The sequence below is a fragment of the Sorangium sp. So ce1036 genome (genome assembly GCF_051369805.1).
GTDB classification, from domain to species: Bacteria; Myxococcota_A; Polyangia; order Polyangiales; family Polyangiaceae; genus Sorangium; species Sorangium cellulosum_F.
In genome coordinates this window covers 1,352,508-1,813,880 of record NZ_JBBMOX010000001.1, presented here as the reverse complement: position 1 = coordinate 1,813,880, position 461,373 = coordinate 1,352,508, and the positions used below count along the sequence as shown (strand labels likewise).

At 71.8% G+C, this 461,373-nt stretch carries 345 protein-coding genes and 6 pseudogenes (2 of these 351 running past the window's edge); 186 read left to right on the top strand and 165 right to left on the bottom strand.

All coding sequences use genetic code 11. From position 1 onward, the window contains the following. Positions 1–148: the final stretch of a hypothetical protein gene (locus tag WMF31_RS06720; RefSeq protein WP_436601128.1), read on the top strand. Its footprint begins 1,685 nt before the window's first position; the window shows 148 of its 1,833 coding nt (coding positions 1,686–1,833); its start codon lies beyond the left edge, outside the window; the stop codon is at positions 146–148. A gap of 946 nt (positions 149–1,094) precedes the next feature. Here WMF31_RS06720 and WMF31_RS06715 read toward each other — a convergent pair. The 4 genes from WMF31_RS06715 to WMF31_RS06700 all read right to left on the bottom strand — a co-directional run bounded on the left by WMF31_RS06715 (position 1,095) and on the right by WMF31_RS06700 (position 4,073). Further along, positions 1,095–1,637, bottom strand: coding sequence for a hypothetical protein (locus tag WMF31_RS06715; protein ID WP_436601127.1), 543 nt, complete (start codon positions 1,635–1,637; stop codon positions 1,095–1,097). Beyond that, the gene (locus tag WMF31_RS06710) at positions 1,634–2,407 is read right to left on the bottom strand and encodes a hypothetical protein (protein ID WP_436601126.1); all 774 of its coding nucleotides are present in this window, start codon (positions 2,405–2,407) and stop codon (positions 1,634–1,636) included. The genes WMF31_RS06715 and WMF31_RS06710 overlap by 4 nt, the downstream gene beginning before the upstream one ends. Next, complete coding sequence (locus WMF31_RS06705) at positions 2,404–2,871, bottom strand: hypothetical protein (protein WP_436601125.1); 468 nt, start codon at positions 2,869–2,871, stop codon at positions 2,404–2,406. Before WMF31_RS06705 ends, WMF31_RS06710 begins: the two co-directional genes overlap by 4 nt. Positions 2,872–3,224: 353 nt before the next feature. Further along, positions 3,225–4,073: a hypothetical protein gene (locus tag WMF31_RS06700; protein ID WP_436601124.1), complete on the bottom strand. Its 849-nt coding sequence runs from the start codon at positions 4,071–4,073 to the stop codon at positions 3,225–3,227. A gap of 626 nt (positions 4,074–4,699) precedes the next feature. Here WMF31_RS06700 and WMF31_RS06695 point away from each other — a divergent pair. The 5 genes from WMF31_RS06695 to WMF31_RS06675 all read left to right on the top strand — a co-directional run bounded on the left by WMF31_RS06695 (position 4,700) and on the right by WMF31_RS06675 (position 12,157). Continuing rightward, entirely contained in the window at positions 4,700–5,605 is a 906-nt protein-coding gene (locus WMF31_RS06695; protein WP_436601123.1) for a helix-turn-helix domain-containing protein, read from the top strand. Between the two features lie 91 nt (positions 5,606–5,696). After that, positions 5,697–6,911 (top strand): FAD-dependent monooxygenase, encoded by a 1,215-nt coding sequence (locus WMF31_RS06690; RefSeq protein ID WP_436601122.1) that lies wholly within the window; start codon positions 5,697–5,699, stop codon positions 6,909–6,911. A gap of 513 nt (positions 6,912–7,424) precedes the next feature. Then, the gene (locus tag WMF31_RS06685) at positions 7,425–8,414 is read left to right on the top strand and encodes an L-threonylcarbamoyladenylate synthase (RefSeq protein WP_436601121.1); all 990 of its coding nucleotides are present in this window, start codon (positions 7,425–7,427) and stop codon (positions 8,412–8,414) included. 205 nt (positions 8,415–8,619) lie between these two features. Further along, the gene (locus tag WMF31_RS06680; protein ID WP_436601120.1) at positions 8,620–9,840 is read left to right on the top strand and encodes a YcbK family protein; all 1,221 of its coding nucleotides are present in this window, start codon (positions 8,620–8,622) and stop codon (positions 9,838–9,840) included. A 259-nt stretch (positions 9,841–10,099) separates the two neighbouring features. Beyond that, positions 10,100–12,157, top strand: coding sequence for a PrkA family serine protein kinase (locus WMF31_RS06675; protein ID WP_436601119.1), 2,058 nt, complete (start codon positions 10,100–10,102; stop codon positions 12,155–12,157). A 48-nt stretch (positions 12,158–12,205) separates the two neighbouring features. On the opposite strand, the gene WMF31_RS06670 is transcribed toward WMF31_RS06675, so the two are convergent. Both WMF31_RS06670 and WMF31_RS06665 read right to left on the bottom strand, forming a co-directional pair. Further along, complete coding sequence (locus WMF31_RS06670; protein WP_436601118.1) at positions 12,206–12,469, bottom strand: hypothetical protein; 264 nt, start codon at positions 12,467–12,469, stop codon at positions 12,206–12,208. Between the two features lie 49 nt (positions 12,470–12,518). After that, positions 12,519–13,274, bottom strand: a complete 756-nt coding sequence (locus WMF31_RS06665) for a PP2C family protein-serine/threonine phosphatase (protein ID WP_129352631.1) — start codon at positions 13,272–13,274, stop codon at positions 12,519–12,521. A gap of 131 nt (positions 13,275–13,405) precedes the next feature. Here WMF31_RS06665 and WMF31_RS06660 point away from each other — a divergent pair, with 131 nt between their 5' ends. Next, positions 13,406–14,605, top strand: a complete 1,200-nt coding sequence (locus WMF31_RS06660) for an FIST C-terminal domain-containing protein (protein WP_436601117.1) — start codon at positions 13,406–13,408, stop codon at positions 14,603–14,605. A 30-nt stretch (positions 14,606–14,635) separates the two neighbouring features. On the opposite strand, the gene WMF31_RS06655 is transcribed toward WMF31_RS06660, so the two are convergent. After that, positions 14,636–17,014, bottom strand: coding sequence for a protein kinase domain-containing protein (locus WMF31_RS06655; protein WP_436601116.1), 2,379 nt, complete (start codon positions 17,012–17,014; stop codon positions 14,636–14,638). 112 nt (positions 17,015–17,126) lie between these two features. On the opposite strand from WMF31_RS06655, the gene WMF31_RS06650 reads away from it, so the two are divergent. The 4 genes from WMF31_RS06650 to WMF31_RS06635 all read left to right on the top strand — a co-directional run bounded on the left by WMF31_RS06650 (position 17,127) and on the right by WMF31_RS06635 (position 21,813). Beyond that, a complete protein-coding gene (locus WMF31_RS06650) occupies positions 17,127–18,179 on the top strand; it encodes an ABC transporter ATP-binding protein (protein WP_436601115.1) in 1,053 nt (350 codons plus the stop codon). Further along, positions 18,176–18,982: an ABC transporter permease gene (locus WMF31_RS06645; protein ID WP_436601114.1), complete on the top strand. Its 807-nt coding sequence runs from the start codon at positions 18,176–18,178 to the stop codon at positions 18,980–18,982. The genes WMF31_RS06650 and WMF31_RS06645 overlap by 4 nt, the downstream gene beginning before the upstream one ends. A gap of 5 nt (positions 18,983–18,987) precedes the next feature. Further along, a complete protein-coding gene (locus WMF31_RS06640) occupies positions 18,988–19,773 on the top strand; it encodes an ABC transporter permease (RefSeq protein ID WP_436606528.1) in 786 nt (261 codons plus the stop codon). A 150-nt stretch (positions 19,774–19,923) separates the two neighbouring features. Next, on the top strand, positions 19,924–21,813 hold the full coding sequence (locus WMF31_RS06635; protein ID WP_436601113.1) for a PAS domain-containing protein: 1,890 nt from the start codon (positions 19,924–19,926) through the stop codon (positions 21,811–21,813). Positions 21,814–21,836: 23 nt separating this feature from the next. On the opposite strand, the gene WMF31_RS06630 is transcribed toward WMF31_RS06635, so the two are convergent. Next, a complete protein-coding gene (locus WMF31_RS06630) occupies positions 21,837–22,310 on the bottom strand; it encodes a response regulator (RefSeq protein ID WP_436601112.1) in 474 nt (157 codons plus the stop codon). A gap of 301 nt (positions 22,311–22,611) precedes the next feature. Between WMF31_RS06630 and WMF31_RS06625 the strand changes: the two genes are divergently transcribed. Together WMF31_RS06625 and WMF31_RS06620 are read left to right on the top strand one after the other, a co-directional pair. Then, positions 22,612–24,138 carry a sensor histidine kinase gene (locus tag WMF31_RS06625; RefSeq protein ID WP_436601111.1) on the top strand — a complete coding sequence of 509 codons (1,527 nt, stop codon included), beginning with the start codon at positions 22,612–22,614 and terminating at the stop codon, positions 24,136–24,138. Positions 24,139–24,210: 72 nt separating this feature from the next. After that, entirely contained in the window at positions 24,211–25,593 is a 1,383-nt protein-coding gene (locus WMF31_RS06620; protein WP_436601110.1) for a sigma-54-dependent transcriptional regulator, read from the top strand. A gap of 15 nt (positions 25,594–25,608) precedes the next feature. Here the strand turns inward: WMF31_RS06620 and WMF31_RS06615 are convergent, their stop codons facing one another. Further along, positions 25,609–27,048 (bottom strand): hypothetical protein, encoded by a 1,440-nt coding sequence (locus WMF31_RS06615; protein ID WP_436601109.1) that lies wholly within the window; start codon positions 27,046–27,048, stop codon positions 25,609–25,611. A 106-nt stretch (positions 27,049–27,154) separates the two neighbouring features. On the opposite strand from WMF31_RS06615, the gene WMF31_RS06610 reads away from it, so the two are divergent. Further along, positions 27,155–27,550 (top strand): PAAR domain-containing protein, encoded by a 396-nt coding sequence (locus tag WMF31_RS06610; protein ID WP_129356949.1) that lies wholly within the window; start codon positions 27,155–27,157, stop codon positions 27,548–27,550. 61 nt (positions 27,551–27,611) lie between these two features. Next, positions 27,612–28,319, top strand: a complete 708-nt coding sequence (locus WMF31_RS06605; protein ID WP_129352655.1) for a hypothetical protein — start codon at positions 27,612–27,614, stop codon at positions 28,317–28,319. Between the two features lie 39 nt (positions 28,320–28,358). Here the strand turns inward: WMF31_RS06605 and WMF31_RS06600 are convergent, their stop codons facing one another. From WMF31_RS06600 to WMF31_RS06585, 4 genes are all read right to left on the bottom strand, one after another. After that, complete coding sequence (locus WMF31_RS06600) at positions 28,359–30,689, bottom strand: hypothetical protein (protein WP_436601108.1); 2,331 nt, start codon at positions 30,687–30,689, stop codon at positions 28,359–28,361. A 22-nt stretch (positions 30,690–30,711) separates the two neighbouring features. Beyond that, complete coding sequence (locus tag WMF31_RS06595; RefSeq protein WP_129352659.1) at positions 30,712–31,356, bottom strand: peptidoglycan-binding protein; 645 nt, start codon at positions 31,354–31,356, stop codon at positions 30,712–30,714. Between the two features lie 49 nt (positions 31,357–31,405). Further along, the gene (locus WMF31_RS06590) at positions 31,406–34,093 is read right to left on the bottom strand and encodes a type VI secretion system Vgr family protein (protein WP_436601107.1); all 2,688 of its coding nucleotides are present in this window, start codon (positions 34,091–34,093) and stop codon (positions 31,406–31,408) included. A 512-nt stretch (positions 34,094–34,605) separates the two neighbouring features. Continuing rightward, positions 34,606–35,658 carry a Rieske 2Fe-2S domain-containing protein gene (locus WMF31_RS06585; protein WP_436601106.1) on the bottom strand — a complete coding sequence of 351 codons (1,053 nt, stop codon included), beginning with the start codon at positions 35,656–35,658 and terminating at the stop codon, positions 34,606–34,608. A 209-nt stretch (positions 35,659–35,867) separates the two neighbouring features. Here WMF31_RS06585 and WMF31_RS06580 point away from each other — a divergent pair, with 209 nt between their 5' ends. The 3 genes from WMF31_RS06580 (at position 35,868) to WMF31_RS06570 (ending at position 39,366) form a co-directional block, all read left to right on the top strand. After that, entirely contained in the window at positions 35,868–36,872 is a 1,005-nt protein-coding gene (locus WMF31_RS06580; protein WP_436601105.1) for an AraC family transcriptional regulator, read from the top strand. Between the two features lie 190 nt (positions 36,873–37,062). Continuing rightward, entirely contained in the window at positions 37,063–37,809 is a 747-nt protein-coding gene (locus WMF31_RS06575; protein WP_436601104.1) for a laminin G domain-containing protein, read from the top strand. A gap of 366 nt (positions 37,810–38,175) precedes the next feature. Further along, a complete protein-coding gene (locus WMF31_RS06570) occupies positions 38,176–39,366 on the top strand; it encodes a vWA domain-containing protein (RefSeq protein WP_436601103.1) in 1,191 nt (396 codons plus the stop codon). A 103-nt stretch (positions 39,367–39,469) separates the two neighbouring features. Here the strand turns inward: WMF31_RS06570 and WMF31_RS06565 are convergent, their stop codons facing one another. From WMF31_RS06565 to WMF31_RS06550, 4 genes are all read right to left on the bottom strand, one after another. Then, positions 39,470–40,789: a glycoside hydrolase family 5 protein gene (locus WMF31_RS06565; RefSeq protein ID WP_436601102.1), complete on the bottom strand. Its 1,320-nt coding sequence runs from the start codon at positions 40,787–40,789 to the stop codon at positions 39,470–39,472. A 477-nt stretch (positions 40,790–41,266) separates the two neighbouring features. Then, on the bottom strand, positions 41,267–43,282 hold the full coding sequence (locus tag WMF31_RS06560) for a PAS domain S-box protein (RefSeq protein ID WP_436601101.1): 2,016 nt from the start codon (positions 43,280–43,282) through the stop codon (positions 41,267–41,269). Further along, positions 43,272–44,402: a hybrid sensor histidine kinase/response regulator gene (locus tag WMF31_RS06555; RefSeq protein ID WP_436601100.1), complete on the bottom strand. Its 1,131-nt coding sequence runs from the start codon at positions 44,400–44,402 to the stop codon at positions 43,272–43,274. The genes WMF31_RS06560 and WMF31_RS06555 overlap by 11 nt, the downstream gene beginning before the upstream one ends. A gap of 136 nt (positions 44,403–44,538) precedes the next feature. Further along, positions 44,539–45,645, bottom strand: a complete 1,107-nt coding sequence (locus WMF31_RS06550) for a hypothetical protein (protein ID WP_436601099.1) — start codon at positions 45,643–45,645, stop codon at positions 44,539–44,541. Between the two features lie 477 nt (positions 45,646–46,122). Between WMF31_RS06550 and WMF31_RS06545 the strand changes: the two genes are divergently transcribed. Continuing rightward, positions 46,123–46,674, top strand: a complete 552-nt coding sequence (locus tag WMF31_RS06545) for a CAP domain-containing protein (protein WP_436601098.1) — start codon at positions 46,123–46,125, stop codon at positions 46,672–46,674. A 103-nt stretch (positions 46,675–46,777) separates the two neighbouring features. Further along, a complete protein-coding gene (locus WMF31_RS06540; protein ID WP_436601097.1) occupies positions 46,778–47,914 on the top strand; it encodes an acyl-CoA dehydrogenase family protein in 1,137 nt (378 codons plus the stop codon). A 54-nt stretch (positions 47,915–47,968) separates the two neighbouring features. On the opposite strand, the gene WMF31_RS06535 is transcribed toward WMF31_RS06540, so the two are convergent. From WMF31_RS06535 to WMF31_RS06525, 3 genes are all read right to left on the bottom strand, one after another. Further along, positions 47,969–49,606, bottom strand: coding sequence for a DUF1552 domain-containing protein (locus WMF31_RS06535; protein ID WP_436601096.1), 1,638 nt, complete (start codon positions 49,604–49,606; stop codon positions 47,969–47,971). A gap of 610 nt (positions 49,607–50,216) precedes the next feature. Further along, positions 50,217–52,148 carry a DUF4041 domain-containing protein gene (locus WMF31_RS06530; RefSeq protein ID WP_436601095.1) on the bottom strand — a complete coding sequence of 644 codons (1,932 nt, stop codon included), beginning with the start codon at positions 52,146–52,148 and terminating at the stop codon, positions 50,217–50,219. 361 nt (positions 52,149–52,509) lie between these two features. Then, a complete protein-coding gene (locus WMF31_RS06525) occupies positions 52,510–52,677 on the bottom strand; it encodes a hypothetical protein (RefSeq protein ID WP_436601094.1) in 168 nt (55 codons plus the stop codon). A gap of 292 nt (positions 52,678–52,969) precedes the next feature. On the opposite strand from WMF31_RS06525, the gene WMF31_RS06520 reads away from it, so the two are divergent. The 3 genes from WMF31_RS06520 (at position 52,970) to WMF31_RS06510 (ending at position 56,782) form a co-directional block, all read left to right on the top strand. Continuing rightward, positions 52,970–54,079 (top strand): multiheme c-type cytochrome, encoded by a 1,110-nt coding sequence (locus tag WMF31_RS06520; RefSeq protein ID WP_436601093.1) that lies wholly within the window; start codon positions 52,970–52,972, stop codon positions 54,077–54,079. Between the two features lie 151 nt (positions 54,080–54,230). Further along, positions 54,231–55,904 (top strand): hypothetical protein, encoded by a 1,674-nt coding sequence (locus WMF31_RS06515; protein WP_436601092.1) that lies wholly within the window; start codon positions 54,231–54,233, stop codon positions 55,902–55,904. 161 nt (positions 55,905–56,065) lie between these two features. Further along, positions 56,066–56,782, top strand: coding sequence for an L-dopachrome tautomerase-related protein (locus WMF31_RS06510; RefSeq protein WP_436601091.1), 717 nt, complete (start codon positions 56,066–56,068; stop codon positions 56,780–56,782). On the opposite strand, the gene WMF31_RS06505 is transcribed toward WMF31_RS06510, so the two are convergent. After that, the gene (locus tag WMF31_RS06505; protein WP_436601090.1) at positions 56,740–57,336 is read right to left on the bottom strand and encodes a LysR substrate-binding domain-containing protein; all 597 of its coding nucleotides are present in this window, start codon (positions 57,334–57,336) and stop codon (positions 56,740–56,742) included. The genes WMF31_RS06510 and WMF31_RS06505 overlap by 43 nt on opposite strands. 226 nt (positions 57,337–57,562) lie before the next feature. Here WMF31_RS06505 and WMF31_RS06500 point away from each other — a divergent pair, with 226 nt between their 5' ends. After that, positions 57,563–59,629, top strand: coding sequence for a M3 family metallopeptidase (locus WMF31_RS06500; RefSeq protein WP_436601089.1), 2,067 nt, complete (start codon positions 57,563–57,565; stop codon positions 59,627–59,629). 60 nt (positions 59,630–59,689) lie between these two features. Here WMF31_RS06500 and WMF31_RS06495 read toward each other — a convergent pair whose 3' ends face one another. After that, the gene (locus WMF31_RS06495) at positions 59,690–61,549 is read right to left on the bottom strand and encodes a hypothetical protein (RefSeq protein WP_436601088.1); all 1,860 of its coding nucleotides are present in this window, start codon (positions 61,547–61,549) and stop codon (positions 59,690–59,692) included. Between the two features lie 468 nt (positions 61,550–62,017). Here WMF31_RS06495 and WMF31_RS06490 point away from each other — a divergent pair, with 468 nt between their 5' ends. Then, positions 62,018–62,716: a protein adenylyltransferase SelO family protein gene (locus tag WMF31_RS06490; RefSeq protein ID WP_436606527.1), complete on the top strand. Its 699-nt coding sequence runs from the start codon at positions 62,018–62,020 to the stop codon at positions 62,714–62,716. A gap of 219 nt (positions 62,717–62,935) precedes the next feature. Here WMF31_RS06490 and WMF31_RS06485 read toward each other — a convergent pair whose 3' ends face one another. Further along, positions 62,936–63,112: a hypothetical protein gene (locus WMF31_RS06485; protein ID WP_436601087.1), complete on the bottom strand. Its 177-nt coding sequence runs from the start codon at positions 63,110–63,112 to the stop codon at positions 62,936–62,938. A gap of 164 nt (positions 63,113–63,276) precedes the next feature. Here WMF31_RS06485 and WMF31_RS06480 point away from each other — a divergent pair, with 164 nt between their 5' ends. Further along, positions 63,277–63,606 carry a PilZ domain-containing protein gene (locus WMF31_RS06480; protein WP_436601086.1) on the top strand — a complete coding sequence of 110 codons (330 nt, stop codon included), beginning with the start codon at positions 63,277–63,279 and terminating at the stop codon, positions 63,604–63,606. 304 nt (positions 63,607–63,910) lie between these two features. Here WMF31_RS06480 and WMF31_RS06475 read toward each other — a convergent pair whose 3' ends face one another. Continuing rightward, positions 63,911–64,348, bottom strand: coding sequence for a CBS domain-containing protein (locus WMF31_RS06475; RefSeq protein ID WP_436601085.1), 438 nt, complete (start codon positions 64,346–64,348; stop codon positions 63,911–63,913). A gap of 360 nt (positions 64,349–64,708) precedes the next feature. After that, positions 64,709–65,332: a 5-formyltetrahydrofolate cyclo-ligase gene (locus tag WMF31_RS06470; RefSeq protein ID WP_436601084.1), complete on the bottom strand. Its 624-nt coding sequence runs from the start codon at positions 65,330–65,332 to the stop codon at positions 64,709–64,711. A 364-nt stretch (positions 65,333–65,696) separates the two neighbouring features. Here WMF31_RS06470 and mscL point away from each other — a divergent pair, with 364 nt between their 5' ends. The 5 genes from mscL (at position 65,697) to WMF31_RS06445 (ending at position 70,226) form a co-directional block, all read left to right on the top strand. After that, complete coding sequence (gene mscL / locus WMF31_RS06465) at positions 65,697–66,146, top strand: large conductance mechanosensitive channel protein MscL (protein WP_436601083.1); 450 nt, start codon at positions 65,697–65,699, stop codon at positions 66,144–66,146. After that, the gene (locus WMF31_RS06460; protein ID WP_436601082.1) at positions 66,077–66,475 is read left to right on the top strand and encodes a VOC family protein; all 399 of its coding nucleotides are present in this window, start codon (positions 66,077–66,079) and stop codon (positions 66,473–66,475) included. Before mscL ends, WMF31_RS06460 begins: the two co-directional genes overlap by 70 nt. 27 nt (positions 66,476–66,502) lie before the next feature. After that, complete coding sequence (locus WMF31_RS06455) at positions 66,503–67,180, top strand: hypothetical protein (protein WP_436601081.1); 678 nt, start codon at positions 66,503–66,505, stop codon at positions 67,178–67,180. A gap of 210 nt (positions 67,181–67,390) precedes the next feature. Further along, positions 67,391–68,350 carry a hypothetical protein gene (locus tag WMF31_RS06450; protein ID WP_436601080.1) on the top strand — a complete coding sequence of 320 codons (960 nt, stop codon included), beginning with the start codon at positions 67,391–67,393 and terminating at the stop codon, positions 68,348–68,350. 133 nt (positions 68,351–68,483) lie between these two features. After that, positions 68,484–70,226, top strand: coding sequence for a DUF4832 domain-containing protein (locus tag WMF31_RS06445; RefSeq protein WP_436601079.1), 1,743 nt, complete (start codon positions 68,484–68,486; stop codon positions 70,224–70,226). Here the strand turns inward: WMF31_RS06445 and WMF31_RS06440 are convergent. From WMF31_RS06440 to WMF31_RS06395, 10 genes and pseudogenes are all read right to left on the bottom strand, one after another. After that, on the bottom strand, positions 70,207–71,454 hold the full coding sequence (locus tag WMF31_RS06440) for a SufS family cysteine desulfurase (RefSeq protein WP_436601078.1): 1,248 nt from the start codon (positions 71,452–71,454) through the stop codon (positions 70,207–70,209). The two genes, WMF31_RS06445 and WMF31_RS06440, sit on opposite strands and share 20 nt — an antisense overlap. A 345-nt stretch (positions 71,455–71,799) precedes the next feature. Continuing rightward, positions 71,800–72,120 carry an RHS repeat domain-containing protein gene (locus tag WMF31_RS06435; protein WP_436601077.1) on the bottom strand — a complete coding sequence of 107 codons (321 nt, stop codon included), beginning with the start codon at positions 72,118–72,120 and terminating at the stop codon, positions 71,800–71,802. Between the two features lie 102 nt (positions 72,121–72,222). After that, the gene (locus WMF31_RS06430; RefSeq protein ID WP_436601076.1) at positions 72,223–72,777 is read right to left on the bottom strand and encodes a hypothetical protein; all 555 of its coding nucleotides are present in this window, start codon (positions 72,775–72,777) and stop codon (positions 72,223–72,225) included. Positions 72,778–72,927: 150 nt separating this feature from the next. Beyond that, positions 72,928–73,197, bottom strand: coding sequence for a hypothetical protein (locus WMF31_RS06425; protein ID WP_129348459.1), 270 nt, complete (start codon positions 73,195–73,197; stop codon positions 72,928–72,930). Then, complete coding sequence (locus tag WMF31_RS06420) at positions 73,194–74,030, bottom strand: ExeA family protein (RefSeq protein WP_129348457.1); 837 nt, start codon at positions 74,028–74,030, stop codon at positions 73,194–73,196. The genes WMF31_RS06425 and WMF31_RS06420 overlap by 4 nt, the downstream gene beginning before the upstream one ends. An 86-nt stretch (positions 74,031–74,116) precedes the next feature. Continuing rightward, positions 74,117–75,526 (bottom strand): annotated as a pseudogene (locus WMF31_RS06415) (IS481 family transposase); the annotation flags it as partial. Positions 75,527–75,626: 100 nt separating this feature from the next. After that, a complete protein-coding gene (locus WMF31_RS06410) occupies positions 75,627–76,316 on the bottom strand; it encodes a hypothetical protein (RefSeq protein WP_129348455.1) in 690 nt (229 codons plus the stop codon). Between the two features lie 216 nt (positions 76,317–76,532). Further along, entirely contained in the window at positions 76,533–77,726 is a 1,194-nt protein-coding gene (locus WMF31_RS06405; RefSeq protein ID WP_436606526.1) for an IS4 family transposase, read from the bottom strand. Between the two features lie 67 nt (positions 77,727–77,793). After that, positions 77,794–78,036, bottom strand: a pseudogene (locus tag WMF31_RS06400) (DUF6444 domain-containing protein); the annotation flags it as partial. A gap of 568 nt (positions 78,037–78,604) precedes the next feature. After that, entirely contained in the window at positions 78,605–78,964 is a 360-nt protein-coding gene (locus WMF31_RS06395) for a hypothetical protein (protein WP_436601075.1), read from the bottom strand. Between the two features lie 960 nt (positions 78,965–79,924). Between WMF31_RS06395 and WMF31_RS06390 the strand changes: the two are divergent. Further along, positions 79,925–81,097, top strand: a pseudogene (locus WMF31_RS06390) (IS4 family transposase); the annotation flags it as partial. 108 nt (positions 81,098–81,205) lie between these two features. Here WMF31_RS06390 and ltrA read toward each other — a convergent pair. From ltrA to WMF31_RS06345, 9 genes are all read right to left on the bottom strand, one after another. After that, a complete protein-coding gene (gene ltrA / locus WMF31_RS06385) occupies positions 81,206–82,498 on the bottom strand; it encodes a group II intron reverse transcriptase/maturase (protein ID WP_436601074.1) in 1,293 nt (430 codons plus the stop codon). A gap of 471 nt (positions 82,499–82,969) precedes the next feature. Next, a complete protein-coding gene (locus WMF31_RS06380; protein WP_436601073.1) occupies positions 82,970–83,116 on the bottom strand; it encodes an RHS repeat-associated core domain-containing protein in 147 nt (48 codons plus the stop codon). A 189-nt stretch (positions 83,117–83,305) separates the two neighbouring features. After that, positions 83,306–83,698, bottom strand: coding sequence for a hypothetical protein (locus tag WMF31_RS06375; RefSeq protein ID WP_436601072.1), 393 nt, complete (start codon positions 83,696–83,698; stop codon positions 83,306–83,308). Beyond that, a complete protein-coding gene (locus WMF31_RS06370) occupies positions 83,674–84,750 on the bottom strand; it encodes an RHS repeat domain-containing protein (protein WP_436606525.1) in 1,077 nt (358 codons plus the stop codon). The genes WMF31_RS06375 and WMF31_RS06370 overlap by 25 nt, the downstream gene beginning before the upstream one ends. Before the next feature lie 691 nt (positions 84,751–85,441). Continuing rightward, positions 85,442–90,280, bottom strand: coding sequence for an RHS repeat domain-containing protein (locus WMF31_RS06365; protein WP_436601071.1), 4,839 nt, complete (start codon positions 90,278–90,280; stop codon positions 85,442–85,444). A 13-nt stretch (positions 90,281–90,293) separates the two neighbouring features. Beyond that, a complete protein-coding gene (locus tag WMF31_RS06360; protein ID WP_436601070.1) occupies positions 90,294–91,424 on the bottom strand; it encodes an ISAs1 family transposase in 1,131 nt (376 codons plus the stop codon). Between the two features lie 85 nt (positions 91,425–91,509). Beyond that, positions 91,510–92,034 (bottom strand): hypothetical protein, encoded by a 525-nt coding sequence (locus WMF31_RS06355; protein WP_436601069.1) that lies wholly within the window; start codon positions 92,032–92,034, stop codon positions 91,510–91,512. Between the two features lie 296 nt (positions 92,035–92,330). Beyond that, entirely contained in the window at positions 92,331–92,756 is a 426-nt protein-coding gene (locus WMF31_RS06350; protein WP_436601068.1) for a hypothetical protein, read from the bottom strand. Positions 92,757–92,784: 28 nt separating this feature from the next. Further along, positions 92,785–99,603, bottom strand: coding sequence for a DNRLRE domain-containing protein (locus WMF31_RS06345; RefSeq protein WP_436601067.1), 6,819 nt, complete (start codon positions 99,601–99,603; stop codon positions 92,785–92,787). A gap of 337 nt (positions 99,604–99,940) precedes the next feature. On the opposite strand from WMF31_RS06345, the gene WMF31_RS06340 reads away from it, so the two are divergent. The 4 genes from WMF31_RS06340 to WMF31_RS06325 all read left to right on the top strand — a co-directional run bounded on the left by WMF31_RS06340 (position 99,941) and on the right by WMF31_RS06325 (position 109,530). Then, complete coding sequence (locus tag WMF31_RS06340) at positions 99,941–100,780, top strand: hypothetical protein (RefSeq protein ID WP_436601066.1); 840 nt, start codon at positions 99,941–99,943, stop codon at positions 100,778–100,780. 391 nt (positions 100,781–101,171) lie between these two features. Beyond that, a complete protein-coding gene (gene drmD, locus WMF31_RS06335) occupies positions 101,172–104,444 on the top strand; it encodes a DISARM system SNF2-like helicase DrmD (protein ID WP_436601065.1) in 3,273 nt (1,090 codons plus the stop codon). Beyond that, positions 104,444–108,439, top strand: a complete 3,996-nt coding sequence (locus WMF31_RS06330; protein ID WP_436601064.1) for an Eco57I restriction-modification methylase domain-containing protein — start codon at positions 104,444–104,446, stop codon at positions 108,437–108,439. Before drmD ends, WMF31_RS06330 begins: the two co-directional genes overlap by 1 nt. Positions 108,440–108,495: 56 nt before the next feature. Beyond that, entirely contained in the window at positions 108,496–109,530 is a 1,035-nt protein-coding gene (locus tag WMF31_RS06325; RefSeq protein ID WP_436601063.1) for an AAA family ATPase, read from the top strand. A gap of 97 nt (positions 109,531–109,627) precedes the next feature. Here the strand turns inward: WMF31_RS06325 and WMF31_RS06320 are convergent, their stop codons facing one another. Further along, positions 109,628–110,740 carry a ComEC/Rec2 family competence protein gene (locus WMF31_RS06320; RefSeq protein ID WP_436601062.1) on the bottom strand — a complete coding sequence of 371 codons (1,113 nt, stop codon included), beginning with the start codon at positions 110,738–110,740 and terminating at the stop codon, positions 109,628–109,630. Continuing rightward, entirely contained in the window at positions 110,737–112,851 is a 2,115-nt protein-coding gene (locus WMF31_RS06315; protein WP_436601061.1) for a hypothetical protein, read from the bottom strand. Before WMF31_RS06315 ends, WMF31_RS06320 begins: the two co-directional genes overlap by 4 nt. 379 nt (positions 112,852–113,230) lie before the next feature. Between WMF31_RS06315 and drmA the strand changes: the two genes are divergently transcribed. Genes drmA through drmC form a run of 3 tightly spaced genes read left to right on the top strand, consistent with a single transcriptional unit; the run spans position 113,231 to position 119,270 of the window. Next, positions 113,231–116,605 carry a DISARM system helicase DrmA gene (gene drmA, locus WMF31_RS06310; protein WP_436601060.1) on the top strand — a complete coding sequence of 1,125 codons (3,375 nt, stop codon included), beginning with the start codon at positions 113,231–113,233 and terminating at the stop codon, positions 116,603–116,605. Then, positions 116,605–118,479: a DrmB family protein gene (drmB, locus tag WMF31_RS06305; protein ID WP_436601059.1), complete on the top strand. Its 1,875-nt coding sequence runs from the start codon at positions 116,605–116,607 to the stop codon at positions 118,477–118,479. The genes drmA and drmB overlap by 1 nt, the downstream gene beginning before the upstream one ends. After that, positions 118,479–119,270 (top strand): DISARM system phospholipase D-like protein DrmC, encoded by a 792-nt coding sequence (drmC, locus tag WMF31_RS06300; RefSeq protein WP_436601058.1) that lies wholly within the window; start codon positions 118,479–118,481, stop codon positions 119,268–119,270. Before drmB ends, drmC begins: the two co-directional genes overlap by 1 nt. A gap of 191 nt (positions 119,271–119,461) precedes the next feature. On the opposite strand, the gene WMF31_RS06295 is transcribed toward drmC, so the two are convergent. From WMF31_RS06295 to WMF31_RS06285, 3 genes are all read right to left on the bottom strand, one after another. Further along, positions 119,462–120,505 carry an NAD-dependent epimerase/dehydratase family protein gene (locus WMF31_RS06295; RefSeq protein WP_436601057.1) on the bottom strand — a complete coding sequence of 348 codons (1,044 nt, stop codon included), beginning with the start codon at positions 120,503–120,505 and terminating at the stop codon, positions 119,462–119,464. A gap of 42 nt (positions 120,506–120,547) precedes the next feature. Continuing rightward, a complete protein-coding gene (locus WMF31_RS06290) occupies positions 120,548–121,585 on the bottom strand; it encodes a deoxyhypusine synthase family protein (protein WP_436601056.1) in 1,038 nt (345 codons plus the stop codon). A gap of 574 nt (positions 121,586–122,159) precedes the next feature. Then, positions 122,160–123,155: a phosphotransferase enzyme family protein gene (locus tag WMF31_RS06285; protein ID WP_436601055.1), complete on the bottom strand. Its 996-nt coding sequence runs from the start codon at positions 123,153–123,155 to the stop codon at positions 122,160–122,162. Positions 123,156–123,343: 188 nt separating this feature from the next. Here WMF31_RS06285 and WMF31_RS06280 point away from each other — a divergent pair, with 188 nt between their 5' ends. The 5 genes from WMF31_RS06280 (at position 123,344) to WMF31_RS06260 (ending at position 130,638) form a co-directional block, all read left to right on the top strand. Further along, positions 123,344–124,144, top strand: coding sequence for a glycosyltransferase family 2 protein (locus WMF31_RS06280; protein ID WP_436601054.1), 801 nt, complete (start codon positions 123,344–123,346; stop codon positions 124,142–124,144). A 61-nt stretch (positions 124,145–124,205) separates the two neighbouring features. Then, positions 124,206–125,795 (top strand): C45 family autoproteolytic acyltransferase/hydolase, encoded by a 1,590-nt coding sequence (locus tag WMF31_RS06275; protein ID WP_436601053.1) that lies wholly within the window; start codon positions 124,206–124,208, stop codon positions 125,793–125,795. A gap of 285 nt (positions 125,796–126,080) precedes the next feature. Further along, positions 126,081–128,555 (top strand): cytochrome c peroxidase, encoded by a 2,475-nt coding sequence (locus tag WMF31_RS06270; RefSeq protein ID WP_436601052.1) that lies wholly within the window; start codon positions 126,081–126,083, stop codon positions 128,553–128,555. A gap of 35 nt (positions 128,556–128,590) precedes the next feature. After that, positions 128,591–129,232 (top strand): LolA family protein, encoded by a 642-nt coding sequence (locus WMF31_RS06265; RefSeq protein ID WP_129352751.1) that lies wholly within the window; start codon positions 128,591–128,593, stop codon positions 129,230–129,232. A 209-nt stretch (positions 129,233–129,441) separates the two neighbouring features. Further along, the gene (locus WMF31_RS06260) at positions 129,442–130,638 is read left to right on the top strand and encodes an SUMF1/EgtB/PvdO family nonheme iron enzyme (protein ID WP_436601051.1); all 1,197 of its coding nucleotides are present in this window, start codon (positions 129,442–129,444) and stop codon (positions 130,636–130,638) included. 48 nt (positions 130,639–130,686) lie between these two features. Here WMF31_RS06260 and WMF31_RS06255 read toward each other — a convergent pair whose 3' ends face one another. The 3 genes from WMF31_RS06255 to WMF31_RS06245 all read right to left on the bottom strand — a co-directional run bounded on the left by WMF31_RS06255 (position 130,687) and on the right by WMF31_RS06245 (position 131,899). Further along, positions 130,687–131,190 (bottom strand): hypothetical protein, encoded by a 504-nt coding sequence (locus tag WMF31_RS06255; RefSeq protein ID WP_129352755.1) that lies wholly within the window; start codon positions 131,188–131,190, stop codon positions 130,687–130,689. After that, a complete protein-coding gene (locus WMF31_RS06250) occupies positions 131,172–131,420 on the bottom strand; it encodes a hypothetical protein (RefSeq protein WP_129352757.1) in 249 nt (82 codons plus the stop codon). Before WMF31_RS06250 ends, WMF31_RS06255 begins: the two co-directional genes overlap by 19 nt. A 323-nt stretch (positions 131,421–131,743) precedes the next feature. After that, positions 131,744–131,899 carry a hypothetical protein gene (locus WMF31_RS06245; RefSeq protein ID WP_436601050.1) on the bottom strand — a complete coding sequence of 52 codons (156 nt, stop codon included), beginning with the start codon at positions 131,897–131,899 and terminating at the stop codon, positions 131,744–131,746. Positions 131,900–132,064: 165 nt separating this feature from the next. Between WMF31_RS06245 and WMF31_RS06240 the strand changes: the two genes are divergently transcribed. From WMF31_RS06240 to WMF31_RS06225, 4 genes are all read left to right on the top strand, one after another. Beyond that, positions 132,065–132,325, top strand: coding sequence for an AbrB/MazE/SpoVT family DNA-binding domain-containing protein (locus WMF31_RS06240; protein WP_436601049.1), 261 nt, complete (start codon positions 132,065–132,067; stop codon positions 132,323–132,325). Positions 132,326–132,575: 250 nt separating this feature from the next. Next, entirely contained in the window at positions 132,576–133,172 is a 597-nt protein-coding gene (locus tag WMF31_RS06235; RefSeq protein WP_436601048.1) for a DUF4291 domain-containing protein, read from the top strand. A gap of 200 nt (positions 133,173–133,372) precedes the next feature. Then, on the top strand, positions 133,373–133,732 hold the full coding sequence (locus WMF31_RS06230; RefSeq protein WP_436601047.1) for a VOC family protein: 360 nt from the start codon (positions 133,373–133,375) through the stop codon (positions 133,730–133,732). 115 nt (positions 133,733–133,847) lie between these two features. Next, entirely contained in the window at positions 133,848–134,234 is a 387-nt protein-coding gene (locus WMF31_RS06225; protein WP_436601046.1) for a hypothetical protein, read from the top strand. A 223-nt stretch (positions 134,235–134,457) separates the two neighbouring features. Here WMF31_RS06225 and WMF31_RS06220 read toward each other — a convergent pair whose 3' ends face one another. Beyond that, the gene (locus WMF31_RS06220; RefSeq protein ID WP_436601045.1) at positions 134,458–134,787 is read right to left on the bottom strand and encodes a hypothetical protein; all 330 of its coding nucleotides are present in this window, start codon (positions 134,785–134,787) and stop codon (positions 134,458–134,460) included. Between the two features lie 381 nt (positions 134,788–135,168). On the opposite strand from WMF31_RS06220, the gene WMF31_RS06215 reads away from it, so the two are divergent. Further along, on the top strand, positions 135,169–135,897 hold the full coding sequence (locus WMF31_RS06215) for a class I SAM-dependent methyltransferase (protein ID WP_436601044.1): 729 nt from the start codon (positions 135,169–135,171) through the stop codon (positions 135,895–135,897). A 144-nt stretch (positions 135,898–136,041) separates the two neighbouring features. On the opposite strand, the gene WMF31_RS06210 is transcribed toward WMF31_RS06215, so the two are convergent. Continuing rightward, positions 136,042–136,266, bottom strand: a complete 225-nt coding sequence (locus WMF31_RS06210; protein WP_436601043.1) for an addiction module protein — start codon at positions 136,264–136,266, stop codon at positions 136,042–136,044. A 946-nt stretch (positions 136,267–137,212) separates the two neighbouring features. On the opposite strand from WMF31_RS06210, the gene WMF31_RS06205 reads away from it, so the two are divergent. Continuing rightward, positions 137,213–137,908, top strand: coding sequence for a hypothetical protein (locus WMF31_RS06205; RefSeq protein WP_436601042.1), 696 nt, complete (start codon positions 137,213–137,215; stop codon positions 137,906–137,908). Positions 137,909–138,378: 470 nt separating this feature from the next. On the opposite strand, the gene WMF31_RS06200 is transcribed toward WMF31_RS06205, so the two are convergent. Together WMF31_RS06200 and WMF31_RS06195 are read right to left on the bottom strand one after the other, a co-directional pair. Continuing rightward, entirely contained in the window at positions 138,379–139,053 is a 675-nt protein-coding gene (locus WMF31_RS06200) for a peptide chain release factor-like protein (RefSeq protein ID WP_436601041.1), read from the bottom strand. Further along, positions 139,050–140,285, bottom strand: coding sequence for an RtcB family protein (locus WMF31_RS06195; RefSeq protein ID WP_436601040.1), 1,236 nt, complete (start codon positions 140,283–140,285; stop codon positions 139,050–139,052). The genes WMF31_RS06200 and WMF31_RS06195 overlap by 4 nt, the downstream gene beginning before the upstream one ends. Positions 140,286–140,618: 333 nt before the next feature. Here WMF31_RS06195 and WMF31_RS06190 point away from each other — a divergent pair, with 333 nt between their 5' ends. Together WMF31_RS06190 and WMF31_RS06185 are read left to right on the top strand one after the other, a co-directional pair. Beyond that, positions 140,619–142,217, top strand: coding sequence for a sigma-54 interaction domain-containing protein (locus WMF31_RS06190; protein ID WP_436601039.1), 1,599 nt, complete (start codon positions 140,619–140,621; stop codon positions 142,215–142,217). A 38-nt stretch (positions 142,218–142,255) separates the two neighbouring features. Next, positions 142,256–142,930 (top strand): extracellular solute-binding protein, encoded by a 675-nt coding sequence (locus WMF31_RS06185; RefSeq protein WP_436601038.1) that lies wholly within the window; start codon positions 142,256–142,258, stop codon positions 142,928–142,930. A 28-nt stretch (positions 142,931–142,958) separates the two neighbouring features. On the opposite strand, the gene WMF31_RS06180 is transcribed toward WMF31_RS06185, so the two are convergent. The 6 genes from WMF31_RS06180 to WMF31_RS06155 all read right to left on the bottom strand — a co-directional run bounded on the left by WMF31_RS06180 (position 142,959) and on the right by WMF31_RS06155 (position 151,008). Then, complete coding sequence (locus WMF31_RS06180; protein WP_129352777.1) at positions 142,959–143,666, bottom strand: thermonuclease family protein; 708 nt, start codon at positions 143,664–143,666, stop codon at positions 142,959–142,961. A 379-nt stretch (positions 143,667–144,045) separates the two neighbouring features. After that, a complete protein-coding gene (locus WMF31_RS06175; RefSeq protein ID WP_129352779.1) occupies positions 144,046–145,260 on the bottom strand; it encodes a vWA domain-containing protein in 1,215 nt (404 codons plus the stop codon). A gap of 453 nt (positions 145,261–145,713) precedes the next feature. Further along, a complete protein-coding gene (locus tag WMF31_RS06170) occupies positions 145,714–147,129 on the bottom strand; it encodes a WD40/YVTN/BNR-like repeat-containing protein (protein ID WP_436601037.1) in 1,416 nt (471 codons plus the stop codon). A gap of 166 nt (positions 147,130–147,295) precedes the next feature. Beyond that, positions 147,296–149,107 (bottom strand): RICIN domain-containing protein, encoded by a 1,812-nt coding sequence (locus tag WMF31_RS06165; RefSeq protein ID WP_436601036.1) that lies wholly within the window; start codon positions 149,105–149,107, stop codon positions 147,296–147,298. 534 nt (positions 149,108–149,641) lie between these two features. Then, the gene (locus tag WMF31_RS06160) at positions 149,642–150,541 is read right to left on the bottom strand and encodes a dienelactone hydrolase family protein (protein WP_436601035.1); all 900 of its coding nucleotides are present in this window, start codon (positions 150,539–150,541) and stop codon (positions 149,642–149,644) included. A 59-nt stretch (positions 150,542–150,600) separates the two neighbouring features. Beyond that, positions 150,601–151,008, bottom strand: coding sequence for a response regulator (locus WMF31_RS06155; protein WP_436601034.1), 408 nt, complete (start codon positions 151,006–151,008; stop codon positions 150,601–150,603). Between the two features lie 275 nt (positions 151,009–151,283). Here WMF31_RS06155 and WMF31_RS06150 point away from each other — a divergent pair, with 275 nt between their 5' ends. The 4 genes from WMF31_RS06150 to WMF31_RS06135 all read left to right on the top strand — a co-directional run bounded on the left by WMF31_RS06150 (position 151,284) and on the right by WMF31_RS06135 (position 154,995). After that, positions 151,284–151,460, top strand: a complete 177-nt coding sequence (locus WMF31_RS06150) for a hypothetical protein (protein WP_436601033.1) — start codon at positions 151,284–151,286, stop codon at positions 151,458–151,460. A gap of 44 nt (positions 151,461–151,504) precedes the next feature. Then, positions 151,505–152,485, top strand: a complete 981-nt coding sequence (locus WMF31_RS06145) for a protocatechuate 3,4-dioxygenase (RefSeq protein WP_436601032.1) — start codon at positions 151,505–151,507, stop codon at positions 152,483–152,485. A gap of 253 nt (positions 152,486–152,738) precedes the next feature. Then, positions 152,739–153,023 carry a hypothetical protein gene (locus WMF31_RS06140; RefSeq protein ID WP_436601031.1) on the top strand — a complete coding sequence of 95 codons (285 nt, stop codon included), beginning with the start codon at positions 152,739–152,741 and terminating at the stop codon, positions 153,021–153,023. Positions 153,024–153,117: 94 nt separating this feature from the next. After that, the gene (locus WMF31_RS06135; protein ID WP_436601030.1) at positions 153,118–154,995 is read left to right on the top strand and encodes a bifunctional metallophosphatase/5'-nucleotidase; all 1,878 of its coding nucleotides are present in this window, start codon (positions 153,118–153,120) and stop codon (positions 154,993–154,995) included. Between the two features lie 66 nt (positions 154,996–155,061). Here WMF31_RS06135 and WMF31_RS06130 read toward each other — a convergent pair whose 3' ends face one another. Together WMF31_RS06130 and WMF31_RS06125 are read right to left on the bottom strand one after the other, a co-directional pair. Beyond that, entirely contained in the window at positions 155,062–157,173 is a 2,112-nt protein-coding gene (locus WMF31_RS06130; RefSeq protein ID WP_436601029.1) for a hypothetical protein, read from the bottom strand. 175 nt (positions 157,174–157,348) lie between these two features. Continuing rightward, complete coding sequence (locus WMF31_RS06125; protein ID WP_436601028.1) at positions 157,349–158,350, bottom strand: prephenate dehydratase; 1,002 nt, start codon at positions 158,348–158,350, stop codon at positions 157,349–157,351. A gap of 535 nt (positions 158,351–158,885) precedes the next feature. Between WMF31_RS06125 and WMF31_RS06120 the strand changes: the two genes are divergently transcribed. Then, complete coding sequence (locus WMF31_RS06120) at positions 158,886–159,485, top strand: RNA polymerase sigma factor (protein WP_436601027.1); 600 nt, start codon at positions 158,886–158,888, stop codon at positions 159,483–159,485. Positions 159,486–159,496: 11 nt separating this feature from the next. Here WMF31_RS06120 and WMF31_RS06115 read toward each other — a convergent pair whose 3' ends face one another. Further along, positions 159,497–159,949 carry a helix-turn-helix domain-containing protein gene (locus WMF31_RS06115; RefSeq protein WP_129352801.1) on the bottom strand — a complete coding sequence of 151 codons (453 nt, stop codon included), beginning with the start codon at positions 159,947–159,949 and terminating at the stop codon, positions 159,497–159,499. A gap of 316 nt (positions 159,950–160,265) precedes the next feature. On the opposite strand from WMF31_RS06115, the gene WMF31_RS06110 reads away from it, so the two are divergent. Beyond that, on the top strand, positions 160,266–160,850 hold the full coding sequence (locus tag WMF31_RS06110; protein WP_436601026.1) for a hypothetical protein: 585 nt from the start codon (positions 160,266–160,268) through the stop codon (positions 160,848–160,850). Between the two features lie 149 nt (positions 160,851–160,999). On the opposite strand, the gene priA is transcribed toward WMF31_RS06110, so the two are convergent. Next, positions 161,000–163,471, bottom strand: coding sequence for a replication restart helicase PriA (priA, locus tag WMF31_RS06105; RefSeq protein ID WP_436601025.1), 2,472 nt, complete (start codon positions 163,469–163,471; stop codon positions 161,000–161,002). A gap of 470 nt (positions 163,472–163,941) precedes the next feature. Between priA and WMF31_RS06100 the strand changes: the two genes are divergently transcribed. Then, the gene (locus WMF31_RS06100; protein WP_129352807.1) at positions 163,942–164,538 is read left to right on the top strand and encodes a DUF2231 domain-containing protein; all 597 of its coding nucleotides are present in this window, start codon (positions 163,942–163,944) and stop codon (positions 164,536–164,538) included. A gap of 18 nt (positions 164,539–164,556) precedes the next feature. Here WMF31_RS06100 and WMF31_RS06095 read toward each other — a convergent pair whose 3' ends face one another. After that, on the bottom strand, positions 164,557–166,083 hold the full coding sequence (locus WMF31_RS06095; RefSeq protein ID WP_436601024.1) for a serine/threonine-protein kinase: 1,527 nt from the start codon (positions 166,081–166,083) through the stop codon (positions 164,557–164,559). 235 nt (positions 166,084–166,318) lie between these two features. On the opposite strand from WMF31_RS06095, the gene WMF31_RS06090 reads away from it, so the two are divergent. The 4 genes from WMF31_RS06090 to WMF31_RS06075 all read left to right on the top strand — a co-directional run bounded on the left by WMF31_RS06090 (position 166,319) and on the right by WMF31_RS06075 (position 171,202). Beyond that, positions 166,319–167,296, top strand: a complete 978-nt coding sequence (locus WMF31_RS06090; RefSeq protein WP_436601023.1) for a helical backbone metal receptor — start codon at positions 166,319–166,321, stop codon at positions 167,294–167,296. 106 nt (positions 167,297–167,402) lie between these two features. Then, complete coding sequence (locus WMF31_RS06085) at positions 167,403–167,669, top strand: acyl carrier protein (RefSeq protein ID WP_129352813.1); 267 nt, start codon at positions 167,403–167,405, stop codon at positions 167,667–167,669. After that, positions 167,666–169,471, top strand: a complete 1,806-nt coding sequence (locus WMF31_RS06080) for a fatty acyl-AMP ligase (protein WP_436601022.1) — start codon at positions 167,666–167,668, stop codon at positions 169,469–169,471. Before WMF31_RS06085 ends, WMF31_RS06080 begins: the two co-directional genes overlap by 4 nt. 333 nt (positions 169,472–169,804) lie before the next feature. After that, positions 169,805–171,202, top strand: coding sequence for an MFS transporter (locus WMF31_RS06075; protein ID WP_436601021.1), 1,398 nt, complete (start codon positions 169,805–169,807; stop codon positions 171,200–171,202). Between the two features lie 61 nt (positions 171,203–171,263). On the opposite strand, the gene WMF31_RS06070 is transcribed toward WMF31_RS06075, so the two are convergent. Next, a complete protein-coding gene (locus WMF31_RS06070; RefSeq protein WP_436601020.1) occupies positions 171,264–171,923 on the bottom strand; it encodes a hypothetical protein in 660 nt (219 codons plus the stop codon). A 286-nt stretch (positions 171,924–172,209) separates the two neighbouring features. Here WMF31_RS06070 and WMF31_RS06065 point away from each other — a divergent pair, with 286 nt between their 5' ends. From WMF31_RS06065 to WMF31_RS06015, 11 genes are all read left to right on the top strand, one after another. Beyond that, positions 172,210–172,806, top strand: a complete 597-nt coding sequence (locus WMF31_RS06065) for a superoxide dismutase (protein ID WP_436601019.1) — start codon at positions 172,210–172,212, stop codon at positions 172,804–172,806. Between the two features lie 198 nt (positions 172,807–173,004). Beyond that, positions 173,005–173,493: a GbsR/MarR family transcriptional regulator gene (locus WMF31_RS06060; RefSeq protein ID WP_436601018.1), complete on the top strand. Its 489-nt coding sequence runs from the start codon at positions 173,005–173,007 to the stop codon at positions 173,491–173,493. Between the two features lie 9 nt (positions 173,494–173,502). After that, complete coding sequence (locus tag WMF31_RS06055) at positions 173,503–174,375, top strand: SAM-dependent methyltransferase (RefSeq protein WP_436601017.1); 873 nt, start codon at positions 173,503–173,505, stop codon at positions 174,373–174,375. Positions 174,376–174,620: 245 nt separating this feature from the next. Further along, positions 174,621–176,195 carry a DUF2169 family type VI secretion system accessory protein gene (locus WMF31_RS06050; RefSeq protein WP_436601016.1) on the top strand — a complete coding sequence of 525 codons (1,575 nt, stop codon included), beginning with the start codon at positions 174,621–174,623 and terminating at the stop codon, positions 176,193–176,195. Positions 176,196–176,224: 29 nt separating this feature from the next. Then, the gene (locus WMF31_RS06045; RefSeq protein ID WP_436601015.1) at positions 176,225–177,685 is read left to right on the top strand and encodes a type VI secretion system Vgr family protein; all 1,461 of its coding nucleotides are present in this window, start codon (positions 176,225–176,227) and stop codon (positions 177,683–177,685) included. Next, entirely contained in the window at positions 177,682–180,543 is a 2,862-nt protein-coding gene (tssI, locus tag WMF31_RS06040) for a type VI secretion system tip protein TssI/VgrG (protein WP_436601014.1), read from the top strand. The genes WMF31_RS06045 and tssI overlap by 4 nt, the downstream gene beginning before the upstream one ends. 56 nt (positions 180,544–180,599) lie before the next feature. Then, positions 180,600–182,960: a DUF2169 family type VI secretion system accessory protein gene (locus tag WMF31_RS06035; protein ID WP_436601013.1), complete on the top strand. Its 2,361-nt coding sequence runs from the start codon at positions 180,600–180,602 to the stop codon at positions 182,958–182,960. Next, positions 182,957–184,966, top strand: coding sequence for a pentapeptide repeat-containing protein (locus WMF31_RS06030; protein ID WP_436601012.1), 2,010 nt, complete (start codon positions 182,957–182,959; stop codon positions 184,964–184,966). The genes WMF31_RS06035 and WMF31_RS06030 overlap by 4 nt, the downstream gene beginning before the upstream one ends. Positions 184,967–185,027: 61 nt before the next feature. Then, positions 185,028–185,792, top strand: coding sequence for a DUF3540 domain-containing protein (locus tag WMF31_RS06025; protein WP_436601011.1), 765 nt, complete (start codon positions 185,028–185,030; stop codon positions 185,790–185,792). An 11-nt stretch (positions 185,793–185,803) separates the two neighbouring features. Further along, positions 185,804–186,217 (top strand): DUF4150 domain-containing protein, encoded by a 414-nt coding sequence (locus tag WMF31_RS06020; protein WP_436601010.1) that lies wholly within the window; start codon positions 185,804–185,806, stop codon positions 186,215–186,217. A gap of 33 nt (positions 186,218–186,250) precedes the next feature. Continuing rightward, positions 186,251–187,123 carry a transglutaminase family protein gene (locus tag WMF31_RS06015; RefSeq protein WP_436601009.1) on the top strand — a complete coding sequence of 291 codons (873 nt, stop codon included), beginning with the start codon at positions 186,251–186,253 and terminating at the stop codon, positions 187,121–187,123. 580 nt (positions 187,124–187,703) lie between these two features. Here WMF31_RS06015 and WMF31_RS06010 read toward each other — a convergent pair. From WMF31_RS06010 to WMF31_RS05975, 8 genes are all read right to left on the bottom strand, one after another. Further along, positions 187,704–188,858 carry a hypothetical protein gene (locus tag WMF31_RS06010; RefSeq protein ID WP_436601008.1) on the bottom strand — a complete coding sequence of 385 codons (1,155 nt, stop codon included), beginning with the start codon at positions 188,856–188,858 and terminating at the stop codon, positions 187,704–187,706. After that, the gene (locus WMF31_RS06005; RefSeq protein WP_436601007.1) at positions 188,855–189,388 is read right to left on the bottom strand and encodes a hypothetical protein; all 534 of its coding nucleotides are present in this window, start codon (positions 189,386–189,388) and stop codon (positions 188,855–188,857) included. Before WMF31_RS06005 ends, WMF31_RS06010 begins: the two co-directional genes overlap by 4 nt. Positions 189,389–189,502: 114 nt before the next feature. Continuing rightward, complete coding sequence (locus WMF31_RS06000; protein WP_436601006.1) at positions 189,503–190,087, bottom strand: Uma2 family endonuclease; 585 nt, start codon at positions 190,085–190,087, stop codon at positions 189,503–189,505. Positions 190,088–190,187: 100 nt separating this feature from the next. Further along, positions 190,188–191,498 carry a hypothetical protein gene (locus WMF31_RS05995; protein ID WP_436601005.1) on the bottom strand — a complete coding sequence of 437 codons (1,311 nt, stop codon included), beginning with the start codon at positions 191,496–191,498 and terminating at the stop codon, positions 190,188–190,190. A gap of 67 nt (positions 191,499–191,565) precedes the next feature. Further along, positions 191,566–192,483, bottom strand: coding sequence for a hypothetical protein (locus WMF31_RS05990; RefSeq protein WP_436601004.1), 918 nt, complete (start codon positions 192,481–192,483; stop codon positions 191,566–191,568). After that, the gene (locus WMF31_RS05985; RefSeq protein ID WP_436601003.1) at positions 192,480–193,475 is read right to left on the bottom strand and encodes a hypothetical protein; all 996 of its coding nucleotides are present in this window, start codon (positions 193,473–193,475) and stop codon (positions 192,480–192,482) included. Before WMF31_RS05985 ends, WMF31_RS05990 begins: the two co-directional genes overlap by 4 nt. Beyond that, positions 193,450–194,259, bottom strand: coding sequence for a ParA family protein (locus WMF31_RS05980; RefSeq protein WP_436601002.1), 810 nt, complete (start codon positions 194,257–194,259; stop codon positions 193,450–193,452). Before WMF31_RS05980 ends, WMF31_RS05985 begins: the two co-directional genes overlap by 26 nt. Before the next feature lie 112 nt (positions 194,260–194,371). Next, positions 194,372–194,788: a hypothetical protein gene (locus WMF31_RS05975; RefSeq protein ID WP_129352853.1), complete on the bottom strand. Its 417-nt coding sequence runs from the start codon at positions 194,786–194,788 to the stop codon at positions 194,372–194,374. A 354-nt stretch (positions 194,789–195,142) separates the two neighbouring features. Here WMF31_RS05975 and WMF31_RS05970 point away from each other — a divergent pair, with 354 nt between their 5' ends. The 6 genes from WMF31_RS05970 to WMF31_RS05945 all read left to right on the top strand — a co-directional run bounded on the left by WMF31_RS05970 (position 195,143) and on the right by WMF31_RS05945 (position 201,294). Beyond that, complete coding sequence (locus tag WMF31_RS05970) at positions 195,143–197,752, top strand: TonB family protein (RefSeq protein ID WP_436601001.1); 2,610 nt, start codon at positions 195,143–195,145, stop codon at positions 197,750–197,752. After that, positions 197,749–198,591 (top strand): hypothetical protein, encoded by an 843-nt coding sequence (locus WMF31_RS05965; RefSeq protein ID WP_436601000.1) that lies wholly within the window; start codon positions 197,749–197,751, stop codon positions 198,589–198,591. The genes WMF31_RS05970 and WMF31_RS05965 overlap by 4 nt, the downstream gene beginning before the upstream one ends. After that, entirely contained in the window at positions 198,588–199,091 is a 504-nt protein-coding gene (locus WMF31_RS05960) for a hypothetical protein (protein ID WP_436600999.1), read from the top strand. The genes WMF31_RS05965 and WMF31_RS05960 overlap by 4 nt, the downstream gene beginning before the upstream one ends. A gap of 117 nt (positions 199,092–199,208) precedes the next feature. Further along, on the top strand, positions 199,209–200,144 hold the full coding sequence (locus tag WMF31_RS05955; RefSeq protein ID WP_436600998.1) for a hypothetical protein: 936 nt from the start codon (positions 199,209–199,211) through the stop codon (positions 200,142–200,144). 281 nt (positions 200,145–200,425) lie between these two features. After that, a complete protein-coding gene (locus WMF31_RS05950; protein WP_436600997.1) occupies positions 200,426–200,743 on the top strand; it encodes a hypothetical protein in 318 nt (105 codons plus the stop codon). Next, complete coding sequence (locus WMF31_RS05945) at positions 200,740–201,294, top strand: type II toxin-antitoxin system VapC family toxin (RefSeq protein ID WP_436600996.1); 555 nt, start codon at positions 200,740–200,742, stop codon at positions 201,292–201,294. The genes WMF31_RS05950 and WMF31_RS05945 overlap by 4 nt, the downstream gene beginning before the upstream one ends. Before the next feature lie 11 nt (positions 201,295–201,305). Here the strand turns inward: WMF31_RS05945 and WMF31_RS05940 are convergent, their stop codons facing one another. From WMF31_RS05940 to glgC, 4 genes are all read right to left on the bottom strand, one after another. After that, entirely contained in the window at positions 201,306–202,052 is a 747-nt protein-coding gene (locus WMF31_RS05940) for an RsmE family RNA methyltransferase (RefSeq protein WP_129352873.1), read from the bottom strand. Next, a complete protein-coding gene (locus WMF31_RS05935; protein WP_129352875.1) occupies positions 202,049–202,981 on the bottom strand; it encodes a 50S ribosomal protein L11 methyltransferase in 933 nt (310 codons plus the stop codon). The genes WMF31_RS05940 and WMF31_RS05935 overlap by 4 nt, the downstream gene beginning before the upstream one ends. Positions 202,982–203,103: 122 nt before the next feature. Next, on the bottom strand, positions 203,104–203,799 hold the full coding sequence (locus tag WMF31_RS05930) for a metallophosphoesterase (RefSeq protein WP_436600995.1): 696 nt from the start codon (positions 203,797–203,799) through the stop codon (positions 203,104–203,106). A 415-nt stretch (positions 203,800–204,214) separates the two neighbouring features. Continuing rightward, entirely contained in the window at positions 204,215–205,483 is a 1,269-nt protein-coding gene (gene glgC, locus WMF31_RS05925) for a glucose-1-phosphate adenylyltransferase (RefSeq protein ID WP_129352879.1), read from the bottom strand. 481 nt (positions 205,484–205,964) lie between these two features. Here glgC and WMF31_RS05920 point away from each other — a divergent pair, with 481 nt between their 5' ends. Then, on the top strand, positions 205,965–206,669 hold the full coding sequence (locus WMF31_RS05920; RefSeq protein ID WP_129352881.1) for a hypothetical protein: 705 nt from the start codon (positions 205,965–205,967) through the stop codon (positions 206,667–206,669). A 105-nt stretch (positions 206,670–206,774) separates the two neighbouring features. Here the strand turns inward: WMF31_RS05920 and WMF31_RS05915 are convergent, their stop codons facing one another. Both WMF31_RS05915 and WMF31_RS05910 read right to left on the bottom strand, forming a co-directional pair. Beyond that, positions 206,775–207,158: a hypothetical protein gene (locus WMF31_RS05915; protein WP_129352883.1), complete on the bottom strand. Its 384-nt coding sequence runs from the start codon at positions 207,156–207,158 to the stop codon at positions 206,775–206,777. Between the two features lie 180 nt (positions 207,159–207,338). Further along, positions 207,339–207,707: a hypothetical protein gene (locus WMF31_RS05910; RefSeq protein ID WP_129352885.1), complete on the bottom strand. Its 369-nt coding sequence runs from the start codon at positions 207,705–207,707 to the stop codon at positions 207,339–207,341. A gap of 239 nt (positions 207,708–207,946) precedes the next feature. Here WMF31_RS05910 and WMF31_RS05905 point away from each other — a divergent pair, with 239 nt between their 5' ends. Both WMF31_RS05905 and WMF31_RS05900 read left to right on the top strand, forming a co-directional pair. Beyond that, complete coding sequence (locus WMF31_RS05905) at positions 207,947–209,842, top strand: chloride channel protein (protein ID WP_129352887.1); 1,896 nt, start codon at positions 207,947–207,949, stop codon at positions 209,840–209,842. A 449-nt stretch (positions 209,843–210,291) separates the two neighbouring features. Next, positions 210,292–210,729: a response regulator gene (locus tag WMF31_RS05900; RefSeq protein WP_436600994.1), complete on the top strand. Its 438-nt coding sequence runs from the start codon at positions 210,292–210,294 to the stop codon at positions 210,727–210,729. Positions 210,730–211,218: 489 nt separating this feature from the next. Here the strand turns inward: WMF31_RS05900 and WMF31_RS05895 are convergent, their stop codons facing one another. Continuing rightward, the gene (locus tag WMF31_RS05895; RefSeq protein WP_436600993.1) at positions 211,219–213,378 is read right to left on the bottom strand and encodes a glycosyl hydrolase; all 2,160 of its coding nucleotides are present in this window, start codon (positions 213,376–213,378) and stop codon (positions 211,219–211,221) included. A 274-nt stretch (positions 213,379–213,652) separates the two neighbouring features. Continuing rightward, a complete protein-coding gene (locus WMF31_RS05890; protein ID WP_436600992.1) occupies positions 213,653–214,228 on the bottom strand; it encodes a peroxiredoxin in 576 nt (191 codons plus the stop codon). A gap of 383 nt (positions 214,229–214,611) precedes the next feature. On the opposite strand from WMF31_RS05890, the gene WMF31_RS05885 reads away from it, so the two are divergent. From WMF31_RS05885 to WMF31_RS05875, 3 genes are all read left to right on the top strand, one after another. Beyond that, positions 214,612–215,796 carry a thiolase family protein gene (locus WMF31_RS05885; protein WP_436600991.1) on the top strand — a complete coding sequence of 395 codons (1,185 nt, stop codon included), beginning with the start codon at positions 214,612–214,614 and terminating at the stop codon, positions 215,794–215,796. Then, complete coding sequence (locus tag WMF31_RS05880) at positions 215,793–216,689, top strand: MBL fold metallo-hydrolase (protein WP_436600990.1); 897 nt, start codon at positions 215,793–215,795, stop codon at positions 216,687–216,689. Before WMF31_RS05885 ends, WMF31_RS05880 begins: the two co-directional genes overlap by 4 nt. A 1,420-nt stretch (positions 216,690–218,109) precedes the next feature. Beyond that, positions 218,110–218,511, top strand: coding sequence for a hypothetical protein (locus WMF31_RS05875; protein WP_436600989.1), 402 nt, complete (start codon positions 218,110–218,112; stop codon positions 218,509–218,511). 180 nt (positions 218,512–218,691) lie between these two features. Here WMF31_RS05875 and WMF31_RS05870 read toward each other — a convergent pair whose 3' ends face one another. Next, positions 218,692–219,495, bottom strand: a complete 804-nt coding sequence (locus WMF31_RS05870; protein WP_436600988.1) for a hypothetical protein — start codon at positions 219,493–219,495, stop codon at positions 218,692–218,694. Positions 219,496–219,707: 212 nt separating this feature from the next. Next, positions 219,708–223,613 carry a serine/threonine-protein kinase gene (locus WMF31_RS05865; RefSeq protein ID WP_436600987.1) on the bottom strand — a complete coding sequence of 1,302 codons (3,906 nt, stop codon included), beginning with the start codon at positions 223,611–223,613 and terminating at the stop codon, positions 219,708–219,710. Positions 223,614–224,163: 550 nt separating this feature from the next. Between WMF31_RS05865 and mbhE the strand changes: the two genes are divergently transcribed. From mbhE to WMF31_RS05825, 8 genes are all read left to right on the top strand, one after another. Then, positions 224,164–226,506 carry a hydrogen gas-evolving membrane-bound hydrogenase subunit E gene (mbhE, locus tag WMF31_RS05860; protein WP_436600986.1) on the top strand — a complete coding sequence of 781 codons (2,343 nt, stop codon included), beginning with the start codon at positions 224,164–224,166 and terminating at the stop codon, positions 226,504–226,506. Next, the gene (locus tag WMF31_RS05855; protein WP_436600985.1) at positions 226,503–226,925 is read left to right on the top strand and encodes an MnhB domain-containing protein; all 423 of its coding nucleotides are present in this window, start codon (positions 226,503–226,505) and stop codon (positions 226,923–226,925) included. Before mbhE ends, WMF31_RS05855 begins: the two co-directional genes overlap by 4 nt. Further along, positions 226,922–227,293 (top strand): sodium:proton antiporter, encoded by a 372-nt coding sequence (locus WMF31_RS05850; RefSeq protein WP_436600984.1) that lies wholly within the window; start codon positions 226,922–226,924, stop codon positions 227,291–227,293. The genes WMF31_RS05855 and WMF31_RS05850 overlap by 4 nt, the downstream gene beginning before the upstream one ends. Then, positions 227,290–228,825 carry a proton-conducting transporter transmembrane domain-containing protein gene (locus tag WMF31_RS05845; RefSeq protein ID WP_436600983.1) on the top strand — a complete coding sequence of 512 codons (1,536 nt, stop codon included), beginning with the start codon at positions 227,290–227,292 and terminating at the stop codon, positions 228,823–228,825. The genes WMF31_RS05850 and WMF31_RS05845 overlap by 4 nt, the downstream gene beginning before the upstream one ends. Continuing rightward, positions 228,822–229,328, top strand: a complete 507-nt coding sequence (locus WMF31_RS05840) for a Na+/H+ antiporter subunit E (RefSeq protein WP_436600982.1) — start codon at positions 228,822–228,824, stop codon at positions 229,326–229,328. The genes WMF31_RS05845 and WMF31_RS05840 overlap by 4 nt, the downstream gene beginning before the upstream one ends. Beyond that, complete coding sequence (locus WMF31_RS05835) at positions 229,325–229,606, top strand: monovalent cation/H+ antiporter complex subunit F (RefSeq protein ID WP_436600981.1); 282 nt, start codon at positions 229,325–229,327, stop codon at positions 229,604–229,606. Before WMF31_RS05840 ends, WMF31_RS05835 begins: the two co-directional genes overlap by 4 nt. Continuing rightward, a complete protein-coding gene (gene mnhG / locus WMF31_RS05830) occupies positions 229,596–229,913 on the top strand; it encodes a monovalent cation/H(+) antiporter subunit G (RefSeq protein WP_436600980.1) in 318 nt (105 codons plus the stop codon). Before WMF31_RS05835 ends, mnhG begins: the two co-directional genes overlap by 11 nt. 142 nt (positions 229,914–230,055) lie before the next feature. After that, a complete protein-coding gene (locus WMF31_RS05825) occupies positions 230,056–230,457 on the top strand; it encodes a hypothetical protein (protein WP_436600979.1) in 402 nt (133 codons plus the stop codon). 273 nt (positions 230,458–230,730) lie between these two features. On the opposite strand, the gene WMF31_RS05820 is transcribed toward WMF31_RS05825, so the two are convergent. Further along, positions 230,731–231,633 (bottom strand): LamG domain-containing protein, encoded by a 903-nt coding sequence (locus WMF31_RS05820; protein ID WP_436600978.1) that lies wholly within the window; start codon positions 231,631–231,633, stop codon positions 230,731–230,733. Between the two features lie 853 nt (positions 231,634–232,486). Between WMF31_RS05820 and WMF31_RS05815 the strand changes: the two genes are divergently transcribed. After that, positions 232,487–234,010 (top strand): cellulose binding domain-containing protein, encoded by a 1,524-nt coding sequence (locus WMF31_RS05815; RefSeq protein ID WP_436600977.1) that lies wholly within the window; start codon positions 232,487–232,489, stop codon positions 234,008–234,010. A 151-nt stretch (positions 234,011–234,161) separates the two neighbouring features. Here WMF31_RS05815 and WMF31_RS05810 read toward each other — a convergent pair whose 3' ends face one another. Beyond that, positions 234,162–235,604, bottom strand: a complete 1,443-nt coding sequence (locus WMF31_RS05810) for a sigma 54-interacting transcriptional regulator (RefSeq protein ID WP_436600976.1) — start codon at positions 235,602–235,604, stop codon at positions 234,162–234,164. A gap of 615 nt (positions 235,605–236,219) precedes the next feature. Between WMF31_RS05810 and WMF31_RS05805 the strand changes: the two genes are divergently transcribed. Then, complete coding sequence (locus tag WMF31_RS05805; RefSeq protein ID WP_436600975.1) at positions 236,220–236,435, top strand: hypothetical protein; 216 nt, start codon at positions 236,220–236,222, stop codon at positions 236,433–236,435. A gap of 38 nt (positions 236,436–236,473) precedes the next feature. On the opposite strand, the gene WMF31_RS05800 is transcribed toward WMF31_RS05805, so the two are convergent. Together WMF31_RS05800 and WMF31_RS05795 are read right to left on the bottom strand one after the other, a co-directional pair. Next, complete coding sequence (locus tag WMF31_RS05800) at positions 236,474–239,131, bottom strand: hypothetical protein (protein WP_436600974.1); 2,658 nt, start codon at positions 239,129–239,131, stop codon at positions 236,474–236,476. 20 nt (positions 239,132–239,151) lie between these two features. Continuing rightward, positions 239,152–240,624 carry an endo-1,4-beta-xylanase gene (locus WMF31_RS05795; RefSeq protein ID WP_436600973.1) on the bottom strand — a complete coding sequence of 491 codons (1,473 nt, stop codon included), beginning with the start codon at positions 240,622–240,624 and terminating at the stop codon, positions 239,152–239,154. Between the two features lie 695 nt (positions 240,625–241,319). Here WMF31_RS05795 and WMF31_RS05790 point away from each other — a divergent pair. Continuing rightward, positions 241,320–242,474, top strand: coding sequence for an NADH:flavin oxidoreductase (locus tag WMF31_RS05790; protein ID WP_436600972.1), 1,155 nt, complete (start codon positions 241,320–241,322; stop codon positions 242,472–242,474). Between the two features lie 109 nt (positions 242,475–242,583). Then, positions 242,584–243,402 carry an aminoglycoside N(3)-acetyltransferase gene (locus WMF31_RS05785; protein WP_436600971.1) on the top strand — a complete coding sequence of 273 codons (819 nt, stop codon included), beginning with the start codon at positions 242,584–242,586 and terminating at the stop codon, positions 243,400–243,402. A 38-nt stretch (positions 243,403–243,440) separates the two neighbouring features. Here the strand turns inward: WMF31_RS05785 and WMF31_RS05780 are convergent, their stop codons facing one another. Continuing rightward, positions 243,441–243,938 (bottom strand): DUF6194 family protein, encoded by a 498-nt coding sequence (locus WMF31_RS05780; RefSeq protein WP_436600970.1) that lies wholly within the window; start codon positions 243,936–243,938, stop codon positions 243,441–243,443. 345 nt (positions 243,939–244,283) lie between these two features. Here WMF31_RS05780 and WMF31_RS05775 point away from each other — a divergent pair, with 345 nt between their 5' ends. The 7 genes from WMF31_RS05775 (at position 244,284) to WMF31_RS05745 (ending at position 250,108) form a co-directional block, all read left to right on the top strand. Next, entirely contained in the window at positions 244,284–245,645 is a 1,362-nt protein-coding gene (locus WMF31_RS05775) for a carotenoid oxygenase family protein (RefSeq protein WP_436600969.1), read from the top strand. Between the two features lie 37 nt (positions 245,646–245,682). Beyond that, the gene (locus WMF31_RS05770; protein WP_436600968.1) at positions 245,683–246,465 is read left to right on the top strand and encodes a hypothetical protein; all 783 of its coding nucleotides are present in this window, start codon (positions 245,683–245,685) and stop codon (positions 246,463–246,465) included. A gap of 97 nt (positions 246,466–246,562) precedes the next feature. Beyond that, positions 246,563–247,228 carry a hypothetical protein gene (locus WMF31_RS05765; protein WP_436600967.1) on the top strand — a complete coding sequence of 222 codons (666 nt, stop codon included), beginning with the start codon at positions 246,563–246,565 and terminating at the stop codon, positions 247,226–247,228. Positions 247,229–247,256: 28 nt separating this feature from the next. Beyond that, on the top strand, positions 247,257–248,555 hold the full coding sequence (locus tag WMF31_RS05760; RefSeq protein WP_436600966.1) for a DNA polymerase beta superfamily protein: 1,299 nt from the start codon (positions 247,257–247,259) through the stop codon (positions 248,553–248,555). A gap of 9 nt (positions 248,556–248,564) precedes the next feature. After that, positions 248,565–249,344: a nucleotidyltransferase domain-containing protein gene (locus WMF31_RS05755; protein ID WP_436600965.1), complete on the top strand. Its 780-nt coding sequence runs from the start codon at positions 248,565–248,567 to the stop codon at positions 249,342–249,344. A 57-nt stretch (positions 249,345–249,401) separates the two neighbouring features. Further along, on the top strand, positions 249,402–249,680 hold the full coding sequence (locus WMF31_RS05750) for a type II toxin-antitoxin system Phd/YefM family antitoxin (RefSeq protein WP_129352949.1): 279 nt from the start codon (positions 249,402–249,404) through the stop codon (positions 249,678–249,680). Continuing rightward, positions 249,677–250,108, top strand: coding sequence for a type II toxin-antitoxin system VapC family toxin (locus WMF31_RS05745; RefSeq protein ID WP_129352951.1), 432 nt, complete (start codon positions 249,677–249,679; stop codon positions 250,106–250,108). Before WMF31_RS05750 ends, WMF31_RS05745 begins: the two co-directional genes overlap by 4 nt. A gap of 69 nt (positions 250,109–250,177) precedes the next feature. On the opposite strand, the gene WMF31_RS05740 is transcribed toward WMF31_RS05745, so the two are convergent. Next, the gene (locus WMF31_RS05740) at positions 250,178–252,124 is read right to left on the bottom strand and encodes a serine/threonine-protein kinase (RefSeq protein WP_436600964.1); all 1,947 of its coding nucleotides are present in this window, start codon (positions 252,122–252,124) and stop codon (positions 250,178–250,180) included. Between the two features lie 450 nt (positions 252,125–252,574). On the opposite strand from WMF31_RS05740, the gene WMF31_RS05735 reads away from it, so the two are divergent. Beyond that, on the top strand, positions 252,575–253,903 hold the full coding sequence (locus tag WMF31_RS05735) for a hypothetical protein (protein ID WP_436600963.1): 1,329 nt from the start codon (positions 252,575–252,577) through the stop codon (positions 253,901–253,903). A gap of 14 nt (positions 253,904–253,917) precedes the next feature. Here WMF31_RS05735 and WMF31_RS05730 read toward each other — a convergent pair whose 3' ends face one another. From WMF31_RS05730 to rtcR, 4 genes are all read right to left on the bottom strand, one after another. After that, entirely contained in the window at positions 253,918–254,463 is a 546-nt protein-coding gene (locus tag WMF31_RS05730; RefSeq protein ID WP_436600962.1) for a DinB family protein, read from the bottom strand. A 73-nt stretch (positions 254,464–254,536) separates the two neighbouring features. Then, on the bottom strand, positions 254,537–255,133 hold the full coding sequence (locus WMF31_RS05725) for a TIGR00725 family protein (protein WP_436600961.1): 597 nt from the start codon (positions 255,131–255,133) through the stop codon (positions 254,537–254,539). Between the two features lie 269 nt (positions 255,134–255,402). Then, positions 255,403–256,707, bottom strand: a complete 1,305-nt coding sequence (locus WMF31_RS05720; protein WP_436600960.1) for an SGNH/GDSL hydrolase family protein — start codon at positions 256,705–256,707, stop codon at positions 255,403–255,405. A 125-nt stretch (positions 256,708–256,832) separates the two neighbouring features. Further along, positions 256,833–258,452: an RNA repair transcriptional activator RtcR gene (gene rtcR / locus WMF31_RS05715; RefSeq protein WP_436600959.1), complete on the bottom strand. Its 1,620-nt coding sequence runs from the start codon at positions 258,450–258,452 to the stop codon at positions 256,833–256,835. Between the two features lie 167 nt (positions 258,453–258,619). On the opposite strand from rtcR, the gene WMF31_RS05710 reads away from it, so the two are divergent. The 3 genes from WMF31_RS05710 to argF all read left to right on the top strand — a co-directional run bounded on the left by WMF31_RS05710 (position 258,620) and on the right by argF (position 262,042). After that, positions 258,620–259,846, top strand: coding sequence for an RtcB family protein (locus tag WMF31_RS05710; RefSeq protein ID WP_436600958.1), 1,227 nt, complete (start codon positions 258,620–258,622; stop codon positions 259,844–259,846). A gap of 66 nt (positions 259,847–259,912) precedes the next feature. After that, entirely contained in the window at positions 259,913–260,932 is a 1,020-nt protein-coding gene (gene rtcA / locus WMF31_RS05705) for an RNA 3'-terminal phosphate cyclase (protein ID WP_436600957.1), read from the top strand. 174 nt (positions 260,933–261,106) lie between these two features. Continuing rightward, positions 261,107–262,042, top strand: coding sequence for an ornithine carbamoyltransferase (gene argF / locus WMF31_RS05700; protein WP_436600956.1), 936 nt, complete (start codon positions 261,107–261,109; stop codon positions 262,040–262,042). A gap of 123 nt (positions 262,043–262,165) precedes the next feature. Here the strand turns inward: argF and WMF31_RS05695 are convergent, their stop codons facing one another. Further along, positions 262,166–264,211, bottom strand: coding sequence for a hybrid sensor histidine kinase/response regulator (locus tag WMF31_RS05695; RefSeq protein WP_436600955.1), 2,046 nt, complete (start codon positions 264,209–264,211; stop codon positions 262,166–262,168). A 382-nt stretch (positions 264,212–264,593) separates the two neighbouring features. On the opposite strand from WMF31_RS05695, the gene WMF31_RS05690 reads away from it, so the two are divergent. Beyond that, positions 264,594–265,148 (top strand): hypothetical protein, encoded by a 555-nt coding sequence (locus tag WMF31_RS05690; RefSeq protein ID WP_436600954.1) that lies wholly within the window; start codon positions 264,594–264,596, stop codon positions 265,146–265,148. An 18-nt stretch (positions 265,149–265,166) separates the two neighbouring features. Here WMF31_RS05690 and WMF31_RS05685 read toward each other — a convergent pair whose 3' ends face one another. The 3 genes from WMF31_RS05685 to WMF31_RS05675 all read right to left on the bottom strand — a co-directional run bounded on the left by WMF31_RS05685 (position 265,167) and on the right by WMF31_RS05675 (position 268,815). After that, positions 265,167–266,945, bottom strand: a complete 1,779-nt coding sequence (locus WMF31_RS05685) for an MYXO-CTERM sorting domain-containing protein (RefSeq protein ID WP_436600953.1) — start codon at positions 266,943–266,945, stop codon at positions 265,167–265,169. 255 nt (positions 266,946–267,200) lie between these two features. Further along, entirely contained in the window at positions 267,201–268,304 is a 1,104-nt protein-coding gene (locus tag WMF31_RS05680; protein WP_436600952.1) for a DUF4419 domain-containing protein, read from the bottom strand. Positions 268,305–268,542: 238 nt separating this feature from the next. Continuing rightward, the gene (locus WMF31_RS05675) at positions 268,543–268,815 is read right to left on the bottom strand and encodes a hypothetical protein (RefSeq protein ID WP_436600951.1); all 273 of its coding nucleotides are present in this window, start codon (positions 268,813–268,815) and stop codon (positions 268,543–268,545) included. 1,627 nt (positions 268,816–270,442) lie between these two features. On the opposite strand from WMF31_RS05675, the gene WMF31_RS05670 reads away from it, so the two are divergent. The 10 genes from WMF31_RS05670 to WMF31_RS05625 all read left to right on the top strand — a co-directional run bounded on the left by WMF31_RS05670 (position 270,443) and on the right by WMF31_RS05625 (position 293,490). Then, positions 270,443–282,034 carry a hypothetical protein gene (locus tag WMF31_RS05670; protein WP_436600950.1) on the top strand — a complete coding sequence of 3,864 codons (11,592 nt, stop codon included), beginning with the start codon at positions 270,443–270,445 and terminating at the stop codon, positions 282,032–282,034. A 545-nt stretch (positions 282,035–282,579) separates the two neighbouring features. Beyond that, complete coding sequence (locus WMF31_RS05665; protein WP_436600949.1) at positions 282,580–283,875, top strand: RNA polymerase sigma factor; 1,296 nt, start codon at positions 282,580–282,582, stop codon at positions 283,873–283,875. 173 nt (positions 283,876–284,048) lie between these two features. Further along, positions 284,049–284,990, top strand: coding sequence for a hypothetical protein (locus WMF31_RS05660; protein ID WP_436600948.1), 942 nt, complete (start codon positions 284,049–284,051; stop codon positions 284,988–284,990). 137 nt (positions 284,991–285,127) lie between these two features. Continuing rightward, entirely contained in the window at positions 285,128–286,267 is a 1,140-nt protein-coding gene (locus tag WMF31_RS05655) for a hypothetical protein (protein WP_436600947.1), read from the top strand. Positions 286,268–287,015: 748 nt separating this feature from the next. Continuing rightward, complete coding sequence (locus tag WMF31_RS05650; RefSeq protein ID WP_436600946.1) at positions 287,016–287,660, top strand: hypothetical protein; 645 nt, start codon at positions 287,016–287,018, stop codon at positions 287,658–287,660. Positions 287,661–287,777: 117 nt separating this feature from the next. Then, on the top strand, positions 287,778–288,419 hold the full coding sequence (locus WMF31_RS05645; RefSeq protein ID WP_436600945.1) for a hypothetical protein: 642 nt from the start codon (positions 287,778–287,780) through the stop codon (positions 288,417–288,419). Between the two features lie 101 nt (positions 288,420–288,520). Further along, the gene (locus WMF31_RS05640; RefSeq protein ID WP_436600944.1) at positions 288,521–289,210 is read left to right on the top strand and encodes a hypothetical protein; all 690 of its coding nucleotides are present in this window, start codon (positions 288,521–288,523) and stop codon (positions 289,208–289,210) included. A gap of 265 nt (positions 289,211–289,475) precedes the next feature. Beyond that, entirely contained in the window at positions 289,476–290,735 is a 1,260-nt protein-coding gene (locus WMF31_RS05635; protein WP_436600943.1) for a metallophosphoesterase family protein, read from the top strand. Positions 290,736–291,001: 266 nt separating this feature from the next. Next, positions 291,002–292,219 carry a cytochrome P450 family protein gene (locus WMF31_RS05630; protein WP_436600942.1) on the top strand — a complete coding sequence of 406 codons (1,218 nt, stop codon included), beginning with the start codon at positions 291,002–291,004 and terminating at the stop codon, positions 292,217–292,219. A 332-nt stretch (positions 292,220–292,551) separates the two neighbouring features. Continuing rightward, complete coding sequence (locus WMF31_RS05625) at positions 292,552–293,490, top strand: hypothetical protein (RefSeq protein WP_436600941.1); 939 nt, start codon at positions 292,552–292,554, stop codon at positions 293,488–293,490. A 72-nt stretch (positions 293,491–293,562) separates the two neighbouring features. Here WMF31_RS05625 and WMF31_RS05620 read toward each other — a convergent pair whose 3' ends face one another. From WMF31_RS05620 to WMF31_RS05595, 6 genes are all read right to left on the bottom strand, one after another. Continuing rightward, positions 293,563–295,383 (bottom strand): sigma 54-interacting transcriptional regulator, encoded by a 1,821-nt coding sequence (locus WMF31_RS05620; protein ID WP_436600940.1) that lies wholly within the window; start codon positions 295,381–295,383, stop codon positions 293,563–293,565. Between the two features lie 285 nt (positions 295,384–295,668). After that, the gene (locus tag WMF31_RS05615) at positions 295,669–296,091 is read right to left on the bottom strand and encodes a hypothetical protein (protein WP_436600939.1); all 423 of its coding nucleotides are present in this window, start codon (positions 296,089–296,091) and stop codon (positions 295,669–295,671) included. Positions 296,092–296,311: 220 nt separating this feature from the next. Further along, positions 296,312–296,872: a tyrosine-protein phosphatase gene (locus WMF31_RS05610; RefSeq protein WP_436600938.1), complete on the bottom strand. Its 561-nt coding sequence runs from the start codon at positions 296,870–296,872 to the stop codon at positions 296,312–296,314. Positions 296,873–296,989: 117 nt separating this feature from the next. Beyond that, entirely contained in the window at positions 296,990–298,804 is a 1,815-nt protein-coding gene (locus WMF31_RS05605) for a serine hydrolase domain-containing protein (RefSeq protein WP_436600937.1), read from the bottom strand. A gap of 905 nt (positions 298,805–299,709) precedes the next feature. Then, a complete protein-coding gene (locus WMF31_RS05600; protein ID WP_436600936.1) occupies positions 299,710–302,280 on the bottom strand; it encodes a hypothetical protein in 2,571 nt (856 codons plus the stop codon). Positions 302,281–302,309: 29 nt separating this feature from the next. Then, positions 302,310–306,206, bottom strand: coding sequence for an RHS repeat-associated core domain-containing protein (locus WMF31_RS05595; RefSeq protein ID WP_436600935.1), 3,897 nt, complete (start codon positions 306,204–306,206; stop codon positions 302,310–302,312). 305 nt (positions 306,207–306,511) lie between these two features. Here WMF31_RS05595 and WMF31_RS05590 point away from each other — a divergent pair, with 305 nt between their 5' ends. Then, positions 306,512–307,432: a hypothetical protein gene (locus tag WMF31_RS05590; protein ID WP_436600934.1), complete on the top strand. Its 921-nt coding sequence runs from the start codon at positions 306,512–306,514 to the stop codon at positions 307,430–307,432. Between the two features lie 283 nt (positions 307,433–307,715). Here the strand turns inward: WMF31_RS05590 and WMF31_RS05585 are convergent, their stop codons facing one another. From WMF31_RS05585 to WMF31_RS05565, 5 genes and pseudogenes are all read right to left on the bottom strand, one after another. Continuing rightward, on the bottom strand, positions 307,716–308,105 hold the full coding sequence (locus WMF31_RS05585) for a GFA family protein (protein ID WP_436606524.1): 390 nt from the start codon (positions 308,103–308,105) through the stop codon (positions 307,716–307,718). Positions 308,106–308,246: 141 nt separating this feature from the next. Next, positions 308,247–309,140 (bottom strand): annotated as a pseudogene (locus WMF31_RS05580) (alpha/beta hydrolase family protein); the annotation flags it as partial. Continuing rightward, positions 309,137–309,334 (bottom strand): hypothetical protein, encoded by a 198-nt coding sequence (locus tag WMF31_RS05575; RefSeq protein ID WP_436600933.1) that lies wholly within the window; start codon positions 309,332–309,334, stop codon positions 309,137–309,139. The pseudogene WMF31_RS05580 and the gene WMF31_RS05575, both read right to left, overlap by 4 nt. Before the next feature lie 563 nt (positions 309,335–309,897). Continuing rightward, positions 309,898–310,518, bottom strand: a complete 621-nt coding sequence (locus WMF31_RS05570; protein WP_436600932.1) for a class I SAM-dependent methyltransferase — start codon at positions 310,516–310,518, stop codon at positions 309,898–309,900. A gap of 89 nt (positions 310,519–310,607) precedes the next feature. Then, positions 310,608–310,787 carry a DNA-binding protein gene (locus tag WMF31_RS05565; protein WP_436600931.1) on the bottom strand — a complete coding sequence of 60 codons (180 nt, stop codon included), beginning with the start codon at positions 310,785–310,787 and terminating at the stop codon, positions 310,608–310,610. Between the two features lie 172 nt (positions 310,788–310,959). Between WMF31_RS05565 and WMF31_RS05560 the strand changes: the two are divergent. Continuing rightward, positions 310,960–311,277: pseudogene (locus tag WMF31_RS05560) on the top strand (hypothetical protein); the annotation flags it as partial. A 168-nt stretch (positions 311,278–311,445) separates the two neighbouring features. On the opposite strand, the gene WMF31_RS05555 reads toward WMF31_RS05560, so the two are convergent. Continuing rightward, the gene (locus WMF31_RS05555; RefSeq protein ID WP_436600930.1) at positions 311,446–311,841 is read right to left on the bottom strand and encodes a winged helix-turn-helix transcriptional regulator; all 396 of its coding nucleotides are present in this window, start codon (positions 311,839–311,841) and stop codon (positions 311,446–311,448) included. Positions 311,842–311,924: 83 nt separating this feature from the next. Here WMF31_RS05555 and WMF31_RS05550 point away from each other — a divergent pair, with 83 nt between their 5' ends. Together WMF31_RS05550 and WMF31_RS05545 are read left to right on the top strand one after the other, a co-directional pair. Then, complete coding sequence (locus WMF31_RS05550; RefSeq protein ID WP_436600929.1) at positions 311,925–312,248, top strand: nuclear transport factor 2 family protein; 324 nt, start codon at positions 311,925–311,927, stop codon at positions 312,246–312,248. Further along, the gene (locus WMF31_RS05545; RefSeq protein WP_436600928.1) at positions 312,245–313,048 is read left to right on the top strand and encodes an SDR family oxidoreductase; all 804 of its coding nucleotides are present in this window, start codon (positions 312,245–312,247) and stop codon (positions 313,046–313,048) included. The genes WMF31_RS05550 and WMF31_RS05545 overlap by 4 nt, the downstream gene beginning before the upstream one ends. Positions 313,049–313,310: 262 nt before the next feature. On the opposite strand, the gene WMF31_RS05540 is transcribed toward WMF31_RS05545, so the two are convergent. Beyond that, positions 313,311–313,460, bottom strand: coding sequence for a hypothetical protein (locus WMF31_RS05540; RefSeq protein ID WP_436600927.1), 150 nt, complete (start codon positions 313,458–313,460; stop codon positions 313,311–313,313). A gap of 28 nt (positions 313,461–313,488) precedes the next feature. Between WMF31_RS05540 and WMF31_RS05535 the strand changes: the two are divergent. The 3 genes and pseudogenes from WMF31_RS05535 to WMF31_RS05525 form a co-directional block, all read left to right on the top strand. Continuing rightward, positions 313,489–313,641: pseudogene (locus WMF31_RS05535) on the top strand (JAB domain-containing protein); the annotation flags it as partial. Positions 313,642–313,979: 338 nt separating this feature from the next. After that, positions 313,980–314,153, top strand: a complete 174-nt coding sequence (locus tag WMF31_RS05530; RefSeq protein WP_436600926.1) for a hypothetical protein — start codon at positions 313,980–313,982, stop codon at positions 314,151–314,153. Then, positions 314,150–314,584 carry a Uma2 family endonuclease gene (locus WMF31_RS05525; RefSeq protein WP_436600925.1) on the top strand — a complete coding sequence of 145 codons (435 nt, stop codon included), beginning with the start codon at positions 314,150–314,152 and terminating at the stop codon, positions 314,582–314,584. The genes WMF31_RS05530 and WMF31_RS05525 overlap by 4 nt, the downstream gene beginning before the upstream one ends. Before the next feature lie 268 nt (positions 314,585–314,852). On the opposite strand, the gene WMF31_RS05520 is transcribed toward WMF31_RS05525, so the two are convergent. Continuing rightward, on the bottom strand, positions 314,853–315,371 hold the full coding sequence (locus WMF31_RS05520; RefSeq protein WP_436606523.1) for a MarR family winged helix-turn-helix transcriptional regulator: 519 nt from the start codon (positions 315,369–315,371) through the stop codon (positions 314,853–314,855). Positions 315,372–315,417: 46 nt separating this feature from the next. Here WMF31_RS05520 and WMF31_RS05515 point away from each other — a divergent pair, with 46 nt between their 5' ends. Further along, positions 315,418–316,923, top strand: coding sequence for an FAD-dependent oxidoreductase (locus WMF31_RS05515; RefSeq protein ID WP_436600924.1), 1,506 nt, complete (start codon positions 315,418–315,420; stop codon positions 316,921–316,923). 58 nt (positions 316,924–316,981) lie between these two features. Here the strand turns inward: WMF31_RS05515 and WMF31_RS05510 are convergent, their stop codons facing one another. From WMF31_RS05510 to WMF31_RS05490, 5 genes are all read right to left on the bottom strand, one after another. Next, the gene (locus WMF31_RS05510; RefSeq protein ID WP_436600923.1) at positions 316,982–318,112 is read right to left on the bottom strand and encodes a substrate-binding domain-containing protein; all 1,131 of its coding nucleotides are present in this window, start codon (positions 318,110–318,112) and stop codon (positions 316,982–316,984) included. 532 nt (positions 318,113–318,644) lie between these two features. Further along, positions 318,645–320,042: an esterase/lipase family protein gene (locus WMF31_RS05505; protein WP_436600922.1), complete on the bottom strand. Its 1,398-nt coding sequence runs from the start codon at positions 320,040–320,042 to the stop codon at positions 318,645–318,647. A gap of 166 nt (positions 320,043–320,208) precedes the next feature. Further along, positions 320,209–322,434 (bottom strand): ATP-binding cassette domain-containing protein, encoded by a 2,226-nt coding sequence (locus WMF31_RS05500; protein ID WP_436600921.1) that lies wholly within the window; start codon positions 322,432–322,434, stop codon positions 320,209–320,211. Then, complete coding sequence (locus WMF31_RS05495; protein WP_436600920.1) at positions 322,431–325,229, bottom strand: ATP-binding cassette domain-containing protein; 2,799 nt, start codon at positions 325,227–325,229, stop codon at positions 322,431–322,433. Before WMF31_RS05495 ends, WMF31_RS05500 begins: the two co-directional genes overlap by 4 nt. Beyond that, positions 325,226–326,395, bottom strand: coding sequence for an HlyD family secretion protein (locus tag WMF31_RS05490; RefSeq protein WP_436600919.1), 1,170 nt, complete (start codon positions 326,393–326,395; stop codon positions 325,226–325,228). Before WMF31_RS05490 ends, WMF31_RS05495 begins: the two co-directional genes overlap by 4 nt. 303 nt (positions 326,396–326,698) lie before the next feature. On the opposite strand from WMF31_RS05490, the gene WMF31_RS05485 reads away from it, so the two are divergent. The 5 genes from WMF31_RS05485 (at position 326,699) to WMF31_RS05465 (ending at position 333,579) form a co-directional block, all read left to right on the top strand. Next, positions 326,699–326,914, top strand: a complete 216-nt coding sequence (locus WMF31_RS05485) for a microviridin/marinostatin family tricyclic proteinase inhibitor (RefSeq protein WP_129353014.1) — start codon at positions 326,699–326,701, stop codon at positions 326,912–326,914. A gap of 327 nt (positions 326,915–327,241) precedes the next feature. Beyond that, on the top strand, positions 327,242–327,490 hold the full coding sequence (locus tag WMF31_RS05480) for a microviridin/marinostatin family tricyclic proteinase inhibitor (RefSeq protein ID WP_436600918.1): 249 nt from the start codon (positions 327,242–327,244) through the stop codon (positions 327,488–327,490). A 56-nt stretch (positions 327,491–327,546) separates the two neighbouring features. Continuing rightward, entirely contained in the window at positions 327,547–328,545 is a 999-nt protein-coding gene (locus WMF31_RS05475) for an MvdC family ATP-grasp ribosomal peptide maturase (protein ID WP_436600917.1), read from the top strand. Further along, positions 328,542–329,567 carry an MvdD family ATP-grasp ribosomal peptide maturase gene (locus WMF31_RS05470; protein ID WP_436600916.1) on the top strand — a complete coding sequence of 342 codons (1,026 nt, stop codon included), beginning with the start codon at positions 328,542–328,544 and terminating at the stop codon, positions 329,565–329,567. The genes WMF31_RS05475 and WMF31_RS05470 overlap by 4 nt, the downstream gene beginning before the upstream one ends. A 139-nt stretch (positions 329,568–329,706) precedes the next feature. Beyond that, entirely contained in the window at positions 329,707–333,579 is a 3,873-nt protein-coding gene (locus WMF31_RS05465) for an AAA family ATPase (protein ID WP_436600915.1), read from the top strand. An 88-nt stretch (positions 333,580–333,667) separates the two neighbouring features. Here WMF31_RS05465 and WMF31_RS05460 read toward each other — a convergent pair whose 3' ends face one another. The 3 genes from WMF31_RS05460 to WMF31_RS05450 form a co-directional block, all read right to left on the bottom strand. Continuing rightward, positions 333,668–334,021: a hypothetical protein gene (locus WMF31_RS05460; protein WP_436600914.1), complete on the bottom strand. Its 354-nt coding sequence runs from the start codon at positions 334,019–334,021 to the stop codon at positions 333,668–333,670. Positions 334,022–334,215: 194 nt separating this feature from the next. Continuing rightward, the gene (locus tag WMF31_RS05455; RefSeq protein WP_436600913.1) at positions 334,216–335,517 is read right to left on the bottom strand and encodes an AAA family ATPase; all 1,302 of its coding nucleotides are present in this window, start codon (positions 335,515–335,517) and stop codon (positions 334,216–334,218) included. A gap of 284 nt (positions 335,518–335,801) precedes the next feature. After that, entirely contained in the window at positions 335,802–336,287 is a 486-nt protein-coding gene (locus tag WMF31_RS05450; RefSeq protein ID WP_436606522.1) for a Uma2 family endonuclease, read from the bottom strand. 1 nt (position 336,288) lies between these two features. Here WMF31_RS05450 and WMF31_RS05445 point away from each other — a divergent pair, with 1 nt between their 5' ends. Next, positions 336,289–336,981: a hypothetical protein gene (locus WMF31_RS05445; RefSeq protein ID WP_436600912.1), complete on the top strand. Its 693-nt coding sequence runs from the start codon at positions 336,289–336,291 to the stop codon at positions 336,979–336,981. A 159-nt stretch (positions 336,982–337,140) separates the two neighbouring features. Here WMF31_RS05445 and WMF31_RS05440 read toward each other — a convergent pair whose 3' ends face one another. The 8 genes from WMF31_RS05440 to WMF31_RS05405 all read right to left on the bottom strand — a co-directional run bounded on the left by WMF31_RS05440 (position 337,141) and on the right by WMF31_RS05405 (position 348,397). Continuing rightward, positions 337,141–337,530 carry a hypothetical protein gene (locus WMF31_RS05440; protein ID WP_436600911.1) on the bottom strand — a complete coding sequence of 130 codons (390 nt, stop codon included), beginning with the start codon at positions 337,528–337,530 and terminating at the stop codon, positions 337,141–337,143. Positions 337,531–338,021: 491 nt separating this feature from the next. Continuing rightward, positions 338,022–338,411 carry a YidH family protein gene (locus WMF31_RS05435; RefSeq protein WP_436600910.1) on the bottom strand — a complete coding sequence of 130 codons (390 nt, stop codon included), beginning with the start codon at positions 338,409–338,411 and terminating at the stop codon, positions 338,022–338,024. Between the two features lie 74 nt (positions 338,412–338,485). Beyond that, entirely contained in the window at positions 338,486–338,866 is a 381-nt protein-coding gene (locus tag WMF31_RS05430) for a dihydroneopterin aldolase (RefSeq protein ID WP_436600909.1), read from the bottom strand. A 155-nt stretch (positions 338,867–339,021) separates the two neighbouring features. Then, on the bottom strand, positions 339,022–339,330 hold the full coding sequence (locus WMF31_RS05425; RefSeq protein WP_436600908.1) for a hypothetical protein: 309 nt from the start codon (positions 339,328–339,330) through the stop codon (positions 339,022–339,024). Between the two features lie 82 nt (positions 339,331–339,412). Further along, positions 339,413–340,153 (bottom strand): Crp/Fnr family transcriptional regulator, encoded by a 741-nt coding sequence (locus tag WMF31_RS05420; RefSeq protein WP_436600907.1) that lies wholly within the window; start codon positions 340,151–340,153, stop codon positions 339,413–339,415. An 83-nt stretch (positions 340,154–340,236) separates the two neighbouring features. Then, positions 340,237–344,370 (bottom strand): hypothetical protein, encoded by a 4,134-nt coding sequence (locus WMF31_RS05415; protein WP_436600906.1) that lies wholly within the window; start codon positions 344,368–344,370, stop codon positions 340,237–340,239. Between the two features lie 257 nt (positions 344,371–344,627). After that, complete coding sequence (locus WMF31_RS05410) at positions 344,628–347,024, bottom strand: hypothetical protein (RefSeq protein ID WP_436600905.1); 2,397 nt, start codon at positions 347,022–347,024, stop codon at positions 344,628–344,630. Positions 347,025–347,245: 221 nt separating this feature from the next. Continuing rightward, positions 347,246–348,397 (bottom strand): vWA domain-containing protein, encoded by a 1,152-nt coding sequence (locus tag WMF31_RS05405; RefSeq protein WP_436600904.1) that lies wholly within the window; start codon positions 348,395–348,397, stop codon positions 347,246–347,248. Positions 348,398–348,910: 513 nt separating this feature from the next. Between WMF31_RS05405 and WMF31_RS05400 the strand changes: the two genes are divergently transcribed. After that, entirely contained in the window at positions 348,911–350,530 is a 1,620-nt protein-coding gene (locus WMF31_RS05400; protein ID WP_436600903.1) for a PE-PGRS family protein, read from the top strand. A 23-nt stretch (positions 350,531–350,553) separates the two neighbouring features. Here WMF31_RS05400 and WMF31_RS05395 read toward each other — a convergent pair whose 3' ends face one another. Beyond that, positions 350,554–352,083: a hypothetical protein gene (locus WMF31_RS05395; RefSeq protein WP_436600902.1), complete on the bottom strand. Its 1,530-nt coding sequence runs from the start codon at positions 352,081–352,083 to the stop codon at positions 350,554–350,556. Between the two features lie 423 nt (positions 352,084–352,506). Between WMF31_RS05395 and WMF31_RS05390 the strand changes: the two genes are divergently transcribed. Both WMF31_RS05390 and WMF31_RS05385 read left to right on the top strand, forming a co-directional pair. Next, complete coding sequence (locus tag WMF31_RS05390; RefSeq protein ID WP_436600901.1) at positions 352,507–353,574, top strand: serine/threonine-protein kinase; 1,068 nt, start codon at positions 352,507–352,509, stop codon at positions 353,572–353,574. A gap of 86 nt (positions 353,575–353,660) precedes the next feature. Next, a complete protein-coding gene (locus tag WMF31_RS05385) occupies positions 353,661–355,367 on the top strand; it encodes a serine/threonine protein kinase (protein WP_436600900.1) in 1,707 nt (568 codons plus the stop codon). A gap of 192 nt (positions 355,368–355,559) precedes the next feature. Here the strand turns inward: WMF31_RS05385 and WMF31_RS05380 are convergent, their stop codons facing one another. Next, positions 355,560–357,803: a cyclic nucleotide-binding domain-containing protein gene (locus tag WMF31_RS05380; protein ID WP_436600899.1), complete on the bottom strand. Its 2,244-nt coding sequence runs from the start codon at positions 357,801–357,803 to the stop codon at positions 355,560–355,562. 153 nt (positions 357,804–357,956) lie between these two features. Between WMF31_RS05380 and WMF31_RS05375 the strand changes: the two genes are divergently transcribed. The 6 genes from WMF31_RS05375 (at position 357,957) to WMF31_RS05350 (ending at position 364,141) form a co-directional block, all read left to right on the top strand. Continuing rightward, positions 357,957–359,093 carry a hypothetical protein gene (locus tag WMF31_RS05375; protein ID WP_436600898.1) on the top strand — a complete coding sequence of 379 codons (1,137 nt, stop codon included), beginning with the start codon at positions 357,957–357,959 and terminating at the stop codon, positions 359,091–359,093. Positions 359,094–359,172: 79 nt separating this feature from the next. Next, positions 359,173–360,165, top strand: a complete 993-nt coding sequence (locus tag WMF31_RS05370; RefSeq protein WP_436600897.1) for an NAD-dependent epimerase/dehydratase family protein — start codon at positions 359,173–359,175, stop codon at positions 360,163–360,165. Positions 360,166–360,224: 59 nt separating this feature from the next. Then, positions 360,225–361,163 (top strand): hypothetical protein, encoded by a 939-nt coding sequence (locus WMF31_RS05365; protein WP_436600896.1) that lies wholly within the window; start codon positions 360,225–360,227, stop codon positions 361,161–361,163. Then, a complete protein-coding gene (locus WMF31_RS05360; protein ID WP_436600895.1) occupies positions 361,160–362,308 on the top strand; it encodes a peptidase MA family metallohydrolase in 1,149 nt (382 codons plus the stop codon). Before WMF31_RS05365 ends, WMF31_RS05360 begins: the two co-directional genes overlap by 4 nt. Further along, on the top strand, positions 362,290–363,132 hold the full coding sequence (locus WMF31_RS05355; protein WP_436600894.1) for a CPBP family glutamic-type intramembrane protease: 843 nt from the start codon (positions 362,290–362,292) through the stop codon (positions 363,130–363,132). The genes WMF31_RS05360 and WMF31_RS05355 overlap by 19 nt, the downstream gene beginning before the upstream one ends. Positions 363,133–363,373: 241 nt before the next feature. After that, positions 363,374–364,141: a hypothetical protein gene (locus WMF31_RS05350; protein WP_436600893.1), complete on the top strand. Its 768-nt coding sequence runs from the start codon at positions 363,374–363,376 to the stop codon at positions 364,139–364,141. Positions 364,142–364,270: 129 nt separating this feature from the next. Here the strand turns inward: WMF31_RS05350 and WMF31_RS05345 are convergent, their stop codons facing one another. Together WMF31_RS05345 and WMF31_RS05340 are read right to left on the bottom strand one after the other, a co-directional pair. Further along, complete coding sequence (locus WMF31_RS05345) at positions 364,271–365,155, bottom strand: zinc metalloprotease (RefSeq protein WP_436600892.1); 885 nt, start codon at positions 365,153–365,155, stop codon at positions 364,271–364,273. Positions 365,156–365,210: 55 nt separating this feature from the next. Further along, positions 365,211–365,426, bottom strand: coding sequence for a hypothetical protein (locus WMF31_RS05340; protein WP_436600891.1), 216 nt, complete (start codon positions 365,424–365,426; stop codon positions 365,211–365,213). A 509-nt stretch (positions 365,427–365,935) separates the two neighbouring features. Between WMF31_RS05340 and WMF31_RS05335 the strand changes: the two genes are divergently transcribed. Continuing rightward, on the top strand, positions 365,936–366,388 hold the full coding sequence (locus WMF31_RS05335; protein WP_436600890.1) for a Fur family transcriptional regulator: 453 nt from the start codon (positions 365,936–365,938) through the stop codon (positions 366,386–366,388). A 137-nt stretch (positions 366,389–366,525) separates the two neighbouring features. Next, a complete protein-coding gene (locus WMF31_RS05330; RefSeq protein ID WP_436600889.1) occupies positions 366,526–368,379 on the top strand; it encodes a permease in 1,854 nt (617 codons plus the stop codon). A gap of 1 nt (position 368,380) precedes the next feature. On the opposite strand, the gene WMF31_RS05325 is transcribed toward WMF31_RS05330, so the two are convergent. From WMF31_RS05325 to WMF31_RS05315, 3 genes are all read right to left on the bottom strand, one after another. Further along, positions 368,381–369,463, bottom strand: a complete 1,083-nt coding sequence (locus tag WMF31_RS05325; protein WP_436600888.1) for a serine/threonine-protein kinase — start codon at positions 369,461–369,463, stop codon at positions 368,381–368,383. Between the two features lie 336 nt (positions 369,464–369,799). Further along, the gene (gene glnA, locus WMF31_RS05320; RefSeq protein WP_436600887.1) at positions 369,800–371,212 is read right to left on the bottom strand and encodes a type I glutamate--ammonia ligase; all 1,413 of its coding nucleotides are present in this window, start codon (positions 371,210–371,212) and stop codon (positions 369,800–369,802) included. A 159-nt stretch (positions 371,213–371,371) separates the two neighbouring features. Continuing rightward, positions 371,372–371,710, bottom strand: coding sequence for a P-II family nitrogen regulator (locus WMF31_RS05315; RefSeq protein ID WP_129353074.1), 339 nt, complete (start codon positions 371,708–371,710; stop codon positions 371,372–371,374). A gap of 637 nt (positions 371,711–372,347) precedes the next feature. On the opposite strand from WMF31_RS05315, the gene WMF31_RS05310 reads away from it, so the two are divergent. The 7 genes from WMF31_RS05310 to WMF31_RS05280 all read left to right on the top strand — a co-directional run bounded on the left by WMF31_RS05310 (position 372,348) and on the right by WMF31_RS05280 (position 383,742). After that, positions 372,348–375,074, top strand: a complete 2,727-nt coding sequence (locus WMF31_RS05310) for a serine/threonine-protein kinase (protein ID WP_436600886.1) — start codon at positions 372,348–372,350, stop codon at positions 375,072–375,074. A 4-nt stretch (positions 375,075–375,078) separates the two neighbouring features. Beyond that, positions 375,079–375,654, top strand: a complete 576-nt coding sequence (locus WMF31_RS05305) for a GNAT family N-acetyltransferase (RefSeq protein WP_129353078.1) — start codon at positions 375,079–375,081, stop codon at positions 375,652–375,654. 104 nt (positions 375,655–375,758) lie between these two features. Then, positions 375,759–377,318, top strand: coding sequence for a sensor histidine kinase (locus tag WMF31_RS05300; protein ID WP_436600885.1), 1,560 nt, complete (start codon positions 375,759–375,761; stop codon positions 377,316–377,318). Continuing rightward, on the top strand, positions 377,315–379,234 hold the full coding sequence (locus WMF31_RS05295; RefSeq protein ID WP_436600884.1) for a sensor histidine kinase: 1,920 nt from the start codon (positions 377,315–377,317) through the stop codon (positions 379,232–379,234). Before WMF31_RS05300 ends, WMF31_RS05295 begins: the two co-directional genes overlap by 4 nt. Before the next feature lie 81 nt (positions 379,235–379,315). Further along, complete coding sequence (gene ruvB / locus WMF31_RS05290; RefSeq protein WP_129353084.1) at positions 379,316–380,338, top strand: Holliday junction branch migration DNA helicase RuvB; 1,023 nt, start codon at positions 379,316–379,318, stop codon at positions 380,336–380,338. 180 nt (positions 380,339–380,518) lie between these two features. After that, positions 380,519–382,546, top strand: a complete 2,028-nt coding sequence (locus WMF31_RS05285) for a PAS domain S-box protein (RefSeq protein WP_436600883.1) — start codon at positions 380,519–380,521, stop codon at positions 382,544–382,546. Beyond that, a complete protein-coding gene (locus WMF31_RS05280; RefSeq protein WP_436600882.1) occupies positions 382,543–383,742 on the top strand; it encodes a sensor histidine kinase in 1,200 nt (399 codons plus the stop codon). Before WMF31_RS05285 ends, WMF31_RS05280 begins: the two co-directional genes overlap by 4 nt. Positions 383,743–383,767: 25 nt before the next feature. Here WMF31_RS05280 and WMF31_RS05275 read toward each other — a convergent pair whose 3' ends face one another. The 7 genes from WMF31_RS05275 to WMF31_RS05245 all read right to left on the bottom strand — a co-directional run bounded on the left by WMF31_RS05275 (position 383,768) and on the right by WMF31_RS05245 (position 388,234). Then, complete coding sequence (locus WMF31_RS05275) at positions 383,768–384,286, bottom strand: hypothetical protein (RefSeq protein ID WP_436600881.1); 519 nt, start codon at positions 384,284–384,286, stop codon at positions 383,768–383,770. Then, positions 384,286–384,984: an anti-sigma factor family protein gene (locus WMF31_RS05270; protein ID WP_436600880.1), complete on the bottom strand. Its 699-nt coding sequence runs from the start codon at positions 384,982–384,984 to the stop codon at positions 384,286–384,288. The genes WMF31_RS05275 and WMF31_RS05270 overlap by 1 nt, the downstream gene beginning before the upstream one ends. Then, entirely contained in the window at positions 384,981–385,784 is an 804-nt protein-coding gene (locus WMF31_RS05265) for a sigma-70 family RNA polymerase sigma factor (protein WP_436600879.1), read from the bottom strand. Before WMF31_RS05265 ends, WMF31_RS05270 begins: the two co-directional genes overlap by 4 nt. A 113-nt stretch (positions 385,785–385,897) precedes the next feature. Beyond that, positions 385,898–387,049: a S1C family serine protease gene (locus tag WMF31_RS05260; protein WP_436600878.1), complete on the bottom strand. Its 1,152-nt coding sequence runs from the start codon at positions 387,047–387,049 to the stop codon at positions 385,898–385,900. Then, the gene (locus WMF31_RS05255) at positions 387,046–387,348 is read right to left on the bottom strand and encodes a DUF1844 domain-containing protein (protein WP_436600877.1); all 303 of its coding nucleotides are present in this window, start codon (positions 387,346–387,348) and stop codon (positions 387,046–387,048) included. Before WMF31_RS05255 ends, WMF31_RS05260 begins: the two co-directional genes overlap by 4 nt. Next, on the bottom strand, positions 387,345–387,575 hold the full coding sequence (locus WMF31_RS05250) for a hypothetical protein (RefSeq protein WP_436600876.1): 231 nt from the start codon (positions 387,573–387,575) through the stop codon (positions 387,345–387,347). The genes WMF31_RS05255 and WMF31_RS05250 overlap by 4 nt, the downstream gene beginning before the upstream one ends. A 38-nt stretch (positions 387,576–387,613) precedes the next feature. After that, positions 387,614–388,234 (bottom strand): FKBP-type peptidyl-prolyl cis-trans isomerase, encoded by a 621-nt coding sequence (locus WMF31_RS05245; protein ID WP_436600875.1) that lies wholly within the window; start codon positions 388,232–388,234, stop codon positions 387,614–387,616. A 301-nt stretch (positions 388,235–388,535) separates the two neighbouring features. Between WMF31_RS05245 and WMF31_RS05240 the strand changes: the two genes are divergently transcribed. Genes WMF31_RS05240 through WMF31_RS05225 form a run of 4 tightly spaced genes read left to right on the top strand, consistent with a single transcriptional unit; the run spans position 388,536 to position 393,003 of the window. Further along, entirely contained in the window at positions 388,536–389,753 is a 1,218-nt protein-coding gene (locus WMF31_RS05240; protein WP_436600874.1) for an efflux RND transporter periplasmic adaptor subunit, read from the top strand. Between the two features lie 6 nt (positions 389,754–389,759). Continuing rightward, positions 389,760–390,557 (top strand): ABC transporter ATP-binding protein, encoded by a 798-nt coding sequence (locus WMF31_RS05235; RefSeq protein ID WP_436600873.1) that lies wholly within the window; start codon positions 389,760–389,762, stop codon positions 390,555–390,557. Then, positions 390,554–391,774: an ABC transporter permease gene (locus WMF31_RS05230; RefSeq protein WP_436600872.1), complete on the top strand. Its 1,221-nt coding sequence runs from the start codon at positions 390,554–390,556 to the stop codon at positions 391,772–391,774. Before WMF31_RS05235 ends, WMF31_RS05230 begins: the two co-directional genes overlap by 4 nt. Further along, positions 391,771–393,003 (top strand): ABC transporter permease, encoded by a 1,233-nt coding sequence (locus WMF31_RS05225; RefSeq protein WP_436600871.1) that lies wholly within the window; start codon positions 391,771–391,773, stop codon positions 393,001–393,003. Before WMF31_RS05230 ends, WMF31_RS05225 begins: the two co-directional genes overlap by 4 nt. Positions 393,004–393,104: 101 nt before the next feature. On the opposite strand, the gene WMF31_RS05220 is transcribed toward WMF31_RS05225, so the two are convergent. The 3 genes from WMF31_RS05220 to WMF31_RS05210 form a co-directional block, all read right to left on the bottom strand. Beyond that, complete coding sequence (locus WMF31_RS05220) at positions 393,105–395,117, bottom strand: S1 RNA-binding domain-containing protein (protein ID WP_436600870.1); 2,013 nt, start codon at positions 395,115–395,117, stop codon at positions 393,105–393,107. 129 nt (positions 395,118–395,246) lie between these two features. Further along, positions 395,247–396,347, bottom strand: a complete 1,101-nt coding sequence (locus WMF31_RS05215) for a P-loop NTPase (RefSeq protein WP_436600869.1) — start codon at positions 396,345–396,347, stop codon at positions 395,247–395,249. A gap of 125 nt (positions 396,348–396,472) precedes the next feature. Beyond that, the gene (locus WMF31_RS05210; RefSeq protein WP_436600868.1) at positions 396,473–397,741 is read right to left on the bottom strand and encodes a hypothetical protein; all 1,269 of its coding nucleotides are present in this window, start codon (positions 397,739–397,741) and stop codon (positions 396,473–396,475) included. Positions 397,742–398,019: 278 nt separating this feature from the next. Here WMF31_RS05210 and WMF31_RS05205 point away from each other — a divergent pair, with 278 nt between their 5' ends. The 3 genes from WMF31_RS05205 (at position 398,020) to WMF31_RS05195 (ending at position 401,452) form a co-directional block, all read left to right on the top strand. Next, positions 398,020–398,682 carry a TlpA family protein disulfide reductase gene (locus WMF31_RS05205; protein ID WP_436600867.1) on the top strand — a complete coding sequence of 221 codons (663 nt, stop codon included), beginning with the start codon at positions 398,020–398,022 and terminating at the stop codon, positions 398,680–398,682. Positions 398,683–398,830: 148 nt separating this feature from the next. Beyond that, on the top strand, positions 398,831–399,355 hold the full coding sequence (locus WMF31_RS05200; RefSeq protein WP_436600866.1) for a peroxiredoxin family protein: 525 nt from the start codon (positions 398,831–398,833) through the stop codon (positions 399,353–399,355). An 81-nt stretch (positions 399,356–399,436) separates the two neighbouring features. Continuing rightward, positions 399,437–401,452: a DUF6029 family protein gene (locus WMF31_RS05195; RefSeq protein WP_436600865.1), complete on the top strand. Its 2,016-nt coding sequence runs from the start codon at positions 399,437–399,439 to the stop codon at positions 401,450–401,452. Positions 401,453–401,489: 37 nt separating this feature from the next. Here WMF31_RS05195 and WMF31_RS05190 read toward each other — a convergent pair whose 3' ends face one another. Then, positions 401,490–402,797: a hypothetical protein gene (locus tag WMF31_RS05190; protein WP_436600864.1), complete on the bottom strand. Its 1,308-nt coding sequence runs from the start codon at positions 402,795–402,797 to the stop codon at positions 401,490–401,492. Between the two features lie 96 nt (positions 402,798–402,893). Between WMF31_RS05190 and WMF31_RS05185 the strand changes: the two genes are divergently transcribed. Both WMF31_RS05185 and WMF31_RS05180 read left to right on the top strand, forming a co-directional pair. Beyond that, the gene (locus WMF31_RS05185; protein ID WP_436600863.1) at positions 402,894–403,880 is read left to right on the top strand and encodes a diacylglycerol/lipid kinase family protein; all 987 of its coding nucleotides are present in this window, start codon (positions 402,894–402,896) and stop codon (positions 403,878–403,880) included. A gap of 253 nt (positions 403,881–404,133) precedes the next feature. After that, positions 404,134–405,096 carry an acyl-CoA desaturase gene (locus WMF31_RS05180; protein ID WP_436600862.1) on the top strand — a complete coding sequence of 321 codons (963 nt, stop codon included), beginning with the start codon at positions 404,134–404,136 and terminating at the stop codon, positions 405,094–405,096. 282 nt (positions 405,097–405,378) lie between these two features. Here the strand turns inward: WMF31_RS05180 and WMF31_RS05175 are convergent, their stop codons facing one another. Next, on the bottom strand, positions 405,379–407,064 hold the full coding sequence (locus WMF31_RS05175; RefSeq protein WP_436600861.1) for a CTP synthase: 1,686 nt from the start codon (positions 407,062–407,064) through the stop codon (positions 405,379–405,381). Between the two features lie 453 nt (positions 407,065–407,517). Here WMF31_RS05175 and WMF31_RS05170 point away from each other — a divergent pair, with 453 nt between their 5' ends. After that, the gene (locus WMF31_RS05170) at positions 407,518–408,426 is read left to right on the top strand and encodes a fumarylacetoacetate hydrolase family protein (RefSeq protein ID WP_436600860.1); all 909 of its coding nucleotides are present in this window, start codon (positions 407,518–407,520) and stop codon (positions 408,424–408,426) included. A gap of 42 nt (positions 408,427–408,468) precedes the next feature. Here WMF31_RS05170 and WMF31_RS05165 read toward each other — a convergent pair whose 3' ends face one another. Further along, positions 408,469–408,954, bottom strand: a complete 486-nt coding sequence (locus tag WMF31_RS05165; protein ID WP_436600859.1) for a hypothetical protein — start codon at positions 408,952–408,954, stop codon at positions 408,469–408,471. Further along, a complete protein-coding gene (locus WMF31_RS05160; RefSeq protein ID WP_436600858.1) occupies positions 408,951–409,469 on the bottom strand; it encodes a hypothetical protein in 519 nt (172 codons plus the stop codon). Before WMF31_RS05160 ends, WMF31_RS05165 begins: the two co-directional genes overlap by 4 nt. Positions 409,470–409,620: 151 nt before the next feature. On the opposite strand from WMF31_RS05160, the gene dacB reads away from it, so the two are divergent. After that, positions 409,621–411,189, top strand: a complete 1,569-nt coding sequence (gene dacB, locus WMF31_RS05155; RefSeq protein ID WP_436600857.1) for a D-alanyl-D-alanine carboxypeptidase/D-alanyl-D-alanine endopeptidase — start codon at positions 409,621–409,623, stop codon at positions 411,187–411,189. A 156-nt stretch (positions 411,190–411,345) separates the two neighbouring features. Here dacB and WMF31_RS05150 read toward each other — a convergent pair whose 3' ends face one another. The 4 genes from WMF31_RS05150 to WMF31_RS05135 form a co-directional block, all read right to left on the bottom strand. Next, positions 411,346–412,830: a sigma-70 family RNA polymerase sigma factor gene (locus WMF31_RS05150; RefSeq protein WP_436600856.1), complete on the bottom strand. Its 1,485-nt coding sequence runs from the start codon at positions 412,828–412,830 to the stop codon at positions 411,346–411,348. Between the two features lie 1,401 nt (positions 412,831–414,231). After that, on the bottom strand, positions 414,232–414,591 hold the full coding sequence (rplT, locus tag WMF31_RS05145; protein WP_436600855.1) for a 50S ribosomal protein L20: 360 nt from the start codon (positions 414,589–414,591) through the stop codon (positions 414,232–414,234). A 27-nt stretch (positions 414,592–414,618) separates the two neighbouring features. Continuing rightward, entirely contained in the window at positions 414,619–414,816 is a 198-nt protein-coding gene (gene rpmI / locus WMF31_RS05140) for a 50S ribosomal protein L35 (protein WP_020740309.1), read from the bottom strand. Positions 414,817–415,013: 197 nt separating this feature from the next. After that, complete coding sequence (locus WMF31_RS05135; RefSeq protein ID WP_436600854.1) at positions 415,014–418,835, bottom strand: DUF3857 domain-containing protein; 3,822 nt, start codon at positions 418,833–418,835, stop codon at positions 415,014–415,016. Positions 418,836–419,601: 766 nt separating this feature from the next. On the opposite strand from WMF31_RS05135, the gene WMF31_RS05130 reads away from it, so the two are divergent. The 6 genes from WMF31_RS05130 (at position 419,602) to rimI (ending at position 424,782) form a co-directional block, all read left to right on the top strand. Then, positions 419,602–420,084, top strand: a complete 483-nt coding sequence (locus tag WMF31_RS05130; protein WP_012239856.1) for a roadblock/LC7 domain-containing protein — start codon at positions 419,602–419,604, stop codon at positions 420,082–420,084. An 11-nt stretch (positions 420,085–420,095) separates the two neighbouring features. Further along, positions 420,096–420,686, top strand: a complete 591-nt coding sequence (locus WMF31_RS05125; protein ID WP_020740311.1) for a GTP-binding protein — start codon at positions 420,096–420,098, stop codon at positions 420,684–420,686. Positions 420,687–421,057: 371 nt separating this feature from the next. Then, entirely contained in the window at positions 421,058–421,630 is a 573-nt protein-coding gene (locus tag WMF31_RS05120; RefSeq protein WP_436600853.1) for a hypothetical protein, read from the top strand. Positions 421,631–421,727: 97 nt separating this feature from the next. Next, the gene (alr, locus tag WMF31_RS05115) at positions 421,728–423,008 is read left to right on the top strand and encodes an alanine racemase (protein WP_436600852.1); all 1,281 of its coding nucleotides are present in this window, start codon (positions 421,728–421,730) and stop codon (positions 423,006–423,008) included. 59 nt (positions 423,009–423,067) lie between these two features. Further along, entirely contained in the window at positions 423,068–424,261 is a 1,194-nt protein-coding gene (locus WMF31_RS05110) for a vWA domain-containing protein (RefSeq protein ID WP_436600851.1), read from the top strand. Then, entirely contained in the window at positions 424,258–424,782 is a 525-nt protein-coding gene (gene rimI, locus WMF31_RS05105; RefSeq protein WP_436600850.1) for a ribosomal protein S18-alanine N-acetyltransferase, read from the top strand. The genes WMF31_RS05110 and rimI overlap by 4 nt, the downstream gene beginning before the upstream one ends. A gap of 21 nt (positions 424,783–424,803) precedes the next feature. Here rimI and tssM read toward each other — a convergent pair whose 3' ends face one another. Next, on the bottom strand, positions 424,804–427,716 hold the full coding sequence (gene tssM / locus WMF31_RS05100) for a type VI secretion system membrane subunit TssM (protein ID WP_436600849.1): 2,913 nt from the start codon (positions 427,714–427,716) through the stop codon (positions 424,804–424,806). 117 nt (positions 427,717–427,833) lie between these two features. Then, positions 427,834–428,520, bottom strand: a complete 687-nt coding sequence (locus WMF31_RS05095; protein WP_436600848.1) for a hypothetical protein — start codon at positions 428,518–428,520, stop codon at positions 427,834–427,836. A gap of 305 nt (positions 428,521–428,825) precedes the next feature. Here WMF31_RS05095 and WMF31_RS05090 point away from each other — a divergent pair, with 305 nt between their 5' ends. After that, positions 428,826–429,563 (top strand): metallophosphoesterase family protein, encoded by a 738-nt coding sequence (locus tag WMF31_RS05090; protein ID WP_436600847.1) that lies wholly within the window; start codon positions 428,826–428,828, stop codon positions 429,561–429,563. 104 nt (positions 429,564–429,667) lie between these two features. On the opposite strand, the gene WMF31_RS05085 is transcribed toward WMF31_RS05090, so the two are convergent. Together WMF31_RS05085 and rpoZ are read right to left on the bottom strand one after the other, a co-directional pair. Beyond that, positions 429,668–430,543 carry a class I SAM-dependent methyltransferase gene (locus WMF31_RS05085; RefSeq protein WP_436600846.1) on the bottom strand — a complete coding sequence of 292 codons (876 nt, stop codon included), beginning with the start codon at positions 430,541–430,543 and terminating at the stop codon, positions 429,668–429,670. Between the two features lie 104 nt (positions 430,544–430,647). Further along, a complete protein-coding gene (gene rpoZ / locus WMF31_RS05080) occupies positions 430,648–430,890 on the bottom strand; it encodes a DNA-directed RNA polymerase subunit omega (RefSeq protein ID WP_129353144.1) in 243 nt (80 codons plus the stop codon). Between the two features lie 184 nt (positions 430,891–431,074). Between rpoZ and pyrH the strand changes: the two genes are divergently transcribed. The 3 genes from pyrH (at position 431,075) to WMF31_RS05065 (ending at position 434,248) form a co-directional block, all read left to right on the top strand. After that, entirely contained in the window at positions 431,075–431,836 is a 762-nt protein-coding gene (gene pyrH, locus WMF31_RS05075) for a UMP kinase (protein ID WP_242515433.1), read from the top strand. A 125-nt stretch (positions 431,837–431,961) separates the two neighbouring features. Then, on the top strand, positions 431,962–433,029 hold the full coding sequence (locus WMF31_RS05070; RefSeq protein WP_436600845.1) for a peptidylprolyl isomerase: 1,068 nt from the start codon (positions 431,962–431,964) through the stop codon (positions 433,027–433,029). Then, entirely contained in the window at positions 433,016–434,248 is a 1,233-nt protein-coding gene (locus tag WMF31_RS05065) for a KamA family radical SAM protein (protein ID WP_436600844.1), read from the top strand. Before WMF31_RS05070 ends, WMF31_RS05065 begins: the two co-directional genes overlap by 14 nt. 9 nt (positions 434,249–434,257) lie before the next feature. Here WMF31_RS05065 and WMF31_RS05060 read toward each other — a convergent pair whose 3' ends face one another. Then, positions 434,258–436,996 (bottom strand): protein kinase domain-containing protein, encoded by a 2,739-nt coding sequence (locus WMF31_RS05060; RefSeq protein ID WP_436600843.1) that lies wholly within the window; start codon positions 436,994–436,996, stop codon positions 434,258–434,260. Between the two features lie 650 nt (positions 436,997–437,646). On the opposite strand from WMF31_RS05060, the gene WMF31_RS05055 reads away from it, so the two are divergent. The 8 genes from WMF31_RS05055 (at position 437,647) to nusB (ending at position 446,729) form a co-directional block, all read left to right on the top strand. Further along, entirely contained in the window at positions 437,647–439,212 is a 1,566-nt protein-coding gene (locus WMF31_RS05055) for an acyl-CoA carboxylase subunit beta (RefSeq protein ID WP_436600842.1), read from the top strand. Between the two features lie 319 nt (positions 439,213–439,531). Further along, on the top strand, positions 439,532–440,086 hold the full coding sequence (locus tag WMF31_RS05050; RefSeq protein WP_436600841.1) for a hypothetical protein: 555 nt from the start codon (positions 439,532–439,534) through the stop codon (positions 440,084–440,086). Between the two features lie 543 nt (positions 440,087–440,629). Further along, entirely contained in the window at positions 440,630–443,329 is a 2,700-nt protein-coding gene (locus tag WMF31_RS05045) for an Rne/Rng family ribonuclease (protein WP_436600840.1), read from the top strand. Positions 443,330–443,335: 6 nt separating this feature from the next. After that, the gene (locus WMF31_RS05040; protein ID WP_129353159.1) at positions 443,336–443,704 is read left to right on the top strand and encodes a PilZ domain-containing protein; all 369 of its coding nucleotides are present in this window, start codon (positions 443,336–443,338) and stop codon (positions 443,702–443,704) included. Positions 443,705–443,720: 16 nt separating this feature from the next. Then, positions 443,721–444,464: a riboflavin synthase gene (locus tag WMF31_RS05035; protein WP_436600839.1), complete on the top strand. Its 744-nt coding sequence runs from the start codon at positions 443,721–443,723 to the stop codon at positions 444,462–444,464. 55 nt (positions 444,465–444,519) lie between these two features. Next, entirely contained in the window at positions 444,520–445,689 is a 1,170-nt protein-coding gene (ribB, locus tag WMF31_RS05030) for a 3,4-dihydroxy-2-butanone-4-phosphate synthase (protein ID WP_436600838.1), read from the top strand. A gap of 91 nt (positions 445,690–445,780) precedes the next feature. Then, on the top strand, positions 445,781–446,290 hold the full coding sequence (gene ribH / locus WMF31_RS05025; RefSeq protein ID WP_436600837.1) for a 6,7-dimethyl-8-ribityllumazine synthase: 510 nt from the start codon (positions 445,781–445,783) through the stop codon (positions 446,288–446,290). A gap of 16 nt (positions 446,291–446,306) precedes the next feature. Beyond that, complete coding sequence (gene nusB, locus WMF31_RS05020) at positions 446,307–446,729, top strand: transcription antitermination factor NusB (RefSeq protein ID WP_129353167.1); 423 nt, start codon at positions 446,307–446,309, stop codon at positions 446,727–446,729. A gap of 13 nt (positions 446,730–446,742) precedes the next feature. On the opposite strand, the gene WMF31_RS05015 is transcribed toward nusB, so the two are convergent. The 4 genes from WMF31_RS05015 to WMF31_RS05000 form a co-directional block, all read right to left on the bottom strand. Continuing rightward, complete coding sequence (locus tag WMF31_RS05015; RefSeq protein ID WP_436600836.1) at positions 446,743–449,205, bottom strand: endonuclease MutS2; 2,463 nt, start codon at positions 449,203–449,205, stop codon at positions 446,743–446,745. Next, positions 449,205–451,148 (bottom strand): sigma 54-interacting transcriptional regulator, encoded by a 1,944-nt coding sequence (locus tag WMF31_RS05010; protein WP_436606521.1) that lies wholly within the window; start codon positions 451,146–451,148, stop codon positions 449,205–449,207. The genes WMF31_RS05015 and WMF31_RS05010 overlap by 1 nt, the downstream gene beginning before the upstream one ends. Positions 451,149–451,198: 50 nt before the next feature. After that, positions 451,199–452,299: a hypothetical protein gene (locus tag WMF31_RS05005; RefSeq protein WP_436600835.1), complete on the bottom strand. Its 1,101-nt coding sequence runs from the start codon at positions 452,297–452,299 to the stop codon at positions 451,199–451,201. A gap of 81 nt (positions 452,300–452,380) precedes the next feature. Beyond that, positions 452,381–453,379, bottom strand: coding sequence for an NAD(P)H-dependent glycerol-3-phosphate dehydrogenase (locus tag WMF31_RS05000; protein WP_436600834.1), 999 nt, complete (start codon positions 453,377–453,379; stop codon positions 452,381–452,383). 88 nt (positions 453,380–453,467) lie between these two features. Here WMF31_RS05000 and WMF31_RS04995 point away from each other — a divergent pair, with 88 nt between their 5' ends. The 3 genes from WMF31_RS04995 to WMF31_RS04985 all read left to right on the top strand — a co-directional run bounded on the left by WMF31_RS04995 (position 453,468) and on the right by WMF31_RS04985 (position 457,574). Next, a complete protein-coding gene (locus WMF31_RS04995; protein ID WP_129353177.1) occupies positions 453,468–454,538 on the top strand; it encodes a hypothetical protein in 1,071 nt (356 codons plus the stop codon). Positions 454,539–454,685: 147 nt separating this feature from the next. Next, positions 454,686–456,140 carry a signal peptidase I gene (lepB, locus tag WMF31_RS04990; protein ID WP_436600833.1) on the top strand — a complete coding sequence of 485 codons (1,455 nt, stop codon included), beginning with the start codon at positions 454,686–454,688 and terminating at the stop codon, positions 456,138–456,140. A gap of 264 nt (positions 456,141–456,404) precedes the next feature. Next, on the top strand, positions 456,405–457,574 hold the full coding sequence (locus WMF31_RS04985; protein WP_436600832.1) for a zinc-binding dehydrogenase: 1,170 nt from the start codon (positions 456,405–456,407) through the stop codon (positions 457,572–457,574). 101 nt (positions 457,575–457,675) lie between these two features. Here WMF31_RS04985 and kbl read toward each other — a convergent pair whose 3' ends face one another. Further along, complete coding sequence (kbl, locus tag WMF31_RS04980) at positions 457,676–458,866, bottom strand: glycine C-acetyltransferase (RefSeq protein WP_436600831.1); 1,191 nt, start codon at positions 458,864–458,866, stop codon at positions 457,676–457,678. A 412-nt stretch (positions 458,867–459,278) separates the two neighbouring features. On the opposite strand from kbl, the gene WMF31_RS04975 reads away from it, so the two are divergent. Both WMF31_RS04975 and WMF31_RS04970 read left to right on the top strand, forming a co-directional pair. Next, complete coding sequence (locus WMF31_RS04975; protein ID WP_436600830.1) at positions 459,279–460,361, top strand: hypothetical protein; 1,083 nt, start codon at positions 459,279–459,281, stop codon at positions 460,359–460,361. A 36-nt stretch (positions 460,362–460,397) separates the two neighbouring features. Continuing rightward, positions 460,398–461,373: the 5' portion of a DUF4331 domain-containing protein gene (locus tag WMF31_RS04970; RefSeq protein ID WP_436600829.1), read on the top strand. The gene runs 437 nt beyond the window's last position; only the first 976 of its 1,413 coding nucleotides appear in the window; it begins with the start codon at positions 460,398–460,400; its stop codon lies off the right edge, out of view.

Genomic DNA, 461,373 nt, shown 5'->3' with positions numbered 1-461,373 from the left:
CGTCGTCGCGATCGTCCGGGGGCGGCGGCCGCTCGAGCCGGTGCTCTCCGGGGATCCGGGCGAGCTCCTGCCGTTCGCGATGACGGCGCCGCTCTGGATCGACGCCGACGGCGACGGCCGCTCCCTCGGCCGCGCCGCGGCGCCGTGAGCGCGGCGCGCCCGGCGCACCCGGGACGCGGGAAGGTCACGCTGGATGGCGGGGATCATGGTTTCCCGCGCACGCCTGGAGTGCAGGAATCGGCCGAGCAGGGAACCAGGAGAGATGCTGCTGCACGGTGTGAAGCCCCTCCGGCCTCACCGCGGCAGCAGGAGCGCGTGCCGAGCTCTTCGCTCTCCCGTCTTCGTGTGCGTGCCGACGCGGCCGCTCCGCCTCGAGCGAGTGGACATGGACGCGGTCGCTCCGCCCCGGCCAGGTGGACATCGATGTCCCCGAGCTCACCGGCGTCCACCTCGACCCGCGCGGCCGCCCCGAGCTCGCCGGCGTCCACCTCGACCCCGCGGCCGCTCCCCCGCATGGCGCCCTCCCAGGCGAGTGGCGGCCCCCTGCGGGGGACAGCCGGCCTACCAGGTCAGCGACGGCGTCGAAAGCGGAGGACGAGCGCGGCGCCCATGCCGACGAGCACGAGCAGCGTCACGCCGACCCACACCCAATCCCGGGGATCCGAGCTGAAGTCGATAGCCACCGCGCCGCACCCGGGAGACCACCCTCTTGTCCTCGGGCAGCCGTCCTCTCATGAACCGCCCCCTCCGATCCACCGGAAAGTGCGGACCCTGCCGCGGCGCACCTCGACGCCGCGGCCCCATTATCTGCTCGGGCGCCATGGATGTACGCTGGCGCGACCGCGAGCTCGCCAGCGTCCAGCGCCGCGACGTGGCCGAGCTCGACCAGGTGGACGGCGACGGCCCCGACCTCGCGCGGTGCTTCTACCTGGAGAAGAGATGCTCCCCTGCCGAGGAGCGAGCCGCCCGAGCTCCCCCCAGCGCGTACCGCCACGGCCGCGCCGCCGCGGCGGGGACGCAGCCGAGCTCGCCTCGATCTCCTCGCCGTCCGCGCGCCCAACTCGGCCACGTGGACGGCGACCGCCAGGGAGGGGCTACACCGGATCCACCCAAGTCCATACGATCGAGAAGAGGCACACATAGATCGTCGCCTCGCCCATCATCAACCCATCCATGTCCGCATCCGGCACCACCTCGTTCCCGAGCGCCGGTGGGATCGGCTGGTAGCCGGGGTACGTGGCATCGATCTCCTGAGCGATCTCGCGCGCCACCGGCTCCTCCTCGGGGATGCCGGGGAGGTGGATCCCGTAGTATGGCCCGAGCAGGGACACGTGGAAGCTGAGCGCCGTTTCGTCGGTGAGCCAGATGCGGGCCGAATACGCCGGGTCGATTCCCCCCGCAAACAGGTGGAGCGACTCGTTTTGAAGCCTGTATCGATCCCCCAGTCTGTCGATCATGGCCTCCCACGTTGGGTAGTCTGCTCGCCCACGGTTTGTGGCTTCCACCAAGCGGCGGTGCTCCTCCGTGTCCTCGTAGACGGGCTCGCCCGGAGGCACATAGATGCGCATGATCTTCTGCACACCGCGAGGGTAGAAGCGGTAGACGAGGTCGAGCAGCTCGGAGCGAGTTATCTTCATGGATTCGTCACCCTGGCGCCGAGCCCCTTATACTTGGACTTGAACGCAGCGTCCGCCTGGGCAGCAAAATTCTTGCAAAAGATCCCCTGCGGGAGGTCGTAGTCCATGACGTTTGCAACCTCCTCCGTAATCTCTTCACTGAGGCTGGCTGCACGGCTCGGATCTATTAGCCCCATCTTCTCAGTTCGTATCGGCATCTTGATGGTAACAGGACATCTCCAGCTCTTGACCGTATGCGGGATAGTGAGTTTCCTGAAATTCAGATTGGCCATAGCCTGTTGCCACCCTCCGATTTTACCCGGACCCGGGTCATTGACAATGGTAACAAACGCAAAGTCCGACGGATCAAAATCCACGTATGTCCATGGGGCCATTCCAGGCGGCGGGCACTTCGTGCTGCACGCATCGCTACAGCTCAAGAAGGTCGCTCCGTCTCCGGCCATGTCGCCGAATCCGGGGCATGGGTCTTGCGGGCTCTTCGGGTTATATGTATATGTCGGGGTCTCCGCGTCGTCGCTCGCTCTCTCCTCTTCCTCTTCGAGCTCCCACTCGTTGCACGCGATCTTGCGCTCGCCACCACCTTGCGGGTCTGCCCCGTAGTCGCCGGATGAGGACGAGGTGAAGATGGGGCGGGGCTCCGAGCCTGGACCGGCACCTGCACCCGTGGTTCCTTCCCCGACAGGATAGCAGTCTCCTATTGTCCAGTTGCACGCCGCCAGCGTCCAGACCGATATGGCCACGATCAATAACAGAGCTCTTCTCGGGTTCATTCGACACTCCATCGAAGCACAGGACCAGCAACAACGACGACGGACACGTAGCCCGGCAGCACCAGACTGCCCCGACCGACCCAATCCACATTGACGCTCACCGACACCCCGAGCGGTCCGGCAACGTACGCGTTGGTCTGCGCATGGGCGCCTACGGCCAAGCCACCGACGAGGCCGCACAAGGAGACGCCGCACGCCGGCATGACATAGAACGCGACCGAGGGCCCCGCGCTGACGTTGCCGTCCTTCCACGCGTACCCGACGTCCACTGAGATCTGGTTGTAGACCCCGGGCCCACCCTCCGGGGTCGGGGGTAGAAACGTGCACAGGTCGTGCACCGTGAACACAATGTCTCGCTGGATGGGCCACGTGATGCCCGCGTGTGGCCCCACCGCGAGGCGCGGAACGGTACCGGCCTGGAGCCACCCGAGGCTCACACCGGCGCTCAGCTCGTACGCTTCCACGGACGTCGGAACAAAGAGCGGGAGGACGAGTCCTGCTGCCCATGAGATCCGTCGCTGTGATGCCCTCACCGTCTTCCCCTCCCCCGCTGGAAGCCCGTGGCAAAAACCCGACACGCGACGTGATGGCGCGTACCATTTGGCGGGGTATGGAGTGGGCGTCACAGAGAAATGCTGCGAGTCGATGAGGATGGACGGGCATCTGGCCGTCCGGGCGAGCATGGCTACGCGGCTGGCCGGTTCGCCGCCCCTCCGAGTCGGCGACCCGCCCTCGCCCAGAAACTCGCGGCGCCGCGACGATTCCGCTTGACCATGGCGGCGCGGGCCGCTCGCGGCGGTCTCGGGGCCGGCTCAGGTCACGAGCTCGCCGCCCACGGCGCCCGCGTCCCCTCCCTCTCGTCTTCGTTCCCCTCCGCCGCCGGCGCCCCCGGCGCCTCCGGGCGCGGCGCCTCGCCCGCGGGCGCCCCGCCGTACCGCTTGCCAGCGCGCTCCGACGCCTTCAGCACCGGCCCGCGGATCATCTCGATCGCCTCACTCGGCGCGTCGGAGAGCTCCAGGTTGGAGAGCACCGCGGACACGACCCGGAACCACTGGCTGCGCGCGGCGGCGACTGTCGCCCGGGTCACCGGCGCCGTCTTCTCCTTCGCGGCGAGCTCGTTCCGCCGGTGCTCGATCGTCAGGAGCTCCTTGCCCGCCGCGATCCACCGCTGCGTCGTGTGGAGCAGCGTCGTCTTGCCGCGCGCCGGGATCCCCTTCAGGAACTCGCCGATCGACGGCTCCTCGACGAGGAGCCGGGCGACGCGCGCGGTGTTGCCTGCCTCCGCGGTCGGCGAGGCCTTGACGATGGTGAGCCCGTTCGGGAACAGCCTCGACTGCACCTCGTCACACAGCGCAGCGCGCTCCCGGTCCGGGGGGTCCTCCCCGAGGCACTGCGCGCGGTGCGCGTCGATGCCCCAGCACACGGCCCGGGCGAGGTGATCGTGGCGCTCGTCGACCCGCGCGAGCTCGTCGTTCAATGCGATCATCTCGCCCGACGGCCCCACCTTGCTCGGGCGCACCGCGAGCACGGCCTCGTGGGCCGCGACCACCTTCGGGTGCAGGCCGGCGATCTCGGGGATCGAGAGGAACAGCCGCTTCCGCTGCGCGCTCTCGACCCACGGGGACAGGAGCGCGACCATCTCTTCGATCATCAGGTGCTTCAGCATCGCGTGGACCTCCTTGACCGGGGTACGGCGTGAGCGGCCAGGAGACGGCGACGCGACCGAGCCCGTCAATGCGCCAGCCGGTTTACGACGGCTCGAAACCATCCCGGGCGGCTGAAAGGAGGTGCCGCGGAGGTCATGACCAACGCCGGCGCTCGTCGCGAGCGCCGCGACGAGGTCGCTCTCCACCGCGGGAGATCTCTTCAGCCGGGAGAAAGGTTCCGATCAAAAATTTTGAATTTTTTCATACAAATCAAGAGGTCTCGACTGTTTCACCGGCCTCGAAGGAGCCTCCGCGCGTGGTCGAGACCCCCAGGGGGCATCCGAACGATGGGCCGGAGGGCGTCGGGACCGCCGATGGCGTTCGTACCGCGGATCGAGCGAGCAGCGCGTCCGGTCCAGCAACCAGTCCAAACTCATTCGTGATGCGATCCGCATCCCTCCTGGAAAAAAAAATGACGCTGTATCAGCAACTTATCCATGCATCGACGGGGCCGCTTTCGCTCCACAACCTGCCGGGCCAAACGTACTGACTCACGCCGAGCAGCGCTCGCATCGGCTTCCTGACGCTCAGGCCATGCCGAGCACGCGCAGGCGTCGCATCCCGGAGTATGCTATGCATGCAGGCTATGCGTCGCACGCCTCAGCACCCCCCTCCCCGCGTTCTCACGCTGGACGGGTTCGGCGCCGGGGGCTTGCCCTTGTGTGTCGTTCGCGTCCCACGACAGAGGCGGCCCACGCTGCCGCCCGGGCCGCTCGTCTCGACCTTCTTCATGGTCTTCGTGCTGACGGCGGGGAGGGGGCGAGGCCGTCATCTGGAGCAGGTCAATCTCCATGCCGGGGATATCCACCTCATCCCCGCGGGCGTGGAGCATCAGCCCCTCGATGTCGGCGACCTGGAGGGATGGATCGTGGGCTTTGATCCGACGCTGCTGAGCACTCCGGAGCGGCTGCCGGGACGACCACGAATCCGAGGCGACGCGAAGGACGCGCCGGTGCGCAGCCTCTTTCTCCGGGGGCTGCTCCGGCTGCGACCCGGAGAGCCCCGGCGGCAGCGAGTCGAGCGCCTGGTGGCCGAGATGGATGCCGAGCTGCGAGAGGCCCAGTGGGGCGCGGACAACGCCGCGCTCGCATGGTTTACCCTCCTGATCACGGAGCTCCTCCGCGAGCTCTCGGAGCGCGCGCCTCTGGCGTCGCCCCTGCTCAGCGGGCTCGTGCAAGATGCGCTCAGGTTCATCGAGGCGCACTGTCTGGAGCCCCTCTCGCTTCAGGACGTCGCGTCGGCGGTCGGGCGCACGCCTTCGCACCTGGCCAACGCCATCCGCCGGGAGACAGGGCTGACGGTGGGGGACTGGCTGCGCGAGCATCGCATCGCCGAGGCCCGGCGGCGGCTCCTGGAGACGGACGCGAGCATCGAGAGCATCGCAGACCAGGTTGGCTACGCCGACGTCACCCATTTCATTCGCACCTTCCGGCGCGCCCAAGGGATGACCCCCCGGGCCTTTCGCGATCAGCGCCGCCGCCCCGGGCCTTGAAGGCCCCGCCGTCCGACCCCAATCCAGGCCGATCTCCGCCCCAAGCCACGCTCTGCCGGCGTGCGCCGTCGATGGCTAGAGTCAAAGCATCATGACGACTTCAGCGACCCACGGGCGCCGCGTTTTGATCGTTGGACTTGGCATCGCCGGCATCGCCACGGCCCTGCGGCTGCACAGGGCCGGCTGGGAGCCCGTGATCATCGAGCGGGCCCCCGAGCGCCGCAGAGGCGGCTACTTCATCGCCCTCTTCGGCACGGGCCAGGCGTCCGCCCAGCGGCTCGGCGTGCTCGAGGCCATGGGCAACCGCAAGCACCCGCAAACCAAGACGTACGAGGTCGACCGGGCCAATCGTCGTCGCGAGGGCATGACCTTCGCCGACGTGCCCGGCCAGCCGCGCATGCTGCTGCGCGGCGACGTCGAGGATGCGTTGTTCAACGCGCTGCCGGAGCGGGTGGAGATCCGCTTCTCGACCGTCCCCACGGGGATGGCTCCAGGAGGTCGCGGCGTCGATGTCACGATGACCCACACGAAGACCGGCGAGACCGTGACCGAGCACTTCGACCTCGTGGTGGGGGCTGACGGAGTGCGCTCGACCGTCCGGAGGCTCGTCTTCGGCCCGCACGAAGATTTCCTCTACCCGCTGAATTACATGATCGGGGCGGCCATCCTGAGCGAACCCGTCCGCGGCTATCACCTGCATGATGGGCTGGTCCTTGCCGAGGTCGGGCGGTCGGCGTGGGTATTCCCCTTCGCGGACCACAACCCAGGCCTGCTCTTCTCCTACCGCGTGGACGACATCGATGCGCAGTTCCGGATGCCCCCCATCGAGTCGCTGCGCAGGGCTTACGGACCAGAACCAACAGGGCCCGTGCTGAGGCAGCTCCTCGACGATTTCGCGGCCGCAGACGAGTACCTGTTCGACTCGGTCAACCAGGTTCGCATGCATTGCTGGCACAAGGGGCGGGTCGTGCTGGTCGGCGACGCTGCGTGGTGCCTGACGCTGTATTCAGGGATGGGCGCTTCGACCGGCATGGCCGGGAGTGAGCTTCTGGGCAACATGCTGGAGAAGTACCCTGACGACGTGGGACGCGCGCTCGTCGCCTGGGAGGAGAAGCTGCGCCCGTTCATCACGAGCCTGCAGGCCGACGGGCTGAGGATGAGGGCGCTCTTCACACCGTCCGGGGAAGCTCAGCGGATCCTGCGCGCGGCGTTCGTCCGCCTCGCCAGCTCGCCCGTCTCGCGCCCGATCTTCCGACGACTGACCAGCAATGACCAGCTGAAGATGCGCGACATCGTCGCGCAGTAGGTCCCTCTGTCTCGCGTGTGGTCGTCGCCACCTCCAGCGACAACGCCGATTGAGTGGTTGGAGGTGTTCGTCCAAGTGGTTGGCGAACAGTCCTCGCTCAGAGATCCGCTGCACCGCGACGATTTCGCTTGACCGAGGCGACGGCGCCGTGGCCGCCGGCGTGCTCCGCGACCGCTGCGGCTGCAGCGGCGCAGGGGGCCGTGGCTCGCATGCAGCGGCGCCCTGGCCAGCGAGCGCTGCGAGCTCGCCGGCGTCGACCTCCACGCCGCGACCGCTCCGCACGCGCGGACCTCGACGCCGCGGCCGCGCTGCCAGCTCGGGCGCCCTGTGCGGTCGCCGGTGCATCGTGGGCGGGGCGCTCAGCCGGCCATGAGGCTGAAAGCAGGCGCTGATCGAACGCGGGCGCGGGTCGCGCACGGCGCCGTCGGCCGCCGCCGCCTCGGCGCTGCCCCGTGGCCGCCCCGTCGGTTTTCGTTTGCCTCCCGCGCGCCCGGGCAACATGGACCGCCGCGCATGCGAACCGAGCGGCTCGCCGCGGACGCGGCATCCATCGCACGGGCTGCCGAGATCCTCCGCCGCGGAGGGCTCGTCGCCTTCCCCACGGAGACCGTGTACGGGCTCGGCGCGCGCGCGGACGACGCGCGCGCCGCGCGCGGCATCTTCGAGGCGAAGGGCCGGCCTCCCGGCAATCCGCTCATCGTCCATGTCCCCGACGTCGCGTCCGCCCGCGCGCTCGCGGCGAGCTGGCCTGCGGACGCGGAGCGGCTCGCGCAGGCGATGTGGCCCGGCCCCCTCACCCTGATCGTCGCGCGCCGCCCCGACCGCGTCGCCGACGAGGTGGCGGCCGGCGGGCCGACCGTGGCGATCCGGGTGCCCGTGCATCCGGTCGCGCGCGCCTTGCTCGACGCCGTCGGGCTGCCGATCGCCGCGCCGAGCGCCAACCGCTCCACCGCGATCTCGCCGACCACCGCCGAGCACGTCGACAAGAGCCTCGGCGGGCGCATCGACGCCATCGTCGACGGCGGACCGACGGCGTTCGGGATCGAGTCCACCATCGTCGACATGACGAGCGCTCCGGCGCGGCTGCTCCGCCCGGGTCACGTGTCCGCCGAGGCCATCGCCGCGCTCGTGCCGCTCCGGACGCGCGCGGGGCTCGTCACCGCGCCGGACGCGCGCGCCCCGTCCCCGGGCACCCACGCGCGCCACTACGCGCCGCGCGCGCGCGTCGCGCTCGTCCCCGTGGACGCCGTCCGCGGCGAGGTCGAGCGCGCCGCCCAGGCGGGAGCGCGCGCCGGCGCCATCGAGCGCGGCGCCCGCACCGTGGCAGGGCCGCACGCAGAGCTCCTCCCCGCCGATCCCGGCGGCTACGCCGCGGCGCTCTACGCCGCGCTGCACCGCCTCGAGGACGCCGGCTGCGACGTGATCGTCATCGCCGCCGTCCCCGACGCTCCGGCCTGGGACGCCGTACGCGACCGCCTGGCGCGCGCCTCGGCCGCGCCCTGATCGGCCATCGCCGCGGCGCCGCGACCTGCACGCTGGATTGACCATCGCGGCGCCGGGCAGCCCCCCACCCCCCCGGCGCCCACCCGGGCGCGGGTAGGTTTTCACCCACCACGCCCGCGGTTTGTGGCAAATCTGGGCCGCCCGCTCGCCGGGTGCGCCGTCTTTCCCTGGCCCGGTCCGTTCTCCTCGTCGTCGTCGTCGACCCATGCCGGCAACGTCCCGCACCGCCGCCCAGCCCCTCGCCGCCCTCCTCGGCCTCACCGCCGCGCTCCTCGCCGCCCCGCCGCCCGCCGGCGCGAGCCTGCTCGACGAGCCCCCGAGGCGCGCGACCTTCGACCTGAACGAGACCGTCGCGCCGGAGCTCCCGCTCCTCCGCGCCTTCCGCAACGCCGCCATCGAGCGCCCGGGGCCGCTCCGGCTCTACATGAGCAGCGCCTACGGGAAATGGCAGCACCAGCCGTGGTGGCAGCTCGCCTGGGGGGGCGCGCGGGCGCACGCCGACGACGCCGACGACGCGCTGGGCGAGCGCGGGCTCGCCGCCGCCGCCGCCCTCGGCGCCCCCGCCTTCGCGAGCGCCCACGCCCCGCTCTCCCCGCTCGCGCTGCCCGGCACCCTCCACCTCGACCCCGCTGCCCCGACGTGGCTCAACCCGACGTGGCTGAAGCGGCTCGATCCGGGCTTCACCCCGCCCCCCCTCGAGACCACCGGCCCGAGCCTCCTGTCGAACGGCTTCGACCTGCTCTGGGACCCGCCGAAGCAGCAGCCGCCCTCCCCTCATTGCCAGCGGGGCCCGGTCCAGTTCGCGCGGTACGGCGGCGAGCACGACGCCTTCGAGCTCGTGCGCTGCGACGGATCCGTCGCCCCCGGCGCGCTCGATCGCCTGTCGATCCTGGCCCGGCCCCCGGAGGCGCCGGATCCGGGCGAGCTCTTGCCCGACGAGCCGGACGAGGGCACCTGGCAGCGCGCGCTCGAGTGGGTGCCCCACGTCCGCCTCGTACATCCGCGCCTGCTCTGGGCGCTCCAGCAGATCGCCGACGCCTTCCCGCGCCGCGGGATCTACCTCTACAGCGGCTACCGGCCGCGCCCGTCCGGCGACAGCCCGCGGGCCCGCGGCAAGCGCTCGGGCGGCCACCACAGCCAGCACGCCGAGGGGCGCGCGGTCGACATCGCGGTCCGGGGTGTTCCGAACGCGGCGCTGTTCCGGTTCTGTCGCACGCTCAGCGACGTCGCCTGCGGGTTCTACCCGAACAGCAAGTTCGTCCACGTCGACGTGCGCCGCCCCGGCACCGGGCGCCTCTTCTGGATCGACGCCTCCGGCCCCGGCGAGCCGTCGCGGTACGTCGACGCCTGGCCCGGCGTCGTCGAGCGCGGAGGGCTCTCCTGGGGAGCGCAGGGAAGCCCGTCCGGCGCCTCCTCATCCCGCTGACGCCGCCTGCCCGAGGGCGCCGGCGCGCCGCGCTCGTGTCCCGCGTCCGCGCGCCGCGCGCCGCGATCGGGGAGCGATCCGCGCCGAGCGCGGACGCTTCGCGGCGCTGTGGCCTTGCCATGGCGTGATCGGTGTTAAGCTTGGATTCCCCACCGGGCGCGCGGCGCAAGACGGGGACGGAGATCGGCGCGCCGAGCTCTGCTCCCGCACCTCCGGCGGCCTTGGCCGCCCCGTGATCGCCCTGGAGAAAAGGTGCGAAATGGGCGAGTTGCGGACAGGGATGGTTGAGAAGATAGCGGCGATGCAGGACTTCGCGCTCTACCGCGATCTCGCGTGGGAGGGCACGTTCGAAGACTACCTCCAGATCGTGCGCCAGAACCCGCAGGTCACGCGCAACGCGTTCCAGCGGGCGTACGACATGATCATCCGGTACGGCATCGAGGAGTACACGGACAACAAGAAGAAGCTCATCCGGTACAACTTCTTCAAGGACGAGATGCACGGCGGCGCCGACGCCGTGTACGGGCTCGACATCCCCCTGATGCGGCTCGTCCACGTGCTCCGGGCCGCGTCCGAGGGGTACGGCCCGGAGAAGCGCGTCATCCTGCTGCACGGCCCGGTCGGCTCGTCGAAATCCACGATCGCCCGGCTCCTCAAGAAGGGGATCGAGCACTACTCGACCACCCCGGACGGCGCGCTCTTCACGTTCGACTGGGTGAACCTCGACGACGTCGGCATGGCGGGGACGGAGAGCTCCCGCTTCAAGTGCCCGATGCACGAGGAGCCGCTGCGCCTCGTCCCGCCGTCCTGGCGCGAGCGCGCCGTGCGCGAGCTCGGCCTGTCGAGCCCGCAGTTCCAGGTCCGCGTCGAGGGCGACCTCGACCCGGCGTGCCGCTTCATCTTCAACCGGCTCATGGACAAGTACGGCGGCGACTGGTCGAAGGTGATGCAGCACGTGCGCGTGCGCCGCCTCGTGCTCAGCGAGAAGGACCGCGTCGGCATCGGCACGTTCCAGCCGAAGGACGAGAAGAACCAGGACTCGACCGAGCTCACCGGCGACATCAACTACCGCAAGATCGCCGAGTACGGCTCGGACTCGGACCCGCGCGCCTTCAACTTCGACGGCGAGTTCAACATCGCGAACCGCGGCATCGTCGAGTTCATCGAGGTGCTGAAGCTCGACGTGGCGTTCCTCTACGACCTGCTCGGCGCGTCGCAGGAGCACAAGATCAAGCCGAAGAAGTTCGCCCAGACCGACATCGACGAGGTCATCATCGGCCACACCAACGAGGCCGAGTACAAGAAGCTCCTGAACAACGAGTTCATGGAGGCGCTCCGCGACCGCACGATCAAGATCGATATCCCGTACATCACCAAGGTGTCGGAGGAGATCCGGATCTACGAGAAGGACTTCAACAAGGAGAAGATCCGCGGCAAGCACATCGCCCCGCACACGCTCGAGGTCGCCGCGATGTGGGCCGCGCTCACCCGGCTCGAGGATCCGAAGAAGCACAACCTCTCGCTCGTGCAGAAGATGAAGCTCTACGACGGCAAGGTCCTGCCCGGCTACACGCAGGACACCGTGAAGGAGCTCCGCAAGGAGGCGTCGCGCGAGGGCATGGAGGGCATCAGCCCCCGCTACGTGCAGGACAAGATCTCGAACGCGCTCGTGAACGACCTCGGCGAGGGGACGATCAACCCGTTCATGGTCATGAGCGAGCTCGAGAAGGGGCTGCGCCACCACTCGCTCATCACGAGCGACGAGCAGCGCAAGCGCTACGCCGAGTGCATCGGCATGGTGAAGCGCGAGTACGAGGAGATCGTGAAGAACGAGGTGCAGCGGGCGATCAGCGCCGACGAGGACGCGATCCAGAAGCTCGCCGCGAACTACATCGACTCGATCAAGGCCTACACCCTGAAGGAGAAGGTGAAGGACCGCTTCACGCGCGAGGACGTCGAGCCGGACGAGCGGCTGATGCGCTCGATCGAGGAGAAGATCGACATCCCCGAGAACCGGAAGGACGACTTCCGCCGCGAGATCATGAACTACATCGGCGCGCTCGCGGTCGACGGCAAGAAGTTCGAGTGGCACACGAACGACCGGCTGCGCCGCGCCCTCGAGCTCAAGCTGTTCGAGGACCAGAAGGACGCGATCAAGCTCCAGACCCTCGTGTCGAGCGTCATCGACAAGGAGACGCAGGAGAAGATCGACATCATCAAGACGCGGATGATCAAGTACTTCGGCTACAACGAGGTCTCTGCCCGCGACGTGCTCGACTACGTGGCGAGCATCTACGCCCGCGGCGACACGAAGTGACCCCGGGGCGGGGCGCCCGCCAGCGCCCCGCACCTGGCCGCGCGCGGGTCAGCCCTCCCGCCTGAGTTTGGCGATCTCCCGTTCCAGCGAGGCCACCGTCCGCTTGAGGTCGCGGACCTCCTCGGCGGTGGCCAGGCCCATCGCCCGGGCGAACGTCTCCTTCTGCTCCGCGGTGAACGACGAGACGCGCCCCGGCACGCTCATCGCCGTCATGAAGAGCCGCATGAACCGCTCGTCCTGCATCAGCTTCGCCACGTTCGGGTTCGCGGCGAGCTTCATCCCCTCGGTGACCAGTCTGTCCTTCAGCGCCATGCGGGCAGACTAGCCGAGTTTCGACCGGGCGCGCCCCTCCACGGGCGCCTCAGCCCACCTCGACGAGCACCGCCGTGATGTTGTCGCGCCCGCCGCGGCGGTTCGCGAGATCGATGAAGAGATCGACCGCCCCCTCCCCGCCCTGCGAGGCGATGCTCGCGATCTCCTCCTCGGTCTGCAGGTAGCCGTGCAGCCCGTCGGAGCAGAGCAGGTAGCGATCGCCCGGCTCCACGGCCACGATCGAGGTGTCGACCTCGACGTAATCCCTGTTGCCGACCGCGCGCGTGATCACGTTGCGGTGCGGCGAGCTCCTGGCCTCGTCGGCGGAGATGAGCCCGTTCTTGATCTGCCACGCGATCAGCGTGTGATCCTCGGTCATCTGCACGGCGGTCCCGTTGCGCACCTGGTAGATGCGGCTGTCGCCGACCTGCCCGGTCACCAGCGCGCCGCCCACCACGAGCGCCGCGCTGATCGTCGTCCCCATGCCGCTCTTGTCCCGGTCGAGCTCGGCGATCGCGAAGACCATGTACGTCGCCGCCTGGATCGCGCCCTCCAGGATCCGGAGCACGGCGCGCGCCTTGGGCTGCGTCAGCGGCTCGTCGCGATCCCCGATGGCGGGCAGGCCCCGCTTCACCATGCCGTAGATCGTCTCGACCGCCTCGGCGCTCGCGACCTCGCCCGCCGCGTGGCCCCCCATCCCGTCCGCGACGACGTACAGGCGGAGCTCGTCGTCCCGGAAGAACGCGTCCTCGTTGGCGCGCCGGTGGCGCCCCACATCGGTGCGACCGAAAGAACGGATCCTCATCGAGCTTGCCCGGTCCTTATCGCCGCCCCGTGAGGAGAGCCCCGAGGCGTCGGCGCGACTTTCGCACGATAAACTCCTTCAGCCGGCCCTGTCGAGTGGGCGACGGCTCGGTTACGATGGATCGGCCAGCCATGGCACGAAGCTTCGCCGCCACCTGTGGGCCGGAGGGCCTCCACCACCACCTGGCCGACCTGCGCAGCGCCGTCCCGTCGGCGTCGGGCGGCGTCGTCTTCGTCTCGGGGCAGCTCGCCCAGCGCGCCTCGGGGGTCGCAGAGCTCGTCCGCAGCGCCTGGCGCGGCGTCCCGGCCTGCGTCGTGCCGGCCGCGGGCGTGCTCAGCGAGCGCGGCGAGATCGAGGGGGACACCGGCGCGAGCGGCGTCCTGTGGGCCGGCGGGCAGGTCACGCCCTTCGCGGTCCCCGAGGGCGCCCGGGATCCGGGGCGCCGCCTCCGCGAGGCGCTCGTCCACCTCATCGGCCAGCGCTCCGCGACGGCCATCCTCTTCGCCCGGCCCGGCTCGTTCGCGCCCGAGGCGCTCGAGTCGCTCGGCGCCGCGGTGCCCGGCGCCTGCCTGTTCGGCGCGGGGACCGCGTCCGGCCCCGCCATCGGCGTGACGGCCCAGGGCGAGCTGCTCGAGGGCGCGACGACCGGCCTCGCCATCACCGGGTTCGCGCCGCCGATCGTCGACGCGTCGCCCGCCGCGAGGCTGCTCTCCGGCTTCCACCCCGTCGAGGAGGCGAGCGGCGGCGTCGTGCTGCGCGCCGGCGGGCGCTCGGCGCTCGAGCTCCTGTCGGCCGCGACCGCGGCGCTCGGCGAGCAGGCCAGCGCGCAGCCGCTCGTCCTCGCCGCGCTCGAGGGCCCGCCCGGGGGGCCGCAGCAGCGCGCCGCGGAGCCCGGGACGGCCGGTCACGTCGGGCACGTCGGCGATGTCGGTTACGTCGGCAACGTCCGTTACGTGCTGCGGCCGATCCGCGGCGTCGACCCGTCGCGGCGCGGGATCCTGATCGGCGACGAGGCGCGGCCGGGCGTGCGCCTCGCGTTCGCGGTGCGCGACGCGGCGGCGGGCCGCGCGGGGGTCGACGCGATCGCCCGGCAGGTCTCCCAGAGCGCGCTCGGCTCGGCCCCGCGCTTCGCCCTCTACCTGACCTGCGCCGGGCGCGGCCAGCGCCTCTACGGCGCCCCCGACGTCGAGGCGCGCATCCTGCGCCAGCGCTTCGCCGACCTGCCGATCGCCGGCATGCACTCGAGCTTCGAGATCGCCCCCGGGGCGCCGGGTCAGGTCAGGCTCGCCCTCTACACCGGCGTGCTCGCGCTCTTCCGCGCGCCGAGCTGAGCGGACTCGGGGGCGTTGGGGCGAGCCACGTCAGCGCTCGTGGTACACGGCGACCACGGCCTCGGCGCGCCGGGTCACCTCGGCGCGGATGGCCTCGAAGCGCGGCGTGTCGCGCACGGGGTCGAGGACGGGGCAGCGGTCGATCCAGATCCGATCGAAGAGGCCGTCGGCCAGCGAGAGATCGAGCGCGGCCAGGGCGAGCTCCGGCTTGTCGAGGAAGCCCGCGAACTCCGCCTGGATCTGGCGCATGAACGACGTGCGGCGCAGCGCCGCCGCCGGGGAGCTCGCGCCCGGCTCCGGCGCCGGACGGACCTCCGACAGCCGATCCGAGAGGAGCTCCTCGGCGAGCCGCGCGAACGCCGGGGAGATGCCCGGGAACGCCTCGGTCACGCGCCCCTGCGCGAGGTCCTCGACCACCGCCGGATCGCGCAGCCAGAGCGCGCGGCGGATGTGGAAGATGGTCGGGCCCGAGCCGCTGCCCGACTTCCCCAGCCGCTGGATCACCTCCTCGGCCTCCGACCAGCGGCCAAAGAGCGCGTGGGCGCGCGCCAGCGCGTGCACCGCGAGCACCACGTCCGGATCGCGCGCCATCGCGGACTGCGCCAGCCGCGCGCCCTCCTCGTACGCGCCGCACTCGATCAGGATGTGGCCGATGAGGCCCTCGACCTCGGCGTTCCCGGTGCGCCCCGCGCGCGCGGCCCGGAGCTCCCGCATCGTGCCGACCACGTCGAGGCGCTGGAACCGCACCGACGCCATCGCCAGCCGCGCGTCCGGGAGATCGGGCGCCGCGGCGACCGCGCGCGCCGCCGCCTGCGTGGCCAGGTCGCCGCCCCGGTCGGTGAAGAACCAGAGGCGCGAGCGCGCCAGCGCGTACGCCGACAGGATCATCGGATCGTCGGGCGCGCGCGCGAGCGCCTGCTCGAACAGCCCGATCGCGCGCTCCTGGTGCTCCGGCCAGAACCTCCGGTACTCGTGGCGCCCGCGCAGGAAAAGATCCAGCGCGATCGGGTCGCTCGGCGCGGTGCGGCTCCGGGCGGCCACGTCCAGCGTCAGCGCCGCCGCGACCGCCTCGGCCACCTCGTCGTTGATGCGCAGCACCTCGGCCTCGGGGCGGTCGAAGCGCTTCGCCCAGAGCTGGAACCCGTCGGTGACGCTGACGAGCCGCGCGCTGATCCGCACCATCCCGTCGCGCCGCCGCACCGACCCGCCGACGACGACCTGCACCCCGAGCTCGCGCCCGAGCTCGCGCGGATCGAGATCGGCGCCAGGGCGCTGCGGTATCGTCCCGCGCGGCCTCACCCGCAGGCCCGGGGTCATGGAGAGCGTGTCGATGAGATCGTCGGTGAGCTCCTCGGCCAGGTACGCGTCGGACAGGGCGCCCTGGTTGACGAATGGGAGGACCGCGACGCTCTTGCCGCCCGGTGTGATCACCCCGGAACCGGACATGGACGGCCGCTCGGGCGCGGGCGCGATGGGCGGGGGGACCGTGGCCGGGCGCGTGAGCGAGGCGAGCTCCTGCGCGACGCTGTCGACCGACGGGTACCGCTCGTCGCGCGAGCGCGCCATGCAGCGGACCACCACGCGCACGAGCGCCTCGGGCAGATCGGGGCGCTTCTGCCGCGGGTCGGGGGGGTCGGCGACGAGCCGCGCGGCGGCGACGGCGAGCGGCGCCTCGCCCTGCCAGGCGCGCTCGCCCGTGAGCATCTCGTAGAGCATCGCGCCGAGCGCGTAGAGATCGGCGCGCTCGTCGATGTCCCGGACGCCCTGCACCTGCTCGGGCGCCATGTACGCCGGCGTCCCGAGGACGGCGCCCAGGGTCTTGCTCGCCCCGCCGTCCGGCGTCAGCGCGCGCGCGATCCCGAAGTCGGTCAGGACGACGCGCCCGTCGCGCGCGAGCAGCACGTTGTCCGGCTTGAGATCGCGGTGGATGATGCCGGCCCGGTGCGCGGCCCGGAGCCCCGCGCAGACGCTCTCCACGATGTCGAGCACGCGGCACACGGGGAGCCGCCCGCGCGCGAGCAGCGCGGAGAGCGGCTCGCCGTCGATGAACTCCATGGTCAGGAACCGGTCGCCGTCGTGCTCGCCGATGTCGAAGACCCGCGCCACGTTCGGGTGCGTGACCTTGCGCGAGAGCCGCACCTCGCGCCGGAACCGCTCGATCACCTCGGGGGCGCCGCTGAGCTCGCGGCACAGCACCTTGACCGCGACGATCTCGTCGAGCTCGCGGTCGCGCGCGCGGTACACGCTGCCCATCCCGCCGACGCCGACCAGCCCGAGGAGCTCGTAGCGGCCGGCGAGGACCTGCCTCGGGCCGGTTGACGCGGCGTTCGCAGGCTCGGCGCCGCCCCCGGCGCCGCTCTCCGGCTGCGGGAGCGCCTGGGTTGTGTCGTCCTTGAGGCTTTGCGGCATCGGGGAATCCAGGCGACCGTTGTCCCCCCCGGATCAGGCTAGCCCAGGACGGGCAGGGCGATCATCCGTCGTCGCAGAGATCCAGCGGGAACGGTGCTAGGCTGCACCGTCCATGGCAGCGGCGTCGAGCGCCATCGCAGTCGAGTCCCTCTCCAAGACCTACCAGGTCCACGAGCGCGCCGCGGGGTTCTCGGCGACCGTGCGGTCGGTGTTCCGGCGCCGCACCCGGGTCGTCCACGCGGTCGAGGACCTCTCGTTCTCGATCGCGCCGGGCGAGCGCGTCGGTTTCCTCGGCCCGAACGGCGCCGGCAAGACGACGACGCTCAAGGTGCTCTCCGGGCTGCTCCACCCCTCCGGCGGCCGGGTGCGGGTCGCGGGCTTCGTGCCGCAGTACCGCGAGGCCGGCTTCCTGAAGCGGATCACGCTCGTGATGGGCCAGAAGCAGCAGCTCCTCTGGGACCTGCCGCCCGTCGAGACCTTCGCCCTGAACCGCGCCATCTACGGGATCAGCGACGCGGAGTTCCGGGAAACCATGGCAGATCTGGAAGAGCTGCTGGGGATCGCCGAGATCGCGGCGAAGCCGACGCGGCAGCTCTCGCTCGGCGAGCGCATGAAGTGCGAGCTGGCGGCCGCGCTGCTGCACCGGCCGGAGATCCTGTTCCTCGACGAGCCGACGATCGGGCTCGACGTGTCGATGCAGCTCGGCGTCCGCGAGTTCGTGCGCCGCTACAACGAGCAGCGGGGGGCCACGATCGTGCTCACGTCCCACTACATGGACGACGTGGCGGCGCTCTGCCCGCGGGTGATCGTCATCGACAAGGGGCGGCTGCGCTACGACGGCGATCTCGCGTCGCTCGTCCGCAGCGTGCGCCCGCACAAGCGGATCGCGCTGCGCTTCGGGGGGCCGGTCGACCGGGCGCTGCTCGAGCGCGTCGGCGCCGTCCTGTCGCTCGATCCGGGCCGGGCGGTGCTGCAGGTCCCGCAGGAAGAGCTGCGCCAGGCGATGAGCTGGCTGCTCGGCCAGACGGACATCGCGGACCTCACGGTCGAGGATCCGCCCCTGGAAGAGGTCATGCGCGAGCTCTTCGCCGGCGGCGACGGCGAGGACGCCCGCGCGGAGCCCGCGGGCGCGCCGGCGCGCGCCGGGGGTGAGGCCGCGCCGTGAGCGGGATCGAGCGGGCGCTCCGGGCCTTCCCCACGTTGCTCCGCGTCGGCCTCGCGGCCGCGCTGGCGTACCGGGCCGAGATGCTGATCTGGATGCTCACGACGACGATGCCGCTCGTGAGCCTCGCGCTCTGGTCGGCGGTCGCCGAGAGCGCGCCGGTCGGCCGCTTCGGCGCGGACGACTTCACCGCGTACTTCCTGACGATCCTCATCGTCCGGCAGCTGACCGGATCGTGGCTCGTCTGGGAGATGAACATGGAGATCAAGAGCGGCGTCCTCTCGCAGCGCCTGCTCAAGCCCATCCACCCGCTCATCGCCTACGCCGCCGACAACCTCGCCGCGATCCCGCTGCGGGCGGCGCTCTGCCTGCCCATCGCGATCATCGCCCTCGCGGTGACGTCGGGCGACAGGTTCCACCCGACGTTGCCCGAGGTCGGGCTGTGGATCGCCTCGCTCGTCGGCGCCTGGCTGATCAACTTCTTCACGATGGCCCTCATCGGCTCGCTCGCGTTCGTGATCGAGAGCTCGACCGCCGTGTTCGACGTCTACCTCGCGGCCTTCATGGTCTTCGCCGGCTACCTCGTGCCGCTCGAGCTCTTCCCCGCGTGGCTCGGCGACGTCGCGCGGGTCCTGCCGTTCCGCTACAGCCTCGCGTTCCCGGTCGAGCTCATGACCGGCCTGCTCGATCCGGGCCGCGCGCTCTCCGAGCTCGCCGTGCAGTGGGCGTTCGCGGCGGGCACCGCGGCCCTCGCGCTCGTCGCGTGGCGCGCCGGGGTCCGGCGGTTCTCGGCGTTCGGCGGGTGAGCGGCGTGCGGTACCTCCGGCTGCTCGCCACGCAGCTCCGCGTGTCCCTCGCGCTCGGGATGCAGTACCGGTGGGATTTCCTGCTCGGCGCGGTGATGACCGTGGTCTGGACGCTCGTCGGGCTCGTCCCGCTCCACATCGCGCTCGCCGCCCGCCCGCCGGTCGACGGCTGGACGTACGAGCGGGCGCTCGTGGTCGTCGGGTGGTTCACGCTGCTCAAGGGCGTGCTCGAGGGGGCCGTGAACCCGTCGCTCCTCAGCGTCGTCGACCAGATCCGGAAAGGCACGCTCGATTTCACGCTGCTCAAGCCGGCGGACGCGCAGTTCCTCGTCTCGACGGCCCGGTTCGAGGTGCGCAAGGTCGTGGACGCCGCCGCCGCCGTGGCGATCTTCGCCTACGCCTTCACGAAGATGGGCCGCGCCCCCGCGCCCGCCGACATGGCGCTCTCGCTGGGCCTGCTCGTGACCGCGACGCTGGTGCTCTACTCCATCTGCATCCTGGTCATCTCCGCCGCGTTCTGGGTCGTGCGGCTCGACAACCTGGCCTACCTCTTCAACTCCCTGTTCGACTTCGCGCGCTGGCCGGTCACGGTCTTCAAGGGGTTCTGGCGCATCGTCTTCACCGTGATCGTCCCGCTGGCGCTGATGACCACCTACCCCGCGGAGGCGATGCTCGGCACCATCGCCTGGCGCACCGCCGCGGCCGCGGCGCTCGGCGCGCTCGCCTTCGGCGTCGTGGCGCGCGCGGTGTGGAAACGAGCGATAGGGCGGTATACGTCGGCGTCGAGCTAGCCAATTCCGCGAGGCGCGCGTGAGGGCGTGATTTCGCTGGCGTCCTGTTCCGACCACGGTTGAAATCGGGTTGCGCCGCGCGGGGAGCTCGGGCAATTGCCCGCACGCCGCGAGGCGGACGACGCTCGGGCACCGGAGGAGGAGACAGGGGTGAAGAACGGAGACGGGCTCGCGCTCGAGGAGCTCGGGCGGAACCTCCTTGAAGCCACGGTCACGGAGGAGGTGGTCCGCGGGCGGGTGACAGCCCTTCTTCCGCTCGCGCGCCGCGAGGAGAGAGCGCTCAACGTCCTCGGGAAGGATTCACGCCTGACCGTGGAGCCAGCGGCCGGCAACGTGGTGGTCACGCGCGGGCTGAGCGGGGCGTTCGAGGTCTCGCTCCCGCACACGCTGACGGTCCGGGTCGAGACGGGCGAGGTGACCGCGGCGCACGAGCTCGGCGCGACGATCGTGCTGCGCATCACGCCGACGCCGCGCGCGCCGCTCGCGATCTTCCTCGACGTCGCGGAGCCGGTCCCGGAGTCCGTGTCGCTCACCGAGGCGCCGGCCCTCGCGAACGATTACCTGCGCGGCCGGATCGCGGAGGAGATCCGGAAAGAGCTGCTCCGCCTCACGCGCGCCCGGATCGCGGAGACGGTCGCCGAGCGCACGATCGACCTGGAGGCGCTGCTCGGCCGCGCGCTCGCGGCCGGGCCGGGCGCGCACGACGCCGCCCCGCCGAGCCGCGTGCGCGGGGCGGGCGCGCGGCCCGCCGCGCCCGGGCGCCCGCAGGGCGATCGGGAGGGCGAGATGGATGCGCAGCTCAGGTTCTTCGGAGACGCCCTGTCCCTCCAGGTGTGGACCGCGCTCCCGGACGGCACGCTGAGCTTCGTGAACCGGGCCGCCCTGGATTACCTCGACCGCACGGAAGAGCAGATGACCGGCGACGGCTGGATCGCGGTGCTGCACCCGGATGACGTCCAGAAGGCGATCGCGGAGTGGCCGCGGAGCCTGGAGACGGGGCAGCCGTACGAGGTCGAGGTCCGCCTCCGGCGCGCGGCCGACCAGAGCTACCGGGAGCACGTGGTCCGCGCGCTGCCGCAGCGCGATCCGGCGGGGAACATCACCCGGTGGCTCGGCCACAACATCGATGTGTCCTACATGCGCCGCACCGAGGCCGCCCTGCGGCGGAGCGAGGCGCGCTACCGGCTCTTCGCCGAGGCGTCGAACGAGGGCGTCTGGTTCTGGGATCTCCGCGAGGACACCATCGAGTGGAGCGATCGCATGCTCGAGATGATGGGGGTCCGCCGCGAGGCGTGGGGCGGGACCTTCATGGACTTCTTCGAGCGCCTGCACCCCGACGACCGGAGCGCCATCCAGGACGGGCTGAGGGCGCACCTCGAGGAGCGCCGGCCGTTCGACGTCGAGGTCCGGCTCCGGCACGGGGACGGCGAGTACCGGACGATGCGCACCCGCGGCAAGGCGGAGTGGGACGAGAAGGGCGTGCCGTTCCGGATGGCCGGCGGCGCGCTCGACATCACCGAGCAGAAGCGGCATCAGGCCATGCTCAAGGAGCGGCTCGAGATCATCGAGCAGCAGCAGGAGGCGATCCGGGCGCTGTCCACGCCGATCATCGAGGTCTGGAAGGGGGTCCTGACCATGCCCGTGCTCGGCGTGCTGGACGCGCAGCGGTCCCAGCAGATGATGGAGGTGCTGCTCGAGGCGGTGGCGCGGACCCGGTGCCGCCACGCGATCATCGATCTGACCGGGGTGAGCGCGCTCGACACGACCACGGCCGATCACGTCCTCAAGCTCATCGACGCGGTCGCGCTGCTCGGCGCGCAGGGCATCGTCGTGGGCATCCGGCCGGAGGTGGCGCAGACGGTGGTGTCGCTGGGGCTCGATCTGTCGCACATCAAGACGCTCTCGAACCTGAGGGAGGCGCTCCTCTTCGCCATGCAGTCGAGCGGGGTGTCCGTCCGGCGGCGGCGGCGCGGCGCGGGCCGAGGCCGCGGCGGCGCGGACGACGCGGGGCGCGAGGGGGCGCGCGCGACCGCGCGGTGAGGGCGGCGCCCGCCCGGGCGGGCTCACCCGCCGCTCTCCGGCGGCGGCCGGGCCGCGAGCACCCGGCACAGCACACCGCGCAGGTCGTCGAGATCGAACGGCTTGTCGAGCACCGCGACCGCGCCCAGGGAGCGCGCCAGCGCGTGGGTGGAGCTCTCGCCGAAGGCCGTGATCAGGACGACCGGCGGCCGGCGCCGCACCTGCGACAGGCCGGCGAGGACCTCCATGCCGGTGAAGCACGGCATCTGGATGTCGCTCACGATCGCGTCGACCGGCGCGGGCGGCTCCCGACCGCTGAACCACGGCAGGAGGTGATCGAGGAGCTCCAGGCCGTTCCTCGTCTCCACGACCTCGAAGCCGTCCTGCTTCAAGATCGAGGCCAGCAAGGCGCGCATCTCGTCGTCATCCTCGGCCACGAGCACCCGGCGACCCGCGCCGTACGGACCGCTGGGCGGCGAGGAGGACCGCTCGCCACTCCACGCGTCGATGAGGCTCATGCGACAGCTCCTTCCGCAGGCTGCACCGGACGGCTGAGGCCGGCAGCCGCACGCCGGGCCGTTGCGCCCGACGATTGACGCATTGCGTGCGGATGCGAGCCCTTCCGTTGCTGCGCGCCACGCTTTGCACGACGCATGCCTCCCTCCGCCGCGCAGGCCTCTCTCTGCCGCGTCGTCGAGCGGCCCTGTCCAGGGGAGTTTTGCCCCACCGGGGAAGATCGGGGCGGCCCCCGTCACCCCTCGCCCCGCGCGCGCGCCCCTTGAGGATGCGCACGCCTCCTGCAATCTCCTCCCTCACCCCATGCGGCTCGCCAGCAAGCTCACCCTCGCCCTCGTGTTCGTGATGTGCGCCGTGCTGAGCCTCTACGGCTACCTCTCGGTCCGGCGCGAGCGGGCGCTGTTCGAGGCGGACATGCGGCGCGACGAGCACCTCATCGGCCTCGCGCTCCGCACGGCCATGGTGGAGATCTGGCGCCGGGAGGGGCTGGACGAGGCGCTGCGCGTGCTCGACGAGGCGAACGAGCGCGAGGACGGCGTCCGCTTCCGCTGGGTGTGGCTCGACGCGCCCGCGGGCGATCGCTTCGCGCCCACGCTGCCCGCCGCGGAGATCGCGGAGCTCTCCCGCGGCACCGAGGTCTTCCGGGTGCAGCGCGAGGACGACAGGAGCGGGCGCTTCTACACGTACGCGCCGGTCGGCGTGGACCCCGCGCGGGTCGGCGCCATCGAGATCTCGGAGTCGCTCGAGGAAGAGGAGGCGTACGTCCGCGCGAGCGTGCTCAACACCGTGACCACCCTGGTCGCGCTCGCGGCGTTGAGCGGGCTGCTGGCGATGATCTTCGGGCAGATCCTCGTCGGGCGCCCCACGCGGCGGCTCGTGGACAAGACGCGGCGCATCGGCGAGGGCGAGCTCGGCGTGCCGCTGCTGTTGCCGCAGCGGGACGAGCTCGGGCAGATCGCCCACGAGATCAACGCCATGTGCGAGCGCCTCGCCGAGGTGCAGGCGCGGGCCGCGCGGGAGACGGCCGCGCGCATCGCCGCGATGGAGCAGCTCCGGCACGCGGACCGGCTCACGACCGTGGGCAAGCTCGCCTCGGGCATCGCGCACGAGCTCGGCACGCCGCTCAACGTGGTGGGGGGGCGCGCGAAGATGATCGCCCGCGGCCTGCCGCAGGAGGAGGCGGCGGAGAGCGCGCGCATCATCGCCGAGCAGGCGGACCGGATGACCCGGATCATCCGGCAGCTCCTCGACTTCGCGCGCCGGAGGAGCGCGCAGAAGGCGCCCGTCGATCTCGCGCAGATCGCGCGACAGACGCTGCAGCTCCTGGAGCCGATGGCGCGCAAGCGGAGCGTCGCGCTGCGCCTCGACGACGAGGGCCTCTCGCCGGCGCGCGCCGAGGTCGACGCCGCGCAGATGCAGCAGGTGCTCACCAACCTGGTGATGAACGGCATCCAGTCGATGAAGCAGGGAGGCGAGCTCGTCGTCCGGGTCGAGCGGGCGCGCGCGCGCCCGCCGGCCGATCACGGCGGCGAGGAGGGCGAGCACCTGGCCATCCGGGTGATCGACCAGGGCGAGGGGATCGCGCCCGCGGACATCCCCCGCCTCTTCGAGCCGTTCTTCACCACGAAGGACGTCGGCGAGGGCACCGGGCTCGGGCTCAGCGTCTCCTACGGCATCGTGCGCGAGCACGGCGGCTGGATCGAGGTGCAGAGCGAGCGCGGCAGGGGTTCGACGTTCACCGTGTACCTGGTGGGCGGCGGCGAGGAGGCGGCGCCGGCCGGCGAGGAGCCCGCGCCGCGCGGGGGCGGGCTGGCCGGGGCGGCGGCGTAGCCGCGCCGGGCGGCGTGGCCGCGCCGGGCGGCGTCCTGGCCGCGGGCGGGGCGCTGTACTACGCGAGGGGTGATGGGCAGGCGAGCGCTGATCATCGACGACGACGAGGCGATGTGCGCGTGGCTCGCGGCGGACCTCGGGGCGCGCGGCCTCGAGGCGGTCACGAGGACGGCTCCGGCGGAGGCGCTCGCGCTGCTCGAGGAGGACGAGGGGTTCGACGTCATCCTGACCGACCTGAACATGCGCGGCATGGACGGGATCGCGGTCTGCGGCCGGGCGGCCGAGATCCGGCCGGACGTGCCCGTGGTGGTCATCACCGCGTTCGGCAGCATCGAGACCGCGGTGCGCGCGATCCGCGCGGGGGCGTACGACTACGTGACGAAGCCGGTCGACATCGAGGCGCTGGCGCTCACGCTGGAGCGGGCGATCGCGCACCACGCGCTCCGGACCGAGCTGCGGCGGCTGCGCCGCGCCGTGGCCGCGCCCGGCGCGTCCGAGGAGCTCATCGGCCGGAGCGCCGCGATGCGGAACGTCCGCGACCTGATCGAGCGCGTCGCCGACTCGGACGCGACGGTGCTCATCACGGGCGAGAGCGGGACGGGCAAGGAGGTGGTCGCGCGGGCGCTGCACCGGCGGAGCCGCCGCAAGGACGGGCCGTTCGTGGCGGTCAACTGCGCGGCGGTGCCGGAGTCGCTGATCGAGAGCGAGCTGTTCGGCCACGCGCGGGGCGCCTTCACCGACGCGCGCGCGGCGCGGCCGGGGCTGTTCACGGAGGCGAACGGCGGGACGCTGTTCCTCGACGAGATCGGGGAGCTGCCGCTGTCGGCGCAGCCCAAGCTGCTCCGCGCGCTGCAGGAGCGGCGGGTGCGCCCGGTGGGCGGGAGCGCGGAGGTGCCGTTCGACGCGCGCATCGTGGCCGCCACGAACCGCGACCTGGACGAGGCGGTGGAGGAGCGGCGCTTCCGGGAGGACCTGTATTACCGAATCAACGTGGTCCACGTGGAGCTGCCGCCGGTGCGCGCGCGCGGCAGCGACGTGCTCCTGCTGGCGCAGCGCTTCATCGAGGACTTCGCGACGCGCTCGGGCAAGGAGGTGACCGGCGTCTCGCCCACGGCCGCGGAGAAGCTGCTCGCGTACTCGTGGCCGGGCAACATCCGGGAGATCCAGAACTGCATCGAGCGGGCGGTGGCGCTCACGCGGTACCGGGAGATCACGGTGGACGATCTGCCGGCCAAGGTGCGGGAGCATCGGCCCGCGCACGTGGTCGTGGCGGCGGACGATCCGTCGGAGCTCGCGCCGCTGGAGGAGGTGGAGCGGCGCTACATCCTGCGGGTGCTGGAGGTCGCGGGCGGGAACAAGACGCTCGCGGCCCGGATCCTGGGGCTGGACCGGAAGACGCTGCACCGCAAGCTCGAGCGGTGGGAGCCGCCCGCGGGGGGAGCGAAGGGGGGCTGAGGGGGGCCGGCCACCTCAACCTCGGTCAGGGCCAGCCCGATAGACCTCGTTCCATCTCGCCATCAGCGACGGGTCCTCGGCGAAACGCTGCCTGAAATGCGCGTCGAGACGTTCTTTTTCAGCAGCACTGATGCAGTACCGGCGGAGGATCTCGTCGCTCTTCCACGGTTCGAGGACAAGCTCGCGGGTGAGCGAAGCGTGCTGTACGAGCGTGAGCGGAGGCAGCGGGGACGGAAAGCGCCACGGCGAGCCGGTCGCCGGGGCGACCGCGCTGGGGGCCGTCACGCCGGAGGGCTCCTTCGCGAAGGGCAGCGCAGGGCCACGCGGGATGGCAAGGCTCAGGGAGGTGCGGGTGAGAGCCTCGGGCGCGCGATTGACCGCCGGCCTGGAGACACCGGGGACGGCCATCGGAGAGTGGCGCCCCGGATCTGCAGGCGCAAACGGCAGCACCGGACCGCGCGGGACGTCGTCGGGCAGCGGCGCGGTCCCGGTGAGCGCCGGAGCGGCCTGGACGACCGGCGGCGACCTCGACGCGCCGGAAGCCGCGCTCGCGCCTGCAAACGGCAGCGCCGGACCGCGCGGGACGCCGTCGGGCAGCGGCGCGGTCCCGGTGAGCGCCTCGGGCGCACGAGGAACCGAGCCCATGGCAGCACCGGGCGCGGCCAGCGGCGAGGGGCGCCGCGGATCCGCGGGCGCAAACGGCAGCGCTGGGCCGCGCGGAACATCGAGCGACAGCGCGGTGCTCGGCGCGAGCGGCGCAGGTCGAGGCGGCGGTGATTCCGCGGAAGACACGCCGGAAGCCCCGGGCGCGGGCCGCGCCTCGCGAGAGCTGCCAGGGCGGTAGGCAGACGGGAGGACGAGCGGCGCTTCCCAGGCCGCGTCCACCGGCGCTGGCTCGACGCGCTCCGCGAGGGGGCGCACCGCCGACGAGGGGGTGAGCACGCCGGGCCCGATGCGGAGCTCGGGCAAGGCGGTCGTGGCCTCCGTGACGAGCTCCGCGGCCCGCTCCTGGAGCTCCGGGGAGCCAGTCATGCGCCGCGCCCAGAGGCGCGACAGGCGGGAGACATCGCTCATGCGGAGCCGCAGGCCGCTCAGCAGCTCGAAGGGAGAAGGATGGCTGGAGTAGGCCTTCAGGAAAGAGGTCCAGGCGACGAGGTCCGTGTCGAGCGGCGCGATGCGCCGAGCGAGGCGGTCCTCGGCCTCGGCGAGCCTGCTCTGGTACGAGGCGAAGAGGCCTTTGCCTTCCTGCCGAGGCGCGTCGACGAGGCGCACCTTCCACGCGGCCTCGGCGGCGGGCCAGGATGCCAGAGCGATGCCCTCCAGGGCGAGGACGTCCGCGAGCGAAACCCCTTGCGCGAGCGCCGCGCTGACCGCCGCGAACTGAGCGAGGGAGACGCCGTGGAGCACGGGCTCGCTCTCGACGTCCGGGGATCCACCGGCGGAGGGGGCGTTCACGAGGGCGATTCTAGCGAACCGGCGCGCCCTGGGGAGGAGCGCGCGGCGCCTTCCACCGTGTCGCCGGGCAGGTTACGCTACCTCGGGCGAGGTGGTCGCGATCGCGATGGGAGCGCCGGGAGCGAAGCAAGGAGATCGGGTCGTGGCGATCGACACGCACGTGGTGATGGTGCCCTCGCCCGCGGGGCCGGTGCCCACCCCCACGCCGATGCCGTTCAGCGGGCAACTCTCGAGCGAGCTCTGCTCCACCGTGTTCCTGGACGACAAGGCCGCGGCGATCAGGGGCAGCAAGGCCGTGAACAGCCCGGCGCACGCGCCCACGGCGGGCCCGTTCCAGAGGCCTCCTTCGAACGAGGCCACGGTTCACCGGGGGAGCTCGCGGGTCTTCTTCGACGGGAGAGAGGCTGCGCGCATGGGCGATCCGGCGGTGACGTGCAACGATCCCGAGGACACGCCGAACGGCACGGTCGTAGCAGAGGGAACGGTCTTCGTCGGAGGTTGAGCGGGATGCCGTCGTGCGGCGGGGCGCGTGTCCTGCGCGCCTTTCGTGGTAGCCTGCGCTAATGCTCTCGATCACGTGCGTCAACTGTCGCCGCGTCGCTCCCGCGAAGGATCTGGATGAGGATTCTGGCTTCCCCGTGTGCCGGTGGTGTGACGCGGTGTTCGAGCTCCCCAGCGCGGATTTCGACGACGCTCGCGAAGATCTGCCAGGGCTCAAGTGGTACGGCCGCCTCTCGATCCCGCCTTCGTTTTCCGTGAGCGCGCTCGACGGCGATCCATGGAATGACCGAGAGAACCAGAGACGCGAATTCGTCATGACCTGGCCGCTGGGGCACGTCGGGATGCATCGCTTTCCCAACCTACTCCTCTCGATTTTCTTGTGGTTCAGCGTCTATATAATGACAACGATCCCAAGCAAGGAAGAGATAGGCCTCCGCATCACATTTTTCTGCGCAGCGGCAATACCGGCACTCCCCGTCACCTACCTCACTCTCGTATCATTCATCAACCGCACCCATTTGAGCATCACGAACGGGCTCCTCCGTGTTCGCCATGGGCCACTTCCGTGGGCTGACAACATCACCTTGTCCACCGACGACATTCAGCGCCTCTACTGCGCACGAAAGAAGTCGCAGCGGCATAGCACCTTTTACGAGCTCAGGGCCAAGTTGCGAAGGGGGGACGTATGCCCGGTAGTATCCAAACTGAATCATCCAACCACCGCGATATTCCTCCAGCAGTGCATCGAAGACGCCTTGGGGTTGGAGTAAGGGAGCGACGAGCACGCACAGCGCACTGTGACATGTGACTTAAAGAGCGGAGATGCCGGCGCTGCCCCCTGGTCCAAACGGCGTGCTCGCAATCGACGACGAGTTCACCACCTGCCGGATGATCTCCTCGTGAAGTCCCGCCTTGGCGAGCCTGGCAACAACGAAGTAATCGTTCCTGGCGTTCGGAAGGAACCCCTCATTTGCAAGCTTCTCGAGATCCTCCATGGCGAACAGGATCGTGGCGTCGCGTGCCTCGATGTACTGGCCAAGGACCTCCTTGCGCACCGCTCGGACGAGACTGAGACAGACGTTACTGGTCTTGGTTCTTGTACTGTCCAGCGGCTCAACGATCTGCGCTACGCTCACGGCCCCCGATGCGAGCAGGCATGCGAGCGCCACCGTAGCGACGACGGGCATCACGGTGCCCCCACTCGCAAGGGCGTAGCCGGCCACAGTCGCCACTCCTAGCGACCCTACGCAGCCGAACGTCGAGCTGACCATGCCGTATCCGTCCGCCTTCTTGTAGGCCTCCCACGCTCCGAGACCTGACGAGATGGCGCCAAGAACGGCTCCAGCGAGCCCCACCCAATTGCCGGCCGTCTTGAGCGCCATCGAGACAGCATCGAGCCGCCCGACCACCGTCAAGAACGTCTCGTAGGTTCCCAGCGAGACGCTGGCGACCGCGGTGGCGTTCGACGCGAAGTCGAGCACGACGAGGTGCGCTGCCTTGTCGCCTCCGCTCGCTGCCTCGGAAATCGCGAGGATCGTGCTGATCAACCCGAGGATCACCATGGCGCCCTTCCACGGCACCGTCTGCTGCGCCGAATCCGCCATGGTCTCGCCCACCTTGAATTTGAGCCCGGCGAGCTTGTTCCGGTCGTGCATCAAGAGGGCGATCTTGACGTCGTCCTTCACATTGCCGTCCGGGAGATGCTCCACCAGGCGGTCGGCGAGGGCTCTCCACTTCTCCACATGGATCGCGGACGTCATGATCGTAGACGGGACCGCGTTCAGCTGGGCGAGCGACTCCTTCGCGAGGCGGGTGAACCTCAGCGTGGCGAAGACCTGGAGCATCGCGATGGACAGGCTCGGCGGCCCCGCGAGGTTGCCGACCACGGTCGTGGTGAGGCTCGTCCCTTTGCCGATCAGGCTGAGCGCGACCGCGGTCGGCGAATCGCCTTCGATGTCCTCGGGCTTGACCGCGTGGCCCTCCGGCATCTTATCGAGCAGCGCCACCAGGACGTCGTCGTCTCCCGGTGCGCTGCACTCGCCGAGCGCGAGGTGCCCCTCCGCCAGCGTCGCCGTCAATCGATCGAGAAGGCCCCTGATGTTCGGCTGCCCCTGGAGCAGCCCGGCGTGGCTCGCCGCCGCCCAGTCCTTGATCGCCTTGGCGTGGGCGCTCGACTCGAGCAGCAGACCCCGGAGCTTCTTCTGCTCGACCCGGAGCTCGGCCACGGCGTCCATCGTGAACTCCCGGCGCGACTTGAACAGCTCCAGCGCCCGCTGCATCTCGGTGCCCGAGCTGATCGTGATGGGCTGCTCCACCAGCAGCTTTTGCGCTCTCGGGAGGACGACATCGACGAGCTTGACGATCTCCCAGCCTTGCGACGCCATCCCCGCTTCCGGGTTCGTGCCCGACGCCTCGGCGATCGCCCTCAAGGCCCGAAGCTTGTAGATGATCTGGTATCGCGCCCGCATGACGTCCTCGGACGTCTTGAGCAGCATGCGAATGTTGGCGGCGGCGTCGGCCACCTCCTGGATGTAATGCTCGACTAGGAAGGACGGCTCATCGATCAGCCTCTTCTGCGCCCCCGGCGCCGCGACCGCCCTCGGCAGCGGCGTGAGCTTGCGCAGCACGTACTCGATCGCGACGCCGTCCTTCCTCACCCCGATGCCGCCCGGTCTGCCGGCGTAGGTCCTCCAGTCGAACCCCTCCTTCATCGTCGCGTAGCGGTACCTGGAGTTCTGCCAGTAATCGAAGAGCAGCTTCGCCGGGTTCTCGGGGCCCAGATCCGCGAGCTTTCTCTCCCCGTAAATCGTGTCCGGGTATGCGTTCGGGTCCTTCTCGCGCAGATGCTTGCAGAGCTCCGCGAGCGTGGTGACCGAGCCGGGGATGTCGCCCGGCTTGTGCCACTCGTAGAACGGCTTGCCAACGTGGAACCGCCGCGCGCGCCACGGCTCTCCCCAGCCGCTGCGATCGAGATCCACCTCGACCTCGGTCCCCGCGGCGAACGACGCGCAGCCGGGGATGCCGGCCGCCGGGATGCCGTACGGCGTGACGAACGCGCCCTGCACGTCCGGCACACCGCCGCGCGCGATCCTCTCGTCCTCGGCCGTCCAGATGTATCGAATCGACGGTAGCTTCGCCATGGATCCGTGTCCTGTGCCAGGGTCAGAGGAGGTGTCGCTCTTCCAGAGCGCGGCGGGTCTCGTCATCCATCGCGCCGGTCACCGGCAGCCGCTGCTCCGTCTGGAAGGCCATCAGCGCCAGCGTGACGTCCTCGGCCTCGACCTCCCCGGCGGGGGGCAAGAATCCCAGGTTGCGCAGGCGCTCGATCACCCCGCTCGGCTCATCGATCGGATCGAGATCGCCGACGAGCACGGGGATGACCAGGCCCGCGTCCGGCAGCCGGATCTCCACCTCGCGCACCAGCACGGGGACGTCGAAGGCCGCCTCGCCCTCCGCCGTCGTCGTGCCGCCGATCGGCTCGGCGCCCTCGCTCACCCCGTGCACCTCGAAGCGCTGTCCGGCGAGCGAGCGCATCGCGGACTCGAGCTTCAGCTTCACGTGCATCGCCGGCACCTTGGCCTTGTACCGGTTCATCGTGCCCACGTGGAGATCCAGCGCCGGCGCGGGCTCCGCCGGGACGTGGAGCACGTCCCCCGGGAGGAGCAGGTCCATGTTCTTCCGGCGACTCGACAGCTCCTGGTTCTTCTCGTGCCGCCAGAGCGTCTCGGCGTCGATGCCAGCCCGGAACGCGAGCTTCCGGAGGTGGTCTCCCTGCTGAATCACGTACGGTACCCACGGCTTCGCCAAGTCAACGCCTCCTTATCCTGCTCACGCGACGGCCCTCCGGGCGCGCCCTCTAGGCATGCGAGAGCTCGGTCAACTCGGGGAAACGGATCTTCGCCTTCACCCCCGCCGGCAGGTCGATCCTGGCCCTGCCGTCCTTGTCGGTGACGCCCATCCGCTGCGACCCGTCCTCGAGCAATATCAGGAAGCGCTGCTGTCCGAGCGGACGCCCCTCGCCGTCGACGAGGGCGATCTCCGTCGGCGGCGCCCTCTCGGCAGGCGGCGCCTCGGTCGCATGCTCCGGCGAGTTGAGCAGGATCCTCTCGCCGTCGACCTTCACCTCGACCCCCATGGCGAGGCGCGCCTTCTCGGTCCTCACGAGCACCCTGTCGCCGAAGTGGGCGTAGGCGCCGTCGGACGAGATCGTGATCCCCTCCTTGCTCGCCTCCACGCTCCCCTTCTCGCCCGCCACCCGCACCACCGGCCCGTGCAGCTCGATGCCGTCCTCGCCGATCCGGATCGACGAGCTGCCGCACCGGAGCGTGATCCCGCCGCCCGCCGTGAGCTCCATCCCGTCGTCGGCCGAGATGCTCGCGACCCCCTCGACCCGCAGCGTCATCGCGCGCTTCGCGTCGTGCTTGCCCACGATCACCGTGTGGTGGCCCGTCACCCGCGTCGTGAGATCCCCGAGGTAGCGCTGCTCCGCCGCGCCGCGGACCTCCAGATCGTCGCGCCCGTCGACGCGGATCGCGCGAACGACGCCGACCCGCTGGTCCAGGCCCTTCTGGACGACGTCGCGCCGCGCGCCGAGGTGCTGGAGCGAAGCGTCGCCCCGGACGATGTCCTCGCGGTCGCCGAGCACCTCGGTCGCGGCGTTCTTGACCACGGTGTCCTGCCGACTCCCCATCACGCGCAGCCGCTCGTCCGCGTGCACGGTCATGGCGTGATCGCGGCGGACGACCTCGTCGAGGTCCGCCTGCGCGTGGATGTGGATCCGCTCCTTGCCCGCCGCGTCCTCGAAGGAGATCTCGTTGTACCCGCGGCCGCCGGGGATCGATTGGGTCCGGATCCCGCTCTGCGTCTTGCTCGCGGGCAGCAGGAAGGGTGGCGGCTGCGTGGCGTGGTAGAGCGCGCCGATCACGACGGGCTTGTCGGGATCGCCGCCCTCGAACGCCACGGCCACCTCCATGCCCACCCTGGGGAAGAACTGGTGTCCGAACCCCGCGCCCGCCCACGGCTGCACGGCGCGGATCCAGCACGACGCGGTGTCGTCCTTCGTCCGGCGGCGATCCCAGTGGAACAGGACCTTGACGCGCCCCAGGGCGTCGACGTGCACGTCCTCCCCCGCGGGCCCGACGACGGTCGCCGTGATCAGCGCCTGCACCGTCCTCCGCCTGGGGCGGCGCGGGACGTAGGTGACCCCAGCCGGCACGCAGGTGAACGCGTTCGCGTAGGTCTCCTCCTCGCTCGCCACGCTGCCCCGGTGCTCGACCGACGTGACGACGTGCTCCCGGTTGAAGGCGCCGATCGGGTGCTCCTCGAGCCGGAAGCGGTGGCCTGGCGCGAGCGCCGCGCACAGGCTCTGCCCCTCGGCGCTCATGCGCTTGCGCGACGTCTGGCGGCGGATCCGGCGGGCCACCTCGTCGACGTCCTTCCAGTCGGGAAAGAGGAAGTGCCCGTCGTGCTCGTACGTCTCCAGGGCGCGGCGGGAGACGAGCCGCCGGAGCGCCGCGGCGGCCTGATCGAGGACGCCGGAGGCGGGCTCCTCGTCCTCGTCGCGGCTGACGAGCGTCGCGTTCGGGCGCTCGGGATCGTACTCGCGGTACTCGGCGACGTCGGAGCGGACCCGCCGCACCCCCTCGAACGCCGTGACCTTGTTGGCGCGCTCGGTCACGAGGCCGAGCGTCGAGAGGTAAACCAGCGGCGGCGCGCCGAGGCCGACCGTGACCGGCCCCAGCGACGCCTGCGTCGGCAGGTCGAGCGCGGCCGCCGCCCCCTCGACGGCTCCATGGAGGCCGTCCGACGCGATGGCCGGGTACGTCGACGCGTCGTCGCCGAAGACGATCGTCTCCTCGGGGTACACGATGCCGACGGCCGCGGCCTGCACGAACGCCGCGACATCGGCGGCCGGCGCCGGGGCGGCGAGCGCCGCGACCGCGGTGTGGACGAACGCCTCGACGCTCGCCGCGGGGGCAGCGAAGCGGTAGAAGATGCCCGCCTCGGCGAGCAGGCGGCTCACGAAGGCGAGGTCGCTCTCCTCGTATTGCGTGATGTACGCCCTGACGGGGTACTCGCGGGTGAGCTCCCAGCGCGTGGACATGCTCGCGCCGCGCAGGACGTGATCGACCACCTGATCGACGCGCTGGTTCTGGAAGATGCGCGAGCCGCGCTGGTGCCGCAGCAGCGCGATCGCGGGCACGAGGCGGAAGGTGTACTGCGCCGCGTCGTGGTGCGGGCGCACGCCCTGCGAGCGCACCGCCGCCACGACCCCGGGGATCACGCGCGCGGGGCCGCCGACGCGGAGGACGAGCACGGCGCGCTGGCCGAGCGCGAGGCGCTCCAGATCCTCGCCGACCAGCGCGCGGGAGGTGACCGTGATCTGGAACGAGTACGGCTTGCTGAGCGCCTCTCGCCCGCGGATCGCATGCACGCGGAAGTGGCCCGGTGGAAAGGGGAAAGCCGAGAAGAGGTACGGCGTGTCGCTCGGGTCGGTGCGCCCGGGCAGCCGGACGTCGGCCGAGAGGGAGGCCTGGAAGGTCATGGGGTCCTTGCGTGCGTCATCGTGGCTCCAGGCTGGCTCGATCCCGCTGCAGCCGGCCGCGCAGGAGCCGGAGTACCCGAAAGCCGAGAGCAACTCGTTCCCGTCAGGCCAGCCGGTGGGCCGGTCACCTCAACCTGGCCGGTCACCTCAACCTGGGTCCGGCCACCTCAACCTGGGCCGGTCACCTCAACCTGGGTCCGGCCACCTCAACCTGGGTCCGGCCACCTCAACCTGGGTCGGGTCCGGCCACCTCAACCTGGGTCGGGTCCGGCCACCTCAACCTGGGTCGGGTCCGGCCGGGTCGGGTCCGGTCACCTCAACCTGGGTCGGGTCCGGTCACCTCAACCTGGGTCGGGTCCGGCCACCTCAACCTGGGTCGGGTCCGGCCGGGTCGGGTCCGGTCACCTCAACCTGGGTCGGGTCCGGCCACCTCAACCTGGGTCGGGTCCGGCCACCTCAACCTGGGTCGGGTCCGGCCACCTCAACCTGGGTCGGGTCCGGCCCCCCCCGGCTCACCCTGCCGCGACGGGCAGCCGGCGCGGCGCCTCGGCGCGCGGCGCCTTGAGCCGCGCCCGCCGCAGCTTGTGCCAGGCGAGGATCCCCGCGTCGGCCCGCACGAAGCGGCACGCGTCCAGGTCGGGCTCGAGCGGCTCCGACGACGCGAGCATCCGCTCGTCCCCCGGCTGGATCAGCCGGAGCTCCAGCATCACGGCGAGCCAGGCCACGAGCCGCCCGAGCACCGGGATCGGCACGTAGTACCGCCCCAGGATCGCGGTCCGCCTCGCATCGATCGGCGCGCACGCCGCCACGCCCAGCGCGCGCCCCCCGAACGACAGGCAGAGCACGCCGGGGAAGCGCACCTCCATCGTGAACTTCCACCCCCGGCGCCCGTCCCAGGGCCTCCCGTCGTCGTGGCGGAGCACCCCTTCGGTGTGGATGGAGTCGCCCTCGGTGCGGACCTCGTAGGGGTCGAGCAGCGCGCCGACCCCGACGGCCCACGGCCGATGCGCGAACGGCAGGTGGTGGATGTCGAGCATGCCCTCCATCGCGCGCGCGAACGGCACGTCCCACTCCATCGTCGCCGTGTGGGCGTGCCGCTCATCGGGCGGCAGGCCGTCGAACCAGGGCACCGGGGGCAGCTCGGCCGGGCGCTCGCCCCAGAAGAGCCACACGAGGCCGCGGTGCTCGCGCACCTCGAAGCGGCTCAACGCGAGCGCGTCGCGCGCGCGCCCGGCGTCGCCGTCGCCCGCCGGCCCCGGCACCCGCGCGGCGCGGCCCTCGCAGGGGATGGCGACGCAGCGTCCGTCCGCGGCGAACCTGAAGCCGTGGTACGGGCACTCGATCGCGCCGTCCACGACGCGCCCCAGGCCGAGGTCCGCGCCGCGGTGCGGGCAGCGCGCCCGCGCCGCGACCAGGGCGCCGCGCTCGTCGCGGAACAGCACGATGCGCGCGCCGAAGCGCTCGACGGTGACCGGCCGCTTGCCCACGGTCGACGCGTCCGCGATGATGTACCAGGCGCCCTCGATGAACGAGCCGCGCCCCTCCTCGATGCCGTGCTCTCGCATGACGTTCCTCCGATTGCCCGGCAACGTGGGGCGCGCGCGGCGGGGAGGCAGTGACCGCGCGCGCCACAAGGGCTGACCCGCGGCGCCAGGCGGCCGCGGGCGCCACGACGGCTGCCCCTCGGCGCCAGGCGGCCGCGGGCGCCACGACGGCTGCCCCTCGGCGCCAGGCGGCCGGGGCGCCGCCGCGCGCGCCGACGATCTGGGCCCGCGTGGCCGGCCAGCTCGCGGATCACGCCGCGCGGCGCGGGGCGGACCGGGCGGCGCTGCTCGAGGCCGCGGGGCTCGCGCCCGCGGCGCTCGCCGATCCCGACGCGCGCGTGCCGCTCACGGCGTTCTATGCCCTGATCGAGGCGGCCGTGGCGGCCACGTCCGATCCGCACTTCGGCCTCGATTTCGCGGGGCGCTTGCGGCCGGAGCACTTCGACGCGCTCGGCTTCCTGGCCATGACGAGCCCCACGCTGGGCGAGGCGTTCCGCCGGATGCTCCGCTACCAGCAGCTCTGGAACGAGGGCGAGCGGTACACGCTGGAGCTCCGCGGGGCGCACGTGCACCTCGGGTTCACGCCGTTCGGGCCCGAGCGGCCGGCCCACGGGCAGATGGCGGAGATGTTCGCGCTCGACGTGCTCGTCAACGCGGGGCGGATGTGCGGCGACCCGCTCCCGGCGGCCCTGGTGCGGTTCCGCCACGCGCCGGCGGGCGATCCCGGCCAGAAGGAGCGGCAGCTCGGCGCGCGGCTCCTGTTCGAGGCGCCGGTGACCGAGCTGGTGGTGCCGGCGGAGGTGCTGGACCGGCCGCTGCCGCACGCGAACGAGGCGCTCGCCGGCTTCCTGGAGCGCCAGGTGGGCGCCATGACGGCGAGGCTGCCGGGGGCGGCGTCGTCCGCGGTCGCGGACCGCGTGCGGGCGGCGCTCGGGGAGCGGCTGCGCGAGGGGGCCGACCTGCCGGCGCTCGCGGCGCGGCTGCGGATGAGCCCGCGCACGCTCCAGCGCCGCCTGGGCGACGAGGGGACATCGCTCCATGCGCTGCTCGACGAGGTGCGGCGCGGGCGCGCGGCGGCGCTGCTGGAGGCGAACATGGCGATCGGGGAGGTCGCGTACCTGCTGGGCTACTCCGAGGCGAGCGCGTTCCACCGGGCGTTCCGGCGCTGGACCGGGATGACGCCGGAGGCGTTCCGCGCTCGGGCCAAGGGGGGGCGGGCGGCGTCCGGGGAGTGAGCGAGCGCCGCGCGCCGCGGGGAGAACACCCCTGTTGAGCTCGAATGCGCGAGACTCCCATCGATGAGACGTCGCGGCCGGGCGTCGACGGGCCGAGAGCGGCGTGCTCCAGGCTGCGCGCGCGCCCTGACGTGGCTATGCTGCGCGCGCTCTATCCTGACTTGCTGGATGGATGACTTCGGAGGACGACATGAACAATTCGAGCTGGCAGGGCGGAAAAGGGGTGATTGCCGGCGGGGCGCTCGCCGCGACGGCGCTGCTCCTCGGCGCCGCGGCGGACGCGGCGACGAGCCAGAAGCTCCGGTACCGGTTCGATTCGGTGTCCGATCCGGTGACCACGGTGGTCGACGACAGCGGAAAGGGCCACACGGGCACGGTTCAGACCGCCAGCGGCGGTGAGGTGGTGCCCGTCGCCGGCGCCGACGGCCTGGGGGTGCAGTTCCCGGAGGTGTGCACCGGCGCCGGATGCCCGCGCGCTGTCATCACCGCCGCGGACGCCGCCGCCCTGAACCCGGGCACCGCCCCGTTCACGTTCGGGGCCAGGGTCCGCCTCACCCTCGACGATCTGACCGCCGATCACGGGTCCAACCTCGTGCAGAAGGGGCTCTACGACACCGCCCAGTGGAAGCTGCAGATCGACGACGCCGCGACCGGCAAGCCGAGCTGCGTGGTGCGCACCGAGAATGGCGCCGACGCGATCAAGGTCAAGTCGCCGGTGGGGGTGGCCGACGGCGCCTGGCACAAGGTCTCCTGTCGGCGCACGAGCTCGGAGCTGATCCTCCTCATCGACAACGTCCCCCAGAACAGCAAGCCGATCGCCGCGAGCTACGACATCAGCCCCACCGGCGAGGAGGTCAGCATCGGCGCCAAGAGCGCCGGCAACAACAACGACCAGTACCACGGCGCCCTCGACGACGTGTACTTCAACCTCGACTGAGCTCCTCCGTCGCGGCCGAGCTCTTCCCGTCCCCAGGACGAGCTGGTGCGCCGATCCGTCCAGAATGGCAGGACCGCGCGACGACTCACCCCATCCATGCTCCGGCGGCCTGGGCGAATCTCACCTCCGCAGCGCCGGTGAAACACAACACCTAACTTCACGAACTTCTGCCTTCTTGGCAATCCCATCGCATCATTTCCTGGCCAGGCGCCGGCCGGCCGGGCTCCTTCAGCTATGCTTCCGGCGAACCATGGGCACCCGGAAACGGGACGCGCGGGGCGTGCGCGCTCCGGGGGCCTCACGCCGTTTCAATGGCCCCGGCGCTGGCAATGGGGCGCCAGCGCGCGCTGACGGAGGACGCATATCATGAAATTGCTCACACCTATCGTTTCGGTGCTGGCCGTGGTCGCGCTCGGACTCGCGTGTGGGAGCAGCGGTGCCGTCGACGGCGACAGCGGCCCTCAGAATTCAGGCGACGCCAATTCAGGCAGCGGGAGCGCGGGCGAAGGTGGCTCGCCGAGCTTCGGCGGCGCCGGTCCGGGCGGAACGGGCCATGACGGCTCGTCGGGCGATGATGAGGCGTGCGCCACCCAGACGGCCAGGGCCGACCTCGAGCCCGTGTATCTCGCCTTCGCGTTCGACGTGTCGGGCAGCATGGGCGCGGCCGACGAGCTCTGGCACGACCGCTCGCTGAAGTGGGATCCCGTGGTCAAGGCCACGAAGCAGTTCTTCGCAGATCCGCTGTCCCGGGGGATCTCGGCGTCGCTCACGTTCTTCCCCAGCGAGCATGAGGAGAACGACACGAAATGCAGCGCCGAGACCTACACGACCCCGGATGTCGCGATGACGCCGCTGCCCTCTCCCGTGTTCGCCGAGGCGATCGACGCCATCACGCCGGAGACCGACGACGACTGGCGAGGCGGTACGCCCACGCCGTTCGTGATGCACGGGACGATCTCGCTGGTCGAGGCGCTGCGGCAGGCCACGCCCGGGAGATACGCCATCGTCCTCGTCACGGATGGTTATCCGCAGGGCTGCGGCGAGCGGAACAACCGGATCTCGCGCGTGGTGGACGAGGCGAGCGCGGCGCTCGCGAAGGACATCCCGACGTACGTCATCGGGGTCGCCAACCCCCCGTTCCCTGACGCGCCGGAGACCGTCGCGGACATGGACCAGGTCGCCGTGGCGGGCGGAACGGAGCACGTCTACCTGATCGACACCGGCAACCCCGAGTCCACCACGGCCGCGTTCAAGGCCGCCGTCGACGCGATCCGCGGCGCCGCGGTCTCCTGCACCGTCGAGATCCCGCCGGCCCCCGACGGGAGGAGCTTCGACGCGCAGAAGGTCCGTGTGACGTACCGGAGCGGCGACGGCGAGCCGACCGCGCTCACGTACGACCAGGGCTGCGCGACCCAGAGCGCGTGGCGCTACGACAGCCCCGAGGACCCGGCCGCCATCGTGCTCTGCGAGAGCACGTGCGCCGCGATCCAGGCAGATCCGGAGGCGGCCCTGGGGGTCGACTTCACCTGCGAGGACGTGATCGTCATCCCGCGCTGATCGATGGGAATCGACCGCCGCCCTCGCCGGGCGCGGCGGCGCCGGAAACGAGGGAGGCCCCGCGCGGGGCCTCCCTTCACCTACCCGCACCGCGGAGACCGCATCACCGGCTCGGCCACGGCGCCGACGCGTAGGTCGCCTCGGTGTTCGGAGGCGTCGCGCTGGCCGTGGTCCGCGCCGTGAAGCGCACCACCGTGCCGGCGGGGACGTGGCGGCTGATCGCCCACTCGCCCCACGACTGGTACTGAAGGTCGTAGCTCGACGAGCCCACCTGCGCCTTGACCGAGCCGACGTCGGTCAGGCGGCCCGACGGCGGGACGACCTTCACCTGGATCCACCAGTTGTTGATGTTCGGCGACACGGTGAATTGAAAGGTTGACGTCGTGCCTCCGCCGCCGCTTCCGCCCGTGCCTCCGCCGCCGCTTCCGCCCGTGCCGCCTCCACCTCCGCTGCCGCCCGCGCCGCTGCTGCTGCTCCCTTCCAGGATCTTCGCCTTCACCCACCTGCCCGACTCGGTCAGCGACGAATCCGGCCAGTTGCCGCCAGGACCGGCCCCGGGGCGGAGCGCGGAGGCCGTCTCGTCCTTGTCGAACAACGACCAGTTGGCCCAGCTGATCTTCCTCGTGTCCAGCCAGCTCATCCAGGTCTGCGACTCGCTCAGGTTGAGCCCGCCGTTCCCCGACGCGTCGCAGGTGCCGAACTCGGTCACGAACAGCGGCAGCCCCCTGTCGAGGGCGGTCTGCGCCTTGCGACGCAGCGACTCCCTGTGCGTGTTCGCGTAGAAGTGCAGCGTATAGGCGATGTTGGACCGCCCAGTGATGGGGTCGCTGGCGGCGACGTCCACGTCCTGCGACCAGGTCGGCGTGCCCACCACGATCACGTTGTTGGCGCCCTGGGCGCGGATCGCGTCGATCACCTCGACGGCGTACGGCTTGATCCTGGACCAGGGCTCGTTGTCCGGCTCGTTGAAGATCTCGAAGATCACGTTGGGCGTGTTCTTGTACTCCCGCGCCATCTCGGTGAAGAACGCCTTCGCCTGGTCCTTGTGATCGGTGGCGCTGTGATCGTGCCAGTCGATGATCACGTAGATGCCCTTGTCGACCGCGGCCCGGACGACGGTCCTCACCTTCTCCTTCTCGGCCGTCGGGTTCGTGAGGTATCCGCCCGACTCGACGGCCATCGCGGCGCGGACGACCGTCGCGCCCCAGCTGTCCGCGATCGTGTTGACGACCGACGCGTTGTAGAACGAGCCGGCCCACTGGCTCCAGAACAGGCTCATGCCCTTGAGCTGGACCTGCCGCCCGTGCTGGTCCCGGAGCTGATTGCCCACGATCTGGAGCGCGCCGTGCGTGTCCACCGGCCTGCTCGACGCCGCGAACGACCCCTCGTCCGTGGGCTCCATCACGCTCTCTTCGCCGCTCACGTCCTCCGCCGAGGCCACACAGCCGCCCAGCGCGGCCGCCTGCACCGCGGCAAAGCACAGACCGAGCCGGGTGCTCGCACCCGCCAACCAACCAGAAAGCAAGCCATTCATCGTGTCCTCCAGGGCTCTCCCGCCGGGTCCGCCGGGCCACGAGAGGGCACCTCCGGGACGTGCCCCGCACACCCACGGCGCGGCCGGACGCCTGCTGGCCGGGCAGCCGCCGGCGCGGTGAGCCTGCGGGCGACGAGCGTCGCGGGAGCGCCGCGTCGTGACGACCGATGCGCAACCAAGCTGGTCAAAGGAAGTCGACCCTCGCCCGCAGCCCCGGGGACGAGCCCGGAGACGGCAGCACGAGAGCCTGCCAGGCTCTTAGCAGACGCCGGCCAGATCTTGAATCCTCAATTTGGAACGGGCGCGAAGTGAAGCGCTGGTGAATCTTTCGATCTCACCTCGACCGCCGGAGCGCCGGGCCCGGGCTCAGGACGCGGCCGGAATGAGCAGCTCCTCGAGGACGGCGGTCAGCTCGTCGACCCTCACCGGCTTGGTCAGGTAACGATAGAACCCGGCCTGCTCGGCGCGGCGGGTGTCCCGGGCCATCGCCGCCGCGCTGAGCGCGATCACGGGGATATGGCTCGTCTCGGGCATCTCCCGCAGCTTGCGCACGGCGTCGTAGCCGCTCATGCCGGGGAGGTTGATGTCCATGATGACGACCTCGGGCCGCCGCGCCCGCGCGATCTCGATGCCGATCTCGGCCGTCGGCGAGGTGATCAGGTGGACCCGCTCGAACTCCGAGATGAGCTCCTCCATGAAGGCGATGTTCGACGGGTTGTCCTCGACGTACAGCACCGCGTGGCGGACGCCGCCGGGCCCGGCGAGCGGCGACGTCTCCAGGCGCGCCTCCGGCAGCCCCGCTGCGGCGGTCTCCTCCCTCGCCTGGTAGGCGGGGAGCTCGACCCAGAACTCGGATCCCTCGCCCGGTACGCTGCTGAACCCGACGCCGCCGCCCATGATCTCCGCGAGCCGCTTGGTGATGGCGAGCCCGATCCCCGTCCCCTCGATCGGCCCGGTCTCCTGGCCGGCGCGCTGGAACGGCTGGAAGAGCTTCGCGTGCTGCTCGCGCGCGACGCCCATCCCGTCGTCCGCCACGCAGATCCGCACGAGCCCGCCCGCCGAGATCGACACCACGAACGTGGCGCGCCCCCCCTTCCGGCCGTACTTGATCGCGTTCGAGCCGTAGTTCATGAGGATCTGCGCGAACCGCGTGCGATCCGCGGTGATCTTCGGGATCTCCCGGGGGAAGGGCGCGAAGGCGAGCGTGATGCCGGCGCGCTGCGCCATCGGGTCCAGCGTCGCCTTCACCTCCTCCAGCACCTCGAGGACGCTCACCGGCTCGAGCGACACCGTCACGCGGCCGGCCTCGATGCGCGAGAGGTCCAGGATGTCGTCGATGAGCTTGAGCAGGTGCTCCCCGCCCTTCAGGACGTGCTCTATCCGCTCCTTCTGGCGATCGGTGAGCGGCGTCTTCCGGTCGCGGTGCAGGAGCTGCGCGAAGCCCAAGATCGCGTTGAGCGGCGTGCGCAGCTCGTGGCTCATCGAGGAGAGGAACTCGCTCTTCGCGGAGCTCGCGGCCTCGGCGAGCGCGCGCGCCTTGCGGAGCTCCTCGGCGCGCTGGACGTCGCCGGTCATGTCCCAGAACGTGCACACGGTCCCCCCCTCGGCCGTGCGGCGCTCGCTCATGCGGAGGCTGCGCCCGTCGCTCGTGCCGACCTCCAGCGCGCCGCTCGGCGCCTCGTGGTAGGCGAGCAGCCGGGCGCGAAAGGCCGCCGCGTCCTCGTCGCCGAGCGCGAAGGTGCCCGCGCCGAGGATGTCGTCGAAGAGCTCGACGTAGCCCCGCCCGACGATGGGGCCGCTCACCTTCGCGCCGAGCCAGTGCCGGTACGCGCTGTTGCAGAGCGCGAGCCGATCCTGCGCGTCGAACACGGCGAACGCGCCCTGGATGCTCTCGACCGCGCTCCGGAGCAGGTCGTTCGCCCGCCTGGCCACGGCCTCCAGGTGCTTGCGCTCGCTGATGTCGCGGATGGCGCTCGAGACGAGCGTGCCCCGCTCGGTCTGCAGCGGGCTCAAGCTGATCTCGACCGGGAACTCGTCGCCGCCCTTCCGGCGGCCGAACAGCTCCAGCCCCGATCCCATCGGGCGCGCCCTGGGCGCGGCGATGAACGCCGAGCGGTGCCCGACGTGCGCCTGCCGGTAGCGCTCCGGGAGCAGGATCTCGATGGCCTGGCCGACGAGCTCGTCGCGCGCGTAGCCGAACATCTGCTCGGTCTGGACGTTGACGAACACGATGCGCGCCTGCTCGTCGACGACCACCATGGCGTCGGGCGCCGCGTCGATGAGCTGGCGAAACGTCTCGTCGTCGATCATTTCATCTCCCGCGCCGGCCGGCGCCTGCGCCTCGCGATGCGGGCGCTCCTCGGGTGTGTGCTCACGCGTCATCGGGCAACCTCACGCAGAAGACGGCGCCGGGCGCGTTGTCCTCGACCCAGATGCGCCCGCCGTGCGCCTCGACCGCCATCTTGCAGAACGCGAGCCCCAGGCCGCGGCCCGCCCGCTGGGCGGACTGCGCGTCGGCGTCGAGCTGGACGAAGCGCTCGAACACCCGCGCGCGCATCTCGGGCGGGAGCCCCCGCCCGGAGTCCGCCACGCGGAGCTCCACCTCGGCGCCGTCCTTGACCGCGCTCACGGTCACCGCGGTCCCGACCGGGGCGTGGAGGATGGCGTTCTCGAGGAGGTTCTCGATCGTGCGGCGCAAGAGGTCCGGATCCGCCTGGACGGCCGGCGCCTCGACGGCCTCGCGGAGCGACAGCGACCGGGAGCTCGCGCGCAGCTCGAGCGCGGCGAACAGCTCGCCGACGAGCGCGCGGAGGTCGACGCGCGCGCGCTCGGGGGCGAGCCGCCCCTCCTCGCTCTTGCTGATGTCGAGCAGGTTGTAGACGAGCCGCAGGAGCGACCGCGCCTGGTCGCGGATGTGCCGCGCGGAGTCGCGCGCGTCCTCCGGGAGCCCGCGGTCCCGGAGCAGGACCTGCGCGTGCAGGTCCATGCTGCTCACGGGGTTCTTGAGGTCGTGCACGACGAAGGCCATGAGCTGCTCCTTCTGGAGCTGGAGGCGCATGAGGGCGTCGCGCTGCTGCCGGACGCGCTCGACGTGCTCGCGCAGCTCCGCGCCGAGCCGGCGCATCCGGAGCGCCGTCTGCACCCGCACGAGCAGCTCCGCCGGGCGGACCGGCTTCGTCAGGAAGTCGTCCCCGCCGGCGCGCAGCGCGCTGTCGAACGTGTCGACGTCGCGGAGCGCGGTCAAAAACACGATGGGCGTGTCCGCGCCCTCGGGCAGGCCGCGGATCCGGGCGCACACGGCGAAGCCGTCCATCCCCGGCATGCGCACGTCGAGCAGCACGCAGTCCGGCCTGTGGCGCTCGAACTGGCCGATCCCCTCCTCGCCGGAGGCGGCGAGCACGACCTCGTAGCCGTCGTCCTCGAGCGTCGCCTGCGCGAGGGCGCGGTTCTGCTCGTTGTCGTCGACGACGAGCACCCTGGATCTCGGCTCCTGCTGCTCCATGCGCCCTCCTCGGCGGCGCGAGCTTACATGCAAACGGGCCGGCCGGGGCGCGGGCGCGCGCAGCGCCCTGCCCCGGCCGGCCCCCGGACGATCGCCGTCGCCCGGCCGCGGCGCGGGGGCCGCGGCCGGCCCGCGATCACTCGATCTCGAGCTCCGCCATCACCTTGCCGCTGGCCGTGAGCCCGGCCTCGACGTTGATGAGCGCCGTCTCGATGGCCCGGCCCGCCGGGATGAGGCACGCCGTCGCCTTCACGCTGCCGCCGACCGCGCCGTCGAGGTTGGCCGAGGCGTCGACCACCGCCTGGGCGTTGTCGACGAGGAGCTGGCCGCGCGCCTTGGCCACGACCAGCAGCCGCGGCAGGTTCGCCTTGAGCGTCGCGATCGCCGCGCTGAGGTCCTCCTCACCCGAGATCTCGACGGACGGCTCCTTGCAGTCGGCCTTCGCGCTCGCGCTCGCCTCGCAGGAGCCGCTGCACTCCGCGCTGCCCTGGCACTCGGCGCTCGGCGGCTCGAGCTGCGCCTTGCACTTCGGCGCCTCGTACTCGACCGAGCAGCCGCCCGTGCAATCGGCGTTGCACTTCACGTCGACGCCGGCGTCGATCTGGCACGAGCCGCGGCACTCGCCCTTGCAGGTGCCCTCGCACGCGCCGCGGCACTCGCCGTTCGCCCCCTCGACCGAGCAGGCGCCGTCGCACTCGCCCTCGCACGTGCCCTGGCACGTCCCCTCGCAGGCGACGGCCAGGTTGGCCGAGCCCTCGCACGTGCCGGTGCACTCCGCCGTGCACCGGCCGGAGAGCTTGCCGGGATCGCAGCGCGCGACGATCTGCCCCGGGTCCACCTGGCACTCGACGTTCGCGCTGCACTTCGCCTCGCAGTTCGCCTGCACGCTCGCGTCGATCGTGCAGCTCGGCGGCTGGAAGCTGATCGTGAGCTCGCCCGACACGGCCGCGAGCCGCTCCACCGCGAGGTCGCACCACGCGTTCGCCCGCGCGCTCGGGCTCGTCGCCGTGACCTCCCCCGGGTCCGCGCCGAGGTCGATCGCGATCGCCTGACACGCGTTCGTGACGTCCGTCACCATCGCGCCCGCGGCGCCGGTGAAGTCCGACACCGATTGCATGAAAGCACCATAGTTGAGCTCGGCCTGAGCATCGAGCCCCCACTCCACCGAGGCGAGATCGGCGCCCGGCGTGAACTCGCTACAACACAGGTCCTGCTGCGCCTTGGAGACCTCCTCACATCCCATCAGCGGAAGCGCGGAGAGCCCGGCCAGCGTGAGAGGGATTGTCGCGATTCGCCACGTCGTCCGGATGTTCATCGGGAAACTCCTTGGTTGGTTGTCGGGAGCGCTGCAGGTGCCGGCTCGCCACAGACGAGCGGCGATCGCCCGCGAACACGGCCGCTCACCACCGATTCGTCCCCGGTGGCGGCCGTGGCCTTCGAAGCGCGGCGAGAATAGCTCACAGATCGGCCCCGCTGACAAGGACCACGTTGTGGAATTCTTCCTGTTCTGGACGGCGCCCTCGGCGGGCTCGCGGGCCGCGCGCAATCGAGGGCTGCGTGCGAGGGCCGATGGTGGTCGCCGCGGCGCGCGGCGACCGCCGAGCGCCGACCTCCGGACGTCCGGGGGCGAATCATCGGCAGATGGCCTGTCGTGGATTGCCATGGCCCATCATCGAATTGCCTGTTGCAGAGCCCCGTCGGGCCGTAGGACAATCGCCGCGTGACGACGCTCGGTCCACGGCTCCCCAGGCACGCGCTGGTCTCTCTCCTGTCTCTCGCGCTCGCGGCCGGGTGCGGTGGCACGTCGGGCGACGAGGGCCTGGCCGGCGAGCCGCCCGCGATGCACGGGATGACGGCGGCGCACAACAGCGCGCGGGCCGCGGTCGACCCGCCCGCCGCCCGGCCGCTCCCGCCCCTGTCGTGGTCGCCGGAGCTCGCCGCGGTGGCCCAGGCCCACGCCGACGGGTGCGTGTTCGGCCATAGCAAGGGCACCTACGGAGAGAACCTGTTCGCCACGGGCGGCGCGTCCGCCACACCGGAGGACGTGGTCGCCACCTGGGTCGAGGAGGCAGCGTATTACGACCTCGAGGACAACTCCTGCAGCGGCACCTGCGGGCATTACACCCAGGTGGTGTGGGCGAGCTCCCTCCGGCTCGGCTGCGGCGTCGCCGATTGCAAGGGCAACTCGCCGTTCGGCGGGGGCTCATGGCAGCTCTGGGTCTGCAATTACGATCCTCCGGGCAACTTCATCGGCCGGCCCCCCTACGAATGACCGGGCTCTCCCGGCGTTCCAGCGCTCTGCGGCGGTCATGGGCGGTCATGTCGGCGCCCGCGAGCCCTCCCCGCCCCTCGCCCGCTCTGGTATCGCAGCCGCGATGGACTTCGGATGGACCCCTGCCCAGCGCGCCGTCCACGATCGCATGCGCGCCCTCGGCGCCGAGGCCGACGCCGCGGCCCCGGAGGAGCGCATGCGCGTCCTCGCCCGGGGCGGCGCGCTCGGCCTGCCGATCGCCCGCGATCTCGGCGGCGAGGGCCTCGACCTCGTCACGACGGCGCTCGCCTACGAGGGCCTCGGCGCGACGCTGCGCGACGGCGGCGTCCTGCTCGCCGCGGGGGCGCACCTCTTCGGCGTGGCGCTCCTGCTCGCGCGGGTGGGCACCCTTGCGCAGCAGCGCGCGTGGCTGCCGCGGCTCGCGCGCGGCGACGCCATGGCGACCGTCGCGGCGACCGAGGCCGGCTCCGGCTCGGACATCGCGTCCGTGGAGGCCGCGGCCGAGCGCACCGCCGCGGGGTACCGGCTCACGGGCGAGAAGCGGTTCGTGACCTGGGCCGACGGGGCCGACGTGTACTTCGTCGTGGCGCGGGACGGCGGCGAGGGCGGCGCCGCCGCCCCGGCGCGCGGCCTCACGGCGCTGCTCGTCCCCCGCGCGAGCGCCCCCGCGGGGAGCGTCCGCGCCGGCGCGCCGCTCGCGACCGCGGGCCTGCGCGGCGCCCGGCTCGCGCCCGTGTCGTTCTCCGGCTGCGAGCTCGGCGAGGGCGCGCTCCTCGGCCGCCCGGGCGCTGGCCTCGCCGTCTTCCAGATCGCGATGACCTACGAGCGCGCGCTGATCCTCGCCTTTCGCCTCGGCGCCATGGAGCGCGCCCTCGGCGAGGCCGTGCGCTTCGCCCGCGAGCGCGCGATCGGCGGCCACGCGATCGCGCGCCACCAGGCGATCGCCCACCGCATCGCGCACATGAAGCTGCGGCTCGAGACCTCCCGGCTGCTCGTCTACCGCGCCGCGTGGGAGCTCGATCAGGGCCGCCGCGGCCAGGCCGAGGCCGCGCTCGCCAAGTGGCACGCCGCCGACGCCGCGCTCCAGTCCGCGCTGGAGGATCTCTCGATCCGCGGCGGGGCCGGGTACCTCGAGGAGAGCGGCCTGCCGTCGGCCGTGGACGACGCGCTGGGCGGCGGCATCCATTCGGGGACGGCCGACGTGCTCGCCACGATCGTGGCCCGGTGGCTGGGTCTTTGACGACGCCGGCGCCAGCGGCCGCACCCCCCGCGACCGGCTCGGGGACGAGGCCGCTCAGGCGCTCGCCCTGAGCGCGGCGAACTCGCCTGGATCATGGATGGTGGGGGGGTTGATCCCGCCACCGATGAAGTCCTCCGTCCGGTCGTACATGCCGAAGTGGGTCACCGGCGCCGGACCGCCCGGCGCCGGGAAACCGTCCGCGCCTGCCTTGACGCCGAGGGCGTTCATCAAGTTGCAGTAGTACTTGTTGATCGGCGCGTTGGCGAGCGACGGATCGGTCCCCGTGGACTGGGTGTGTCCGTTGACCTCGCTCGGAGCGCCGTCGACACACGCGCTCTCGCTGTTGCCGGTCGTGAGATCGGGCGAGCCGTCCTCGACGTTCACCGCCCAGCCGGTCTTGAAATAGCCGCCGGCGCTGCCGACCTGGACGATCGGAAGGTTGTTGAGGTTGCGGGCGTTGCCGTCCGACACGTCCTGGAACCAGACGGCCGCGCAGTTATCGAGGAGCGTCCCGTCGCCCTCGTCGATACGGCTCAGATGCTCGACGAGGTTGGCGAACTTCCTCGCATGGTAATCGTCGATCTTGAGGAGCATGTCGATCACACCGGGGACGCAGGAGCCCCCAATGCTCGTACTCCCTGTGCGATTCGCGAGATCACTGCACAAGCTCGTCAGGCCGAGCCCCCCAAAAACGTGGCTCCCGGGGTACTTCAGGAAGATGACGGGGTTCGCGTTGCACGCCGCCGCGAGCACGGCGAGGTTCGAATAGAGGTCCGCCCCGTCCATGCTGTCCGAGATTCGCCGCGTCAGCACGTCTTCATCGAGGCTCCGGGGCGCGCTCGCCAGGTCGACGTTTTCTTGCGTCACACCGAGCGCCGCGGCGACGGACGTGTTGCACTGCGCAGAAGCGACGGTCCTCACGGTCTCGTGGAGGAGCGCCTTCCATGCCTCCAGCTTGTTCCTGTCCGCCTGGCTCATGTCGAAGCGCGCGAGCGTGTCGAGATCGTCCCGCACGAGGTCGATGATGCTCTTGCCGCGGACGGCCTGGTACGTGTCCGGAGACGGGAGGGGGTCCGAGAACAAGCCCGTGAGCCTGGCCAGGATCTCCGCCGGCGCGCCCAGACCCGGATACAGGGTCTCGGGCGCCGAGTACGAAATCGCCCTCGAAGAGACGTCGTTCATGTTTCCCACGCGCATGAGCAGCGGCTCGCCGCCCGGGCTGAGCTGTCGTGCGATGACGTGGTCCAGCGAGGGACCGGTCGGCATGGCGTTGAACTTCGTCTCGGCGACGTACCTGAACGGGTCGTCGCTGTTGGGAGTGACCGGGTGGCACGTGAAGTACGACCCGTTCACCTGCGTATGGCGATCGTTCCCCTGCCCTCGCTTCAGGTCCGGCGTCCACTCGTTCATCGCGCGGATGCCGCGGGGCATGAGGAGCTTGTCGACGTAGGGCGTCAGGTGCTTGAGCGTCGTCGACTGGAGGTCCGCGGCGGTGAGCGGGCCGTGCGACTTCTTCGGGAAGAAGCGCGTCGTGATGCAGCCATAGTGCGTGTACATCACGATCAGCCGCCTCGGCGGCGTGGCCGGCTGCGCCTTCGCGGCGCGGCCTGCGATCGAGCCGAGGAACGGCGCCGCGACGCAAGCCCCGCCCAGGCCCCGGAGGACAATTCTTCGACTCACGCGCTTTGCCATGATTGTATTTTCCTGGCCTCGATGGACGCCAACGCCCGGCTGCCGCTCGGAACGCCCTCGGGGCGCCCGCGTTCGCCACGTCTCCATCCTCTCTATATGCCCGCAAGGCCGTTGACGTATTTCGCCACGCCGGGCGCGCTCGTCGAGCGGAGGCGAGCCGTCGCGCGGGGGCCGCATTGGGCGCAGCAGCGGCACCGCGCGAGCCGGACCTCTCGGCCCGAGCTGAGCGGCGGTCGCCGCCGGAGACCGCGCCGGCGCGGCGCCGTCTGCGCCGGCGGAGCGGCCGACGTCGCGTGGGGGCATCGGAGGTGACGGAACGACGGGAATATTGTAGCCGTAGCGATCGCTGTGCGGCGCCACGTACCTGGCCCTGGCTTGCTGATCGCGGGCGCGTGCGCCGCCGCGCCGGACGCGCCCGCGCGGCCGAGAGGCGAGGTCGAGGCGCCGGCCGGCGGCGCGCTGCCTGGGACCGCGGAGGCGGCGCGGGTGCCCATGCCGAGGCCGGGGCGGGCGCGGCTCGGTCATGCTGAGAGGTAGCGTGCATCCTGGCGGAGGCCGGCGCGCCGGCGTGCTTGCGCCGCTCTGCTACTGGCCTTGATGGGCGCTGGCGTCAGGCGGTGGCCTCGGCGAGATCGCGCTCGAACGTTGGTACGGCTTCGGCCTTCGCCTGCGCCTCCAGCCAGGCGGCTTCGTCGAAGGTCTTGTTCGCCATCGCGCGCTCGATGGCCTGCGTCTCTCGGAACTCCCGCGCCTCGGCCGTCAGCGTCCACGTCACCTCCAGCGACATCCGCTCGATCTCCTGGCGGATATCGTGGAGCGGCACACGGAAGAACTCCTTGCGGGGGTTCACCTTGTTCACCTGGTTCCGGACGAACCGCTGGTGAAGCGCGCGCTCGAGGGACGGTGCATCCTGGCTCGAGATCATCGCGTGCACGTCGAACTCGAACGGCACGCTCGCGTCGCCCAGCTCACGGACTCGGTCCAGGGGCTCGAGCCGCCGCGTCATGCCGATCTTGTAGACGTGCTCTCCGAACGAACCGACATTCGAGATGACGTAGACGTGCCCGGCCTTCGTCTGCTGCGCCATCGAGACGGCGCGCTGGTTCTTCTCCTCCGCGGCGCGGAGCCGCTCGGAAAGTTCGAGGAGCTTCTGCTCGTATTTGGCGCGCTCTTCGTCGTTCGCCTTCTCCACGTCGCGACGTGCCTTTTCCATCGCCTTCCTGATCGTCTCCTCCTCCTTCTCGGCCTCCTTCTTCGCCTTCTCGAACTCGCGCTGTGCTCGCTCCTCCTCCCGGATTCGCTCCTTGATCTGCCGCTGCTCCTCGCGCTCCTTCAGCTTCAGCTCCTGCGCGATCACGGCCCATCGGAGCTCCTCGAGCCGGGCGTCGAGGAACTCGGGCAAGATGCGCGCCTCGCGGAACGCGCGCCCGTTCTGGTTCACCAACAGGAACGCATCCCGGATTTTCTGCTGCAACGTCCCGAAGTTGTCGTGCCGAACATCGGCGAGAATCGTGTCCACCTTGCCATTGAACGCGTCGAGCACGAAGGCGATGGCCGTCGTGCGCCGGTTCGCCTCCACGTACTCGCACGTGGCCGCCGCACCGGAGCTTATCATGTCGCGGCACTTGCCGCGTGCCGCCTTTAGGCGCTGTCCTGCCTCGGCGAAACCAAACTCCTCGGCGAGCTCGTCCAGGAGACCCGCCGTCGGCATGACGTAGCGATCGCCGTAGCCCTCGATAACGTTCTTCATCGCCTGCGCGGTTTGCTCGAGGCGCTTCGCTTCCCGTTGCGCGGTGAGCGCAGCGCCGGCGATCTCCTCGGCGCGCCGGTTCGCGTTGTCCACGATGCGCGCCGCGTCGGCAGATGCCTGGGCCAGCGTCGCCTCGATGGAGGCGCGCGCCGCCGCCTGGGAGGTCTGCGCCTCCGCCGAGACCTGCGCCTTCAATGCGTCGGCCGCGGCATGCGCCTGGGCGTTCGTGTCGCGCGCCTCGGCGAGGAGGCGATCGGCCTCTCGTCGGGCGCCAGTAGCGAGCTCCGCCGCAGCAGCCTCCGCGTGTGCCCTGAGCTGCGCTGCCCACATCTCGGTCTGCGCCTTCAAGGCGTCGGCCGCGGCGTGCGCCTGGGCGTGCGTGGCGCGCGCGTCGGCGAGGAGACGATCGGCCTCCCGTCGGGCGCCGGTGACGAGCTCCGTCGCAGCGGCCTCCGCGTGCGCCCTGCGCTGCGCTGCCCACGTCTCCGTCTGCGCTCGTATTCCGGCGGCGGCGGCTTCAGCGTCGACGACCGTCTGATAGCGGCTCAGACGCTGGAGTTGCTCCTGCAGGCTCGCGACGTGCTGGCAAAGACCTCCATTCGTGTCGAGCGCCCGCTTGAGCTCGCCGTTCACCTGCTGGAGTGAGCTCTCCATTTGACGCAGCGAGCCCTCCGCTTGCCGGAGCGAGCCCTCCGCTTGCCGGAGCGAGCCGCTGGTCTTGTGCTCCTTGGATGCGAAGAACGCCGCGGTCGCGAGCGCGACCACGAACAGAACGATGAGAACGAGCTCCACGATGCTCCTTCTGCGGACGGCAGCACGCCGCACCACAAGAGTACTCGAGCGTCGTGTCGCGCGTCCCGGCTCGAACCTGATGACGGCATATCTTTGTCAAGAGCGGGAGCATCTCTCAATACTCCTCACGACATCAGAGTCGTCGCACATCGCGCCAGCACGCACGACGCCCTACGCCGGCGCCAGCGTGAACGTCGCATTCGCTCGTCCCCGAGCGCCGGAGGCCTGGACGGCCGCATCGTTGCACTTGCCCACCTCCACGGATAAGAGGCGGGGATCCTTGTGCCGGCGCGTCGCGAGCGTCCGTGCCTTTCGGGAGGGCGCTCCGGCCCTGCGGCGTTCGTCGGTGAGCGGTCGCGCTTCAGGTCCTCGGGATACGCCACGTCGCGCCGACACGGAAGAAGAACGCGCCCGGGATGCTCTGCCCGCCTCCGGGGATGCCGTCATCGTCGTCGTTCATCGGCTCGAAGCGGCGGAACAGGCTGTGGCCGGCCTGGGCGGTCAGCCACACCGAGGAGAACGCGCGCACGCCGAGCGTGACGCCCGCGGTCGCGACCGACGGGGCTCTATCGAGGGCTGAACGCGCTCGGCTCGCCGGCGGACCGCCTCGCCTATGTACAGGAGCTGGCGCGGCAGACCCTGGCGCCCCCGGCGACCATGACCTCGCCGGCGCGGTGATGGCGCGCCGCCGGCCGCGCCGGCGCAGCGCCGTCTGCGCCGGCGGAGCGGCCGATGTCGCGCGGGGGCCTCGGGGGTGACGCAGCGACGGGAATGTTGTAGCCGAAACGATCGCTGTGCGGCGCCATGTACCTGGCCTTGGCTTGCTGATCGCGGGCGCGTGCGCCGCCGCGCCGGACGCGCCCGCGCGGCCGGGAGGCGAGGTCGAGGCGCCGGCCGGCGGCGCGCTGCCTGGGGCCGCGGAGGCGGCGCGGGTGCCCATGCCGAGGCCGGGGCGGGCGCGGCTCGGGGCGGCGGCGATCGCGAACCAGGCCTGCGAGGGGTGCCACGAGGAGGTCGCGCGGGAGTGGCGCGCGTCGCTCCACCACCGGGCGAACACCGAGCCGGCCTACCGGCGGGCGTTCGCGATCGAGCCGATGCCGTTCTGCCGGGCTTGCCACGCGCCCGAGGCGAGGCCGGAGGAGCCGGCGCCGGAGGCGGTCGGGGCGCTCGGGGTGGGGTGCGTGACGTGCCACGTGACGGGCGACGGCGAGGGCGAGCTCGCGGGGCAGGCGGTGGCGCCGGTGCTCGCGGCGCCGTGGGCGGGGAGCGGGGCGCCGCCGGCGGCGCCGCACGCGGTGATCCGGGACGCGCGGTTCGGGGGCGCGGACGCGTGCGCGGCCTGCCACGAGTTCGCGTTCCCCGCGGCGCGAGGGCGGTCGACCGCGGCGCTGATGCAGTCGACCCTCACCGAGCACCGCGCGTCGCCGGCCGCGGACCGGCCCTGCGCGGCGTGCCACATGCCGCGCGGGCCCGGGGGGCGGCGCGGCCACGGGTTCTCAGGCTCGCGGGACGAGGCGCTCGTGCGGAGCGCCGTGGCGGTGACGGCGCGGCGGCCCTCGGCGACGCGCGTGGCGGTGACGCTCGCGCCCGCGAACGCGGGGCACGCGTTCCCGACGGGGGATCTGTTCCGGAGGCTCGAGGTGTCGGCGGAGGCGCTCGGGCCCGACGAGCTGGTGCTGGGGCAGGCGGCGCGCTACCTGACGCGGCACTTCGCGCTGCGGCCCGGGGCGATCGGGCGGAAGCTCGTGGCCGACGATCGGGTGCACGCGGCGCCCGTGACCGTGGAGCTCGACGTCGGGGCCGCCGGCGAGGGGCGGACGATCGCGTGGCAGGTGGCCTACCAGCGGGTGGCGCACCCGAACGGGGTGGACCTGCGCGACGCGGAGATCGAGGGCGAGATCCGGGTGGCGTCGGGGAGGCTCGCGCCGTGAGCGGACGAGGGATCGGCGCGAGGGGGGAGCACGCCGGCGGGGCGAGCCGCCCGGGGTGCGGTGGGCGGCCGAGCGGCCAGCGGGTCGAGATGGAGAGCGTGCGAGCGCGGCGCGGCAGCTCGGCGCGGCCGCGCCTGGACGAGGAGGAGCGATGATCGGGCGAAGGGCGCGGTGGGGGCTGGGCGGGCTCGGGATGGCGCTGGCAGGGTGCGGATCGGCGCCGGCGCCGCAGGCGGCGGACGGGCCGCGCGCGGAGGCCGCAGCGCCGGGGCCGCGCGCGGAGGCCGCAGCGCCGGGGCCGGGCGCGTCGGGCACGGCAGGCGCGGCAGGCGCGGCAGGCGCGGCAGGCGCATCGCGTACCGTGGGCGCGCCGGGCGCGACGGGCGGGGTGAAGGCGGACGAGGCGACGCGGCCGGCGCCGCCGCCGAGGTCGGCGTTCACGCCGGTGGCGCAGGTCCCGGCGGGGATCGATCTGCGGCTGCACCCGGTGGAGGGGGCGCTGCTCGTGTCGACCACCCACCCGATGGCGCTCGAGGGGGAGTCGATGGGCTCCGCGGTCGGCGTGCTGAAGGACGGGAAGATCGAGTTCCCGAAGCGGCTGCGCGTGCCGGGGTGGTCGGTGATTGTGGTCGGCGTCCACGGGCGTTATCCCGACCAGCTCGACCTGATCGCGACGGGCACCACGGGCCGCACCGGCATCGCCGAGCACTACGTGCTGGGGGCGCAGGGCTGGGTGCAGCGGGGGAGCGACCCGGGGCTGTGGTTCACCGGGGTGGCGAGGATGGGCAGCTCGCTCGTGGGGCTGGCGGGGCCGACGATGCTCGGGGCCTCGAGGTTCGTGACGCTGCGCGGGCCCAGGGTGGGGCTGACGATCACGCAGGCGCCCAGGAAGGAGCCGTGTCGCGGGTGGGAAGCGCCGCTGCCTCAGCCGGAGCCCGCGGTCCACCCGGCGGCCTTCGGGGCGACGCGCGATGGCACCGCGCTGAGCTACGGGACCGACTGCAGCGGGGAGAGCGTCCTGGAGGTATGGAAGCCGGGCGAGAAACGCGCGACCCTCCTGCCCGTCCCGCCGCAGTCCGGGGGGCAGAGCTCCGGCGATGAGCGCACGCTGATCCTGCCGGGCCCCGGCGAGGGCGAGGCGTGGATCGTGGACGGGGGCGTGCTCCGCTACCAGGGTGGGGAGCCGAAGCCGATCGACCCGCCGGCGAAGGGCGCGCACGTGCTCACGGCGTCGGCGGCGCCGGACGGCACGCTGTGGGCGATCGCGGACGGGGCGCTGTTCGCGCGCAAGGGCGAGGCCTGGGAGCCGGCGCCGCTGCCCGACGGGGTGAAGGCCCAGGACGTGGCCGTGGGGAGCGATGGGGCGGTGTGGGTGGCGGCCGGCGGGGCGATCCTGAAGCACGGCGGCGCCGGCGAGGCCGCGGGCGCGGCGTCGGGGACCATCCAGCTCCAGCAGGGGCCGCCGCCGAAGCCCAGGGCAAACCGCCCCTTCCCCAGGCCCGGCGGGCCGGAGTGCCCGCAGAACCTCGTGGTGCTCTACACGTTCAGCAAGACGGCGCCCGATGACTACGACTTCCCGCTGACGCGCAAGGCGCTCAAAGGACGCACGGAGTTCTCGCCGGCGCGCTTCGTGGTGACGCGCGACATGGGGCAGCGCTTCCTGGCCGCGTTCGTGCCGAGCTGGGATCTCGCGAAGCGGCTGCAGGAGCGGATCAAGGCCGATGTGCACGGCTCGACGCCGCAGATCGTGTGCGCCGAGCCGGAGGTGGTGCGGGAGCTGAAGCTGGATCTGAAGACGGGAGAGCCATCCTCAACGAAACGCTGAAACTGTTTCCGCGTGCCGCCGCTTGTCCGGCGGGGCGCGCTCCTCAAGCATGGACGAACACCACGACGAGGAGACGACATGCATCGGTTTGCCCATCTCAAGCTCGAGCTCGAGCTCGCGAGCCTGACCCTGGCCGCGACCAGAACAAGCTCGAGCGCGTCGTGCCCATCTCACCGGAAGCCACCCTCACCGAGTCGCAGCACAACGACTTCGTGGTGGACCTGAAGCACGACGTGATCGTGATCGCCGATGAGGCCATCGGCGAAGGCTCGGGCGGCGTCGGCGACAAGGCGGCGCTCGTGGTGGTGGACCTCTCCACCGGCGAGAGCCGGCGCCTCTTGCAAGGCCATCACAGCGTGATGCCCCTGAAAGAGCCCATCCGCTGGGCCGTGGGTCAACCCACGAGCGGCGCCGTCGACCTGTACGTGGGCGTGGACGGCATCGCCCTCGACACGAACAACGAGTGGCTCTGCTTCGCCCCGCTCAATGCTTACAAGATGTACCGGATCCGGATGAGCGACCTTCTGGACACGTCGCTCACCGCCGCGCAGCTCGGGGCGAAGGTGGAGACCTACGCGGACAAGCCCTTCAACGGCGGCCTGACCATCGACCAGGATGACAACCTGTACCTCACCGAGGTCGGCGAGCGCGCCGTGGGCGTCATCCCGTCCGACACCCGCAAATACGAGCGCCTGGTCAGCGACCCGGACATGGTCTGGCCGGACGGCGTCACCTACAACAGCGACGGCGCCATGTACACCGGCGCGGCGCAGCGATCCCTCACCAGCGCGCTCCAGGCCGACGGCGCGGCCAGGAACGAGCCGCCCTACCTGGTCTATCGCTTCAAGCCCCTGGCGCCGGGCACACCGCGCTTCTGAGGCGAGAGGTCGCGGAGCTTCGCCGCGAGGAAGTCGACCAGGGCGCGCACCCGCGCCGGCACGAAACGATGGCTCGGCAGGATGGCGTTGAGCGGATAGTGCTCACCCTGCCAGCCGGGCAGCAGGCGCACCAGGCGGCCCTCGCGCAGATCGTGCACCAGATCCAGCTCGGCTTTGTAGAGCAGGCCGGCTCCGGCGAGGGCCCACGGGTGGGCGATGGCCGCGTCGTCGGCGTCGCGGTCGCCGTCGACGCGCACCTCGGTCCAGGCGCCGTCCTTCTCGAAACGCCAGGCCACGTGCCGCCTGTGGTTGACGTGGAAGGTCAGGCAGTTGTGCTGGGCCAGGTCCTCGGGCGAGCGCGGCGGCTCGTGCCTCGCGAGGTACGCGGGGATGGTCACGTGGACAGTTTCGCCCGCGGAGCGCTCCAGGTCGATCGCGGGGCGACGCCGAGGACGGCCCAGCAGGTGGAGGTCTGCGGCTCGGCGCCCGGCGGCCTGCGCGCGCCTCCGCCCGTCCAGCGCCCGTCTCCAGCGCGCCACGCCGACCGGGAGCATCCAGCACCGCCCGCGCAGGAGGGCAACGAACTTCAGAATTGCTCCTGTTTCCGGCGACTGCGCGTCATCGATCGGCCCTTCCGGCGGGTCGCCGTCGCGCGGGGCTGGCCAACCCGCGCGGACGCCTTTACCAAGGGAAGGCTGCGCGCGCCGGCGCCGACCGACCGTGGCCGGCGTCGCGCCCCGTCCGCCGGCCCTCCCCCGGGCCCCACAACCAGGAACGATCATGACCGACGCGACCGACAATCCCCTGCTCTCTCTCGGCTTCGAGATCCCGTTCGATCGCATCCGGAGCGAGCACGTCGAGCCCGCCGTCCGCGCGCTGCTCGACGACGCCCGCGCCCGCCTCGACGCGCTCGTCGCGGCGCCCGGCCCCCGCACGTACGCGAACACGCTGGGCGCGCTCGAGGACGTCACCGAGCGGCTCGGTCGGGCCATGGACGTCGTCTCGCACCTCGAGTCGACGTCCACCACGCCCGAGCTGCGCGCCGCGTACAACGCCGTCCAGCCGGCGGTCAGCGAGCTCCTGAGCGGCATCCCCCTCAACGAGGGCGTCTACGGCGCGCTCAAGGCGTTCGCGGCCACGCCCGAGGCGGCGGCGCTGACCGGCGCGCGGCGCCGCTTCTTCAAGAAGACCCTGGACGACTTCCGGAGGAGCGGCGCCGAGCTCGACCCGGCCGGCAAGAAGCGCCTGTCCGAGATCGACGTCGAGCTCGCGACCCTGACCCTGCGCTTCTCCCAGAACGTGCTCGACGCGACGAACGCCTTCGAGCTCGTGATCGAGGACCCTGCCCGCCTCGCCGGCCTGCCGCCGAGCGCGATCGAGACCGCCCGCCAGAGCGCGGCGGACAAGGGCGTCAAGGGATACCGCTTCACCCTGCAGGCGCCGAGCTACATCCCGGTGCTCACCTACCTCGACGACGCCGCCATCCGCGAGCGCTTCTACCGCGCCTACAGCACGCGGGCGACCGAGGGCCAGCACGACAACCGGCCGATCATCCGCCGGATCCTCGAGCTCCGCCGGGAGAAGGCCGGGCTGCTCGGCTACGCGCACTTCGCCGACCTGGTGCTCGAGGACCGCATGGCGAAGACGGGCGCGGCGGCGCGCCGCTTCGTCGAGACGCTCAGGGAGCGCACCGCGCCGTTCTTCGCCCGCGAGAACGAGGAGCTCGCCGCCTTCCGCCGCGAGATCGAGGGCCCGGGCGCTCCGCCGCTGTCGCCGTGGGACATCTCCTACTACGCCGAGAAGCTGCGCCGCGCGCGCTACGACTTCGACGACGAGGCGCTCCGCCCTTATTTCCCGCTGGATCGCGTCGTCTCGGGCCTCTTCGAGATCGCCCACCGCCTCTACGGCGTGCGCATCACGCCCTGGGACGACGCCCCGACGTGGCACCCGAGCGTGCGCGCCTACCGGGTCATCGAGGCCGACGGCGCCCAGGGCGCCGCGTTTTACCTCGACTTCATGCCGCGCGAGCAGAAGCGCGACGGCGCCTGGATGCACGGGCTCGTCACGGGCACGCCCGGCGGCGAGCCCGGCGCGACCACGGACGACCCGCGCCACCTCGCGGTCCTGGCGGGCAGCTTCACCCCGCCGGTCGGCGGCCGCCCCGCGCTGCTCAACCACCGCGAGGTCGAGACGCTGTTCCACGAGTTCGGGCACATGATGCACCACGCCTCGAGCCGGGTGCCAATCCGGAGCCTCGCCGGCACCAACGTGGCCTGGGACTTCGTGGAGCTGCCGTCGCAGATCATGGAGAACTGGTGCTGGGAGCGGGAGGCGCTGGATCTCTTCGCGCGCCACCACGAGACGGGCGCGCCCATTCCGGACGACCTGCTCCAGCGGATGCGCGCGGCCCGCACGTTCCGCGCGGGCGCCGCGATGATGCGGCAGCTCGGCTTCGCCGAGGTCGACCTGGCGCTCCACATGGACTGGACACCCGAGGCCGGCGACGTCGTGGAGCTGGCGCGCGACATCCTCTCGCGCTACTCGCCCGTCCCGCTGCCCGAGGGCTACGCCATGATCGCGGGCTTCTCCCACCTCTTCTCGAACCCGGTGGGCTATGCCGCGGGCTATTACTCGTACAAGTGGGCCGAGGTGCTGGAGGCCGACGCCTTCTCCCGGTTCGAGGAAGAGGGCCTGTTCAGCCGGGCGGTGGGCGACGCGTTCCGGAGCCAGATCCTCGCGCTCGGCGACACCCAGGATCCGATGGATCTCTACAAGAGCTTCCGCGGCCGCGAGCCGAGCCTGGACGCGCTGATGCGGCGCAGCGGGCTGGCCGCTCCGTCGCCGTGACAGCGCCCCGGGGGCGCGGGAGGCCTTGACGGGCCGCCCGCGCCACGCGGGAGGTCTTGATTACCTGATCGAGAAGTTGCAGGCCGACAGGGTGGCGTCCGGGATGGTCTGGGTGATCGCCCAGTTGCTCAGCCGCGTGACCGAGCTCTGCTCGGTCCTGAACGCGTAGTTGCTCGCGAGCCGCACCTCGGAGCCGCCCTTCGGCCGGATGTACGCCGAGTACCGCTTCGCCGCCACATCGACCACCATCCGGACCGTGTACGTCTTTCCGCCGGTGTACGGGAACCTCGTCGCCGCCGTGTACCTCGACCCATTCCGGACACGAACGTTGCCTTCCTCGTCGAAGATGACGATCGCGGCGAGCTCGATCCACTGGTCCGCCGCGGCGCTCGACAGGCCGACCACGCCGTCGATGTACGACGCGCTCGGCGTGACGTCCCAGCTCGCCGTGAACGTCCCGCGCTGGGACGACGGGAGCGGCGTGTTCACCCACTCGCCCGGCTCCGCGAGCGGACACTCCGGCGGAGGCGGCGGAGGCGGCGGAGGCGGAGGCGTGCCCGCAGCGCCGACCTCGAACGCGCCGAGATCGATCGCGCCCTCGATCGGCCGCCGCACCGCGGTGCCGTAGGGGATGAGCGCCGCGCGCGGCGGGTGGTAGAGCGGCATCGCGAGCGGCGACGGGAACGTGCGCCCCGAGATGCCCGACGTCGCGCTGACGCCCGCGTTCCGGAGCGGGCTCGTCGAGAGCAGCGTCACGTCGAGCTTCGCGACGTTGGTGAAGCCGGGATCGCTCACGATCTTCGTCCCCGTGAAGCCGGAAGGCACGGTCGTGCCCGTCGGGACCGCGTTGTTGACCCCCTTGATGAGCGGCTTGCCCGCCGCCCATCTCGCGTCGTCGCGGAAGACCTGGACGCTCCCGCCGCCGACGCGGTGAAAGATGTTGTTGTGCAGCTCGATGCTCTCGATGCCGTCGAACAGGTGGATCGCCGCGCTCGACCCCGCCTTGAGCAGGAAGGTGTTGTTCACGAACCGATAACGCCCGTTCGTGTCGCCCGTACCGTCGCCGCCGACGCGCACCACGTACTGCGTGTGCGTCTTGCGGAAGACGTTGCCCACCACGTCCGAGTCCTCCCGCGCGAGATCCGGATCCTGCCCGTCAGGGCCGATGAGCTCGAGATCCTTGTAAAGGCCGCCCTCGATCCAGTTGTAATAGATCTCGTTCCTCTCCGCGCGGCTCTTCACTGCGTTACCGCCGTTCGCGTCGTGGACGTAGCAATGCTGCATCCGGAAGACGGCGCCCGGATACGCCGTCTCGTCGGTGGCCATGTAGATGGGATGCCTCGTCGTCCCGCTGCCGCACCCGTAGACCTCCACGTACTCCAGGGTGAGCGAGCCTGAGTCCGAGTCGGCGCCCAGGATACCGTGTGCGGGACAATCGCGGACCACGCTGTCACGAATGGTGATATCGTGGCCGTGATGGAAAATGCAGCGGGACGTGCCGCCGGTCACCTCGAGCCCCTCGAGCACGATATGGTTCGCGTTGATCTCGATGGTGTTCGTGCCGCCCTTGAGGAGCGGGCGCTTCCCGGAGACCTTCACGCCGCGGATCGTGATCTTCGACGACGGCGTGCCCCCCTTCCTGAGCCGGACGTTGCCCGGGTAGGTCACGTTGCCGTCGACCTCCACCACGTCGCCCGGCGCGAGGCGGCCGGCCACGTCGGCGAGCGTCTTGTAGGTCCTCGTCGGGCCGACGCGATAGACCGTACCGGCCGCCTGCTCCTCCGCGTCGAGGTCCTCCGCGATCACGTCCTCGTCGGGCGGCGCGCAGCCGAGACCGACGATCGACATCGCCATCAGCGAGGCGACGAACTTCCCGGCGGCGAGCGATCGCGACCCAAGGCCCTGTGAAATCGAATGCATGGCTTCCTCTCCCCCGGCGTCGCCACCCCCTCACGGTGAACAGGACCGTCGCGGCCGAATGGCACCAGGGGGCAATCGCGCCTCCCGCTGGATGCCCTCACGCCGCGAGCCGTCGGTGCAGGCCGTTCAGCACCAAGGGGGCGGATACCGGCGCTCTCGTCGAACAACTTATTCCTGGAAGACCCGGATGGGTCAAGACGAAATCTTTTCGAAGACCAAACAAGCGATGATTTGGTCGTACACCTGGACTGCTTTTCACATCAACATTGCAAAAATTCAATGCAATGTTGCAATGCGCAGTTCGCCTGCTTCCGCGGGGGATGTGTAGGGAAATGGTCGCCCACGCGCCGGCGCGTAGGCCATCACGAGACGAATGTTGGATAGCGGCCAACACCGCCGGGTTCTCCGTGCCCATTGACGACCTTTGCCCACCCGATCCTCGTGGTCTCGAGCGCGGCGACTCCTTCTATGATGCCGTGGCGCCGGCCTCCTTCCCTCGGCGAATCCTCCATCATGGGAATCGGCGGTGGGCGGAGCGGGTGGGCGTCGGCGGGCTCACCGCGCCCGAATGGGAGCGGCATCTCGCGCGGCTCGGCGCCGACGCGTCGAGATGTTCTGCGTGTTCGAGACGGGAGAGGCGCTCTTCCTCGGGAGGAGCGCTCGCCAAGGAAGAGCGCTCGCCAAGCGCTCGTCGATGCTCTGTCCGGGGGAGCCACTCTCGCCTTCAACTCGGTCCCTTCCAGCGCCGGCGCGCCGTGGGGACCAGGGGGCGCAGCCGAGCGCCCTGATCGAGCGCTGCGCCCAGCGGCTCGAGCCCTGCGCCCGGCATTGCCTGCCCGAGATCGCGGAAGCCCTCGAGCGCCCCGGCGAGCCTTCGCCCGCCGCTTTCCTGCGCGCAGCGACGGTCCGCGCCGCCGCGCGCTGCGCGGGCTACGTGAGGGCGGGTTCGTCCATGGCGTGCTGAACACGGACCGCAAGAACATCACCGGCGAGCGCCTCGATCACGGCCCTCACCGGCTCCTGGCCATCCATGATCCCGGCTTCACGGCCGGCGCATCTCGACGGGATGGGACTCCATGCCTTCGGCGGCCGCGCGCCTTCCTCTGGAATCTCGGCAAGCTCGCCGGGGTGCGCTCGGCGCGCCGGGAGCATTGGAATTCCGCATGAATCGGCCCATGAGGGAGAGAACCGCGAGGGCGCGAGGGCGCAGGGGACACAGGGAGAGGGGAACGTGGTCTCTCTCCCTCGCGCCCGATCCTCCTCGCGAGATCGGCGCCGGCGGCCGCCGGGCAGCCGGTTCGGGCCATGCAGCCCGACGGCCCCGGGAAGCCGTTCGGGCCATGCAGTCCGACGGCCCCGGACGGCCCCTGGCAGCCGGACGGCGGCTCAGCGCCTGCCCTTGAAGCCCATCATCTGCTGCACCACCGCCTCGCTTTCCTCGGCGATGGCCCCCTCCTGCGCCGCGCGCTCGGCGCAGTCCTCGCACATCTTCTTCTTCTTGCTTCCGACCTTGACCGTCCTGAGCTCGTCGACCTCGCTGTCGCACTCGCGGCACGTGGGCATCGCCAGACCTTCCTTTCGGGGCCCCAGCATATCGCACACGGCCGCCCCCGCGCGCCACGGGGCGGCCCGGGTCCGGAGCGCCGGGCCCGCCCGCCCGATGTTTGGCCCGAGCGCGCCGCGCGTCCTACGCTTCCGCCCAGCGAGCAACCACCAGGGAGGAAAGCATGGATCGAAGGCACGGCGCGCGCGCTCAGGTCGACTTCCCCGTCTCGGCGCTCGTCGACGGCCACAGGCACCGGTGCCGCGCGATCGATCTCTCGCCGACGGGCATGGTCGTCGAGCGCGCGCCGGCGCTCGCGGGCCGCGTCTTGCCCGCCATCACCCCGTTCGAGCTCGATCTCGGGGTCGGGCGTCCGATCCGCCTGCGCGCCCGTCCGGTCTGGGACCGCGACAACCTGCTGGCCGTCCGCTTCGTGGTCATGAGCGACGCCGACCGGCTCACCATCGCCGAGCACCTCGACCAGAAAGCCCGTAGCCGCGAGCCGCTCCACTGACCCCCACGTCCCGTCGGGGCGAGACGATCGCCCTGCCCCGCGTGCGTCAGCCGCCGCGCATCAGGTCAGCCGCCGTGCCGGACGCAATGCGCGCCTGCAAGCCCGCCGTCGCAGGGTTGCAACATCCGGGGCATGCGCCCTGGACATCTATGCGGATTTTCATCGCATTTTGTTCTTCTCGCGGTGGCATGCGGTCTGCTATGTCGTCGATCAGCGTTGCTGGTGCGGCCTCTCCCCCCCAAGGCCCCGGCGACGCTTTTTTTATCGCGCCGCCGGGAGTGTCAGGGGCGGCCGGCCTGGGGGCTCAGCTGTAGGCCCCCTGCACGTACTCGGTCAGCATCTTGATCTCGGCCTCTTGCTCGCGGCTCGCCCAGTGCACGAGATCGCCGATCGAGAGCATCCCGACCACCCGCCCGTCGTGGGCCACGGGCAGGTGACGGCAGCGCCGCTCGGTCATGACCGCCATGGCCTGGCGCGCCGGCGTGCTCGGCTCGACGCAGACGACCTCGCGGGTCATCACCTCCGCGACCAGGGTCGTCGCCGGCTCGCGCCGGGCCAGGATCACCCGCGTCAGCACGTCGCGCTCGCTGATGATGCCGCTCGGGGACGCGTCGATGCTCACGAGCAACGCGCCGACGCGCCGCGCGCACATCGACTGAACGGCCTCGAAGACCGTCGCCTCCGGCGAGATGGTGTAAACGTCTCGACCCTTCCTGTTGAGGATCTCGTCGACGCTGCCCATGGTTGCCTCCTCCCCCGACCGGGAGCATGACGAAAAATCGCGCGATGTCGCGGGGGCGCGCGCAATTTTTTCGGCCTCGTTTCCCTGAGCGCCCAATTTCCGCCCATACGGTCACCCTCGCCTCAACCTCGGTCGGCTCGCCTCAACCTCGGTCGGCTCGCCTCAACCTCGGTCGGCTCGCCTCAACCTCGGTCGGCTCGCCTCAACCTCGGTCGGCTCGCCTCAACCTCGGTCGGCTCGCCTCAACCTCGGTCGGCTCGCCTCAACCTCGGTCGGCTCGCCTCAACCTCGGTCGGCTCGCCTGCTCGCCTCAACCTCGGTCGGCTCGCCTCAACCTCGGTCGGCTCGCCCGAACAGAGCCTAGGCGGGATCGGCCGCGAGCACGCGGGCATCGGTCACGATGGTATCGAGCGGGACGTCGTCGTCGGTGGCGGGCACCTCGGCGATGAGCTGGAAGTCGAACGCGACGCCGACGGCGTGCGCCGGGGGGCAGAACCGCGGCAGGGTGCGGTCGTAGAAGCCGGCGCCATAGCCGATGCGGTGCCCGCGCGGGTCGATCTGGAGCGCGGGCACGACGATGACGTCGAGCGATGTGGCCTCCTCGTCGGCCGGGCCGGGCTCGCGGAAACCGAGGCCGCGCTCCTGCATGGCGCCCGGGTCGGCGACGAAGCGGAAGGTCATGACGCGCGACTCGGGGTCGATGGCGGGGTAGGCCACCTGGACGCCGCGGCCGCGCAGCACGGGGTCGAGCTCGCGGAGGTCGACCTCGTTGCGGTCATCCATCGGGTAGAAGAGCGCGACCCGCCGGGCGGCGGCGACGGCCGGGAGCTCCGCGATGGCGCGCTGGATGCGGCGCGAGCGCTCTAGGATCGCGTCGCGGGGAAACGAGTTGCGGAGCGCCCGTGCGCGCTTGCGCAGCTCGACCTTGGCGCGGTGGCGCAGGGCAGCCTCGATCTCGGGGGCCATGGATCGGTCTTCGTCCATCCGGAGCGCATCCTAGAGATCCGACCGGGACGGGGGAACTGCCGCGTGAGAAATCGGGTGGATGGTGGCCCCCAACCTGGGACGGCCCCCCCAACCTGGGACGGCCCCCAACCGGGGACGGCTCCCCCAACCTGGGACGGCCGCCCCCCAACCTGGGACGGCCGCCCCCCAACCTGGGACGGCCCCCAACCTGGGACGGCCCCAGGGAACACGGACCGGCTTAGCAGCACAGCTCGTGCGCTCGGCGGGATAACGCGAACGACACGAAAATCTGGCGCCGCCCGGATCGCCACGAGACGATGGCGGCGCCCGGGGCGCCTGCCGCAGGACCAGCGGAGGTCTCCTCGGAGCCTGGAGGAGAGGAATGTTCTGGGAGGATTTCAAGAAGTTCGCGGTCCGCGGCAATGTCGTCGACATGGCGGTCGGCGTCGTGATCGGCGCCGCGTTCGGCAACATCGTCAAGACGATCGTCGACCACCTGATCATGCCGCCGATAGGCCTCCTCACCGGCGGCATCGACTTCAGCAGGCACTACCTCGTCCTGAAGTCGCCGAGCGGCCCCGGCCCCTACGCGACCCCGGACGATCTGGTGAAGGGCGGCGCGGTCCTCCTCCGGTACGGCCTCGTCATCAACAGCCTGGTGAGCTTCGTCATCGTCGCCTTCTGCGTGTTCCTGCTGATCCGGGCCATGGGAAAGCTCCAGCGGAAGGAGGAGGCGGCCGCGACGACGAAGGAGTGCCCCGAGTGCGCGATGAGCATCCCGATCAAGGCGGTGCGCTGCGGACACTGCACGGCGGCGCTGAGGGCCACGTAGGGCGGCGTGGGGCGCCGGTCGTCGAACCGGGGGCGGCCCTCGCCAACGGCGCCCCGCAAGTCAAGTTCACCGAGGCCATCTCGCTCATCGTCACCTGCGAGGCGCAGGAGGAGATCGACGAGCTCTGGACCAAGCGCACGGCCGACGGCGGCTCCGAGGGCCAGCGCGGGTGGCTCAAGGACCGGTTCGGCGTGTCCTGGCAGATCGTCCCGTCGGCGCTGCCGCGGCTCCTCGGGCCCCCGGAGCCGGCCAGGGCGGCGCGGGTCATGCAGGAGATGATGCAGATGAAGAAGCTCGACATCGCGCGGCTCGAGGACGCCGCCCGGTAGACGCCCTCGGCCGGCGACCGTCACCCCATGACCAGGACGCTCACCTTCCTGCACACCTCGCCCGCGCACATCGCCACCTTCGATCGGCTCCTTTCCGAGGTGGCCCCGGCCATTCCGGCGAGGCATGTGGTCGAGGAGAGCCTCCTGCGCGACGCCCGGGCCCTGGGCCTCACCCCCGACGTGACCCGCCGCATCGCCCGGACGATCCTGGACGCCGTGGCGGGCGGGGCCGCGGTGGTCCTCTGCACGTGCTCGACGATCGGCGGGTGCGCCGAGCGCGTCGGCCAGGCGGCCGGCCATCCCGTCCTCCGCGTCGATCGCGCGATGGCGGAGCGCGCTGTCGCTACGGGCGGGCGCCTCCTCGTCGCCGCGACGCTGGCGAGCACGCTCGCGCCGACCCGCGAGCTCCTCCTCGAGGTGGCCGCGCGGGCCGGCAGGGCGCTCGCGATCGACGAGGCGCTCGTGGAGGACGCGTGGGCGCGCTTCGAGCGCGGCGATCGAGCGGGTTACCTCCGCGCAATCGCCGCGCGGCTGCGCCAGGGGGCGCCGGCCGCCGATGCGATCGTCCTGGCGCAGGCCTCCATGGCCGACGCCGTCGCCCTGTGTCCCGACCTGCTTGTCCCCGTCTACAGCAGTCCGCGCCCGGGGATCGAGGCGGCCATCCGGGCGTACCGTTCGGCGGTCCAGAGCATCAGCTCATGCTGAAACCCCGCAGGGACCAGCCTGCGAGAAAAGAACGGTAGCCACGAGCCGGGCCGGGACGAGCGCTGGAACAGCAACACCCCGAGCGGAGAAGGGGCTGCCGGGAGCTGGAACCTTTCCACTCCCACAGCCATGTGCCCGTGCAACATGCGGGCAACCTGGACGCTGGCATGAGCGCCATGCAAGATCGCGAGCATGCGTGGAAGAGGTGCATTGGCCGCCGTTCTGCTTTGCGCCCTTGCCGCCTGTTCGGAGTCGCCGCCCGGCGACAGCGCAGGCGACGGCGGCGCGGAGCCCGTCGGCGGAGGCACGGAGCCCGTCGGCAGCGGCGGCGCGGAGCCCGTCGGCGGCGGCGGCGCGGGTGGCACCGGGGCGACCAGCTCGAGCGCGGCGGAAGGCACGACCTCCAGCACCGCGACGGGCACCGGGGATGGCGGAGGCGGCGGAGGCCCCGAGGGCGCGTGCGCGAGCGTCTCGGAGGTGCCGTCCGAGCTGCGGCTCGACCCTTTCTACGAGAAGTACGTCGACGCCGCGGGAATTCCCGTCATCAGCTCCGAGAAGGCGCCGGACGCGGCGCTGCAGCGCGCGTGCTCGGTCGTCGTCCGCATGCTCGGCCATCGCGACGACGTGCGTCAGGCGATGATCGCGAACCACACGCGCCTCGCCGTGATGGCGGAGACGGAGGTGACGACCGACATCCCGGAGCACAGCGATCTCTATGAGGCGTTCCCCGGGACGGACTGGGACACGCGGGCCCGCGGCCTCGGCGCGACCCCCGCCCGCCCGGCGAGCTCCTGCGCCGAGGAGAACGTCCTGTGTTATCCGAGCGATCGGTACAGGGGCGAGGACATCCTCGTGCACGAGTTCTCGCACGCCATCGCGATCATGGGCATCGCCTTCGTCGAGCCGACGTTCAATCAGGAGCTCGCCGACGCGTTCAGGAGCGCGCTCCAGGCGGGGAAATGGGCGGACACCTACGCCGCGACGAACAAGGACGAATACTGGGCCGAGGGCGTCCAGGCCTGGTTCGACACCAACCTCGAGTCGATCCCGCCGAACGGGATCCACAACGAGATCAACACCCGTGCCGAGCTGCGCGACTACGATCGTCCGCTCCACGATCTCATCGCCAGGTACTTCCCCGACGACGCGTGGCGGCCGACCTGCCCCTGAGGGGCGGGTACTTAGGAGCGCGCCCCGTGGTCCGTTCATGGCGCACTGGGCGTGTGCGGGCGCGCTGGTACCGCGACGCTCGAGCTCGCCCCTGGATGCCTGGCGGGCTGTGCCCGCGTGGTAGAGAGGGCGCATGCGACGCCCTGCTCCGGCCCCTGTCCAGGCGCATCCCAGGCGTGACCGCCGCGCCGTGCTCGCCGCGCTCGCCGGCGCCCTCGCCCTCCAGGCCGCGGCCCCTGGCTGCGCGCCCGCGCCGGCGCCGGCCTCCGCCTCCGCGCGCGGCCAGGCCTCCGCGCCCGCGCCCGCGCCCGCGCCGGCCTCCGCCTCCGCGCACGGTCAGGCCTCCGCGCCCGCGCCCGCGCCGGCTGCCGGCTCTGCGCTCGCCGCCGGCTCCGCGCCCGCGGCGGTCACCACGCTGGTCCGACCGAAATGGACGATCGGCAAGCCGCCGCCGCCCGACAAGCCCACGGTCACGGTGCGCCCGCGCGTCCTTCATGACGTCCTCGTCAATCCGGGCATGGGAATCCAGACGTTCCAGCGCTTCAACGGCCAGGCGCTGAACCCCGGTCTCACCGGCCCGAACTGGTCCGAGGCCGGCCCGACCACGCGGCTCCCCGACCTCGCGGTGAAGCCCGATTTCCCCGACAGCGCGGTGGCCTACCTGCGCTGGCACTGGGCGACGCTGGAGCCGGAGCGCGGCAAGATCCGCTGGGAGATCCTCGACCTCGCGCTGGAGGAGGCGCGCCGCCACGGCCAGACCCTGGCCATCCGCCTCATGCCGTACGACCGCGACGTCCCGCTGCCCGGGTGGTACCGGGCGTCGGGCGCGCGGCGCGCGAACGCGCCAGCGGACGAGACGACCGGCTCGATCTGGGAACCCGACTACACCGACCCGCTCTACCTGAAGCACTGGGGCGCCCTCGTGGCCGCGGTCGGCGAGCGCTATGACGGCCACCCCGAGCTGGAGAGCGTGGACATCGCCTCCATCGGCTACTGGGGCGAGGGCTGGAGCGATCACGCGCCGCCCGTGGCGATCGAGCGGAGGCTCATCGACGTCTATTTCGATGCCTTCAAGGAGACCCCGCTGCTCGTCAACGATCAACCCAATGTCATCGATCACGCGGTGGGCAGGGGGGCCGGCTTTCGCCTCGATTGCTGGGGCGACATGCGCTCTTCCGAGCCGAACGTCAACTGGTCTCACATGCTGGACTCCTATCCGGAGCTGGTGGCGCGCCCCGCGGTGCGCGAGGCCTGGCGCCGCCGGCCGGTGTCGCTGGAGACGTGCGGCGTGGTGGGCGACTGGCTCGCCGCGGGCTGGGACGTCGATTACATCCTCGAGCAGGCGCTGGCCTGGCACGCCTCGACGATCAACCTGAAGTCGTCGGCGATCCCGCCGGAATGGAAGGGGAAGTTCGACGATTTCGCCCGCCGGCTGGGCTACCGGCTGGTCCTGCGCCGGCTGGAGCACCCGAAGAAGGTGAAGGCCGGCGGGCCGATGCGGCTCAAGCTCTGGTGGCAGAACGCCGGTGTGGCCCCGGTCTACCGCCCCTATGCGATGACGCTGGAGCTCCGCGCCGGGGGAGCGGCGGGCACGGTCGAGCTGCCGCTCGACGTGCGGACGCTGCTGCCAGGGGACGCCACGTGGGAGGGCGAGGTGCGCTCGCCCGCGGGCCTCGCGCCGGGCACCTACGCGCTGCGCCTCGCGCTCGTCGATCCGCGCACCAGGGCGCCGGCGATCCGGCTCGCCATCGAGGGCCGTGAGTCGGATGGATGGTACCGGCTGGGCACGATCGAGGTGGAGGCAGCCGAGCGCAGCGCGCGCCGAGCTCCCATCCGTTCGTTCGAGCGGAGGCTTCCTACAGCCGGCGGAGGCTGATCGCGAGCGCCTCGATGTCCTCCCTCGTGTTGTAAAGTCCTATCGACGCGCGCGTCGTGCCGGGGATCCCCAGGCGGTCCATCAGAGGTTGCGTGCAATGGTGCCCCACCCGCACCGCGACGCCGCTCCTGCCGAGGGCGGCGCCGATCGCCTGCGGGCTCATTCCATCCATGACGAACGCCAGGATGCTCGCCTTCTCCCGCGCCGTGCCGATCAACCGGAGCCCCGGGATCTCGCGGAGCAGCTCGGTGCCGTAGGCGAGCAACGCCGACTCGTGGGCGTGGATGTCCGCGAGGCCGAGCGAGGACACGTAATCGATCGCGGCGCCGAGGCCGACGGCGCCGACGATGTTCGGCGTCCCCGCCTCGAACTTCTGCGGAGGAGGCGCCAGCTCGGTCCTCTCGAACGTCACCGAGAGGATCATGAGGCCGCCGCCCTGGTACGGCGGCATGGCCTCGAGGTGCCGGAGCTTGGCAAAGACGACGCCGATCCCGGTCGGCCCGTAGACCTTGTGGCCCGTGAAGACGTAGAAATCGGCGTCGAGATCGCGCACGTCGACCGGCATGTGCTGGACCGCCTGGCTGCCATCGATGAGCACGGGGATCCCGCGCCCGTGCGCGCGGGAGACGATCTCCTTGACCGGGTTCACGGTGCCGAGCGAGTTCGAGACGTGGACGACCGAGACGAGCTTGACGCGGTCCGTGAGCATTCGCTCGAAGGCCTCCATGTCGAGCTCGCCCTCGTCGGTGATCGGCGCCACGCGGAGCGAGATACCCTTGTCCTGCCGCAGGAGCTGCCACGGCACGATGTTGGCGTGGTGCTCCATCTGGGTGAGGAGGACCTCGTCGCCCTCCTCGAGGAACTGTCGCCCGTAGCTGCTGGCGACCAGGTTGATCCCCTCGGTCGCATTGCGGACGAAGACGATCTCCCGCGGGTCGGCGGCGTGGATGAAGCGGGCCACCTTCTCCCGCGCGGCGTCGTAGAGCGCCGTCGAGCGCTGGCTCAGGGCGTACACCCCGCGATGGATATTGGCGTAGTCCTCGCGCATGAAGCGCGTCATCTCGTCAAGGACGGCCTGCGGCTTCTGCGCGCTCGCGGCGGAATCGAGGTACACGAGCGGGCGCCCGTTCATCGGCCGCTGGAGGATCGGGAAATCTCGCCGCACGCGCTCGACCTGGAGGGTCGGCGTATCGGCCCTTGCCGGGACAATCTCGTCGATCGCTCTCATTGTCTTCTCTCCAATCGCCGGTGAAGCTGGCGAGATCGCGAGGGCCACACCGGCGGCACGAGGGCGCCCGGCCCACGAGGACGATCTAGCGCCAGCATGTGCGCGGGTCGATGCGGGCCAGGCCCCCCAGCCACCCGGGCGAGCTCGGAGGAGCACCGCGCCGTCTCGCAGAGACCCTCTCCGGAGGCCGGGCAGCTCTGCTGCGGGAAGTGGTCCCCGTGCACCACTCGAGGACGAGACCGAGCCCCCGGCGATGCTGGGCCTGTCTGACGCGCCGCGTCCCGAGGGGCTCGTGCGAATGACGCTCTCAGAAAGCATGGACATGCTCATGCTGCGCCCCCACGTTCATAGGGAACGCCGCGCCGTGCGCCCCATGTCCGGGCTCGTCAGCGCCACCATCCGCCCCACCGTGTCGTACTCCGCCGTCGTCACGTTCCCGCGCGCATCCGTCACCCGGACCAGCTCATCCAGCGGATTGTACCCGTACCGCGTCACCAGCGTCGTCCACGTGTCCGACCCGCGCAACCGATTGCGCTCCTCCACCGCCACGATCGCGTTGTCCACGTCCTGGTACGCCTTGCGCACCTTCCCGTTCGGGTCGATCTCCGTCGCCACGAACCACGTCGCCCCATCGAGCTCCTCGAGGTCGTACACCGTCGTGGTCACCGCCTCGGCGGCCTCATCGCAGAGCTCGCAGCCGTTGTGACGAGTGCCCCCAAATCAACCCTGTCGGATTCACGATTCACTATCATGGACACGTCGGATTTACTAACATCTCTGCACTTCACTCCACAACGCTTCGTCAACGAGACGCAGCGCCTCCTCTCGCCCAGGCTCCTGCTCGACGAGCCTTGCGATCCGCACCACCAGAGGAAGAATCCGCGCACCAGCATGTGCATCGAATCCCGGAACAACTCCGCTCGCGTTGCAGACAACCTTGGCCGAAACCTCAAGAAGATCCACCAATGCGCGCTCAACAGGAGAACCAGCAAACTTAGCGTTCAAACTAACCCGCCTGAGATCATAAAACAAAGACTCTGCAGTGCCCCACAAATATTTGTCTTCACAGATCATCACCATTTTCTCCCCGAACCCCATCACATCACATCGAGCCGCAGCGATTACGGCCTTCAACATTCCCCCGACCCAAGCCGGGCGCCTGTCGTTTGCAACGGAGCGAAACAACTCAACACCGAGCGCAAGAGCCGCAGATTCACTCGCCAAATTCCTCCAGTCCGGACGCCTTCGTAGAATCATACTACTTCCCCTGAAGCTTAAACGTGACATATGGACGACCTGAATCCAGTGGAATCCGATAAACATCGATACCAGACTGATTACCTCCGGCTGTTATCTCTCCGCCGGAGGCGCCACGTGGCACCGAGCTCTTCGCATGAGCATAACCACGAGAATTGAGGGGCTCTTGCGCACGGAGCTTGAGGGACGCGGAGCGTCAAGCGGGTAGCTTGCGCGTCAGAAGGGGATGCCGTCATCGTCGGGTTGTTCGAGGACGCGGTGGACGGCCGAGCGGTAGGAGCGGATGGCGCCGCGGAGCGAGCGGATCTGGACGAGCAGATGGCGTGCCGCGCACAGCGTAGGCGGCTCCGTCGGCTCGGCGAGCGTGTCGAGGGTCGGGTGCTCGAGCCGGAGCGCGGTGGAGACGGCATCGAGCGCAGCGGAGAGCAGCCGCAGCTCCAGGAGCTCGCGCGCGGCGTAGAGCCTGCGGCGGACCGAGGGGCTCATCGCTTCTTCGTCGATGCTTTCGGCCGCTGGGGCGGAGAGAAGACCTCGAGGTAGAGCTTCTCGTCGAGCCGTGGCAGGCCGCGGTCGGCGCCGGCGGCGAGCAGCTCGTCGCAGAGGTTCATCAGGATGCGGTAGTTGCCGGCGGCGTGATCGACGAGGGTGGCCTTCAGCTCCGGGGTCATCAAGGCGAGGTTGCCGGCGGCCTCGAGGAGATGGTCGAGACAGGCGGTGAGATCGTCGCGGGAGGCGTAATCGAGGTGGAGGCGGCGGCGGATGCGGCTGCCGAGGGGCAAGAGCTCGGGGGTACGCAGCCGCTCGGGCAGGCGGCCGTCGCCGGCGAAGATGACGCAGAGCAGCTGGCGAGCGTCGAAGTCCTTGCTGGCGAGGATGCGCAGCTCGCAGAGCACCTGAGTGAGCGCCTCCTGCGCCTCATCGAGGATGAGCACGGGGCGGCTGCGCGTCGTGCTGATGTGCTCGCTCCAGCGCGTCCGCAGCGCCTTGAAGCCGCCCCAGCGGTTATGGGCGCTCAGGGGCACGCCGAAGAGCTCGCCGAGCTCACGATAGAAGTCGGGCACGCGGCTCTGCGGGTGCTCGATGGTCCCGACCGTCACGTCAGGCAAGGTGCCGAGGTGCTCACGCACGAGCCTGAGCGCGACGCTCTTGCCGGTGCCGGGGTCGCCGGTGACGAGCGCGAAGCCGCCGTCGGTGACGCCGCTCTCGACGCGCCGCAGGAAAGTGTGGACCTGTGGCGTGACGTGGAGCGCCTCGACGGGGAGGTCGGGTCGGAAGGGGTTGAAGATGAGACTGTAGAGGGACAGGATCTTCGAGGTCATGAGAGGGCCTCCTCCGTCGATTCAAGACAAGGATCTTGGTTCGCTGGGTCGAGCGCGGCGCCATCCTCGGGAGCGCCGTCCTGCCCGCCGTCGTCGAGCGCCAGGTACGCAGGCGGCAACCCGGTGGCGGCGTACTCGGCCATCAGCGCCTTGAGGTGCGGCGCGATCCCGGAGCGCCGCGGCGCCGGCGCGGGCTCGGAGAGCGCGCGGCGCGCGCGATCGGCGTTCTTGACCTTGTCGAGCGGCCGGAGCGTGGTGAGGTGAGCGCCGGTGCGCGGGTCGACCAGATCGACATGGCTGAGGTCCCAGCGCGCCACGCGAAGGCGGAGCCGGTTCAGGGTGCGATAGGCAGAGGGGACCTCGTAGCGCACGCCGCACGCCGTCACGGTCCCATCGCTTTTGCGCTGGGTACGCGTGATCTCCATGCGAAAGGCGCGGCGCAGCTCCTCGGAGCCAGGGCTGGGCCGGCCGACGTCGGGACCGCGAAGGTAGCGTTCCAGCGGCGTCTCCTTGAGCTCGCTATGGACAGCGCGGTGGTACTCCTGCTCGATCCATGCCTGGGTGGCCTGGTTGAGCAGGCTGAGGGTCAACCCCTCGACGCCCTCGAGCATGGCGAGCAGGCGCTTTTCGATCGGGCCCCAGAAGGACTCTTGTTTGCCGTTCTGGGCGGGCGTGCGGGGCATCGTGTTGAAGTTGACGATGCCGAGGCGCAAGAGCCCCTCCGTGGTCTCGGCGGCGACCATCTGCGAGCCGTTGTCGTCGAGCAGGGCGCGCGGCAGTCCTCGCTTCTGGATCCCCTGCGAGAGCGCATGCACCAGGGCTTGCGTGTTCTCCTTGTAGTACCACTGCCCGTGGCAGCAGACCCGCGAGGCATCGTCGAGTACGCCGAGCATGACCGGCTTCACCCACGCGCCGGACGGGTGGAGCACCTTGAGCGAGCCCTTGTGGAAGTCGAGGTGCCACAGCCCGTTGACATGCTCGACCTCGAAGGACCTGACCTCGCGGGGCACGTAGCCCTCGCCCCGGGCGATACGGGTCTGCCGTTTCTTCTTCGTCAGGCCCTGGTCCTTCATGAAGCGGCAGATCGTCGCGTAACCGGGGAGCTTCCCGAGCGATGGATCCTGCTTCGCGCTCGCACAGAGGTTGTCATAGTGGAGCTGGTAACTCCAGGTCTCGTGCTCGGCGTGCTGCTTGCCGAGCGCGGCGGCGAGAGCCGGCGTGACGCTCGGATGGGTCCCGGCGTGCTTGGGCACCTTGCGTGCGAGCGCCCGAAACGGGTCGAGCTCGCTGCGCGCGGCGTAGTACCACCGCTCGATCGTCTTGGCGGAGAAACAGACCGTCTCGCCGGTCGTCGGGTGATGCCAGGGGCGGCCGGAGAGCTCGGCGATGGTCTCGCCGAGCCGCCCCCGCACCGCCGGCGAGGCGAGCAGCGGTCCGATGATCGAAAGGCGCAGACGTGCCCATCGCACGCGCGCTGGCGTGTCTTCGTGGCTCATGGGTCCTCTCCGCGGGCAGGGTCATCTGTCCGTGCGCCGCGAGGGAAACCCTACGCCAACCTGCGAATCCCTTCATTTTACATCTTCTGCGTGCCCCTCATCAGGCCCCAGCGCTCCTCAGAAATCGTGCGCCGTCAGCGACAGACCCCGTGCTCAGCGGCGCCAGCAGCTTGAGCAGCGCCGTGACCTGCTCGACGGCGCTGCCGGTCAGCCGCTCGAGCAGCGAGCAGGGCAGTCTCGCCGCGTCCACGGGCGAGGCGAGCAGCCCGCGCAACGCCACGAACAGGCCCGTGACCGGCAACTCCGTCTGCCACCACCTCGACCACCGCCCGAGCGTCCGCGCCGGGACCTGCGTCGCCGGGGTCCGTCTCGGCGAGGCCTGCGCCGGCGCGACCTCTGCCGGCGGCACGTCTGCCGGCGGGACCTGCGCCGGCGGACACGCCGTCGTGCGCCGCAAAAGCGCGCTCGCGCTCGCGACGATGACGACCGCGCCGAGGTAGACGCGCCGGCCCAGAAAGACGACCGACGGCGGCGTGCGCCGCCGCCGGCACCCCTCCCGGCGGCAGCAGTAGCTGATCCTTCGCACCGGCGGCTCCGCGGTCGCCGCGATGAAGCGATCGCCGCGGGGCTTGCGGTCATAGTCGCTACGATCCAGCGGGCCGCCGCACCGCGGGCACCCCGCCCGCGCCACCTGCCGCGCGATCTCCTGGTCGATCTCCTGGAGGCATGAGAAAAATTTGTCCCCGAGGACAAAGGCGAGCCAGCATGCATCCTCTCCGGTCTTCCACACCCGGAGCGGGCCCTCTCGGACGACTTATGGCAAGTTTTCTGAGGGGGCTTCGTCTTTTGTTCCTCGGCAAACCTGATCGGAATCGAGCGAACGCCCCTCCATCTTGAAGGCGCTGCTCAGCAGAGTGCCTCTGAGCAGCATTACCCGACATAACATAGTCCCAGTCTGAATCGGGCCTCGCGTCACCTCGTGCTCGGCTGCCGCTGAGGCATCCCCTCATTTGACCTCGAAGAAATGGCTGAAGGACGCATGCTCGCGGACGATGCGGTCAAAGGCATCCACCAGGCGGCGAAGCCACTCCTCCCGCATCGTGGGGATGCAGTGATACCAGTACAGCCCCTGGCGATAGAGCGAGTGCGTTCGCTTCTTGACCGTGTTGACCTTCAGAGTTCGATCGAGCCCGGAGGCCTCGCTGGCGGCGCCGAGCAGCGTCAAGAGCGTGTGCGCCATGGCGACCAGCAGCAGGAGCCGATCGCGCCGGGCCGCATCGCGGATGTTCGTCGCCGACAGCCCCATGCCGAAGTGCAGGTCCTTGGTGTCGCGGAAGGTCTCCTCGATCGTGAGCCGCCGGCCATAGAGCTTGACTACCTCCGCCGCCTTCGTGGTCGCGAGCGACGTCGCCAGGCACCATGCCTCCTTCATGCGCGCCGCCTTCACGAGCACCACGGCGCCCACGGCGGCACGCTTGTCCGTCACTCGCGCGCCGACCAACAACTTCGGCCGGCCGTTCGACGGCACCCAGTCCTCGGCGGGACGCACCGCGCCCTCGGCCGATTCGACGAGGATGCAGCCTCGGAACCGGATGACGAAGTCCCAGCCGAACGCTTCCAAGAGCGCGTAGAGCTCCTGGTAGCCGAACGCCCGGTCGGCCAGGAGCGTGATGTTCACGTTCTCGGGCAGCCAGGTGTGCAGTCGCTCGACCATCTCCAGTTCATGTCCGGTGCGCTGATCCTTCAGCGCCGACTTCTTCACCGTCTTCCAAGCCAGCGGCATCGCCCGACCGTGGGTCGTCACCATGTAGGCGCAGAGCGTCGTGTGGTCATCCTTGTCGAAGTCGGTCCAGTCGAGGGCGATGAGAATCGACGCGTTCTCTCCCACGACGAACCGGACCCAGCGCGCCAGCACGATGTCGAGCGACAGGGCGTCGTTACCCAACATGCGGTCGACCTGCTTGACGCCGCTCTTGGCGGCGATCTTCGCCACGTTCGCGTAGGCCTGCCCGATGGCGTGGATCGACAGGACGGCGGCGTTCAGAACCCCGGCGACGCCGTTGGCCAGCGACAACACGCGCAGGGCATGCAGATCGGGGCCGAAGACGCGGTCCACGAACTCGCGGGTGTGCTCCAGGCCGAGCTTCTCTCGGTCGGGCTTCTGGGTCGAAAGCGAATCGGCAACGGTCACGGGCAGCATCATGCCGCATCAACCACCCGCCGGGCGATGGATTCCCGGCTCCGCGAAGAACAAGGGGATCCCTCAGCACCTGCTCGGGCGGCACGAGTGTGCGACGATGTTTCTCATGCGCCGGCTGTCCACCACGCCGCCGTCCTGTGCGCTTCGGGCGAGACGGCGGCGGCGCGCCGGGAGGATCGGTCGAGGGCGGCCGGGACGAGTTACCGGAGGACTGGGCGAGCTGTGCTTCAAGCTCGGCCACCCGCCGCATCAACCTCGCGACAAGGGCCTCCAGCTCCTCGATCCGGTCGTCTCGCCAATCGCGCTCCACAGGACCCGAACCCTACGCAGCTGGCCTCCTCATGCAAGCGACCGGACATTCTCCGGAAGGTGGCTGCGGGACAAGCGGTCCGGGCAGTGAACGCTTACATTGCCGCAAGTTGCCTTTCGCGCAGGCTGGATGATGGCTCGCTCGCACGCACAATGTCCATCACCATCCCGTGCCCGGAACTCCCGCCGGAGGCTCCGTCCGCCCATCGCCCGTACGAGACTGCCGCCGGAGCGCGCAGGGCGGGTCAAGAGCGGCGCAGCCGCCGAGCCTCCGGCGAGGGTACCCTTGACGCGCCCGAGCACTCCGGCCCCCTCAGGTGCGCGACGGGCCGACCATCACGGCCGTGACCAGCGCCGCTCACTTGCCCGATGGCCATCAATCAACCTGAGGGGATCGGCATCAACCAACTTGATTCTCAACAGGCGTCCGCGAAGCGGGTCGGAGCGAAGCGAAGAACCTTGATGGCCCCGAGCACGGCGCCAGGCCGGGCAGCTCGTGGGCCGGACCACCAGCCACGCCGTGCACCTACGAAATGTTTAGGAGTGCCTGTATTTTCATGCAAACGTAATCAGAAATAGAAAAAGACCCCTGTATCGCGCTCGATGGCCTCCAAAACAAAGAATTTCAACACCCGCAGAAGTCCCGCCGCCTCCCCACCAGTTACGTCATGAAATTCATTCAACCTATCCATCACATTCTCAAGAAGCCGACGTTCCACAATCGCGTCGTCCTCGTAGTCGTCCACATTACACTGACCGCTCTCATTGATAGCATCGAGCAAACCTTGCTCACGCAGAACACCAAACTCCGCATCACTCAAACAATACTCGAGAAGATCACACGAATCCGCCGAATCGGTATCAAGTGCACCTTGAGAACCCTTGTCCTTCGGAACAACGACCACTCTACGCTTCTTAACCATCGCCATCAGTCCGTGTTCTTGAAGTGAGTCACCGCGTTGTACTCAGCCTGAGTTCGACCCACCTGCCTACCCCCCCACAATCTTATTATTCGGCACGCCACCATCTAGATCCAGATACGTCCGTCTACCTGGCAAACTAGGATCATGAATCCTGAAGTAATCACCCTCGAGGTCATGAACAACTTCGATTCCATTTTTCGAATTCTTATAAATCATTTTACCGCCACTCCGAACTCCACTACTACCCGGGCAAACTTCTCAATAGCCCCCTTTAGACTGGAAGCCTTCCAGTTGCCACTGTAGGGCCGCTCCTCCCCTTGCAGTTCCCGAAGATGCCGTCGACGACGGAGAGTGGCTTGACGCAGGCGGTCCCCCTGCAGGGCTACCGGATCCTGACCCAGCCCCAGACATGGCAGCGTTCCACGCCTCCACGCCAGCCACAATGTTGCCGGCTCCCTGCGTGACCAACGCGCCGCCTACAACCACCGCAGCTTCAGGCACTCCCGTGAGAAGCGCAGCCCCGCCAGTGCCCACGGCTGCAGCCCCGCCCCCTCCGCCGATGATCACCCCCGCGCCCACCTCAAGCGCGCCGGTGACGACGTTGCCCGCTGCCTGCCCAGCCAGGAAATCGGGGTCGCGGGACGGCGGCCCGACGACGTCCATCGCGAACCCGCCGGGAGCCAGCGCCTGAACGGTGCCATAAGCAACGCCCAGCAGTTGCAGCCCACCACGCTTCCACCACGGATCGCCAGGCGCTCGCCCGTCCGCATCCACCAGGCGAACCGGGTTGTTCCAGGTGTAGGTATACAGCCCAAGATTTGCCGGCAGATACACGCCGCCATTGACATGGCCTGCCATGTACCGGCCAAGCACCGGATCCGGGCTCAGCCCTGAGGGATCCCCTTGTTCTTCGCGGAGCCGGGAATCCATCGCCCGGCGGGTGGTTGATGCGGCATGATGCCGCCCGTGACCGTTGCCGATTCGCTTTCGACCCAGAAGCCCGACCGAGAGAAGCTCGGCCTGGAGCACACCCGCGAGTTCGTGGACCGCGTCTTCGGCCCCGATCTGCATGCCCTGCGCGTGTTGTCGCTGGCCAACGGCGTCGCCGGGGTTCTGAACGCCGCCGTCCTGTCGATCCACGCCATCGGGCAGGCCTACGCGAACGTGGCGAAGATCACCGCCAAGAGCGGCGTCAAGCAGGTCGACCGCATGTTGGGTAACGACGCCCTGTCGCTCGACATCGTGCTGGCGCGCTGGGTCCGGTTCGTCGTGGGAGAGAACGCGTCGATTCTCATCGCCCTCGACTGGACCGACTTCGACAAGGACGACCACACGACGCTCTGCGCCTACATGGTGACGACCCACGGTCGGGCGATGCCGCTGGCTTGGAAGACGGTGAAGAAGTCGGCGCTGAAGGATCAGCGCACCGGACATGAACTGGAGATGGTCGAGCGACTGCACACCTGGCTGCCCGAGAACGTGAACATCACGCTCCTGGCCGACCGGGCGTTCGGCTACCAGGAGCTCTACGCGCTCTTGGAAGCGTTCGGCTGGGACTTCGTCATCCGGTTCCGAGGCTGCATCCTCGTCGAATCGGCCGAGGGCGCGGTGCGTCCCGCCGAGGACTGGGTGCCGTCGAACGGCCGGCCGAAGTTGTTGGTCGGCGCGCGAGTGACGGACAAGCGTGCCGCCGTGGGCGCCGTGGTGCTCGTGAATGCGGCGCGCATGAAGGAGGCATGGTGCCTGGCGACGTCGCTCGCGACCACGAAGGCGGCGGAGGTAGTCAAGCTCTATGGCCGGCGGTTCACGATCGAGGAGACCTTCCGTGACACCAAGGACCTGCACTTCGGCATGGGGCTGTCGGCGACGAACATCCGCGATGCGGCCCGGCGCGATCGGCTCCTGCTGCTGGTCGCCATGGCGCACACGCTCTTGACGCTGCTCGGCGCCGCCAGCGAGGCCTCCGGGCTCGATCGAACTCTGAAGGTCAACACGGTCAAGAAGCGAACGCACTCGCTCTATCGCCAGGGGCTGTACTGGTATCACTGCATCCCCACGATGCGGGAGGAGTGGCTTCGCCGCCTGGTGGATGCCTTTGACCGCATCGTCCGCGAGCATGCGTTCTTCAGCCATTTCTTCGAGGTCAAATGGTGGAGTAGACCCCAGCCCGCCGTGCATGACGCACGGGCCAGCCGCCCCTCATCAAACCGTACGTGCGGATCTCCCGCATACGGCTTCCCTCGACGTTCACGTTGTACCCCTTGAAGGTGCCGGTCGGAGCGCCCGGGGGAGGTAAAACCGCTCCAGACCGTGCTGGCCATAGAGTGTTCCCCGGTGCGTGAGCGACCACGCCGGGCGACGGAGGGCGTGCTTGCGCGCCCACCATCGCGCCATGCGCTGCTGCACGAAGTAGTCGAGATCGGCAAGCGCCCGAGGGCGGACCTGTCGGAAGTAGTTCCGAGCACCCCGAATGTAGCCGTTCAGATCAGCGATCATCGCCTCTAGGCTCATCCAGGTGCGTCGTGTCCTCCGACGGATCTCGTCACGGATGCGCTTCGCGGTCTTGCCGGCAAGGTCAAAGACGTAGGGCCGATACCGCCAACGCACCTGATGGCCAAGGAAGGCGAAATCCTCCTTCCGGGCGTTCAGGATGCGCGTCTTCTCGGGATGCAGCACCAGCCCGAGTCGGCCCACGATCTTCTCCACCCACGCCATCTCTTTGTCCGGCTTACGAGGCGTGAGCACCGCAAAATCATCCGCGTACCGGATCAGTCGTCCTGCGAGTTCTCCTCGTTCGACCCGTCGCCGGAAGTTTCGATCCAAAAGGTGCAGATACAGGTTCGCCAATAGCGGCGAGATGACGCCGCCTTGCGGCGTCCCCTGTCGGTTCTGCCGCGGGTGACCGCCCTCCCGCTCCTGTACGATGGGCGCTTCGAGGAAGCGCTTGATCAGCGCCAACACCGCGCCATCGACGACACGCTCCGCAACTGCCTTCATTAGGTGGTCATGCGGAATTGTGTCGAAGTAAGCGCTGAGATCGGCGTCGATCACCCAGCCCATCCCCTGCTCCAGCGCCTCGCGCATCGCCCGCAGCGCTTGGTGGGCGCTTCGCTTCGGACGGAAGCCGTACGAATCCGGCTCGAAATCCGCCTCGAAGATCGGCTCCAGCACCAGCTTGAGCGTCGTTTGCACGATGCGGTCGCGGATGTTGGGAATGCCCAACGGCCGCTCCCCGCCGCTCAGCTTCGGGATGTACACCCGTCGGACCGGTCCCGGTCGATACATCTTCGCTTTCAGTTCATGGTGCAGCTCCTCCAGCAGCGCCGTCGCTCCGTTCGCCTCGATCATCTCGAAGGTCATGCCGTCGGGTCCTGGAGCACCTCCGTTGGCTTTCGCCAGCGCATAGGCGTGGACCAAGATGTCCGGCCGGCAGACCTTGTCGTAGAGCGCGTAGAAGCGGAACTTCGGCTCCTTCTTGGCGCGCAGGTACAGCGCCCGTTGCAGTTCCCGGATCTTTGTCGGCGTTCCTAGTGTTGCCACAATCGCCTCTCCTTCCCCGCAGGGGTCGCATCGTCGAGCAGGGCCCCTTCCCTCCGGCGGCTTTCACCGCCTTCTTCGGTACTACGAACCCTTCCGACTCCTCGCCGGCCCGACCATCTCGGCTTGCGACCTTGAATGATCCGTTGCAGTTGCCAGCCACACCGGGCGAGGTCTCCCGTGTTCAGCGCGTTCCTGTTGCGACGTGCTGCCCCTGCTACCCCGGGAGAGCGCAGCGGTGCGTTGGTCGAGCACCTTCCCGCCACGTGCTGCCTTCGCCGATTCCCCTAGCGGCTCGGCCTCTCCGTTGATTGACGAGGCTACATCTGGGTTCGCTTCGCGCTGCGGCCCGTCGCTTCGCAGCCGTGGATTGCCGCCCACAGCTTTCCGGCCCCGCTTCTGCTGGATACCTCGCGGCATCACGCAGGGGACCTGGCTACCTATCTTCTCGACTTTTGACAGGGTGAGCTCCTCTCATCTCACAAGGAACGCGCCGCTTTCACGGCGCACAGGGGATGCCTCAGGGCTCAGCCACGTGTTGATCCGCGGATCGTAGTACCGCGCCCCGAAGTAGTAGAGCCCCGTCGCCTGGTCGAGCTCGATGCGGCGCCAGTCCGGCATCTCGCCCAGATCAAGTATCTCCCGATTTCCAATCGGAATATGATCACCGATGGACGGAGCCTCCGGCGCCGGCTCCGGACCCCCAATAACCGGCGGCCACAGAACGGGCGAGCTAGCCATGATTCCATGCGATTCAAGAGTGGCCCTCAACTATTACCCACAGAGAGCACCAACCCCATAGCCAGCGCATCAGTCCAGCTCACTGTGGATGGCCAGTGCCCTCAGAGCCTTCTGCGCTTCAGCACATAGTCGCTTGCACGCCTCAGCATTCATAAATTCTTCCAGCGGCGGGAGCACCTGGGGCGTCTCACCAGCAATAGAATCTACAACCTCAGAAAACTCCTCAAGCACACGCATTTCACCTGAGGAAAACTGCGAAACAAAATCGACGCTTTCTGGATGATACCAGTCCTCCCACTGATTAAACAGCTCCTCTGCCACATTCACAGCTGGAGCCCGCGCCTGATAGGCACGCTGCAACTGAGGGCTCGACAAGAGCTCCAGCACCTCTCGAATACGTTCCCGATAGCACTTTTCGCCACTCATCACATTATCCATCAAGGCGAGTTCCAGCTTTTCCACTTCAACCATTGCGATAGCGGAATATGAGCATTCGGATGCTCACTTAGAGCTCCAGCAATGGGCTTACCGTCGGGCCCGATTATTCGTCCGTTCGAGTTGACCACGACATGGTCCACCTGCTGCAGCGATTGGCTATTGTTCAGGTTGCCGCGATCGATACGGACGCCATTCCCCTGATTTTTCGGATCCTGCCATCGCACACCAACCCCCTTTCTCGTTGATTTGCTCGCTCCCCACGAGCTCGGGATCTTGGCTGACGCTTCAGCTGGCGGGGCCCATCCTCCCCCTTTGGAAGCCTGCGGCGGCTTCGCCGGTTGTGGGCTCTGCGGCGGTTTCGCAGGTTGCGCTGCCTGCGCCGGTTGCGCTGCCGGTGCAGGTTGAGCCGCCTGCGCCGGCTGCGCGGGCGCCGCCGCCGGCGCAGGCGGGCGCACTGCCTGCTGCTGCGCCACCAGCCTGAACAGCACCCGGCGCATCGCGTCGCCGACGCCGCGCGAAGCCCGACCCGCCATGGCCGCTGCGGTCGCCGAGGAGGCGCCGGAGTTCATGCGCTGCACCAGCTGCTTCTGGTGAAACGCGGCCCCCTCGGGCCCGGTGAAGCAGCTCGGGTGCCGGCAGCCGTTGGCGCCGGGCGCAAAGTTCCGGTGCGCCCCTTGCGCCTGCCGACCATCCGGGTCGACGAGGTTGACCGGGTTGTTCAGCGTATAGCTGTACAGCCCCAGATTCCCCGGGTTGAACACGCCCGCGCCCGGCCCGCCCGCCATGTACTCGTCCAGGATCGGATCCGGGCTCAGCCACGTGTTGATCCGCGGATCGTAGTACCGCGCCCCGAAGTAGTAGAGCCCCGTCGCCTGGTCGAGCTCCTTGCCCGTGAACACGTACGCTCGTCGCAGCTCGTACCGCGAGTCCGACGCGTCGATCCACAGCTCTCCGCTCGGGAAGTACTCATCCCGCTGCGTCAGCGCCTGCTCGTTGTTCGACGCGAAGCTCGTGCTCCCCAGGTGGTCCGGGTGGTAGTAGATCGTCGGCGGGTCCCGGAACCAGTCCGGATCCATCTTGCTCGCGATGCGCGTCTGCCCCGCGTAGATGTGCTTGGTGATGAACCGCCCGTCCCGCAGCGTCAGGTGCTGGTCGTGGTAGGCCGTCTCCTCCTCGCCGCTCACGTGGTGCAGGTGCACCCGCCGCTCCCCGTCGCCATCGTAGAGGATCCGCGACAGCAGCTGCCCGTCCTGCCTCACCTGGCTGACACGGTTCTCCTCGTTCCACTCCGTCTCGCGCCTCTTCGAGTCCCGGTACACCCAGCCAGTCTGGTTGCCGCTGTCGTCGTAGCTGATGACCCGCGGCCACGGCATCGACTCCGCCACCAGGTACTCGTCGATCTGCCGGGGCGCGTGCGGCTGCGAACCCGTGTAGTGGTACACCGACCGGTACGTCTGCTCGCGAATGGGGTGATCCTCTCTCCATTCGCCTTTCCACTCCCTGCCATCCCACCAGGACTGATAGGTGTACCGATAGCTCGCCTGATCCTTGACCGCGATGTTGCCGATTTCGTCATACTCGAACGACAGCCGGTACTGATACCGCCAGTCCCGCCGGTCCTGGTACGTCCCGCTCGCCGACACGAGCTGGTACAGGTCATCATACCTGTACTCATGCACCGTCGGCCCCACCAGCACCGACCCGGGCATGTCCTGCTCGTACGGCGCCTCGTTCCGCACCTGCTCCAGGTTGCCGGCAGGATCATAGTCATACCGCACCCGCTGGAACGGCCTCGCCGGACGGCCTCGCTGAACGAGGTACGGGTCGCGATGATCCGCGTTGATCTGCTCCAGCCGCCGCGACTTCTCGTAGTACCGGTACGACGTCTCGATCCCGTTGCCATGCACCATCCGCACCCGCTGCCCGAGCTCGTCGTAGCCGATGTGCCTCAGGTACTCCGTCACCGGCGGCTCGTCCGGGTGCTGCGGATTGACCTGCGTGTTCGTCCCCACGGCCGACCGCACCAGCCCCCCTCGGTCGTAGCCGTACGTACACCCAGCCAGTCTGGTTGCCGCTGTCGTCGTAGCTGATGACCCGCGGCCACGGCATCGACTCCGCCACCAGGTACTCGTCGATCTGCCGGGGCGCGTGCGGCTGCGAACCCGTGTAGTGGTACACCGACCGGTACGTCTGCTCGCGAATGGGGTGATCCTCTCTCCATTCGCCTTTCCACTCCCTGCCATCCCACCAGGACTGATAGGTGTACCGATAGCTCGCCTGATCCTTGACCGCGATGTTGCCGATTTCGTCATACTCGAACGACAGCCGGTACTGATACCGCCAGTCCCGCCGGTCCTGGTACGTCCCGCTCGCCGACACGAGCTGGTACAGGTCATCATACCTGTACTCATGCACCGTCGGCCCCACCAGCACCGACCCGGGCATGTCCTGCTCGTACGGCGCCTCGTTCCGCACCTGCTCCAGGTTGCCGGCAGGATCATAGTCATACCGCACCCGCTGGAACGGCCTCGCCGGACGGCCTCGCTGAACGAGGTACGGGTCGCGATGATCCGCGTTGATCTGCTCCAGCCGCCGCGACTTCTCGTAGTACCGGTACGACGTCTCGATCCCGTTGCCATGCACCATCCGCACCCGCTGCCCGAGCTCGTCGTAGCCGATGTGCCTCAGGTACTCCGTCACCGGCGGCTCGTCCGGGTGCTGCGGATTGACCTGCGTGTTCGTCCCCACGGCCGACCGCACCAGCCCCCCTCGGTCGTAGCCGTACGTCACCACCTCCGCACCGGAGCCGGGGAACTTCATCGACAGCAGCCGTCCGAACGCGTCGTACTCGTACTCCATCCTCGCCTGGTACGACCCCCGGTGCGGCTCCCGGAGCCGGGGGAACTCGGTCGTCAGCTCCTTGACGTTCCCGAGCCGATCATACGCAAACGTCCTCGTCCCCGCCTCGCTCTCCTCCTCCACCAGCCGCCCGGCGCGGTTGCCGTTCTCGTCGCCCTTCTCGCCCGGTTCGCCGTACGTGTACGTCACATCCGGCGAATCCGGGTAGTCCACCCGCGCCAGCCGGTTGTGCTCGTACTCGTACCGGATCACCTTGTCCGCCGACTCGTCCCGGAGCTTCGCCGTCTGCCGCGCCCCCACGTTGCCGGACAGATCGTAACGCCACTCCGTGCGCCCCATGTCCGGGCTCGTCAGCGCCACCATCCGCCCCACCGTGTCGTACTCCGCCGTCGTCACGTTCCCGCGCGCATCCGTCACCCGGACCAGCTCATCCAGCGGATTGTACCCGTACCGCGTCACCAGCGTCGTCCACGTGTCCGACCCGCGCAACCGATTGCGCTCCTCCACCGCCACGATCGCGTTGTCCACGTCCTGGTACGCCTTGCGCACCTTCCCGTTCGGGTCGATCTCCGTCGCCACGAACCACGTCGCCCCATCGAGCTCCTCGAGGTCGTACACCGTCGTGGTCACCGCCTCGCCCGCCTCGTCGTCCGGCTCCCGCCGCTCGATCACGCGCGACAGCACGTCGTAGTCGAGCTCGATCGGGTGCTTCAGCGCCACCTCCACGAACGCCGTCGCCTCGCCCGTGTCGAACACCGGCTGGCCCTGCTGCGCCACCCGGCCCCGCTCGTCGAACACCACCCGCCCGCTCACCGTCATCCCCACGAGCGGCTCGACCCCCGGCCCCTGGTCCTTCTCCAGGTCCTTCTTCGTCTGGATCACCCGGTCGAGCCCGTCCACGAACGTCACCGTCTCGATCGGGTCCCCCGGGTGCAGCACATCCTTGTGCCGCGTCCGCGCCCACGCCGGCGCCGCCACGCTCGCCCCCGGCTGGAGCGCGTAATCGAACGAGATCGTCGCCTCCGCCGCCGTGATCGGGTCGGTCGGCCCGAACACCGCCGTCAGCCGGCCGAACGCGTCACGCTCATGATGCATCTCATGACCGTTGACGTCCTTCACCCAGCGGACCGCGCCGTACCGGTAGTCCGAGGCCGACTCCGACGCGTACCCGAACGAGTCCTTCACCCACTCGAGGTACGTCTCCGCAACATCCTCGTACCCGTACTCGATCGTGTACCCCCGCGGGTCGACCGCCTTCGACAGGTTCCCGAACGCGTCGTGGAAGAAATGCCATGTCGGATTCGTCGACCCCTCCCCGGTGTACGGCGCCCCCGTCTCCGGCGCCTTGCCCCCGATCACCGTGTTCGTGACCCACTCCACCGCCCCGGTCACCGCGCTGTACTTCGCCGTGCGCTCGCGCAAGAGCCTCCCCGCGCTGTCGCGCGCCTCCACGCCCTCCGCCCGCACGATGTACGGCCCGTCGTACACCACAGGGTGCACCGTGTACGTGACGTCATCCTCCAGCGTCCCCGGCTCGCCGTGCTCCTTCAGCATCACCAGGTTGCCGAGCGCGTCCCAGTCGCGCTCCTCGCTCCTCTGCTTCCCGGGCGCCTCCGGATCCGTCGTCTTCCCCTCGTACCACGACGTCGTCCTCAGCCGCTCCGCCGGGAAGAACGCCCCCGTCACCGCCGGCTGCGCCCCGGGCTCCCGGTAGAACACCTGCTCCCGGCTGTACAGCCGGCCCTCGGCGTCCTGCTCGATCACCTCCGCCAGGAGCCCGCGACGGTAATAGTCCTGGTTGTGGTACCGCGTCACGACCTGCGAGCCGTCCTCCCGCGTCGTCGTCACCTGCGCGAACCCGTAATCCTCGCGCTCCGCCCGGTCGTAATACCCGCTCTGGTGGTAATCGAACGTGTGCACGTACGCGGGCGTGCCCATCCCATCCTCGACCTCCACCCGCGACAGCACCCATCGGTTGCCGGGCATATCGACGTCGAGCTCGCCCGCGCCGCTCCCGTACGCCACCCGGTTGCCTTCTCGCTCGTAGTCCAGCGTGATGCTCCCGCCCAGCGGCCGCACCACCCGCGACAGCCGGTTGGTCTTGCCCGTCAGGTTCAGCCGCGCACGCAGCGCCCCGTCGCTCGGACGCAGCATCCCGTCGCTCAGCTTCAGCACGTGATCCACCATCCCGTCGCCGTCCACGTCGTCCCACCCGAGCTCGCTCCGCCCGTCGTTCAGCCCGAGCTGCGCCGCGATCTCCAGCACGATGCACACGTACGGCGTCGGGATCTTGATCGGCACGCCCGCGCTCGCGCTGAACGCCGTCGTCTCCGAGAACGACAGCGCGTCGTTGCTGCCGTTGATCTCCCGCGTGAAGTCCTTCTCGAGCTGCACCCCCCACGGCAAGCTCCCGCTCACCGCCGGCGCGCTCCACTTCTCCTCCGGACCGAACCCGTCGCCGCGGTTCAACCGCACACGGTAGTAGTCCTGCCCCGGCTGCTTGATCACCCGGTCGGGCAACCCGTCCCCGTTCAGGTCGACGAAATCGGCCAGCGTGCGGCTCACCGTGTGCGCGATCCCGCCGCCGATCCCCGCATACCCCACCTGCAGGCTGTTCGTCGTGTTGTCCTGCACGCGCACCGACGAGAGCTGCGCCGCCGACCACACCCGGCCGAGCGCGGTGAGCGGGTCCCCCTCCACGTCCGGCAGCGGCGCGAACGGGTCGTCGCTCGGATCCAGCTCCGCCCACGCGCGCTCCTCCCCGAAGCGGTAACCGAGGTTCAAGCGCACGTGGAGCACGCCTCCCTCGGACCTCACCTTGTCCGGTAGGCCGTCCCCGTTGATGTCCAGCAGGTCGCGCGTCGTCAGCGACGTGCCCCAGCTCTTGCCCAGCGACGGCAGCAGGCTGAGCACCGTTTGCGTCTCCCCTCCCGCATCGACCTTGTCCGCGATCGCCGACGCCGCGGAGCCGAACCCGAACCCGAACCGCGCGCTCGCGTTCTCGAACGTCCGGAAGTCCCCCGCGCCCTCGACCCTCAGCGCGCCATACTGCCCGGGCTGCTGCCCATCGCAGCGGCCGTCGCCTCCGCAAGTCTGGATCTGGATGCTGCCCCGCGTGACCGCATCCGGCCGCCGATCGCCGTTCATGTCGACGAGCTCGAGCTTCGACTCCGTGGTCCCGGTCGTCAGCGCGAACGACCCCACGAACGCGACATCGTTCGACGCCGTGCTGCTCGTGCTCTTGCGCAGCCCCGGGACGTTCGCCACGTCCTCGGGGCGCACGCCGCCGACGCGCGACGGCTTGAGCTCGCCGGCCCTGATGTACATGTCGGCCCCGGCGCCGCGAAACACAGGCCCGCTGAGGCTCGTCACGAGCGGGAAGCCGGCGCTCTCGGGCGACCAGCTCGCGTGGTACCCCTCCCAGTGCGGCTCGACGCGCGTGAAGTACGGCGGCTCGCCCTCCTCCGGCTCCTCGCCGAACAGCGCCTCGTCGAACGCGTACTCCGTCGTCCACTCGCCGTAGCTGAAGCCGCGGAACCCGCCGACCATGCGGGCATCGATCGTCCCATCCGGGATCGCGCGGGCATTGACCCGCGGCACGTCGATCACCGTGCCCGTCTCGTTCACCACGAGCTCTGGCCACCACGACACCGCGATCCCGGGATCCAGCAGATCAGGACGCAGGTCCTCCTCGTTCTCGAAGAACTCCGTGAACGCGAGCTCGTCGCCCGCCTCCACCGGGAACACAGGGCGGGCGCGTCTAACCTGGAGGAATGGTTCCGGAGAGGACGCGCAGCAGGTAGTCGTGGTTCCATCCAGCTTTCTTTCGTTTTGCGGCAATCCCACGCTTGGTGGTCTGGTCTTGCTTCAGGAGATTGAGAGCAATCTTGCGCAGCAGCCCGATGTTCTCCTGCCCGGCTCGAACGCGGCTTTCATCCTCGCGGAATGCGACATCGAGCACCCAATGGCATCGATTTTCGATCGACCAGTGCGCACGAATCAACGATGCCATCGCTTTGGCTCCAGTGCGTGCGCTCGAGCTGATGAAATAGTGCCTCTCGGACGTGAGCTCACCGCCGGGGCCGGCCTGGCGTTCCCGTTCGACCATCGTGATGCTCCGCAGGCCCGGCCACTTCGGTGCCTCCGTGATCCGGCTCAGGTCCGTCGTGGTCCAGACGCGCCGCCGCTCACGCCTCCCGTGTCCCTCTTCGACCGTCTCGTGCACCGTGTGCTTTACAAGCGAAAAGAAGCCGGTGCCGGCCTCGGAGAAGATCTGAGCGACTTGCTCATAGAGCTTGGTCTGATTCGCTTTGAGAGCGAGCAGATAGGCGGCTCCCCTGTCGACAATTCCCTGGGCAATTTCCTTCTGGGTTCCCATGGCGTCGATGGTCACCGTGGCACCTCGAAGATTCAGCATGCCGAGCAGTTTCGGGATGGCCGTGATCTCGTTCGACTCGGGGTCGGTCGCCACCTGACCGAGCGTCAGGCTGTTCTGCTGAACCCAGGCGCTGACCAGGTGCAGCGGCGAGCGCTCGGCGGCACGGTCGAACGATCGGCGAGCCGTCTTGCCATCGATCGCCACCAGCTTACCGTCGGGCGAGCCGACCAGCGCCTGCATCCAGGCCACGAAGCAAGCGCTGAACGCCTCGGGGTCGAGCGCGCTCAGGACCCGACGGAACGTATCAGCGCTCGGGATGCCTGCCGGCAGGTCCAGAAACGTCTTCAGCCAGCCATGCTTGCACTCACCGAAGTCGGCGAAGTCGTCCCAGCCCTCCGCCCCGCAGATCGTGCCGAGGATAGCGATGGCAATGATGTCCAGCAGTTTGTGGTCAGATCGCCCGACGACGCGCGGGTCGGGCAGCGATGCGAAGTGCTCGATGAACGGTGCCATGCCCCGAGATCTGCCACACGACATGTCGCTGTGTTCGGCCGCCAGCCCCGACCAGCCGGCCACGAGCGAGTTTAAGTCATTGTTTTTATGTTAGTTTTGATGCGCCCGCCCTGACCGGGAACACCACCGGAGTGTCCAGGCCAGGCATGCTCCTCGCCGGCGAGATCGCCGCCTGTCCGAGCCACGCCCGGAACAGCCGCTCGCTCCCCCGATCCACCCGCAGGCCGACCGGCCCTTGCGTCTCCTCCTTGGAGACGGTGCCGAGCAAGCTGACCGTGCCGCTCTCGGGCATCACCACCCGCGACAGCGAGAGCGCCGTGCCGCCCATCCCGCTGTCGCTGAGCTGCACGGGCGCGACGATCGCCTCCTCGGGCACCGAGATCGGCCCGTCGTCTCCGGGCAGCGCTTCCAGCCCGCAAACCCTCCTCCCGGAGGGCGCGCCCGGCTTCGGGGCGCACGCTTCGACCACGCGGCACCTCCCGGGATCCGCGTCGTGGCCGCACACCTCCGCGTAGCTGGCAAACCCCTGGTACTGGACCCGCGCCGGATCGACCGCGTTGTCGCTCAGCTCCGCATGGAGGAACAGGAGATCGCCCTGGAGTACGCCCACGGGCCACGCGAGGGGACGCGTCAGTTTGACCGGCTTGTTGAACTTGCGCGAAGGCGACCTGCCGCTGTCGTCATCAGCCGATTCCCGATCGTGAACGTATGGGCTCGGGCTGCAGCGCCCAAGCACGAGAACGCGACTGTCGCTGAGCTGCGGCCACCGAGCACGAGGGCGCTAACGCCGCCACATCATGCATCCGGCGTCCTCGGCTGCCCGGGGTTCTGACTTTGATGCATGCGTCCATGCGGACGGCTCGTCGATTGCTCGCACGGCCTATCCAAACCCGATAATATCTTTCGTCACCGGATGGACATCACCGTGTCCAGCGCAGAGACACGCTCGCACCAGGCCCTCAACTCTCCATTCTCGCGCTCCACCACCAACACGACATAGTCCACTGCTCGCGACCACCGCCCCTGGTAACCACAGGAACCAATACGAACCGATTTATCACCCTGCAACACAAACACATTTATCAACGCATCGCGCGATGACCATCCCCAGACAAATGTGGAGCTACGCGCACCAGAGTCGAGCGCCAGACGTCTGGACATGGCCCCATCCATCTCTAGCCACACAACGATCTTCTTGTCCGCCGCGTGATTGCGAACGCGCACCGTCCTCCAAAGAAAGGAGTAAGCCAACACGGCCGCAATCGCGATCGCGACAACCACGACCCGAACCGCAGCTCGATCGAGAACGACAAATCGCAGCACAGACCCCATGAGCAGCCCCATTCGAGCGAGAATCGCTCTAGAACCTCCACCGATCCTGGGGCAAGACACGAAGCCTGTTGGACTCGAGCTCATCCATACACATTTCTCTGCACCCGTTGACAGTATCCGAGTCAGAGCCCACTCGCTTTCCACACTCACGACCTCGCCGATCGTTGTAACGATCCATCTGCTCGTCTGGCAACCCCGTACCATCCTCATTAAAATAGCTCATAAGTTCCGCAAATGAGGAAGAGAAGTGACCTGTGGCAACACATGACGCAAGGCAGTGACGATAGGCATCTTGTGGCCCATCCAGAGCGCCGGGCAGCCCCGTGTCGTCGGCGTCCCTCAGCGGGAGCTCGTAGATATCTAACCAGGTCGCAATCACTGCTCCACCCGCGACAATCCCGGCCGCCACCAGCCATGGGTTTCTGCCATTAATATCGACATACGTAATAGGGTCGCCGTGAGCATACGCGTAGAGATTCCATCCCCCAGCAAAGCCGCTGGGATCTTTCGTTAACCACCTCCCCGCCGTGGCGTCATAGTCTCTCGCCCCGAAGCGCACAAGTCCCGTATCTCGGTCATAGAGCCCTCCCGCGAAGCCGAACGGTGTAAATCCCGGGTTGGTGTCGAGGAGCACGCGTCCGAACTCGTCAAAGTCCATCCGCTGCGCCACCGCGCCGGTCGCGATGTCGACCACGAGGCGCGGGCTGCCGAGGTGGTCCGTGAGGATGCGGTATGTCACGCCGCCCTTGATCATCAGATCCGGCACGTTCCGCGCTCGCCCGTAGATGAAGCGCGCCACCACGCTACCCGCGCCGTCGAGCTCCGCCGCCGGCTGGAGGTCGCTCCGGTACAGGAATCCCTGGACGTTCACCCCGTTCCTTTGCTTCCAGATGCGGTGCCCCTCGCCGTCGACGAGATAGTCGATCTCGGTGCCATCCGGCAGGTCGGCGTGCCGCAGGTTGCCCGCGGCGTCGTACGTGAAGGTCGTCGTTCCTCCCGTCGCCGCGTCGGTCACGCTCGTCCGGTCGCCCGCCGCGCTCATCCCGTACGTCATGTTCCCGTAGGCCAGGAGCCGATCCTGGTCATCGTAGGAGCCGCCCTCCGTCCCTGCGGGCGACGTGCGCGCGAGGCGGTTTCCGTTCGCGTCATAGTCGTAATGCGCGGCCAGCACGCCGTCTCGGAACACGTCGGTGAGCCGCCCGACGGCGTCGTAGTCGTAATCGTACGAGTGGGTGTCTCCCAGGCTCGTCTCCGTCTTCAGGTCGATACGCCCCAGGGCATCCGGGGTATAGGTCACCTCGTAGAGCACGGCGCCAGCCGCCTGTGCCACGTAACTCTCCACGCCGCCGTCAGTGTCGGGCGTCACGGTGTCGGTGACGACGCCGGCGCTGCTCCCGGTGTACAGCGCGTTCTGCGGATGCCGGTACAGCGTGAGATCGCCGGCCTGGTCGAGGAAGCCGTCGGCGTCGTAACCGAAGCTCGTCGCCGCGCCGTTAATGGTCTCGCTGTCGATGCGAAAGTCGTCGTTGTAAATCCAGCTCACCGTGCTCGCGCCGCTTCCAAACCCGGCGCCTGTCCACGTCCGGCTGGTCATCAGCGCGCCGTCGTAACCGAAGGCGAGCGCGATACCGGATGGCCCCGTGATGCTGGCAAGTTTTCCAGTCGTTGGATGATAAACCGGATCGATAATCCCCATGCCGAGCGGCAACGTCACAAGCTCGAGGCGGCCGGTCGCAGGATCCCGCGTGTAGGAGCTGGCCGGCTCGCCGGGACGGGTCGAGCCCGTCAGCAGGTGATCCAGATTATAGGACCAGGCGGTCACCGTGGGGATGCCTCCGGCGTCGGGGGCATCCTCTGCGAGCAGCTGATCCGCAGGGGTATAATTGAAGATGTGCTCCGGCCGACCTGGTGGAGTTACCGTATGGAGCTGTCCGCCAGGGTGGTAGCTCATCTCGATGAGCTCCTCGTCGGCCCTCGTTATCTGCGTTGTCCGGCCGACCGGATCAGGAATGAACTGCTCGGTGTGAAGCAGCGGATTCGTCACGCTCGCCAGCCATCCATTCTCGTATGTGTAAGTCCAGGTCCTCGATCCCTGGTAGAAGGTATGCAGCCGACCATCCGGATAGTACGTGAAGCCAACCGGAGAGATCCCGGGGAGCGCGATGCTTCCAACTCGACCCTGCGGCGTCAGCGTGGTCGTCACGCTCCGTCCTGACGGCAACGTGGAGACCACGGTGCTCGTGGCTTTATTGAACAGCCGCGTGAACGACCGCCCGTTGATCGTGACCGCATCGGTCATCGACGAGACGCTCAGCGAGTCCTTGGGATCCGACAGCGTCACGGAGCGCGCCCCGGTGGTCTGCCGCGTCTTTCCGAGGGGCGTCGTGATCGTCTCCTTGCTGAGGATGGGCGCCTGCATGCCGAAGCGAGGGTCTCCCGTGACCTCGACGGAGACCACCGTGCCGTCGGGCGCCGTGACCGTCCTGGTCCCGCTCGTGCTGATCTGCTCCACGGTCGACAGGCCGTCCGACCCGGTGCGGATGCGTTGCTTGCTTCCGTCCGGGAGCGTCGCGACCTCGTACCCCCGGGTCAACCCCATCGCGGTCGTGATCGTCACGCGGTGCCCCGAGGCCGTCTCGGTCCGGCTGAGCTGCTTATAGCCACCCGCCGGATCGGAGTCCCTGACGAGGCGTCCTTCCGCGTCAAACTCGAACTCGTGCACCCGGCCGAGCGGATCCTCCAGGTCATGGATCAGCCCGCTGTTCGGGTAGTACGTGAGCGTCGTCGTTTCGTTCGCTGGATTCGTGGCCGTCCAGAGATAGCCCTCGGCGTCGATGGCGAGCGCGGTGCTTTGCCCGGTCGGCGCGACGATGGCTGTCGGGTCGCCGTCCGCGTCGCGCTGGATGGTCGTGACCTGCTGGTCGACATCGGTGATCGTGCTCAGCCGACCCGCGGCATCGTAGCCGAACTGATAGCGCACAGTGCCGAGGAGCGCGTCACGGGTGGCGAGGTGTCTGCCCTGCGGGTCGAAGATGTACACCTCGGTCCCGTCGTCGCTCGTGATGGCAATGTCGGCCGCAGTGATGCCCGGGAGCGCCACATCGATACGGTTGACGACGCCCGCGATTCCGTAGGGGGAGGCGGCGTCGAGGTACGCCAGGCTCCCGTCCGGTGCCAGTGCCAACGCCACCGGATTCCTGAGCCAGGCTGCGGTCGCCGGACTGCCGGGTCCGCCGCAGTACGAGGACCAGCACTCCGCAGGACGAGTTCCGCGTTTGCCGGCGGAGGTGGTGAGGACTCCAGAGGGTGTGATGCGGCGGATGAGCTTATCCGGGTTCAGGACGTTTCCGGACTCCGCGATGAAGTATATGCTGCCATCTGGTCCGACCGCCAATGCACCGGGAGCACCGATCGGCGCCGAGATCGCGTCCACGCCGTCGTCCGATGTGCTGCTCTCCCCATTACCTGCGATCGTGGTGATGATCCCGTTGCGATCGATCCGTCGGATCCGGTAACTTACATCGTCCAGGGTGGACCAAGCATCGGATAAGTATATGGATCCGTCTGGCCCGAGGGCTATGCCCCGGATGGCGGAGAACTGGGCCTGGACAGCGGGACCGCCGTCACCGGAACTTCCGGTAGGTGAGCTGCTCCATGAACCTGCGATCGTCGTGATGATCCCATCAGGTGCCACCTTGCGGATCATCCGATGGAACGCCAGGTACAAGCTGCCATCGTTGGACACCGCGATACCGCGAACGACCCCAAGTGCACCCAGGGGCCCCAACGGACCGGAGGAGGCAAGTGCCCCGTCGGCCGGCGGGTCACCTACGAGGCCATTGCCTGCAACGGTGGTGTGAATCCCATTGGGCGCAATCTTCCGGACGCGATAGTTATCCTTCACATAGATGCTCTCATCGGGCCCAATTGCGATTTGCTCAGGCTTGGCGAGGAGCGGCTGCGTCGCAGGCTGGTCATCTACATTGTATCCGCAGGAATGGCAAATTCCGACCGCGGTCGCAACCGAACCATCAGGAGCAACCTTGCGGAGACAGCAGTTAGTCGCATCGGAATAATAGAGGGTTCCGTCAGGAGCGAACGCGATTCCACGGGAGCTGCCGGTGATAGCGACCGCATTGGGCGAATCACCGCCATCTTCAGGTGGAGCGCCGGCGATGCGCCGGAGGCTGCGGACCATGTTGAGGCCGGTGCGATGCGAGCCGTCGCCACGGTAGAGCGTGGACGTGCTCGGGTCATAGACGTGATGAGGGCTCAAGCTGAAGCCACCGAGCGCAGACGCGCCGTTGGTCCAGGCCCCAAGCGTGCTCTCCCAGCGTCGGCTCATGGAGACCTCCTCCCGCGTGCGGCTCCCGGTGATGATCACATCGGAAGGAACCGCGAAAGACCGGGGGGCTCCACCGCCGCCGGAGCCGCCGCCGCCGGAGCCGCTGCCACCCGAGCCGCTCGACGCCGCGCCCTGCGCGGCGGGCATAAAATAGACCCCCTCGTAGACGTACTCGATGTCCACCGTGACCGGCTGCGCGCCAGGGACCACGCGCCCGAACGCGTCTTTCCCATCCCACACGAACGTGTACTTCTGGTTCGGCGAGCAGGGGCAGTCCACGCTCATATCGAACGTCTTTCCCGCCACGGTCACCTTGAAGACGATCCGCTCGAGGTTGGGGGGCACCGCCGACGTCGTCAGGGGGATCGCGAGGCGATAACGCTCCCGGTTGCCTCCTGCGGTTCGGTCGCTCTTGTAGTGAAGAGCGAATGGCGTCCCGGTGATGGGCAAACGCTCCCCGAGCGTCTGAGTTTCGCATTCGATTATGGATCCGCACTCGACGCTGGGGTCGTCGGGGTCCGAGCCCCCGCCGCCCCCGGACCCGCCGCCGCCCCCGGAGCCGCCACCACCCCCGGAGCCGCCACCACCCCCGGACCCGCCGCCACCCCCGGACCCGCCGCTGCCGCCCGAACCGTCACCGCCAGGACCAACCGGCGGCGGTGCGGCACCAGGGCCCGGGCCGAACGGCCAGTTACAGTCCCACGGCGTGAAGTGGGTGACCAGAGAGCGCCACAGGCTCGTGCCCGCCGTGTATTGCGTGGCGAGCTGCCCCAGCTCCTCGGCGCTGATCCCCAGCGCGGTTAGCGCGTTCGCGTCATCGGCGACGCCGTCGCCGTTAGCATCCACCGACGCTACCCCGCCGCTCACATCGAGGATCTCGATCACCCGCCCGTCGTTCGCCGGCACCCACGCCCCTTTTTGCGCGTCATAGTAGCCAAGCGGCACGTGCATTCCGACCGGGAAGTTCAGGAAGTTCTCGACATAGAATGGAATGGGCTGGTTGAACTCGACCTTCGTCGCCCCGGCGGCGACCGCCTCGTCGAGCCCGAGCTCCACCGCGTACGTGTATCCGGTGGTCGGCGGCAGGGTTCCCGGCATCGCCTCCGGACCGCTCGGCCCGACCGTGTACTCGGTCGCGCGCACGTGCACCTCGGCCGGTAGCGGCACAGTCATCGTCGCCCCCGGCGGTCCGCTCGGGTCCGGCACGGTCATCGTCCCCGTCGTGCCCGAGGGGAACAGCAGCGTGGCCTGACGCGTGCCGCTCTCGTCCGTCTGGACGCTCCCGCGCGCGACCTGCGCCGCGGCCACGCTCCCCAGCGCAACGGGCGTCACCACCGGATCGCTCTCGATCAGCACCACGTCGGGCGCCTCGGACCAGTGCTGCCACTGCGTGCTCACCTGCCGCTGCACCGGCAGATAGCCGGCCTTCTCATACTTCATCGTGAGCGGCAGGCCTCCCCGCACGACCAGCTCGAACGCCCCGTCGGCGCGCGTGAGCACCTGCCCGTAGCTCTCCGCGTCCCCCGCGTCGTGGTGCAGCACGCTCACCTTGACGCCCGAGATCGGGACGCCCGCTCGCGTCGCGACCTTGCCCTTGACAACCGCGACCGAGGCCGGGGCGATCGTCGCGGTCACGCCCGTCTGCGGCGCGTTCGGCCCCTGGTAGATGCAGCCCACGGCGTCGATGAGCCGCGTGGGCACCGTCGGGTCCAGCGCCGGACAGGCGACGTGCGTCACCGCGCCGGTCGCCGGGTCGCACGTGTCGATCGTGCTCGGGTCGCCGTCGTCGGTCGAGATGGGGGTGTGCAGGACGCCCAGCACCGGATCGCACGTATCGGTCGTGCACGCGTCGTTGTCATCGAGCGTGCCGGAGCAGCTCGCCGTGGTTGTGTAACACACCTCGAGGCTCGGCCGCCGGCTGACCGTCGGCTCCTCGCTGCTCGGGAAGCTGGTGGTGAGGACCGGCGCCTCCTCCAGCAGCACGCCGTGGTTCGGGACCGTGCCGGCGAGCCACGCCGCGGCGAGCGACGTCAGATCGGCCGAGCGAACCCCGGCGCCGGGCAGCGACTGGAACGACCCCGCGATCGCCGGGTCGAAGGCGCTCCCATTTCCCAGGCTCTGCCAGGTCGCCGTCGGCTCGGTCCATGGCGAGGTGATCCGGTGGACGTTGATGGTGCTGGAGCTGGTGTCATCGCGGTAGATCTGCTCGAGCCGCAGCGTCGCGGATTCGATCGTCGCCGCAGCCGGCACCGGCGAAAGATCGAAGCGGAGGACGGCGTGCCGCACGCCGAACTCGGCCAGGGTGCCCGTCCGGAGGAGCACGGTCGAGTCGCTCCAGGTCGGGAAGGTCTCCCAGATCGTCGCGTCCTCGACCGAGCCGGCCGTACCGCGCTGGATCGTGACGCAGGTCGTGTCGTCGGCGCTCGCCGCGAGCTTCGCCGTACCGCGCAGCTCCTCATCGTCCAGCGAGCCGGAGCTACATGCCCCCCCCACGAGGAGCACCAGAACGCAGCACGCGAGTCCCCACCCTCTCGATTTCACCCATCCGGATGTCATCGCTTTCCTCCGCGGGCGCGAAGGAATCAGAATGACAAGCAAATAGCAATTACAAACGACAACAGGCGAACCGGCCGCGCCCCGGAAGACACCCAATCGCCCGCCACGCAGCACGATTTCGCCCCCCTCGCCTCCGCGCCCTCTTCGACCGATCGAATTGGGTCTACCCGGATGCCGACAACTCCACTATCGTGCCACGATCCGACAACAATCCTCTGCTCGCCCCCCGGCCGTTCGCGCGGCGGGGGGGGGAGCGGGCGATCATGCATGCACGGAGGGAACCTTGCGTAATCTCACGATCGGAGACCTGAAGCTCGCCTTGCGCGACCTCCTGGACGAGAGGGCCGAGGAGCTGCGCCTGTCGGCGACAGGCAAGCTCTATGAGCCGCGGCTCAGGGCAAAGCAGAAGCAGATAGACGCCATCCCCGACGCCGCGGGCACGCAGGCGCCGCTCGCCCGGGAGCTCTCCGAGGCGGACGTCCGCCACGACGGGCTCGGGGGGGCCGTCTTCTTCCTGTGCAAGGCCATCGAGGCGCACCCGTCGCTCCCGGCGGCGATCAAGGACGCGGCGGCGGCGGCGCAGCGGACGTTCGTCCCGAGGCTCGAGGTGCTGCGCGCCCCCTATGCGGACGAGGCGTCGGCGGCGCTCGACAACCGGCCCGAGCTGGCGCGGCGCAAGGCGGAGCTCGAGGCCGTGGCCACGCCGGGCGGCGGGACCCTTCACGACTGGGTCGAGGCGTTCGTGGCGGCCGGCGACGACATCGACCGGCTCCTGCGCCGGCGCGCCACGCTCCTCGCGACGGGCGAGAGCGCCGCGGCCACCGGGCCGCTGCGCAACGCCGCGGTGGGGCTCCTGGGTCGCTTCCGGGACGCGCTCCGGGACGAGATCCAGGAGGAGGGCAGCGCGCTGCCGGCGGACCACGAGGCGCGGCTCTTCGCGTACATCGACAAGCTGAACGCCGACCGCGAGCGCGCCGCGCGCGGGCGCGCCGCCCCGGGGCCGGCCGCCCCCGCGGAGGCCGCACCGGCTGCGGCGGCTGCCCCCCCCGCGCCGACCACCCCACCCGCGGCGGCCGCCGAGCCGCCGGCCTCACCCGTCGCGCCCGCCGCCCCCGAGCTGTAGCCAGCATCCCGGCGCCCGCGAGATGCCGGGGGACCTGCGCGCCAGGGCCCTCGGCATGTCTCGACCTACCCGCCGCCTGCCCGGCCATGCCCCGCCCAGATCCCGACCTACCCGCCGCCTGCCCGGCCACGCACCCACCCAGATCCCGACCTACCCGCCGCCTGCCCGGCCACGCACCCGCCCAGATCCCGACCTACCCGCCGCCTGCCCGACCACGCACCCGCCCAGATCCCGACCTACCCGCCGCCTGCCCGGCCACGCACCCGCCCAGATCCGGACCTCCCCGCCGCCTGCCGAGCCACACCCCCGCCCACGTCCTCGGCGCCTCGGCGGTCCAAAATTCCGTGCCTTTCAGGCAGGTTCCACCCGCTTGTCGCTCTAGGATGCCCCCGTGTCCGTGACCCCGCAGCAGGGCAACTTCGTGCGCGTGCGCTCGCGCCTCTACCTCGTCGACCAGGTCGCGCAGGACGCGCCCGACGAGGACGCCGTCGTCCACCTCTCGTGCCTCGACGACGACGCGCAGGGCGCCCGGCTCTCCGTCCTCTGGCAGAGCGAGGTCGACGCGCGGATCGTCGACGCCGCGAGCTTTCGCGAGGTCGCCGCCCGCGGGCTCGACGCGCCGCGCACGTTCGCCGCGTACCTGAACGCGCAGCGGTGGCACTGCGTCACCTCCACGCGGCCGCGGCTGTTCCAGGCGCCGCACCGCGCCGGCATCGAGCTGCACGCCTACCAGCTCGAGCCGCTCCGCAAGGCGCTCCTCCTCCCGCGCGTCAACCTCTTCATCGCCGACGACGTCGGGCTCGGCAAGACCATCGAGGCCGGGCTCATCCTCCGCGAGCTCCTCATGCGCCAGCGCGTGCGCCGCGTCGTCGTCGTGGCGCCGCCCTCCGTGGTCGTCCAGTGGCGCGACGAGCTCGAGTCCCGCTTCGGCCTCTCCTTCGTGATCCTCGACCGCGCCTTCGTCGCGAAGAAGCGCCGGGAGCGCGGCTACTCGGTCAACCCGTGGCTGACCCACAACCTGTTCATCGTCTCCCACGCCCTCGTCCGCGACGAGGCGTACGTCGCGCCGCTCCGCGCCTGCCTGCAGAAGGACGGCGGCGGCTCGATGATGATCCTCGACGAGGCGCACAACGCCGCGCCCGCGAGCGGCGCGAAGTACGCCGTCGACTCCAAGCTCACCGGCGCGGTGCGCGAGCTGGCCGAGCTCTTCGAGCACCGCCTCTTCCTCTCGGCGACGCCCCACAACGGGCACTCGAACAGCTTCACCGCCCTGCTCGAGATCCTCGACCCGCAGCGCTTCACGCGCGGCATCCCGCTCGAGGAGCCGCAGCGGCAGCTCGAGCCGATCATGGTGCGCCGCCTCAAGTCCGACCTCCGCGAGGTGAAGGTCGCGTTCCCCCGGCGCGAGGTGAAGCAGATCACCCTCGACGGCCTGCCGGACGACGCGCCGGAGCTCGTCCTCTCGCGCATGCTCGAGCAGTACCGCGAGCTGCGCGCGCGCCGGCTCGCGCGCGCGTCGCGGAGCGCGCAGGCGGCGGCCGGGCTCCTCGACATCTCGCTGCAAAAGCGGCTCCTCTCCTCGATCGAGGCGCTCCGCTGCACGCTGCTCGCCCACCGCGACGCGCTCCGCAAGGCGCGCGAGAAGAAGCAGAAGGAGCAGGGCGCCAGGCCCCCCGCGCCGGTCCGCGAGGAGCGGCTCGACCTCCTGCGCGAGGCGCCGGGCGCCGACGACGAGCGGGCCGGCGTCGGCGAGGACGAGCTGCGGCGCGAGGAGCGCGCGCAGGTCGAGGCCGCGACGCGCGCGTCCAGCGAGGCGACCGAGGCCGAGGAGCTCGCGCTGCTCGACCGCATGATCGAGGTCGCCGAGGCGCACGCGAGCGCGCCCGACGCGCGGATCGAGCGCCTCCTCTCCTGGATCCGGGAGAACCTCTGCCCGGACCTCCCCGCGCGCGGGGAGAAGCCCGCGAGGCCCGCCCGCTGGCTCGACCGCTGCAAGGGGCGGGAGCACGCCGCGCGCGTCCTGATCTTCACCGAGTACACCGACACCAAGCGCTACCTGGAGCAGCAGCTCGGGGCCGCGCTCGCCTCCACCGACCGCGGCGAGGAGCGCGTCGAGGTCTTCCACGGCGAGATCGCCGACGAGGCCAAGCGCGAGGAGATCAAGCGCGCCTTCAACGGCGATCCGGCCGAGCACCCGGTGCGCGTCCTCATCGCCACCGACGCCGCGCGGGAGGGCGTCAACCTCCAGAGCCGCTGCGCGGACCTCTTCCACTTCGACGTCCCGTGGAACCCGAGCCGCATGGAGCAGCGCAACGGGCGCATCGACCGCAAGCTGCAGCGCGAGGAGGTGGTGACCTGCCACTACTTCCTGTTCGCGCAGCGCGCCGAGGATCGCGTGCTCGAGGTGCTCGTCCAGAAGACGAGCACGATCCAGAAGGAGCTCGGCAGCCTGGGGGCGGTCGTCGAGGGGGAGCTCCTGCGCCTGCTCTCCAGGGGCATCCCGCTGCGGCAGGCGGCGGCGCTCTGCGGGAAGATCGGCGCGGTGAAGGGGGCGCCCGCCCCCGAAGAGCTCGAGGCCTCGCGCGAGCGGCGCGCGCCGCTCGAGAAGCAGCTCGCCACGCTCCGCCAGCTCCTCGAGGAGTCGCGCGTGCACCTCGGCCTCCGCGGCGGGGACCTGGAGCGCGCCCTCTCCGAGGCGCTCCGGCTGCTCGGCGCCGAGCCGCTGCGGGCCCTCGACCCCGCGCGCGACCGGCTCCCCTCGGGCAAGCCGGCGCCGCCCGGCGCGTACGCCTTCCCGGCGCTGGACCGGCTGCCCGGCGCCGACCCGGGCTGGGCCGAGCTCCTCGACGCGCTCCGCGCGCCCGAGCGGCCGCGCGACGTCGACCTCCGGGCGTGGCGCCGGGAGGCGACGCTCCGGCCCGTCGTCTTCGCGGACACCGGCGCGCTCGGCGCCGAGGTCGTCCACCTCCACCTGGAGCACCGGATCGTCCAGCGCCTGCTCGGGCGGTTCCGGTCCCAGGGGTTCCTCCACCACGATCTCTCGCGCGCGACCGCCGTCATCACCGACGAGGCCGAGCCGAAGGTCGTGCTGCTCGGGCGCCTCGGCCTGTACGGGGACCACGCCTCCCGGTTGCACGAGGAGGTCATCCTGGCGGCCGCGCCCTGGGTCGCGCCCGTGGTGCGCAAGACCAGGCTGCGCGGGATGGGGCTCGACCACCACGACGCGATCCTGCGGCAGATGGGCGACGCGCTCGCGCGCGGGGAGCGCCCGCACGACAGGGTGCGGGAGGACCTGTCGGCCGCCGCCGAGCGCGACGTCGAGGAGCTCTTGCCGCTGCTCGTCCAGCGCGGCGAGTCCGCGGGCAAGCGCGCCGAGGAGGAGCTCGCCAAGCGCGCGGCGAAGGAGGCGGCCGACATCCGCAAGGTGCTCGAGGCGCAGCGCGCGCGCATCCGGAAGCACCACGACGAGCCCCAGCAGGAGCTCCAGTTCACCGATCTCGAGCGGCGCCAGCTCGCGTCCGAGCGCGCCTTCTGGGAGGCGCGCCTGCGCACCATCGAGGCCGAGATCACGTCGGAGCCGCGGCGCATCGAGCGCGCCTACCAGGTGCGGGCGCGCCGGCTCGATCCGCTCGGGCTCGTCTACCTCTGGCCGAGGACAGGCTGATGGCAAGCAGCACGACCGCCGCCCACAACCGCGATCTCCAGGCCCACAAGACGTGGCTCGGCCTCCTCGAGGGCCAGCGCGTGGGCGTCGTCGTCACGCCGCCCGCCCTGGTCGCGGCGCAGGCGTACGCGAACACCGACGTCATCCCCGCGCAGGACGCGCTGCTCGCGCTCCTGACCGACAGGCCGCGCGACCTCCGCGACGCCATCGCCGATCGCTGGGGGCAGAGCGGCGACGTGGTCCTCACGCGGCTCGGCCCCTTCTGCGAGGCGGTGCTCGGCTGGCGGCCGGACGACCTCCGCCCGGTCGCGCCGGACGACGCGCGCTGGTCGGTGCACCTCCGGGAGCAGCGCGAGACGCTCTCGCCGACGCACGTCGTGATGGACCCCGACGCCCGCGGCGAGCAGCCCGCCCCGATGATCCTCGTCCGCGAGGAGCCGACGAACACCGACCTCGACGCGCTGCCGCCCGAGCGCGAGGACGGCGGCGGGTGGCGCGCGAGCCCAGAGACGCGCTTCGAGCGGCTGCTGCGCGACACCGGGGTCCCGATCGGCATCCTCTTCAACGGGGCCAGCCTCCGGCTGGTGTACGCGCCGCGCGCGGAGACGCCGGGGCACCTCACGTTCTCCGTGCGGGCGATGTGCGAGGTCGGCGGGCGCCCCCTCCTCGCCGGCCTGGTGATGCTGCTGCACGAGAGCCGGCTCTTCACCGGCCCGAGGGCGCAGCGGCTGCCGGCGATCCTGGCCGAGAGCCGCAAGTACCAGAGCACCGTCTCGACCCAGCTCGCCGGGCAGGTGCTCGATGCGCTCCACGCGCTGGTGCGCGGGTTCCAGGCGGCGAACGAGGTCGACCCGCGCGGGCGCGGCGAGCTGCTGCGCGAGGTGATGGCCGAGGACCGCGCCCAGGTGTACGGCGGGCTGCTCACCACGCTGATGCGCCTGGTCTTCGTGCTCTACGCCGAGGACCGCGAGCTCCTGCCCGCGGGCGGGATCTACCCCGGGAGCTACTCGGTCACGGGGCTGTTCGAGCGGCTGCGCGAGGACGCGGGCCGGCACCCCGACACGATGCACGCGCGGTACGGGGCGTGGGCGCAGCTCCTCACGCTGTTCCGGGTGCTGCACGACGGCGCGCACGCCCGGGAGATGCGGCTCCCGGCGCGCGCGGGGCGCCTCTTCGACCCCGACGTGTACCCGTTCCTCGAGGGGCGCGCCCACGGGACGCGCCGGGCGAAGGGCGAGCGGATCACGCCGCCGCTGGTGTCGGACGGGGTGATCTACGAGGTCCTCGGGCTCTTGCTGTACCTCGACGGGGACCGGCTCTCGTACCGGGCGCTCGAGGTCGAGCAGATCGGCTCGGTCTACGAGGCGATGATGGGGTTCACGCTCGAGCAGGCCACGGGGCGCTCGATCGCGGTCCTGCCGCACCACGTGGTGATCGACCTGGAGGAGGCGCTCGCGCTGCCCGAGGCGGCGCGGGACAGGCGGCTCGCCGACGCCGGCTGCAAGCTCGCCGACGCCGCGCAGAAGGCGTGGAGGACGGCGAGGACCGAGGCGGCGCTGCTGGCCGCGCTCGGCCGCAAGGTGTCGCCGCGGACGCCGGACGTGCTGCCGCAGGGGGCGCTCTACCTGCAGCCCACCGAGGAGCGGCGGCGGTCGGGGAGCCACTACACGCCGCGCGAGCTGACCGAGCCGATCGTGCGGACCACCCTTCAGCCGCAGCTCGACGCGCTCGCCGGGGGGAAGACGCCGCGGGCGGAGCAGATCCTCGCCCTCAAGGTGTGCGACCCGGCGATGGGCTCGGGCGCGTTCCTGGTCGAGTCGTGCCGCTTCCTCGCGGCCGCGCTCGACGCGGCGTGGGGCGAGCACGGGGATGCCCCGGGGATCCCCCCGGACGAGGACCGCGAGCTCCACGCGCGCCGGCTGGTCGCGCAGCGGTGCCTGTACGGCGTCGACAAGAACCCGTTCGCGGTCGACCTGGCCAAGCTGTCGCTGTGGCTGTTCACGCTCGCCAAGGACCACCCGTTCACGTTCCTGGACCACGCCCTCCGGCAGGGGGACTCGCTGGTCGGGCTGTCGAAGGAGCAGATCGCGTGCTTCGACTGGAAGGACACGGGCAAGCCGTCGCTCCTGCTCCGGCCGCGCCTCGCGACCGTGCTGAAGGCGGTGGAGCAGAAGCGCGCGGAGATCCACGCGCTCGGCGACTCGACCGACGTGGCGGAGAAGTCGCGGCTGCTCGGCGATGCGGAGGACCTGGTCGCCGACGTGCGGGCGATCGCGGACCTGGCGGTGCTGGCGTTCTTCTCCGAGAAGAAGGACGCGGCGCGGGAGAAGCACAGGAAGCGGCTGGGAGATACCGTGGTGGAGCCGTTCCTGTCCGGGCGGCTCGCGGCGCACACGCTCCGCGAGCAGGCGGATGGGCTGAAAACGCTCACGCCGCCGGTGACGCCGTTCCACTGGGAGCTGGAGTTCCCGGAGGTGTTCGCGCGGGAGAACCCGGGGTTCGATGCGTTCGTGGGGAACCCGCCGTTCGCGGGGAAGAACACACTGCTCGCCACCGGCGGCCCGTTCATCGTTGACTGGCTCAAGACGTTGCACGAGGGGTCGCACGGGAACGCCGATCTGGTCGCCCACTTCTTCCGGCGGGCGTTCTCGATGCTCAGGCGCACGGGCACGTTCGGACTCATCGCGACGAACACCATTGCTCAAGGTGATACGAGGGCGACAGGGCTGCGCTGGATCGTGCTGCATGGCGGGGCCATCTACGCCGCCAAGCGCAGATACAAGTGGCCGGGAGCCGCCGCGGTGATTGTGAGTGTGGTCCATATACAGCGCGGAGGGATCGCGCTGACGCCGGAGCTCGATGGCAAGGCGGTGCCTCGCATCTCGGCGTTCCTGGTTGCCAACGAGGTTGACGACGATCCTGCCCCGCTCGCCGCGAATCAGGGACGCAGTTTTATAGGAAGTTATGTACTCGGCATGGGCTTCACCTTCGATGACACGGAAAAGAAAAAGCGTGCCAACAGCCTCGCCGAAATGAAGCGCTTGATCGAGAAGAATCCACGCAATGCGGAGCGAATCTTCCCCTACCTCGGCGGCGAGGAGCTCAACGCGAGCCCCACGCAGTCGCACCGCCGGTATGTCATCAACTTCGGCCAGATGACCGAGGAAGATGCACGACGGTGGCCGGACTTGATGGAGATTATCGAGCGCAAGGTTAAGCCTGAGCGCATGAAGAACAAACGCGAAGTGCGACGCCGCTTCTGGTGGCGCTTCGGAGAGCCCGCACCCGCGCTCTACACGGCGGTTCGTGACATGCCGCACGTTCTTGCGGTGGCACGAACGAGCAAGAATCTTGGCTTCGCACTGTTACCGTCGAGCATAGTCTTCAGCGAAAACATCGTTGTCATTGCGTATGGCGCTCAGGCGTTCCCGCTCGTGCAATCACGCACTCACGAGGCATGGGTTCGGTTCACTTCGTCAACGTTGGAGGACCGACAGGGGTATCGTTCCTCCGATTGCTTCGAGACCTTCCCCTTCCCCGAAGGCTGGGAATCCAACCCCGCGCTCGAGGCGACCGGCAAGGCCTACCACGAGTTCCGCGCCGCCCTCATGGTGAAGAACAACGAGGGCATGACAAAGACCTACAACCGCTTCCACGACCCCGACGAGCGCTCCCCCGAGATCCTGAAGCTCCGCGCGCTCCACGCCGAGATGGACCGCGCGGTGCTCGACGCCTACGGCTGGCAGGACGTGCCGACCGCCTGCGAGTTCCTCCTCGATCACGACGACGGGGACGAGGACGACGACGAGGGCGGCAAGAAGCGAAAGCGGAAGCCCTACCGCTACCGCTGGCCCGACGAGGTGCGCGACGAGGTCCTGGCCCGGCTGATCGAGCTCAACCGCGCCCGCGCCGAGGACGAGCGCAGGCGCGGGGTGGCGGTGGCGCGCGACGCGCGCACACTGGACGACGAGGAGGACGGCGATGGCGACGACTGAGGCAGGCGCGCCCCGCACGCGCGGAAGCGCGCACCCCCTGCTCACCCGGGAGCGCCATGCTTAGACGGCTGGAGCTCGACGGCATCGGTCCGGCCGACAAGCTCACGTTCGGGCCGCTCGCCCCCCGGCTGAACCTCGTCACCGGCGACAACGGCCTCGGCAAGTCGTTCCTCCTCGATCTCTCCTGGTGGGCGCTCACGCGGACCTGGCCGCAGTACCCGGCCGTCCCCAGGCGGCCCGACGCGTCCATCGGGTTCGCCTTCGACGGCCTCAAGGGGCTCACCGAGGACGTGTCCCCCTGGATCCCGAAGGCCCAGGACTGGAAGCGCAAGCGAGGGCGGCCGTCGAACCCAGGCCTCGTCCTCTACGCGCGCTCGGACGGGGCGTTCTCGGTCTGGGACCCCGCGAAGAACTACCGCCTTTACCGCGGCGCGGACGGCAGCGAGCGGGAGATGCTGCCCGCCTACCACTTCACGCCGGGTCAGGTCTTCGACGAGCTCCGCGCCGGGGACAACCAGGTGGTCTGCCGGGGATTGCTCGACGACTGGACGCGGTGGCAGCAGTCCAACGACCCACGCTTCGCGATGCTCTCCCGGATGCTCGCGGCGCTGTCCGAGGATCCGGAGCGGCCCATGGAGGCCGGCAAGCCCACACGGCCCTTCCTGGAGGACGTCCGCGATGTCCCCACCATCAAGATGCCTTACGGCGACGAGGTCCCGGTGATCTTCGCCGCGGCCGGGATGCAGCGCATGCTCAAGCTGGCCTACCTGCTCACCTGGGCGTTCTCGGAGCACGAGGAGGCGGCGCGGCGGCAGGCCCTCCCGCTCTCGGAGCAGGTCATCCTGCTCATCGACGAGCCCGAGACGCACCTCCACCCGAGGTGGCAGCGGGCGGTGCTCCCGGGGCTGCTGAAGACGATCGCCGCATGGGGCGCCCATGCGCCGATCGTCCAGGTGATCGCCGCAACGCACGCTCCGCTGGTGCTCGCGTCGGTGGAGCCGCTGTTCCATCCCGAGGACGACGCGCTCTGGAGGCTCGAGTTCGTGGACGGCGCGGTGCAGATCGCGCGGGACTCGCTGCAAGCCAGGTGAGCGCGTTCGCTTCACGCGCAGCGCGCAAGCCGTACCTGATCGACGATGGCGTCAGCGTACCCGGCGCGGAAGCTCGGACGCACCGAGCATCCACCGCTCAAGGTACGGGCGGACGACAGAGCGGGTGCTCCCAGTCGTCGACGATCCGCTCGTGCTCGCCCCCGCGCGAGGGCAAGACCTCGACGTGCCCGTTCAGGTAGAGCTTGACGACCACCGTCCCCGCGCACGGGACCTCGAGACGACCCTTCTCGACCTGACCGCGCCTGTCGGTCAGGTGCCGGTACTGCGGCTCCGTCCACTGGTGCTGCTCGGTGATCACCCGGCGCCGCAGCGCCGCGAGCTCGACGGGATCACGCTCCATCCGGCCGTCGGTCCCGGGGACCTCGAGGGGACCGTGGCACCGCGCCGTCACCTGCGTGCAGAGCAGGCGACAAGGGCCTCCTCCGGTGATCGGCTTCACCCAGGGCTCCATCGGGTGACCATGAGCGTTGTTGGTGCCCACCGAGATCAGCGCCGTCGGGGCCCCCACGTCGTTGTAGAGGCGATCCACGCTCCAGCCCACGGGGGTGCCGCCGTCGTTCAGGGCACCGCCGTGGTGCGGGATCCGGAAGGCCTCTGCTTTCAGCTCCTCCGGGGGCAGCTCGCTCCAGGACAGGAGCGGCGCATCCCCGCCGATCAGCATGGCGCTCGGACCGGCCTGGACGCGCAGGATGGAGGAGTAACGGTTCGCCTCCTCCCACTCCCCCTCGCGTTCGCGCCGGATCACCTGTCCGTGCCGCGGAGCGAGCAGGGTGACGGACCAGCCGGGTCCGCTCACCAGGTGTCTCCGGTCCCTCGTGTTCGGAAGGAGCTCCCAGCGGCGGCGGCGCGCCCCCTGGTCGCGGCTCTGCTCTTCCGCGTAATCGAGCAGCGCCTTCGCTCGCTTCGCATCGTCGTGATCGACGCCGACGTCGCGATCCGTGGACAGGTAGACGCCCTCGATGGGCCTCGTCCAGCCCCGGAGGAACTGGAGCGCACCCGCGATGTGATCCTGGTCCAGGTGACTCAGCACGAACGCCGCGATCGCCGGTGTGTTCCAGCCGTCCAGGACCTTGCGCAGCACGTGATCGTCGGCGCAGTCGAAGATCACGACGCGGTCGTCCGGCAGCAGGACGACCGTGCAATCGCCCTGCCCGACGTCGAGCATGTAGACAGCGAGGCGATCGTTCAAGCGGCGTCCCCGGACATGCGGGCGAGCAGCGCGATCAGCGAGCCGGCGTCGCGGCCGCTGCCCGCCGGCTCGAGCCTCGTCGCCGGGCCGGACGGCGCGCCGTCGCGGTGGACGGGCACCCGCGCGAGGTAAAGCCCCTCGGCGCTCTCGGGCAGCAGCGCCTCGGGGAGCTCGATCCGGGGCAGGTGCCGCATCGTCGGGACGAGCTCCCTGCCCGCGACCCGCCCCACGATCCAGCGCTCCGCCGCGTGTTCGAGGCCGATATCGCTGTTCAGCACGTCGACGATCGAGAGCAGGCGCCCCTTGAGACGCACGTCCTTCGCCCCGAGGTTCGAGGAAGGGGTCGAGACGAGCCGGCGCGTCTCGTGCGCGATGTGGCGTGCCAGCGCCTCGATCGCGGCGCGGGGCTGCGCCGCGTGGACCTCCTTCGCGAGCCCGCGCAAGCGCGCCGCCCAGGTCCCTCCCGCCTTCCGCACGTCGATCGCCGCCGGGGCGTGGAACACGAGGAGCCCCTCGGTGTCCCCTTGCCCCGCGCGAAACGGCAGCTCGCGCACAGGGAGCCCGCTCTCCCAGCGGCGCAGCAGCGCCCGGCAGCCGTCGGCGACCTCGGGGAACAGGTCCACCGACTTGTCGAGGACGGGCTCGATCAGCTCGAGCGACAGCAGCGGCAGCTCGGCGTGCAGCGCCGTCGCGGCGGGGCGGACCCGGAGCAGCTCTTCACGGCGCGGGTGCGGCTCCACGCGCGCGGACGCCTCCTCCACCGCCTGCATCGCCTCGATCGGACGGCCGAGGCGCACAAGGGTCTCGATGAGGCGCTGGTGCCAGAGCGCGTTCTCGGGCCACTCCGCGACCGCCTGCCGGTACTCCGCGAGGCACGTCGCGCCGTCGAGCATGCCCGCGAGGGCGCCGTCCCGGCTCCGGTAGTGGCGCACGTAGGAGAGGAGCCGGCGCCCGAACCGGTCGCCCGTGCTCCAGGGGCCCGACTGCATCATGCGCAGGAGCCCGTCGTACTGGCGCCAGGCCTCCGCGTGCCGCTCGTCCAGGCTGGTGCGTCGGGCGAGCTCGACAAGCCCGTGCACGTGGAGCGCGGCGGTGTGCTCGGCGCGGCTCATGTCTCCCAGCTCGACGAAGAGGGCGTGCGCCCGCAGCACCCGGGACGCCTGCTCGGGCGCGAGGCTGCGCACGTCGTTGACCGGCGCGAGGAGCGCGTGGGCCACCGCGGGCAGCAGCTCCTCCCGCTCCTTCGGGGTCAGCGCGCGGACCGCGCCGGCGTCGGCCAGCGCCGGGAGGAGGGAGAGCGCGCCGGACCGCTCCTCGACGAGCTTGAGCTCGCAGAGCCTATCGAGCGTGGAGCGCTCCTCCACGAGCAGCCCTGGCTCGGCCGGGGTGGCGCCCGCGCGCCCGTCGAGCAGGGGCTCGATCGCGTCGCGCGGGACCTCGCCGAGCGCACCCACGAGCGAGAGCACCCGCTGCCAGGACGGCGGCGCGCTCGACTGGAACGCCTCCCCGAGGCCCTGGAGCAGGCCGAGGACCGTCGCCTCGTCCTCCTCCGCCTGCTCGACGAGATCGTTGAACGCGGAGGCCGGCAGCAGCGGAATCAGCGCGCGCGCGAGCGTAAGGACCGCCGGGTTGCCCTTCGCGAGCCTCCCCAGGGTGGGCCAGTTGCGATAGCCGCTCTCGGCCTCCTCGAGCCGGATGGGCCAGTCGCCGGGGGCGGCATGCGCGCAGGTCGACTCGACGCCCTGGGGGTGCCTCCTCCCGACGAGGAACGTCGGAGAGCGCTCGAGGCGGCCTCGCAGCCAGTCGAGCACCACCTGCTTCTCGTCCTGCCAGAGGCTCGCCGCCGGATCGTCCAGGCTCGGCGCCCCGGGGAGCAGGGCGTCGGCGCCATCCACGACGAACGGGTGCCCGTTCACGGCCCGATCGGCGATGTGGAGGCTGGCCTCGATTCCCTCGCTCCGGAACGCCTCGAGGAGCGGCCTGCCGTCGGGGCCGAGCTGCCGGGCCAGATCCGAGGCGAAGCGCTGGCCGAGCAGCGGGCCCGAGGCCACGTCGACCCGGATGCCCTCGCGCACCGCGGTGCGCACGGCGTGCGACTTCCCCGTACCCATGGGCCCGAAGATCCAGCCCCCGCGCTTCTGGCCGAGGCGTTCTCCGACCCACCGGGTCGTGGGGACCGGCACGTCGCGCGTTTCGAACCTGAAAATCAACGGGACCTCGCCCTGGCAAAGTACCCGCGGGCGGCAGGGCCTTCAACGTCGTTCGAGCCCGCGCTCCGGCCCACGGGCGACGGCGCCTGGACGCGGGCTTTCCGGTGGACATAACTCGGCCGATTCTTCTAGTACTTTCTATTCTGCGGGTCCCGGCTTCATTCCGTGGGTTCGCGCGGCGGATCGCGATCGACCGCGTGCGCGCCGGGGAACGAGCGGGACCGCAGGCCGGCGGGGGCGCGCCGCGCGATCGCGCCGGGGGACGACGAGGAGGACGCCGATGCCGACGACGGAAGGGACGAAGCGCACCGAGCCGGTGCAGGTCCGCGATCACCTCGTGGAGGTCCTCGGGCGCGATCTCGTGGGGGCCGAGCCGGACGAGGTGCTCTCCGTGGCGCCGTCCCGCTGGTACCTGACGGGGTTCCTGGTGCCGCGGGAGGCGCCCATCGAGGTGCGCGAGGATCCGGAGCCGGACGAGGAGCTCGCGAGCGTGGAAGGCGAAGACGGGGACGACGCGGCGCCCCCGGAGGTCGCCTCGGCGCGCAAGGCGTTCTTCCCGTCGTCGATCGGGCTGAGCGTGCTCGTCCCGGCGGCGACCCGCGCGCTGTCGGTGCGGGCCACGTGGGGCGAGTACGCGCGCGAGGACGGGTCGGTCCGCCCCGCGCCGCAGGGCGAAGGGGCCGAGTCGCAGGCGCCGGCTCGCCCGCAGGAGCGCTGGCGGCGATCGCCCCGGGAGGTCGCGCAGGCGTTCGCGCTCCCGCCGACCGGAAAGGTGGCGTATCCGCTCGCCGACGGCGTGAACCTGGTCGTCTCGGTGCGGCGCGTGCCGGCGGGCGCCGGCGTCGACGAGGGGGCGCGCGCCGTCTCGGCGTTCCTCGTGAACGACAAGGAGCTGTCCGAGCGCGCGCCCAAGGACCAGGCGTTCCTCTTCCAGGCGAGGCTCGAGCTCCACACGGAGGAGCGGTTCCTCCCGCGCCCGAACGTCCGAGGGCAGAACGGGAACGACCCCGACGAGCAGATCGCAGAGCTCCAGTACCGCAATGTCTACGAGCACGCGGTCGGGCACGGCGTCGCGGCCGAGGCCGCCGTCGTCGAGGGGCAGGCGTGCAGGCGCGTGTGGACCACCTGGCTGCCGACCGCGGAGGTCGAGAAGGTGGTGCCCGGCGACGTCATGGGGGTGGAGCTCGGGATGGAGGCGCTCGCCGACGCCGGGTCGGCGGCCGAGGTGCGGGCGATGCTCGCGGAGCTCCCGGCCAGGTACGCGCAGTGGATCGAGGACCAGGCGAGGACGCCGGTCGACGAGCACCAGCGCGAGGTGCTGGCCGGGCTGCTCGACGCGGCCGACACGGTGCGGCGCCGGATGATCGACGGCCTGGCCGCGCTCGACGACCCCGACGTGCTCCTGGCCTTCCGCCTCGCGAACCGGGCGATGGCGCGCGCCGCGCGGGCGCGGGACACCGAGAAGAAGAACGGTCCCCCCACGTGGCGGCCGTTCCAGCTCGCGTTCCTGCTGATCAACCTCCGCGCGATGCACGAGCCGGCGCACCACGACCGCGCCGTCATCGACCTGCTCTTCTTCCCGACGGGCGGCGGCAAGACCGAGGCCTACCTCGGGCTCGCGGCGTTCACCCTGGTCCTGCGCCGGCTGCGGAGCGGCGGGGTCGCGGGGGCGGGCGTCAGCGTGGTCATGCGCTACACGCTGCGGCTCCTGACGCTCGACCAGCTCGGCCGCGCCGCCGCGCTCGTGTGCGCCCTCGAGCTCGAGCGGCAGGAGCGCGCCAGGAAGGGGGACACGAGGCTCGGCGCGTGGCCGTTCGAGATCGGCCTCTGGGTCGGCAAGGGCGCGACCCCGAACCGGATGGGCTCCGAGAAGGATTACGACCCGACGACGGCGCGGATGAAGGTCAATGCGTACCAGCAGGCCTCGGACAGGCATCCTTCGCCGATCCCGATCGAGAAGTGCCCCTGGTGCGACAGGAAGTTCGTCCCGAGCTCGTTCCGGCTGACGCCGACCCCTGCCCGCCCGCAGAACCTCGAGGTCTACTGCGCAAACCGCGATTGCGCGTTCTCCGGCGAGCGCGCGCTCCCGATCCTGACCGTCGACGAGCCGATCTACCGTCGGCTGCCGTGCTTCCTCATCGCGACCGTCGACAAGTTCGCGCAGTTGCCGTGGGTCGGCCGGACGGGCGCGCTCTTCGGCAGGGTCGACCGGCACGACAAGGCCGGGTTCTACGGCCCCTGCGATCCCGGGATCGGGCGCCCGATCGAGGGGGGTCAGCTCGCGCCGCCCGACCTCGTGATCCAGGACGAGCTCCACCTCATCTCGGGCCCGCTCGGCACCATGGTCGGGCTCTACGAGACGGCGATCGACGTGCTCTGCGAGCGCCCCGCGGCGGGCAAGGCGTTCGGCCCGAAGATCGTCGCCTCGACCGCGACCGTGCGGCGCGCGGAGGCGCAGATCAAGGCGCTCTTCGGCCGCTCGGCGGTCACGATCTTCCCGCCGCCAGGCCCGGACCGCCGCGACTCGTTCTTCGCGCGCACGGTGCCCGCGACCGAGCGGCACGCGCGGAAGTACGTGGGTGTCGCCGCCCCCGGCCGGAGCGTGAAGGTGGCCCTGCTGCGCGTCTACCTCGCGCTCCTCGCGGCCGGAAAGAGGGCGTACGACGAGTCCGGGCTCGCCGCCGACCCGTACACGACGCTCGTCGGCTACTTCAACAGCCTGCGCGAGCTCGGCGGGAGCCGCCGGATCGTGGAGGACGAGGTCACCTCCCGCGTCCGCGGCTACGACACGCGCCGGCGCGTCGGAGAGGAGGCCGGCGATTTCGCGGCGCGCTCGCTCGGCGAGCCGGTCGAGCTCACCAGCCGCGAGCCGACGCACCGCGTCGCGAACGCGAAGGACCGCCTCGCGTGCGCGATGGACAGGCCCGAGCACGTCGATGTCGCGCTCGCGACGAACATGATCTCGGTCGGCCTCGACATCCAGCGCCTGGGCCTGATGGTCGTGTTCGGGCAGCCCAAGACGACCGCCGAGTACATCCAGGCGACGAGCCGCGTCGGCCGCGACGACAGGAGGCCTGGGCTCGTCGTCACGCTGCTCAACTGCCACAAGCCGCGGGACCGCTCACACTTCGAGCGATTCAACGCGTACCACGCGTCGTTCTACCGTGCGGTCGAGGCGACGAGCGTCACGCCGTTCTCGCCGCGCGCGATCGACCGCGGGATCGCGGCCGTCACCGTGGCGCTCGCGCGCCTGAGCGTCCCCGAGCTGACGCCGCCGCGCGGGGCCGAGGAGATCGGCAAGGGCGCGCTGCGCGAGGCCGTGAGCCGCATCCCGCGGCGCCTCGGCGCGCGGGCGGCACAGGCGCACGTCGACAAGGACGAGGCGCCCGAGATCGGGCGCAGGGTGGAAAAGCGGACGAGCGATCTGCTCGACTCCTGGCAGCGCACCGTCGAGAAGAACCACGCTGTCAGCGCCGGTCTCCAGTACCAGCGCGAGGAGCCCGCTCACCCGAACCTGCTGCGCGATCCGCTCGAGCCCGAGCCGGACGATCGCGATCTGCGGAAGTTCAAGGCGCAGCGCTCGCTGCGTGACGTCGAGCCCAGCGTGGATGTGTACCTGAGAAAGCCCGGCGGACGCCGGCAGGAGGACGGCTGATGGCAGCGCGCAGGCCGCGTTCGAGCGGCTCTCCCAGGGGGAGGATCCGCCCCGAGGGGCAGGTCCGCAGGAGCCAGGTGCTGACGACCTTCGGGCCCGGCGCGCTCGTCGACTTCCCGAAGCACGCCGCCATCATGGGTGGGCTCGAGTCGTGGGGAGATCCGGACAAGGAGGGTTTCCAGCAGGTCTTCGAGGAGCGGCTCGAGGCCGCCCTCCGGGCCCGTGAGCAGAACCCCCGCTTGCGGCTCTTCGCACCGCCGTCGAGCCCGGATTCGCTCGACGCGCCGGCGCGCGGCATCACGGCCTTCGAGTTCCCGGAGTGGTTCATCGAGCAGCCGCCGGAGGGCCGGGTCGGCGAGGGCGGGTTCCGGTCGCGCCGCCTGCTCCACCGGAGGGCGATCGAGCGTGGCAGCTACGGCAAGGTCGTCCCGATCCGGTTCGTCCGGGCCTGTCCGAATGGTCACATCGGCGACATCGACTGGCGTGGCTTTGCCCACGGAGGCCGCACCGACTGCACGCGCGAGCTCTTCCTGGACGAGCGCGGGACGAGCGGCGATCTCGCCGACATCATGGTGCGCTGCGCCTGCAAGGCGAGCCGCTCGCTCGTCGACGCGACGCTGAAGGGCGATCAATCGCCCCTCGGGCCTTGCTGGGGAGAGACGCCGTGGCTCGCCGATGCGGCGCCGGGGGACGGGGAAAAGCCCGCTTGCGTCGATGAACAGGGGAAGCCGGTGCGGAACAAGCTCCTCGTCCGCTCGGCGACCAACGCATATTTCCCGCAGAACGTGAGCGCGATCTCCATCCCCACCGATGCGAGCAAGCAGGCGCTCCGCGAGGCGATCGAGGCGGCGTGGGGCGATCTCGAGTCGGCCGAGGGCGAGGAGGACGTCGCGCACGAGCTGAAGAAGGCCAGATACAAGCACCTGCGCGATCGCTTCAGCGCGCGGGAGCTGTGGGCCGAGGTGCAGCGCAAGAGGTCGGGGCAGAGCGAGGAGGGGCGCGGGATCAAGGCGGCCGAGCTGGACACGTTCCTTGCGATTCCGGAGTCGGCCGGCGAGGACACGCCTGATAAACAGGATTTCTTCGCCCATGCGCTGTCGCTCGATCCCGCGCGGCGCGGCGCCATGGGGCTCGTCTCGCGGGTGGTCCTCGTGCACCGGATGCGCGAGGTGATCGTGCAGCTCGGGTTCACGCGCTTCGAGGCGCCGGCGCGCGACGTCGACTACGAGCTGTCGCTCGGCGTGCGCACGGCGCCGCTGGCGCGCGAGGTGACCTGGCTGCCCGCCGTGGAGAACCGAGGAGAGGGCATCTTCCTGGCGCTCGACCCCGGCGCGGTCGCCAGGTGGCGCGACAGGCGCCCTCAGGTCGAGGCCCGGGAGCGGCAGCTCATCGCGGGGTTCGAGGCCTGGAAGAAGCGCCGCCAGGTCAAGAACGCGCGGTTCCCGGGCGTGACCTACGTGATGCTGCACTCGCTGTCACACCTCTTGCTCACGGCCGTCTCGCTCGAGTGCGGTTACGCGGCCAGCTCGATCCGCGAGCGCATCTATCTCGACGGGGACCGCTGCGGCATCCTGCTGTTCACCGGCACGCCCGACGCCGAGGGGACCCTGGGTGGCCTCGTGCAGGTGGGCAAGAAGCTCGCTCACCACCTCGACGCGGCGCTCGACCTCGGCAAGCTCTGCTCGAACGACCCCGTGTGCGCGCAGCATCACCCGGACGACGCGCACGAGGAGCGGTTCCTCCACGGCGCCGCGTGCCACGGTTGCCTGCTCATCTCGGAGCCATCGTGCGAGTGGTCGAACGAGCTGCTCGATCGCTCGCTGGTCGTGGACACGGTGGAGGACTCCGGCACTGCCTTCTTCTCGGAGGCGTGATGGAGCCGCTCGAGGTCCCCAGCGAGACGCTGCTCCAGCTCGCCGACGCGCTCGAGGCGGGCCATGTGCGCGGTCCGCTCACGAAATTCGGGCTGCGCGCCTTCACGACGTCGGCGAGCGCGGTCCGGTCGCTGGAGGCGCTGCGGCAGACGGCGGGGAGCGAGGCCGCGCTCGCCGCCATGTGCCGCCTCGTGGTCGCGGAGCGGGCCGCCACGATGGCGCGCGCGCCCAGGGTGGAGCTGGTGTGGACCGGGCCGGAGCGCGCCGGCGCGTCGTCGCGGGACACCAAGGTGGTCGTCGCCGAGCTCTTCGCCCGGGCGCGGAGGTCGGTGCTCGTGTCGAGCTACAGCCTCAGCGGCGGAGCGACGCTGTTTGCGCCGCTCGCCGCGAGGATGGCGGAGATCCCGGCGCTGCGGGTCCGGATGTTCTTCGACCTCACGGTCGGCGACGACGGCATGTCGGGACCGCGCACGCGCGAGGCGCACGAAGCGCGCTTCGTCCAGCGCTTCCGCAAGTGGCACTGGCGCGGCGCGCGCGTCCCCGAGGTCTTCCATGACCCGCGCACCATCGATGACGACAGGATCAGCTTCCACGCCAAGTGCATTGTCATCGACGAGGAGATCGCCTTCGTCACGTCGGCCAACACCTCGGTGGTCGCACAGCAGGAGAACATCGAGGCGGGGGTGCTCATCGAGGACCGGCTCTTCGCGCTCGCGCTCGGCAAGCAGTTCGATGATCTCGTGACGGCTGGGCTGCTCGTGCCCGTACAGGGGTTGGCGGCGCTGCGGTGAAGATCGAAGAGAACGTCGGCGGGTCCGGGGCAGGTCTCGACCTCCCCACCGCCTGCCCGGCCACACCCCCGCCCAGATCCCGAAGGTCGGGAGCAGCGCCTCGCGCTGCTTCCGTTCGCTCCGTCGCGCTCACGAGCGAGGGCCTGCTCGTCCCGCGGCCGGCGCGAGCCCTCCCGGGGCCGCCGCGCCCGTCAGAAGAACGCCTTCAACAGGCCGATCGCGCCCTGCTTCCAGGGCACGCGGTGGGTCACGCCCGAACGGCTCTCGAACTCGCTCCGGTGCGCCCGGTACCACTCAAGGTTGCGCACCAGCGCGTCCTTGTTCGAGTATTTCGGCGCGAAGCCGAGCAGCCGCTCGGCCTTCTCGATCGACACGAACGAGTCCTTCGATGCCGTCTCGTAGACCCACTTGTAGAGCGGCGATAGGCCCATCGCCTCGAGCGCGCGCAGACCGAGCACCGCCGGCGCCGCGGGGAAGGGCACGATCTTCTTGCCCTTGCCCGCCGCGTCGAGCACCGCCTGGTAGTCCTCGCCCATGGTGGTGAAATCCTTCGCGCCGATGTTGAAGGTGTCGTTGGCCACCGACGCATCCTTCGTCATGCACAGGGTGATGGCCTCGCAGAGATCGGCCACGTCGAGGAGCTGGTAGCGGTTCTTGCCGTTGCCGATCATGGGGAAGCCCTTGCCGTCGAGCGCCCAGTCGTAGAGCAGGGCGAAGACGCCCAGCCGCTCCGGACCGATGAAGGACTTTGGCCGGATGATGGGGACCACGAGCCCTCGGCCGCGCTCTTCCAGGCACACGAGCTCGGCCTGGATCTTGGCCTGCCCGTAGGGGCCTACGCCGTCGAGCCGGTCGTCCTCACCGAGCGGGTGGTGGTCGGGGATGCCGTACACGGCCGTGGAGGAGATGTGTACGGCGCGCTCGACGCCGTGACGGCGCGCGGCGCTCATGACCACGCGCGTGCCGATCACGTCGGTCGTGTAGATCTCCTCCGGCGTGTACAGGGGCAGCGCCGCCGCCGTGTGCACGACGAAGTCCTGCCCCTTCACCGCCGCGTCGACGACCGCTGCGTCGCGGATGTCCCCGCGCACCTCGCGGATGCGTGACCGCTCGGGGTAATCGAAGTCCAGGAGATCGAGCGACGTGACCTCATAGCCGCGCTCGAGCAGGTGCCGCACCAGATTGATCCCGAGGAAGCCCGCGCCGCCCGAGATCAGGACCTTCTTCTTGCTCATCGTCTTGCAACCTCGCTTCAGGGCAAAGAGAGCCGCCGGCGCTCACGCGCCGTGCGCCTCGATGATGGCCCGCGCCTCGTCCGGTTGACGCTTGCACTCGAGCAGCGCCCCGAGCAGGAGCGGCGCCACGATGGTCGCGTCCGACTCGATCACGAACATGGGCGTGTCCGCGGTCAGCTTGTCCCAGGTGATCTTCTCGTTCGGCGTGGCGCCGGAGTACGAGCCGTAGGATGTCGTCGAGTCGGAGATCTGGCAGAAGTAGGCCCAGGGCCGGGCCGACTCGCCGAGATCGTATTTGAGCGACGGCACCACGCAGATGGGGAAGTCCCCCGCGATGCCCCCGCCGATCTGGAAGAACCCCACGCCGGCGCCGGCGCTGAGCGCGCGGTACTGATCGTAGAGCTCGGCCATGTACTCGATGCCCGACTTCACGATGCTCGCGCTGCACTCGCCCCGCTTCACATAGGACGCGAAGATGTTGCCGAAGGTCGAGTCCTCGTGGCCCGGGACGACCAGCGGCAGCCCGGCCTCCGCGGCGGCGAGCAACCAGCACTCCTCGGGCGGTCCGCGGTGGAGCGCGGGCTCGACCGCCCGGATCAGCTCGTAGAAGTACTCGTGCCAGAAGCGGCGCTCGCCGCGCGCCGTCGCCCGCTCCCACATGGGGACGATGTGCTTCTCTACCGCACGGAAAGCCTCGTCCTCGGGGATGCTGGTGTCGGTCACGCGCCGCATCCGGTTTTCGAGGATCCGTGTGTCGTCCTGCTTGGTGAAGTAACGGTAGTCGGGGAAGTCGCGGTAATCGTCATGCGCCACGAGGCGGAACAGCGACTCCTCCAGGTTGGCGCCGGTCACCGACATGCCGTGGATGAGGCCGGCGCGGATGGCGGGCGCCAGCGTGATGCCGAGCTGGGCCGAAGACATCGCCCCGGCCACGGCCCAGAACATCTTCCCCCCGCGCTCGATGTGCTCCCAGTAGGCGAGGAGCGCGTCGCGCGTCGCGCGAGCGTTGAAATTCTTGTAGTTGCGCAGAACGAACGTGAGCAGGGGCAGCGTCGTGGACGCCCTCTCTGTCCCAGCCATGTTTCACCGAACCTCGGCGACCACGGAGGTCGTCCCGGTGGTCTCGGGCCGCGCAGGCCACCGGGGACGCTCTACGGACCGGCGAAGGCCGGGCCGCCATCGCAGCGTCGGGTGGCTCCATGGATCCGTAGCACGCATCGGGAGGATCGTGTCAAGACCGTCTCGACGGGCGGGGACCTGTGCGCGCGACGTGCACCGCCCGGGCAGGGCGAGCGCGACCATGGCGCGACATGCCCTGCGCCCTCCTCCGTCTTACCTCTCCTGTCTCCCGTCCTCGTCTGGCCTCTTCGTGCGCGTGCGCGTGCGCGTGCGCGCTCATCCCTTGCACGTCTCTCGTCATTCGCTTCGGCCTCTGTCCGCGAATTCATGATCGTGCGAGGGCTCGACACGATCGCGCACGAGGACGCGGACGGAATGAGCGCGCACGCGCACGCGCACGAAGAGGGAAGACGAGAGACGGGAGACGGGAGACGGGAGACGGGAGACGGGAGACGGGAGACGGGAGACGGGAGACGGAAGATGGGATGGACGGGACATGGAAGACGGGGTGGTCGGGAGACGTAAACGCTCTCCCTCACCCCCCCGCGAGCCGCCGCGCGATCTCCTCGCGCTGCCTCCTCGCCGCGCGCGCCAGCGCGAGCTGCCCCGCGGCACGGTGCAGGTTGTGGGCCACGCGCGTCGGAAACCGCTCCGCGTCCCAGCCGAAGTACCGATCCTCGAACGCGTCCCGGCAAAACCGCGCCGCGAGCTCCAGCGCGATCCTCTCCGGGGCGTCCGCGAGCGCCTCCCTCTCCTCCGCGCCGAACGGCCTCACCTCCCGGTAGCCCGCCACCGCGGCCGCGAAGATCTCGAGATCGAACCGCGCCTCGGTCGAGTCCTCCCCGGCCGGGTTGCACCACGATCGCCACGCGTCGCCGAGCTCCACGTCGATCGGCTGGAGCGCGAGCGTGTCCAGGTCGATGAGGCAGAGCCCCTCTCCCCCCTCCGAGAAGCGCACGTTCGAGATCTTCAGATCCCCGTGGCAGTGCCGGGGCGGAAGATCCAGCCGCCCCTGCCACGTGCGCCACGCGTCGAGGATCGCGTCCGCGAGCCTCCTCCCCTCGCCGCCCGTGGCCGCGGCGTCGAGGCGCTCCATGTGCAGCGCCGTGTCGTGCGCGCCGGCCCGCACGTGCCGGTAGCGGTGCTCGAGATCGTCCACCGCGCGGTGGAAGCGCGCCACCAGCGCGCCCGCGGCGCGGGCGAGCGCGGGGGTGCCGACGCGGTGGTGCGTGCGGCCCGGGATGAAGTCCATCGCCCTCCACACCGCGCCCCCGGCGTCGCGCGCCCACAGGCCGCCGTCGTCGGTGCGCGCGAGGCGCGGCGTGGCCAGGCCGCGGGCGGCCAGGTGCGCCGTCACCGCCTCGATGTCGTCGTGCACCTCCGGCGCGAAGACCGGGCTCACCCGCTGGACGATGAACCGCGGCGGCTCGCCGGCCACCCACGTTGCGTTCAGGTTGCCCTGGTCCTCGCAGCGACGAAGGCCGAGGCCGCGGAGCGAGGCCCACGCGTCCGGGATCATGTCCGGGCTCATCGGGGCGCGAGGCTACCTGCGCTCCCCCTCCACCACCAGCACCCCGCGCTCCCCCGCCACCACCAGCGCCCCCGGCCGAGCCTCGACCGCACGCGCACGGCTGACCTCGTTCCGGCAGCCGGCGCGGCCCCTCGATCGTGCCCGTCGCTGTTCATCCAGGGCGCACCGTGATAATCGCGCAGGGGTTCATGCGAATCTGCGCCATCATTCCCGCCTACCAGGCCGAGCGCAACGTGGGGGACGTCACGCGCGAGGCGCTGCGGGTCGACGCGCTGGGGGGCACGGTCTTCGTGGTCGACGACGGCTCCAGCGATCGGACGGCCGAGCGCGCGCGCGCGGCCGGGGCGTCCGTGCTGCTCCACCCCGTCAACCTCGGCAAGGGCGCCGCCCTGCGCACGGGCATGGAGTTCGCCCTGGCCGCCGGGTTCGACGTGGCGATCACCCTGGACGCGGACGGTCAGCATCCGCCCGACGAAGCGCGGCGCCTCCTCGACGCCGACGCCGACCCCGAGGCGCTGGTGCTCGGCGTCCGGGACCTCGTCGCCGCCGGTGCGCCGCGCGCGAACCAGATCTCGAACCGCATCTCGAACTTCTTCCTCTCGCTCTTCGCCGGCCGCCCGTTCGCGGACACGCAGTGCGGCCTGCGCCGCTACCCGCTCCGGCGCACGCTCTCGCTCGACGCGCGCGACGACGGCTACGCCTTCGAGGCCGAGATCCTCCTGCGCGCCGTGGCCGCCGGCGTCCGCATCGTCGAGGCGCCGACCCGGGTCATCTATCCGCCCGAGGACGAGCGGCTCACCCACTTCGACAGCGTGCGCGATCCGGCGCGGATCGTGGCCCGCGTCGTCGCGACGCTCGCGCTCACGCGCGGCCTCCGCCACGTGCCCGCCGCGCCGGCGCCGTTCCCGCCGGCGCGCCGCCCCGCCGCGAGCCCGCGCGTCCCCGACCTCGACCCGCGCCCGTCGCAGCCGACCGCGGCGCCGCCCTGATCCCGGTGGACGACGTGACCTCCTCCCCGGAGGACGACAGGATCTCCCCCCGGAGGACGACGTGACCTCCTCCCCGGAGGGCGACGTGACCGACCGGGCCGCCCCCGGCGCGGGCCCGTCGCGGACGCCGTCGTCGCGCCTCGCCTCGCGGACGCCGTCGTCGCGCCTCGCCCGCCACCGCCGCAAGCTCATCGCGGCCGCGGCGCTCCTCGCCGCGCCGTTCCTCGCGCACCTCGCCGTCGGCGCGGCGACCCGGATCGAGCCGCCCCCGATCCGCGCCGCCGCCGGCGAGCCCGCCGTCGGGCCGGACGGCCTGCGCGTCCTCGGCCCCGCGTACGTGCGCCGCCGCGGCCGCATCCTCGAGGCGCGCCTCTCCGGCTCGCCCGAGGAGATCGGCCACCAGCACGGCCGGCTCTTCTACCCGGAGATGGTCCGGAACGAGGGCACCCTCCACGAGCAGCTCCGCCTCCACGTGCCCGTCGCGCCGCTCCGGTGGCTCCTCATGGACCTCGCGCGCCTCCAGTTCCGCGGCGTGGACCAGGGCATGACCGACGGCGCGCGGCGCGAGATCGCCGCGCAGGCCCGCGCCTTCTCGCCCGACCCGTTCGAGGGCTCCCTGCCCACGTACCACCGCTTCGTCTTCCTCCAGTCGCTCTACGACATCGCGCTGTCGTTCGAGCACTCCCCGCTCCTCGGCTGCACCAGCTTCGCGCTCACCGGCGGCGCGTCCGCGGGGGGCCACGCCGTGCTCGCCCGCAACTTCGACTTCGAGGCCGGGCCCATCTTCGACGAGGGCAAGGCGGTGTTCCTCGTCCACGAGGAGGGCAAGATCCCGTACGCCTCGGTGTCCTGGCCCGGCCTGGTCGGCGCGGTCACGGGCATGAACGCCGCGGGCCTCGCGCTCGTCGTCCACGGCGGCAGGGCCGGCGAGCCGCGCGCCGCGGGCGAGCCGGTCGTGCACACGATGCGCGCGGTGCTCGGCCGCGCGCGCGGCGTGGACGAGGCGCTCGCGCTGCTCCGCGACCCCGCGCACGCGCCCATGGTGTCCCACCTCGTGATGCTGGTCGACGCGGGCGGCCGCGTCGCGATCGCCGAGCGCGCGCCCCACGCGCCGCTCCACGCGCGCGTCCCCGACGGCGCCGCGCAAGCGGGGAGCAAGGTTCCGCTCACCAACCACTTCGAGGGGCCGCTCGCCAGCGACCCGCGCAACCTGCGCGTCGAGGCCGAGACCTCGACCCGCGCGCGGCGCGCCCGCCTCGACGAGCGGCTCGCCGCGCTGCCCGAGGGCGCCACGATCGAGGCGGCCGTCGACATCCTGCGCGACCGGCGCGGGCCCGGCGGCGCGCCGCTGCCGCTCGGCGACCGGCGCGCCATCGACGCGCTCATCGCGACGCACGCCGTCGTCATGGATGCGACGGCGCGCGTGCTGTGGGTGAGTGAGGGTCCGCACCTGGTCGGCCGCTTCCTGCGGTTCGATCTGGCGCGGCTGCTCGACCCGGCCTTCGACCCCGCGTCCGACGCGGCCGAGCCCGCGGCGCTGCCCGAGGATCCGCTGCTCACGAGCGGCGACTACGCCGCCTGGGAGCGCGCCGGCGCTCCCCACCCCGGCGGCGAGCGCGGCGGCGACGCGGGCGGGTCGACGACGCCCTGAGGCGACGCAGGTCGTCGCCGGGGCGGCGGCGCGGGCGGGTCGACGGCGCGCCGAGGCGACGCTGGCCATCGCCGGACGTTCAGTGAAGCGGCGCGGCCTCCGCCGCGCGCGCAGGTTTCAATAAGTTTGCGAGGCCGTGACGTACCCCACCGTCGCACACCGGCGGCAGGACACTTCTCGTCCGGTCCTGTCCTACCGCGAGATTGCCTAGCGCGAGCTTCCGACTGACAATGCGATCCGGCGCGCAAGGACGCGGCCAAGGAGCGGCGCACGGTCGACCGGACCATGACAGATATCAACCTGATCAACACCACCCTGGATTGCAGGTACCTCATCCTCGGGCTGCTCGGCGAGGGCGGCATGGGGGCGGTCTACGAGGCGCGGCATCTGGGCACCGGTCGCCGCGTCGCGGTCAAGGTGATCACGAGCAAGCTCGCGCAGGACGAGGCCGTCATGGCGCGGTTCGAGCGCGAGGCCAGGGCGGCCGGCGCCATCGACAGCGAGCACATCGCGAGCGTGCTCGATAGCGGGAGGGACCGCGCGACCGGCCTCCCCTTCCTCGTGATGGAGCTGCTCTCGGGCGAGGACGTCGATCAGATGCTCCGGCGGCTCGGCCCGCTGCCGCCCGAGCTCGCGCTCTGCATCGTGGGCCAGGCGTGCATGGGCCTGGCGAAGGCGCACGACGCGCGCGTCATGCACCGCGACATCAAGCCCGCCAACCTGTTCCTCGCCCGGCGCGACGGCGGCGAGATCACGGTCAAGCTCCTCGACTTCGGGGTCGCCAAGATCCAGGCCGACGAGGCGTCCGAGATCCAGCCGGAGCTCACGGCCACGACCAACCTGATCGGGTCGCCGATCTACATGTCGCCGGAGCAGGCGCGCAACATGAAGGACGTCGACTACCGGACCGACCTCTGGTCGCTCGGCATCGTCCTCTACAAGATGCTGACGGGGCGCACCCCGTACAGGAACTCCCGCGGGCTCGGGGAGCTCATCGTCGCCATCTGCTCGACACCGGCGCCGCCCCTCCTGCACCAGGCGCCGTGGGTGCCGCCCGAGGTCGCCGAGATCGCGCACCGCGCGCTCCAGATCGATCGCAACGCGCGCTACCAGAGCGCGCTGGAGATGATGGACGCGGTGCGGGCGCTCTTGCCGCACGGCTTCTCGATCCGCGAGGAGATGCTGCGGCCCCTGCCCGACGCGATCCAGGCGGACGTGCCGCCGTCGTCGGTCCAGCGCCCGAACACCGAGATGCCGACGCGGCGCCCGCCGACGCCGGCCCACACGTCGCGGAGCTGGTCCGATCAGGGCGAGCCCTCGCCGCGGCGCCCGCCGACGCCGGCCCACACGCCGCGGAGCTGGTCCGATCAGGGCGAGCTCGCGTCGCGGCGCCCGCCGACGCCGGCCCACACGCCGCGGAGCTGGCCCGAGCGCGTCACGCCGTTCTCCCAGCAGAGCGGCCTCGCGATGAGCGGCCTGGAGCACCGGCAGAGCGGCCTGGAGCACCGGCCCGACATGCCGCCCTCGTCGAGGACGGTCGCGGGCACCTCGGTGCCGTTCCAGAGGACGGTCATCGCGGGGGGGCAGGTGGCGCCCGTGGCCACGCGCGGCCGCGGTCGGGCCGCGCCGATCCTGGCGGCGGCGGCGCTGGTGGCCGCCACGGGCGCCGGCGTGGGCGCCTGGCTGGTGCAGAAGACGACCGCGGCCGCGCCCCCCGCGGCGCCGGCCGCCGCCGCGGCGCCGGCCGCCGCGGCGGCGCCGCAGGAGGCGGCCCCGGGCGCGTCGGCGGCCCCGCCCGTGGAGATCGATCCGGAGCGGCTCGCGAGCTTCAACCCGCTGCCGTCGGTCATCACCACCTCGGGCAACCCGCTCACGGAGGAGAAGATCCAGCTCGGCCGGATGCTCTACTACGAGCCGCGGCTCTCGCGGAACCACGACATCTCGTGCAACAGCTGCCACCCGCTCGACCGCTACGGCGCCGACGGGATGAAGGTGTCCACCGGGCACGCCCACCAGAGCGGCCGCCGCAACACGCCGAGCGTCTACAACGCGGCGGGGTCGTTCGCGCTCATGTGGGACGGGCGCTTCGACACCCTGGAGGAGCAGGCCAGCGGGCCGCTGATGAACCCGGTCGAGATGGCGATGACGCCGGTGCGGATCGAGGCGACGCTGCGCTCGATCCCCGAGTACGTGAAGGCGTTCAACCGGGCGTTCCCGAACGATCCGTGGCCCGTGACGGTCGCCAACGCGACGAAGGCGATCGGCGCGTTCGAGCGCAAGCTGTTCACGCGCGGGCGGTGGGACCAGTTCCTGGAGGGCAACCCCGACGCGCTGACGAACGAGGAGAAGGAGGGGTTCAACGCGTTCGTGGAGGTCGGGTGCGTGACGTGCCACTTCGGCCCGCACGTCGGCGCGACGATGTTCCAGAAGCTCGGCCTGGTGCGGTCGTGGCCGGACACGATGGACCGCGGCCGCTTCGAGATCACGAAGAAGCCGGCGGATTTCATGGTGTTCCGGGTGCCGAGCCTGCGCAACGTGGCGAGCACGGCGCCGTACTTCCACGACGGGTCGATCTCGTCGCTGCAGGAGGCGGTCCGGCTCATGTCGAAGCACCAGCTCGGCAAGGACCTGTCCCCGGCCACGGTGGACCAGATCGTGGTCTGGCTGAAGACCCTGACGGGGGAGATCCCGAGCGAGTACATCGCGAAGCCGGACCTCCCGGAGAGCGGGTCCAACACGCCGCCCCCCATGGCGGAGTGAGCGCGGCCGGGCCGGCCGGGGTTGAGAGGGCGAGGATGCAGCGGCGATCGTTCCTGATGGGTGTCGCGGCGTGCGGCGGGGCGCTGTCGCTCTCGGGCCGCGCCGGCGCGGACGAGGTGGGCGACGCGCTCGCCGAGATCACGCGGGCGCGCGCGTCGGTGAAGACGCTCGTCGCGCCGTTCACGCAGGAGCGGACCATCGGCCTTTTGGCGACGGCGGTGAAGAGCGACGGGGAGATGACGCTGGTGCTGCCCGATCGCCTCCGCTGGGAGCTCAGGCCGCCGGACGCGATCACCTACTGGATCACGCCGGAGGGGTTCGGCTTCGCGACGCCGAAGGGCGCGGCGGGCGCGGGGCGGGGCGCGGCGGGGCGCTTCGGCGCGGTGCTGTCGGATCTGCTGGTGCTGCTCGGCGGCGATCTGGAGAAGCTCAGGGCGCGCTACGAGCTGTCGATCCCGAGCCGCGCGGGCGGGATCACGCTCGCGGCGCGGCCGCGGGCCGAGGAGGTGGCGAAGCACGTGCGCAGCCTGGAGATGACGTCGGGGCCGGAGCTGTGGTCGGTGCGGCGCGTGGTGATCGAGGAGAAGAACGGCGACCGGAGCGTCATCGCGTTCGGCAAGGTGGCGCGGGACGTGGCCGTGGATCCGGCGCGCATGCGGGCGCCGAAGCGGGGCTAGCGCCGCGTCTGGAGGGCGCCGAAGCGGGGCTGGCCCCGCGCCTGTCGACGCTCGTCCCTGGCTGGGCGGGAGGTCTTGCCGGATGGCCCGGCGCAGGGAGAGGGACGGCTCGGCCCGGGGAGAGAGGGCGCCGCGGGGGAGGTGCGCCGGACGCACCGGGGGGCAACGCCCGGGTTCCCCTCGCCGCGATCTCGGCTATGACGCCCCGCATGCGACGCCTGCTGCTCCCCTTCCCCGCCCTCGTGCTCGCCGCTGCCTGCTCCGGCGCTCCCCCGGAGCCCGCCCAGCCCGCGGCTCCCCCGCGCGCGCGCATCGAAGCGCCGCCCGCGACCGCGCCGGCCCCGGCCGAGACCGCGGGCGCCGCGGCCACGCCGCCGAGCGCCCCCGCCGAGCCGGCCGAGCCCGGAGCGGCCGCCGAGGCGGACGCCGGCGCGGAGGAGGCGCGGGCGTGCCCCGCGGACATGAAGCTCGTCGAGGGCGAGTACTGCACCGAGGTCGAGCACACCTGCCTGCGGAGCTGGTACGACAAGTCGAACAAGAAGACCGTCTGCGAGGAGTTCGCGCCGACCCCGGGCCGCTGCACCGGCGAGAAGGTGAAGAAGCGGTATTGCATCGACACCTACGAGTGGCCGAACAAGGAGGGTGAGCGGCCCGAGGTGATGAATCGGTTCCACCAGGCGCAGGTGAAGTGCGCGGCCGTGGGCAAGCGCCTGTGCACCGAGTCGGAGTGGACGCTCGCGTGCGAGGGCCCCGAGATGAAGCCGTTCCCCTACGGGTACTCGCGCGACGCGACGAAGTGCAACGGCGACCACCTCTGGGACAACCCCGACATGAAGAAGGTCGCGAAGCGCGACCCGGACGAGCTGGCCCGCCTCTGGAAGGGGGTGCGGAGCGGCTCGCAGGCGCAGTGCATCAGCGACTATGGAGTCGCGGACCTGCCCGCGAACGCCGACGAGGTGGTGGCGAGCGAGACGACCGGCGGCTGGCGCGGCAAGTACGACAGCGTCCACACCGGGGGCCCCTGGTACAAGGGCGTGCGCAACCAGTGCCGGCCGAAGATCTACACGCACGACGAGGGGTTCTATTATTACTTCCTGAGCTTCCGCTGCTGCGCCGAGCCGGACGGCGAGGCCACGGACCCGCGCACGCCGCGCCAGATCCGGGAGGGGTGGAAGATGGATCGGGTCGAGCGGAGCGCGCGGTTCACCGTGGCCGAGATGCGCGAGAAGCTCGAGCTGAAGGAGCAGGGCAAGTGCGAGTGCAAGGCGCACGACATCCTGTGCAAGACGATGTGCGGGACGCTGCTCGGCCCCGGGGCGGTGGACGCGACGCCGGGCGGCGCGCCGGCCGCGAAGGGCGGCGCGACGGCCGCGAAGGGCGGCGCGACGGACGGCAAGGAGCGGTGAGGGGCGCCTTGGAGGGCGTGTCGATCCCGGCGCCGGCGATCGAGGGCCTCAGGGCTTCTTCTGCGGTCCTCCCCGAAGCTGGCGCAGCGCTGCCGCCATCAGCGCAGGCGTGGTGAAGAGCGTCGTTTCCTTGCTCAACGCCACGAGATGTCGTTCCGCAACATCGACCGAAACGATTCCGACACGCGCGGCGCGGAGCACGACGCCAAGCGAGCCGACCGGCGTCACCCCGAACGCTCGTGCGGCGTCGCGCGCCGCCAGATCGTCGGTCAGCAGGAGCGTGATCCCGAGCTCCTCACAGAGCGAAAGGGCAGCAACCTCTCCCGCGTGCAAGTGAGCGCAGCGGGGAGCAACCCGCGACGCGTCGACCGCGCGGACCTCGCAGACGACGGTCGACGGCAGCGAGAACACCGATCGATGGCGGACCACCTCGTGCTGGACAATGTCCGGTATGAGCACGCGCTCGAACAGCGCAAGCAGGTCCAGCGCGCCCAGCTCGTCCAGGTGGATGAGCGGGCCGGCGTCGGCGACGGCTACGGCCTCGAGGCCCACGCGATGTCTTCCTCGATGGCCTGCTGCTGGCGCTCCGTCATCAGGACCCAGTCGAGACCGACGGCCGCGATCGCCTCGCTGCGACTGATCTCCTCGCGAACGAGCTTCGCCAGCACGCGTTCGCGCTGAAGGGCGCGAACGCCGGCGTCAATCACGCGGGCGAGAGCCTGGGACTCCGACTCCCCTGTCTCGACCGTGATCTCATGCAGGAGTGTTGCCAGGGATTGCACCGGAAGGAGTCTAGCACCTTGGTACGTTGTTGCCCAAGGGTGTGTTCGCGCCGGAGAGCCGGGGCGATCCGCCGCCTTCTCCGGGATTTCAGGAGGGACGCCACGATGGCTCGCGTCCGCACGGGATGCATGGCCCGAGCGCGGTCCCAACCGCCAAGCGTCGGGCCTGGACGGTCCTCGTCGGCCGACCGCCTCGAACCGCCATCGCTGTCGGGCTTTCCGGCCCCCACGAGCCGCGCCATCCCCCGCGGGGATGGGCTGGGAGCTGGCCCCCCGATTCGTTCGCGAGGCGGTCGGCCCATGCTTGGCCGGCATCGCGCAGCTCAGGCCGTCAAGCACCTCGACGAGCGAGTGACGTCGACCACCACGAGCCCGCGCTCCTCGCAGAGCGCCTCCATCCGCTCCGCGGGCCGCGCCACGAACCGCCGCACCTCGACCGGGCCCCGCCCCGCGCTGATCTGCGCCCTCGACCGGCTCATCGCTTCACCGTGACCACCGGCACGAGCGGCGCGACCGCCGTCGCCAGCCCTGCCTCCGAGCCTTGGTGGGGCTCGAGAACCCTCTTGCCGCGGAGCTCGTCGATACGGCTGAGCGGCCACGCGGCCGTCCTCGCTCGGGGCGAACTGCCATGGTACCGTGCCCACATGAAGATCGCACAATCCAGGGTTACGGCGCGGGGACAGCTCTCGGTTCCCGCCGAGGTACGCAAGCGCCTGGAGCTCGTCCCGGGCTCCATCCTGGAATGGGAGGCAGAAGGCGATCGAATCACCGTGCGACGCGTCGGTCAGCACACCTTCGAGGATGTTCACCGGGCACTGTTCTCGCAGGAACCCCAGCCGCGAAGCCTCGCGGTTCTCAAGGACGGCATCAGGCAGCACGTAAGAGACCGCCAGGCGCGCCGTTGACACCAGTGTCCTCGTTCGTTTGCTCGCGCGCGACGACGCAAAGCAGCTCGCAGCCGCCGAATCCTTCGTACAGACAGGTGCATGGATCTCGCATCTCGTGCTCATATCGGCCATCATCGCACCCGTTCGGGGTCGGATTGCCTTGCTAGAGTGACCGCTGGCAGGGAGTCAACCATGGCAAGTCGCCTTCGCACGTGCTCGGGCCGCGCGGCTGGCCGCCAAGATGCCGGATGGATGCAACGAGGCCCACATGCCGAAGCTTCGTGAGGTCAGAGCGGACTACGATCGCGAGACCATCGTCGTGTACCAGGCCTATGCGCCGGCGATCGCCGAGCCCGCGCTGCGCGCTCAGCGCTTCGTGCCCCCGTTCTCGTTCGGCCGCATGACGTGGATCAAGCCATCTTTTCTGTGGCTCATGCACAGGAGCAACTGGAACCACAAGGCCGGTCAGGAACGAACGCTCGCGGTGCGCATCCGTCGAGCGGCCTGGGACAAGGCGCTCTCCCTCGCCGTGCTCACGTCACCCGAGCCTGGTGCGTTCCGGTCCCCTGACGAGTGGGCGCGCGCCTTCGCGGGTGCGAAGGTCCATGTCCAGTGGGATCCCGAGCGCACGCTCCGCGGAGCGGCGCTGCCCTGCTACAGCATTCAGGTCGGGATCAGCCGCCACCTCATCCGCGAGTACGTCGAGGACTGGATCGTGGCCATCGAGGACTACACCCCGCTGGCGCGCAAGCTCCACCAGCAGATTCAGGCCGGGCACGCGGAGAAGGCGTCGAGATTCCTCCCGAAGGAGAGGCCCTATCTCGTGGACCCCGCTGTCGGGCGCCGCCTGCTCATCGAAGCGTGAGCGTGCCGGCCCGCCCCCTGCCCGGCGCCTCGCTCCAGCGCAAAGGAGGGCGGCAAGCGTGACGCCTGAAGAGCGCCTCCCTCCGCTGCGCCGGGCCGGTCGGCATGACGTTGCGGTGAACGAGCGTGCCGCGCCGGCCCCGCCGCCGCTCTGGCGCTCGCAGCCGAGCGCGGGTACGCTGCGCGTTCAAGGAGTGAACCGTGAAATCAACCGGCAAGATCAATTACGTCGAGCTTCCAGCGAGAAATCTCGGTGAGACCAAGAGGTTCTTCTCGGAGGCGTTCGGCTGGAGCTTCGTGGATTACGGAGCAGAATACAGCGCTTTCGGCGAGGCCGGCCTGGACGGCGGATTCTACAAGTCCAGTCAGGTGGTGAACGTCAACCAGGGTAGCGCCTTGATCGTACTCTACAGCAGCGATCTGGAATCGACCCTGGCCAAGGTGGAGCGGTGTGGCGGCGCCATCAAGAAGCCGATCTTCTCGTTTCCGGGCGGGAGGCGTTTCCACTTCACCGATCCCAGCGGCAACGAGTATGCGGTGTGGTCCGACGCCGGCGCATGATCGATGGGGCGACAGGCGAGCACCGGGAGGCATAGCCGGCCTTCGCAGCCGGTCGCGCGCGACGGCACGCGCTCCGGCGGAGCGGCGGCGCTGGGCGGACGGGGGGTAGTGCGCCATGGGGCCATTTCGTGAGACGTGGACGAAGGCCGAGGTGGAGGCCGTCATCGCACGCGGCGATCCGGCCGAGTTGCTCTACGTCCCCCTCGTCGTGTCGCTCGATCCGCCAGGCCGGGTGTGGGCCGAGCAGATCTGCCTCCGGCTCGTGGGCCACCCGTCGCCGGACGTCCGCGGCAACGCGCTCCTCGGGCTCGGCCATCTGGCCCGGATCTTTCGGTCCCTCCATCGCCGTAGGGTTCAGCCGGCCATCGAGGCCGGGCTGCAGGACCGCGACCCCGGCGTGCGCGGACATGCCAGCTCGGCCGCCGAAGATGTCGCGTGGTATCTCGGGTGGGTGCTCGCGGGCCGGGAGCACACCCGCGGGCGGCCAGTCTGCCCACGATGAGCAAGGAGGGGGCCATGACGCGGACAGGTGGCTCCCTCTCGCCGCACCGACCCCGCTTCCGCCACATCGAGCCGGGCGCGCGGCCCGAGCATGTCCGGCGCCATGCAGTCAACGCCGGTCGCCATGGGCCCCACGCCGCAGCGGGCACCGCTCAGCTCAGATCGTCGAGCACCTCGGCGAGCGACGCGGCGACGACCGCCCGCTCATGCCACCGTTCCAGAATTTACGGATTCTTCTCGGTCAGGACGCGTTCCCGCGCCGCGTCCGGCACGGCGATGCCGCGTACACGGAGCGCCGTCAGCACGGCCCGAGCCGCCTCTTCGGCACGCGCCTCGGCGCGCGCCTCGGCCCGAAGCTTCCGCTCATAATCCTCGAACCACGCCCGGATCTCTGCGCTCACCTCGTCCTCCTCGTCGATCGCCGGCTCCTGTCCTCCGAGCCGGAAGTGTACCAGCAGCGGCTTGGCGATGCTCTTCTCCCAGGCATCGTCCGGCAGCGCCGCCAGATCCACCAGCGCCTCGCGCAGAAAGAGCTGGTCGGAGCGATTGCGCATGGGAGTCCGCCTCTAATCCATATCGGCAGCTCGGAATCGGCAGCTCGGACCACCATTGATCTCCACGGGAGGACGAATAAAAATCATCAACAAAGTGCAGCACACAGCGGGTCGCGCCCGTAACACCTCATCGAGCAGCAAGCTGCTTACGGGCATTGGCAGCAAATCGTCCAGGATTCGTCCTCGGTCGTATGAGATTCCGGAAAGCGACGCGGCGCGGACCGGGCGGAGCGAGCTGCAGGACCTCAAGAAGGTGTGGCGCTTCTTGCGCGGTTCGGGGATCATTCTGCGGGTCCAGTGAGCGGGTCGTGATGGCCACCGCCCCTCCGGCTTCGCGTTCTCGCGAACTGTCAGAGATATCCTCCCACTCCCGAGCGTCCCATGTCGCAGAACATCTACGATCAGTCGGAGTTCTTCACCGCGTACAGCCGGCTGCCGCGCTCGGTCCACGGCCTGGCGGGCGCCCCCGAGTGGCCCGCGATCCAGGCGCTCCTCCCCGAGCTGACGGGCAAGAAGGTGGTGGACCTCGGCTGCGGCTTCGGCTGGTTCTGCCGCTGGGCGCGCGAGCACGGCGCGGCGCGCGTGCTGGGGCTGGACCTGTCCGAGAACATGATCGCGCGAGCCAAGGCGACCACGCAGGATCCTGGCATCGCGTATGAGATCGCCGACCTGGAGCAGCTCGAGCTGCCGGAAGGCACGTTCGACTTCGCATACAGCTCGCTCGCGATCCACTACATTCAGGATCTGGGGCGGCTGGTTCGGACGGTGTACCGGGGGCTGACGCCCGGCTCGCACTTCGTCTTCACAACCGAGCACCCGATCTTCATGGCCCCGACCCGGCCGGGCTGGTCGGCGGACGACGAGGGCCGCCGGATCTGGCCCCTGGACCAGTACCTCGTCGAAGGACCGCGCACGACCGACTGGCTGACCAGGGGCGTGATCAAGCACCACCGGACGCTCGGAACGACGCTGAATACGCTCATCCGCGCCGGGTTTACCGTCCGCCACGTCGAGGAATGGCAGCCGAGCCCGGAGCAGATCACGCGCCATCCCGAGCTGGCCGAGGAGCTGGACAGGCCCATGTTCCTGCTCGTGGCCGCCCAGCGTTAGCGCCGGCGCCGGGCCTGTATGTCGGGGAAGATGACGCGTCCTGAGGCCGGACTGCCAGGTTGAGGAGGCGAGTGCTTCCTGATGTAGAGGCGGCGGCCTCGTTCAGCTCGCACTCGGCCGACTCATGAAAGATGACCGGAAGCGTCACCGGAGGCGCGCGCGGGCGTCACGAAAGACGTCCTCGGCCGGTCGCCCTCGGGATGGATCGGCGTCGAGATCCGCGTCCCGCCTCGTGGCTTCCTCGGTCCAGAGGCGCCTGTGCTCCTCCTCGGAGAGCTCATCCAAGCCTTCCAGAAGCGCCTCCGCGAGATGTGCGCGCTCCGCGGCGGGCAGCTTCAGGGGTTCGGCTTCCAGCTCGGGGAGGTTCACGAAGGCATTGTACTGCGTGGCTCGGAGGCTGCCCAGCAGCTCTTTTCCACGGGTGATGAGATGCTCGTGGCGGCGGTGGGACGTCGAGCGCCGCCATCCACGCCAACCAGAGCTCCTCGTGCACGAGCTGAGCGAACCTCGGTTCGAAGAAGCGGGCGATGTCACGCGACGAGCGCAGGCGACTCGGACGGCGCGCGCGATGCGTACACGCGGCCGCCAAACTCGCAGGGGGCGAGCGGCCACTGCGCGTCCTCGGGAGCGAGCTCGGTCGGCTACGTCCAGCTACGTCAGGGCATACGGCGAAGGCGCCCGAGCTCCAGCAGGCCGCGCATGCCGAGCAGGCGCGAGGCCGCACCAGGCTGGCCAAGCACACCAAGTCGACCCACGTGGCCTCCGGGGCAGGCAGTACGTCGACGAGCGGGGGCGGCGACGGTTCTCGGCCGCGTCGCACATGGCGCCCGCTTGGCTGGGGCGAGCCACGGAGGATCGCTGCAAGGCGGCTTCCTCGGCTCGTAGGGATATGCATCAAGAGGCTCTTCGCGGCGTCATCCGATGTGGAGCCTGCATGCTGTTGCTTTGGTCTTCTTGACAAAGCGGGGCAGCCGTCGGTTACACTATATGGATAACGCCGAGAGGCGCTCGGTCAAGCGCGAAGCTTCGACACAGCAGGAGCACAATGACACGACTTGTTCAATTGATGCATCCGGGCGGAGAACACCGGATTCCCGCATCTGGGCGGAAGCCCTGGAATCGAGACAAACACGCGCGCTGCTTCCTGAAGAGCCGGGGCAGCTTCTCACGCGACAACGCGGGTCGGGACCGCGGAGTAGGAGACTTGGTGTTCTGGGGCGAGTGGGAAGCCCCAGCGGACGCGCAACGGCTCGGGTGCGGAGGTGACGGCCTGCCAACCTGGATCTGTGTTCCAAAGGTGTGCTCTTGCGCGGCGGTGCAGCAGCCGCAGAACACCGATCCGTTCGTCTTCGGCGACACATTTCTGTACTCGTGCTGCAAACAGGTTCGGCGCAATGGCTCCGCGACCCTCTTGCGAAAACTTCAACGTGGAGATGTCATACTTTTCGGCTCTCGTCTCGATGGGCGGTTTGTTCTGGACACGGTGTTTGTGGTCGCTCGAAGCGAAATATTCGAAACCAACCGTGGAGTGGAGTTGTTGACCGGTCGCGTTCCAGCGGAGTTCGTTGAGACCGTTCTCCGCCCCCTCGCGCGCGCCTCGCGACTGGAGCCGCGAGGCGCAGAAGCCGACCTGCGCGGTTGTGGCCCTGAGGAGTGGGCTCCCGAGGACGAGGAGTACGCGGCTTGCGCCGCTGCCTGCGCGCCCGTCGGCACACAGTACCGGCTCTACTGGGGAGCTACTCCGGACGATCCCGTGGATGGAATGTTCAGCTTCGCTCCTGCACAGCTCGCCGAGCACGCGCCTGCCGGCTTTCGCCGCCCGGCGATCGATGCCCACTTTATCAATGCCAATCTTCGTGGGTTCAAGACGTGTCTTGAAGATGAAGATGGAAACAGCTCGCACCAGATCGTGAAGGCAGCGTGGGAGAAGGTCGTCAGCCAGGTGATCCAGCAGAACCATCTGCTTGGGTTCCAATTCGCCCTACCGGAATGGGAACGCGATCACGCCTAACGAGCCGCTGCTGCCGATGGGCGCTGCGCGCCCGCAGTAGACCGGTCAGACGTTGGGCGGAAGATTGAGCGACCACCTTCGCGTGCGGCTGTCCGTGTACGCCGACGAAGGGTGTCTTCCTAATCTTGAGCTCCTGACCGCAGTCGCATAGCGATCCGCGAGCCGGCGTGGCGTAGCAGAGCGATTGTCCTCCGCGCTGAGGTCGGGCAGAGGACACCATAGCGATTTCTCGATCAGCGTGAGGCGACGCTCGATGCCGTCATAAGGAGCTGGCCTCATGCGTCGGGGAGCTCGCGCAGAAGAGGACCGAAGGCGTGCTCACTCCGGAAGAGCAGTAGGGAGTAGGCGGAGATAGACCGCTCGAACGGCAGGCTCAACCTACTCAAGATCGAGGCCGAGGCTCTCTGGACGAGGCGTGCAACGTCGTGCAGCACGTGAAGCCGGACGTCGACCTGCGTTTCGCTCCCCCCTCACCGCGCCACCCGCCCCTCCGCCACCTCGAGCGCGCCCCTCCGCCCCGCCCGGTACGTCCTCACCGGCTCCCCCCGGACGAGCCGGTCGTGCTCGCGCCAGCGCGCGGCCTCTCCCTCGGCCGCGCGCCGGGCGGCGCGCGCGGCGAGCCGCTCGGCGATACGCTCCACACCGCGGCGGACGTTCGCGTGCTGCGAGCGCTCGTCGGCGACGCGCACCGTGATCCCGCTCGGCCGGTGGTGGATCCGGACCGCCGACAGGGTCTTGTTCACGTGCTGCCCTCCCGGCCCGCTCGCCCGGCACGCGGAGATCTCGAGCTCGCGAGGATCGATATCGGCGCCGGCGCACGCCGTCACGCCGGAGTCCGCCCCGGCCCCGGCCGGGTGGACCGCCACCCCCGCGAACCACCGCTTGCGCGCGGCGCGCCCCCGCTCCGGGCTCCGCTCCACCAGCGCGTGCGTCCCGATCTCGCCCGCGAGGCACCGCAGCGCGTCCCCCTCCACCAGGATCTCGACCGACCCCGGCGCGTCCTCGTCGCCGTGCACCGTGACGTCGACCACCACGAGCCCGCGCTCCTCGCACAGCGCCTCCATCCGCTCCGCCAGCCGCGCCACGAACCGCCGCACCTCGACCGGGCCCCGCCCCGCGCTGATCTGCACCCACGACCGGCTCACCGCTTCACCGTGACCACCGGCACGAGCGGCGCGACCGCCGTCGCCAGCCCGGCCTCGACCAGGCTCTCGACCACCGGCTCGATCGGCTTGTACGCGTCCGGGTGCTCCTCGAGCAGCAGCGCCGGGTCGTCGCACACCACGCGGCCGCCGAGCGCCGTGCGCGCGAGCTCGCGCCGCCGGTACCGGGCCGCGATCTTCTCGCGCGCCTCGCCCCGCCCCATCTTGCGCCCCGCGCCGTGCGCGACCGACCGGAGCCCCGCCTCCGCGTCGGCCGCGCGCATCACCCACGACGGCGCCCCGCGCGACCCGAGCACGATCGTGCCGTCGTCGCCCCGGGCCGGCGCCGCCCCCTTCCGGTGCACCCACGCAGGCTCGCCGCCCACGGCCTCGCGCGCGACGTCGTTGTGGATGAGGTCGAGCCCGCCCGCGATCTTCGACGGCCGCGCGGCGCCGAGCGCGCGCAGCATCCGGTAGACGAGCAGGAACCGGTTCGCCTGCGCGAAGCGGCACGCGCCCGCCAGCTCGCCCAGGTACGGCAGCGCCGCGTCCCCCTCGAGCACCGCGTCGCCCCAGCGCTGCCCGAGCGCGCCGCCGAGCCCGCGCGAGCCGGAGTGCGCCAGCACCACGAGCGCCCCCTGGGCGAGGCCGAAGGACGCCGCCGCCGCAGGGTCCCGGACCGCGCCGACGCGGGCGATCTCGACGAAGTGATTCCCCCCGCCGACCGAGCCGAGCGCGCGCTCGAACCCGGCCCGGTACGGCGCCGGGTCGCCGCTCGGGCGCAGGCCGTCCTCCGGCTCCGCCGCGGCGAGCTGCGCCAGCGCCTCGGGCACGCCCTCGACCTCGGCGAGGCCCCGCACGCCGCGCCGGAAGACCTGCTCGAACACCTCGCCCGGATCGCACTCGGCGAGCGGGTCGTCCTCCATCGCCTGCCGGACGCGCCGCTCGAGCACGTCCGGCGCCATGCGGCCGACGCCGGTCGCGACGAGCCGCACGCCGCAGCCAGCGTCGCCGCCGATGAGCTGCGGGATCACGCGATCGGCGAACGCGAAGGCCGCCCCGACCGGGATGCCCCGCCCCGCGTGCAGATCGGGCATCGCCACGGCGCGCACGCAGCCGGGCAGCGCGGCGACGCGCGCGAACTGCTGCACGGCGTTGCCCTCGAGCCAGACGTCGTCACGGGCGACCAGGCGGGCATGGGCCGGAAGAACGAGGCTGTCGGCGGGGGCTTTCATGGGGTCTCCAGAGCGCTCGTGGGATCGAATGGGCCAGTCGTGGTGCCGCACAGGCCGGTCATGGGGTCGAAGGGGTCGTTCATGAGATCGTGTGGGCCGGTCATGAGGTCGCGTAAGCCGGTCATGAGAACGTGTGGGCCGGTCATGAGGTCGCGTAAGCCGGTCATGAGACCGCGTGGGCGCTCCAGAGCGACCGGCGGGACGCAGACTCGCCTTGCGGCTGCCGTGCCAGCGCGCGAAACGGCGCCCGCACCGCGGAAACGCCCCGGTCTGGTGCACGGCGCACCACTCCAGGTGCTGCACGACGCATCATCCCTGGTGTACGGTGCACCAGTGAATCGCCTCCTCCTGACCTGGTCGGACGCGGGCACGCTCGGCCCCGCGCCGGCGCACCAGGGCCGCCGGCCGGACAGCGACCGCGGGCCGGTGCAGCGGCTCCTCGACCAGGACGAGAGCCGCTACGACGCCATCGTGATCCTCACCATCCCGGCGGGCGAGGCGCCGTCGCGGGCGCTGGCCGAGCGGGCGCGGGCGCGCGCGCCGCGGGTCGAGCTCCGCGTCGTCGACGTCGACGATCCGTCGGACCACGCGAAGCTCTTCCGGGCGGTCGGGCCGCTCGCGGGCCAGCTCAAGCGCGCGTTCCCGGAGGCGGGCTGGGCGATCGACGTGCTCCTGTCGGCCGGGACGCCGCAGGCGCAGACGATCTGGGTCATCCTGGTGCAGGCGGGGATCCTGCCCGCGCGCATGCTCCAGGTGATCCCGGCGGCGTTCGTGCCGCGCCCGCACCCGCGGCCGGTGCGCGAGGTCCGGCTCGACATCGAGGGGTTCCCCGAGATCCGGGCGCTGCGCGAGGAGGTCGTGCGCCTGCGGGCCGAGGCGCGCACCCGCGAGGCGGTCCTCGTCGGCGAGAGCGAGCCGATGCGCGCCCTGCGCGCCCGCGTCGCCCGGGTCGCCGCGACCGACGTGCCGGTGCTCATCGTCGGCGAGACCGGCACCGGCAAGGAGCTCGTGGCCAGGGCGATCCACGAGCACAGCCCGCGCCGGAGGGGCCCGTTCATCGCCGAGAACTGCGGCGTCTTCGCCGAGGGGGTGCTCGCGAGCGAGCTGTTCGGCCACGAGGCGGGCGCCTTCACCGGCGCCGCGGGGCGGCGGCGCGGCGTGTTCGAGCAGGCGCACGGCGGCACGCTGTTCCTCGACGAGATCGGCGAGCTCTCGCCGCGCGTGCAGGCGTCGCTGCTCCGCGTGCTCCAGGACGGGACGCTGCGCCGGGTCGGCGGCGAGGCGAAGATCGAGCTCGACGTGCGCGTCGTCGCCGCCACGCACCGCGACCTCGCGGCCATGGTCGCGGACGGGGCCTTCCGCGAGGACCTGGTCTACCGCCTCCGCGGCGCGATCCTCGAGGTCCCGCCGCTCCGCGAGCGCGGGGGAGACATCGAGATCCTCGTCGAGGCGTTCCTCGACGAGGTGCGGGCGCGGCGCAAGGGGCGCGGCCTCGAGGTGACCCGCGAGGCGCTGCGGCGCCTCCACCACCACCCCTGGCCGGGCAACGTGCGCGAGCTGCGCGCCGAGGTGCACAGGTGGGGGGTCTTCTGCGATGACACGGTCGACGCCGGCGACCTCTCGCCGGAGATCACGTCGCCCCCGGCGCGGCCGGCGGGCAGCGGCGCGGGCGTGCACGCGCACGGGGCGGGCGCGCTCGGGGCGGGCGCGCACGCGCACGGGGCAGGCGCGGCGGCCGGCGGCGAGCGGCTCGCGACCCTGGCGGAAGCGGTGGAGTCCGCGGAGCGCGCCGCGATCGCGCGGGCGCTCGACGCGCACCAGGGCAACATCTCCCGCGCGGCGCGGGCGCTCGGCATCGACAGGAATACCCTCAAGCGCAAGCGGGCAGCCTACGGCCTCGGCAGTGCCAGCGCGCCGCGCGGACGGCGGTGAGCGCGCCCGCGTGTGCCCGTGGACACTGAACCGATTAAGTGGTCTCCTCGCGCGGCCGCGCGACGGGACGCGCGAGGGATCGCGAACCCGCGATCGGAGAAGGAGCCACCGTGACGTCACGCACGCTAGAGGCCGTCGCCGCATTTGCCCTGCTCGCCGTCGGGGCCGCCGCATGTAGCAAGCGCGGGGACGACAAGGCGTCCTCGTCGCCCTCGCCCTCCGCCTCGCCCGCGTCCGCTCCGGCGACCCTGACGTACTGGGCGAGCAACCAGGCGCCCAGCATCGAGGACGACAAGAAGATCCTGCAACCCGAGCTCGACAAGTTCGAGAAGCAGACCGGGATCAAGGTCAAGCTCGAGGTCATCCCCTGGTCGGACCTGCTCAACCGGATCCTCGGCGCCACCACGAGCGGCGCCGGGCCGCTCACCGCGCTCTTCCGCGTCGTGCTGCCCGCGGCCAGGCCCGGCGTGGTCGCGGTCGCGATCTATGCGTTCATGACCGCGTGGGGAGAGGTCCTGTTCGCCTCCGTGCTCACCAGCGAGGACGGGCGGACCCTCGCCGTGGGGCTGCAAGGGTACGCGACCCAGTCGAACATCTACTGGAACCAGGTGATGGCGGCGTCGGTCGTCGTGAGCGTGCCTGTCGTCACCGGGTTTCTGCTCCTCCAGCGCTACCTCGTCCAGGGGCTCACCGCGGGCGCGGTCAAGTCCTGACGCGCGCGGGTGGTGGCCTCGATGGCGATCAGCCGCCTGGTGCGTGGGACTCCGCCGGGACGCGGACGAAGGGGGGGCGGATGTCCCGAACGTCGAAGAAGAACACCCGATCCCAGAACGGCACCTGCTCCCGCTCCGAGAGGTCGAACACCTCGCCGCGGGACAGGCTGCCGACGGCCCTGGCGTGGGCGCCGCCCCGGATGCTCCACCGGAACTCGTACGGGAGGAGGACGCTGGGATCGCTGAACATCCCGCGCCGCTCGGTGGAGCTCCGCCGCGCGGCCTCGGAGAAATCCCGCGCGTGACGCAGGTTCGGGGCCACGATGTAGGGCGCCGCCAGGCCCTCCTCGATCATCTGCAGGTTGATGAGCTGGCCTCCCGCGTGCACGTGGCCGAGCACGCGCCCGTAGGAGTCGAATCGCTGCTCGTCCACCTGGATCTCGACCTCGCAGCCGACAGGGAGCAGCTCGCGCAGCCGCGCAGCGGCCACCTCGGCCCAGCGTCCCTGGGACCTGCCGAAGAAGTGCGTCTCCGGCGTATCGATCGAGAGCAGGCGCACGTGGCGGCGCACGCCCCCCTCGTCGTGGAGCTGGAGCGTGTCTCCGTCCACCACCCTCGTGATCTGCCCGCGAAAGCGGTCGCCCGGGAGATCCGGCGCGCGGCGGAGCCGCCGCCTCTGGGCAACCTCGGACAGGTAACCGATCAACCTCCGGAAGCCCGGAAGCAGTCCTTTCATCGTCCCCCCCTCCTTCGATGGATAGAACTCCAGGAAGCCGCCGTTCGTCGGCGCGCTGGACGTTCATCCCGCCCAGACGGCGTGCTCCATGACGATATGGAGCGCGCCCTCGGCTCGTGAAAGCGAGCGCGCCCTGATAGACGGCACAGCGTGGACCGGAGATCGGATCGAGAGAGACCGCCAGGATCGTTGGGCGGGAGAGTCTCGGCTTTCCCGGCGGCGCGATCGGCGGATCACCGCGGAGACCCGGAGCACGGCGGGAGAGGCATGCGGGACACAGCGCCTCGTGCCGTCCTCGCGGCCCGCTGGAGCTCGACCCTCCGTCCAGCGCAGGAGAACGGCTCGGGCGCCGGGGAGGGCGCCCGAGGCAGGGCGGCCTTCACCGAGGGACGGGGACCACCTCGTCGCAGGGGAAGGTGATGCTGATGTCGTGATCGCCGGACTTGACCGTCTCGCACGCGGCGCCGACGAACTCCACCTCGCTCGGGCCGTTGAGCCGCCAGCCGTCCGGGTCGTTGAGGACGACCGGCGCGCCGTCGATCAGGACCGTGCCCGCGCTCCCGTCTCCCTGGACCCGTCCCTCGAGCGTGAAGGCGCACTCCCGCACGACGTTCCCGATGATCGACTGGAACGCGGACTCGAGCTGCGACACGTCGTTGGCCGGATAGTACCGCGGGGTCGGGTCGTCGAGCGGCAGGCCCTGCCCGGCGTTCGCGAGCTCGTGCAGGTGCTCGATGCCCACCTCGTCCCCCACGGAGATGACGTACACCGTGATGCCGCTCTCGAACGCGTGCTGGACCGCCTCGAGCGAGGCCGCGCGTCCCCTCTCGTCGACGCCGCTGCTCCCGCGGCGCCTCTGGCAGGAGTTCGGCTCGCCGTCGGTCGCCAGCACGAGGACCTTCGGGCCGGGGAACTGGGCGGAATCGAGCCCTGTCAACCTCGGGATCACGGCCTCGATGGACTGCCCGGTCGGCGTGTTGCCGCCGTCGTCCCGGTCCATCTCCTCGGGCTGATACGCGTCGACGATCGCGTCGTAATTGTTCGCCGCGATGGGCACCTCGAGCAGCCAGGGGCAGGTCGCGCCGCGGTCGTCGTCGCGCGGCGTGGTGTACATCGTGAGGCCGAAGTTCACCTGCGACTCCAGCGTCGAGACAAGCCCGCTCGCCGGATCCACGAGGGCGTTGCGCACGGCCGTCCAGCGCTGGACGCCGCCGCGATCGTCCTCGCCCTGCAAGGGGTCGCGCATGCTGCCCGAGCGGTCCACGAGGAGCAGGACGTTCGGGACCGTGCGACCGAAGCCCACGGAGAGCGAAGCGCAGGCGTCGCCCGGGTCCGTGGTGCCCGGATCGCCTGGACCGCCCGGAGCCCCCGGGCCGCCCGGAGCCCCCGGCTCGTCCGGGAGGAAGACGCCGTCGTCGCCGCCCGATGAGCCGCCGCCCGACGACGCGCAGCGCCCGTCGGCGCACCCCGCGTCGTTCCCGCCGTCGCTGGACACCCCCCCGCCGCACGCGCCGAAGATCGCAGCGGAGAAGAGAAGACCAAGACCACCCGCCAGGCACCTACGAAACCTGATGACCGATCGCTCTCGCAACATATCTGACTCCAGCAGCTAATGAACAAGGTTAAGGAGTACCGCGCGCCGCGCGGCGACCCGGAACACCGCGACACAACACCACGTCCCGGCACCCTCGCGGCCCGCGGCCCCCTCTCGATCACCGCGGAGACACGGAGACATGGGAGGGCCGAGACGACGGGAATACGCCTCAAGGTGCATCTTCGCACCGGCGTGAGGGCGCGGCCAGCGCAAAGCGTCGGCCGGTGCTGCGAACTGCGCTCGCCAGGCAGCGTGTCCGCTGAAAAGATACCATCACATGGCTTATCGACGAGAGGACGTCGCCGTCGCACACATCCACGCAGAGCGCTCCGCCGCAGGCGACACGCCGGACGCGAGCGCCGCTGCGATCACCGTGGCTGTGATCTTCGTCCCAGGGATCACGCCGCGTCCCCCGGCGGGGGATTGTCGATCCTGTCGAAGAGGAGGCCGTCGTCAGACAGGGCCTCTCGGCTCCCTGGCCCGGAGTCGGAGGCCCCGCGCGCGCCGCCGCCGCGCACCGAGCAGCGCGCCGCCGGCCGCGATCATGCAGCTCAGCAGGGCGCCGGGGCGCCCTTGGCCGGAGGCATCGCAGGCGCAGCCGCCGCCCGCGCCCGGCGCGCCCGTGCCGACGCCCGTGCCCGTGCTCGCCCCGCCCGCGGCCGGGTCTCCACCGCTCGCCCCCGCGCTCGGGCCGGCGCCGGCGTCGCAGCGCCCCGGGACGCCGAGGAAGCTCGCGGTCGCCGCCCAGAGCGCGGGGCACGTCGCGCCGGTCGAGGTCTCGCGCCCGCACGCGGGCGGCGGGCCGCAGAGGCGATCGAGCGTCAGGATCGGGGAGAACGTCTCGCCGCCATCCACGGAGACCCCCGCGGTGAAGCCGTCCGCGAGCTCGTCGGCGCAGGCGAAGAGGCCGTCGCTCGTCCAGGTCAGGCAGCGGACGCCGAGGCGCCCGACCTGCGTGAACTCCAGCGTCGTCGTCGGCGCGATCCACAGGCCGTCCATGTCGCTGCCGACCGCGATCCTCGCGCCGTCGGGCGAGAGGGCGAACCCGAGGAGGCTCACGGCGTGGAACACCTCCCGCCACGTGGCGCCCCCGTCCTTCGAGACCAGGAGCGCGTCCGCCCCGTCGCCGTCGCGGCGGACGTACACGACGTCCGCGTCGCGCGGATCCACGGCGCCGAGGTACGGCAGGTTGCGATCGTCGCTGCCCGGGATGTCGAAGCTCTCCCAGGTCTCGCCGCGATCGTCCGAGCGCTGCAGCGCCCCCTGGAACGTGGGGCCGTTCCAGCGCCCGCTCACGTAGAGGCGCCGGGGGTCGGACGGCGCGCTGTCCAGGGTCACGCCCAGGAACGCGCTCGGGAGATCGACGCCGGCCTGGGCCCAGGTCCTCCCGTCGTCCTTCGAGGCCCAGACCTGGGTCAGGATCTCGTCGCCGGTCAGGACGCTCGAGCCGAGCAGGATGGCGCTCGACGGCTCGGCGCGGTCGATCGACACGTCGACGAGGTTGAGGTCGGCGAGGCCGCCCCCCGCGATGTCCCACTGGCAGCCGCGATCGTGCGTCGCGCTCAGCCCGCTGGAGAGCCCGGCGAGGATCGAGCCGTCGCCGGTGATGACCAGCATGGGATCCTCGAAGCCGCTGTAGCCGATCGACTCCTCGCAGATCCACGACCAGCGCTCGCCGCCGTCGCTGGTCGTGAGGACACCGTACGTCGCGCGGAGCACGATGCGCCGCGGATCGGCGGGATCGACGAGGATCTGGCCGGCGGAGGGGTAACGGCCGTTCGCGGACGCGGGCGTCGAGGCCGCCAGGGCGGCCGACGCCAGGGCGATCCGGAGCCCGAGCGCGATGCGGTTGCTCGAAGGGAAGATCATCTGCGCCGTCCTCCCGCGCGTCCTACCTCGACCCCGGGGCCCGCGGCGCTCGAAGCGAACGGGGGGCGGGAGAGCGCGGCCGCGCCGCCGCCGCGCCGCGGGACAGGGAGAGGCGCGCCGCCGGCCCGACGGCGCGCCCGGGCCCCCTGCCCGCGCGGGCCGCGCGCTACTGCCGCCAGAACCGCTGGTTGGTCCCGCTGTGGCAACGGTACTGGATGAACTGGCCGCCGTCGGCGGTGCTGGCGCCGGAGATGTCCATGCACATGCCGCTGTGGACCGCGCGCAGCGAGACGGTGCCGTCGCCGCGATCGAGGAGGTTCCACTTCTGGTGGTTGCGGTCGAGACAATCCCGCTGCGTGATGCGCGCCTTCTCGGCCCTGCTGGCGTTGGCCACCTCGAGGCACTTTCCGCTGTTCACGTTCTTCACGACGTACGCGCTGCCCCCGGCGCTCTCGATGCTCCACTGCTGATCGACCGCTCCGGTGCACTGCCACTGGCCGATGGTGGCGCCGTTGTCCCTGCTCGCGCCGGCGACGCCGACGCACTTGCCGGAGTGGGCGGCCTTCAAGCGCTCGCCGCCGCCCGAGCCGTCGCCGCCCGAGCCGTCGCCGCCCGAGCCGTCGCCGCCCGAGCCGCCGCCGCCGGCGTCACCGCCGCCGGAGCCGCCGCCTCCAGCATCGCCGCCCGGGCCAGAGACCTGGATCTGCGCGCCCGTCGGCGAGATCGAGAGCAGCTTCATCGTCAGATCCGTCCCGAAGAACTGGTGGGAAGCGCCGACGGTGAGCGGCGCGTCCGTGAAATTCCCGCCAGGGATCATGTCGAGCAGGTGCGCACGACCGCTGTCCCTCGCCTGCGAGAAGAACGCATGCACGAGGACGCCGTTCACGGAGCGATTGCGCGAGTCGACCACGTTGGTCGGCGACGGCTGGCGGAACTCCACGTGATACATGACGCCGTTCGGCCCCTGGACGCGGAGGAGCTGCGCCCCGCCGCTCGGCTCGGTCATCGGGGCGAGCGTGTAGGTCTGATTGCCCTGGGCCATCACGATCTGCGACGACGTGATCCACCCCAGGTTCGCCTTGTAGTTGGCGTTGAAGTGCTGGCGCCCGCCGTGCCCCATCGGATCGAACGGATCGCCGTACTCGTCGAAGGTGCAGTCGTTGCTCATGGTCACCGTCGCGCCGCCGCTGCGGCACGTCCGCGAGGAGGCGTGCCAGAGGCCGAAGTTGTGGCCGAGCTCGTGCACCACGACCTCGGGCCACAGGCCGGCGATCCAGGTGGCGTTGCCCGGCTGCGCGCCCATGCCGCCGTACCCGCAGTCGATCCGCCCGAAGATCATGAAATGCTGATACTCGCCGAGGTCGAAGCCGGCGTTCCGCGCCGCGGTCCTCGCCTCGTTCTGCCACCGGTCGTAATCGTCACACCGGCCGAAGCGGATGTTGAAGGGGCCGGCGACGTCGTACTCGAGCTGCATCTTCCCGAACGAGGAGCCCGCGAGGTGGGTCGCCGCGCTGGCGAGCGTGTTGCGCACGTCCTGCTCCGTGCCGAGCGTCTGGCCGCCGTCGAACTGCACGCGCAGCGCCAGGACGCGCTTGGTCCCCGTCGTGACGAGCGCGCTCGTCAGCTCGCTGATGCCCTCCGGGGGCCGCATCACGTCGACGTCGATGCTGCCGTCGTCGTTCTCCCGGCCGAACACCTCGACCGGCGAGCCGCTGGCCGTGCGCCAGTCGACGGGCGGCTCGGCGCCGGACGCCGTCGCCTCGCGCATCGCGTCGAGGTTCAGGCGCACGTACGTCCCGTCCTCCCGCTGCAGCATGTACCGGGCCTCGCCGGCGGCGACGGCGACGGTCAGCGTCCCCGACGCGACGGGCTCCGGCCCCGCGTCGCCGTCGCCGGCCTCGTAGCTCATGCAGCCGGCTGCGATCGCGCAGGCCGCGGCGAGGGCGACTGTGGACAGCTGCGACTTGAAGCGTTGCATGAGTGCCTTCCTTTCCAAGCGTCCAAGCATCGTTCCGATGCGCCGTCGTCACCGCGCGGGGAGCGACGCGGCGTCCCCTCGGGCGCACGAGCGCCGCGCGCGCTCCCCCGGAGGACGCCGCGGGCGCGGGCTCTAGCGCCGGTGCGGCGAGGGGCCGGCGGCCAGGCCGCTCGTCGCGCCGCGCGGGGTCGTCGCGACCGTCACGCGGCGTTGCCATCCTCACCCCCCTCGCGGAGGAGCGTGCGCCACCCAAAGCAAGAGCGCTGCCAAAGGCTCATTACAGGCCCGGCGACCCCCTCAGCAAAAGAATCATCCGGGGGCGGCCGGCGATCCAATCACGCCTCATGTTTGCGTGGATCAACCGCGATCCTGAATGGATCGAATACCACCCTACGGGCGCGCCCTGGCGCCGCATGAGCGCTCGCGCGATCAGGCGTGTCGGGACGTGGTGCGATGGAGGCCGGCAGTCGCAAGCTGTGATGAGGGGAGCCCTCGAGTGAGGGCGCCAGAGGGCGTGTGCGCCGCGCTGGGGCGTTATCCGCCCTTCAGCCTGGCGGCCAGGAATTTCCGCACATGCTCCCACGCATCCGCCGCGGACTCCGTGTCGTACCGGGCGCCCGACGGGTTCGCGAACGCGTGCTGGGCGTCGTACCGGAGGATCTCGTGCTCCACGCCCGCCTCCTGAAGCGCCTTGTCGAACTCATCGACGACCTGGGGAGGAATGCCCTCATCGCGGTTCGCGAAGATGCCGAGCACCGGCGCGCGGATCGCCTTGAGCGCCGCGGGGTCGGTGACGAGGTGGCCATAGTAGATGACGGCGGCGTCGAGCTCGGGCTCGTTCAGGGCGAGCTTGAGCGACCAGGCGCCGCCGAAGCACCACCCGATCGAGCCGGTGCGCGGCGCGGAGACGCGCGCGTCGGTCGAGAGGAAGCGGTGCGCGGCGCGCACGATCTCGAGGCCCCTGGCCTCGTCGACCGACTTCATCGCCGCCATCGCGTCGTCGCGCGTGGTCGCGACCTTGCCGCCGTACAGGTCCACCGCGAGCGCGGCATAGCCGTCCTCCGCGAGGCGGTCCGCCCAGTGCTGGATGTGCTCGTTCAGGCCCCACCACTCGTGGATGACCACGACGCCCGGGATCGGCGCCTTCGCGCCCGCCGGCAGGCTCAGGTACGCCCGCGACCCGGCCAGATCGAGGGTCTGCCCGCGCGCGGGCGGGGCCTTGTCGGGGCGGAGCTCGTGGAGGGCCTTGAAGTCCTGCTCGGAGAGCAGGCCCGTCGGGCTGTCCGTGGCCGCGCTGGGCGCCGGCGCCGGGGCGGCGGCGCCGGGCGGCGGCTCGGCGCGGGGCGCGGGCGAGGTGGAGGTGGCAGAGCAGGCGGTCGCCAGGAAGAGCGAGGCGAGCGCGGCCAGGCGGCGGTGGTGCGAGCGCAGCGTCATGCGCGCGCACCCTACCAGCTCGGGGCGCCGCGCCGGAAGCGCCGCGCCGGGGGGGCGCTCTACGTCGCGACCCGCAGGCCTAGCTGGCTCGTCGCGAGGCTCCGCCGGACGGCGGACACGAGCGCCTCCGGGGGAAACGGCTTCGCGACGAAGGCGTGGGCGCCGAGCCGGAAGGCGCGCCCGCGCTCGCGCGCCGAGGACATCGAGGAGACGACGATGAGGGCGACGTCACGGTGGTGCCGGCTCCGGCGGATGAAGTGGATGAGCTCCAGACCGTCGATGTCCGGCAGGTGGATGTCGATGACCACGGCGTCGTGGGCGCCCCCGTGCATCCGGCGGAGCGCCTCGAACCCGCTCGACGAGTCCGTGACCTCCACCACCGGCCCGAGCTCGCGCGCTCCCTCGAGCGCTGCCCGCATGGTGGCGCGCATCGCGGCGGAGTCGTCGATGAGGAGGATGCGGGGCATGGCGGGATCCGCTCGGGGCTCTCGCGCGCCCTAGTACAATGGAAACAACAAAACTGGAAGAGCTCTTCAGTTTTCCAATGTGGGAGCGCACACCGATCTCGACGGTGGGGCGCCAGCCCCGGCGGGCGGGCGCGCACCGCTCCCCGCTGGCGGACGGCGACCGCTGGCCGCAACGGGGGCAGAGGGCGGCCGCGGCGCGGGGGCGCCGGCGAGCCGCCGACGTGATCACATCGGCCCGCTCCGGGAATTCGTCTCTGCCACAAACGGAGACCGCGGTGCACACGGGCGAATTGCACTTCTTCATCACGGCTGCTGCGATGCTCCTCACGAGCGGCGCCGTGATCGTCTCCAGAAATACCGACGAGCCGGCCGGCGAGAGCGAGCGCTCGTCGCCGGTCGGCTGGATTCCAGCTCGCTCGGCTGGCCAGAATCTTAGAGTTTCCCTTGGATGAAGAGCGCCCTATCCGATCGAGAACTTGCTTGAGGAGACCGTCGTATGCTTGAAAAGAACGAACTCGTGGTGCGTGATGTGCTCTATGGGGGCGTCGCTCGGCGGCAGATCCTCATCGGGGCGATCGCGATCTCCGCGCCCGTGTTCGTGTCGTGCACGGAGGAGGACGGCGAGTCGATCGACGACGTGAACGCGGGCGGCCCCGGTGTCGGCGACGGCGCTGGAGGCTCGGGGACCACGACGTCCGGCACCGCCACCACCGCGCCGAGCGCCACGACCTCCGGCACCGGCGGCGCGGGCGGGGGCCTCGGCGGCGCGCGCGCCGGCGATGCGGGCGGAGAGGGCGCTGGCATGCTGGACCTGGACCCCTCGATGTTCGACGAGGCCCAGCGCTGCACCTTGACCGCCACGGACATCGAGGGGCCGTTCTTCCTCGATGATAATGAGTTCCCCGACGACACCCATCTGTTCCGGAGCGATATCCGGGAAGGCCTCCCCGGCTGCGAGCTCCAGCTCTATTTCCGCCTCCTCGACGCGCGGAACGGCTGCGAGCCCATCCCCGACGCCGAGGTGTACATCTGGCACTGCAACGCGGAGGGGTTCTACAGCGGGTTCAACGGGCAGGATCCCAGCACGCCGTACAGCGGCCCGGCCGAGCGCACGCCCGACAACGAGGAGAGGTTTTGCCGAGGCGTCCAGATCTCCGACCGCAACGGGGTCGTGGGCTTCAGGACGATCTACCCCGGCTGGTACAGGGGGCGCCCCGTCCACGTCCACCTGATCGCTCGCCTCAGGGGACAGACGACCCGGCTCATCGTCACGCAGCTCTATTTCCGCGCTGCGCTCAGCCAGCAGATCTTCGAGTCCGAGCCGGCGTACGCGGCGCGATCGACCAGCATCCCGCAGGACAGCCTCGATCCGCAGGTGGGGTTCGGCGGCCCCACCATCGAGGACATGGAGTACGAGCCCGGGTCGGGGCTGGTCATCGGCAGGCTCAACCTCGTCGTCGATGGCCCAAAGGCGTAGGGCTGCCCCAGCGACGCGTGGGGCGGTGATCACCACCCCAGGATCCACCCGAGCTCTCCCTGGCCCCACCGGCGGCCGCCGCGCGCACCGCGCCGCGGTGGCCCGCGCGGGGTCCCTCTCGCACACCTCGAACCCCCGTACACCTTGGACACAAGGTAGCGCTGCCGCGCACCGCATCGGCGCGCCGGCCGCTGCCGCCGGAACGGGGCGGACAGGCCCCCTCGCGGCCGCCAGACTGCGGTAGGAGGGCCCCATGAGCGACGCAGAGCGGCTGGACCCGGAGAGCATGACGCGCGCGTTTTGCGAGGCGCGGCGCCGCGGGATGGATGTGGAGCCCGCGGTGCTGTTCCACGATCTCGGGCGCATGCGGGCGCGCATCGCGCGGATCCGCGCGGCGTTCCCGGCGGGCGCCCTCCACGCGGTCGCGATCAAGGCGAACCCGCTCCTGGAGGTCCTCCGCGCGGCGGTCGCGTGCGGCGCGGGGCTCGAGGCGGCGTCGCTCGACGCGTTCTGGGGCCGGGGCCGCGGCCAGCCATGAGGCCGCCGTGCGGCGTTCATGCGCCTGTTGCCCGGGGAACGCAGCATGTCGACAGCGCTCGGTGGCAGGGACAGCGAGGCGTGGAGGAGCAGCGATGAGATCGATCGGAGCGGCCGGAATCGTGGGTTTTTGGGCGCGAGCGGGGTGGATCACGACGCTCGGCGCCGCGCTGGTCGTGCCGCCGCTCGCGAGCACGAGCTGCGCCGGCAAGGAGGCGGCGAGCCCCGTGGACGCGTCCGGCGGCGCGGGGGGCCGCGGCGGCGCGGAGGCGGCTGGTGAGGGCGCCGCCGGCGCGGGCGGAGGCGGCGCGGAGGGGGCTGGTGAGGGCGGCGCCGCCGGCGCGGGCGGCGGTCGGGACGACGACACCGTGCGCGTGCAGATCCTCGCCTTCAACGATTTCCACGGCAACCTGGAGCCGCCCGCCGGCAGCGGCGGCAGGATCACGCTGCCCGACGAGGCGCAGGTCGACGCGGGCGGCGCCGCGTTCTTCGCGTCGCGCATCGCCGCGCTCCGCGCCACGAACCCGAACACCGTGGTGGTCTCGGCGGGGGATCTCATCGGCGCGAGCCCGCTCGTGTCGGCGCTGTTCCACGACGAGCCCACCATCGAGGCCATGAACCTCATCGGCCTCGACATCAACGGCGTCGGGAACCACGAGTTCGACAAGGGGACGGCCGAGCTCCTCCGGATGCAGCACGGCGGGTGCCACCCGGTCGACGGCTGCGCGGACGGCACCCCCTTCACGGGCGCGAGCTTCCGCTTCCTCGCGGCCAACGTCGTCGTGGACCCGGCGACCCACAAGACGCTCTTTCCGGCCTACGACGTCCGCGAGCTCGACGGCGTGAAGATCGCCTTCATCGGCATGACGCTCGAGGGCACGCCGTCGATCGTCACGCCGGCCGGCGTCGCCGGGCTGACGTTCCTCGACGAGGTCGACACGGTGAACGCCCTCGTCCCGGAGCTCACCGCGCAGGGGATCGAGGCCATCGTGGTGGTGCTGCACGAGGGCGGGATGCCCACCGGCCACCTCAACGAGTGCCCGGAGGTCTCCGGCCCGATCGTCGAGATCGCGACGAACATCGATCCCGCCGTGGATGTCCTCGTCACCGGCCACACGCACCAGGCGTACAACTGCGTCCTCGGCGGGAAGATCGTGACGAGCGCCGCCTCGGCCGGGCGGCTGATCACGGACATCGATCTGGAGATCAGCAAGCGCACGGGCGAGGTGGTGGCGAAGACGGCGAGCAACGTCGTCGTGGCGCGCGAGGCGCCCGACGCGGCGGTGGATGCGCTCGTGACGCGGTACAAGGACCTCTCGGCGCCGCTGGCCGCCACGCAGGTCGGCGCCATCACGGCGACGCTCGAGCGCGCGGCCCCGGCCATGGGCGCGGGGCTGTCCGCGATGGGCGCGGTGATCGCCGACTCCCAGCTCGCCGCCACGCGCGAGCCGAGCGTCGGCGGGGCGCAGATCGCGTTCATGAACCCGGGCGGCGTCCGCGCCGACCTGACCTACGCCGCTTCGCCCGGGGAGCCCGCCGACGGCGTGGTCACGTTCGGCGAGATCTTCGCCGTACAGCCGTTCGGCAACAGCCTGGTCGTGATGACGCTCACGGGCGCGCAGATCCACGCGCTGCTGGAGCAGCAGTTCCGGGTGGACGCGATGGGCAACCCGCGGGCCACGATCCTCCAGGTGTCGAGCGGGTTCTCCTACACCTACAGCCAGAGCGCGCCCGTCGGCGCGAAGGTCGAGCCGGCGTCGATCCGGCTCGACGGCGTCCCGCTCGACCCCGCCGCGAGCTACCGGGTGACGGTGAACAGCTTCCTGGCGAGCGGCGGCGACGGCTTCACGGTGCTCGTCGACGGCGAGGACCGCCTCGGCGGGGCGCTGGATCTCGACGCCATGCGCGACCACCTCGCGCGCCAGTCGCCCCTCTCGCCCCCCGCGCTCGACCGGATCACGGTCGTGCCCTGAGGGCGCCTCTCGAGACCTCCCCGGCCTCGTTCGGCGCCCTGGGCCGGCGCCCCGCCGCTCCCGGCGTCACGGCCGAGGAGGCCACGCCATCCGCTGCTCGGCCGCGACCGGCGCGCGGTGGATGGCGGGGGGCGCCGCGAACGACGCGCGCGGCGAGGCGCCGTCGTCCGACAGCGCCCTCGGCCACCAGTCCATGCTGAGGTGGATGTGGTGGTGGTGGTAAGGCCACCCCGCGCCGTACGCCATCCGGTCCGAGAAGCTCGCGAGCTCGCTGTCCGTGATCCTCCTCGGATCCCCCTTCGGCAAGCGGCTCAGCGCGGCCGCGGTCTGCGACAGGAACGGCGCGATCACCTTGTCCACGCCGACGACGCGCGTGCGCGGCGAGCGGAACAGCCTGGCCATGAAGAACGCCTGCCGCTCCAGGTCGACGACGTGACTCCGCCGCGCGGCCGACGAGCAGTACTGGTCCTCGTGCTTCGACCCGTCCCCGCAGATGATCTCCGCGTTGTTGGCGCCGTCCGTCTGGAAGTAGGCGATGTCGATGTTGCCGCCCTGGTCGTGCGTCGATTTCGGATGGCGCGGGTGGCCGACGTCGTAGCCGGGGGTCGTGCCGTCGATCTGGCAGACGTCGATGAGCGACAGCGGCGTCGTGCCCGGGAAGGCCCGCAGCGTCGCCGCGAGCGCGTCGCGGACGAGCATGATGAGCTCGCGCCGGGCAAAGCGGTAGTTGCTGAACGTCTCCCAGACATAGCCGCCGCCGACCACCGAGTCGTCCGGATCGGGGAACGGGAACGGCAACAGCCCGCTGCCGCCGTCGCCCCGGCCGGCGCACTCGTCGAAGGAGAAGCCGGCGCCCGTGCAGCTCGATCCGTCGACGTAGGGATACGAGGTCACGTCGAGCCGGTACGCGTTCTGCCCCCCGGCGTGGCCGATCACGCGGAGGAAGTACTCGGCGCCTCCGCGCTCGGAGTAGAACCCGTAATACTCCGTGTCCGTCTCCTGATCGCGGTACGCGTACGGGTACCGATCGCCGTACCGCGAGCCGAGCAGGCGCCCCTCGCCGTCGTACGCCACGAGGTCGAGGTCCCCGTCGGCGTGCGGGAAGCGGACGCCCACGCGGACGATGGTCCGCTCCGGCACCACGATCCGGAGCCAGTCCTCGTCGCCCTCGCACAGCGAGAGCTCCGCCGAGGTGTCCGAGGCCAGGCGCGCCGCGGACCCGAGATCGTCGTTCGGCTCGAGCGCGTCGCCCCCCGCGCCGCAGGCGGAGGTCTCCGTGCCCTTGCGGCACACGCCCCCCTCGCAGGTGGCGCCGTCCGGGCACCACCCGGACGGGACGGCCGGCGAGCACGCGACCTCGTCCGAGACGCACTGCTCTCCGAGGCACGTCGTGCCGCCCGGGCACGTCGAGGCGGCGTCGCACCCGGCGAAGCAGGCGGAGCGGCCCCCCGCGCCCTCGACGGCGTGGCACACGTAGCCGGCCCGGCAGTCCAGGTCGCTGCCGCAGGTGTTCAGGCACACGGGCGAGCCGCCGGCCGCCGCGGGGAAGCAGCCCGCCTCGGGGCCGCACTGCCGGTCGCTCCGGCAGTCGAAGGCGAGGCAATAGCCCTCGACCCAGCCGTTCGGCTCCGCGCTGTCCGCGTCGCTGTAGCAGGTCGCGCCGGGCAGCGAGCACGCGCTCGCCGTGTCGCAGGCCGAGCCCACGGCGCCCTCGGCCACCGCGTCCTCCGTGCAGGCGACGCCGCAGGCCGGGTTGCACCCGTCGCCGCGCCGCGGGGAGCAAAGGCCGTGACGGCTCTGCACGCCCTCGCAGGTCGCGGGATCGTAGACGGGATGACACACCCCCGTATCCGTCAGGATGTCGGTGTTGAAGCAACGGAATCCGGGAGCGCACCCCTCCTCGGTGCCCGGCGCCGCACACGGCCCCTCCGCGCGCTCCATGCAGATGCCGAGCATGCAGAGCCCCGCCTCGCAGTCCGCGTCGCAGGCGCAGCGCGCCCCCGCCGACCCGACCTTCGGGCCCGCGAGGCTGCGCAGCGCGCGGTCGCCGCCCCCGTCGCCGACGGCGCCGTCGCTGTCGCTCGAGGGCGCCGCAGCCCACTCTCCCCCATCACATCCTTCCAGAACGCCCGTGAGCGCCGGCGCGATCACGAAGAGCCATTGCCAACGTAGTACCATGTCACCTGCCTGTTGCACGGTGCGAGAACGCACGTGGCGAGCGTTCTAGGCACAGGCGAGGCGTGATGGGTTGTTGAAAAGAGCTATCGAGTCACGCAGGCCACCCCGCGCGAGGATATTCCCACCTTCGCCAGAGGCCCCCGAGCCGCGGTGTCGAATCCGCCGGTGGGGACGCCTACTCGTATTTCTGGCTGACGCGGAAAGAGCCGAGCGATCGCACCCCCGTCGCGTGCTGCTCGAGCAGCGCGAGGGCTTCCTTGAACGAGGGCTCCTGCGTGCTGCCCTCGCACTCGACGAGGAAGAGGTACTCCTCGGGGCTGTCGGGCAGCGCGCGCGAGACGATGCGCGTGAGGTTGATACCGTATCTCCCGAGCGCGGACAGGGCCGCGACCAGGGCCGAGGGGCGGTGCTCCAGGCCGAACAGGAGCAGCGTGCGCCCGCCCGAGGGCGGCGGCTCCGCCGCCCTGCCGACGACGAAGAAGCGCGTGACGTTCTCGCCCTTCACGGCGAGCTTCGGCACCAGGATCTCGAGCTGGTAGATCGCCGCCGCGCCCTTGTTGCCGACCGCCCAGGCCTCGCCGTCCTGCGCCGCGCGCTCCACGGCCTCGGCGGTGCTCTCCGCCTCGAGGATCTGCGCGTCGGGGTACTGCGCGCGCAGCCAGTCGCCGCAGTGCTTGAGCGGCACGAAGTGCGAGTAGATGCGCCTCGGCGCCGCGCCCCGCCTGCCGAGGAGCGACAGGGTGACGTGGAGCGACAGCTCCTCGCAGACGACGAGCTCGGCGCCCGTGCCCTCGCGGCGGATCAGCTGATCCACGGTGTCGTAGATCGGCCCGCCCACCGCGTTCTCGATCGGCACGACGCCGTAGGTCGCCGCGTCGCCGGCCACCGCGTCGAACACCGCCGAGATGGTGCGCCGGGGCGTGAGGTCCGCGCCCTGGCCGAATCGCCGGGACGCGACCTCATGGCTGAACGTGCCCGGCCGCCCGAAGTAGGCGACGCGCAGCCGCGGCAGCGCGGCCTCCCCCGCGCCCCCGGCCGGCGCGGCCTCCCCCGCGCCCCCGGCCGGCGCGGCCTCCCCCGCGCCCCCGGCCGGCGCGGCCTCCCCCGCGCCCCCGGCCGGCGCGGGCACGGCCGCGGCGCGGCGCGGCGCCCCCGGATCTCCCGCGTCAGCGGACATGGCCGAGGAGCATGGTGCCGGAGAGGCCGCGGGCGATCGCGGCGCGCCCCCGGCAGGGCACGCCGAGCCGCCGGAGGGGCGGCGCCGTTCGAGGGCACGTGTGCATCAAGCGCCCGCCTGTCTACCGGGACGACGCCGTGGCGTCCAGGGGTCCTGGGGGGAAACACCGCACCCGCGCAGCGGGCCTGGCGCCGGGGCCCCGCGCCAGGCCGGCGGACCGCACGGGCGACCGGCGCCGCCGCGCAGCGCGCGGGAGCGGACGCGCGGACGCGCGCGGCCGGTGAGGCACGAGGAACGATCGTTACCCCCATGAACCATCGTCCCAGCGTCAATTTCTCTGGCGATTCTGCCTCGTCACACGCAATCGCCGCCGGATGCCCCCCGTCAGCCAGCGAACACATTTACCTACATCAACACACCCAAGAGATCACTTTTTCGCCCGTGATCCTCTCGACCCTGTTTTGCAAGCTTCGTTTCTTGTGATAACGATCGTTACGCAATGCCCGACACGGGGCTTGGGAGCAACGGTGCACAGTTGCAGGACGACAGGGAAAAGGCCTTCTGGCGGCTCTTCAGCAAGAACACGCTCGTGCTCGTACGGCGCTGGTTGCGGCTCCTCGGGGTGCCCCGGCGGGATCGGCGAGACGTCTCGCAGGACGTGATGCTCGCGGCGCACTTGAGCTTCTCGAAATACGACCCCGAGCGGGGGTCGCCGGAACGCTGGCTCAACCGGATCGCGGTGCATGTCGCCTCCCATTACGGAGAGCGCTCGCGGCGCCGGGTGGAGGTGCCGTTGCCGGACGACTTCGAGGTGGCGATCGAGCAGCCGTCGGCGGAGGAGCAGATCGGGTCGGAGAGCGATCGCCTGTTTGCGCTCTCGCTCCTGCGGGAGCTCGACGACGAGCTCCGCGCGATCCTCGTGGCGCACGACATCGAGGGCGTCCCGATGGCAGAGTTCGCGAGCCAGTGCGGAATCCCGCTCTCGACCGCGTACAAACGGCGGCTCCGCGCGCTCGCCGCGTTTCAGCTCCTGGCGGCGCAGCGGCTCACGGCGATGGGCGAGCGGGAGCCCGGGCCCCGGCCGCCCCCCGGCGAGGCGCCGCGCCTCGTCCTCGTCTCGTCCGCGCGGCCGTGAGGCTCACCCGATCATCGCCCGGGGCGCCGGCCCGACGACGCGGGGGCGCCGGCCCGCGCCGCGCGCTCGTCCGGCCGGGGCCGGGAGCGCAGCCGCGAGCGCTCCGGATCCTCGTTGATGAGCGCGAGGATAGCCTGCTTCTTCGGCGAGCCCTCGGGCTCGATCAAGAGGAAGAGGATCGCCTCCTGGAGCGCCTCGGGCGCGCGGTCGAAGCGATCGGCGACGACCGCGGAGACCGGGCTCCGCCCGTCGCCGGGCAGGAGGAGTCGCGCATCGCAGTTGAGCCCCTGAGCGATGAGCCCCAGCGCGCCGAGCCCGAGATCGCGCTCGCCGCGCTCCACCTGCCGCAGGTACGTCGCAGAGAGGCGCGCCTTCTCGGCGAACTCGGCGTAGCTGAGCCCGTGCAGCAGCCGGAGCACGCGAATGGCCCGGCCGACCTCCCTGGGAAGCGCGTCATCGCCCATGGCCGGCGCAGCCTATCAACTCCCGCCGCGGCCGGAAAAGGACGATCGCACCTTTCTCTCTTCATCTCATCAGCGCCGCGCGGCGCGGACACGCCCGTCGAGGCCCGATACTTACTATAACTGATTCAGCTCCTCCACGAGCGCCCGGGAGTGCGCGTTCTCGGTCTTTTCGGACAGCGCGGTTGTGAGCGAGAGCGCTCGTCTCCACGCATGGGCCGGCGCTTGGTGATCCCCGGCGCGCGATGTACCATGACGCGCGCGCCATCGATGGTGTATCCCGGACGCCGGAGCGACGGCGAGCGATGGCAGGGGATCGATGATCCGTCTGGAGCTTTCAGGAGAGCACACCCGGCTGTGCTCGACGCTGTGCGGTCAGTGCCCGCAAGGGCCCGCGGGGTGCTGCTTCAGCCCGCCCGAGCTCGACTGGACGGACATCGGGCGCATCGTCTCGCTCGGCGGCCGCGGCTGGCTGCTCGAGCAGATCGCCGCGCGGAACCTGCGCCCAGCGAGCCGCGGCCTCGAGCTCCGGCGCGTGCGAAGGCGGGAGGAGCGCACGGCGCCGCGGCAGTCGAAGTGCGTCTATCACGGCGCGCGCGGCTGCACGATCCCCGCCGAGCGGCGGGCGGCGACGTGCAATTACTTCCTCTGCGAGGACGCGTTCGCCGAGCGGCTGAACGGCCGGGCGGACCCGGCCTCCGCCGCGAGCCGGAGGGCGCACGCCCTCCTGCGGGGCCTCTACGAGCGCTGGGACCGCGAGCTCGCCGACGCGGTCGCCGCCCGGCCGGAGGGGCCGTCGTGGGACGCCGCATTCCTCGACTGGCTGGGCGCGGAGTTCGAGCGGCTGTCACGCGCATCGCGCGCCGAGATCGCCGCGATCGACGCGATCGATCCGCTCGGGTAGCACGCCGCCGGCGGGGGGGGCGGCACGCCGGGGGGCTCACCGGAGGGGCTGGAGTGCAGGCGAGCCACAAAAGGGGCTCGCCGGAACGCAAGCCCCGGAGGTGAGCCCCCCGGCGTGCCGCCCCCCCGCCGGCGGCGCCGAGGCGCGCGTCACAGCATGGCGACCGGATCGACGTCGATGATCACGCGCGCCCCCCGGTCGAGGCCGTCCCGGATGAGCCCGGTCAGCGCCGCGAGCACGATCCGGAGCGGCCCGCGCTCGCGCGCCCGGAGCAGCACCCGGAACCGGTAGCGCCCGCGCAGCCGCGCGATCGGCGCCGCCGACGGGCCGAGCACCTCGACGCGCCGCGCGAGCCCCTCCGGACAGGTGCGGGCGTGGGCGGCGAGCTTCGCCGCGGCGCTGCGGCCCACGCCCTCGTCGACGGCGTCGATCCGGAGCAGCGCGAGCCGCGTGGCCGGCGGGTAGCCCACCTCTTCGCGGTCGCGGATCTCCCGCTCGAGGAAGCCAGGTACGTCGTGCGCCGCGGCGAACGCGATCGCCGGGTGCTCGGGGTTGCGCGTCTGGATGAGCACCCGGCCCGGGCGATCGCGCCGGCCTGCGCGCCCGGCCACCTGGACGAGGAGCTGGAAGCCGCGCTCCGCCGCCCGGAAATCCGGCAGCCCCAGCGCGGCGTCGGCGTTCACCACGCCGACCAGCGTCACGTTGGGCAGATCATGGCCCTTCGTGACCATCTGCGTGCCGACCAGGATGTCGATCTTGCCCTCGCGCATCCTGGCGAGGATCGCCTGCGACCGGTCCTTGCCCGCGACGTCGCGATCGAGGCGCGCCACGCGGGCCTCCGGGAACGACTCGGCGATCGTCGCCTCGAGCCGCTCGGTGCCGAGCCCCTCGAGCAGCAAGGTCCGCGAGCCGCACGACCCGCAGCGGTCCGGCAGCGGCCCCGCGTAGTCGCAGTAGTGGCAGCGCAGGCGCCCGCCCTGAGGCCGCTCGTCGGCCTGGGCCGCGGCGGGCGCGGCGGGCGCGTCCGGGCTCGCCGCCGCTGGCAGGGGCGCGTCCCGGCGCCGCCCGCGGTGGTACGTGAGCGCGACCGAGCACGCCTCGCACGTCGTCAGCGTCCCGCACGAGCCGCAGACGACGCTCGGCGCGAAGCCGCGGCGGTTCAGGAACAGGATCGCCTGCTCCTTCGCCGCGAGCGTCTGCTCGAGCGCGCGGTGCAGCGGCAACGAGATCAGCGGATCCCCCGAGGGGCCGGCGCCGAAGCGGCGGAGGTCGACGAGCGTGACCTCGGGCAGGCTGGCCTCGCGGTGCGCGCGGTCGGGCAGGCGCAGCTCCGCGAGCTTGCCGCGGCGCACGAGCGCGACCGACTCGATCGAGGGCGTCGCGGAGCCGAGCACGCACACCGCCCCGGCGCGGTGGGCGCGGAGCAGCGCCATGTCGCGCGCGTGGTAGCGCACGCCCTCCTCCTGCTTGAACGAGCCGTCGTGCTCCTCGTCCACCAGGATGAGGCCGAGGTCCGGGACCGGCGCGAACAGGGCCGAGCGCGCCCCGATGGCGACGCGGACCTTGCCGCCGTGGAGGCTCGCCCACATCGCGTGGCGGTCGGCGTCGCTGAGCCCGCTGTGCAGCACGGCGAGCTCGTCGCCGAAGCGGGCGCGGAAGCGCGCGACGAGCTGCGGGGTGAGGGCGATCTCCGGCACCATCACGAGGGCGCCGCGACCCCGGGCGAGGCAGCTCTGGATGGCGCGCAGGTACACCTCGGTCTTGCCGGAGCCCGTCACGCCGAAGAGCAGGAAGGCGCTCGGCCCGGCGCTCCGCGGCGCCTGCTCGGCCGGCGGGCGGTGCCCCGCTCCTCCGGGCGCGACCTGCCCCGCTCCTCCGGGCGCGACCTGCCCCGCCCCTCCGGGCGCGCGCAGCGCGGCGAGCGCGGCGTCGATGCGCGCGGCGGCCTCGACCTGCGCCGCGTTGAGCTCGGGGGGCACGTCGCGCTGCTCCGGGAGGCGGAAGAACGGATCGCGCGGCGGCTCGCGCTCGTCGAGGACGACGAGGTTCCGCGCGGCGAGCTTCTTCAGGGCGCTCCGCGCGTTGCCGAAGCGCTCCTCGAGGCGCGCGACCGGCTGCTCGCCGCCCGCCCGGAGCAGCGCGAGCACGGCGGCGGCCTGCCCGCGCAGCGAGCCGGGCTCCTCGACCACATCCGTCGCCCGCGCGAAGGCGACCCTGCGGCCGCCGACCTGCCTGGCCCGGCCGAGATCGAGGACGCCGTCGAGCTCCGCCTGCGCCTTCAGCGCCCGCACCTGCTCGCGCTCGATCGCGGGCAGCGCGAGGCGGAGCACCTCGCCGATCGGCGCGAAGTAGTAGGCGGCGAGCTCCTGCAGGAACGAGAGCAGCTCCGCCGGCAGCGCCGGCCGCGCGTCGACGAGCGCCGCGAGCGGCTTGATCCGCGACGGATCGATGGCCGCGCTGCGCTCGCTGACGGAGAGCACGACGCCGAGCAGCTTGCGCCGGTGGAACTCGCAGAGCACGCGCGCCCCCGGGCGCACCTCGGCCGCGAGCGCGGCGGGGACCTCGTAGGTGAAGGCCTGCGCGAGCGGGACGGGCACCGCGACGTCGGCGAGGAGGGGCATCGCTCCGGAGATGGCCGCGCGCGGCGCGGCACGGGCCAGATACCAGAGAACGCCGCGCAGGACGAGAAACGCTGGGCGCGCGCGCGAAGTCGCCCGCGCAGGCCAGGAAAGCGCGCAAAAAAAAGCGCCGCCGGGGCCTTGGGGGGGGGAAGGCCGCGCCGGCAGCGCTGCCCGGACAGAGAGCACCGTCCGTGCCATCCGTGATGTTCGCGTTTTGAACGTATTTCGTTTCCGTTGGGCTACCTGGACGTTTCGAACATGAAAAATCGGGCTTTCACGCATTTCAAAAGTGAAAGAGGACTGCGCTTTCCCGTCCTCCGGATCCTCCGACGCGTCGGTGGCGGCGCGCCGGCCGCGTCGCGCGAGGGTCCGCCGATTGCTCGTGCCGACGGGGAGGGCGCGCCGGCTGCTGGCGGTCCGGGCCGCATGGGTGGGGATGTGCGCCAGGAGCACGCGCCCGGGAGGGGACCATGATCGGAAGCGCTGTCGTGCGAGGAATCGAGGAGCAGGACTGGATTGACCGGATGGCCGACCCGCTGCAGCGCGGGATCCGGGCCGTCCTCGAGCGAGCGCCCGCCCTCGCCCGGGTGCTCCACGGCAAGTTCCTCGGGCACCCGCTGCACCCGGCGCTGGTGACGATCCCGATCGGCGCGTGGTCGTGCACGCTCGCGCTCGATTTCGCGAGCATCGGCCGCGGGCGCCGGCTCCGCCGGGGAGCGGACGCGAGCGCGGCGGTCGGCCTCGCGGGGGCGCTCGTGGCGGCCTTCGCCGGGCTCGCCGACTGGAGCACCACCCTCGGCGCGGCGCGGCGGATCGGCTTCGTCCACGGCGCCACCAACCTGGCGATCGCGGGCCTTTACGGCGCGTCGCTCGCCTCGCGGGCGGTCGGGCTGCGGGGCCTCGGGATCGCGCTCTCGAGCACGGGGTTCGGCCTCGCGGGCGCGAGCGCCTGGCTCGGCGGGGAGCTCATCTACCGCTACGGCGTCGGCGTCGGCCACGACGCCTGCGAGCGCAGGCCGGAGACGCAGATCCCGGTGCCCGAGGCGCCGATCGCCGACGGCGGGTGACGGCGCCCGCGCACCGCGCTACCGCGCCGCGAGGTAGCACCGGGCGGCGCAGAGCGCGACGAGCGCGAGCGCCAGCGCGCAGCGCACGAGCAGCGGCCCGAGCGCGCGCCGCCGCGGGCGGGCGAGCGGCCGCGGCGCGCGAGCCCGCGGCGCGGCCGCGGCCGGCGCGCGCGGCGACGCGGCCCGATCCGCGAGCGGCGCGACGGCGGTCCACGCGACCGGCGACGAGGCGCTCCGCTTCGCGAGCGGCGCGGCGCCCGACCCGGCGAGCGGCGCGGCGGCCCGCTCCGCGAGCGGCGCGGCGCCCGACCCGGCGAGCGGCGCGGCGGCCCGCTCCGCGAGCGGCGCGGCGCCCGGCTCCGCGGGCAGCACGGCGACCCGCTCCACGAACGGCGCGGCGGGCGGCCCCCCGATCGGCACGATCACCGCGGGCGGGCCGAGCTCCAGCGCGCGCACCGCGCGCTCGCGCGCCCGGCGCGCGGCGACGATCTCCGTGCCGAAGCGGTCGCGCAGCCACGCCCCGAAGCGCAGCGGGCTCGCCGACAGATCGGCCGCCGCCGCGTAGGCCGTGAGGTCCTGCAGCATCGCCGCCGCGCCCTCGTAGCGATCGCCGGGCGCCGGCGCGAGCGCCCGCGCCACGATCGCGCGCAGCGCCGCCTCGTCCGGGAGCCCGCGCTCCGCGAGCGGCGGGATCTCCGCGCGGCGCGCGCGCTCGAGCAGCGCGCGGCGCGCCTCCTCCTTCGAGAGCGCCGCCCCGTGGCCCGCGCCGTACATCCGCCGGCCAGCCAGGAGCTCCCAGAGCAGGATGCCCGCCGCGAAGAGGTCGGAGCGCTCGTCGAGCGGCTCACCGCGGGCCTGCTCCGGGCTCATGTAGCCGGCCTTGCCCTGCAGCACCTCGTCGAGGATCGCCCCGCCGAGCTCGTGCGCGCGGGCGATGCCGAAATCGCAGAGCTTGACCTCGCCGTCGAAGCTCAGCAGCACGTTCGACGGCGAGACGTCGCGGTGCACGACGCCCCGCCGGTGGGCGTAGGCGAGCGCCCGCAGCGCCTCGGCCACGATCAGCAGCGAGAACGCGATCGGGAGCTTCACCTTCTGGCGCGCGCAGCGGCGGAGCAGCTCCCGCAGATCGAACCCCTCGACGTACTCCATCGCGATGAACAGCGAGTCGCCCTCGCGGCCGAGGTCCTCGACCTGCGCGATGGACGCGTGGCGCAGCCCCGCCGCGAGCTTGGCCTCGCTCACGAGCATCTCCACGAAGCGCGGATCGTGCGCGAGCTTCGGGGCGACCTCCTTGATGGCCACGAGGCGCGACGCGCCGAGCTCCGTGCACACCCGGGCGAGGTAGAGGTCGGCCATGCCCCCCTGGCCGATGTGATCGAACAGCGTGTAGCGGCCGAACCGACACGGCAAGAGCCGCCCGGCGCGGGTCGCCGCGCGGCGGTGATCGGGCCCCTCGCGCGCGGGCCCGCGCGCGGCCGCCGGCAGGTCCGGGGGGGGATACGGGAGCGTGACCCCGCGACGCACATCGAGGCGTTCGATCTGCACGAGCCCTCGTCGCAGATCTCGCGCGGGCGGGCCAACTACGTGGCGATCCCGGCGCCGCCGCGTCGATGGCCTCCGGTGGCGTTCGTTCGCGTTCGTTCGCGTTCGTTCGCGTTCGTTCGCGTTCGTTCGCGTTCGTTCGCGTTCGTTCGCGTTCGTTCGCGTTCGTTCGCGTTCGTTCGCGTTCGCTTGCGTCCGATTTCGTGCAGCGCGCGCGGCGACGGGGTACATCGGGCGCATGGCGTTCAGCGCAGGCTGGGGCCCGGCGTTCGCCGGGTCGTTCATCCGCATCGTCGACGACCGGGGGCGCAAGCACGAGTGGCGCACCCCGCCGCAACGCATCGTCTCGCTCGTCCCGAGCGACACCTACTCGCTCGTCCGGCTCGGCGCCGCGGGCTGCCTGGTCGGGCGCACCCGCTACTGCGTCGCCCCCGCGGGCGAGGTCGAGCACGTCGAGATCGTCGGCGGCACGAAGGACGTCGACGTCGACCGCATCGCCGCGCTCGCCCCGGACGCGGTCGTCGCGAACCAGGAGGAGAACAGCAAGCACGACCTCGAGCGCCTCGACGCGGCCGGCCTGCGCGTGCTCGTCTCGTTCCCGAAGCGGGTCGCCGACGGCGTGGCCCACCTCGCCCGGCTGGCCCGCCTGCTCGGGCACTCCGCGACCACCCCCCCGGCCCCGGAGGGCGGCGCCCCGGACGGGCCGTCCACCACCGCGCGCGACCTCGTGGCGACCGCCTACCGCGCCCACGCCGCGGCCGAGGCGCGGCGCGGCGAGCGCCCGCCGATCCGCGTCTTCATCCCGATCTGGATGGCCCCGCTGATGACCGTGCACGGCGACACGTTCATCTCGGACATGCTCGACCTGGCCGGCGCGCAGAACGTCTTCGGCGAGCGGACCCGGCGCTACCCGCTCGCGGCCGACCTGGGCAAGGCGCCGCCGCTCCCGCCCGCGCGCGTCGCAGGCCGCGACACCCGCTACCCCCGCGTGACCCTCGACGAGGTGGTCGCCCACGCTCCGGACATCGTGCTGCTGCCCGACGAGCCGCACGCCTTCACAGACGCCGACGCAGGAATATTTCGCTCTCTCGACATCCCCGCCGCACGCCGCGGCCAGATCCTCCGCTGCGATGGCAAGGATCTCATGTGGTACGGAGCGCGGGCGATCGAGGGGTTGAATCGGCTACGCGCGATGATCGACGCCGCCCGTCCCTGATGCACGCCGGACGCCGCGGGGGGCGGCGAGGCGGGCGCCGCGCTCGCGCTCCCGGCGGCCGAGCAAGCCCCTCCTCGCCACGCCGCAGTTGGGGTAGGAACGACCGATGACGTGGACACGGGAGACGTTGCGGGCAGAGATCATCCAGCTCCTGGAGGGACACACGGCCGGCGAGGTGAAGGTCACGGAGTCCAGCCATCTCGTCGCGGATCTCAGCATCGACTCGCTGGGGGTGATGGAGATCGTCGCGGATATGGAGGATAAGTTCGACCTCTCGATCCCCGACGACGTGTTGCGCGAGGTCGACACGGTCGCCGACGTCGTCAAGGCCATCGAGCTCAAGCTCAAGAACGAAGGAAGGCTCTCGGGATGACGGCTGTTTGGAAAGCGCGGACGGTCGCACAGGCGATCGAGGACGCAGCGACGAGCACGAAGACGGGCTATCGCTTCATCGAGGAGTCGAGCGAGACCGAGCCGTTCTTCACGCACGGGGGCATCGAGCGGGCGAGCGCGCGCATCGGCGGCGCGCTCCAGGCGCTCGGGCTCCAGAAGGGCGATCGCGTCGCGTTGATCCTCCCGGACAACGCGGACTTCATCTTCGCGTTCCTGGGCGCGATCCGCGCGGGCATCATCCCGGTGCCCATCTACCCGCCGACCGGCCTCGGCAAGCTGACCGGCTATCTCGAGAACACGCTGCACATCGTGGCGAAGAGCGGGGCCAAGGTCCTGCTCACGAGCGGCGAGATCAAGCGCATGCTCGGCACGATCCAGGCCCAGGCGCCGGAGCTCCAGCAGATCGTGGCGGTCGAGGGCATCCGCGGCTCGCGCGAGGAGCTCAAGCCGGTGAAGGTCGCGCTCGACGACGTCTGCTTCCTGCAGTTCACGAGCGGCTCGACGTCGCGCCCGAAGGGCGTGGTGCTCACGCACGCGAACCTGGCGGCGAACGTGCGGGCGATCGTGGACCTCGGCCTCGCCGTGCGCGAGTCGGTCGACACGGGCGTCTCGTGGCTGCCGCTCTACCACGACATGGGGCTCATCGGCTTCGTGATCGCGCCGCTCTACCACGTCAACACGGTCACGTTCCTCCCCCCGCTCCTGTTCCTGAAGCGCCCGGTGCGCTGGCTGGAGACGATCACGCGGCACCGGGGCAACGTGTCGTTCGGCCCGAACTTCGCCTATGCGCTCTGCGTGAAGCGGATCCGGGAGCAGGAGATGGCGGGGCTCGATCTGTCGACGTGGCGGGTCGCGGGCTGCGGCGCCGAGCCGATCCGCGCGGACAACCTGCGCGCGTTCGCGGAGAAGTTCGCGCCGGTCGGCTTCGACGAGAGGGCGTTCGTCTGCTCGTACGGCATGGCGGAGAGCACGCTGGCGGTGTCGTTCAGCGCGCTCGGGGCCGGGCTGCAGACGGACACGGTGGACGGCGAGACGCTCTGGAAGGAGGGCAAGGCGGTGCCCGCCGCGGCCGAGAGCGAGGGCGCGTCGACGCTCGTGCAGTGCGGGTCGGCGTTCGAGGGGCACGAGATCGCGGTGTTCGCGTCGGACGACGCGGAGAGCGCGCGCCCGCTCGGCGACCGCGAGGTCGGGGAGCTCAGGCTGCGGGGGCCGAGCGTGATGTCCGGCTACTTCAACGAGCCGGATCTCACGAAGGAGGCGTTCGCGGGCGGCTGGCTGCGGACGGGGGACCTCGGGTATCTCGCGGACGGCAAGGTCCATATCTGCGGGCGCTCGAAGGAGGTCATCATCGTCAACGGGCGCAACTACTACCCGCAGGACCTCGAGTGGGAGGCGAGCCGCGTCCCCGGGGTGCGGAAGGGCAACGTCATCGCGTTCGGAACGATGAAGCCGCACAACGACCGCGAGCGCGTCGTCATCGTCTTCGAGACGGCGGCGTCCAGCGAGCAGGAGAAGCAAGCGCTGAAGGGCGAGGTGCGCCGTGTCGTGCAGCAGGCGATGGGGCTCACGGTCGACGACGTGGTGGCGGTGGGGGCGGGCGTGCTGCCGAAGACCTCGAGCGGGAAGCTCCAGCGGAGCAAGACGCGCGAGCTCTACGAGAACGGCGAGCTCCTGATCCGCAGCTCCTCGCGGGATGGCGATCGGCTGGATGCGGCCAAGGAGTTCGCCAAGAGCCAGATCAACTACTTCCGGCACGCGATTTTCCGCGGGCGGGGGGGGTGATCCGCGGGGGGGTGGCTCCGAGGTAGATCCGGGTCGCGGGGGCAGGGGAGGGGGGAGGGAGCGTTCACGGCGCGCGCGGGGCCCCGCCGAACTCGCATGGGCCGGTGAACCGCCCTGGATCGGGCGATTCACCGGCCGGGAATGCTCGGACATCGGCCCGTCCCCACGCGCGCCGTGAACGCTCCCTCCCCTCCTCCCCTGCTCTCCGTAACGGACGCTCGGCCCGCTGGCGTCCGGAGCGCTGTCCTCCACGGAAAGCGCCCTGTGATCTCGGGGCGAAGGCGTGGCCGTTGCGCTGCGGCGCCGTTATGGTCGGCGGACGGAGGGCGATCCATGCCTGCCTGGCTCAGTCAGCTGCTGCCGATCCTGCTGCTGCTCGCGGCCATCGCCGTCGTCACACGGCGGCTGCCCACGATCGAGCTCGGGCACTCGGCGGAGTTCAGGCGCCGGCGGTTCTTCAACTGGTTCCCGCTCGGGCTCACCTACGCCTTCCTGTACATGGGGCGGTACAACCTCTCCGCCAACGCGTCGGCGCTCGACGCGATGCGCCTCGTCAGCAAGCAGGAGTTCGGCAACATCGACGGCTGGGGATCGGCCGTCTACGGCGTCGCGTTCCTCCTGAATGGGCCCCTCGCCGATCGATGGGGCGGGCGCGTCACCATCGCCCTCGCCGCCGGTGGATCCGCCCTCATGAACGCCCTCATGGGCGCGGCCGTCCGCCTCGCGCAGGGAGGACAGCTCGGCCACGACGCGACCATCACCGCGCTCACCGCCCTCTTCGCCGGCAACATGTACTTCCAGAGCTTCGGCGCCGTGTCCATCGTCAAGGTCAACGCGCCGTGGTTCCACGTCCGCGAGCGCGGCATGCTCGGCGGCGTCTTCGGTATCCTGATCTCGCTGGGGCTCTACTTCGCCTACGACTGGAGCCGCGCCATCGCGAGGCTCCTCCCCATGCCGTGGGTCTTCCACGCCCCCGCCCTCCTCCTGCTCGCGTTCGTGGTGCTCGATCTGCTCGTCATCCGCGATACGCCGGGACAGGCAGGCTTCCAGGACTTCGACACCGCCGACGCGTCCTCCGGCGACACCGGCGAGCGGCTCGGCCCCGTCGAGGTCGCGAGGCGCATGTCCTCGCAGAAGGTCATCTGGATCATCGTCGCCATCGAGTTCTGCAGCGGCTTCCTCCGCAACGCCGTCATGAAGTGGTACCTCATCTTCGCGGACAAGACCGGGCTCGAGGGCTTCGTGTCGACGCACTGGGGCGTGCTCCTCTGCATCGCCGGTATCCTCGGCGGCGTCTTCGCCGGCTTCATCTCCGATCACGTGTTCGACTCGCGCCGCGGCCCCGTGGCCTCGGTCCTCTACGCAGGCCTCCTGCTCGGCGCGATCGTCGTCCTCTTCACCCTGAGCCTGCCCGTCGCCGGGTGGACCGTCGTGCTCATGTCCCTCTGCGTGATCGGCGTCCACGGCATGCTCTCCGGGACCGCCAGCATGGACTTCGGCGGCAGGAAGAACGCCGGTATCGCGACCGGCATCATCGACGGCTTCGTCTACCTGGGCACGGCCGCGCAGTCGTTCCTCTACGCCGTCATCCTGCCCTCCGGCGACGCGGCGAGCTCTCCCGCGCGCTGGACGCCGTGGCCCCTGGCCATGCTCCCGGTCGCCGCCGTCGGCCTCGCGCTCTCGACCCGCCTGTGGAACGCGCGCCCCGCGCGGCACGGGGCGACCGGCTGAGCACGCCGGCGAGCGCAGGATGAAGGCGTTCTGTAGGCCGATAACGATGATCAGGCCCGCCTCACCGCGCGGGGGCCACGAAGCGGAACGCGGGGCGAGCCCGGTAGACGATCACCGGCCTCCCGGCGTGAAGGGAACCGTGCCAGTAGGGGTGCGCGAGGCCGAGCCCGACACCGTAGGTGACGGTGGCCGCCGCCGCGGGCTCGACGCGGATCCGCTCGAACGGCGTCCGCTCCGCGATCGGCCTCGCGTCCGTTTGCACCCGCCAGAGGACATCGAAGCCGGGGATGTCCCCCGCCCCCTCGAGCTCGGGCGGGAGCTGGAAGTAGAGGTCGACCGATCTCTGCTGCCCGGGCGGGATCCGCACGACGGGCAGCCCCGGCGCGTCCGCGCTCGAGAACGCAGGGCCGCTCCTGCCCGCGCCCACGACCTCGATGCGCACGTCGCGTGTGTCGAGCGTCCACACCGCCGCTCCGCCGCTGTTCGACACGATCAGGCGGGCGTGCAGCGCGGGGACCGACTCCCCTTCGGCGAGGCGCAATGACGCGACACCGAACGTCGCCACGCGGACATCGCCGGTCGGCCGCTCCGGCGGGATGGCGTAGCGCGCCGCCGGGCGGCCCGAGACGATGGCCGTCGCCTGCTCCGCGGGTCGATAGGAGTAGCTTGGAGACACGCACGCGGCCACCCCCGAAAGGCACAGGATCAGGAACCGTCGCATGCAGTCCGTCCTTGCAACCCCCGTACGCGGCGCCCTCCTCCGTCTCCGTGCGCGCTCCGTGCGCGCTCCGTGCGCGCCGGCCGCGGCCGCCCGGCTCGGCGGGCGCCGGCCCGGCTCGGCGACGTCAGGCAAGCAGGGTGAGGGCGAGCGCGTTCAGGATCGATATCTCGACAGGCAGCGCAGGGCGGCGCTGCGCGCGCTCTCCCGGATTGACGGGCCGCGACGCGGGTCCGAGAGTCCCAGGGCGCGGGGCGCCTCGCCGCGCGCGAGCGGGGAGGAGAACACGATGTATGTCGACGTGATACCGCTTCCATACGCCAAGGACGCGCTGGAGCCCGTCATGAAGCAAGAGACGGTCGAGTTCCACTACGAGAAGCACCACAAGGGCTACATGGCGAAGCTCAAGAGCCTGATCGCGGGCAAGCCCGAAGAGGGCAAGAGCCTCGTCGAGCTCATGCGGACCAGCTCGGGCGCGGTGTTCAACAACGCCGCTCAGGTGTGGAACCACGATTTCTTCTGGGAGAGCATGAAGCCGAACGGCGGCGGCGCGCCGCCCGCCGGCGACGTGGGCGACCTCATCGCGGGGCTCGGCGGGTGGGAGAAGTTCCGCGCCGACTTCATCGCAGCCGGCGTGGCGCGCTTCGGCTCGGGCTATGCCTGGCTCGTGCTCGACCGCGGCAAGGGCAAGATCATCGACACGCCGAACGCCGAGAACCCGCTCACGACGGGCGCGACGCCGCTCCTCACGTGCGACGTGTGGGAGCACGCCTATTACCTCGATCATCGCAACAACCGTCAGGCGTTCCTCGAGGTGTTCCTCGACAGGCTCGTGAGCTGGGACTTCGTCGCCAGGAACGCGCGCGCGGCGTCGCAGGCGGACTAGCGCCGCGTCACCCAGGCTCGTCCCGGGGTCGTCGCGGAGGGGCCCGCGCTCCGGCGGGCCCCTTTGGTGGCCCGCCGGAGCGCAGGCCCCGCGAGCGACGAGCCCGGCCTCCTCGGCCGGGCGCCCCGCCCTTGCACGGCGCCTCATTTCAGTATAGAGTGAAATCACTAGCCTATGCCGAAACAAGGCGCCCGCCCCGTGAAACCGCGGCCCCAGGTCGAGCGCAGCGCTCTCCTCGGGTGGGTCGAGCGCGTGGCGACGTACCTCGCCGCCGACGGGATGCCGCCGATCGCCGGGCGCGTCCTCGGGTGGCTGATGATCTGCGACCCTGCGGAGCAATCCGCGGCGGAGATCGCCGACGCGATCGGCGCGAGCCGCGCGTCGCTCACCACGAACCTGCGTGTGCTGGCGGCGATGGGGTTCGTGAGCCGGCGGACCCGGTCCGGGAGCCGGACCGCGTACTACCGCGTCGACGAGGACGCGTGGGAGAGGGTCGTCCGCCGCCAGGTCGCTTCGCTGAGCTCGCTCGGCGAGATCGTCGACGACGGCCTCGACCTCGTCGGCCGCGGGAGCGCGCGCGCCGGACGGATCCGTGCGGCCCACGAGGTCTTCTCGTGGATGACGAGAGCCTTCGAGGACGCCCCACCACTGCCCTCGGGCAAGCGCTGGTCCGAACGGACCGAATGAGAGGTGCCTATGGCGAACCGAGCCGCAAAGACCGCCTTCGGCCCGATGACGATCGTCGTGGCCGACCAGAGGACCAGCCCTGCGCAGCGGCTGGTGCACGACGACCTGGCCTATCGCTTCCTGCCGGCCGGGCTGCGGTTCATGATGGCGCTGACCCGCTGGCGGCCCCTCGAGGACGCGCTGATGCAGGCCGCCGAGAAGACGGCGCTCGGGATCCGGGGCAGCATGTTGTGCCGCAAGCGCTACATCGATGACAAGACCCTCGAAGCCCTGCGCGCGGGCAACGAGGTCGTCGTCCTCCTCGGCGCGGGGATGGACACGCGCGCGTACCGGATACCGGCGCTGGCGAACGTTCCGGTCTTCGAGGTCGACCTGCCCGAGAACATCGAGCACAAGCGGACCACGCTGCGGAGGGTCCTCGGTGGAGTTCCGGAGTCGGTGCGCCTGGTCCCGATCGACTTCGAAACGCAGGACCTGGCGACCGGCCTGGCGGCGCACGGGTACGACATCGCGCGCAGGACGCTCTTCGTCTGGGAGGGCGTGACGCAGTACCTGACGGAGCGCGGGGTCCGTGAGACGTTTCGCTTCCTCGCCGGGGCGGCCGCGGGCAGCCGGCTCGTGTTCACCTACGTGCGCAAGGACTTCCTCGACGGCGAGAACTTTTATGGAGCCGAGAACGCGTACCAGCGCTTCAAGGTAAAGGAGAAGGTCTGGCGCTTCGGCATGGCGCCCGCCGCCGTACCGACGCTCTTGGCCGAGTACGGATGGACGGAGCTCGAGCAGATGGGCCCGCGGGAGTTCACCGAGCGCTACATCGAACCGACCGGGCGCGCGCTGCTCGTCTCCGAGATCGAGCGCTCGGTGCACGCGGAGAAGCGCTGACCCGGCGTCATCGACGGAGACGCAGAAAGAGCTCGTGGACCTCCACAGCTACACGTCGCTGGGCCGCCCGGATCAGGCCGTGCGCGCTGGCAGGAGAGCGGGCGCGCGGCCCGCGCGCTCGAACAGGCTCGCTCCGAGGCGCGGCTCGCGGGGCGGCGCGCCGCGGCACCCGCGGCGGAGCGCGCGCGCCGCGTCCATGTCGGCTTGACAGCGGCGTCACAGGAGAGGTCTCATCGCCGAGATCCATGGCAGCGCGCACTCCCCCGCGAGCCAGCGTGACGCCGCTCGGCGCGGCGAGCGCCGCGGCCATGGCATGGCGGTTCCGGGGCGAGCTCCGCGTGACCGCGATCGTGAAAGCCACCTTCGCGTTCGCGCAGAACACGGCCATGCCCCGCGTCGCGCCGCAGGAGATCTTCCGGGCAGAGATCCATCACGGCGCGCTCCCTTCGCGGAGCGTCCGGTTCACGATCGACACGGTCCCCCGCCTGCTCCAGGCCGACGTGGTCGCCACGGGCCACGCGCACGCGCCGCACGGCCGCCCTCTCGAGACATTGCCTGTCCGGCTCGGGCTCTTCGCGGGCGGCCGGACGCTGCTCGACAAGACGTTGATCGTCCGGAAGCGGGGCGGGTTCGTGCGGCTCCCCCTCGATTACGAGCACGCCTTCGGTGGGCTCGGCTTCCCCGACAACCCGTTCGGGGCCGGCTATCGCGGCTCGGGCGAGCCGAATCTCCTCGATCCGTTCGACCCGACGCGCGTGGCCGGCTTCGGCCCCATCGCGCAGGCCATGCCCGCCCGCAAGCGGCTGCTCGGGGCGATCCCGCGGGCCCTGCTCGAGCGCGAGATCGCCGAGATCCCCGACGAGCTCTGCTGGGACTACTTCCAGGCGGCGCCGGCCGACCAGCGCCCCCCGTTCCTGCGCGGCGACGAGTGGATCGTGATGGATGGCCTGCACCCGAGCGCGCCGCGCCTGCGCATGCGACTGCCCGGCGCGCGCGGCCTCGCGCGCGTGGAGGGGCTGTCGGACGCGGGCATCGACGAGCGGGAGGTGCTGCCGCTCTGCGCCGATATGCTGCGCATCGACGGCGACGAGCAGCGCTGCACGGTGACGTGGCGAGGCAGCTTTCCCGTCCCTCATGAGAGCGCGCTCGCGAGGATCCATGTCCTGGCCGGCGTCGAGCTCCCCGGCGAGCCGATCGCGTGGCCCGCGACCGGCAGGGCCGGGGCGTCGGCGCCCGGCGCTCACCCCGTGACCCACGCGGGCGGCGCGCCTCATCGCGGCGTGGAGGCCGCGGACGGCGACGAGGACGACGCCGCCCTGGCGTCGACCCTCGCGATGGCCCCCCGTGCGGCGGGCGCGCGGCACGACGGGACGCTCGACCTCCCGGAGGGCGGGGGTCGGGCGCTGGTCGAGTCGCTGCTCCCGTTTCGACCGGCGCCCGAGGGGCCCTCTCCGCCGCGGCGCTCCGCGCCGGCGCTGCCCGATGCGCCGCCGCTCCGCAGATCCGGAACGGAGGCCCTCCCCAGGGACGCCATCGAGCGCGCGACGCGCCAGCCGGTGGTCCCGTTCTCGGCCGCGGCGTTCCCTGCCCCGCCGGCCGCGGCAGCCCTTGCCCCACCGGACGCATCGGTCCCGGCCGCGCCGGCCGGGGCGCCCCCTGCCCCGCCGGCCGCGGCGCCCCCGGCCGCGCCGCGCGCCTTCGCCTGGGCCACGCCGCCCCCCGAGCCGCCGGCTCCGCCGCCGTCCCCCGGGGCGCCGGAGCGCCCCGCGAAGCTCGACGTGAAGGCTCTGCTGTATGGCCCCGGCAAGAAGCCAGGCTAGGTCCGACCTGTCGTGACGCGGAGAACGCAATGAAAGAGGCCTCCGGGACACTGAACGTCCACATCGAGTCGGCGCGAGGATCGTGGGACCACGTGAAGGTCCGCGAGCTCTCCGGGCGAGAGGTGATCTCGCAGCTCTTCTCGTTCGATCTCGACGTCGTGCTCGACGAGGGCCGCGAGCTCCCGCCCGACGCCGCGCCCGGCGCCGAGGTCAGCCTGGTGTTCGAGGCCGACGGCGAGGAGATCCGCCGCATCTCGGGCATGCTCGGCCCGATCCGCGACCGCCTCGAGCCGCTCGCCGAGCGCGCCACCTGCCGCCTGCGCCTCGTGCCGCGCGCGTACCGGCTGACCCTCGTCGAGACGCAGGAGATCTTCATGGATTGCAGCGTTCCGGACATCATCCGGAGCAAGCTCGAGCGGCACAACTTCGGCGCGGAAGATGTCGAGCTCCGTCTCCTCGAGAGCTATCCCGAGCGCGAGTTCGTCGTGCAGTACGGCGAGAGCGATCTCGCGTTCATCAGCCGGCTCGCCGAGCACGACGGCATCGGCTTCTTCTTCGAGCACGAGGGCGGCCGCGACAGGCTGATCTTCACCGATCACCCCGCCGGCTTCCGCCCCGCCGCAGGGGCGGCGACAGTACCCTTTCGCCCCCGCGGCGAGGCCGCCGACATCTTCGCCCTCGAGGTGACGACCGACCTGATCCCCACGAGCTACGTCGTGCAGGACTACAACTACCGCGCTCCGCAGCTCGATATGACGGCGTATGTCGGCCTGAGCTCGGGCGACGGCGGCGGCGTCGTCGAGTACGGCAGCCACGTCAAGACACCGGAGGAGGCCCGGAGGATCGCGCAGATCCGGGCCGAGGAGCGGCTCTCGCGGCAGCGCGTGTTCGAGGGCAGGGCCGGCCGCGCGGCGCTGTCCGCCGGGCGGCGCGTCACCGTGATCGACCACCCGCGCCTCCCGGCGCCCGAGGAGCTGCTCCTCGTCGAGGTGGAGCACCAGGCGCGCTTCCCCGCGTTCATGGACGACGGCGCGCAGAGCCCGTTTTACAGGAACACCTTCCGCGCGATCCCGGCGCGCATCGCCTACCGGCCGCCGCGCCGGACCCCCAGGCCGCGCATCTCCGGCGTGGTCACGGGGATCGTGCAGCCGGGGCCGGGGGGGAAGACGAACGGCATCCCCCAGCTCGACGCCGAGGGGCGCTACACGGTCCAGCTCCACTTCGACACGGCGCAGCCGGGCGAGCAGAAGGCCTCGCGCCCGGTGAGGATGGCGCAGCCGTTCGGCGGCCTGGGGCACGGGATGCACTTCCCGCTGCGCCCGGGCACCGAGGTCGTCGTGGCGTTCGCCAACGGCGACCCGGACCGCCCGGTGATCCTCGGGGCCATGTTCCACCCGCTCGCGCCGTCGCCCGTGACGGCGCGCAACGCCAACCAGAGCCGCATCACCACGGCCTCCGGCACCATGCTCGAGATCTCGGAGAAGCGATGAGCAAGCCTTTGATGGAGACCGGAGACCGGCCCTCGCCGTCCGCTTCAACCTCGGTCGGAGACCGGCCTTCGCCGTCCGCTTCAACCGCGGTGGGGGCGCCGTCCCCTCCGAGGATCCACTTCCGCTCCGAGGCCGCCCCGGCCGGCGCGTTCGCGGTGCTGGGGCTCCGCGGCGAGGAGGCCCTGTCGCGCCCGTATCGCTTCGAGATCGACCTCGCCTCGGCCGATCCCGCGCTGCCGCTCGACGACCTCGCGGGCGCGGCCGGCGTGCTCGAGCTCGGAGGCCGCGTGATCCCGGGGATCGTCGCCGAGGTGGAGCAGGGCGGCGCGCTCGGCGACGGCCGGTACGCCTACCGGGTGGCGCTCGTGCCGCGCCTCGCGCTGCTCGGCCTCGCGAGGCAGACCCGGATGTACCAGCGGCTCAGCGTGCCCGATCTCGTGGAGGCGGTGATCGCCGGGAGCGGGGCCGCGATCGAGGTGGAGCGGCGGCTCGAGCGGACCTACCCGCCGCGCGAGCACGCCGTGCAGTACCAGGAGAGCGCGCTCGACTTCGTCTCCAGGCAGCTCGAGCAGGCGGGCATCAGCTACTTCATCGAGCCGCGCGACGGCGTGGAGCGGCTCGTCCTCTGCGACCACCCGGGCGGCTTCGGGGCCGGGATCGAGGCCACCATGGGCGAGGCGGAGGCCGCCCAGGTACACGCGCTGCGCTGCCGGCGCCGGGTGGCGCCGCGCGCGCTCGTGCTGATCGACCACAACGAGCGCACGCCGGAGGTGCCGCTCCAGGCCGAGGCCGAGGTCGACGCGCGCGGCTTCGGCGTGCGCGTCGACGCCGACGACCCGTTCGCGACGCCCGAGGAGGGCGCCGCGCTCGTCGCCGTGCGCGCCGAGGAGCTGCGCTGCCGCGCGACGGTGTACGACGGCGCGATCGGCGCGCCGCTCGCCGCGGGCGCGCGCCTCGCGCTCTCCGGCCACTTCCGGGCCGACTGGAACCGCGATTACCTGGTGACCCGCGCCGTGCACCGCGCCGAGGCCGGGGACGGGCCGCGCTACGCCTGCGCGTTCGAGGCCGTCCCGGCCTCGGTGCGCTACCGCCCGCCGCGCGAGACGCCGAGGCCGCGCCTGCAGGGCGCGATGGTCGCCCGCGTCGACGCGCGCGGCCCGGAGGGCACCGCCGCGGTCGACGCCGAGGGGCGCTACCGCGTGGTGATGCCGTTCGACCTGAGCGGCGCGGCCGAGGGGCAGGCGTCGGTGCCGATGCGCGTGGCCACCCCCTACGGCGGCGCCGACGAGGGCATGCACTTCACGCTGCGCAAGGGCGCCGAGGTGCTGTGGACCGGCGTCGGCGGGGACCCCGAGCGGCCCGTGATCACCGGCGTCGTGCCCAACGCGAGGAGCCGCGCGCTCACGAGCGCCGACGAGGGGCGCGGCCGCATCCGGATGCCGAACGGGGCCATGGTCGAGATGGGCGGCGGCTTCGGGCGCGCGCGGGCCGCGGCGGCCGCGGCGGGCGTCCCCGCGGCGGCCGCGGCGAGCGGCGCGGAGGGCGTCCCCGCGGCGGCCGCGGCGGCCGCGGAGGGCGTCCCCGCGGCGGGCGGCGCGGGGGGCGCGCTGCCGCTGGAGCAGCAGCTCGGCACGGAGACGAGCACGACGACCGCGAGCGCCGAGGCGGAGGACTGGATCCGCATCGCGGTCCCGCACGGCGACGGGAAGTACAGCTACCTGCGCTACGGCGAGCGGGCCACGGCGGCGGCCGGCTCGTTCATCGAGTCCGCGCGGCTCGATCCGGCGGACGGGTTCGGCGACGGCGGCTGGACGTGGTCGAGCCTCGACGACGGCTACGACAGCAGCTCGGACGCGAGCGACAAGGGCACCGCCGCGCACTTCGGCTGGGCCGCGAGCGACGGGGTCTACGATCACACCGACGGCAACCGCACGGTCGTGACCCAGGGCGACTACCAGTCGGTCACCACGGGCAACCGCACCGACGTCGTCCTCGGCAACTACCGGCTCGTCGTCCCGAACCGGACGCTCGGCGTCTACGACGCGGACTTCTACTCGATGACGTTCAGCAACGACTGGCAGGGCTGGCGGAAGACCGAGCGCAGCCACGTCTCGTCGGTCAACCTCACGTACGGCGACAGCTCGAGCTTCTTCACCGGCATCAACTTCGGGATGAGCCTCGGCGGGAGCTACAGCGTCGCGGCGGGCGTGAACGGCAACGTCTTCCTCGGGCTCAACACCGGGATCACGGCCGGGATGACCTGCAACATCGCGTACGGCCCGGTGCTCGAGTTCGGCAGCACGAAGAAGCTCACCACGGCCGACGAGCAGGACATCAAGGCGCGCTCCAAGGTGCACCTCCGCGTGCGGCGCACCGACAAGCCCACGGTCGACGCCGCGAAGCCGTGGGCCGCCGCGGTGGCCGCCGGCGCCGCGGGCGCGGTGTTCGGCGCGGGCGGCGCGGCCGCCGGCAAGCACGACCTCGACCTGGGCGGCGGGCTCACGGGCATGACGTGGGGCATCGCGACGCTCGGGGCGCTCGTCGGGTCGTACCTGGTCCACAAGCTCGCCCACGCGAACCCGCTGAACGACGCCGAGCTGATCATCGAGCCGACGGAGATCCTGCTGCGCTGCGGCGGGCCGGCCGGCGCCACCCTCAAGATCACGCCCACCGCCATCGAGCTCGCCTGCGGCCCCACCAGCCTCACGCTCGACGCGACGGGCGTGAATGCCAAGGCGGGGATCTCCGAGATGGAGCTGAACGGCACCAACGCATCCATCCTGAAATTCGGCGCCGGCCAGGTCCAGGTCGACCAGTTCGGGGTCGCCGTCCAAGGGCAGCAGTTTCACTGGCTCTAGGAGGAGCCCGCGCGGCGGGCGAGAGCGCGGCGAGGCGCGCGTCGAGAGCTGTCCTCATGAAGATCGTCAACCCCACCCCCACCACGTTCGCGGCGGTGCCCTGGCAGCTCCGGCCACCGCAATGGGCCCTGTGCCTCATCGCGAAGGGCACCTATCGCCTCGTGCCCGGCGCGCCTGCGATCCCCGCCGACGCGCCGGAGCCGCCGCTCGGCGACGTCCACGAGGGGGACGACCCGCGCGGCGCCCTCCGCCACGCGTCCGACTTCGCGCCGTTCAAGCCGAGGGCGGATCTCCTGCTGACCGGCAAGGCCCACGCCCCCGGCCGCCGGCTCGTCACCTCCCTGCCGGTGAGCTTCGCCGTCGGCAAGACCTCGCTCGCGCTCCAGGTGACCGGCGACCGGTACTGGGCCGACCCGGCCACGGGCCAGCGCACCGCTCCGCAGCCGTTCGTCGAGATGCCGCTCGGCTATGGCCGCGCCTTCGGCGGCCCGGGCTTCGCGGCCAACCCGGTGGGGCGCGGCGTCTTCGATCCGGGCGAGCGCGACGTGCGGCGGCGGCCGCTGCCGAACATCGAGGATCCGCGCGCGCCGGTCGACTCGCCCGCGGCGCGGCCGCCGCCCGCGGGCTTCGGGCCGCTCGCCGCCTCCTGGGCGCTGCGCGCCGGCAAGCTCGGCACCTACGACGCGCGCTGGCTGAAGCAGCGCTGGCCGTTCTTCCCCGAGGACCTCGACTGGAGCTACTTCAACGCGGCCGCGCCGGCGCTCCAGGCCGAGCACCTGCGCGGCGACGAGGAGATCGTCTGCCACAACCTGCACCGCGAGCGGCGCGAGTACCGCGCCAGGCTCCCCGGCGTCCGGATCCGCTGCTTCCTCGACGAGCTCGCGGGCGGCGCGGACCGCTTCCGCGAGGTGCCGATGCACCTCGACACGGCCCACGTCGACCTGGAAGCCGAGCGGCTGATCCTCGTGTGGCGCGGCCACGCGCCCGTCTCCGCCGAGGACCACCCCGAGGTGCGGCACGTGCTCGTCGCGAGCGAGCCGCTCGGCGAGGGCCGCCTCGCCGCCGCGCATTACCGCGAGCGGCTCGCGCTCGCGCTGCTCGGGGAGCGCCCCGCGGCCGCGGACGCGAGGGCGCCCGCCGCGGCGGGGCCGGCCGCGGCGCCGCCCGGCAACGACAACGACGGGGCGCCGCCCCTCTCCGGCGTCGACGACGCCGATCTCCTCGCGCAGATCCGCGCGGCGCTCGAGAAGGGCCGCGCCCCCGCGGCGGTCGTCTCGTCCCTCGGCACGCCCGAGGGCGACGCGGCGCTCGAGGCGTGGCTGGGCGAGCTCGGCGGAGATCCGGCGCGGCTCGACGAGATCCAGCGGAAGACCCGCGCGCAGATGGAGGAGGCGCTCGAGGCGCAGGGCCACGACCCGGCGCAGCTCGACGCGCTCGACCGCGAGGACGGGGCGCAGGGCCGGGCCGCCGAGGGGCCCGCGGCGCCGTGGACGCGCGAGCGCGTGGAGCTCTGCCTGTCCATCCAGGAGAGCATGGCGGGCGCCGACCTCTCGGGGCTCGACCTGTCGGGGCTCGACCTCGGCGAGGCGCGCCTCGCGCGCGCCCTGCTCGTCGGCGCCGACCTGACCGGCGCCCGCCTCGCCGGGGCCGACCTCGAGGGCGCGACGCTCGCGCGCGCCACGATGGCGGGCGCGCGGCTCCCGTCGGCCAGGCTGAGCGACGCGGACCTCTCCAGGGCCGACCTCACCGGCGCCGATCTGGCCGGCGCGGCGCTCGGCGGGGCCCGCCTCGACGGCGCGGCGCTGCGCGGGGCGATCCTGACCGGCGCGGGCGCGGCCGGCGCCTCGTTCCTCGAGGCCGATCTCACCGACGCGCGGCTCGACGGCGCGGAGCTCGCCGGCGCCCGCCTCGCGCGCGCGGCGCTCGACCGGGCCTCCTTCCGCGGCGCGACGCTCGAGGACGCGAGCCTCGAGGGGGCGCACGGCGAGGCCGTCGACCTGCGCGGCGCCGACCTGCGCAAGCTGCGCGCCTCGGAGCGGACCCGCCTGCCGCGCGCCCAGGCCCGCGGCGCCCGCGCGGACGGCGCGCGCTTCCAGCAGGCCGACCTCACCGGCGCCGACCTCGCGCTCACGAGCCTGCGCCGCGCGGATCTCGGCCGCGCGGACCTCGGCGGCGCCGACCTGCGCGGCGCCGACCTCGCGGGCGCGGACCTGACGCGGGCGCGGCTCGCGGGCGCCCGCCTCGAGCGGGCGAACCTGCACGGCGCCCGCCTCGAGGCCGCGGACCTCGACGGCGCCGACCTGCGCGGCGCGGAGCTCCACGAGGCGGCGCTGTGGCAGGCGCGCCTGGAGGGCGCCGACCTGCGCGGCGCGCACCTCTCGTCGACCCTGCTCACCAGCGATCGAGGCGCGACATGACAAGGGTCGCCGCAGCCGCGGGCCTCGCGCGCGACAGGGACGATCTCCTCGGGCGCCTCGACGCCGGGCCGCTCGACCCGCCGATGCTCGTCGGCCTCGATCTGCGCGGCGTCGACCTGTCGGGCCGCGACCTGTCGGGCGTGCTCTTCAACGGCGTCGACCTGAGCGAGGCGCGCCTCGCCGGGGCGAAGCTCGACGGCGCCGTCTTCCTGGCCGTCACGCTGCGCGGCGCCGACCTGTCGGGCGCGCGCCTCGCCGGCGCCGCGCTCGCGCGCCACACGCAGCTCACCCGGGACGCCGCGGCCGCGATCGCCCCGCTCGAGGCCGATCGCGATCTCGGCCCGGAGGCCGTCGAGGCGCTGCGCGCCGCGGGGTACGCGGGGTACGAGGCCCGGGCGACGTCGCTCGCCGGCGCCTCGCTGCGCGGCGCGGATCTGTCGCGCGCGCGGCTCGAGGGCGTCGATCTCCGGGGCGCCGACCTCTCCGGGGCCGCGCTGGCCGGCGCCGGGCTCGCGGAGTGCGCCCTCGACGGCGCCCGGCTCGACGGCGCCGCGCTCGTCGAGGTCGAGCTCGACCGCTGCACGCTCGCGGGGGCGAGCCTCGTCGACGCGGAGATCGCGGCGGTGACGCTGATCGGGGTCGAGCTCGCCGCGCTCGACCTGTCGCGCGCGCGCCTCGTCCGCGGGCTGCGCGCCCCGAACCAGGACCTCCGCGGCGCGGCGCTCCCGCGCGATCTCGCGGGCGGCGATCTCACGGGCGCGAACCTCGCCGGCTTCGACCTGTCCGGCTTCGACCTGCGCGGCTGCAAGCTCGACGCCGCCGATCTCGACGGCGCGGCGCTCGCGTCCGCGGCGCTCGACGGCGCGTCGCTGCGCGGCGCCTCGCTGCGCGGCGCGCGCCTGCACGGCGCCGCGCTGCGCGGGGCCGACCTCGAGGGCGCGGCGCTCGAGCGCGCGAGCCTCGGCGGCGCCCGGCTGGACGGCGCCGTCCTCGAGGGGGCCGAGCTCACCGGCGCGGACCTGTCGCGCTGCGATCTCTCCCGGGCGCGCCTCGGCGGCGCCCGCCTGCGCGGCGCGCTGCTCGCGGACGCCGCGCTGCGCGGGGCCGGGCTCGCCGGCGCGGATCTCGCCGAGGCGTCGTTGCAGGGCGCCTCGCTCGAGGCGGCGGATCTCCGCGGCGCGAGCCTCCCGGGCGCGCGCCTCCCCGGCGCCGACCTCACCGGCGCGGACCTCTCGCGCGCACGCCTCGCGGGCGCCGATCTCTCCGGGGCGCGCGTCGCGGGCGCCCGGCTCCGCGGCGCCGACCTGACCCGCGCCGTCCTGCGCGGCGCGACGCTCGATCGCGCGCAGCTCGCGGGCGCGATCCTCGCCGGCGCGGACCTCTCCCGGGCCTCGCTCGAGCGCACCTCGCTGCGCGGGCTCGACCTCGGGGGCGTGCGGCTCGCGGGCGCGCGGCTCGCGAGGAGCTCGCTCGTCGAGGCGAAGCTCGCCGCGATGGATCTCTCGGGCGCGGAGCTCCGCGACTGCGACCTGTCGCGCGCGGAGCTCCGGGGCGCGAAGCTCGACGGGGCCGACCTGACGCAGGCGAGCCTCGCCGGCGCGGATCTGACCGGCGCCTCGCTCGGATCGGCGCGCCTCGGGGTCGCGAACCTGACCGGCGCGTGCCTGGAGGGGGCGCGGCTCGCGGGCGCGGATCTCTCCCGGGCGTGCCTCGACGGCGCCGTCCTCGCGCGCGCGGAGCTCCACGGGGCGCGGCTGGACGAGGCCGTGCTGCGCAAGGCGGATCTGCGCGGCGCGCGGCTCCGCGACGCCTCGCTCGTGCACGCGGACCTGTCGCACGCCGACCTGTCGGGCGCCGACCTGTCGGGCGCCGACTGCCGCGGCGCGGACCTGCACCGCGCCGCGACCGCGCGCGCGCGCTGGGACGGCGCGCGGCGCGAGGGCGCCCGCGAGACGGATCCGGAGCGCGCCCGCGCCGAGGACTGGCGCCCGCCCACGTCGCTGTGAACGGCCGGCGATCATGAACGGCCCACGACCCCTGCGAAGCCCCGACCCGAGGACCCCCGCCATGCCCACCGCCGCGCAACCTGCCCTCCCCGTCGACCCCCCGCCCGCCGAGGCGGCGCGCCCCGCGGCGCGCCGCGACGCCCCCCCGCCGCCCGCGAGCCCCGCGGCGCGCCGCGACGACCCCGGGCCCGAGGAGCGCCCGCTGCGCATCGTGGCGCGCGCGGGCGCGTCGGCGTCGATCGTCGAGCGCGACGGCCACGAGGTCGTCGCGGTGCACGATCCCGCGGGCCGGCTGCTCTTCGAGTACGACGCGGCGACCGGGCGGGGCAGCCTCGTCGCCGCGGGCGGCCTGTCGCTCGCGGCGCCCGGGGGCGACATCGAGCTCGTGGCGGGCGGCGCCATCCGCTGCTGGGCGGCCGGCGAGGTCGCGATCGCGAGCCGGAGCGGCGCGAGCCTCGGCGCGCGCGCCGGGGAGCGCGGGGCCACGGTGCGCGTCGCGCCCGGCCGCGTCACCGTGGCCGGGGAGGCGCTCGCCGCGGTCGCCGCGCGGGGCGACGTGCGCATCGACGAGGCGCGCTACGAGGGGCGGGCGCTCACGGCCGTGCTGGAGCGGGCGCACGCCACGGTGGGCAAGCTCGAGTCGATCGCCGGGCGGGTCATCGCGCGCGCGGAGGATCTCTTCCAGGAGGTGCGCGCGCTGCACCAGCTCCGCGCGGGGCGGGTGCGCGCGCTGGTGGAGGACGTGATCGAGCTGCGCGGGCGCGAGGTCGAGGTGAAGGCGCGCGAGGACGTGAGCATCGACGGCGAGCGGATCAACCTGGGCTAGAGGAGGAAGCGATGTTCCCTGTGACCACGACGCAGGCCGGGATGTGCCAGGCCCTGCCGGACACGTGCAAGACCCCGGCGCCGCCGGGCCCGCCGGTGCCGCTGCCGTACCCCAACGTGGCGATGTGCAACCAGGCCACGCCGAGCACCTGCGCCCTGAAGGTGCTGGTGGCCGGCAAGCCGGCGCTCACGAAGCAGAGCGAGATCCCGATGTCGACCGGCGACGAGGCGGGCTCGGCGGGAGGCGTGGTGAGCGGCAAGATCAAGGGCGAGGCGATGTACCGCTCGTTTTCGATGAAGGTGAAGGCCGAGGGCAACCCGGTCGTGTTCCACACCTGCACGGTGGCGCAGAACGGCAAGAGCCCGAACATGCCGCTGGGGGTGCAGGTCGCGCCGTCGCAGGCGAAGGTGCTGGTGAGCGGCTGAGCCGGGGGGCGGCTCCCGGAGCGGGGTGCCCTCGTGGCGGAGCGTCGTTATCGCGTGGTGCATCGCAGCCGGTACGAGCTCGAGGCCGAGGCCGCGGGCGCCGTCGCGTGCAGCCTGGAGGCGCACCTGACCCCGCGCGCCTTGCCGCATCAGTCGCTCGAGTTCCACCAGCTCGTGGTGCGGCCCTCGCCGCGCGCGCGCCGGGTCGACGAGGACGCCTTCGGCAACCGCCGCGCGCGCATCGAGCTCGGCGGCCGCTTCGGCTCGGTCGAGGTGGCGGCGCTCAGCGTGGTGCGCCTGGGCGAGCCTCCGGCGGGCGACGCCGCCGATCTCGGGGGCGACTGGCGGGCGGCGGCGGAGCGCACGGCGGCCGCGGCGGCGGCGGATCCGGCGCTGCGCGCGCTCGTGGAGGGCACGGCGCGCGCCCCGCGGAGCGAGGCCGTGGCCGGGTACGCGCGCGGGTGCTTCCCGGGCGGCCGCCCGCTCGGCGAGGCGCTGGACGGGCTGGTCGCCCGCATCCGGCGGGATTTCACCTACGACCCGGGCGCCACCGCGGCGGACACGGGCCTCGACGCCTTCTGCGCGCTCCGCCGCGGCGTCTGCCAGGACTTCGCGCACCTCGCGATCGCGTGCCTGCGCTCCATGGGTCTCGCGGCGCGCTATGCGAGCGGCTACGCGGCCGGCGCCGGGTCCGCGCCGGCGCGCGCCTCGCACGCGTGGGCGTCGGTGTGGTTGCCGTCGGGCCGCTGGCACGATCTCGACCCGACGCCGGGGCGCGCCGGCGCGTCAGGTCACATCGTGCTGGGCTACGGGCGCGACTACGACGATGTCGCGCCGATCCGGGGCACGGCCGAGGGCGCGCGCGGCGCCGTGCTGCGGACGGAGATCATGGTGGCGCCGGGGTGAGCGAGCTCCCGGGGCGACCTGGCGATGTGACCGTCGGGCGAGAGAGGCGGCTCGACCTCTCGCCAGCGCTCCGCGATCCGCCGAGGGGCGCCCCCGTCCCCTCGCGAACGCTCCGGATCCCGGCCCGGAGGGTCCCCGACCCCTCTCCCGCGCTCCGCATTGCGCTCCGGAGGGGTCCGGACCCCCCTTTTGGCACAAAGGAAGGCGCTCTCGCGGGGTCCATGGCACGGATCTGCGCAATGTAGACCGTGTTTTGGCACAACCTTGCCACTCTGAGGCGCTCCGCGGAGCGTCTCAGGGTGCTCTGGCACGCGGTGTGTCGCAATGCATTGCGGTTGAGCCAGTGCCAGAGCCCCCCGAGATGGCACAGATCAAGGCCCTCGCGGCACACTCCGTGGCGCGGGTCGACCCGGAACGGGCAGCGCCCCCGGGCCTCGCGGCGTACGCGCGGGCGCCGGAGGGCGCGGATGGGGGAGACCGGGACGGGGTTCGCCGGGGCCCGGAGCGGCAGCGCCGCCGCCCTCCGCTCAGCTTCATGAGCGAGCCGGCGTCGGAGCGGACGTTGAACTGCCAGGCGTGGTCACCCAGGGGGCTCCTCGGCTGCGTCCTCGAGCAGAATCACGTCATCCGCCCATTCCTCGGCCTCACCGTCCTCGGTGACGTCGTGGCGTCCGATGACACGAACGGGCCGATTCAGCTTTGGACCGATGGTGTCATCATGTTCACCTTTCGCAATGCGCAGCCGAGCAGCCGAACCGTTCTCCTGCTCAATGACGATCGTCGGCTCCCGCCCCCGCAGGTTCACGCTCTTGAGCACGCCCTCGAAACGGATCGGCCGAGCGCCGTCGGAGCGCGTGAGCCGCGCCGTTAACACGCTCCTCTGCTCCGGGCCAAGCAACACCGCATGCCGCGCGCTGCGCGACTCGACGTGATCAAGCTCCACGCTGGCGACCTGGGTTCCGTCGCCCGCGAGATCGCGGAATGCGCGCACAAATGCCTTCGTGTAGTCGGCGTCCTCGCAGACCGAAGCCAATCGATCCTCCGCGGCCGCGGACGCCAGATCCAGGAATGCATTGATGATGTCCCGTGGATGATCCGGCTCACCAGCGGTGACCTGCTGTCCGAGACGCCCCACGAAGAGCCGCAGCCCAAAGCTCGCCGCACGCGCGGGTGCCTCGACCACTTCGAGCGATGCGGCGAACGAGGACGGCCCAGCCCGCCGGAACTTCTTTTTCCGCCTCCACTCCGCCACTCGGTAGAGGACGGGGACGAGGACTTCGCGACGCTCCGCGACGATCGCCGCCGGAGCGAGACCGACACGGACCGCACCGCCCGACAGGCGTGCTTCTAGCCCGGCGAAAGCATCGCGCTTGCCATCGAAGATCGTCTGTAGCTCGCTCGCCCGCCATGCTCGGTCGACCAGCGACTGCAACTCGCGGCGTCCATCGGGCGTGAGCGCCTTCGGGGCAGCGAGGAAGGCGCACCCCGCGCGGGCGGCCTCATCCCACTGCTCGGCGCGCAGCCACAAGGCGACAGCGCTCACGGCCAGGACGGTGCGAACCCGAGGCACATCGGCCGGGATCTCCAGCGCGTTCGCCTCCTCCAGCCGCGCCGCCTCGGCATATTGCGTCAACGCGGCGAGGAGATCGCCGGTGCGCTCGGCTCGCTCCGCGAAGAAAGCGAGCTCTTCACTGCGTCGACGGCGGGGATCGTCAAAGAATTTTTCGATGCTCATGCCCACCCCTCCGAGAGGACCCGAAGATCTTCGAACCGTGCCACAACGGCGAGGCCGGGGCGCTTCCAGTCACCACGACGGCCTTGGGTGGTCTTCTCGGCGAGGCGGGCCTCGGGCTTCTGCGTGTTGATCCTGGAGATCCCCGATACTTCCAGCTTGTAATAGTCGTTCGCCGGCTCGCCCTTTCGGATCATCAGCCAGTCGGTTCCAGAGCCCTGGTGCGTTCGCCCGAGCACCTTGAACCCGAGATGGTCCGCCAGCGCAATGGCCACGGCGTACGCACCGTACTCCGTCGCATCTTTCTCGTTGCCGTGAGACTGGAGCACCTCCGTCGGAGGCGCGTCCCAGAGCACGACGACTTCGATTGGATCCTCCAGGGAGGCCCCCCCTCCATGCTGCCAGCTACCGTGTCCCTGCGGAGGGGTATGAAACTTCCAGAGCATGACCGACGCGGCCTCCGAGCATGTCGTCAGCAGCGCCCGAGTGGCAGAGCTGAACGCAGACAGGTCTCGCAGATCGAGCACGATCATCGCTGTTTCTCCATCCAAAACTTCAGCTGCCGCGGCGTCTTCGCTTGGCTCCGGCATGCTGGCCCGTGCAGCTGATCGAGCACGTCCAAGTCGCTCGCCGCGTCGGCCACCCGCTCAGCTCGCCTCTTCCTCGTCGAAGACCCCCCGGTACACCTCGTCGAGCGGGAGGCTGCACCCCACCGACGCGAGCTCCGCGACCCCGCTCTCCCGCACGTCCAGGAGCGTCCAGGTGCCGTCCTCGTTCCGGCGCAGGACCTCCACACGCCGCCTCGAGTACGACACGAGCACGTACTCGCGCAGCGTCGGGATGGCCTGGTAGTGAGCGAACTTCTCGCCGCGGTCGTAGGCCTCGGTGCCCGCCGACAGCACTTCCACGAGCACGACAGGGTTCAGGAGGCTGTCCTCGTCCTCCGCGTCGCGCTCCAGCGGCCCGCACACGACGCTGACGTCCGGGTACGTCGCGAGCCCCGTCGCCTGGACACGCACCCGCACGTCGGAGTTGTACACGCGGCAGCGCCGGCCGACGAGCTGACCGCGGAGCACGCTGGCCACGTTGACCGCGAGGAGCCCGTGCTCCGGCGTGCCGCCGGCCATCACGAAGATCTCGCCGTTCACGTACTCGTGCTTCCCCTCGCTCGTCCGCTCGCGGGCGAGGTACTCGGCGAAGGTGAACGTCAACTTCCGCGCGGGCTCGGCCATGCTCAACCTCTTCTCGTAGGCTACTGCGCTGTTGCCCGCGGAGCGAGCCGCTCCTCCGGCAGGCCTGGAATGCCGATGCAACCGGGGGCCGCCGCCCCCCTCACCACCGGTCCTCGACCGCCTCCACCCGCACCTCGCACGCGTCGTCCCCCCGGAGCGGCGACCTCGTCTCCTCCACCCGGAACCGCGGCCCGCTCTTGAACAGCCCCTCGTACGTGTCCGCGTCGATCGGCCGCTCGGCCCCGAAATCCACCCGGTGCAGGAGCTGCATGATCGCGAGCGCCGTCCCCTGCTGGAACAGGAGCCGGCTCCGCGTCGTGGGCCCGTGCTTCATCGCGTAATACGCGCTCTCGTGCGTCACCGGCGCCCGCAGCACCAGCGCCCGGCCCGGCCGGAAGTCCGGCGCGGTGAACGCCCCCCAGCCGAGCGCCCGGCAGAGCCCCAGGAGCTGCTCCAGGCGCTCGCGCTGATCCTTGCCCACCGGGCCGCACGCCGCCTCGAACGACGGCGACCCGAGCAGCCCCCCGAGCAGGTGGAACGCGCCCGTCTGCGCCGCCTCCCGCACGAGCGCCTCGAACACCGGCGAGAGCTCCGGCGAGCGCCGCTCGATGAGGTGCACCGTGTCGAACGTCTTCACGTCGACGTAGCTCACCGGGAGCAGCGCGAGGTTCACGCCGTACGCCGGGATGAGCCCGCGCTCGTCCGACCGGAGCGCCCCGAGCACCCCCAGCATCGCGCTCCCCGTGTGCCGCGCCCGGAGCGCCGCGCCCGCCTCGGGCTCCCAGCTCACCCGCGAGGACGCGACCACGTCGCGCGTCAGGATCGCGCCGAAGCGCGGCCGCTCGGAGCGGCGCGTCAGGAGGAACGTGCAGACCGCGTCGCCCCGCGCGACGCACGTCACCTCGTCGGCCTCGAGCCGGCCCCAGTCCGACGGGAACGCGAGGCTCGCCGCGGCCGCGCAGTAGCCGGCGGCGAACGCGTCGACCGTCATCCGGTTGTGGATCCGCCCGCCGTACTTCGCGAGGAAGCTCGAGCCGTGGAAGAGCGACGCCGCCTGCACCGTGCCGCCCTCCGCGGTCAGCTCGAACCGGAGGCGGCCCTGCCCCATCGCCGCGAACAGCTCGGCCGCCAGCTCGAGCTTCTCCCGCGGCGACGCCCCGGGGTGCTCGGCGTACAGCGGCCCGAGCAGCGCGTGCGCCGCCTCGAACGCCGCCTGCCGGCGCACCCCGCGGCTCTCCCCGCCGAGCGCGTCGAAGATCGTCTGCTCCAGGAAGAGCGCGTAGTGGTGGCAGTGCACGACGACGAGCTGGTCGCCGACGTGGAGCAGGCTGTGCGGCGTGATCGCGCCGAGCAGCCCGTGCAGGGGGCCCTCGATGCGATCGCGGAAGCCGCGCCGGAAGAACGCCCTCACAGGAGCCCCCGCGACGCCGTCCCAGGCGCCCTCCGCGACGCCGTCCCACGCGCCCTCCGCGGCGCCCTCACAGGAGCCTCCGCAGCGCCGCCCGGTCCAGGCCGAGCATGTCCGCCACCGCCGTCTCGATGAGCACCATCGCCTCCGGCCCGAGCTCGTCGGGGTGCTCGAGCGCGAGCGGCGTCAGCCCCGCGCGCAGGGCGAGCCGGAGCCGCGCGACGTGCGGCTCCGGCGCGCGCGCTTCCAGCAGCGCGAGCAGCCGCGCGGTCCGCGCGGCCTCGGGCGACGGCGCCTCGGCGGGGAGCGGCGTCGCGCCCGGCCGCCGCGACGGCGCGTTCGACGGCGCCCGCGGCGGCGGAGGGCGCGCGATGCCCCGCACGAGATCGTCCACCACCTCCGCGCTGAGCGGCTCGTCGAACAGGCCCGGCGGGTCGCTCAGCATCTCCTCGGAGGGCTCCTCGAGCGGCAGCTCCGGCGCGAGCGTCGCCGCGAGCCGCTGCGCCACGAGCCGCGCCATGCCGAGCGGCATCGTGCCGTCGAACAGGCACGCCACGACGCAGGCGCGCACGCGCCGGAGCAGGACGGTCCGGCCGCCCAGCTCGAGCGTGACCAGCGGATCCGGGAGCTCCTCGCCGCGGTCGCGCGATCGCGGCGGCCGGCTCGACGACCGCACGCCGCGGCCCCGGGGGGGCCGCGCCGAGCCGTCGCGCTCCGGGACGAGCCGCTGCGCCGCGAGCTGGCTCCCGAGGTACGCGTCGCGGAGCCCCGCGGCGGCGTCGGCCGGCGAGAGGGCCGCGCCCACGCGGACGAACACGGCGTGGACGCGCGCGTCGGCGAGGTGGAACACGAGGATCGCGTCGAGGCCGCTCACGCCGTAGCCGATGCTGTCGAGCGCGATCGGGGCGAGCGGGTCGTCGTCGTCCGACGCGCCCGCGCCGGCGGTGGGTCCACGGCCGAACGTGGGCTCGCCGTGCTCGGCGCTCACCCGACGACCCCGGCCGCCGCGTCGAGCGCGTGCCGGCACACGATCCGGACGGCGTGGGCCTCGCGCGGCGTGAGCGGGACCGGGCGCATCAGGCCGACGATGTAGACGGCGGCGCTCACCTGGAACCCGACGAGCTGGAAGAACGGACCGTCGCCGACGCAGAGCTCGAAGCGCTGCGACGGCGCGCCGGGGAGCGCCGCCACGAGCGAGCCGATCGCCGACGCGATCAGGCCCGAGGCCGCGAGCCGCGCCTCCGTGTCGCGGATGGCGCCGGCGATCGGGAGCCCGGCCGCGTCGGCCAGGAACACGTCGGTCGCGGAGGTCACCTCCGCGAGCCACTCGATCACCTTGTCGCAGCGGGCCAGGGGCCCCGCGGGCGCCGAGAGGTCCGGGAAGCGCGGCGACGCGCGCCCGGACGCGAGCTCCCGGACGGCGTCGCCGAGGCGCTGCCCGAGCGGCTCGGCGTCCGACGCGACCGGGGACGAGACCGGCGAGGCGAACGCGGACGAGACCGGCGAGGCGAACGAGACCGGCGCGCCGAACGAGGGAGAGCCCGGCGCGCCGAACGACGGCGACGACGCCGGCGCGCCGAGCGCGGGCGACGCGAACAGCGGCGACGACGTCGGCGCGCCGAACGACGGCGACGACGCCGGCGACGGCAGGTCGAGGCGCACGCCGCGCCTGGAGTCGACGTCCTCGGCCGACGGGGGCAGCGCGCTCCGCAGCCCCAGGTCGCCGCCCGCGCCCGGGCTCGACAGCGGCATGAGATCGCTCGAGGGCGCGAGCTCCTCGAACGCCGGCGACAGCGGCGCCGGCGACAGCGGATCCGGCTCCGCCGGCGCGGGCGGGGGGCGCGACGCGAACGACACGAGCGGCGGCGCCGCCGGCGTGACCGACGCCGCCCGCGCCGGCCTCCCCTTCGGCCGCTTCACGAGCGCCGCGGCCGTGGCCACGGCGCCGTCGATGTCAAAGGAGGAGCGGGATCGGGCCATCGTCGTCCTCCGGGCGCGCGGGATCCAGGCGCGCGAGCACGTCGTTCGCGAGCTGATCGAAGACCCGCGCGAGCGGCGGCGGCCGCTTCTGCATGAGCAGGAGCGGCGCGCCGCGGAGCGACGCCTCCAGGAACGCGCCGTCGCGCGGGATGACGGTGTCGAGGATGATCCCGTCGGGGAACCGGGTCCAGAGCGTCTCGGCCACGTCGAGCGACGCGGACGCCTGCCGGTCGAACATCGACAAGAGGAGCCCGAGCAGCGACAGCCGCGGGTTCTCCTCGGCGCGGACGCGATCGATCAGCGCGAGCAGCTGGCCCACCGAGCGGAGCGCCAGCGGCTCGGCCTGCAGCGGCATGAGCACGTGGGTCGCCACCTCGAGCGCCCGCGTCGTGACCTTGCCGAGCCCCGCGGGGCAGTCCGCGACCACGAGATCGAAATCGTCCGCGAGCCGCGAGAGCACGCCGGCGAGCACGGGCCCGCGGACGAGCGCCTCCTCGAAGCCCGCCACGGTCGTGGGATCGACCCGGCCCACCGTGAGCACCTGGAGCTGCGGATCGCGCGTCCGCTGCAGCACCGACTCGACGCGCTCGGCGCCCGTGAGCAGCTCCGCGACGCCCGGCCGCGCGCGGTCGGCGAGGCCGAGCGAGAGCCCGAGGCTGCCCTGCGCGTCGAGCTCGAGGATCAGCACGCGGTGGCCCGCGCGCGCAAGGGCGAGCCCGAGGTTGAGGCAGATCGTGGTCTTTCCCACGCCCCCCTTCTGGCTCGCGACCGCGATGACGTGCATGGACTCCCTGGCGGCGCGCCCGGCGACGGCGCCCGACGCATCCTACCAGGACGGGAGCCCCGGCAGGCGCGGGGAAACTACCAGGACGGGAGCGCCGGGGGGCGCGGGGAGGCTAGAGCAGCGAGATGCGCTTCATCAGCGTGCCGCACAGATCGCTCTGCGGGTTGCGCCCGCGCTCGATCGCGAGGCCGGCCCGGAAGATCTTGTCGGCGCTGTCGAGGTTGCCGAGCACCACGTGGCAGAGCCCGAGGAGCTCGTGATCGCCGGGATCGCCGTGGACCGAGACGAGCTCGGTGAGGGCGGGGACCGCGGCGCGGTGCGCCTCGATCATCGCCTCGGTCGGCGTCGACGGGACGCCCTTGGCGAGGATCATCAGCCGCAGGACCTGCCGCTGATCCTCGGGCCGGTGCTTGAGAAACTCCGGCTTCTGGAAGAGATCGCGGTATCCGCGGTACGCGGCGTCGAGGTTGCCTCCGCGCGCGAGGGTGACGATGGACTTGACCGCCTGGACGAGCGCCTCATTCGGCATGACGAGACGATACACGGGCGCGCGCCGCGCGGGGAGAGCGCCGCTGCGCCTCCCGGAGGCGACGCGCCGCCCACATCCGTCCTGCGCGCCCGGGCGACCGCGTCGCCGCCGAGCCCAGCCGCGCGCGCTTGCGGCACCGCTGTAAGCCGTGGTAGTCGCGCGGGGCCCGTGCGTGGTTCCGGACGAGACTCGAGCCTGCGGACGCCTCGCGAAGGCGGCCGTGGAGGTCCGCCGCGCACGGCGCGGGAGAGGCCGCTCCCCGCGGCGCCGGAGGAGGTGCTGCCCATGACGCCGGAGAGGCCGCTGCCCGCAGCGCCGGAGGGGCCGCGGCCTCGCGCCCGGCGAGGAGCTTCCGTGTCGGCGAGCCGCTGGGCGCTCGTCGGCTGGCTGTCGGCGGGCGCGCTCGCCGCGCCGGCGGCGCGCGCGCAGGCGCCCTCCGACGCGGCCGTGCCGCCGCACGTCCTCGAGCACGTGGACCCGGTGTACCCGGCCGAGCGGCTCGCCGAGGGCGTCGACACGACGGTCACGCTGTTCGTCACGGTCGAGAAGGACGGCACGGTCAGCGACGCGACCGTGGCCGAGTCCGGGGGCGAGGGGTTCGACGAGGCCGCGATCGCGGCCGTGCGGCGGTGGCGCTTCTCGCCGGCGATGCGCGGCGGCGCGCCGGTGCGGGCGCGGATCCGGGTGCCGTTCCACTTCGCGCCGGGCCCGCACGAGCAGCCGCCCGAGCCGGCGCCCCCGCCGGGGGCGGCCGCGCCGGCCGCGCCCGCGGCGGAGCCGGCCAAAGCGCCGCCCGCGGCGCCGGTGGAGTTCGCCGGGGGCGTCGCCGGCCCGCACGCGGTGGCCGAGCCGGGCAAGCCGATCGAGATCCACGTGCAGGGCCGCCCGAACCCGCCGCGGCGCGCGACGAGCGACTTCCGGATCGGCCGCGCGACGCTCGCGGCCGCGCCGCACGCCACCGCCGCGGACCTGCTCGCCACCGCGCCCGGCGTCCACGTCGCGCACCCCGAGGGCGAGGCGGTCGCGCAGCGCATCTTCCTCCGCGGCTTCGACGCCGACCACGGCCAGGACATCGAGCTCCGGGTCGGGCCGATCCCGCTCAACCAGCGCTCGCACGTGCACGGGCAAGGCTACGCGGACCTCGGCGTGATCATCCCGGAGGTGGTGCGGTCGCTCCGCGTCGTCGAGGGGGTCTACGATCCGCAGCAGGGCGACTTCGCGGTCGCGGGCAGCGCGTACTTCGACCTCGGGGTCGAGGAGCGGGGGCTGCTCCTCAAGGGCTCGCTCGGCTCGTTCGGCACCCGGCGGCTGCTCGCGCTCTGGGCGCCGGAAGCGCAGTCGGAGGACACGTTCGGGGCCGCGGTCGTGCGCGCGACCGACGGCTTCGGCGACGGCACGCGCGGGGCCCTGTCGGGCGGCGCCGTCGGCCAGTACCGCGTGCCGCTGCCGGACGAGTTCTCGCTCCTGCTGCACGTCGCGGCCCACGGCAGCCGCGCGAACCTCGCGGGCGTGCTCCGGCGGGACGACATCGAGGCCGGGCGCGTCGGCTTCCACGACGCGTACCGCGATCCGTCGGCCCGCTCGCAGTCGGCCGCGGCGACCCGGCTCCAGATCGCGCTCTCCGCCGAGCGCGCGGACGACGACGGCTCGCAGAAGAGCGGCTGGCTCTGGGCGATGACGTCCGGGTACCGGAGCCGGATGAACTTCACCGGCTACACGCAGCGGTCGCGCGTGCGGCCCGCGTGGGCCGGCCGCGGCGATCTCATCGAGCAGTCGAACCAGGACACGGCGCTCGGCGGGGGCCTCGCCTACCGCACGCCGCGGTTCCAGCTCGCCCCGTGGCTCAGCGGCCAGGTCGCCGTCGGGGCCGAGGTGCAGACCGACGGCATCGAGCAGGCGCAGAACCTCCTGCAGCCGCCGCAGAACGAGACCTGGGACCGCCGGGTCGACGCGTCGATCCGGCAGACCGGGATCGGCGTCCACGGCGACGCGCTGCTCGAGCTGTCGCGCTGGGCGCGCCTGCGCGGCGGCGTCCGCGCCGACGTGCTCGTCTTCGACGTGGACGACCGGCTCGGCAACTTCATCCCGGCGTTCCAGAAGGAGACGCACATCGAGGGGTTCCGGCGCACGGCGGCGGGCGTGGCCGTCGGTCCGCGGGCGACGCTGGAGGTCGATCCGCTGCCCGCGCTGCGCCTGTCGGCCTCGTACGGCCACGGCTACCGCTCGCCGCAGGCGCGGCAGCTCGAGGAGGGGGAGAACGCGCCGTTCGCGACCGTGCGGAGCTACGAGGTCGGCGCGACGCTGCGTCCCGGAGGGGGCCTCCGCGCGACCGCGGCCGCGTACGAGACGCGCCTCTCGTACGACCTCGCGTTCGACGCGACCGAGGGCGGCCTCGCGCGCATCGGCCCGACGACGCGCCGCGGGCTGGTCGTCTACCTGCAGGCGGCGCCGACCCCGGCCCTGACCGCGGCGGTCAGCGCGACGCTGGCCCACGCCACGCTCGACGCGCCGCCCCCGCCGACGCCCGAGAGCCCGACGCCGCCGTACGTCGAGGGGCAGCAGCTCCCGTTCGTGCCGCCCGTGGTGGTGCGCGCCGACCTCGCCGTGAAGCGGCCGCTCGTCACGATCGGCGGCCGGCCGATCGAGGGGCGGCTCGGCTACGGCGCGACGTTCCTGTCGCCGCGGCCGCTGCCCTACGCGCAGAGCGCGGCGCCGCTCCTCGTGATCGACGCGTCGCTCTCGCTCCGGCGGAGCCTGCGCCCGGGCGACGGCCCGGCGGAGGGCGGCCCCTGGATCGAGGTCGGGGTCGAGGCGCACAACCTGCTCGACGCCGAGCACGCCGAGGCCGAGTACTCGTTCGTCTCGAGCTGGCAGACCACCGAGATCCCGTCGGCGCTGCCGGCCCGGCACATCAGCGCGGGGCCGCCGCGCTCGATCCTCGGCCACGTGACGCTCTCGTTATGAACGCGCGCAACGCCCTCCCCGCCCGCAACGGCCACACCGCCCGCGACGGTCACACCGCCCGCAACGGTCACACCGCCCGCAACGGTCACACCGCGCGCGACGGCCGCGCGGCCCGGCGTTGCGCCCTGGCCCTCGCGCTCCTCGCCGTGACCACCGCGGTCGGCTGCGCCGGCACGGGCCAGCCGGAGGTCTCCTACCTCGCCCACGCCGAGGCCGCGCCCGCCGCGGAGATCGCCGCCGGCGCCTGGACGATCGCGCTCGACGAGGCGGAGGTCGCCTTCGGCCCGGTCCAGCTCTGCGCCGCCGCGTCCGGCTCGGCGACGCTCTGCGACACTGCGATCGCCGAGCTGCTGTCGATCGTGCGCGTCGACCTGCTCGATCCCGAGCCGCAGCCGCTCGGCCGGGTCCGGGGCTTCGAGGGCGAGATCCGGAGCGCGTCGTTCGACTACGGCATCCACTGGTTCCTGACCGAGTCGGCGCCGGTCCCGTCGCCCGCGGCCCCGGGCGGCCACTCCCTGCGCCTGCGCGGGCGCGCGACGCGGGGCGCGGAGGCGCTCGATTTCGCGGCCGACGTCGACGCCGTGCCGCAGTTCCAGGGGCTGCGCGCGGTCCCGAGCCTCGCGGTCGCGGCGCGCGTCGGCGCCGAGCCGGTCCGCCTCGCGGTCCGCTTCGACGTGGGCGCGTGGCTCGCCCGCGTCGATTTCGACGCGCTGGCCGAGGCGGCCGCGGGGAACGCGGCCGGCGTCGTCATCGCGCCGGGCTCGCGGGCGCACAACGCGCTGGTGCTCGCCATGACGGCGCAGCGCCCGCCGGAGCTCGTCTGGTCGGTGTCGCCATGAGGGGTCGCCGCCGCGCCGCCGCGCGCGTCGCGGCGCGCAGGCCGCCCGGCCGGCGCGCCCGGGCGGACGGGCGCGCGCGTTGGCTCGCGGCGTTCGCGCTGCTCGCGATGTTCGCGCAGCTGTGCGGCCTGACCCACGCGCTGCTCGTCCGGCACGCCCGCTGCGAGCACGGCGAGCTGGTCCACGTCGGGCTCGCCGCGTACGTGGAGCACGCCGACCACCACGGCGGCCGGGCCGCGCCGGCCGCCGCCGCGGCGCCGGAGCGGGCCGGGCCTGCGCCTTCCGGCGATCGGCTCGCGGCGCGGGACGCGCTGCGCCACCTCGACGACGACCATTGCGACGCGTTCGCGCGGTGTGGCCAGCCCGGCGTGCCCGTGCACCGCGTGGCGGAGGCCACGCTGCTCGAGGTGCTCCCCCGCGCGGCGCTCCGGTCCTCGCCCGAGGTCCGCCCCATCCCTCTCCTGACCCTCGCGCCGAAGAGCTCTCCTCCCGCGGCCTGAACCGCTGAGCCTCGATGGGTGACGCGGGCGCGGGGCGCGCGATCCAGCGCGGGCCGCTGCTCGCCGGGCGCGCCCGTGCGCGCTCGTTCGGACTTCAGACGATTCAGGAGCTTGATCATGCAGAGGACGAGAGAGACAGGGTTCGTGGTGGCGGCCTGCGCGCTCGCGCTGGTCGCGGGGTGCGGCGACGACGGCGGCGCCACGTCCGAGACCGGCACCGTGCAGGTGTTCGTGGAGCCGGAGGACACCATCCCCGAGGGCCTCGAGCCGGGCACGGGCGAGGAGAACATCGCGGACGGGTGGCGGGTCACGTACGAGCGGTTCCTCGTGACGGTGGGCAACGTGCGCGCGGCCCGCTCGGACGCCGAGGAGACGCTCGGGGATCCGTCGGTGTTCGTGCTCGACCTCAAGAACGCCCCGGCCACGAGGTACGTGATCGCGGAGTTCGAGGGCGTGAGCGCGGTGCGGTGGGATCGCTTCGGGTTCGACCTGCCGAACGCGCGGGAGGGGGTGAAGGCGCTGCCGCCGACCACGGACGCCGACGTGGCGCTCATGGTCGAGGGCGGCTACTCGGTGTTCTTCGAGGGCGTCATCGAGAAGGAAGGCGGCGAGTCGTGCCCGCCGCCCGGCGACGCGTGCGTCCCGGCGGAGCGGGTGCGCTTCAGCTGGGGGCTCTCGGCCGGGACGTCGTTCGACGACTGCGCGACCGAGGACGGGCTGACCGGCTTCAACGTGCCCACGAGCGGCACGATCGCGGTGAAGCCGACCATCCACGGGGATCACTGGTTCTTCAACAACATCACCGCGGGCGTGGAGCTCACGAAGCGCCACGCGCAGTACATCGCCGACAGCGATCTCGACCGCGACGGCGAGACGACGATCGAGGAGCTCAAGCGGGTGAACGCGGCCGACGTGTTCGGCGCGGAGTACAACCTCGCCGGCGCGCTGGGCGGCCCGATCGAGACGGCGTACGACTACGTCGTCGCGCAGGCGCGCACGCTCGGCGACTTCCAGGGCGACGGCGAGTGCCCGACGCGCGAGGTGCTGCCGTGAGCCGATGAAGAGGGCTGGTCGCGCCTGCGCGGCACCGGCGCCGCGCGGGCGCGGCCGGCGTTGTCTAGATCGGTTGCGGTGCTCGCGCGGACGAGCGTGAGCCGAGGAGCACGGGCTCGGCTGGGCGAGAGCACGGCGCGGGAACGGGTCGGCCGCGAGGCGGTCCCGATGGCTCACGAGAGAGGCGAGGAGAGCGTCGCAATGCTCGCTCCCCGGAGGGGCCGCCCATCCCTATTCTTCGAGCGGGCTTCCGCCGGGCGTCGTGGCACACTCAAGGCACCATGCAGGCAGCGGCCAAGATCCAGGGTACGATCCCGATGGATCGTCGCATCGAGCTCAGGCTCCCGGAAGACCTGCCCGTGGGTCCGGCCGAGGTGATCATCCTCGTCCCGCTGCCGAACGCACCGGCGGACAGGCTGGCTGCCGAGGAAGCCCTGCTGGACGCGGGGGCCGAGACGGCACTCGAGCAAGATGGCCGCTTCCGCGCGGACGGCGAGCTCGTCGGCTTCCAGGCGGAGCTCGGGAGCGAGCTCCAGGACGAGCTCGACCACCGACGCGATCGCGAGCAGCGGATCGACAAGCTCGGCCAAGGGCTATGATGAAGGTCGCGTTGGGCACGTCCGTGCTGGTCGCAGCCCTCGTGGGCGCACATCGCCACCACGCACGGGCACGATGCTGGCTTCTGGCGATGGAGACCGGGCAGTTGCAAGGGACAGCCAGCTGGCACGCGATGAGCGAGACGTGGTCGGTGTTGACCCGGCTTCCGGTGACACCGAAAATTGCACCGCACGCCGCGTGGGCAGCCGTTCGGCGCCTCCGCACGATGCTGGACCTGGTGCCGCCCACAGAGCATATCTACCGTGCAGCGCTGGCCAGATGCACGGCACGTCAGCTCACTTCGGGTGTGGTGTTCGACGCCCTCCATGTCGTGACCGCCGAGGAAGTGCGCGCAGACGCCCTGCTCACCTTCAATCACGCGGAGTTTGCTCGGCTCGTCGACAAGGAGCGCCCGAGGATCGTCGTTCCTCCAGATCCCCCCCGCGGTGGTCCTTTGATGGCGCACCGCCGACCGCCGAGCGGATCCGAAGCCTTCGACAGCGCATGCGCCGAGGCGAGGGGGGCCAAGGCCGACCGTCGCGCGGATCGCTGAAGGCCAGCCCCTCACCCCGCGTGCGCGTCGCTCACCGCGATGAGCGCCCCGAGCGCCGCGGCGCACACCGTCTCGGTGCGCAGCGTCAGCGCGCCGAGGCGCACGCGCTCGAACCCGAGCGCCGCGCACACGCCGAGCTCCTCGGGCGCGAGCCCGCCCTCCGGGCCCACCACGAACGCCGCCTCCATGCCCGGCGCGAGCGCCGCGAGCCGCGCGCCGAGCGGCGTCTCCGCGTACGGATCCAGGCACATCCCGAGCGCCCCGCCCTCGGTCGCGCGCGCGGCCGAGAGCGCCGCCGCCAGCGACATCGGCGCGTCCACCCGCGGCGCGTCGCCGCGGCCGCACTGGCGCGCCGCCTCCACCGCGATCCGCCGCCAGCGCTGGCTCTTCTCCTCGCCGGGCCGCGCCACGCTGCGCGCCGAGATCGCCGGGATGATGCGCGTCGCGCCGAGCTCGGTCGCGTCGCGCACCACCGCGTCCATCTTGTCGCCCTTGCCGATCGCCTGGATCCACGTCACGCGCCGCCCGGGCCGCAGCGCGGCGGGGCGGGGCGCGTCGATGCGCGCCTCCGCGGTGTGGCGGCCGATCGACTCGAGCGTGGCGTCCGCCTCGATCCCGAGCTCCGGATCGAACACGATGAAGCGATCGCCCTCGCGCAGGCGGTGCACCCGCACGACGTAGCTCGCCGCCTCCCGGGGCAGCGCGATCACGCCGGGCGCGATCGCGCCGAGCGGCACCCTGAGGAGCGCCTGGGTCATTCCGGCGCGCGGAACAGGAGCGCCACCCACCCCTCGCCGCCCGCGTCGCCCCGCGACGCGCCGCGATCCTCGCGCGGCGATGCGGGATCGGGCCGCGTCGCCACGTGCTCGAGCCGGCGGGGCAAGGACGTGTACCGCGCGACGAGATCGTCGCGCTCGCCCTCCAGGATGCCCGACAGGATCAGCCGCCCGCCCGGCGCGAGCACGCGGGCGAGCTCGGGCGCCATCGGCCGGAGCACCCGCGCCTCGATGTTCGCGACGACCCACGGGAACTGCCGCGTCACCGCCTCGACCACGCCGGCGCTCGCGTCGATGCGCCCCTCGAGGCCGTTGCGGGCCGCGTTCTCGAGGACCACCTCGATGACATCGTCGTCGTTGTCGATCGCGACGGCCCGCTCCGCCCCGAGCAGCAGCGCGACCAGCGCGAGGATGCCGCTGCCCGTGCCCACGTCGAGGATCTCGCGGCCGCGGAGCTCCGCCGCGTGCTCGTCGAGCAGCTCCGCGACGAGCGCGGTCGTCGCGTGCAGGCCCGTCCCGAACGCTCGCCCTGGCTCGAGCAGCAGCGCCCGCTCACCCTCGCCGCGCGGCGTGTAGTCGACCCACGGCGGGACGACGGTGATCGTGGGCGTCAGCGGGAACGGGGCGAAGTGCTCCTTCCAGGCGTCGCGCCACGCGTCGCCCACGACCTCCTCGAGGCGCGCGGCGAGCGGGGGCGACAGCTCGCCGAGCGCCGCGATGGCGGCCGTCGCCTCGTCGTGATCGTCGAAGCTCGCGACGAGCGTCACCTGACCTGCGCGGGCGCCGCGCACGAGCGTCTGCTCGTCGCGTTGCTCCACGCCGGTCGCGCCGAGCTCGAAGAGCGCGGCCGCGATCTCGTCGGCTTCCGGCTCGGGGACATCGACTGCAACGAACGGGTATCGAGGCTCCACTGGCTTGCTCCGTGACAGGGACCGCCGGGGCGCGGCGGCGCGCGAGCCTAGCGAAGATCCCGCGCGGCCGCTCCGCCGATCGCGCGAAAGTGCTGGAACATGCGGAGCAATTCCGCGCCCGGCTAGCGGCCCACGTAGCGGCGTCGCGACGGGACCGAGACGAGCACCTCGGCGCGCGAGGCGGGCGGGGGCACGCGCTCGCCGTCGTGGAGCACCATCGCGGTGAGGCGCCCGCCGTAGACGGCGCCCGTGTCGATGCCGGTCGCCCACGCGTGCATCTGCGGCTCGCTCCGCGCGTTGTGGCCGAACACCACGTGCGGCGGGCCCTTGTAGGTCTGCCCCCACAGCGTCTTGCCCCCGCGGCGCTCGATCGGCTCGCCGTAGCGGCCGAGGCAGCGGACGTACATCAACGTGTGCGGATCTTGCCGCTCGATCGGCAGCCCGGGGATCAGCCCCGCATGGACCACGCGCAGCCCGTGGTCCGGCAGATCGAGCCAGTACGGCAGCGTCTCGAGCCAGGCCCAGTCGCGCTTGCGCAGCTGCTGCGCGGTCAGCCGCGAGAGCTCGCCCAGCGGCTCGCCGCGAGGATCGCTGCGCCCCGCGTGCCAGCGGAGCAGCCGATCCTCGTGGTTGCCCCGCACCGACACCGCGCCGATCTGCTGGAGCAGATCGAGCGTCCCGCACGGGTCCGGCCCGCGCACGATGAGATCGCCGACCATGACGACCCGGTCGCCCGACGCGTAGCCGACGTGCTCGATGAGCCGCGCCAGCTCATCCCGGCAGCCGTGGACGTCACCGATGATGATCGTGCGCGGCATCTCATGCCAACCGTAGCAGGGACGCCCCGTCCAGGGAGCACCGCCGACCGCGTCTGCACGCACCCGGGTTGAAGCGGCCCCAGCCCCACCCGGGTTGAGGCGGCCCCAGCCCCACCCGGGTTGAGGCGGCCCCACCCAGGTTGAGGCAGCCCCCACCCAGGTTGAGGCGGCCCCACCCAGGTTGAGGCAGCCCCCACCCAGGTTGAGGCGGCCCCACCCAGGTTGAGGCAGCCCCCACCCAGGTTGAGGCGGCCCCCACCCAGGTTGAGCCCCCGACCTGATGGCCGAGCTCCGGCATCCCCGCCGGGCGGGGCCGCGCGGCCCCGCCGGCCGGCCGAGGGCGGCGCCCTTCCCCGGACGCGGCGCGCCGGGAGCGCCCGCGCCCGGTTCCGGCGCCCCGGTCAGGCGCGGGGCCTCACGGCGAGCCGATCTTCGCGCGCTTCGGGATGACGACGATCCCGCCCTCGCTGACGAACCACTTCTTGCGGTCCTCCTCGAGGTTGAAGCCGATCTCCGCGCCCGCGGGGATCTCGACGTCCTTGTCGATGATGCAGCGGCGGAGCTTGACGTGCCGGCCGATCTTGACGTCCTCGAACAGCACGCACTCCTCGATGTGGCTGAACGAGTTCACGCGCACCCGGTTCGAGAGCACGCTGCGGTGGATCCGGCCGCCGGAGATGATGCACCCGAGGGACACGAGGCTGTCCGTCGCGATGCCGACGCGCGCGTTCGCCTCGTCGCGGAACACGAACTTCGCGGGCGGGTCGTGGCTGATGCCCGTCCGGATCGGCCAGCGCGGGTTGTAGAAGTTGAACGCCGGCTGGATGTTGACGAGATCCATCTGGGCGGCCCAGTACGCGTCGATGGTCCCGATGTCGCGCCAGTAGCCCGCCCCCTCGTCCTCGCCGGGGACGCGGTTCTCGTGGAAATCGTAGACGTAGACGCGGCTGCCGCCCTTGACCATCCGCGGGATGATGTCGCGCCCGAAGTCGTGCGCGCTGTCCTCCGTCGCGGCGTCCTGCTCGAGCACGTCGAGCAGCGCCGGGGTCTTGAAGATGTAGTTGCCCATCGAGGCCAGGCACATGCCCGGCCGGCCCGGCATGCTCGGCGGATCCTTCACCTTCTCGTGGAAGGCGATGATGCGCCCCGACTCGTCGCACTCGATGACGCCGAACGCCCTCGCCTCTTCCTTGGTCACCGGGATGGCGGCGACCGACACGTCGGCGTCGCGCGCCAGGTGCTCGTGCAGCATCTGGCGCACGTCCATCTTGTAGACGTGATCGCCGCCGAAGATGCAGAGGTGCTCGGGCGACTCGTCCGTGATGACGTGCTGGGTCTGGTAGACGGCGTCCGCCGACCCCTTGAACCAGCTCTTGCCGGTGCGCTGCTGCGCCGGCACGGTCTCGATGAAGCTGTCGAGCATCGGCGACAGGCGCCAGGCTCGGGCGATGTGCTCGTCTAGCGACGCGCTCTTGTACTGCGTGAGGATCTTGATTCGGTGCAGGCCGGAGTTGACGAAGTTCGAGAGGACGATGTCGATGATCCGGTAGCGGCCGCCGAACGGCACGGCTGGCTTCGCCCGGTCGTGTGTGAGCGGGCCGAGCCGGCGGCCTTCGCCGCCTGCGAGGATCATCACCAAAATCTTCGACGCTTCGAAAGCGGCGCGCAGGGTCGTCTCGCGCATGGGACGGAGAGGGTAGCCGATCGAAGTTGCCAGCGCGAAGAGCGGAAACGCCTTCTTCGCGTACAGCAGAGCACGGAGGGCGGGAGAACACGGCGAGAGCCGGCGCAATGACGCCCGCGCGCCTCGGGCGGGCCGTGGCCCTCGGCGCGCGCCGCGCCCCACCTCGGCCGCGCGGGCGCCGGCGCCGGCGCCCGCGCGGCGCCTCGGGCGCGCTCCCCCGGCGCTCCTCGCTCCCGGCGCACGCCCGCGCGCGCCTCTCCGGCGAGGTCCCCTCGGTGCTCCGCCGCATGGCCGCTCGATGAAGAGAGGGGGACGTTTCCGTTTCTCTTTACGATCCGCTCGCGGCCGTGATAGCCGTTTCGCCGCCGCGCACGCATGCGAGAGGCACCTGGATCGCGCGCGGCGCGATGCTGTCCGACGGCTACTCCAGGGCTGGAACTTTCCCGCTGGATGTGCCCGTCTCGTTGACCCTGGAGATGCCATGAACGTCCGATTCGGTCGACCCCTCGCCGCCGCAGTCCTCCTCGTCGCGGGCACTTCAGCGTGCGGAGGGGACGAGCAGCCGTACCAGCCGAAGCCCGCGTTCAGCGGCCGGAAAGCGAACCTGCCCGCGGTGCCGACGCTGCCCGCCAAGGTGAGGAAGCAGGGCGACGTCTACACGGTCTGGGGGCTCACCCACGACCTCCGGAGCCGTGTCCACTTCGAGGACGTGAACGGCAAGAAGGTCACGGTCGCCGGCTACATCGTCAAGACGAACCTCGGGGACGCCCCGAAGTGCGCGGTGCACAAGACCGGCAAGGCCGACCCGCCCGACTGCAACGCGCCGGTCCCGAGCTTCGCCATCGCCGACGAGAAAGGCGAGACGAAGGACATGATCGAGGTGATGGGCTGGGCCTCGAACTTCGCGCAGATCTACAGCATGATCGAGGAGATCGACCGCAAGCCCAAGGGCAAGGAGGGCGAGGCGAAGGTCACCGACGAGTTCTGGGGCCAGGAGCTGCCGAACCCGATCCCGAACGTCGGCGCGAAGGTGAAGATCACCGGCACCTACGGCGTGACGTTCACGAAGTCGACCGGCGGCGCCGCGGCCAACCCGAAGTACGGCATCCTGTCGGCGGAGCAGATCGAGTACCTCGAGCCGCCGCCCGAGAAGGCCTATCTCCCCGGCATGCGGAAGAAGCCCTGACGCCGCCGGGCGCCCGGCGTGGAGCGGCGGATGGCCCTCGCGGCCGCCGCCGCACCCCGGGGCGCGGGAGCGAGCCCCCCCGCGGCGCAGCGGGCCGCCGGCGCCTCAGCGGCGGAGGGGCCGGACCTTGATGCCGGCGTCGGTCGCCGCGGACTCGAAGATCGCCTCGATCAGGAGCCGCCGCACCTCGGGGTCGTGCGCCTCCCGGTGCTCGAGCCGCACCAGCGACGCCGGCGCCTTGCGCGCGATCGCGTCGAACAGCGCCGGATCGAACCGGTACAGATCCTCCATCACGAGGACGGCGTACGGCCGCGACGCCCCGACGACCGCCCGGAGCGACCGCAGGTCGGCCTCGCGCACCGCCACGCCGAGCCGCGCCCCTGCGTCGCGGCACGCTGCGACGAGCTCCGCCGGGCAGCCGGCGACGATCACCACCGGAACGGGGGGAGCGCCCGGGACCACGGCCTTGCGCGGCTTCGGCACATCCATACGAGCGCTGCGTATGACCATGACCCGGGTCGCCGGCAAGGGAAACTTGTGCCGGACCACCCCGCGCGCGGCGCCCGCGGGTGCGCGGGGCGCCCCGGCGCGTGACGCCCCCAGCGCGCGCTGGGGCCCTGCTCCACGTGCCACCTCAGCGCGCGCTGGGGCCCTGCTCCACGTGCCACCTCAGCGCGCGCTGGGCCCCTGCTCCACGTGCCACCCTCGGCCCTCCTCCGCGCCGATGAACTGGACCCGCCCCGAACGCTCCAGATCGTCGATCAGCTCCTCGGCCTCGAGCTGCGAGATGTCGATGCGCGCGCACAGCACGTCCCGGAACTGCGTCTTGCCCTGCACGTAGTCGGCGTCGACCAGCGGGCCGAGCGTGCTCGCCAGGATCTCGGCGGCCAGGTCCAGCGCCAGCACGGGCGTGAGCACGGTCTCGTCGGTCGTGCGGACGGCCTCGTCGGTCGTCTGGACCGCCGCGTCGCCCGTCGCGACGGTCTCGTCTCCGGTGATGATGGTGCCGTACTCGGCGGTGCTCCGATCGGTCGTCATGCCTCCTCCTCCTCGCCCCAGCGGGGAGCCCGGGCGGGCCCGGGGACCACGCCCACTGCCGGTTGCTCCGGTGCTCATGGGGCGGGGAGGCGCCCACCGGAAGCCGGCGCCGGCGGAGGTCCCCGCCAGCGACGTCGGACCCAGCCGCGAATTGGGCGGGCAACTCGCGGCACGATCGGAGAAACTAACGCGCCCGCCGCGCCCCTCGCGCGCGCGAGGCCCCCTGGACCACGCACGACATGTCGTCCCCCGAGGACCTGCCCACACGCCCCAGCCGCTTCGGAACCGTCCGCACCCCGCTCCCGAGGCCACAGGGGCTGATCGCGTTCCAGCTCGTCGGCCGGGTGTTGCTCCACGCCATCCTCGTCGGCGCGGCGGCCGGCATCGTCGGCTCGCTGTTCTTCGCCGCCCTCGAGCTCGCCGAGCACGAGCTGCTCGTCACGCTCACCGGGTACAAGCCGCTCCGCGCGAAGGGCGAGGCGGTGTTCGCGGGCGTGAGCGCCGGGCCGTTCCGGCCGTGGCTCGTCTGCGTGCTGCCGGCGCTCGGCGCCCTCGCCGGCGGGCTGCTCTCGGCGAAGCTCGCGCCCGAGACCCGCGGCGGCGGCTCCGACGCGTTCATCGACGCGTTCCACCACCGCGGCGGCGCCCTCCGCCGCCGCGTCCCGCTGGTCAAGGCGCTCGCCTCGATCCTCACGCTCGGCTGCGGCGGGTCCGGCGGGCGCGAGGGCCCGACCATGCAGATCGGCGGCTCGATCGGCTCGATCATCGGGCGCGCCCTCCGCGTGGGCGCGCGCGAGCGGCGGATCCTGCTCATCGCCGGCGCGGCCGCCGGCATGTCCGCCGTGTTCCGGACGCCGCTCGGGGCCGCGCTCCTCGCCGTCGAGGTGCTGCACCGCGACGACTTCGAGTCCGACGCGCTCGTGCCCTCCATCCTCGCGAGCGTCGTCTCCTACTCGGTCTTCATCTACTTCTTCGGCGAGTCGACGCTCTTCGCGCACGCGCCCCGCTACCCGTTCATCCCCGGCCACCTCCCCCTCTACGCCGCGCTCGCGCTCGTCGTGTCGCTCGTGGCGACGTTGTTCCTCCGGACGCTGCACACGGTCGAGCACACGATGAGCCGCGTGACGCTGCCGTCGTGGGCGAAGCCCGCGCTCGGCGGCCTCGCGCTCGGCGCGCTCGTGACCCCGCTGCTCATGCTGCTCGGGCCGCGCTTCGACCGGCTGGGGCAGGGCTTCGGGCTCCTCGGCGCGGGCTACGGCGCGGCCCAGATCGCGATCACGGGGGCGAGCTGGATGCCGAGCGGGTGGACGGCGGTGCAGCTCCTGCTCGTGCTCCTGGCGACGAAGATCGTCGCGACCTCGCTCACGGTGGGCTCGGGCGGCAGCGCGGGCGACTTCGGCCCGTCGCTGGTGCTCGGCGCGCTCACCGGCGGCGCGTTCGGGCGCGCGGCGGAGCTGCTCCTGGGCGACCCGCGCATCGATCCCGGCGCGTTCGCCCTGGTGGGGATGGGCACGTTCTACGGGGGCATCGCGCACGTGCCGATCGGCTCGCTGGTCATGGTCTGCGAGCTCGCGGGCAGCTACGACCTGCTCGTGCCGCTGATGCTCTGCGAGGGCATCGCCTTCGTGGCGCTCCGGCACAGCACCCTGTACCGCGCGCAGATCGCGACGAAGCGCGAGTCGCCCGCGCACCGGGACGAGCTCATCGTCGACGTGCTCCGCAGCATCCGCGTCGCCGACGTCGTGATCCGCAGCCGCCCGTTCGTGTCGTTCGACGCGCGCACCCCCGCGTCGCAGATCATCGAGCGCATCGCGGCGTGCGAGTGGCAGGACACCTTCCCCGTGCTCTCGGAGGACGGCAGGGTCATCGGCACCGTCGACGCCGAGATCCTGCGCACCACGGCGACGAGCCCCGAGCTCTCGGGGCTCGCCATCGCCCACGACATGATGACGGGCCCGGCCTCGGTCCGCGAGACGGAGGACCTGCACCGCGCCCTGCAGGTGCTGCTGGAGCACGGCGTGCGCGAGCTCCTGGTCGTCGACGCGGACGGCAAGATCGTCGGGTTCCTCGACGAGGCCGACGTCACCCGCGCCTACCACGAGGCGACCGCGCGGCTCGAGGCCGCGGGGTCCTAGGCGCCGCGGGGCCGGGGGGCGCCGCGGGGTGCTTGGGCGCCGCGGGGCCGGGGGCGCCGCGGGGCCGGGGGCGCCGCGGGGTCCTAGGCGCCGCGCTGTCCACGACACGACGCGCCGCGCGCTGGTTCATCCGCGACGGCGCGTCGTCGCCGCGGCGGGCGCAAGCTTCCGTCGGCCCCTCCAGCGGCGGCGCACCGCGGCCGCCCGCGCTTCACCGGGGCGCGTCAACGGATGTCCTGGTCGCGCCGCGCCGTGGCGTGCGGATTCCAGCGCGATGCAGCAGCTCGGAACCTCCTGTGGTTTCGGGAGACTCCTGAGCTACCAATCTTGGATTCCACGCAGCGACGGATCGAAATGCGTGGTGGATACTCTGGCTCGTCCCTGGAATTCGATCCGGAGAGGGCGCGGGGGAGATGAGCATGCTGGTCGATACCTTCGGAGGTCGGACGGTGCGGCGCAACGCTGAGGTACGAACACGCTCGAGCGCGCCGAACAGCCGCGCCAAGCTGGTGGTTGTCGTCGACGATGAGCCGAGCATCCAGGAGGTCGTGAGCATGATCCTGGAGAGCGAGGGCGGCTACGAGGTGCGCTGCGCCTCGAACGGCGAGGAGGCGCTCGCGCTGCTCGATCAGATCGCGCCGCCGGATCTGCTCATCGTCGACATCATGATGCCGGTCATGGATGGCTGGGGTCTGCTCACCGCGTTGCGGCACAACGAGAAGACGGCGCGCATCCCGGTCATCGTCTCCTCCGCGTCGTCAAAGCACGACGCGACGAGCCTCGGTGTCGCTCGCGTGCTGCCGAAGCCGATCGATTACGACGCGTTCCTCGCGGCGGTCGACGAGCTGACGCGCTGCCGGGAGCGGGAGATCCTCGACGCGGAGTAGTCGTGACGAGCGGCGGCGCGCGGCCTGGAGGCTGGGCCGTCGGGGTTGCCAGGGAGCACGCGCCGGGGGGTGTGTCCGCGCGCGCCGGCGTGGCGCGGGCGGGCGCTCGGCCATCCGCCAGGACGGGAGCGTGAGCGCTTGCGCATACAACACCACCCGGCATGTCTCCCTTCGGGCCTTGCCGCCTGAGACGTTTCGTCGCGCGCCACACGAAGCGCGCCTGAAACCTCGAGCCCACTGAGACCTCATGGCACCTCGGTCGGTGCTCGGCGCGCCCGCCCGCGCCACGCCGGCGCGCGCGGACACACCCCCCGGCGCTCACCGCGTGGAGGAGAAGGCCCGGGTCCTTGATGGGGCACGAGCAAGATCCGGGGATGGGGGCCCCCGGAGAGGGAGCTCACCGGGGACCGGGGGTGAATCGGGTGGGGATGGGGGCCGGGCAGGTCGGAGGGCCCCGTCACGTGATCGGGGCCGCCGCGGCCCCCTGGCTCAGAGCTGCGGTCGCGTGGCGATCCAGTAGAGCAGCGCCGTCTTGCTGAGCCCGTCCTCGAAGGCGGTCTCGGGCAGCTCACCGGCCGCCTCCCAGGCCGCCTCGCCGTCGATCGTCGCCTGCGCCGCGATCAGGAAGGCGCGCCAGGGGTCCTCCGCGCCGGCCGCGGCCTCCTCCATCGACGGCCACGCGTCCTCGATCCACGAACTGGAGAGGAGCGACTCCGAGATGGGCGTGATCGGCGAGATCTGGAGACCGAAGGCGTACGCGGGGTCCGCGCCGAGCCGAGACTCGGACGCCACCCGCGTGCCCCAGACATTCCCCACAACGCGGTTCTCGTTGAACGGCGCACCGTAGACGGAGCCCTGGGCCTTGATCTGCCAGTAGGTCTGCGCAGAGGCCGTCTCCACCGCGAGGAGCACCCGCCCGAGGTTCTTCAGATCCTCGTTCTCGAGCGCCTCGCCGAGGAGCTGCACGCTGTACCACGCGTTGACCGTCTCGGACGTCGACTCCTGGCTGCGGCCGTCCGCGGACTCCATCAACCCCGTCGCCCAGGAGTGACCCCTGAACCAGTCCATGTGGCGGAAAGGCGTGAAGTACGGGTCGCGCGCGCTCGGGTTCGCGATGTCCCGGACCAGCCAGAGCGCCTTGTCGGCATACTTCGTCCGCCACGCCTCGTCGCTCTTCGCCAGCACGGCCGCGGCATAGAGGAAATAGCCGTAGTTGATGTGGTGCTTGTTGTAGTACCCCTCGCCGAGCTCCTTGTCCGGCGCATCCATCCCCTTCGTCGTCACGATGCCGCCCCAGGTCGTGTCGTAGACAAGGGGGTTATCGTTCTCGCCGTCGAGCCACGCGTTGAGGAGCGACTTGAGCCGCGCCCTGAGCTCTTCCGCGAGATCCGGCTTCTGAACCGCCTCGGCGATCTGCGCGAGCCGCGCGAGCTTGGCCATCTGCTGGCCGCCGAGGTACGGGTCCGAGCCGACGATGTCCGCGTCGGGCCTGTACGTCCCGTCGCCGTCCTCGAGCGCCGTCACGACGGCCTCGCCCCACGCGTCCGCCACGCGGCGCGGCGCGTCCCAGCCGACCGTGCTGAGCGGGTAGGAGAACTCCCAGGTCGAGCCGACGACCCCCTTCATCGTGCCGATCGCCGTCGCGAACGAGATGTCCGCGGACTCGTCCTTCTCCAGGTGCTCGACGTGGTGCGGCAGCGCCATGGTCAGGAGGTCCCCCTCCCCCTCCGTCTTCCAGGCGAAGCGCACCGTGGCCGAGTCGCCGGTCACCGACGCCTCGATGTCGCCGCCCGTCGGGATGACCGCGGCGTGCTTGTCGAGCACGGGCGCGGCGTTCGCCTCGGGCCGGAGCGCGACGCGGAGCGAGCCCACGTAAGGCTCGCCGGCCTTCATGGACACGGCGTCCCACTCGAGGCTGATCTCGGGAGATGCATAGATGATCCACGTCTGGCCGTTGTTCAGCGAGACCTCGAATCGCTCGTCCTTGATCGTGGCCGGGCTCGAGGACTCGCCGTTCACCGCGGTGATCGCCACGCCCTCGCCGGCGAGCACGGAGGGGGCGATCCCCGCGTAGAAGGCCGTCACGTACGGCATGCCGTACACGATGGGCGTCCTCATGGTGCCCCCCTCCGCCGTCCACTCCACGGTGACCGAGAGGGGATCGAACTCCCGGATCGCGCGGCTGGAGAAGACCTGGCGCGCGCTGAGCCGCAGCTGCGACACGTCCGGCGTCGTGATCGACGCGCGATCCACGGCGATCTGCGGGCGGGAGATCGACAGCTCCTGACCGAGCGCCTTGAGATCGTACGGCGCCGCGTGGATGCGCTGCTTGCCCTCGCCGAGCACGAGGTTCATCCAGGGGGCGTCCGTGGGGTACGGCGACTTCAGGTCGCCGCGGACGTCGCTCGGCTCGACCGGGTGCGCCCGCTCCTCGAAGGCCGGCTTGTCCGTCGACAGCGGCTTGCTCCGATCGAGCTCCCAGGTCTGGATCGGCTCGCCGCCTTCGCCGCCAGCGCCCCCCTCGCCGCCGGCGCCCCCCTCGCCGCCTCCTCCGCCACCGTCGTTGGCAGCGGGCTTGGGCGGCGGATCGTCGCCGCCGCACGCGGCGATCGCCGCGAGGCACCCCAGCAAAGTCAACGTCCGCATCATCGGATATCTCAGAACCATGTCCCTACTCCCTCGCGCTCCGGAGCTCATCGATCCGCCTGATGCGAGGCGGTGTGAGAGACGAGCCCTGGCACCGTGGTCATTTCATCGATTGGCAAGCAACGAAGCAGGATTCTTTCACGAAGCGCGGGACACGTCCAGTCCAGAGCGCTCGCCCGCGGCGCGCCACGATGGCCCCAGTCGGCCGATCATCGGATCGCGCCGTTCAGACCCCCGGAGTCAACGATGTCGATGTTCTGCCGAAACAGGCGCCGCGTTATCGGGGCTTGGCCGCGGGCCGCTGCCGCGCCTTCACGGCGGTTTTCGTGGCCGCGGGCTTCGCGGCGGATCTCGTGGTCGCTCGCGGGGCCGGGGCAGGCGGCCCGGCCGCGCCGCCGCCGCGCACGAGCGCGAGCACCGCGTCGGCATGCCCGTCGACCTTCACGCTGCGGAAGGCGTGCTCCAATGTGCGGTCGGGGCCGATGATGAACGTGCTCCGGATCGTGCCCATGACCTTCTTGCCGTACATCGACTTCTCGCCGTAGGCGCCATAAGCCTCGTGCGCCACGAGGTCCGGGTCGCTGAGCAGCGTCACCTTCAGACCATACTTGTCCCTGAACTTCCTGTGGCGTTCGACGGAGTCGCGGGAGACGCCCAGCACGACGGCCCCGGCGTCGACGAACGCGCTCAGGGCGGCAGAGAAGGCCTGCGCTTCCCGCGTGCAGCCGGGCGTGTCGTCCTTCGGGTAGAAGTACAGGACGACCGTCTTGCCCTCGAAGCTCCCGAGGCTCACCGTCTCGCCCTTGTCGCTTTCGAGAGAGAAGTCCGGGGCTCGGTCGCCTGCATTCACCATCGCTCGTTCGCTCCTTGTCGGGTCGGCGCCGCGGAGGACTGACCCCCTTCGGCCTCGCGGCGGGCACGATACACGCGGCGTCGCCGGCGCACCACAAAGGGGCTCGAAAGGGGCAAAGGGTCTCGAAAGGCGCTCGCCCGGCGCCGACGGCGCGCCCGGGGGAGCGCGGCGCGGCCGGTCCGCCGGCCCGGCGACGGATGGCAGAGTCCGTCCGGCGGAGAACCGCCGGAGAACCGATCGAGCGCGAGGGGGGGCGGCGCGCAGGCCGAGGCGAATTTCGGGCCGGCTTGCCCCGGCCGGTCGCACGAGGTACCAAGGCGCATTCGTGAGACGCAATGGACGGCGTCCACGAATGACGCAGCAAAGCGCCCCTGGAGGAGATCATGACCCTACCTGTCCCCGTGTACATCGTCGCTGCGGCCCGGACCCCCATCGGCGCGTTTCAGGGTGCGCTCTCGCCCTTGCCCGCCCCTCGCCTGGGCGAGGTCGCCATCCGGGCGGCCCTCGAGCGGGCGAAGCTCGCCCCCGAGGCCGTCGAGGAGGTCTTCCTCGGCAACGTCCTGTCCGCCGGCATCGGGCAGGCGCCCGCCCGGCAGGCGGCCATCTACGCCGGCATCCCGGCCAAGGTGCCGGCCACCACGGTGAGCAAGGTCTGCGGCTCGGGCCTCCAGGCCGTCATCTTCGGCGCGAAGACGGTGGCGCTCGGCGACGCGGACGTCGTCGTCGCCGGCGGCATGGAGTCGATGTCGAACGTCCCCTACTACCTGCCGCAGGCGCGCTCCGGCTACCGCATGGGCGACGGCAAGCTCGTGGACGGCATGATCCACGACGGCCTCTGGGACCCGTACGGCAACTTCCACATGGGCACCGCGGGCGAGGCGTGCGCGAAGGAGCACGGCTTCTCGCGCGAGGCGCAGGACGAGTTCGCGCGGGAGAGCTTCCGCAGGGCGCTCGCGGCGCAGCGCGAGGGGCTGTTCGCCGCGGAGATCGCGCCCGTGTCCGTCCCGCAGAGGAAGGGCGACGCCGTGGTCGTGAAGGACGACGAGGGCCCGCCGGCCGGCAAGCCCGAGAAGTTCGCGTCGCTCCGGCCCGCCTTCCAGAAGGACGGGACCATCACCGCGGCGAACGCCTCGTCGATCAACGACGGCGCGAGCGCGCTCGTCCTGGCGAGCGAGCGGGCCGTCAAGGAGCACAAGCTCACGCCGCTCGCGCGCATCGTCGGCTACGGCGGCGCCGCGCAGGCCCCCGAGTGGTTCACGACGGCGCCGGCCGCGGCGATCGCGAACACGACGAAGAAGCTCGGCCTGACCACGGACCAGATCGATCTCTACGAGGTGAACGAGGCGTTCGCGGTCGTGGCGCTCGCCGTGAACAAGCTCGCGGGGCTCGACGCGCAGAAGGTCAACGTGCGTGGCGGCGCGGTCGCGCTCGGCCACCCGATCGGCGCGAGCGGCGCCCGCATCCTGACGACGCTGCTCCACGCCATGAAGGACCAGGGCGCGAAGCGCGGCCTCGCCACGCTCTGCATCGGCGGCGGCGAGGCGCTGGCGCTCGTCGTCGAGCGGTGATCCGGCCGCGGGCCGTCGCGCGCGGCGCGCGCTTCGTGGAGGCGTTCGCCGCGCGCACGCCGACCTTGCCGCCGGCGACGCACACGAACAGCTACGCGCTCGGCGGCCGCGAGGTGCTGCTCGTCGAGCCGGCGACCCCGTACGAGGACGAGCGCCGCGCGTGGCTCGCGTGGGCGCGGGGCCTCGCCTCGCAGGGGCGGACCGTGGTCGCCATCGCGCTGACCCACCACCACCCGGATCACGTGGGCGGCGCGCGCTTCTTCGCGGCCGAGCTCGGCGTGCCGGTCTGGGCCCACGCCGAGGCGGCGCCGCGCCTCTCGGACGTGCCGATCGCGCGCCGGCTGGCCGACGGGGACGTCGTGCGGCTCGGCGGGCCGGAGCCGATGGAGGTGCGGGTGCTGCACACGCCCGGGCACGCGCCGGACCACCTCTGCTTCTTCGACGAGGCAGGGGGCACGCTCATCGCCGGCGACATGGTGGCCGGCGTGGGGACCATCCTCATCGACCCCCGGGAAGGCGACATGGCGGTGTATCTGGCGCAGCTCGAGCGGCTGGCGGCGCTGGGGGCGCGGGTCGCGCTGCCGGCGCACGGCGAGCCGATCGACGCGCCCGAGGCGCTGTTCCGGCGCTACATCGCGCACCGGCTGGGGAGGGAGCGGCAGGTGCTCGCGGCGCTGGGAGCAGCGGCCGGCGCGGCCGGCTCGGCCGGCGAGGCGGGGGCGGCGGGGGCGACCCTCGAGGAGCTCCTGCCGGTCGCCTACGCGGACACGCCGCGCCTGCTCTGGCCGCTCGCGCGGCTGAGCCTCGAGGCGCACCTCCTCAAGCTGGCGCGCGAGGGGCGGGCCGCGCGCCACGAGGACCGGTGGCGGCGGACGGCGGAGGGCAGGGCGTGACGCCTGACGGAGGGCGGGGCGCGACGCCTGCGAGGGCGGGGCGCGACGCCTGACCAAGGGCGGGGGCGCGATGCCTGACCAAGGGCGGTCTTCTTCGGGTCCACGGCGAGCAGGTAGCGCGTGCCCGCCTCCGCGGCGGCGCGCTGGAGCGAGAGGATCTCCTCACCGGTCTTCGCCGTCAGCGCATTCCCGTTTTTCTTCTTGCTCGCCGCCATCTCGAGGCCGCGGCGCACCACCTTTCCGTCCTTCACCTCCGCCTTCCAGTACGCCTTGTGGAACTTCGCGACGTCGACCGCCTCGCCGAAGAGCACGTGAAGGGGCACGGAGATAGTCAGCTCCGCAGTTCCCGGAGAGGCAAGCGCTTCGTTCATCCACAGGTCCAGGTCGGTCTTCGCTCTGAACATCGGAATCTCCTGATGTGCAGATGGATTGGTCACGGGGAATGCGCTCCTCCCCAAGCGTTTCGGGTTAACGGAGGTCCGCGTGGAGCGGTAAGAGGGGAAGACGAGGTGGCGCGGTGGAAGCACGAATCCGGCGCACGTGCGGTGACGACAAGGGCAGCGCAGGAATCCAGCGGCGGCGTCCAGGAACCGCTCTGCCTCGTCCAGGAACCGCCCCGCCCCGTCCAGGAACCGCTCTGCCTCGTCCAGGAACCGCCCCGCCCCGTCCAGGAACCGCTCTGCCTCGTCCAGGAACCGCTCCGCCTCGTCCAGGAACCGGGCGGCGACGTCCAGGAACCGCTCCGCCTCGTCCAGGAACCGGGCGGCGGCGTCCAGGAATCGAGGTACCCGCCCAACCGTCGCCATGTACACGTGACCCCATGCGGCGCTGCCCCCCGTCCCGCCCTTGCCGCCACAGCCGCCACAGCCCGACCCTCCGGACGATCACGGCCGGGAGGCGGCGCTCCAGAGGGTGACGCTTCCGCGAGGACCGCCGCCCACGCCGCCCCTGACTCCATCCCCGGCCCGCTCTCCTATCCAGATCCAGCCATCCTCGCCGAGACGCCCGATGTCCTGGCCTGATGCACCGTCGGCGCCCGGCGCGCCACCCTTCCCCTGTTCTCCGTCTTGCATCGCAACGGCTTGCGAATGTTGGGCAGGTACGCGTCCTACCCGTACGCCTTGCAGGCGGCATGTTGTCGCTGTAAACTTTTTACATGGACGCCGCACAAGTCGCCAGAATCAACGAACGAGCCCTTCGGCGGCTGATCGCAGCGCATGCCACCCGCTTCGATGAGCCCGAGCAGACGGAACCGTCGAATATTATGCGGCGGGCGCCAAGCCGTTGATCGCGAGCCTCGGGCTCAAGCCAGTGGCATCTGCTTCCGAGAGACAAGCGCGACGTGAGCTGCTGGAGGAGCTAGGCGTTACCGTGACGCCGGAGGAGATGGACGCTATTCGCAAGGGCTGGGCTTCTTGAGATGGGTCCCAATCTCACCTTCGACACCGGAGCCCTTTTCGCCCTCGAGAGCCGCCGCGCGAATCTCCTCCGCGTCATCGCCACGGCCACGGAAGACGGGAAGATCATCTCGATTCCACAGATCGTGTTAGCCGAGTGGTGGCGCGGCTGGAGCAAGGAAAGAGGCAAAATCCTGCGGTCTATGCGCATAGATCCTCTGACCGACAGACAAGCACAAGCGGCCGGCGAGGCTCTTGCATTCTTGGGTGAAGACACTGAACGCAAAGGAGCAAAGCTCACCATCGACGCTCTGGTGATGGCTCCTGCTGCCGGCAGGGGAGACATCGTGTACACGAGTGATCCCGGGGTTCTGGAGCGGCTCCTTGGCTTCTTCTCGGCGGTCAAGAGGATCGAGAGAGTTTGAGCTGCCCAAGAAGAGCACCGAACAAGACCGGACCGCGCCAGGCGGCCGAGGGTGGGTGAGTCCCAGGCTCTCGGTGCCTGGGACCGAGCCTCGGCCGGCCGTGGTTCCGACGCATACGCCTGAGGTGGCGGAGGCCCCGCTGCCTCGACGGCTCGGAGATATGTACGTGTAGAGACGCCCTCACTCCAGCGCGGTGGTCACGACATTCCGCATCCTGCCCGAGTCCGGGTCATCACAGTCCTTGTAATACTGCCCCGGCGGATGGAGCCCGCCGCAGAGGTCCTGGCAGCTGCCGACGATCTCGATCATCCCGCAGTCCTCGATGCCCCCCGCCCCGTCGAGCTGCCCCGCGGCGCAATCGCGCTGCGCCGAGCGCGCGACCGGGACGCTCGGCGCGTGATAACAGGCGCGCAGGCGCGGCGTCTCCGCGAAGAGGTCCCCCCAGAAGGCCCCCTCGACATGCGCGTAATCCTCCAGCTCGTCTTGCCCCACGTCGTGGCGCAGCGGCTTCTCGTGGGAACGCATCGAGATGGCGACCGACACACCATAGCGGTTCGTCCTGGCCGCCAGGCAGGCCGAGACCATCTGCTTGCCGGCCGCGTCGAGCGCGCCGTCGGCCCACGCCGCGGCGAGGCCGAGCTGTCCGGGATAGACCTCCTCATGGGTCGCGCCGGCGCCGTCCGTCCAGGAGAAGCTGAACGACTGGGACCCGTTGAGCGCGCAGCTCACCGTGTACCTCACGAGCGTCCGGAAGAGATCACCCCCTTCGCCCGGATCCTGGAGCGCGCCGGCCGCCTCCGATCCCAGCGCGTTGAAGCTCAGCGCGTTGAAGCTCAGCGCGTTGAAGCTCAGCGCATTGAAGCTCAGCGCGTTGGCGCTCAGCGCGTTCATGCTCACGAGCGCGCCGGCGCCCGAGCCGAGATCCTCGGCTCCCCTGTCCGCGTCGCTCGCGAGCTCGGTCGCCATGCAGCCGGTCGCCGTCATGAGGAGGATGCCTAGGCATCCGGATACATCCCTGGTTTTCACGTGATGAGACCTCGGTCGCGGGCCAAGGGGAGCTCCCGCTCCCCGATCACAGCACGCCCTCCGGCGCGTCGCCTTCGGCGACGACAGCCGGGAACTCCCCACGTCGGCGAGCAGAGTACGGCGATCGCCCGCCGCTGTCAGCCATTTAAATTGGCATGTCCCGCGTGGATTCAGCCGTGATCAACCTGACACGCTGCACCGACCCACTGCTCCGCGAGCGAGAGCGTGCGGGCATTGTCAGGAACCAGACATAAAAAGCGCCAGCGCCAGGCGGGATCGCGGACGCTCGCCGCCCGCGCGAGCAGCCGGTCGCGCGCCGCGGCGATGGCGGAAGCGGCCCTGTCCGGATCGCCGCTCGCCGCGAGCGCCTCGGCGTGGACCAGCCGGATCATCGACTCGCCCTCCTCGAGCCCGCCGAGCGACTCGAGGGCGCCGAGGGCCTCGCCCGCCGCCGCGAGCGCCTCGCCGGCGCGCCCCAGCCCGAGCAGCGCCCGGGCCCGGACCGCGGCGGCGGCCACGCGCAGCGGCGACGCGCTCTCCAGCGCCTCGGCGAGGCGCGCCTCCCGCTCCGCCGCCGCGAAGTCGCCGGCGAGCAGCGCGATCTTCGCGAGGTACGAGCGCGACACCACCTCGGCGCGCGGGTCGCCGAGCCGCTGGCTCGAGGCGAGCGCCGCCTCCTCGACGGCCCGCGCCTCCGCGAGCTTGCCGCGGTAGGCGAGGACCTGCCCCAGGCTGGCCTGCGCCGCCGCCGCGACCTCGTGGAGCCCCATCCTGTCCGCGGTCTCCAGCGCCGACCGGAGCGCCGCCTCGGCGCCGCCGAAGTCGCCGAGCTCCCCGTAGCCGTAGCCGAGGTTCGCGCGGGTGATGCAGGCGTTGCGCCGATCGCCGACCTGCTCGAACGCCGCGAGCGCGGCCTCCAGGCCGGTGACGCAGGCGCCCGGATCGCCGCCGCTCATGGCGCGGAAGGCGCGCGCCTGGTGCAGGCCCGCGACCACCTCGGCCGAGGCCGACGGCCCGTCCCCGAGGGCGCGCTCCACCGCCGCCATCAGCGCGTCGACCACGGCGGGGCGGCCGGCGAACGCCAGCGTCGCGGCGCCGGCGCAGAGGCACGTGCTCCTCGCGCTCTCCGCGCCGGCGAGCGCGGGCGCGGAGAGCGCCGCGGCCATCCACCGCTCCACGCGATCGAAGCCGCCCTGCTTGCTCGCCGCGGCGACCCCCTGGAAGATCGCCGCGAACCACGGCGCCGAGCCGGGCGCGAGGTGCTCCACCGCCTCGGTGCCCCGCTGCTCGGCGAGCGCGAGGTCGCCCCGCCACACGTGGGCCTCGGCCTGCGCCAGCCGGAGCGCCCCCACCACCGCGGGCTCCGGCGCGCACGCGAGCCCGCGCTCCGCCCGCGCGATCGCGGCGCCGAGGTCGTTGCCCTCCAGCGCGTGCTGCGCGGCGCGCAGGTACGCCGCCGCGGCCCGCGCGGGCACCGCGCCGCGCTCGAAGTGCTCGGCGAGCGCCATCGCGTCGGGCTCGCCCGCGCCCTCGAGCCACGCCCCCGCCAGCGCGTGGCCCAGCCGCCGATCGGCCTCCGTCAGCATGCCGTACGCCGCCTCGCGCACCAGCGCGTGCCGGAAGCGGTACTCGACCTCCCCCCGCAGCCGCCCGGGGCCCCGCCGGTGGACGATCTCGCGCCGCTCCAGCTCCGAGAGCCACCGCGTCGCCTCGGCGCCCCCGAGCAGCGCGCTCACCCCGCTCGGCCAGAACGCCTGCCCGAACACGCTCGCCGCCCGCAGCACGCGCCGCGCCTCGGCGTCCAGCGCCTCGATGCGCGCCTGCACCATCGCCAGCACCGTCTCCGGCAGGTCCGCGCCGTGGCCGGCCGCGACCGCCCGCGCCTGCTCCTCGAGGTAGAACGGGTTGCCGTCGGCCCGCTGCACCAGCGTCGCGACGAGCTCCCCGCTCACCTCCTCGCCCAGCGCCGCGCGCACCAGCCGCTCGCTCGCCCGGCGCGTCAGGGGCGGCAGCGCGAGCTGGTTGCCGAAGGCGCCCTGCGACAGCCCCGGGAAGAGCTCGTGCACCTCGGGGCGGCCCAGCCCGAGCACCAGGAGCGGCCGATCCTTGAGGCGCCTTAGCGCCGCCTCCACCATCGTCAACGTCGGCAGGTCGCCCCACTGCAGGTCCTCGAGGATGAGCAGCACCGGCTGCTTCGCGCACTCGGCCCGGATGAGCTCCTCCCACGACAGGCGGAGCTGATCGCCCATCAGCAGCCGGTTGCGCCGCGCCGCGCCGACCTGGACGTCGCCGTCCGGGAACGGCGCCCCCACGAGCTCGCCCAGGAACGCGCTGACGCGCGCGACGTCGAGCTCGGGGTGGCGCTCGACCCGCGCCCGCACCTTGCGCCGCCGCTCCTCGATCGGCTCGCCGCCGACGATGCCCATCGCCCGCCGCAGCGCGCGCGAGAGCAGCCCGAACGCCGAGCCCGAGCTCATCGGGTCGCCCTGGCCCATCCAGACCTCGACGCGGGGGCCTCCGCGCGCCGGCAGCCCCGCGAGGAGCTCCTGCCGCAGCCGCGACTTGCCCATCCCCGCCGCCGCCACCACGAGCAGCGCGCCCGAGGTCGACTCCTCGATGCACCGGTCGAGCTCCGCGCGCAGCACCGACAGCTCGCGCTCGCGCCCGACGCACGCCACCTGCTTGCCGAGCAGCGCCGGCGCCGTCACGCCCCCGAGATCGTCCAGCGCCCCGTGCACGAAGCGCGCGCCGCCCTCGCAGCTCGTCTCGAAGCGGCCGCCGAGCAGCCCCGCCGTCAGGTCGTCGATCCGGACCGCGGCCGGAGGCGCCGGCTCGCCGCGCGGCGGGAGGAGCTGCACCGCCCGGTCGATGAGCTCGCCCATCGGCACCCTCGCCGACAGCTCGGCCCGCCCGGTGACCAGCGAGACCGGCGCGCCGCCGAGCAGCGCCTGGAGCGACAGCGCGCAGCGGGCCGCCTGCGCCGCCAGGTCCGTGGCCGCCTCGGCGCTCGTCAGCACGAGCAGCGGCGATCTCGCGTCGATGAGCTCCATCTGCCCCTGGTAGCGCGCCGCGAGCGCGCGCAGCGCCTCCGCCCGGCCGAGCGCGCGCTCCTGCTCCTCCTCCTGCGAGCGCGTCTCGTCGTCGGGCCCCGTGCTCTCGTGCGCGAGCACGAGGCAGGTGACGCGCCGCTCGCTGCTCGTGAGCTCCAGGACGCGCGCCGGCGCGGCGGGCTCCCCGCCGGCCGACCCCTCCGCGGCGCGGAGGTCGAGCGCGCGCAGCGCCTCGGCCACCTCCGCGCCGTCGCGGGGCCGCGCGCCCGGCTGCTTCGCGAGCATCCTGGCGACGAGCGCGTCGAGCGCCGCCGGCAGCTCGGGTCGGAGCTCGCGGAGGCGGGGCGGCTCGTCGAGGAGCACCTTGACCAGCACCGCGAGCGCCCCGGCGCCCTGGAACGCGGCGCGCCCGGTGAGGCACTTGAACAGCACGCAGCCGAGCGCGAAGACGTCCGCCCGGGCGTCGACGCTCCGCTCGCCGCGCGCCTGCTCGGGCGCCATGAACTCGGGGGTCCCGAGCACGGTGCCCGGCATCGTGAGCTGTTGATCGATCCGGAACCGCGCGATCCCGAAATCGAGCACCATCACCCGATCGAGCCGCCCCTCGACGAGCAGCAGGTTGCCGGGCTTGAGATCGCGGTGCACGACCCCCCGGCGGTGCAGGGCGCCGAGCGTCTCCGCGACCCTCGCGACGACCTCGACGCCCTCGATCGGCGTGAGGCCCCTCCGCGTGATGCGCTCGGCGAGCGTCTCGCCAGAGACCCACTCCATGACCAGGTAAGGCTTGCCGCCCGCCGTGATCCCGTGAGCGAGGTACCGCACCACGCCGGGGATGCGCAGCGCGGAGAGCGCCTGTACCTCGCACGAGAAGCGGCCGAGCTCGCTCTTTCCGGAGCGGCGGAGCACCTTGAGCGCCACCGGCTCGCCGGTGTGCCGATCGCGCGCGCGGTAGACGTGCCCCATCCCGCCCGAGCCCGCGAGGCGCTCGACTTCGAACCGCCGGTCGACGATCTCCCCCGCACGCATGAACCGCCGTGGATCCAGCGATATCACGCGTCCGGGCCGTCCGGCACAGGCCCGCTTGTTTTCCGCGCGGGGCGCCGTGCGCGCACGGCCGACAACCATGTTCGGCACGCCCGCCCGGTACGGAGCGTCCCCGACGCTCGCAGTCAGCCTCATTCCGTTGTTCCCATCACGACATCACCGTTGATGCGTCCTCTGTGTTCGCGTCAGCCCCATTACGTTCACCCCATCACGACACCACCGTTGATGCGTCCTCTGTGTTCGCGTCAGCCCCATTACGTTCACCCCATCACGACATCACCGTTGATGCGTCCCCTGGGATCGCGATTCCGGCGCTGCGGGATCGAGCGATCCGGGCGATCCGCCGCCACAGGCCCTCTTCGCGCGCGGCGCGCGTTCAGGACGGGCGATCCGCGCGGGCGGCACGCTTCTTCCAGGAGGTCCAGCGGAGGGGGGTCCACGAAGCCCTCCGAGGGCTCCGGGCGGCGCCAGGCGCCCTGCGCTCGGGCCAGTTGTTCCCACCCTCGCCCTGCGAGGACGTGATTCCGGACACATGATGGGAGTTCTCGCGATTCGCGTGCTGCCCTGGATCCCGCTCTTGCCGCTCGCGCTCGCCGCGGCTGTGCTCCCGCTGCCCGCGCGGTGGGCGGGGCGGGTCGCGCTGCTCGCCCCGGCGGCCGTCCTCTTCCTCGGGCTGCCGCTCTGGCCCGCGGCCGCGGCCGGCGGCTCGGCGCGCCTGTCCATGCCGTGGCTCCCCGCGCTCGGGATCAACGCGGATCTGCGCCTCGATCACCTCGGCGCCTTCTTCGTGCTGCTGATCGGCGGGATCGGGCTCGCCGTCGTGCAGTACGCGCGGCACTACCTGAAGGACAGGGGCAGCGGCCGCTTCTGGGCGGCGATGCTCGCGTTCATGGGGTCGATGCTCGGCCTCGTCCTCTCGGACTCGCTCGTGCTCCTCTTCGTCTTCTGGGAGCTCACGACGGTCACCTCCGCGCTCCTCATCGGCATGGATTTCGAGCAGGCCGACGCGCGGCGCGGCGCGGTGCAGGCGCTGCTGGTCACGAGCGGCGGCGGGCTCGCGCTGCTCGCCGGCGCGATCCTGCTCGGGCAGCTCGCGGGGACGACCACCCTGTCCGCGCTCGAGCCCCGCGGCGCCGAGCTCGTCCGGGATCCGGCGCACGCGCTGCCCCTCGCGCTCCTCCTGGTCGGGGCGTTCACGAAGTCGGCGCAGTTCCCCTTCCATTTCTGGCTCCCCGGGGCGATGGCCGCCCCGGCGCCCGTGAGCGCCTACCTGCACTCGGCGACCCTGGTCCAGGGGGGCGTGCTCCTGCTGGCGCGCCTGTCCCCCATCTTCGGCGCCTCGCCGCTCTGGCTCCCCGCGCTGACCGCGGTCGGGCTCACCACCTTCGTCGTGGCCGGCTTCCAGGCCGCGCGCGCCTGGGATCTCAAGCAGCTCCTCGCCTACAGCACCGCCGCGTACCTCGGCCTGTTGACCGCGCTCTACGGCCTCCACGCGCGGACGGGCCCGCACGGGGAGCTCGTCGCGATCGCGAGCCACGCGCTCTACAAGTCCGCGCTGTTCCTGCTCGTCGGGTGGCTGGAGAAGGCGACCGGGACGCGCGACCTCGGCCTGCTCCGGCGCGAGCGCTGGTGCCGCGCCGAGCCGGTCGGCTGCGCGCTGATCGGCGTCGGCGCCCTCGCGCTCGCCGGGGCCCCGCTCGTCCTGAGCTTCCTCGCCAAGGAGATCTTCTACGAGGCCGTGCTCGCGGCCGGCCCGGGCCTCGCGGGCCCCCTGCGCGCCGCCGCGCTCGCGCTCGCGCTCGCGGGCAGCGCGCTCGCGGTGACCTACGCGCTCGCGCTGCTCGCCGGCGTCCTCGGGGGCGAGGCCGCGCCGCCCCGGGGCCGGGGCACCCCGCGGCGCGCGATCTCGGGCTGGCTGCTCGTCACGCCGGCTCTCTTGCTCCTGCCACAGGTCGTGGGCGGCGTCGCGCCCGGCCTCGTCAGCGCCGCGCTCGAGCCGGGCGCGGCGCGCCCGCCGGCGGGGGGCGTCGCGCTCTGGCACGAGGTCGACGCGCGGCTCGCGCTCGGCCTCGCGGGCTACGCGCTCGGCGCCGCCGGCCACCTCGCGTGGCGGCGGCGCGCGGCCCCGCCCGGGCCGCTCCCCGAGGGCGGCGCGCGCGACCCGGTGGCCGCGATCGTGGCGCGCGCGCTCGCCGGCGCGCGCTGGGTGAGCCGCGCCGTCCAGGCGGGCGGGCACCCGAGGTACGTCGCGGTGACGCTGCTCGTCGCGGCGGCCGCCGTCTTCGTCCCGCTCGTCCACGGCGCGCGCGGCCCGGCGGCGGGCGGCGCCGCGGCGCTTTCGCCCTCGCCGCGGGTGTCCTGGCTCCCGGTCGCGATGATCGTGGCCGGCGCGCTCCTCACGCTGCGCGTCCGGCGGCGCGTGACCAAGGTGCTCATGATGGCGATCGCCGGCTACGGCACCGCCCTGCTCTACGTGCTCTTCCGCGCGCCGGACCTCGCGCTCACGCAGATCCTCGTGGAGACCGCCTCGCTGCTCCTGCTCCTGCTCGCCTTCCGCCGCCTCCCCCCGCTCGGCGAGGACCGCCGCCCGCGGGCGCGCCGCCTCGCGCACGCGGCCGTCGCGCTCGCGTCGGCCGCGGGCGCGTCGGCGCTCGCGTGGGCGGCCGGCGTCCACGCCGCCAGGGACCCGGCCGGCGCGGCGCAGGTGGCGCTGTCCTTGCCGGAGGCGGGCGGCAGGAACGTGGTGAACGTCATCCTCGTCGACTTCCGCGGCGCGGACACGCTGGGCGAGATCGCCGTGCTCGCGCTCGCGGCGCTCGGCGCGGCCGCGCTCCTCTGGGCGGGCCGGGGGGCGTCGCCCGGGGAGGCGCCGTGAGATCGCTGATCCTCGACACGGTGACGAGGGGCATCCTGCCCGTCACGACGCTGTTCGCCCTGTACCTCCTGCTCCGCGGCCACGACCACCCCGGCGGGGGCTTCATCGCCGGGCTGGTCACCTCGGTGGCGATCGTCCTCGAGGCGCTCGCGTTCGGCGCCGCCCGGACCGAGGCGGCGCTCGCCCGGGCGCTGCGCCCCGCGGCCTGGATCGGGCTCGCGCTCGCGGCGGGCACGGGCCTGCTCTCGACCGCGGCCGGCGACGGGTTCCTCGTCCACTACCGCGCCGAGGTGCGCGTGAGCGCCGCGCGGACGCTGCACCCGACCACGACGCTCCTGTTCGACATCGGCGTGTACCTGGTCGTGGTCGGCGTGACGGCCACGGTGCTGTCGCTGTTCGCGCGGGAGGGCCCGCCGTGATCGGCCCCGCGGCGATCGGCGCCTTCGCCCTCTTCGCGGCGGGCGTCTACCTGATGCTGTCCACGAGCCTGCAGCTGGTCGTGATCGGGTTCATCCTGCTCTCGAACGGCGTGAACATCCTCGTGCTGGCCTCCGCGGGGCTGCCCGAGGGGGCGGCGCCGCCGATCGTCGGGGGCGCGCCGGCGGGCCCCTTCGCCGATCCGCTCGCGCACGCCTTCCTGCTGACGGCGATCGTGATCGGGCTCGGGATGACGTCGTTCCTGCTCGCGCTCTCGCTGCGCGCCCACGCGCACGCCCCAGCGCCCGGCGACGGCGGCGGCGACGGCGGCGACGGCGGCGACGCCCTCGACCGGGAGCCGTCCCCATGAGCGCGGCGCTCGTCGTCCCGGTGGTCGCCCCGCTGCTCACCGGGGTGGCGCTGCTCGGGCTCACGGGCCGGGCGCGGCGCCAGCGCGCGCTGTCCCTCTCGAGCGCCGCGGCCGTGCTCGCCGCGGCCGGCTGGATCGCCGCCCGCGCGGCCCGGGGGCACATCCTCGTCCTGCGGCTCGGCGGCTGGGATCCGCGGGTGGGCATCGTGTGGGTCGCGGACGCGCTCACGGGCGCCATGCTCGTGCTCGCGGCGATCGCGTCGCTCGCGACGCTCGTCCACGCGCCGGCGTCCCTGCGCGGCCCGCGCGAGTCGAGGTACTTCCTCCCGCTCCATCACCTGCTGGTCGCGGGCGTGAACGGCGCGTTCGTCACGGGGGACTACTTCAACCTCTTCGTCTTCTTCGAGGTGTTGCTGCTCGCGTCGTTCGCGCTGATCGCGCTGGGCGGGCGCGAGGTCCAGCTCCGGCGCGCCGTCCCCTACGTGATCGTGAACCTCATCGCGAGCCTGCTCTTCCTCGGCGGCGTGGGCGCGGTCTACGGCACCGCGGGCACGGTCAACATGGCCGAGCTCGCGCGGCGCGCGGCCGCGGGCGCGCTGCCGGGCGCCTTCTGGTCCGCGGCGGCGCTCGTGCTCGTGGTCTTCGCCGTCAAGGCGGCGCTCGCGCCGCTCTTCGCCTGGCTCCCGGACGCGTACCCGGAGGCGCCCATCCCGGTGAACGCGGTCTTCTCCGGGCTCCTCACCAAGGTCGGGGTGTACGCCCTGTTCCGCTCGGTCCCCCTGCTCGGCCGGCACGCGCCCACCGCCTCGTTGCAGACCGCGCTGCTGATCGCGGCCGGGGCGACCATGGTGCTCGGCGTGGTCGGCGCGCTCGGGCGGGACACGATCCGCGGCGTCCTCTCGTTCCACATCGTGAGCCAGATCGGCTACATGGTCTTCGGCCTCGCGCTGCTCACGCCGGGCGCCGTCGCCGCCGGCCTCTTCTTCGTCGCCCACCAGATCCCGGCGAAGATGGCGCTCTTCCTGGCGGGCGGCGTCGCGGAGCGCGTCGGCGGCACGGGGGCGCTCGGCGGGGTGCGGGGCATGGCGCGCACGCACCCCTGGGTGGCCGCCGGCTTCCTCGTGCCGGCGCTGTCGCTCGCGGGCGTGCCGCCGTTCAGCGGCTTCTGGGGCAAGCTCCTCCTCCTCATCGAGGGCTACGGCGCCGGGGCGGGCCTCGTCGCCACGCTCGCGCTCCTGGTGAGCTTCTTCACGCTCGCCTCGATGCTGAAGATCTGGGTGGCCGTGTTCTGGGGCGCGCCGGAGGGCCAGCGCGCGCCCGCGCTCGGCCGCGATCCGGGGATGGTGGCCGCGACGCTCTCGCTCGCGTCGCTCTCGGTGGTCATCGGCCTGCTCGCGCCGCCGCTCCACCGCTACGCCGGGCTCGCGGCGTGGCAGCTCCTCGACGCCACGGCGTACGTCGACGCGGTGCTCGGCCGGGGCGGCGCCGCGGGGGCCGGGGGCCCCACCTCCCCGGCCGGAGGGCCCCGATGAGCCCCCTCGCGCTGAACCTGCTGCTCGCCCTCGCGTGGGTGTTCCTCACCGGCGATTTCTCCCTGCTCGGCCTCCTGTTCGGCGTGCTGCTCGGCTTCATCGGCCTCCTGTTCGGCCAGCGCCCCCCGGTCCGGACCCGCTACGCGCGCGCCGTGCTCGGGTCGCTCCGGCTCCTCGGCAGCTTCCTCTGGGAGCTCGTGATCTCCAACCTGCAGCTCGCGCGCGACGTCCTCCGGCGGGAGCTCCCCTTCCACCCGCAGCTCCTCCGGCTGGACGTGGGCGACCTCGGGCGGACGCAGGTCGTGCTGCTCGCCAACCTGATCTCGCTCACGCCGGGCACGATCACGGTCGACGCCGAGAGCGACGGCTCGGCGCTGCTCGTGCACACGCTCTACGCCGCGGATCCGCCGGCGGTGCAGGCCCGCATGCGCCGGCTGGCCGACCTCATCCTGAGCGCGTCCGGCGAGCGGCCGCGCCGGCGCCCCCCGGAGGACGGGCCGTGACCGCGCTCACGCCGACGTCCGCCGTGCTCCTCGGCGCGCTCGCGGCGCTCGGGCTCGCGATGCTGCTCTGCGGCGTCCGCATCTACCGGGGGCCATCGCTGCTCGATCAGGTGCTCGCCTTCGACTGCTTCGTGCTGAACGTGGTGGGCGCGGTGCTGGTCTCATCGATGCTGCTCGACACGACGCTGTTCATCGATGTGGTGCTCGTGATCACCCTGCTCGGCTTCGTCGGGACCGTCGCGCTGGTCGCCTACGTGGAGGGGACCCTTGTGGACTGACGTGCTCGCGCTCGCCGCCGTCGTGCTCGGCGTCTTCTTCATGCTCGTCGCGTCGTTCGGCATGCTGCGCCTGCCCGATTTCACGCAGCGGATCCACGCGCCCACGAAGGCCGCGACGCTCGGGCTCATCTTCCTCCTGCTCGCGCTGTCGCTGCACGCGCGGGAGGGTCCCGTGGTGACGAAGGCGCTGCTCGCGCTCCTGTTCATCGGGGTGACCGCGCCGGTCGGGGCGCACATCCTCGGCCGCGCCGCGAAGCGTCAAGGCGTCGCGCGGCCTCCGGAGACGGATCGGCGGCGTCGCGAATGAAGTTTTCGCCCCCCCATGTCGTCTACCCCCGCGCGGCGCGTTCCGGCGCCGCTCTATGCCCCAGGCCCAGGTTGACAGCGGCCCTGGGAGCTGCGATGGAATCGAAGAGCTTGGCCTCACCTACAGGAGACATTGGATGTCGATGAGCATGAAGCTGATGGGTGCTGTATTGATGGGCGGCATTGGCTTTGCTGGGGCCGCGTGGGCCGCGGGTGGGCCGGCGGACGCCCCCGCGTCGATCGCCGAAGAGGCGAAGAAGTTCGACTGCGGTAAAAAAGGACAGAAGCCCTGTCCGATGCAGGGCTGGATGAAAAAGGTGATGCAGACGGCGACCACGAGCGGAGACGGCGAGAAGATCGCCAAGGCGCTCGAGTACATCGCGTCGAAGCCGCCGCCCGGGATGAGCAAGTGGGTCGCCATCTCGAAGGAGGGCGCGGAGAAGGCCAAGAAGGGCGACATCGACGGCGCCAAGAAGAGCTGCGAGACCTGCCACGATCTGTACAAGGCGGAGTACAAGGCGAAGCACCGCGACCTCCCCTTCTGACGCTCCGCCCCGCTCTCCCCTCCTCGCTTTCCCCTCTCCCTGCTCGCACCGAGCCGCTTCCGCTCGCAGCCCTGGTGATATCCACCGGGGCTCGCGCCGGCCGTCGGGCGGCCGTGATCGCCCTCGACGCAGCGAGGGCCATCGGGACGCCCTTCAGGCCGTCGACGCGGCGAAGGCCATCAGGACGCCCTTCAGGTCGTCGACGCGGCGAAGGCCGTCACGCGGCACTTCGTGTCCTCGACAGGAGAGCGCGGAGCGCGGCGGGCGCGCCGATCAGCAGCCGTCCTTGCCGGCGGCGGCGCAGATCTCCTCGGGCGCGAGCGTCCGGCTCCAGACGCGGAGGCTGTCGATCAGCCCGTTGAACTCGTCTCGACCGGAGGGCTGCTCGGAGCCGATGTGAATCGGCTGTGCCTCCGTGGCGAGCACCGGCCCGGAGGTGCTCTGGTCGATCTGGACGCCGTTCACGTAGAGGCTCTGCGTGTGGCCGTCCGACAGACAGGCGATGTGCGTCCACTCCCCCGGGACGATGGGGTGAGGCACGTTCCTCTCGATGCCCATGGTGCAGCGGATCACGCCGCCTGGCATCAGGAAGAGGGACGGCTTTCCGTTGCTGTCGATGACGGTGAATCGATGGTGCTCCGGGGGGGAAGCCGGGTTGATCCAGACATCGATGGTCATCTCGGGGACGGTCCACGCGGCGTCATGGGGAAAGCGGAGGCTGCTCCCCCGCGTCAAGAGGAGCGCCTGCCCCTGCTTCCCGGGCGCGTAGCCCAGGTCGCGCGCGACCTCGGGGGTGAAGGCGTGCGCCGAGCCGTCGTCGGGATTTCCCTCGAACGCGAGGCACGCGATGAGCGACTCCGATGGCTCGCACAGCGCGACGGGGTCTTCCTCGGGCGGCTCGGGCGGCTCGGGCGGCGACGGCGGGTCGGGTTGCTCCGGCTGCTCGGGCGGCTCCGGCTGCTCGGGCGGCTCCGGCTGCTCGGGCGGCTCCGGCTGCTCGGGCGGCTCGAGCTGCTCGGGCGGCTCGAGCTGCTCGGGTTCCTGAGGGAGCTCGGCCTGGTCGGGTTGCCGGTGGAGCAGGCCGCCGGTGCCTGCGACGTCGAGGATACAACCTGACAACAACACGACGATCGCGCCGCCCAGGCAGCCCGTGAACCGGTGGACTGAAAAGAGCATGAACGAGGCTCCTACGGCTCGCCAGCGTAGCCCAAACGATCGCGTCATGTCACTGGGCCTCGCGGGACAATCTCGATTCATGGCGTCCGGGACCCTCGCCCGTCCAGGCGCGCTGCCCGCCCGTGGTGCCGTGAGGAGAGAAATGAACCGCAGCGCCGCAAGAGAGATCCGTGGCCCCGAGCGGCCCCTGTTCGTCGCGACCGATGGCAGGGGCCCGCCCCCGAATGGCGCCAGACAGAGACCACCGGGAGCCGGAGCGCAGGGCATCATCTGCAATGAGCCATGGAACATGCCCCGCGCCCGAGCTCGAATCCTCCCGGGAGGACGATCGATTGTCGGCATATCGTCGCTTTTCCAGGACAGTGGACGAGTCTGGGTTCCATGCTCGACCCCCCGCGCGCAACATGGCTGTATGTCGCGAGGCGCCGCAGGGCAAAGCGGCCGCGACAAAGAAAAGACTCTTGACTTTCTCCCCGTGCCTGCATGAGTATTCTATACTCTCTTGGCGGCCCTGACCCTCCTCGGCCGGCGCTCGTATCGAGCTTCAACGCGCGTAGACGGATGACGGATATCAGGGCAGTGGGACTGCCGATGTGAGCTTCTCGACGACATGAGCACTGGGTCTTGAGCATCGTTCGTGGGCAGGGGGCGCAGCCGCGCTGATTCGTCGGCGGCCAGGCCACATATCCCTCCTTGCCCAGGTGGCGCGGCGCCCGGCCGCGGCGGTCCCCCGGGCACATCCCCGCACGCGCGGGGCTGCGCGCTCCGCGCGTGGAGCGCAGACGTAAGCATCTTGCTTGAGCATCTCGCGGATTACTTTGCGGCTCAACCGGCCGCTCCAAGGAGAAAAACCATGCGTCTCACCAGCTCGCTGAGCTACGGCTCGGTCGCGATCGCGTGCTGCCTCCTCGCCTGCAGCGTCGGCTCCTACGACGACGAAGAAGACGAGATCGTGGCGCTGGAGAGCGATCTCAGCAGCGCAGACTCCACCCTGTCGGCGGTGCTCAGGATGCAGTCGCAGTGGCAGGGCGGGTACTGCGCGAGCGTGATCGTGAAGAACGAGAGCGCCAGTCCGATCAGCTTCTGGCGCGTGGTCGTCGCGCTCAACGGCTCCACCCTGGGCAACGTGTGGAACGTGACCAGCACCCCGTCGGGCGGCCAGTTCGCCGCCGTCCCTCTGGGCTGGAACGCCGCGCTGGCCGCGGGCGCCTCGACGGAGTGGGGCTTCTGCGGGAACGGCAGCGGAACGCCCACGATCGCGTCGGTCAGCGGCAGCGGGAGCGACGGCTCGACCTCGGCGAGCTCCAGCAGCAGCGCGTCGTCGAGCAGCTCCAGCAGCAGCTCGGCGAGCTCCGGCGCAGGCGGCAGCGGCGGCGCTGGCGGCAGCGGCGGCGCTGGCGGCTCAGGGGGCAGCGGCGGCGCTGGCGGCGGCGGCGGGCCCCTGGGGCCCCTGGGCGAGAGCTCGGGGCTCCCGGTCCCGCCCGGCGGCGGCGTGCCCAGGCCGTCGGGCGCGCCCGGGAACCTGGTCGTGCTCAACTGGGCGGGGTTCCGCGGCGCCGTCTCGTACACCTTCGACGACTCGAACTCGAGCCAGATCCAGAACTACGACGCGCTGAACGCGCTCGACGTGCCGTTCACCTTCTATCTCCAGACCGGCAAGAGCGAGTCCAGCAATCCGGTGTGGCAGAGGGCGCTGAGGGACGGGCACGAGATCGGCAACCACACGAAGAGCCACTCGAGCAACGACACCGGCGCGGACACCGACGCCGCGACGCAGTTCATCAAGAGCACGCTCGGCATCACGCCGTACACGATGGCGGCCCCGAACGGCTCGTCGGTGTACGCGAACATCGCCCGGACGCGCTTCCTCATCAACCGCGGCGTGGCCAACAACCTGATCGGCCCGAACGACTCGACCGATCCGTTCAATCTCCCAAGCTACATCCCCCCTGCCAACGCCTCCGCGTCGGTGATGGACCAGCAGGTCACGAGCGCGCGGACCGCCGGGAGGTGGCGCACCTTCTGCATCCACGGCTTCACCGGCGGCAGCGACGGCGCCTATCAGGCCATTCCGCTCCGGGCCTTCCTCGATCACGTCCAGCACACCAAGGATCTCGGCGACGTGTGGATCGACAGCATGGTCAACGTCGGCGCCTACTGGCGCGGCCAGAAGGTGCTCTCGTCGGTCACGCCCGCGACGTCCGGCAGCGACAGGACGTGGAGGTGGACCCTGCCGGCCAACTTCCCGCCGGGCAAGTACCTGCGCGTGCGGGTGGACGGCGGGACGCTCAAGCAGAACGGCGTCCCGCTCACCTGGGATCCGCACGGCTATTACGAGGTCGCGCTCGACGCGGGCGCGCTCACCCTGTCGCCGTAGCCGAGCGCGCCTGCTCGGCGCCTCTCCCGGATCGGGCGCGGTCGTGTCGACCCCGGCCGGGCGGACCCGGCCGGGTGCCTCATCGCGGCCCCCGCGGCGCGCGCCGGTTCGCCACCGCGACTTCGCCCGCGGGCGGCGCGGTCCCTGGCGCTCAGCGGAAGTCGTCGACGTTCATGTTGTACCGCTTCATCCACCGGTGCACCTGCACCCGATCCCGCCCGAGCACGCGCGCCACCGCGGCGACGTTCCCCTGGTGCTGCACCAGGAGCTGCCGCAGCGCCTTCTCCCCCGGGGCGGTCCGCGGCGGCAACGGCCCGTTCAGCCCGGAGGCGCCCTCGCCGTCCAGCGCCGCCTCGTCCTCCGGCGGCGCCGAGGAGGCGCGGCCCCCCCGCGCCGGCGGAGGCCGGGACGCCGTGCTCCGGACCGCGTAGGTCTTCATCCGGTCCCGCATGCTCTCCCCGAGATCCTCGAGATCGAGCGCGGCGCCCCGGTCCGCCGCGGCCCAGCGCTTGATGAGCGCCTCCACCTCTCGCACGTTGTACGGGAAATCATGGTGGAGCAGGCCCGCCATGAACGCCATGCTGGGCCGGACATCGGAGCGGCCGTAGCGCCGCGCCAGCGCGATGCAGAGCGAGAAGATGTCTTCCTTGCGCTCCCGGAGAGGAGGCAAGGTGATGCTGAGATCGTTCAGCCGGGCGAACAGGTCCGCCCGGAAGGCGCCTGTCTGCTGGAGCTTGTCGAGATCGCGGTGGGTGGCGGCGACGATCCGGACGTCGATCTGCTCGGGCTGCGTGGCGCCGAGCGGCGTGATCTCCTTCGACTGGATCACCCGGAGCAGCTTCGCCTGCGCCTCCGCGGGCATGTCCCCGATCTCGTCGAGGAAGAGCGTGCCCTGATGGGCCGCGCGGAGGATGCCCGCCCGGTCGCGGTCGGCGCCCGAGAACGCGCCGCGCCGGTGGCCGAAGAGCTCCCCCTCGACGAGGGCGGCCGGGATCGCGGCGCAGTTCACGGCCAGGAACGGCCCGCACCGGCCGCTCCACTCGTGGAGCTGCCGGGCGAAGATCTCCTTTCCAGTCCCGCTCTCGCCGCGGATCAGCACCGAGAGCTCGCTGCGCGCGACCTCGCGCAGCCCCGTGGCGATGCGCTGGATCTGGTATCCGCCGACGATCCGGCCCGTCGAGAAGCGCGGCCGGGGGTCCGGCGCGGCCGGATCATCGAGGTAGGCGCCGTCGATGCGGTAATGGGCATAGCTCTCGGCGTCGCGCTCGACGAACTTGAAGATGGCGTCGCCGATCCGGATCTCATCGTGGTGCGCGAGGGCCACCTCCGTCACGAACTCGCCGTTCCGGAGCGTGCCGTTGCGGCCGCCGAGATCGGTGAGCACCCACGCGTCGCCGCGCCGCTCGAACCGCGCGTGCTTCCGCGACGCGGCCCGCGTCGGAACATGAAACTCGGCGCCCGGATCCCGGCCGAGGACCGCGCCCCGCTCGGGCAGCGCGTAGGCAGGACGAATCTGCTCGTAGTTGTCGGCGTAGAGCAGCACGATGCCCGCACCTCCCCCCTCGCCATGCGGGACCGGCATGTAAATTTGCATCGACGCTGTAGTATCGATACCCTTCGGCCATGATCTGCTGTCGCTGGGCATTGCGCGCTGCGATGGTATCAAACACACATCCGGGAAGCGTAGAATTCGTTTCAGGCGTTGCCCGCGGAGCGGAGCGGTATCCGGATCGCCCCTCTCACCCACCCGCTGCCGAGCCCACCCATCTCCTCCCACCGCCTCCGCTCGGCGGCCTCGCGAGGCCATGCCGCAGCGCTCGTCGGGCGCGGGCCGAGGGGGCTCCGCGCGCCCGTCGCTCAGGACGTCGCGGAGCTCGGGGGCAGAACGCGAGCGGCGCGCGGTCCGTTGCTCGCCGGTCACCGGCGGTCGTCCGTTGCTGGCGGTCCGCTGCTCGCTGGTTGCGCGGTCCGCTGCTCGCTGGTTGTTGGGTGAATCACCCGCCGCGCGGCCGAGCAGCAGGACACCGCGCAATGCGCAATGAGCGATTGCGATCCGCGTGGCGTCAGCGCGGGCGATTGAACTTTGCAGTGGACGCGGGCTTGTCGAACCCGGTAGCGTTCTCCATTGTCGTGTCAGGTCCCCCTAGGACAGCTCGCGAATCCGCGCGGGACTGTCGATAGTGCGACACGATTCAAGCGGGAGGATGCAATGAGGTATCTCGCTGTGTTCGCCGTCGTGGGCGTGGTCAGCGCGCTCGCCCCCACGTCGCCGCCGGTCATCGGGCTCGATGCCACCGGGGCGCATGACTGTGCGCGTCAACAGGGCATCTGCACGGAGCCGTCCTCCGGGGAGCACCACGAGCTCCTCGTCTTCGTGGGAGAACGGCACCGCCCCGCGGATCGAGAGGCGCTCCCCGGGCGGTGAGGGGCGCTCCCGCGGCGCCTTGACGCGCGCGCGGCGGCTCAGGCGCTGAGGCGCGGGGCCGCGTCGCTGTCCGGAGGCCGCGCGTCGGCGCGGATCGCCTGCGGCCGGTCGTCTTCGGCCAGGAGGTCCGCGCCCCGCGCGACCGCGTACACGGCGCGGATCTGCGCCGCGGGCATGGGCTCTGGCCCGGGGTTGAGGAGCACCGCCCCGCCGTCGAGCTCCAGCGCCACCGGGATCGCGCCCCGCAGCTCGAGCGCTGCCCGCAGATCCTCGAAGCCCAGCGCGCCGCCCGCCTGCGCCGCCTCCTGTGCCTCGATGCGCAGGAACTCCTGCCCGCCCGCGCCGAGCAGCTCCTCGTAAAGGGACGTCACCCCCGGCACGAAGGCGCTGTGCACCATGAAGTAGTTCTTGATGCGCTCCGTGCTGACGAGGCTGAGCCGCAGCCGATCGGGGCCGGCGAAGCCGCACCTGCCCGCGTCGAGCAGGCTCCGCACGTGCTCGCCCTTGGCCACCGAGGTGAACTCCGCGAGCACGTGCAGCCGCCCGCCGTGCAAGAGCTCCCGGCTCTCCAGCGCCCGCGCGAAGCGGATGAGCCGCAGCGCGGTCCGCGCGTCGCGATCGAGCCCCTCGGGCTCGCTCAGGAACACCGCCGCGGAGGGCGGCGCCCCGCGCGCGGCGCAGCGCACCGCGAGCGAAGCGAGGTCGTGGCCCCGCTGCGTGTACACGGTGGCGCTGCCGCCGCGCACGAGCGGGACCGTCGCCCCCTCCGCGCCCGGCGGCGGGCTGTCCGGCGCGAACCGGAACCCGAGCGAGGCGAGCCGCTCCGGGAGCGGCATCCGCTCGTCGCCGCGCTCGCCGAGGACGAGCGTCACCTCGATGCCGGGGACGAACTGCGCGAGCGCGTGCAAGAGCGCGGGCAGCGCGGTGCTGTACCCCACGATCAGCACCCGCCCGAGGTGCCCGCGGCGCAGGCAGAGCCGCGCTGCCCACGCCCGCGCGGCGTCGCTCGGCCCGGCGGGCGCCTCGGCGGCGGCGATCCCGCGGCCCATGAGCAGCTCTCGCCCGTGGCGCCGCAGCGGCGCGTAGGTCGGCGTCACCCCGATGAGCCCCCGCAGCCGCCGCGCCGGCACCCGGTCCGCGCGCGCGCCGAGCGCCCAGGCCGGCGACCCCTCGGGCGGATCGAGCAGCGGATTCACCCACGGGACGAGCCCCTCCACGGACACGAGCTCGCCCTTCCCCCGCCGCGGCACCTCGTCCCCGAGGAAGACGCCCGTGAGGATCACCCGGTTCCGGTGGGCGGCGCGCGCCATGCGCGAGAACGAGATCTCGCCGCTCCCCGCCTCGCCGAGCGCGGCGATGGCCCGGATCTCGGCCTCTCCGAGGAAGATGTGGGTGTAGAACTCGGAGCCGTCCGCGGTCATGAGGTCGGTGTAGAGCGACTCGACGCCCGGCGAGACCAGGTGCTGGCACAGGAACAGCCCGAGGAAGCGCGGCATGTCGAGCGGATAGGTCCCCGGGCCGCCCACGGCCTGGAGGAGATCGCGGTTTCGGCTCTCGTTCACCTCCACGAACACGTGTCCCCTGCGGTTCTGCGCCCGGAAGGAGGAGAGGGCCATCGCGGTCAGGGCGTCGGCGTCGGGGCCGGCGTCGGAGCGCGCGAGGATCAGCGCGCGCTTGACCCCCGCGGCGCCGACGAGCGCGAGCGCCTCCGGCTGCGCGCCGTCGCCCTTCCGGTAGGCCACCCAGCGCATCCCCGGCGCGTAGAGGTACGCCGGCGGGTCGTCCTGGGTGCCGAGGAGCGCCATCCGCGGCAGCGCGTGCCGGGTCGGCGGGGGCCCGCGGTGGACGAGCCACTGCCACACCTCCGAGAGGCGGAGGCTCCGGAGCGCGCGGTGGCGCTCGTACAGCCGGACGAGCTCCTGCACCAGGAGCTCCGCCTCGTGCACGGCGCCGATGACGAGCGCGTGCCCCGCGTAGCCGACCGGCCGGCGCCGCGCCGCGCGCACGACCTGGTCGACCACGTTGGCGCCGATGCCGATGATGAACGAGGTCACGAAGACGCCCACCAGGGTGAGCCCGAGCGAGACCACGGCGACGGCGGGGTGCACCCGGAGGTGCTCGACGAGGTTGTCCGCGCTCTCGAGCTGCCGGAACGACCACCACATCCGGTCGAGGAAGGTGGCGTCGGGGACCGGGCCCCGGCCGTCGTAGTCGTGCGCGACCGCGAGGTGGCCGAGCAGGACGGCGGCGCCGAACGCGAGCCCCCAGACCGCCAGCGTGACGAGCCCGAACTGCTCGAGCAGCTCGCGCCGCGTCATGATGGCGTAGAGGTCGCGCGCGATCTCGCGCGTGAAGCGCAGGAGCAGGAACAGCCGCGAGAGCCGCAGCACGGGCAGCGCGGCCGCGGCGTGCGCGTCGAGGATCTGCTCGAGCGGCAGGAAGCTCAGCCAGGCGATGACGTCGACCGCGAAGAGGAAGACGTCGAGGCGCGGCCGCTCGGGGCCGAGCCTCCGCAGGAGGACGGCGCGCAGGAGGAGCTCCGCGCCGAAGATCCCGAGGAAGTACGGCCGGAGGGCGTCCTCGAGGTCCGGGGCGGGCAGCACCGAGGCGAGGATCAGGATCGAGAGCGCGGCCTTGACGGGGCGGGTCTCCAGCCCGCTGGCCAGGCGGAGGAGCAAGGGCGGGCGGGGCGCCATGGGGCGCGAGGATAAGCGACCTACTGGCGGCCGAGGTAGCTCATGAGCCAGGTCATGGCCGGCCGCATGGGGCCGTCGTTGGCCTGCTGAAGGCCCGTGTTGGCCCTCCAGGTGGCGCCGATGACGTGACCCCAGAGGGTGATGCCCGTGACCTTCGGGTGCGTGTAGAACATCGTGAACTGCTCCTCCATCACCCGCTTCTGCTGGTTGTCGTCCGCGAGGCCGATGTCGTACTCGGTGATGTGGACGGGCTTGCCCAGGGAGGCGAGCTGGTCGATGTACCGCTTCACCGTGGCGGTGTTGATCTTGTACGCGTCGTGGGCCTGCGCGCCGAGGGCGTCGACCGGGGCGCCCGCCTGGATCACCGCCCTCGCGATCTTCATGAAGTTCTGGTGGTCGGCCTCGTACTCGATGTTGTTGTAGTCGTTGAGGATCAGGACCGCGTTCGGGCAGAGCTCGCGGGCCCACTTGAAGGAGTTGACGATCCAGTCATAGCCGCTGGCGCCGTCGCCGCCGATGGCGTTCTTGTAGGAAGGCGTGGTGTGGGGCGGCGGCTCGTTGACGACGTCGATGTACTTCGTGTCGGGGTAGCGCTGGCAGAACGCCTGCATCCAGTCGCGCACGGCCTGCCGCTGGTCCGCCGCGGAGAGCTGCGTGATCCAGGTCGGCTGCTGGCTGCCCCACACGAAGACGTGCTGCTTGAAGATGATGTTGTTCTGCTGCGCGAACTGGTAGATCCGGTCGAGCGCGCTCCAGTCCCGCTGGCCCCGGGACCGCTCGACGGAGCCCCACTTGCCCTCGTTCTCGGGCGTGATCTGGTCCCAGTGCCGCTCGAAGCCCCTCTCCACGGCGTTCCTCGTCGTGATGTTGCCGACGAACTTCTCGCCAGGCGTGCCGCCGCCGCCGGAGCCGCCGCCGCCCGAGCCGCCGCTACCGCCGGAGCCTCCGGCGCCGCCGCTGCCGCCGGAGCCGCCAGCGCCGCTGCTCGTCGAGGAGCTCGATGAGGTGCTCGTCGAGGAGCTGCTCGTGCTGGTGCTCGAACCTCCGTTGCCGCCGCCGTTGCCGGTGCCGGTGACGGAGACGAGCGTGGGCACCCCGGCGCCGTTCGCGCAGAAGCCGAACGACGCCGTGCCGCCGTTCTTGGCCACTGTCCCGTTGTAGTCCACGTTGACGGCGCTCAGCTGCCCGTTCGACTGGGTGATGGTCGCGTTCCACCCGTTGCTCATCGTCGCGCCGTTGAGCCCGACGACCACGCGCCAGCCGGTGGTCGCGCGCTCGCCCAGGTTCTTGATCGTCACGTTCGCGCAGTATCCATTGTGCCACTGCGACGGAACCGTGAGCGTCGCCTCCGTCCCGCCATCCTGGCTGACCACCCCGGAGCTCAGCGAGTCGCTGTCCTCCTCGTCGAGGGGCTCGACGGTGCAGGCGACCAAGCAGCAAGCCAGCGAGGCCAATGAAGCAGCGAAGTAACCAAGCAAGCGATGGGTATACATCAAGGTTCTCCTGGTCGGATCGGCCGACCCGCGGGCGTCTGTTCGAGACGAATAATTAAACCAAGGATGCGCCCGCGAGCGCTGCCGGTCCATGAGTTGAATCCACGATTCCCGGTCAGCGCTCTCATATCACGGTTATGCCGATCAGCATGCCTCCTTTGTACGCCGAACGTCAAAGCGGCCGCGGGGGCGACCCTCGCACACAGCCGCCTTCCCTGCGCGAAGGGGCGAACACGGGATCATGCCGGCAATACAGCGGCGCGGTACGCGCTGGCCACCTGAGGAATCATGGCCATGTCAATCCGCCCTCCCGGGAAAGGCACGACGACTCGACAATTCATCCATGGGACGACCGGGCACCACGGCAGTCCGACGCTTCGCCTGGAGCGCAAACACTCCATGACACCGGACAGGCGGGGAGCCAGGCGCGCGGGGCCGCAGGGCTGCGCGCACGCGCGCCGTTCCACGTAGGCCACCGCGACGCGCTGCTCGAGGTCGCGCCCCTGCTCGTCGACCGCGGGGCCGTGGCCCGCGCGGCGGCCGCGGCGGCGGCATTCGCGGAGAAAGTCGAGGGCCAGGGGGATCGCGGCGATGTTCGCGAAGAACTCGCGGAGAGATCCAGGGCCAGGCATTGCAAGACAACGACCAGCGCCATCCTACTTCCGGAACGGCTGAGCCTGCCCTACAGTCCGGCGATGACTTGCTCCGCCGAGCCCCTGTTCCAGCCGCTGCAACTGCTGCGCCTCACCCTGCGCAGCCGCATCGTCATGTCGCCCATGACACGCCAGTTCTCCCCCGGCGGCGTGCCCGGCCAGAACGTCGCCGACTACTACCGTCGCCGCGCCGAGGCGGGCGTGGGCCTGATCGTCGCCGAGGGGACCGGCATCGATCACCCCTCGGCGATCGGCAGCGACGCCCCGGGGGAGAACAACATCCCCGTGCTCCACGGCGAGGCCGCGCTCGCGGGCTGGAAGAAGGTGGTGGACGGCGTGCACGCCGCGGGCGGGATCATCTTCCCGCAGCTCTGGCACATGGGCGTGCTCCGCGTCCCGGGCACCGGCCCCTCCCCGGACGCGCCGTCCTCCCGCCCGTCGGGCCTCTGCGGCGTGCGGATCGGCGCCCATTCCCTGCGGCCCGAGGTCGTGGAGCGGCTGCTCCCGCCGACCGAGCCGATGACGGACTCCGAGATCGCCGACGTGATCGCCGGCTATGCCCGCAGCGCGGCCAACGCCAGGGCCGTCGGCTTCGACGGGATCGCGCTCCACGGCGCCCATGGCTACCTGATCGACACCTTCTTCTGGGAAGAGACCAACAAGCGCACGGACCGCTGGGGCGGCGATCGAGTCGGCCGCGCGCGCTTCGGCGCCGAGGTGGTCAAGGCCGTCCGCGCGGCGGTCGGCCCCGACATGCCCATCATGCTCCGCTACTCCCAGTGGAAGCAGCAGGACTACAGCGCCCGGCTCGCCCGCACCCCCGGGGAGCTGGAGATGCTGCTCGGGCCCCTGGTGGACGCGGGCGTGGACGTGTTCGACGCCTCGACGCGCATCTTCTGGAAGCCGGCGTTCGAGGGATCCGACATGACGCTCGCCGGCTGGACGAAGAAGGTCAGCGGCAAGCCCTCCGTGGCGGTCGGCGGCGTCGGCCTGTCCAAGGACCTGCAGACCGGCTTCGCCGGAGGCACGGTGTCGGTGAACAACCTCGATCAGGCGATCACGCGGATCGAGCGCGGGGAGTTCGATCTCCTGGCGGTCGGCCGCTCGCTCCTCGTCGATCCGGAGTGGGCGCTCAAGGCGCGCGAGGGCAAGCCGTTCAAGCCGTTCAGCGTCGAGCCGTTCAGCCAGCTCTATTGACGATGAGCGCCTGCATCGATGGTGTCGGAGGGTGTTGCTCGGGCAGGGCGGTTGAGCGGCCATCGCCCGGTTGCAGCGCGCCGACGACGGTGCGACGGACAGCGTCGCCATGAACGAAGAGCGGATCATCTGGATGCACCCTGACGCCCCCGTCACCATCCCATCGCTGGTGCAGGACTTCACGGCGCTCGGCGTCCAGCCCGGCATGACCTTGCTGGTCCACTCCTCGCTGAGCAAGCTCGGCTGGGTCTCCGGCGGAGCGGTCGCGGTGATCCTGGCGCTCGAGGAGGTGCTGACGCCCGAGGGCACGCTGGTGATGCCGACCCACTCGGCCGGCCTGTCCGACCCGGCGCTCTGGCAGGATCCGCCCGTGCCCGAGGCGTGGTGGGCGCCGATCCGAAGGACCATGCCGGCCTACGACCCGGACCTGACGCCGACGCGGCAGATGGGCGCCATCCCCGAGACGTTTCGCAAGCAGCGCGGCGTGCGCCGCAGCGCGCACCCGCTCATGTCGTTCGCCGCCTGGGGCCGGCACGCCGAGCTGGTGACGGCGAACCACGGCCTCGCGTACGGCCTCGGCGAGGGCTCGCCGCTCGGGCGCGTCCACGATCTCGACGGCTGGGTGCTGCTGCTCGGCGTCGGCCACGGCAACAACACCTCGCTCCACCTGGCCGAGCACCGCGCCGACTACCCGGGCAAGCGGCCCGAGGTGCGCCACGCGCCCGTCCTGATCGACGGAGCGCGGACGTGGGTCGCCTTCGACGACATCGCGATCGACAGCGCGGATTTCGAGCAGATCGGCGCGGATTTCGCGAGGGATACCGGCCAGGAGCGCCGCGGTCACGCCGGCGACGCCGCCGCCCTGCTGATGCCGCAGCGGGCGCTCGTGGACCACGGGGTCGCCTGGATGCAGCGAAATCGGAGGTAGGGTCGCGGCGACGGCGGGGCTGTCGCCGCTTCAGCTCGTCAGGGCTCCCGCGCGGCCCGCGCTCGGGTACGCCTCCCGACGGCCAGATCGTACGCGTCGGCGAGCAGCGGCCGCACCGCCTCGAACGTCGCCTCGCTCGGGTTGAGCACGCACACCCAGGACTGCGGCGCATGGACCGGGTGCGGCATGATCCGGTCCAGGGCGGTGAAGTCATGGCCGGTGCTCACGGCGCCGGACGGCCCGGGAGGGGATGGCTGAGGGCCGAACAGCGCGCGGTACGTCTCCTTGCTCACGCCGATGTTCAGGCGGAACACGCCCGGGCGATCCAGGTTCGAGGCGCGATCGAAATCGCCATAGTCCTTGGTCACGATGGTGGCGAACGGAAACCTCTGCCTGGGCTCGAGGTCGCGATCGGGGTCGTAGATGAAGAACGTATCGCCCACCGCGATCTCCGGGGCTTCGCCCGGCGCCGGGCGCACGACGTCGACGCCGGCGAACGTATCGGCGATGTAACGGATGATCGTGGCTTCGTCCATGACTCCTCGCTCCAGGCTACCCGACCCCTGACGGATCGCGCCGCGGCCGCCGTGCGCGGCGATCCGCGCCGCTCCTCGGGAAGGGAGCAGTATATCCACGGCTCATCCACGCATCAACAGGCCGCCTCCGCGCCGCATCCAGGGGGCCGCCTCGCGCCATGGCCCGCCGTACGCCGAGGTGCGCCTCGACCGGCGCGGCGCAGCGCGGGTCGATGTCGGGCGCGGGCCGCGGACCCCGAGCCGCATCCGGAGCCCGCGGCCCGCGCTTGACAGCCGCCCAGGCCACGTTACGGTGTTCAATACACAAGTAAAACATCATGTAACACCGCCTCGAAAGGATGCTTCATGTCTGCACGCACGTATCTCGTGGGCCCTTTTGCGCCTGTGAAGGAAGAGGTGACGGCGTACGACCTGCGGGTGACCGGCCGCGTCCCGCCGGAGCTGAACGGCCGCTACCTGCGCAACGGCCCCAACCCGATCGGTGCGGTCGACCCCGCCGTTCACCACTGGATGATGGGCGCGGGGATGGTGCACGGCGTGAGGCTCTGCGACGGCCGCGCCGCGTGGTACCGCAACCGCTGGGTGCGCTCACCCGCCGTGGCCGAGAAGCTCGGTGAGCCGCGCCGCGAAGGGCCGCTCTACGACCCGATGGACCTCGCGCCCAACACCCACGTCATCCGCCACGCCGGCCGCACCCTGGCGCTGATCGAGAGCGGGCCGCGACCGTATGAGCTCGACGAGGAGCTCGGCACCGTGGGCCCGTGCGACTTCGGTGGCGCCCTGCCCGGCGGCTTCACCGCGCACCCCAAGCTCGATCCGCGCACCGGCGAGCTGCACGCGATCGTCTACGCCTTCGGGCAAGACCACGTCCAGCACCTCGTGGTCGACGCGGCGGGCCGGGTCATCCGCGCGACCCCCATCCCGGTCCAGGGCGGCCCGATGATGCACGACTTCTCGCTTACCGAGCGGCATGTCATCGTGTACGACTTGCCCCTGACGTTCAGCATGGAAGCGTGGAGCGCCGGCAAGCTTCCGGTCCTCTGGAACCCGGACCACCCGGCGCGGCTCGGGGTCATGCCGCGCGCCGGCGGCGCCGTGCGCTGGCGGGAGATCGATCCGTGCTGGATCGCCCACACGCTCAACGCCTACGACGACGGCTCGTCCGTGATCGTCGATCTCGTCCGGTATCCGGGCGTGTTCGACGTCGGCGCCCACACGGCCCCTCCCCCGGTGTTCGACCGCTGGACCATCGATCTCGCGAGCGACAGGGTGCACGAGCAGCGCCTCGACGACCGCCCCCAGGAGTTCCCCCGGGTGAACGAGGCCTTCGTGTCGCGGCCGCACCGCTACGGCTACGCCGCGGTCATCGGGCCGATGATCGAGGCCATGATCCCGGCCGGCCGCGAGCTGCCGGACGAGACCCGGAGCAATGCGCTCATCAAGCACGACCTCGTCCGCGGCGCCTCCGAGATCCACCACTTCGGGCGCGACGCCGCCGCGAGCGAGGCCGTCTTCGCTCCGTCGTCGTCTGTCTCGGCCTCCGAGGACGACGGCTACGTCATGGCTTACGTCCACAACCCGGACCGCGGCGCGGCCGACCTGGTGATCCTCTCCGCCCAGGATTTCACCGGCGAGCCTGTCGCCCGCGTCCATCTGCCGGCCCGGGTGCCGCTCGGCTTCCACGGCAGCTGGATCCCCGACCCCTGAACTCCGCATGGCCTTCCGAGACAGATACCCGGTCTCCTTGAGCGAGCTCCTGATCGCGCCCGTGGTCTTCCGGGAGGGCCTGCCCGTGCTCGCGGACCTGCCCTTCGTCTCGGCGGCCGGGATGCGCGACCTGGCCGAGTTCGGCGGCCACGGCGCGGGCGCCATTCGCACGGCCATGTCCAGGCTGCGCGCCTCGGGCGAAGTGGCGACGTTCACCGACGACGGCGGCGTGACGCGCTACCGGATGACCGCCATCCAGCGCTCCATCAGCCGCGCGGTCCTGGGTCGAAGCGCGCGCCCCGAGGGCTTCTTGCTCGCGATCTTCTCGTTCGCGTCCGACGACGCCCGCGAGCGGCAGATCGTGCGCGACGCGCTCAAGCTCCACGGCTTCCAGCGGCTGGCGCAGAACGCGTACATCAACGGCCAGATCAACACCGACGAGCTCGAGGCCGCGCTCGAGAAGCACGGGCTCACCGAGCACGTCTTCCTCTTTCGCTGTCCTGAGATCGACGACCCGGTCCTGCGCCGCAAGCTGACCGAGCTCTTCGACCTGCGCGGCCGCAAGAAGGCGCTCCTCCAGTTCCAGCGTGACCTCGTCGCGTTCCTGGAGGAGCCCGGTATCGGCGACGACGAGCTCGCGCGCCGCTTCTTCTACGCGGGCCCGGTGCACTATCGCATCACGTTCATGGAGGAGCCGCCGCTGCCCGCGCGCTATCTCCCCCCGGATTACCCGCTCGAGAAGGTCACGTCGGTGATGCCCGAGCTGGCCGAGCGGCGCTCCCGGGCGCTCATCGCGTACTACCGCCGCGTCAACCGGTGACGGGCCCGAGCTCGAGATCCAGGGCGCGACCGTCGTCGAAGACCCGTTCGCCGGGAGCGTCTTTGCCGAGCTGGCGTTGCCGGACGAGCCGTATGACATGCGAGGCACCGACTCTCTCGCCCATGACTTCCAGCGCTACCTCAAGGGGCTCACGTATGATGGGGAGGTGGTCGGCTCGATCGACGAGCTGACGTTCATCACCGGGATCTCTCCCTTCGACCCGAGTGGCGGGCCGCGCTCCTGGTACGTCGACAAGCTCCCCGTGCTGGCGGACTCGCTGGTTCACCCCGAGGATTTGCCCGACCTGTCCGATTTCTGGGCGCTGCGGGGGCAGTATCTGAGCCTCTTCGATCGGGTGATGGCGGAGCACGATCTGCCCTCGCGTTTCCGCAGACCTACAGGGAGATCCCCGACCTGTTCAGCGACGCCACCTACGCCGCGATGCCGTAGCAGGTGCCATCCCTCGATGGTTGATCCATCGCGCAGGCGTAGGCCCCCGCGCCGCGCGCGCCCGCCGCTCGTGGTGACGACCGACGAGGTGAGCATCTGCTCGCCGTTTCCGCCGCACCAGCCGGACGTGGGCCGCGCCGGCGCGCACTTCGTGGGGCTGAACGTGCGGCGGCCGCCGTTCGACTTCCACGGCCGGCCGGCCACGGAGGTCCGCGCCGAGCACTGGGAGAGGTGGCGACCGTACCTCCACGAGCGCGTCGGGCTGCCGCTCGAGGGGGCCAGCGCGGCGCCGACGCCGACCGAGCCCGCCTGAACGCCGCCGCGCATGGTAGCGTTCCCGCATGGAGCTCCGCCTGCGCGGCCTCACCCACCTCGATCCGCGCGCCGTCCCCCTGCCCCACGGGACCGAGGTGACGACCCGGGTCGACCGCGTCCTCGGCGAGCGCCGCGTCCCCCAGGGCGCCGTCGGGCGCGTGGTCGGCTCGGCCGGCGCGGAGCTCGACGTGATGCTCGTCGGCGTGGGCGTCGTCCGGTACCGCCGCGACGAGCTCGTCCCGCGCAAGGCCGGCCAGGTGCGGCACGCGGAGCGGCGGAGCGCCGCGTGGGACGCGCTCCGGCCCGCGGTGGTCCTCGAGGCCGTCGTCGGCTCGCGCGCCTGGGGGCTCGCGGACGAGGGGTCCGACACGGACCGACGCGGCGTGTTCGCGCTCCCCTTCCTCTGGACCGCGGGCCTCGCCGAGCCGCCGCGGGACCTCGTGAGCGCGGACGGCAGCGCCTCGTACTGGGAGATCGAGAAGGCCATCCGCCAGGCCCTGCGCGCCGATCCGAACACGCTCGAGCTGCTCTTCGTCCCCACCGCCGAGGCGCGCGACCCCATCGGCGCGTGGCTCCTCGAGGCGCGCGACGCCTTCGTCTCCTCGGCCATCTACGGCAGCTTCGGCCGGTACGCGCTCTCGCAGCTCAAGCGCCTCGCGCAGGCGCAGCGGCTCGCCGAGCACCGGGAGCAGGTGCTCGACTGGCTCGCGGGCGACCCGTCGCTGTCGCTCGACGACGTGGCCCGGCGGCTCGCCGCCATCAGCCCGCGCGCCGCGCCGACCGAGGCCGACAGGGAGCTCCAGGCGAAGGAGCACATCAAGCAGCTCTACCGCTCGCTCCACGACCAGGGCCTGCTCCCGGCGCGCGACTTCGCCTCGCTCGCGCGCTTCGCGCGGGGCGACCGGGCCTCGCTCGATCTCGCGCGCGATCTCCGCCCCAAGAACGCCTACAACCTCGTGCGCCTCCTCGCGACGGCCACGCGCTGGCTGCGGGACGGCGAGGTCGAGCTGACCGCGCGCGGCGAGCTCAGGGAGGCGCTCCTCGCCATCAAGACCGGCGCGTGGCCGCTCGACCGGACGATCGAGCTCGCCGAGGCCATGACGCCCGAGCTGGAGGCCGCGCGGCTCGCGACGAGGCTGCCGCCGCACCCGGACGTGCCCCGCGCCGAGGCGCTCCTCCGGCGCGTCCGCGAGGAGATTGCCCGGCGGCACGTCGCGGGGGAGCCGGGCCCGCTCGGCAGGGACGCGCCCGCCGCGCCGGTCGCGGTCTGGGACGAGGGGGACGCAGGCCGCGCGCCGCCTGGCGGCGCCGGGGAAGAGCCATAAGGAGGGGGCATGAACACCGAGGTGCTCGAGAGACATCAGCAGGAGGTCGCGTCGCGGGTCATCGCCGAGGAGGAGGCGAAGCGGTCGCACCTCGTCGTCGCCCTGAGCGGCGCGCACGCGTACGGCTTCCCGTCGCCGGACAGCGATCTCGACCTCAAGGCCGTGCACGTCGAGCCCACCGCGCAGCTGCTCGGCCTGCTCCGCAGCAGCGCGAGCCCCTCGCGCATGGAGGTCGTGGACGGGGTCGAGATCGACTACACGTCGAACGAGATCCACCCCGTCCTCCTCGGCGTCCTCCAGGGCAACGGCAACTACATCGAGCGGATCCTCGGCCCGCTCCAGCTCCTCGCCTCCCCGGACCTCGCCTCGCTCCGGCCGCTGGTCGCCGCCGCGCTCTCGCGCCGGATCTTCCGCCACTACGTCGGCTTCGCCACGAGCCAGCTCCGCGCCTGGGAGACGGGGGGCCGCGCGTCGGTGAAGAAGCTCCTCTATGTCCTCAGGACCGCGTTGACCGGCGCCCACGCGCTCCGGACAGGCGAGATCGTCACCGACGTGACGGCGCTGCTGGACCCCTACGGCTTCGGCGCCGCCCGCGAGCTGATCGAGGCCAAGCGGGCCGGGGAGAAGACCACGCTCACGCCGGAGGCCGCGGATCGCTGGGCAGAGCAGGCGTCCCGGGCCTTCTCGACGCTCGAGGCCGCCCACGACAGCGCGGTGCTGCCGGCGGAGCCGCCCAACGCGGCGGAGCTCGACGCGTGGCTGCTCGCGCTGCGCAAGGCGCGGCTCTGAGAGGCGCGGCGGGCGGGCCGCGCTGGACAGGATGTACATCCCAATGTACATTTCAGTATGTCGAAGCGTTACTCGATAGCAGAGGCACGAGCCAACCTGCCGACCCTCGTGGATGAGGTCGAGGCGGGCACCCCGGTCGAGCTCACGCGCCGTGGCAAGCCGGTGGCGATCGTGCTCTCCCGGAGGGAGTACGACCGTCTGCGCTCCGAGCGCCCCCCCTTCTCCGTTGCGTACCGGCGGTTTCTCGAGAAGTTTCCGCTGGACGAGGTCGGTGTCGAGCGCAGGTATTTCGACGCCCTCCGGGCAACGAGCGCCGGGCGCAAGGTCGCTCTGTGATCCTGCGATTCCTCCTGGACACCAACATCGTGTCGGCGCCTGTCTCGATCAGGCCGGATCCGGAGATCGTGCGCCGGATCGAGCAGCACGCGCACGAGTGCGCGATCGGCGCGCCCGTGTGGCACGAGCTCGTCTACGGGTGCAGGCGGCTTCCCCGCGGGCGGCGGCGAACGGCGCTCGAGGCTTACCTGGAGGAGGTCGTGCGCGCGTCATTCCCGATCCTCGCCTACGACGAGGCGGCGGCGGCATGGCATGGCGCCGAGCGCGCGCGCCTGGAGGAGCTCGGTGCGGCAGCCCCGTACGTGGATGGTCAGATCGCGGCCATCGCGCGGACGAAGGGGCTCACCCTGGTCACCGCGAACACGAAGGATTTCACCCGCTTCAGCGAACTTGACGTCGAGGACTGGTCCAGGCGACGACGGCGGTGAGAAGCAACGCCAGCGGCCTGAGCGGCCCCTGGCCGTTCGCCCCCTGCGACAGGGCGGATCCCGCTCCCCTCACCGGGGCAGCGCGCACCCTTGCCCGCAGGCCATCCGGCCGTCGCGGCACCGCGTCGCCCGCCCCTGCCCCTGGCACTCCACCTGGCAGCTCCCGGTCCTGGAGCACGACACCGCGCACGCCCCGGTGCAGATCACCTGGCAGCGCCCGACCCGGTTGCACCTCACGACGCTCCCGTCGCCCACGACCGGGCCGCACGAGGCCACGTCCTCGCAGGTGTACGAGCACCCGGCGCCGCAGGTCGCCTGACACGTCTCCGCGTTGCGGCAATCGATGGAGCAGCGGTCTCCGCACCGCGTGTCGCAGACGGTGCTCCGCGCGCACGATGCCTGGCAGTCGCCGGCGCAACGGCTCTCGCAGACGGTGCGGTCGGTGCAGCTCGGCTTGCAGCCGGGCGCCTCGCCGCACGTGAGCAGGCAGCGCTCGTCGGGCTTTCCGGGGCCGCCGCCCGGGCAGGTGCACGGGAGCCCCGGCTTGCAGCCGGCCGGGTCGGCCGCGGGCACCAGGGAGCTCGCGCCCTGGGGGATGTCCTTGAGCGACACCGTGGCGGCCGCGTCGCCGTCGCCGGAGGGCCAGAGCAGCAGCACGGCCCCGACGCCGACGCAGAAGAGGAGCGCCGCCACGCCGAGGAGGAGGGCGAGCTGGCGCGATCCCGGCGCGCGCGGCCGGGCGGTCGACGCAGGGGCGTGACCCGGCCACGGCGCGCCCGGCGCCGCCGATGCGGGTGCGTGGCCCGGCCACGGCGCGCCCGGCGCCGCCGATGCGGGCGCGTGACCCGCCCACGGCGCGCCCGGCGCCGCCGATGCGGGCGCGTGACCCGCCCACGGCGCGCCCGGCGCCGCCGATGCGGGCGCGTGGCCCGGCCACGGCGCGCCTGGCGCCGCCGACTCGGGTGCGTGGCCCGGCCACGGCGCGCCCGGCGCCGCCATCGCCGGCGCCGCCATCGCCGGCGCCGCCATCGCCGGCGCGCCCGCGCCCGGCAGGGGCGCCCCCGCGGGCGGCCCGGGTGGAAGGGCCCGGCCGAGCGGCCGCGTGCGCTCATCCTGGCTCGCCATCTCCGCTGCCGCGCGCGGCGGCTCCTCGCCCCGGCGCGCGGCGCGCACGTCCTCGAGCATCGTTTGCGCGTCGGGATAGCGATGCTCGACCTGGAAGGCGAGCGCCCGGTCCACGATGCGCGCCACCCGCGGATCCACGCCGGGCGCCACGCTCGCGAGCGGGGGAGCCGGCAGGGTGCTCATCTTCACGAGGAGCTCTCCCTCCGTGAGCGCGTCGTGGATCCGGCGGTTCGTCAGGATGGTGAACATCGTCGCGCCCACCGCGTAAAGGTCGGCCCGCCCGTCCACGTCTCTGCCGAGGATCTGCTCCGGCGCCATGTAGCTCGTCGTGCCGAGCACGGCGCCCGTCCGCGTCCTCAGCCCGGAGCCGCCCTGCCTCATGCGCGCGATCCCGAAATCGAGCACCTTGAGCCGCCCGTCGCGGGTCAAAAAGAGGTTGTCCGGCTTGATGTCCCGGTGGACGATCCCCGCGTCGTGCGCGGCCTTGAGCACCTCCAGGAGCGTATCGATGATCCCGAGGAGCTCGGGCACGGGCATCCCGCCGAGGCGCGCGACGCGCTGGCGGAGGCTCTCGCCCTCGAGCAGCTCCATCACGAGGACCGGCTCTCCCTGCTCGGTCACGTCCACGTCGAGGACCTGCACCGCGGCCGGGTGCCCGAGCCTCGCGGCGGCGAGCGCCTCCTGCTCGAAGCGGGCGCGGGCCTCGCGGGACACCGCGCTCTCGGGGTGCAGGATCTTGATGGCGACGCGGTGCCCCACGCGATGGGTCGCCGCATAGACGGCCGCCATGCCCCCGGCCCCGATCAGCGCGTCGAGCCGCCATTTGCCGGCCACGGTCGTTCCGACGCGGGCGCGCAGCCGCTGGAGCTCTTCCTCTTCCGCTTCCAACATCGGCGCCGAGCCTAGCACGGGGGTACATCCTGGTCGGAGCAACGCGCCCGGCGCGCCGCGCACCGTCCAGACATCGCAATTGCCGCAAAGCCCTCAGGGGCACGCGCCTGCGCCCTCCGCGCTTCCGGGAGCACGGCGCGTCAGCGTTGCCGGCGCGGCGGATCCGCGCGCCATGTCGCGAGGGCGCCGGTCCGGGGAAGGGCATGGGCGGTCGGCGCGCGCGACGGACGGCCGACGCGCGCGAGGGGCGGTCGATGCGCGCGACGGACGGTCGACGCGCGTGAGGGGCGGTCGATGCGCGCGACGGACGGTCGACGCGCGCGACTACCCACGTCATGCTCTGGCGCGAGCCGCTGTCCGACTCCAGCCTTCGCCCCTCGCAGACCGCGGCCTGCGCCCACCGCACGTGGCGAGGGCCGTCGCTTCCAGCACAGGGGTCAAGCCATGCGCATGATCGGCAGAGCAGCCCTCCTCCTCATGCTTTCGTCGTGCACGTCCAGCGACGAGAGGCGCGCTGGCGACGGGGACACCGGCGGCGGCGCGCCGGCCACGCGCGCCGGCGGCGGCCCCCCGGACAGCGCGGTGGCGAGCAGCACGGGCGGGGCCAGCGGCGCGGCCACCGCGGTCTCCGGCGCGGGCGGGGCGGCGATCCCAGGATCGAGCGGCAGCAGCGGCGACGACGGTAGCGGTGACAGCGCCGGCGGTGGGAGCAATGGCGGCGGCGGCGACGACACACCGGACTGCAGCGGTAGCGGCGGCAACGGCGGCAACGGCGGCAACGGCGGCGACAGCGGCGGCAGCGGCGGCAGCGGCGGCAACGGCGGCAGCGGCAGCGGCAGCGGCGGCGGCGGCGCACCGGATTGCACCGGAGCAGCCGTCGAGGTCGTCGGTGATGTGTTCGATCCCGCGCAGGTCTATCTCGTCGGGACGCTGGACGAGGCGGCGCGCTGCGGCCGGGACGCGGTGGCCCACTGGAGCTCGCCGGGCTCGGCCGTCGTGGGCTTCGACTGTCTCTTCGACGAGCGGAGCGCGCGAATCCGTCCGACCGACGGACGCCTGCTCTACAGCAATGTCTTCGAGGGCATGCTCCGCGAGTTCCACTGCGATGGATGCCTCCACACCGGCGGCGCATATCCGCTCGTGCCGCTCGCCAACGACCCCGTGTCGCCGACGCCTCCGTGCACGCCGGCGTCGCTCACCTCGCTCGGCGGCTTCCTCGTCTCGCCCGCGGGCATCGTCTTGCATGGCTGCCGCTCGGGCGGCACGCTGGACGCCACCACCTGGTACGACCAGAGCGGCGCGGTCGTCTACGCCGATCCGGACAACCCGCTTCGCCACCTGGGTCACGGCGATCTCGCGCTGGCCGAGCGGAGCGTGGTCCACCTCGCCACGTCGGTGTCGCTGCCCCTCGTCGGGCTCCCGGACGATCGCCCGATTCACACCGTCCGCGCCACACCGCCGGACAGGTTCCTGCTCGTGCTCGAGGCGGAGCGCTCGACGGACGACGGCAGCAGCCAGGAGCTCTGGGAGGTGGACGGCGGCGGCAAGGCGACGCGGCTCGGCGCCTTCCCCCCGCTGCCGGCGGCGGCGGAGCAGGTCAGCGCGCACACGTCGAAGCTCGACGCCTGCGGCGCGCTGCTCCAGTTCGGGGGCGGCGCGGGGGGGGGCGAGGATGTCATCGTCCGCCGGGAGCTCGGCGGATCGAGCGAGGTCGTCTACACGGAGGCGGCGGACCCGATGGTGAAGATCCGCGTCTCCTCCCTGCTCACCGGGCCGTGACAGCGCGGCTCACCTCACGTCGCGGGCGTGAGGGGCCGCTCCTCGGTCGCCAGCGCGTCGACGTGGGGCATCCAGGGGATATCGGTGCTCCCGATGTCCAGCCCTGCCTGCGAGAGCAAGGTCGTGATCTGACCGCGGTGGTGCGTCTGGTGATTGAACATCTGCACGATCAGCACAACCATGGGGATACGGCGCGCGCGCCGGTAGACCGCGCTGCGGAGCGCGTAGGTGCCGGAGAGCGCCCCTTCCTCGAGGCCTCTGGCCCAGCCGAGGAGCAGGTCGTCGAAGCGCTCGCGCTCTGCCCGCATCGCCTCGAAGTCGTCGAAGAGCACGTCGCCGGGCCTGCCGATCTCGAGGTCCGCGCCGAGCAGCCCGAGCCGGATCAGGTACGCGCGGTCGGCCCACATCAGGTGGTTGAGCGTGCCGTGGATCGACCCGAAGAACGCGCCCCGGTCGCGCTTGCGCTCCTCGTCCGAGAGCCCGGCGCAGACCTCGAACATCCGGCGGTTCATCCAGGCGTTGTATTCGGCCATCAGGGTGACGTAGTCGTGCTGGTTCATCCATTTCTCCTCGTTCGACGCGTTCTGGAGCACACCCGCCGATCGCCGGACGGGGAGGCGCGCCGGCCGGGGATCACGGCCCGTTCATGCCCCGGCCGCGGCCGCGCCCCGCGATGTCCCACGCCGTCCTCACGGCCTCTTCCGGGCTCGCGACCGCCACGATGCGGTCGGAGCGCCGCTCGTCCACGCGCTCGCCTGCGAGCTGTCGTGCCCAGCCTCCGCTCGTCGCGAGGGCGAGCAGCGGCTTGCCGAGCTGCCAGGCGATGGCGATCTCGCTGAGCGTCCCCGCGCCGCCATCGACGACCACGACGACGTCGGCCGCCGCGACGACGAGGATGTTGCGCCCGATCTGCAGCCCGGTCGGGATGACGATGTCCACGTACGGGTTCGCCGCGGAGGCCTCGTAGCCTGGCAGGATCCCGAGCACGTCGCCCTCGCGCCAGGTCGCCGCCTCGCGGGCGCCGCGGGAGGCGGCGGCCATGACGCCGCCGAGCCCCCCGGTGACGAGCCGGAACCCAGCCTCCACGGCGCGGCGACCGAGCTCGACGCACGCGGCCTCGGTCCCCGCGTCCAGCGCGAGGCCGTTGCCGATCACCGCGAGCACGGGGCGACGCGCCATGTAGGGCGCGATGTCCCTCCTCGTGTCCTCGTCTTCCCGCTCCTCGATCATCTCCTCTCCGCCCCGGGGTGTCGCTGTCCGCGACACGAAAGCCGGCTGATGAGCTGATCCTGCCCCGGAGCGCCGTGCCCGGAGCTCGCCGCGCGCGGCATCGAGCTAGCCCGTGCCGCCGCGTGGCGTCAAGGCTCCGCGCGGCGACGGGGCGCGGCCGGGGCGCGCGCCGGGACCTGCGCCGCGCCGGGGCGCGCGCCGCGGCCCCGGCGGCGCGCGTCCCGACCGAGCCTTCGCGTCCGCGGGGCGCCCGCTCCCCGCGTCGGGCGCTACGGCGCCTTCGTGTACAGGGAGTCCACGGCGTCGGCCCAGAGCTTGTTCATGGCGACCCGTCCGGCGGGCGACGGGTGCACGTTGTCGTCCGAGAGGCCTTCCGGGTGGTCCTTGAACCAGGTGTACAGATCGGGCCCCGGCACGAGATCGTTCTGCTCGGCGAGCTCGTCGATCGCCTCGTTGAACACGTCGAGCGCGTCATGAGCGCCGTCGGGCGCATACGGGATGCGCGCGAGCACCGGGACGCGCCCTGCCGCCTTGATCTTGTCGATGAGGGTTTGCAGGTTCTTCTTGAAGGTGCTCGGGTCGGTCTGATCCCAGGAGTCGTTGGTGCCATAACCGATGGCGAAGAAGCGGTAATCGGGGTTCATCTCCAGGACCTGATCGATGCGATCGAGCGCGCTCGGGCGATCGTCCGAGGCCTTGGTGAGCTCGCCCCCGATGCCGCCGTTGATCATCGCGGGATAGTAGGCCGCGTGCGCCGCGTGGATGTTCTCCGCGAAGCTCGGCTGGGTGGCCGGGGTGTCGCGGTCATAGGCGAACGCCGTGATGCTGTCGCCGAGGAAGAACCACGTGTCCTCCGCGCCGTTCGAGATGTCGTGCACGTCGATCTCGTCGATCTGGACGCCGTTGTCGGAGACGTCGGGCGCCGCGGTCACGACGAGCCGCACCCAGCTCTGCCCGCTGAAGTCGAAGCTGTGGGCGCGCGTGCGGACCGGGTTGTCGGTCACCGTCGCGACGGCGGTCCAGGTGCCGTCCGCGCCGTCCGTGGAGTCGCTGGAGGTCTCCACGCGGTAGGCGGCCGGGGCCCCGTACTGCACGTCGGTATAGTTGTAGTTGTACGAGGCGGTCCAGCTCAGCAGCAGCCGCTCGAAGCCGTCGCCGACCTGGATCGCGACCCACGCGGGCTCCTCGGCGGTGGGCTTGCCCGCGCTCCAGTTCCCAGCGGATCGGTACTTGCCGTCGTTGATCACGGACGCCGTCCCCACCGACGCGAAGGCCGGCTTCCCGCGCGAGATGATGGGATTGGGCTGGATCGCCCCCGTCTCCGCGTCGCCCCCACCTCCTCCCGCCCCCGGGTCAGCCCCGCCCGAGCCGCCCTCCCCGCCCGTCCCGGCCCCGCCCGAGCCGCCTTCACCTCCCGTCCCGGCCCCGCCCGAGCCGCCTTTACCCCCCGTGCCGTCCGAGCCGCCCTCACCGACCGAGCCGCCCTCACCCCCCGCACCCGCGCTGGCGCTGCTCGTGCCGCCGGAGCCGCTGTCATCGGAGCATGCCGACAGGAGCGTTGCCGTCCCCAGCACGAAAGCAAGCGAGCCCAGTTGAAGAAATGAACGAAATATCATATCGATTACCCTCCAGCCGCGGGCACTCTGGAGCATCGTGGCCCGGCGTTCAACAAGCGCCAGCCCGGGACACCCGCCTGCCCCTACCCACCCTTCAGCGCCCCCCAGTCGATGTCGAACCGCGCCAGGTACTTCCGCAGCCTGTCCGCGTCATTGACGCTCTTCTTCCTGGCCCGCGACGCCGAGAAGAGCACCCGCCCCGCCTCCGACAGCGACCGCGCCCCCTTCACCACCCGCAGCACCTCCGCGAGCTGCGCGCGATCGAACAGGTCGAGCGCCGCCGCCCGCCGCTCCCCGAGCGCCTCGACCACGAGGTCGTCCGCGTCGCCCCCGCCGCCGCCCGCGACCGGCGCTCGCCGCCACATCGCCGACAGGCGCTCGATCTCCTCCTCGACGATCGCCGCCCCGATCCTCCCCCCCGGCGCGAGCGTCGCCATCCGCGTCACCGCCGCGTTGAAATCGCGGAAGTTGCCGGGCCACGCCGCCTCCGGCGACGTCGCGAACCCGAGGAACCGCGCACGCGCGTCGCGGCTCATCGTGATCCGCACGCCGAGCAGCCGCGCCGACGCGTCGAGCTCGTGATCGAGGTTCGGCTCGATGTCCTCGACCCGATCCCGGAGGCCCGGCAGCCGGAAGGTCCACAGGTTGATCCTGGCCAGCAGATCCTCGCGAAAGCGCCCCGCCGCGACCTCCAGCCCGAGATCCCGGTTCGTGCCGGCGAGGAGCTGAAACTCGCTCTTCACCTCCCGGTCCGAGCCGACCGGCAGGAACGACCTCTCCTCGATCGCGCGCAGCAGCATCGCCTGCTCGTCGGCGCCGAGCTCGCCGATCTCGTCGAGGAAGAGCACGCCCTCGTGCGCCTTGCGCAGCAGGCCGGGGCGGTCCTTGAGGGCGCCCGTGAACGCGCCCCTCGTGTGGCCGAACAGCGCCGACATCGCCCCGTCGCCCCGGACCGTCGCGCAGTTCAGGTCCACGAAATCGCCGCTCACCTGCCGGCGCGCCCTCTTGAGATCGTAGATCTTCCGCGCGAGCTGCGACTTCCCCGCCCCCGTCGGGCCCATGAGCAGGATGGGCGCCCGCGACGCGATCGCCACGTGCTCGATCCGCTCGATCAGCCGGTTGTAGCCCGGGTTGCGCGTCTCGATGCCGCCCTTCAGGAACGACACCGCCTCGCGCTGCTCCTTCTGGAAGCGCGAGGCGATTCGGTCGTACTTCGAGAGATCGAGATCGATGATCGCGTACGACCCGGCGGCCGTCTCCTCCCGCTCGCGCTTCGGCGGCGACGTCTGGAGCAGCCGCGCCGGGAAGTAGCGCGACTCCGTGAGCAAGAACAGGCAGATCTGCGCGACGTGCGTGCCCGTCGTGATGTGGACCAGGTAGTCCTCCCGGTCCGGCGCGAACGGGTACGCCCGCGCGAAGTCGTGCAGCGCGCCGTACACCGCCTCGAAGTCCCACGGATCGTCGATCTCGACGGCGTGGCCGCGGACGAGCGTCTCCGGCGACACGCGCCGCACGTCCTCCATCACCGTCCGGGCGAGCCCCTCGAAGCGGCGCTGGTGGAGCAGCTCGAACCGGTCGACGAGCAGATCCTCGTGCTGGCAGAGCGCCACGCTCGGGCGCCAGCGCCCCCAGCGCTCCGGCGTCTTGCCGGTGTCCAGCGTCGGGCCGAGCATGCCGAGGACCACGGTGGGCTTGCGGTTCATAGAAGGATGTATAGGAACCCTATACACCAGGATAACCGCCGCGGCCAGCGGCCCGCGATCGCCGGGGATCCCGGCGCGCCCCGGGTGGCACGCGCCGTGCGATGCGGTGCCGTGTCGCGCGGCGCGCCGGCCCGCGGGCGCAAACCCCTCTGCCTGGAGATGCCATCATGGAGCGAAGCTACAACGTGATCCCCACCGACGCGGGCGTGCCCATCAAGGCGTGGACGGTCGGCGTGCCGTTCGACGCCGGCGCGGAGGCGCAGCTCAGGAACGTCGCCTCGCTGCCGTTCATCCACCGGTGGGTCGCCGTGATGCCCGACGCGCACCAGGGCATCGGCGCGACGGTCGGGAGCGTCGTCGCGACCGACGGCGCGGTGATCCCGGCGGCGGTCGGGGTCGACCTCGGCTGCGGGATGATGGCGGCGCGCACGAGCCTGTCCGCGTCGCACCTGCCCGACGCGCTGCGCGGGCTGCGGGTCGCCATCGAGGCCGCGGTGCCGCACGGCCGCACCGACAACGGCGGGAAGAACGACCGCGGCGCGTGGCGCTCGCCGCCGCCGGCCCAGGTCGAGGCGTGGGGCCGGCTCGAGCCGCGGTTCAAGGAGATCGTCGAGAAGCACCCGCGCGTCGGGCGCGGCGCCTCGATCGAGCACCTCGGCACGCTCGGGACCGGAAACCATTTCATCGAGCTGTGCCTGGACGAGGAAGACCGCGTCTGGATCATGCTGCACAGCGGGTCGCGCGGGGTCGGGAACCGGATCGGGAGCTATTTCATCGAGCTCGCGAAGCAGGAGATGCGGCGGTTCTTCGTGCGCCTGCCCGACGAGGACCTCGCGTACCTGCCGGACGGGACGAAGCACTTCCACGATTACATGCAGGCGGTGTCCTGGGCGCAGGACTTCGCGGCGCTGAACCGGGAGCTCATGATGGCGCAGGTCGTCCGGGCGCTCCGCGGCTCGGGCGAGCTGCCCGCCTTCGAGGCGACGCTCGAGGCCGTGAATTGCCACCACAACTACGTGGCGCGGGAGCACCACTACGGGAAGAACGTCCTCGTGACGCGCAAGGGCGCCGTGCGCGCGCGGGCCGGGGATCTCGGGATCATCCCGGGCAGCATGGGCGCGCGGTCGTTCATCGTCCGCGGGCTCGGCAACCCGGAGAGCTTCTGCAGCGCGAGCCACGGCGCCGGCCGCGTGATGTCGCGCAACGAGGCCCGCCGCCGCTTCACCGTCGCGGACCACGCGGCGGCCACGGCCGGCGTCGAGTGCCGCAAGGACCGGGACGTGATCGACGAGACCCCGGCGGCCTACAAGCCGATCGACGACGTGATGCGGGCGCAGCGGGATCTCGTGGAGATCGTCCACACCCTGCGGCAGGTCGTCTGCGTGAAGGGGTGAGCCGGGGCCCGACGCCGTGGTATCGCTCATCGGGCGGTGTCGCTCAACCAGGGAGAGCCGACTGCCATGCTGACCATCGATGGATCCTTCGGCGAGGGAGGGGGCCAGATCCTCCGCACGACGCTCGGCCTCTCGCTGATCACGCAGACGCCCGTCCGGATCACCTCGATCCGCAAGGGCCGCGCGCGCCCGGGGCTCCTGCGGCAGCACCTCACCGCGGTGCAGGCCGCGGCCCAGGTCGGCCGCGCCGAGGTGACGGGCGCGGCGCTCGGATCGCAGGAGCTCGAGTTCCGGCCGACGGCGATCGCGCCGGGCGAGCACGCCTTCCGGGTCGGCAGCGCGGGGAGCACGACGCTCGTGCTCCAGACCGTCCTGCCCGCGCTGCTCCGCGCGGGCGCGCCGTCGACGCTCACGCTGGAGGGCGGCACGCACAACCCCATGGCGCCGCCGTTCGACTTCCTGGACCTCGCGTACCTGCCGCTCGTGCGGCGGATGGGGCCGGACGTCCGGGCCACGCTCGTCTCGCCGGGCTTCTACCCGGCCGGCGGCGGGCGCGTCCGGGTCACGGTCACGCCGGCGCCGGCGCTCGCGCCGCTCGAGCTGCTCTCGCGCGGCGAGATCGTGAGCCAGAGGGCCGTCGCGACGGTCTCGAACCTCCCGGGCTCCGTCGCGACGCGCGAGATCGACGCGGCGGCGGCGGTGCTCGGCTGGGCGCCCGCGTGCTTCGCGCCGAGGGTGCTCTCCGGAGGCCACGGGCCGGGCAACGTGCTCACGATCGTCGTGGAGAGCGAGCGCGTGACCGAGGTGTTCACCGGGTTCGGCGTGAAGGGCGTGCGCGCCGAGTCGGTCGCCCGGAAGGCCGCCGAGGAGGCGCGCGACTACCTCGAGGCCGGCGTCCCGGTGGGCGAGCACCTCGCCGATCAGCTGCTCTTGCCGATCGCGCTCGCGGGGCGCGGCGCCATCCGGACGGTGCGGCCGTCGTCGCACACGACGACCCACCTGCGCCTGCTCGGCGAGCTGCTCGGGATCCGCGCCTCGGTCGAGCAGATCTCCGAGCGCGCGTGGCACGTCGAGATCGGGCGCTGACGGGCGGCGGCGGCGCTCGATCTCGCGCCGCGCGGCGGGCCCTGGGCGGATTGACGCCGGCGTCCCGGTCGTGCCACATCACGGCGTGCGCGCGGCGCGCGCGATCCTCGCGGCGCTGTCACGACCGCGGCGCGCGGCGCGCATCCGGACAGGCCCGACGCGGAAGGCGAGACGATGGCGAAGCGCGATTACCTCAAGATCACCGACATGACCCTGGCCGAGGCGCACCGCGTGCTCCGGCTCGCCGCTCGCCTGAAGGAGGAGCCGAAGGGGCGGCGCACAACGCTGCTCGCCGGCCGCTCCATCGCGGTCGTCCTGGAGAAGGCGAGCACGCGCACGCGGGTGTCGTTCGAGGTGGGGATCGCGCAGCTCGGCGCGCATCCGGTGGTGCTCAGCACCCAGGGCAGCCAGCTCGCGCGCGGCGAGCCGATCCGGGACACGGCGCGCGTGCTCGCCCGGTACTGCGACGCGATCGCGTTCCGCACGTCCACGACCGCGCGGCTGCTCGAGATGGCGGAGGCGAGCGTGCCCGTGATCAACGCGCTCTCGGACGACGGCCACCCGGTGCAGGTGCTCACCGACGTCTTCACGATCGAGGAGGCGCTCGCGGCGAGCGGCGACCGGAGCGGCATCGCCGGCCGGCGCATCGCGTTCATCGGCGACTGCGCGAGCAACATGGGGCGCTCGTGGCTCGAGGCGGCGCAGCTCTTCGATTTCCACCTCGTGCTCGCCGGGCCGGAGGGGTACATGCCGCCGGAGGACGAGATCGCGCGGGCGCGGGCGACAGGGCACGTGACCCTCGCGAGCGATCCGCGCGAGGGCGCGGCGGGCGCGGACGTGGTGAACACCGACGTGTGGGCGAGCATGAACCACGAGGGCGAGGCGGAGCGGCGCCGCGCCGCGTTCGCGGGGTGGACGGTGAACGCGGGGGTGCTCGAGAAGGCGGCGCCGCACGCGATCGTGCTCCACTGCCTGCCGGCGCACCGGGGCGAGGAGATCGACGACGAGACGCTGGAAGGGCCGCGCTCACGGGTGTGGGACCAGGCCGAGAACCGGCTGCACGTGCAGAAGGCGCTGCTGCTCTGGCTGCTCGGCGTCGAGCTCGCCTGATCGCGAGGCTCCCTCCCAGGCAAGCTCGGCTCTGTACCGCGATGTCGATCACGACCGTCCGGCGCCGCCGCGCCCGGGCGCTCTGCGCAGGAGCGCACCGGTCCCGGGGGGCGCCCCGCCGGCTCACGCTCGCCCGGCGAGCCCCGCGATCACCCCGATGAGGTCGGAAGGATCGATGGGCTTCGCGACGTGCCGCTGAAACCCGGCGGAGAGCGCCCGCCGTCGATCCTCGACGCGGGCGTAGGCGGTCAGGGCGACCGCGGGGATCCTCCGGATCTCGTCCCGGACCGCGGCGCGCACCCGCTCGATGAGCGTGTAGCCGCTCTCTTCCGGCATCCCGATGTCGCTGACCAGGACGTCCGGGCGCTCCTGCGAAAGCACGCGCAGGGCCTCGCTCACCTGGGCCGCCGTGGTGACCCGCGCGCCAGCCTGCTCGAGCACGAACGCGATGAGCTCGCGGGCGTCCGGCTCGTCCTCGACCAGGAGGATGTGCAGACCGCTCAGCGAGGTCGACGCGACGTCATCGCGCGCATGGCCCGCGCCCCCGGGCGGCGAGGTCGCGGGGGCCTGCCAGGACCCGGCCCTGAGGGGGAGCGTCACCGTGAACGTCGCCCCGCGCCCCGCGCCCTCGCTCTCCGCTTCCACCGTGCCGCCGTGCAGCTCGACCAGGTGACGGACGATCGATAGCCCCAGGCCGAGCCCGCCGTGCGCCCTCGAAGGCGAGGAGTCGCCCTGGCGAAACCGGTCGAACACATAGGGCAAGAACGAGCGATCGATGCCCTTGCCGGTGTCCGTGACCGAGATCGAGACCTGGGCGCCGGCGCGCCTCGCCCGGACCGTGACGCGGCCCCGCTTCGGGGTGAACTTCACCGCGTTCGAGAGCAGGTTCCACAGGACCTGCTGGAGGCGATCCCGGTCGCCGCTCACCCGGCCGAGATCCTCGTCGAGCTCGACGCAGAGCTCGATGTCCTTCGCGCTCGCCGTGGGCGTGATGGTGTCGACCGCGGCGGCGATCGCGGCCGCGACGTCCACGGGGTGCGTGCTGAGCCGCACCTTGCCCGTGATGATCCGCGAGACCATGAGGATGTCGTCGACGATCTGCGCCTGCGCCCGGGCGCTCCGCTCGATCGCCGCCATGCCCTGCTGGATGCGCTCCGGGTCGAGCTTCCGCTCCTTGATCAGCCGCGCCCAGCCCAGGATCGCGGTGAGCGGCGTCCGCAGCTCGTGCGAGACGATCGCGAGGAACTCGTCCTTGATGCGGTTCGCCTCCTCGGCCCGGAGGCGGTCCCCCTCGGACTGGGCGAGCGCCCGCTGCTCGCGGCGGAGCAGCTCCGTGCGCTCCTCCTCGAGCTGCTTCAGCCCGGTGATGTCGACGACGGCGCCCGTCAAGAACAGCGCGGCGCCCTGCGGATCGCAGATGATGCGCCCGCGATCATGCACCCACCGGATCGACCCGTCCGGGCGGACGATGCGATGGATGATGTCGTACACGCACCGCTCGTTGACGCATCGCCGGTGCATGTCGATCACGGCGTCGCGGTCTTCCGGGTGGACGCGGCTCATCCAGTCGCTGACGTCCTGGGTGGTCTCGATCTCCTCCAGGCCGAGGATGCGGTTCAGGCTCGCGTCCCTCGTGTCGGACCACGTCTCCAGGTCGATGCGCCACGTGCCCACGTCCGCCGCCCACGTGGCGAGCCGGAGCCGGTCCTCCCGGTCCCGGAGCGCGCTCTCCATCTGGAAGCGCTCGGTCAGATCGACCAGCGAGCCGACCACGCGGATCGCCGTGCCGCTCGCGTCGCGGAGCACGTAGGCGCGGTCGAACACGCGGGCGAGGGAGCCGTCGCCCCGGTAGACGCGGTAATGATCCGACCAGCAGTCGCCCTCGCCGCGGACGACCTCGTCGATGCCGCGCGCCACGCGGTCGCGATCCTCGGGGTGAATCCGGTCCGTCCACCAGGAGCCGGCAGGCTCGACCTGCTCGGGCGCGTAGCGGAACACCTCGTAAAACGTCGGGTTGCGCTCGACCTGGTCCGTCCGGAGGTCCCAGTCCCAGATCGCATCCTTGATGGCGCGCGCGAGGAGTCGATAGCGCTCGCGCTGGACGTCGACCTCATCCATGCCCGCCACGCGCGCCATGCACGACGGCTGCTCTCGATTGACCTTGTTCACGGCGTCCTCGGCCGGTTCCCGCGCCCTCGCGCCCGCCCGGGGCCGAGGGCCCGGGGCCGCCTTCCGGCGTGCGCTGGGAGCGCGCCCGGCCAGCCTCGGCTCGAGAATCGAGACATTGGAGCAAACAACCCCGGTCGCACCGGGCAGGCACCCGCTGGAGCACGGTCCCTTCGGAGCGCACCGAGGTCGGGGTACGCAGGGTGCCAGGTGAACCCCTGGTATAAGCGCGCGCGGACCTGCCGACCACCCTGGTTGCGCGCCGCCAGCGCGCAGCGGGCAGCGCGACGCGCGGACGGCCGGCGCGATGCGCGGACGGGCAGCGCGCCGGCCGGACGCAGGAAAGTTGGCCCGGTCTCCGGATTTCTGCGCAAGCACGCGCTGCGTGGAGCTCCGCGACATACCGCCCGAGGTGCTCCTGGCCGCGGCCGGCGTGGCGCTCTCCTTCGGGCTCGTCCAGACGCTCCGCCTCGCGTGGCAGCGCGCCCGGCAGCGGCGCCGGCTCGATCGCTTCCGGCAGCAGGGCGCCGCGGGAGAGGCCCGCGCCGAGGCGCTGCTCTGCGAGCTCGGCTACACCATCCTCGGCCGGCAGGTCGCGGTGTCGTACGGTGTCCAGATCGACGGCGAGCCCGTCACCGTCGGCCTCCGCGCCGACTACGTCGTGTCGCACGGCGACAGGCGGTACGTCGCGGAGGTGAAGACCGGCCGGCTCGCGCCGCGCATCGACACGCCCGCGACGCGGCGGCAGCTGCTCGAGTACCGCCTCGCGTTCGACGTCGACGGGGTCCTCCTGGTCGACGCGGACACCCGCCGGGTGCGCTCCGTCGTGTTCCCGCTCCCCGCCGGCCACACGGCGCGCGAGGCGCCCCTCGCGCGCCTCGCGTGGTTCGTGGCAGCGGTCGTGCTGGGCGTGATGGCCGCGATGGCGGCGCAGAGGTGACGGGGCGAGGTGGGAGGGTTACGCGCCGGCCCGGGCGCGGCGCCTGCGGCGGGCGAGCAGGAGGAGCCCGAGGCCGAGCGCGCCGAGGCGGGCCGGCGAGCTCTCGGAGGTCGCGCCCGCGCGGCACGCGCACGAGGAGTCGGGCTTGTCCACCGGGCTGCCCCCGTTGCTGCCGCCGCCGTTACCGCTGCCGCTGCCGCTGCTGTCCCCCGAGCCGGTGGTGAGCATCCCGGGATCGTCCAGGATCAGGCCCCCTTCGTCCGGCCCCCCGCTCGCGGTCGTCGCGCCCGTGCCGATGAACACGGGCTCGCCGCAGCGCCCGTTGATGCAGGCGGCGTTGCCGGGGCAGACGACGCCCGCGCACGCGTCGACGCAGCTCCCGGCCTTGCAGTACTGCCCTTCCGGGCAGCTCTTGTCCTCGCAGCCGGCGTCGACGCAGCGGCCGCTCTCCGTGCACACCGTCCCGTCGGGGCAGGCGCGGCACCCGCAGTGCGACTGGCAGACGCCGCGCTCGCAGACGTTGCCCTCGCCGCACTCGACGGCGGCGCAGAGGTCGACGCAGCGCCCGAGCTGGCATTCCTGGTTCGCGGGGCAGACGACGCCGTCGCACCCGCCCACGCAGGCGCCGCCGACGCAGACCTGGCCGCCCTCGCACACGACGCCCGCGCAGGCCGTCTCGACGCACTTGCCCTCGTCGCAGACGAGGCCGTCGTCGCAGATGAACTCGCCGCGCCCGCACACGGGCACGCAGCTCCCGCGGTTGCACACGAGCCCGTCCTCGCAGAGCCCTTCGCCGTTGTCCACCTCGCCGTCGCAATCGTTGTCGATGTTGTCGCAGCGCTCGCGCTGCTCGCCGGGCTCCAGGACGTTGAGGCACTCGGTCTCGCCGTCGATCGCGCAGCCCGTCCTCCCCACGGCGCAGGCCCCCTTCAGGCCGGTGTCACAGACCTGGCCGCCGCCCTGACAGGTCACCCCCGTGATGAAGTAGACGAAGTCGTTGAAGTCGCCGTCGTTCTGGTATCCGCCCTGCGACCCGCGCCAGTCCGTCTCGGTCACGGGCAGATCCTCGAAGGCGACATAGAACGCGTCGGGCGTCGCGGTCGACGGGTAGATCAGCGTGGTCACCCACGGCTCGCGCGGCGTGCAGCCCGTGCAGACGGTGTTCAGCTCGCGCTGCGAGAACTTCGTCTGGGTGCAGTAGGTGCCCATCTTGCCGATCAGCGCGAAGCCGACCAGGCCGCCCTCGTACCGCGGATCGCTGCGGATGTCCGCCGCCGAGAACTGCCTCGGCGTCCAGGTGTGCTGCCCCGGCTGGGTCTCGTTCTCCATCGTGGCCAGCGGGCAGAAGTCCTGGTCCCGACAGTCGAACGCCTCGCTCGGGTCATCGGGGATGAGCTCATAGATCTCGTTGTCCGGCGGGCGCACGCCGCTCGCGGTCGCGTTGTACCAGCCGAACGCGACCTTGCACCCGCCCCCGCGCAGCACGAGCTCTCCGGTGAACCCGCAGAGCGGCGAGAAGACGCCCGGCTCCGTGCCCGCGTCGGCCACGGGATCGATGTCCTCCCCCCGCTCGTCGAAGAGCCCCTCGAGCGTGACGGCATAGGCCGGGAACCCCCGGCCCGTCACGAGGCCAACCTCGTTCTCGGGGACCGGCTGGGGCAGCGTCGTGCCGTCCAGCTGCTCCACCGCAGCGCGCGCGGGCAGGGCCCCCGCGAGCGGAGCGAGCGAGAGGACCAACGAGAGCGCGGCTCTGACCGCGCGACGGTGAGGTGTGATGAAGCAAGGCGTGTGCGGCATGTCCGACACTCTACACCTCCTGGAGAGCTCGGGGTGTATAAGATTCCATAGCTCCGCACCGCCGTAATTGTGCAGTGCAGTTGCTCTCATGCCGCTGCGCGTATTGCGCTTTGACGCGATCCGTCAGCCGGACGCGTGCCGTTCGTTCTGACGGGACGTGTCGCTTGACTTCCGCGCGCTCGGCGCCGGCGTGCCCCTCCACCGGCCACGGTCGAGCGGCGATCGCGATCCCCGGCGGGGCAGGCCCGCGGGATCCTACTCGGCCGTGGCGGCGGGCTCCTGGCGCAGGACGGCCCAGACGAACTCCGGGATGAGCGCGAGCGAGTACGGGTCCTGCGTGACGCCGATGAGGCCGCTGATGAACTCCATCGAATGCTCCCGGCGGTGCGCGTCGATGAACCGCAGCGGCGCGCTCGTCAGCCCCGGCGGGAGCTGCGCGAACCCCGGCCCCTCCGGCCGGGCCACCGCCGCGAGCGGGCTGCGCAGGGCCTCCGCCGCCTGCCACCGCTCGAGCCAGCCGTCGATATACGGGCTCGGGATGAAGTGGTCCGCAGGGAAGGCGCGCAGGTAAGGGAAGAGCACGTGAATCCAGCCCGTGAGCTCGTCCGCGGCGTTCTCGTACCGGAAGAAGGAGCGCCAGAACGCGGGGTCCTGATGCCCCTCCGCGGCGGCGGCGATCTGGTCGAGCACGGGCAGGAGCGCGCCGGTCCAGCGCTCGGCGCCGAACGAGTCGAATGCTTCCGCGCGGGCTCGTACGGAGCGCCAATCCTCGGGCGTGCCGAGCAGATAGATGCGCGGGATGCCGCGGCTCGCGAACACCATGTCGGCCGGGAAGGGCGGCGTCCACGCGAAGTGCGGCGCGAACGGGGTCGTCACGGTGAGCGCCGAGGCCACCTGCTCGACCGGCCCCGTGGTCGAGAAGCGGGCGGTCACGTGCTCGGCCAGCGTGCCGACCCGCGCGGCGATCTGGGCGGAGAGCTCCTGGAACGAGGCGGGCCACGGGTTCACCTGACCGAGGGTGAAATCCGGCCGATCGAGCGTCAGCGCGAACTCCCCATCTTCCTGGAGGACCTGACGCCGCTGCTCCTCGTGCGCGGCGATGTGGAGCGCGAGCCCCCGCGCCAGGCAAAGCCAGATCACATCGGGCGAGAGCACGAGCGGATAGCGCTGGGTGAAGGCCATGGTCGCCGCCTGGACGAGGGGGTGCACGTCCGTGCGCCCGACGAGCGGCAGCCGGTGGCGATAGGCGGCCTCGATCGGCGAGACGAGCAGGCTCTGCACCGCCTCGGCCTCGTCGAACGCGGGCAGCGGCGTCGTCGAAGGCTCGACCTCGGCGACGGCGATGGTTGTAATGCTCATGGTTCCCTGTCCTCGTTGCCCGGCGCGACGGCCTCACGCTTCACTGCTGTCCTGTCGTAACACGGGGGCGCCGCTCGGAACAACTCGGCCCGGGTGGATGGAACGGAATCCCTCGCCGGCGCGCGCGGGTGGAGGCGCTTGGCGCCGCGTGCATTTCGGGGCAAACATGGGTCATGCGCAGGTCTTCGAGCAGTCGTTCGCCGTCGCCGTCCGCAGGCGCTCGTTCATCGCTGCGAGCTCAGGTGAAGAGCGCGGGCAACTTCGCGCATCCGTCGTCCGGCACCAGCAGCCCGACCAGCGGCGCGGCCGCACCGGGCACCTTGAACCAGGCCGCGGCCCCGAGCCCGACCCCGAAGCCGAGCGCCGCCTCGAGCTGGGATCCCGTCACGCGGAAGACGGTCGACACGGCGAGCTCCCCCGGCGCGACGTCCACGCCGAGCACGACGGCGGGGAACACGTCCGGGAGCACGTCGGCCGGCAATCCTGGGTCCAGCACGGGGCAAGCGCCCACAAGCGCTTCCGCTTCGCCACACGCATCGCCGAGGGCGCCTGCGTCTCCGGTCGATGTTCCGCGCCCTCAGCCCACTGCGCCGAGGGCGCCTACACCCCCGGTCGATGTTCCGCGGGCCCAGCCCGCCGCGCCGAAAGCGCCTGCGTCTCCGGTCGATGTTCCGCGGGCCCAGCCCGCCGCGCCGAGTGCGCCTGCGTCTCCGGTCGATGTCCCGCGGGCCCAGCCCGCCGCGCCGAAAGCGCGTACTTCTCCGGTCGATGTTCCGCGGGCCCAGCCCGCCGCGCCGAAAGCGCCCACTTCTCCGGTCGATGTTCCGCGGGCCCAGCCCGCCGCGCCGAAAGCGCCCACCTCTCCGGTCGATGTTCCGCGGGCCCAGCCTGCAGCGCCCAAAGCGCCCACCTCTCCGGTCGATGCTCCGCAGGCCCAGCCCGCTGCGCCCAAAGCGCCCACCTCTCCGGTCGATGCTCCGCAGGCCCAGCCCGCTGCGCCCAAAGCGCCCACCTCTCCGGTCGATGCTCCGCAGGCCCAGCCCGCTGCGCCCAAAGCGCCCTCATCTCCGGTCGATGTCCCTCGGGCCCAGCCCGCTGCGCCCAAAGCGCCCTCATCTCCGGTCGATGTCCCGCGGCCCCAGCCCGCTGCGCCGAAAGCGCCCTCATCTCCGGTCGATGTCCCGCGGGCCCAGCCCGCTGCGCCGAAGCCGCCCTCATCTCCGGTCGATGTCCCGCGGCCCCAGCCCGCTGCGCCGAAAGCGCCCTCATCTCCGGTCGATGTTCCGCAGGCCCAGCCCGCTGCGCCAAAAGCGCCAACTTCTCCGGTCGAGGCTCCGCGGGCCCAGCCCGCTGCGCCGAAAGCGCCAACTTCTCCGGTCGAGGCTCCGCGGGCCCAGCCTGCTGCGCCGAAAGCGCCAACTTCTCCGGTCGAGGCTCCGCGGGCCCAGCCCGCTGCGCCAAAAGCGCCCTCATCTCCGGTCGATGTCCCGCGGGCCCAGCCCGCTGCGCCGAAGCCGCCAACTTCTCCGGTCGATGCTCCGCGGGCCCAGCCCGCTGCGCCAAAAGCGCCCTCATCTCCGGTCGATGTCCCGCGGGCCCAGCCCGCTGCGCCGAAGCCGCCAACTTCTCCGGTCGATGCTCCGCGGGCCCAGCCCGCTGCGCCAAAAGCGCCCTCATCTCCGGTCGATGTCCCGCGGGCCCAGCCCGCTGCGCCGAAGCCGCCCACTTCTCCGGCCGATGCTCCGCAGGCACAGCCCGCTGCGCCGAAAGCGCCCTCATCTCCGGTCGATGCTCCGCAGGCCCAGCCCGCTGCGCCGAAGCCGCCCACTTCTCCGGTCGATGCTCCGCAGGCCCAGCCCGCTGCGCCGAAAGCCAGCGAGGCATCCGACAAGGCCGCCGCGAAGAACGGCGCGTCGACCCAGACCTCGACCACGACGGGCCAGAGCAGCGCAAAGACCGATGCGCAGAGCTCGCCGTCGGAAAAGCCCGCTGCGACCCCGCAGGGCGCGCCCGCCGGATCCTCAACCCCCCAGACGAAGACCGCCGGGCGCGACTCCCCGCCACCCGGGCCCGAGCGCCCAGCGCCGCAGCCAGGGGGCTCGTCGACCACCACGACGACCCCCAGCCCGCGCGGCCAGGTGACGTGGATCGCGGACAAGGCCGTCAAGGAGTCCAGCTTCCGGACCGACACCCGCAGGGGACAGCGCAACCAGGCCAAGCGAGGTGCCCCCACGATCGCCGACGTGCTGAACAGCGGCGGCTTTCCCAGCGATCCTGCGAAGGCGAAGCAGGAGATCGGAAGGCGATTCCCCAAGGGACGCCTGTTCAGCGACGACGAGTGGAGCGCCTTCGAGCAGCTCTCCACGACCCCCGAGGGGCAGCGCTGGCTCAACGCCTCGGGCATGCTCACGCACGACCAGGTCGAGAAGTACCTGTCGGACGACGAGCGCGACAACCCCGAGAGGTTCCGCGGCTTCCACCAGCTCCACAAGGCGAGCAAGGTCGTCCTCGCGAGCTACGTCGCGCGACAGAGGAACAGCGGCCAGGGTGGACAGCGGTTCAAGGGCACTCCCCCGGAGGCGATCGCCCTCTCGATGGAGGCGCGGCACACCCCCGACCCGGCGAGGAGAGAGGCGCTCAAGAACGAGATCGATCAGAACATCACCGCAGAGTGGGCGAAGACGCTCGAGCACACCGATCTCAACGACGACGCCATCACGGCGATCGAGCAGGGCGCCGTGGCGGACCCGACCGATCCGGACAGGAAGCTCTCGACGGACGAGGTCCGCGACAGGCACCTGCAGGCGACCGAGGTGCTCAAGAACATCTTCCACCTGCTCCAGGAAGGCGCCGAGATCTACGACGCCAGCGAAGGACGTCACGTCCCGCTCCGCGACGTGCCCGTGGCGAAGCTCCTGTCGCACGGCGGCCGCGTCAACATCCAGATCCCCGCGGGCAGCCCGCCGCACGCGCTGCCCGACCTCCTCGGCATCACCGACGAGGACGGCAACCCGACGACCGGCGTGTTCAAGCGCGCCTTCGGGACGCACCACATCGCGCTCGGCAAGAAGAAGTTCAAGGAAGAGGGCGGGCACGTCGCCGCGATCAAGTCCAAGCTGGACGACACCAGGCTCCACGGCATGAACCTCGCCATCGGCGGGATCGGCCAGAGGGACTTCAACGGCGATGTCATCCTGCCCGACGGCGCGCACGGCCACATCTTCATCGGCTACCGGCCGCCGAAGAAGGACAGGCCGGGAGCGCTCCAGATCGGCATCGAGACCACCGGGCCTCACGCGCCGAGCACCGTCGGCTACATCCACAACTGGCGCTCCACCGAGAAGACCGCCAACCCCGTCTCCAGCGTCGGCGGCCTCAAGCAGGACAAGATCGGCGACGAGCGGATCAAGAACGCGCGCACCGTCGACCTGAACAAGCTCGGGGACGACTGGGAGAGCCCCCTCAAGGACCGCGCGGACAGGTTCGAACAGGACCTGAAGGACAATCCCAAAGAGGCGATCGGCAAGCTCGTCGGCCCGCGCGAGATTCCGCAGGACGCCCCCCGGGATGCCGGGGCGCGCGCCTCCGAGGAGCGGACGGGCGGGCCCGACCACGATCCGCGGGACGACGACCCCCGCGATCCGCCCGGCGATGCGCCCGGCACGACGCCGGCGCCCGCGGGCAACGTGACGGGGAACCAGCCCCAGCAGGCTCCAGCGCCGCCCGGCGATGCGCCCGGCGCGACGCCGGCGCCCGCGGGCAACGTGACGGGGAGCCAGCCCCAGCAGGCTCCAGCGCCGCCCCTGGCTGCCGCTCCCGCGAGCGCCGACTCCACGGCCCCGAAGGGCGGGCTCTTCGCCACCGCGCCCGAGACCGATCCCGCCGGAGACGCGATCGAGGACTCCACGGCGGACACCAGGGTCCAGGCCGAGGCGATGGAGGCGCTGAAGCGGCAGGAGACGCTCAGGATCTTCATCCCCCGGGCGCGCGGCAACGGCCATCAGGGCAGCTCGGTGCAGCTCATGACCAGGCTCGCCCAGCTCGGCTTCTCGGGCGAGTTCGACGTGATCTACGATGACACGGAGCCCAGGACAGAAGAAGACAGGAAGGAGTACGGCTCGAACCCGAAGAAGCTCGAGAGCCTCCTGCCGGGCTTCAAGGCGGATGGCCCCCCGGTCCAGCGCCTCGAGACGCTCGGGCTCAAGGTCAACGTCATGGGCCTCGAGACGTTCGGGGCCCGGTCCGACCGGAAGCCAGCGAAGTACGGGCTCACCGGCGCCGTGGACAACCACCACAAGCCGAAGGACATCCTGACCAAGCTCGGCGTCGACCTCTTCGCGCAGCTCCAGCCCATGGACTGGAACCGCGAGAGCGGCAGGCGGGGGATCACCTACAGGGACAGCGAGGGCAACGAGCGGTTCCACGAGGCCCTGGCCCTCTCCGACCTGGGCTACATCTACGACACGACGCCCCCGGCCGACCCGAGGGCGATGATCAAGGACGAGCTCGCGAAGAGCGGCACCGAGGCCAAGGAGGCCGGCGTCCTCGCATTCCTCGAGCAGACCGACACGAGAGACGCGCACACCATGGTCGTCTACGGGCTCGGCACGGCGACCGGGCCGCGAGCGCCCGTCCTCGAGCTGTTCAACCTCATCACGGGGGTCCTCCACGCCCAGGATGACAAGGACGCAGGGACCGACCTCAAGGACAAGGGCGCGATCCTCGGGGCGGCTGGCTGGACGAACCAGGACGAGATCGCCACGCTCAAGAAGATGCTCGACGGCGAATGGGAGGGCGGCCTCCGGCTCCTCGTCGACAGCGAAGACAGCACCTGGCGGGGCGACTACGAGGAGCTCATCGAGCGCCTGAGGAGCAAGCTCTTCGACGGCGAGACCCCGCGCGTGCGCGTGATCAACGTCGAGGAGCCGGGCGCGGCCGAGAGCATCAAGAACGTCGGGCCCGGCCAGGTGCTCGTGGTCGAGTTCTCGCCGGGCCGCCTCCCCATGCCCGTCTTCGAGCACCTCCGCTCCAGGACGTCCCTGCCCAACGGCTTCGAGAGCGTCAACGGCATGGACAAGGAGCGGCAGAACAAGCCCTATTTCCATGTCGCGAGCGAGGTCAGCAACAGGTTCCCGGGGTCGGACAAGCTCGACGGCGTGCCCGGAGCGGATGACATCGCGAAGGAGGCCGTGCGCGTCGGCGAGATGCTCCAGGGCCGCAAAGGCGTCGATCCCTGGAAACGAAACTACAGCGACAACGACCGGGACGGCATCTTCGAGGCGGTATCGCGCCTGGATCCGCCCCTCGAGCTGAAATCCCCCAGAAAGGAGGGCCGCAAGGTCACGATCAAGCTCGGCAGCGGCGGGGTCATCGGCACAGGAGAACCCAAGGTCAAGGGCAAGTACGACACCAGGCCCCGCGACAAAGCCTATACACCGGCCGAGCTCCAGAAGCTTTATGATGACAACAAAGATGACCTCATCAAGCCCAGGCTGCGGCAGGACGATCCCGACCGGATCATCGGGCGGTACATCAACGAGGCGCAGAAGCCCGACTCGGCGCTGAGCAGGTATTTCGAGGCGCTCAAGGAGCGGTCCAGGGCCAAGGATCAGGTGAAGCTCGCCTTCACGGAGCTCGTCAAGGTCGAGAAGGCTCCTCCCCCGCCGCCCGTCGAGGGCGACGGCATGGCGACCGCACCGGAGGCCGCTGCCTCCACCGGAGAGGGCGAGGAAGAGCTGTCCGGGGGCGGCGACCCCTCCGCGCCCCGCGAGGCCCCGGCCCCCTCGGAGGCAGCCGGCGCCGCCGCCGACCAGACCGCGACGGCCGAGGACGGGGCGCAAGGCCTCGGGCCGTCGCCGGCGGCGCAGGACCTGTCGCGGGCCGGGCTGACCGACAGGGGGATGGAGCGCGGCCTGCGGGGGAGCGCCCTCGAGGAGTATATCCAGCGTGCGCAGGCGACCGGCGACACGGATCCGACCAGCTACCTGAAGTCGCTGGTGGACGATATCGACAGCATGCCTCCTGGATTCAAGGCCAGGGCCAAGGAGCTGCTCGAGCACCCCGGGCGGCTCCAGCAGCAGGACTTCGCCATCTGCGGGCTCGCGGCCATCGCCGAGGCGGCCCTGCACAACAACCCCATGAAGGCCATCGACGTCTTCAGGTCGCTGTTCGCGTCGACGCCCTTTCCGCTGGAGTCGGGCGGGACCCTCCGCGTCACGCCCGGCCAGGACGAGGTGGCCCGGGGGAAGGACCCGAAGCGCAACGTCTTGCTCGGGGGCAGGCTCAAGCAGATCGACAGCATGTCCGCGCGGACGGGCAAGGACTACGGCGACAAGCGCCTCGATTTCCTGCTCGCCCGGGCCCTGCCGAAGCTCTGGAAGACGCGGTCGAAGGACGCGTACGACGCCTGGATCAAGGAGGTCGAGAGGGCCTTCGACGAGGACTTCGCCCAGGCGAGAGGGCAGCTCGACGCCAGCGGCGCGCGCCTGAAGCGCGGCGACTTCCCGATGAACGACGTCGCCTACGGCAGCATCCTCAAGGACGTCCTCGGGGCGGCCGACGTCGACATCCTGTCCTCGCCGCGCGGCGGGTACGACATCGACGCGATCAACGCGCTGTTCGACGACGAGGGCCGAGGGCCCTTCGTCCACGGCTTCGTCCTCGCCGCGCCGGTGAACGCCGAAGCGAAGAAGTACGCGCCCGGCTCCGATCACCTCGGCGCGCCTCAGGGCATCGGCGCGTGGAAGGAGCCGGCCAGCTCGTTCAAGAGCCCAGGGCTGCACCAGGTCAGGATCGCCGGTCCCATCGAGACGACCACGACCCCCGAGGGCGAGGAGGCCTATGTCGTCCCCATCTCGACGTACGGGAAGGCCTTCCCGTTCGTGGTGCAGAAGGACAGGCTGGGGGAGTATTTCCCGAGCATCTTCACCGGCCGCTGGCACCCGCCGGCGCCGCCTCCGGCCGCGGGGTCGCCCTCGGCCGTCGCGCCCGAGGACGCCGCCCCCACGGCGGGCGAGGGCGAGCTGTTCGCTGCCGCGCCCGAGGCCGGCCCCACCGGCGCCGCGGACGCGGGCCGCGGCGCGACCGAGGGCGCCACGGATCCCGCGGCCCACGCCGAGGCGATGGAGGAGCTGAAGCAGCAGGAGAGGCTCAGGATCTTCGTGCCCCGGGCGCAGGGCAACGGCCATCAGGGCAGCTCGGTGCAGCTCATGTCGAGGCTCGTCAAGCTCGGCTTCTCCGGCGAGTTCGACGTGGTCTACGACGACACGGACCCCGGGACAGAGGCCGACAGGAAGAAGTACGGATCGAACCCGAAGAAGCTCGAGAGCCTCCTGCCGGGCTTCAAGGCGGATGGCCCCCCGATCCAGCGCCTCGAGACGCTCGGGCTCAAGGTCAACGTCATGGGCCTCGAGACGTTCGAGGCCGAGCGCGACCGGAGGCCGGCGAAGTACGGGCTCACCGGCGCCATGGACAACCACGAGAAGCCGAAGGACCTCCTGACGAAGCTCGGCGTCGACGTCTTCGCGCAGCTCCAGCCCCTGAACTGGAACCGCGAGAGCGGAAGGCGGGGGATCACCTACAGGGACAGCGAGGGCAACGAGCGGTTCCACGAGGTCGAGGCCCTCTCCAGGCTGGGCTACATCTACGACACGACGCCCCCGGACGACCCCGGGGCGATGATCAAGGACGAGCTCGCGAAGAGCGGCACCGAGGCCAAGGAGGCCGGCGTCCTCGCGTTCCTCGATCAGACCGACACGAGGGACGCGCACACCATGGTCGTCTACGGGCTCGGCACGGCCATGGAGGACAACTCCAAGGCGCCCGTCTTCGAGCTGTTCAACCTCGTCACGGGCGTCCTGTACGCCCAGGATGACGCGAGCGCGGGGACCGACCTCAAGGACAAGGGCGCGATCATCGGGGCCGCGGGCTGGGCGGACCCGGGCGAGATCGAGACGCTCAAGAAGATGCTGAGCGGCGACTGGGAGGGGGGTCTCCGGCTCCTCGTCGACCGGGGCGACGCCGTCGGCATGGATGGCTGGGAAGAGCTCGTGGATCACCTGAAGGAGCGGCTCTTCAAGGACGGACGCCCGCGCGCGCGCGTGGTCAACGTCGAGGATCCGAGGGCCGCGGAGATCATCGCCGGCGTCGAGCCCCACCAGGTGCTCGTGGTCGAGTTCTCGCCGGGCCGCCTCCCGATGCCCGTCTTCGAGCACCTCCGCTCCAGGACATCCCTCCCCAACGGCTTCGAGAGCGTCAACGGCATGGACAAGGAGCGGCAGAACAAGCCGTATTTCCATGTCGCGAGCGAGATCAGCAACAAGTTCCCGAGGTCGGATGAGCTCGACGGCGTGCCCAACGCGGACCGCGTGGCGAGGCGCGCCGAGCTCATCGGAGAGCAGCTCCAGGGGCGCAACGGCCTCCGGAACTGGCTCTTGAACTACAACGACAGCGATCGAATCGAGATCTTCAGGGCGATCCGGGAGTTCAGTCCGCCCGTCAAGCTGAAGTCCCCCAGGAAGGGCGAGCGGGACGTCGAGATCAGGATCAAGAAGGTCAACGGCGATCTGGTGACGGGCGAGCGGCTGGACGACCCGAGGACGAACCTCAAGCCTTACACACGGCAAGAGCTCGCGCGGCTCTACGAGATCAACAAGAAGACCATCACCGACAAGCTCCGGGAGAAGGATCCCGACCGGCTCATCGGGCGGTACATCAACGACACGCAGAAGCCGGACTCGGCGTTGAGCCAGTACTTCGCCGCGCTCAAGGAGCGGTCCAGGGCCAAGGATCAGGTGGCGCTCGCCTTCACGGAGCTCGTCAAGGCCGCAAAGGCGCCTCCCGCGCCGCCCGCGGAGGACAGCGTCCTGTGGGCCACCGCGCCGGAGACCGCCGCCCCCACCGCGAGCGGCGAGGGCCCCGCCCCGACCTCCCTCACCACCGACGGAGCTGCCCAGGTCGGCCCGAGCGCAGAGGGCCAGGGAAAGCCCCTCGAGGATCTGATCCGCGATATCGAGGAGCGGAGCCGCACGTGGTCGCGGCCGGCGACCGCGCAGGACAGGAGCGACGCCACCCGGCTCCTGACCGAGCTGCTCCAGCGGCAGAACGTGCACCCCTCGGTCGTCGACCGGCTGCGCGAGCTCCTCCACGATCCCGCCTCGCTGTCGCAGTCGGCCTTCGCCAACTGCGGGCTCCACAGCATCCTTCATCCGACGCTGAAGAACGACCTCGCCACCACCGCGCACCTGGTCACCGCGCTCTTCACGGGCAAGCAGCTCGGCCGGTTCGCGAGCGCCCCGGGGGCCGACGCCTTCGGACAGAGGGGCCCGGGCAAGGAGGGGGCGCTCAGCCACGGCCTCGACCTCATCCGGCGCGTGATGACAGGAGAGGTCCCGCAGGCGCTCGACCCGGCACCCACACGGCCGCTCGTCAACGGCCTCAGGACCGCGAAGGCCAAGGGCGACAGCCTGAAGCAAGGCAGCGACCGAAAGGACCTGGATCGCCACCTCCTCGACCACCTGCTCGCCCGCGGCTTCATCGAGCTGCTCGGGCCGAAGGCCCTCGCGGAGCTCGAGCAGCAGACCGACGAGGCCCGCAGGCCCGGCGTCGCCGCGGCGCAGGGCGACCTGCTGCTCTCCGCGAACTCGGTCGCCGGCTTCTTCCGCGCGGCGCTCGGCGCGAACGCGAGCGTCATGCTCCCCCGCGCCCCCGACGGGTATGACGTCGCGCGCATCAACGACACGCTCGGGCAGGCCGATCAGGGCGGGTTTGCGGCGAGCGACGCGAGCAGCGATGTCGACTCTTCCGCGGACGAGGAGGAGGAGGAGCTCGAGGACCCGTTCGGCGACTGGGGCGACGACTTCGATGATCTGATCACCCAGCCCACGGCATCCCAGTCCACGAGCGCACGGCGCGCGCGCACCAGCGCGGACGAGCGGGCCATCCCGGACTGGCTCTGGGATGTGCCGTACTATGCGGACCTGGAGGCCGCGCTGCTCGGCAACCTCGGGAAGCCGGCGGTGCGCGACGCGCTCGACGACATCCTGGCAGACGCGACCGATCGCTCGGTGCCGTTCACGGCGGTGCTGCTCAAGGCGCTCAGGGGGCTCGAGGCCTCCCGCACGGGCGAGAGCGTGAAAGGCACCCTCGCGGGCGAGCGCCTGAAGCGCGAGCTCGGGATCGTGCTCGGCCCGTACGAGGGCGCGGAGCGCGAGCGCGCCTTCGACCTCGCCCAGGCGATCGGAGCCCTCGAGTCGCTCCAGGGCATGGACCTCTCGGCGCTGCGCAACCCGCCGCCGCCGCCGCGCGACGAAGCGCCGCCGCGCGAGGTCCTGAAGCGCGGCCGGAAGGGGCGCTGGATCACCCGCGGCGAGGTCGAGGTGCTGAGCCGCACCATCGGCAAGCGCGCCTTCGCCGGCATGCTCGCGCGCGCCATGGACAAGGGCAAGGTCGGCAACATCCGCGCGATCATCGAGCACCTCACGCGCCACGCCGAGCGCATGGCCGCCGCCCCGGCGCTCTCGCCGCCGCTCACCTCGAGGTCGCTGGTGGTCGACTCGAACCTCGTCGACGCGCTCCTCGAGCCCCGTGCCGAGCTGCCGCCGGCCAAGCAGGAGATCCGCGATCGGCTCGAGGCGCTGATCCGCGACCACGACATCGAGGACCTGCGCCTCGCCAACATCGGCGTCGGAGAGCTGTTCCAGTACGGCGACATCGTCGGGAGCACGTTCACCACCTCCGGCGGGCGAGAGATCCCCTGGCGCGGGATCCGGCTCGACCCCGAGGTGCGCGACCGCAAGCGCGATTACGACCGGGGGTTCGAGGATCTCGCGAGGGCGTCCGTCGGCGAGAGGAAGGGCAGCGCCGACCGCAGCATGGTCGCAGACGCCTTCTTCTCCGACCGCGCCATCGAGGACGGCGCGCCCGCGGTGCCCCACTTCGCCACCAGCGATCATGGCATCCTGACCCCCCTCCTGGGCTTCGCCGGCATCCACGCCACGGAGCGCGGCCGGACCGAGTTCACCGACTTCGTGCGAGCGAAGACCGGCGGCGCGCCCTATTTCCGCCCGGCGCTCCGAGGCCGCGAGTTCAAGGCGCACGCCATCCCGTTCCGGGAGCCGCAGGCGCCCCCCGCGACCGAGCGCGCGGCGCCCGAGCCGAGCGAGCCCACCGGCGCGGCGCTCCTCGACACGCCCGTCGGCGCGACCCGCCGGGTCAACGATCTCTTCGAGCTGATCAAGAGCTTCGGCTTCGACGCGTACATCGTCGGCGGCGCGGTGCGCGACGCCCTGATGGGCAACGAGCCCAAGGACGTCGACCTGAAGACCAACATGCCGCTGTCGCGGCTCGAGCAGGCGCTGCGCGACGATCCGGGGTTCAGCCCCTTCATCAAGAACATCGTCCCCGAGCAAAACCTCCTCCAGGTCGGGGACGGGACCGGCGTGGTGGACATCAGCGCCGGCGACGACGCGAGCCCGATCGCCCCGCTCGACCTCCTGGCGGACGCGCGAAAGCGCGACTTCCGCATGAACGCGCTCTACGTGAACCAGGACGGCCACGTCTTCGACCCGCTCGGCGGCGGCATCGAAGATCAGCTCGTCGGAAGGCTGCGCTTCGTCCATGATCCTGGCCCGGACGCGCCCATCGGGCAGCGGCATCAGGCGATCCTCGACCAGCTCGGCCGCGCGCCGTGGGAGCTCGGCCGCGCGTTCAAGTTCTACCGGCGCGGCTACGAGATCGAGCAGCCGATCCTCGATACGCTGCGCAAGCACGCGGTGGCTCTCTTCGAGTCGATGAGGCGGCGCCCCACGCCGCTCGCCGACAAATCGCTCTTCTGGCACAGGACCGGCGTGAGCTCGCCGAAGGAGGCCATCGAGCTGATGCGGAACCTCGGCTTCCCCCCCGAGGCCATCCGCGAGCTCGTCCCCGACGATGTGGCCGGCGTCTTCGACGACCGGAGCGCCGCGTTCGAGCGCGACGTCGTGCCGCGCTGGCGCGACACCCCCGAGGGCGAAGACGCGGACTATCCGGCGCCGGAGATGAAGATCGACACCGGCACCGGGCGGATCTATCAGTATCGCGTCCGCGCCGAGGCGCCGCCGCTGCGCGAAGGGCAAGAGGCGGAGCGCGTCATCATCGACGTGGACCTGAGCGACCACAACCGCCCAGGCCACGCGGCGCCGCACTACCACGTGTACCGGTGGCGCAGCGGCCGTGGCGGCGCCCTCAGGTGGGACAAGAAGAGGAACGGCTTCTCGGACACGGGCCAGCCGGGCTTCCCGCGCATCGAGGGCGGCGTGTACCGCGGGCCGCAGCCGTGGCGGTTCGAGGAGGGGCTCGACGAGGCGGGCGACTTCCTCCAGGCGGCCCGCGAGCGCGTCCGCGACGCGGGGATCGAGCTCCGCGAGTCCAGAGATGGCCTGCTGGACCTGGGCGGGCAGGTGAAGCTGCACCCGGAGCGGCTGCGCGAGCTCCACGCCGCGGGGCAGCTCGGCAAGCTGCTCATGCTGGTGAAGAACCTGTCGGACGGGATGCCCTGGTCGCCTCATGATCAGGCGACCCTCGACCTGTCCGGCTCGCACCGCGGCCAGCAGCGGCTCCGCTTCAAGCCACAGCTCGATCAGGTCGTGCCGTTCCTCATCGGCAGCGGGATCGAGCACCCCGCCTCGGACCCGCGCTTCGGCGAGGGGGGCACGATGAGGCACGACGCGCTGCTGCGGCTCTACGACCTGGTGAGCGGCGAGCCGCCCGAGGCGCTGCGCCGCCCGGCGGCCGAGTATGCGCTCGAGCACGCCAGGACGGCCAACGAGTTCGTCGAGCGCTTCGAGTTCTACGTGGCGTCGATGCAGGACAACCTGCAAGGCGTCGACATGGACGCGCAGTGGGAGGCGGCGCTGAAGGGCGTGGAGGACGCCGGCGCCGTGGCGCACGTCACGCTCGATCCGGACGGAGATCTGGAGGCGGGCCTCCGGGGAGCGGCCGAGAGGCTGGGCTTCGAGTCGGCCAGCAGCGCCGCTTACCACGCGATGAAGCACAGCGCCGAGCTCGCGCCGCCGGACGGACAGGACACGAGCGCGGCGTCGGCGGACGGCGTGAGGCGTTATCTGGATGCCGCGCGCGAGGCCATCCGCGAGGCGACCGTGGTCGAGCGGAGCACGGATCAGAGCGGCGCGACGGACGTCGTGCTGTGGAAGGGGTCGACCAAGGTCGTGGTGCGGGTGGGGCCCGACAACAAGGCGCACCTCGTTACCGCGTTCGTCAAGGGCTCCCGCAAGTCGGCTCGCTCGGGCGCGCGCGGACCGGCGCAGGCCACGAGGGCGTCCGACCGCGCGGACCTCCTGGCCTCGTACAACCCGAGGCTCGACGAGGCGACCGACGCGAGCCGGGCGGACCTCCTCGCCTCGTACACCCCGAGGCTCGATGAGGCGACCGAGGCGAGCCGGGCCATGGAAGGCGCTCTCCATGCCCCGGCCAGCGACGCCATCCAGGGGGTCGCCAGCGACGCCACCCAGGGCGCCGCCAGCGACGCCCCGCAGGAGCGCGACGCGCCGGGCGGGCAGAGCGCGGTCGAGGCGCTGGTCAGCGCGCTGAACGAGCGGGGCCGCGGCTGGACGCGCCCCACGACAGACGCGCACAAGAAGGAGGCCGTGAAGCTCATGAGCGACCTGCTCAGGTCGCTCGGTGCCGACGAGGCGGTCATTCGCCGGCTCGGCGAGATGATCGAGTGCTGCTGAGCGCCCGGTCTGGGGTGGGCAGCTCGGCTACCCGGTCTCAACCGGTTCCGGTCCCAGGAGGGTAGCTCGGCTGCCCGGTCGCAGCCGGTTCCGGTCCCAGGAGGGCAGCTCGGCTGCCCGGTCGCAGCCGGTTCCGGTCCCAGGAAGGCAGCTCGGCTGCCCGGTCGCAGCCGGTTCCGGTCCCAGGAGGGCAGCTCGGCTGCCCGTTCTCAACCGGTTCCGGTCCCAGGAGGGCAGCTCGGCTGCCCGGTCGCAACCGGTTCCGGTCCCAGGGGGGGCAGCCCGGCTGCCCGGCCGCAGCCGGTTCCGATCCCAGGAGGGCAGCTCGGCTGCCCGGCCGCAGCCGGTTCCGGTCCCAGGAGGGCAGCTCGGCCAGGCCGGCGACCGCGGGCGGCGCGCACGAGCGCCTCCGTCCCCTCCACCGGGCGGTGCGTTTCACGAACGGACCCGGACCGCCGCGCGCAATTTTGGTCATGAGCGACCCTTTTCCTCCCGCCGAGGACACCTTCCGCGACCGTACCTGGACATCCATTCACTCCGCTGCCGTGAGCATCCTCCCCGGCGCACTTCGGCTCCTGGGAGTCGCCGAGCCCGACCTCGACGACCTGGTCCAGGAGATCCTGCTCGCGGCGTACGAGAGCCTGGATCGGTTCGATCCCACCTACCCCGCCTCCGCCTGGACGCCGCCGCCGCACGAGGCCGTCTCCGCCGGCCCTCCGCCGCACCGGGAACTCCGCTGCCAGCACCGCAGCGCGGAGGCGCGATGGGTGTTCGGCATCGCCTGGCGGAAGGTCAGCCATCACCTGAACCGCGCCTACCGCCGCCGCGAGGTCCCGAACGGCCTGCACCCCGCGCCCCACGGCCAGCCCGTCGATCTCGCGCCGAGCAGCGAGGAGCGCATCGCGGCGCGCGAGCGGCTGGAGCTCGCGATCGAGGTGCTCGGCACGCTCGCCCCCGAGCGGCGGATCCTCCTCGTGCTGCACGAGGCCTACGAGGTGCCGATCGTCGAGATCGCGCGCGAGCTCGGTATCAACTACAACACCGCCTGCAATCGCCTGCGCCTCGCCCGCGAGGACTACCGCGCAGCCGTCGCGCGGCTGCGCCCGGAGCAGCGGCAGGCGCTGCGCGCGAGCTGGCTCCTCTTCCCGCTTTCGTCCGGCTTCCTGGCGCACGACGACGGCGAGAGCCCCTCGACGACGGCAGCCTCCCCGCCTCCAGCGCCCGCGCCGCCGGCCCCGCCCGCGCCGCCGGCCCCCCCGCCGTCCGCGCTTGCGACCGCGACCGCGCGGCGGAGGCCTGGCCCGATCGGCGTCGCCCTCGGGTCGGCCGCGGCGGGCGTCGCCGGAGCCGTCGCCGTGATGCTCGCGCTCGCGCCGCCGACAGCCGTCTGGGCTCGCCGCTTCGGGCCGCTGCTGCCCGAGCTGCTGCCCGCGCGCAGCGCCTGCGCTGCACCGACCCCGCCGCAGCGGACGACGGAGCCGGCGCCCGTCGCTCCGACGACCGAGGCGCTCCACCGCCCGTGCCCTGCCGCTCCGCGGGCGGCGCCGCCGGCCGGCCAGCGGGACGACACCTTCGCCGAGGAGCTGCGGCTGCTCGACGTGGCGCGGGAGCGCCTCTCCGCCGGTGACGCCGCCGCGGCGCTCCGGCAGCTCGCCGCGCACGAGGCCCGCTTCCCCGCGGGCCGGCTGAAGTCCGTGCGGGAGCAGCTTCGCACGGTCGCCCGGACGCGCCTCACCCCTCCGGCGCAGCGCGCGCCGGGATCGGCGCAGAGCGCGTCGGGACCGGCGCAGAGCGCGCCGGGACCGGCGCAGAGCGCGTCGGGAGGAGCGCCGTCGCGATGAGCAGGCCCAGGGCCAGAGAGGAACCCGGCGCACACCCGGCGCGGCGCGCCGCCCGATCGCGAACGGGCGCGGGACGCCCGGCGCGCGCGGCCGCCGCGGCGGCCGTGATCCTGCTTTGCGGCGCGGGGGCGCATGCCGCGCCGGAGCCGCCCCGGGCTGCGATACGCCTCGAGGTGGTGCGAGGCCCCGGCGCCGAGGGCTGCCCCGACGAGATGTCCCTGCGCGCGGAGGTCGCGCGCGGGCTCGGCGCCGACCCGTTCCAGGACGACGCGCCGCGGGCGCTCACGGTCAGCATCGCCCGGGAGGGGCCGGAGCTCACGGCCTCGATGGCGCTGCGTGACGCCCAGGGAGAGACCCACTGGGCCGAGGGGTTCAGCACGCGGAGCGGTTGCGAGGAGCTGCTCTCCGGCGTGGCCCTCGCCGTGGTGGCGCAGTTCCTGGGCACGCCGGAGCAAGCTCCCGCACCGCCCGAGCGCTCGCCGCCGCCGGTGCCCTCGCCGCCCTCTGAGCCCCCGTCGCCACCCTTGCGGCCGCCTTCTTCGCAGGCGCGCCGGGCCGAGCGGCCGCCGGCATCCGCGCCGCCGGAGACGGCGCCGGCACCGCCGAAGCCGCTGCGGCTCCAGGCGGGGCTCGGAGCGACCCTGGGCCTAGGGATCACGCCCGGAACAGCGGCCGGGGTGACGCTGGCCGTGGGCGTCCGCCGGTCTGACTGGTCGATCGCGGTGGAGGGGCGCGGGCTCGTGTCCCTGGCGCAGGAGGTGAAGGATATGGCCCTCAGCGCGAGGGCCTTCACGGCGGCTGGTGTGGGCTGCCTGCACGGCCGCCACCTGTTCGGCTGCGGGGTCGCGACCGGCGGCTTCGTCCGGTTCGTCCCCCGGCATCCGTGGCACATGACGGAACGCGACGACGCGCTGTTCAGCATCGGAGCGCGGCTCGGCAGCGCCTGGGCCCTCTCGGACAGGTGGAGCGTGCACGGGTACGCCGAGGCCAGCGCGATCGTGGCGGACGCGGTGCTCCGGCGCCAAGGCAAGCGGCGCGAGACCGCTGGAGCCTTCACATGGTCCTCACCTCCGGTCGGCGCGGCGCTCGGACTCGGCATCACGGCGACGTACTGACCGACCTCGCGAAGGCCGGCACTCCTCGCCAACGGCATGAGAATTTTCAAAGGAGAACTACAATGCTCAATGCAATCGACGATCTCGCGAAAGCTGCCCGTTGTGAACGCAGGCCATCTCTACGTATCTTGTCCGGCATGCGATCCCTCTTCCTCCCGTTCGTGGGCTTTCTCCTCTTGTCCGGCTGTGGCGAAGATCCGACGGTCTACGGCCCCTGTCAGCCGCAGGAATACGGCAACCCAGGCTGCCCGTGGCCCGAGGAAGGCGACGGCGGGGCCGGTGGCGAAGGTGGTGGCGGCGGCGAAGGTGGCGGCAGTGAGGCCAGCGGCGGCGACGAGACCGCCTGCGCCGGCGACTGTGTCCCACCGGCGCCGCTCGGCTGGTTCGGCCCGGCGCTGCTCTGGTACGGCCCGCCGGACCAGGCGCCCGACTGCCCCGCCGCCGCGCCGAACGTCGGCTACGAGGGGTTCGCCGACCTCGTGCCGGAGCCGCTCGCCTGCGCGACCTGCCTGTGCGACCCGCCGGCACCGGAGACGGCCTCGTGCCAGCTCCCGCTGGGCTGGTCGGCGCACGCGGCGACGATGTGCTCCGGCGATGCCCCCGGCACCCTCGCGACGACCTTCGCCGCGCCCGAGGCCTGGGACGGCGCCTGCACCGCCGCGAACGCGATCCCCGCGGACCAGGACTGCGGGGGGCAGCCGTGCGTCCAGTCGCTCTCCATCGACGCCCCGACCGTGACGGTGGCCGGCGCATGCACGCCGCGGGTGGACGAGCCGCCGGTGCCGGCGTTCCTCGATCCCTGGCGGACCCGGGCGCTCGCCTGCCTGCCCGGCGCCTACACCGAGTGCCCGGGCGACCGGAGCACCTGCATGCCGTCGCCCGACCAGCCCGGGGTCCCGCCGCCCGGCGGCTTCCTGACGTGCATCTTCCACGAGGGCGACGTGACGTGCGGCGAGCCCTACCTGGCCAAGCACGTCTTCCACGGCGGCATCGACGACACGCGCGGCTGCTCGCCGTGCGGCTGCGGGGAGCCGGAGGGCGCGTCGTGCACCATCATGGCCTCGGTCTACAGCGACGGGGCGTGCGGGGAGGCGCTCTTGTCGGCCGTCGTGAGCTCGACGACGCCGTTCTGCGGGGTCACGCCGCCCGGCGTCGCCCTCGGCAGCAAGTCGGCGGAGGTCGTGGCCGTGGATCCCGGCGGCTGCGCCCCGAGCGGCGGCGAGCCGATCGGCGAGATGCTGCCGGCCGAGCCGTCGACGTTCTGCTGCCTGGCCTAGGGTCCGCGAGAAGCGCAGGCGATCATCGCCTCGCGCTCGGCAGCAACTCCACCTGATCCGCGAGCTCTCCGCGCTCCTCCTCGCGGAGGGCCGCGATCAGGACGCCTGCGAGCGGCACCGCCAGTCATCGATTGCTCGCGACGTCCTGGACATCGCGCGCGTGCCTTGGCGAGCTCGACGCGCTCGCTCGCGACGTCTGGCCGCGACCAAGCGCACGGATTCATCGAGGGCTGACAGCCTTTCCTGTATCCTCCTGGCTCCGGTTCGAGGCAAACGCGAGCCTCCTCCAGATGCCCCTCGGAGCAAGCGCCCATGACCGCAGCACGTCGTCGCTCCAGGACAATCCGTCCCAACCTCGCCCAGATCATTTCCGCGACGGTGCTATCCCAAGCCGGATGCACGATCTTCGACGAAATGCCAACACCGACGTGCATGGATCCATCCCCCACGTGCCAAGCACTGTGCACACCAGAAGACACATCCCCTCAGCTAATCGGCCGCACGAGAACAACAACGCTACAGGAACAATTCGTAAACACGATAAATGCGAAGACATGCCACCAATGGCGCGAACTACTGCAGCCCGTCAGCGGCATCAAGCCAACCATCTTCCCTCAAGACATTGGAATAAAGCCGACCAAGAAGGACCCCTGCTACTACTAGCTCACATCACCCTAGAGACCCATCCCCGCCATACCAAATCGCCCTCAAACAACAATCATTGTTGCCACCCCGCAACGTTCAATACATGAAAACATCGCCGAAGCCGACAGCATGGATTGGATTGGGGTTCACCGCGGTCACCGCCTTGGCGGTGGCATACAACCTGGGAAGAACCTCCGCGGAGAGCGGCAGCCGTCCTCAACGGCACCAGAACGCCGCCAGCAAGGACGATCCCGATCTTCGGTCAGCTCTGAGCGCCGCACAGAAGAGGTTGGCCAGATGCGAAGAGACCCTCCAGCGTCATGACCAGCATCCTCAGAAGAGAGAAGAAAAGCCCCACACCAACGAAGACAACCCCACACCTCCACCCGAGCCAGCGCTTCCAAAGCAATGCATTATCGCATCGCAGGTGAAGGAGCTGCATATGCTATCTGCGAGCTGCAGGAGCCTCAGGAGACATTTCGATGCGTATAAAACCATACTGGGCAGCAGCACGATCGACTGCGAAATCGTATTGGACATCCTAAGTACGGCCCAAATACAATCCGCCTTCTGTGCCGCCATCATAAGGAACAGCGAGGGCACCACCTACCGGGACGCCACGAGCGACCCGCTTGCCATTGCCGCGGTGGAAGACGCCTATGCAACCAGGAACAAATATGGCGACCTTGAAAACATCAATGATCTGGTAAAAAACCCAGAGTGCATAGCCCGCATGCGGACCGAATGAGTCAACCCCATTTCACGCCGGCGTTCATATCGCGGGATCACTCGCCCTGCTGGTCGGACAGACCAAGGTCGCCATTCCCACGCACGCACCAGGACTTCAACCCGTAACGCTCGACGCATGGGAACATCACCAAAGCCGACAACATGGATTGGATTTGGGGCCATCGCGGTCGCGGCGCTGGCAGCGGCATACAATCTAGGAAAGGTCTCTGCAGAGAGCAACAAACAGCCGGAGTCGCGCCAGGACGCCGCCAGCAAGGATGATTCCGATCTTCAGTCGAATCTGAGCGTCACCAGGAGACGTTTGGCCAGCTGTGAGGAGACTCTCCAGCGTCGCGATCGCCATCCTCAGAAGAGAGGGGGACATCCCCAAACCGACGAAGACAAACGCACACACTCACCCAAGCTGGAGCTCTCGGAGCAATGCAGGTTCGAATCGCAAGCGATCGAGTTGGAGACCCTATCGGTGAGTTGCAGGAGCTTCATGGGATCGTTCGGCGCATACAAGGCAATACTCAGCAGCGGCACAATCGACTGCGAAACCGTGCTAAGTATTCGAGATCTGGCCCGAGACCAATACTCAGACTGTTCAAATATCATAAGCTCTATCGAGGACGCGTCGCAGCCGGATGTTACGAGCGATCGTCGCGGCATCAACGCGATGGAAAGCGCTTACATGTTCAAGAGCCACTACGGCGACGTCGACATCGATGAGCTGGTGCAGAACCCAGCGTGCATAGACCGCATGCAGGCCGAATGACGCGAACAGATTTCACGCCGCCGCTCATCTCGCGGGAGCCATGGGCCCGCCGCTCGAGCACGCCATGGCAGCCATTGTTGCACGCGCTGTCGGGGCTTGGAGTGTTCTCCTTTGTCGCTCTGGCATCAGCGCAAGAGCAACGGCCCCCAGAGAGATTCCACTGGGACGGGCTCCACATCAACGGCATTGTCCAGACGAAGCTCCCCCATCTTGCGAGACTAGGAGTCACGTATGGCGGCGGAACGGCTCCGGGGGCCGTCCATACAGTCATGGTGAGCTTCGGACAGACCGCGAGCCCCACCCAGGAGCTCAGCATTGGGTACTTCATCGGCATCGGCGTGGGCAAGGAGAACATGTCGACGATAGAAGACAAGAAACTGGGGATCCATGCCACGTTCGAAGCCGGACCGTTCCGGGCGAGCGCGGCCACGAGCTTTCAACTCTACCGATTGATCGGAGCCGTTCTTCCCATGTTCACCACGACCTTGAGGCCGCAGGGGACCCTCGTCCGCACCAGACACGTCGATCCGTTCCTCGGCGGAGACGTCTATTCCCGCAATCTCAACGTCCAGCTCGGCTTCACGTGCGGATTACGATTCAGGGACATAGAGATCTTCGATCGAAGCATCGATGGACTATTGTCGATAGCAGAGATGAATGCTTGGACCAGAGCTCCGAAGCATGGGGTCTTCTGGGCGGCCTACGTCGAATCGCGCCTCGGGCTCGTCGTCGATCTGGAGTCCGACAAGGGAGAAAACCGTGACCGGATCCGTGAGTATGGGCAGCTCTGATCGGTCGCGCCAGGGGCGCCGCTCACCTTGCTGCTCTCGCTCGGGCTGGCTGACGAGCCGCCGGTGCCGGCGCTCCTCGATCCCTGGCGGACCCGGGCGCTCGCCTGCCTGCCCGGCGCCTACACCGAGTGCCCGGGCGACCGGAGCACCTGCATGCCGTCGCCGGACCAGCCCGGGGTACCGCCGCCCGGCCGCCCGCTCCCCTGCGCCGATGAGCAGCGCCGCGCCCCGGAAGCGGCTAGGATGGCCGCGCTCGCACCGACCCATGAAATTCGTCCACGCAGCCGACCTCCACATCGACAGCCCGCTCCGCGGGCTCGACCGCTACCCGGGCGCCCCCGTCGAGCAGATCCGCGGGGCGACGCGGCGCGCGCTCGAGAACCTCGTCGACCTGTGCCTCACCGAGGAGGTCGACCTGCTCCTCCTCGCGGGCGACATCTACGACGGCGACTGGAAGGATTACAGCACAGGCCTGTTCTTCGCCTCGCAGCTCTCCCGCCTCCGCGCCGCCAGGGTGGACGTCGTGCTCCTCTACGGCAACCACGACGCGGAGAGCCACATCACGCGGCACCTGGAGCTCCCCGAGAACGCCCGGCGGCTCGGGACGAAGAGCCCCGAGACCGTCGTGTTCGAGCGGCTCGGGGTCGCCGTGCACGGGCAGGGCTTCGCCACCAAGGCCGTCACCGACGATCTCGCGGCGGGCTACCCCGACGCCCGGGCGGGCCTCTTCAACATCGGCATGCTCCACACCTGCCTGGGCGGCCGCGAGGGCCACGACAACTACGCGCCTTGCAGCCTGAACACCCTCGTCGGCAAGGGCTACGATTACTGGGCGCTCGGCCACGTGCACACCCGGGAGGTGCTCTCGGAAGACCCGTACATCGTGTTTCCGGGCAACCTCCAGGGCCGCCACGCCCGCGAGACCGGGGAGAAGGGGGCGCTCCTCGTCACGGTGGACGACGGGCGCATCACCTCGGTCGAGCACCGCGCGCTCGACGTCGTGCGCTGGTGCGCCTGTGAGGTGGACCTCTCCCCGGCCGCCTGCGCCGACGACGTCGTGGACCTGACCCGGGAGCAGCTCGAGCAGCGCCTCGCCGAGGCGGACGGGCGCACGCTGGCCGCGCGGGTGATCCTGTGCGGCGCCACGCCGGCCCACGCCGCGCTCCGCGCCGACTTCGAGCGCTGGACGGGCCAGATCCGCGCGATCGCCAACGACCTCGGCGGCGGGCTCTGGATCGAGCGCGTGCTCTCCCGGACGCTGGCGCCGCTGGAGCTGGGCGCGCTGGAGGAGCGGGACGACGCGATAGGCCAGCTCACGCGCTCGCTGCGCGCGCTGCGCGACGACGAGGCGGGCCTGTCGGCGCTCCTGCGCGAGTTCACGAGCCTCAAGAACAAGCTCCCCGCCGAGGCGCGCGAGGGCGACGACGCCATCCGCCTGGACGACCCGGCGTTCCTGCGCGAGGCGCTCGACGACGTCGAGCACACGTTGATCTCGCGGCTGCTCGGCGCGGGCGACCCGCCCTGATCGCGGGCGGCGCGCCGGCGGGGGTCGGGGCGCGCCGGGGGCTCGCCTCCGGGGCTTGCGCTCCGGCGAGCCCCCTTTTGTGTCTCGCCTGCGCTCCAGCCCCTCCGGTGAGCCCCCGACGCGCCCCCACCCCCGCCGGCGCGCCCTTGGCCGGGCGCGGCTTGACGCTATGCCCAGGTCCCCACATGCACCATGCACTCACGCGCTCCGCGCGGGGCGAGATGCCTCGCTCCGGTCGGCCGGGCGCGACGACGACGGGGGGAGTCATGGTCGACCAGGGCGCTTTTCCCGAGCTGTTCTCTCCGAGGGGTCGCGCCGAGCCGCACCCCATCTACACGCGCATGCGGGCCGCCGGGCGCATCCATCGCCTCATCAACCCTCGCCTCAACGTGCCTGTCTGGACGGCGACCCGCTACGACGACTGCGTGGAGCTCCTCAGGGATCCGCGCTTTGTCCGCGATTTCCGCAAGCTCCCCGCCGAGACGCAGGAGCGCTACCGCCCCCTCGGCGAGCGCTCCCCTGCCCTGGACCGGCACATGCTCGGCTCCGATCCGCCGGATCACACGCGGCTCCGGGGCGTCGTGCAGAAGGCGTTCTCGCCGAGGGAGATGGAGCGGCTGCGCCCGCGCGTCCAGGCCATCGCCGACGAGCTCCTCGACGCGGTGATCGACCAGGGCCGGATGGACCTCGTCGCGGAGCTCGCGGTCCCGCTCCCGGTCACGGTCATCGCCGATCTGCTCGGCGTCCCGCGCGAGGATCGCCACCAGTTCCGAAGGTGGACCAAGATCCTCATCTCGCCCACGGGCGAGCGCGATTTCATCGAGCGCATCCAGCCCGTCCTGCGCGAGTTCGAGCGGTATCTGCGGGAGAGGCTCGCGAGGCGGCGCGAGGCCCCGCGCGACGATCTGGTCAGCAAGCTCCTCGCCGCCGAGGAGCAGGAGCGCACGATGAGCCCGACGGAGCTCACGAGCATGGTGTTCCTGCTGCTCGTCGCGGGTCACGAGACGACGGTGCACCTCATCGCGAGCGGCGCGCTCCTCCTGCTCTCGCACCCCGACGAGCGGCGGCGCGTCGAGCAGGATCCCGGGCTCATCGGCTCCGCCGTCGAGGAGGCGCTGCGCCACGAGGGGCCGGTCGAGTTCTCGATGGTCCGCTGGGCGCTCGAGGACGTCGAGGTGTTCGGCGCGCGCGTGCCGGCGGGAGAGGGCGTCGGGGCGTCGATCCTGTCGGCGGATCACGACCCGGATCAGTTCCCGGACCCGGACCGCTTCGACGTGGGCCGCTCGCCGAACCGGCACATCGCCTTCGGGAGCGGGATCCACTTCTGCCTGGGCGCGATGCTCGCGCGGATCGAGGCGGCCGTCACCCTGTCGACGCTGCTCCGGAGGCTGCCGCGGCTCGCGCTCGCCGTCCCGAAGGACGCGATCGAGTGGACCGACGTCACGCTGCTCCGCGGCCCCGCCGCGGTCCCTGTGGAGTTCTGAGAAAGCGCGCCGCGAGCGTGCGGTGAACGTCCTTTCGGCGACGGGGGCAACTTGTTGCCTGCGGGCAACGATTTGCCCGCGGAACGCCCTGCCCACGGGCAAACCGTTGCCCATGGGCAGGGCGTTCCGCGGGCAGGTCGTTGCCCGCCACAGGGCGAACAGAGGCTCCTTGCTGCTCGTCGGGCATCCATTTGCGCCTTCACGGCGGGCTGCTGACATCGCCACTCCTGACGAGAGCGCTTGGCACCCCCGATGCTAAGCGAGCCATCGTCGTCGGACCGAGCATTCCGCTCGGCCGCCGACTGCATGCCTCCATGAATCAGGAGAGTACCATGAGCGTTCAATACAGCCTCCTCTTCAAGAACAACTCCGTCAACACGGGCAGCGCGTGCGTCTATCAGACCGATCCGGACATCACGGATCCCAACGTCATGTCCCTCGCGTGGTTTGCGCAGGGCGCCGCTCCGACCACCGAGATCGTCTTCACCTGGACCGTCGACTACAGCTTCACGTGGGCACAGACGGGAGTGCTCAAGCCCGGGGTCCGCTTCACGGCCAGCCAGACGTGGCCGGCCGATCTCTCGAAGACCAACCAGGTCACCTTCACGAACCAGGGGGGCATCTACACGTTCACCAATCAGACGACGGGCGCGCGCGCCGGGAGTCTTTACATCACCGAGGACGGCTCCATCCCTATCAACTCGGCGTCCGTCGGCATCGGGATGTCCGGCAAGGGCACCTTCGCCGTCCAGGCGCAGCCCAACCAGAACCTGATCTTCACGCCTCACCCGAAATACTGGATCACCTTCGGCTCCTTCCAGCCCGGGCAGGTGCTCGACGTGACCAGGATCAGCAACCCGGTGGAGGTGGACTTCCCTCCCAATGTCTACTCGATGACCGCGATCCTGAACAGGGACAACTCGTGGACGGTCGACCAGACGTCCAGGGTCAACGCCGCCTTCCTGGACGCGCAGGAGGAGCATGGGGAGCTGGCGGCCTGGGGGCAGAACGTCCCGCGGGTCGGGGCGCGGTACCATGGCTTCGAGGTCGGCGAGGAGATCGGCGACGGTCCGGGCAAGACGAGCTCGGTCAAGTTCCGCAACATGGGCGACGTCAAGGGCAAGTTCAGGATCAAGATCGGCAATGGCGCCTGGAAAGAGCACGAGGTCCAGACGGGCGGCGCGCCGGTGAAGGTGGAGATCGGCAAGCAGCCCTGGAACGCGATCAACAACGGGAGGTGCGACCTCGAGTACCAGCGCGACAACTCGTGAGCGGTCGTCGTCGGAGCGCTGAACGACGGTCGTCCGGGCGTCGGGGCCCCTCTGGGCCAAGCCCCCGAGCCCCTATCGCTTCGGCCGCCTGAGCCCGAGGCGCTTCATCCGGTACGATAGCGTCCGCACCGGCATCCCCAGCAGCTCGGCCGCCGCGCGCCGGCTCCAGCCCGCCGCGTCGAGCGCCTCCTGCAGGATCCTCGCCTCGTACTCGTCCACCTTCCGGCGGATCCCGGCCGGATTGTCTCCTTCCACGGGGGTGTCGCCCTGTCTTGCCGGCGCTGGCCTCTCGGCGACGACCACGGCCGGCGCCTCCTCCTCCACGCCGCGCACCCAGGCCGGCAGATCCTCCTCATCGATCAGCGCCCCCCGCGCCATCACCACCGCCCGCTCGATCACGTTCCGCAGCTCGCGCACGTTGCCCGGCCACGCATACGCCCTGAACCGCTCGAGGACCGCGGGCGTCAGCCCCTTGACCTCCCGCGCGTTGGCCTCGTTGGCCCGCGCGAGGAACCTCCGCGAGAGCGGCTCGATCTCGTCCGTGCGCTCCCGGAGCGGCGGGATCTTGAGCACGACCGTGCTCAACCGGTAGAACAGATCGGACCGGAACGCCCCCGCGCTCACCATCGCCTCCAGATCCCGATGGGTCGCCGAGACGACGCGCACATCCACCGTGATCTCCCGGAGCGAGCCCACCCGGCACAGGGTCTGCGTCTCGAGCACCCGCAGCAGCGCGGCCTGCGCCGGCAGCGACAGCTCCCCGATCTCGTCGAGGAACACCGTACCTCCATCGGCCTCCTCGAACACCCCCTTCTGCTGCGTCGCCGCCCCCGTGAACGCCCCGCGCTCGTGCCCGAACAGCGTGCTCTCGACCAGCTCTCTCGGGATCGCCCCGCAGTTGACGCGCACCATGCGCTTGCCCCGCCGCGGCCCGCGCTCGTGCAGCGCCCGCGCGAGGACCTCCTTCCCCGTCCCCGTCTCGCCGTGCAGGATGACCGGCACCCGCGCCCCGGCCACCCGCTCCACCAGCGCCAGCACGTCGCGCATCGCCCGACCGGCGACGAGCGCCTCTTCCTCGAGCACCTGCCCGTCGGCGAACGCCCGGGTTCCCTCCACCTCCACGGGCCGCTCGGGCCCCGCGCGGCTCGCCGCGTCGCGGGACAGGCTGATCAGCGACTCCACCGTGCTCCCCGCGTCCGGGTAGGCCGCCACGCCGACCAGGAGCGGCCCCCGTCCTTTCCCCCGCAATGCGGCGATCCGCTGCGCCACGCGCGTCGCCTCCTCCGTCCCCAGCTCGGGCAGCAGCACCTGCGCCGCCTCGGGCCCGTAGGTCGCGATCCGATCGAAGGGCCGGATCGCCTCCCGCACCTCGGCGAGCCAGTCCTGAACGTGCGCTGTCCGGCCTCCCCCCCTCGCCGCGCGCACCACGAGCAGCGCGAAGGGCCGCCGGAACTCGCGCGCCCGCGCCGCCTCCTCGTCCACACGCCGCCGGAACCTCTCTTCGCCGTCAATCCCGAGCGACTCGCCCGTGGGCGCCAGCACGTGAACGCACGCGAGGGCGCTGCCCAGCATCACCTCGTCGCCGATCTCGATCCGGCTCCTGTCGACGCGCCGTCCGGCGATCCACGTTCCATTGCGCGAGCTCAGGTCCTCCACGGTGAGCCGATCGCCCTCGAGCGCGAACCGGGCGTGGCGCCGGGAGAGCGTGGGGTCGTCCACCTGCAGATCGGCCGGCGCCGCCCGCCCCACGACGAGCGGCGTGTCCGACGCGAGCAGCGCGACCTCCGTGCTGTACCGTGCCTGGACCACGACCGCGAGCCGCCGCCCCTCCTTCGCCTCGGCTGGCGGCGCGGGCGCCGACGGCATCGGTTGCGTCTCGATCGCATAGCGCATCGTCTCCCGACAAAGCTATCACAGCGCTCGCGGCGAGCTTCGCTATCGGCCGCGATCCGTGCCGCGATGTCCTTGAACGCCAGATCTCGGGCATAGCCCACCCCGCCCATGGCGATGTCGCCGCCGGGCGCGCCCATGCCCGTCTGGCCGCATGGATGAATCGCCTGGCATCGCCCCGCGCAGCCGCGCCCCTGCTCGGGCCGGCGCGACGGCGAGAGCGTCACGCCCAGGTCCGCCAATGCGCGCTGCACGCTGACGACAGCCTGCTGCGGATGACATGGATCCCTACTTCTTGGCTTCCTCTGGGCTGCTCGCCCCGGCGTCCACCCTCTGGAGGACGGCGAGGACCGCTCTCTCCAGCACGAGCTTCGACCTCAGGATCTCGCTCTCCGCGGCGCGCTCCCGGCCCTCGAGGACGATCGCGTCCGCGCCTCGAAAGTCGACGGTATGATAGGCGGAGTCGCCGCCCTCCTCGTGGACCACGAGGGTGTTGAAGTCGCCGCGCGTGATGTCACAGTCGATGTTCCACTGCGGGTGGCCATCGGGTCCCGGATCGGGATTCAGGTAAAGGCTGAGCTGGGGGAGCCTGAGGCACGGGTTGTTGTTGTACCTATTGGAGTAAGTACATCGCTCGCCCGACTCGAGGATGTAGCGCTTCACCCGGTCCAGGTTGCCCTTGCTGAGGATTTGCCGCTCCGAGGAAGGCATCGTCATGTTCATGCGGGTTGGCTGTCCCTGTGCGCAGGCGGCGAGCGACAGGATCAGCGTCGCCACCTTTACGATCGCCAAAGAACCGTTCATGAGCGCCCCGACGTCCTGGCGCTCACCGACGAGCGCCGCCTCCGCGACCTTGCACCGTATCACGTCGCCGCGGTCGAACGGGGGCGCGTCGAGAACACGGGCAGCGCTCGTGCGCCGCAGCGCCGAGCTAGCCCACAGGGCCCCCTCCGCCCGGGCCGAGCGCTGCCCGCAGCCTCGCCCCATCGAGCTCGGCGGACGGCAGCCACGCCAGGATGCCGTCGATGGCCCGCTCGATGGCGACGGGGTCGGCGCCGTCGCTGAGCATGTACTCCTCGGCGACGACCCGCCGTGGCACGCCGATCGCGAGGAGCGCCGCCGCGATGACGACCCCGGTCCGGTCTCTTCCTGACGTGCAGTGCACGTAGACCGGCCAGGCGAGCTCGGGGCTCGTGAGCACGGAGAGGGCCTCGCCGAGCCAGCTCCTCACCCGGCGCTGCCGCGTGTCGTAGTTCTCGACCCCATCGTCCGCGGGGACATGCACATACTCGACGTCCGCGAGGTGACCGGGATCGGGGCCGCGCCGGAGGTTCAGTATCGTACCGGGTGAGCCGAGATCGCTGGCCGTCGTCATGAGGTCGAACCGCCCGCCGCGGAGCAGTCGGCCAGGAGGGATCGGCGATACGTCGAACCAGAGGCCGAGGGCCTCGCCCACATCTCGATGGTTGGCCGGCCGGAACGTCGCGTTCATGCGCCGCCCTCTGTTCGGCCGGCAGGCTCGTCGCCCTTGGCGAGCTCCATCGGGCGCAGTGTACCCCGGGCGCCCCTGGCTCGTCACCCGCGCAGCCGGGTGGGCCGGCGGGCGATCTCAGTCCTTGCAGCAGAGCGTGCCGGCCGTCGTGTTGCCGACGCAGCCGCCGAAGTGCCGGCTCGTCGTGCCGCCGTCGTAGCCGCACCGCACCCAGTTGCAGCGGTTCCCCTCGGGATCGATCGTGTCGGGCGAGCACACCCGCATCGGCGTGTCGGCGCCGCAGCTCGTGCCGGCGGCCACGGCGCTGCAGCTCCCCGAGCCCGTGCCGGTGTAGCCGAGGTGATCGTCGGTCCAGTAGTGGTGCTTCGGCGCCTCGGCGTTCGTCGCGCCGTAGGTGTTCTTTTCGACGAACTCCTCGGCGCTGCACACGTGGTAGCCGGCCGCGCACAGGTCGGCGCGGTCCGAGAAGGTCACGCTGCCGGCGCAGCCGAACATCTCGTCGTCCCAGAAGCGCTGCACCCCCGTCACGAGCGCGGGGTCGTCCTTGCACCCGCCCGTGGTCCGCCGGTATGCGGGCTGGCTCGCCATCCAGCCGATCACGCTGTCGATCGCCCCCTTGGGGTCCGGCCCGCCGTTCGCGAACGAGAGATAGGCGATATCTATCTCGGGGTACACGCAGATCGTCGACCGCATGCCCGTGAGCGAGCCCGAGTGGCACATGCCGGTATACGTGATACCGCCCGCCGTCACGCGGGGCCCGGAGCCCCAGCCGTAGTTGTACGACGCATAGTCGAGCGCGTGGGTGTTCGTGATGGCCGGCGAGCTGTCGCGCAGGTGCAGGATGGCGTAGCGGGCCCAGTCGAGGATGTTGAACGCGAACCCGCCCGAGCCGGGCGACATGGCCCAGGGATCGACGTCGGGGTGGAGCACCGAGCGCGGCGCGCCCGCCGCGTTATGGCCCCAGACGAAATCGCCGGCGGCGAGGTAGGGGTGCGCGGGCTTGAAGAAGTAGGGGTTCCAGTACGCCTTCTGGGCCGCGGTCCCGGTGATCGAGCCGCTCTGCGCGAGGAAGAACGCCTGCGAGGGCAGGTAGGTCGCGTCCATCCCGTTCGGGGTGACGAGCTTCTGCTTCGCGTAGTCGACGAACGCCATGCCGGACCAGTGATCGATCACCGCCTGCGCGATGGTGAAGTTCCCGTTCTCGTAGTCGTAGACCCCGATGGGCGCGCTGCAATCGGCCAAAAAGCCCGTGGCGTTGCCGCCGACCCCGATGACGGGCCCCCGCAGGAACTCCTTCAGCACCTCCTGCCGGGTCTGGCTCTTCCAGCCGGGGCCGTAGTCGGGGTGGCTATAGAGCTTGTTGCCGTCCGCGCAGGCGATGCCCGAGCGGTGCGCGACGAGCTGCCGCAGCGTGACGTTCTTGCGCGCGGCGGGCCTGATGTACTCCTTACCCGGCGCGGTGGCCCACGGCAGCGCCTCGGCGAGCGTGGTGTCCCAGTCGAGCGACGGGTGCTCCTCGATGAGGATCGAGAGCAGGGTCGCGGTCATGCTCTTGGTGTTCGAGCCGATGTTGAAGATCATGTCCGTGGTCATCGGGGTCCTCTCGGGGAGCTTGGCGTAGCCGGACGCGCCGATCGCGACGATGTGCTTGCCCTTCACCACGGCGGCGATCATGCCGGGCGTGACCTTGCCCGCGCGCGGATAGCCGGCGTACTCGGCGAGCTTCCACGAGATGTCGTCGTGCGTGGCATTCAGGAGGGGCGGCGGGGAGGGCGCGACGTAATCGAGGTGCTCGGTCGCCTCGCTGACGCTCTCGGCGGACGCCGCCTGCGCAGCCCCGCTGTCGTTCCCGTCGCCGTCTTCCGGCGCCACGCAGCCGGCGAGCGAGGGAATGACGCCGAGACACGTGATGATGCATCGATTGAGGTTCATGGCTGCTTCCTTGTGGCGGGTGAATGAGGTCGCGCCGCGGGGGGGGGCGCCTGCCGGCGCGCGGCGGCGCGGCCGCGCGCCGGTCGACGTCAGAGCAACCGGCAGACCAGGCCGGGAGAGGCCGGAGATCGCGGCGATCCGGGGCGCGGTGTCACGCGGCCATGACAGCGCGCTGTCACGCTGGTACACCGCCGCGACAGCGCCCGCGCAGCAGCTCGGCGCAGCGCCCCACGAGCTGGCCGTCGCGGCGCGCCTGCGCTGGCCGCGGCGTTCACCGATCGGACGCGGGACGCGTGCTCACCGGCACGCCGGTCGCGACGTCGCTGCAGACGCGGGCCTGCCGCCGTGCTTGGCTCGGCGCATGGCGACGTGGGTGCGATCACCTCCTGGATGCGACCCGGAGCCGACGCCGTCGTGAGCTGCTCGGCGGGCTGCGCGCAGATCTGCGCATGGCGATGGACGGGTTCTGACCCGCTGTACCTCCGGAGAGTCGTCGGCTCCTCGGTCCGGCAGCTCGGCCTGAGGAGCTCAGGAGATCGTGACCAGGGCGAGGTTGGAGAGCTCGCTTGCGGCCGCCTGCTCGAAGGCAGGGCCAGGGGGAGGCGGCCGAGGCGATCGGCGTGGCGTTCCCGGCGGCGGCCGCCGGGCTCGATGAGGAGCGCCGCGCCGTCTAGAAGGATACCGCCTTCACCGCACGGCCAGCCGCCGGGAGCTGGCGCAAAGAACGCCTTCCAACGCTACTGCGGGAAGTCGGGCCGAGGGGCGAACCGCCATGACGCCGAAGGCGCCAAGAAACCAGGGAAGTAGAAGGGGGAAATGGATGGACAACCCTCCCCCTCTCTTCTTGGCGTCGTTGGCGCCATGGCGGTTCTTCTGCTGATCCGGGGCAACTTCTCGCAGGAATGCTAATCGGCCTTCATCCGCGATTTCCACCGGAGCGCCTCGGAGAGGACGCCGGCGACGGCGGCGAGCGCGTCATCTCCGCCGATGCGCGCGATGAGGGGCGCGAGCTGCTCCACGCCGCCCCAGCGGCTCAGGGTCGAGACGAGCGTGACGTCCTCCGCCGCGTCCCCGAGGCTCACGACGAACAGCCTTGCCGCCGTCGCGAGCGACATCCAGGGAGCGCAGCGCACCACGCTCTCCAGACCCTCGGTACCCCGGTCGTCGTGGTAGGCAGCGACGGCGCGCGCGGCCAGCGCGGGGCGCGACGGCTCGGGGGCGGCGAGACAGAGCGCCGCGAGGGCCATGATGCGCGCGGCCTCCGAGCCACCTCCGCCGCCGCTCTCGGCGATCGCCACCGCCGCCTCGAGCCCGAGCACCTGGATCGCCTCGGCCGCGTGATCGCACACGAGCCCCGCGGCGACCCACGGGGGATCCAGCGAGGCCACCGCGTCGCGCGCCGCTTGCACGAGGGAGCGGCCTCCCTCGGTCGCTGCGGCGCAGAGCAAGGGACGAGCGGCGAAGATCCCGCTGCCACAGCGCTCTCGGACGATGCCGAGCGCGCGTTCCGGAGCGCCGAGCTCGGCGAACCGCACGGCCAGCGTGGAGACGGGCGGGAGGGCCTCGTCCAGCAGCCTGGAGAGCTCCGCCAGCCCGAGGAAGGGAAGGAGGGCCGCGGCGCACGCGTCGGTGTCGTGCCTCTCGGCGCCCTCCTCGTGGTCGGCAAAGAACGCATCCAGGGACATCGAGACAGCGCGGGCCCGCTCCTCCTCGGGCAGCACGGGCAAGAGGGGCGCCAGCGCGTTCGCTCGGGACGCCGGAGGAAGAGCCACCGCCGCGCGGAAGAGGGCGAGCGCCTGGTGCCGCCCCATCCCCTCCACCGTGGCGAGCCGCGCGAGCGCCTGCCCCGGCCTCGCGCTCGACAGCGCGCGCTCGACGGCTTGCTGGACGAGCGCTTCCGCCTCGGAGCGCGGCAGGAAGTCGGCGGCCGTGAGCCACGCGCTCGAGGTGCTGTCGGGACCTCCTTCCGCGCGCCACGTGGCCGAGACCGCCCACCGCGCGAACGTCGACGCCTCGTCGCCCGATCCAGCGCGCGCCGCGCTGAGCAATGCGAGCGCATCTTCCCAGCCATCACCGCGCCATGCCGCGCCGGTCCGCCTCACGACGTCGAGCGCCCGCGCCTCGATGTCGCCGCGCCGCGAGGGAGAGGCGCGCGCCGCGAGCGCGAAGAGCGAGACGACGAGCGCCCGCTCCGTGTCGTTCCACGCCCCCTCGTCGGCCCGGTCGGCTCCAGGAGGCCACGCGCGGTGCAGCGTCGCGAGCGCGCCCTGCGCGAGCGCGACCCGCACGAAGCTCGACATCGTGTCGGGCGGGGTCTCCACGGCGTCGGAGGCGAAAAGCGGCGCCGACACCGCGCGTCGCACGCGTCCCAGCTCGGCGCGGCGCGCAGCGAGATCCTCGCGCGAGCGCGGCCATGCCCACCGCGGTGCGCAGAGCGGAAGGAGATCGGCGCGCGGTGCGCCGGAGGAGACGAGGTGATCGCCGGCGTACCGGCGGAGGTAGGTGCCCCCGCCCCGCTCGCCCGTGTCGACGCTCTCCCAGGTGCGAACGAGCGATCGGGCAGCCTCGGCGAACCGCTGCTCAGCGAGCGCGACGTGCTCCGGGTGCGCGGCCACCCAGGCGGCGCGCAGGGTCTCATGACGAAAGCGAGCCTGGTGACCGTCTTCATGCCACTCCAGGATCGGCTCGACGGCCTCGCGGTGCGCGTCGAGCCAACCGGTCGCCTCGGCGACCTGCGCGCCGAGGAGCGGCGCCAGCTCGGCCGCGTCGAGCGGCGCGAAGGCGCACGCGAGCGTCGTCACGAGCGCTTCCAGCGGGGCCGCGCCGCGATCGCGGAGCGTCCTCGCGATCGCGTCCACGTAGGCGCGTGGACCAGGACCGTCGACCGCCGCCCAGGCGAGAGGGCCGCGGAGGGATGGATCGACCTCCTCCAGGCGGAATCCGTCGACCGAAACATACGTCACCTGCGCGGCGCGGAGACCCAGCCGCTCCGCCCACCGCTCGGCGACGTCGCGCGTGCCGGAGACCGCCACCAGCACACGCGCGGCGGGGCCTGGCTCGTCCAGCACCGAACGGCGAGGGTCGTCCGGCCAGTCCACACAGTCGTCAGGCGCGATCAAGCCGATCAAGAGCTGCGGCTGGTCGTCCTCGCCGTCCCAGTTCGTGATGCGGTTCACGAGGCTGGCGCGGACGCCGAAATGAAACTCGTCAAATCCCGTACCTTCGGGCCATGGGCCGGCTGAGAGCCGCGCGAGCACCTCTTCTTCGAAGGCCGCGCCGAACACGCGCCCGGCGTGGACGAGGAGCTTCAGGGTGCCAGCACCCGTGATCGAGCGAAAGAAGCGTTCAACGACCGTGCTCTTCCCTGCGCCGGCGGGACCATGGACGACGCACGCCGACGGGCGCCCCGCTTCGTGCCAGGATCTCAGCGCTTCGAACGCCCGGGACTGGCCTTCACCAAAGAAACGTCGCTCCATCGAGCTCTCCTCAACACGGGGATGATCTGTCATCTTCGCCGGTACTTCCCGAACTTGCCGCGCTTTCCTCCCTCGCCGACCACCGCGTGGCTGATTTCGAGATCCGCGAACATCTGCTGACAAAGGTCGCAAGGGTTGACGCGGTTGCCGCCTTTACTCTGAAATGTCTCGATCGAGATGTTGGGGTCGTCGAATTTGGCCTTGAGCCGGCGGTTCACTTCCGCTTCCTTTTGCTCGCTGGTCATCGGAACGAACGGCTGCCTCCTGGTCCCCCTCTTCTTGGCGGCGTTCTGCTCACTTTCGACCTCGGCGACGATGTCGTTCTTCATGCGCTGGAGCGCCTGGGTCTCGGCGCAAGAGTTCTTGTGGTAGTCGTGCGGGATCTGCCCGCCCGCTTCTGGCCTCTTGTTTCTCGCTTCGTCGATGTTGTATCCTTCGTACAGCACCGTCGCCGGCCGCGTGCTGTTGTCGACGATGCGCGTATAGACGAGCCCCCACGGGTCCCCGTAGCCGAACGGATCGTTCCTGGCGTAAGCGAACGGGTTGAGCCCGCCGAGCGGCTCCACCGGATCCGGCGAGATGTACCGGCCGAGCGCCGGGTCGTAGTAGCGGTAGCGGTTGTAGTGGAGCCCCGTCTCCGCGTCGGCGTAGTGCCCCAGGAACCTGAGCGGCGTCGCCGCCCGCGCGCCCTCGCGCATCGCGGCTTCGCCCCACGCCGTCCTCGTGATCTCGGCGAGGATCTGGCCGTCGCCGCCGAGGAGCCGCTCCGGGAATCCGGCCAGGTCGTTGACATAGTAGACCCACGGGCCCTCGCGGGTCTCGCCGCCGCGCCGGACGATCTCCCGGTGCCCAAGCGGCTCGCCGTCTTCATCGAAGCAATACCGCCGCTCGAACCTCACCTCGTCAGCGTGGGTGACCTCGTGCAGCAGGGTGCTCCCGTGCCAGTAGAACCGTGTGCGCCGGAGGAGCTGCCGGCTTCCGTCGGCCCCTCTCTGATAGACCTCCTTCTTCAGCCGCCGCGCGAACGCGTCGTACGCGAACGCGATCACGCTCCCGTCCGGCAAGACGACCTCGGACAGCGTGCCCGCCTCTGCCCACCTGTACGACGTGACGCGCTCGCCCGCATCGGTCCGCGCGCGCCGCTCGGTGAGCCTGCTGCGCTCGTCCCAGACGAGCGCTGTCGCGCCCGCGCGCGCGAGCAGATCGCCGCCGCCGTAGTCCCGGCTCGCGCCCGTCCCGGCGGCGTCGTGCACGTTGCCCGCCGGATCGTAGGCGAAGAGCTCGCCGCGCGCGCCCTCCGGCACCACCGCGACGAGCTGTCCGAGCGCGTCGTGCTGGTAGCGGGTCCACCCATAGCGCGCGTCCCACAGGGCCGCGAGCTCGGAGGACGCGCTGTACTCCATCCGCTGATGGATCGTCGTCGCAGGCTCAAGCGCGCCCGTCCACGCGGGCTCCCCCGGGCGCCCCCGCCGCTCCAGCGCCGGCGACGTGACCTGCCTCTCGGCCAGCCTGCCCGCGAGATCGTAGCGCAGCAGCACGCGCCCGCCGCGTGAGAGCGCGCGCTCGATCTCGCGCCCGGCAAGATCGAGCCGCACCGCCATCTCCTCGGCCTCGTCGAGCCGCAGCATGAAGGTGCGACCCGCATAATTCCGGCGCCATTCCGCGGTGTGACCGAGCGACGTCCGGAGGCGCACGGGAAGGCCGATGGCGTCGTGCTCGACCTGGACCTCGAACACCTCGCCGTCGACGATCTGCCGCTCCTTGACGATCGCGCCCGCGGCGTTGCGCACGAGCTCCACCCTCCCGCACGCGGTCTCGGCGGCCAGCACGTCGCCCCTGAAGTCGTGCTCGAACGTCTCCTCGGTCCCGTCGGCGCGCGTCCGCTTCACGATGCGCCCGAGGAGGTCGCGCTCGAGAAAGACCGCGTGGCCGCTCGCGAACGACACGCGCACGACGCGTCCCGCGAGATCGTGATCGTAGCGGATCTCGCGGCCGTCGAAGGTGCGCTCGTGCTGCTTCAGCCCGGTCGGCCCGAGCTTGAACGAGTACGTCTCCCCCCGCGCGTTGACGATGCGAACGAGCCGCTCCTTGCGGTCATAACGCAACCGGACCGTGCTCCCGTCGGGCAGCCGCGCCTCGGCGAGCGAGCCGGTGCCGCCCCGAACGAGGACGGTCCGCCGTCCTCCGGGATCGATCTCCTCGATCACATTGCCCAGGCCGTCGTGAGCGAACCGCCAGATCTGCCCGCCCGGCTCTTCCATGGACACGAGTAGCCCTTTGTTGCTGTACCTGTAGGAGGTGACCGCGCCGCTCTCGTCGCGGACCGATGTGCAGCGCCCGAGCTCATCGTATGTCGCTTGCCAGAGCACGACGCCGCGCTCGTCCGAAGCCTCGACGGCGTTGGCGTGGTCGTCGTGGCGATAACGCCGGCCCCGCCCGTTGGGGGCCATCGTCTGCAGGGGCAGCCCGCGCGCGTCGTAGCGCAGCTCGAACAGCGCGCCGGTGGGATCCTTGAGGAGGACCGAGTCCTTCGTGTACTCGACGACCGTCTCGCCGCCGTCCGGATCGACGACCCGGGTGATGTCTCCGTTCGGCAGGCGCTCGATGCGCGTCTCCTGGCCGAGCGCGTCGATCACGCGCGTCTCGTTGCCGAACAGGTCGCGCTCCCAGCGCGTGGTCGCGCCCATCGCGTCCGTGTACGACGTCAGGTGCCCGCGCGCATCGTAGGTCCGGGTGAAGACGCGCCCGTTCGCCACCGCCTTGTCGGCCTTGCCGTGCGCGTTGCCGAAGTACCGGAACACGCACGCGGCGTCGGCGACCTCGCTGTAGCCGTCAGGGCCGTAGTCGATCTTGACGTGGTGGATCCCCTTGGCCCTGGTGTGCCCGTCCGCGAGGAGCTCGGGCAGGTCGTCCGCGAGGCACGGATCGACGCCGCTCTCATGCTCACCCCACGTCTCGATGCCGCGCCCCTCTCGATCGTAGCGAAAGAAGAAGACCAGGCCTGTCGGCAGGCGGTACGACGTGAGCCGATGGGCGTCGTCGTACGAGTACGCCGTCGCGTGACCGTCCGCGTCGGTGACCTTGGCGAGATTCCCTGCTGGATCGTGCTCGTAGGTCGCGGCGCGCACGACCCTTCCGGAGACGCACACGATCTCGTGCGCCGCGATCCGCCCCTCGCGTGTCGTCAGGACACGAACTGTCCGGCCAACGGAGTCAACGATGCGCGAGAGCGATGCCCCCTCGTAGTGGAGCTGGATCCGGTTCCCGGCGCGATCCTCGATCGCCGCGAGGCGGAAGCGCCGGCGCGCCGGGTCGCCGAGATCCGGCTCGAAGATTCGCCGCGTACCGTCGGGCAGGTCGAGCGCGAACCCCTCCTCGTGCCGGTGGAGCACCCATCCGTGCGGTCCGATCACGCCCGTGTCCCGCTCGACGACGCCGAAGGACACGTCAAGGCCGTCTTCCGTCCAGACCTTCGCGCCGCCGCCGCGGCGCAGCTCCACCTCCCAGGCGAAGCTGTGCGTCCAGCCGTGGCCGAGGCCGATATCCCGTTCCCGGCTGGTCGAGGAATACGAGCGCGCGAGCTCGAGCGGTAGCGGGCCTGGAAGATCGAGGTCCACGACGGGCGCGGTGAAGACGCGGCCGGTGATCACGTCGATGGGATCTCCGTGGGACGCCGCGCCGCTGCTGTTGCCGCCGTGGTGCTGGGGGCATCCGCCGCCGTCCTTCCCGGGGGAACCGCAGGCGCTCTTCCCGCCGCCGCCGGCGCCGCTGCCTCCGTTCTTTCCGTCGGAGCCCTGGCCGTTCTTCGACCCGTTGCCGCCGCGCGCCCCGCTCCCGCCTCCTCCCCCTCCTCCGCCCATCACGAAGACGCCGGGGTTCATGCCGGGGATGGCGGGGATGTTCGGGACCGGGGCGGTACGGGCCATGCGCCGAGGATACGCCAGCGGAACGCGCGTGCGGAGCGGCTGCGGCAGGAGGGGCTGTGGGAAAACCCGGGGCGGGTTGCTGGTCGCCCTGGTCGCGCGATGCGACGGCGGCGGGGTCGGCGGCGACCGGCTCAACAGGGGTTCAGCACCATCGCGGCGGGCAGGTCACTCGGCGTGACCCCTTGAGGGAGGTGCCCGGAATTGAAGAGGTGGACGCGGTTGCTCCGGCCCCTGCGGACCTCACGCAGGAGCTGGCGCGCCCCTTGAGGATTCAGCATGCCTGCAATCCCCCGAGAGACCCCCCGATGCCCTCTGTCACCCATGAAGCCCTGGTGGAGCTGTTCAAGAACCGGCCGACGCTCGCCGCCGAGATGCTCCAGGACGCGCTCGGCCAGCCGGTACCGGCCTTCACGGAGGCGCGCGTCGTGTCCTCCGACCTCACCGAGATCCAGCCCTCGGACCGGCGCGCGGATGTGATCGTCGTGCTGCTTGTTGGCGAGCGGCAGCGGCCCGCGATGGCCATCGTCGTCGAGGTCCAGCTCGGCGTGGACCCGGAAAAGCCGTATTCCTGGCCCGTGTACGTCACCCAGACGCGCGCCCGCCACCGCTGCCCGACGCGGTTGCTGGTCGTGACGATCGACGCCGAGATCGCGCGGTGGTGTGCGCGGCCGATCGACACCGGCCACCCCGGCTGGACGCTGACCCCGCTGGTGCTGGGGCCCGAGGGCGTCCCGGTCGTCACCGACGCCGCGCAGGCGACCGCGGCGCCCGAGGTGGTCGTGCTCTCGGCGATGGCGCACGGCCGGGGTGAGGCGGCCGAGGCGATCGGCGTGGCGTTCCTGGCGGCGGCCGCCGGGCTCGATGAGGAGCGCCGCGCCGTCTACGGGGACCTGGTGCTATCCTCGCTGAACGCAGCGGCGAGGCGGACGTTGGAGGCGATCATGAAGAGCGGTTACGAGTTTCAGAGCGAATTCGCGCGCAGCTACGTGGCGAAGGGCATGGAGAAGGGGATGGAGAAGGGCCGGGAGGAGGGGCGGCTGGCGGGGCTCCTCGAAGGCAAGGCGCAGGACGTGCTCGCCGTCCTGGAGGCCCGCGGGCTGGAGGTCCCGGCCGAGGTCCGGGAGCGCGTCCTCGCGAGCACGGACCTCGCCGAGCTGGACCGCTGGATCCGACGCGCTGCCTCCGTCGGCGACGCCAGGGAGCTGCTCGCGACGGCCGGCTCCTGAGCGCGCACGGCCTCGGGGAGCGGCCGTGCAGCCGGGCGGCACGGCCACGCGCCGACCTCGTGGCGCCCGGCGCGCCGGCGCCTGGCATCGATGTCCCACAGGTCGCGCCGGAGAGCACCCCTGCGCGGGTGAGGCGAGGGGAGCGCCGCGGGCTGAGCGCCGAGGAGCTCGCGCGGCGCGAGGGGTACAAGCCGAAGCCGCTGTACTGGTGGCGCCGGAAGCTGCGGATTGACGGCCCCTCGTCGAGACGCGCTCCGGGCTTGCACGGCAGGTGACGAGGCGATCAATGCTGATTTTGCGGCAAACCGTCCGTGATGTCGTAGTAGTCGCCCTTGTCGGCCACGTGAATGTGAATCCTCAGCCTGGTATCGGTGGGCGCGTCGAACGCGCCCATCGCGACGCCGATCCAGTCATGCTTGCTCTGGTCGATTGGGTCCCAGAAGAGCGAAGAGCCGCACGAAGAACAGAAGCCTCGTCGCGCCTTTTCGGAAGATCGGAACCAGGTGAGATTGTCGGCGCCGCGGATCGTCAAGGCAGCGCGAGGGACGTCCGTGGACGCGAAGAAATGACCCGAGTGCTTGCGGCACGGGGAGCAATGGCAAGCATCGGGCGGGGGCAGAGCGCAGGCAACCTCGAAGCTCACGGCTCCGCAAAGACATGATCCCTTGTGCACGGCTCTCTCCTTCTCCGCCCTGTCGGGCCGATCGACCATGGACAGCCAATCGGCGACCTCCCGCAGCACCTCTGTGTCGGGCCCCGGCGGCAGCGCTTCGTACTCCGAGATCGAGCCGGTCCCCGCCCGCTGGAAGAGGTGGTTGTGGTCGGGAAACAGCCGCACGGTGGCGTGCCGGCGGCCGGCTGTCATCCGGCGACACGCGTCCGCGTTGTCCCCCCCCGGCACCTGGACGTCCTTGCCGCCGTAGACGGCGAGCGACCGTCGATCGAGCCGGCCGAGGATCTCGGCCGGCTCCTGTCGCAACAGCGAACGATACGCCGGCGCGCCGACCACTCCGGCCATGACCCGCGCGTTCTCGTCGACAGCCGCGTCGTCGACGGCCGGCAGGTCCGGCCACGACCGCAGGTACTCTCGGATCACTCGCTCGATCTCTGGCCGAACGGCCGCCGACACCCGGCTCGACCGGGCCAGCGCGAACACCCGCTCGTTCATGCGACGCTCGTGCTCGATCTGAGCCGACGTCGCGCCGGCCTCCGCCGAGAGCGTGCGCGCCTGCTCATGCAGGATCCGCTCGATCGGCACGGCCGGCCCGGCGAGCATGACGACCGCCGATGCCTCGGTCTGCGGCGCGGCGGCGGCGGCGATCAACCCTCCCTCACTGTGCCCGAGGAGCGCGATCCGTTCCGCATCGACGGCCGGGTGGCTCGCAAGCCACCGGCAGGTGGCGACAACATCCGCGACAGCGCCAACGAAGTCCTGCTCACCCGCGTCACCCGTCGAGCCACCAACCCCGCGATCGTCACAGCGGAGGACGACGTACCCGCGGGCGGCAAAGTACTCAGCGATAACCCGAAAGGGGGTCTGACCGCACACCGTCTCGTCCCGGTCGTTGGCCCCGGAACCGGAGACCAGGAGCAGACACGGGCGCGGGCCCGCCCCCGCAGGGGCGAGGAGGGTTCCCGCGAGGACGGCCTGCGCTACCGGGACTCGGACATCTTCGGAGCATACATGACGGTCGGAGCCGATGGTCATGCCCGGCAGGATGCCATCCCCGCAGCGCTCAAGGAAGTCGAGGATCGGTCGCAGAGGCACGGATCGGGCGGAGCGAACGCGACCGCGTCCTCCGCGAACAGCGTCGCCACGTCGTCCAGGATGTCCGCGTAACCGGGCAACTCCTTGCGCAGCGCCGCGGCCTGCTCGGGCTTGAGCGGCGGCGAGAGCGTCACCCCCAGCCTGTCCGCCGGCTCACGGGTGCTCGGCGGCCCCGCCGGCCGGGTGCTGCTCGGCGCCGCGGTGGGGTTGAAGCTCTTCTCTCTTCGTCGTCGTTCGGGGGGCCATGGAGTCCTCCTGGCGGGTTCAAGGTCGAGGATGGCTTCGTCAGGGTGGAATGATGGGCCGGCCATCATTCCATGCTGGAACGGCCATCGCCGAAGCCTGCGGGGGCAACCCCGGAGTATGGCCCGGCCAACCTCCAGCACGGGTTCAGCAACATCGCGGCGGGCAGGTCACTCGGAATCCGGCCCGCGAGCTCGGCTACCGTGGGGGTTCGTCGGGCCTGGGAGACCACGGGTCACGCAGGCTCACCCGCGCAGCATGACGCCCGGCGGGCCAACGACTGCCGGTCTGCCGCGGCGCGCGGCGCAGCCGGCAGCAGCCGCTTGTTCGGCGCCACAGGTCGCTTCGCCGTCATGGTGATACACGAGGGGTGTCCGCCGGCGCGCATGGCCTGTGCTCGCGCAGCCGCTCGAGTGCATGATGCGCGTCGAGTCGCTGCTTCGCAGTCCTGATATCAGCCATCGAGCCTGATGCAGAAGCAGTACACGAACTCCTGCTCCGAGCCCCAGGGGGTCGTGTGAACCTCGCGCATGCTGTCCACCTTGAGGAACATGGCGCCGAACTCGCCGTGCAGCGCATCCGCGTCGTAGCGAACGACGTCGAGCCCGCTGCATCGCTCCGGGCCCTCCGGCCCAAACGTCGCCACGATGACGTGCCCGCCCGGCCTCACCGAACGCGTGACGTTCGCCACATAGCGCCGACGCGCCTCGCGGTCGGTGAGGAAATGAAACACCGCGCGATCGTGCCAGATATCGAACTGCGCCTCCGGCAACGCCGAGGTAGTGATATCGGCAGCAAGCCACGTGACGTCGGCCGCTCGCGGACCAAGGCGCTCCCTCGCCACCGCGAGGGCCTGCTCCGACAGGTCGAGGACCGTCACGGCCCCATAGCCGCGATCTACGAGGTCGTCCACGAGCGTGCTCGCGCCGCCGCCCACGTCGATGATGCGCGCGTCGCGAGCTCCGGCGGCGCGCTCGATGAGCTCGAGCGATCGGTCGAGGTGCGGCGCGTACCAGCTGACGCCCGTTGCCGGCTTCGTGACGTAGACCTGCTCCCAATGCTGTTTGCTCGACACGGCGTTCGTGCTCCTCTCGTTGATGCCTCGATCCTACCACGGGCTGCGCCTGGCCCTCGCTGTAGTCCGCCATCGAGGAGGGGCGACCGTCATGGCTCTGCGTTCTTCTGGAGGACGATCTCGGCTGCGGCTCGAAGCTCGTCCTCCGGCGTCGTCAGCAGATCCGCCACGGCGGCCCGCGCCAGCTCTTCGGGCTGCAAGCCGAGGCTCTTTGCGCGCTCCTGGAGGCGGTCGGCCTGCGCGGGCGACAGGTCGGGGGCGAGCTTCATCGGGCGCAGTGTGCCTCGGGCGACCCTGGCCGTCAGCCGGCACAGGGGTGGCCCGGCGAGCGATGAGCCCGGCGGAGAGAGGCGGCTCCATCCGTCCCCGCGAGCGCAGCGGCCGATGGGGTAACGGAGGCTGGAGAGAGAGGAAGATTCCGCTGCTGCGGGCAACGGGGCAGCTCGTGTGGTGCTATCCTCGCTGAACGCAGCGGCGAGGCGGACGTTGGAGGCGATCATGAAGAGCGGTTACGAGTTTCAAAGCGAATTCGCGCGCAGCTACGTGGCGAAAGGCATGGAGAAGGGCCGGCAGGCAGGGCTCCTCGAAGCCAAGGCGCAGGACGTGCTCGCCTTCCTCGAGGCCCGCGGGCTCGAGGTCCCTGCCGAGGTCCGGGAGCGCGTCCTCGCGAGCACGGACCTCGCCGAGCTGGACCGCTGGATCCGGCGCGCTGCCTCCGTCGGCGACGCCAGGGAGCTGCTCGCGACGACCGGCTCCTGAGCGCACACGGCCGCGGGGAGCGGTCGAGCGGCCGGGCGGCACGGCCACGGGCCGACCTCGTGGCGCCCGGCGCGCCGTCTCCTGGCATCGTCGACCCTGGCGAGCGCCGGAGGAGGCCGTGTCCATGGCGATGGCTGGGCGGTTCCTTGCGCTCCACCGGGGTAGCCATCACGAACGCGCATCGACGGGAGAGGACGCGCCGCGCTTCGCCGCCCATCGCAGCAGCGCGTCCAGCGCCGGACAGAGCGCTTGTCCCCACTCGGTGAGCCCGTACTCGACCCGGGGCGGCACCTCGGGGTGCGTGACGCGCCAGATCATCCCGTCGCGCTCCATCTGCCGGAGTTGCTGGATCAGCATCTTCTGCGAGACGCCAGGGATGGCGCGTTCGAGCTCCGAGAAGCGCTGCACCTTCCCTCCGAAGAGGCGAAAAAGGATCACCAGCTTCCAGCGCCCCTTGACGAGCTGGAGGGCCTGCTCGACACGCTCGGCGGCGATCTCGGGGGTCGCCGGCTCGTCGTACTCACCTTCGGGTGCGTACCCCACCTTTTTGTGCGTTCTTGCCACCCGATGAGCCTAGCCCAACTTTGGGTGCAAGGGGCCCACGTGACGGGCCTCCGGTCATCGCCCCACAGGAGGAATCATCGCCCATGCAAGTACCCGAACCGCTCGCAGGGTACGTCGCCGCGCAGAACGCGCGAAGCGTCGATGCCATGCTCGCCTGCTTCACCGACGACGCCGTCGTCCGTGACGAACGCCGCGAGTATCGCGGCACCTCGTCCATTCGGGGGTGGATGGAAGAGACCACCGCGAAGTACAATCCCACGCTGGAGGTGCTCGACGTCCGCACCGCGAGCCAGCAGGTGCTCCTCCGCGTCGCCGTCTCCGGCACGTTCCCGGGGAGCCCGATCCGGCTTCGCTACGACTTCACGCTGGATCGAGATCGGATCGCGCGCCTGGAGATTGACGGATGAACGCGCCCCGAAGATTCTCGATCGATCCCGAGGAGCTCGCCGGCAAGCGCGTGCTCGTCACAGGCGGCACCAAGGGGGCGGGCGAGGCCATCGTCCGCCGCCTCGGAGCTGGGGGCGCCGTGACGGTGACCACGGCGCGCTCTGCGCTCCCGGCAGGCCAGTCGCCGAACGTCTTCGTACAGGCCGACCTCGCCACGGTAGCGGGTGTGGACGCCGTCGCCCGCACGGTTCTGGGCGAGCTTGGCGGGATCGACATCCTGGTCCACAACCTCGGCGGCTCCTCTGCACCGGGCGGCGGCTTTGCGTCGCTCACCGACGACATCTGGCACGACGAGCTATCGCTCAACCTCATGGCCGCCGTGCGTCTCGATCGCGCGCTCCTCCCGCACATGATCGCGCGAGGCTCGGGGGTCGTCCTCCACGTTTCGTCCATTCAGCGTCGGCTCCCGCTCCACGACTCGACGATCGCGTACGCGTCCGCGAAAGCCGCGCTGTCCACGTACAGCAAGGCGCTCTCCAAGGAGCTGGGGCCGAAGGGCGTCCGCGTGAACTCGATCGCCCCGGGATGGATCCGCACGACGGCAGCCGACGCGATGGTGAAGCGCCTTGCCGAACACGCCGGCACAGATGACGACACGGCCCGGCAGGGCATCATGGACGCGCTCGGTGGTATTCCCATCGGGCGTCCCGCATGGCCCGAAGAGGTCGCGGAGCTCGTCGCGTTCCTTGCCTCCGACAGGGCGGCGTCCATCCATGGGAGCGAGTACCTGATCGACGGGGGCACCGTGCCCACCGTTTGACGGCCAATACCGGGCCCACCGCGGTGCAACGCCCGCTCGCCGGACGCCTTGCCGGTCCGCCGCTGCGCGAAGCGTCGTGTCCTCCGACCTCACCGAAAACCTGCCCTCGGACCGGCGCGCGGACGTCATCGCGACACGGGCCACCCCGGCTGGACGCTGACCCCGCTGGTGCTATGGAGAGACGACCCTTCCCCTCTCTTCTTGGCGTCGTTGGCGCCATGGCGGTTCTTCGGCTGATCCGTGGCAACTTCCCGCAGTCGTGCTAATCGGCCTTCATCCGCGATTTCCCCCGGAGCGCCGCGGAGAGGACGACGGCGACGGCGGCGAGCGCGTCATCTCCGCCGATGCGCGCGATGAGGGGCGCGAGCTGCTCCACGCCGCCCCAGCGGCTCAGGGTCTCGACACCGGCCACCCCGGCTCGACGCTGACCCCGCTGGTGCTCCCACAACCACCCCAGCGGCGACCCGACCCCAACCCGTGAGGACGAAGCGATGACCCTGGAGCTGCGCCACCTCTCCGCGGAGCTGCACCTGCCCCTCACCGCCCACGTCATCGTCACGCCCAGCGGCCGCTACGCCGCCGTCCACGAGTAGGCCATCGCGGCGCGCAGCGCCGCTGCGGCGGGGCGCTGCGCCCCCGCGCCCTGCGCGTCCAGCAGCCCGCCTCCAGCGCACCACCCCGGCCGGGAGCTCCGCAGGCCTCCGGCAGCGGCACGACCGGCAGCGGCACGAGAGCTGGGGCACGTGGAGCCACCGTGCGACCCGACCCAGGGCACCGCATCGAGGTCGCCCCGCCTCCACGCGCCGACTCCGGCGACCGCCGGCGTCCCCACCGGGGCGCGGCACGTGAGCCCGGCGCACGACCTCGGGCGGCGTGGGACGGCGTTCGCCCCGGCTGGGGGCATGCGCGCGTGGGCGTGGTAGGGTCGGCCATGAGCACCGGCCCGCGGCCGCGCAACCTGGATCCCGCTCGCAACGCACCGGAGGTCGAGGCCGCGTTTGAGGCGGTGCCGCCCGAGCAAGTGGCGGAGATCCTCGACGGGGAGCTCTTCACCTTTCCGCGGCCCGCCGCCCCCACACGCGGAGCGCATCACGCCTCGGGATGAAGCTCGGCAGCGCCTTCGACCTCGGCGACGGCGGGCCCGGCGGCTGGGTGCTCCTGCATGGGCCGGAGCTCCACCTCGGATCGCGGCCCGACAAGGTGGTGCCCGATCTCGCCGGGTGGAAGCGGGAGCGCATGCCCGAGGCCCTCGGGGACGAGGACACACCGGCGCACTACGACGTCCCTCCGGACTGGGCGTGTGAGGTGATCTCGCCGCGCACCGAGCGCGTCGACCGAGGGAAGAAGATGCGGATCTACCGGCGCGACGGGGCGGGGCACGTGTGGCTGCTCAGCCCCTTGCTGCGGACGCTGGAGGTCTACCGGCTCGAGGGCGGGCGGTGGGTGCTCCTCGAGACCTACGAAGAGGACGTGAAGGTGAGGGCCGAGCCGTTCGACGCGGTGGAGCTCGATCTGGCGGCGATCTGGACCCGATGACCGATCGCAGGCCAGCGCGCCCGTCGGAAGTGGACATCGATCGAGGCTCGGCTTCCTGGCGGGTTCAAGGTCGATGATGGCTTCGTCAGCATGGAATGATGGGTCGGCCACCCTTCCATCCTGGAACGGCCATCGTCGAAGCCTGCGGGGTCAACCCCGGAGCATGGCCCGGCCAACCTCCAGCACGGGTTCGCTGTCCCACGTAGAAGCCGCCTCGCGCGCCTACGGGCCGACTCCGCGGAGCTCGCGGAGGCGCGGGCTCTGCCCCTCAGGTCTTGTCCGTTCCGCCTGACGGATCCATCAAGTCATCCACGAACCGGCGCATCAGGCGCACCAGGTCGCTGAGGTCTTCCTCACTCCACCTGGCGAGGATGGGGGCCGCAAGTCTCTGACGCGCGGCGTCCAAGGCGTCCGTCATCTGCCGCCCCTTGTCGGTGATCACCGCCTCGTGGACGCGACGATCGGCCGGGCTCGGTCGGCGCTCGATCAGCCCCAGGCTCTCGAGCTTCGCGACCTGGCGGCTGACGGTCGTGTAGTCGCGCCCGGCTCGCTCCGAGAGCTCGACCACGCCGATCGGCCCGAAGCGCTCGATCCCCACCAGCAGCCGAAAGAGGGCTTGATCCAGGGAGACCCCCGCCTCCGCGAGCAGCGCCTGATCGCGCTGCGGCTGATTCATGACCGCGACCAGATCGACCATGGCTCCGTGGAGCTCGCGGAGCTTCTTCTTTGCAATCCGTGTATTTTGCACAAATTCTCTTGACGCTTCGGAAGGCGTGACTATATGCATAGTACACATATCAACAACGCAGTCCACCAGTAAAGCGGAGCGCGCAGTGGAATCTAAATTTTCGACGGATGTCCTGATCGTCGGCGCAGGTGCTACTGGGTTGACCCTGGCCATCGAGCTCGCCCGTCGGGGCGTTGCGTTCCGGCTCATCGAGAGGCTGGACGGGCCGTTTCGCGGCTCGCGCGGCAAAGGGATCCAGCCGCGCAGCCAGGAGGTGTTCGAGGATCTGGGCATCCTCGACCGCGTCGTCGCGGCCGGCGGCCTGTACCCACCCCCGCGGGACTATCGCGACGACGGAGGCTACGAGGAGTCGCAGATCCAGGAGCCTCATGACCCGACGCCTGGCGAGCCCTATCGCCTGCCGCTCCTCGTGCCCCAGTACCTGACCGAAGCCGCGATGCGCGAGCGTCTGGCGGAGCTCGGGAGCTGCCCGGAGCTCGGCCGCGAGCTGAAGAGCTTCGAGCAGGATCGCGAGGGCGTCAACGCCCGCATCGCTGGCCCGACGGGCGAGGAGACCGTCCGCGTCCGCTACCTCGTCGGAGCGGACGGCGGCCGCAGCGTCGTGCGGCACGCGCTCGCGATCGGCTTTCCCGGCAAGACCCTGGGGGTGCGCGCCGTCGTCGCCGACGTGGTCCTGGAGGGGCTCAGCAGGGCCGCCTGGCATCGCTTCAACAAAGAGTCGATGGAAAAGCACATATCGCTGTGTCCGCTCGCCGGCACCGACATGTTCCAGTTGCAGGCGCCGATTCCTCCGGAGGGCGATGTGGATCTCTCCGCGGAAGGCCTCACGGCGATGGTCGCGGGCCGCACGGGCCGAGGCGACATCGTGGTCCGTTCGGTCTCCTGGGCCTCCGCCTACACCATGAACGCGCGCCTCGCCGACCGTTACCGAGACGGGCGCGTCTTCCTCGCCGGCGATGCCGCGCATGTCCACCCGCCGACGGGTGGTCAGGGCCTCAACACGAGCGTGCAGGATGCCTACAACCTCGGCTGGAAGCTCGCCGCCGTTCTGGCAGGTGCGCCGGAGACGCTGCTCGCGACCTACGAGGAGGAGCGCCGGCCGATCGCCGCGGAGACGCTCGGCCTGACGACGAGGCTCCTGGAGGCGGCCAAGGGAGGCGTCATGCGCCGCGGCCGCGAGGTGCAGCAGCTCGATCTGGGATACCCGGAGTCGTCGCTGGCCCTGGAGAAGCCGAAACGCAGCGGCGGCATCCACGCGGGCGACCGAGCGCCGGACGCGCCCGTCCGCGGCGCGGCGGGGATGCCGACACGGCTCTTCAAGCTCTTCCAGGGTCCGCACTGGACCTTGCTCGGTTACGGGCTGGACCGGCTCTCGGCCGTCAAGCCGCGCCCCGGACTCCACATCCACGCCGTCGGGCCGCGCGGCGACATCGTCGATGATGGCGGCCATCTCCGCGCCGCCTATGGCGTGTCGCTCGGCGACTGGGTGCTCGTCCGGCCGGACGGAACTATCGGCGCCATCGTGTCGTCCGATCATGCACCGGCGCTGGAAGCCTACCTCGCCAGCGTCGGCCTCCCATCACGGGGATGACAACGACGAGCGCGCGCCCTCGCCATGACGCGCGAGGTCTCCTCGAGCGACGGCACCGCTACTGAGTCACGCCGATCGAGTCGAGGAAGGCGATGTACTCGTCGACCTGGTCCCACGCGACCACGTCGAGGCCGACGTTGAGCCGGCTCTCGTCGAACATCCGAGGGGCGAGGATCGCCTTGGTCGCGTCGAGGCCGATGCTCTTGATGCCGTAGAGGATGTAGGGCACGAGGTACCCCGCGTAATACTGCCGCTGGGTGTGCGTCGCCTGGATGAGCCCCTGGCGCATGTACTCGACGGTCTTCGGTTCGAAGTCGAAGGCGACGACGGGGAGATCCGTCGCGCCCGCGGCCTCCGTGGCCATCGCGCACCGGTACGAGACGTTGTGCAGGCCGAGCAACCCCACGACGGGCGGGTCCGCGGTCTCGATCTGGGCTTTCATCGCTTCGACGTCAGCGACCTCCCCCTGCGGGGACCAGGTGATCGGACGCACCACGACCGTGTAATCGGCGTCCTCGAGGACGCGCCGAGCCCCCAGCATTCGATTCATCCCGTCGACCCAGGACGGGTCGTCGGCGCCGTGGATCACCACCGTGCCCGGCGCCGGGCGCAGCAACGCGAGCAGGGTCTCTCCTGCCGTGACGCCGGCCGACTCGCTGATGGTTCCGACATAGATGGAACGCTTCGAGTCCTTCGCGTCGGTGTCGAGCGTCACCACAGGAACCCCGCCGGCGACGGCCTCATCGATGTCGGCCGCGATGGCGTCGCCGAAGGGCGAGACACCGATCCCTTCGGCGCCGTCCGCCACCGCCTGTCCAATCTGCTCCCCCTGGGCCTCCGCCCTCTGCTGATGATCGCTCCCCAGTCCACTGGGCCCGACCACGTTCCCCGTGACCCCGAGCTCGCCCATGGCTCGGTTCGCCCCCGTGGTGATCGGCGTGAAGAACCCGCCGATCTCCTTCAGCAAGATCGCCATCTGCATGGGCTCGACGGCGCCCTCGTTGATCTCGGCGACGAGCGCGTCGAGCGTCGCCTCGATCTCCTTCGCGGTGAACTCGCTCTCGGGCGTCGGCGCGCGCTTGATGGGCGAGGCTCGCTCGCCCTCGCCGGTGGTGTCGCCCGATCCGCATGCCCCCGTCAACAGCGCGAGCCCGCAGGCCGCCACCCAGCGTCGTCCAGTCCTGTTCATGACACCCCCTTATGCTCCGTGGTTCGTCCCAGCGTGCAACCGACGTCGAACGAGGAGGGGGCGAGCCGCACCCAGCCTCCCATCGCCTCGCTGCGCGCGGCATAGCCCGGCGGCATGTGAAACACGCCGAGCGCATTCACCTCCCGCGGGACCTCGCGGGCGAGCCCGTTCTCCCCCGGCCCGATCAGCGAGCGGACCTGAAAGTTACATCCCCGCGGGGTACACCATCACATCGAGCTTCGTTCTGTCAAGGTCGTATGAGCGCAAGCGACGAGCCTTGGAGCGGAGATTCGCATATCGATGCAATACAGGACACACCGGCCGATACCGGTTCTCACACATCGCGATGTTTGTCCGTGGATCGCGACTGTCAGGCCGAGAGGTGAGCGCATGCGCGAGGACGGAGGCCCCCCTGCCCGCCCGGCTCACCGACCCCGGCGCCGCAGATGCGGTGGACCAGATCGCGCCATGGATGAGCTGCTGATACCGTTCGCCGGCCGCCCGCGCCTCTTGCCCCGCTCGCGGCGCGGCGCTACGCCGATGTCCCGCTGTCCGAGACGCAGAAATCGAAGATGTCGCGCCAGACCTTCCTGAACTCCTCGTCGCCGAAGGTGGAGCCCGAGCGCAGCAGATCGTAGGTGTGATACCGCCTCCCGCAGTGCGGCTTGGCGGCGGCGCCGGCGCGGTGCTGGTCGTCCGGCGGCATCCTGGCCAGCTTGTAGTGCCCGATGATGTCGCCGTGATCGCACTCCACGAGCAGGGTGTCGTCCTCGCCGGGCGACAGCATCGACGCCGTGTTCACGATGCCGTCGTTCTCCCAGACGTCGACCCTGCGCTTCTCTCCCGTGCCGAACATCGTGGCGACGCCCGGCCCGTCGGCCAGCATGAACGGCCCGCTGAGGCACGCCCTGTAACAGAATCGATAGAACACATCGCTCCACTCCCGCGCGTCGGGCACGAGCCCCACCTCAGGGAAGGTGCGCAGATCCCACCAGACCCACGGCTGCCGCTCGTCCAGCACCCTCCTCTCGAAGGGGCACCGGCTGACCGTCGCGTACGACCGCGTCGCGATGCCGCGCTCCTTCCAGACCGACCTCTCCCACCTCCGCTGCTCGTCGGACAGGTGCACCGGGCTGCGGAGATCGCCGGACGGGCGCGCGCACATGAGATCGCTGAGCGCGTTGAAGTCGGCCGCGATGCCGCTCGACCAGAGCCACAGGCGCATGTACGCCTCGCGCGCCTCCACCGCGTCCATCGAGTCGGGCGCGAACCGCGCGGCGTCCGTCTCGATGAGCACGTCCTGCGCCGCGCGGAACAGGTCCGCGTCGACCCACTCCGCGAGGCTCCTGGTCAGCCATTCGCCGAGGGTCCTGTCGCGCCGCCGGCCCGAGTCGTGGACCGCGTCGCTCAGCGCCTCGGCCAGGAAGCGGCGGGGCATCTCGTAGGCTGACAGCCAGTCCGCGATGTTGGTCCCGCGCTGCGGTACGGACAGGAACACCACCCGCTTCACCCGGCCGCGGACGTCGTCGTTGCGCACCGGGACGGCGTTCTCGTTGTTGCCGTCGAGCCACTTCACCGCGTCGGGGTCGGCGAGCAGGGTCCAGAGCATCCAGCGGATATCCAGCCCGCCGGTCGAGTGGCCCACGAGCGCGACCGTGTCGCCGCGCTGGATCTCGTTGCGCACCACGCGCCTCGCCAGGTAGCGGCGCAGCCGCTCGGCCCGGGTCGACACCGCCGCGGTCGGGAGGTTGTCGAAATAGTGCAGGACAGCGCGGGCCCTCCGGGGATCGTCGGGCTCCTCGGCTTGCCACGAGCGGAAGACCGGAGTGACCCCGGCGTAGTAGTGCAGCCGCCCGAGGGCGTCGAAGCCGCCGAACCCAGGGACCAGGACGATGTGAAGGCGGGAGCCGTCCGATGCGCGGGAGGACATGGATCCAACATACCGGCACCCCCCCGTCCCGAGGCAAGGCACCACGCCGCGCCCGCCATCGCAGCCCGTGGCGCGGCGCCCCGGCGGCGAGGCGGAGATCGTCCGGGTCGATACAGCCCTGGATGAACCAGCGCCGCGGAGCGCCGGTCCCCCGCAAGCGCCCCCTCTAGGGATGGGCGATGACGACGAGCGTCCGCGCGCGCCGGAGCACGCAGCGGAGCGCGCGCTCCAGCGTCTCGGGATCGAGCGCCGCGAAGCTCTCGTCGAGCACCACCACCTCGGCGTCCTGCAGCAGCGCGCGCGCGATGTAGAGCCGGCTCCGCTCGCCGTGCGAGAGCTGCCAGCCCGTCTCGCCCACCACCTGGTTGAGCCCCCCCGGCATCCGGCCGAGCAGCTCGCCCAGGCCGAGCTCGTGGCACACCGCCTCGGCCTCCTCGAGGTCGCCCGGCCTCGGCGGCCAGCGCCTCGCCATCAGCAGGTTGTACGCGAAGGTCCCGGCGAGGACGTGGTTCTCGTGGAACTGCGGCGCCGCGGCCACGCGGCGGCGCCACGCGGCGGCGCCGAGCATGTGCCGATCGAGGCCGTTCAGGAGGAGCAGCCCCGACTCGGGCGCGCGCAGCCCCGAGAGCAGGGCGCTCAGCGTCGACTTGCCTCCGCCCGAGGGCCCCTGGAGCAGGATGCGCTCGCCCGCCTCGATCCGCAGCGAGACGTCGGTCACCGTGGGCCGGGCCCTGCCCTGGTGCCGGAAGGACAGCTCGTGCGCCTCCAGGACCGGGGCGCGGGGCGCGGCTCGCCCTGCGGCGCCGCCAGAGGTCGCCTCTCCCGGCGCGACCGCCGGCGGCGTCCTCCCGGCGTCGGGCGGCAGCGGCGGCGGCGGCGCCCCGCCGCGGGCGGCCGCCTGGAACAGCGTGGCGACCTGCCGCCACGCGATCGCCGCGCTGGCGAGGCTCGACAGGCCGCCCGACAGCCCCTGGAGCGCGCGGCTCGCGAGCAGGATGCCCCCGAGCGCCACCGCGTACCGCGCGGGCGTGCCGGCGCCCGACAGGAACGGCGGCACGAGGCCGGCGATCCCCGTGATGAGCCAGCCGCGGGGCATGAGCGCGGCGAGCTCGATCTGGGTCCGGTCGATGTCACGGGAGCGCAGGAGGTACTGCGACAGCGCCTCGTCCTCGCCGTGGTGCCAGCGGCCGCGGCGCTCCTGGGCGAGGCGGGTCCGGTGACCGACGAGGCGCTCGATGAGGTCGTGCGTCATCGCGAGCCGCGCGGCGGTCCACAGCTCGCGGCGGCGGTAGAAGCGGGCGCAGAGCGCGCCGACGAGGATCGCCCAGGCGGCGAGCAGGGCGGCGTGGAGCGCGCCCGCCGCGCCCTGGGCGAGCACGAACGCGGCCGCGACGAGCTCGAGCGCCGCCGCGACCGACGCGACGCCCCCGCCGAGCGCGAGCGCCTCGATCGCCTCGGACTCGATCACGCGGCCGAGGAAGCGGCCGGCCCCCTCGCCGCGGACCTCCTCCGGATCGAGCGCGAGCGCGCCCGCGAGCAGGCGCTGCTTGAGCAGCGCGCTCAGGTCGATCGCGACCACGCCGGACAGCCACGCCATGAGCTGGCGGAGCGGGACGACCGTCGCGAGCAGCAGCGCGCCGGCGTAGAGCCAGCCCTCGTCGAGGTGGTCGTCGAGGATGCTCCGGCCGACGGTCGCCCAGACCAGGAGAAAGAGCGCGTACGCCGACACGTGGGCGGCGACGAGGCCGAGGGCGCGGCGCGGGATCCGCGCGGCCTCGACGTGGCGCCGGAACGGCGCGCCCGGCGGCAGGCGCAGGCGCCAGAGGCCGTCGATGACCACGGGCGCGAGGTGCTCGCGGAGCAGGGCCCGCCGCGCGCCCCCACGCCGCCGCGGCCGCACGCCGGCGCGGTCGAGGAGGCGCTCGATCTCCGGGAGCACCTGCGCCTCGAGCGGGCGGCAGAGCCGGCCGGAGATCGCCGCGACGGGCGCCCGCGCCGTGGAGCGGTCGGCGCAGAGCACCGCGAGGTCCCGCCCCTCGCGCCCCGCGATCGCGACGAAGCGCGGCGCGTCGCCGCCGCGCATCCACACGAGCGCCGGCGCGAGGCCGAGGAGCGCGGCGTCGATCTCGTCGTAGCGCGCCGAGACCGGCTCCGCCTCGACGCCGAGGTGGGCCGCCGCCTGCTCGATCCACGAGGCGAGCGCGTCGGCGCTGCGGAAGTGGCCGGCGGTCGGGACGGGCGCCGCGATCGCGCGCGGGTCGAGGCCGCTCCCCAGCGCGAGCGCCTCCAGCGCGTCGCCGAGGCGCTCGGCCGGCCACTCCAGCGCGTCGGGCAGCGCGCCCTGCGCGCCGTCCCGGCGTGCCTCCGACCCATGGCGCGCCCCGGTCGTCACCCCCGCTCGCCCTCGGCCTGCGCCTCGACGACCCGCCCGCGCGCGACCACCAGCCTGCGCCACGAGCCGCTCGACCAGAGCCCGCGCTGGACGGCCTCCTCGGCGTCCAGGAGCGCGCGGTAGCGCGAGCCGGAGCGCGCCGCGAGCTCGGCCGGATCCCCGTCCTCCACGACGCGCCCGCCGTCCACGACGAGCACGCGCTCGAACGCCCGCGTCTCGCCGATGTCGTGGGTGACGCACAGGAGCGTCGCGCCGCGCCACCGCTGCCGCGCCCGGGCGAGCAGCGCGCGGCGGCGCTCGCGGTCGAGGCCGCGGAACGGCTCGTCGAGGATCGCGAGGCGCGCGTCGCTCCGCAGCATCGCCCGGCCGAGGCGCACGCGCTGGCCCTCGCCGCCCGAGACGAGCCCGCCGCCCTCGCCGAGCGCGGTCTTCTGCCCCTCGGGCAGCCGCTCCAGCACCTCGCGCAGCTCGGCCGCCTCCACGACCACGCCGAAGTCGGCCGCGTCGTCGGGCGCGCCGTACCGGAGGTTGTCCAGGAACGACCGGTTCCAGAGCTGGATCGCCGGATCGACCCACGCGGTCTGCTCGCGGAGCGCGCGGAGCCGCTCGCCGGAGAGCGGGTGGCCGTCGACGAGCACCCTGCCCTCGCTCGGCCGGTGCCACCCGAGCAGGACGCCGACGAGGCTCGACTTGCCCGCGCCCGACGAGCCGACGATCGCGACGTGGCTCCCCGCCGCGATCTCGAGGCTCACGTCCTCCAGGATCACGTGGCCCGCGGCCTGGATGCGCGCGCGCTCGAAGGCGATCGCGACGCCCGCGGGCGCCGCGCTGCCGGGCGCAGGCACCGCGGCGCTCGGCCCGACCGCGCTCGGCTCCTCCTCCAGCGCCCCGAGCGGCTCGAGCAGGCGCAGCGCGGTGTTGCGCTGCGCCGGGTACTGGAGCAGCGCGCCCGCCAGCGCCTGCCCGATGGCCGGCAGCGCGAGCGACCAGTAAAAGAGCAGGAGCGCCCGGGAGAGCGCGCCCCCGCGGGCGAGGAAGTCGCCGAGGATCCACGCGGCGAGCCCGAAGCCGAGGAGCGCCTGGGTCGCGTCGACGGCGAGGGCGGCGCGGAGCAGCGATCGGCCGGCGAGCGCCCACCGGGCGAGCAGGTCCTCGTGCTCGCGCCGCACGGCCCGCTCGGCCGCGTGCGCGCGGATCGGCACGAGGCCGAGGAGCGCGTCGAGGTAGAAGCGCGTGAGCGAGCCGGCGTGGGTGCGGACGCGCAGGTCCCGCTCGACGAGGACGCGGTTCGCGGCGAGCGGCAGCGCGAGCGCGAGCGCGGCGCACGGCACGGCGAGGCGCGCGCTCGCGGGGTCGATCCACACGATGGCGGCGGTGGTGACCGCGAGGTCGAGCCCCGCGCGCACGAGCTGGCCGCCGAACGTGGGCAGGGCGCGGAGCACGTGGAGGCTGTGGCTGCGCTGCGCCATGTCCGACGCCGGCCGGCTGTGGAAGTAGCGGTCGCCGATGCGCGGGATCTTCGCGAGGAACGCGATGCGCAGCCGGACCTCGAGGTGGCGCCCGAGCCGGATCATCCCCGACGCGAGCGAGAGCTCGACGACGAGCTGGAGCAGGAGGAACACGACGAGCGCGGCGAGCGCGGCGAGGCGCTGCTCGAAGAGCGCGAGCCCGTGGCCGATCTGCATCAGGCCGCGGAAGAGCAGCGCCTCCAGCACCACGGTCGCCGCGCTGAGGGCGAGCGCGCCGGCGAGCACGGCGGGCGCGAGCAGGCCGTCCTCGCGGAGCATGCGGAAGAGCTCGCGCGCGGGCCGGACCTTCGGCTCCGCGAGGGCCGCGGCGAGCTCGGGGGAGAGGCGGGGCCCGCCTTGCGCCGACGTGGCGTCGCCCGAGCGATAGGGAGCGTCGAGCGACTGCGGCCGATGGGGAGCCCCGAGCGACTGCGGCGCCGCGGCGGCGGGGGCGAGGCTCGGCGGGCGCTGCCCGCGCACCCGCACGAGCACGGCGCCGCGCGTGACGATCTGCTCCTCTCCGCGCTCGCCGGGCGGCCCCGGGCGCGCCGCCCAGAAGGCGGGCGGGATCGCCTCCTCTCCGCCGGCCTCGGCCCCCCGCTCGACGAGGGCGCGGAGCACGCGCGCGGCCTCGCGGCCGCGGCCGACGCCGCCCGAGCGCACGAGGGACGTGACCAGGCGCGCGCCGGCGTCGAGCGCCGCGATCGCGCGCCAGTCCGGGCTCGCGAGCGCCGCATCGAGCGGCTGCGCGCCCGCGCCCAGCCAGGCGAGCCGGCGCTCGAGCGGCCGCGTGAACCCCTCGCTCGCCGCCCACCCGCGGAAGTCGGCCACGGACAGGGGCAGATGGTGGAGGTAGAGCTCGCTCTCGAGCTGCCGGCGCGTGAGCCAGCGGCGGCCAGCGCTCGGATCCATGACCTGGACGAGGCCGCCATGGCGGCGCCAGAGCACGACGACGTGGAGCGGGCCGGCCGCCTGCCGCACGATCGCGATGGCGGGCAGGGCCTGGGCCTCGTCGAGCAGCACGTGCTCGGGCGGGATGAGGATCTGCTGCGCGAGGAGCCCGAGCTGCTCCGCGAGATCCTCCAGGGTGTCGATGGAGGTGCCGTCGACGTCGGTCTGACACGCCTCGCGCAGGCGCCCGTAGCTCACGGAGACGCCGAACCCTTCGAGCAGGCACTTCAGCGTGGCGGGCCCGCAGTCCATCGCGGAGGTCTGCACGACCTCGGGCGCGAAGAAGCTCCTCCGCGGGCTCGACGGCCGGGCGCCGGCGCTCGCCGCCGCGTTCATCCCCCGCCCGCCCCGCCGCCGGCCTGCACGATCTGGCCCGCGGCCCGCAGCACGAGCGTGGCCGGGGAGACGCGCTCCACCTCGATGACGACGCTGCCCGGCAGCCCGTGCTGCATCGGGATCGGCGACGCCGGATCCGGGCGCACGCCGAGCTCCACGCGGATGCGGCCCTCCTTCGCCTCGGTGGCGACCCGCTCGACCGTGGCCGCGAGGGTGCCGTACTCGGTCCAGGGGAACGCGTCGAGGCGCACCCGCCCCTCCTGCCCCGGCCGGATCCGCCCGATGGACGAGGGCGGGAACTCCGCGATCGCCCGGAGCTCGCCCGGCGGGACGACCGCGGCCACGACGTCGCCTTCGCTCACGAAGGAGCCGACCCGGAGCAGCGCGATGTCGCCGACCCGCCCGGCGATGGGCGAGCGGATCCTGCGCCGCTCGATCTCGGCGAGCAGCCCCTGGATCGCGGCCTCCAGCACGAGCCGCTCCCCCTCGAGCGAGGCCGCCTCGCGGTCGAGCCGCGCGAGCTCGGCCTGCTGCTCGCTCTGCGACGTGCGCCGCTCGACGCCGATCCGCGCGGCGGCGCGCTCCAGCGCCTCGCTCGCGGAGCGCCTCGACTGCGCCTCGGCCGCGAGCCGCGCCGCCTCGGCCTCCGACACGAGCCCGTCCTTGCGCAGGCGCACGGCCCGCTCCGCCTCGAGCTCCTGGAAGCGCGCGCCCGCCTCGGCCTCGCGGAGCCGCGCCTTCGCCTCGTCGACGTGCGCGCGCGCCGCCTCGGCCCCATCGCGCAGCGCCCGCGCGCGCGCGGCGATCTCGTCCCGGAGCGGGCCCATCTGCCTGGCGATCGCCTCGAGCCGGGCCCGCCGCTCGTCGATGTCGCGGCGGATCGGCTCCACGTCGAGCTCGATCAGCACGTCGCCCGCGGCGACCTCGGCGCCGAGGTCGAGGTGGACCGCGGCGACCCTGCCGCCGAGCGGCGCCTCGACGCGGTGCGCCGCCTGCCCGACCTCGAGGCGCGCGCTCACGCTCGACTCGTACCGCCCGACCCGCGCGAGGAAGAACCACGCGAGCCAGCCCGCGAGCAGGAGGGCGCCGATCGCGACGCCGGCGATCGAGCCCCGGTGGCCGTCGGTCGCGATCGCGTGAATCGAGCGGGAGAAACCGGCGGACATGGATCGGTTCGCAGGGTACCCGGGTGACGTGGGCTCAGCAGGTCGCTGCCGCCTGCCCAGGCGAGAGCGACAGTCATAGCAAAAAACGACGCGCCGCGCGGGCCGCTCGCGCAGGAAACGATGCAGACGCGTCCGGAGGAAACCGGGGAATAGGCTCGCGCGACCGCGCCAGCCCCCGTGATCGCCCGCCACGAGCTGGCCAATTCGCGTCCGCGGGCTTGCCTACCTTCGGAATCGCGCCCTAAGCTTCTTGGCTGCCATCGCGGATTCGCCGCGATGCGGCATATCTCTCTGGAGGTTGCTATGGCGGATATCGATCGTGAGACCGAGCAGATGGAACAGGACGACCAGGCGGAGGCGAAGCCCTTCTTCGCGCGCTTCCTGGAGGATCAGAAGCGCGTCCGGACCGGCGTCAAGGCCGGCCGGGGCATCACGACGTTGAAGCACCCCTCGGACAGCGACGAGTCCCAGACCATGAAGTACCCGTCCGACGGCGACGAGGAGATCTACGCGAAGTGAGCCGTGAGCCCCGCTCGCGCGAGCGGGGCTCGCTTTGCCGCGACCGCCGGAGCCAGTCCACGAGCCGGCTCGCACCTGCGCGGGCGAAGTAGGCTCACCAGCTCACCCTCTCCTACCCAGGAGAGCCAGCGAGCACGATTGACAATTAACAATAATTCAATTGACACACAGCACGACTGGACGACAGCAGCGTAAGCGGAAACCGGGTCGCCGCGAGCTTGCTCGATGCATTGAGAGCTTGCTTGTCCCGCGAGCAGCCTTTTAATTGGACTCTCCCTGCCGCCGGCGGCAGCGCCGCCGCGGCGACGTATCATCCGGAGGTGTTCCATGGCTGAAATCGATCGTGATCTCGAGCAGGCGGAGCAGGACTCGGAATCCGAGGCGGTGCCCTTCTTCGCTCGCTACCTGGAAGATCAGAAGCGCGTCCGGACCGGCGTCAAAGCCGGCGGGGTCGCAACGACGCTGAAGTACCCCTCGGACGGCGAGGATCCGGGGGGCGGCGGTGGGGGCGGGAGCGGCGGCGGGGGCTCGGACCCCATCACGCTCAAGTTTCCGTCGGACGCGGAAGATTGCTGAACAAGAGCGTGCGTCGCGCACACACACCCATGTTCTCCTGAGAGAGGCCCTCTGACGTGACACGAGCGGGCGCGACGGTCCTTCTGGTCTCCCATTCACACGACGAGTTCGGTATCGAGCGCGTGGCCGACGGGCTGCGGCGGCGCGGAGCTCGACCGGTTCGCCTGAACGTCGATCGGTTCCCGCGCTCGCTCACCCTCTCCACGGCGCTCGGGGCCGGCGGCGTACGCCGTCGCCTGGAGGACGCCGGGGCCGGGCTCAGCGGGGAGGAGATCTCCGCCGTCTGGCTCCGGCGCCTCTGGGCGCCGAACCTGGGCGAGGGCATCGCCGAGGCGTACCGCGCGGCCTGCGTGCGCGAGTCCATGGCGGCCCTGACCGGGTGGTTGCGCGGGCTCCCCGCGCGGCGCTGGGTCAACGAGCCGGCGGCCGAGGATCGCGCCCAGGACAAGCTGCTCCAGCTCGCCACGGCGGCGGCGGCCGGCCTGCGCATCCCGGAGACGCTGGTGACGAACGACGCGGCCGAGGTCCGCGCCCTCTTCGCGCGGCTCGAGGGGAACGTGGTGGCGAAGATGCTCACGCCGTTCTCGATGAGCCTCTCGGGCGGCGCGCCCTTCGTCTTCACGCGCGCCGTCTCCGCGGCCGACCTCGAGGCGCTGTCCGGCCTGCGCCAGAGCCCCATGGTCTTCCAGGAGCGCATCCCCAAGGCCCGCGAGCTGCGCGTCGCCTACGTCGACGGCCGCTGCTTCCCCGGCGCGCTCGACGCCTCCCGCTACGAGGCGATCGCGGCCGACTGGCGCCACCCGGACGTCGTCGCGGCCGGCGTCGGGTGGGAGCAGGGCGCCCTCCCGCGCGACGTCGAGGCGCGGCTCGGCGCGTTCATGCGCGCCCTCGGGCTGGTCTTCGGCGCCATCGATCTCATCTGCACCCCCGACGGCGAGCACGTCTTCCTCGAGGTGAACCCCGCCGGCGAGTGGGGCATGCTGGAGCGGGATCTCGGCCTGCCGATCGCGGACGCGCTGGCGGAGGCATTGCTCGCATCCACGGAGAACCCTTGACAGTCCTCATCATCACGCACAGCAGCGACAACGAGTGCATCGACCGGGTCGCCGCCGCGATCCGCGGGATGGGCGGCCGGGCATTCCGCTTCAACACCGATCTCTTCCCGCAGGGCGCGCGGCTCGCGCTCGCCTCGGGCCCGGCGGCGAGCCGCTCGACGCTCCGCACCCCCGAGGGGGAGCTCGACCTCGGCGGCGTGACCGCGGTCTGGTACCGCCGGGTCGCTCACGGCGGCGGGCTCCCGGGCTCGATGGATCCGCAGCTCCGGAGCGCCTCGGTGCAGGAGGCGAAGCAGACGGTCGAGGGCCTGCTCGCGTCGCTCCGCGTCCCGCAGGTCGACCCGCTGCCGGCCGTGCGCTTCGCGTCGAACAAGCAGGTGCAGCTCGAGCTGGCGCGGGAGGTCGGGCTCGACACGCCGCGCACGCTCACGACCAACGACGCCGGCGCGGCGAGGGCCTTCGCCGCGGCCTGTCCGGGCGGCGTGATCGCCAAGATGCTGTCGTCGTTCGCCGTCTACCGCGACGGCGAGGAGCACGTGGTGTTCACGAACGCGCTCCGGCCCGAGGATCTCGAGGACATGCGCGGCCTCGATCTCTGCCCGATGACGTTCCAGGAGAAGATCCCGAAGGCGCGCGAGCTGCGGGTGACGGTCGTGGGCGAGCGCGTCTTCTCGGCCTCCATCGACTCGCAGGCGGCCGAGGGCGCGGAGATCGACTGGCGCCGGCGGGGCCTCGAGCTCATCGACGCGTGGCGCGAGGACGCGCTCCCGCCCGACGTGGCGGCCGGGGTGCTCCGGCTGATGGACCGGCTCGGGCTCAACTACGGCGCCCTCGACATCCTCCGCACCCCCGACGGCCGGCACGTCTTCCTCGAGGTCAACCCCGTGGGCGAGTTCTTCTGGCTGGAGCGCGCGCCCGGGCTGCCCATCAGCGGGGCGCTCGCCGAGGTCCTGCTCGGCAAGGCGCCCCGGCGCGACACGTGGAGGGCCTTCCTCCACGGTCCCCCGCGCGCGGGTAGGTAGGTAGAGAAAAGCTCGCCCGCTTCCGCAAGGCGCTCGCGCCCCGCCCCGGGAGGTGGAGCGCCTTGACATCCGGCCAGGGGTTTCGCACTCCTACCCCCCTCTGGAAAGGGCGCCTCCCCTGCGCCAGGCCGGCGACCTCGTGAAGATCCTAGAGCTCCACCTCCTCGCGTTCGGCCCCTTCACGGATCTCCGGCTCGACTTCTCCTCGCCGGCCGCCGGCCTCCACCTCGTCTACGGCCCCAACGAGGCCGGCAAGAGCACCGCGCTGCGCGCGATCCGCGGCCTGCTCTACGGCATCCCGCACATCACGCCCGACGCCCACCTCCACCACAACACCGACCTCCGCGTCGGCGGCCGGCTCGCGGGCGGCGGCGCCACGCTCGCGCTCGTCCGCCGCAAGGGGCGCGTGAAGACGCTCCGCGATCCGGAGGACAACCCCCTCGACGACGCCGCGCTCGCGTCGGTGCTCGGCGGCGTCAGCGAGGATCTCTTCCGGACCTCCTTCGGCCTGGACCACGAGGCGCTCCGCGAGGGCGGCGAGGCGTTGCTCCAGGGCAAGGGCGACGTCGGCCAGACCCTGTTCGGCGCGGGGCTCGGCGGGCCGGGGCTGCAGCAGCTCCTCACCGCGCTGCGCAACGAGGCCGACGAGATCTTCACGCCCCTCGCGAGGACCCGCTCCCTCAACGAGGCGATCAAGGCGTTCGAGGAGGCGCGCAACAAGGCGCGGAGCGCCGCGAGCCCCCCCGCGGACTGGACCCGCAAGCGGCAGGAGATCGAGGAGGCCAGGGCCGAGCAGGAGCGCGTCGACGCCGAGCTGCGCGCGCTCCGGACGACGGACAAGCGGCTCCGGCGCGCGCTCCGGGTGCTCCCGCTGCTGGAGGCGCGGCGCGCGATCCTCGGCCGGCGCGCGGCCCTCGGCGACGTGGTCCTCCTCCCCGAGGGCGCCCCGCGGGACCGCGAGGACGCAGAGGAGCGCGCCGCCGACGCCGCCGCCCAGGCCGAGCGGCTCCGCGCCGACATCGAGGAGCTCGAGGCCCGGCTCGCCGCGCTGCACATCCCCGCGTCGCTGGTCGAGCTCGACCCGGGCGTCATCGACGGCCTCGTGACCCGGCTCGGGAGCCACCGGAAGGCCGCCGTGGATCTGCCCCGGGTCCGGGCGGAGCTCCACGGCCTCGAGGAGGAGGCGCGCGCGATCCTCCGCCGGCTCGGGCGTGACGCCTCGCTCGTCGACGACGCCGAGCCCGCGCGGCTCGAGGCGATGCGCGTCGACGTCGCGACCGAGGCGCGCATCAAGAAGCTCGCCCGCGAGCGCGGCGCCGTCGAGGCCAGGCCGCGCGAGGTGGAGCGGCTGCTCTCGGCGCACCGCGCGCGGCGCGACGCGTGCGTCCGCAGGCTGGCCGAGCTGCCGCCGGGCGAGGACCCCGCGCCGCTCCGGGGCGCGCTCTCGCGCGCGCAGAAGCAGGGCGATCTGGAGCACCGCCTGCGCGAGGCCACGGCCGCGGCGGCGCAGCTCGCCCGCGAGGCCGACGCGCAGCGCGACCGGCTCGGCCTCGGCCTCGGCGCGGCCGCGGGGCGGGCGCGCCTCGACGTCGGAGACGCGGCCGCGGGGCGGGCGCGCCTCGACGTCGGCGACGCGGCCGCGGGGCGGGCGCCGCTCTCCGCCGCCGAGGCGAGCGCCCTGCCCGTCCCGCTCCCCGAGACGGTCGACCAGGCGGTCGCGCAGTGGAGCGCGATCGCCCGCGAGCGGGAGCGGCTCGCCGAGCGCGCCGCCGAGGTCGAGGCGCGCCTGCGCGAGAGCGCGCGCGAGATCGACGCCCTGCAGCGCGCCGGCGCGGTGCCCACCGAGGCCGACCTCGCCGAGGCGCGCGCGCGCCGCGACGTCGCCTGGAAGGCGCTGCTGCGCGCCTTCCAGGCGAAGGGGAGCGCCCGCGCCGCGGCGGCGATCCACACCGCGTCGCTCTTCGACGCCGGCGCGGACACGGCCGCCGCGCCCGGCGCGGGGCGGCGGCCCCCGCTCACCGCGCGCGACGGGGGGCCGGCGCGAACGAAGCCCGACGAGTACGCCGAGCTGGTCCGCGCCGCCGACGCGATCGCCGACCGGCTGCGCCGCGAGGCCGACCGGGTCGCCCGCCTGGCGCGGCTGCTCGCCGAGCAGGCGCGGGCCGAGGCGGATCAGGCGCAGCTCGCGGGCGAGCGCGCCGCGCTCGAGCGCCGCGCGGCGGACGCCGATGCCGCGTGGGTCGAGCTCTGGCGCCCGGCGGGCATCACGCCGCGCTCGCCCGAGGAGATGCGCGGCTGGCTGGGCCGCTTCGCGGGCCTGACCGCCACGGTCGATCGGCTCCGCGCGGCCGAGGCCGAGGCCGAGGCGCTGCGGGCCCGGATCGAGGCGCACGCGGCCGAGCTGCGCGCCGCGCTCCAGGGCGCCCGCGGCCCGGCGGCCGGGGCGCCGGGGGGCGCGGCCGCGCGCCTCCCGGCGCTGGTGGAGGCCGCCGAGCGGGAGCTCGCGGCCATCGAGGACGCGGCCCGCGAGCGCCGCAAGCTGGTCGGCGATCGCGCGGAGCTCGAGCGCCAGCTCGCGGACCTCGAGCGCGAGCGGGCGGAGCACGCGCGCGCGCTCGACGCGTGGCGGGCCGAGTGGGCGGAGAGCGTGCGGCAGCTCGGGCTCCCGGGCGACGCCTCGGCGGACGAGGCCACGGCCATCCTCGACGAGCTCGGCGCGCTGTTCCGCAAGGCCGACAGCGCGGGCCACGAGCGCCGGCGCGTGCGCGGGATGGAGCGCGACGCCCGGGCGTTCGCGGAGGACGTCGCGGCGCTCGCGTCCCGGCACGCGCCGGACCTCGCCGCGCTGCCGGCGGAGCAGGCCGCGGACCAGCTCGTCAAGCGCTACCACAAGGCGTGCGCGGACCTCCGGGAGCGCGGCGAGATCGAGCACCGCCTGGCCGAGAAGCGCCGCGAGCGCGAGCAGCAGGACGCGCGCCGCGCGGCGGCCGAGGCGCGCCTCGCGAAGCTCATCGAGGCGGCGGGCGTCCCGCGCTCGGGCGACGCCGGCGCCGACCTCGCGGCGCTCGCGCTGGCGGAGGAGCGCTCGCGCGAGGCGCGGCGGCTCGACCGGGAGCTCGTCGAGAACGAGGGCAAGCTCCTCGAGGCCGGCGAGGGCGCCGGCCTCGCCGCGCTGGAGCAGGAGACCGCGGGGGCGGAGCGGGACGCGCTCGCGCTCGAGCTCGACCGGACGGAGGCGCGCCTCGCGGCGCTCGAGGACGAGCGGCGCCGGATCGACAGGACGCTCGGCAGCCTGGAGCAGGAGCGCGAGCACCTGCGGGCGACCGTGGGCGCCGCGGAGGCCGCCGCGGAGGCGCAGATCTGCCTGTCGCACCTGCGCGGCGAGGTGCGCCGCTACGTGCGGGCGCGCCTCGCCGCGGTGCTCCTGGAGCGGGAGATCGAGCGGTACCGCGAGCGCAACCAGGGCCCGATCCTGGCGCGCGCGAGCGCGCTCTTCCACCGCCTGACGCTGGGCGCCTTCGCGGGCCTGCGGGTGGGCTACGACGAGGGCGAGCAGGCGGTGCTCCGCTGCGTCCGCGCGGCCGCGCCGGCGGCAGCGGCGCTTGCGGCGCCTGCGGCCGAGGCCGGGGTGGAGCCCGCCAAGGCGGCCGAGGCCGGGGCGGAGCCCGCGAAGGCGGCCGAGCCCGCCAAGGCGGCCGAGCCCGCCAGGGCGGCGGCCGTGCAGCGCGAGGTGGAGGTGAGCGGCCTGAGCGACGGCACGCGCGATCAGCTCTACCTCGCGCTGCGGCTCGCCAGCCTGGAGCACCACGCCCGGACGGGCGAGCCGATGCCGCTCATCCTGGACGACCTCCTGATCCACTTCGACGACGACCGCGCCCGCGCCGCCCTCGCCGTGCTCGGCGAGCTGACGGCGACGACGCAGGTGCTGTTCTTCACGCACCACGCGCGGCTCTGCGAGCTCGCGCGCGAGGCGGTGCCGGCGGAGGTGCTGCGCGAGCACCGGCTGCGGTAGAGGACCTGTGGCGGCCGGCGCCGGGGAGCGCCGCGCCCGCGCGCCCGTGGTGCGCTGACGATCCCAGCGGCGAGCGAGGAATTGTCCCTCACTTCGCCGCGCGCCGCGCGCCCAGCCGACGATGCGCATGGGCAGGCGCCCCGTCTTCGAGCCACCTGGAGCACGCTTCTGCCTCGCGGCCGGGGTTGGCCCACACGACACTCTTCATGGCGCTCACGCGCGCCGAGGTCTCGCTGAAGAGCGCCCGCACCCGCTCATCCAGCGAGACCACGATGTGGTCCGTCGCCTGCGCGGCCTCGATGAGGTGCACGTCCTTGAGCATGGCGCGCCGGTCGCGCTCGGTTGCCGAGGCGCCCTCGATCGCATCGCGCAACGCGACGTCCTCCGCAACATCGAGATACAGCGACTTCTTACGAGCGACCATGGCGGTCCGCCACTGCATGGCGAATACGGAGGCGAGCTTCTTCCACTCCGCGCTGATGGCAGCGCGTGAGCACGACGCGATGACCTACGGCGAGCGTCGTCATCAAGAAGTCGCGGCACTGCTGGGGAAGGGGGTGGACCGCGTCCTCCCCGCCGGCGGCCCGGGCCACCGACGCGTCGATGACGAGGCGACGCGAGACCTTGGCCCGCATCTCAGCGCTTCGCCTTGGCCATCCGCTTCTCGGCAGGGTCGAGGTAGCGGGCCTGGGCGTCGAGCGCCACCTCGGCGAAGTCCTCAGGCCAGTCGCCGAATGCGCCAGCCTCGTCGAGATCGGCGCTCCGCACCTGCGTCGCGCCGTCCTTGGTGAGGGAGAACCAGTGCAGCGCGACGAGCTCCGGCCGGAACGCCCCCTCGGCGACGAGCGCCTGCACGCCGAGCAGCAGGAGCGAGCTGTGCGTCTCGATCACGACCCGGACGCCGCGGCTCGCGGCGTCGGCGAGGATCTGCGCGAGCGCCACCTGCGCACGCGGATGCAGGTGGATCTCGGGCTCCTCGATATAGACGAGCTGGCCCGGTCGGGCCGTCAGGAGCGCCACGAGCACCGGCAGGCATTGCGAGACGCCGAAGCCGACGTCCGCGATGCTCACGAGATCCTGCGCGCGGCCGCGTGCTCGCTGCTTCAGACGGCCGACGCGCAGCTCGACGCGGGTATCGTCGACGCGAGATGCCTTGATGGTCCAGTTCAAGCCGAGCTTCTCGAGCGCGGCCCCGAGCTGCTTCAGGCGGATGTCCTTCGTGGCCTGCCAGTGATGGATGATGCTGGCGACGTAAGGCTCGAAGGGGCCGGGGAACTCGTCCCCCACGGCGGTGGTCCTGTACGTCCGCTCGGGAATGCCACGGAGCGCGGCGACATGGATGATGGCGCGCAGGTCGTCAGGCGCGCTCCTGAGCGCGAGCGGGACATAGCCGGAACCGTCGTTCGTCTCGACAACGCTCAGCGTTTCTCCGGTCCGCCTGGACAGTTGGTACCAGAGAAAACATCGCTTACGGACAACAGAAATAACGTGTTCCGGGTAGTCGTGAACGATGCCACGACGCAACCTATCACCCCTGCCGAGTGGGACGGCGACCGTAGTTTCGACGACGTCGAGGCCGCCCTTGGCCTGCTTCTGAAAGCGGACGCCGACCTTGCCCGTGGGCAGGTCGATGCCGACCGAGAACTGATTGCTGTTCCGTCCGCCAAAGCGCGAGAAGAGCTGCTCGACCGCCGTGAAGCGGACGTGCGGGCCGTCGAGCAGCAGCGCCCCCGGGTCGTAGAGCGCATCCAGCGTCTGCTTCATGAGCAGAGGGGGCTGCATGATGCTGGACTTGCCCGAGCTGTTGGTGCCGGCGAGGAGTGTCAGCGGCCTGACGGCGATCTCCGTACGCTTGCGGATCGATTTGAACCCCTCGACTGCGATGGCCGAGATGCCGCCCAGCTCCGCTGGGCACATCATGCTTGACTTGCCCGCCACCCTGCTCCTCCGCGCGTGCTGCGGCGACTATTTCACATGCCATGGCGCAAATCCAGCGGACATTCGACGGCCGGACCGTCCGGCCCGGCCCAGGTGGGCGCCGATAGAATCCATCGTCCGCCGACGCGGACGCTCTGCGCTGATGTCCCAGCTCCGGGCGCGGGGATGGACTCACGGGTGTCGTCGCCGCGCCACAAGATCGGGTCGGGACATCGCTCCTCGATGCCCCGCGCGAGGAGGCGGGTCCCCTCCGAACCCAAGGCCGATATCGCACGCAACGGCCCTCATCGCGCGTCGCTGGCAGCGCCGCCCGCCGCCGGAGCCGAAGCGGCGGCCATGGTGGCCCAGAGGGCGTCCAGATCGAGCGCCAACCCCTCGAACCCGGGCCCGGGGACCTTGCCCACGCCGGTCGTCTCCTCCGTGACATAACGGCCGTCCGGTCCCAGGAGGAAGTGGCCGATCATCTCCATCTCGGGGTACACCATCCAGTACCGGCGCACGCCGAAGCGCTGGTACTCCTCGAGCTTGTCGTGCTGGGCCCTCAGCCGGTCGGGTCCGTGCGGGGAGAGCACCTCGACGACGAGCGCGGGGGGGGCTCGTCGAGAGCGCGCCGTGGCCGCGGGGCGGCGCGTCGGACAGGTAGAGGCTGATGTCGGGCTTACGCCCCAGGTCCGCGGCGAGGCCGAGCTTGTGCCCGGGTCCGAACACCCGGGCGCCCCGGGGCGCCGCCCAGGCGCCGAGCGCCTCGAAGAGCCAGCGCACGAGGGCATCATGCTCCGGCGTCGTGCTCTCCTCCGCCACGAGCCGCGCCTCGAAGAGCTCGCCGGGCTCGTCGAGGTCGGCCCATTGCTCGAGCGTCATGGGCTCGGCGCGGAGGACGCGCGCGCGCTTCTGCCGCCGTTCCTCTCGTGTTTCGCGCTCGCGATCGTCGAGCGATTCATTGTCGCTCGTCCCTTCCCATTGGTCCCACTCCTCGTCGGTGCCGCGCATGCCATACTCCGCGAGGATCTCGCGCGCGATCCGCACCATCTCCTCGGGCGCGGGGTGGCTGGGCTGCCAGCCGGCGAGCATCGCGCGCATCCGGCGCATGAGGCCTTTCACCGGCCGAGCCTCTGCGCCCATGACGCGCGGATTCGGCGCGATCTCGTCCCCGAAACGCTCGATGAACCGGTCGAGGATGGCGAGGAATTCGGCGTGGAAAGGACGCCCGGATACCTCTGCCAGGAGGCGCGGCAGGACGCGTGGCGCCGCGAAGGCGCTGAGCAGGTTCATGGCAGCCCAGAGGACGCCCCCAGCCTCCCGGGCCTTCTCGTTCAGAGCCGCCATGCTCTGATTGTCGTTCTGGCCGGGCATGTGCGCAGCACCTTTCCCGGCCCCCTCGTCTGCGTTTCGTTCGTCTCGCGACATCGCGGCTGCCTCCTCATCAGGGCTCGAAGCAGATGGGTCCGACGAAGGCATCCCTGAAGGCAGAAATCCCGCCGGCGCCGACGGCAACGACCTTGCCCGGCGTTGGCGGCCCTTTCTGTATGCAGACATAGGCGCACCACGCCTTGATGAGGAGATTCTTCAGTGCCTCACTGACCCATTCTGGACAGGTGGAGGACCCCGCATTTCCGCAGTGTGTTACGTAACATTCGTGCCTGACGGGCGGGATCCGATAGGCACACAGGATGTGGTTGTCACACCCGAATTGATCCACGCACTCCGGCCGTGGCTGGGTATCCAACGGCAGCGTGGACGGGTCGAGCGTCGCGAGCCACTTTCCTCCTCCGTCATCGGCTCCTCGGGCTCGTCTCCGGCGGCGTCTCCGCCGATCGGGTTGCCCTCTGTGCCGCCCGTCGGGTTGTCCTCCGCGCCGCCCGTCGGGTTGTCCTCCGCGCCGCCGGGCGTGCCGACGTCCGTATCGTCGCCGGTCCCCGGGCTGAACGTGATCGTGCATCCAGGCACCATCAGGCTCGCCCAGACGACGGTGATCCCGAGCGCGGCGAGCCGCGAAACGACGCGCTTCGACATGTGGACCCCCTCACCGCGCAGCCTACACGAACGCCTCGGCCACGTAACCGGGCTGCGGGCGCAGAGCCTGGCGCGCACCGGGAAATCGCTCGGGCGCTCGTGAAAATCGGTCCGCCGAACGCTCCCGGCGGCCTCGTGAACGGAAAAGCGCCTCCCGAGAACCGCCGAGGGGGGTCTCGAGTACCGCCGAGGGGGGTCTCGAGTACCGCCGAGGGGGTCTCGAGTACGAAATTCCCGCTCTCGAGAACGGCGCGCAGGGTCTCGAGAACCCCCCTGACCCCGCCGCACGACCTCCGGACCCCGGATCGCGATCCGCGGAGCCGCATTTCCGGAAGCCTGACCTGACAGCGCGCTCCATCGCGCGCCGATCCCGCACGGCGGACCGGAAAACCCGATCCCTGGACCTGACGCGCGGATCTCCAGGCGTAACCCGACCCCGCGGTAACCCGACCCAGGTTGAGCCGCAGCGCCCGCGCCGCGGGCCCCCCGGCTCACGACGCGAACAGCCAGACCATGCTCGCCGCGCCGATCAGGAACAGCAGGGCCGTGAAGACCAGGATCGATTTCCTGTCGGGCCGGTACTCCCCCCGCTCGATGGCGCGGCAGACGCGCAGGTAGCGCACCGCCGCCCACGCGATGAGCGCCATCCCGAGCAGGACCATCCCGGCGCCGACCCCCCCGACCTCGCGCAGCAAGGACCGCGACTCGACCTGCGCGGCCCTCGCCCCCGTCTCCAGGAAGTACAGGCTGAGCCGGTTGAGCGTGATGCCGAAGCTGAGCAGCGCGATGGCGGTGCGGATGTAGGCGAGGTGCGTCCGCTCGTTCGCCAGGTGCTCCCTCGCGTAAGCCTCCGACCGCTTCGTGGTCTCTTCCCCGGGCATCGTGGACCGATCCTCACCTCGACAGCGGACCTACCCGTGACATGGCGACCGCCCGCCACGCCCGCAACCCGAGCTCACCTGCCCTTGCTCCCCGTGAGCTCGACCGCCACGGCGTCCACCGACACCGACGTCGGAGGCCCGAACTTCTTCACCTGGACGGTCACGCCCGAGGCCGGCGTGCCCTCGAGCACGCGCTCGATGATCCGCTCGGCCAGCGTCTCCAGCAGCTTGTACGAGGCGCTGGTCCCCGCGTCCACCACGAGGCTCGCGAGCTGATCGTAGTCGAACACGCGCGCGCGCGAGTCGGCGCGGGGCAACAGGGCGATCGGGAGCTCCACCTCCAGGCAAACCACGAAATCCTGGGGCAGGTCGCGCTCGGCGCGGGACGCGCCATGCCTGGCGCGGAAGCGGATGCCGTCGAGGCGGATTCGGTAGGTCTGGATCACGGAGCCCATCGACGCCCCCCCTAGCACGCCTCCCGGCCGACATCTGCCTTGCTTGCGCCGTGCAGGGGGCCAGGACGGTGCGGGCCGGGGTTCGCCCCCCACGGAGACCAGGGAGAGCGGCTCGACCGGCGGGCGTCAGCGAGGCGGTCGCGCGCGGGATGGCCTCAGAGGGGCCGCTTGAAGCACACCGCGTCGATCTTCGCGGTCAGCTCGTTCCGCATGAACTGCACGGGCTCCCAGCCCTCCTGCCCGAACCGCTTGAGGACCGGGTTCCAGCCCGTGGCCTTGGTCACTTCCAGGATGTGGTTGTCGGGGACGCGCGCCGTCTCGGAGTCCACGCACCGTATCTCCCACCGGGGCGGATCGGTCCCGGCGTGCACCGGCGGCACGAGGAAGCGCGGCGCGACGTACGACGCGGAGCAACCGACGAGAAATGCGACGGCGATGGCTGTTCCCGGGTGGAGCTTCGGCATGGGCAATCCTTTCCGAGGGACCGACTCCCGAAGGCGTATCGGCGCTCCGTGCGCCGCGTCAACCGCGAATCGGGCCGCCTCGCTACCGCTTGCGGGCGAGCGCCTCCCGGTCCTTCACGATGAGCCGCCGGCCCGCCACGTCGAGCACGCCCTCCTTCCGGAGCGCGCCGAGCGTCAGCGTCACCGTCTCCCGCGTCGAGCCGATCACCTGGGCGATCTCCGCGTGCGTGATCGGCGCCGAGATCAGCGTCCCCCGCGGCGTGGGCACGCCCCACCGCTCCGCCGCGTGCAGGAGGAACTCGGCCAGCCGCCCCCCCACGTTCTTGAACAGCATCGACTCGATCCGGTCCTCGGTCTCCCGCTGCCGCGCGACCAGGAGCGCGAACACCGCGCCCCCGAACGCCGGGTTCTGGGCGCACAGATCGCGGATGATCGCGAGCGGCACCCGGACCACCTCGGCCTCGTCCATCGCGACCGCGCGCTCGGTGCGCGCCAGGAGCCCGCCGAGGCACGACTCGCCGAGCACGTCGCCCGTGCCCCGGTAGCTGAGCGGAAACGACTCGCCCTCCTCGTTGACCCGCTCCACCCGCGCCCGCCCCCGGCCGAGCACCACGAGCGTGTCCGCCGGGGCGCCCTGCTCGAAGATCGCCACGTCGGACGCCACCACGTCGAGCAGGGCCGCGTCCGTGACCGCATCCCGCACCGAGCGGTCCACCTGCGCGAACAACGAAGAGAGCCGGAGCGCGCGCGCCACCCGCGCCCGCGCGGGATCGGACGGCTGACGCCCGGCCTCCGACGCATGTTGGGATTCCAGATCGCTCACGGTAGGAGCAGAAGAGTAATCCATCTTGCGTACGTTGGCACACGGATCCAGGCCGCCTGACGCGCGAGGCGAGGGCGCCTGGATCAGCGGCCGAGCCGCACGACGATGTCCCTGTCGATCGCGCTGTCGACCGCGCGCGCGAACTGCTGAAACCGCGGGTAGGCGTCGGGCTGCACGCGGCCCGCCGGCACCTCCAGGAAGCGATCGAGGAGCAGCGCGCCCCCGTCGAGGCGATCGTTCACCCGCACGACGCGCCCCTCGTTTTCCGTCGAGGTCGGAGACAGCTTGGTGATCACGCGCGCTCCCTGGGGGAGCTTCACGCGGAGCCGCACCTCCGAGCGGGTCGCGATCTGCTCGGAGAGGTAGAGCGGCGTCTCCCGGGTGGGCAGGCTGGCGAGGCCGGACATGCGGACGCGGAACGGCGGCGAGAGGACGAGCTCCGCGCCCTGCGCGCGCGCGAAGCTCGCGACCGTGAGCTTCATCTGCAGGACGAGCGGCCGGTCGAGATCGGTGAGCGCCTTGATCTGGAGGTCCACGAGCCGCGCCCCCGGCACCATCTGGGGCAGGAGCCGCGACTCGACCGCGTCCCGGATCTGCGCGTCGGGGAGCGACTCCAGCGCGGAGCGCAGCGCGATCGCGAGCTTGCCCTCGTACCGCTGCTCGATCGCGAGCGAGGCCGAGCCGTTCGCCGCCACCTCGGCGACGCCCTCGGTGACCACGCCGTCGTGCGCGCCGGACGAGGGCGTCACCTCGCGCGGCGCGCCGGGCCTGAGCACGATCGCCGGCTGGCCGCGGAGGGAGCTCGGCAGGTAGCCGTACGGCGCGAACTTGTCGCCGACGAGCATCCAGCGCGCCGCGCCCTCGCCCGGCCCCTCGGACGTGTCGACGCGCACCGCGAGCGCGTTGAACGTCTCCGCCTCGCTCATCGGCCCGCGCGGCGGCGCGGTGAGCCGGTCGCGCACGACGCCGTAGCCCGCGTCGATCCCGAGCAGGCGGCAGAGGTAGAGGAACGCCTCGGTCCGGTTGCCGCTCTTGCCGATGACGACGCGGCGGCCGTCGCCCTCGCGCCCCGCCTCGACGTTGGCGAGCACCCAGCGGTAGATCCGGCGCGCCTGCTCGTCCTTCGACGGCGCCGCCCCGCGGCCCCCGCCCGGCGCGGCGGGCGCCGCGCTCGTCCCCTGGCCGCCCGGCGCGGCGGGCGCCGCGCTCGTCCCCTGGCCGCCCGGCGCGGCGGGCGCGGCGCCCTTCCGCTCGCCGCCGCCCGCGGCGCTCTTCCCCTCGCCGCCGCCCGCGGCCGCGCCGTCGGCGTCCTTCGCGAACGCGATCGACCGGGCGACGCGCACGAGGCGCGGATCGCGCGGCGTCTCGTCGGCGGCCGCGTCGATCATGCGCGCGATCGTGTTCTCCAGGGTGATGCCCCAGCCGACGCGGACGTTCGGGAGGAACTCGGCGATGGGCGCGCTCGCCGGCTCCTCCGGGAGCGCGGGGCTCTTGTCCACGCGGTAGCGGCGGGTGACGAGCGCGCCGGACTCGACGATCTCCGGCGCGGGGACCGCCCCGGAGGTCTCCACGTCGAGCGGCCGGCTCTTCGGCGACACGATGACGAGCTCGCTCCGCCAGTAGGGGATCTTCTCCTCGCGGAAGTACCAGCGCGGGCCCTGGAACGTGAGGCCGCCCTGGCCGTCGCCGCGCAGGATGAAGAGGTTCTCGACCTCGATGTAGTCGCCCACCTCGAGGTGCGGCATCGTCACGGTCGGCTTGTCCTCGATGAGCTCCGGCTCGTGGATCGTCCCGTCCCGCTTGATGGTGCGGAGCTTGAGCACGAGCCCCTCGGGCATGCGCTGCTCGGCGTGCTCCTGGATCGCCTCGCGCGACTGGATCCGGAGGATCTCGTGCTGGAGCATCCGCGCCGACCCGTCCTCGTGGATCCACAGCGCCGCGTAGTCGAGCACGCGCGCCGCGGTGCCGGGCATGGCGTCGCCCGAGGCCTCGTGCTCGGCGATCACCTTCCTCGCGTCGAGCCGGAAGGGGCTGAGCTCGGTCGTGCCGTCGATCAGCTCGATCGCGTCGCGCAGGCCCGAGGTGTCGGCGCCGGTGCGGATCGCCTCGATGAGCGCCTTCTGCAGCGCGTCGCGCTCCCCCCGCGCGAAGCGCGCGTCCGCGAGCGCGAGGCGCGCGCTCGCGTCGTCGGGCGACCGCGCGAGGGCGCGCTCGAGCTGGTCGAGCGACTCGGCGCGCCGGCCGGCGCGCGTCAGGAGATCGGCGATGCGGCGGGCGATGTCCTTGCGGTCCTTGCGGAGGGATCCGAGGCGCCGGAGCTCCCGGATCGCCGCGTCGTAGTCGCGCCGCTCGATCGCCCGCTCCAGCTCGATCTCGGCGTCCGGATCGAGCGCGCGGATGCGGGCGGCGACGGCGTCCGCCTCGGCGACGCGCCCCTCGGCGTCGTGGAGGCGGAGGAGCGCGCCCAGGACCTCGAGGTCGTCCGGGAAGCGGGCGGCGGCCTCCTTGACGGCGCGGACGTGCTCGACCCGCCAGCCGAGCCGGGAGTACATCGCCGCGAGCGTCTTCACGATGTGGGGCACCTCCCGGAACCGGTCGGCGAGGGCCTCGACCTTGCGGGTGACCTCGGGCAGGCCGACCTTGTCGGCCTCCTCGAGCGCGAGCCAGAAGCGCGGGTACCAGAGCTCCGGGTCCCGCTCCGCGGCGCGCGCGCGCACGTCCTGCACGAGGTCGCGCCCGTCGGACGCCGGGAAGATCGGGTCCTTCTCGAGGAAGACCGCCTGCATGGCGAGCGCGGTGCCGGTGGCGCGCGCCGGATCCGCGACGAGCGGCTCGATCAGCACCGAGCTCACGTCGTCCTGGCCCTCGAGGTGCGCGATGTAGGCCGCGAGGAACCGGGCGATCGGGTCGTTCAGGTCGCGCTCGGCGCGCGGCGCCCCGCGCAGGCCGCGGGCGCGCGCCACCTTCGGGGTGGGCTGCGGCGGCACCCCGAGCGCCGCGAGGAACGGCTCGATGGGGTTGGGATCCGGGAGGACCTCGGGGGGGAGGAGCGAGTACGGCGGCGCCGGGTCGGCGGAGGTGGGCACGCCGAGCGGCGTGCCGTCGGGCGCGAGCAGCCGGATGGATGTCTCGGCGCCGCCGACGCGGGCGAGGATGCGGTGCCGGCCGGCGCCGAGGCGCAGGCGCGCGCCGAACCTCGGCCAGATGCCCCACTGCTTCGTGTCGCGGGTGAGCACCTCGACGTCGTCCACGAGGATGGCGAACGCCCCCTGGACCGCGACGATGAGCTCGCGCTCGACGGGCAGGTCGACGAACGTCTCGACGTAGAAGACGCCGCCCCGCCACCCGGCGCCGGCCGCCCCGTCCGGCGCGACCGCGGAGAGCTGGCAGCCGCGGCGCTCGGCGCCGAGGACGCGCGGGGGATCGGCGCGGCGCGGGTCGCGCGGGAACACGGGGGGCCAGGGGCCGGCGCGCTCCGCGTCGTAGTGCACGCGGTGGTCGCTCTCGGCGAGGTGGCCGAACGGCCCGGCGAAGCGGGCATCCTCGACGCAGCCGTAGCGGCGCGCCGCGAGGTCGACGAGCGGCGCGGCGGGCCCGCTCGGCGCGCCGCCGCTCCGGGACGCGGCGGCCACCTCGTCGGGCAGCCCCTCGATGCTCCACCACTCGACGAGCTCGCCGCGCGCGCGCCAGCCGAGGTGCAGCGGGTGATCGATCGAGCGCAGGACGACGTCGCGGGCCTTCTCCCAGAGTCCCGCGACGCTGGAGCGGAGGGCGAGCAGGTGGTTCGCGGCGAACCAGCCGACGAGCGGGGCGTCGGGGTGCGCGCTCACCCGCGCGGCGGCGAGCGCGTCGAGGTAGGCCATGGCCGCGCGCGCGTTGCGGCCGTGGCCCTCGTCGTCGATGGCGCGCCCGAGCGACGCGAGCATGGTCTTTGCGCCGAGCTCGTCGAGGCGCTTGCGCGCCGCCTTGACCCCGGCGGGCGTGCCGCCCGGGACGAGGAGCTCGCCGAGCAGCCAGCGGCCGACGACCTCGCCGTCGGTCGCGTGGGCGCCGGCTTGGCGGAGCGAGGCGATGGGGTCGGGCGCGCGGGGTGCGGAGGCCGCGCCGCAGGCGCCGAGCGCGAGGGCCAGGGTGGCGGCGCCGGCGAGGCGGAGGAGCGTGGAGAGGGGGCGGCCGAGGCGGCCGAAGCGGCGGCCGAGGGGGCGGGGAGCGCGCATCGGCTCGGTCCTTAGCGCGGGCGACCGCGTGCGCACAGGTGCCCCGCGCGGCGTGCGGGTCGAGCGGCTGGCCTGCATGGGGGAAAACCGCGAGGGGGGCGCGAGAGAAAGAGGACACTTCGTGTCCTTCTGGCAGCGTCCTTGCCCATCCTTGCCGTGGACGCCGCCGCCCTCGCGCCGCTCACGCCCGCGGAGCGGCCTCAGGACCGGGGGCCGCCGGCTCCGGTCCTCGCCGCGGCTCCGGTCCTGACCGCGGCTCAGGCGCCGGCTTCGACCGCGTTGGCTACCTGCTGGAGGAGCACCGCCTGCTCGATCACCTCGGGCGACACCCCCAGATCCTCGCGAGCCGCGCCCGCGTCCTCCTGGCCTGCGCTTGCATCCTGACGCACCGCGCCCGCGTCGTCGCAGGGCGCGCTCACGTTCTCGCACGCCGCGCCCTCACGCTCCGCGCCCACGTCCGCCTGCGCGGCGCCCTCCGCGTTCACGCCCGGCTGCTGCGCGGCGACCTCCTGCGCGGCGCCCTCCTCGCTCACGCCCGGCTGCGCGGCGACCTCCTGCGCGGCGCCCTCCTCGCTCACGCCCGGCTGCGCGGCGCCCTCCTCGCTCACGCCCTCGTGCTCCGCCGCCCTGCGCAGCGCCGCGATCTCCGCCTGCGCGGCGATGAGCGCCTGCTCCAGCTCCGCGTGCAGCGCCGCGGGCGAGCCGGCCGCGTCGCGCGCGTCGGCGAGCTCGCGCTCGAGCTGCGCGATCTTCCAGCTCGCCGCGCGCAGATCGGCCTCGCTCGCGGCGGCGCTCCGCGCCAGCGCGTCGAGCTGCTGCCGCAGCGCCTCCACCGCGTCGCCCGCGCCGGAGGCCGCCGGGAGGATGCCGCCCGCGCCGCCGCCCGCGGCCTGGCCCGGCCCGCCGCGATCGGCCGTGGCCGCCGTGAAGACCGTCCCGAGCTCGTCCACGAGCTCCTTGCCCACGCGCTCGCTCTCGAGCAGCTGCGCCTTGAGCGTCGCGATGACGTGGCCCCGCTCGCGCAGCGCCTCCTCCAGGCCCGCGATCTCGGCGGCCGCCGCCTCGCCGGCGTCGCGCTTCTCGAGCTCGGCGTTCCGCTTCTCCAGGGAGACGACGCGCTGCTCCAGATCGACGATCCGCGTCTCGAGCAGCAGCCTGCGCGCCTCGAGCGCGCCCCGCTGGTCCTCCAGCGCGCGGTTGTCCCGCTCGAGCCGATCCGCGCGCTCCTTCAGCCGGTCGCGCTCGCGCGCGGCCTCGGCGCGGGCGGCCTCGAGCTCCTGCAGCTTCGCCGCCGCGCGCCGCGCCTCGTCCAGCGCGCGCTCGCTCTCCTGCGCGCGCTTGCGCGCGGCGTCCCGCTCCGACGTGAGCTTCGAGAGCTCCCGCCGCGCCCCCGCGGCGGCGGCCTCGAGCTGCTCCACGCGGGCCGCGAGCGCCGGATCGGGCGGCGCGACCGCGGGCCTCGCCTCGAGCTCGGCGATCCGGGCGCGCGCGGCCTCGAGCTCGGCCGTCGCGGCGTCGAGGCGATCGCGCGCGCCGGCGATCTCCGGCCTGTTGCGGATCATGCCGAGCTCGAGCTCCACCTTGGTCCGCAGCCGCTTCTCGTCGTCGAGCTGCTTGGCGAGCCGGGTCGCGCGGTCGCGCTGGCCGCGGAGCTCCTCCTCCATGTCGCGGATCTGGTGGGTGAGGCGCTCGGCGCGGACGTGGGCGTCGCCCGCCCGGGCCTCGATTTCCCGGAGGCGCGCCCCCTTCGCGCCGAGCTCGGCCTCGACCTCGGCGAGGCGCGCGGCCGTGGCGACCGCGCTCTCGGCGCGCGCCCCGGCGTCCTCGCGGTCGCGCTGGTGGCGGGTGCGCAGCTCGGCGAGCTCGCCCCCGAGCCGGGCGGCGAGCCCCTGGGCCTCGTGGAGCGCCTCGGGCGGGGCGCCGGCGCCCGCGGCCGGGAGCTCGGCGAACGGCAGCTCGATCACGGCGAAGGCGTCGAGCCGGGGCAGGCGCTCGCCGGCCACGACGATGAACCACTCCGGCTCCTCGGACCCGTCGAGGATCGACGTGTCGACGCTGACCTCGGGCTCGCCCTTCGGCGCGAACTCCGCGACCGTGTAGCCGACGAACGGCGCCTGGCCGATCATCCGGACCTGCTTGAACTGGAGCGCCACGAGGTCGTAGAGCGCGTAGTAGCCGGGCGCCGCCCCGCGGCGCGCCCCGGCGGGGAGGAGCCCCCGGGCGACGTCCGGGTTGGGCGACGCGATGACGGCGGCGCCGCTCGCGGCGGTGAGGCGGCGGGCGCGCCGGAGGAGCTCGGCCTGGTCGCTGAAGATCGAGAGATCGGGGACGACGAGGGTGTCGAAGGCGCCGTCGCGCACGCCGAGGTCGCCGTCGAACACGGCGAAGCTCGGGTGCGGCTGCCTGGAGGGCGCCGACCGGGCGAGCCTCTCCGCGACGCGCGCGGCGTCTGGGTCGTAGGCGTGGACGAGGCGGGCTCCGCGCTGGAGCAGCCGCTCGGCGAGGCCGATCGTGGCGTCGCCCAGGACCGCGACCCGTCGGCCGCGCACGAGCGGCTCGAGGTAGGCGCTCAACACCAGCGAGGGGTGGAGCGCGGCGGCGGCGGCGGCGGGCCGCGGCGAGCGCGCGGCGGCGAGGGAGGACTCCGGCGTCATGGTCTCGTCCTTTACGGCGCGAGGGCCCGGGAGTCCACAAACCCACGACCCCACGCCGACAAACCCGCGCCCCACCACCCCACCCCGCGAGCCCGCGCCGGCCTGGAGCGCGAAGCCCGCGCCGGGAGGGGGCCGGGGGGGTGGGCGGGAGGGCGGGGAGACAGATAAAACATCAATGATTCTCGCCCGATGAGAGCCCTGGTGTCCGGGCGCGGCGGCGGTCAGCGGATCACGGTCTCGCAGCCGAGGAGGATCTGGATCCTCGCGGCGGACGCGCTCCTCGCGGCCTCGCACGTGGCCGGGCAGAGCGTCAGCGCGGTCGGGCGGTCCGGGTCGTCATAGCGCCACCCCGGACCGTCGCAGCCCGGGCTCTGCGGCAGGATCCCCTGCGGGGCGCCGTCGAGCGCGAACAGCACGTTGACGTCGCGGAACGAGACCTGCCCGCCGGCCACCTGGGAAGGGATCTCGTATTCGCACGGGAGCGCCTGGCCTGTGACCTTCGCGAGCGCGTTCTGGAACTCGACGGCGGTGTTGGTCGCCCCGACGAGCACGGCGGCGTCGGTGCCGCCGGCGGCGGCGATCTGGTGGGCGATGCGCTGGTCGACGCCCGGGAGGCCGATGACGAAGGTGCGCACCGGCGGGAGGCCGTTCACGCCGTCCGCGCCCGCCCTGGCGAGCGCCGCGATGGCGGCGGGGTCCTCCGGATCGACGGCGCCGCACCGGTCCGCGGGCCCCTGCGGCTGCCCGTCGGTGACGAGCAGCACGGCGGAGGCCTGGCCCGGATGGTTCTTCGCCACCTCGCTCCCCATGAGGATCGCGCCGCCGAGCGCCGGATAGATGGGCGTGCTCAGGCCGTCCGGCGACTCGGCCTCGATGCTCTCGATGATCGCGGGCGCGTTGTCCGGGAGCGGGCCGAACGGGACGAGCGGGGTCATGTACGCGAACTGATCGCACGCCGGCGCCGCGTCCGCGTCGCGCGGGAAGAAGCGCAGCGCCACGCGCACGCCGGCGAACCTCGCGCTGTTGACGAACGCCGTCAGCCCGGCCTTGGCGCTCTCCCATTTATCGCCCGTCATCGAGGACGACTTATCCATCATGATGTAGAGATTGAGCGGGACGGCGATCGCCTCCTCCGTGACGAGCCCACAGGCTGCGTCCGGGTCGAGCGGGACATCCGCGGGCGCGTCCCCCAGCAGCCCAGCATCCGGCTCGGGGTCTCCCCCCGAATCGACGTCTCCTCCCGGGCCGGCACCTTCCGCCGGGGACATCGAGCCATCGATCCCCGAGTCCGGGGCGCAGGCGCCGTGGAGCCCGGCGGCGGCGAGTCCAAGCAAGCAGGCGAGCGGGACGTGATGGAGCGATGGATGACGCATTGGCATGTCGTCCGGCGAGGGTGCGAGGGGGAATGACGAGAGGCGCGGACGACAGACTACCGAACTGGGCGGCAGGAGCGAGCGCGAACGCATGCAATCGTGAGCTAGCTTGCGCGGACACCGCACCACGGCGGCATCGGCCCATGCAGCCTGAAACGTGCCGCACGGAACGATACGATTGCGAGACAAAGTCTTTCCGCGCGACGAGCGAAGGTGCAGTATTGCGACATGCGCGCGCGACTCGTTCTCGAAACCGCATCTCTGCTCGCGATGCTCTCCGCGCTCGGGTGCGCTGAAAGCAGCTCGATTGAAGGCCCCGTTCTCCCGGGCTCGGGCACCGGCGCTGAAGGCGGTGGCGGCGCAGGGGGCGCGCCCTCCGCAAGCAACCCCTCATCCACTGCGAGCAACACCTCATCCACTGCAAGCAGCACCACATCCACGTCCTCCAGCAGCAGCACGACCGCCACCAGCGGCGCGAGCGGCGCGGGCGGAACGGGCAGCGACGCGGGCGGAGTGGGCGGCGGAGAGGGCGGCCAGGGCGGTGAAGAGGATGGAGGAGAGGGAGGGAGTGGCGGTGGGATCACCGATGTCTGCGCGACGGGGTGTCTCCCGGGCACGCACGACGTGGACGGCAATCCGCTGACGGGCGAGTGCGGTTGTGAGTATGCTTGCACGCCGACGTCGACGGGCGGGGATCCGATCGACGGCGACTACACGGACGACAACTGCGATGGCGGCGACGGGCTGGTCGAGCAGTGCGTGTACGTGTCCGCGAGCGAGGGGGATGACGGCAACAGCGGGACGCGCATGGCGCCGATGCGGACGATCGCGGCGGCCATCCAGGCGGCGCGGGACAATGCGGTCCCGGCCGTGTGCCTGTCCGGCGAGCTGTATGAAGAGGCCGTCACGGTCGCGTCGGGGATCAGCATTTACGGTGGATTCGATCACAAAGATCCAGATTTCAAGTTCCGGAGGTCGCCGGCGGTGACGACCACCGTGCGGGCGACGGGCACGGTGTTTCATGCGCCCGCGATCGAGCAGGAGACGCACATCGAGGGGCTCACGATCGAGGCGCTCTCGCCGTCGTCGCGCGGCGCGAGCACCTATGGAGTGCGGCTCGGCGGGGGGCGCGCGCAGCTCTTCGTGCGGTACAACCACATCGATGTGGAGGACGGCCAGGACGGGGCCGACGGGGCGCACGGCGCGGCGCATTCGGCGGGGACGGCGCCGGCGGGGAAGGCGGGTGGGGCAGGCTGCGATTACTGCGAGGACACCGACGTGGGAGGGGCAGGCGGCCGCGCGCCCGTGTGCGCTGAGCCCGGCGGGAAGGGCGGGACAGGCGGACACAACGACGGGCACGGCGCGGCGGGCTCACCTGGCAGTCGCGGCGCGGCCGGTGGCGCGGGGGGCACGTCGGCCGGCGCCTGCTACAGCGATAGTGCGCCAGGCCGAAACGGCGCGGCGGGAGCGGCTGGGGGACAGGGGACGCCGGGGACCGGGGGCGCGAGTCTTGGCAGCGTCGCCGCGAGCCTCTACCGACCTGCGAGCGGCACGAATGGGCAGAACGGCGCGAACGGCGGCGGGGGCGGCGGCGCCGGCGGCGGGGGCGGCGGCGCGTGCGAACTCCCGTTCTGGCCGAACACCTGCAGTTGCGGGGAAGACGGTGGCGGTGGGGGTGGCAGCGGCGGATGCGGCGGGCTCGGCGGCCGCGCGGGGCAGGGCGGCGGCGGGGGCGGCGGGAGCTTCGGCATCTTCGCAGCGAGCGGACGGGTGGTGGTCTCCGGCAACGTCATCACGACCGGCTCCGGCGGCTCCGGCGGTCGCGGCGGCAACGGCGGCACGCACCAGCTCGGGGGGAACGGCGGCTCGGGCGGCTCCGGTTTTGACAACTCCGGCAACGGCGGCACCGGCGGCAGAGGTGGCAATGGCGGCGACGGCGGCCCCGGCGCGGGCGGCGGAGGCGGCCCGAGCGCTTGCCTGGCGCGGTCCGGCAGCGTGTTCTTCATGTTCGCGGACAACAGCTGCACGACAGGAACGCCCGGCTTCGGCGGCGCGGGCGGCACGAACCCGAGCGGCGGCGCCGCGGGCCTGGGGAGCAACGGCATGGCCGCGGCGAACCTGCAGATCAACTGACCAGCGCCGCGTCGATCGAGGAGCTATCGCCCGACCCGCGCGAGGTCGATCTTCGCCACAGCCGCGCTGATCTTACCGCCGTCCCCGACCTTCATCCCATCGCCGAAGTCGAGCACCCCGTCGTTGATTCCAGCAAGCATGAGGGCATCGGTCCTCGGATCAGCGCCGATGCCGATGACGCCTTGCAGAGCCGCAGGATCACCGAAGCGCCTGCTCCAGAGGTGCTCTCCACCGGCGCTGATCTTTGCGACTGTCCAGTCCCGATCTCCTCTCCCGTCGAGCAGTCCGCCCCCGAAGTCGACGGCGCCTGCGACTCCGGCCCCCAGCGCAATGTCCCCGGCGGAGTCGACGGCGACGTGAACCCCGAGAGGTGACCGCGAGCTCAGATCCACATCCACGTCAAACTGAGGCGACTCATCCCCGAATTTCAACGACCACACGTGGCTTCCCGCCGACGAGAGCTTCACGAGCAGGATATCCGAGTCGGCCGCACCGCTGGTCTGTTGGACGCCGCTAACGCCGTCTGTTGTGATCCCGATCGTTCCTGTGAGAGCCCCTCCCGCAAGGACGTGCCCTCGCGCATCGACGTCGATGTCGCTCACCCACGCTTCGCCCTCCCCTTGGAGAACGGACGTCCACTGCCTAACTCCGGTGGGCACAAGCTTGAGCACGAAGGCACCGGCGCCCGACGGACTCGGGATGTACCCCTCTTCGAAGCCGGACTGACTGAATCCCGTGAATCGGCCCCCCACGATGATATTGCCGTCAGGATCAGCCGCCACCGCGGTGGCCTCGATGGTGGTCGTCGCCGTGGTATCTTTGGCGTCCCCCAGCTGGAGGCTCCACCGCTCAGCGCCCGTCTCGCCGTTCAATCTCGTGATGAAGGCGTCCGTCGAGGCGGTGGTCAAGGTCGACGTGCCCAGGTTCATCTCGCGCTCGAAGGAACCGACCAGAACCACGTCGCCGTCGGGAGTGGACGTCAAATCCAGGACGAACGCGTGCGCTGTCCCCGTGAACAGGTTGCGCTTCCAGAGCAGCTCGCCGTCCGGCGAGAACCTGGCCACGAAGCAGCCATCCCCACCCGGGGTGGGCGTCTTGACGAGATCGCCGTCTCCGAGATCGACGGATTGCTCATAGAATCCAGTCAAGACGACGCTGTCGTCCGGTAGGACCGTGAGGCGTGGAGACAAGGCGCCATCCTCGTCATCGACCAGGATCTTCCGACTGAATGCGTGACTGCCGTCCGGCCTCAGCTTGGCGAGAAAGAAAGCCATGTAAGACGATATCAGCGGAGATCCACCAAAATCCACGGTATCGCGAAATGTGCCTGAGACGATAACGTTACCCCTGGAGTCGACACCAGCGCTTTCTGGATAGACGAAGTCAACGTTCCCGAAGCCCTTCGCCCAGACGACTCCCGAGCACGAGTCCTCATCGCAGTCCTCGAACTCGTCGAGCCCCAGGACCTGGGCGCACGAGGCGGTGCTCAGGAGGGCTCCCAGAGCGAGCACGTGGCCGGCGCGGAGGAGGGCAGAGAGCCGATGGCTGCGCATGATGTCGCATGAGGCCGCAAACGCCCGCATCCGTCAAGGGTGGAGCAAACCGCTCTCCTGCATTTCACCAGGGCTCGTCGTGCCATGTGCCATCAATCGATACGACCGAGCTCGTCACTTCCGTGCGACCTGTGACAGTGTTCCTCGGCTCTCTCCAGCACTCCCCCGGCGCGCCCAGGATGGCGCCCAGGCCCGGCACGTCGCTCCCTGCGACCGCCTCCCTCCCGCCTCCCGCCGAGCCGCCCTCCCCTTCCAGCGCGCCTCGTCCGGGCGAGCTCCCCGGCCCGGCCGCTCGTCCCCCGCCAGCTCGGCCTTTCAGCCGTCTCTACCACCGGAGCGCCGGAGCGGGTACAACCTGGGCTCAATCTGCCCGCCCGCACGCGGGCGCCGGCGCGGTGTGTCCGGGACACTGAGGAGTTGCCGATGGGCCACGACATCGACGACGTGATCGACGGCCGGTACAGGCTGATCGAGGTGGTCGGCCAGGGGGGCCACGGCGTGGTCTATCGCGCCGAGGACCTGAAGCTCGGCGCGCGCGTCGCCGTCAAGTGCCTCCACGCGGAGATCGCCGCAAACCCCGCCTTCAAGGCCCGGATGCAGCGCGAGGCGCGCGCCATGGGGGCGCTCTCCGGCACCAGCGCCGCGCAGGTCTTCGCGTTCAGCCAGGCGCCCGACGGCACGCTCTACATCGTGATGGAGTTCCTGACGGGCTGCGATCTCGAAACGACGCTGCGCCGGATCGAGGCGCAGGATCAGCGGCTCCCGCTGGACCGGCTGAAGGAGCTGTTCGGCCCGATCGTCGACACCCTGGACGCGGCGCACGCGCGCGGCATCGTCCACCGCGATCTGAAGCCCGCCAACATCTTCGTCCTGGACGACGCCGCGAACGGCCCCTCCTCCACATCCCGCCCCGGTGACGACGCCACCCACCCCCGCGGCAACCCGCCCCGCCCCGACGCCGACCCCTCCCGCCCCGGCGCCGATCCCTCCCGTGCGGGCGCTTCCGCCCCGGACGGCGGCTCGCGGCCCCTTGCCGACGCGCCGTCGCGCGGCCGCGTGCGCCTCCTCGACTTCGGCCTCGTCAAGGTCATGAACGCCGACCCCTTGACCCGCGAAGGCTCCATCCCCGGCTCGCCCAGCTACATCGCGCCCGAGGTCTGGAAGGGCCGACCCCAGGAGGTCGACCACCGGATCGACGTCTACTCGCTCGGCGCGGTGCTCTTCCGCGTGCTCGCCGGCCGCGTGCCGTTCTCGGGCGCGACCCGGGTCGACATCCTGCTCGCCTCCGCCCGCGGCCCGCGGCCGAGCCTGTGCGCCTTCCGGCCCGATCTGCCGTCCGAGGTGGACGCCTGGGTGGCCCGGGCGCTCGCCGTCCAGCCCGAGGCGCGCTTCCAGGATGTTCGCTCGCTCTGGGCCGCGCTGGAGCCGCTCCTGGACCGCGCCGCCCAGGCGCCCGGCGGCGCCGCGCGCGCCGACGCGATCCCGCCTTGATCGCTTTCTTCCGCCCGAGCGCCTTGCGACGCGGGAAGCGCCGCTGGTAGCGTCATCCGGGCCATGTCCGAATCGAGGGCCGCGGGATGAGCTCCTCGCCTGGTCTCTTGCAGCCGAACACGCGGTTTCGCGACCGCTACCAGGTGTTGCGCGTCATCAAGTCGGGCGGCATGGGCGCCGTCTACGAGGTCCTGGATCACGTCACCGCCGCGCGCCGCGCGCTCAAGGTGATGCTGCCGAGCCTCCTCGACAGCGAGGAGCTGCGCGCCCGCTTCGCCCTCGAGGCCCGCATCACCGGCATCATCGAGAGCGACCACATCGTCAGGACCTCGGACGCCGGGGTCGACGACGAGACCGGCACGCCGTTCATCGTCATGGAGCTGCTCCGCGGCGAGGAGCTCGGCAGCCTCCTCAAGAAGCGCGGCGCGCTCCCCCCCGACGACGTCGCGCTCTACCTCTTCCAGGCGGCGCTCGCGCTCGACAAGACGCACGCGGCGAACATCATCCACCGCGACCTCAAGCCCGACAACCTGTTCGTCACGATCCGCGACGACGGCTCGCCGTGCGTCAAGATCCTCGACTTCGGGATCGCCAAGGTCATCGAGCATCACCACGCCTCCACGCTCACCCGGCAGATGCTCGGCACGCCCGTGTACATGTCGCCCGAGCAGATCCGGGCCGAGCGCAACGTGAGCCCCCGGGCCGACATCTACGCCCTCGGGCACGTCGCCTACACGCTCCTCGTCGGCGAGTCGTACTGGACCCCGGAGTCCGAGACGATCCCGTCGCCTTACCTGCTCGCGGCGGAGCTCCTGCGCGGCCCGATGGAAGCGCCCGTCGCCCGCGCGGCCCGCCGGCGCGCCGCCGCGCTGCCCTCGGAGTTCGACGGCTGGTTCTTCAAGGCGACCGCGGTCAAGCCCGACGACCGCTTCGAGCGCGCCTCCATCGCGGTGAACGCGCTCGCCGACGCGCTCGGCGTCGCGCTCCCGCGCGCCTCGCGCGTCGTGCTCCTGCCGGATCACCCGCTGACCCCCCCGCCGGATCCCCCGCCGGGCCCGAGCCCGACCGCGCCGACCCTGCCCTCGCAGCCCGGCGCGCCGGGGAGGTTCGCCGACGTGCCGACCGTCACCGTGCCCGAGATGTCGGCCAGGCCGACGCCGACGCCGGCCTCGCACCACCCCCTGACGTCGCGCCACACCCCGACGTCGCACCACCCCCCGGCCCGGCCGCTCTCGGCGCCCCCGCCGCGCTCGGCCTCCCCGCCGCTCTCGGCGCCCCCGCCTCCCCTCCAGCTCGGCGTGGAGACCTGGCCCAGGTCGCCGTCGACGCCCTCGACGCCGCCGAGCAGGACGAGCCCCTCCGCGGGCCAGCCGTCGAGGAAATCCGACCCCATCGGGCGGCGCGAGCGCGGCTCGCAGCGGCGGTTCCAGGTCCGGCCCGACGCGGCGACGGGGATCCTCCACGTGAAGGTCTGGGGGTTCTGGGACGTCGAGGAGGGCAAGGCGTACCTCGACGAGTTCCGGCAGAAGGCCTCGACGCTGCTCGGGCTCGGCAAGCCCTGGTACGTGCTCGCCGACATCGCGGACTTCCCGCCGCAGCGGCCCGACGTGAGCCCCTACGTCGAGCAGACGATGGCGTACGCGGTCGAGAACGACATGCGCAAGGCGGCGAACCTCGTGAACAGCGCGCTCTCGAAGATGCAGATCTCCCGCCTGTCGGCGGCCATGGGGCTGCCCGAGTACTCGTTCTTCACCGCGGAGGCCGACGCCATCGCCTGGCTCCTCAAGGGCTGAGCACCGCCCCGCGGCCTCCACCCGCCTCTCGTTACCTGCACGCCAGAGCGGTGGTCGACATGACGCCAGAGCGGTGGTCAGCCGCACAGGAGATGGGCCCAGATCGGCGTTTTCGGCGCGCAAGCGCACTCCAGTGCGCTGAGCACCGAAAACGGCGAGATGGGTCCGTATCCGAAGCGGATGACCACCGCTCTACCCGAGGACGAACCTGCGGATGCGGCCGGCGAGGCTCCGGACCTTGTCCTCGGCCGCGAGGTAGCGCTCGGCCGCGTCGCGCAGGTGGGCCTGGCGCGAGGCCATGAGCAGGCTGAGCTCGATCACGAGCTGCGGGCGCGCCTCGATGATCGGCTGCAGGGCCTCCTTCGTGATCTGGTAGAGCACCACCTCGTCGATCGCGCGCACCGTGGCGGTGCGCTCCTCGCCCGTGAGCAGCGCGAACTCGCCGAAGACCGCGCCCTTCTCGAGCGCGGCGACCGGCGTGTCCTGCCCGCCCGGGTGCCGCACCAGGACCTCGACGGTGCCGGACGCGACGACGTACATCGACGAGTCGCGCTGCCCCTGCAGCACGATCCGGTCGAGCGGGCCGTACTCGACCCGGCGCGCCCTCCTGGCGAGCTTGCGGAGCTCGCGATCGAGCAGCGGCTTGAAGACCGGCGTCCGCCGCAGCAGCACCATCACGTCCTCGGGGCTCGCCTCGAGCGCGGCCTTGCTCGGCGCGTCGAGATCGATGGACTGCGCGGCCCCGTACCCGTCGCGCCGCTCCAGCGCGGCGAGCAGCGAGGGGTTCTTGTCCATGGTCGCCTCGAGCAGGCTCGCGTTCCGCGGGATGCACTCGTCGCCCGTGTAGTCCATCAGGCGACGCTCGGCGGCCCACCGGGCGACGTCGTTCATCGACTTGCGGTACTGCCGGCACGCCGCGGGGAAGATCCCGTCCTGGTCGCCGAAGAGCCCGGTCAGCGCCTCGGGCATGAGGCTCAGCCCGAACAGCCGCACGTCGCCCCGCTGGTGCCAGAGCGCGAAGTCGCGCCAGCGCGGATCGAGGTGCGACAGCTCCGGGAACGCGAGCGCGCTGTTCCTGAGCACCGCCCGCTCCGCGTCGCGGAACACGCGGTGCCAGGTCTCCTGCGCGTTGCCCAGGTTGGGGCCCGCGAGCTCGATGGCCCGCTGCAGGTCGGCGTGGTGGGTGTGCAGGAACGCGAGCGTCGCCTTCTGCTTGCGCATCAGGTTGGTCAGGCTCACGGGCCCGGCCGCGAAGAAGCCGGCTGCGCGCGGCGCGATGTGCCGCATGTCCCAGACCTGCCGCCACGCCGCCACGTCGATCGCCGCGCGGACGGGCGCGAACGCCTCGCCCCGCTCGAACGCCTCGCGCTCCTCGGGCGAGAGCATGTCCGGGTACTCGCGCTTCACGGCCTCGAAGATGCCGAGGCACGTGAGCAGCTCGAGGTAGAGCCCCACCCGCAGGAGCCAGCGGGGATCGGGGAGGTTGCGCCGGTGCTGCTCGAGATCCTGATGGATGGCCCGGAGGTACAGCGCGGCCTTGTCCATGCCGATGGTGAGCACGGGGAACCACGGGTGATAGCCGACGTGGAGCTCGTCGATCCCGAGCTCCCGCTGCTGGCTCTCCGTGTCCGCCTTGACGAGCCGATCGAGCAGCCGCGCGTAGAGCGAGCCGAAGCGGCCGGTGTCGAAGACCTCGATCTCGGTCGACTCGGCCGCGACCGTCCTGCCCGCCTCGCTGAGCTTGATCTCCACCCGGAGCTGCTGGCGGAACAGGCTCGCGAACGTGAACGGATCCTCGCCGTCGGGGATCTGCGCCCGGAACGACGCGGGCAGGTCGAGCCAGTCGTAGCCCCCGCCGGCCGCCGCGCCGGGGGCGCGCGGCATGAGCTGCCGCGCGGGCGCGATCGTGGCGACGTAGACGGTCTGGTGGAACGCGTTCCACGGGGCGGGCTCGAGCATCGGGACCGGGTAGGACGACGTCGAGACGACCTGAGGGCTGAGCGGCAGGTCGATGAGGCCGGGCACCGGGCACGGCGCGCCGCGCTCGGGGCTCGCAGGGAGGAACCACGCCGACAGGGTCACCTCGAACGGCCGCTCGAACGGCGCCACGAAGGCGTAGAGATCGCGCAGCCGGTAGAGCAGCCACACCTCGTCGCCGAGCTCCGCCGGATCGCCCGCGGTGTTGATGCAGCCGACCCGCTCGCTGCAGCCGTGCCCCGGGTAGAGCGCCTCGTCGACAGGCCGCTTGCCGGGCTCGAACGGGATGAGCTCCAGCGACGGGGACAGCTCGGCCGACTCCTCCTCCGGGCTCTGCCGCGCCTCGAGCTGGCGCAGGTACTGGCGGACCCGGGCGAGCTTGTCCTCCCAGTCCATGCCTTCAACGCGGCTCATCAAGAGCCGCTTGAACTGCTTCTGGAACTCCTTCGGGGTCATCATGCTGCGTCCACCTGAGTTCACGGCCGCCGGACAGCCGCCCTCTCCGGGAGCTTACAGGCTCCTCGCGCCCGGCGTGCCCCCGATCGCCGCGCGCCCCGTCGCTGCGCGATCCACTTGCGGCGCCGCGTCTCGAACGGTACGGGCTTGCGCCCTATGGCTATCGAGATCCGCGAGCTTCGGAAGGGCGACAGGAGCGTCCTCAAGGACTTCCTGGACGTGGTCGACACCGTCTACGAGGGTGAACCCAACTACGTCCGCCCGCTCGACATGGACATCTCCGATCGGCTCGACAAGAAGAAGAACCCGTTCTTCGAGCACGCCGAGGGGACGGCGTGGGTGGCCTACAAGGACGGCCGGCCGGTGGGTCGGATCACGGCGCAGGTCGATCACGAGCACCTGAAGCGCCACCGCGACGAGACGGGCTCGTTCGGTTTCTTCGACACGATCGACGACATCGAGGCCGCCCAGGCGCTCCTCTCCGAGGCCGCGGGCTGGCTGCGCGCGCGCGGCATGAAGCGGATGCGAGGCCCTTACTCGCTCTCGATCAACGAGGAGATCGGGTGCCTCATCGAGGGCTTCGAGTTCCCGCCGGCGATGATGATGGCCTATCACCGCCCTCACCAGGGCCGCCTCATCGAGCAGGCGGGGCTCGAGAAGGTGAAGGACTTCTACGCGTGGCGCTACGAGGTCGGGGACGTCCCCGCCCGGGCGCAGAGGGCGCACGCCGAGATCCTGGCCATGCCGGAGGTGCACACGCGCTGCGGAGATCCGAAGAACCTGCTCCGCGACATCCGGATCCTCATGGACGTCTACAACGACGCCTGGAGCGACAACTGGGGGTTCGTCCCGATGACCGAGAAGGAGCTCATCAAGTGGGCGCGCGACGTGCGGCTCATCCTGATGCCCGAGCTCACGAAGATCACGTTCATCGACGGCGAGCCGGCCGCCGTGTCGCTCGGCCTCCCGGATCTCAACGACCTGATCAAGGATCTGCACGGCAAGCTCCTGCCGGGCGGGATCTTCAAGCTGCTCTGGCGGCTCCGCGTGCGCGGCCCGAAGCGCGGGCGCCTCGTCGTGCTCGGCATCCGCAAGAAGTGGCGCCACGTGCGGCGGTACGCCGGGCTCAGCGCCTTCCTCTACGTCGAGATGAACCGCGCGGCGCACCTGCTCGGCATGACGGGCGGCGAGCTCGGGTGGACGCTGGAGGACAACGCCGCCATCAACGCGGGCATCCGGCTGATGGGCGGCCGGATCTACAAGAAGTACCGGGTCTACGAGCGGGCGATCTGATCTCCCAGACCGGTCATGGCGCCGCGGCGCCGGCGGGCGGCCGTCTTGGGATAGCAGAGCGCAAGGAGGAAGCGGATCGATGAGGGTGCTGGTCACGGGCGCGAGCGGGTTCCTCGGCTCGCACGTCGCCGAGCAGCTCGTGCAGCAGGGGCACGGCGTCGTCGCCCTCGTGCGGCGCTCGTCCAACACGAGGTTCCTGGCGTCGCTGCGCGGCGTCGAGCTCGTGTACGGCGCCGTCGAGGACGCGGAGAGCGTCCGCCGCGCGGTGGTCGACACGGAGGGCGTCGACGCGATCGTGCACTCGGCCGGGCTGGTCAAGGCGCGCGACGAGGCGGAGTTCTTCCGGGTCAACGTCGAGGGCACGCGGAACATGCTCGAGGCGGCGAAGGCCGCGCCCTCGGTGAAGCGCTTCGTGTTCGTCTCGAGCCTCGCCGCCATCGGCCCGAGCCCCGACGGGCGCCCCGTCGCGCCCGACGCGCGCCCCTCGCCGGTGACGCGGTACGGGCGCTCGAAGCTCGAGGCGGAGCGGCTGGTGCTCGCCGAGAAGGACGCGTTGCCCGTGATCGTGCTGCGCCCCCCGATGATCTACGGCCCGCGCGATCAGGAGTCGTTCGCGTTCTTCCAGAGCGTCTCGCGCCGCTTCCTCCCGATGCTCGGCGACGGCAGGAACACGCTGAGCGTCATCTACGCAACCGACGCGGCCGCCGCGTGCATCCGGGCGCTCGAGCGCGACACGCCGAGCGGCCGCGCCTATTTCATCGACGACGGCCGCGTGTATGTCTGGCGCGACATGCTGGCGGACGTGGAGGCGGCGCTCGGCGCGCGGGCGTTCGTCCGGGTCGGCGTGCCGTTCTCGCTCATGCGCGGCGCCGCGCTCGCGAGCGAGGGCCTGGGCCGCCTCACCGGCAAGGCCGTGATGCTGACGCGCGACAAGCTGAACGAGCTCGCCGCGCCGCACTGGGTCTGCGACTCGAGCGAGGCGCGGCGGGAGCTCGGCTTTCGGCCCGAGGTGGGCTGGGCCGAGGGGACGCGCCGCGCGGTCGCGTGGTACCGCGAACACGGCTGGCTCTGACGGCGAGGCCGCGCCGTGCGCCGTTTGACGCTCGCCCGCCGCCTCCGTACCGTAACCGCATGTCCAGCCGTTCGTCCGCTGCCCCAGGCCTGATCGCCATGGCGCTCGGCCTGGCGAGCGCGACCGCGCGGGCCGACGCGCCGCCGGGCGGCCCCGCGGCGGCGGCCCCGGGCGGCCCCGCGGCGGCGGCCCCGGGCGGCCCCGCGGCGGCGGCCCCGGGCGCCCCCGCGGCGGCGGCCCCGGGCGGCCCCGGGGCTGCAGAGGCGCCGCGCGCCGCCGCGAGCCGGGCGGCGCTGCGCGGCGCCGTCGTGGTGGCGGCGGACGACGAGAGCGCCGAGGCAGCCCGCGCGCTCGCGCGCGCGCTCTACCGAGATCCCGCGCTCCGCCCGCCCATCGACGAGGCGGCGGCGCAGGCGCTCGCCGGCGAGGATCCGCGGCCGGACGCGCCGGCCTCCGTGAGGGAGCTCGCCGAGGTGCGCCGCTCGGCCGGGCGCGCCGAGTCCGAGCCGATCGCGCGCGGCCTGCTCGCGTCGCTGGGCGCGAGCGCGGGCGCGGCGCTCGTCGTCTCGGTGACCACGGCGCAGGGTCGCCCCGTGGCCCGGGTGCTCCGGGTCGCGGGCGCCGGCTATGCGCCGATCGAGCTCGGCGCGACGGTCCGGCGCGCCCCCGACGGCGCGGCCCCCCCTGCCCCGGCGGCCTTCGCGTGGCCCGGCGCGAGCGCGGCGATCCGCGCGCTGCTCCCCGGTGACGCGGCCGGTCCGCCGCCCGGCGCGACCGCGCCGCAGCGCGGCCCGGTGCGCCCGCTCGCCGCCGGCACGACGGCGCCGTCGGCGCCGGTGGACCGGACCTCCTCCGAGCGAAGGAGCCCGTGGAGCTCCCCCTGGTTCTGGGGGCCGCTCGCGGGGGTCGTCGCGACGGGGCTCGCGGTGCTGGTGCTCGCCCAGACGGGCGACAGCGACGGCGAGACCGTGCACCTGCGAGGTCGGATCGCACCATGATGCGCTGCTTCCGGCACCGCCCGGCGGCCCTGGCGAGGCGCCTCGCGGCGCTCCTGTGCCTCGCGATCGTCGCCTCGCCCGGGCTCGCCGGAGGTGCTCCCCGCGTCTATGACGCGCCGGCCGCGGCGCTCGGGGGCGCCGCAGAGCTCGCCGTCCCGCCGCCCCCGCCCGAGTACCAGATCGAGGATCTCGGCTGGATCGAGTTCGCCTACCACCCGTCGACCCGCGACCGCGTCCGCCCCCTGATCGCCCGCGCCGACGCGCTCCGCGCCGAGCTCCGCGCCCTGCTCGGCCGCGAGGTGCTGGCCGCCCCGGTGAAGGTCCGGATCGCGGACATCCCCGCCGAGCTCGATCACCTGGTCCCCGGCGGGCTCGGCCGCCCCGCGACCGCCGTCTCGTTCGGCGCGCTGCGGCTCGCCGTCCTGAGCGCAACCCCGCGGCTCGGCCTCGCTGCCCCCGACCTCGATCGCGCCCTCCGTCACCAGCTCGCGCACCTCGCCCTCGACGAGGCGACGGGCGGCGCCGCGCTCCCGCGCTGGGTCCACGAGGGGTTCGCGGTCCACGCGGCGGGCGACGGCGCCGTCCTGCGCGCGCAGCGGCTGTGCGTCGCCGCGCTCCGGTCGCGCCTCGTCCCGCTCGCCGACCTCGAGGCGAGCCTCACAGGCGCCCGGGAGACGACGACCTCGATCGCCGGCGCGCAGGCGTCCGACGTCATCCGCTTCCTCCTCGAGGGCGACCGGAGGGCGAGCTTCGCGCGCGCCCTGGATCAGCTCCGCGCCGGCGCGCCGTTCGCGGCCGCGCTCGAGGCCTCCTACGCGTCGACGAGCGCCGAGCTGGAGCTCGCGTGGCGCGCCGACGTGGCGCGCCGCTACGGCTTCCTGCCGGTGCTCGCGGGCGCGCTGCTCCTGGCCGGCCTGCTCGTCGGGGGCGGGCTCGCGGTGCAGCGGCTCCGCGCCCGGAGATCGCGGCCGCTCCCCGCGCCGCGCCGGCGGCCCCGCGCCGCGCCGGAGCTGCGCTCCCGGCCCGCGCGCGCGTCCACGGCCCAGCTCGTGGCGACCCTCGGCGCCCGCCAGCGCGCCGAGGGCGACGGCGACACGGACGTACCCAAGGTGGAGCACAACGGCCAGTGGCACACGCTTCACTGAACAGGGAGGGCGACCCCCCCCGGTCCGACCGCCCCGGCGCGCGGCGCCGGCTACTCGAGCTCGCCGTCGGCGCCGCCTGGCTGGTCGGCCTCGCCGCGGTCCTGGAGTTCCTTTCGGTGCTCCTCGGCTCGAGCCCGCTCGCGGCGGCGCTCGCGGGCGCCGTCCTCGCCGACCTCGTCGCGGCGCGGGCCGGGGTGCGGTGGAGCGACCCGCTCGAAGAGGCCGCGCCGGGCCACCTCGCGCGCGCGCTCCGCCGCGTCGGCCTCGGCGCCGCGCTGGGCGCGCTCGCGGTGCTGCTCACGCTCGGCGCCTCCGTGGTCCTCGGCTGGGCGAGCGTCGAGGGCGGCGAGCCCTCGTTGAGCTCCGGCTTCGCCCTCGTGCGCGCCGTCGCCTTCGCCGTGCGCGACGAGCTCCTGCTCACGGGCATCCCGTTCGCCACGGCCGCCCGCGCCGGCCTGCCGAGCCGCTTCGCCCTCGCCTTCTCCGCCCTCGCGCACGGCGCCGCCCTCGGGCTCACGCCGGACGCGACCGCCGCGAGCTTCGCGATGACCACCGCGCTGGGCGCGCTCACCGCGGCGCTCTGGCGGCGCTCCGGGGGCGCGTTCGCCGCGATCTCCGCCCACGCGGTCTTCAACCTGCTCGCGGGCGCGGGCCTGCGCGGGGCGTTGCTCGACGTCACGTGGATCGAGGGCGCGCTCACCGCAGGCGCGCGCGCCCTCGGCGGCCCGGCCTGGGTAGCGGCGGCCACGCTCGCGGCCCTCGCCGCGCTCGTCCTGCGCGCCGCCCCGTTCCGTCCCCGCGCACTGCCCCAGCGCGCTCCGTGACGCCGGGTCGCTCGATCGGCGACGACAAGATTCGCTGAACCGACGCCGAGCGTTCACCTCGCGGTGCGAGCACCCGCCGTGGATCGCAGCAGGTCAACACGCGCCGTATCCCACATCACCTCACCCCCAGGACACGGGTATGTCATATTCCAGCGCACCGCGTCAATCCCACATTGACGCGCCGCCGACGAGAGGCCACGTATCTGGAATGCATTGGCGAAGAGTCCGTCAGATTGCGCCGGTGACGCTGCTTTTTCTTGCGTCGACCGGCTGCGGCATGGCGACGATGATCGAGACGAACACGCGCTCCATCCAGGCGACCACGGAGGCGATGAAGCGCACGCGCGGGGCGATCGAGGAGTCGAATGAGGCGCTGCGCGCGTCGCAGGGGAGCCTCGATCGCGTCGCGGCTCTGCGCGAGCCGATGGAGAGGGTGGCCGGGATGCAGGAGGCGATGGAGCGGCTGGCCGAGCTCAAGTCGTCGATGGACGCGATGCAGCAGAGCCTGCGGCAGACCGAGAGCCTCGAGCGGTCGATGAATCGCCTGGCCCAGATGGAGGCCACGCTCGCCGAGATGAACGAGAGCCTCGTGGGCATCCGGGGCCCGCTCCAGGACGTCGCCGCGCTGAACGCCCCGATGCGAGACGTCGCTGCGCTGGGCGCCCCGATGCGAGACGTCGCCGGCCTGAAGCAGCCGATGGAGCAGGTCGCGACGCTGCGCGAGCCGATGAGGGACGTGAGCAAGCTGTCGACGCCGATGGAGGAGATGGCCCAGCTCGGGAGCGACGCCTCGCGACAGACCGGCCTCGTCGCCGCCGGCCTGCTCGCGTGGGGCGTCGTGACGTTCCTCGGGGTGTATTTCGGCGTCCAGGCCGGCACGCGCCGCAAGGAGCGCGTCGCGCAGGGCGAGGGGGACGACGCGAGCGCGGCCCCGCCGCGACCGCGGCCCGTGTCCCGCCTGATCGAGGACCGGAGCTTCGAGCGCCGGGCCCAGGTCAAATCGACGTGATCGAGCGCCGCGCGACGCGCTGAGCCGCCGGCGAGCGGCGCGGAACCGCCGGCGAGCGGCCGATCGACCGGCCGCCCGCGGGCGGGCCGACGATCTCCCGTCGGCCTCCAGCGGCCCCCCCGTCAGCCATCAACGATACGCCAGCCAGGCGTCCATCATCCGCTTGCTCTGCCCTGGAGTGAACGTATCCATGCAGCTGTCATCGGTGTAATCCATGAAATTCTCGATCGGATCGTACTGAGTCGTCCCCTGATCGCGGCACGTATTCCTGCCGACGGGGCAGCCGTACGCGGGGCTCCTCTCGGCCGGGGTATCGTCGACCGAGTCCCCGCTCTTGCGGCAGCCGTCCTGGAACGTGTGGAACAGGCCGAGCCAGTGCCCGACCTCGTGCGTCCCCGTATCCCCCTCGTTGTAAGGCGCCGCGTAGCCGCCGGGCAACGTGGAATAGAGCAGGACGACGCCGTCCTCGTCCACGTAGCGCTGGGCGTCCCACGGGAACGTCGCCCAGCCGAGCAGACCGCCGCCGGGGTTGGCCGAGTAGAGATTGAGGTGGTCGGCCCCACCGACGCGCAGCGCCTTCTTGGCTTGCCGCTCGGCGCTGGAGCCCAGCGACATCGTGTACCAGGTCGCGTTGGTCGTCCGGTCGACCGAGACCAGGGTGAAGCTGAAGCCGGTGCTCGCGTAAGCATCGTTGAGCACCTGGATCTGGTCCGCGATCATCGCGTCCGTCACGTCGCCGTTCGCGAGGCCCTGGCCTTTGTTGATCACGTGGAAGTGCACGGGGATCTCGACCGCCTGGCCCGCGGTGAACCCGGCCGCCGCCCGGTCGCGCAGCACCCCATCGATCGCCGCCCTCGCCGCCTCGTCCGGCTCGACGGTCGCGCAGCCGCGCCGCAGGGGAGCGGGGGCCGCCTCCACCTGCTGCTCGGGATCGACGTCGGCGACGACCGTCCCTTCCTCCGCGGGAGCCGAGGGGTCGCTGCTGCACGCGGTGGCGCTCAAGGTAGCGATCAAGACTAAGGCCGATACATCCGCACGCGTCCGATCTCGCATACACATTCTCCTTGGTTCAGACGACCCCGCAAAGGACGTGGGAATATATCGCCTCGAAGACAAACAGTTCAATTCGAAAAGACCGGATCCGCCCGGGGGTGACAAGGTGAGATTCCACATCTTGGCCGTCTTGGCTATATCCATCACCTTGCAGGTGCTGATCGATCTCGGGGGCGCGCCGGATGACGCGGCGCAAGGCGATGCGCGGCGGATTCCACGACTGCTCCAACATGGAGCGGCCGCTCCATAATGGAGCGCGCGGCGAGCATCGGGGCTGGCCGGAGCCACCTCGATTCGCGACCACGCAGCGCCCGGGGCGGCTGCGCGCTCGCGCGCTTCGCGCCTGGAGCTCCGAAGGGATCACCCAGGATCGGCGCAGCCTTCATGAAAGTGCGCCGCTCATCCGCCTGGCCTGTGCAGTTTGGTCCGCGCTCGAATGCAGGCACACGATGTGTCCCAAATCGCCGTCTATCACGTAATTGGACTGAATCCCGCCTCCCGCAGATCCGCACTCCGCACGTCCACGCGGTTGCGGTCGCGCCGACGGAGTCGAGATCTCCAGGCCCGCGAGCCCGAGGCAGCGCCCCGCGCACCGCGCCGCGCGCGCGGGCGCACGGGCGGCGACCTCGGCGATGGCCGGGCGACCTCACCGCCGTGGCGCGGCTTGCCCGGGCGTCGTGCGCGCGGCGAGCTCGGCGCATCCCGATTGCAGTACCGTGCGCGCGACGGTAGATGTCTTGCATGGCGCGTTCAAAAGCAGGTCAGTCTGCGGAGCAGCTCCGCGAGCAGATCCGGGCGGCGGGCTTGCGGGCCACCTCGCCGCGCATCGCCGTGCTGCAGAGCCTGGGCCGCTCGCGGACGCCCATCAGCCACGCCGAGCTCGCGGCCGAGCTCGCCCCCAAGGGGTGGGACCGCGCCACCATCTACCGGAACCTGATCGATCTGACCAACGCGGGGCTCGTGCGCCGCACCGACATGGGCGACCACCTCTGGCGCTTCGAGCTGCGCGAGAGCGCCGGCAGCCACGCGACGGACGAGCACCCGCACTTCATGTGCGAGGCGTGCGGGGACGTCCTCTGCCTCCCTGACGAGAGCATCGAGATCAAGGCCGCTCGGGGCGCGCCGCGCGCGCTGCGCCGCAAGGGCCTCCAGATCCAGATCAAGGGCCGCTGCGACCGCTGCGTGCAGGCCTGAGCCGCGGCCAGGGCGCGGCCCGAGCGCCCGAGGACGCGCCCCCCAAACGAGGCCACCGCCGGCGTCTGCATGCATCTTGATTGCAACATCAAGTTGATGTTGATTAGGGCCCGTGGGTCGGGCATAGCCCCCCGCTCATGCTCGCGCTCGTCGTCGCCCTGTCGATCGCCGGCCTCGCCGTGGGGCCCTTCCTCGTGGCGCTCGGCCGGCGCGGGGCGCTGCCGGCGTCCGCGCTCGACGGGCTGACGCTCGGCCTGGTCCCCGCCCTCGTCCTCTCGCGCCACCTGCCGCACGCGGTCGAGGAGATCGGGGCGCAGGCGGTCCTCTGGGCCGCGCTCGGCTACGCGGCGCTCTGGCTCACCGAGCACCGGCGGCGCGGCGCGGGCGAGGCCGCAGGGCGGGAGGTCGCGTTCTCGGCGCTCGCCGCCCACGGGCTGCTCGACGGCGCCGCGCTCGCGCTGGCCTCGGCCGAGGGCGACGCGACCGGGTGGCTCTTCGCGGTCGCCGTCGTCGTGCATCGGCTGCCCGAGGGGCTGTCGCTCGCCGCGCGCTTCCTGCCCGCCTGGGGGTGGCGGCAGCTCGCCGCCCGCCTCGGGCTCCTCGGCGCGCTCACGGCGCTCGGCGCCCTGCTCGGCCAGCGCCTGCTCGAGGACCTCCCCCACGACGTGTTCGAGGTGTTCATCGCGTTCGGCCTGGGGGTCCTCCTGCGGATCGTGGTCCACGCGCACGAGCCGCCCCCTCGGAGCCGGGCGGCGCGGGCGGCGAGCGCGGCCGCGTTCGTCGCCGGGCTCGGCGTCGCGCTGGCGCTCCCGAGCCCCGAGAGCTTCTTCACGCGCGCACATCCGCGCGAGCTGTCGATCGCCGAGTCGCTCGGCCCGCTGTTCGTCGAGACGGCGCCCTCCCTGCTCGCCGGGCTCGCCGCGGCGGGGCTCTTGCGCGCGTTCCTCCCGCGCCGCGCGATCGGGTGGCTGCGCGGCGGCTCGACGCTCTCCCAGGCTGCCCGGGGCGTGGTGTTCGCGCAGCCGCTGCCCCGCCGCTCGCGGGGCGTCCTGCCGCTCCTCGGGCGGCCGCTGCGCGCGGGCGCGCCGCTCGCCGCGGTCGTCGCCCTCGCCGTCGCCGCGCCGGCGCTCGACGTCGGCGGCGCGCTGCTCTCGCTGCGGCTGCTCGGCTCGCCGCTCGCCGCGATGCGCGTCGCCGGAGGCGCGCTCGTCGCCGTGGCGGTCGCGGTCCTCGTCGCCCGGGTGGCCGGCGCGCCGGACGCCGCCGCGGCGAGCGCGGTCGGCGCGCCGGGCGCTGCCCCGGACGCCGCCGCGGCGCCGCGGGCGCGGCTCCGCGAGGCCGTCGCCGAGGCCATCGGGCCGGCGCTCGACCATGTGGCCGCGTGGTACCTGGTCGGCCTGGTGCTCGCCGCCGTCGTCGAGGCGACGATCGCGCCGGCCGCGGCGAGCGCGCTCGGCGCGCCGGTCGACGTCCTCGTGAGCGCGATCGTGGCGGTGCCCGTCCACGTGTGCGCCCCGGGCGCGGCGCCGCTCGCTGCGGTGATGATCCACAAGGGGTTCACGGTCGGCGCGGCGCTCGCGTTCCTCGTCGTGGGCCCGGCGGGGAACCTCGCGGTGCTCGCCGGGCTGAGGCGAGCGCTCGGCGCGCGCGTCGCCGCCGCCTTCGCGCTCTCCAGCGTGGCCTTCGGGATCGCGCTCGGCCTCATCGCGAACGCCCTCGTCCCCGGCGCAGCGGTCCCGGAGCTCCACGGGCTCCTGGCGCGCGAGCACGCGCCGCTCGAATGGCTCTGCGCGGCGGCGCTCGGCGCGCTCCTGCTCTCGAGCCTGGCGAGGCTCGGGCCCCGCGCATGGTTCGGCAACATGGGCGACCATGGCGAGGATCCCGCAGCGCCGCGCGAGCACGGCCCTCACGAGCACGGCCTTCACGGGCTCGGCGCGCACGAGCGCGGCGCGCACGGACGCCGGTGCGTCACGCACGGCGCGCCGGTGTGATTCAGCGGGTCCAGTACCTGCCGATCAGCACGAGCAACGTCACCCAGAACGCGAGCCCGACCCCCGCCGCGAGGAGCGTGACCGGCGGCAGCCGCCTGCCTCGCCGGAGGAGCCGGCTCAACACCCCGGCGGAGCCGCCCCGCACCGCGGCGCTCGCCGGCGCGAGGCCGAGCGAGCCGCCCGCGCCCATGTCCGAGGCGCGCCGCCCGTTCTGCCCTCGAAAGCGCGCGGCGCGGAGCTCGCGGAGCACGGCCTCGAGCTCCTTGGCGAGGACGCCCGCCGAGGCGATCCGCTCGTCGCGCTCGCGCTTGAGGCACGCGTCGACGATCTGGCAGAGGCGCGGCGGGAGCCCCGGCCTGCGCGCCGCGATCGGATCGCAATCCATGCTCAGGATGCGGACCATGAGCGCGTTGTAGTTCGGCGCCTGGTGCGGGAGCGTGCCGGTCAGCGCCTCGTACATGACGACGCCCAGCGACCAGAGGTCGGTGCGGCCGTCCAGGTCCTCCCGCCCCGCGGCCTGCTCGGGCGACATGTAGGCGGGCGAGCCGACGACGCAGCCGGTCCGGGTCAACGTGAAGCTATGCTCCTTCTCCAGCACCTTGCTGATCCCGAAGTCGAGGATCTTCCCGATGAGCTGGCCCTGGTGGTTGCGGTGCACGTACAGGTTCGCGGGCTTCAGGTCGCGGTGGATGATCCCCTGCTGGTGGGCCATGTCGAGCGCCTGCGCGAGCCCGATGAAGAGCTCGACCAGCGTCTCCGGCTCGATGGTGCGCTCGCGCCGCAGCCACTCGTCGAGCCCCTCGCCGACGAGCAGCTCGAACACGAGGAAGGGGGATCCGTCCTCCGCCTGGCCGAGGTCGAGGATCTCGACGATGCTGGGGCTCCGCACGCGCCCGCTCGCCCTCGCCTCGTTGAAGAAGCGCTGGAGCGCGACGGCGTCCTTGGCCACGTCGGGGCGCATCACCTTGAGCGCCACGTCGCGATCGATGAGCTCGTTCTTCGCAGCCCAGACCGACCCGCTGGCCCCTGCGCCGAGGAGCTTCACGAGCCGGTAACGAGACTGGATGAGATCGCCGGGGTTCACTGCTGCGCCGAGGTGTCTCTGGGGACGAGGGTCCTCACCCCCGACCCGGCCCGAGACGGGGGCGGAGGATAACCCGACGGAGAGGCGAGCGGTATCGCGGCGCGTTGTGCCGTCCGGGAGCGGGTCACCGCAGGGCGAGGGGCGCGGCGGCCGCCACGCTCCCGCCGTGCCCGTCGGAGCGGACGCGGAGGTGCCATGAGGCGGGAGGTCCCCCCGAGGGGTCATCCTAGCCCGGGGGGCGCGCGGCGAGAATGAGAGAAGCGGGAGGAGCGCAGCGAGAGCGGGTTACGACGCAAGATTCTCCTGCCCCGGCAACGAGGCCAGGGGCCGGCCGGATCAGACGTCGTAGTAGAGGAAGAACTCGTGCGGGACGGGGCGCAGCCGGATCGCGTCGACCTCACGCTCGCGCTTGAAGTCGATCCAGGTCTTGATGATGTCGCGCGTGAAGACGTCGCCGCGGAGCAGGAACTCGTGGTCGCGCTCGAGGGCGGTGAGCGCCTCGTCGAGCGAGCCCGGCATGTGCGGCACTTCCTTCAGCTCCTCGGGCGAGAGCGCGTAGATGTCCTTGTCGAGCGGGTCGCCCGGGTCGATCCGGTTCTGGATGCCGTCGAGGCCGGCCATCATCATGGCCGCGAAGGCGAGGTACGGATTGCAGCTCGCGTCCGGGAAGCGGATCTCGATGCGGCGGCTCTTCGGGCTGTTGCCGGGCGCCAGCGGGATGCGGATCGAGGCCGAGCGGTTGCGGCTCGAGTACGCGAGGTTCACGGGCGCCTCGTAGCCCGGGACGAGCCGGCGGTAGCTGTTCGTCGTCGGGTTGGTGAGCGCGGCGATCGCCTTCGCGTGCTTCAGGATGCCGCCGATGTACCAGAGGCCGGTGTCGGAGAGGCCCCCGTACCCGTCGCCCGCGAAGAGCGGCTTGCCCTCCTTCCAGAGCGACTGGTGGCAGTGCATGCCGCTGCCGTTGTCGCCGAAGAGCGGCTTCGGCATGAACGTCACCGACTTGCCGTGCTTGCGGGCGACGTTCTTGATGACGTACTTGAACCACATGAGGTTGTCGGCCATCGAGGTCAGCGTCGAGAACTTGATGCCGATCTCGCACTGCCCGGCCGACGCCACCTCGTGGTGGCCGACCTCGACCGTGATGCCCGAGTCGATCAGCGTGGACATCATGTCCGCGCGCAGATCGCCGAGCGTGTCGGTCGGCGCGACGGGGAAGTACCCCTCCTTCTGCCGGACTTTGTGCCCGAGGTTCGGGCCGGCCTTGCCGGAGTTCCAGATCGCCTCCTCGCTGTCGATCTCGTAGAAGGCGCCGCGCGGGCTGCTCTCGTAGCGGACCGAGTCGAAGATGAAGAACTCGGCCTCGGGGCCGAAGTAGGTCGTGTCCGCGATGCCGCTCGCGCGGAGGTGGTTCTCCGCCTTCTGCGCGATGTAGCGAGGGTCGCGACCGTAGGGCTGACCGGTCACGGGGTCGCTGATCTTGCAGATCATGCTGAGCGTCTTCTGCGCGTGGAAGGGGTCGATCTTCGCCGTCGACGCCTCGGGCGTCATCAGCATGTCGCTCGCGTTGATGGGCTGCCACCCGCGCACCGACGAGCCGTCAAAGCCGATCCCCTCCTCGAAGAGGTCCTCGTTCAGGCGGGACACCGGGATCGTCGTGTGCTGCCAGATGCCGGGCAGATCGATGAACTTGAGATCGACAAATTTTACGTCGTTTTCTTTCGCAAACGCGACGACATCTTTCGGCTTCATGATCTTCTCTACCTCTCGCTGACTCGCTGACTCGCTGCTCTCGCTGCCTGCTGACCCAACCGCGCGCGGCCGTGCTCTCGTGACGCGTGGCTCGCTCCTCGAGTCCCGATCCGTGCGGCCCGCCGCGAATGCCCCGTGACGCTCTCCCCCGCGGCGCGCCTAGATGGCGTCCTCGCCGCGCTCCCCCGTGCGGATCCGGACCGCCTCCTCGACGGGGACGACGAAGATCTTCCCGTCGCCGATCCGGCCCGTCTTGGCGCTCTTCTCGATGGCGTCGATCACATCGCTGACCAGGCTGTCCGGCACGACGATGTCGACCTTCACCTTCGGGACGAAGTCGACGACATACGCCGACCCCCGATAGACCTCTTTCTTGCCGCCGGTCCGACCGAAGCCCTTTACCTCGGTCACCGTCATGCCCTGAATCCCGACCTCGGCGAGGGCGTCCTTGACCTCGTCGAGCTTGAACGGCTTGATGATCGCCTCGACCTTTTTCATTGCGCACGCCTGTGGTGACCGGGTGCCCGCCGGCATGGAAAACCCGGACGCTCACCCGAAAAGCCCCGCCGGAGCAGAGCCGGTGGAAGGGGGACGCCTCCCGGCGGCCTCCCGTCGATGTGCCGGGCGCCGCCCGGCCTCCGATCCGTGGCGGGGTCCGCTCGGTCGACCGAGCATTGCCCCGACCCATGTCAACGATGCAGGGACCCCACCCAGCACAGCCGGATCGGCGACCCTTCTCCCGGGCGCTGGCGCAGCATCCCGAGGTCCAGGCTGGTGTACCCAAGCTCTTGTTTCCGGAATGTTTCGGTCACCGCGCGTCCGTGAGAAAAGTGCATCGGTCGACAGAAAAGCGTGGCCGGCTTACTTTTTCACTTTCCCCACCCGGGCGGGGGGTGGGGCCCCCGGGGCGCTCGCCGGAGGGGCTCGCCGGAACGCAAGCCCCTCCGGCGAGCGCCCCGGGGGCCCCACCCTCCGCCCGGGTCCGCGGCCCGCCCCCCCCAAAAGAGCCCGCCCCCGCGGCGGTTCCGGGGGCGCGGAGCCCCCTCCCGCCAGGACAGGCCGCGCTCGCCTTGTTCTTGCCCGGCGGCTCGAATAGTCTGCGCAGGCGAATCCAGTCGCGGGACAGCCCTGCCTGATGGCTTTGCCGAACAAAGCGAAGATCCCGGTAGGCACGGTCCTGGCCGGAAAATACCGCATCACTCGCGAGATCGGACGCGGTGGCATGGCTGCCGTGTACGAGGCCGAGCACATCGACATCGGCAAGCGGGTGGCGATCAAGGTGCTCGCACAGGAGCTCACGACCTCGGCCGTTGTGGTCGAACGGTTCCTCCGCGAGGCCCGGGCGGCGGCGTCGATCCGCAGCCCGTTCATCTGCGACGTCTACGACTCCGGCAAGCTCGACGACGGGCGCCCCTTCCTGGTGCTCGAGCTCCTCGAAGGCGAGTCGCTGTACGAGCGCATGACCGTCGTCCGGTACCTCGACGCCGAGACGACGGTGGCGGTGATGTCGCAGGTCTGCCGGGGGCTCACCAAGGCGCACGCCGCCTCGATCGTCCACCGCGATCTCAAGCCGGAGAACATCTTCCTCACGAAGGACGAGGAGGGCCGGCTCTGCGCCAAGATCCTCGATTTCGGCCTCGCGAAGTTCTACGCGCCGGTCGACGGGGGCGACGCGCAGGCGCGCCTCACGCGCGAGGGCGCCGTCTTCGGGACGCCCGCCTATATGAGCCCGGAGCAGGTGCGCGGCCAGGGCGCGGTCGACCATCGCGCCGATCTCTGGGCGCTCGGCTGCATCACGTACGAGTGCCTCACCGGCCGCACCGTGTGGCAGACCGAGCAGGGCGTCGCGATGACGTTCGCGCAGATCGCGAACGCGCCCCTGCCGCAGCCCGCGGCGCTCCGCCCCGACCTCCCGCCGAGCTTCACCGCGTGGTTCGAGAAGGCGCTCGATCGCGCGATCGATCGGCGCTTCCAGACCGCGAAGGAGTTCGCCGACGAGCTGTCGGTCGCGCTCGGCGTCGCGCAGCCCACCTCCCCGCGCGGCCTCGAGCCGTCGCAGGCGGGGATCTTCCCGACGAGCGACAGGCCGCCCGCCGACCTGTCGTTCGACGCGCCGGGCGCGGTCCCCACGAGCGGCAACGAGGCGCGGCGGACCGTGGCCTCGGGGCCGGCCGAGCGCGGGGGCGATCCCCTGAGCGGCATGGGCGCCGCCGGCTCGCCCGGCGCCGCGGCCTTTCGCATGACCCAGGGCGCGGGGCAGCAGATCACCTTCTCCGGGGGCGCGGGCGGGCCCTCGCTCTCCGACGCGCCCGCGCAACGATCGCAGCCGCGGCGGAGCGGGGCCGGCCGGGCGTTCGTGCTGTTCGGCGTGCTCGCGCTCGCCGCCGGCGCCGCGTACGCGGGCTACCACCAGTTCCTCAAGCCGGTGGCCCTGCCGCCCGTCTCGAGCGCCGCCGCGCCGTCCTCGGCCAGCGCCGCCGCGCCGCGCGCGTCGTCGAGCGCGGCCAACGTCCCGGCGCGCGCCGAGGCGCCTCCCGAGCCGCCCGGCCTGCCCTGGCCGCCGCTCGTCGCGCAGGCGCAGGAGGCGATCGCCGCCGGCGATCTCAAGGCCGCGCTCAGGCTGCTCAAGGACGCCCAGGAGAAGGGCAACCACGCCGTGCCGCGGACCTTGATCGAGCACGTGCAGGTCGCCCTGAAGGAGGCGAACGGCAAGGCGCCGTGCCGGCTCACCGGGCTCAGCAGGCCGCGCACGCACGATCTCGTTCGAGGGGGCGGTCGCGCCATCGGGGCCAGCCGGCCGTCGATCACGCTCGGGCCGCGCGGCGCGGTGGTCACCTGGACGGACTCGCACGAGGGCAGCGAGCACGCCTACACGGCGGCGCTGGACAGCGCGATGAGGCCGTCGTCGCCGGCGCTCGACGTGACCCCCGAGGGCCGCGCCATCGGGCGCCCCGAGCTCACCTCCGCGGGGGATCGGCTGGTGCTCACGTACTGGGACGGCAAGGGGCCGGAGGCCGGCGTCCAGGTGCGCTGGCTCGACGGCGACGGCCGGATCGACGGCCCCGCGATGATGGTCGCCCGCTTCCCCCGCGGAGGGAACTCCTGGCCCTCGCTGACGCGCGCCCCCGAGGGGTTCATGGTCGCGTGGTCGGACGACGACGACAACGCCTCCGAGGACCTCTTCCTGCGCCGCCTCTCGCCGAACCTCGATCCGCTCGGCGAGATCATCCGGCTGACGGACGTCACCCCGACCGGCCCCTCGAAGCCGCGCGCGCACTTCCCCTCCATCGCGGTGGCGAACGACGCGCTGCACGTCGCCTTACGCTTCGATCGCGAGCCGACGCGCATCATCCAGTACATGCGCGTCGAGCTCGCGAGCATCGACAAGGGCCTCCCGCCGGTCAGCCCCGGCAAGCGCGCCGACCGCGCGCTCGGCGATCTCGCGCTGGTGAACAGCGATCGGGCGCGCAGCGACAGCCCGTCGCTCGTCTGCGGCGCGAGCGGCTGCTTCGTCACCTGGCACGGCGAGCCGCCGATCGGCGGCGCCTCCGCGGCCTACATCGATCCGACCAAGGGCCAGCCGCTCTGGCGCAAGAGGTTCTCCAAGGCCGGCACGCGGCCCACGGTCGCCATCGCGCCGAGCGGCCAGGCCCAGCTCGTCTGGTTCGAGAAGGGCCGCATGACCACCGCGTCGATCACCCGCGACGGCATCGGCAAGCCCACGAAATTCGCCCGCGTCAGCGGCGACCAGCCGACGCCTTCCATCAGCCCCGGCGCGAGGCCCGGAGAATGGTATGTCGCCTGGCTTGACTACGAGGCGGGTCATCTCGAGCCGTACGCGGCTCGCATCCAGTGCCGGTGACCCCATGCTCATCCTGCCACCTAGAAGCGAGGTCCGCGCCCGCCCGATCGAGACCGAGCGGCTGCTCCTCATGCCGATCGACCCGTCCGATGGCCCCGAGCTCTGGCTCGCGGTGAGCGGCTCGCGCCCTTCCCTCCAGCGGTGGCTGCCCTGGGTGCAGTTCCACACGGACCCGGCCGCGAGCGTGCGCTTCGCCGAGGCGTGCGCGGCCGACTGGGATCACGGGCGGGCGCTGCGCTTCGTGATCCGCGAGCGCGCCCACCGCTCGCTCGCCGGCGTGGTCGGGCTCGAGGCGTGCGTGCACCTGCACCGCTCGTGCGAGCTCGGCTACTGGCTCCGCAAGGAGGCGACCGGGCGCGGGCTCATGACCGAGGCCGCCAGGGCCGCGCTCGGGTTCGCGTTCGGCCACATGGGCGCGCACCGGGTGCGGGTTGCAGCCGCGACGGACAACCACGCCTCCCTCGCGGTCATCGGCCGGCTCGGGTTCCGCTTCGAGGGCATCGCCCGGCAGGCGGAGTGGTGCGACGGGCGCTGGCTCGACCACTCGGTCTTCGCCCTGCTGGCGACCGACCCCAGGTGACCGGCGGCCGACCCCAGGCGCCGCGCTCCCGGGCGCGCCCGGCCGGCGGGCGCCGGATGCGACCCCGTACGCCGCCCGAAGCGCGCTAGCATCGGGCCCTCCCCGTGGGCCGCCGTCGTCGCCTCATCCGCTGGCCTCGCGGCACCACGCCGCTCGTGCCGCTCGCGCCCGCGATCGTCATCGTCGTGGGCATCGCCACGGCGGTGGCGATCGCGCTGATCGGCATCCGCCAGCTCGCGAAGATGAGCGATCAGGCCGCCAGCCTGCGCGCGGAGGTGCTGGCCTCGACGCTCGCGGCGCGGCTCCGCGGGACCGCCGAGGGGCAGAGGACGGAGCTCCTCGGGCAGGCGGCGCGGCGCGCGGGGTCGGAGATCCTGCTCGTCGAGCAGGGAGGCCGCGTCCTGGTCAACGAGAGCTTCGGCGCGCCGGACAGGGCCGTCATCCACCAGATGCTCACGATGGGCAAGGGCGAGGCGACGACCTCGCTCGGCCGCGTCCGGTTCTCGGTGCGGCCGCTCCACCCGCCGCTGTCCCACCTGTCGGTGATCACCTTCGTCGCGGCGCCGAGCCCGCCGTCGGACTCGATCGCCCTCGGCAACGCCGTCGCGGCGCTCACGACGCTGCTCCTCGGCGTGGCGGTCGCGGTGGCGCTCTCCTTCACCAAGGCGGCGCGCGACGACGTCGATTACCTGCGCGAGCGCATCACGGCCATGGCGCGCGGCCAGGGGAGGGGCGCGTCGACCACGGACGCGATCCCGATCGAGCCCGTGCCGATCCGGTCGCTCGACCAGGTGGGCCTCCTGACGGCGGCCTTCAACCTGCTCATCACCCGCTTCGCCGCGGCGGAGCGCAGCTACCGGGCGGATCTCCAGCAGGCCTCCGTCATGGATCGCGAGCGCTCGGCGTTCCTCGCGGGGCTCAGCCACGAGCTGCGCACGCCGCTCAACGCCATCCTCGGGTTCGCGCACGTGCTGGAGAGCGAGGTCGACGGGCCGCTCAGCCAGGACGCGCGGGAGGCGCTCTCGGTCATCCGGCAGAGCGGCGAGCACCTGCGCACGCTCATCGACGACATCCTCGACCTCTCGGCGCTCGAGACGGGCAAGCTCCAGCTCTCCCGCCGCGCCGTCAACCTCCGCGTCCTCGCCGACCAGGTGATGCGGGAGGCGTCCGCGGCGGCGCGCGACAAGCCCGTGCAGCTGCGCGTCACGGGCGAGCGCGCCCTCCTCGCCCACGCGGATCCGCGCAGGGTGCGCCAGATCCTCACGAACCTCGTCTCCAACGCCGTCAAGTTCACGACGCGCGGCGCGGTGACGGTCCACATCGCGGGGCGCGGCCGATCCGCGGCGATCGTCGTGCAGGACACCGGCCCCGGCATCCCGCCGGAGGAGACGTCGGCGGTCTTCGAGGAGTACCGGCAGACCGGCGACGTGCGCTCGCGCCGGGCCGGGACGGGCCTCGGGCTCTCGATCGCGCGGCGCCTCGTGCTGATGCACGGCGGGACGATCCAGCTCGACAGCGAGCTCGGGCGGGGCTCGACCTTCACCATCACCCTGCCGGCCTGGGTGGATCACCCCGCGGCGACGCCGATCCCGTTCGCGCCCGACGTGACGCCCACGCCCGGGGGCGAACCCGGCCAGGGCCCGCGCGGGGGGAGGATCGCGTGACCGAGGAGCGGACGAGGGACGACGCGATCCACTTCGCGAGGCGCGTGCTCGTGCGCCAGGCGCTCGTCGGCGTCGCCGCCTTCGCGGCGATCGCGGCGCTCGCGCCGAAGCTGCTCATCCTGGAGCAGGACGTCGCCGCCAGCGTGCTCTCGGTCGGCGCCAAGATCGCCCTCGCCGCGATCGGGGCGACCACCTTGCTGACCCTGCTCCGGCTGCGCACGCACCAAAACCTGCTGCGCTCGCTCATCATCGGCGCGCGCGAGATCGATCACGAGGAGCTCGAGCGGTTCGCCGAGCTGCCGCCGTCGCTCGCGCTGCGCTTCGTGCTGGCGAGCTCGGCGATCTCGAGCCTCACGATGATCCCGGGGATCAGGCCGGAGAAGCTCGACGACGGCCGCGCGGTCAGCCTGCTCATCCTCGCGATCACGATCCTCTGCGCGTCCGGGATCCCGCACTACGTGCTGATCCGGGCCACCACGTTCAGCCTCTTCGAGATCAGCCCGGCCGAGGCGGTCGGCGCCTTGCTCGAGACGGCCGAGCTCTATCAGACGCCGCGCCGGCGGGTGACCTACAAGCTGCTCCTGGCGGTCGCCGCGCCGGTGCTGCTCGTCGGCGTCGGGGCGGTGCTCATCGCGAACGCGCACCTCCAGACGTTCATCGAGCGGAGCCGGCGGACGACCGCGGGGCTCGTCGCGCGCACGGCGCTCGATCCGTCGCTCGGGGCCATGGACGAGGCGACCCGCAACGACGTCGTGGCCGCCGCCGCGGAGTTCGGGTTCCTCGCGCGGGTGGAGCAGAGCTGCGCCGGCGCGGAGCCGTCCTTCGGACGCGAGGCCGACGGGCAGATCGCGGTGATCACGCCGCTCGACCGAGGCTGCGCGCACATCCGGTTCTCCGCGGATCTCGAGCCCTCCGTCGCGACCTGGGGCGCGCTCGTCGCGCTGCTTGCGATGCTGGTCGCCGGCGCGCTCGGCAACGTCTTCGGTCGCGTCCTCGCCGCCGATCTGGTGCACGCCACGAAGCAGGTGCGCCTGCTCGGCACCGACAGCGTGCTCCGCGGCGCCACCCAGATCGCGCGCCCGGCCCGGTTCGCCGTCGTCGCCCGGCTCGGGCTCGCGATCGAGGATCTCGCCGAGCGCTTCCGCGTGTTCGCCGCGGCGCAGGAGCGCGCGCTCGAGTCGCGCGAGGCCGCGCAGCGCATGCGCGGCCTCCTGTTCGCCAGCGTGAGCCACGACCTCAAGAGCCCGCTGAACGCCATCCTCGGGTTCGCCGAGCTCGTCGGCCAGGAGGACCTGACCCCGGCGCAGCGCGAGAGCCTGGAGCTCATCTCGACGCGCGGCCGGGAGCTGCTCGGCCTCATCGAGTCGATCCTCGACGCCGCCCGCGTCGAGGCCGGGCAGCTCACGCTCGAGCCGCAGCCGACGTCCGTCAACGCGCTCATCGCGGGCGCGCTCCGCAAGGCGCGCGAGCTCGCGAGCGACGCGGACGGCGAGGTCGTCGTCGAGGTCGGCGACACCCTGCCGCTGATCCCGGTCGATCAGGCGTACGCGACGCGCGCGATCGCGGTCATCGTCGCGCACGCGCTCAGGACCGGCGCGGCCGATCCGTCCGCGCGCCTCGTCCGCCTCACCGCGACGATGGCCGGCGAGCTCAACAGCGAGGTCCGCATCGACATCGAGTACGGCAGCCGGGACGTGCCGCCGGATGAGCTCGAGGCCCTGTTCAGCCGGCAGACCACGGCGCGCGGGCGCGGCCTGACGCTCGGCCTCAGCCACGCTCGCTCGGTGATCGAGCTCCACGGCGGCTCGCTCGAGGTGGACGGCGCCCCGGACGGTCGACCCGTCTGCCGCGCCCGCCTGCCGCGCATCCCGCCGCCGCGCCGCCCCCGCCTCTCCTCGGTCCCCGCGCTCGGTTGAGCCCGTCCGCGGCGCGCGGTGACCGCCGCGGCGCCGCGCGGACCGCTTCCCTTCGCCCTCGGCTCGCGGTACGCCCGTGGTATGGCTGAACGGGCGCTCTCCCCTGCCGAGACAGGCGACGACGATCGCTTCGACCGCCTCTTCCGGCCAGCGTCGCTCGCCGAGTACGTCGGCCAGGCGAAGCACACCGACAACCTCAAGGTGTTCGTCGAGGCCGCCCGGCGGCGCCGCGAGCCGCTGGATCACATGCTCTTCTGCGGCCCGCCCGGGCTCGGGAAGACCACGCTCGCCCACATCCTCGCCCGCGAGATGGGCGTCACCCTCCACGTCACGAGCGGCCCCGCGATCGAGCACAAGGGCGCGCTGGCCGGGCTCTTGACCAAGCTCGAGCGCAACGACGTGCTGTTCATCGACGAGATCCACCGGCTCACGCCGGCGGTCGAGGAGAGCCTCTATCCCGCGATCGAGTCGTTCAAGATCGACATCATGACCGGCGACGGCCCGTACGCGACGACGATCCAGCTCGCGCTGAAGCCGTTCACGCTGGTCGGCGCGACGACCCGCACCGGCCTCTTGACCGCGCCGCTCCTGTCGCGATTCGGCCACGTCGTCCGCCTCGATTTCTACCCTGTCGAGGAGCTCGAGCGCATCGTGCAGCGCAGCGCGGGCCTGCTCGAGGTGCCGATCGACGCCGGCGGGGCGCGCGAGATCGCGGCGCGCGCGCGGGGCACGCCGCGCGTCGCCAACCGCCTGCTGCGCCGCGTCCGCGACTTCGCCGAGGTGCTGGGCGACGGCGCGATCACCATGGCGATCGCGCGGAAGACCGCGGAGCGGCTCGAGATCGATCCGGCGGGCCTCGACGAGATGGATCGCAGGCTGCTGCGCGTCATCATCGATCACTACGACGGCGGCCCCGTGGGCATCGACACCCTGGCGGCGGCGCTCAGCGAGCCGCGCGATACCATCGAGGACGTCTACGAGCCGTTCCTGCTGCAGCAGGGCTTCCTGGGCCGCACGCCGCGGGGTCGGATCGCGACCCGCCGCGCGTACGAGCACCTGGGCCTCTCGGAGCCGGCGGCGAAGCAGGGGGATCTCTTTTCTTGATCCCGCGTCGCGCGGGCGCGCCGGTCAGCCAGCTTCTCGAAGGCGCGCCGGCGTGCCGCGCATCGCGTCATGACGCCGGCGCAACGGGGCGCGGATCCGCCGTGGTCGAGCGTCGACGTCGGCCGCAGTGAGCGCGGAAATTCTCTCATCGTTGCAGCCTGGACTCGCTAAGCTCTACGCGTGCCCCGTCGTTATCCCGTGCTCGTTGTCGACGACGACGCCGTCAGCCGGCACATGCTGCTGCATGCGCTGGCCGACGCGGGCATCGAGGCCACCGCGGTCCCCTCCGGCGCCGAGGCGCTCACCTGGCTCACGGCGAGCGTCCCCGCGCTCGTGCTGCTCGACCTCGTGATGCCGCCCCCCGACGGCTACGTGGTCCTCAGCGCCGTCCGGGACAACCCTCGGACACGGGACGTACCCGTCGTCGTGCTGACGGCGCTCGACGCCGACGAGGAGGTCGCCCGCGCCTTCGAGCTCGGCGCGGATGATTTCATCCGCAAGCCGTTTCGCCCCGCCGAGCTCATCGCTCGCATCCGGGGGCAGCTCCGGATCCGCGACTACGTCGACGCGCTCGCGCGCAAGGAGCACGACGCGAAGGTGGTCCTCGAGCTGACGCAGGCGCTGTCCTCGACGCTCGATTTCCGGAACATCCTCTTCACGGTCGTGCGCCGCATCGCCGAGGTGGCCCGCGTCGACCGCTGCAGCATCGTGCTCGTGCGCGACCAGGGCGACGTCGGGTACGTCGTCGCGGCGAGCGACGACAAGGAGCTCCGCGATCTGCCGATCGATCTCGGCAAGTACCCGGAGATCCAGCGGGTGATGCGCACGGGCGACGTCCTCGTGGTCGACGACGCCAGGGCGCACCCGCTGTTCGACATCGTGCGCGCGGAGCTCCCCGAGAACGGGTTCCGCTCGCTCGCGCTCCTGCCCATCCTGTTCGAGGACAAGCCGCTCGGCGTGCTCTTCCTGCGAGGGCGGCAGCCGGTGGCGCCCCATGATCACGAGCTCTCGCTGGCCCGCACGGTCGCGAGCGCCACCGCGATCGCGCTGCGCAACGCGCGCATCCTGCAGTCGCTCCGCGATCAGACGCAGCAGAGCACCTTCGCCAGGTTCGAGGCGGAGCGCCGCCTGAAGGCGCTCCAGCGCTACGCCGACTTCTTCCACTCGACGGCCGACGGCATCATCGTCGTCGATCCCGACGGCCACATCCTGTTCTCCAACCCGCGCGCCCAGGCGATCACCGGCCGCACGGGGGAGGAGCTCGAGCAGGCCAACCTGTTCGATCTCATCGAGGCCCGCGAGCGCCCCGTCCTCGAGGAGATCCGGGCCGGCTTCGCCAGGGGATCGTTCCCGCACATGGTCGACTTCACCGTGCGGCGGGGCAAGCTCGAGCACGAGAAGCGCATCCTGAGCTTCAGCTTCAGCAGCGTCTTGCGGGAGGAGAGCGGCGCCGTCCTGGTCAGCTTCCGCGACGTCACCACGGAGCGCGCGACCGAGGCCGAGCTCACCAAGACCAAGGAGTTCCTGGAGCGCGTCATCGACAGCTCCGTCGACGCGATCGTCTCGGCCAACATGGCGGGCACCGTCCTGCTCTTCAACCGCGCGGCCGAACGGATCTACGGTTACGACGCGAAGGAGGTCGTCGGCACGATGAACGTCCGCAACCTCTACCCGGACAACCACGCCGAGCAGATCATGCGGCTCATCCACGCGAAGGAGCACGGCGGCCCTGGCCGGCTCGAGGGGTATCGAACCGAGGTCCTGGCCAAGGACGGGGCGCGCATCCCGGTGCACCTCTCCGCGGCGCTGATCTTCGAGAACGGCGTCCCCGTCGGCTCGGTCGGCATCTTCACGGATCTCCGCGAGCGGATGCGGATGGAGGCTCGCCTCACCGAGGCCCAGGAGGAGCTCCGCGCCCGCGAGAAGCAGGCCATCATCGCCGAGCTCGCGGGCGCGGCCGCGCACGAGCTGAACCAGCCCCTCACCAGCGTGCTCGGCTACGCCGAGCTCATCTGCCGCCGGATCGACGACGCCTCCCCCATCAAGGGCGCCGCGACCACGATCCGCAGCGAGGCCGAGCGGATGGCGGAGATCGTCCGCAAGATCGGCAAGATCACCCGCTATGAAACGAAGTCCTACGTCGGCGCCGCGAAGATCATCGATCTCGATCGCTCGAGCGGCGACGACCCGAGCCGGGTGATCGGGTGAACGAGAGAACCGCCGAGCGCCTGGGAGAGCCCCCGGCATCCGCCGCCCCCGTCACGCTCCGCAAGCCCCTGACCCGAGACATCCCGCTCGACTGGCTCGACGACCTGCTGCTCGCGGCGAGCGAGCTCGAGCCCTCCGCCTCCATCGAGCAGCGCGCCTCGGCGCTGCTCGGCGCGGCCGCCAAGGCGCTCGTGGGCTGCGGGCTCGGCGTCTACATCCCCGGCGCGGCGGGCGCGCCGGTCGTCATCCGGCTCTCGCCCCGGGCCCACGCCGACGACGGCTATGATCCGGCGCGGCTCTTCCCCGAGCTCTCCTTCGAGCGCGTCCTGACCATCACGCCGGAGGATCGCTCGACCGTGCACGTCGCGACCGACGACTCCGGGTACCTCGACAGCGCCCCGCTCGTGGCGCTCCTGGACCGGCTCGTGCTCACCCTGAGGGCGTCGATCCGCGAGGCGCGCGCGCAGCAGACGCTGCGTGATCAGATCATCCAGGCCGAGAAGCTCGCTTCGCTCGGGAAGATCGCCGCCGGCGTCGTGCACGAGCTCAACAACCCGCTCACCTCGATCCTCGCCTACTCCGAGTACCTGCGCCGCAAGGGGGAGCGCAGCGGCTTCGATCCGTCGGATCTCGAGCGGCTCGCGAGGATCAACGAGGCGGCCGACCGCATCCTCCGCTTCTCGCGGGACCTGATCGCGTACTCGCGGCCGTCGTCGGAGAAGCCGGGCGCCGTCTCCCTTCATGACATCATCGAGCGCGCGCTGATCTTCTGCGAGCACCTCTTCGAGCAGACGGGCGTCACCGTCGAGAAGCGCTTCGGAGACATCCCCGCGGCCCGGGGCGTCATCGGCCCGCTGACCCAGGTGTTCGTGAACCTGTTCACGAACGCCGCGCACGCGATGCACGAGAACGGCGGCTGCCTCAGCATCACCACGGCGATGTCGCCGGACGACGACCACATCGCGGTCACCATCCGGGACGACGGCCACGGGATCGAGCCCCATCACCTGCCGAGGATCTTCGACCCCTTCTTCACGACCAAGACCGACGGGACCGGCACCGGGCTCGGCCTGAGCATCGTGCGGAACATCGTCGCCTCGCACGGCGGCACGATCCGCGCGGCCGCGCGCACGCCGCGCGGGACGACCTTCTACCTCGACCTGCCGATGGCGCTGCCATCCTCGGCGCACCGCTGATCTCGGCGCCCGCCCTCGCCCCGGCTCAGGGAGCGACCTTGACGCCGAGCACGAGCACGCCGCCCTTGTGCTTCTGGCCCGCCACGAAGAAGTTCTCGCCGGCCGAGGCGTTCACCTCGAGCAGCGGCAGGAACGTGTTGCCGCCCGGCTTCTGGATGCTCGTGCTGATGACGTAGCGCTTCGACTCGTCCCGCTTCTTCGCGGCGAGCACGTCCTTCAGCGACACCATGAGGACGCTGCCATCCGGGAGCTTGGTGGTGGTCGGCTTGCCCTTCTGCACGCCGATCTTCGTGCGCTCGAGGAGCTTATAGCTGTTGTACGCCGAGAACGGCGGCTTCCCGAGCTCGGGCATCTTGCCGATCTTGGGATCGATGCCCGTGCCGTCGTTCGTCGCGTGGAGGACCACGAGCTCGAACGTGGCCGCGGCGTCGGACGGCTGCGCTGGAGCGGGAGGCGGCGCCTGGCCTTGGGCGACGGCCGAGGAAGGGCTCAAGCCGAGCGCCAGGGCCATGACCGCGGGGAAAACACTCGCAAGAACTCTCATCACTGTCCTCCCGGGCCGTCGTCGGAGAGCCAAACCACCGCGGTCGTCGGGCCTGATGCCACGGCTTCCCGCGGGACGTAGAAGATCGTGCCCATGCGCGCCCCGAAGTCGACGGCGGCGACCTCCACCCCTGGCTCGAGCGCGCCCTCGGCGCTCGGCGGGGCGGCGGGCTCGCTGGTCGTCGCCGCCCGCGGCGCGAGCACCTCGACCGGCGCCGGCGTCGGCAGCGCCGCGCTGGGCGGCTCCGCTTCCGTGCGTCCCCACACCATCAGCGCGGCGGCGGCCGCCACGGCGAGCGCGGTGAGGGCAAAGATCGCGCGCGCGTTGTCGTTCGCCGGTGACCTCCGCAGCGGCCGGATGCGCGGCGGCTCGGCCGGCGGCGGGGCCGCGAGCGGCCGCGCGGCCCCGCCGCCGGCGTTCTCCGCGACCTCCCCCTGCCCCTCGTGGATCCTCGCCATGACCCGATCCGCGATGCCGTCGGCCGCGCTGGAGGACAGCGCGCCTTCCCGGACCACGTCGCCCGCGGCGAGGAGCCCGGCGACCTTCGCGCGGCAGCTCGGGTCATGCAGCACATGCTCCTCCACCTGCCGATGGCGGGCCTCGTCGAGCTCGCCGTCGACATAGAGCATCAGCTCCAGATCCGTCGGCGGGGCGCTCGCCTCCCCGTGGTTCGCCTTGCTGCTGTTGGCGGTGCTCACGTGATGTCCTCCGGCGCCTCCGCGGCGGCCTTGCCCTCTTCCTCCGCATAACAGTCGGCGAGGGCGCGCTGAAGCTTCTGGCGAGCGTGGAACAGGCGGCTCATGATCGTACCCTTCGATACCCCCATGGCCTGCGCCATCTCCTCGTAAGACATCCCCTCGACCTCCCGCATCAAGATCACGCCTCGATGGTAAGGAGGCAGCGCGTCGAGCGCGGCCTGAATACGCCCGGCGATCTCCCGGCGCCGGATGACATCGATCGGATCCGCGCCGTCGATCCTGGCCACGAGCGGGAAGTCGGACTTCTCTTCCGTGACCTGGTTTTCCTGGAGCTCCAGATCGCGGCGCCCTGGCTTCCGCATGAGATCGATCGCCAGGTTGGTGACGATCCGGTAAAGCCAGGTGAAAAACGAGGAGCCGCCCTGAAAGGAGCCGAGGCCCTTGTAGACCCGGAGAAAGGCGTCCTGCACCAGCTCCCGCGCGTCGTTCTCGTCCCGGACGAGCCCCATCGCGATCGCGAACGCTCTGCGCTGGTGCCGTTCCACGAGCGCGCGGAACGCTGCCTGGTCTCCCTGCTGCGCTCGCTCGATGAGCTCACGATCTTCCTCCGCTTCCCGCCGTCGCGCCTCGCGATTGGACGCACGGGCCGAGGCGCTATTCAGGCGAGGGGGAAGCTTCCCGCCGCGGAGGTTGCCCTCCGCGGACGGGCCTTCGCCCTCGACGTCGACCGGCGCATCGCAGCGATCGCCGGAGGGCGCGACCGGCTCAAGCTCGTCCGGGGGGGCAGGTGCAGAGGTCACGGGGTCAGCTTACCTGAGGAGGCTGGGGAGCGAGGACGACAGCGCAGCAGACCGCCCCTCGCGGCGCGCGGCAGCCGGCGGGCGTACCGAGCAGGAGGCGGGGGCCACCCGGCTCATGGCTCACCGGGCTCTTCATCGAGGTCGGGGAGCTCGCCGAGCGTGACGCGCACATCGAAGATCCGCTCGAACCGGGCGATGCGAAGCGTAACGACCCTGTTGACGCCGGCAATGCTGGCCATCCACCGGAGCTCGTTCGGGTCAGAAATCGGCTTGCCCTCGAAGGCGATGATCACGTCGTCCGGCGCGATCCCGGCCCGGTCCGCGGGTCCCCCCGCCAGCACCGCCTTCACCCACGCCCCCTTCCGGTCGGGGCGCTTCAGCCGCCCGGCCTCGATCGAGTTGAGGACGTCGACGGTCACCCCGACCTGGCTCCGCCGGATCTTCCCGTCGCGCAGCAGCATCGGCAGGAGCTGCCGCACCATGTTGATCGGGATCGCGAAGCCGATGTTGTTCGCGTTGGCGCGCACGGCCGCGTTGATGCCGACCACCTCGCCCCGGAGGCTCAGCAAGGGACCGCCGGAGTTGCCCGGGTTGATGCTCGCGTCCGTCTGGAGAAAGTTGAAATAGCCGCTCGGATCGAGCCCCTTCACGTCGTCGCGGGTGCGACCCTTGGCGGAGAGGATGCCCGCCGACACCGTGTGGGACAGGCCGAATGGATTGCCGATCGCGACGACCCAGTCGCCGACCTCGATGAGGTCCGAATCGCCCAGGGGCAGCGAGGGGAGCCCCTTCTCGTCCACCTTGAGCACCGCGATGTCCGTGTGCTTGTCGCGACCGACGACGGTGGCCTTGATGTCACGGCCGTCGACGAAGCTCACGAGGATGTCGGTTGCCCCCTCGATGACGTGGTTGTTCGTCAGCAGGAAGCCCTCGGGATCATAGACGAAGGCCGTCCCGAGCCCCTCGGCGACCGTGCGGCGCCGCCCCCCCGGCTGCTGCCGTTCGACGCGGGCCTTGACCGTCGCGACCGCGGGATCTGCCTTGCGGGCGAGGGGTGCAAACGAGCCGGGCATCCCCTCCGCGCGGACGATCGGCGGAGGGGGCGGCGGCGCGGGGGCTGGCGGCGGGACGGTCACCACCGACACGGCCCCCGCCGGGATGGCGGAGCTGCCCGTGCCGGAGGTGTGGCCAGGGGAGGCCTTGTTGCAGGCGGCGACCAGCCAGGCGAGGAGGACCCAGGAGAGAGCCCTGGCGCCGGCGGTCACGACCGCTTCGAGACCTCGAGGTAGCGCATCCGCAGGTCGTAGAGCGCCTGATCGAGCAGCCGCTCCTCGTCGCCCGTGAGGTTCCCCTTCGTCTTCTCCTGGAGCAGGGAGAGCAGATCGATGTCCTGATGCGCGAGGACCAGGTTCTGCTCTTCCTTGCCATCGGGGCTTGGCGCGTCGCCCAGGTGCACGTAGGCGGACCCGATGATCGACAGCACGAACGTCGAGAAGTCGAGCGTCGGCAGCTCCGGGGGACTCCCGGGGGCGGGAGACTCGCCCTGATCCCTGGCGTCGCTCACTCGGACCCTTCGTCGTCGAGCGCGGGCTCGACCCGCGGCCCCTGCGTTGAAGCGCCGAGCGCCGGCTGATCGATGGCGATCGCCTCGGCCTGCTCCTCAAGATCCGGCAAGCTCGCGAGGTACCCCTCGATGGTCTCGGCGCCGAACGCCCCGCTCGCCAGGAGGCGCTCGCGCACCCGGCGGTCGAGCTCCAGCTCCGTCAGCTTGCCCTTCTCACCTACGGTCATGTGTGATCTCCTCAGACAGCCCGCCCGATCCGGCAGGCCTATGACGACTTCTTCGAGAGCTTCACGAGCACGCCCCCGTCCCCGTGCTCGTGCGGGTGATCGTGATCGTGGTCATGGTCGTGACCGCAGCACCCTGCGCTCTCGGACTCCTCGATCCGCTCCTCCAGCTCGGCCTGCGCCTGCGCGATCTCTTCCTCGCTGGCAGCGCGTACGTCGCTGACCTGGACCTGGAAGCGCACGGTCTGGCCGGCGAGGGGGTGGTTCATGTCGACCCGGAAGCCGTCGGGGAGGACGTCGACGACCCGGAGCGCCATCGGCTCCCCGTCGGGCCCCTGGGCGATGAACTCGTCGCCGACCTCGACCTCGCTCGCGTCCGGGAAATCGGCCTTGTCGACCTCGAAGACGCCGGCTTCCTCATGCTCGCCGAAGGCGTCCTCCGGGTTGACGGTGATCTCGCGCTGCTCGCCGGCGCGCAGCCCCTCCAGCGCCCGCTCCAGCCCGGGCACGATCTGGGCATATCCGTGCACGTACACGAGCGGCTCCGAGGCGGTCGCCTGGTCGACCGTCTCACCGTGCTCGTCGAAGAGAACGTAGGACAGCGTGACGACCGTGTCCGTGGCGATGGGCAGCGACTCCATGGGCGGCATCTGGTCTGCCACGGCGGTTCCGCGGTTTCAAGCGAGCCGCGCCTGTAAGGCGGCCGTGCTATGAGGACGACCGATGGCCGATTCGACAGCTCGGGCGACCGGTCGCGACCCTCTCGACGCGTCGGCCTCTGCTGCGCAGGGCGGGCCGCGCGCAGAGCGCGCGGAGGCCGGGGGGGAGCCGTCACCGTCAGGCGGGACGCGCCCGGCTGCGTCCGCCGCTGGCGCCCCTGGCGGCGCTCCGGCCCGGGCCCCGGGCGACCGTCTACCACCTCCCCGGCTCGGACGGGAGAACCTGGAGCGGGAGCTCTCCCGCGTGGGCGCGAGGCGCTGGCTCCATCGGCTCGGCGCCCTGGCGGTGATCGCCGCGCTCATCGCCGCGGTCGTCGTGTGGCGGATCCAGACGAGGCCGCCGCCGCCGCCGCGCTACGTCACGGGCGAGATCACCACGGGCGACGTGATCGAGATCGTGCAGTCGACGGGGCAGGTGAAGCCGCTTACCGAGGTGCAGGTCGGGGCGCAGGTCTCGGGCCGCATCACCAAGGTCTTCGTCGATTTCAACAGCGTCGTGAAGGCCGGCGACGTGCTCGCCGAGATCGATCCGACGCTCTTCGGGGCGCAGATCGACTCGAATCAGGCGCAGCTCGAGGCGGCCAACGCCAGCGTCGTGCGCGCCGAGGCCTCGCTCGCGACGGCGAAGCAGCGCCTCGATCGCGCGAGGAAGATGGTGGCCGAAGGGGTGGGCTCGCAGGCCGATCTGGACGCGGCGCAGGGCGCCTACGACGTCGCGCTCGCCGACCTCGCGGCCTCGAAGGCGCAGGTGGCGCAGCACAGGGCGGTCCTCCGCTCCTCCAAGACGAACCTCCAGTACACGCGCATCTTCTCGCCCATCGACGGCGTCGTCATCAACCGGGCGATCGATCCCGGACAGACCGTGGCGGCCAGCTTCCAGGCGCCCACGCTCTTCGTGATCGCCCAGGATCTGCGCAAGATGCGCGTGCTCGCCGACATCGACGAGGCGGACGTCGGGCGGCTCCGCGAGGGCATGGAGGCGGACGTCAGCGTCGACGCGTTCCCGGGCGAGACGTTCAGGGGGACGGTGAGCCAGGTGCGTTACAGCCCGCTCACCCAGTCCGGCGTGGTGACGTACGCGGCGGTCATCGAGGTCGACAACCCCGAGGTCAAGCTGCGGCCGGGCATGACGGCGACCGTGAGCATCCGGTCCGCCGAGGCCAGGGGGGTGCGGCGGCTGCCGAACGCGGCGCTCCGGTTCAAGCCGGCGCCGGAGCGGGACAGCGACGGCAAGGAGATCAAGGGGCCGCCCCTCGAGCCGCTCCCGCCCAGGAAGGGCCGCGTCTACGTGCTGACCGACGCGACGCCCGGCGCGGAGAAGATCGAGCCGCGCGTCGTCGATATCGGCATCACGGACGGCGTCGCCACCGCGCTCTCGACGGATCTCGGTCCGCTCAAGGTCGTCATCGACGAGAACGACAGCCCGTTCAGCGGCACGGGACGCGGCCGCCGGCTGTTCTGAGGCGCGATGCTCCCGCAGGACCAGGGCGTCGCCGCGGTGCTCCAGGACGAGCCGATCATCGAGCTCTCCGGCGTCGGCAAGGACTACACGACCGAGGCCGTCGTGGTGCGGGCGCTCCGCCACGTGGACCTGACCATCCAGCACGGCGACTTCGTCGCGATCGTCGGCCAGAGCGGCTCGGGCAAGAGCACGATGATGAACATCATCGGGTGCCTCGACCGGCCGACCCGGGGCGTGTACCGGCTGGATGGGCTCGACGTCACCTGGCGCAGCAACGACGCGCGCGCGATCGTGAGGAACCGCCTCATCGGGTTCGTCTTCCAGGGCTTCAACCTGCTCCCGCGCACCACGGCGCTCGAGAACGTCGAGCTGCCGCTCGTCTACCGGGGCATCGGCGCGGCGGAGCGGCGCAAGCGGGCGCTCGCCGCGCTCGGCGCCGTCGGGCTCGCCGAGCGCCTGCACCACACGCCGAACCAGCTCTCGGGCGGCCAGCAGCAGCGCGTCGCGATCGCGCGGGCGCTCGTCACCTCCCCGCCGCTGCTCCTGGCCGACGAGCCCACGGGCAACCTCGACACCCGCACGAGCCACGAGGTGCTCGCGCTGCTCCAGCGGCTCAACCTCGAGGGGATCACGATCGTCCTCGTCACGCACGAGCCGGACATCGCCGCGTGCGCGAGCCGGGTGATCACCATGCGCGACGGCGAGATCCGCGGCGATGTCAGGAACGCGCGCCCCGTCGACGCGGCGGAGGCGCTGGCCGCGCTGCCGCTGCCCGAGGCGGCCGACCGCGAGCAGGCGCCGTGAAGGGCCTCCTCGCCGCGGTCCGGCTCGCGCTGCGCGCCATCGTCCGCTCGAAGCTCCGCGCCGCCCTGACCGTGCTCGGGATCCTGATCGGCGTCGCGGCCGTGGTGGTCGTGGTGGCGCTCGGGACGGGCGTGCGCAACCAGATCCTCGGCGAGCTCTCGGGCCTGGGCGCGAACTCGATCTACATCTTCCCGCAATCGACCCAGGCGTCGGGGCTGAAGCGCCGCGACAGCGCGCGGCTGTCGGAGGCCGACGGGGCCGCCATCCTGGAGGAGTCGATCAGCGTCGCCGAGCTGAGCCCGTTCAGCTCGACGTCGATGCAGATCGTGGCCGGAGAGGCCAACGTCGCGACCCAGGTGATGGGCGTGACGCGGAGCTACTTCTCGATCCTCTCGTACACCGTCGACGAGGGCGAGGGCTGGACCGAGGCGGACGAGCAGCTCAAGACCAAGGTCTGCGTGATCGGCGAGACGGTTCGAGAGAACCTGTTCGGCGCCGGCGAGGCGGTGGGGCAGTACATCCGGATCGGCAAGCACCCGTTCCGGGTGATCGGGGTGCTCACGAAGAAGGGGCAGTCGCCGTTCGGCGAGGACCAGGACGACAGGCTGCTCATGCCGATCGGGAGCTTCCGGTCGCGCGTCGTCCCGAGCGCGCCGGGCAAGGTGCAGATGCTCATCGCGGCCGCGACCAGCGAGCTGACCGTCGATCGCGCGGTGGCGCAGATCGAGGGGATCCTCCGGCAGCGCCACGAGATCGCGCCGGAGGACGAGCCAGATTTCGTGATCCGCACGCAGGCGGAGTTCCGCGCGTCTCAGGAGCAGATCCTGGGCACGCTGACGATGCTCCTGTCCTCCATCGCCGCGGTGTCGCTCCTCGTCGGCGGGATCGGCGTGATGAACATCATGCTGGTCAGCGTCACCGAGAGGACGCGCGAGATCGGCATCCGCATGGCCATCGGCGCCTCGGAGGACGACATCCTGGTCCAGTTCCTGGTCGAGGCCATCACCCTGTCGGTCATCGGCGGCGTGATGGGCCTCGGCGCGGGGCTCGGCCTGATCCAGATCCTCGCCGGGGCGCTCGGCTGGAGCATGACGCTGCCGCCCAGCGCGATCGTCGTCGCCGTGGGGACGAGCGCGGCGATCGGCATCGTCTTCGGGTTCTTCCCGGCGCGCCGCGCCGCGCGCCTGGATCCCATCCAAGCCCTGAGGCACGAATGAGGGCGACGCTCACCCGCGTCATCGCGGCGGTCCTGATCGCGCTGCGCGCCGTCCGCAGGAACAAGCTCCGCGCGGGGCTCACGATCCTCGGGATCACGATCGGCGTCGCGGCCGTCGTCATCGTCACGGCGCTGGCGAGCGGCGCCCGCGCCAGCGTCAGCGCGCAGATCTCGAACCTCGGCTCCAACTCGCTCATCGTCTTCGCGCGCTCCGCCCGCGCCTCGGGCGTCCGGAGCACCGCCGGCACCAGGCTGTCGGAGCTCGACGGCCAGGCGCTCCTGCGCGAATCGACGAGCATCCGGCTCGCGGCGCCGTTCCTCAGGGCGAGCGCCCAGGTCATCTACGAAGGGCAGAACGCGAGCCCGACGCTCGTCGGCACGCGCCTCAGCTACTTCGAGATCCGGAACTGGAAGGTGGCGCAAGGGGATCCGTGGACCCCCGCCTCGGAGAACCTCTCCGAGAAGGTCGTCGTGATCGGCGCCCAGACCGCGAGGGATCTGTTCGGGTCGCTCGACCCGATCGGCCGCATGGTGCGGGTCGGCCGCCACGCCTACCGCGTGCTCGGCGTGCTCGAGGAGAAGGGGGCGTCCCACTTCGGCCAGAATCAGGACGACATCGTGCTGATGCCCATCACCACGATGCGATCGCACGTCGTCGCCACGCGGCCTGGCGAGGTGCACGCGCTCCTGCTGAGCGCGACGTCCGCCGAGACGTCCGAGCGGGCCAAGCAGCAGGCGGAGGCGATCCTCCGCCAGCGGCACCGCATCGGCGAGGGCGACGAGGACGACTTCGCCGTCCGGAGCCAGGCGGAGTTCCAGGCGATGCAGGACGCCGTCTTCGCGGCGCTCTCGGCGCTGCTCGTCAGCATCGCGGCCGTGTCGCTGGTCGTCGGCGGCATCGGCGTCATGAACATCATGCTGGTGTCGGTCACGGAGCGCACCCGGGAGATCGGCATCCGCATGGCCATCGGCGCGCGTGAGATCGACATCCTGCTGCAGTTCCTGCTCGAGGCGCTGGTGCTCGCCACGCTGGGTGGCCTCGTCGGCAGCGCGCTCGGGTACGGCGTCGTCCTCGGGTCCTCGCACGCCCTCGGCTGGCCCATGCAGATCGAGCCCGTGGCGCTCGGCATCGCGCTCGGGGTGAGCACGACGATCGGGCTCGTCTTCGGGTTCTTCCCGGCGCGGCGGGCCGCGCGCCTGGATCCCGTGAACGCGCTCGGGCGCGAGTAGCGGCGCGGCTCACGCGAGCCGCGCGCGGCGATAGGAGGTCGGCAGAGAGCGGGAGGTCGAGGCGTCGAGGCGCGGCCGGACGTGCGGCGCGCGCCCCGGGCTCAGCTCTTCTTCATCAGATCGGCGAAGGTGCCGAACTTGGCTTCGCGCGCGACGCCGGCGCGGTACTGCTGGTACGCCTGCTTCTCGGCGTCCTCCTTGAGGGCGCGGATCGACAGCTTGGCCTCGCCCCGGCGCGGATCCACCTCGATGACCTTCGCCTCGAGCTGGGTGCCGACCGGGAACTCCTTGCGGAGATCGGTGCCGCGCTGCGTGCCGGTGTGGCCGGCCGGGATGAACCCCCGGGCCGCTCGCCCCGTGGTGCCGAGCACCCGGACGACGAGCCCGCCGTCGGTCACCTGCGTGACGGCGACCTTCACGGCCCTGCCCTGCTGCACGCGCTGGCGCGGCTCGCTCTCCTCGCCCTCGGGCGGCGCGGGGTGGAGCCCGATCCGGCGGCCCGCGGCGTCGCAGTTCGCGACCACCACGTCGACCTCATCGCCGACCTTCACCACCTCGCTCGGGTGCTGGATCGGCTTGATCGCGAGGTCCGCCGTGTGGATGAGCCCGTCGATGCCCGGCTCGAGCTCGATGAACGCGCCGAACGGCTGGAGGCGCGCCACCTTGCCCTTGTGCCGCGTGCCGACGGCGTACTTGTCCTTCACGGCGTCCCACGGATCGACCGTGGCGGCCTTGCGGCTCAGCCAGAGCTTGCCCTTCTCGTCGACGCGCAGGACCTTCACCTCGATCTCGGCGCCCGGCTTGAACAGGTCGGCCAGCTTGGCGCCCCGATCGTGGCTCGCCTCGCTCATGTGGACCAGCCCCTCGACGCCGCCGGCGTCGGGGAGCGCGACGAACACGCCCCACGCGACGACCTTGCGCACCACGCCCTTGTGCAGGGAGCCAGGCTCGATCGACGTGAGCGCCTCCGAGCGCGCCCGCCGGCTCTCCTCCTCGAGCATCTTGCGGCGCGACACGACGATGTCCCGCCCCTTCTTCGCGAACTGCGTCACGATGAAGTCGAGCCGCTGGCCGACGAGGTAGTTGAGGTCGGCGCCGTGGCGCAGATCGACGTGGGACGCCGGCGCGAAGGCGCGGAGACCGCCGAGGTCGACCTCCAGCCCGCCCTTGACCGCGCCGGTCACGAACCCTTCGAGCGGCTCGCCGCTCTGGAGCGCCGCCTCGGCGCGCGCGCGCGCCTGATCGAGCTGCACCGGCGCCCTCGACAGGAGGAGCATGCCGCCGCGGACCCCGGTGCTCGCCACGGTCGCGATGAACTGGTCGCCCTCGACAGGCGGCTCTTCCTCGAGGATCTCGCGACGGTCGAACAGCCCCGTCGCCTTCCCGGCGATGTCGATCCAGATGGCATGGTCAGTGATCTTGCTGACCTTGCCAAACACTTCCTCGCCGATGCTGAACGCCGGGCGCTCGCGCGGGGGCGGCGCGCCCTGCCCCTTGCGCCGCTTGCGCTTCTCGCCACCGGGCTGGGGCTGCCCTGCCTCGTCGGCGGCGTGCTCCTCCTCGCCCTCGTCTTCCATCTCCGCGGCGCCATCCTCGACCGACGCAGCGGTCGCGTCCGCCGCCTCGGCCCCGGGCTGGCCGGCCTCGTCCGCGCCCTTGCGACGGCGGCGGCGGCGGCGCTTCTTGCCAGCGCCCCCCTCGGCCTGCGCGGCGGCGCCGCCCTCGGCGGCCGACGCGGGCTTCCCTGCGGCCGCAGGGCCCCGCCTCCCGGGAGCTCCCGGCTTGCGGTTGCCGATATCATCCCGGGGCAGCCCCGGCATGCGATTGCCGATGTCGTCGCCCGGCTGCTCTTCCCACTCGTCCTCGTCGGCCGCGCGCGGCGAGGCAGCCGGGGGGGCCGCCGCGGCCGGTGCTGCCTCGGACTGGGTTGAGGTTGCCTGCGGCGTTGCTTCTCCGCCGGCCTCGCCGCCCGCATCACGCGCGGAGGTGGCCTCCGCGACGTGGGCTTGGGCTGCTTGCTCGGCCGCGGCGTTCGGCGCCTCGAGCGAGCCGCCCTGGTCGGCCGGATCTGCCGGCGTGTCCGCCGGCGTGGTGCTGTTTTCGTGGGTATTCATCCGCGCCTCGCGCGACAACGCATGCCGATGGGGGGCGAAACGTGCTCGCGTTCTCTCCAGCGGCCCCCTCGGTTCAATGGGGGGGAAGGGGCCGGAACCATAACGTACCTGAGCCGTTTGCGCGAGAGCCTAGCGCATGATGGGCAGGTGCTTGTTGGTCCCCCCGCTCCGATCGATGCGCAGGCCGCCTCCGCTCGCGAGGTCGTGGGCGCTGATCTGGCTGGCCAGCCGCTCCGCCACCTCGAGGAAGGCGCCCGCGATCGGGCTCCCCGGGGCCGCCTGGACGACCGGGGTGCCGGCGTCGCCCCACTCCCGGACGGCGGGATCTATCGGGATCTGGCCGAGCAGCGGCGCCTCGGCGAACTCCGCGACCTTCTGCCCGCCGCCGGCGCCGAAGAGCTCGTGCCGCTTGCTGCAGCCGTCGCACACGAAGTAGCTCTCGTTCTCGACCACACCGAGCAGGGGGATCCCGACTTTCTGGGCCATCGAGACCGATTTGTACACGTCCTGGAGCGCCACCTCCTGCGGCGTCGTCACGACGATCGCGCCCGTAGTTCTCAATTTCTGGGAAATCGTCAGCGCGATGTCGCCGGTCCCGGGCGGCATGTCGAGCACGAGGTACTCCAGCTCACCCCAGTCGACGTCGCGCATGAACTGGATCAGGGCGTTCTGGAGCATCGGCCCACGCCAGACGACCGCCGACCGCGGGTCTTCCAGCAGGAAGCCGATGGACATGAGCTTCACGCCGAAGCGCTCGAGCGGGAGGAACCGCTGCCCGTCGGCGGACGTCGGGCGGCCCATCACGCCGAGCATGGTCGGGACGCTCGGCCCGTACATGTCCGCGTCGAGGAGGCCGACCTTCGCGCCCGAGCGGCTGAGCGCGAGCGTCAGGTTGGCGGCGACCGTGCTCTTGCCGACGCCGCCCTTGCCGCTCATCACGAGGACGATGTTCCGCACGCCGGGGCACGGATCGTCCGGGAGGATGTTGCGCGTCGGGATGCTCACGTCCCACGCGAGCCGGACCTCCTTCGCGCCGGCGCCCTTGAGGGCCGCCTCGATGTCCGCCGCGAGCCGCTGCTTGAAGTGGCTGGTCAGCTCGACGGTGAGCGCGACGACCTCGCCCTCGATCGACAGATCGCGCACGCGCTCGAGCTCCGTGAGGGGGCGCTGGAGATCGGGAGCGATGATCTTTCCGAGCGCAGCGAGCGCGGCATCCTTCGTGATGGGCATGGGTCGATGGAGTTAGGACTGCTCGAGAAGCCCGTCAACCGGCGAGCGCGGGCAGCCGGCGACCGCCCGGTCCCCGCGGGGCGCCGGGCGGCGCCGGCCGTGCTCTTCCGGTTCCGGCGGCGCGCTCACCAGCAGCTGGCGACGGCGGAGTCTGGATCCGAGGGATCGAGCCTGCGCGACGGCAAGTAGCACCGCCCCTCCACGCAGCCCCCGCTCGCGTCCCGCTCGACGCACGCGCAGCTGCCGGAGAGCCCGCTGGGTGACTTCGGGCAGACGTCCTCCGAGTTGTCCTCGTTCAGCAGCGTGTCCGGATCGTCCGGGGTGCACTGGATGGGAAGCGCCGCATCCAGGCACGCGCGCTGGCCGCGCAGGGTCGTGGCGCACCCCATGGTGGTACCGACACCGCCGCAGTCGGTGTCGTTGCGGCACGGCTCGCAGAAGTTCCCCTCCCCGACGCAGGCGCCGAACCGCGGCACGCACGCGCTGTCCTTGCATTCGTAATCCAAATCACAATCAGAGTCCTCGAGGCAGGACCGGGCGCACCGGCTCTCGCCGCCGATCGTGACGCAGCGCTGCCCGGGGATGAGCGAGCAGTCGAGGTCGGTGTCGCACGGCGCGCACTGGGCTCGCCTGACGCAGGTATTGCGCATCAGGCACAGAGAGCCTTCGACATAGGTGTTGCCGTCGCCGAACGAGGCCGGGTCGATACACTCCTCGGTGGTCTCACCGCAAAGGTCGTTATCGCCCTTCTGGGGATCCGTGCCGCAGATCGCATGAGGGTCGCGCATCACGGCGCACTCGTAGCCGCCGGGGCAATCCGCGTCGGTCTCGCAATGCGGCTGCGCGCAGTAGGCGTCGGCGTCCCCTTCCCCCTTGCCGAGGCACTCCAGCCCGAGCGAGGTGCACTGGTCGGGAGCGCAGGTCGAGACGAAGCAGGGGCTGCCGTCGCTGCACTTGCCGGCGGTGCAGACGGGATCGTCGCCGCATGCCTCCTCGCGCCGGCAGTCGCCGGGGTTGTTGTTGCACTGCACCAGATTACACGGCGTGTCATCGGGGCAGCGTCCGTACTGGCCGCACTCGTGACCGAACGGGCAGGGCGCGCCGTGCCCCGTGAGCTTCCCGTTCGACCTGCAAACGGAGATCTGGGCGTTCGTGTCGTCCTCCTCGGCCGGCGTACAGTCCTGGATGCCCGGGAAACATTCCAGATGGCTGCTGCACTTGAGCACGCAGCGGTTGTCGACGCAGGTGTTGCCCTCCAGGCACTTCTCGGGCTCGCACTTGGCCTCGCAGACCCCGTTCACGATGATCCCGCCGAAGCACTCGTCGCGCGGTGTGTCCGATGAGGAGCAGGCGCCGCCCGCGCCGGCCGCCGCGATCGCGAGGCCGCCGAGCATCAGGAACGCGTGGATACGACGAAGACGGGGCCGACGGGCGCTCTGAGAGGTGAGAACCTGCTGCATAGGACCTCAGCGCGGGAAATCCCCGCAGATCGGGGCAGGCACGGTGGGCCTGACCGGAGACTAGGGAATGCGCCCCCCGAGCGAAGCGGCCGCGACAAGGTTGCCCTTGACGCCTCCCGTGCCGCCCAGAAGAATGAGCACTACTACACCATACTTCAGGCGGTGGCATCATGCGAATGGACGCGGTTCTCGGTTGGATGGGGCCAGGCATCGTGGCAGCCCTGAGTCTCGTGGGCTGCGCGGGAGAGGATCCCATACCAGCCCCTGGTTTCCCCGAAGGGACGGGACAGCCCGCGGCCAACGCTGCTCGTTACCCCGCGGGCCCCTATGGGGTCGGGCTCGGCCGGGTGATCGCGAACTATCAGTTCGTCGGGTACGCCAACGCCGCGGAATACAATGAGACGATGCAGGCGATTCAGCTCGCCGATTTTTACAACCCGACCGGGACGGATGTCTTCCCTGAGGGTTCGCCTTACGGCGCCGGCGAGCCGAAGCCGAAGGCGCTGCTGATCGACGTCTCGTCCGTATGGTGCTTACCGTGCAAGATCGAGGCGGAGTCGGTCCTGCCCAGGCTCTACAGGAAGTATCAGCCGCTCGGCGGCGAATTTCTGGTCCAGCTCGCGGACGGAAGGACTCCAGGCGAGCCGGCGGTGCCGCGCGACCTGTATAAATGGACGACCCAGTATGAGGTCCGGTACCCATCGGCGATCGACCCCACGTACAAGCTCGGCGCGCTGTTCCAGGCGGACGCCTTCCCCGCGAACATGATCGTCAGAACGCGGGACATGACCATCATGGAGATCGTCGCCGGCGTGCCCGAGGAGAACAGCAGCTTCTGGCGTACCTTCGAGAAGATCCTGAGCGACGAGCTCTGAACGAACCGCCACGTGGGTGCGTCGCCTGGGCGCCGGCGGCGCGCCCGCGCGGGAGCCCGTGCCCGGGCGCGACGCGAAGCGCCCATGACGTTGATGCCCACACACCGGTCGGCCCCACACGCCGACCCTTTCGATACGGAAGCGACCGATGACCCGAACCATCCGCTGCGCGCTCTCGCTGGCGATCACCGCCCTCAGCCTCGCCGCCACCTCGTGCGGAGCAGCCCCCGGCGCACGCACGTCGAGCCCGGCGCCTGATTTCTCGCTCCCCGCCCTCGACGGCAGGACCGTCCGGCTCTCGGATTACGCCGGCAAGAACGTCGTCCTGATCGACTTCTGGTCGACCACGTGCGATCCGTGCCTGGCGGAGATGCCCCACCTCGTCGAGCTCTACAAGAAGCACAAGGACAGAGGGTTCGTCGTCCTCGCCGTATCGCTCGACGGACCGGAGTCCCGCGCGCAGGTGAGCAGCACCGTCCACGACAGGGAGATGATCTTTCCCGTGCTGCTCGATGAGGAGACGACCGTGGCCGCCAGGTACAATCCGAAGCGCGAGCTCCCGTTCTCCGTGCTCATCGGCAAGGACGGCTCGATCCTCCACAAGCGCGGCGGGTATCAGCCTGGAGACGAGGTCGTGCTCGCCCAGGAGATCGAGCGGGCGCTCGACGAGTAGCGGAGGGGGCCCGCCCCGGCCCGCGCCCCGACGAGCAGCTTGGTCGCTGCGCGGTCCGAGGACCGTGGTAGGAAGCTCGAGGTGCGCAGCCCGCTTCAAGCCGTCCGTCCCTGCCTCGCCGCAGCGCTCCTCGTCACGGCCTGCCCGGCCGCGGCCGTCGAGCTCCCGAATGTCGGCGGTGAACCGATGTCGATCGACGTCGTGAACACCGCGACCGCCAGCTACCACTTCGACAATCGCAACGACGACCGCCGCTACCCGTCGCGCTATCTCGACGACAACTACGGAGAGCTCCTCGATCGGCTGGACGCCCAGATCAACTGGTGGCGCCTGCAGCTCGGGACGCGGCTCAACGCCTCTTTCTACGTGGCCAGGCCCTCGGCGACGAGCCTCGAGCTCCAGCAGAAGGTCCTGAACGACGAGGTCCTGTTCGAGCTGGACGACGCGGCGCGTGAGCTCCATTCCCGGTACCGGACGACGGTCTACCCGGCGAAGCTCTGGCTCACCTACACCCAGTCGAACGTGGAGGCCACGGTCGGTGACTTCTACGCCCAGCTCGGACGCGGCCTCGTCTTCAGCGTCCGCAAGCTGGACGAGCTCGCCATCGACACGACCGTGAGGGGCGGAAGGCTCGTGCTCGACCGGGACTTCCAGCTGTTCAGGATCGAGGCCACCGCCTTCGCCGGTCAGATGAACCCGCTGCGCGTGGACGACGCGAGCGGCAGGCGGCTGCATGGCGAGGGGTCGCCGCTCTTCTTCGGGTTCCCCGGCGCCGATGACCTGATCACGAGGGAGACGACGGTGGACGCGCAGGGGAACCCTCGCCCCCGCACGGTGATCGAAGAGGCGCGGCCGAATTACCTCGAGGACACCGTGCTCGGCGGACGCCTGGAGGTGGCGGTGAAGGGCGTCGAGCTCGCGGCGAACGGCGCGCTGCTCCTGCGCGAGTCGTACACCGAGGAGTTCAACCGATGCTTGAGGGAGCACGGCGCGGATCAGCAGGCAGCTCGCCGCCTGTGCGGAGGCGAGTTCCCGGAGTTCAATGTCATCAGCGCGAACCCCGCGCGGCAACACAACACGATCCGCACCTTCAGCGGATCGCTCAGTATTCCGTCCATCGCGGAGCGTGGCGATCTCTACGTCGAGGTGGCTGGTCAGCAGCTCCGTGATGGTCACCTCGATCGTGACGACGTACCGATGGAGGACGTGTCCGGCTACGCCGTGTACCTGGCGGCGAACGCGCGAGGCGGTCCGCTGGCCGTCTCCGTGGAAGGGAAGCACTACCGGCGATTCTTTCCCCTCTCGGCCAACATCGATGTCTCCGTGCTCTCGAACCCGGGGTTCAATGCGCCGGAGTTCGAGGGCGTCGCCTACAATCAACCTCCGACGGCAGAGCCCATCTACGTCGAGCCGATCGGGGCGCCGAACCTCTGTGTCACGGGCGGGCGCGGGCGCGTCGACTACCGCTTCAACCGGAGCGCGGCCATCTACGCCTGGCTCGGGCATTACGTGAGCTTCTCGGAGCGCCAGGCGAACTACGATTGCAAGACGGATGACGCGAACCGGACCGACACCTGGGACGCCGCGGCAGGCACCGAGATTGATTTCGATCGTGGCCGCTCGCACGTGCGCGCGTGGGCTGGAGCTCGGCAGTCCGACGAGGCCGACACCGGTCACCTCTTCTATGGTGAGGGCTATGTTCGTTATGACATCGTGAAGCACCTCGCCGGCGCGTTCTCGCTCCAGGCGCAGGGCAACAGCCGCCGCCGCTACAGGCCGGAAAACTTCGAGTCGTCCTGGGTCGAAGGGGACAATTACCTTGCGCTCCAGTGGTCGCCGCACATCGCCGCGGTGTTCGGGCACGAGTACACGTCCCAGCCCGGGTGCGAGCCCGGCAAGGGGGACGAGCTCTGCCATTTCTTCAACGGGGGCCTGCAGTGGAAATCTGGATCGCGCAGGACCGCGCTCGATCAGGTCGTCGACACGGTGCAGCTCTTCGTGGGCCAGCGGCGCGGGGGGTTGCGCTGCGTGTCGGGCGTGTGCCGGTTCTTCCCGCCGTTCGAGGGCGCGCGGCTCGAGCTCGTCTCGAGGTTCTGATCCAGGGTGCGCGCCCCGCGCGGGCCGCCGGCTGCCGTCAGGACGCGCCGAGGATGGCGCAGGCCACCGAGCTCCTCACCCGGGGGTCGGGATCGGCGAGGAGCAGGGCGGCGCGCGGGATCTCGCCGAGATCGACCATGCCGACCCCGGCCGCCTCGCGCACCGGAGCCTCGTGGGCTCGGACGTCGCGCGCCAGGAGCGGCACGGCCGCCCGCACGTTCGCGCGGGCAAGCACGCTCCGGGCGCGCACCGCGCGCGTCGATGTCCCCGAGGCGAGCCTCGTCATCCAGGCGACCGCAGCGGCGCGCTCGCGCGCGGCGATCCGCGGGGAGGCCTCGACGTAGCGGGCGTGGGCGGCGAAGGCCACGGCCTCCTCCGGATCGCGCTGCGCCTCGGTGAGCGCCACCCGCACCGCGGGATCCTCGATGGGCGCAGAGAGGATGGCGTACACGCGGTCTCGGCTCTGGCTGTAGCGGATCGCGTCGAGGAGGAAGGAGATCGCCTCCCCGGCGCCGGCGCCTCCGGCGCGCACCAGCGCGCGCGCGGCGGCGATCGCGGGCGCGCCGCGCTGGGTGGAGATCGCCCAGAGCAGCTGCGCGCGCCCGCCCGCGTCGATCGCGCGCGGCGCCGCCCACGCCTCGGCGATCGCCTCGCGCCCCGGCTCATCCGAGAGGCCCCAGACGTCCCGCAGGGCCAGCACGACCGCGTCGCCGCCGAGCGCGCCGGCTGCGCGGATGGCGAGCGTGCGCGCGAGCGGGTACGGGTCGAGGCGGGCGGCTTCGAGCAGCGCCTCGCGATCGCGCGGGTCCGCCGCGGCGATCGCAGCGCGGAGCGCCGAGACGCGCACGTCCTGATCTCCGTCGAGCATCCGCGCGCGGCGCGCCGCGCCGTCCTCGGCCGCCACGAGGGCCCGCGCCTCGAGCGCGCGGAGCGCGGCGCTCGGGGCGGACCTCCGCTCGGCGACGTACCGCCTCACGCGCTCCGCCTCGGTGAGGCCCGCCTCGAAGAGGATCGTCGCGGCGGCGGTCGCGACGACGTCCGAGCCCGCGGCGCGCTCGTCGAGCACATCCTCCAGGTGACGCGCGCACGTCCGGAGCTCGCGCAGTCGATCGACGCCGGACGGCGGCGCCGCGCGCGAGATCTCGCCCGCCGCCACCGCGCGCGCGATCGCGCGCGCATCGTCGGTGTCGAGCGCGCCGCGGCGCAGCTCGTCGCTCAGGGCACGGCGCAGCTCGTCGAGGCTGCCCGCCTCGGCCGCGCGCACGGACGCGGATCTCGCGCAGCCGAGGATCGCGGAGAGCGAGAGGAGGCCGGCGAGGAGCGACGCGGAGAGCGCGCGGTGCATGGGCGCCTCTTACCGCGCCGAAGTTCGCGATCGAAGCCCCTTCGACTCGACCACCACGGGAATCCGTTCTATACGGCGCGCTCTCATTCCGGCACCATGCGTATCGACGTCATCGCCAACACCAGCGCGCGCCGGTACCGGACGGGGGGCTCGCTCATCGATCGCATGGCGGCTGCCTGCGCCGGCGCGGCGGAGCTTCACCCGACCTCGAGCGTCGCGGAGCTCGGCGAGGTGTGCGAGCGCATCGCCCGGCGGGGCACGGATCTCGTCGCGCTCTCCGGCGGCGACGGCAGCTTCATGGCGGGGGTCACGGCCCTCGCCCGCGCCTTCGGCGAGGGCGACTTGCCGCCGCTCGCCTTGCTGCCAGGCGGAACCGTGGCCACCGTCGCTCGGAACTGGGGCATGTCCGGCGATCCCGCCGCGCTCCTCGAGCGCATCGTCCGCGGGCTTCGCGGCCGCCGGAGCGGCACCGCCATCCCAGGGGTCGTTCGTCGGCCCACCCTGCGCGTGCGAGCGACCGCGCGTGGCGGCGTGGAGGAGCGCATCGGCTTCATCTTCGGCACCGGGCTCGTCGCCAGCTTCTTCGACGTCTACTACGAGCGCGGAGGCGACGGATACGGCGCCGCCGCGCGCATCGTGGCGCGGGTCTTCGTGGAGTCCTTCTACGGCGGCGCGTATGCGCGTCGCGTCCTCGATCCGCTGCCGTGCACGATCGACGTGGAGGGGAGACAGCTCGCCCCCCGTGCCTGGTCGCTCGTCTGCGCGTCGGTGGTGCACGACCTCGGCATTCACATGCGGGTCACCTACCGGGCTGGAGAGGACCTCGCGCGCCCGCACCTCGTGGCCAGCGCCCTGTCCCCCCGGGAGCTCGGGCCGCGGGCCCCGCTCGTCCTCGCGGGCCGGCGGATCGGCGGCAAGCATCATTTTGACGACCTTGTCCGTGATTTCACGGTCCGCTTCAGCGTCCCGGCCAGCGCGACCTCGCTCGGAGAAGGCCCGTACATCCTCGACGGAGATCCCCTTCGGGCCTCGGAGGTCCGAGTTTCCGCCGGACCGGCCATCGACGTCCTGTCGCGCGCCTGAGCTCCCACGCTCGTCGGCCACGTTGCGCCCGAGCGGCTCGCGGGTGGTGCTGCCCGCTGGGCGCTTACCGGAAGGGCTGAAGTGCAGGCGAGCCACAAAAGGGGAGCTTGCCGGAACGCAGACCCCGGAGGTGAGCCCCCCGAGCGCGGCTCCCCCGCCTGCGCGCCGGGCGCCGCGCTGCATGACGGAATCATGACCGGCGTCGTGAACCTCAGTGACGGGCATGCTCGATGCTCCACCCACCTTGGAAACCATGACGCAAGCTCCTGCATCCAGCCCGACGCGAGTCGTCGTACCGAAGCCCCGCCCGGGGCTGAGCCAGTACTTCAACGTGCTGGGAATCGTCGCGATCCACGTGGGCACCGTGGTCGCCATCGTCCGCGGCGCCACGTGGAAGCTCGTGGCGCTCGCTGCGGCCACGTACTTCATCCGGATGTTCGCGATCACGGCGGTCTACCACCGGTACTTCTCGCATCGGAGCTACAAGACGAGCCGCGGCCTGCAGTTCCTGCTCGCGCTGCTCGGGACCACCGCGACCCAGAAGGGCCCGCTGTGGTGGGGAGGAACGCACCGCGTCCACCACAAGTACTCGGACACCGAGCGCGACGTCCACAGCCCGATCCGCAAGGGGTTCTGGTACGCGCACATCGGCTGGTGGCTCGGCCGTGAGCACGAGCAGGTCGATTTGAAGCGCATCCCTGACTTCGCGGGGTTCCCCGAGCTCCGCTGGCTGGATCGCTTCCACGTGATCGGGCCGCTCGGCATGATCGCGCTGCTCTTCCTGGTGGGCGGCTACGACGCGTTCCTGTGGGGCTACGTCGTCTCGACGTGCGCGCTCATGCACGGCACGTTCACGATCAACTCCCTCTCGCACGTGTTCGGATCGCGGCGTTACGCGACGACCGACACGAGCCGGAACAACTTCTGGCTCGCGCTGATCACGCTCGGCGAGGGCTGGCACAACAACCATCACCACTACATGAGCAGCGCGAACCAGGGCTTCTTCTGGTGGGAGATCGACGTCAGCTTCTACATCCTGCGCGGGATGGAGAAGCTCGGCCTGATCTGGGAGCTCCGAACCCCGCCGGCGCACGTGCTGCGGAAGAACCTGATCAAGGAGGTCGGCGAGCGTTGCCCGCTGCTCGCCCCTCAGCCCGCGCCCGCGAAGCCCGTCGAAGCCCCGCCCCTGGGTCAGCCGAACCTCGGCGACGTCTGATCCCCCAGCATCCAGCATCAACGCCGCCACGGACGGACGCCGCATGGCGGCCTTCGTCCGTGGCAGCCTGCGCCGGACGGCGGGGCGGCCATCGCCGGCGCCGCACGCATGCGGCCGCAACCGACGACAAGGGCTCCCCGGTGGGATCCCCCCGAGGAGCCCAGGCTCTGCATGATGAGCCCCAACGCGACCCGATCCCTCGGTCGAGCTCGCTCGGGATACTGCAGTATTCCTCGCTCGCTCGCCCTGGCTCGGGCCGCTCGCGGCGTCGTCAGACCGAGCTCAGTTGACGGACGAGGCAGCCTGCTGGGTGTGGGCGGTGGCGGAATCGCCGGGCTTCGGCTTCTCGGCCTTGCTGCGCTCGCGCTGGCGCTCCAGGCCGGCGCGCACGAAGTGCGCGAAGAGCGGGTGGGCGTTTTGAGGCCGGCTCTTGAACTCGGGGTGGAACTGGCAGCCCACGAAGTAGGGGTGCTCGCGCAGCTCGATCATCTCGACGAGGCGCTGGTCCGGCGACATCCCGGACAGGACGAGCCCCTTCTGCGCCATCGCCTCGCGGTACTTGTTGGCCACCTCGTACCGGTGCCGGTGCCGCTCGCTGATGCTCGTCTGCCCGTACGCCTCCGCGGCGAGCGAGCCCTTCTCCAGCACGCACGGGTACGCGCCGAGGCGCATCGTCCCGCCTTTCTCGACGACCCCCTTCTGGTCGGGCATCAGATCGATGACCGGGTAGTCGGCGTTGCGATCGAACTCCACGGAGTTCGCCCCTGTCATGCCGCAGACGTGCCGAGCGAACTCGACCACCGCGAGCTGCATGCCCAGGCAGATCCCGAAGAACGGGATCTTCTCCTCGCGCGCGTACCGGATGGCCTCGATCTTCCCCTCGGTCCCGCGGTCGCCGAAGCCGCCGGGCACCAGGATCGCGTCGAGGTTCGACAGGAGCTCAGGCGCGCCACGCGCCTCGATCTGCTCCGAGTCGATGTACTCGAGCTCGACCCGGACGTCGTTGTGGAGCCCGCCGTGGACGAGCGCCTCGTGGAGCGACTTGTACGAGTCGCGCAGGTGCACGTACTTGCCGACGACGCCGATCTTCACGACCCCGCGTGACGGCTTCTTGAACCGCTCGACGATGCGCTGCCACGACGACAGATCCGGCTGCCTCGCCCAGATGTTCAGCAGCTCCGTGATCTTCTCGTCGATCCCCTCGGCGTGGAGGACGAGCGGGAGCTCGTAGATGCAGTCGACGTCCACGGCCGCGATCACGCAGTCCACGGCGACGTTCGAGAAGAGGGAGATCTTCTCCTTCATGCTGCGCGGGAGCGGCCGATCGCAGCGGCAAAGGAGGATGTCCGGCTGGATGCCGATCGCGCGCATCTCCTTCACCGAGTGCTGCGTCGGCTTGGTCTTCAGCTCGCCTGCCGTCGCGATGAACGGCACGAGCGTGACGTGCACCGAGATCGCGTTCTGCGCGCCCGACTCGACCTTGAGCTGGCGAATCGCCTCGATGAACGGGAGCGACTCGATGTCGCCCACGGTGCCGCCGACCTCGACGATGGCCACGTCGGCCCCGTCCGCGGCGGAGCGGATGCGCAGCTTGATCTCGTCCGTCACGTGCGGGATCACCTGCACCGTCGCGCCGAGGTACTCACCTCGGCGCTCCTTCGAGATGACCGCCTCGTAGACGCGGCCGGTGGTGAAGTTGTTCTGCCTCGTCATCCGGGCGAGCGTGAACCGCTCGTAGTGCCCGAGATCCAGGTCGGTCTCCGCGCCGTCATCCGTGACGAAGACCTCGCCGTGCTGGTAGGGGGACATCGTGCCGGGATCGACATTGATGTACGGGTCCAGCTTGAGGTGGGTGACCTTCAGCCCACGGGACTCCATCAGCGCCCCGATCGAGGCCGCAGCCAGTCCCTTGCCGATCGACGATACGACTCCGCCTGTGACGAAGACGAATTTGGTCCGCTTGCTCATGACCCATCGCTCCGCGCCGTGTGCGCGCCTGGTACCAGTTCCTCGATCAGCGCGCAAAACGTGAGGCCGCCGAGGTTCGGCAATCCACGGCAAAGCCTTGCCAGGCTTCCGAGCCGCACGGCCCCGTCAACAGGACCGCAGCCGGAGGATCCCCCCGCGAGGGAGATCCCACACCGGCAACAGAACCTGACCTGCCGTACGAGCTCGTCAGCAGCCGGATGGGCCCGGGGCAAGCCTGCGCGACGTGATGCCGCTCTGAATCCGCCGGCATTCTAGGCCGCTCTCCAGGCGCGTCAATGCAAAGGGCCATCCGGATGTCCCGAGCCGGGCCCGGCCCGCGGATCAGGCGCCGGCACGTCGCCCGGCACCGGGCCCCGAGATCCCGCGGACCAGAGGGCGCCGGCGCAGCGGAATGGTACGCTCCAGCGGTTCCCCGCACGATCCTGCCGTGCCATGAGAATCGCCCACGTGTTCCAGCTCACGACGTCCACCCCGATCGTCGCGCTGGAGCGCGACGGAGCGCTCTACGACGTCGCGGAGCTCGAGCGCCACTTCGCAACGAAGCTCGCGGACCTCCCCGGCGTGTCCGATTTCCATACGCGCGTGGTGGCGCTCCGTTGTGCCGGACTGCACGCGCTGGATGAGCGGCTGCTCAGCGGAGATCGCCCCGGATCGGCAGAGCTCCAGCCGGGGACCTTCCTCTGGCTGCCCCCCTGCGCCACGGATCGCGCAGCCTACGTCCAGCTTGGCCCGTACGCGCACGACGAGGAGCGCCCCTGGTACCGGTTCGGCAACAGCCGCGCGCTGCTCGGACACGCCGCGACGATCCCATTCCCCGCGCTGGAGGACGAGCCCGACTACGAGCTGAACCTGGCGGCGCTCCTCTGCGAGGATCTGCGCCGCGCCACCCCGGAGGAGGCGGAGCGCGCGATCGCCGGCTACACCGTGATGAACGACTGGACGGCGCGCGAGCTGGAGGCCCGGGCGCAAGCGCGCGGGCGGCCGACGTCGGAGGCGAAGGACTTCGCGACGCAGCTCGGCCCGGTGCTCGTCACGCCCGACGAGCTTGGCCCGGTCGAGGTGCTGCGGACCTGCATCCGCGTCGACGCCGAGGCGCGCGTCGGCTCTCGCGTCGGCGAGTGGACGTTCTCGCTGACGGAATCGCTCGCGTGCATCAGCGCGCAGATCGAGCTGCGCGCGGGCGACGTGATCGGCGCAGGCCGGGTCCTCGACGGGAGCGCCGGGAGCGCTGGACAGCGCGTGCCGTACGGCGCCAGCGTGGAGCTGATGATCGAGCGCATCGGATGGCTCGCCGGCAGGCCGGTCCGTGGTCCCGAGGCGCCGCCGTGGCGCCGCCGCTGATCCGCGCCGGCGCACCGCGCGCGAGCCAGGGCGCGCCGCCCTTCAGAAGGTGCCGACGAGGCCGACGCCCATGCCGGTCGCGGTGACCACGGGCGCCGGCCGCACCTGCAGCGAGAGGGGCCTCGCAGGCGGCTGGGCCGAGCGCGCCTCCGTGGTCATGAAGATGCCCTCGCCGATGAGCGCGAGGCCAGCGAGCTGCGCGAGCCCGTCGAGGACGATGAGCGCGCCACGCACGTACAGCTTGTAACCGCAGTCCGGCTCGTCAGGAGCGCAGTCGTTCTTGGCGAGCGCGAGCCAGGGCCCCGCGATCGGGATCTTCAGCTCGCTGGATCCGGGCACCTCCGGCCACGAGGACGCAGCGATGAACGCTCCGCCGTAGGCGAGCGCTGTGACAGCCGCCCCGCCGACGATGACCTTCGCGCGCGCCGAGGACGGCGGATACCGCTTGGGCGCCCCCGGCTCCTCGGCGCCGGCGGATGCCGCGGTCAGGGCGAGCGCAGAGGCGAGGGCGAGGGCGACGCTCTTCACGGCGCCTTCGTGCTGGAAGCGGCGGAGCCGGATTTCTTGGGCGGCAGCTTCACGGTGTACGGGACCTCGAGGGGATCCCCGTCGAACGGCAGCACGATCTCTCCGACGAAGGCGCGCTTGACGCACGCTTCCGCAGGCGTCCCTGCGAAGGGCGGCCCGACCAGCACGTCGGTCACGCGTCCCTTCTGGCCGTCGAACACGACCTTGACCTCCCCCTCACCGGTCGGCGCGTTGGGAACGACCTCGGAGCAGTTCGCCGCCTTCTCACCCCCCCGCCGCAGCGCGATCTCCATCTGCTTCTTCTGGTCGGCGTTGAGCCCGCCGCTGCCGTCCTTGGCCTCGGGCGCGCTCGCCTCGGCGCCGGAGGTGTCCGCCTCGGCGGGCGGGGACTCCTCGGAGAACGCCTGATCGAAGTTGTAGTCTTCCCCTGCCTGCTTGGGCTTGGCGCCCGAGCAAGCTGTGGCCGCGAGGATGAGGAGCGGCAAGAGCACGCGGGTCGAATGCTGCTGGGACACGATGTCCTCCCTTCGAACAGAGCGTGAAAAACTGGCTGCGCGCACCCTAGCAAGCTCCCCTTTGCGAGGACAACTACGAGCATGCCCCGACGCCCGACCACACCCCGATGAGGCGCTCGCGGCGAAGACATTGTACAGCGGGAGGGCCGCCATGCCTCGACATCCCCGTGCCGTCTTCGCGGTCGCGCTCGTTCTCTCGTCGACCCTGGCCCGCCCAGGTGGCTCGCAGCCGGCCGAGGGCGGCACCGGCGCAGCAGCGCGCTCGACCGACGCTGGGATGCAGGGAGCGCCCCAGGCCTCGAGCGCGCCCGCGCCGACCTCCGCGGCGTCCGGTCCCGCGAGGATCGAGGCAGCCCCCCGCGTTCGGAAGCCGCTCGAGAAGCTCACGGCCGACGTGCGCCGCTGGGGGGGACGGGTCGGCGTGCTCGCGGTCGACGTCGCCAGCGGAGCGACCCTCGCCGCGTTCGATGAGCACGGCCTGTACAATCCCGCGTCCAACGCGAAGCTGTTCACGGCGGCGGCAGCGCTGCGCCTGCTCGGCCCGAGCTATCGCTACCTGACCGGCCTCTACGGCAAGGCGTCGAGCGGCGCTGTCCCCGAGCTCGTGCTCCGCGGCTCGGGCGATCCCTCGCTCAGGACCCGGGATCTCTGGGACATGGCGCGCGACCTGCGCGCGGCCGGCGTCCGGAGGGTCGGGGCGATCGCTGTCGACCAGAGCTTCTTCGATGCGCGCTACGTGCCCCCCGCCTTCGAGCAGCAGCCGGAGGAATGGGCGGCCTTCCGCGCCCCCGTCGCGGCAGCCTCGCTGAACGCGAACACCGTGCTCTTCACGATGCGCCCGTCGAAGGCGGGCCAGGCCGCCTCGATCGCGATCGATCCCCCAGGCTTCGCGGAGCTCCGCGGCAGCGTGAGCACCGCGAAGCGCGGCACACCGGAGAAGATCGGGATCCGGCTCGAGCCCAGCGGGCAGCGCCTCATCGTTCACCTCAGCGGACACATCCCCGAGGGCGGCCGCACGGTGAGCGCGGCGAGGCGCGTCGATGATCCCCGCCTGGTCGTGGCGTACGCGCTCAAGGAGATGCTGCAGGAGGCCGGCGTCGAGGTCTCCGGTGAGGTGCGGCTGGGCGGCGAGCATCAGAAGCGACTCCTCGTGGCCCACCGCTCGGCGCGTCTCGGCAATCTGCTCTCCCCGCTCGGGAAGGACAGCGACAACTTCTACGCGGAGACGATCTTCAAGACGCTCGCCGCAGTGAAGCGCGGGCGCCCAGGCACGGCCGAGGCCGCCGCGGAGCTGGTCGGCGAGACCCTCGGCGAGATCGGCGCCTTCGAGGAGGGCGTCGTCCTGAGGAACGGCTCCGGCCTGTTCGACGCCGCCCGCGCGTCGCCGCGGGCCATCGTCAGGCTGCTCCGCGCCGCCTTCCTCGATCCAGCGCTCGGCGCCGATTTCACCGCGCAGCTCGCGATCGGCGGCGTGGACGGGACCCTGCGCGGCCGCTTCCGAGCCTGGTCGAAGGAGCGCGCCATCCGCGCGAAGACGGGGACCCTCGCCTCGGTCACGGCCCTGTCCGGCTACATCCTGCCGCCGCCCGGCCGATCTACGATCGCCTTCTCCGTGCTGGCGTCCGACGTTCGAGGAAAGATCGCGCCCACGCGAGCGGCGATCGACGACGTTGTCGAGGCGCTCGCCGAAGAGCTCTGGAAGGGTGCGCGGCCGCGCTGAAGTGAGCGACACCCGGGGGCCTGGTCGCCCCCCGATGAGCTCCCGCCTGCCCCTCGCCGCTTCGCGCGCCACGCGGCGCAGCTCAGGCAGCTCGAGCAGCGCGGCCGCGCAGCATGACGCTGCGCGGCCGGATCGTTGCACCCGCCGGTCGGTCGCTCAGTAGTCGCGCATCTGCTTGCGGATCTTGCCGAGCGCCTGCTCCTGGAGCTGGCGGATGCGCTCGCGCGACAGGTTGTACTTGTCGCCGATCTCCTTCAGCGTGAGCTCGTCCTCATCGTCCAGGCCGAAGCGCCAGCGGATGATCCGCGACTCGATCGGCGTGAGCGTGGTGAGGAGCCGGCGGACCTCGTCGCTCCACTTCCTGTTCGCCAGGTGATCGAACGGCGACAGCGCGTTCTCCTCCTGGAGGAAATCGATGAACTTTCGCCCGTCCTCGTCGCCGACCGGGCGATCGAGGGAGAAGGGCGTCTCCGCGTAGAAGTCCTTCACCTTGTCGAGCTTCTCTCGCGGGACCCCGGTCTCCTTCTCGAGCTCCTCGATCGTCGGCTCGTGGCCGGTGCGCGCGATGATCGCCTGGGTCGCACGCGCGACGCGGTTGTACGTGTCGAGCATGTGAACCGGGATGCGCACGGCGCGCCCCTTGTCGGCCAGGGCGCGGCTGATCGCGTGCCGGATCCACCAGGAGGCGTAGGTCGAGAAGCGGTAGCCACGGCTGTGGTCGAAGCGCTCGACCGCCTTCATCAGCCCGATGTTGCCCTCCTGGATCAGGTCGATGAGCGGCAGACGCCCGCGGTTGTAGCGGCGCGCGATCGAGACGACGAGCCGCAGGTTCGCCTTCACGAAGCGGTTCTTCGCATCGTGCTGCGCCTGGAAGCTCCGCTCGACCCGATCGAGGTAGCGCCGGTAGGAGCTGGACATGGGGAGCCTCGGCCGCGAGGGCCGGGTCTCCTCCGGATCGCTCACGTCGTCCTCGAAGTCCGGCTCACGCACGAGGTCGCGCGCGATGTTGAAGGCGCGCGCCATCCAGAGGCGATCCGAGTCCGGCAGGCGCACGGCGGCGGCGAGCTCCTCGGAGAGCTGGGTCCACGGCTTCTCCTGCTCGGGCAGGAGCTTTCCCTTCTGCTTCTTCGCCAGGCGCACGAGCTTCTGCAGCTCCGTGATCTGCGGAGCCTTCACCTCGTCCTCGCCCGCCTTGGCGACATCCTCCTCGAGCGCGGTCAGGATATGCTCGGCGGCAGGCAGGTACGAGAGCAACGCCACCCAGTGCTCCACCTCGGTGCGCTCCACCGCCCGCGCGGTGTCGAGCTCCTCGTCCGGTCCCATGACCGGGTGGAGCGCCATGTCGCGGAAGTAGCGCGCGAGCATCGAGTCGCCGCCCCCGTCCTCGACGTCCTTCAGCTCCCGATCCTGGGTCCTCGCCCGTTCAGGCTGAGGCAGGCGCTCGATGGATCCGAGATCCAGATCGATGAAGTCAGCCGCCCGATCCTCATCGAGGATCTCCGCCGGGCGCGGTCGCACGACCGTCTCCTCCGCCTGCTCGTCCTCCAGGAGGCCGACGGCTGCGAGTTCCGGCGTGGCCATCCCACCCTGAGCGAGCGGGTCGCCCTTCATCACAGTGGCGTTGCTCTTGGTCGACCTCATGGCGGCTCCCTCCACGGTGGTAGCTCCTTGAACGTGCGAGCGCGGCGACTGGCTCTCCCCGAAGTCCTCGACCTCGGAGACCCCCGGATTGACGGTCTGCGATGCCGCCCGCCGAGGAGCCGGTGCTGCCCCGGCCCCCTGCGAGCTCTTGGATGCCGCAAGCCGCGCAGAGGTACCTACAGCGGAGGCCTTTGCGTTTCTCCGCGCGGCTTCTGGACGGCGGGCGGTCGACGTGCTCATCTTGGTCTTTGTTCCGGCGTTCACTTCTAAACGGCTGACATTGCGAGATTGAAATGCCGCGCCACCTTTGGAGGGTAGGCGAGACGATTTCGAGCTCACCAGGGAGCGGGAGCTGACCGAAGGAGCCCCCGTTGAAGCTGGCAACTGCTGGCGCTCTCTTTTGATTCCGGTCGAACTCTTCCCACCCGAGGCGGGTCTGCTCTTCGAGGACGATGCTCTTGAGCCAGCTCCCTGCGGCAGCCTCCCTCCAGAAGCAAGAACAGTGCCTCTTTTGGCTTGCGTTTCGCCTTCTCCTGTTTGAGAGCCCCGTGTAGGTGCGGTATGTAGAGCGGGAGGCCCGGTCCGCGTCGCATCGAGCGAAACGTTTCGCCGCGACCGAGCCGAACTGCATGGCTGGGTACGCTTTCTGGGACGCAACAGCATCGGCAACCTGTCCTCCTCGAGGGCACCTCGAATTCGCTGGTCTCCGACGGCTTGGTGGGGCCGCTCCCGCAGCATAGGCAAGAGGATCCGCTATGCTTTCCGGCACGTACGGGGCTGGACCGCGCCGCTGAGGCCGCTCTCTCGGTGTGCTTCGATGTCTCCTGAACCTGGGCCTCCCGACGGCGATGTCGAGCCCTCACCCGACGGCGAAAGGCGGAGAACCATATTTTTGCGAGAGATCGCTGGGAAAATTCCGGAAATTCCAGCAGTTATACCGGATTCGCTGGCGCTCGGGGCAGGACTCGAGTTCGTGAGAGACGGACGGGAAGACCCCTGAGGCCATCAGGGCTTGGCTGAATTCCCTCAGCGAGCGTTCATCTGACCCACTGCGAAGATCCTGGAGCTGGGTCCCATCTGACCCTGGCGACGGGGTCATGGGGCCCCCTCAAAGATGCGCAACAAGGTGCGCAGGAACTGCACACTGCGCATCTGGCTGGCACCGATCTGCCTCACCAGCAACCGGGGTCAGCGCACCTTGTGCTCAGCCGTACGCGCCGCGGCACGTTCCCACGATCAACGGGCACCTCACAGGAGGACCTGCGCGCTCTCCGCAGCAGTGCTCCTGCTGTAAGAACAACCGGAGCGTGGATCTGTAGGGGGGCTGATGTAAGGCAACCTCGGAGGCTCGCCGAACGACGCCTCGTCGCTCGGCGGCCCCATGACGGTCGCCGGGATCCGTCACGCCTTCGCGGAGGAGGAGGCGAGCTTCGCCACCGCACCGAACGATGACGGATCGTGGATCGCGATCTCGGACAGAATCTTCCGGTCGAGACCGATTCCAGCCTTCTTGAGCCCGCTCAGGAGGCGGGAGTAGGTCGTGCCGTTGAGGCGCGCAGCGGCGTTGATCCGGGTAATCCAGAGGCGACGGAAATCCCGCTTCTTGAGCTTCCGGCTGATGTAGCCGTATTCCCAGGCGTGATGAAGAACCTCGACCGCCTGGCGGAAGCGGTTCTTCCGGCCGAGGAAGTAGCCCTCGGTCTGGTTGAGGACGCGGTTGCGACGGCGACGGGCCTTGAACCCTCTTTTTACGCGCGGCATCGGAGCTTTACCTCACCGGTTCCAGGGTCAGCCGTAGGGAAGAAGCAGCTTGACGCGCTTCTCCATCGCCGAGTCGACCATGTCGTTCTTGCGGAGGCGACGCAGGCGCTTCTTGCTCTTCTCCTGCATGCAGTGGTTGAGCCCGCTCTTGCTGCGGCGAATCCGGCCAGAGCCGGTCACCTTGAACCGCTTCGCAGCGGCGCGGTTGGTCTTCATCTTCGGCATGACGCCCTCGATCCCGGATGCCTACCGCTCCCGGCGGCCACCCTCCGAACCACCGGAGAGGCTGTTCTGCGCCGCAGGGATGCGTAGAGGGGGCGCTTTATGGCGAGCCGGCGAGGGATTGTCAAGGCCGGGGTGGTCCCCACGAGCCCGCGCGGCAGGAGCCCGCGTGACCCCGGGAAACCCCCGGGGGGGCCCGCTCACTTGCCGAGCACGACCCGCTGGCCGAAGGCGCGGTCCGCCGTCTCGCAGAACGCCCTGAAGGACATGTACTCGGACGGCTTGATCCGGGACTTCTTCAGGGAGATCTGGCTGCGGACGACGACCTTCCCCGCGGACTGCTCGACCGAGATGGAAAACTTGCCGAACGGCGTGTCGACATCCTGAGGCAGCGGCGCCCTGGTGACGCGCCAACCTGCCGGGATCCGGATGGACCACTCGTCGTCGCGCGTCGTGAGCGCGGGGATGATCACGTCGCGGGTGCGCGTCGAGAGGGAGGCGAACTCGGCGGCGAGGCGCTGCGTCGGGACAGCCGGGACCGAGAGGCTGTCGCCCTCCCGGCGAGCGAGCGCGACCGCTTTCCCTCGAGCCCGGAGCTTCACCGGTTGCTCGATGTCCTCGAGATCGTTCACCTCGACGCCTGCCTTCCCGGGGGCGAGCTCGACCGTGCCGAAATCCGCGGCGAGGTCCCGAGCCGCCCGGTCGCGGCGCGTCCCCTCCGCCATGTAACGGATCCGCCACTCCGGGGCGAACGCACCGGCGACCTGGGCGTCGACCGCGAGCTGCGCAGAGCCGTCGGCGCCGAGCGCGATGTCGATGGTCCGACGCGCGACGGAGGCCTCCGGCGGCGGCTCCGGGAGGCGGACGAGCCTCGGCTTGCCCTCGTTGATCTGGAGCGCCATCGCGCCGCGATCCATGACGGGGAGCTCGGTCGAGCCGGCGTGCTCGGCCGTCCCGTCGAGGTAGAGATCGAGCGACGGCACGTACGCGATCGCGTGATCGAACGGCGCGAGGCTCGCGGGCTCCGGCTCGATGTCGCCGCGCATGCGGGTGCGCACGAGCACGATCGTCGCCGGGATGCCGAGCTCGCGCAGCATCGTGACGATCAGCGTCGCCTTGTCCTTGCAGTCGCCCCAGCCGCGAGCGAGCGTCTGCGCGCACCTCCTCGGGCGGATCCCCTCGATGCCGAACTCGAGCGCCACGTAGCGCGTCTCGGTCGCGTACTTGTAGATCGCGCGGACCTTGCTCAGGTCGTCGGTGAGGTTCCTCGTGATCTCGCGCACCCGCTTGCGCACCTCGTCGTCCACGTCGAACTGCTCTCGCGCGAGGCCCCAGTACCAGGAGCCGACCTGGTCCCAGCTCTTGAAGGTCGAGACGTGGACATGCGCGAGGATCTCGGCCCACGGCGGCATCGCCGGCTCGGGCGCCACGGGCGGGACGGAGGTGGCAGAGAACCGGAAGATGCGCCGCTCGGCGTCCTCCTTCGTCTCGCGCACCAGGCCGGGGAGGCTCGACGCGAAGATGTGAAACTGCCTCGTCTTCGGCGTGATCAGCACGTACTCGCTGCTGGCGATCGGCTCATCCCCCTGGAGGTACTCGATCTCCCCGAAGTGGTCGGCGATCTCGTTGCGAGGGCTGACGTCGTCGACGCGGTAGCGCAGCTCCACGACGTCGCCGGCGTTGAGCCGCGGAAAGCTGACGTAGAACGTGCGGGCCGACGTGTACATCGCGAGCGACGGATCGTTGGCGCCCGCCTCGCCGCTCTCGATCGCCCCGTCAACCTTGCCGTCCGCCCGGTAGACCTTCGCGGCCCTGAGGCTCACGGTCTGCCGATCGGCCTGGTACTCGAACGCGTACTGCCGGGCGCTCGCCGCGGCCTCGTCCGTGAGCGGCTGGAACACGACCTGCCGGAACCGGCTGGCGAGGCCGTTCGGGAACACGGTGGTGACCGTCAGGTTGCGCAGCGTGCGCTTGGGGTATTGCCGGTCCGCGCTGCGCCGCATCGGCAGGAAGCGCTCGGGGCCCCAGGCGTAGGCCTCGTCCGCGCGCGGCCTCGGCGGCTCGATGTGCTCGATGTACTCGCGCACGTCCTTCGCCTGGGGGCTGATGGCCAGGATCTGCTGGAGCATCTCCAGCTGCGCCTCCCGGTTGCCCTGCTCGCCGTAGAGATCCGAGAGGGCGCGCAGCGTGCCGATGTCCTCCGGCGCCATGGCGAGCGCGCGCTGGTGGGCCGCGAGGGCGCGCTCGCCCTCGCCGAGCGCGCGGAACGCGCGCGCCGCGACGGAGCGGGCCCAGACGGAGTCAGGCTCGCTGCGGAGGAAGCGCTCCAGCCAGCGCTCCGCGCCGGCGCGATCGCGCCGCGCCACGGCGAGGTCGACCAGCTGGTGCAGGAAGCTCGAGTCGTCGAAGCGCAGCGACGCGTACCGCGCCTCCATCTCGGCGGCCTCCGTGTCGCGCCCCAGGGCGCGGAGCTGCGCCGCCGAGGCGCGGAGCAGCGAGACGGCGGTCGGCTGGCGCGAGAGCGCGCTCTCCAGCGTGGCGAGCGCGGTGCGCTCCAGCCCCGCCTCCGTGTAGAGGTCGACGAGGCCGAGGGTGGCGGCGACGTGATCGGGATCGGAGGCCAGGATGCGCTCGTAGATCGGAGCTGCCTCCCGCCAGTTCGGCCCCGTCTGCGCGAGCCGCGCCTGGGCGAGCAGGACCTCGACGTCCTCGTGGCCAGGGCGCACGAGCGCGGCGGCTCGCTCGATCCACGCGCGCTGCTGGTTCCTGTCCTCCGAGAGCTGGCCCGCGAGCAGGTAGCGGCGCACCGTCGGCGTGGCCTCGGCCGAGCGACGCGCGAGATCGCGCGCCCTGTGCTCGCCTTCCGCATCGCCGCCGGTGAGCATCAGGTACCGCGCGAACGCCTCGAGGACCGCGGGCGACGGCCGAGCGGCGCTCGCGGCGCGCTCGAACGCCTGCATCGGCCCCTCGACCGCCGACGCCCGAGCCGCGAGCCGCGCGGGAGCGGGAGCGGCGGGCCGTTCCCCCCGCGCCTGCGCCTTGCCCGTGCGCGCCGCGCCGGCGGCGCCGCCCTGCGGGGCCCTCACCTGCGTCCCGAGGTCGGAGGTCACGTCCAGAGCGAGGTCTGGGGCGCCCTTCTCGTCGCCGACGCGCAGCGCGAACTTGGGGGCCGACGCGCCTCCGCAGACCTTGATCGTCAGGCGGTTGTAGCCAGGCTTCAGCGACACGGACGCGGCGAACCGATCGATGTCGAGCTCGCGGTATCCCGCGTCGGCAAGGACCTTCTCGCCGTTCCAGAACAGCTTGAACGCGCCGTCGGCCCCGACCCAGAGCGAGATGGGCCGAGGCGCGCGCGTCCCCGCCTTGGCGCGAAGGAACGTGGTCGCGTAGCCGCACACGCCCTCCACCGGGCGGATGTAGTCGCCGAAATCGAACCACCCGAACTGCGGCGCCTCGGGCGGCACGCGCCAGCGGACCGCCCGCGCCTTGCCGTCGTACGTCCGCCCCGCTGCGATCGGCTGGTCGAGCTCTTCCTCGGGCCCAAACGCGCGATCGAAGCCCCCCTTGTTCTCGTTGTCGAACGGGCCGATCGTCGCCCAGCGGCCGATGAAGCCGAGCTTCTGGATCCTCGCGACCGCTCCGTCGAGATCGCCTCGCCGCCTGCGCGCATACGCGGACAGGAGCTCCGCATAGACCCGGGCAGGCGCGCTCGTCGCGCGGCTCTCCGCGATCGACGCGATCGCCTCCTCGACCTGCGTCGGATCCGCGCGGTCCCACGTGCGCCAGAGCTCACGCAGCGCTCCGTAGACCTCCGGGCCCCTCGCCGCGCGGACGGCGGCGTGCGCCGAGAGCACCTCGGGGTGGACCGCGCCGAGCTCGGCGCGCGCCCCCGGGCCGCTCGACGACGTCGTGCACACGAGCGCCGCTGCGACCGCGGAGAGCACGCAGGAGAAGCGCTTCCTCATCGCCCCCGGGGTCAGCGCGATCTCACGGGCCCCGGTCCGGCTGTGCACGTCACGCATCCAAGGCGCTATCCCGTGGCAGGAGCCGTCGGTCAAGCGCAAGCCTCGCTCGCAGCGCGCGCAATGGCATCGGGCCACGAGGCGGCGCCCGCAGTCCGCGCGAAGCAGGCGGTGCTCGCGGTCCGCGCGAAGCTCGCCCGCCGAGGGTGGCTTCCTGGCCTCGCCCGTCGCGCGGCTCACCTGCGAGCTCGCCCGAGCCGCCCCACGTGACCCCGGTCCGCTCGCCGAGCATCTGCCCGGCACACAGCGCCGTGCGCGGAGCGCCCCGCGACCAGCGCGCCGTCGGCGAGACGGCCCACGTGGGCCGCGGCCTGGAATAAAATACAATAACTTCAATCATTTGACGACAAGACCGCCCGGGCGAGAGGCCCGAGGGCCGCCCGGCGAGCGCGGGAGCCAGGCCCGGGGTGGGAGCCGGGTCCGTCGGGCCGGGGCAGGGCCGGGAGGGGCCCCGCGGCGCGATCCTCCAACTTCCGGAAAGGGCCGCCTTGCTCCGCCGCACCTGCTTCGGATAGAAACGTCCCAAGATGTACGGGCGCACGGTCGAGGAGCAGTCGCACTGCGCGCAGCGAACTGGTCAACCAAGTCCCCAGGCAGCGAGCGTGGCGCCGCGAACGTGGTACCGGTGGTGAGGTAGGCCCGCACAACGCGGAGCCGGATGTTTGGACGATGGTCGGGGAACCGCACGTGCGGCGCCCGGTGATGACAAGGGCTACAGAGCCCGCAATGCCCAGGGCCCCATCGCGAGAGCGCTGGCGGAGGAACGATGGTCAACCCTCAGATGGTGATGTACGAGGAGGAATTCAATCAGATCCAGAGCGTGGTGGATCGCCTCGTCAAGGACGCCAATGCGAAGGTCGTCTTCATCGTTGACAAGAACGGGCAACTGATCGCCGCGAGCGGAGACGTCGACAACCTCGACACCACGTCGCTCGCCTCGCTGACGGCGGGGAACATCGCCGCCACGGGCGGGATGGCGAAGCTCCTCAAGGAGAACGAGTTCGCCACTCAGTTCCACGAGGGTGAGAAGGCGAACATCCACATCCAGCTGGTCGGCAACCGCGTCATCCTCGTGGTGATCTTCGACTCAAAGTCGAGCCTCGGGTTGGTGAGGCTCCGGGTGCGAAAGGCGAGCGAGGAGCTCAACCACATCTTCGAAGCGCTGCTCAAGAAGGTGCAGGAGCCGGGAGCCGACTCGCCGTTCGCCGAGATCACCGACGAGGACATCGACAACCTCTTCAACGACTAGGAGCGCGGTCGATGAGCTTCATCAATTACATGGCGCGCGAGATCAACTGCAAGATCGTCTATTACGGCCCAGGTCTCTGCGGCAAGACGACGAACCTGCAGTACATCTACGAGCGCACCAATCCGGACGCGAAGGGGAAGATGATCTCCCTCGCCACCGAGACCGACCGGACCCTCTTCTTCGACTTCCTCCCGCTCGCGCTGGGCGAGATCCGCGGCTTCAAGACGCGGTTCCACCTGTACACGGTGCCGGGGCAGGTCTTCTACGACGCGAGCCGCAAGCTCATCCTGAAGGGCGTCGACGGCGTGGTCTTCGTGGCCGACTCGCAGCTCGGCCGCATCGAGGCCAACCAGGAGTCGGTGGAGAACCTCCGCACGAACCTGGCCGAGCAAGGCTACTCGCTCGACAAGATCCCGTACGTCATCCAGTACAACAAGCGGGATCTGCCGGAGATCGGCACGGTCGAGGAGCTCCGGGCGCTTCTCAACCCGACGAACGTCCCCGACTTCGAGGGGGTCGCGCGGACGGGCGTGGGGGTGTTCGACACGCTCAAGGCGGTCGCGAAGCTCGTGCTGACCGAGCTGAAGAAGGGCGGCCCCTAGCAGGCCGAGGGGGGCGGCGCAGCGAGCGGGCTCGAGGACCCGCTCGCTGCAACCATCAGGCGCGCTGGTAGATGCGGTTCCGCCGGTTGCGGTTCTTCGCCTTCAGCTTGGCCCGGTAGCGCTTCGACTTGGAGCGCGTGGTCTTTCGCGGACCTTTCGACAGCATGAGGAACATGGACAGGCTCCGTTGAGGCGCCCGGCGCGGAGGCGTCGTGCCGCCACTGCCGGTGCGAAGGCGCGGGAACCTACGGCATCGCCGGGCAAAGTTCAACCGGAGACCATCTCTCCAGGGCGATCGGCCAGCGTCCCGCGGCGCTGGGGCCGGGCGAGACACCCGAGCGGAGCTTTTCTGCTATCGGTGTTCGTACCTCGTGCGGCTCAGTACCCTCCTCTACGCGACCGCCGCGTCCGTGACCGCGACCGCGTGCGGCGCGAGCATCAACGCGGTCTACGAGGGGGACGTACGCTTCGAGCACTGCATGGCGCTCGACGCGCGCTCCGACGTGAAGCCGACGCTGCGGCGCGCGTGCTGGGAGGAGTGGCTTCAGTTCTACACGTTCGGCCAGACGCGCGACCGCGTGGAGCATGCGACCCTCCGACAGCGGCAGCTCAGCAGGGCGAGCGACTTCGACGAGGGCGAGTGGAACCCGCCCAGCAGCCGGGCCCCTTCCGCCGTGCCGGAGCCGACGAGCGCGCTCGCGCCGCCGCCGATGCTCCTGACCGCCGACGTGACGATGCCCGCGCAGGAGGCGGACGCAGGCGCCCCTGACGCAGGCGCCCCTGAGGAGCCGTCCGCCGCCCCCGCGGATACCGCGCCGCCCGGCGCAGCGTGCAGCGCGGCGTGCGAGCAGAGCTGGAGCGGGTGCCGGAAGGACTGCACGTCCGCCGGCTGCGAAAAGGGGTGCTCCGGCAAGTACAGGCGGTGCATGCGTCGCTGCTTCTGACGGCCGCGAAGCGCCACGCGGGCATGCCTCACCTTGTCGCACCAAGATGGCCGGGAATCTTGACCCGCCGTCGAGCGTAGGGCTATCGGCGTACACGATGTCCGCTTCGCACGCGCCCCCAGAGCTCAGCAGCACGACGTCCGATCGCAACGGCAGCGCATCGACCCTGGACGGGCTCGGCGCGAGCGCCGGCGCGGTGCGTGTGCTGCGGCCACGGCGGGCGGCGCCGGCGGACGCGGTTCGCCCGACCCGCGCCGAGGTGAACCTGGCGCACCTGAGGCACAACCTCCGGATCCTCGAGCGGGCGCTGACCGGCGCGAGGAAGCCACAGATCTGGGGGGTGCTCAAGGCCGACGCCTACGGGCACGGCGCGCCGGCCGTCGCGCGGACGCTCGAGCGGGCCGGCATCCCCGGCCTCTGCGTCGCGCTGCTCGAGGAGGCGATCGAGCTAAGGGACGCCGGCATCCGGCTGCCCATCCTCGTCATGGGCGGCTACTACGGCCCGCGCCGCGAGGGGTTCGAGGAGATCATCGCGCGCGACCTCGTGCCCGTCGTCTACGACGCCGGGCAGATCGAGCGGCTCGCGACCCTGGTGCGAATCGAGCAGCGCGGTCGCGTCGGCGTCCACCTCAAGGTCGACACCGGCATGGGGCGGCTCGGCGCCGCCACCTCGGAGCTCGACGCCGTGCTCGCGGCGCTCGCGGAGCACCCCGAGGTGCGGCTCGACGGGCTCATGACCCACCTGGCCTGCGCGGACGCCGACGACCTCGACGTGACGATCGAGCAGATGAGGCGCTTCGGAGAGATCGAGCAGCGGGCGAAGCGCTTCGGGCTCACGCCGCGGGTGCGGCACGCGTCGAACAGCGCCGCCATGCTCCGCCTCCCCGAGGCGTCGCTCGACGTCGTCCGGCCAGGGGTCGCGCTCTTCGGCATCTCGCCGCGCGCGGGCCTCGCGCCCGACCTCAAGCCCGTCATCCGGGTGCGCAGCGAGATCGTCGCGCTCCGCACGCTCGCGAAGGGCGACAGGATCGGCTACGGCCACACCTGGGAGGCCTCACGGCCGAGCGTCGTGGCCACCGTGCCGATGGGGTACGCCGACGGCCTGAGCCGCCAGCTCTCGAACCGCGGGGCCGGCCTGGTGCGCGGCCAGCGCGCGCCGATCGCCGGCACCGTGTCGATGGATCTCACCATGCTCGACGTCACCGACGTCCCGGGTGTGCGCGTCGGGGACGAGGTGGTGTTCCTCGGATCGCAGGACGGCCCGCTCGGGCGCGCCACGATCAGCGCGGAGGAGATCGCCGGGCTCACGGGGACGATCGCCTGGGAGGTGCTGACGAGCATCTCGCGCCGCGTGCCCAGGTTCTACCGCGAGCCCTGAGCTCGGGCGCGCGGCGGCGCCGCCACGCCGGGACGAGCGGGCATGGTACGCTGTTCGCCATGAATACGGCCGCGAAGCGGCGGGCCAGCGTCGGCGGCGTGCTCGGCTGCCTCGGGGTCGCGCTCGCGCTCGGGGCGGCGCCGTCCGCGTGCGAGGACGAGGGCGAGCGGCGGCCACCGCGCAGCGGAGGCGGCCAGGGCGCGCAGGAGCCGGACGACGGGCTCTTCCCGGGCCCCGAAGACGAGAGCGGACCGCCGCCGGCGGACGCCGATGGGCTCTGCGGCAACCGCATCCACGAGGTTGAGATCACCGATGCGCCGAACATCTACTTCGTCCTCGACGCGTCCGGCAGCATGCTCAGCCCGGCGTCGTCGAGCGCGACCCGCTACGACCGGGTGCGCGACGCCGCGGTGGATCTCGTCCGCAACCTGGGTCCGTTGATCAACGTCGGCGCCGCCGTGTTCCCGCTCGACGCGACCGTCGATGCGCCCTGCCGGCCCGGCGGCGAGGTGTTCCCTGTCACGCCGGGAGATCCCTTCGCGGGGGGAGAGGAGGGCCGGACGACGACCGCGAGGTTCCGCGCCGCGACGCGCGTCGAGCCGATCGGCGGGACCCCGACCGCGGCGACGCTCACCGCGCTCACGCCGACGCTCGCGGCGCTCCCGGGAAAGACCATCGTCGTGCTCGCGACCGACGGAGGCCCGAACTGCAACAGCGCCGCAGGGTGCGACGCCGAGGAGTGCATCGCCAACATCGAGCAGCAGTGCCCCGAGGAGAACTGCTGCGCGCCGCGCGGCCTCTCGGGGCCCGAAGGGTGCCTCGATCGCGATGACACGGTCGCCGCGATCGCCCGGCTCGCGGCGCGCGGCATCGAGGTCTATGTCGTCGGCATCCCGGGGAGCGAGTTCTACGGGGACGTCCTCGACCAGATGGCGCTCGCCGGTGGCGCGGCGCAGTTCGTGAGCCCGTTCTACTTCAAGGTGGACGACCTCGACACGCTGGGGAGCGTGCTCGCGAAGATCGCCGGCATCGTCGTCTCGTGCGAGTTCGACCTCGTCGATCCGCCGCCGGAGGACGGCCAGACCAACGTCTACCTGGACAGGGAGCTCGTTCCCTACGATCCGGAGAACGGCTGGCGCTGGAGGGCTCCAGCGATCGTCGAGCTCCGCGGAGACGCGTGCCAGAGGCTCAAGAGCGGGCGGGTCGGGCAGGTCCAGATCGTGTCCGGCTGCCCCACGGAGGTGGCGCGGTGAAGCGAGAGGCGACGACGAGCACGGCCTCGCTGGTCCAGCTGACGGCGGACGCCGCCGACGACGCCGCGCTCGACGAGATCGACGCGATCGCGTCCGCTGCGTTCGACGTGCCGCAGTTCTCGGCGAGAGAGGAGCTGCGCCGCCCCTGGACGCGCTGCTGGATCGCGCGCGAGGGGCGGCGCGCGCTCGCCTTCCTCATCGCGTGGCACGTGGTCGACGAGCTGCACGTGCTCAACATCGCCACCTGCCCGCGCGCGCGCCGCCGAGGGCTCGCGACCTCGCTGATGCGTCGATCGCTCGAGTACGCGCAGCAGCAGCAGGTGCGGCTCCTCCTGCTCGAGGTGCGCCGCTCGAACCGGGCCGCGATCCGGCTGTACCGGAAGCTCGGCTTCACGGCGATGGGCGTGCGCCCCCGCTACTACAGCGACAACGGCGAGGATGCGGTCGAGATGGTGCTCACGCTCGACCCGGCCACCGGCGCGGTGCAGCCCGGCCGCGACGAGATCCGCCTCGAGGTCTGACGCCAGGCGGCGCCGCGCCGCTCAGCGCGGGCGAGCTGCGGACACGGCGGGGCAGCGGGTGAGCGTCGAGAGCGGCGGCAGCCGCGCCGCCACGACCGGCAGCGGCTTCAGGAGGAGCGGACAGAGCAGCGTCTTGGCCCTGTCATCGAAGGGCTGGAGGAGCGCGTCAGCCTGTCGGATCGCCTCGATCAGGCGGTCGGCCATGAGGCGGGCGTCGACGTTGGGGTTCACGTCCTCCAGCCGCTGGATCTCGTCGCGGAGCGCGTTGAGCAGCGAGATGTACCGCGAGAGAGGCGTGTCCGTGATCGGCGCCGAGCCGCTCGGGGCGGAGGGCACGCCGAACTCGACCGTCCGCTTGAACTCGTTCGGGACCAGGCTGAGCCGGTCGCCGATCTTCTTCACGTCGATCGGGATCTGGAGCCCCGTGCGCTGGGAGATCTTCTGGCGGATCCTGTCATTCGCCCGCTTGTTCAGGGCGTCGTTGTCGAACACGCTGCGATCTCGCTTCCACTGCGTGTTGTCCTCGAGCGCGCGGAGGATGCGGAGGTACGGGTAGTCGGGCTTCGCGAGCTCCGTGTAGATCTCCTTCGCCTCCTTCAGGTTGGCCGGGGTCCGCACGGTGAGGTCCGCCATCCAGTCGTTCCACTGCGCGATGTAGCGGGCGTCGTAGTCGGCGGCGAGGCCCTCCAGGTGCCTCGCGATGGCGGCGTCCTCGTCGGGCGCGAGCGGGACGACCCACGTCTCGCTCTTCAGGAGCCCGGCGCTGGTCGCGAAGTTCTCGAGGACCTTGAAGTGCCCCTTCTCGGTGTAGGGCCCCTCGACCTCCTTCCAGCGCTTCTCCTCCGCGTACTGCTTGCTGCCGATGACCTTCAGCACGTCGAGGCGATCGGAGAACATGTCGCCCAGCGTGAGCGGAGGGTACTTCCGGTTCGCGCGGCTGTTGTCACCCGTCTCGTCGTACTTCTCCTCGATGATCGAGTTGACGAAGAGGTCGTAGTAGCGCTTCCGCACCGGCACGCCCTGGAGCGTCGCCTGGACGCTCGTGACCAGCTCCTCCTTCCGGGGGATCGGCGTGACCTTCTTCTGCTTGATGAGCGACAGGTAGTAGCCCACGTGCTCGACGAGCTGGTCCTTCAGCTCGGTCTCGGGGAGGTCCGACGTCGACCGGAGCACCTCGGCCCAGAGCGTGGTGAACCTGCCCGTGGCCCACTCGACGTCGAGGTGCTCCACGTCGCTCAGCATCAGGTACAGCTTGAGGTCGTTCCGCTCGCGCAGGTAGTGCTTTCCCTTCGCGAGCTTGAGGCGGTCCTCGAGCCGTTGCTTGCACGGCAGGACGAACCCGAGCTGGAGGTTCGAGACGTAGACGGCCACGAGGGCGGGGTACACCGTCTCGCCCTGGAACATGGTCCAGCCCATCCCGTCCGGCGGCCCGTCCTCGCTCGCCTCGTCGATCTGGCGGAGCCGCAGGAGCGCGGGCCGCAGGGCGGCGAGCTTCTCCGAGACGGGCCGCGTGTCCCCCCACTGGACCGCGCTGACCGCGCGCGCCTCCTCCCCGGCCTCGCGCAGGAACTCGCGGTTGTTGCCGAACGAGACGACGCTGGGGATCGCCAGGATGACCCCGAGCGCCGCGGCCGCCGCGCTGATGGCGCCGCGCACGAGCCGCTGACGCCTGATCTCGCTCGCGCTCCGCGCGGCGATGTCCCCGTCCGGGAAGACGACGTTCATGAACACGTCGTGGAGGAAGTAGCTCTTCGACTCCACGCCCTGCTGGGCCGCGGCCTCGTGCGTGCGGATGCCCATCGCCTGGCCCATGCGCTGGAGGACCCGGTCGATGGGCCTGCCCTCCTGCGTGCCGCTCGTGAAGTAGAAGCCGCGGAAGATGGGCGTGCCCTGGAACGCGTTGACCATGAAGATGGTCGAGACGAGCTCGGAGAGGTTCCTGCGGATGCCCGAGAACTCGAGCGGGAACTGGTAGATGCGCTCGCGCGCCTCCCGGCTGCGCTCCATCACGAGCCGCTTCAGCGCGCGGCCGTGGACCTGCTTCGCGAGGGCGTCGAACTCCGCGTCGAAGAGCCTCCCCGGGTCGGCCTTGTCCGCGGTGAGCTTGAGCGTCGCCCCCCAGGCCTGCGCGCGCTCGCTCTTCCGCATGTCGCCGAAGAACTCGGAGAAGCCCGCGATGAGGTCGCACTTCGTGAACAGGAGGTAGACGGGCAGCACCATGTGGAGCTGCGTCATCACCTCGTCGATGCGCGCCCGGATCTTCTTCCCCATCAGCTCGATCTGCTGTTCGTTGGCGTCGATGAGATCGGCCACGCTCACGGCGACGAGGATGCCGTTGAGGGGGCGCCGGGCCCGGTACCTGAGCAGCATCCTCAGGAACGCGATCCACTCGTCGTGGTCGTCCTGCTCCGTCGTGTAGCGCCCCGCCGTGTCGAGGAGGATCGCCTCGTTCGTGAACCACCAGTCGCAGTTCCGCGTGCCGCCGACGCCGCGCACGCCGCCGCCGCTGCTCGGGTGCGCGTACGGGAAGACGAGGCCGGAGTGCTTCAGCGCGGTCGTCTTCCCTGCCCCGGGCGGACCGATGATGACGTACCACGGGAGCGAGTAGAGCGCGGCGCTGCCGTTCTTCTTCCCCTTGCCGAGCTTCGAGCTCTTCAGCGCGCTGATGCCGCCCTGGACCTGTCGCTGGAGCTCCTGGATCTCGGCGCGGCGCTCGGGCCGCGCGTTGAGCGCCTGCTGCGTCCCCTGCTGGACGATCGCCCGCTCGAGCGCGGTCGCGGCGCGGCGCGCCCCGACGCGGCGGAACACGAAGAGCGCGATCGCGGAGAGCGCGATGAGGACGCTCGTCGCGATCGGGATCGCGATGGACAGGCTGAACGTGAACCACGCCGCCCACGAGATGAGGAGCAACAGCCCGAAGAGGACCCACAGCACGCCGGCGACGATATCACCCCTCGCCTCCGCCGGAGCACGCCGCACGCGCCGCGCGGGCTCGCGCGGCCACGAGATCGCGAACGGCTCGCCTCCCGGCGCGCGCGATGTCCGCCCGGATCAGTCGTCGCCGCGGGCGTAGTCGTCCGGCTCGAGCGCGGCGTCGGTCTCCTCACCGGCGGCGAGCCGGCGCGAGCGGATCGCGTCCACCGCGATGTCGATCACCTCGAGCCGCGTCGAGGGCGCGTAGTACTCGTCCTCGGACACCGGCGGCAGCTCCGCGAGCCTGGCCGCGACCGCCTCGCGGTCGTCCTCTTCCAGCTCGAGCGCGGCCGGATCGCCGCTCAGGGGGGCGTCCGAGAGATCGCGCGGGGCCTCGGCGGCCCGATCCCGCGTGAGCGCCTCGCGGATGAACAGCACGGGGCTGAACGCGAGGTAGACGGGCTCGAGCTCGATCTGCCAGTACGTCGGGTCGTCGCCGTCCATCCGCCACCACGAGGCGTACCGGCGCCGGATGACCTCGCCGAAGTAGACGCCCGCCATGTGCGCGACCACCGGCAACGCCTCGACCCGCTCCGACGTCGCCCTACGCGCCTCCTCGAGGTAGTGGTCGAGCACGGGCAGCGTCTCCGGCCTGTAATCGAGGCGCACGCCGAGGGCGCGCTCCACGAAGCGCACGCACCCCTCGGCGAGGTCCTCGACCGCCGGTGGCGGCGGCGGCGCGACAGCCGCAGCGGACGCGATAGGCTCGGCCGAGCGCTCCACCGAAATCGGTGAGGATCCTGCTCCGTTCTGTTTGGTATCCATGGGGTCCACGCTATCCTCCTCCGATGCAGGTGGCCGCTCGTCATCGAGGTCTCTCCTGGGGCTGCCCGGGAAGAAACGAGAGCGGCCGGCCATCGAGCCGCCTCGACCTCCCCCCTGATGAAGAGGACGGGCAGAAGGGGCGGCTCGGAGCGGCGAAAGTATGGGGCCCGGGGCAACATCGAGGAACCGGGGGACGCCCGGCCCCGGCCCGGCCCGACCGAGCTGCTCGGACTGTTTCTGAGTTCAGGATTGAATTACTAACGTAAGTTCGAGGCCTTCGTGCTAAGCTCCGCCCTCGCGTCGAAATGAGACTCGGGATCTTCAGCGATACCCACGCCAACTACGAGGCGCTCAGCGCTGTGCTCGAGTCCTATCGCCATGAACGTATCGACGTTTACTACTGTCTCGGCGATACGGTCGGCTACGGCGGCTCGCCGAACGAGTGCGCTGACCTCGTCCGCAAGGTGGCCAAGAAGACGATCCTCGGCAACCACGACGCGGCGGTCGCGGGTCGGATGGACTACTCGTACTACTACGAGGCCGCCCGGCAGGCGCTGGACACCCATGCCGCGATGCTCTCCCCCGAGAACGCCGCCTGGCTCCGGAGCCTGACGTACCAGGAGAAGCTGACCGACATCAACGTCGACCTGTGCCACGGCTCGCCGGTCCGCCTCGAGGAGTTCGAGTACATCTTCGCGCCCGAGCAGGCGCGCGAGTGCCTCCCGATGTGGAACGAGCTCGGCCACATCACCCTGATCGGCCACTCCCACCTCTGCAAGGTGTTCGCGCTCACGCCGACCAGCGTCGAGGAGCTGCCCGCGGTGGACTTTCAGCTCGAGCCCGGGCGCAAGTACATCGTGAGCGTCGGGTCGGTGGGGCAGCCGCGGGACTACGACAACCGCGCGAGCTACACGATCTACGACAGCGACACGAAGCGCTTCGAGTTCAAGCGCGTCGAGTACGACATCGAGACGGCGGCCGAGAAGGTGCTGCGCGCGAAGCTCGAGCGCAACTTCGCCCACCGGCTCTACATCGGGGTCTGAGCCCTCGGCGCGCGCGGCGTGTCGGGCTCGATCGGGGGCCCGAGCCGCGCTCCGTCGATGCAACGCCAAACGGCGCTGTGCTCCGCCAGGCCGCGCGCGCCGGGTTAAGCGCGCGTGAGGCCAGCCCGAACAGAGCGCCGTGGCCGGCAGTGGTAGAGCAGCATGCTCGTCTGGTTGTCCGGCGGCGACGCGGAGAAATCGCCGCGGAGCGCCGTGAGCTCGAAGCCGTTGTAGTGGAGCAGCGCTTCGAGCTCCTGCGGATAGAACTGACGGTGGGCGAGCGGCGTCATCCACCGCTCGCCGCCGCCAACCGGCGAAAACTCCATGGAAACGAACAGGATTTGCCTGAGCTTGTCGTAGTCGAACCGCTCCGTGTACCGGACGACCTCGCCCTGGCCGTCCTTCGTCGGGTACCGGAAGCGCGGCGTGGCGTAGGCGCGATCCGGATCGCGCGCGAGCTCGGCCGGCTCGGGCATCGAGACGTCGAAGACGAGCTCGCCGCGCGGCGTCAGGTGCTCGCGTGCGCGCGCGAGGAAACGCTCCACGTCCGCCCGCGTGTAGAGGTGAAGGAACGCGTTGAACGGGCAGATCACGAGCGGAAAACGGCGCCCCAGCCGCAACGCCCGCATGTCGCCACGCCGGAGGCTCACGCGAGCGGCGACGTCGCGCGGCTCCCGCTCGAGCTGCGCGCGCAGGTCGCCCAGCATCGGCGCCGACAGATCCACGCCCGTGATCCGCACCCCTGCCCTCGCGACGGGCAGCGTGATCCGCCCGTTGCCGCAGCCGTACTCGAGCACCGGCCCACCGGACGCCGCGGCGAGATCGACGTAGTAGCGGACATCGTCCGTCCGGCGCGCGTACGTCTTCGTGTAGTACGCCGGATCCTCGTAGTGGGCCGACGTCCCCGCTTCGAGCTCGGGATCGCGACGCCGGGCGGACCCCGGAGCGCGCCTTGGCCGCGTCGTGGCTGAGCCTTTCATGGGAGGCAGATCACGCGCGGCGCTGGCACAGGGGCGGAAGCAGGCGCAGGATCGAAAGCCAGACGAGGGCGTGCGTCACCAGCGCACGCTCGCCGGATGCGCCATCAGCGATGGCCGCCAGCGTTCATCTGCTGGAGCCACTCGGACACGACGTCGTGGGAGCTCCGGTGGAAGTGCACCTTGCCCGCCGCGATCTCGCGGAGGCTGGTCACCGCCGGCTTGTTCTTCGTCTTCACCAGCGGGTCCGAGCCCTTCATGAGCTGCCGCGTCCGGTTGGCCGCGAGCACGACGAGAGCGAAACGGTTTTCCTCGCGCTCGAGGCAGTCTTCCACAGTCACACGCGCCATAGGGGCGCCGAGAGTAGCGCTCGCCCTGAGCCAGCGCAAGGGACATGCCGCGTGGCGCCCCCATGGCGCCGATCCGCCGGTCGGCTGAGCTCGCCCGCTACGCGGAGCTCGCTCGCCCGCTGTGCGGCGCTCGTTGCTCGTTGCCCGTTGCTCTCCAGGCACCTCGCGACTACGAGGTGCCGCCGTGGCCGTCGAGCAGGACTCTCTCCTCCCCCCTCCCCCCCGTCCGGCCCCCGGGCTGAAGTACCGCCGCATCGTGCTCAAGCTGAGCGGTGAAGCGCTCTGCGGCGAGGAAGGGGGTTTCGGCATACGCCCCGAGACGCTCCACCACGTCGCCGGCGAGATCGCCGAGCTGCAACGGATGGGCGTGCAGATCGGCATCGTCGTCGGCGGCGGCAACATCTTCCGCGGGCTGAAGGGCGCGAGCGCGGGGATGGACCGCTCCCAGAGCGACTACATGGGCATGCTCGCCACCGTGATCAACGCGCTGGCGCTGCAGGACGCGCTCGAGAAGGCGGGCGTGCCGACGCGCGTGATGACCGCGATCGAGATCCGGCAGGTCGCCGAGCCGTACATCCGCCGCCGGGCCATGCGCCACCTGGAGAAGGGCAGCGTCGTCATCTTCGCCGCGGGCACGGGGAACCCGTTCTTCTCGACCGACACGGCCGCGGCGCTCCGGGCCATGGAGATCCAGGCGCAGGCGCTGTTCAAGGCGACCAAGGTCGAGGGCATCTACGACCGCGACCCGGTGCGCCACGAGGGCGCGCAGATGTTCGCCCACCTGAGCTACGACCGCTTCCTCGCGGACAGGATCGGGGTGATGGACTCGACGGCGGTCACGCTCTGCCGCGAGAACAAGATGCCCATCCGGGTGTTCAAGCTCATGGCCCGCGGCAACATCCTCCGCGTCTGCACCGGCGAGGAGATCGGCACGATCGTCGACTGATCGAGCGCGCGCCCCGACACGCTCCGCGCGAGCGGCGGGCCGGATCCTCCGGCGCGCGCCCGACAGGAGCCGGGGCCCGCGCTCTCTCTGGCCGTGATGAAACCGTGCTACATCCCGGGCCTGCAATGATCCGAGCTCCGGTGCGCCGCCCCCTGCTCGCCCTCTCGCTCGCCGCGCTGGTCGCAGGCTGTGATGAGCCCGCTCTCCAGGTCCCGTCGGACGCGGGGCCCCCGGTCCTCGGGCTCACCGCCGAGCAGTCCGCGCGTGTGCTCGCGAAGGTCGGAGACCGGATCATCACCCTGGCCGATTTCGCCAGGACGCTGGAGCGGATGGACCAGTTCGACAGGCTCCGCTACCAGACGAAGGAGCGGCGCCGCGAGCTGCTCAGCGAGATCATCGACGCGGAGCTGCTCGCGCTGGAGGCCAGGCGCCGAGGCCTCGACAAGGACCCCGCGGTCGAGGACGCGATCCGGCAGATCCTCCGCGAGGCGATGGTCGCCCAGGCGAGGGCTGGCCTGCCCGCGCCGGCCGACATCCCCGTGTCCCAGGTGCGCGCGTACTACGAGGCGAACGCCGACAAGTTCACCGAGCCCGAGCGGAGGCGCGTCGCCGCGATCGTCGTCGGCGACAGGTCGCTCGGAGAGCGGGTCCTCAAGGAGGCGCAGGCCGTCGGGAGCGGCGCCGCGTGGGGCGAGCTCTTCTTCAAGCACTCGCTCACGGCGCCGAAGGACAGGAGCGCGGGCGCGCCGCTCGATCTCGCCGGAGAGCTCGGCATCGTCGGCCCGCCCGGCGATGCGCGCGGCGCCCACCCGCACGTGCCCGAGCCGGTCCGCGCGGCCGCCTTCCTCATCGGCAGCGTCGGCGCGGTCAGCGACGAGCTCGTCGAGGCCGACGGCCGTTTCTACATCGTCCGCCTGAGCGGGCTCACGGCCGGGCACCGGCGCGAGCTCGCCGAGGCCGAGCGCTCCATCCGGGTGGCGCTGCTCCAGCAGAAGATGCAGGATCAGGAGCGCGCCCTCGAGGAGGAGCTGCGCAAGAAGTTCCCCGTCGAGCTCAACGACGCGGCGCTCGCCACGGTGAAGCTACCGGAGCAGCTCATGGCGCCCGGGAGCGCACCGCCGGCCGACACCGCAAAGCCCCGCACGCCGCCGGCCGGCGGCGCCGCGGCCCCCGCGAGCGATGCCGGCCAGTAGCGGGCTCGTCGCCGCCACGCGGCTCGCCCGGCGGCCCCACGATCCAGGCGCGGGCGCCGGCGAGAGCGCCGTGCCGGAGCGCCCCGCGGCGCCGGATGCGCGCGCCGAGAGCGCACGCCCGGCCCGCCGGAAGGCGCGGCAGAGCGACTGGACGTGGCAGCTGCGCCACGCGCTCTCGAGCGCCGACGAGCTCCACCGCGCGCTGTCGCTCACGCCGGAGGAGCTCGCTGGCGCGAGGCGCGCCGAGAAGGCCGGGCTGCCGATCCGCGTCACCCCCTACTACCTCGGCCTGTGCGACAAGGAGGATCCGGCCTGCCCGATCCGCCGGCAATGCGTCCCGCTCGCGGACGAGGCCACGGAGGTGCCCGGGGATCTCGACGATCCGCTCGGCGAGGTCGCGCACGAGGTCGCGCCCCACCTGGTGCAGCGCTACCCGGACCGCGCGCTGCTGCTCGCGACCGACCGCTGCGCGGTCTACTGCCGCTTCTGCACGCGCTCGCGCATGGTCGGCGACGGCGGCGGCGCGGTGGCGCTCGACCGGCTCGAGCCGGCGATGGCCTACCTCGAGGCGCACCCCGAGGTACGCGACGTCATCGTGAGCGGCGGCGATCCGCTGGCGGTCTCGACGGACCGCGTGGCGCGGCTCCTTGCGCGGCTGCGGCAGATCCCGAGCGTCGAGACGATCCGGCTCGCCACGCGCGTGCCCGTCACGCTGCCGCAGCGGATCACCACGGAGCTGGTGCGCGCGCTCAGGCCTTACCATCCGCTCTGGGTGATGACGCATTTCAATCACCCGAAGGAGCTCACGCCCGCGGCCGCGCGCGCGTGCCAGCGGCTCGTGGATCACGGCTTCCCCGTCATGAACCAGACCGTGCTGCTGCGCGGGGTCAACGACGACGCGTCGACGCTCGCGGCGCTCTTCCGGGGCCTCGTGCGCTGGCGCGTGCGCCCCTACTACCTGCTCCAGATGGACCCGGTGCGCGGCACCGCGCACCTGCGCACGCCGCTCGCGACCGGCATCTCCCTGATGGAGCAGCTCCAGGGCCGGCTCACCGGCATCGCGCTGCCGAAGCTGATCGTGGATACGCCCGGGGGGATGGGCAAGGTGCCCGTCGGCCCCGACTACATCGTCGACCGAGGGCCAGGGCGCACCGTCCTCCGCACCCACCGCGGGGTCGAGGTCGAGTACGTCGATCCCCCGCCGCGGCCCCTCCGCTGATCCGCCGGCTCAGCGCCCCGGGCCGCGCGAGAGCGGCTTCGCGAGCCGGAACGACAGGTTGAGCGCCCGCGCCACGCCGAAGGAGCGGGTGCGCGACGCGCTCCGGCACTGCTGCGCGTCGGCGGCCCAGCTGCCCGCGCGGGAGATGCGCCACGGCGGAGCGTCGCCGCCGGCCTCCGCCGAGAGCTCGAGCTCGCGCGACGTCTCCGCCCAGGACCGCTCGCCGTGCACGTCGGCGACCCACTCGCGCACGCCGCCGGCCATGTCGCGCACGCCGTACGGCGACGTGTCGATGGGGAAGGTCCCGACCGGCTCCGGCTGCGAGAGGAACGGCCGCGACGAGCGCATCAGGCAGAACGTGGGGTCGAAATGATCCCCCCACGGGTAGAACCTGCCGTCGGTCCCGCGCGCCGCCTTCTCCCACTCGAGCTCGGTGGGGAGCCGGAGCTCGATGCCGTCTCGCTCGCTCCGGAACCGGCAGTACGCCACGGCGTCGTACCAGTCGATGAGGACGACGGGCAGGTTCCAGAGGTGCCCCTCCTCCGCCGGGAACAGCTTCTGCGCGTCGCCCTCCACCACGGTGGGCAAGGGCTCCCAGCCGCCGCCGGCGGCGGGCCGCGCCACGTAGCCCTCGGAGCCGCGCGTCCCGTGCGGCGCGCGCTTGAGCGCGAGGTCGAGATCGCGCGTCTCGAGCTCGTTCAGGAACTCGCAGTACTCGCGGAACGTGACCGGGAACTTCGCGATGGCGAAGTCGGGCACGTCGAGCTCGGCGCGGCGGAGCGGATCGTACGCCTGCGCGTCGCCGCCCGCGATGAAGGCCCCGCCCGGGATGTAGACGAACCCGTCGCCGATCTCGGCGTCGGTGTAGAGGTTCACCTCCACGCGGTGGTGGGTGCCCCGCTTGAGCAGCAGCGGGTAGCGGACGTCGCGGTAGCCGGCGCGCTTCAGGACGAGGAGGTAGCTGCCGGGGCTGAGGTGCACCTCGCGGAGCGGGGTGCGGCCGAGGGGGCGCTCGTCGCTCGCGACCAGGATGCGATCCCGCTCGACGTAACGGTACGCGACGACGCTGGCCCCCGGCGGCGACGAGTCGACCGAGACGACCGCGTCGGCGGAGAGCAGCGCGGCGTAGCGGCCCACGTCGAACTCCGCCACGAGCGCCTCGTGGTAGATGCGCGCCGCGTGCTGGTGCTCCTGGTCCGCCCGCACCGCGCGCGACCAGTAGAGATCCGCGAGCCCTGCGCGCGCCTCGACCAGATCCGGATCGTACGCGAGCGCCTTCGTGTAGAGATCGATCGCCTCCGCCGCGGCGCGCGCCTGCTCGCGCTCCACCTCGGCGGCGCGATCCTCGAGCTCCCAGCCGGCCCGCTTGCGCTCGATCGGCTCGTACTCCTTCACGTCCTTGAGCAGCCGCCGCGCCTCCTCGACGAGCCGCTCGCGCTCGCCGTCCAGCCTGCGGTCGCGCTCCAGCGGGGCCTTGGCCAGCTCGCAGAGCTTGATCGCCTCCTCGCGCCGGCGCATCCGCTCCTTCGCGCCCTCGAGGAACGCCTCCGCCTCGGCCGCGACGCGGTCGGCCGTCGGCGGCCTCCGATCGGGGTCCTTCGAGAGCATCGCCAGGCAGAGGTCCTCGAGCAGCAGCGGGCAGCTCGGCGAGATGGAGCGCGGCGGCTTGGGATCGCGCGTCTGGGTCGCGAGGATCACGGCGAGCACGGTCGGCGCGTCGAACGGGTGCTCGCCCGTGAGGATCTCGTAGAGCACCACGCCGAGCGCGAAGATGTCCGCCCGGTGATCGATCCGCGCGTGATCCCCCCGGATCTGCTCCGGCGCGATGTACCCGGGCGTGCCCGAGAGCGCGCTCGCGAGCGCCTCGCGCCGCTTCCGGCCGAAGTCCTGCCCGCCGCCCGGGTCGAGGGAGATCGGCTCGGCCACCTCCGCCCTGGAGAGCAGCTTCGCGTTGCCCCAGTCGCCCAGGTACACCTCGCCGTAGTCGCCGAGCAGCACGTTCTCCGGCTTGATGTCGCGGTGCGCGACGCCCCGCCGGTGCGCGTAGGCCAGCGCCCGCGAGATCTGCACGAAGGCGCCGATGAGCCGGACCAGCGGCCATTGCTTGCGGAGCTCGGGGCTCGTCAGCACGTTCTGCAGGCTCTGCCGCTTGACGACCCGCATCGAGTAGTAGGGCTGCCCGCTCGGCAGCGTCCCCAGGTCGTAGACCGGGATGATGTTCGGGTGCTCGAGCTGCGCCGTGATGCGCGCCTCGGTCAAGAACCGGTTGCCCACCACGGAGTCCGCCTCGGCCCCGGGCTTCAGGGTCTTCAGCGCCACCACGCGCCCGATCTCCCGGTCGCGCGCCTTCATCACCTTCCCGGCGCCCCCGGCCCCGAGCGCCTCGCCGACCTCGTAGCGGCCGCCGCCGGTCACGGCGCGCGTGCCCGAGGTCGAGAGCGCCGGGAAATCGGGCAGGGCCTCGTCGCCGGGAGGGTCGATGTCCCGCTGCGTGTCGAAGCGGAGCGCGTCCGGATCGTCGGGCTGCGGGGCGAGGGCGCGCGCGGACGACGGGCCGCGCCCCTCCGGCCCGAGCAGCGCCGAGATCTGCTCGGGCGAGAGGATCCCCTCGAAGAGCTCCTGGGGCGTCGACGCGCCGCCGAGGGCCCACCGACACGCCATGTCCCACAAGGCGTTGGGCTCGATGAGCCCTCGCGCCACCGCGGCGACGGCCAGGGCACGAGCCTCACGCGTCTGAGCGAGCTTCACCCGAGCGACCTCTCGTCCGGAACGATCTCACCCTCCAGCGCGGAGCGGAAGGCCACGCCGGGGCCACGGCGCCCCCGGCGCCGGGTGGTGCGGCCCGTCGGGGGCTCACCGGAGGGGCTGAAGTGCAGGCGAGCCACAAACGGGGCTCGCCGGAACGCAAGCCCCGGAGGTGAGCCCCCAACGGGCCGCACCACCCGGCGCCGCGAGGGAAGGAGGCGGAGCGCCCCCTCGAGCGCTCCTGGGCTGCCGATGCGGTTCCGTGCGCTCCCACGAGGCGCCACACGTCAACTGCCGCGACAGCCGACCGCGCTCTCGCCACAGCGGCCCGAGCTGCCTCGTTCGGAGCCGGTGCGCGCCGCGGCCCGGGCAGCGATGGCGGCCCCTGCGCCCCGGCATTCGGACAGTCTACATATCGGAAATTCCTGCATTTCCCAGCGGCACCGAGCGTCGATCAGGGTACGTGGTGTCCCCTTCCCTGCGCAAGAGCGATGGGGAGGTGGTCGCCGCAGAGCGCGGTCATTGTCCGTCGCACCCTCGTCGCCCCCGCGTCGCACGTTTCTGCCGACCTCGCGCCGCTGTCATACCAGCCGGCCGCGCCGCGGGGCGCGACGGATTTCGATCCCGGGGGGGGTCTATGGTACGCCGCGGGAATGGCTGAACCGACGGCCCCGCGACCTCCGGCGCTCGCTCGCCTCGACGACATGAACCGCCGCGCGCTCGACGGGGGCGGGAGAGAGCGCCTCGCCAGGCAGCACGAGGCGGGCAAGCTCTCGGCGCGGGAGCGCATCGATCTGCTCCTCGACCCGGGGTCGTTCGTCGAGATCGACCGGTTCGTCGTCCACCGGTGCGCCGACTTCGGCATGGACAAGCAAAAGGTGCTCGGCGACGGCGTCGTGACCGGCTGGGGCCTCATCGACGGGCGCAAGGTCATGGTGTTCGCCCAGGACTTCACCGTGATCGGCGGCTCGCTCTCCGGCGCGTACGCCTCGAAGATCTGCAAGGTGATGGACCTCGCGATGAAGATCGGCGCCCCCGTCATCGGGCTGAACGACTCGGGCGGCGCGCGGATCCAGGAGGGCGTCGAGTCGCTCGCCGGCTACGCCGACATCTTCCTCCGCAACACGCTCGCGAGCGGGGTCGTCCCCCAGATCAGCGCCATCCTCGGGCCGTGCGCCGGCGGCGCCGTCTACTCGCCCGCCATCACCGACTTCATCCTGATGGTGGAGCGGACGAGCTACATGTTCATCACCGGCCCCGAGGTCATCAAGACGGTGACCAACGAGGACGTCACCAAGGAAGACCTCGGCGGCGCCGCCACGCACGCGTCCAGGAGCGGTGTATGCCACCTCACCGCCCCCGACGACCGGGCGTCGCTCGCGCAGGTCCGTGAGCTGCTCTCGTTCCTCCCCTCGAACAACACCGAGGATCCGCCGCGCCGCGCCGCGACCGACCCGGTGGACCGGGAGGTGCCGGAGCTCGACGCGATGGTCCCGACCGAGCCGTCGAAGCCGTACGACATCAAGCAGGTCGTGCGCGCCGTGGTCGACGACGGCCACCTCCTCGAGATCCACGAGCGCTATGCGCAGAACATCGTGGTCGGGTTCGCCCGGATCGGGGGCGCGCCCGTCGGGGTGGTCGCGAACCAGCCCCAGGTGCTCGCCGGCTGCCTGGACATCAAGGCCAGCATCAAGGCGGCGCGCTTCGTCCGCTTTTGCGACTGCTTCAATATCCCGCTCGTCACGCTCGTCGACGTGCCGGGCTTTCTCCCGGGCACCGACCAGGAATACGGCGGGATCATCGCTCACGGCGCGAAGCTCCTGTATGCCTTCGCCGAGGCCACGGTGCCCAAGGTGACGGTGATCACCCGCAAGGCCTACGGCGGCGCCTACGACGTCATGGCCTCCAAGCACATCCGGGCCGATTACAACCTCGCCTTCCCCACGGCCGAGATCGCCGTCATGGGCCCGGAGGGCGCCGTGAACATCGTGTACCGCAGGGAGATCCAGCAGGCGGCCGACCCGGCCGCCGCCCGCGCACGCTTCGTGGAGGACTACAAGACGAAATTCGCCAACCCGTACAAGGCGGCCGAGCTCGGCTTCGTGGACGAGGTGATCTATCCGCGCATGCTCCGCATTCGGCTGGCCCGGGCCCTCGACCTGCTGCGCGACAAGCGCGACAAGAACCCGCCGAGGAAACACGGAAACATCCCGCTTTAGCAGAATTTTGGGACGGCGCGGCGGCCGTGCGAATCCTGCGGAGCGGAGAGGCAGCCCGCAAACCTGTTCACGAGCGCCTCGGCGGGCTCGAGCAGGACCGAGCGACGCCGTTGCGCAGCCGATCCCGAGCGTGTAGAAACAACTTGCGTGGCTGTTTTTCTTTGTTCTCCACGCGCGATGCTTCTCTCTGACCAACGATCTGCACAGGTGCACCCGGGGGCCGGTCGCAGGGAACGGGTGGTTTGGCGGGCATGCCGAGCGTTGGGGGGTCGCCGAGTCTACGAATGAAGGGTCGGTTGGGTTCCGTGGAGGTTTGAGCATGAAATCTTGGGTATTCGCTGCATTTTTGATTTCCGTATGCGCCCTCGCGGCGTGCGACGATGGCGAGACCGGTCCGGGAAACAACAGCGGGAGCGGCGCCAGCGGCGGCGCAGGTGGCAAGGGCGGCAGCGGCAGCAGCGGCGGCGGCAACGACGGCGGCGGCGGCAACGACGGTGGCGGCGGCAACGACGGCGGCGGCGGCTCGGGCGAGGGTGGAGCAGGCGCCGCGAGCTCCACGTCTTCGGGTCCCGTGACCTGTGAAGAGAGCTCGGACACCTGCGGCCGCGACACGGGCTCGGGCTGCTACCAGTGCGCCAAGGAGGGTCCGTGCAAAGACGTCATCGCTGCGTGCATTTCGGACGACCCCTGTTTCAACCTGATGGCGTGTCTCGATGGGTGCGCCAAGGAGGCCGATCCGGCTGCGTGCGAGACCGAGTGCCGCACGAACAACGCGGAAGGGGAGGAGGCCTACGACGCCATCACCCAATGCACTATCTGCCAGGAGTGCCCCGAAACCTGCGGCGCGAGCGACGTGGAGCTGTGTCAGCAGTGACGCGCTGACCCACAGCACGCCAGCTTCCCGACCGAAGGGGGCGCCCGGTGAGGCCGCCCCCTTCGGCCTTTGTGCGCTCCTCGCCACGACGACCATCGCCCGGTCTCCGCGGTCCACACGAAATCTGCTGTGGCTGCATCCACGGAAGCACGCGCGCCCGATGCCCGTGCGACCCCCCCTGGCCCGGGTGCGCAGCCCCCGCGGCGGCAGGGACACCGGGCCGGGAGAGCGGAGGCGGTCGGAGCCAGGGGGTGCCCGGCGGCAAGGGACGAGGCGGAGATCGGCCAGGGCTCGCGCGCGCGCCACCGTGGCCGCGTGTCGGCCGGGCGCGCCTGGTCCAGGGGCCAATCCGGTCGGAGGAGCCCGCCGTTCCCCGGGATCCAGGGCAAGTGCGCGAGGCAGCTCACGGTTTGGCGGCCGGCCTGCCTCGACGTCCTCGGGCCCCGGGCGCCCTCAATCGCGCAGCGCGCGCCGGGTTGCGCCTTCATGGCCCGGGCAACCCGTGGTAACGCTTGGCGGCGCCGCCGATGTGCGGCATCCGACATGGGAAAGAACCTTCTCGTCATCAATGTGGACATCCGCGAGACTCGCGTCGCGCTGATCGAAAACGGGATCATCGCTGAGCTGCATCTCGAGCGGGAGAGCTCCAAGGGGACGCTCGGAAACATCTACCTCGGCAAGGTCAGCCGCGTACTGCCCGGAATGCAGGCCGCGTTCATCGACGTGGGGCTCGAGCGAGCAGCCTTCCTGCACGTCGAGGATCTCATCCGGCCCGACGATTTCGAGGCGTACCTGGCCGGACACCGCCGCCCAGCCGAGGAGGAACGCACCTCCTCGCGAAGCCGCGCCGCGCGCGCCAGCGAGGCGCCCGGGCCTGAAGAGGAGGACGAGTACGCGGCGCACGAGGTCGCCAGCGCAGAAGCCGCGCCCGAGAGCCCCGCCGCAACGGCCGAACCTCACGAACCCGAGGAGGGGACGGGTTCCAGCGCCGAGCGGGGATTCGAGGCGGAGGGCACGCGCGAGGGCGCGAGCGACGTGCCGATCGAGCTGCCCACGGCGCTCGATGTGCTCGGCAGCCCCTCCGGACAGGCGTTCGCTGGCGTCGGTACGATGGTGGCGCTCGACGACGCCGAGGAAGAGCCGGCGACCGACAGCGGACAGGAGAGCGCGGAGACGGACGACGACGAGGAGCTGGTCGCGCCTCCTCGCGGCGACGTCGACGAGGCGGAGGCCGCCGAGGCGGAAGGCGAGGACGAGCTCGATGCGCCCGCCTACGACGTCGAGCCGGCCTCCCCGTCGCTGGACGATACGGCCTCCGCGTGGGGCGCGGCGAGGGAGCCCGCCGAGGTCCTGAGCGACGCGGCGAACGAGGCGGAGAGCGGAGAGGCGGAGACGCCCGCGGAGCGCACGCCGGATACGCCCGTCGCGCAGGGCGCCGCCGGCGCGTGGCCGGCCGAGCAGGAGGAGGGCGGGCCGCCGTCCCCCGAGGGCGCGGCCATCGCGGCGGGGACGCCGGGCGAGGACGAGGTGCCGCCTGCGGCGCGGGCGCGCAGCGGAAGGTCGCGCGGACGGCGCGATGCGCGCGTGCGACGGTCAGGACGGACGCGCGATCGGCGCGCCAACCTGGAAGGCGGCGGCGCCGCGGCCGAGGCAGCGCCGGTGGAGGCGCGCGAGGCGCGGGAGACGCCGCGCGAGGCGCGGGAGATGCCGCGCGATGGGCGCGAGGCGCGGGAGACGCCGCGCGATGGGCGCGAGGCGCGGGAGACGCCGCGCGATGGGCGCGAGGCGCGGGAGACGCCGCGCGATGGGCGCGAGGCGCGGGAGACGCCGCGCGATGGGCGCGAGGCGCGCGATCGAGGTGGGCGAGGGCAGCAGGGCGGACGCGATGGGCGCGACCGCGAGCAACGCGGGCGCGATCAGCGCGGCCGGGAGCGCGGGCGCGAGCCACCGCGGGACGGCAAGGGCAAGGGCGCCGCGCGGGGCCAGCAGAGCGCGCGGAGCTGGCAGAACGAGCCGCCGCGCATCTCGAAGTCGACGCCCATCCGCGAGGTCGTCCGCGAGGGGCAGGAGGTCATCGTCCAGATCTCGAAGGAGCCGATCGGGACGAAGGGCGCGCGGGTCACGAGCCACATCTCGCTGCCCGGTCGCTACGTCGTGTACCTGCCGACCGTCGACCATATCGGGATCTCCAAGCGGATCGGCTCGGAGAAGGAGCGCTCCCGGCTGCGCGAGGCGATCGAGGCGATGAAGCCCCCCCAGGGCGGGCTCATCGTGCGCACCCTCGCCGAGGGCCTCACGAAGAAGCAGCTCAAGGCCGACGTCGGCTACCTCGTGCGCCTCTGGGGCGAGGTCGCGAAGAAGCGCGAGAGCGGCGTGAAGGCGCCGACGGTGCTCTACACCGAGCTCGATCTGGTGCTGAAGACCGCCCGCGACCTCTTCACCGACGACATCGAGAAGATCGTGATCGACGACCGCGAGGAGTACATCCGGCTGCGGCGCTTCGTCGAGATGTTCATGCCCGAGCGGGCCGACGCCGTGGAGCTCTACGAGGGGACGGAGCCGATCTTCGACGCCTACGGGATCGAGGACGAGATCCAGCGCGCGCTGTCGCGCAAGGTCCCGCTCCCGTCGGGGGGGCACCTGATCATCGATCAGGCCGAGGCGCTCACCGCGATCGACGTGAACACGGGGCGCTTCGTCGGCAAGGGCTCGAAGGACCTCGAGGAGACGATCCTGACGACGAACCTCGAGGCGGTCGAGGAGATCGCCTATCAGCTCCGGTTCCGCAACATCGGCGGGCTGATCATCCTCGACCTCATCGACATGGAGCGCGCCCAGAACCGGGAGAAGGTGCGGCGCCGCCTCGAGGAGCTGCTCGCCAGGGACAAGGCCAAGACCACGCTGAACCGGATCTCCGACCTCGGCCTGATCGAGATGACCCGGAAGCGGACGCGCGAGAGCCTCGGGCGGACGATCCTGGAGCCCTGCTTCTACTGCGACGGCACGGGGCAGCTGCAATCCAAGCAGACCATCGCCTACGAGATCCTGCGGCAGATCCGTCGCGAACGGATGAATTTGCCCGGCTACTCGGTGGTGGTCAACGCGCACCCGGCGGTGATCGATCTCCTGAAGAACGACGAGCGCATCGCCGTGCAGGAGGCGGAGCGGCTGTTCCAGCGCCGGATCGATCTCGTGCCCCGAAAGGAGTACCACCTCGAGCAGTTCGATCTGCAAGGCAGGTAAGACGCCATGGCCGAAGATCAAGGTTCTCCGGAGAGCAGCGGGGGCGAGGCGATGACGGGGCGCAGGGAAGAGCGCGTCACCATCAACAAGGAGTTCGAGTCCTACGACGCGTTCATCAACGAGTACGTCACGAACATCTCGCGCACCGGCGTGTTCGTGCGCTCGAAGACGCCGCTCGCGGTCGGGACGAAGGTGAACCTCCGGTTCACCGTGATCATGGACGATATCGAGACGGTCGAGGGCGTCGGCGAGGTCGTGCGCGTGCACGACGATCCGCAGGGGATGGGGGTCGTGTTCACCGAGCTGTCGAGCTACTCGAAGGGGCTCATCGACAAGCTCCTGACCAGCCAGGGGCACCGCGCCTCCAGGGACTAGGCAGAGGCGCACCGCGATGTTCACGGGGCTCGTCGAGTCGATCGGGATCCTCCGCCGCAGGAGCGGCGGCGCCGTGGCCCGCGCGCTCATCGAGACGAGCCTCGGGCCGCTGTCGCTCGGCGAGTCCGTGAGCGTGAACGGCGCCTGCCTCACCGTCGATCGCATCGCGCCCGGCGGGTTCGAGTGCGACATGTCCTCGGAGACGCTCGATCGCACCACGCTCGGGGCGTTGCCGGTCGGCGCGCGGGTCCACCTCGAGCGCGCGACGCCGCTCGGCGCGCGGATGGGCGGGCACGTGGTGCTGGGCCACGTGGACGGACTGGGCCGCGTCCTCGCGCAGTCGCGTGCCGGCGACGCGCTCCGCCTCGCGGTGATCGCGCCTCCCGATCTCTCGCCGTTCCTGGCTCCCAAGGGCTCCATCGCCATCGACGGCGTGAGCCTCACGCTCAACGCGGTGTCCGCGCCGGACTCCGGCGAGCTCCGGTTCGAGGTGATGCTCGTGCCGCACACCCTCGGTCGAACGCACCTCGGCGAGCTGCGCCCCGGCGCGGCCGTCAACCTTGAAGTTGACGTGCTCGCGCGCTACGTGGCGCGGACGCTCGAGGTCGCAGCGCTCGCCGGTCTGCGGAGCCTCTCGAGCACGGGCGCGCGCGAAGGCGACGCCTCTGCCGAGCGCGACGAAGAGCGCGGAAATACGGGAGAGCATGCGGATCACGACGAACGACTCCTCGCAAAGCTGCGCGCGGGGGGATTCTGCTGAGGTGCAGTCGGCCTCGAGCGTCGCGCTCGGTCAGGACATGAGCGCTGGGGGTCCGATGCCTCATCGGTTGACCATCGACAAGGCGGTGCTCGACCGCGTGAACACGGCGCTCGATCACATCCGCGCCGGCAAGATGGTGATCCTGGTCGACGACGAGGATCGCGAGAACGAGGGGGACCTCTGCATGGCGGCGGAGGCGGTGACCCCCGAGGCCATCAACTTCATGGCGATGCACGGCCGCGGCCTCATCTGCCTCGCCCTCGACGAGGAGCAGGTCGCGCGCCTCGAGCTGCCGATGATGTCGGCGCCGGGGCGGAACGGGCCGCCGCTCGGCACCGCCTTCACCGTGAGCATCGAGGCGCGCACGGGGGTGACGACGGGGATCAGCGCCGCCGATCGGGCGCACACGATCCAGGTCGCGATCGCGCGCGACGCCAGGCCCGAGGATCTCGTCACGCCGGGGCACGTGTTCCCGCTGAAGGCGCGGCGCGGCGGCGTGCTCGTGCGGACAGGGCAGACCGAGGGGTCCGTGGACCTCGCGCGGCTCGCCGGGATGCGCCCGGCCGGGGTCATCTGCGAGATCATGAACGACGACGGCAGCATGGCCCGCATGCCGGACCTCGAGGTGTTCGCCGCGAAGCACGGCCTCCTCATCGTGACGGTCGCGGACCTCATCCAGTACCGCCTCCAGACCGAGCGGCTCGTCCGGCGCGTGAGCGAGCGGACGCTGCGCATCGACCTCACGGGCACGGAGTGGACCGCCTACGTCTACGAGGTCATCAACGAGCCGCGGCAGTTCCTCGCGCTGACCAAGGGCACGGTCACGACGCCGGACCCCATCCTGTGCCGCGTGCACTCCGGCTCGATCGTGGCGGACCTCTTCAGCTCGACGCCCTTCGACGGCGGGTCGAACCTGCGCGAGGCGCTCCTCGCGATCGAGAACGCCGGCGTGGGGGTGGTCGTCTACATCCCCTCGCGCGGGGATCTGGGCCGCGAGCTGGAGATGCTGCGGCGCACGGGCGCCGAGGAGAGCGCGCCCGTGCTGCAGGCGCAGCAGCCGGGGAGGCTGCGGGAGTTCGGCCTCGGCGCGCAGGTCCTGGCCGATCTCGGGGTGCAGCAGATCCGGCTGCTCACGAACAGCCAGCCGAAGATCGTCGGGCTCACCGGGTTCGGGCTCACCGTGACCGAGCGGGTGCCGCTCGTCTCGATGAAGGTCGAGGCCTGAGGAGCCGATGGGCTGAGAGCAGAGCGCTCGGACGAGGGTCGCGAGCGCACGGGCCGCGCGCCCCGCGCGGCAGGGAGAGAGAGGACGGCGGATGGCACAGCAAGCGGTCGGGCAAGCACAGCCTCGGATCATCGAAGGGAACCTGGTGGTCCCGCCGGGGGCGCGCTTCGCGCTCGTGGCGAGCCGCTTCAACCACTTCATCGTCGACCGCCTGGTCGAGGGCGCGCTCGACGCGATCGCGCGGCACGGCGGCGCGCTCGAGCGGACCTCCATCGTGCGCGTCCCGGGGGCGTGGGAGGTGCCCACGGTCGTGGGGCGGCTCGCGCACAAGAAGAGCGTCGACGCGATCATCGCCCTGGGCACCGTGATCCGGGGCTCGACGCCGCATTTCGACTACGTGGCGGCCGAGGTCACGAAGGGGATCGCGACCGTGTCGCTCCAGACGGGGCTGCCGGTCACGTTCGGGATCCTCACGACCGACTCGATCGAGCAGGCGATCGAGCGGGCGGGCACGAAGCATGGCAACAAGGGCTGGGAGGCCGCCGTGAGCGCGATCGAGATGCTCGCGCTCGGCGCGTCGCTCGACGCCGCCGGCCTGTAGACGAAGGTTCCAAGAGATGGGTGCGCGTTCGACTGGCCGCGAGGCGGCCTTGCAGATGCTGTTCGCGGTGGAGGCCGGCGGGAGCTCGGCGCCGCGCGTCGTCGCGGCCTACTGGCGCGAGACACCGGGGGACCCCGAGGGGCGCGCGTACGCGGACGAGGTGGTGCTCGGCGTCGCCAAGGACCTCGCCGCCGTGGACGAGGCGATCCGCAAGGCGAGCACCAACTGGCGCCTGGAGCGGATGGCCCGGGTGGATCGGAACGTCCTCCGGCTCGGCGCGTGGGAGCTCATGAACCACCCGGAGGTGCCGCGCGCGGTCATCCTCGACGAGGCGGTCGAGCTCGCGAAGCGCTTCGGCAGCGAGGAGAGCGGCGCGTTCGTGAACGGCGTGCTCGATCGGATCGCCGAGAACCTCGGCCGCGTCGACCGGGACCGCTAGCGCCCGCGGCCGCTCACCACTTCAGCCAGGCGACCGTGACGCCGTCGCCGCCCTCGCCCGGGCCGCCCGGGCGGACGCGCGCCACGTAGGGGCTCGCGCGCAGCGCCTCGCGGACGGCGTCGCGCAGGGCGCCGGTGCCGTGCCCGTGGACGAAGAACGTCACCCTGCGGCCCGCGCCGAGCGAGCGGTCGAGGAACTGCTCGGCCATCGCGACCGCCTCGTGCGCGCGCAGGCCGCGCAGGTCGACGGTGTTCTCCGCCGTCTGGATCGGGACGTCCGGATCCGCGGCCGCGTCGAGCTCGACGCGGCGCTGCGGCTGCGGCGGCGCGGCGCCCGGCGGCGCGCCCGCGCCGCGCAGCTCGGCGATCGAGGTCGTGAGCTTGAGCGCCCCGGCGGCGACCCGGAGCTGGCCGCCGGAGAGGACCTCGACCACCTCGGCCTCGGCCCGCAGCCGGGGCACGTAGACGCGGGCGCCGACGCGGATGGCCGCCGGATCGACCGCCGGCCGCGCCGGCGGCTCGTCCCTCCGACCGAGCTCGAGCTCGCCGCCCAGCGATATCTTCTGCCCCACCGCGTCCATGGCGCGCGCGGCCGCCCGCACGTCCTCCTCGGTGGGCTTGCCGCGCAGGCGCGCCTGCGCCGCCCTGAGGTCCTCGCGCGCGCGCTTGAGGCTCGCGAGCAGCGCCTCGCCCTCCCGCGTGATCACGGCGCGCTCCTTCTCCCGGAGCCGCGCGATCTCGCCCTCGAGCTCCCGCCGCTTCGAGCGCGAGGCGGCCGCCTCGCGCTCGGCGTCCGCGCGCGCGAGCTCGAGGGCGCGGCGCTCGGCCGAGAGCTTCTCGACCATCTGCTCGAAGGTGACCGCCTCCTTCGTGAGGAAGCGCTCGGCCCGCTCGAGCACGGTGCCCGGGATCCCGAACTGCCGCGCGACGGCGAGCGCGCTCGAGGCGCCGGGCACGCCGACGACGAGCCGGAAGGTCGGGCTCATGGTGCCGAGATCGAAGCCGACGGAGGCGTTCTCGAAGCGCGGGTCGCCCAGCGCAAGCGCCTTCAGGCCCTCGTAGTGCGTGGTGCAGGCGACGGTGCCGCCGCGCGCGCAGAGCGAGTCGAGCACGGCCGCGGCGAGCGCCTCGCCCTCGCGCGGGTCGGTGCCGCCGGCGAGCTCGTCGAGCAGGACGAGGGCGCCAGGGCGCGTCTCGCCGAGGATCCGCCCGAGGTTCTTCACGTGGGCGCTGAAGGTCGACAGGTTCTTGTGGAGGTTCTGGTCGTCGCCGACGTCGGTCAGCACGACGTCGAACAGCGCGACGCGGGAGCCCTCCCTGGCCGCGACCGGCAGGCCCGCGCGGGCCATCAGCGCCGCGAGGCCGAGCGCCTTCAGGGCCACGGTCTTGCCGCCGGCGTTCGGCCCGGAGACGATCATGGCGCGGCCCGCGCTCACCGCGACGTCGCTCGGGACCACCCTCACGCCGTCGAGCGCGAGGAGCGGGTGGCGGCCGCCGATGAGCTCGAGCGAGGTCCGCCGCGCCGCGCCCTCCGGGGCGCCGCGGCCCCCGTCGAACGCGTCCCCCGGGACCTCGGGGAAGGCGAGGTCGAGGTCCTTCGCGAGCCGCGCCGAGGCGGCGCGCACGTCGGCGTGGGCCAGCGCGCGGGCGGCGGCCGCGACGCTCTCGATGTCCCCGGCGACCCGGGCCGTGAGCGCGGCGTAGATCGCCTGCTCCTCGCGCGCGACCTCCGCGTCGACCATCTTCATCCGGTTGCCGGCCTCGACGAGCGCGCGCGGCTCGACGAACACCGTGGCGCCGCTCGCGCTCGTCGCGTGGACGATCCCGGGGAAGCGCTCGTGCGCGTCGGAGCGCACCGGGAGCACGTAGCGCCCGTCGCGCTCGGTCCAGTAGCGATCCTGGAGGATGTCCTCGTGCTTCTGGATGAGGTCCTCGAGGCGGCGCACGAGGCGATCCCGCACCGCCCGGCGCTCCGCGCGCAGCGACTCGAGCTGCGGCGAGGCGCGGTCGGAGAGCGTGCCGTCCGGATCGAAGGCGAACGCGAGGTCGCGCGCGACGGCGTCGAGCTCGGGATCGATGGCGCAGGCCGCGTAGAGCGAGGGCGCGGCGTGGCGGCGGCCCTGCAGGTACTGCCGCAGCGTCCGCGCGGCCTCGAGCAGGCCGAGCACCGCGCGGAGCTCCTCGTTCGCGAGCGCGGCGCCGATGCGCGCCCGGTCGAGCGCGGCCTCGATCTCCGCGACGTCGCGCGTCGGCAACGGCTCGCCGGCGGCGTCGAGCTGGACCGCCTCGCGCACCTCCGCGAGCGCGGTGAGCGCCTCGGCGCGCGTCGCGGCGAACGGCAAGGCCCGCGCGAGCCGCTTGCCGGCGCGCGACGCGCAGCGCTCCGCGAGCGCCTCGAGGACGCGGTCCCACTCCAGGTCGGCGCGGGTCTTGGGCGGACAGGGGTCCGCGAGGGGCCCCTCGGGATCGTGTTCCATCAGAGTTCGGTCGGATCGCGGGCCACGCCGCCGGCCCCGCTCGGCATCGGGTTCTGCTCCTTCTCGAGGTAGCGGAAGATGGTGCGCGGGTCGACGCCGAGGTCGCGGGCCGTCTGCGTCCGGTTGCCGTTGTTGCGCTCGAGCGCCTCCAGCACGTACCGCCGCTGGAACTCCTCCTTCGCCTTCTCCAGCGGCATGACGGCGGTCTCGGCGCCGGGGCCGAGGTCGAGATCCTCGACCGAGAGGAGCGCCTGGTCGCAGAGGACGAGCGCCTTCTTGATGCGGTTCTCGAGCTGCCGGATGTTGCCCGGCCAGGGGTACTTCTTGATGGCGGCGAGCGCGGCGGGGCTGAAGCCGCGGACGGCGCTGCCGAGCTCGTCGGCGTACTTCGAGAGCAGCACCTTGGCGATGATCAGCACGTCGTCGCCCCGCTCGCGGAGCGGCGGGAGCCAGAGGTTCACGACGTTGAGGCGGTAGTAGAGATCCTCGCGGAAATTGCCGGCGCGGATCTCCTCCTCGAGGTTCCTGTTCGTGGCCGCGACGATGCGGATGTCGACCTTCTCGGGCCTGGAGTCGCCGACGCGGAAGACGACGCGCTCCTGGAGGGCGCGCAGGAGCTTCACCTGGAGGTTCAGCGGGAGCTCGCCGATCTCGTCGAGGAACAGCGTGCCCTTGTCGGCGACCTGGAACTTGCCCGGGCGGCTGGCGATGGCGCCGGTGAAGGCCCCCCTCACGTGGCCGAAGAGCTCGCTCTCGATGAGGTTCTCGGGGATCGCGCCGCAGTTGATGGTGACGAACGGGCCGCCCTCGCGCTGGCTCCGCCGGTGCAGCTCCCGGGCGATGAGCTCCTTGCCGGTCCCGGTCTCCCCCGTGATGAGCACGCTGATGTCGGTCGCCGCGACCTTCTGCAGCTTGCGGAACACCTCGAGCATCGACGGGCAGGCGCCGATGATCTCGCCGAACTTCTTGTCGTGCAGCTCGGCGACGAGCTTCGCCTTGTCGGCCCGGAGCGCGTTCAGGAGCATCGCGTTCTGGAGGATGAGCGACGCCTGGGACGCGAAGATGCTCAGGAGATCGAGCTGCGCGCGGTCGAAGAGGTGCTTGATCTTGTCGTTGCCGACGTAGAGCGCGCCGATGATCTGGCCCTGCGACACGAGCGGCGCGCACATCACGCTGGAGAGCTTCATCGCGATGACGCTCTCGCTCCGGCCGAACTGCGCGTCGGCGAGCGCGTCGGAGACGATCACGGGGCGGCCCGTGGTGACGACCTGCCGCACGATGCTGTCCGAGATCCCCCCGGCCGCGTCGGTGATCGCCTCCTTGCGGACGTTGCGCGACGCGCGCACCGCGAGCTTGCGATCGCCGCCCGGGGAGCTCGCCCGAGCTGCGCCCCCGCGGATCGCCGAGTCGGCCGCCGCCTCGGCGCCCTCCAGCAGCAGCAGGAAGCCCTTGTCGGCGTGGGTCAGCTCGATCACGTCGTCGAGCATCGCCTCGAGGAGCTCGTCGACGTTGCGCCGGTTGATGAGCTTCTCGCTGAAGGCGAACAGCTTGCGCACGCCGGCGAGCTCCGACGAGCCCTGGACGGCCGCGGGCCGCTCCGCCCCGCCCTCCCCCGGGAGCCGCTCCTGCGCGGGGGGCGCCTCGGCGAACATCGAGAAGCCGAGCTCCACCGCGCCGAGCTGCAGCCGGTCGCCGTGCACCAGCCGGGCGCGCCGCTTCTTCTTGCCGTTGATCGCGATCTCCCCGTCGCGCTCGCACTCCTCCAGCACGAAGTCGCGCCCGTCGAACACGATCTGCGCGTGATGCTCCAGGACCCCCGCCCCCACGATCGCGACGTCGTTTCCTAGCGCCTTGCCGATCGTCGTCATCGGCTTGTGGACGCTGTACAGGCGAGGCGCGCCCTCGGAGGCGAAATACTTCAGGGTGGGCATCGAGCCCAGCATAGCAGGCGCGCCGCGGCCCCACGCGGCCGTGTTGCCCGGCACACCGCGGCTTACCAGAGCTCTCCGATGAGGGTCGCGCCCACGCCGCCCCTGTAGGGCGTGAGCCCGCCGCCGAGCACGCGCGCGAACGGGGGACGGCCGCGCTCTTCCTGCTCGTTCAGGACGACGTCGCCGCCGCGGTCCGGCTTGCCCAGGAACACCGCGCCCGCGACGATGCCGAGGGCGCCGGCCGCGCCCTGGGCGATGAGGCCGCGGCGCGGGTCGTGATCGCTGCCGAGGTACGCGAAGTAGATGGGCAGCGAGATCACCGCGCCGAGGCCGAGGCCGCCCCACATCCAGGCGAGCTGGTTCCACGACGGCGTCCACGCCGCGGACAGGCCGACCGCGCCCGCGGTCGCGACGTTGAACCCGATCAGCCCGCCGAGGGAGATGCTGTCGTTGGCCTCGCTGAAATCGCCGTTGCTGGCGGCGCCCCCGAACGCGCTGCCGATGAGCGTCCCCCACACCGCGCTCGAGGCGACGAGCATGTTGGTCTGCGGCCTGGGCCGGAACAAATGATAGAACGCCCACCCCGCGGCCCCGCCCACCGTGGAGCCGATCACCTCCGACGTCGCGAGCCCGAGGAAGCCCCACTCCTCCCCCTCCTCCGCCGTGACGTACTGGTAGGAGGCCACGCCGAGCCCCTCGCCCGCGCCGATCACCATGCCCGTGGCGATCGCGGAGGGCATGCCGCGCGGCATCGGCGGCGCGTCGAGGAAGTAGACGCCCACCGGCGCGGCGACGCCGAGGAGCGCGGGCGCGATGAACTGCAGGCCCGGGTCGTCGATGCCGACGAGCGCGTCGAACCAGATGCCGGTCCCGACGCCGTAGGCCACCGACGTGGCGTAGAGATAGCCGACCTCGAGCGGCGTCGACTTCGGCCGGCTCGTCCTCCGCGGAGGCGGCGGGTACGCATAGCCGCCGTACGGCCCCGGAGCCTGGCCGTACTGGCCGCCGTAACCGTACTGGCCGCCGTACGCCCCGCCCTGCTGCCCCCCGTACGCCCCGCCCTGCTGCCCGCCGTAGGGCGCGCCGTACTGGGCGGAGGCCGTCCAGCTGACGCTCGACAGGAGGAGCGCGGAGGTGAGACCCACGAGGTGGCGCGTCTGCATCGCGGCGCCACTTTACAACGTGACGAAGGGAGAGGCGCGCGCGGTGCGAGAAAATCCCTTCCGGCGGGCCGACTCCGCGCCTCACTCCTTCGTGAGCGCGCGGGTCATGAGGTCGACGACGGCCCGCGGCGGCGGCTTCCCCTCGTAGAGCATGCGGTACACCTCGACCACGATCGGCATGCTCACGCCGAGCTTGCTCGCGAGGTCGTACGCGCTCTTCGCCGTCTTCACCCCCTCGGCGACGTGACCGAGGCCCGCGAGGATCTCGTCGAGCTTCCGTCCCCTGCCCATCTCGATCCCGACGGTGCGGTTGCGCGACAGCTCGCCCGTGCAGGTGAGCACCAGATCGCCCATCCCGGAGAGCCCCGCGAGCGTGAGCGGGCTCGCCCCCTTCGCCGCGGCCATGCGGCCGATCTCCGCGAGGCCGCGCGTGATGAGGCCGGCGCGCGCGTTGTGGCCGAGGCCGAGGCCGTCGCAGATGCCGGCCGCGATGGCGATGACGTTCTTGAGGGCGCCGCCCACCTCCACGCCCACGACGTCCTCGGACGAGTAGACCCGGAACCGCTCGGTCGCGAGCATGCGCTGCACCACGTGCGTCGCCTGCGGGCTCCTGCCCGCGACCACCACGGCGGTCGGCTGGCCGGCCGCGACCTCCCGCGCGAAGCTCGGGCCCGACAGGTACGACAGCCGCGGCTCGGCCTCCGGCCCGAGCTCGTCGACGAGCACCTCGCTCATCAGCATCAGCGAGTCGTTCTCGATCCCCTTCGTCGCGCTGCAGACGAGCGCGTCCCGCGGGATGTGGGGGCCGGCCGCGCGCACCACCTCGCGGAGCGCGTGCGACGGCACGACGATCACGACGAGCTCCGCGCCGCGGAGCGCGTCCTCGAGATCGCTGGTCGCGCGCAGGCTCGCGGGCAGGTCCACGTCCGGCAGGTAGCGGCGGTTCTGGCGCTCGCGCTCGATGCGCTCGGCCAGCTCGGCGTGGTGCGCCCAGACCGCGGTGGGGTTGCCCTTGTCCGCCAGCAACTTCGCGAGCGCCGTCCCCCAGGCGCCGGCCCCGATCACTGCGACGTTCGCCATGGAGGCGACCCTATCACCACCCGCCCGCCGCGCCGAAAGGGGCGCCGCGCCCCGCTCGCGCCGCCGGCCTTTCGATTATGCTGCGCCCATGCTCCTCCGCACCGCCGCCCGCGCGCTCGGCCTCGCGCTCTGCCTCTCGCTGCTCGGGGGGCTCGCGGGCGCGTGCGGGCAGGGCGCGCTCGGCGTCCTGCCGGGCGTCGTGAACGACCCGGGCAACCTGTCGCTCCGCAGGGCCCTCCTGTCCTACGCGACGGGCCAGATCTGCGGCGAGATGCAGCGGCGCAGCGTGCCGCTGCGCCTGCGTGACGAGGATCCGGTGACCGGCCGGTTCTACCCGAGCTCCTGCCTCGTCCAGGATCTCGCGAACGGGAACCTCTTCGTCCAGTTCGGAGGAAGCGGCTTCGTCTGGACGAACCTGACGAAGCGCATGAGCTTCGACGCGAGCGCCGCCGTCGAATACGACCACGACTTCCTGATGGATGGCGACACGATGTACGTCTACTTCCGTCAGCGCTCGACCACGGCGGCGAGCTTCACCACCCGGCTCATCGAGCAGCCGGCCGCGATCTCGGTCGCCGGCGTGTCGCTCGCCCAGGGCAGCGCCTTCGCCAACGCGCTCGGCGCCCAGCTCGTGAAGACCGAGATCGCCCGTGGCTTCACCGTCATCCGCGACGACGACGGCGCGGTGCAGTTCGGCCTGGGCATCATCGAGAAGGGGCAGCGGCCCCGCGCCCCGTACGAGCGCCGGGAGAACGGCAAGCTCCTCGTGGCCAACGAGCGGACCGAGGTGCACCAGAACCAGCGCGACTACATCGGCCCGCTGGAGATCACCGACGGCGGCCAGGCGGTGACGCTCACGGTCGCGCTCGAGGGGGCGCCGGGCGTGGACGTGCTCCTCGTCCCCCGGGGCCTCGGAGAGCAGTGGCTCCAGGCGTACCTGACGCAGGCCGCGCCGGCGCCGATCTCGGCGCCGCCCCTGCTCGACGAGCCGGTGTACTCGGGCGCCCCGTTCCGGCGAACGGTGCCGCTCCCGAGGGGGCAATATTACCTGGTCGTCGACAACACGGGCACCGCGGGTCGGACGCAGCCGACGACCTACGCCCTCGACGACCGGGCCGGCCTGGTGAGCTATGCCGTCGAGGTCGGAGACGCCCCGTGACGCGGCAGCGGGTGGCGCTGCGCGCTTGCCCTGGCGAGGGGCGACGTATACATAAGCCCTCTCTTGCCGCCGCGCCCCGATGATGAACCCCAGAGCACCCCTTCGGTCGCGGCCCATCGGCCTCCGAGCGCGGAGCTTTCTCCCTCGATGAAAGGGAGCGCGAACACCGAGGCCCGCGTCAGCGCGGCCAGGCCGACCAGCGGCCCGGAACAGCGCTCGAACGGCAGCTCGCCTCCCCCAGGAGGCAGGGACGGTCGGCTGCTGCGCTTCCTGTTCCACCTCGTGTGGATCGGCCTCGTGCCGTTCGCGCTCGCGGTCGTGAACGTCTGGCTGCTCACCCCGCCCCCGGGCGGCAGCGCCCAGCCGCTCCGCGTGTTCGTCGGCGAGCAGCAGATCCCCGCGGGCATCGTGCTCTTCACGATCTTTGCGATGATCCTCTGGCGGTTCCGCCACGAGCTGCCGTTCGCGTCGGCGATCGGCGTCGGCGGGCGGCGGGACATCCCGCCGAAGGCGCGCGCGCGCTTCGAGGACGCCGCCGCGCTCCTCGAGGAGGCCCACCGGATCCTGCGCAGCCGCAAGCGCGAGGTCGAGCGCGAGCTGACGAGCGGCGAGCGCGAGCAGGTCACGCAGGCGATCGCGGCGCTCGAGCGCGCGATGACCGCCGACACGTTCGACGCCGACGAGTTCGACGCCGCCCACGGCCGCGCCGACCGCGTCATCGGCGAGCACCTCGGCCGCTGGCGGAAGGGCGAGATGCGCGAGTACGCCGAGTCGATCGGCATCGCCGTCGCCGTGGCGCTCATCCTGCGCGCCTTCGTCGTCGAGGCGTTCAAGATCCCGAGCGGCTCGATGATCCCGACCCTCATGGTCGGCGATCACATCTTCGTCAACAAGTTCACCTACGGCCCGCTCATCCCCTGGACCGACCAGCGCCTCTTCCCGCGCCTGCCGCCGGCGCGGGGGGACGTGATGGTGTTCAAGTTCCCGGAGAACAAGGAGCAGGACTTCATCAAGCGGACGATCGCCACCCCGGGCGACACGCTGGAGGCGGTCAACGGGCGCCCGATCCTCAACGGCTGGCTCGTCCCCCACTGCCACGTCGGCCCCTACCGCTACGAGGGCCGGCAGGCGGAGCTGTTCGTCGAGTTCCTCGGGGACAAGTCGTACCTCACGCTCTACGACGCGAACCCCGACGAGACGATGTGCGAGGAGAGCAACGACTGCGGGCCGGGCCACACCTGCCGCGCGGGCGTCTGCGGCATGCTCCAGGGGCCGTTCAAGGTCGCCGCCGACGAGGTGTGGGTGATGGGCGACAACCGCCACAACAGCCACGACTCGCGCAGCTGGCGCGGCGGGCTCGGCGCGGGCGTGCCCTTCGAGTACATCAAGGGGCGCGCGATGTTCGTGTGGATGAGCTTCGGGCCGGGCGGCGGCATCGCGCAGGATCGCCTCTTCGTCAACGTGATGGGCCGCCCCAAGCTCCCCGGCTCCCACGAGGCGAGCCTCCAGGCCGGCCTCGACCGGTGCCTTCGGGAGCGGCCGCCGGTCTCCGAGACGACCCCGCCGCCCGCCCCCGCGCGCGCGCCGTCGAAGCGCCGCTGAGCGCGCCAGCAGGAGCGCGCCCGGGTGCGCCGCCCGCTGCGCCCTCCCGCTCGCAGCCGCGCGTGCAGCACCGCCCGCGTGCGCTCGTGGACCGTCCCCCTCGGCGGGCTCCTCGGCCGACGCAGCGAGTCATCCGGCTCGCTCGCTGACAGATCTGCTGCAATTTTCCAATGGGCACCCGGTCGTCCGCGCGCCACGCTAGATGCGCCTGAGGCGCCCGTGCGCCAGCTGCGGGCGCCTCGGCGCGGAACAGGAGCCAGGCGCATGAGCGACACGATGTGGGCGCTGACCTACGATCGCGAGCGGGACCCGTGGGAGTCCACGATCGGGCTGGTCAAGGCGGAGATCGAGCGCCCGTCGATCGACGAGGGCAGGGACTATCACGACCGGGCGAACGTGCTCGTCAAGCCGCTGATGACGGGCTTCTGCGGGTCCGATCGCGGCATCTGGTTCCGCACCGCCTTCAAGGACATGATCTTCCGGTCGCTCGATCGCGACCGGAGGTCGACGCGCACGATCGGCCACGAGCTCCTCGGCCGCGTCGTCGATCTCGGGACCGACGCGCGCCGGTCGTTCGGGCTCGCGGTCGGCGACATCGTCTCGACCGAGAGCCACATCGCCTGCGGCGCCTGCTACCAGTGCCGGGTCGGCGACACGCACGTGTGCGCCGACGACAAGATCATCGGGATCAGCGAGGATGGCTGCTTCGCCGAGGTCGTCAAGCTGCCCGCGAAGAACCTGTGGCGCACCGATCTCGCGCGGATCCGGCCCGAGGTCGCCGCGGTGCAGGAGCCGTTCGGCAACGCCGTGCACGCGTGCACCAAGGTGAACCTCCGCGGCAAGCGCGTGGCCATCTTCGGCTGCGGCACCATCGGGCTCTTCGCGATCGCGATCGCCCGCGCGATGGGGGCGATCTACGTGATCGGCGTGGAGCCGGCCGAGCGGAACGCGGAGATGGCCCGCCGCCTGGGCGCCGACGTGGTCCTCCGGCCGCGGAGGGCGAGCCCCGAGCGACCCCACGCGAGCGATCCCGAGCTGACCGAGCGCATCCGGAAGCTCACCGACGGCGTCGGGGTCGACGTCGTGCTCGAGATGAGCGGCGTGAACAGCAGCGTCAACAACGCGATCCACGCGGCCAGGCGCGGGGGGGACGTCATCCTCTTCGGCCTGAAGAGCGGCGACGCGGTGATCGAGAACTTCGACCGCCTCATCGTGGACGGCATCAGCCTCCACAGCGTGATCGGCCGCCGCATCTTCGAGACGTGGCACATCACGCGCCACCTGCTCGAGTCGCGCGACCCGAACATCCACGACCTCATCTGGGAGGTCATCCTGAACCGGGGCGAAGGGACGGTGTTCGACTTCGACGACTACGACGCGGCGACGTTCCAGGAGGCGATCTCGAGCCACCCGAAGGTGATCCTCCGGTACTGATCCGGCCAGCCGACCACCCCGAGCTGCGCGGCTCCGGCCAGCCGACCACCCCGAGCTGCGCGGCTCCGGTCAGCCGACCACCCCGAGCTGCGCGGATCCGGTCAGCCGACCACCCCGAGCTGCCGGCCGACCTCGCGGAACGCCGCGAGCGCGCGATCGACGTGCTCAGGCTCGTGCGCGGCCGAGAGCTGCACCCGGATGCGGGCCTCGCCCTTCGGCACGACCGGGTACGAGAAGCCGATGACGTAGATGCCCTCGGCGAGGAGCGCCCGCGCCATCTCGTTCGCGAGCCGCGCCTCGCCCAGCATGATCGGCACGATCGGGTGCGTGCCCGGCTTGATCGTGAACCCGGCCTGCGTCATCCCCTGCCGGAACCGGCGCGCGTTCTCCATCACCCGCTCGCGCAGCGACGGCTCGGCGTCGATGAGGTCGAACACGGCGATCGACGCGCCCGCGATCAGGGGGGCGAGCGTGTTGGAGAACAGGTACGGCCGCGAGCGCTGCCGGAGCAGGTCGACGATCTCCTGCCGGCCGGTCGTGAACCCGCCGCTCGCCCCGCCCAGCGCCTTGCCCAGCGTCGAGGTGATCACGTCCACGCGGTGCATGACCCCGCAGAGCTCCGCGGTCCCGCGCCCCGTCGGCCCGATGAACCCGGTGGCGTGCGAGTCGTCGACCATCACCATCGCGCGGTGCTTGTCGGCGAGATCGCAGATGGTGTCGAGCTTGGCGAGGTACCCGTCCATCGAGAAGACGCCGTCGGTGGCGATCAGCCGGAGCCGCTTGCCGGACGTCTTGCGCAGGAGGTCCTCGAGCGCGGCCATGTCCCCGTTCGGGTAGCGGTGCCGCTCGGCCTTGCAGAGGCGGATCCCGTCGATGATCGACGCGTGGTTCAGCGCGTCCGAGATGACGGCGTCCTCCTCGCCGAGCAGCGTCTCGAACAGGCCGCCGTTCGCGTCGAAGCAGGACGAGTAGAGGATCGCGTCCTCGGTGCCGAAGAAGCGCGCGATCCGGGACTCCAGCCGCCGGTGCAGATCCTGCGTGCCGCAGATGAACCGGACGCTGGAGAGGCCGAATCCGTGGGAGTCGATCGCCCGCTTGGCCGCGTCGATGACCGCGGGGTGCGACGAGAGGCCAAGGTAGTTGTTCGCGCAGAAGTTGAGGACCTCGCCCCCGCCCTCCGTCCGGATCGCCGGCCCCTGCGGCGTCGCGAGGATCCGCTCCTCCTTGTAGAGCCCCGCCGCACGGATGTCCTCCAACGCCCGCGCGTACACTGACCGAGCGACATCGAACATGGGAGTTTTATAAAACGAGGCTGACAGCGGGTCGACGGGGGAACGCCGTCCGGCCCTCCTGCGCAATGCCGGGGGGTGGGGCACGCCGGGGGCTCACCTCCGGGGCCTGCGTTCCGGCGAGCCCCTTGCGTGGCTCGCCTGCACAAAAGCCCCTCCGGTGAGCGCGCGCCCCACCCCCCGGCGTTGCGCCTCGACCCGAGCGCCGGCAGGCGCCGCCGGACTCGAGAGACAGGGTGCGCGCGGCTTTCTCGATCGGAGACCGGCCGAGGCCTACACGACCCGGGAGGACCATGGCAGAACGGGTCGCGCGAGGCGCCGCGCCATGGCCGTACGAGGCCGCGCGGGCGCCGTCCACGCGAGAGCCCGCGCGCCGCGGACGAGCGCGCGAGCCGCGCCGTCGGGAGGAGAAGGCATGACGGGAGCCAGGGGGCACTTCCGACGAAGCGTCGGTGCGCTGTGCGCGGCCGCGCCGCTCGCGATCGCCGCGGGCAACCCGGGTTGCAGCCGCGCGGAGGAGACACCTGGACGGACCAGCACGAGCGCCGCCGCCGCCGGAACCGGGGGCGCGCCCGCGGCGAGCAGCGCGGACGGAGGCGGCGGGGGGAGCGGCGGAGGCGGCGGGGCGCCCTACGCGGTCGCGGCCGTCGTGCCGGCGCGGGCGTTCGACGCGACGCCGGATCCCGGCGCGGCCCACGTCTACTTCACCGCCATCGACGCGAGCGGCAGGGCCGGCGTCTTCAAGGCCAGCGCGCGCGGCGAGGCGAGGGCCGTCGAGATCGCCGTCGGCCCCCCGTTCGTCGCGCCGCTCGGGATCGCGACGAGCACGGATGGCGGCCGCCTGTTCGTGGCCGATCCGGGCGCGGGCAGCGCGGCCGACCGCGACGCAGGCCACGTCTTCGTCATCGATCCGACCGGCGGCGCTGTCGCGCCCGTCCAGGGGGGCGAGGGGCTGGTCGCGCGCGGCCTCGAGGTCGTCCGCGCGGCGGACGGCGAGGACCGGATCCTCGTCTCGGGGCGCGATCCCGCCGATGGTCAGCCCGGCGTGTTCTCCCTGCCGGCGCGCGGCGGGAACGTCGCCGTGATCGCCAGGGGGAGCCCGCTGGCCGATCCGAGCGGCGTCGCGGCCGCCGGCGCCGGCGATCGCGACGTCTTCGTCTGCGACGCCCTCGCGAGCCCCGACGGGACGGCGACGATCTTCCGGATCGAGGACGGCTTCGTGAGCCCCTTCGCCACGGGGCTCCACGCGGGGCACCCCTGCGGCCTCGCGCTGACGCGCGACGGCGCGGCGCTGTTCGTGCTCACCCGCGACGTGGCCCGAGGCGCCGACGAGATCGTGCGGATCGAGGTGGCGTCCGGGGCGCGCTCGTCGATCGAGATCGGCGCGCGGGGCCATGACGAGCCCGGCGGCCTGCACCGGGCGAAGGGCGCCGATGTCTTCGCGTTCGTCGATCACAGGGCCCAGGAGACGGGCTCGGTGTTCCTGCTCCGTCCGTGAGCCACCGCAGAGGAGCGACTGGGAGGACCCGCACGCATGATCCACCGACCGTCGCGCGCCGGCGCCGCCTTGGCGGCGTCCGTCGCGCTCAGCGCATCCGGCCTCGCCGCGGCGTCGAGCCACCGCGAGGCGCCCGCCATCGCGCGGGATCCGGCCGCCGACAACACCGATCTCCACGCGTGGGTGGAGGGCGGAAACCTCGTGATCCTGGCGAGCTACCTCCCGCACGAGGAGCCCGCCGGCGGGCCGAGCTTCCACGGCTTCTCGGACGACGTGCTGTACGAGGTGCACATCGCCCGCGGGCCGTCGAGCCTCGAGGACGCGCTGACCTACCAGTTCCGGTTCTCGACCACGGCCTACCGCGCGTCGGATCCGGCGGGGCTCCCCGCGCCGCCGAGCGGCGGCAACGAGCTCTTCTCGCAGCTCGCCGGCGCGGAGCAGACGTACACGATCACGAAGATCGAGGGCGGGGCGAAGGCCGTCATCCTGGCCGACGCCCCGGTCGCGCCGCCGAACATCGGGCGGCGGACGAACCAGCTCGTCTACGGGATCTCCGGCGGCGGCTACCCCGCGTTCGCGACGTCCTCCAGGTTCCTCAAGCAGATGGCGGGCGGCGAGGGGCGCGCCTGGGTCGGCCCGCGCGACGACGGCTTCTACGCCGACGTCGGCCACGGGTTCGACCTCGCGGGGATGTGCCCGCTCCTCGCGGCGCCGAGCCCGTCGTGCACCCCGCGCGACAACCTCGCCGGCCATAACGTCCACACGCTCGCCCTCGAGATCCCGCTGGCGAAGGTCAATGGCGGCGCGGCCCCCACGCCCGGGCCGAGCGACCAGCAGACGCTCGGTATCTGGGCCTCCGCGAGCCGGCGCAAGGTGCGGATCCTGCGCGCGAACGGGCAGGAGGACGGCCTCGGCCCCTGGGTCCAGGTGTCGCGGGTGGGCCTGCCGCTCATCAACACCTGGATCATCGGCCTGCAGGACAAGGACAAGTACAACCGGGCGCACCCGCGCG

Coding starts and splice junctions, on each gene's coding strand:
- WMF31_RS06220 (WP_436601045.1), bottom strand. CDS start 134,787: ATGCGCAATCGCTCCGACCAGCTCTTTCTGCGCGAGGCGCTGGTGGAT.
- WMF31_RS06500 (WP_436601089.1), top strand. CDS start 57,563: ATGACCGACGCGACCGACAATCCCCTGCTCTCTCTCGGCTTCGAGATC.
- WMF31_RS05550 (WP_436600929.1), top strand. CDS start 311,925: ATGCAAGTACCCGAACCGCTCGCAGGGTACGTCGCCGCGCAGAACGCG.
- WMF31_RS05130 (WP_012239856.1), top strand. CDS start 419,602: ATGGTCAACCCTCAGATGGTGATGTACGAGGAGGAATTCAATCAGATC.
- WMF31_RS06550 (WP_436601099.1), bottom strand. CDS start 45,645: ATGGGATGTGAGGAGGTCTCCAAGGCGCAGCAGGACCTGTGTTGTAGC.
- WMF31_RS05305 (WP_129353078.1), top strand. CDS start 375,079: ATGCTCATCCTGCCACCTAGAAGCGAGGTCCGCGCCCGCCCGATCGAG.
- WMF31_RS05875 (WP_436600989.1), top strand. CDS start 218,110: ATGGGTCCCAATCTCACCTTCGACACCGGAGCCCTTTTCGCCCTCGAG.
- WMF31_RS06555 (WP_436601100.1), bottom strand. CDS start 44,402: ATGGAGCAGCAGGAGCCGAGATCCAGGGTGCTCGTCGTCGACGACAAC.
- WMF31_RS05530 (WP_436600926.1), top strand. CDS start 313,980: ATGAGCACCGGCCCGCGGCCGCGCAACCTGGATCCCGCTCGCAACGCA.
- WMF31_RS06380 (WP_436601073.1), bottom strand. CDS start 83,116: ATGCCGGACTGGCGCCGCATCGAGCTCGACCAGGCGACGGGGCTCTAC.
- WMF31_RS06195 (WP_436601040.1), bottom strand. CDS start 140,285: ATGAAAGCCCCCGCCGACAGCCTCGTTCTTCCGGCCCATGCCCGCCTG.
- WMF31_RS06570 (WP_436601103.1), top strand. CDS start 38,176: ATGAAATTGCTCACACCTATCGTTTCGGTGCTGGCCGTGGTCGCGCTC.
- WMF31_RS05960 (WP_436600999.1), top strand. CDS start 198,588: ATGAGGGGTCGCCGCCGCGCCGCCGCGCGCGTCGCGGCGCGCAGGCCG.
- WMF31_RS06235 (WP_436601048.1), top strand. CDS start 132,576: ATGCCGAAGCTTCGTGAGGTCAGAGCGGACTACGATCGCGAGACCATC.
- WMF31_RS05980 (WP_436601002.1), bottom strand. CDS start 194,259: ATGCACGTCATCGCGGTCGCGAGCCAGAAGGGGGGCGTGGGAAAGACC.
- WMF31_RS05525 (WP_436600925.1), top strand. CDS start 314,150: ATGAAGCTCGGCAGCGCCTTCGACCTCGGCGACGGCGGGCCCGGCGGC.
- WMF31_RS05040 (WP_129353159.1), top strand. CDS start 443,336: ATGGCCGAAGATCAAGGTTCTCCGGAGAGCAGCGGGGGCGAGGCGATG.
- WMF31_RS05375 (WP_436600898.1), top strand. CDS start 357,957: ATGGCTATCGAGATCCGCGAGCTTCGGAAGGGCGACAGGAGCGTCCTC.
- WMF31_RS05235 (WP_436600873.1), top strand. CDS start 389,760: ATGCTCCCGCAGGACCAGGGCGTCGCCGCGGTGCTCCAGGACGAGCCG.
- WMF31_RS06695 (WP_436601123.1), top strand. CDS start 4,700: ATGCGTCGCACGCCTCAGCACCCCCCTCCCCGCGTTCTCACGCTGGAC.
- glnA (WP_436600887.1), bottom strand. CDS start 371,212: ATGAAGCCGAAAGATGTCGTCGCGTTTGCGAAAGAAAACGACGTAAAA.
- WMF31_RS05125 (WP_020740311.1), top strand. CDS start 420,096: ATGAGCTTCATCAATTACATGGCGCGCGAGATCAACTGCAAGATCGTC.
- WMF31_RS06245 (WP_436601050.1), bottom strand. CDS start 131,899: ATGAGCCGGTCGAGGGCGCAGATCAGCGCGGGGCGGGGCCCGGTCGAG.
- WMF31_RS05365 (WP_436600896.1), top strand. CDS start 360,225: ATGTCCAGCCGTTCGTCCGCTGCCCCAGGCCTGATCGCCATGGCGCTC.
- WMF31_RS06130 (WP_436601029.1), bottom strand. CDS start 157,173: ATGGTACTACGTTGGCAATGGCTCTTCGTGATCGCGCCGGCGCTCACG.
- rtcR (WP_436600959.1), bottom strand. CDS start 258,452: ATGAACCGCAAGCCCACCGTGGTCCTCGGCATGCTCGGCCCGACGCTG.
- WMF31_RS06445 (WP_436601079.1), top strand. CDS start 68,484: ATGCGACGCCCTGCTCCGGCCCCTGTCCAGGCGCATCCCAGGCGTGAC.
- WMF31_RS06100 (WP_129352807.1), top strand. CDS start 163,942: ATGATCGGAAGCGCTGTCGTGCGAGGAATCGAGGAGCAGGACTGGATT.
- WMF31_RS06535 (WP_436601096.1), bottom strand. CDS start 49,606: ATGGCAAAGCGCGTGAGTCGAAGAATTGTCCTCCGGGGCCTGGGCGGG.
- WMF31_RS05135 (WP_436600854.1), bottom strand. CDS start 418,835: ATGCGTGACGTGCACAGCCGGACCGGGGCCCGTGAGATCGCGCTGACC.
- WMF31_RS06110 (WP_436601026.1), top strand. CDS start 160,266: ATGATCCGTCTGGAGCTTTCAGGAGAGCACACCCGGCTGTGCTCGACG.
- WMF31_RS05685 (WP_436600953.1), bottom strand. CDS start 266,945: ATGCCGCACACGCCTTGCTTCATCACACCTCACCGTCGCGCGGTCAGA.
- WMF31_RS05755 (WP_436600965.1), top strand. CDS start 248,565: ATGAACACCGAGGTGCTCGAGAGACATCAGCAGGAGGTCGCGTCGCGG.
- WMF31_RS05150 (WP_436600856.1), bottom strand. CDS start 412,830: ATGAGGTCGACCAAGAGCAACGCCACTGTGATGAAGGGCGACCCGCTC.
- WMF31_RS05545 (WP_436600928.1), top strand. CDS start 312,245: ATGAACGCGCCCCGAAGATTCTCGATCGATCCCGAGGAGCTCGCCGGC.
- WMF31_RS06650 (WP_436601115.1), top strand. CDS start 17,127: ATGGCAGCGGCGTCGAGCGCCATCGCAGTCGAGTCCCTCTCCAAGACC.
- WMF31_RS06630 (WP_436601112.1), bottom strand. CDS start 22,310: ATGAGCCTCATCGACGCGTGGAGTGGCGAGCGGTCCTCCTCGCCGCCC.
- WMF31_RS05215 (WP_436600869.1), bottom strand. CDS start 396,347: ATGCCCATCACGAAGGATGCCGCGCTCGCTGCGCTCGGAAAGATCATC.
- WMF31_RS06030 (WP_436601012.1), top strand. CDS start 182,957: ATGACAAGGGTCGCCGCAGCCGCGGGCCTCGCGCGCGACAGGGACGAT.
- WMF31_RS06020 (WP_436601010.1), top strand. CDS start 185,804: ATGTTCCCTGTGACCACGACGCAGGCCGGGATGTGCCAGGCCCTGCCG.
- WMF31_RS05760 (WP_436600966.1), top strand. CDS start 247,257: ATGGAGCTCCGCCTGCGCGGCCTCACCCACCTCGATCCGCGCGCCGTC.
- WMF31_RS05600 (WP_436600936.1), bottom strand. CDS start 302,280: ATGGAGCGACGTTTCTTTGGTGAAGGCCAGTCCCGGGCGTTCGAAGCG.
- WMF31_RS06135 (WP_436601030.1), top strand. CDS start 153,118: ATGAGATCGATCGGAGCGGCCGGAATCGTGGGTTTTTGGGCGCGAGCG.
- WMF31_RS05250 (WP_436600876.1), bottom strand. CDS start 387,575: ATGACCGTAGGTGAGAAGGGCAAGCTGACGGAGCTGGAGCTCGACCGC.
- WMF31_RS06010 (WP_436601008.1), bottom strand. CDS start 188,858: ATGAGCATCGAAAAATTCTTTGACGATCCCCGCCGTCGACGCAGTGAA.
- WMF31_RS05045 (WP_436600840.1), top strand. CDS start 440,630: ATGGGAAAGAACCTTCTCGTCATCAATGTGGACATCCGCGAGACTCGC.
- WMF31_RS05620 (WP_436600940.1), bottom strand. CDS start 295,383: ATGCGCTATGCGATCGAGACGCAACCGATGCCGTCGGCGCCCGCGCCG.
- WMF31_RS05610 (WP_436600938.1), bottom strand. CDS start 296,872: ATGAACGCGACGTTCCGGCCGGCCAACCATCGAGATGTGGGCGAGGCC.
- WMF31_RS06715 (WP_436601127.1), bottom strand. CDS start 1,637: ATGAAGATAACTCGCTCCGAGCTGCTCGACCTCGTCTACCGCTTCTAC.
- WMF31_RS04975 (WP_436600830.1), top strand. CDS start 459,279: ATGACGGGAGCCAGGGGGCACTTCCGACGAAGCGTCGGTGCGCTGTGC.
- WMF31_RS05780 (WP_436600970.1), bottom strand. CDS start 243,938: ATGGACGAAGCCACGATCATCCGTTACATCGCCGATACGTTCGCCGGC.
- WMF31_RS06085 (WP_129352813.1), top strand. CDS start 167,403: ATGACGTGGACACGGGAGACGTTGCGGGCAGAGATCATCCAGCTCCTG.
- WMF31_RS05310 (WP_436600886.1), top strand. CDS start 372,348: ATGGCTTTGCCGAACAAAGCGAAGATCCCGGTAGGCACGGTCCTGGCC.
- WMF31_RS06070 (WP_436601020.1), bottom strand. CDS start 171,923: ATGCGACGGTTCCTGATCCTGTGCCTTTCGGGGGTGGCCGCGTGCGTG.
- WMF31_RS05845 (WP_436600983.1), top strand. CDS start 227,290: ATGAGCGCGGCGCTCGTCGTCCCGGTGGTCGCCCCGCTGCTCACCGGG.
- WMF31_RS05625 (WP_436600941.1), top strand. CDS start 292,552: ATGAGCGTTCAATACAGCCTCCTCTTCAAGAACAACTCCGTCAACACG.
- WMF31_RS05820 (WP_436600978.1), bottom strand. CDS start 231,633: ATGCTCTTTTCAGTCCACCGGTTCACGGGCTGCCTGGGCGGCGCGATC.
- WMF31_RS05930 (WP_436600995.1), bottom strand. CDS start 203,799: ATGCCGCGCACGATCATCATCGGTGACGTCCACGGCTGCCGGGATGAG.
- WMF31_RS05805 (WP_436600975.1), top strand. CDS start 236,220: ATGAGGTATCTCGCTGTGTTCGCCGTCGTGGGCGTGGTCAGCGCGCTC.
- WMF31_RS06270 (WP_436601052.1), top strand. CDS start 126,081: ATGACAGATATCAACCTGATCAACACCACCCTGGATTGCAGGTACCTC.
- WMF31_RS05070 (WP_436600845.1), top strand. CDS start 431,962: ATGATCCGAGCTCCGGTGCGCCGCCCCCTGCTCGCCCTCTCGCTCGCC.
- mscL (WP_436601083.1), top strand. CDS start 65,697: ATGTTCTGGGAGGATTTCAAGAAGTTCGCGGTCCGCGGCAATGTCGTC.
- WMF31_RS05460 (WP_436600914.1), bottom strand. CDS start 334,021: ATGCAGTGGCGGACCGCCATGGTCGCTCGTAAGAAGTCGCTGTATCTC.
- WMF31_RS06710 (WP_436601126.1), bottom strand. CDS start 2,407: ATGAACCCGAGAAGAGCTCTGTTATTGATCGTGGCCATATCGGTCTGG.
- WMF31_RS05945 (WP_436600996.1), top strand. CDS start 200,740: ATGATGAAGGTCGCGTTGGGCACGTCCGTGCTGGTCGCAGCCCTCGTG.
- WMF31_RS05940 (WP_129352873.1), bottom strand. CDS start 202,052: ATGACCCAGGCGCTCCTCAGGGTGCCGCTCGGCGCGATCGCGCCCGGC.
- WMF31_RS05380 (WP_436600899.1), bottom strand. CDS start 357,803: ATGATGACCCCGAAGGAGTTCCAGAAGCAGTTCAAGCGGCTCTTGATG.
- WMF31_RS05795 (WP_436600973.1), bottom strand. CDS start 240,624: ATGTATACCCATCGCTTGCTTGGTTACTTCGCTGCTTCATTGGCCTCG.
- WMF31_RS05865 (WP_436600987.1), bottom strand. CDS start 223,613: ATGCGTGCGGGGGAGATCGTCGACCGGCGGTTCGAAGTCGAGCGCCTC.
- WMF31_RS06455 (WP_436601081.1), top strand. CDS start 66,503: ATGACCAGGACGCTCACCTTCCTGCACACCTCGCCCGCGCACATCGCC.
- WMF31_RS05010 (WP_436606521.1), bottom strand. CDS start 451,148: ATGCTGGGCTCGATGCCCACCCTGAAGTATTTCGCCTCCGAGGGCGCG.
- WMF31_RS05220 (WP_436600870.1), bottom strand. CDS start 395,117: ATGAATACCCACGAAAACAGCACCACGCCGGCGGACACGCCGGCAGAT.
- WMF31_RS05730 (WP_436600962.1), bottom strand. CDS start 254,463: ATGAACCAGCACGACTACGTCACCCTGATGGCCGAATACAACGCCTGG.
- WMF31_RS06140 (WP_436601031.1), top strand. CDS start 152,739: ATGAGCGACGCAGAGCGGCTGGACCCGGAGAGCATGACGCGCGCGTTT.
- WMF31_RS06315 (WP_436601061.1), bottom strand. CDS start 112,851: ATGGGTACGGGGAAGTCGCACGCCGTGCGCACCGCGGTGCGCGAGGGC.
- WMF31_RS05565 (WP_436600931.1), bottom strand. CDS start 310,787: ATGAAGCTCGCCCCCGACCTGTCGCCCGCGCAGGCCGACCGCCTCCAG.
- tssI (WP_436601014.1), top strand. CDS start 177,682: ATGAGCAAGCCTTTGATGGAGACCGGAGACCGGCCCTCGCCGTCCGCT.
- WMF31_RS05905 (WP_129352887.1), top strand. CDS start 207,947: ATGTCGTCCCCCGAGGACCTGCCCACACGCCCCAGCCGCTTCGGAACC.
- WMF31_RS06055 (WP_436601017.1), top strand. CDS start 173,503: ATGGCGAACCGAGCCGCAAAGACCGCCTTCGGCCCGATGACGATCGTC.
- WMF31_RS05765 (WP_436600967.1), top strand. CDS start 246,563: ATGCGAGGCACCGACTCTCTCGCCCATGACTTCCAGCGCTACCTCAAG.
- WMF31_RS05430 (WP_436600909.1), bottom strand. CDS start 338,866: ATGGGCTCCGTGATCCAGACCTACCGAATCCGCCTCGACGGCATCCGC.
- WMF31_RS06175 (WP_129352779.1), bottom strand. CDS start 145,260: ATGTTGCGAGAGCGATCGGTCATCAGGTTTCGTAGGTGCCTGGCGGGT.
- WMF31_RS05175 (WP_436600861.1), bottom strand. CDS start 407,064: ATGAGCAAGCGGACCAAATTCGTCTTCGTCACAGGCGGAGTCGTATCG.
- WMF31_RS05225 (WP_436600871.1), top strand. CDS start 391,771: ATGAGGGCGACGCTCACCCGCGTCATCGCGGCGGTCCTGATCGCGCTG.
- WMF31_RS05890 (WP_436600992.1), bottom strand. CDS start 214,228: ATGGTGAATGCAGGCGACCGAGCCCCGGACTTCTCTCTCGAAAGCGAC.
- WMF31_RS06660 (WP_436601117.1), top strand. CDS start 13,406: ATGGCACGAAGCTTCGCCGCCACCTGTGGGCCGGAGGGCCTCCACCAC.
- WMF31_RS05005 (WP_436600835.1), bottom strand. CDS start 452,299: ATGCAGACGCGCCACCTCGTGGGTCTCACCTCCGCGCTCCTCCTGTCG.
- WMF31_RS05645 (WP_436600945.1), top strand. CDS start 287,778: ATGGGAACATCACCAAAGCCGACAACATGGATTGGATTTGGGGCCATC.
- WMF31_RS05435 (WP_436600910.1), bottom strand. CDS start 338,411: ATGCCCGGGGAAGAGACCACGAAGCGGTCGGAGGCTTACGCGAGGGAG.
- WMF31_RS05735 (WP_436600963.1), top strand. CDS start 252,575: ATGATCGGCAGAGCAGCCCTCCTCCTCATGCTTTCGTCGTGCACGTCC.
- WMF31_RS05950 (WP_436600997.1), top strand. CDS start 200,426: ATGCAGGCAGCGGCCAAGATCCAGGGTACGATCCCGATGGATCGTCGC.
- WMF31_RS05885 (WP_436600991.1), top strand. CDS start 214,612: ATGACCCTACCTGTCCCCGTGTACATCGTCGCTGCGGCCCGGACCCCC.
- WMF31_RS06325 (WP_436601063.1), top strand. CDS start 108,496: ATGCTTAGACGGCTGGAGCTCGACGGCATCGGTCCGGCCGACAAGCTC.
- WMF31_RS05035 (WP_436600839.1), top strand. CDS start 443,721: ATGTTCACGGGGCTCGTCGAGTCGATCGGGATCCTCCGCCGCAGGAGC.
- WMF31_RS06350 (WP_436601068.1), bottom strand. CDS start 92,756: ATGGGGTCTGTGCTGCGATTTGTCGTTCTCGATCGAGCTGCGGTTCGG.
- WMF31_RS05180 (WP_436600862.1), top strand. CDS start 404,134: ATGACGCAAGCTCCTGCATCCAGCCCGACGCGAGTCGTCGTACCGAAG.
- WMF31_RS06170 (WP_436601037.1), bottom strand. CDS start 147,129: ATGATCTTCCCTTCGAGCAACCGCATCGCGCTCGGGCTCCGGATCGCC.
- WMF31_RS05065 (WP_436600844.1), top strand. CDS start 433,016: ATGCCGGCCAGTAGCGGGCTCGTCGCCGCCACGCGGCTCGCCCGGCGG.
- WMF31_RS05190 (WP_436600864.1), bottom strand. CDS start 402,797: ATGCACCGCGCGCTCTCCGCGTCGCTCCTCGCCGGCCTCCTCTCGCTC.
- WMF31_RS06240 (WP_436601049.1), top strand. CDS start 132,065: ATGAAGATCGCACAATCCAGGGTTACGGCGCGGGGACAGCTCTCGGTT.
- WMF31_RS06430 (WP_436601076.1), bottom strand. CDS start 72,777: ATGTTTATCGGATTCCACTGGATTCAGGTCGTCCATATGTCACGTTTA.
- WMF31_RS05485 (WP_129353014.1), top strand. CDS start 326,699: ATGGCGGATATCGATCGTGAGACCGAGCAGATGGAACAGGACGACCAG.
- WMF31_RS05965 (WP_436601000.1), top strand. CDS start 197,749: ATGAACGCGCGCAACGCCCTCCCCGCCCGCAACGGCCACACCGCCCGC.
- WMF31_RS05490 (WP_436600919.1), bottom strand. CDS start 326,395: ATGTCCGCCGGTTTCTCCCGCTCGATTCACGCGATCGCGACCGACGGC.
- WMF31_RS06035 (WP_436601013.1), top strand. CDS start 180,600: ATGAAGATCGTCAACCCCACCCCCACCACGTTCGCGGCGGTGCCCTGG.
- drmA (WP_436601060.1), top strand. CDS start 113,231: ATGCCGACGACGGAAGGGACGAAGCGCACCGAGCCGGTGCAGGTCCGC.
- WMF31_RS06475 (WP_436601085.1), bottom strand. CDS start 64,348: ATGGGCAGCGTCGACGAGATCCTCAACAGGAAGGGTCGAGACGTTTAC.
- WMF31_RS05050 (WP_436600841.1), top strand. CDS start 439,532: ATGAAATCTTGGGTATTCGCTGCATTTTTGATTTCCGTATGCGCCCTC.
- WMF31_RS05810 (WP_436600976.1), bottom strand. CDS start 235,604: ATGCAAATTTACATGCCGGTCCCGCATGGCGAGGGGGGAGGTGCGGGC.
- WMF31_RS05680 (WP_436600952.1), bottom strand. CDS start 268,304: ATGAGCATTACAACCATCGCCGTCGCCGAGGTCGAGCCTTCGACGACG.
- WMF31_RS05440 (WP_436600911.1), bottom strand. CDS start 337,530: ATGTCGAAGCGCGTCGTTTCGCGGCTCGCCGCGCTCGGGATCACCGTC.
- WMF31_RS05590 (WP_436600934.1), top strand. CDS start 306,512: ATGCCCTCTGTCACCCATGAAGCCCTGGTGGAGCTGTTCAAGAACCGG.
- WMF31_RS06670 (WP_436601118.1), bottom strand. CDS start 12,469: ATGGCGCTGAAGGACAGACTGGTCACCGAGGGGATGAAGCTCGCCGCG.
- WMF31_RS05630 (WP_436600942.1), top strand. CDS start 291,002: ATGGTCGACCAGGGCGCTTTTCCCGAGCTGTTCTCTCCGAGGGGTCGC.
- WMF31_RS05015 (WP_436600836.1), bottom strand. CDS start 449,205: ATGGAACACGATCCCGAGGGGCCCCTCGCGGACCCCTGTCCGCCCAAG.
- WMF31_RS05370 (WP_436600897.1), top strand. CDS start 359,173: ATGAGGGTGCTGGTCACGGGCGCGAGCGGGTTCCTCGGCTCGCACGTC.
- WMF31_RS05985 (WP_436601003.1), bottom strand. CDS start 193,475: ATGGCCCGATCCCGCTCCTCCTTTGACATCGACGGCGCCGTGGCCACG.
- WMF31_RS05390 (WP_436600901.1), top strand. CDS start 352,507: ATGGGCCACGACATCGACGACGTGATCGACGGCCGGTACAGGCTGATC.
- WMF31_RS05480 (WP_436600918.1), top strand. CDS start 327,242: ATGGCTGAAATCGATCGTGATCTCGAGCAGGCGGAGCAGGACTCGGAA.
- WMF31_RS06295 (WP_436601057.1), bottom strand. CDS start 120,505: ATGAGCAAGAAGAAGGTCCTGATCTCGGGCGGCGCGGGCTTCCTCGGG.
- WMF31_RS05055 (WP_436600842.1), top strand. CDS start 437,647: ATGGCTGAACCGACGGCCCCGCGACCTCCGGCGCTCGCTCGCCTCGAC.
- WMF31_RS06590 (WP_436601107.1), bottom strand. CDS start 34,093: ATGACCTTCCAGGCCTCCCTCTCGGCCGACGTCCGGCTGCCCGGGCGC.
- WMF31_RS06005 (WP_436601007.1), bottom strand. CDS start 189,388: ATGATCGTGCTCGATCTGCGAGACCTGTCTGCGTTCAGCTCTGCCACT.
- alr (WP_436600852.1), top strand. CDS start 421,728: ATGTCCGCTTCGCACGCGCCCCCAGAGCTCAGCAGCACGACGTCCGAT.
- ruvB (WP_129353084.1), top strand. CDS start 379,316: ATGGCTGAACGGGCGCTCTCCCCTGCCGAGACAGGCGACGACGATCGC.
- WMF31_RS06330 (WP_436601064.1), top strand. CDS start 104,444: ATGGCAAGCAGCACGACCGCCGCCCACAACCGCGATCTCCAGGCCCAC.
- WMF31_RS05790 (WP_436600972.1), top strand. CDS start 241,320: ATGACTTGCTCCGCCGAGCCCCTGTTCCAGCCGCTGCAACTGCTGCGC.
- WMF31_RS06425 (WP_129348459.1), bottom strand. CDS start 73,197: ATGAGCCCCTCGGTCCGCCGCAGGCTCTACGCCGCGCGCGAGCTCCTG.
- WMF31_RS06690 (WP_436601122.1), top strand. CDS start 5,697: ATGACGACTTCAGCGACCCACGGGCGCCGCGTTTTGATCGTTGGACTT.
- WMF31_RS05910 (WP_129352885.1), bottom strand. CDS start 207,707: ATGACGACCGATCGGAGCACCGCCGAGTACGGCACCATCATCACCGGA.
- rtcA (WP_436600957.1), top strand. CDS start 259,913: ATGCTGACCATCGATGGATCCTTCGGCGAGGGAGGGGGCCAGATCCTC.
- WMF31_RS06000 (WP_436601006.1), bottom strand. CDS start 190,087: ATGGCCGAGCCCGCGCGGAAGTTGACGTTCACCTTCGCCGAGTACCTC.
- WMF31_RS06700 (WP_436601124.1), bottom strand. CDS start 4,073: ATGCTGAAGCACCTGATGATCGAAGAGATGGTCGCGCTCCTGTCCCCG.
- WMF31_RS06370 (WP_436606525.1), bottom strand. CDS start 84,750: ATGGATCCGGACTGGTTCCGGGACCCGCCGACGATCTACTACCACCCG.
- WMF31_RS06260 (WP_436601051.1), top strand. CDS start 129,442: ATGCGACGCCTGCTGCTCCCCTTCCCCGCCCTCGTGCTCGCCGCTGCC.
- WMF31_RS05615 (WP_436600939.1), bottom strand. CDS start 296,091: ATGCCTTCCTCGGAGCGGCAAATCCTCAGCAAGGGCAACCTGGACCGG.
- WMF31_RS05340 (WP_436600891.1), bottom strand. CDS start 365,426: ATGTTGGAGCAGTCGTGGAATCCGCCGCGCATCGCCTTGCGCCGCGTC.
- WMF31_RS05405 (WP_436600904.1), bottom strand. CDS start 348,397: ATGCGTCATCCATCGCTCCATCACGTCCCGCTCGCCTGCTTGCTTGGA.
- WMF31_RS06155 (WP_436601034.1), bottom strand. CDS start 151,008: ATGCCCCGCATCCTCCTCATCGACGACTCCGCCGCGATGCGCGCCACC.
- WMF31_RS06625 (WP_436601111.1), top strand. CDS start 22,612: ATGCGGCTCGCCAGCAAGCTCACCCTCGCCCTCGTGTTCGTGATGTGC.
- ribB (WP_436600838.1), top strand. CDS start 444,520: ATGCCTCATCGGTTGACCATCGACAAGGCGGTGCTCGACCGCGTGAAC.
- WMF31_RS06665 (WP_129352631.1), bottom strand. CDS start 13,274: ATGAGGATCCGTTCTTTCGGTCGCACCGATGTGGGGCGCCACCGGCGC.
- WMF31_RS05495 (WP_436600920.1), bottom strand. CDS start 325,229: ATGAACGCGGCGGCGAGCGCCGGCGCCCGGCCGTCGAGCCCGCGGAGG.
- WMF31_RS06585 (WP_436601106.1), bottom strand. CDS start 35,658: ATGCGAGAGCACGGCATCGAGGAGGGGCGCGGCTCGTTCATCGAGGGC.
- WMF31_RS04995 (WP_129353177.1), top strand. CDS start 453,468: ATGCTCCTCCGCACCGCCGCCCGCGCGCTCGGCCTCGCGCTCTGCCTC.
- WMF31_RS06485 (WP_436601087.1), bottom strand. CDS start 63,112: ATGCCCACGTGCCGCGAGTGCGACAGCGAGGTCGACGAGCTCAGGACG.
- WMF31_RS05750 (WP_129352949.1), top strand. CDS start 249,402: ATGTCGAAGCGTTACTCGATAGCAGAGGCACGAGCCAACCTGCCGACC.
- WMF31_RS06680 (WP_436601120.1), top strand. CDS start 8,620: ATGCCGGCAACGTCCCGCACCGCCGCCCAGCCCCTCGCCGCCCTCCTC.
- WMF31_RS06225 (WP_436601046.1), top strand. CDS start 133,848: ATGGGGCCATTTCGTGAGACGTGGACGAAGGCCGAGGTGGAGGCCGTC.
- WMF31_RS06265 (WP_129352751.1), top strand. CDS start 128,591: ATGCAGCGGCGATCGTTCCTGATGGGTGTCGCGGCGTGCGGCGGGGCG.
- WMF31_RS05000 (WP_436600834.1), bottom strand. CDS start 453,379: ATGGCGAACGTCGCAGTGATCGGGGCCGGCGCCTGGGGGACGGCGCTC.
- WMF31_RS06180 (WP_129352777.1), bottom strand. CDS start 143,666: ATGAAAGGACTGCTTCCGGGCTTCCGGAGGTTGATCGGTTACCTGTCC.
- priA (WP_436601025.1), bottom strand. CDS start 163,471: ATGCCCCTCCTCGCCGACGTCGCGGTGCCCGTCCCGCTCGCGCAGGCC.
- WMF31_RS06620 (WP_436601110.1), top strand. CDS start 24,211: ATGGGCAGGCGAGCGCTGATCATCGACGACGACGAGGCGATGTGCGCG.
- WMF31_RS06575 (WP_436601104.1), top strand. CDS start 37,063: ATGAACAATTCGAGCTGGCAGGGCGGAAAAGGGGTGATTGCCGGCGGG.
- WMF31_RS06025 (WP_436601011.1), top strand. CDS start 185,028: ATGCCCACCGCCGCGCAACCTGCCCTCCCCGTCGACCCCCCGCCCGCC.
- WMF31_RS06490 (WP_436606527.1), top strand. CDS start 62,018: ATGATGCCGTGGCGCCGGCCTCCTTCCCTCGGCGAATCCTCCATCATG.
- WMF31_RS06090 (WP_436601023.1), top strand. CDS start 166,319: ATGGCGTTCAGCGCAGGCTGGGGCCCGGCGTTCGCCGGGTCGTTCATC.
- rpoZ (WP_129353144.1), bottom strand. CDS start 430,890: ATGGCGCGTGTGACTGTGGAAGACTGCCTCGAGCGCGAGGAAAACCGT.
- WMF31_RS05210 (WP_436600868.1), bottom strand. CDS start 397,741: ATGCTCGGCGGCCTCGCGATCGCGGCGGCCGGCGCGGGCGGCGCCTGC.
- WMF31_RS05635 (WP_436600943.1), top strand. CDS start 289,476: ATGAAATTCGTCCACGCAGCCGACCTCCACATCGACAGCCCGCTCCGC.
- drmB (WP_436601059.1), top strand. CDS start 116,605: ATGGCAGCGCGCAGGCCGCGTTCGAGCGGCTCTCCCAGGGGGAGGATC.
- WMF31_RS05605 (WP_436600937.1), bottom strand. CDS start 298,804: ATGAACCTCAATCGATGCATCATCACGTGTCTCGGCGTCATTCCCTCG.
- WMF31_RS06405 (WP_436606526.1), bottom strand. CDS start 77,726: ATGCTGCCCGTGACCGTTGCCGATTCGCTTTCGACCCAGAAGCCCGAC.
- WMF31_RS05955 (WP_436600998.1), top strand. CDS start 199,209: ATGCAGAGGACGAGAGAGACAGGGTTCGTGGTGGCGGCCTGCGCGCTC.
- WMF31_RS05315 (WP_129353074.1), bottom strand. CDS start 371,710: ATGAAAAAGGTCGAGGCGATCATCAAGCCGTTCAAGCTCGACGAGGTC.
- WMF31_RS05410 (WP_436600905.1), bottom strand. CDS start 347,024: ATGACGCCGGAGTCCTCCCTCGCCGCCGCGCGCTCGCCGCGGCCCGCC.
- WMF31_RS06125 (WP_436601028.1), bottom strand. CDS start 158,350: ATGTCCGCTGACGCGGGAGATCCGGGGGCGCCGCGCCGCGCCGCGGCC.
- kbl (WP_436600831.1), bottom strand. CDS start 458,866: ATGTTCGATGTCGCTCGGTCAGTGTACGCGCGGGCGTTGGAGGACATC.
- WMF31_RS06285 (WP_436601055.1), bottom strand. CDS start 123,155: ATGAGCCCGGACATGATCCCGGACGCGTGGGCCTCGCTCCGCGGCCTC.
- WMF31_RS05095 (WP_436600848.1), bottom strand. CDS start 428,520: ATGGATACCAAACAGAACGGAGCAGGATCCTCACCGATTTCGGTGGAG.
- WMF31_RS05920 (WP_129352881.1), top strand. CDS start 205,965: ATGAACGTCCGATTCGGTCGACCCCTCGCCGCCGCAGTCCTCCTCGTC.
- ribH (WP_436600837.1), top strand. CDS start 445,781: ATGGCACAGCAAGCGGTCGGGCAAGCACAGCCTCGGATCATCGAAGGG.
- WMF31_RS05110 (WP_436600851.1), top strand. CDS start 423,068: ATGAATACGGCCGCGAAGCGGCGGGCCAGCGTCGGCGGCGTGCTCGGC.
- WMF31_RS06395 (WP_436601075.1), bottom strand. CDS start 78,964: ATGGCGATGGTTAAGAAGCGTAGAGTGGTCGTTGTTCCGAAGGACAAG.
- WMF31_RS06560 (WP_436601101.1), bottom strand. CDS start 43,282: ATGACGCGTGAGCACACACCCGAGGAGCGCCCGCATCGCGAGGCGCAG.
- WMF31_RS06515 (WP_436601092.1), top strand. CDS start 54,231: ATGATCGGGCGAAGGGCGCGGTGGGGGCTGGGCGGGCTCGGGATGGCG.
- WMF31_RS06045 (WP_436601015.1), top strand. CDS start 176,225: ATGAAAGAGGCCTCCGGGACACTGAACGTCCACATCGAGTCGGCGCGA.
- WMF31_RS05895 (WP_436600993.1), bottom strand. CDS start 213,378: ATGATGCGGACGTTGACTTTGCTGGGGTGCCTCGCGGCGATCGCCGCG.
- WMF31_RS06215 (WP_436601044.1), top strand. CDS start 135,169: ATGTCGCAGAACATCTACGATCAGTCGGAGTTCTTCACCGCGTACAGC.
- WMF31_RS05445 (WP_436600912.1), top strand. CDS start 336,289: ATGCTCCGGCGTCGTGCTCTCCTCCGCCACGAGCCGCGCCTCGAAGAG.
- WMF31_RS05595 (WP_436600935.1), bottom strand. CDS start 306,206: ATGGCCCGTACCGCCCCGGTCCCGAACATCCCCGCCATCCCCGGCATG.
- WMF31_RS06065 (WP_436601019.1), top strand. CDS start 172,210: ATGTATGTCGACGTGATACCGCTTCCATACGCCAAGGACGCGCTGGAG.
- WMF31_RS05335 (WP_436600890.1), top strand. CDS start 365,936: ATGGCGCGTTCAAAAGCAGGTCAGTCTGCGGAGCAGCTCCGCGAGCAG.
- WMF31_RS05385 (WP_436600900.1), top strand. CDS start 353,661: ATGAGCTCCTCGCCTGGTCTCTTGCAGCCGAACACGCGGTTTCGCGAC.
- rplT (WP_436600855.1), bottom strand. CDS start 414,591: ATGCCGCGCGTAAAAAGAGGGTTCAAGGCCCGTCGCCGTCGCAACCGC.
- WMF31_RS06470 (WP_436601084.1), bottom strand. CDS start 65,332: ATGGACGAAGACCGATCCATGGCCCCCGAGATCGAGGCTGCCCTGCGC.
- WMF31_RS06115 (WP_129352801.1), bottom strand. CDS start 159,949: ATGGGCGATGACGCGCTTCCCAGGGAGGTCGGCCGGGCCATTCGCGTG.
- WMF31_RS05520 (WP_436606523.1), bottom strand. CDS start 315,371: ATGCATATAGTCACGCCTTCCGAAGCGTCAAGAGAATTTGTGCAAAAT.
- drmC (WP_436601058.1), top strand. CDS start 118,479: ATGGAGCCGCTCGAGGTCCCCAGCGAGACGCTGCTCCAGCTCGCCGAC.
- nusB (WP_129353167.1), top strand. CDS start 446,307: ATGGGTGCGCGTTCGACTGGCCGCGAGGCGGCCTTGCAGATGCTGTTC.
- WMF31_RS06610 (WP_129356949.1), top strand. CDS start 27,155: ATGGGAGCGCCGGGAGCGAAGCAAGGAGATCGGGTCGTGGCGATCGAC.
- lepB (WP_436600833.1), top strand. CDS start 454,686: ATGAAAGGGAGCGCGAACACCGAGGCCCGCGTCAGCGCGGCCAGGCCG.
- WMF31_RS06145 (WP_436601032.1), top strand. CDS start 151,505: ATGCTTGAAAAGAACGAACTCGTGGTGCGTGATGTGCTCTATGGGGGC.
- WMF31_RS06050 (WP_436601016.1), top strand. CDS start 174,621: ATGGCAGCGCGCACTCCCCCGCGAGCCAGCGTGACGCCGCTCGGCGCG.
- WMF31_RS06540 (WP_436601097.1), top strand. CDS start 46,778: ATGGACTTCGGATGGACCCCTGCCCAGCGCGCCGTCCACGATCGCATG.
- WMF31_RS06655 (WP_436601116.1), bottom strand. CDS start 17,014: ATGCCGCAAAGCCTCAAGGACGACACAACCCAGGCGCTCCCGCAGCCG.
- WMF31_RS06440 (WP_436601078.1), bottom strand. CDS start 71,454: ATGAGAGCGATCGACGAGATTGTCCCGGCAAGGGCCGATACGCCGACC.
- WMF31_RS06605 (WP_129352655.1), top strand. CDS start 27,612: ATGCTCTCGATCACGTGCGTCAACTGTCGCCGCGTCGCTCCCGCGAAG.
- dacB (WP_436600857.1), top strand. CDS start 409,621: ATGCCTCGACATCCCCGTGCCGTCTTCGCGGTCGCGCTCGTTCTCTCG.
- WMF31_RS05785 (WP_436600971.1), top strand. CDS start 242,584: ATGAACGAAGAGCGGATCATCTGGATGCACCCTGACGCCCCCGTCACC.
- WMF31_RS05815 (WP_436600977.1), top strand. CDS start 232,487: ATGCGTCTCACCAGCTCGCTGAGCTACGGCTCGGTCGCGATCGCGTGC.
- WMF31_RS06505 (WP_436601090.1), bottom strand. CDS start 57,336: ATGCTCCCGGTCGGCGTGGCGCGCTGGAGACGGGCGCTGGACGGGCGG.
- rpmI (WP_020740309.1), bottom strand. CDS start 414,816: ATGCCGAAGATGAAGACCAACCGCGCCGCTGCGAAGCGGTTCAAGGTG.
- WMF31_RS05395 (WP_436600902.1), bottom strand. CDS start 352,083: ATGCGCAGCCATCGGCTCTCTGCCCTCCTCCGCGCCGGCCACGTGCTC.
- WMF31_RS05200 (WP_436600866.1), top strand. CDS start 398,831: ATGACCCGAACCATCCGCTGCGCGCTCTCGCTGGCGATCACCGCCCTC.
- WMF31_RS06600 (WP_436601108.1), bottom strand. CDS start 30,689: ATGGCGAAGCTACCGTCGATTCGATACATCTGGACGGCCGAGGACGAG.
- WMF31_RS06420 (WP_129348457.1), bottom strand. CDS start 74,030: ATGACCTCGAAGATCCTGTCCCTCTACAGTCTCATCTTCAACCCCTTC.
- WMF31_RS05275 (WP_436600881.1), bottom strand. CDS start 384,286: ATGAGAGTTCTTGCGAGTGTTTTCCCCGCGGTCATGGCCCTGGCGCTC.
- WMF31_RS05975 (WP_129352853.1), bottom strand. CDS start 194,788: ATGCCGAATGAGGCGCTCGTCCAGGCGGTCAAGTCCATCGTCACCCTC.
- WMF31_RS06480 (WP_436601086.1), top strand. CDS start 63,277: ATGGATCGAAGGCACGGCGCGCGCGCTCAGGTCGACTTCCCCGTCTCG.
- WMF31_RS06280 (WP_436601054.1), top strand. CDS start 123,344: ATGCGAATCTGCGCCATCATTCCCGCCTACCAGGCCGAGCGCAACGTG.
- WMF31_RS05800 (WP_436600974.1), bottom strand. CDS start 239,131: ATGGCGCCCCGCCCGCCCTTGCTCCTCCGCCTGGCCAGCGGGCTGGAG.
- WMF31_RS05710 (WP_436600958.1), top strand. CDS start 258,620: ATGGAGCGAAGCTACAACGTGATCCCCACCGACGCGGGCGTGCCCATC.
- WMF31_RS05650 (WP_436600946.1), top strand. CDS start 287,016: ATGAAAACATCGCCGAAGCCGACAGCATGGATTGGATTGGGGTTCACC.
- WMF31_RS06360 (WP_436601070.1), bottom strand. CDS start 91,424: ATGGCACCGTTCATCGAGCACTTCGCATCGCTGCCCGACCCGCGCGTC.
- WMF31_RS06675 (WP_436601119.1), top strand. CDS start 10,100: ATGGGCGAGTTGCGGACAGGGATGGTTGAGAAGATAGCGGCGATGCAG.
- WMF31_RS05740 (WP_436600964.1), bottom strand. CDS start 252,124: ATGTTGGAAGCGGAAGAGGAAGAGCTCCAGCGGCTGCGCGCCCGCGTC.
- WMF31_RS05185 (WP_436600863.1), top strand. CDS start 402,894: ATGCGTATCGACGTCATCGCCAACACCAGCGCGCGCCGGTACCGGACG.
- WMF31_RS05510 (WP_436600923.1), bottom strand. CDS start 318,112: ATGAACAGGACTGGACGACGCTGGGTGGCGGCCTGCGGGCTCGCGCTG.
- WMF31_RS05505 (WP_436600922.1), bottom strand. CDS start 320,042: ATGTCCTCCCGCGCATCGGACGGCTCCCGCCTTCACATCGTCCTGGTC.
- WMF31_RS05360 (WP_436600895.1), top strand. CDS start 361,160: ATGATGCGCTGCTTCCGGCACCGCCCGGCGGCCCTGGCGAGGCGCCTC.
- WMF31_RS05330 (WP_436600889.1), top strand. CDS start 366,526: ATGCTCGCGCTCGTCGTCGCCCTGTCGATCGCCGGCCTCGCCGTGGGG.
- WMF31_RS06075 (WP_436601021.1), top strand. CDS start 169,805: ATGCCTGCCTGGCTCAGTCAGCTGCTGCCGATCCTGCTGCTGCTCGCG.
- WMF31_RS06165 (WP_436601036.1), bottom strand. CDS start 149,107: ATGCAACGCTTCAAGTCGCAGCTGTCCACAGTCGCCCTCGCCGCGGCC.
- argF (WP_436600956.1), top strand. CDS start 261,107: ATGGCGAAGCGCGATTACCTCAAGATCACCGACATGACCCTGGCCGAG.
- WMF31_RS04985 (WP_436600832.1), top strand. CDS start 456,405: ATGAGCGACACGATGTGGGCGCTGACCTACGATCGCGAGCGGGACCCG.
- WMF31_RS06290 (WP_436601056.1), bottom strand. CDS start 121,585: ATGGCTGGGACAGAGAGGGCGTCCACGACGCTGCCCCTGCTCACGTTC.
- WMF31_RS05170 (WP_436600860.1), top strand. CDS start 407,518: ATGAGAATCGCCCACGTGTTCCAGCTCACGACGTCCACCCCGATCGTC.
- WMF31_RS05655 (WP_436600947.1), top strand. CDS start 285,128: ATGCGATCCCTCTTCCTCCCGTTCGTGGGCTTTCTCCTCTTGTCCGGC.
- WMF31_RS06080 (WP_436601022.1), top strand. CDS start 167,666: ATGACGGCTGTTTGGAAAGCGCGGACGGTCGCACAGGCGATCGAGGAC.
- WMF31_RS05775 (WP_436600969.1), top strand. CDS start 244,284: ATGTCTGCACGCACGTATCTCGTGGGCCCTTTTGCGCCTGTGAAGGAA.
- WMF31_RS06495 (WP_436601088.1), bottom strand. CDS start 61,549: ATGCATTCGATTTCACAGGGCCTTGGGTCGCGATCGCTCGCCGCCGGG.
- mbhE (WP_436600986.1), top strand. CDS start 224,164: ATGATGGGAGTTCTCGCGATTCGCGTGCTGCCCTGGATCCCGCTCTTG.
- WMF31_RS06685 (WP_436601121.1), top strand. CDS start 7,425: ATGCGAACCGAGCGGCTCGCCGCGGACGCGGCATCCATCGCACGGGCT.
- WMF31_RS06160 (WP_436601035.1), bottom strand. CDS start 150,541: ATGACGCTGCGCTCGCACCACCGCCGCCTGGCCGCGCTCGCCTCGCTC.
- WMF31_RS05825 (WP_436600979.1), top strand. CDS start 230,056: ATGAGCATGAAGCTGATGGGTGCTGTATTGATGGGCGGCATTGGCTTT.
- WMF31_RS05415 (WP_436600906.1), bottom strand. CDS start 344,370: ATGCGCGCTCCCCGCCCCCTCGGCCGCCGCTTCGGCCGCCTCGGCCGC.
- WMF31_RS05425 (WP_436600908.1), bottom strand. CDS start 339,330: ATGCCGAAGCTCCACCCGGGAACAGCCATCGCCGTCGCATTTCTCGTC.
- WMF31_RS05725 (WP_436600961.1), bottom strand. CDS start 255,133: ATGATCGAGGAGCGGGAAGACGAGGACACGAGGAGGGACATCGCGCCC.
- WMF31_RS05450 (WP_436606522.1), bottom strand. CDS start 336,287: ATGCCCTCGTGCGCTGGCTCTTCGAGGCGCTCGGCGCCTGGGCGGCGC.
- WMF31_RS05085 (WP_436600846.1), bottom strand. CDS start 430,543: ATGAAAGGCTCAGCCACGACGCGGCCAAGGCGCGCTCCGGGGTCCGCC.
- WMF31_RS05840 (WP_436600982.1), top strand. CDS start 228,822: ATGAGCCCCCTCGCGCTGAACCTGCTGCTCGCCCTCGCGTGGGTGTTC.
- glgC (WP_129352879.1), bottom strand. CDS start 205,483: ATGCGCGAGACGACCCTGCGCGCCGCTTTCGAAGCGTCGAAGATTTTG.
- WMF31_RS05915 (WP_129352883.1), bottom strand. CDS start 207,158: ATGGATGTGCCGAAGCCGCGCAAGGCCGTGGTCCCGGGCGCTCCCCCC.
- WMF31_RS05090 (WP_436600847.1), top strand. CDS start 428,826: ATGAGACTCGGGATCTTCAGCGATACCCACGCCAACTACGAGGCGCTC.
- WMF31_RS05870 (WP_436600988.1), bottom strand. CDS start 219,495: ATGACGGCGACCGGCTGCATGGCGACCGAGCTCGCGAGCGACGCGGAC.